Raw genomic sequence first — 461373 nt, 5'->3', positions numbered from 1 at the left:
CGCCGTCAGGTAGTCTACAGGGCAGATAAAGTGGCAGGTCCTTATGAGAAAAAAGTAATTCTGGAAGATAATTTTTTAGGATTTTCCTATGCAGGTCAGGGCGCTTTGATAGATGATAAAAACGGAAACTGGTATTCTCTTATTTTCCAGGACAGAAACGGTGTGGGACGCGTTCCGCTGCTGTTGCCCGTACAATGGGAAAACGATTGGCCGGTCTTGGGAGATAACGGAAAAGTTCCATTGAAGGGAGAAGTTCCGCTTCCGCCGTTCAAAGCAAAAAATCATCTGGTGGAAAGCGATGAATTCTCTGATAAAACAATGAAAATCCAGTGGCAATGGAATCATAATCCTGTGAATGAAGCGTGGTCTTTATCCGAAAGAAAAGGTTTTCTGAGACTGAAAACCAGCAGAGTGACGGACAATCTGTACGCAGCACCCAATACTTTAACCCAGAGAATGGAAGGCCCGACTTCTTCAGCAGTTGTCGCAATGGACCTTAAAGGAATGAAAGATGGAGATGTAGCGGGTTTCAGTGCCTTCAACGGGGATTCCGGGATTTTGTCAGTAGTGAAGGAAGGTGAAGAAAAATTCATTGTTTTTTCAACCAACGAAGTGAGTCTGGACAATAAAACAAAAGCGATTACTGGGGTTAAAAAAGAAGAAAAAAAACGGATTCCTCTTAATTCTGATAAGATTTTCCTCCGTATCGATGCTGATTTTAATCTCGGGAAAGATCTTGCAGACTTTTATTACAGTACTGATCAGAAGAACTGGACGGAATTGGCAAAAAACTACAAAATGATCTTTGACTACCGTAGATTTTTTATGGGATCAAAATTCGCAGTTTTTAATTATGCCACTAAAAATACCGGAGGTTTCGTAGATGTTGATTTTTTCAGAGTCAATAAAGCCGAGAATGAAAAATAACAAAATTAGCAGGGAAAAGTCTGCTGTAAACAGATAAATAAAATAAGTATTCAGATGTTTAAACTTTATTAAACCGCAAAAGTCACAAAAGCTTTATTTTAAAACACTTGAGTTCACCTAAGTAAGTTTAAAATGATTGTATAGAAAAGTTCACATAAGATGAAAATCAAAGACTTTCACAAAACTTAGGTGTACTTATTACGCATAAGGTTTGGCTCTGAAAAAACTTAGGTGTTTAAAACTTTTGTGCCTAAAAATAATTAATATAAAACTATAAACAGCTTTGCTATTATTTTTTTATCTGAGATAATAAGTGTTAAAAATACAAATAAAAAATCATGAATAAATCAGTTGTATTAGCATTAGGTTTCATGCTGTCAGGAATTTTTATTTCTGCGCAGGATTTTGAGAAAAAAGGACCACAGGATTTTGATATAGAGAAAAAAGAAATTCCACACGGAAAAATTGATACCATACAATATTCTTCAGTAACGGTTGGTACTACGCGAAAAGCATTGGTGTATACTCCTCCCGGATACAAAAAAGGCACTCAATATCCTGTTTTATATCTGCTTCATGGTATTGGCGGAGATGAAAAAGAATGGTTCAGAAACGGAAATCCCCATATTATTTTAGATAATCTGTATGCCAAAGGAAAGCTTACTCCAATGATTGTTGTACTGCCTAATGGAAGGGCAATGAAAGATGACAGAGCAACAGGAGATATCATGGCAAAAGATAAAGTAGCGGCTTTTGCAACCTTTGAGAAAGACCTGCTGAATGATCTGATTCCATTTATTGAAAAAAAATATCCGGTTAAAAAAGACAGAAATAACAGAGCCATTGCCGGACTTTCCATGGGCGGCGGGCAGACCCTGAATTTCGGGCTGGGAAATATCGACAGGTTTGCCTGGGTAGGTGCTTTTTCCGCAGCTCCGAATACCAAGGAGCCTCAGCTGCTTCTTCCGGATCCATCCAAAGCTAAAGAATTAAAGCTTCTCTGGATTTCATGTGGAGATCAGGACAGGCTGATGCCTTTCAGCAAAAGAACAAGCGATTATCTTACAGAAAATAAGATTCCTCATATTTTTTATGTAGAGCCGGGCGGTCACGATTTTAAAGTCTGGAAAAATGATCTGTATCTGTTTTCACAACTGCTTTTCAAACCTGTAAATCAAGAAGATGTTAATCTTATTCTGAAGTCAGAATAGGACTAGGTTAGAAGCTTTAAATCCAAATTTCCCATTCTATGAATATCAATAAAATATATGTCAGTTTAATTGCAATGATAGGGTTTTCTCAGATGGGATTTGCCCAAAACCCTATCGTACAGACCAGTTATACTGCGGATCCTGCTCCAATGGTTTATAACGACAGGCTATATGTGTATACTACTCACGATGAAGATGATTCTACATGGTTCACTATGAATGACTGGAAAGTATATTCTACGAATGATATGGTGAACTGGACAGACCACGGGACAATTCTCTCGTATAAAGATTTCGACTGGGCGAAACGCGATGCATGGGCCGCACAATGTGTAGAAAGAAACGGAAAGTTTTTTTTATACGTTCCGATGTGGTCCAAAACCAATAACAAAGGCGCTATAGGGGTTGCTGTAGGCGACAGTCCGTTTGGGCCTTTTCATGATCCGCTGGGAAAACCTCTGGTTCAGAGTGAATGGGGGGATATTGATCCCACAGTTTTTGTGGATGATGACGGACAGAGTCATATGTATTGGGGAAATCCTAAATTGAAATACGTAAAACTGAATGAAGATATGATCTCCTATTCCGGAAATATTGTAGAAGTTCCGATGACAGAAGAATCATTTGGAAAAAGAGATGGGAAACCCAATCCGGAAAGACCGACAAAATACGAGGAAGGCCCGTGGCTGTACAAAAGGAAAAACCTGTATTATCTTTTCTGGCCGGGAGGCCCGCTTCCTGAATTCATAGGATATTCTACAGGTAAAACAGCACAGGGACCCTGGAAATATGGAGGAATTGTAATGCCTACTGAAGGGAAGTCATTCACCAATCATCCCGGTGTTATTGATTTCCGGGGGAAAACCTATTTCTTTTATCACAATGGTGCATTGCCGGGCGGAAGCGGTTTTACAAGATCAGTAAGTCTGGAAGAGCTTACATTCAATAAAGACGGCTCCATTTCACCGTTTAAAATGACTAACGGAATTGCAAAAGCTATTGCAACCGTTAATCCTTATTCGTTCAATCAGGCAGAAATGATTGCATGGTCAGAAAATGTAAAATCTTATCAGAATAAAGAGGCTGGTGTTTTCATCAAAGCAAAGAAAAATGGGGCTTATACCAGTGTAAAGAATGTGGATTTCCGAAAAAAAGGAGCCAGTGCTTTCTCTGCAAGGGTAGGAACTACCCATAACAGTGACGTCACAATGACTATTCATCTGGATGCTGTGAACGGACCGGTTGCCGCAACGGTAAAGGTTCCGATGACGGGTGGGGATGACCGCTGGGAAACGGTAAAAGTTCAGATGACTGAAAAGATTACCGGCATTCATGATCTGTACTTTATATTCAATGGCAAAGCCTCAACAGATATTATGTATTTCGATTACTGGACCTTTCTTGAAAATAATTAATCATGAGAAAAAAAGTTTTATATCTTCTATTCAGTTTATTTCTGATCAACAAAAGCTTTGCGCAGGTAGCAGAGATTTCAAGTCCGGATGGACACCTGAAGCTTCAGGTCTTTTCAGAAGAGGGAAAAGCATCGTATAAAGTTATCCTTCAGGAAAAAATAGTGCTTGAAAAATCCCCGTTGGGCCTGGTAACCAACGAATCAGACTTTTCAAAGAATCTGAAATTTACTGACAGCCAAAAAGACGTGGTTTCTAAGAAATACACAAACACAAAGATCAAAAAATCTGAGATTGATTATAAGGCCAATACTTTATCGGTTAGTTTTATCAACGCAGATCAACATCAAATAAGCATTGAATTTCAGGTGAGCAACAACAATATTGCTTTCCGCTACAATATTCCACCAATGAAAGAACGGTTGAGTGTTGTAGTACAGTCAGAAACTACAGGTTATAGATTCCCGACACAGACCACTACTTTTATTTCACCTATGATGAAGCCGATGACAGGATTTGCGCGCACAGCACCAAGTTATGAAAGTGGTTATAAAGCTGATGCTGAGCTGGGAATACCATCCGATTACGGATACGTTTTCCCGGGTCTGTTCCATATCGGAAATGAAGGATGGGTATTGCTTTCTGAGACTGGAGTGAACAGTACATATTGTGCTTCACACCTTGAAACCACAGCAGAAAAAAGCCTTTACAAAGTAGCTTATCCGAACATTGCTGAAAATAATGGTTTCGGAAGTACTGGAGCAGCTGTTTCTCTTCCCGGAAAGACGCCGTGGAGAACAATCACAGTGGGGGATTCTTTGAAACCTATCGTGGAGACCACGATTCCTTTTGATGTGGTAGATCCGATGTATGAGCCTTCACAGGAATATCAGTTCGGAAAATCTACCTGGAGCTGGATTCTTTGGCAGGACAAAAGTATGAACTATGATGATCAGGTAAAATTCATAGACCTTGCTGCTGCATTGAACTATCAGTTTATTCTTATGGATGCGCTTTGGGATAAAAATATAGGTAAAGACCGCATGAAAGAACTTATTCAGTATGCAAAATCCAGAAATGTAGGGGTATTGCTTTGGTATAATTCCAACGGAGCGGCCAATGATGCGCCCATGGGACCCAGAAATAAAATGAGCTCATCCGTTGAACGGAAAAAGGAAATGAAATGGCTGAAGGAAGTAGGCGTAAAAGGACTGAAAGTGGATTTCTTTGGAGGAGATAAACAGGAAACCATGCGTCTTTACGAAGACATTCTCTCGGATGCCAATGATTACGGATTAACCATTATTTTCCATGGAGCCACTGTCCCGAGAGGCTGGGAAGTGATGTACCCGAATTATGCAGGAAGCGAAGCTGTTCTTGCCTCAGAAATGCTTTATTTCTCAGAAGATGTACGGAAACAGGAAGCTTTTTTTGCCACACTTCATCCTTTCATCAGAAATACAGTGGGAAGTATGGAATTCGGAGGTACTTTCCTCAATACATATTTAACGGAATCCAATAGAGATAAAAATAAAAGACATACCACAGACGGCTTTCAGCTGGCTACAGCAGTTCTGTTTCAGAATCCGGTTCAGATGTTTGCCGTAATGCCGAATAATCTTACAGATTCACTAAAATTTCAGCTTGACTTTATGAAAGAAGTTCCGACACTTTGGGATGAAACAGTTTTCATAGACGGTTATCCTGGAAAATATGCCGTGGTGGCGAGAAGACATGCGGATCAATGGTATGTAGCAGGTGTAAATGCCGAAAAGCAGTCCCAGAAACTGAAAATAAAACTTCCGATGTTTGCCGGGAAAAACTTGAAACTTATCAATGATGATGCAAAAGGAAATACATCAGAGAAAGAAGTGAAAGTGAATGCAAAAGGTGATTTTACGATTGAAATTCAGCCGAACGGAGGATTTGTATTGAAAAATTAAGGATTGGCCAATATCCGGAGAGTTTGAGAAAAAACGAAAAAACAGAAAAAATGCGCTTCAAAAACTTATACATCTTTATCATTTCGGGATTTTTGGTTTCCTGCTCTTCCTCCCAGAGTCTGGCAAAGCAGTCATCCAAAGACCGCTGGCTTACCACCTGGGCAACGGCTCCCCAATTGGTGGAACCTAAAAACCTTCCGCCGGAACCGGGGCTTTCGGGGAATACCCTGCGTCAGATTGTCCGTGTATCTGTAGGTGGAAAAAAATTGCGGTTACGTTTGTCCAACAAATATTCTGTAGACAGCCTGGCGGTAAAAGCAGTTTCTATTGCTGTACCGTCCGATAGCAGCAATGTGGATGCAGCCAGCATCAGATCATTAACGTTTGAGAAGAAAAATAATTTTAAAATTGCTCCCGGATCTGATATTTATTCTGATGAGGTGAACTTTAATCTGAAGCCTAATTCGCTGCTGGCCATTACCATTTCCTATGCAAAAGTAACCCAATCTGTCACCGGACATCCGGGTTCAAGAACTACCTCTTTTGTTGTTAAAGGTGAGCAGACCAATGCAATGGTATTTAAAAACCCTGTAAAAACAGATCATTGGTATTCGCTTTTTAACATCGATGTAAAGACCGGTGAACCCTCGTATGCGGTGGCTATTATGGGAAATTCTATTACCGACGGAAGAGGTTCGGGAACCAACAGGCAGAATCGCTGGCCGGATATTTTTTCGCAACGGTTACTGGCGAATCCTTCTACCAGAAATATAAGTGTCCTTAATTTCGGAATTGGTGGGAATTGTGTGGTGCGTGGCGGTTTGGGTCCTATAGCATTAGACCGTTTTGATTATAACATCCTCAATCAGCAGGGTGTAAAATGGTTGATCATTCTGGAAGGAGTGAATGATCTGGGAGGAACAAGAGACCCTGATGACGCTTCCAAAAGAACAGAAGAACTGATTGCCGCTTACCAGATGATGATCGATAAGGCACACGCTAACGGAATCAAAGTGTACGGAGCAACAATTCTTCCTTTCGCAAAGTCTTTCTATGACAAACCTTTCCGTATCGAGGCCTGGAAAAAAGTAAACGACTGGATCAGGAACAGCGGGAAGTTTGATGCCGTTATAGATTTTGCAAAACAAATGCAAAGTGAAAATCCGGAAGTCATCTTAAATGATATGCACGACCATGATTTTCTTCATCCCAATGAAGCCGGTTACAAAAGAATGGGAGATTTTGTGGATCTGAACTTATTTAAAAATTAAAATCAAAAAGATATAGTATGAATTTTACAAAAAACATTTCGCTGTTTCTTACGTTGTTGTTTATATTTTTTGTAAAAGCAGCCGAACCATTTATTTCTTTTGCCAGGACAGAAAATTCGGTGGTATTGAAAGAGCGCAATTCAGGTTTGATGCTGCTTTCGGATAGCGATTCGGATAAAGGAATTCTGCGTGCTGTTGCGAACCTTCAATCCGATTTTCAAAAAGTAACAGGTGTTCAGCCTCATCTTGTTTCCCAAAATTCCGGTGTGAACGGAATGATTATCATTATTGGTGAAGCAGGTAAAAGCAAGACCATTGATGGTTTAATCAGGCAAAAAAAGCTGGATGGAAAAGCATTAACAGGGAAAAGAGAAAAATATATCATTCAGAATGTCAGTAATCCATTTCCTGGCGTTTCTGAAGCCATTGTGATTGCAGGAAGTGATAAACGGGGAACGATTTACGGGATTTATGAAATGTCTCAACAGATAGGTGTGTCACCATGGTATTACTGGGCAGATGTTCCGGTTGAGAAAAAAGAAAATTTATATTTCAAAAAAGGAATCTATACCGATGGTGAGCCTGCTGTAGAGTATCGCGGTATTTTCCTTAATGATGAAGAGCCTTCGTTGGGAGGTTGGGCCAGAGCAACATTTGGCGGAGTAAACAGTAAGTTTTATGAGAAAGTTTTTGAGCTGATCCTGCGCCTTAAGGGAAACTATATCTGGCCGGCAATGTGGGGAAAGGCATTTTATGACGATGATGCTCTGAGCGGGCCGTTAGCGAATGAAATGGGTATTGTGATGGGAACTTCCCACCATGAGCCTATGGCTTTGGCACAAACCGACTGGCACAGGTATATCAAAAAAAATAACCTCCCGAATGTCTGGGATTATGCTAAAAATGCAGAAGTTTTACAGAAATTCTGGAGATCCGGACTCGAGAGAAGCAAAAACTGGGAAAAACTTGTTACAGTGGGAATGCGGGGTGACGGTGACGAAGCGATGGGAGAGGGAACCAATATTTCCCTGCTCGAGAAAATTGTAAAAGATCAGCGTAAAATCATTGCTGAGGTTACCGGAAAAAAAGCTGAGAAAACACCTCAGGTCTGGGCATTGTATAAAGAAGTTCAGGACTATTATGATAAAGGAATGCGGGTTCCGGATGATGTGATCCTGCTGTTCTGTGATGATAACTGGGGAAATGTAAGAAAGCTTCCGGACCTTTCAAAACCTTTGCATAAAGGAGGCTATGGAATCTATTATCATTTCGACTATGTAGGCGGACCGAGAAATTCCAAATGGATCAACATAAGCCCTATTCAAAGAGTTTGGGAACAGATGAATCTTTCTTATGAACATAAGATAGATAAGCTTTGGGTTGTGAATGTAGGAGATTTAAAACCGATGGAGTTTCCGATCAGTTTTTTCCTGGAAATGGCTTGGAATCCAAAGCAGTTTAACACTAAAAATCTTTTTGAATATACTGAGAAATGGACCGCTCAGCAGTTTGGTGAAAAACATGCCGGGGAAATTGCCCGGATGATTAACCTGTATTCCAAATACAACAGAAGAGTAACTCCTGAAACCCTTGACAGCAAAACGTACAGCCTTGAAAATTACCATGAATTTGAAACGGTTTTAAATGATTACAGAGCATTGGCCGTAGAAGCTTTACGGTTAAAAGAGCAGATTCCGGCTGAGTACCAGGATGCATATTATCAGTTGGTTTTGTACCCGATTGATGCATGCAGTAATTTATACGAAATGTACTATGCTGTGGCAAAAAACAGGGAACTGGCAGCGAAAAAAGATCCGGGAGCCAATTTCTACGCAGATAAAGTGAAGGCATGTTTTGAAAGAAACACTTATCTGGATAATCAATACAATAATGTGATTGCCGGCGGAAAATGGAAGCATATGATGGATCAGATGAGAATAGGATATAAAAGCTGGGCAGACGGAAAAGAAAATATAATGCCTGAAGTTACCTATATTTCTGATGCTGAGGTTCCCAAAGAAAAGATATTTCAGGAGAAAAACGGGTATGTTTCCATTGAGGCAGAGAATTTTGCAAGAATGAGCAATTCTGATCGAATCCATTGGGAAGTGATTCCTGATTTTGGAAAAACAAAATCCGGGGTGACAACATTTCCGCAGAGTGCCTATCCAAAAGCTGATGAAAATATCTGGCTGGAATATGATATTAACTTTGAATCCAAAGGAAAATTTGAGGTGGAACTTCTTTTAGCTCCTACTTTAAATTTTAACCATAATAAAGGATTGCGTTATGAGATTTCTTTTGACAACGAAAGTCCGCAGATTGTGAATTTCAACGGCCATTATAAAGGAGAATTGGGAAAATGGCAGTCTGAACATATTATTAAATCCATTTCAAAGCATTCGATTCAGAACACAGGAAAACATACTTTACGTTTCAGAGTGCTGGAACCAGGCATTGTCCTGGAAAAAATATTGATCAATACCGGAGGTTTAAAACCTTCATACCTTGGAGCTCCCGAAAGCGAAATGCTTCACTGAGGACCAAAATACCAATAAAAAACAATCCTTTAAGCATGGAATATTAATCTCATTTCACACTCAAATCTGAAATACAGTTCCCTGACAGAGAATGAAGAGAAAGAATGGCGGATGATTTTGTAAGCAACTTTATTTAACAGATCGCTGCCTGATATCATTCAGGGTATTTTCCTGACGGTTTTTGAAAATAAACTGTCTTGATGGGGAATCTATTGCCCTTACTTTAATTGTTGATAATCAAAATCACGAATATCTAAAACTAAACCATTATGAAAAAACTTTTAAATTTTCTCAGTATTCATTCTATATGTTTGTTTTTCAGCTGTATGTTGCATGGGCAGCTTACTACAGTAAAAATTGACAAGAATATTACTTACCAGAAAATAAGAGGATTCGGGGGATTTGTCTGCAGTCCCCAGTTTGCCTATAATCATATGTCAACATCAGAGATTCAGAATCTTTGGGGAGCTTCCAGTGAAGGCGGATATAACATTATGAGATTATATATTCCCGAAAACAGCAGCAACTGGAGCTCCGTATTGGCAACAGCACAGCTTGCCAAATCTATGGGACTTACCATTTTTGCTTCCCCATGGACAATGCCCGCAGCCTGGAAAACCAATAACCATGTAAATGCTGTGTACACGGATGCCAACGGCGTACAGCAGATAGGATATCTGAAAACCGAAAATTATCAGGATTATGCCCTTTATCTCAACAGCTTTGTTACCTATCTTCAGAACAACGGAGTAGAACTTGATTATATCTCCATTCAAAATGAACCGGATGAAATGGCGCAGTATCAGGGATGCATCTGGACTCCTGCACAGATTGCCTCTTTTATCAAAAATTACGGGCAACTTATCAACTGCAAAGTAATTGCCCCGGAAAGCGTAGGGCTTACAGATAATTTTGCAAGTGCTTTGCTGGATCCCGCAGCAATGGCTAATTTTGAAGTCTATGGAGGCCATCAATATGGACCTATCCAGTCTACCTACAAGCAATTTCAGAATTATAATAAAGAAATCTGGCAGACAGAATATCTGATCAACTGGAACTCTTCATCTACCCAGCCGGCCCGCGATTTCAGCTGGAATACGGATGCTTTTACTTTCGCCGGCAGTGTCAACAATGCATTATTGGGTAATGTCAATGCCTGGATCCATTACTCTGCCAAACGTTATTATGGTTTAATGGGCGACGGAATTTACGGAACTCCCGCAGGAGTAATGACCAAAAGAGGCTATATCCTTTCACATTATGCTAAGTATACAACAGGAAAAACGAGAATAGAGGCAAAGTGGGATGACAAAACCGGAGTTTTACAAGGCTCTTCCTATATTTCCCAGGATGGAAATCAGGTGGTTCTTATGGTCATCAACTCTTCTCAAAATGCGTATAGTCTTAAGGTTGATCTGCCTTTTTACACGACTTCAGGAACAAAAGTACTGACCAATACGCAATCCAATATGGTCAGCACACCTATCACTATGAGTACGGCAACATTCCGGCCTACGGCTGATATCAGCTCTTCCAGTGTCATGACTTTTGTTTTTAATAAAAGTGGCGACAGACCTGCTTCTCTGATGACAGGCGGTGATATTCATTATAATAAAATTGAAACACAAACGGCTACCAGTACAGCTTTTGGAACAGGATTCAATATCAGCAATACAACGGTGACGTTCTCCAATCCAAGTCCTCTTATCAGTAATAATATGACTGCGGCTAACGGATATCTTCAGCTTAATGACCGATACAATAAACTGATTCTGCATGTAAACAGCTATACAACGGCGGGACAAAGCTATTCGGACAATACCACTTTATACTATATCAACAGCCAGGGCGTAACGAAATCGTATAATTACGGAAAGATTAATCTTCCGCAAGGAGGAAATTTCGATATCACACTCGATATTTCAAGACAGGTACTCACAGACGGATGCAAAGGCATTTTAGGACTGAGAAATTCCAATTACAGCTCTGTACTTACCCTTAATCTGGGAGATGTTTATTTCAATGTGGGTAATGAAATTGCTTCTAAATTCGGGGGAACTTATTCTGCTAGTGACAGCTACCTGATGGATGCGCTGGAAAGCGGATACTACACTTCTGTAGACTTCAGAAATACAGCAGGGGTTACTTCCTCCAATAATTGGCAGCCTATGAGTACCAATACGAACAGCATTTATTATGTGAACTCAAATGTAAGCTCATCTGCCAATAATGTGATCTCCGGTACTACATGTTCAAATCTTGTCCTTTCCGGTCAGGGTATGGATTTTCAGGTACCGTTTAACTTTACCGCCAATACTGCTTCTTACAGCCGTACATTTAATGGCTACGACGTGCTGATCTTACCATTCCAGGCTAATATACCTTCCGGAGTTACTGCTTATCTGATGTCACCCGGTGCAGGCAATATCAGCTGTACCGCAATTTCAAATGGAATCATTCCTGCAAATACTCCGGTAATCATCAATGCGACAGGGAATATTACCTTCAATGGTTCGGGGAATGTTTCCACCCCCAAAGCAATTACTGTTAATCAGATGAACGGAGTTTATCAGAGCATTAAAGTTCCGGCCAATGCTTATGTTTTGAAAACAGAAAACGGAGTAACAGGGTTCTATAAAGTAACTGCAGGAAGTGAACCTGCAATAGGATCTTTCAAAGCCTATCTTACAGAAGAAAATACTTATTCTGCCAACATTCTTCCTTTAAATTTCGGATCGTTAAGTGCCAGAAATATTTATGCTGAAGCTAAAAAGGAGAGTGTGAAAATATATCCTAATCCTGTAAAGGCAGATCTTTTCATTGATTCTGATTTTTTAGAAGCTGCCACCATTTTTGATGGAAAAGGAAGCATCATCAGATCCGGATTGAAAATAAATTCAGGGAAAAACCATATTAATGTGGCAGATTTCCCAGCTGGTACTTATTTTATTGAGGTTACCCATAAAAATAATACGGTATTAAAACAAAAATTTGTTAAAGAGTAAATTGAATCCAATGCCATCATAAGATCAGCTTATGGTGGCTTTATTCATATCCATCCGATGATGGAAGCATAAAGATTGAAATAGAGAAGCATCCAAAAATAGACACAATCCTCTGTGAAAATCTGTGAAATCCGTGGTTAGAAAATTTAACTGCAAAGACCATAAACATTTTTAGGCCTTTATTGAAACCATAATACTATGAAAAGAATTGTACTAATCCTATGTGCAACCCTGGCAGCCCCTTTATTTTTTGCTCAGAGCCATTATATATACCCATTCAGAAACCCGGATCTTCCGGTTAATGAAAGAATAGAGAACCTTCTTACTTTGCTGACTACAGAAGAAAAGATTGGAATGATGATGGATAATTCCCAGGCAGTTCCCCGTCTGGAAATTCCTGCCTACGGATGGTGGAATGAAGCACTTCACGGAGTAGCAAGAGCAGGAACAGCCACTGTTTTTCCACAGGCAATCGGGATGGCGGCCACATGGGATGTTCCGGAGCATTTTAAAACTTTTGAAATGATTTCTGATGAAGCACGGGCAAAATACAAAAGATCTTTTGATGAGGCTCTAAAAACAGGGCGGTACGAAGGACTGACCTTTTGGACCCCAAATATCAATATCTTTCGTGACCCAAGATGGGGAAGAGGCCAGGAAACTTACGGTGAAGACCCTTATCTTACCTCTGTTCTGGGCGTTGCTGCAGTAAAAGGTCTGCAGGGAAACGACCTAAAATATTTTAAAACCCACGCCTGTGCCAAACATTTTGCGGTACACAGCGGACCGGAATGGAACCGTCATTCCTATAACGCAGAAATCTCCAAAAGAGATCTGTATGAGACGTATCTTCCCGCTTTCAAAGCATTGGTTCAGGAAGGAAATGTAAGAGAAGTAATGTGTGCCTACAATGCTTTTGACGGACAGCCATGTTGTGCAAACAATACTTTACTTACTGAAATCCTCCGTGGAAAATGGAAGTATGACGGAATGGTGGTCTCAGACTGCTGGGCACTGGCCGATTTCTTTCAGAAAAAATACCATGGCACTCATCCTGACGAAAAAACAACCGCAGCAGATGCCTTGAAACATTCTACAGATCTGGAATGCGGAGATACCTATAACAATCTGAATAAATCTCTGGCAAGCGGACTGATTACCGAAAAGGATATCGATGCATCAATGCGAAGAATTCTGAAAGGCTGGTTTGAGCTGGGAATGCTTGATCCGAAATCTTCCGTTCACTGGAATACCATTCCATATTCTGTAGTCGATTCTGAAGAACATAAAAAGCAGGCACTGAAAATGGCACAAAAGTCAATTGTGCTGATGAAAAACGAAAAGAATATTCTGCCTCTCAGCAGAAGTATTAAAAAAATTGCCGTTGTAGGTCCGAATGCTGATAACGGATTGATGCAGTTAGGAAACTACAACGGAACGCCTTCTTCCATTGTAACGATTTTAGATGGAATCAAAACCAAATTCCCGAATGCTGAAATTATGTATGAAAAAGGAAGCGAAGTAACAGACCCTTCATCCAGAACGTCACTCTATCAGAATTTTATCAGTCAGAAAAATGGTGCGAAAGGAATGAAAGTAACGTTTTTCAATAACAATGAATTTAAGGGTCAACCGGCAAACATTTCCGTAAATTCTACTGCCATCAGCTACAACAGTTTTGGAGGAACCCAGCTTGCGCCCAATGTAGGAAGAGAAAATACCTCAGCGATTATTTCAGGGGTTTTCAAAAGTACCTATACAGGAGATGTCGTGTTTTCTGCTTCCACTTCTGACATCTATACACTCTTCGTTGACGGAAAAGAAATCGCAACAAGGAAAGGACCTGATGCAAGACATCCTTCGGAGTTTCCTGTAAAAATGGAAAAAGGGAAAGAGTACCAGATAGAACTGCGTCATACACAAAAAGGAAAATATGTAAGCATCAGCTTTGAAGTGTATAGAAAAGACCCTGTCAATTTTGCTTCGGTAAGAGAAAAGGTGAAAAATGCAGACGTCATTGTCTTCGCAGGCGGACTTTCACCAAGTCTGGAAGGTGAAGAGATGATGGTGAATGCAGAAGGCTTCAAAGGAGGTGACAAATCTTCCATTGCCCTTCCTAAAGTCCAGCGGGACCTGTTGGCGGATCTTAGGAAAACCGGAAAACCTGTTGTTTTTGTTCTTTGTACCGGAAGTGCTCTGGGATTGGAACAGGATGAGAAAAACTATGATGCCTTGTTGAACGCCTGGTATGGCGGACAGTCCGGAGGAACTGCTGTGGCAGATGTTTTGGCAGGAGATTATAACCCTTCCGGAAAATTACCCATTACTTTTTATAAAAATCTTGAACAGCTGGACAACGCTCTTTCAAAGACAAGCAAACATGAAGGATTTGAAAATTATGATATGCAGGGGAGAACCTATCGTTATATGACGGAAAAGCCTCTTTATGCATTCGGACACGGTTTGAGTTATTCAAAATTTGCTTACGGAGATTCAAAACTGAGCAAAAATACGATCAGTACCAACGAAAACGTGACTGTCACAATTCCGGTAACCAATATTTCAGAAAGGGATGGTGAAGAAGTCGTTCAGGTCTATATCAAAAGAAATAATGATGCCCAGGCACCGGTAAAAACCTTAAAGGCTTTTGAAAGGACTTTGGTTAAATCTAAAGAAACAAAAAATATTCAATTGACCCTCTCCAAAGACTCATTTGCATTCTACGATGAAAAAGCAGATGATCTGGTTTCAAAACCCGGCGAGTATACCATTTTTTATGGCGGAACTTCTGATGATGCGGGATTAAAAAGTATTCCGTTAACAGTAAAATAAAAATTGATTCAGGATAAATTGAGACATGCTTTAGCTTTCAAAATATACGATATATGACAACAAAAAATAAAATATTTTCCATTGCAATTTCTCTGAGCGCTGCTTTTTTTTCGGCTCAGAATAATACGGTCCATACATTTAATCTGGACCTTAAAGAAAGCCCGGCACCTATTAAAATACAGCCTACCATGTATGGGATTTTCTTTGAAGACATCAATTTTGCCGCAGACGGCGGATTGTATGCGGAATTGATTAAAAACCGCAGCTTTGAATTTGATGAACCATTCACAGGCTGGAAACAGCCCAATACAAAAACGCTCTCTCCTAATCTGGATTCCGGATTTCTGACCATTTATTCCGACCCTGCCAAAACCAATAAAAATTACGCAAGAATTACTGTTCTGAATGATAAAAATTATATTCTGGAGAATGAAGGTTTCAGAGGAATAGGGCTTCATCAGGGAGAACAATTTGATTTCAGCTTTGATCTGGAGAATGTTTCAGGAAATATTGCTGCGGTAAATGCAAGTCTTGTTGATGAAAGCGGTAAGGAAATTTCTTCAGTCTCCATACTTATAAAAGGAAAGGGATGGCAGAGATATACAGCCGTTTTTAAGTCACCACAAACTGTAGAAAAAGCAAAACTGCGAATTACATTTACCGGAAACGGCATCGTGAACATGGATATGATCTCCCTCTTCCCGCAGGACACCTGGAAAGGCAGAAAAGGAGGCTTACGAAAAGATCTGGTTCAGAAATTATATGATTTGCAACCGGGATTTCTGCGGTTTCCGGGAGGCTGTATTGTTGAAGGAAGAACGCTGGCAGAACGGTATCAGTGGAAAAAAACAGTGGGAAATGTAGCAGACCGTGAATATCTGATCAACAAATGGAGCACCGGATTTCCGCACAGGCTTACACCGGATTACGGACAGTCCTTCGGGTTAGGATTTTTTGAATATTTCCAGCTTTCCGAAGATCTGGGTGCAGAACCGGTTCCTATTCTGAGCTGTGGTATGGCTTGTCAGTTCAATACGGCAGAACTGGTGAAAATGGAAGACCTTGATCCCTACGTTCAGGATGCTTTGGATCTGATTGAATTTGCCAACGGAGATTCCGGAACAAAATGGGGGAGAATCCGTAATGAAATGGGACATCCAAAGCCTTTTAATTTAAAATTTATCGGAGTGGGAAATGAACAGTGGGGAGCAGATTATATCGAACGCTATAAAGTTTTTGAAAAAGCCATTCATGCAAAATATCCTGACATTAAGATCATCTCCGGAAGCGGACCGTCACCCGATGGCGAGTTCTTCGAATATGGCTGGAAAGAACTGAAACAGCTTAATGCTCAGATTGTAGATGAACATTATTACAATTCACCAGAATGGTTCATGAAAAATGCAGGAAGATATGATCAGTATGACCGTTCCGGGCCAAAAGTTTTTGCCGGAGAATATGCAGCCCAATCAGTAGGAGTGGTAAAACCTGATAATAAAAATAACTGGCTGACAGCCCTTTCAGAAGCCGCTTTCATGACCGGTCTTGAAAGAAACGCAGATGTGGTCTATATGACTTCCTACGCACCGCTTTTTGCCCATGCTGATGGCTGGCAGTGGACGCCCGATCTCATCTGGTTCAATAATCTGAAATCTTATGCAACCCCAAACTATTATGTTCAGAAATTATTCTCCAACAATAAAGGAACGGATGTACTGAAAATAGAAAGCAACGGAAAAGCAGTATCCGGACAGGAGAAATTATATGCTACAGCAGTAAAAGATGCAAAAACTCATGAGATCATTATTAAAATGGTCAATACTGATACTCAGTCTAAGATAATCAATATCAATCCCGGAACTCTGAAACTTGGCAAAAAACTAACCCAAATTTTTCTGTCTGCACCAGAGCTTTCCAGTGAAAATAATTTCGATACTGAACCTGTAAAACCTAAAGAAGAGATTTCTAGCTCTAAAAATGGGAGAATCTCCACTGAAATCCCTGCCAATTCTTTAGTTGTTTTAAAGGTGAAATCAATTTAATTAATTGATAATTAAATTATTATAAATAATAAGTGTGTTTTTTACATTTATTTAAAATAGAATCTTATATTTGTTTTTATCTCATCAGGAGAAATTGAAATCTCACTAATTAAAAACGTTTCACCACCATGAAAAAATATGTTATCGGGCTGGACTATGGTACAGACTCCGTACGGGCCGTCCTTATTGATACTGAAAACGGGTCGGAAATAACTTCTTCAGTCAGCTACTACCAGAGATGGAAGGAAGGTAAATTTTGTAATCCCTCAGCTAATAGTTTCAGACAGCATCCTTCAGATCATATGGAAGGCCTGGAGAAAACCATTTCAGAAGTAGTAAGAGAAAGCGGGATACCGCCGGAGCAGATCGTCAGTATTTGTATAGACACTACAGGCTCTTCACCACTACCAGTAACAAGTGATGGAGTAGCCTTAGCATTGGTTCCCGGATTTGAAGAGAATCCTAATGCTATGATGGTTTTATGGAAAGACCACACCGCCATCCGCGAAGCCGAAGAAATCAATACCCTGGCAAGAACATGGGGTGGAGAAGATTATACAAAATATGAAGGCGGCATTTATTCTTCAGAATGGTTCTGGGCTAAAATATTGCACATCAGCAGAGCAGATGCAGAAGTAAAAAATGCAGCTTATAGCTGGATGGAACACTGTGATTATCTGACTTTCCTTTTATCTGATCATAAAGACCTGGCCACCTTCAAAAGAAGCCGTTGTGCAGCAGGCCACAAAGCCATGTGGCACGAGTCATGGGACGGTCTGCCCTCTGAAGAGTTTCTCAACAGGCTTGATCCTTCTCTGGGAGAGCTCAGAGGAAGGTTATACCGGGAAACGTATACTTCAGATGAAATAGCAGGATATCTGAATGAAGAATGGGCCGCTAAAACGGGTCTTACAACCCAGACCATTATTACAGTAGGAACTTTTGATGCCCATTCAGGAGCTGTGGGAGCAAGAGTGGAAGAAAATACACTGATCAGGATTATGGGAACTTCTACCTGTGATATTATGGTGGCCTCACAAGAAGCTATTGGGGATACAACGGTAAAAGGAATCTGCGGACAGGTTGACGGCTCCGTAATTCCAGGACTGATAGGGCTTGAAGCAGGGCAGTCTGCCTTTGGAGATGTGCTGGCATGGTATAAAGATATCCTGATGTGGCCGGTTCACCAGGTTATGATGCATTCCGAAAATATTTCAGATGAACAGAAGACAAAGCTCGCAGATGAAATGGAGGTAGGACTTATCAAAAAATTAACCCTTGAAGCAGAAAAAATTCCTCTTTCAGATACCGTTCCGATTGCCTTGGACTGGGTAAACGGAAGAAGAACACCGGATGCAGATCAGGAACTTAAAGCAGCGATCAGTCAGCTTTCTTTGGGAACAAAAGCACCCCATATTTTCAAAGCTTTGGTGAATGCCATTTGTTTCGGAGCTAAAAAGATCGTTGACCGTTTTGAAGAGGAAGGTGTGAAAATCAATAAAGTGATTGGGATCGGAGGAGTAGCAAGGAAATCGCCGTTTATCATGCAGACACTCGCTAATGTTCTGGATATGCCGATTGTTGTTGCCGCTTCGGACCAGACTCCTGCGCTGGGGGCTGCTGTTTATGCGGCCGTATCAGCAGGAATTTATCCGACCGTTCAGGATGCCAGCATGAAAATGGGCTCCGGATTTGAAGCGGAATACCAGCCGAAAGCTGAAGAAGTACAGTACTACAGAGAACTAATGCAGCAATACCAGAAGCTCGCTGATTTTGTAGAATATAATACCAAGCTGAAAAACAACAGGAAAGAACTTCAGAATTTCTGATTCATCAATTTTAACTTTTTGAATGACACTCAAATGAATACCTATAAAGAACTCCAAAGAGAATGTTATGAAGCCAATATGCAGCTGGATGCCCTGAAGTTGGTGGTTTATACCTTCGGGAATGTAAGCACTGTAGACCGTGATAAAGGCATTTTTGCCATTAAACCCAGCGGTGTTCCTTACGACATTTTAAAGCCGGAAGATATGGTGATTCTTGACTTTGATGCCAATGTCATTGAAGGCAGGCTCAGACCTTCTTCCGACACCAAGACCCATGCTTACTTGTACAAAAACTGGGAAAATATCGGTGGGATTTCCCACACTCATGCGATCTATTCCGTGGCCTGGGCACAGGCACAAATGGATATTCCTGTTTTCGGAACCACCCATGCAGATCATCTTACGACAGATATTCCCTGTGCTCCACCTATGCGGGATGAACTCATTGAAGGAAACTACGAATACAATACAGGAATACAGATTCTGGAATGCTTTAAAGAAAAACAACTCTCTCCTGAAGAAGTAGAAATGGTCCTGATTGGAAACCACGGTCCGTTTACATGGGGGAAAAATGCAGAGAAGGCAGTCTACAACAGTAAAGTGCTGGAGACCATTGCCGAAATGGCTTATCTCACCAGACAGATCAATCCTGATGCAGAACGTCTGAAAGACTCACTCATCAAAAAACACTATGAACGTAAACATGGTAAGAATGCTTATTACGGACAGGAATTTAAACACTAAACACTTCAACATAAACAACTATTAACGATCAACAAAATTATGTTAACACCTCTCAATACCAAAGAAGTCTGGTTCATCACAGGAAGTCAGCATTTATACGGACCTGAAACATTGGCCCAGGTAGCAGACCACTCACAAAAAATTGTGGCAGAATTGGAAAAATCTTCTTTTATCCCGGTAAAAATTATGGTAAAGCCAACGGTAAAAACTACCGAAGAGATATTTGAAACCATTGCAGCAGCCAATCATGCAGAAAACTGCATAGGAGTAATTACGTGGATGCATACCTTTTCACCCGCTAAAATGTGGATCAGAGGATTAAAAATTTTACAGAAACCTCTTCTGCATCTGCATACCCAATTCAACAGAGATATTCCGTGGTCTACCATGGATATGGATTTTATGAATCTCAACCAGGCCGCTCATGGTGACCGTGAATTTGGTTTTATGGTCAGCAGGCTCCGAAAGAACAGAAAAGTCGTGGTAGGGCACTGGTCAGAAGAAAGAGTTCAGAAACAGATTGGCGACTGGAGCCGTGTTGCTGCAGGTTGGGACGACTGGCAGGGAGCTAAATTTGCACGATTTGGAGATAATATGCGATTTGTAGCCGTTACAGATGGTGATAAAGTGGAAGCTGAAACCAGGTTCGGTTTCTCAGTCAATACCTGGGGAATTGGTGATCTTGTAGGCGTTATCAATTCTGTAGGTGAAGGAGAAATAAAAAGTCTGATGGAAGAATATGAGTCTTCTTATCACATGGCAGCCTCCCTTTTGGAAGGTGGGGCCAACAGGAGTTCACTGCACACCGCCGCCAAAATTGAATTAGGGCTTGAAAAATTTTTAAAAGACGGAGGATTTAAAGGATTTTCAGATACCTTTGAAGACCTTCACGGCCTGGAACAGCTGCCTGGAATTGCAGTACAGCGCCTGATGCAGAAGGGCTACGGATTTGCAGGAGAAGGAGACTGGAAAACAGCAGCACTGGTACGTGCCATGAAAACAATGGGGCAGGGCCTTGAAGGAGGAAATGCCTTTATGGAAGATTATACCTATCATTTAGATCCTTCCAATCCTTCCATTTTAGGTTCCCATATGCTGGAAGTAGATCCTGTGCTGGCAGCCGGAAAACCTTCATGTGAGATCCATCCGCTCGGAATCGGAGGAAAAGCAGACCCGGTTCGTCTCGTTTTTAACTCCAGAGGAAATATTGATTCATTAAACGCTGCTTTAATGGACTTTGGAAATCATTTCAGACTGCTGATCAACAAAACCAGAGCATTGGAAATTACAGAAGAGCTGCCAAAACTTCCGGTAGCAAGAGTTTTGTGGAAACCACTTCCTGATTTATATACGGCTGCAGAAGCCTGGATACTGGCAGGAGGTGCACACCATACATGTTACAGTGAAAATATTTCAGCAGAACAGCTGGAAGATTTTGCTGAGATAGCAGGCATTGAATCATTAGTCATTGATGAAGATACCAGAATACGTGATTTTAAAAATACACTTCGTTGGAATGAAATGTATTATCGTTAATTAATTTTAAAAAATATGTAAATAATTATGAAAAAAACAACACATAATGGCATTTTTATTTTATTATTTTTAATTATTTTCGGCTGTAAAAAAGAAAATAATAAACAGGATATTTCAGGAAAAATGGAGAACATTTCTACTTCAGACTATGGAGTTACGCCAAAAGACGATTCTATTAAAAAATATACTTTGACCAATAAAAACGGGATGAAAGTTGAGGTCATCAACTTCGGTGGGATTATCACTTCTTTAACCGTACCTGATAAGAATGGGAAATACGAAGATGTAGTGCTTGGCTTTACAAAACCAGAAGGATATTTTGATGGCAACCCTTATTATTTCGGGGCTTTGATCGGAAGATACGGCAACAGGATTGCCAATGCAAAGTTTACACTGGAAGGGAAAACTTACGAAATTGATAAAAATGACGGTCCCAATAGTCTTCACGGAGGAAAAGAAGGATTTCATACCAGATTCTGGAATATTGAGGCCGTAAAAGATGCGAAATTTCCGACATTGAAATTATCTTATACCAGTGCAGATGGTGAAGAAGGATATCCGGGAAAATTAACAACAACCGTTTTCTACACGCTTACAGACGATAATGCTTTGGAAATTTCCTATGAAGCAGAAACCGATAAGCCTACAGTGGTGAATCTTACCCAGCATTCTTATTTTAACCTGTCCGGAAATTTTACTAAAACGATTACCGATCATGAAATGCAGATTAATGCAGATAAGTTTTTACCTGTGAATGAAACTCTGATTCCTACCGGTGAGCAGAAAGCGGTAAAAGGAACTCCCTTTGATTTCACGGTTTCAAAACCCATCGGAAAAGATATCAATGCAGACGATGATCAGCTGAAAAAAGGAAAAGGATATGATCACAACTGGATTCTGAATGGTAAGGGTCTCAGAAGCATAGCCAAAGTCTATCATCTGGAAACAGGAAGACTGATGGAAGTCTTTACAGATGAACCTGGTGTACAGTTTTATTCCGGTAATTTTCTTGACGGAAAGTTTGATACCAAAACAGGAGGTAAAAATGAATTCAGAACAGGATTCTGCCTGGAAACCCAGCATTTCCCGGATTCACCGAACCAGCCTTCTTTCCCTTCCACAGAATTGAAGGCAGGGCAGAAATACCAGTCGAAAACCATCTATAAATTCTCCGTTAAAAACTAAACTATGGGAAAATTAGCAACTATTGATATCATCATATTCCTGATCTATTTCGTAGTGGTAGCCTCCTACGGACTATGGATCTATAAAAAGAAAAAATCTGAATCCACAGGAAGTAAGGATTATTTCCTTGCGGAAGGATCTTTGACCTGGTGGGCTATCGGAGCCAGCTTAATTGCTTCCAACATCTCCGCTGAACAGTTCATCGGAATGAGCGGTGAAGGTTTCTTTGTCGGAATTGCCGTTGCCGCCTATGAATGGATTGCTGCTCTTGCGCTGATCATTATTGCAGTCTGGTTTATACCGATCTATCTTAAAAATAAGATTTATACCATGCCCCAGTTTCTGGAGAGAAGGTATAATAAATCTGTTTCACTCATCATGGCAGTATTCTGGCTGTTTCTGTATGTTATCGTGAACCTTACTTCCATTCTTTATCTCGGAGCTCTTGCCATTGATACCTTATTGGGAGGAGAGCACCTTCACGGTATTATGATCGCCCTTTTGCTTATGGCCCTTCTGATTGGACTCGGAGGAATGAAAGTAATCGGGTATACAGACGTTATACAGGTGGCTGTTCTTATTATCGGCGGTTTTGCAACGGTGTATATGGCTTTACAGATTGTGGACCAGAGAATCAACGGAGCGGCTGTAGGGAATGCGCTGGCTGGTTTCAATACCCTGATTAATGAGGCTCCGCAGCATTTTAAACTGATTCTTGAAAAACCAGCGACCACCACTACCACTTTGGATATGCCTCAGAACCTGGAGGTACAGAAATATGTGGTATTGCCAGGTCTTGCTATGTATTTTGCCGGCCAGTGGATTGTTAATCTGAATTATTGGGGATGCAATCAGTATATTACCCAAAGAGCATTGGGAGCAGACCTGAAAACGGCAAGAACCGGAATTCTGTTTGCTGGTTTTCTGAAGCTATTCATGCCTGTGATTGTTATGCTTCCGGGAATTGCAGCGTATGTATTATATTCCAAAGGACACCTTCCGGGATTCAACGGAGTGAAAGATGGAGCGTATTCTGCAATATTGGGATTTTTGCCTGTGGGACTTAAAGGATTGGCCATTGCCGCTTTGACGGCAGCAATTGTAGCTTCACTGGCAGGAAAAGTAAACAGTATCTCAACTATTTTTACACTGGATATCTATAAGAAATATCTTAAAGCAGATGCCACCGAAATTCAGATGGTAAGAACAGGCCGCTGGGTTATTATTATTGCGATGATGGTAGCATTAGCCTTTACCTGGACAGACGTTTTGGGGATTGGTGGAGAAGGAGGTTTTACCTTTATCCAGAAATATACAGGTTTTATCAGTCCGGGAGTATTTGCCATGTTCCTTCTGGGAATGTTCTGGAAAAGAACGACTGGTACAGCTGCTTTGGTAGGAGTGATCTTAGGTTTTGTCCTGGCCATTTTCTTCAACAGTTTTGCTGTGGGTATTTTCGGAAAAGAAACCTGGATGTATACGGCATTCACGTATGAAAAACTGGAGAATGGAGTGGTACATACTATTACCGAGATTCCTTTCCTGATCAATATGGGATGGTCGTTTTTTATCACAATAATTGCCATGATACTCATCAGTCTTGCGGGTCCTAAAGTAAATCCTAAAGCCTTTGCCATTGATGCAACGATGTTTAAAGTGGACAACAGAACACTGGTTTTGATTGTGATGACACTGCTTTTACTGACTGCTTTATATGTAAGGTTTTGGTAAATACTGAATATGACAAAGTGAATAGTCAATAGTGAATTCGTTTCACTGTCAATTTTTTAAAAAAACTTACCATTAACTTGCGAAGCAAAATTGACTTTTCACATATGATAAAAAAACAGGATGCTTAAAAAAGCATCCTGTTTTTTTATCATATCTTTTGATATACCTAGTTCATCCCGATATATTTGAACTTGAACAACTGACAGGAGGTACCATAATAATCCCAAAGGTGTAAATTTGAATTACCGTCCATGGTACAGTTAGGAATATCCCAGCCACGTGTAGGATCCACCTTGGATAGTATTTTGTAATAACCATTGGAGACAGCAACTACCTGCCAGCTCTGTGCATCGTTACTATAGCTTTGCCAAAGCCGGATTGAAGTTCCCAGGGTATTACTGTTACTTGCCAAATCAATGCAACGGTTTGTTGTACTTGCTTTAGATATAAAACGCCAGTAGCCATTACCTGCGTCAATAGCAACCCATCGCTGTGCCGTAGCTCCATTCCTTGTCCATGGTCTTAATACTGCGCCATTGGCGTCCTCTCCCGATTTCAGATCAAGTACTTTATTAGAATCGGTCTGAAATTCAATTTCGTAAACACCATTATTAACCAGACTACTGGTGGTGTTACAGTTTGAAACAGGATAATTGGAGGATGCATATTGCTGGAACCACTGTTTAGTTGGTGCGGCGCAGGCTTCCCAATCGTTGTTGTAGGCTGTTCCTGCATTAGGATCGCCCTTGTGGAGGAGATTATCCGGGGCAAGAACATTGCAGCTTACATTACCGGCTTGATCCACAATATATTTTAAATTGGCGCCAAAGCCGTTTCCGCCTGCTGTGCCGGTGGTGCCGGTGCCGAAGGTACCGTATCCCTGTGGTGCCCAGTCGGTCTCGGTAATGGCGATCGGTGCAATATCTGCAATTGGTTTAACATTGATGTTCCATGCATTTTGAAAGGCTTGATAGTTGTTGACACCACCCCAATAACCAGGGTATATGTGAACAGCGTAGCCAATATTACCTCCTGTGATCTGGTTATTGACATAACCTTGATAATGCGATTGCCAGCCCGTACCCGGAATCCAGCAAACATTATTAGCCCCGTTGTTGCGAATGATGTTAACCAGTGGCTGAAAGAAATTTTTGAGTGCTGCAAAATGTTCATTGCCTGTTGTTCCCCATGTACCGTTTGTACCTTGGATCTCAACAGGTTCGTTGGCTAATTCAAACATCACATTGTCAGCATTCTTTAAACCCGGATGTTGTGATAAAAAGGTCCATACGGTTTTAAGGTAACTATGATAGGCATCGTTTACAGCAATACGGCTTGGACATACACCCGGTGGGCGTAGGATGACATACATTCCTCGGCTTCGGGCATGGTTGATCAGAGGGATGATCACCTGATCCGTATACGTTACCAAGCGGTTATAATTGAATCTTGAGATATCATTTTCGGGAATAGCTGGACCAGGATCATTAGTCCAATATGGATCAATATGAAGACGAATGTAATTGAGATACCAGCCATCAGCAGTGCTGCTGAGCTTGTTTATAACAGCTTTGTTATAGTTCAGAGCACCCTGTACATTATAATTATCCCAGGTACAGTAGCCGGAATTGGCACCATATTGACAGCCATTGAACCAGGGACTAGGGGTGATGGCAACACCATGTAAGACAACGTTATTGTCGCAGGGATCTTTGAGGTACTTACCACCAACATGCAGGGGCGGTGTTGTTGCCAATGCCAATAAAGATGCTCCTTCATTGGCATTGACTCTTAGGTTTCTTTCAGATTCTTCTTGTAAAGTTTTTTCTTCTATCCGTGAACAGCTGGAAAGAATGGTTAGTAGGAAGGCCAGAAGTAGCCACATTTTGTTTGTTCTCATAATTTATATATTTAAAGGGTTATTGATCTTATTTTTTTAGTCATCAATATCTCGGTTCCTTAACCTACGCAGGAGTATTGGGGGTAGATAAGTGAAACTTCTTAATCTTTATTGATGCTGGATTTGGATAAGGTTAGATGTCATATTTTCTATTATACTGACTAACCTGCTTGTCTCCCGGCTTTCTTTACCTAATTCTCCAACATTAGTTTCGGGTAAGACAATGGAATCATCTCTATTCGGTTTCGGATTTGAAAATCTTTTCTTCACTTTTCTAGGTTTCTCACGTATGTAAGTATAGAGTTGTGAAAATTTGATTTACTGATAAATATGGTTATTAATTTTGTATAAAAATACATATATTATTAAATATAAATTAATATTTTGTTAAAAATTAACATAAAATTTATTATCATAAATAAATTAATTGACCAATACTTGTAATGCGGTCTATTATGGGGAAAAACAAAAAACCTTATCATAAATTTTCATTACGATAATCATGGGAAAAGTCGGAATGACTGTTTGGCTAGCCTGAAATTTTTCATATTAACATAAAAAAAATCTCACGGAAGTGAGATTTTTATTCATCTTAAAACCATAGATGGATATGGGATCCGGAATGTTGATGATAAGTTTTTTTTGGTTTAATTTTTCAATCCTAAAATGCTGCTTTTCTGAAAACCCTTTTTTATCAAAAGAAAATTAAGCCGGTTGTAAATATTAGATCTTAAACATAAATCCCTGTGAGATTTTTTTGTTATATTTTTTTTCGTCAAAGTGGTAAAGAAAAGACCCTTTTCTCGATGAGGTCATATCCTTTTTATTAGTGTTAACAAGGATGTCCATGCTGTTGATCTTGCTGGTAAAATTCCGTTTATCGAATTTTTCATCAAAAATAGCCTCATAAAGATTCTGAAGATCCTTCATTGTGAATTTTTCTGGGAGAAGTTCAAATCCTATAGGTCCTGTGGATGCTCTTCTTCTCAGTCTGGCAACAGCATCCTTTACCATTTTATTATGATCGAAAATAAGTTCAGGTGCTTTCTGAAGCTCAACCCATTCTGCACTGTACTGTTCATTGATCCGAATATCTTTCTCAATATTGATCAATGCATAATAGGAGATAGACATAATTCTAGCTGTTGGTTCACGCTGGATTTCCGTGTAGCATTTCAGCTGCTCAAGATAAATGTTTTCAAGACCAGTTAATGTATATAAAACCCTGTTAGCTGCCTCATCAGAAGTCTCGTCATTGCCAATGAAACCACCCATCAGCGACCATTTGCCCATCTGTGGATCAAAATTTCTTTTTACTAAAAGGATTTTAAGATTTTCACCGTCAAAACCGAAAATGATACAGTCAACAGCGACAAGGTGTTTGGGATATTGGGAGTAATCCTCAGTCATCTTTTATATTTTATACAAAGGTAAAGCATTTATGGATATGATTTTATATAAATGTTATTTGTACACTTTTAAATAAGAACCATTTATTTCATTAAAATTATCCCCTATGTGTATTTTGGGAGGTAAAACCATCATCAAAACCGGAAAATATCACTGAAATCAGGTTAATCATACATGAATTGAATGTTAAAATTGTGTTAAAATTAAAATTGGGATTAATAATAATCAATAAAACAGGCTTAACGTTAAAAATACGATAAGGTATTTATTATATCGTTGAAATTTTTACCAAAACATATCCTGAATTCATTTTCATAGGGAATCCTATGATTTTAAAGTTTTGTTTTTCTGTTAATTAATTATCTTATTTTTTATGATAAGGTAGTGTGTTTTTTGTTGTTTTTAGGGCTTTATAGAAAGTTTTAAATGAAAAAATAAGTCAAACAGGCTCTGGAAATGTTTCGTATATAGATTCTTTCCATTACTTTAGAAATGTTGAATTAACATTTATCCATGATCCCAAAACTTTCAGTCCTTTTATTGTGTTTTGCTTCATTTACCTCAGCGCAGGTGAAGAAGAGAATTCACTATTTTCCTTTGGAAACTGTAAAGTTATCAGAGAGTGTTTTCAGCAAAGCTATGACGGCAGACCATAAGTACCTGATGACCTTGGAACCGGATAGATTATTGGCTCCTTATCTTAAAGAAGCCGGATTGAAAACAAAAGCAAATAATTACCCCAATTGGGAAAACACAGGGTTGGACGGCCACATAGGAGGACACTATATTTCCGCATTATCCCTGATGTACGCCTCTACAGGAGATAAGGCAATACAACAGAGAATTGATTATATGATCAGTGAACTGGCACGCTGTCAGAATACCTCTCCGGATGGATACATTTCAGGAATTCCTGACGGAAAAAAGATTTGGAAAGAAATTAAACAGGGAAACATTCGTGCTTCAGGCTTCGGGTTGAACGACCGATGGGTACCTTTATATAATATTCACAAACTGTACTCAGGATTACGCGATGCCTATTGGTATGCAAAAAGTGAAAAAGCAAAGACAATGCTGATCAGACTTACGGATTGGATGATGAATGAAGTCGCAGATCTTTCCGATGAACAGATACAGGATATGCTGCGCAGTGAACATGGAGGGCTTAACGAAGTTTTTGCGGATGTTTATGATATTACTCATGATAAAAAATATCTGCAGCTGGCTCACCGCTTTTCGCATCAGGCTATCCTTACCCCTCTTTTGTCAGGAGAAGATAAGCTTACAGGTTTACACGCCAATACACAGATCCCTAAAGTAATCGGATATAAGCGTATTGCCGATCTTGAAAATAACGAGCCATGGAGTAATGCTGCTGATTTTTTCTGGCATAACGTTACAGAGAAAAGATCTTCAGTTATTGGAGGTAACAGTGTCAGTGAGCATTTTAACCCTGTCAATGATTTCAGCAGCATGATAAAAAGTATTGAAGGTCCGGAAACCTGCAATACTTATAATATGCTCAAACTGACCAAAGAGCTGTTTGCAACGCTTCCCGAATCATATTATATGGATTATTACGAAAAAGCATTATATAACCATATTCTTTCCACGGAAAATCATGATCAGGGAGGTTTCGTTTACTTTACTCCGATGCGTCCTGGGCATTACCGTGTTTATTCACAGCCTCAGACCAGCTTCTGGTGCTGTGTGGGATCCGGAATGGAAAATCATGCCAAATATGGGGAAATGATTTATGCCCGGTCGGATAAGGATTTATATGTCAACTTATTTATTCCTTCCACGCTTACATGGGAAAAGGAAAAAGTAGTGCTTCGCCAGGCCAATAACTTCCCGGAAGTTCCTGAAACAACATTGATCTTTGATGCTGCAGGAAAGTCAGAATTTGATTTAAAACTGAGATGTCCGGACTGGACCACCCCTTCAGAAGTAAAAATTCTAATCAATGGAAAGCAGGAAAAAGTACAGCGTGGTTCAGATGGCTATTTTACGCTGACTAAAAAATGGAAAAAAGGTGATGTTGTGAAAATGATTTTACCCATGCATCTTTCCGCAGAACAACTGCCTGACCATTCCAATTATTATGCATTTAAATACGGACCTGTAGTGCTTGCCGCAAAATACGGAACCGAAAACCAACAGGGGGTACTTGCGGATGACAGCAGAGGCGGCCATATTGCTCACGGTCCGCAAATCCCTTTAAACGAAATTCCCGTTATCCTTGGAAACTCTTCAGAAGTTGTCAGTCATGTTACGCCTTCGAACAATAAACCGCTCAACTTTGCCGTTACAGGGCTTTATCCGTCTGAAAAATTTGGAAAAGGTTTAGATCTTGTGCCATTTTACAGTATTCAGGCAGAAAGATATATTCTGTATTGGCCGCAGGCGGACAAAAACGCAATAGAAAATATATTGAAACAAAGAGCAAAAGAAGAAGCGGAAACCAGAAAGCTGGATATGATCACTGCAGATAAGATCCAGCTGGGCGAACAACAGCCGGAATCAGATCATTTTATAGAAAGCAAAGACTCTGATACAGGATATATGGAAGACCGTCATTTCCGTGATGCCAAAGGCTGGTTCAGTTACCGGATGAAAAATGCCGGAAAAAATGCTTCATACCTTTACGTTCTGTATTTTGATGCGAATACTAACCGTACGCTGAATATTGAGATCAACAGTAAAACAATCATTGCCCAAAATATGGAAGGAAAGTCTGGAAGCTCACCTCAATATCTTGTTGTTCCGATACCGGATTCAGAGAAGAATAAAGAAAACCTTACTGTAAAATTCCTGGCAGAAGAAAAATTAACAACTGCTAAAGTTATCGAAATCCGATTACTGACCGGAAATTATAAAAAAAATAAAAACTGAAACAAATAAAAAACAGATTTTTCCCATGAAAAACAGAACCTTATACTTATTATTTTTTTTGGCAGCCATTTGCAGTTTTCATGCAAAAGTAAGGCTTCCTGCTTTGGTTTCAGACGGGATGATCCTTCAGAGGAATCAAGACCTGAAGATCTGGGGATATGCAGATGCAGGAGAAAAAATTACGATTAAGTTTATCAATAAAACATATAATGCCACCACTGACCAGAATGGTAACTGGGCTCTTGTACTTCCAAAGCTCAATGCCGGAGGCCCATATACCATGACGATTAATGAGATTACCCTTAAAGATATCCTTATTGGTGATGTGTGGGTAGCTTCAGGACAATCCAATATGGAACTTCCGATGCGCAGGCTGATACCTCTTTATGAAAGCGAAATTAAAAACGCCCATAATCAGAATATAAGATTCTTCACGGTTCCGCAGAAATATAATTTTAAAGCTCCGCAAAATGATCTTGACGGCGGGAAATGGGAAAGCACAAACCCTCAGACTATTCTTAATTTTTCCGGGGTTGCTTATTTCTTTGCCAAAGAACTGAACGAAAAAAATAAAGTTCCTGTAGGAATTATTCATACAAGCCTGGGAGGCTCTCCGGTTCAGGCCTGGATGGATGAAAAATCACTGAAAAAATATCCGGAATATCTGACTGAAGCAGAAAAATGGAAAAATGATGACCTGATACATTCTACAGAATCCCAGGAACAGTCACTAAGCAAAGCATGGTATGGAGAGCTTGATCAGAGCGATATTGGGCTGAATCAGCACTGGGAAAAAGATAATGCAAACGATTCCGGATGGAAAACCATGATGCTGCCGGGATCATGGGAGGATCAGGAAGGTTCGTTTGACGGGTCGGTATGGTTCCGTAAGGAAATTATCCTGCCTAAAGGAGCAGACCAGAAAACAGCATTTTTAAATCTGGGAAGGATAAAAGATGCTGATGTTACATATATTAACGGAGTTAAAGTAGGAAATGTAACTTATGAATATCCGCCACGCTGGTATGACATTCCGAAAGGTGTTTTAAAAGAAGGGAAAAATACAATTACGGTAAGAGTAATGAACGGCAGCGGAAAAGGACAGTTTATTGCTGATAAGCCGTATTACCTTGAAATCGACGGACAAAAAACAGACCTGAAAGGCGAGTGGAAATATAAAATAGGAGCCAGAATGGAAAAAATGGCTCCCGGACAGACATTTATCCGCTGGAAACCGGTAGGACTTTATAATGCTATGATTAACCCGTTGATTAATTATAAGATCAAAGGATTTATCTGGTATCAGGGGGAAAGCAATACAGGAAAGCCAAAAGAATACGGAGATTTACTGTCAACAATGATCTCAGACTGGCGTTCAAAATGGAACAAGAAAGATATGCCATTCCTGATTGTACAGCTGGCCAATTTTATGGAGAAAAAAGATGAACCCCTGGACAGCAATTGGGCTGAGCTGAGAGAACAGCAGAGACAGGTTTCTCTTCATGTTCCTTATGCTGGTCTTGCAGTAACTATTGATGTGGGAGAATGGAATGATATTCATCCGCTCAATAAAAAAGCAGTGGGTGACAGGCTTGCTTTACAGGCCCTGAAAATCGGGGAAGGCAAAAAAATCATAGCCGACGGACCCGTTTATCAGTCAATGAAAACAGAAGGGAAAACCATTATTCTATCTTTTAAACCCGGTACAGATGATCTGGTACAGGGAGAACTGAAAGGTTTTGCCATACAGCAGAAAGACGGTCGTTATCAATGGGCAAAAGCAGAAGCAAAAGGCAATAAAGTCATTGTATGGAATGATCAGGTGGATAGTCCTGTCAATGTACGCTACGACTGGGCAGATAATCCTGATGGGAATCTTAAAAATAAAAGCGGGCTTCCTGCTTCACCTTTTACAACAGAAAAAAATTAATTTAACATAGAAAACCTTATCAAAATCAATGGATAATCAGCCACAAAAAATATCGGTAATAGAGAAAGTGGGGTACAGCTTAGGAGATCTGGCGGCCAACCTTGTTTTTCAAACCTTAGTTACTTACCTGACTTATTTTTATACAGATATTTACGGATTAAAACCAGAGGATGCCTCTGTCATCACCCTTACCGTAGGTTTAATTGCCGGATTTGGCTTTAACCCGCTTATCGGAGCACTGGCAGACCGTACAAGCTCACGATGGGGGAAATTCCGTCCATGGATTTTATTTACTGCTGTACCGCTTGGTATTGCTGCACTCTTAGCCTTCAGTACCCCTCATTTTTCTTATCAGGGCAAAATGATCTATGCTGCGGTCACCTATTCATTATTATTGTTGTTATATGCTTCCAATAACTTACCCTATGCTGCTTTGAGCGGGGTTATTACGGGAGATATGAGTGAACGTAACAGTATTTCTTCGTATCGTTTTGTAGCGGTGATGTTTGCCCAGTTTTTTGTGCAGGTTTTTATGCTGCCTATCATTTTATATGTAGGCCATGGAGACAAAGCACAGGGAATTGAGACCGTGATGACATGGCTGGCAGTGATAGGATCCGTAATGCTGCTGATCACCTTTTTTACAACCAAAGAAAGAATTATTCCGAAGCCGGACCAGAAGTCAAGCCTGAAAGAGGATTTAAAAGATTTATTTCAGAACAGACCGTGGATTATTATGCTTACTGTGACAGCATTCATATTTATCACACTGGCCATGAAAGGAGGATCTTATGTATATTATTTTAATAACTATGTGGATGAGAATGCTCTCAAAAGTTTTATTTCACCTATTACAGCATTTTTTAATTCTGCAGGGATGAATTTCTTTGGGGAAGACCCGAAGTCTGCAGGATTCGGATTATTTAATGCAGGGGGAATTGTGATGATGATCGTAGGGATTACCTTCTCTAAAAAACTCGCAGACCGATTTGGAAAACGGGACACTTTTATAGCGTCATTATTCATTTCTACCTTGTTTATCCTTGCTTTTATATTCTATCCTCCGAAAGCAGTGGGAATTATGTTCTTGTCACAGATTTTACATGGATTCTTTTACGGAATCAGTACTCCGCTTTTGTGGGCTATGATTGCTGATGTGGCCGATTATTCAGAATGGAAGAACAACCGCAGGGCAACAGCTATTATCTTTTCTGCCATGATGGTAGGACTGAAAGTGGGTCTCAGTATAGGGAGCTCTTTGGTAGCACTGATTATAGGAAAATACGGATATATTTCCGTACATGGAAATGAGCAGGTTATTCAGCCGGAAACAGTGGCGGCAGGGGCCAAAATGCTTGTGAGTATTTTCCCGTCCATACCATTTTTCATTGCCTGCGGACTGCTTTTATTGTATAAAATCAACAAAAAAATGGAAGTTCAGATTGAAAAAGATCTGGCTGAAAGAAGAAAATAAAACTAACAATATGAAACGTATTTTAATTGGTTTGGCAGCAATTACCGCTTCAGGTCTGTCGGCACAGAAAACTGATGGCACTTTAAAAAAAGTATTTCAGGATAAATTCTACATCGGTACGGCGATGAGCCTTCCCCAGATTGACGGTACAGACCAGAAAGCAGTAACTATTATCAAAAAACAATTCAGCTCTATTGTTGCTGAAAATTGCATGAAATCTATGTTCCTGCAGCCTCAGGAAGGAAAATTCTTCTTTGATGATGCCGATAAATTTGTTGATTTCGGGATGAAAAACAATATGTTCATCATCGGGCACACTTTAATCTGGCATTCCCAGCTTCCAAAATGGTTTTTTTCAGATAAAAATGGAAAAGATGTTTCTCCGGAAGTATTGAAACAGCGCATGAAAAACCACATTACAACGGTAGTTTCCCGTTACAAAGGAAAAGTAAAAGGATGGGATGTGGTAAACGAAGCCATTCTTGAAGACGGATCCTACAGAAAAAGTAAGTTTTATGAAATTCTGGGTGAAGATTTTATTCCTTTGGCATTTCAATATGCACAGGAAGCCGATCCCAATGCAGAATTATATTACAACGATTATAATGAATGGTATCCTGAAAAGGTAAAAACAGTCATTAAAATGGTTGAAAAACTTAAATCAAGAGGAATCCGTATTGATGGGGTAGGAATGCAGGCCCATGTTGGCATGGATAACCCTTCCATAGATGAATATGAAAAAGCAATTCTGGCGTATTCCAATGCCGGAGTTAAGGTCAATATTACAGAACTTGAAATTAGTGCGCTGCCTTCTCCATGGGGAAGCTCTGCCAATGTTTCAGATACTGTTGCCTATCAGAAAGAAATGAATCCTTACACTAAAGGACTTCCCAAAGAAGTAGAAATGAAATGGGAAAAGCGTTACCTCGATTTCTTTGGTTTGTTCTTACAACATAAAGATAAAATAAGAAGAGTAACCTTATGGGGCGTTACCGATAAGCAGTCCTGGAAAAATGATTTTCCGGTGAAAGGAAGAACAGATTACCCGCTACTGTTTGACAGGAAAGATCAGGAAAAGCCTGTAGTACAAAAAATAATAAAGCTGGCAGAGAAAAATTAAAATCAATAGAATTTTTACTTAATGAAAAAATCAAAATATTTATTCCCGGAAGACTATATGGCAGACCCTTCCGTTCACGTTTTTGAAGATAAAATCTATATCTATCCTTCTCATGACCGCGAAAGCGGAATTGAAGAAAACGATAACGGAGATCATTTCGATATGAATGATTACCATGTCTTCTCAATGGATGATGTGGACGGCGGAGAAATTAAAGACCATGGTGTAGTCCTTTCGGTAAAAGATATTCCATGGGCGGGAAGACAGCTGTGGGATTGCGATGTAGCCTTCAAAGACGGCAAATATTATATGTATTTTCCTCTGAAGGATCAAAATGACATCTTCAGAATCGGGGTTGCAGTGAGCGACAAACCTTATGGACCTTTCATTCCTGAAAAACATCCGATAATGGGAAGTTACAGCATCGATCCCTGCATTTTTGAAGATAAAGGAAAATATTATATGTATTTCGGAGGAATCTGGGGCGGACAATTGCAGCGCTACAGAGATAATAAAGCGCTTGAATCTGCTGTAATTCCTGAAAATAATGAGACTGCAATCCATTCAAAGGTGGCTTTGTTAAGCGATGATATGCTTGAATTTGCTGAAGCGCCTAAAGAGGTTGTTATCATCGATGAAAACGGAAAACCACTGCTTCATGGTGATAGGCACCGTTTTTTTGAAGCATCATGGATGCATCAGTACAATGGTACATATTATTTCTCTTATTCTACGGGAGATACCCATCTGATTTGCTATGCAACCGGGGATAATCCTTACGGGCCGTTTACTTTTCAGGGAGAAATTCTTACCCCGGTAGTAGGCTGGACTACCCATCACAGCATTGTGGAATTTAAAGGAAAATGGTATCTGTTTTTCCATGATTCTGTTCCGAGTGGCGGTAAAACATGGCTGAGAAGTATGAAAGTAATTGAACTGGAATATGATCAGGAAGGTAAAATCAAGACCATTGAAGGTCTGGAAAACCAGCCATAATCATCTTTAATTTAATTTAAAATTTTTCAATGCGATATCTGAGACTCAACATTCTATTTTTTCTGATATTTCCGTTACTGGTTTTTGCGGAGGACGGAAGTCAGCTTTGGCTTCGGTTTCCTGCAAAAAACGGAATATCGGCAGATAAAATTATTTCCAAAGGCAGCAGTCCAACCCTGAATATTGCCAGAAAAGAGCTGAGCAGCTACTGGCAGGGACAAACGGTGGAACTTCGTACGGAAAATAAAGATAAAAATCTGAAAGACGGCTACAGAATTGTTTCCACGCCTGAGAAAATCGTTATTTCTGCAGGCAAAGAAATAGGATTGTTGTATGGTGTTTATCATATTCTGCGGTTACAGCAGACAAAAGCTGATCTGTCTCATTTAAACAGTATTGAAAAGCCTTCATATGATGTACGGATTTTGAATCATTGGGATAATCTGGACGGAAGTATTGAAAGAGGATATGCCGGAAGATCCCTTTGGAAATGGGAAGATTTACCCGGTAAAATTTCTCCGCGTTACGAAGAATATGCAAGAGCAAATGCCTCTATAGGAATCAATTCCGTTGTTTTGAATAATGTCAATGCATCACCCAATATGCTTAGGGAAGATTATCTTAAAAAAGTAAAGGTTCTGGCTGATATTTTCAGGCCTTATGGCATTAAGGTGTATCTTTCCGTGAATTTTGCTTCACCTAAAGTGCTGGGCGGATTACAAAATTCAGATCCACTGAATAAAGACGTGCAAAAGTGGTGGAAAGATAAAGCAGCTGAAATTTACAGATTGATTCCTGATTTTGGCGGATTTCTGGTGAAAGCCAATTCCGAAGGACAACCCGGGCCTCAGGATTACGGAAGAACCCATGCAGACGGAGCCAATATGATGGCCGATGCCCTGAAGCCTTACAATGGAATCGTCATGTGGAGAGCATTTGTCTACAGTCCGAGCAAAGATGACAGAGCTAAACAGGCTTACCTTGAGTTTGTTCCTTTGGACGGTAAATTCAGGGATAATGTGATTATTCAGATCAAAAACGGTCCTGTTGATTTTCAGCCGCGAGAAGCTTTTAATCCACTTTTCGGAGCTCTAAGAAAAACTTCTGAAATGGTAGAGTTTCAGATCACACAAGAATATCTGGGCTTTTCTAACCATCTGGTTTATTTGGCGCCTCTATTCAAAGAAACATTGGAAAGCGATACTTATTCTGACGGTCAGGGATCTACGATTGCTAAAATTACAGACGGCACCTTAAGACCTGCAAAAATTACAGCTATTTCAGCTGTTGCCAATATCGGGGAAGATACCAACTGGACGGGACATCATTTTGCACAGGCCAACTGGTATGCATTCGGAAGGCTGGCATGGAACCATCAGCTGAGTTCGGAGCAGATAGCAGATGAATGGATTAAAATGACATTTACTGATGATCAAAACTTCGTTAATCCTGTAAAAGAGATCATGCTTTCCTCAAGGGAAACTGCTGTGGATTATATGATGCCTTTGGGACTTCACCATATTTTTGCAGGCGGACATCACTATGGACCAGAACCATGGGGAGATTATAAAGGCGGAAGACCGGACTGGTCACCTGTTTATTATCACCAGGCTGATGCTCAGGGATTAGGCTTTAACAGAACAAAAACAGGAAGTAATGCTGCTTCACAGTATTTTCCGCCATTGAATGAAAGATACGGGAATCTCTCAACCTGCCCGGAAAATCTTATTTTATGGTTTCATCATGTTCCTTGGGATTATAAGATGAAAGAAGGAAAAACGCTGTGGGATGAACTGTGTTATACTTATGATTCCGGAGTGAAAAAGGTAAGGGACTATCAGAAAATATGGGATAGAATGGAACCTTATATAGATGAACAGCGGTTTGCTGATGTTCAGTCAAAGCTCAGAATTCAGTCCAGAGATGCAGTATGGTGGAAAGATGCCTGTTTGCTGTATTTCCAGACTTTTTCCAAAAAGCCAATTCCTTACGACATTGAACGGCCTGTTCATGAACTGGAAGATCTTAAGAAGATTAAGCTGGATATGACACATCACAACTAAAAAAATGAGGCAGCTCTTTTTCCTGATCGGAAATGAGAGCTGCCTCAAAACAATAACTGTAAGTAAAATTTTAATCCAAAATAATTTGGAATGATCGATCTGTCAATCTATCTGTATGTATTCCGGTTTATCGGAGAGAAATCATTTTGTTAAACACATTTCCGTTTTCTTCAACCCGAATGATATATTGGTCAGCTGTTTTGGGATCAAGATCAAAAGTGATATCCACTTTTCCGTCTGCATATTTTCTGTTGGAGTTATAATAGGTGGTATTGGAAAGATCATATACAGAAATGCTTACAGGGCCTTTCACATCAGTCATGCGGAGTATTGCCATATGCCCGGAAATGATATATTCAGGCTTATGGACAGCACTTACAGGTGTTTTTTCCACTTCCATAACATTATCAGCATTGATTTTTATCTTGTATTTCTCTATTTTCACTTCCGATTCTGCTACCAGATAATAAGTTCCAGGTGTAAAATTCTGAAAATCATAGGTCTTTGTTACATGATCTCCATCTGCGAAATTCTCGAAAAATAGCTCATCATGTGCATTGTTATAAACAAAAACAGATACACTTCTGGCATTTGAAAGCTCAAAGTTCAATGTTTTGGCTTGTACGTTTCCAATGGAAAGGGAAAAATCTCTGTCCTTACTCATTACATTTGCTGAGAACAATAAGGCTCCAGCAAAAAATACGGCTTTTAATAATGTGCTCATGGGTTAACGCTTTTAGAATTATTATTGCAAAACTATGACAGCAATACTTCTTAGGCTATAAGTAAATTTTCATATTTATGTCTTATATTAACTTCAATTGTTATTATTGATGTATTATTTGTTAATTTTACATATGAAAGTAAGTTTTTTTGTCTTATGAAGCATGTAAATCCATCTTTTGAAGCTGTAAGGCCTACTATAGGCAGTAGTTTTACCAGCTTGAAATTTCTGACCAATGAGAATATAAAATCACATGTCTGGCATTATCATCCAGAGATTGAGCTGATCTTTGTCTGTAAAGGTTCCGGTAAAAGACAGATCGGAAGCAGTATTTCTTATTTTTCAGACGGAGACCTTGTTTTGATAGGAAGCAATCTTCCACACTGCGGGCTTACCAATGAGAATACGCATAATGATTATGAAATGGTGATCCAGTTTAAACCAGATTTTTTAGGAGAACCTATCTGGAATATTCCGGAGATGCAGAGGATTTCTGCTTTGCTTGAAAAATCCAAGGCAGGAATTGTATTTGGTGAACAGGTAAAAAAGACGATTGGAAAGGATATTGTAGAGATGCATGAGGCTTATTCTCTGGATAGGCTTTGCAGATTCTTGAAAATATTGGATGAGCTGTCTGTTACTCAGGATTACAGAATCCTGAATGCAGGGAAATATTACCTTCAGACACAGATTGAAGACAATGAAAGAATCAATCTTATATTTAATTACGTCAAAGACCATTTCAAAGAATCCATTACTCTCGAAGATGTGGCTGATCTTGCTAATATGAAAGTACCGTCTTTCTGCCGTTATTTTAAAAAAATCACCAATAAGACCTTTACCCGTTTTGTAAACGAATACAGAATTACCCATGCGCTTAAGCTTCTGGCGGAGCAGCCTTTGAGCATTACAGAAGTCTGCTTTGAGTCCGGATTTAATAATTTCAGTTATTTTAATAAAACTTTTAAAGAGTATATCCAAAAAAGTCCTTCTCAGTACAGGAAAGAGTTTAATTACTTCATGGAATAGTTTTTTTGAAGACCAGTAAAAAAATATATTCTCATGATGATTTATCAAAATATAAGTGTAAATTTAACACTTATAAACGATAATAATATCTATGAAATTTTTTATTGATACCGCCAATCTGGCGATGATAGAAGAAGCCAATGCCCTTGGTGTTCTGGACGGGGTAACTACTAATCCTTCATTGATGGCAAAAGAAGGGATCTCAGGAAAGCAAAATATACATCATCATTACCTTGAAATCTGTAATATTGTGGATGGGGATGTAAGTGCTGAAGTATTGGGAATTACTTTCGAAGAAATGATTAAAGAAGGCGAAGAGCTTGCCGCATTACACCCAAGGATTGTTGTAAAAGTTCCTATGGCTAAGGATGGAATCAAAGCCATCAGGTATTTTTCTGAAAAGGGAATAAAGACCAATTGTACGCTTGTTTTCTCATCGGGCCAGGCATTACTGGCTGCTAAAGCCGGAGCAACTTATGTTTCTCCGTTTCTGGGAAGGCTGGATGATGTTTCTACAGATGGTCTTCATCTGATCTCAGAAATCAGGACAATTTATGATAATTATGCTTTTCAGACACAGATCCTGGCAGCTTCTGTTCGCCACAGCATGCATATTGTGAACTGTGCAAAGATCGGTGCTGATGTTGTAACCTGCCCATTGGCCCCTATACTTTCTCTTCTTAAACATCCGCTCACAGATTCAGGATTAGATCAGTTCATTAAAGATTCACAAAAAATGAAATAAGGTTGGGCAGGAAAAGTATAATCTCTGTTATAAATTCAGTAGTTTTATTCTTTAGATCACCTAAGATCTGTTTTATCAGAAAAGATTGATATGGATGAACAGTTAATTAATGCAACCCTAGAAAAGTTTAAAGCTGAGTTCAAATCAGAACCCGAACATATTTTCCTTTCACCGGGAAGAATTAATATTATCGGTGAGCATGTAGATTATAGTGATGGCTTTGTATTACCTGCTGCTATAGATAAATACATCTGTTTTGCTGTCCGTAAGACTCCGCAGACTAGTCTGTGTACAATTATTGCCAAAGACCTTGGAGAAAAATATACATTTGATGTCACGATGGAGGTAAAACCGGTACAGCAGATGTGGATGAACTATATTCTGGGCGTTTTCAGTCAGTTACAGAAGCCGGAAAACCAATTTTGTGGGATGGAAATTGTCTTCAGCAGTACCATTCCGATGGGAGCAGGGCTTTCTTCATCAGCAGCCCTTGAATGTGGATTTGCTTATATCCTCAACGAACTTTTTGATCTTCAGATTTCAAAAAAAGAAATTGCGGTGATCGGGCAGAAGTCGGAACATTCTTTTGCGGGAGTTCAGTGCGGTATTATGGACCAGTTTGCCTCTGTTTTCGGAAAAGAAAATAAAGTAATTATGCTCGATTGTAATTCTCTGGAGCATCAATATTTTGATGCTGATCTTAAAGGATACAGCCTGCTTCTTTTTGACAGCTGTGTAAAGCATAGCCATCTGACATCCGGTTATAATGAAAGGCGTAAAGATGTTGAAAACGGGAAAAAAGTTTTATGGAAAAACTTCCCGGAAATAGAAAAATTCAGAGATTTTACGCTGGCCATGCTTGACATGGTTAAAGAAGAAATGGGAAGTATTTCATATCAAAGATGTCTCTATCTTCTTAAAGAAATCCACAGAGTGGAAATGGCTGCCAAAGCTATTTCAGAAGGTGATATTGAATATTTGGGAACACTTCTCACAGAAACCCATACCGGGCTTTCAACAGAATTTGAGGTCAGTTGCAATGAACTTGATTTTTTAGTGGAAAATGCATTACAGCAGGGAGGAGTGTTGGGAGCGAGAATCATGGGAGGTGGCTTTGGAGGCTGCAGCATCAACCTGATTCAGGAAAATAAAGCTGAAGAAGTGATCCGGATCATCAGTGAAAAATATCTGGAAAATTTCGATATTCAGATGAAAATTTATCAGGTTAAAATTTCCGACGGGATAAAAGAATACACCAATGAATATATCGTTTGACCGTAATAAGCATCCCCATAGAAGGTATAATCCTCTATTGGATGAATGGATACTGGTTTCCCCGCAACGTGCAAACAGGCCATGGCAGGGACAGAAAGAAGATAGTGGAGAAGAAAATCGTCCTGTATACGATCCGGATTGCTATCTGTGTTCCGGGAATATCCGTGCTAAGGGAGCCAGAAATCCTGAGTATAAAGGGACTTATGTTTTTAATAATGATTTCGGGGCATTGTTGAATGAAGAAGTTGGCTTTTCTGAAGAACATTCCGGTTTTTTTACCCTTCTTCCGGAACGCGGAATCAACAGGGTGGTTTGTTTTTCTGAAAATCATAGTCTCACCTTACCGGAAATGTCTGTGGAACAGATAAAAAGTGTGGTGGATGTATGGCAGGAGCAGTTTAATGAACTGGCTGCTTTGGACCATATCAATTACATTCAGATTTTTGAAAACAAAGGCAGTGTTATGGGCTGCAGCAACCCTCATCCGCACGGCCAGATATGGGCACAGTCGTCCATTCCGGCTATGGTTCAGAAAACCCAGGATCAATTGAAATTCTATTTTGAAAAAAATAACAGAACATTATTAGAAGATTATCTTCAGCAGGAAACTAAAGCTGCGGAGCGTATGGTTACAGAAAATGAATATTTTGCAGCATTGGTGCCATTCTGGGCATCATGGCCATATGAAACGATGATTATCAGTAAACAGAAAAGAGAAAATATTGCGGCATTTTCTGAAGAAGAAAAAGAATCTTTTGCTTTGATTATCAAGAACCTGACCACGATTTATGACAATCTTTTTGAAGCATCATTTCCTTATTCTGCAGGAATCCACCAGTCGCCTACAGATGAGAAGGAACATCCGGAATGGCATTTTCATATGCATTTTTATCCCCCGCTGCTCAGAAGTGCGGAAATTAAAAAATTTATGGTGGGATATGAAATGCTGGCAGAACCTCAGCGCGACATTACTCCGGAGCAAAGCGCAGCCATATTAAGAAACCTTCCGACCATTCGTTACAAGAAAAAATAATAAAATCAATATCTTTGAAAAAGAATAAGCAAATTGTGATTCTGATACATGCAATTGCTTTGCCCAATAAAATTATGGAACAGATTAAATTAATTGTGACGGACATGGATGGGACTTTTCTCAATTCCAGCCATGAAATGAGCCCTGAATTTTCGGATGTTTACCAAGAACTGAAAAAAAGAAATATTCTGTTTGTCCCTGCAAGCGGTAGACAGATGCCCGGCATTACCCATTATTTCGGAGAAATAGAAAGCGAGATCGGTTTTATCGCTGAAAATGGCGGCTATATTATCTATAAAGATCAGGAGCTTTTTGCCGATATACTGGAATATAAATATATTGTTGAGATCATCAAAGCTATTCGTGAAATACCGGGTGCTAAAGCGGTATTGTCAGCTAAAAAAATGGCTTATTATGAAACCGAAGATCAGCAGTTTGTAGACTTTTTCTCAAAGTACTATACTGAAAACATGAGAAAAGATGATCTTACGGAAAAAATTGATGATACAGCCTTTAAAATAGCAGTCTATCATCCCGAAGGTGCTGAAAAATATCTGTATCCGGCTCTTAAAAGATTTGAAGAATTCGGTCTGGAAGTGGTTGTTTCCGGAGAATACTGGCTTGATATTATGAATAAAGATATTAACAAAGGAAATGCTCTGAAAATACTGCAAAAATCGTTGGGTATTTCTCCTGAAAATACGATGGCTTTCGGAGATTATATGAACGATATAGAAATGCTGAAAAATGCTAAGTACTCTTACGCCATGAAAAATGCCCATCCGAACGTAAAGCAGGTAGCCAATTTTGAAGCCTGTACCAATGACAGCTTTGGAGTGCTGAAAACAATTAAGGATTACCTTCATCTGAATTAATACATCCCATAAAAACTATAACCCAATACTGAAATGAACAAATCAACCGGAAGAAAACCCGCTAAAGCCTGCTATGAGCATATTGGCGGTAAATTAGGACAGCTCCTTTTAGAGCAATTTGTTGAGAAAGGCTGGATTACCAAGGATAATCCGGCAGACCGTCATTATTATATTACTGATAAAGGAATAAAAGAATTTACAAAACTGGGCCTTGATCTTTCACAAATAAAGGAGGAGTAACCATCAGTAAGATAGAACAAACTTTAGCAGAAAATCAGGAAGATCTTCTGTAAAAAGGAGATGTGTATCTAATTTATTCTTATATCCTAAGTGGTAAATTGGCGTTGGTTTACTACCGGAAATAAAAATGGATCACCACTCTTTCCGCTGCACATTACCTCATTTCAATTTTAAATTGTAAAATTCAATTATTTTTGAAAGTAAAAGGAGAAAACTTAGGTAACCTGTGAAAATGATTCTTATTATCTTGATTTTCTATCACAGATGTCTGGGAAATCTGATCTCTCGGATATTATCTCCCGGGTTTTAAATATCCAGCCTGAGTAAATTTATAAATTCCGGGATTATATTCTTGTATTTGATTCTGAGAATGAGATAAAAAATATTCGAATTTGTGAGCTCAATCTTTGGCCTTTTAAATTTAGATCGGGGAGGGATAGCAGTAACAGCAAGAGAAGAAAAAAGTGATTTTATCTCAAAATTTTTTACACCTCAGAATTAGGTTGATACTTTTCTAAGCTTGAATCTGTATAGTATAAAGAATAGGGTTTATAGAAATTAATTTTAGTCCTTTTTTATAAATTGCATTGTCTGTATCTTTGCAAATGGTTTCAAAGCTTTTGGAAGGATGATTACAGGTTTCTTTTTTGATAAAAACTTTCATTTGGCAAGACATATACTTTATGTATTTATTCTATCTGCTCTTATTTTTGCAGGGGATGGAATTATTTCCATTAAAGTTGGTGCTATCAATACTATGTTATTGAGAATAGCTCTTTTTTCTACCTTACTGTTTCTTTTCTATCTTCATTATTTCTTTTTAATTCCAAAAGTCATCTTAAAACAACGGTATGGAACATATTTTATAACTCTACTATTAGTTTATCTGGTCATTTTTGCACTAATGGTATTCACTGAGCGTTTTCTGGGATTTAGCATACAGCCGGAGACTTATTTGGGATGGACAGATTTTATAGGACTCTCTATAATTCTGACAGTATATGTATTGGCTGTTGGAAGCCTGCAGCTTTTCAAATCTTCGATACTCACTCAGATAAGATACAGGGATCTTGAAAATGCCTCACTAAAGATAAGGCTCAATCAACTTGAGAGCCAAATTAACCCACATTTTCTATTCAATATGCTTAACAATATCCATTTATTGATTGAAGAATCTCCTCAAAAAGCGGATACAATGTTAATCCATTTGAGTGATATCCTTCGTCATCAGCTCTATGTAATGCCAAATCAGAATATTTCATTAATTCAAGAAATCAAAGTGCTGCAGAGCATTCTACAGCTAGAACAGATGCGAAGGGAAATTTATATTATTGATTTTAAGCTTGAGGGAAATCCTGAAAATATAGAAATACCACGGTACATGTTTCTTCCGTTTGTTGAAAATGCAATAAAGCATGGTTTGCGTACTTCTTCGACAGCCGTCAGCTATGATATAAAAATTATTTTATCTGTATTAAGTGATGATCTCATATTCACATGTTCTAATCCCGCAAAAAAAACTGTAAAAGGTCATGGTGTCGGTGTTGGGTTAACCAACATTCGAAAACGACTGGAGATACTGTTTCCAGCTAAGCATGAAATAAATATCAGCCAAAATGAAGAATTATTTGAAGTCAGTCTAAAAATACCAGCTTTCTATGAAATCAATAAGTAAACCGTTACACTATATCATTATCGAAGACGAAATGATTGCACGAAGGGGCTTACTCCGTCAATTGCAATCTTTTCCAGCATTACAATGTATAGGTGCTTATGAGAATGTTGAAGACGCTCTATTGGTAATTAAAAATCAAGAAGTTGATCTTGCCTTTGTTGATATTCATCTGCCAGAACAATGCGGCTTGCAGTTTGCCCAACAAATGACAGGAAAAATGCAATTTGTATTCACAACAGCCTACGCTCAATATGCTTTGGATAGCTTTGAGTTTGATACAATTGATTATTTGATTAAACCTATTACGAAACCACAACTGGAAAGGACTGTTGGAAAAATATTACGTTATTTTCAATCTGCTCTGGAACAAAAAGAAGGCTCCGGATACATTTTTGTAAGGGCTAACCGAAAGCTCAATCGAGTGATCCTGGATGAGATTGCTTACATTGAAGGTATGAAAGATTATGTAATAATCCATACGATACATCAAAAGCTCATTACTGCTATGAATATAAAGACAATTTTATCGCAATTACCAGAATATCAGTTTGTAAGAGTCAATAAGTCTTTTGCAGTCAATCTTTCCCGTATTGACAGTTTAGATAATCATTCCATTTGGATTTTAGGGAATGAGATCAGCTTGGGAATTTCTTATAGGGATGAAGTTATGAATATTATAAAAAGAAATGCCTTGAACAAGTAATTGTCCAAGGCATACACAATCTGTTCTTGCTATCTATTTTGTATCAAGGATCTGTTCAATCAGATTTATCACATCTTTCATCATTGTTGCTGATATAATGTCACTGTTGATCATGATCATTACACCTCTTTTTTCTTTATTATCTATCCACATAAACGTATTGCTGCCAGGAACTTTACCATTGTGCCCTATTAATTGGTGTCTTCCAATATTTGTATGTTCCAAAAGAAGGCCCTGGTTTTTTAGTTCGGGATCTTCAGCAAAAGGAAACTGTATTCGTCTCATCTCCTGAATGGAAACTTGATCAAATAATGTTTTCCCTTGGTATTTCCCTTCGTTTATAATTAAGCTCATAACCCGTGCAAGATCTCCAACTGAGCTATGTAATCCTCCACTTGGAAGATCAACCAGTGCATATAACCCATAATTTTCTCCTTGTGGGCCATACGGATATGCAAACAGTTTGGAGGGAACCTGAGATATTTTCCAGAGAGTTTCATGCATCTGCAACGGAGAAGTAATATATTGTTTTGAAAAGTCTTCAAAAGATTGGCCACTTATCTCTTCAATGATGCTTCCAGCTAAGGCGACAGCGACATTGCTATAATTATACAATGTTCCCGGTTTATTCTTTGAAAATGTTTTAGGATGATAATAATGACCATCAGTGGCTAACATCTCATGGACAAAGTTTTTAAGTTTCATTGGATGATCTTCCCCTATACTGGAAAAATCTGATAATAATTTTTCGTTGTAGATCGTATCAGTGATGCCTGAAGTATGGGTCATGATTTGTCGCAAGGTTATCTTGTCGTTGGGGAAATTGGGGTTTCTAACCGGAAAAGGTAAATAACTGTTAATATCCTGATCCAGATTAATTTTTCCCTGTTCTACTAATTTAAGTAATAACAAACCTGTAATGGGTTTGGAAACCGATCCTAATTTATAGATAGACTCTTTCTGTATACCAATATTCTCTTCCTTATTAGAAAGTCCTGATTGATATTGCCAGGACAGTTCATCGCCTGTAACCAAAGCTGCAGAAATACTGGCTACCTTATGCTTCGACTTAAATTCGTCAACTTTTCGAGAAAGTACAGAATGATCCTCATCCGGAAAAGGATCATCCTTATGGCACGAGGTCAGGATAAGTAGTGACAGGCTCAATAGATAATAACTTAAAATCTTCATAACATTGAATAAAATTTGTTTATCAGCAAAGGTCTGTGATAACTGAAAGCAAATTAAAATTATTCGACCACTGCATTCCTTTTTTCTACCACCGTACCTTTTTAATACTAGATACAATGTATAATGAGAAAAGAAATGGAACCTGTTTTTATGCGATCATATCCGAAATAAAAGCAGAGTTTACTAGAATAAAAAACAAAATAGACATTCCTCAATAGTTTTTTAGTGGGATAGATTATTATATAATTACCTAATAAGAGAGGGTAAAAAGGTTTTTCTTTTTGCGGGATGGAGTCCTTTCATTTTGATTACAACCTTTCCTTTCGTGCGTCCACTTTCAACATATTTCAAAGCGTCATTGGTCTGCTCATAGGTATAAATCTTGTCAATCACGGGTTTGATAACATCAGCTTCAATTAATTTGGTTATTTTTCAAGCTGACTTCCATTCGCTTTATTTAAAATATTTATTTTTTTCTTATTAGATAGTTTAAGTAAATTGCAATAAATTACTTAAACGATGTCTGATTTTCCAGTGTTTTTCGATTACATAGAAAAAATATCGGGCAAACTGCTTTCAGAAGACGATAAGCGCTTGTTGATGGTGCATTTCAAGCCTAAAAAACTCCGAAAGCGACAATATTTTTTACAGGAAGGAGATGTATGCAAATACATTGGGTTTATTGTGAAAGGATCTGCCAGAACCTTTGCGGTAGATGATAAGGGAAATGAACACATACTGAAGTTATCAGTGGAAAATTGGTGGCTGGCCGATTTTGAAAGCTTTTTTCTGTTGACTCCAAGCCGTTTTAATATTGAAGCACTGGAGTCACTTGAGATACTACAGTCAACTAATGCTGAAATTGAACAGTTTCTAAAGCATATTCCTGCCTTTTCAGCGATGGCGAATGTTATCAATCAAAATTATGCTATTGCAGCTCAAAAAAGAATGCTGGCTTCAAATAGCTATACAGCTGAAGAACGTTATGAGGAGCTGATCAGAAGCTATCCTCATTTCCTACAACGGTTTCCGCAGAACATGATTGCTTCATATCTGGGTTTATCGCCAGAAACTTTGAGCAGGATAAAGAAAAACTTTTTTAAATAATTTCTAAATAACCTGAGTTCGGGATAAAACATTTTTGTTTTTAGTAAGGAAGCCTGGAGCCGGGATAGGGAAGTGAGCTGAGGGTTAAAAAAAACACTTACAACCCTGTAAATTATTATTCCTTTAAAGACTGCTTCATCAAATTGTACGGCAACGTCAGAAATTGTAGCTCCGATAGTAAGTTCCAGCCTCACTCTTCCAGCTTCCAGCCTATTATCCTTAATTTTATGATCCCGAACCCGGGCTGAATAATATAAATTCTTTTATTTTAAGCGTAGAAATCACGTAAAACATAGCAATTCTAATTCATTAATATTTCATATAAACCTGTTGGTTTTTCAAGCTGTTTTCTCAGCAAATTCCCTACCCAAAAAATGTTTTGCTCGCATAAAAATTGGGGCTAAAAGGGATTTTATGCCGTTTTGATCTTGATGGGTTTTGTTTCCTGGGTGTTTTTAATATTATTTTAATTTGCAGTATTGCAATTAGTTATAGGGTTAATTTGATTTAGGTCATTATTCTGACTTGACCTATATCAAGGTTACTTAATGATGTAAGTCAACCAACATTTTATCACAGGGTCGCATCTTTGTATAGGCTTCAGAACAAAAATCTGAAGGATATTAACAAACAAAAAAGTAATGAGTAAATTAAAAAACAAAGTAGCAGTAGTAACTGGTGCAGCAAAAGGAATAGGTGCTTCAATCGCAAAACACTTTGCCCATGAAGGGGCAAAAGTCGTTGTAAATTATGCTTCAAGCAAAGATGCAGCGGATAGTGTAGTAAAGGAGATAACAGACCATGGGGGGATAGCCATCGCAGTACAGGCCGATGTATCCAATGAAGTTGATGTGAATAGGTTGTTTGAAGAAACTAAAAAAACTTTCGGAACCTTAGATATTTTGGTAAACAATGCGGTTTTTCAACAATTTTTACCCATCGAACAAGTATCGGCAGAAGCGTTTCATCAGCATTTCAATGTCAATGTTTTGGGAGCTGTATTAACTATCCAAGCATCTTTAAAACTGTTTGGAGATAAAGGGGGGAATATCATTAATATCAGTTCGGGTGCAAGCAAATCGCCGATGGCGGGAGTCTCGTTATATTCTTCAACAAAAGCAGCATTAGATGCGATAACGATTTCTTTGTCGAAAGAACTCGGTACAAAAAATGTTCGTATTAATTCTATTTTGCCAGGCGCTACGGAAACAGAAGGTGCCATAAGTGCTGGTGTTACCAAAGGCAGTGATTTTGAAAAAATGTTTGTTGCCAATACACCACTTGGCCGCAGAGGTCAGCCGGAAGATATTGCGAAAGCTGCGGTATTTCTTGCTTCTGATGATGCAGCCTGGATTACAGGAGAGCAAATTAGTGTTTCTGGTGGTATGTTTGGTTTTTAAAAAAAAATTGAAAGAACCAAGATATTGGTATGTTATTGCATAACACTAGCATACTAATCGATTCAATAAACTTTGATTCAATATTTAATTATGAAGATAATAGAAATTTTTGAGTGAGAAACATCGGTAAAGCCGTAGTTATTCAGTTATTGGCGAATGGTTTTCAGGTTCTGATGTTTTGGCCTTCACAGAAAGGCTTTGCTTCCGAGCTGGAAGGTACGGGGTTTGTGGTTACTGCGGCGTGTCCCGGACCGATTGACAACGGATTTATCAGATAATAATATTGCCGGTTTTATGACAGGAATAAAAATTGTGATTGACGGCGAATGGTAGTGTAAACTAATCCAGGCAAAATATCTTTATCGGAATCAATATTTTCTGATAATTTGAGATTCAGAATGAAGTTGAATTGGAAAAGCTGAGGGATAACCCTCAGCTTTAATTCACTTTGTCAGTTAAAATATTAAACTGTTATTTTCAATGATTGAATATATCCATCAGATAATTGAAAATGATATTTCAAAACAATAGGGCTACCTGGAAAAGTTCCTGAAGCTTCTGCAGATAAGATGTTTTCATTTTCATTATAGTCTAATGGTTTCATAGTGACTTTGTATTCTTTGTTGGCTTTGTCAATCCAGTTTTCAATTTCAGCTTTTCCGTTATGGGTTTTGCCTTCATCAGATACCTCTGCATTTTCGGTAAAACAATTTGCATACGCTGAACTGTTAAATTCATTTTGCGCTTTTACTAATTCTGAGATAATGTTTGGTAGATTCATTTTATTGTATTTTAAGATTATTAAATTGTGGGTACAGTGCCACCATCGATTACAAATTCAGTTCCGGTTAAATAATTAGCTCTTGGTGATACAAGAAAACCAACTAATTCAGCTACTTCTTCCGGTTCGGCAGGCCTTCCGAAAGGTATTCCACCCAATGCATCCATTACACCTTGTTGGGCTTCTTCTACAGTACTGTTTGCGTTTCTTGCAATTTCACCAAGCCAAGCTTCGGATGCTGTTGTATTAATCCATCCTGGGGAGACAGTCAGTACCCGAACACCTTTAGGGGAAACCTCGTTCGATAAACTTTTACTGTAGTTTCTCAATGCTGCTTTTGCAGCTGCGTACGGCAAAGTTGAATCATAAAGAGGTAATTTACCTTGAATTGAAGCGATATGAATAACAACTCCGGTTTTGAGTTCTATCATTTGTGGTAAGAACCCTCTGTCCAGCCGAATCGGAGCCAAAAGGTTTGCCTGTAGGGTTGATTCCCAATCATCATCTGTTAGTGCAGCAAAACCGCCTGCAGGCGTAGATGATCCTCCAAGGTTATTTACAAGAATATCCAGTCTTCCATAAGTAGACAATACTTCGCTGATTACTTTCTGAGCTCCTTCTGCCTTACTTAAATCAGCAGAAATAAAATGCAGATTGTTGTTTTCCTGTTCATGTGCATTTCTAGCGGAAATAATAACCATTGCGCCAGCTTGTAATAATCTTTCTGCGATTGCTTTTCCGGTTCCTTTCGTACCTCCGGTTACCAAGGCAATTTTACCTTGAAGTTCATTGTTGTAATTAAATTGATTTTCCATTGTCTAATTCTTTGATACAAATTTCCGAAGTATCACTCTTTCAGACAATAACGGAAAACCGAATTGCATAGGGATAATTTTTTCCCCTATTGTACAATTTGGTACATTGGACTAAATTTGTTTATGCACGAGAGAAAAATACCTTTGAGTTTAAACTGCGGTCTCGACCTTATCGGCGAAGTCCTTTACGGCAAATGGAAAATCCGTCTGCTATGGTTTATCAATGAAGGACATCTGCGTCCAAGTGAATTGCAGCGTAAAATTCCGGATGCTTCAAGACGGGTTTTAAATATTCAATTGAAAGAACTTGAAGAGCACGAGCTCGTGACAAAGAAAATTTATCCGGTTGTTCCGCCAAAAGTTGAATACTCTCTCACAGATTTTGGTAAGACTTTAATTCCGATAATTTCTGCATTAGGGTACTGGGGTGATGAGAATGAAGCTAGGCTGAGAAGAGTAATTTTAAACAGAATGGGGAAGAATGACTGAGATGAGTATTCCATAAATGTATGATAAAGTGAATCAAATTGTGATTCGCTTTCTTTGTAAGTAAATGTTACATGGGAAAAATTAATTTTATAAGCATAACTAATTTACATTATATATAACCTGATGAATTGATTAGTCTGTTGAAAAATATTAACCTGACTTTTCAGGAAAAAATGGTGCCACTTTAAGACAAGTGGTGTCATTTGGCTGTATGTGACCTCAATGAGCGTATCTTCAAACACTTTTGTCAATGCTTGGGTTCGTTTGAGTCAAATTAAACAAGAATTATAGAGCTCATTTTTGTCAAGCAATTTCTATTAGATTAATGCAATTATATACCTGTTCATTAGTAAATAAGGAGTAAAATTGATTTTTATATAAAATTACAATTTCGTATATTCAAATATATCATTACTTAAATAAATGACTTCTTTATGTAAGTTGCAGATCTAGCTCTTCATCTTTAATGTACACTTCATTAAAAAATAAGAGGCTGTCTCAAAAGTCAAATAATTTGGCTTTTGTCATTCTGACGAAGGAAGAATCTCATTGTTGGTCAGTTGTTTGAGATTCTTCATTACATTTCATTACATTTCATTTCATTCAGAATGACACTTTTGAGACAGCCTCTTGTTAATTAAAAAAATAAATATTATCGCTATTTTCCGAAAATTATTTAACCTTAGTCAGGTAATCAAATTGTACGATCCAATAGTAGCAGATTATTTTATTTTTTAGGTTTCAGATCTTCAAACTTTTGATCCGATGGAAGGATATGCTGCACTTTTTCAACCACCAGTTCTTTCGGAACAGAAAATTCTGCCGTCTGTTTGATGTCCAAAGAAGATGCACCGACAGACACTTTGTAATTTCCGGCTTCTGCAATCCAGGCAGATTTTGCGGTTTCAAATGAAGCCAAATTTTTCAGGTCCAATGTCAAAGTAACCCTTTGTGATTCTCCCGGTTTAAGTTCTCTGGTTTTCGTGTATGCTTTGAGCTCGGATTTTGGTTTGTCGACATTTTTTCCAGGAGCAGACAGATACAGTTCGACCACTTCCTTTCCTGCAAATTTTCCTGTATTTTTTACATCAACAGTTACTTCCAATTGATTATTAAAAGTCTTGGAACTGGTTTTAATATCTGAATAAGCAAAATCCGTATAAGATTTCCCATAACCGAATTCATACGAAGGTTTTACACCAAACGTATTGAAATAACGGTAACCAACATAGATCCCTTCCTGATAGGTTACATCTTGCGGATTGTCTGCGGGAACTCCCGGAAAATTTTTAGCCGAAGCGTGGTCTGCATAATTCACAGGAAAGGTCATCGTCAGTTTTCCTGATGGATTCACCTTTCCAGAAATAACATCTGCAACAGAATGCCCGCCTTCCTGTCCCGGTTGCCAAGCCAAAAGAATAGCATCCACTTTATCTTTCCAGGAAGCGGTTTCAATAACACCGCCGATATTCAGAATCACAACAACTTTCTTCCCCTTTGCATGGAAGGCTTTGGAGATTTTATCCAGCATTTCGATTTCTTCAGCGGCTAAATTGAAATCATCATTTACCACTCTGTCACCACCTTCTCCTGAGTTTCTTCCCAACGTCACAAAAGCGATTTCAGAAGTTTCCGCTTTTTTAGCATAGAATGCATCATCCAGCTTTATTTCGGGTAGTCTTTCAGGAAGGGCTAAAATTCCTCTTGCTTTCCTTCTTTCTTTTTCGGCAGCCAATTCTTTTTCAGCATGCGGTCCGTACAGATGGGCCAATTCGCTGTCCAATCTGTAACCTGCTGCATTCAGGCCTTCCAGCAGAGAAACGGTGTGCCTGTTGTTCACACTTCCGCTTCCTGTTCCACCTGTAATCCAGGCATAAGAGGTCACTCCGAATAATGAAACTTCTTTCTGCTTGCCTGCAAAAGGTAAAGTATTTTGTTCATTTTTAAGCAAAACCATACCTTCTGCCGCAACGCTTCGTGTGACTTCTGCATGCTGAGCCAGATTAGGTTTATCGCTGTATTTGTACTGGGCGAAAGTGGATGTTTTAAAAATATATTCCAGGATTCTTTTCGCGTTGAGGTTGGCCACCTCCTGAGACAATTTTCCTGAATTTAAAGCATCCAATAATACTTTTTTCTGCGTGGGAATTCCCGGCATCAAGAGGTCGTTTCCGGCATTCATCTGTTTTACAACATCGGAAATACCCCCGTTTCTAATAGATTCAAATCCTGGGAAACCACCGAACCAGTCGGTCATTACAATTCCTTTAAAGCCCCATTCGTTTCTCAAAACCTGAGTCAGTAAATCTTTTGAATCTGATGTATAAACACCATTCACTTTATTGTAAGAAGACATTACCGTCCAGGGCTGAGATTCCTTCACGGCGATTTCAAAATTTCTCAAATACAATTCCCGCATTGCTCTTTCAGAAACGTGAGCGTTGATGGTCAAACGGTTCGTTTCCTCATTATTTGCAGCAAAATGTTTGATGGATGTTCCTACATCTTGAGATTGGATTCCGTTCACAATAGAGGCGGCTGTTTTTCCTGAAACTAAAGGGTCTTCCGAATAATATTCGAAGTTTCTTCCGTTCAAGGGGTTTCGCTGGATATTCAGGGCTGGCGCTAAAAGTACGTCCACACCGTATTCTTTCACTTCATTTCCCATTGCTTTTCCCACCTGCTCCAAAAGTGCTTTATTCCAGGTTGAAGCTAAAGCAGTTCCTACAGGAAATGCTGTTGCATAATACGTTCTGGAATCATTTTCCCTGGTTGGTGCAATTCTCAAACCTGCAGGTCCATCCGCCACAACGGTAGCCGGAATTCCGAACCTGTCGAAATTAGCTGTTCCACCTGCTGCACCGGGAACCAAACCTTGCTTTGAATCTCCGACAGGACCTGTCAGAACTTCAATTCCGGGCATTCCTGTTCCAATCAGAAGGTTTACTTTTTCTTCGTTGGTCATTTGCTTAATGATGGCGTCGATTCTTTTGTCTACCGAAAGCCTTGTGTCTTCCCAAACATCTAATTTTCCGTTTTTGTTGGAATCTTTAAATGTTTTTCCGTCAACTGTTACGGTTAGACTGTTATTTTGAGCTTTTGCATAAGGTGATGCTGCGAATAAAGCCAGGAATAAACCTGAATATTTTGCTTTCTGAGAAAGTCTGATCAATGTAGATACATTCTTTTTCATAATTTTTATCTTTTAGTATTGAACATTTTAATTTTTGTATAGAAATCTGCGAACATCATTCGCGTATCAAGTTGTGTGTACACTCTGATGTCTCTTCCTTTAGGATTGTATTTTCGCTGCATTTTCAGCAGTAACTTTTGATGAATCAAACGGATCCTCTGGTTTTAAATGGCAACCGATAATTCCTTTGATATCTGTGGAAGGTGAAAGAATCTGATGAACGAGCTGAAACAAGCCATCCGGGTCGACAATGATTTCATTGTCGACGATGACTCTGTATCTAGGCTTTACAAATTTGTCCATTCCCGGAAGTGCGGAAGTTGTCTGAGCAAGCAATGATGCTCCTGCAAATACGGATAATATGCTTGCCAATATTGTTTTCATCAATGATTAATTATAAAAACTTGTGGAATTTCAACCAATCCAAATAGACATCCGGCCATTTGTCAACAGGAAGATTTTGTTTCCCCATTCCGAAACCGTGACCACCTTTTTCGTACATGTGAAGTTCAGTGGGCTGTCCTGCTTCCATCCATTTGTTATATAATAAAACTGATTTTGGAGCCAGTTTTAATTGGTCATCACTTGCAGCACAAATGAACAATGGTAAAGGCGTTGAAGGAATCTGAGTATCTAAAATATCCTGACTTGGCCCGCCGTAAATCGAAGCTGCGAAGTTGGGTAATGTTGAAGCATCTTTGCTGTGAAGAACACTTTCCAAAATCACACTTGCACCTGCTGAAAAACCGATAACACCCAATTTTTCAGGATTGATATTTAATTCCTTTGCGTGAGTTCTGATATAGGAAATCGCTGTTTTGATGTCGTCTCCAGCCATTACTTTGATTGGAGCTGTTTTTGCATCGAATGCTTTTCTGTCTTTGATACCTTCCATCATTTCTTTGGCTGGGTCATTAGATTTAGTTTCCAATAATCGGTATTTTAAAACGATTGCAGTGATTCCGTTTTCTGCTAATTTTTTGGCAACATCAATTCCTTCTCTGTTGATGGATAAACTTTGAAAACCACCACCCGGAGCAACAACGATAACTGTTCCGTTAGCTTTTGCTTTATCAGCTTCAAAGACTAGCATTGAAGGTTGTGAAACATTGAAAACAACTTCAGTTTTGAACAATTCGTTGAATTGCTGTGCTTCTTTTTGTGTCCAGTTTTCTGTTCCCGGCGCTTTTCCTTTGTATAATGGAATTGATTTTTGAGCGTTGATGGTTGTTAAACCTACAAGAAATAAACTTGCTATGATTAATTTTTTCATTTTTTTAAATTATTTTGATTTTTAGTTCTTAAACTTTGTAGTTAGTTTGTCATTCCTTAGGAATCTAAGCTCAGTATTTCAAATATCATTGTTGAGATTCCTACGGAATGACAAAGACTATGTTGGCTTTAACATAGGATTTCTCGCAGCCCGACTTGAACGGAAATCCTTTTTTGCTTGGTCTTCGAGTTCTATTTAAACTGGAATCGTATTGCAAAAAAGGTTGACTTCGTCGAACCACTTCGTTAGGTTTGGGAGTGGAAGGCGGATAAAGCTGCCCAAATAATTACTGTTAAAGAAATGAGGCGGAAAATAATGCCCGGTCTCAAGACATCAATTAACTAATTTTTTAATGAACTATTACTTATGATATTTTTGAGTTCTGGCATCTTTAATTACGCCGGACCAGTTCATTCCGTATCCGAAATCGTAGTTATGACCTTCGGAGTCCTTGTGTGTTTCCATATCGTAAGGAACATCTTCTTTCTGCTTTTCAACAGTTGCCATATTTGCAGGCATCTGAAGGGGAAGCAGTCCCGAAGGCTCATATTTTCCGGTTACGATATCCACAACCGCCTGATTGGAGACATTGAAGTTCATCAGAATCGCATCAGCGTGCTTTTCAAATTCGTTGAAGATCATGGGTTTTGAAGCTGTTACAGAAACAATGACAGGTTTTCCGTTCATTGCCTTATAGGTGTTTTCAATCGTCAGTAAATCAGTGAAATTGGTGGCCGTTGAAGTTTTATTCTTAAATGTTCTGTCGTGTACATTCGGGGCTACAACCGGGTCGCCTGCTGCAATACTTTTTTCACGGGCTTCTGTCGCTGTGTAAGTCTGGTACTGAAGAGAAATCGGAAGATACCCGTTTCCGCCTTCTGCAGCATCAATATCGCTGTAACCGCCTTCTTCACTATGCGGACTTTTCACAAAGACCAACGCGAAATCAGCTTTTGTAGGATCTTCGGTTACATCATAATGCTTTTTGATTTTTGTGATATCAACAGGATAATCCAGAGAAGGAGCGGTGTAAATTCCCCACCAGTTAAATGTTGCCGGAGAATATCTCTTCGGGATGTAAACCGTTTTTCTTTCCTTAATGGGAAGAACACTTCCTTTATTTTTCAGCATCACGATCGATTTAACCTGCGCTTCGTAACCCGCCTTCATAAACTCAGGATTACCAACAATTTTTTTGGTTTCTTCAACGTTGACGTAGGGATTTTCAAACAATCCTGTTCTGAAGAAATTTCTCAGCAAACGAACGGCAGACTGCTCAAATTTTGCACGGTATGCTTTTTCACCGTGCTCTTTCACTCCCATCTGATACGCTTCCAAAACGGGTCCTTTATCATTATTTCCTCCAAACTGGTCAACACCCGCTTCCAACACTTTATAGTGACGTTCAGCGATTGATAATTTCTCGGCACCCCAGGGTTTTCCGGAAAATCCGCCCGGAGTTTTTGGTTCATTAGCTGTAATTAACCAGTCGGTACACACCACGCCATCATATTTGTATTTTCCACGAAGTAAATCTGTGATCAGATATTTACTGTAACCGTTTCCGACATTTTCTCCGTTTTTCGTATCCTGATTAAAGCTAATTGTATAATAAGGCATTACCGCAGAAGCTTCTTTTGTTCCCCCGTTTAATTTGAAAGCACCTTCCGTAAAAGGTTTCACGTGATTCTGGAAGTTATTTCCCGGATAAACAGCAAATTTCCCCATCGCCCAGTGACCGTCACGACCGCCTTCTTCAGGACCTCCTCCCGGCCAGTGTTTTACCATGGCATTTACACTTTTGTTACCCCAACCGTTTTTACTTCCGATAGTGGTCTGGAAACCATCAATATAACCTCTTCCTAAATCTGCTGTCAGTTCCGGACTTTCAGAGAAAACATAAGCGATTCTGTACCAACGCGGTTCTGTTCCCAAGTCGATTTGAGGAGATAGAGCCGTTGAAATTCCCAATGCTCTGTATTCCTGAGCTGCGATGTTCCCGAATTTTCTAACCAATTCCGGGTCGAAAGTTGCACCCATTGCCAGGCCATCCGGCCAAAGAGAAATTTGTCCGCCTGCTCCTTCATTAAACTCAGCCGTTACGGTCGCAGAATGTCTCGGGTCTGTACTGTTGTTGGCTGGAATTCCCAATCCCAGACCTTCTATATAAGCCTGAATATTGTTGCTCCATTGTGCTGCAATTTCAGGAGATTCAACGGTTGTTACCAAAACATGACGAAGGTTGTCTTCTTTTAAAAATTTCTTTTGCTGGTCTGTTAAATCAGAGGCTTTTGCACCGCTTTCTTTATACAGCATTCCGTTATATTTTCCTGCCCGGAAGCCGTCTGCAGGTGCAGGAACAGATTGGTGGCCGCTGTACAGCATTAAGCCTGCAATCTGTTCGACCGTCATTTTTGATGCTAAATCTTTCGCTCTTTCGTCAACAGGAAGTCTCCAGTCTTCGTATTTATCAAGTTTTCCGTTTCTGTTTAAATCTTTGAATTTATTTCCGCCAATTGTAAGAATTTTTATACCTGAATCTGCGGAATACCCTAAAACAGGGCCTTTAGAATTGGTTACTGTCTGAATATTCTGTGCAAATGCTGTTACTCCTAAACATAATGCAGCAACATTTAAAACCGTTCTTTTCATTGTTTACATTTTAGAAATTAAAGTTTATCGAGAATTGACCTGTTAATGGCATAATGTATGTCCCTGTCAATAGTTTTCCGTAATATGGACTTGCATCTGTAATTAATTCGGCACCATTGATGGTTCCACTGGCTCCTCTTTGGTTCAGGAAGTTGATCACTGTTGCACCGACGTTGATGTTTTTGTTCACTGTATAGCTTACACCTCCGAAAGTTTCCCATCTGGGTGCAAAGTATAATGCATTGGTAAGATTCGCATATTGTTTTGAGAAATATCTGAAACTTGCCCAGAACCTCCACTTGTCAATAGAATAACTTGGATCGATTTCCATTAAAACTTTAGCAACCCCTAATACATTGTTGTCGTTATAATTATAATCTTTTCCGAAAGCATTGAAATTAAATTTCTTATAAACAGGATTTTGGAATGTAACCAGATAATGTAAATTGAATCCTTTGAATGGTTTTAAAACAAAATCTGTAGTCCAGCCCAGCGTCTGAATATCGTAATAAACGGTCGTGGTCTGTGCCTCAGAACTATTGGCAGGATTGACCAGGTTATATCTGTTAAGGTTATTATTTTTCTTCAGATAAGTAGCCTGGGAAATCAACTGGATCCAGTCTGTATTCCAGAAAACTCCAATTGCTCCCAATGGGCTTTTAATTTTATTGGTATTGGGTTCAAAAGCTTGAGAGTAACTTTCCAATCTTCTGTTTTCTTCTGTGTATAAGAAGTTGGCTAAAACTCCGAAATTTTTGGTAATGTTGTAAGTGGCATTCAAACTTCCTGCAATCTGGAAGAAATTTTGACTGATGTGATTAAACTGACCAGGGTCCGTGAAACTGAACCCAATCGTTCTGGGAGTCAAAGAGTATTCTCCATCTAGGATATGATTTCTCAGATGCAAACCGTAACTCAGATTAAAATTGTCGGTAACTTTCCATTCATCGGTACCATACAGAGAAAGTTTGTTCTCTGTTCCGCTGTGATATTCGCCGCCTGCATTGTAGTTGTAGAACCCGTCAGTATCGGTATTTGGACCGATCAACCGCTGAGGTTGAGCTTCAACAGTCTGGAAGAAAAAAGTACGGTTGGATGTGAATTTACTGACGTGATAGTACTGTTCCAAAACCCCGAATGTCACATTATGATTTCCGATCTGTTTATTCAAGGAAAAGCGGCCCGCAATATTAGTAATAGGCGTTGCCGGGGTATACATCCCTAAAATAGTTCCCACCTGTCCTGAGTAAGCCTGCCCGTTGGAAGCCAGAGTATACCCAGCGGAAGGACCTGCATTGAAAATACTCAAAGGAATCATGTTGGACATTTTCGTTTTTGAAAAATGTGCTCTTGTGGAGAATCTGAAATTCCATCCACTGTTCAAAAGATAATTACCAAAGATATCAATGTTGTGAGAGGTTGACCTGTTATCTTTGCCACTCATGGACGCCCAATAAGATTCGCCCGTGAGGATATCTTTGACTTTCATCTGCCCATCTCTTACCACATAGGAATCCCTCCCGATTTTGAAATTATCGAGCTCCGTAACTTTTCCGTTTTCTCCATATTGAAAAACCGCATAATTGGTGATGCTGTAAGAATCCGCATATTTATATAAGATGGAGATTTTGCCCTTATCGTTATCGAAATATTTAGTGGCGCCGACCCTGAAAATCTTTGTTTCATCGGCATTTCTTGCAAACCCCAGTTTATAGGTGCTCGGATCATAATTGGCAAAAGCTCCGGCAGTATAGCTCCAGCCGTTTTTAGATATCGGTCCTGATACGTTTACATCTCCCTGCAGCCAGCCAAAGTTACTCGTAGTAAGCTTTCCTTTCAGTTTGAATTCTTTGGTTCCCGTCTGTGCGTACGAATTTACTGCAAAACCAAGGTCTCCCATCGTATTTGCCAGCTGATCCATTTTCAGAAGCCCGGTTTTTTCTAGGCCCACACTCTGTCTCCATGTTTTATTGGGCAGTTCCGGCCAGAAAAAATAAACCACGGGAAGGTCGTTTTCAAGAATTGTAATTCCCCCAACCGTTGACGGCAGACCGATATTTACGTCTCTGGGACTTGTGTTATTGGCCGCGTTTAACATGACGTTCCTGTTGTTGTCTTCTTTGGAGGTAACGGTCTTTACACCTTCTGCACCTTTTATAGCTGTATTCACTGCATTTTTCACTGCCAGACTATCGGCCTGTTGCCCGAACGCAGTACTGAAGGAAAGTATCAGTCCCAAAGCGGAAATTGTAAATTTTGGATTTTTCATAATTATCAATTAATCTGTTTTTTTTGTGGTTTTAATCGTGCAGAGAGCCATCGAATCACGGATGCGGTATCCTATAATTGGTTTAAACATTATAAAAACGGTTCCTATAAGACATTATCTGGTATAAGATCCAATATTCCCTGATAAATTTTAGTTGCTTCTTTATGAATCAACCAATATTACACTCTTTTTTTGATACAGCCAAATGGAATGTTACGAAAAATTAATATTTGTGTATTTGTTTGATTATTAGATATGTAAAAAATGATTTTATTGCGAAATAGGCTAAGAAGCTTTGAAAGTGTTAAAAAATCCTGAACTGAATGTTGCCCTAAAAAACAATCTGGCAGCGTAAATTTTGGTTCTTCCTGAATATGACCTTAAATTTGTTACACCAAACAATAGAGAATAAACATGAGTCCAGATAAACAGATCTTAGAGAAGTCAGTTGCCTCCTATGAGCTATATTTACCACATATTTCTATCGATACGGTTATCTTTGGCTTTAGCGAAAATGAGCTTAAGGTACTTGCGATCAAAATGAAGTTTAATCAGCAATGGTTTCTTCCCGGTGGTTATCTTAAAAAGAAAGAGAACATCGATGATGCGGCTGTGAGAATTCTGTCTGAGCGTGCAGGGGTGTCCGATATATTTCTGGAGGAGTTTGCGGTATTCGGAAAGTACGGCAGAAGCGAAGACTCTTTTGCCGATTATGAAGACGGGTTGTGGCATAAACAGAGATTTGTTTCCATTGGGTATTATGCACTGGTCAATTACCATACTGTTTCTCCCAAAGCAGATGAAATGAGTGAAGAATTTGACTGGCTGGATGTCAACAATCTTGACAGATACCCTATTACAATGGACCATAAGGAAATTATCCAGAAAGCACTCCTTACCCTTAGAGAACGCATCACCTATAAACCTATAGGGTATAATCTGCTACCGGAGAAATTTACGATGACCGAGGTGCAAAAGTTGTATGAAACGATACTGGGCAGAGATCTTAACCGTGGTAATTTTTATAGAAAGATCAAAAATATGGGAATTCTTACAAAATTAAACGAGCTTCGGAAGGGTGGGGCCCATAAAGCACAGGAGTTATATTCTTTTGACAGGGAAAATTACGAAAAGGCATTGCAGGATGGGGTCAATAGCTGGTAATTGGCAAATAAGTAGGCGGAAATATTCAGATTCTCTGTATTAATACCAGTGGGTATCAAACAACGCTGAAAGGAAAAGAGATCTCCCTGGAATTAATGCTTTTGGAAGGTCTTGAAACAAGAATAGCCCAGGGTATTGCTGAAGAGCGGAAACAAACGGAATATATACCCCATTGGAGAACTTTATAAGATATGATACTATCCCATAAATTGTGTAAATACTTAAAATAGAGACATTTTCATTCGATTTTTTAATTTTAAAGCATATTCAGTTTTATGAAGTGAAGACAAAAGGTTTTTTTATAAGATAGTTTAGTTTCTCATTTAAAATTTTTCGCAGAGCATTGTATAGAAATATTGGTCTACTCCCATATTTCTTGCTAAAAAAGTTACTCTGTAAATATTTGTATCATCTGGGTAGGTCATATAAAACTCATCCAAAATATTGTTTGAGTAATCAGGATCCAAAGTTAACCAGGTGTTTGCCATAGTATATACTGCAGTAAGATTTGATACAATGCTGTTGGGAGGGATAAAAGTATTTGCATTGCTGTTTACTTTTTGAATTTTAGTGTAATATAGTATTGCATCGGCGGGATTAACTAATCTCATCTGCGGTAGGGGACCATTATCAAATCTATATTGCATTTTTCCGCAATTCATGACATTGCCTATAACCGGAGAATTTGAAAAATAGGTGATTTTTTTATTTTCTATAGCCAGATCTTTTACCGTATTTAATAAACTTGCTTTATCCCAGGAATCCAGATCTCCATTTGAGTTGGCAACAATTATTTTATTATAATTACTATCGGTACTTTTATCTGTTAATGTTCTTATTCTTACATCACCATTAACATCCAATACTCTGGTTGGTGCGGTTGTTCCTATACCGACTTGAGCGTTGATGGACAATGATACTAGGGTAAAAAATAAATAGATATTTTTCATATTATAGAGTTTGTATATAAAATTTCTCACAGATAAGGCCATACGTAAAATTAGTACTGGTATTACTGATACGAGATAGAGTTAGTCTATATAAATTATTTTGCTTAGGAGGCACAATAGTGTAGATTCTGACTGTGTAATTAGGGCCGGTGGTAAATATAGCCGGATCTAATGACTGATAAGTGGAATAATTCAAATCTGTAAATGCAATTGTTCTATTGACAAAATTGTATGAATTGTTTATCCATCTTTTAATGCCATACCCTAAATTAAAGTTGGAAATGTTCCCATTTGTTACAAAAGTGGTAAGAGAATTAAGCTTAATTTCAGCAGTATCCAGGTTATTAATTCGGAAAGTGATATCACCACAGCTACACTCTTTAGATTCGTCCGGAAGGGAACTATTATAAACTATACGTTTTACTTCAACATTATTTGTTTCTGTTTGTGCAATAGCAGATATATTGATATAGTCTATATTACCGGTTGCATTATTACCGGTTACAATTCTGTCATAGGAGGCATTATTAGTTACATCATTTGTTGTACTAATCCTTACGTCTCCGTTGATGTCTAATTTCCTTGTAGGCATATTGGTGTCTATACCAAACTTTTGATCCTGAGCCATTACAAGACCATTAAGACCAATAACTAAAAATAAAATATTTCTCATATTTAAAATTTTTCACAAGAAGCAACAAAATCCCAACTATCTATTCCGGTATTTTGTTTTACCTTATAAATAGTTAATCTATAAAAATCTGTATCATTTGGATATTGGAAGTGCATGATATTCTGTTCATAATCTGCTACATTAGCTCGGGCAAATTCTTGATTAATATTCCAGTTAGAAGAAGTGAATAAAAAAGGAACAGTAGAGGGGTCAGTTGGAATTTTTCCTTGATAAAATTGAAAGCCATTAGCATTAAAATTTTGCTCCATACTCATATAAATATTAACATCAGCTCCTGGATTTTCTGCTAACCTAAAATTGATCCGTGATTGATCTGTATTTTCAAAGACAAATAAAAATTTACCACATTTTAATGTTCTGGTGGGATCCCCGTTAGGACTGGGCATATTATAGACTAAACTATAACTTTCTTTGTTGGAAGTTCCAGGCTCTAACGGAGGCTGCATGCTTGACTTGGTTACATAGTCTACATTACCATTGATGTCCGTAGACAATATTTCATCGTATGCAACGGTCTCTGATTTATTAGTCAGAACTCCTATGCGCATATTGCCCACAACATGAAGTTTGCGGGTTGGAGTATTTGTATTTATTCCAACTTGCGCTAATGCCATGCAAGGTACAATCAATAAAAAAATAAGAAATTTATAGGTCATTAGGGTAGATTTTAAGAAAAATATAAGTAAATAATACAACTTTTGTACCACTATATTTTGTTTAAGTTGATTAAAGAACCTTCGACGGGAAATACGGGATCACTCGATATTCGGAACCGGAAAAGGTGTTCCTTGGCTATTTCAGGATAATATTTTTTCGATTACAATTAAGATTCGGGCATATTCCAATATTCAAACAGAGCACCAAATAAATCTTGTAATTTTCTTCCAAAAATATCCTTCTCACAATCAAAGTTTTTTACAGCTATAGCACCTATGGAATACTTCTTATATATATCATTTTCAGATAACTTAATATTATTGTGTATCATACTTTGGATATCACCAATTTGGTTATAGATTGATTTATAGATTGAAATTTCAGGATATTTAACTGCTAAAATTTTTGACTCGATACTTAATTCATTTAGTAAATTATTGTATTCTTTTTTCGTATTTACTTCTTTATAATTCATTGTTAAAATTGGAATTTGGAGATATACTTGACTTCAGCCTTTTCCATTCTTGTCTATCTCTGCATTTATTTTAAGGTAACTATACGTTACTTTACACAAACATAGAAAAAAGTAAAGACCAACTAAAAGATAGTTTGGTCTTTTTTATTAATAAATTCAAATTTATGAAAATGAAAAAATTCCTAACCCAATATAGAAATATTAATGATCTCTATGCAGGTCAAAACATTTATGCACCTTCATGGAATGAGGCACAAATAATTGCTGATAAAAGAGGCTTAGGTGAAAAAGTTATAGGTTATTTATAACCAAAGTGTCTTGCATTTTCAACAGCTTTTTGCCTTGAAGAAAATCCTTGAGTTGCGGCCCCTACAATTTTTCCGTTTTCAACTGAAGTAGCACGCCATCTCCATTTTTCAGCACTATCCTGATAGAATACCCATTTTAATGTTCCCATAATTTAATGATTTTAGTTTATCCAAATATAGTGAAAAAGGTATAATTTTTGTACTTTTGCAGGAATATTTATCGATTAAAAAGAAAGCGTTAGCTTTTATTCTGTTACCTGAAATCTGGAAAATTTCTCAAAATGACACAGAATAAACAACTGACACTTACATCCTATATGGGTGTGGGTTGTCTTGTTTATGTCATTGGCAATCCAGAGCCTCAGGTAATAAATAAAGACTACAAACCCACGCCTTTCTTTATTTATAATCTTAAAATTTCTGCTTTGGGTTTGAGTGGATTATCAAATTCACTTATGAAAAAAGTTTTCTTTTCAGTATGTATGTTACTTGGGATATTTTGCTTCTCTCAGACTGTAACAAAGAAGTTTAATTCATATTATAACAGATATGATTATTTTGACTCATACTCAAATCTTATAGGTTATGAGAAATACAATAGCTATTCCAGACAATGGGAGTATTACAGTTTGAAAAATACTCAATCATCTAGGAGACCTTATCAATATAGAGATCCTGAAAAATTGGATATTTCTAGTTTGGGTAATGCAGCAACTACTTTGCAGAATAGATACAATAACAATCAAAAGAATGCTCAGGCAGTCATAGATGATATTGTTCATCAAATAAAATCTCTGGATATATCTGATACTAAAAAGGAGAAGATCTTAAATGACTTTACAGAAACAGTAAACTCCAATATGCAGTCTATTTATAATGGTAATGTTAATTGGCTGTATGATGCTGTTAATACAATTATTAAAAACGTAACAGACTAATATATGTTCATTAACACCAACATAAAATCAGTATTAGAATTAATACAAGCCTTTCCAACTGAACAGGCTTGCATAGACTATTTGGAAGAAGTTATTTGGAGTGGTATTGTTGTAAGTCCTTTTGATGAAACTTCAAAAGTATATAAGTGTAAGAATAATCAATATAGATGTAAGAATACAGGAAAGTACTTTAACATTAAGACGGGAACAATGTTTGAAAATTCAAAGGTTAGTCTTAGAAAATGGTTCTTAGCTATATGGCTTGTTACATCTCATAAAAAAGGAATTAGTTCTATACAGTTAGGAAAAGATATTGGAGTGAGACAAGCAACAGCATGGTTCATGCTGCAAAGAATTAGAGCCTGTTTTGGTATAGAAAACTGTAATGAACTTGAAGGAGTTGTAGAAGCAGATGAAACTTTTATTGGAGGTAAAAATAAGAACAGACACAAAGACAAGAAAGTTCCACACTCACAAGGCAGAAGCTATAAAGACAAAGTTCCTGTTATGGGAATGTTGCAAAGAGATGGTAAGTTGAATGCATTTGTTATACCTAATACAAGGAGAAACAGTATTCAGCCTTTAATACATAGATATGTAAAAACAGGAACAAGGCTCATTTCAGATGAATGGTGGGCTTATAAAGGATTACATAGACATTATGATCATAAAGTAATAGATCATTCTAAAAAAGAATATGTAAGTTTGCAAGATAATACAGTACATAATAACAATATAGAAGGAAGTTGGAACATACTTAAAAGAAGTGTTTCAGGAATGTATAATCACGTTTCAAAAAAGCACCTTCAAAAATATGTTGATGAATTTGTGTATAGGTATAATTTAAGAGAAGTCACAGACTATAAGAAGTTTGAACATTTATTGAATAACAATAATGTTAGAACGAGATACAAAGATTTAACAGGATAAATGAAAGAAGTGTTATTAAAACAAAGAGAAGTAAGAACCATTATTTTAGATGGTGAAGAATACTTCTATGTAGAAGATATAAAAAGCAATTGCCCTGAATTAAAGATTGAGACATTGAAAATTAAATATCATGAAGAAACTCCTTTAATCATGGTAGAGTATGTACACATGAAAACAGACTTTGATAATATGATTACTAAGATTTGGAATTTTAAACCTGATAGAAAAAATAAAAAAGAGGACTGATTTAGTCCTCTTTTATTTTAATAACCATTTCTATAATTAATCACAGCTGTTAAATCATCAGTATTTAATACTCTTTCAGTAAAATCATTATAATCAGGATTGGTAAAATACTCATTCAAATTATGTATCTGTTGAACTTTAATTTTTCTAGGTACGTAACCATCAAATTCTTGTAATCTTTCTAGTATTATACAATGAATATACTCATCAATAATTTGTTTTTTATGAGTAAAGGTGTACTTATGAGTTTCTAAATTTCCAATTATATACATATAATCACTAGATAAAGGAGACATAGGCAAAATTTTAATATTATTATGATATACGAAATATACAAAAAAAATGAAATAAGCACTGAAATATGGGAACCAAATCCAAAAGATTTTAATCCTTTTGAAAATGCTTCAATTGAAATAGGTAAAATTGATTTAAATAATTTACAGAATAGTAAATTTAATCCAATACTTTCAGAGATTCCAAAATCAAATATGGAAGAACTAAAAACAATGGGAGAAACTTCATTTACAATTATAACAAAACAAACAGTTATAATAAGAAACAAGAAAGAGGACTAATTAATTTTAGTCCTCTTTTATTTTTAACAAATTAGTGTAAAGTGAATTAGTCAAGACTTAATCTGACAGTTATAATCAAATTAAATAACTTTAAAACAGATTAAGTATTATGACAACACAACAAAAAATCATCAAAAACAAGTTAGGTGTACTTGAATTAGCACAACATTTAGGAAATGTATCCAAAGCTTGTAAAGTAATGGGCTATTCCCGAGACAGTTTTTATCGATTCAAAGAACTGTATGAGCAAGGAGGTGAATTAGCATTACAGGAAATCTCCAGAAGAAAGCCAGTATTAAAGAATCGTGTAGATGAAGTTATTGAAAAGGCTGTTGTTGATATAGCCATTGAAAACCCTGCTTTGGGGCAGCTTAGAGTGAGTAATGAACTTAAAAAGAAAGGGTTGATCGTATCCCCAGGCGGGGTCAGAGGTATTTGGTTAAGACACGATCTACATACGTTTAAACTAAGATTAAAAGCCTTGGAAGCCAAATCCGCTCAAGATGGTATAGTCCTTACTGAATCTCAACTTTCAGCACTAGAAAGAGCCAAGGAGGAGAAAAAAGCTCATGGAGAAATTGAAACTCATCATCCTGGATATTTAGGAGCTCAAGACACTTATTATGTAGGCAATATCAAAGGAGTTGGACATATTTATCAGCAAACTTTTATTGACACGTATTCTAAAGTAGTATTTGCAAAGCTATATGACCGTAAAAATGCTCTTATTGCTGCTGACATGCTTAATGATCAGGTAGTTCCGTTCTTTGAGCAACAGGAACTTCGTTTACTCAGAATTTTAACAGACAGAGGAACGGAATACTGTGGAATAAGAGAACAGCATGAATACCAGCTTTATTTAGCCATTGAAGATATTGATCACACGAAGACCAAGGCTAAAAGCCCTCAGACCAACGGCATTTGTGAACGTTTTCACAGGACAATACAGGAAGAGTTTTATGCCATAGCTTTCAGAAAGAAAATTTACAGAAGTATTGAAGAGCTGCAATTAGACTTAAACAGCTGGCTGTCGTATTACAATAATGAAAGAACGCATACAGGAAAACATTGTTACGGTAAAACACCGATGCAGACGTTTTTGGATAGTAAACCTATTGCAAAAGAGAAATTATTGGAAACTCTTGCAGAGGAACAAAAAATCCTTACTTTTGGAAGTAAGGATAATATTGGATAACTGACAATTATTTTTAAACCCTAACTGTCAGATCAAGTTGTGGCTATTACATGTAAAGTAACGTATAATTACCTATTTTAATTATATTCATTTTTATGTAAGGTGCTGATAATCCTAAGTGCTCTATTTTAACATAATCTAAGTTAGGTTTGAATTGTCCGGGATGATCTTTACATCACTTTTTGTTTTTTGTAACTTAAAGATTTATTCTTCAATCATAGTCGGATATAATGATATTCCCCAGACTATATCTTTTAGCATATTGGCATAATCAATATTTGCTTCTTCTGCAACAAAATTTCTTGTTATCATTACTGCCATTGGATATTTTTTATAAGCTTCGTCTTTTGTATAAACTTCATTATGGTCAATTACAGTTTTTTTAATATCCAGTAATTGATTATAAAAAGAAATATTCATTGGAGTATCTGGAGATCTTTCGTATTCTTCTTTTGCCTGTAATAGGGCTTTTCCAACTATTTCATGATAATACTTTTTCGTTAAGTTGTCTTCTAAATCTGTATACATTTATCTATTTTAAAGTTAAACTTAAAAAATTACTTTTTATATTTAATTGTTAGACCATGTTTTGCTAAAGTTGATATAAAATCACTATTTCCATGAATTCATTTTATAATTTGAAAAGTTAACTTTCATATCTTCTATTCTGTCTTCAAGGACTTTAATACCTGTATGTAAATACATTTCTTTTTCAGATTCATCAAGAACATAAATGATATCAAATCCTGGGCTGGGATTGGGAATAGGAACAGATAATTCGATATTGCTGTTCTCTTCAAAAACATAATATTCCCAATCTTTCTTTTCTAGTAATTTCTTCTTATTCATTTTATTAATTTTTTTACATATAAAATAAGGCTCTCTCATTGTAAAGATAGCCTCGTTAGAACTTACTTATAAAGAGTACTATTCATATTTTTCCCTTGGAACAGGATCTCCTGTTTTTGGATCAATAGTATATTTTTTTTGAAAACTTTCAATAGTTTCGGGTTCTCGGGTTAAGGGATTTACACCATATTTTATGATAAAGCTTGTAACCGTATCAGGTTCGCCTACGTTACCCATAAAACGAGGTGTTGGATCTGCTTCATACTTATCCCACCATTCTTTTTCTTTTCTTTTTTCCTCGTCAGACATTAAAGCTCGCCTTTTGGCTTTTTCTTCTTCAAATATTTTTGAGTTAAATCGGGCAATTTGTCCTTTGTGGTCTTCTGATAACGAGTCATATATGGCTCCTCTTATTTCTCCTTCTTTTTGATACAGAATGACTTTTTGTAATAAAGCATCGTCAAAGATTTCTGGTAAATTGTTAAAATCTACATAGGGTAATTTAGCATTTCTTTCTTTTCTATACTTTTTGGCGTCTTCAGACTCTTTAAAAGTGATATATTCTTCTTGCTGAAGAGGCTTAAGAATATTAAACACTTCATTAAAAATAGAATTGTTTAAATCTTCTATATTTAAAAGTAATTTTAAATTAAACTCAGGCAGTTCATTGGGGATATAATTAAAGTAATCTGTCGCGAAAATCATATTTTTTTAGTTTAAATTTAATATATTAATTTACTCAAGGATATGTTCTTTAAGCTTCAATTTAAAATTATTGCGCTTCTGAAATCATTTTTTCTATTAATTTCCAATCTACATTTTCATCAAAATGATCCCAATCTAAAATTTGGTTTGGTCTACTGTCAGGGGGTAAAGGAGATACATAAAATATACATCGGTAAGCTGTTTCCCTAATATTAACTTCAGTGTTTTTGTTTTCGAGAATTGAATAAAGTGTTTTCATAACTGATGCTTTATTCTGTTTACGATATGTGTTTGCCCAACTTATCAGGGCATCTGATCTTGTGTCGTCATCTTTATCGTAAGAAAACATTTCCCATGCTTTATCTCTAAATTCTTCCATTCCCCAATAAAAGCACAAAACTTTGATGGATGCGCTGCGTGCTTGTTCGTTAGGATTGTCACATATTTTTATAATGATATTCTTTAACTGATTTTTTTCCTGAGGTGTCCAAGGATATTTTTTTCCGCAATCTATTAGCAAATCATATAATTCGTTTCCGTCTGATTCATTTTCAAGTAATTGCTGCATTTCTTTTATATTCATAATATTTGTAGTTAATTTTTTATAGTTTCCTGCCTGTACCAGTTTAGCTGGTATTTTTTCTACAGCTCCTGCATCTAAAATAGAACCTACAACAGAAATAACCATCCAAACAGTATTCGATAATATATAAATTATAATATTGAAGTAAAAGTTAAATCTGTAAAATAAAGAAATATTATAATAAAATAAATAATGTAAGTGAATATTGAAGAACTAGCGTTTGAAGTTAATATTAGGATTCTGGGGTAAGATATGAAGAGGAACCAATTTTTAATGCTTATGCGGTAGATAAAGAAAGGGAGGTATAAATACACCAAATGTTTGGGTGAGAAATGAAGATATGGAATATGTAATGCTACCGGAAATAGCGGAAAAGTTAGACGAGAAGTATATTCTGAAATAAAAGGGGAAATAAAAATAGTATCAGAGTTACCTTATTGCCTATCTTGCCAAGAAGTAATACAGGATTTTAGCAGATATTTCGAATATTAAAATAAATTTAATAGATAATGTAAGATAAAAAAATGAGAACAGAAATTTTAAAATTAAATGGCATTTTTAATATGTCTTTTGGTAAAACATTTTTTACTGGTGAGTCTGAAAATATTAATAATTTTATTAATGGTAAATCAAAATGGGATATTTTTATTAATGATGTTTATTTTGATACTATTGAATTTGAGAATGAAAATCTACCATTAACTAAAAGTGATATTGAAACAAAAAATAGATCTTTTTCTTATAATGGCTTTTTTGATAAAGAACAATTAGATTTTAAAGGTCAAAATATAATATTGAAATTAAAAGAAATTTAAATTGATGGCACTCAATCAAAATGTTTTTTTATGGTTTAATATCAAGTAACAATTGATTTAAACTCAATAATTTTTGATAATAATATACTTAAATGTACCAATTGTACAGATAAATTAATTTCATATTTTATAGAGAAAATTTACATAGTATGATATAAACTTTCTAATAAAAATTAGCTGGTACCTAATAACTATATCATAACCAAAATTTAAGCTTAGAAGGTTTTCAAGTCATCAGAAAAAAATAAAAAATGGTGCCGCTTGTTTTTAAGTGGCGCCGTTTGGCTGTTTGTGATCTCTACGAGCTAAGTAAAATTGCTAAAGCAGATAAACAAAATAACTACTCCGTATTTACTTCCAGCGGATGGATCATAATATAGAGTGGAAATAGAGTTGATAGGATGAAGAGATAGCCACCATTACCTGTACATACCACTGATAAAGACAATAAGTACTTTCGATAATGTCAAAATTTATACTTATATGCTTATTGAAAAAAAGCATTTAATTAGCTGATATAAAGAATATTGTGATATGGGTGCTAATTTGTCAGTTGTATTTTTTACTTTTTTTTTCTAATTATTGCTTAATGTTTTTTTGCTTTACAATTACAAATAATACGGTTATTTTAATTATTAAAAAATTCTCTTACCGTTATCAATTTAAGCTCTTAAAATCAATTTAACTATATATGAAAAAGAACTATTTTCGTTTTTTGCAATTTTTAACGTTCTGTCCAATCGTAATTGGAGCCCAAGTTAGTCTTCCTTATACTGAAGATTTTGGAGGTAGCTCAACTCAATCTCAATGGAACTATTCTAATCCTTCCGTAATTGTTATAGAAAATACGTCAGTTGATTCTCCGAATGGGGGAGCAGGTGGGAGTCTAATGTATAATTTTTTTAACAGCATGGGGCTGTCTACTTATAACGTTCAGTCGCCGGTTTTAGATAATCCCACTAATGAACCTGTTGGGGTTTCATTTCAATTTGCAGCGGCTAATCGATATACCATGCCTGCAGCTATTCAGACCATTTTTGCAGATGATCACATTTTACTGGAGTACTCTACTGATGGGGGGCAAACGTATACTCTAATTCATGATTATGAAATTGGGAAAACCGGAGAATTAAATACTGGTGGGACGATTCCTTCTTTTTTTACACCTACAGCCAGTCAATGGGTTACCAAAAATATACTTCTCCCTGCGGGTACAAATAGAGTAAATTTTAAAGGCGTAAAAAATAATATTAATCAGGCTGGAAATTTTGCTTTTTTAGATCATGCAATTTTTCAGATTTGTAACGGAAGTACTGCTGCTCCTACAGGAAATTCACTACAGAATTTTTGTTCATCACAGACATTGGCAAACCTTGTGGTCACGGGTTCCAATATACAATGGTATGATGCTTCAACGGGTGGAAATTTACTTCCCAATACAACGGTGTTAGTTACGGGTACAACATACTATGCTTCTCAAGTTGTAGGAGCATGCGAAAGTACTACCCGATTAGCTGTTACTGTAAATTCTTCAGGTTGTTTATCCGTAAACGAAACTTCTCACAATAAGGATTTTAATTTTTATCCCAATCCTGTAATTGATATTCTGCATATCAATTCAAAAATGAATGTTGTGAAAGTAAATATTTACGCCGCTGATGGTAAGCTGGTGCAATCTGAGCAGGACAAGAAAATTACTTCAGTAAATATGAATAGATTGATTCATGGAATTTATTTCGTAGAATTTACTTTTAAAGATGGGAAAACACTTCAAAATAAGATTATTAAAAAGTAAGTTTTAAATCGTTAAAAAATGATGTCCTGATATTTGTATGTTTCAAAAATAACAAACTAAACAGGTAACCAATTAGCAATCTAAAAAGCAGCTGGAATATCTCGTCTTAATTGAAATAGCTTCACACTAAACGGTTTCAATTAAGACGAGATATTAATGTTAAATGTACAAGTAATTTAATATTAAATAGCAAATGAATTGTTTATTAATAATATATTCTGTATCACTTTAAATATCAGCACAACCAATATTAAGATGCTTAACATTAAAATTTTTACAATAAATGTTTTGTTAGAAAGATAAAGAACTATTTAAGGTTTTCAATCATTTTTTTATAACTTTTATAACTTTTGAAACCTGCCATATACACCAGTTCTTCTTCGGATAAACCTTTATGGTGCAAAGATGATTTAAGCTCTCTGAACTCTTCTAATCTTAACATGTTGATATAAGCCCGAAAGTTCATTCCGTAATTCTTATTAATAAAGTGAGATAAATAGGTTCTATTGGTTCCAACATATTTGGTAAAATCAGACATTTTCAGCTCGCTATTCAAATAGGGTTTATGTTCTTTTACATATTTCTCAAATCTCATTTGGTCAATACTACCACAAGGATCTGATTCTTCCCGTATGGCTATATTAGAAATTTTAATTGAAATGCAATAGTTATTAGTAAATATCGTATAAGAAAGAATAGAGCACAATAAAAAAGAGAGCAGATTCAATGAAATTATTCCTGAGAAATAAATTGCCTGAATTTTTAAAAAAACAGTATTTAAAAGGATGTAGATTATGCAGAGACAAGCAAATAGAGCAATTATTTTCAGCAACCATAAAGATCCTTTATGAGATGTGGAATAGCCCAAGGCATATTTGATTGATAAATAAAGATACATCAGAATTATGAATGCACTTATATATAATTCTAATTCCACCCGTTTTTCAAACCCAAAAAAAGGATAGATAGTATAGACAGAACTTTGTAAAACAAAAACTATAGGTATCATGCAATACATCACAAAAAAATACTTTCCTTTGATACTTTCTTTGGTTAATGAAGAAATAAAAAAGCTAAGTAAAATTGCTAAAACAGGTAAACAAAATAAGCCACTCAGCATTTTACTTTTAGCAGATGAATCATAATATAGAACAGGAATAGTATTGATAGAATGAAAGATTGTAAGCATCAATAGAAAGCAAATTCCCATTGTAAATACCTTTTTATTGCTAAGCTGTCTCCCTGTATAGATCAGCTTTCCAAAAAATAAGCAGGTACAAAACACACCTGCAAAAATAGGAATACAGAAAGATAAAAAAGTTAATGTACGTAAAATCATGATTCAAATATTGATAATATCCGGCTAAGAAATATGCTTTTTAGCTCTCCAGTAACTTCGAACACTTCCAAAGCCTGCCATTTGAGAAAGTTCTTCAATGCTCCTGTCCTGATTGTCTTTCAAAGAGGTAAGTTGATTTACCTCATTGATTCTCCAGGAATTAATATATTGGTTGAAATTTACCTTATATACTTCACTTATAAATTTCGACAAATATTGCCTGTTTGTATTAAAAGTAATCGCTAAATCTTCTATTTTTAAGGTTGAAATGAGATAAGGTTTATGATTATGAAAATAATCTTCGAAATCTTGTTGATGGATCACAATCTTTTCCTGTACTTTCAGCTCATTATTAGCCAGTCCTGATTCAGGATAAATATGCCCGGAACGTGTCAGTGCCATATTGTTTTTTCTATAATTTAAAAAGTAATAATTTCTTTCTAAAACATTAAATATAATAATGATATACTGAAAGAAAATCAGAATTGAAAATATTGATAATAGGAGATAATGAGTTTCTGAACCTAGGAATAATAATGCTATAATCAGTACAATGAAACAGAATTTAATTACCATTGTACTCATAAGCCAGCTGGTGTATTTACTTTTTATATCAGCTGAGATACTATTTTCTCCGATTTCTTTTTTGTAAAGTAGGATATACTTCATAGATAAATAACTATAGAATACCTGATAAATTAGAAAATAAACTAAACAATATGGTTTCATGTATTGATTTAATTCATTGATTTGGTTTATTTTATGATATAGTAAATAAAAGAAAAAAAACGTAACTGCAAACAGGGCGGAAGGAAGTATGTAGTGGAAAACAGGAATAACGGTTTTTTGATCTCTGTTGGTTATAAGGTAAATAAAATGGAAAAACAATACCTTAACGACAGCCAGGTAAGTAATTATAAAAGGATATGCTTTGCCCCTTGGTTGAATTAGGCCAACGTCACGAAGTATGAAAAAGAATCCAAAAATTATATTCACCCCAAAATACAGTATTAAAACTCTAACAATATTCTTTTCCCTTTTACTATAATTTTTATTATAAGAATATATTAAAAATGTACTACAGATTAATGCAGATGCTATAACTGATGAGAAAAAGAGAGTATTATTACTACTCATTGGCATGTCTTATTTCTTTAAAAAGATTGTCAAATATAATTATTTTATTAATACTCAAAATATTGCTTTTTAATTTACAATTTGTCACTCATCATTTTACAATTAATTTGTATTAGGGTTTTATATTTTCTTTTTTTTGCAGCTAACTGAAAATTATTATCCATGAAAAAAAACTCTTTTTTAATTTTATCCATATGCTCTATAAATTGCTTAGCACAGATTGGTATTGGTACCAGCAGTCCGGATCCTTCATCTATTTTGCATTTGGATGTAGCTTCATTACCTGATAATGGCAAGAAAGGATTTTTAGGTCCAAAAGTCGCCTTAAAGTCATCAATAGATCAAATCACAATCCCTGCTCCAGCTTTAGGATTATTGATATATAACCTTGGAACAGACGGGCTGCAGACTGAAGGATATCATTATTGGAACGGAAACGAATGGCGGGTTTTCAATTCATCTACTACAATTTCTCCATCAATTCAAGGGCTTCAGTGTTCAGATGCAACTTTCAATCCTCCTGTTTTTATAGCTGGAGTGCCATATAATGGAGTTATGATTGTTCCGTATTCTGGTGGAAATGGAGGAGCATACCCTTCAGGAATACCAATACCTTCGAGTGGAAATACTGGATTAACTGTAAAATTACGGCCGGGTTATTTAGCCAATGGAAACGGCGAGTTAGTTTATGACTTAAGAGGAACACCCTCTCAATCTTCTCCAAGCCCAGCCAACTTCAATATTAGTTTTCTAAATCAAAACTGTATTGTAAACCTTACCGGGGAAATAATGAGTATAGGGCAGATCTATGGATATTACAACAAAATTCAGCAATCAGTAATTACCGATGGGCAATACGCCAGTATATTTTTATCAGACCTACCGCTTATTGAAGGGTTAAGGATAGATTTAAAAAAAGTAGCAGGAGGGTTTACATATGCTCCGTATTTATATAACACTACCTCAAATACATTGAATCTTGGCTGGCAGATTGAAGGTTATAGCTCAGGATCTGTGGTCTCAACATCAGGAACACTTACCAACAATAGTTATCTGGACGTAGGTCAGGGAAATACAGCCAGTTGGAACCCCCATACATCCAGGGTAATAAAAATGAATCTTATTATTAATAAAATCCGTTGGTATAGAATCGATTTTTATTCTGTATCTGATACTCAAACAGCACCAGGGCCTTCTGATTATCACAATATAAGAATGACTATACAGCGGGTACAATAATTTAATAGGGTAATTATATATCAATACCAGCTGGTTTTTAATCCAATTGATCTTCCATTTACAAAATGGCTCATGCCGAATTATCTGGTGTATTATTGCGTTTGGGTACTTGAAAGGATAGGTTCGTCACAATATAATAACATCATGCATATCAATATCTTTTAAATCATCGCGAACCTCCTGTATTGCAATAAGATCGAAGCGGGAAATAATCTCTGCTATATACGGGAAGTAATCTCTGCTATATAGTAGAGCGATTCAGTCATTCGTCCATTGTACTTTGTATTACCAAATTCCCGAATATTCCAGGTGCCCAGAATAAGATTCCCGGATAATTTTTTTTCAGGGATGCCTGTTGTGGAATCAGCTAAAGCTGTTCTTAGATTTTTAATGTTTTCAATTACGGCATCGCGGTCTGCTTTTTCTTCGATAAAAAGCGGCTGAGCCTTTTGTGGGTTCAAAAAGTAGTAATTCATGGTTTGTTGTTTTTATTGTTATTAGTTAGGTTTTTAATGAGTTGTTGAGCTTTTTTTTAAGTGTTTTGGTTAATGCTTTAGTATCTAATGTGTTATATTAAATTCACAAAAATTATTAATATAAAATATTGCGTAAATATTTATAGAATAGCAATAAAGAAATCATATATATAAATGATAGGATAATGAATGTCTCAATATAAGAAAGCCCGAAATCCATTCAGAAAAAAATGACGATTAGGCTAGGACATGGGCAGAATTTTTATCGAGGGGATTTTGCAAATTAAACCGCGAAAAGGCGTTTCTTTTCGGTAGGAAGAAAGCGTGTTTTTTCGTATCAGGAGACTTTAACAGGCTTTGACTTGAAATTACTCAGATTAAGAAAGAAGCTATTGTTAATCATCAAAACAAACTAGACTAAATATTTTTTATTACCACAAACATTGTAAGAGGTTTGTAACAGAAATTTTCTGTAAATAAACTATTCAGTATAATTTTGCTCATGTGTTCAATCATAAATATCACAGCATAAGATGTGTCCAGAAAGATTGATGGTCTATTCAAAGAAAAAATGAAGACAGCAGGTATTGTGGGATTATCCGCTGCAATAATTTCTGATAATGAAATATTATGGTCGAATGCAGATAAGAATAAGAATATTCTTTATACTAAAGAGACTATTATGAATATAGGGTCAGTTAGTAAATCAATAACCGGAATCATTATTATAAGGGTAAATTTACTATGGCAGCATAGTAAAAGTTCTAGTTTTATATAGTAATAATCCTATTTGCAAATTACTGAAATAAAATTCGTAATATGTAGTTTTGTAATGCGACAAATTGAAAAATTTAATAATCTATTTTTATTAAGAGAAATGCGGGTTGTTGGGTAAACAGGCTTTTAAATACACTTCCTTTTGCAGGTAACATATATAATAGGAGATACTTATTATAACTTTAAAATGATTTTAATAAGGTTGCGATAAATTGTACCAGAAATCTCCTACTGATGGATTTTAGTAACTCCCTAAATGATTCTAAAAACACAATTTTGTAGTACCTGATAAAACTTCTTTTTATCGTTGTATTTATTTTTTGAAAATAATAAACCTGGTAATGTTCCCACTAGGTTTGTTATTTTCTAATGATCTCTAATATCAGGCTATTTTTTTTCTTGATATGAGTTTGAATCAACTTAGAAAAAGATCTTACAGAGAATAGTTGTTTTTTTACTGCTAATTATAGGTAATAATTAATGTAATCCATCATTAATACGGACAAGATCAACAACGGTTTTAACATTTAATTTCTCAAAAATGATTTTTTTATAAGTACTTACGGTAGACATTTTTAAATCTAATAAATTTGATATTTCAAGATTTCCATTTCCCTGTGCAAGCAGTTTGAATACTTGAAACTCTCGTTCCGAAAGCTTTTCTATAGAGTTTTCCTTTTTTTGTGAACGGGCTACAATCATATTCGTGACCACTTGAGGATAATAATATCCTACTTCAAAAATTGATGAAACTGCTTTGAAAACCTCTTCTTCTCCAGAGTCCTTTTTTACATATCCTTCTGCTCCTTCATTGATATACTGAATGCCAATTTCAGCGCTATAAGCAGAGAAAATTAATATTTTGAGATCAGTTTGAATATTCTTTAATTGTTTTATCATCGCCTTATGGATGGTATCAGGCATATCAATATCCAAGATCAACAAATCATAATTTTCAGCTGTGATTTTTTCCCGAGCTTCCGTAAAGCTATCTGCAAAATCAACAGTACAAGGATAAGAGAACTTTTGTTCAAGCATATATGAGATTCCGATACGAATAACATAATGATCGTCTGCAATAAGTATTTTCTTTTTCATAGTAAATGTTATCTATTTTTAATGATTATTGAAGTTATAGTTCCTTTTGGTTGATTTTTACTGAAAGAGATTCTTGCATCGATCTTCTTGATAAAGTGTATCACCATATGAAGGCCCAGTCCATATTTTTTTAAAAATAAATCGTCACTTCTAAAATTTCTGGACAGATTCATATAATAATCAATCTGTTCATCAGACATACCAATACCTGTGTCTGAAATCTTAATTTCAGTATATCCTTGCCCAATATTACTTTCAATGATTATCATTCCTGATTTAGTGTTTTTTAAAGAATTATCGAGAAGATTATGAATGATAGCTAAAATAATGTTTTTATTTATAGAAGTCATTGTATCCTGATTAACTTTATTATAAATTACGGTATTGTTAAGTAAGCTTAATTCCTGAAAGAGATTTCTTTTTACCTCTATTATCTCAGAAATAGGATATTCATTTTCTTCATATATTTTGTCATCCCGGTACAGAGAAGAATATTCTTTAAGGTTTAATGTAAACTTATAAACTTCTTTTGAGGATTTGTATATACTGTCGAGATATTTTTTTTGGGATTGGATGTCTTCCAACTCATGCAAATTTTTAGAGAGATAGGAAAGATACTTTATCGGAGTAGCAATATCATGACTAATTGTTTCAATTATTTTTTTCTGATATTCAGTTTCATTTTTAAGTATTTCTCTTATGACCACAAGATCTTCTGAAGTCTTTTTAAGAACATTTTCTTTTTCAACAACAAGCTTTTCCAAAGACTTATTTTTAGATTTCAGTAGATTGGTTCTCATCTTTATAACCCATATGATAAGCAAAATAAACACAATAGCCAGTAGAATTTTAAAAAGAAGGGTTTGATAAAAGTGAGCTTCAATGATGATATTTATCTTTTTATATAAAAATTTTCCTTCAGGGGAAACCAGTACCCGGAATTGCAGTTCATATTCTCCAGGAAAAAGCCCTTTTATAAGGAACCTATTATCTTTCAATCTTTCCCAATTTTGTTTTGAATTTCTTATTTTGGTTTCAATATATAAATTGTCCAGACCAGAATAGTAAGGTGCTTCAATCAAAAGCTCTGCTAGTTTATAATCACTTTTTAATGTTAGGGTATCTTTAAAGTACTTGACCGTCGAATCATTGATTTTTGCTTTGTCTATGTAAATGTTTTGTGGATAATACGATTTTATGGTGTTGGGATCAAAAAAAACAAACCCATTCATTGAGGGAAAAGCAAATTCTCCATTGTCTAAAATGTGTGCGGCACTGTTATTAAACTCGTTGGTTAAAAAACCATCCCTTTTTGAAAATCTATAGTAAAATACTGGTGTTTTCTTGTATGCATATTGCAAAAGTTGTCGTTTTTTTACCTTAAAAAGTCCATTATTAGAAGAAATCCAGAAATATCCATGTTTATCTTCCAGAATATAATGGGCCGAGGATAAAAAATTATGGGGATCATTTGGCATTTTTATAAGCTTATTGTTTCTAAAAAGAAAAAAGCCATTTTTGTTGGAGGTAACCCATATATTACCATCTTTTGTTGAAATTATATTTTTTACATAAATTCCAGGAAATATTTTTTGCTTGTTATTCTTTAAAGAAATTTGATATAAACCATTAGTGCAGCCAACCAATATATTTTGTCCATCATTTATAAAACTGTTAATTACACCTTTGAACTTATAGCAATAATCCGGCTTTTTGAATTGATCATTTTTGAAAATATATAGATAATTATTATTGATAAAATCTGTGGTAGAGTAGCTATATAAACTATTGCTTTTAAAAACTTGATCCAGATCCCTAATATACAATGAGTCGGATTTTTGATAATAATCTTTACTCCTAAATCTAATGATATAGCCCTTATTGGTAAATACAATATTTTTTTTGTCGTCATAGAGTAAACAATATTTTCCTTGTTTACTAAATAAATATCTTTTACTTATTCCTTCTTTGCTGAATTCTAGTCCATTTGCGGTTATAACAGTGTTTTTACTAAAGGGAATGGTGGCATAAAAAACATTATTTGCAAAAGGTGTGTCATCCTTTGCTATGTAAAACTGGTTTAAATCAACGATATTTAGTCCGTTGTTAACGGTTCCAATATAAAGCTTATTAACTTTTTTATCATAGTATAACGAACTGATAGGGTAATTTCCCAAGTCATTATATTTCACCAGAAATCTTGGTTTGATCACATTATTTTCTAGTATATAAATATTATTTTGGTTGATAAAAAAGGTCTGGTCTGTTGTCTGGTGCCAATATATCTTGGTAGTGGGGTCATTAAGTAAAATAGAACCTGAATATATGTTAGTGACTCCTCTATTCAGTGCATAGATTTTCCTATTCATAGGATCTGTAATATATAATGTACTACCTTTGACGAAGACATTATGTAGGGCTTGGTTGGAGAAAGGAATTATAATTCTGACTGATTTATTTTTTTCAGTATAATTTATAGAATTATTAGTAAAAATATACATTCCAGATTTAAGCTGTATAGAATATTGAATTGACTTTTCGTAACTACTAACCAGGTCATTCTTAATAATTTTTTTTAAATAAACTCCCTTTTTCTTTGAAAAAACTTTATACATATTATCTTTTGTATTAAGTACCTTGGGAACTCTGCCACGAATAAGAATCTTTTCTTTTTCAAAATTATTATATACAATAATATTATCATCTTCAATCTTTCCTAAAAAATTACCAAAGAATAAATTACTGATTGGGAATTCATTAAAAGTAGTAAAATTTAACCCATCATATTTCACAAGTCCATTATCAGTTGCAAGCCAAATAAATCCATATTTGTCTTTTATGATGTCCTTGATACTATTTTGAGGCAGGTCGTTATCTGTATTATGCCACGTGGATGAATATTGAGAATTGTATAATAAAAACCAAAACAGAAAGAATAGAACCGAAAATTTCAATGTAATACCTATTTGTGCAAAATTAATATTAAAAAATATATATTTAACCTAAATGTATATTGGGAATTTAAAAAATACTATAAAAGGAGAAAGTTAATTATCAAACAGATTATCCAAATCTTTAAACAATCTCATTAAAATTCCATTTCTAAGCTGTCAGGCTTTATCTTATTGTAACAAACAATTATTATTCTGAAGATCTTAAACTATGTAGAGCTGTGGCAAGTATTGAAAAAAATATAAAGTACGATTGATTTTATAGTTGTCCAGATAAAATCGAATCTTATAAAATCAAATATAAGGGTCAGCGACATAGATGGCAGTGTCCAGTAAAAGGAATTAATGGTAATTATTATCAGTGGGGAAGAGTTAACCCTATAGCAAATGCAGATACGCAGACAGGAGCAATTAGTGGCTTTAGTACTGCGCAAATTGGAATTCAGGTACTGAAGCATCATCTGTAAAAACAACCAATGATCCTTGTCCTGCAGGATTTAGAGTTCCTACAAGAACCGAATGGAAAGATTTTTTATTAAACAGTAGCAGTGTAAGTAGCTTAGGTACCTGGTCAACTTCTGGTACTAATGGAGCTGCTAATTTTGGAGCTGCTAAAGTATTTATCAATAATGGAAACACTGTGGTATTTCCTATTTCTGGCCAGCGATATGGTTATTCTTCTCGAGCATTACGAGATCGCGGTTTTTTGGGACATTATTGGTCTAATATAGCAGATACTCCAGTGGTAGGCGTAAATCAAGCTGCTTTTGTTTTCAGATTAGAAAATACTAATGTTTTGACAGAACATAAATACTATGTTCCCTCAGGATTTTCTATCCGTTGTATCAACCAGTAATTCATATTTTTAATAATTAATGTATTGAAATATAGTTAGTTGTTTAATTGTTTAATAGTGTTGGCGATGGCATTTTGTCATCGGTTTTTTAGTGCTTTATAGAAAAATTATTAAATGTTAGTCGTGGAGAATTTATCTATAAAACTTCTGAATTATAAGTACTGAATTTGAGAGAATTTTAAAACTGCTTACCAATAATATTCAGAAAAATAATGTAAAAATAATAACATATAAAAGCAAATATAATTGTCGGGGTAATCCGACAACTATATCACAACTATGAGTATTTTTATCTTGTTATTTTGTAATGATTATTTAAGACAGATTCTGCGTTTTAGAATCTGTACGCCTGAATTTGTAAATTTTTTGCTATATTACCTAAGTAAGAAAGATGAAAAGATAGATAAAGTAGATATAGTACTTATTAAAAGTTTTATTGTCCTAAATAAATAAAAGTATTTACAGATAGGTAGGCTGACCGATTATCTAATGATTGATCGGAGCCTAAATTGGTAGTTATTGTTCCTGTAAACGTATGGGCATGATCTCCAGAAACCCCTGTTTTACCTATTCCTACACCCCCAAATAAGCTGGGACTTATGTTGCTACCATGTCCACTACCATTGTTACTGACATTTGTGCCACTATATAAAAAAGAACCTCCAGTATCTGTGCCGTGCGCATGTAATCCCGAGGATAAAGCTGTACCACTAATGTTAGTGGTCAGATTAATATTAGGCAGATTGTTTTGTAAGATAGCAAATGAGTTACTACCACCTATATCACCTACATTTTCTGTTACACTTTTGGTTTTTAGAGTTCTATCTGTGGCATCATACAAGTTGGTGGTTAAACCCAAACTGGCCGCCATGGCTTGCGCTCCAACCGGAAGTGTGGAAATTGCTCTTCCATCTAATAAGTACCATCCATCGTAATCGGTGGATTTAAATGACTGTATTATACTTCCAATAGGGTATGATAAAAGAGATTTGTTAATTTTTTCCCAAACACTTCCGTTGTAATAGTAAAATCCGTTGGTGTCAATATTTTGGGCCTTTGCTGTCTGACTGCCGGTAGTGTAATCATTGATATATACAATTGTGGAAATTTTTACAGTTGCCATGTTTTGTGCACGCTGGCGGTCTATTCTCGGGATCAGCATTCCATCTGTATTGGCTGAAGTCCCGGTAGGGTTTTTGGCGTTAATATCCAGGGTTGCATGAGGTTCAGCTGTATTGATTCCAATCTGACTATAGACCATATTAAAGGTTGTCAATAAGATAATTGGTAATAAAGATTTTTTATCCATGATTTTTGCTTAAAATTTATAATAAAAGAATAACAATTATTCACCTAGATAGATAAAAGTATTTACAGATAAATATGGCGATCTGTTATCAATTGGTTCGTCTCCTCCCCCCAAAGAGGTATTTACCGTTCCAGCAAATGTATGGTTATGAATTCCAGCAATAGCCGTAGTACCTCTGGCATTTACCCCTCCCCAGGCAATACTTCCGGCATTACCATAGCCATTTCCATTGTTTCCTGAGTTTGTTCCTGAAAGTAAGAAAGCATTGCCTTCTGCTGGATCATGTGCATGAGCTCCAGATGCAGTTGTTGTACCGTTCGTATTGCTTGAAAGTGTTATGTTGGGTAAATTGCTTTGCAAAATTGTAAGCAAATTACTGCCTCCCAATGTGCCGGGAGTTTCTGCTGCAGTTCTTGTTTTTAAAACTCTATCAGACGCATTGGGAATACTGACAGTAAAGCCTAAAGCCTGCGCTCTGACTTGAACTGAGGCCGAAAAAGTAGTAATAGCTCTTCCATCTAATAAATACCATCCGTTATGATCATTTGTTTTCACTGAATATTTTAAAGTTCCTGTAAGAGAACTTTTATCAATATAAAATAGTTTTTCCCATAAACTGCCATTGAAATAATAAAATCCTGTATTATCAATTTTCTGAGCTTTTCCTGTTGGGCTTCCTGTAGCAAAATTATTTATATAAATGATAGTAGATGTTTCAATAGAAGTCATATTCTGTGCCCTCTGACGATCAATGCGGGGAACTAAAATTCCATCTGTATTGGATACTGTACCTGTAGGATTTATGGCTTTGATGTCTAATGTTGATTGAGGAGCTGAATTATTGACTCCTACCTGCCCATATGTTATATTCACAATTGTAAGAAACGCAACTGACGATAAATTTATCTTTTTTTTCACGGTGTTTAATAAGTTTTTGATTATACTGATAATTATTAGCTGTGATAATTTTATTCTCCTAAATAGATAAAAGTGTTTAAAGCCAGATAGGCGGATCTGTTATCTACTGGTTGATTGGATCCTCCCAATGGAACAACTAAAGTTTGGGATAAAGTATGCATGTGCTGCCCTGTGCTTGCTGTAGTATTAGCTGCACCAGTTCCTCCCCAAGAGCTGGCACTCCCTCCTCCGTATCCTCCTCCTGGTAATCCGGTAACTAAAAAGCCTGTCCCCTTATCAGAACCATGAGTGTGGCTTCCTGCCGAATTTATAGTTATATTTGCAGTTCCTGTTAATGTTATATTGGGTAAGTTGTTTTGTAAGATTGTGACAAATGCACTTCCTCCAACGGTACCAATATTTTCGGTTATGTTTTTTGTTTTAAGTGTTTTATCGGTTGCATCAAATAAACTAGCTGTTAGCCCCAGGCTTTCAGCTGCCAGTTTAGCATTTATGGGAAGGCTTGTAATGGATCTACCGTTTAAAAGATACCAACCGCTATGATCTGTTGTTCTGGCAGAATACTGGATGTCTCCCAAAGAATAAGAATTATTATTAAGATTAAGTTTTTGCCAAATATCGCCATCAAAATAATAAAAGCCCATTTCATCAATATGAATAGCTTTTCCGAAGTTTGCTCCTGTTGATATATTATCCACATATATCATGGTAGAAGTTTCTACTGTAGCCATATTCTGTGCACGCTGCCTGTCAAGGTGCGGAATAATGATTCCATCAGTATCTGTTATTGCACCTGTTGCATTTCTTGCCACAATGTCTAATGTTGCTTTCGGATTTGATGTATTAATTCCAACTTGGGCGAATACCATTTCTCCCAAAAATACACTTGATAACAAAATTAACTTTTTCATTTATTTATCAATTTATTGTAATGCAAAGCTATATTTTACCGTTTTTATTACAATAATTTACAGATAAGATTATTACTATATACAACCAGGATTATTACGATGTAAGACTAGAATTATTACTATGATGTCTGAAATTTTTATCATATAAATATTCTTTACAATGAAATACGATTCTTTACCTTTATCTCAATAGAATAGTGGGAAACTCTAGAAATGAATGTATAAGTTATTAATTGTTGCAAATATAGTAAACTGTTAAAAAATAAGGCATTACTAAATATTATAAATAATATAGTAGAGGAGTAGTTAGGATTATGGCTTATTATTCTGTAGTTGATTCGCTATTAGGAAACCTAATTATAAAAATATTTTTTTTGTAAAAAAATCATTTGACTTTATGAATTGTTATGTCTAAAGTACATATTCATGGATATCAATAATAAAGACCTTAAAGCTATAAAAAAACTGGAGATACCTTACAGATGTTTTTTATTATGAAAAAGATATTGTTGGTATTTAAAGAAATCTTTTACGAAGGAAATGGACTGATCATTGGTTTGCAATTGATCAGGATTGATAACACCTCCCGGTAATACCAAAGCATCATAATCTGAGGCCTGCGCCTGATCCAAGGTCATATCGACAGGATATTCTTTTCCCCATTCTTTCTCAGCCCAGGCTTTAATACCTTAAAAAGGCTTTTTCATAAGATGTGGTACTTAAAGAAATCTTAAAATTATAGGATGATCAAGAAAAATTAGATGACCGTCAATTTATCAAATCTTACATTTGAAACGATTATAACCTGACCTATATATGCACGGGAAGGTTTTTAGTATATAGTTTAAATTAATGACTGCTAGGATAAATTGATATAGGTAGTTTTTGACTTCTAAAAATTGAAATCCAAATCTTTGAATGGAATATAGAATATTGAAGTGATGACGATAGCAAGCAGAGCCAGAAATATTTGGATGTTTTGGAGAACATGTTCTCTGTTTTTATTATTAATTTCAATGGGGAAATTAAGCTTTTGAGGGGTTTGAAGTTCCAAATAATCAATAATATCAGGATGTTTAATGTAATGGTCAGAAAAAAATAAACCTTGTTTCCATATCCGTCAATATGATCTTCGTTTTTTGTAGTAATATCAGCGAGGGCTGGATCTGTGGTGTAAAGAAAATTACTACTGAAATTTAATGTCTTTATCTGCCAATAAATCAAGTGATTTATCACGTCCATACCAGAATGCGGTAAACAGTTATCGAAATGCGCAACAAACCTTAGGCTCTTTCTATCAGCAGGATAATCAGGAAGTCAATGATTTAAGAAAGGAAATTTCCAGATTAAAGAAAGATGCAATACAGAATAATTCTGTTCCTGCAGGCCTCGGAATCAACGATCAGTTGGAACTGGTGGGAAAATCCTACCAGATGGAAGCTAAATACCTTCCTTCGGCTTCGAAAGAAGAGACTGTACCAACGGAAAAAGAAGAAACAAAGCCATCGAATGAAAAGAAGTTTAAGCTTACCACAGTGAAAGCTGCTCATTCCAAAATAGTTTCATCCTTGTACAGGGAACCATCTGACAGCGCTTTTATTCTAGGGTTGAATCATAATAGATTTTTTGACGTACAAAGTGATAAAAAAAATCTTACGACCAGTGAAGCAAAAGGAAAGTCTAAAACCTATTATTACTATCATTGCCACTGTAAATGCGGATTCAGATTTGACTCTGATAAATTAAATAAACTCTTTGATCTTGAAATTTCTAAACTGGAATACAATCCGATCATCAAAGAACTTATGAAGGAGATACTTTTAGACAATTATAAGCAATTCACTTATGATATAGAAGCTAAAAGAAAGTCAATTTCAAAAGAGATCAATTTACTTAATGAAAAGGTTGCTAATGCAAGAGATAAATATCTTGTCGATAAATTAGATGAGGAGGATTATAAAGAGATCAAAAGGATTACAAAATCACAAATTGAACAATTGGAACAGGAGCTTCAGCAAATGGTTTCGGATAGCAAAGAGCTTGACATTAGAACAAAAATAGAAAATGCACCTGACGGGATGGAAGATCTTGTAAACCTTTATCAGCATGGCGATTTACAAACAAAGAGAACAAGCGGGTGTTTGATATTTCCCCCAAAAGTCGAATTTGACGGAAAAAATTTTCAAACACCTAAAATGAATATTGTTGCTCAGTGTATCTACCAGTATAACAACAGATTAGAAAATAGAAAAAACGACATCGAAGAGTGAAATCTTGAAATGTCGGTGTTGTGACCAAGACGAACGTATCTTCAAACACTTTTATAGATGATTTAGTTCGTTTGAGCCAGATTGAAAAAGAATTGGTTATCCCAAATCTGGCATTAACTTTATGGTAGTTGTAAGGTTTTTGCAATATAGTTTTAAATATTTGAACCAATAGAAGTTGGAATCGTTTGACTTTATTTTACTTCGATTGGCGTCTGCCTTTTTATAAAGATTTTATGAATTACATTTAATTTATATTTAGGTAATAGGATTTGTATAAAGGATTTGCTCACTTTGTTAGAGCACAATTATGCAACGCCAAATTCCTGAGATGGTGCATACCTTTGATAATTGCAAAGCGTAAATTAAAATATTTCCTTAACGGCACCATTTTTATCTTTCAAACTGAATTTTTCTTTGAAATCTACATCGTTTTCAAGATAAGTGACTGGTATTCCCAGTTGTCTTTCAAATTTTATCCATGTATTTGATGATGTTATTTGGCTTTCCAGCTTAAAAAAGCGGTAGGCATCCTCTCTACTATAATGTACTAAAATATCAGAATATATTATATCTCAATTATGTGATATGTTTAAATGAAGAGAAATAAATGAGAAGTGGTTAATAAAAATTAATATTAAATCTAATTAATGTGAAAATTACCGCTACTAAATAGTTTTAAATTCGTACGATCTTACATTCAAGATCAATAAAACTATATACAACATGAAAAACCTCTACATGAGTGCATTTACCTTATGCATAGGCTTGAGTCTCTCAGCACAAAATATAGTCTGGGAAAAGAATATTAAATCCGATAGCCAGGATTTTCTAAGCCAAATCACGACAACCATTGACCAACAATATCTGATCACCGGGAGTTCTATCAAGGCAGGAAGCGGGAAGACGGAGGCTGGAAGTAAGCAGAACAACGGTTACGATTTCCATCTGGTCAAATTGAACCAGCAGGGAGAAGAAGTCTGGGAAAAATACTTCTATGGACAAAATCATGATTATTTATCAGCAACAGTGGCTACGCAGGATGGTGGATTCCTTTTAGCCGGAACTTCTTATTCAGGAAAAGGACTGGATAAAAAAGACGATTCGAAAGGTGGATCAGACATATGGCTGATCAGAATCAATGAATTTGGGGATGAATTGTGGCAGAAAACATTGGGAAGTTCTTCAGATGAAGAAGCAAGAGCTGTCATTCAGACTACAGATTTAGGGTTCTTTGTTGCGGGTAATGTCCAGAATGCTGCAAAAGGTTACGGTTCCAAAGATGTTCTAATTACCAGACTTGATAAAGACGGAAAAGAACTCTCCCAATTAATTGTAGGCGGAAAAGGTCTGGATGAAGTTGAGAAAATGATTCCAACAGGAGACGGCGGTGTCCTGCTGGGAATATATTCCAGAAGCTCAGAGGTTCGTGTTTCGGGATCTGGAAGCACTCAAGCCAACAACCAACGATCTGCAATCTCAACAGCCATTAGCCAGGTGCCCAAAGGCAGCAGCAATTTCGGTGAAGGCGACTATTGGATCGTTAAACTTGATAAAAACGGAAAAGTAGAATGGGAAAAGAATTTTGGTGGTAAAGGAGATGATCATATCAGAACTCTGGCGTTAACTTCAAATGGATTTATCATTGGTGGCGAATCAAGATCGGAAAGATCAGGGAACAAAACTGTAGGCATTGAAGAAGGCACAGACCTTTGGCTGATTTCTTTAAACGAAAGAGGAGATGAACAATGGCAAAAATCTTACAATTTCAAAAACAGAGACATTTTAATGGGAATGAGCGTTGTAAGCGGGAAGATGGAAGATGGAAGGGAGAAGTCTAAAGGCATTCTGCTGGGAGGTTATACTCAGGCTGAAGGAAGAATTCAAACGGATGATGAAACGTTCTGGATGCTCTATCTTGATCAAAATGGAAATGAACAATGGAGAAAGCACGTCAAAGGAGAATCCAGACAAAAAGAAGAAAGGCTTTCTGATTTAAAACTCAACAGAGACGGCTCTATTGTCTTAGCCGGAACCAGCGCGGAAGAATTAGGAAAAGAGAACTGGAAGATTGTAAAGCTTGGAGACAAACAGGTTGATCAGTTAATTGAAAAATACGACATCAAAATTTATCCAAACCCAGTCTCAGATTACGCTTACGTGGAAATTGGCTTTGACTTTAAGGATGCTGATATTCTTCTGTATGATATGTCCGGAAGACAGCTTCAAAGTATAAAAACTAAGAACAGAGTGACCAAGCTTAATACCCAATCACTTATAAAGGGCGCTTATCTGGTTTCTGTAAAAACAAATGAAGGTAAAACGACATCTGCTAAACTCATTAAACAATAAATATAATGAAAAAGATATATAAAAACTTTTTTATCCTGCTGTTCTTTTTACTATTGGGATTAAGGCAAGGATATGCACAGAGTGGTATGGCATTAGAAAAATCCATTGCCTCGTTATCCAGTTATATAGATGCCCCTGTTAATGAAGCTACGGGACTTCCTAGTATTAGTATTCCTATTTTAAATGTTCCTATGCCGGATCATAGTGTAGATTATCCTATCAGTTTAAGATATAATGTCAGAAATTCTGAAAATACATTCAATGTTAGTGATGTAGGCCAGGGATGGTCATTATTCGGAACAAGTGTTATTTACAGGGAAGAGCGGGGAAATGTAGGAGAATGTGATAGGGTGAATTATCCTTCTGTTTCCCAGGAAGATACTTATTATTATAATGTGCTTGACTTATCTGGAAAACTTGCCATCAAAAAGACAGCCGGTGTTTATAAAGTGGTCAATCTAACACCTACTAACAACATTAAAATAGAAGTTAATAATTCTAATGCGATCCCGGGATTATTTACTCCTATCGACTTTACCATTATCACTGATAATGGTTATAAGTATAACTTTACTAAAATTGATACTTACCAATTTAGATGTTACGCATATGATTATCCAATCACTAGTGGAATAACATCTTCCTATTATCTTACCAAAATTGTGAGCCCATCTAATGTTGAAATCGCAAACCTTGATTATCAGTTACAAAGTAAGACTTTGCAGAACCTAGAAATCAAAAAATATTGCAAGATAAAATCAATAAAGACTTCAAAAGGAGAAGTTAACTTTGATTTTGCTTATGATGATGGTTTAGTAAATACTGTAAATGACCCTCTGCGACTGAATAAAATAAGTCTTAAAAATCCTGCAGGAGAAGTCTTATATTCCTTTTTAATTAACACATATATTTCCTCTTTTCCTTCCAATGATCAGATGAAAAGAAAACGTATACTCAATTTTATAAGAAAAAATGATAAAATTGATCTGAAAATAGAACAAACCGTTTTTGATTATGAAAATAGCGCACAGTCTGGGCAGCAGGAGGGCATTTTAAAGAAGGTAACATTACCTGCCGGAGGAGTTGTGGAGTATAATTATGAAGATCATGTGTATCCTAATCATATTTCTCCCGTTGCAAATCTGGCGAAAAGAATTAAAAACATCAACTATTACAAAAATAGTATTGATACTACTCCTGAAAGAACGATAAATTATAATTATAATTTCTTTGGCACCACATCTTCATCAGGATATAAATATTTTGGTGAACTGGATGATTATTCTGACCAGAAAAATGTTGCTTATATTCTTTATAAAAATGTTAAGATATGGGAAGAAGGTAAAGGATATATACAAAAAACATTTATTACTCCTAATGATTATCCGAAATACCTGACTTCACAGTTATATGTCAATTATTACTATTTCTGGCCCAATTATAATATTACAAGATGGGGGTTACTGTCTAAAGAAGAAATATATAATGAAGAGAGTGCATTGCTTTCTCAAAAAGAATATAAATATTTCTTCGATCAATATCAGGACAGCCAGTATGATTTCAAAATTACACCGGAATATTCAGTATTTATTTCAGAACATATTTCCAGTAAGATCGCTTACATTCTGAAAACAAACCAAACAGAGAAGGTATTTGATCCTTTTAATAAAAGTATAACTAAAGAATCAGAGGTTAGTATCAATGCCATGAATCTCAAGCCTGGTTATTTAAAATCGATTGTTAACGGAAATATAAAAGAAAAATTCATTGCATATCCTATTAATTTACCGGGTTATTCTCATTTGGAAAATGCAAATATGAAAGGAATTCCAGTAATTACCGAAGAAAAGGAAAATGGAAAACTGCTCTCAAGATCAAAAGTATTATTTAATAATGGTTCTTTGTTACCCACTTCTATTCTTACTACCAATATCGTAGATGAGAGCACAAAAGAAAGTGTAAATATGAATCTGTATGACAACAAGGACAACCTTCTACAGTTTTCCAATGTTTCAGGAGTACCAACTGCCATGATATATGGGTATAACCAATCTTCTTTAATCGCTAAAATTGAAGGAGCCACTTATAATCAGGTTCAGAATTTGGCACAAGCTATCATTGCTGCTTCAGACGTGGATAATAGTACAGGAACTCAGGCATCAGAAGATGCATTGCTCTCAGCACTAAATACTTTCAGAAATAATCCTGCTTTATCACAATATCAGATTACTACTTATACACATGACCCGCTAGTTGGAGTGAGAAGCACAACACTTCCATCCGGAGTGAAACAATATTATATGTATGACAATGCGGGCAGACTACAATTTATTAAAGATAAAAACGGATATATCCTGGAGGATTATCAATACAGATATAAAAACTATAAAGATTAAACTATGAAAAAAACATATTCTAGTATACTGATATTGGTTGGGCTTTTGCATTACGCCCAGACTGTTCCTCCAATATATAATGGACAAAATTCAGATCTTTCAGGAGTTAATGAGAATTACATCTATGTTCGTAACTATCTGGAGCCAACAAGTGTTAGTAATCCTAAAGCGAAACAGATTCAGAATATCCTTTTTTTTGACGGATTAGGAAAACCGAATCAAAATGTAACAATTCATGCTTCTCCCACAGGTAATGATCTGGTTACTCATATTCCTTATGATAATTTCGGAAGACAGGCTGAAGATTGGCTTCCTGTACCAATGAGCAGTCAAAATGGTAATATCCAGGTTCCACCTTCCACTTCAGGATATTATAAAACCTCTTCCGGCAGTGTGGATGCACTGATATATGGCAAAAAGAATTTAGAAAATTCTCCTTTAGATCGTTTGCGGTCTTATGCAGGTCCAGGAACTGACTGGTCTGGTAAGCAGTCTATTTATAATTATTATACTAATAATGACGCAGAAGTCTACAAATTTACTACCACCTCAACATTGAATAACGGAGTCATTTCGTCTGTTTTGAATTCTCAACTCATAAATTATCCTGAAGGCGCGTTATATAAAACCGTTATTAACGATGAAGATGGACATGAGGTTACAGAATTTAAAAATGAACAGGGACAAACCTTATTGACACGTAAAAAGCAAGGTTTTTCTTACCTTAGTACTTATTATGTTTATAACGAATATAATCAATTAGCTTTTGTTATACCTCCCTTAGCAAGCCAGAAGATTGCAGCAGCTAATGGTGTTACCCCAGATATTCTTGCAGGCTTAATTTACCAATACAGATATGATGGCTGGAACCGTTTGACAGAAAGTAAAACTCCAGGAGTAGACTGGAAATATATGGTGTATGATCAGATGGATAGATTAGTCATGTCGCAGGATATTAATCTCCGTTCTCAGGGAAAATGGCTCTTTACAAAATATGATGCTTTGGGTCGTATTGCTTATACGGGGCTTCTCAATAGCTCAGGCGACAGGCAGGCTCAACAGGCTGCAATCAATACAAATCCTGGTGAAACGAGGAGTAGCAGTGGCTTTACTGATTTAGAAGGTTCCACGATTTATTACACTAACGGGAATACTTATCCACAAAGTAATATGACGGTTTTAAGTGTTAACTATTATGATACGTATCCTCCGGGAAGTCCTTCAAACAGTTCAGGAGTGGTTACCCAATCTTATCTTTTGGCTTCCTTTGTAAAAAATATAGAGAACAATAGCTGGACAAAAAACTACATATATTATGATGAGAAAGGAAGAGCAATAGCAGACCATTCGATCAACCATTTGAATGGTTATACCAAAAAAGAATCTACGCTTACCTTTTCCGGAGTGCCTTCAAATATTTTGACGCATCATAAAAAAGATGCAAACAGTCAGGAAGTAACAATCAGTGAGTCTTTCACTTATGATCATCAAGACAGATTAATAAAACATACTCATCAAATAAATGGTGGAGCAGAAGAAACTCTCGCTGAATATATTTACAATGAGTTGGGACAGCTTCAGAATAAAAATGTAGGTAATGGTATACAGTCACTGGCTTACCGGTACAATACACGTGGGGCTTTAACTCATATTAATGATCCTAACAGTTTAAATAATAAGCTTTTCGGATATGAACTTAAATACACGAATCCTCAAAGCAATAATGCAATCTATAGCGGAAATATCGCAGAGATCGACTGGGCCACTCAAAGTGATGGCATATTGAGAAGATACGATTATAGCTATGATGGAGTTAACCGACTATCAGGCGGACTTTACATAGAACCTAATGCCACAAATCCAAATGTTTATTACTTCAACGAAAGTGCTGAATACGATAGCAATGGGAACATATTGTATCTATCCAGATTTAGAAAGTCGCAAAACAGTACATTTGCTGAGTATGCTGATGGATTAAGCTATACCTATGATAATAACAGCAACAGGCTTGTAAAAGTAAAAGATACCTCTAGTAATGGAGCAGGCTATCCCATTGGAGAAAATACAATTACTTATGATGACAGTGGGAATATGAAAAATCATTTAGATAAAGGAATAAATACAATAAATTATAATTTCCTAAATCTTCCTAATAACATAAGTGTAAATCCTGGAACAAAAAAACAGGGAACTATTCAATATATTTATAGAGCAGATGGTACTAAGGTTGCTAAAACATATACAGGTACTTTAAACTCAATAACTACCACAGAGTATATTGATGGATTTCAATATTCTTCTTATGCAGGTTTGTTAACTCCAATTACACCATCAGGGCTTCAATTTGTACCAACAAGTGAAGGATATTATGATTTTACAAAAAGTAAGTATATTTACAACTATACAGATCACCTTGGAAATGTAAGGGTAAGTTACCTTAAAGGAACCAGTGGAGCAGCAGAGATCATTGAAGAAAACAACTATTATCCTTTTGGATTAAAGCATGAAGGATATAATAATATAGGATTAGGTAATCCTAATTATAAATACGGCTATCTGGAGAATGAATTGCAGGAAACAGGAATGTATGATATGAATGCCCGTTCTTATATGCCTGATCTGGGAAGATTCGTACAGCATGATCCTTTAAGTTCTCTGTCATTAGATGCTTATGGATATGCTTTTAATAATCCTATAGCTATTAAAGATCCCACAGGGCTGTTTGGAGAAAGTGCAAACTGTCCTCCGGATTGTTCAATTCCTCCTAATTCTCCGGGCGGTGCCAATAATCCACGCCTTATCGAAGAGGTGGTAGTAGGTAATAATCCTGGCGGAGGTTATTTGCCTGCCGGCTTTTATTATTATCCTTGGGGAGGCTATGGCTATGGCGATTATAGCGGAGGATCCAACAGCGTGGGACCTGTATATAACATTACAAATGCACCAGGGGAAGATCCGCTTGCATGGTTGCGCACAAGGAATATGCCTAGTTTCCAGGATACGTATACCTGGGGGAGTAGGGGAAATTGGTTTTTTGGAGCAGCAGCTGCTTTATCAGTAATAAAAGGAGGTTTGAATGCTGAAAGAATGTATGGACAGGGAATCAGAAGAGGCATAACTGCCAATTATCAATTAACAGGAAGAAATCTGAGCCAATTTGGAAGCATGGCACCTACAAAAGCATCTTTTCCAACTTCTTCTTTAGCAAAATGGGGAGGAATTGCTGGAAAAGTAAGCGTTGGAATTGGTATTGTGTTAGATTATAGAGCACTCCAAAAAGGAGAAATTTCTGAAGGTAAATTTTATTTCAATTCAGGAGTGGGACTTTATGGGTTAACCGCTGTAGGAGCTGTTCCATCCATATTGTATTTTGGTGTAGACGCTTTTTATCCGGGAGGTTGGACAGGTAATGCAGAACATCCGGGAGCATTTAATGATCAATCCCGATTGAATCAGGAAAATAGTTTTAATCCATATTGGCAAATTTGGCCAGGAGCAATGAAACAATAAACAAATTCTATGAACAAAATAAAAAGAGCATATTATTACTTTTTCTATAAAATGTATAAGGCAATGATATGGACATCATTTCCATTTAGAAATTTTTTGAACGGGTTTAGAGCGGGCTTGGTAATGATAGTTCTTGAATTCTGGATTGCATTTTCTATCCAAAATTATTATTATATAATCAATAATATAAATCCAAAATCCATTTCAGATTTATCATTGTATATTGTAGGTGTTATTATAATAATATTCAATTATATAACACTTGATCATAATAATAATGTTTGGAAAAAATATAATTTGGAATTTGACAATCTGCCTAAAAGAAAGAATCTAATAGGCGGCATAATTGTTTGGTCAATAGTTTTATTTATAATTATTAATTTTTTTGCATCTATCCATTATTCCCAAAAAAAGTTTTCTATTCGCTATACTCCAGAATTTATTGCAAAAGAAAAAAGAATAGATTCTTTACAGAAAGCTCAGCAAATTGAAAAACTAAAAAAAATCTATGGAGAAGATAAAAAAAAAAGATAATGAATAAACCTGCTGCAATAAGAATCCCTTCATATAGGATCTTATTAAATTACTTTTCTATCCTAGCGTGAGCGGAATACCCGTATCTAGAACAAGATTAACAATGTCGATAAATAAATCCGAGAAGATAGTAGCTTCTCGGATTTTTATGTATAGAATTTAAATGTTAAATGGAATCTGAAAGTATTTTTTTGTTAGAACCTGATTACTGAATCATTACTTGTGACCTAAGGTTTCAAGAACGTAGTAAGTAAACAATTGGAGTTGCTAACATTATGAGTATGCTAGTCAGGTATTTTCAATAGGGGTTTAGATCATATAATTTTGGTATGGTAAGATCCGGAAATTTATTAAAAAAAATGGCACCAACTGTCTTTAGTTGGTGCCATTTGGCTTTGTGTGTGATCAAGACGGGATTATCTTCAAACACTTTTATAGATGATTTGGTTCGATTAAGCCAAATTAAACAAGAATTATAAAACTCATTTTTATTGGGTAATTTTCATACACTTTAAACGACTTTCAATGTAATTTAAGTATTTTAAAAAATGGAGATTGACATTCTTAAGAATAATAAAGTTATAGTAACCTACATTTTTAGTGCTTATACTTATGGTTTTGATTTTCTTAACTTTGAAAAATGAAAGAAAAGGTAAAAAGAGTTGTTTCAGGATTTAATACTGAGTTAAAACTAAAAGGTTTTCGTGCGTTTCAGATTGAGCAGGACGGAAACGAAACCCTTGTGTATAGCAGAAAAGAATTCTATAAAATTTGCCTTACAACCGGGAAAAGTAAGATTCATTATTCCGATAAAAGTTTCGAGCAGGAAGGAACGGTACTTTTTTTTCGGAAACCCACATATTCCGTATTCCTGGGAGACAATTTCAACTACTTATAAAGGCTATACCATTCTTTTTTCTGAGGAATTTTTTAAGAATTCTGAACGCTCCGAAAGTTTACAGCAGTCTTCTTTCTTTAAAATCGGCGGAACTCCCGTTCTGAAAATTACTGAAGAACAAAGACAATTTCTTAATACTATTTTCCAAAAGATGATTGCAGAACAGGAAAGCGATTATGTTTATAAGGATGAGCTGATACGCAACTACATAAGTCTTATCATTCACGAATCTTTGAAGCTGGAACCTGTAGAAAATTTTGACCAAAATAAGAATGCGGCATCAAGATTATCCTCCGTTTTTCTGGAAATGTTGGAAAGACAATTTCCTATTGAAACTACAGACCAATCTCTGCAACTGAAATCAGCACAGGATTTTGCAAAAAACTTGAATGTTCACGTCAATTATCTCAATCGTGCCGTAAAAGAAGTTACCGGAAAATCTACAACGGTTCATATTACAGAACGTATTCTCACAGAAGCAAAAGCATTGCTGCAACACACTGACTGGAATATCTCAGAAATTGCTTTTGCACTCGGATTTGATTATCCGACGTATTTTAATAATTTCTTTAAAAAACAAACCGGAACCAATCCAAAAGCATTTCGTTTGACCGAAGTTTGAAATTCTTATTTTTTGGTTTGATTATCATTAACTGTTAGCATTTCGCTGTTTCTAATTTTGTGCAAATAATTTTTAATTCAAAATTCAGATATGAAAATAGCAACAACAGTGATGGCTTTGTCATTTCTTTTCATCGGACAGGCATTTGCGCAGAATAAAAAATCAAATCAAAAGACAATGAATGCAGCAGAACAAAACGAACATTATACATTTAAACTAAGCAATAAAGTAACCCGAAAATCCGTTACCTTCAAAAACCGTTACGGAATAACGCTTTCCGGAGATTTATACCTTCCCAAAAATGCAGGGAACGAAAAATTTGCAGCTTTGGCAATCAGCGGACCGTTTGGTGCGGTAAAAGAACAGTCTTCCGGTTTATATGCCAACCAAATGGCGGAAAGAGGTTTTGCTGTTATTGCTTTTGACCCTTCTTATACCGGCGAAAGTGGAGGTGAGCCGAGAGATATTGCTTCCCCAGACATTAATACCGAAGATTTCAGTGCGGCACTTGATTTTCTTGGACTTCAGAACAATGTAGACCGAAACAAAATCGGAATTATCGGAATCTGTGGCTTTGCAACTTTTGCGTTGAATGCCACCATTGCCGACAAACGAGTGAAAGCAGTAGCGACAACAAGTGCTTATGATATTTCAAGAGTTAGCGCCAAAGGATATTATGATAAAATGACTCCCGAAGAACGCACGAAAGCTTTTGAAACAATGAGTCTGCAACGTTGGGTTGATGCTGAAAACGGAAAGCCTGAATATCCGACAACCCATTTACCTGAAAAATTAAACGGTGATGAACCTCAGTTTGTAAAGGATTATTTTGATTATTACAAAACGTCCAGAGGATATCATAAACGTTCTTTAAACTCCAATAAAGGCTGGACGAAAACCAATCCGATGTCTTTTGCCAATTCGGTGATGTTGAGTTATATCAAAGAAATTTCGCCAAGACCTATGCTTCTGATTGCTGGGGAAAATGCACATTCCAAATATATGAGCGAAGACATTTACAAAGTGGCTGCAGAACCGAAAGAATTGATAATTATTCCAAATGCGGTTCACGTCGATTTATATGACAAAGTGGATGTGATTCCTTTTGAAAAACTGGATAATTTCTTCAGAACGAATTTGAAATAATTGAACATTGCAATAGCTGAATCCGCTTATTGAAATGGCGGATTTAGCGTCTTTTTTTCTCTAAATATTTAAAAATGAGCTTTAACGAAGATATTTTCACAAGACTAAAAAATGGTGTGACAATAATGCCCGACGACCCGGAAATTCACAAATTATTAGAAGCTTCTTATCAGGTTAAGAAGCAATTGATTCAGTTAAATAATTCGACAGAACCAGATGAATTTTTAAAAATATTAAGTGAGATTGTGGGTGAAAGACTTGAGAATGTAGTTGTGTTTACACCCATTTATATCAACTACGGAAAGAATCTCAATATCGGTAAAAATGTATTCATTAACTTTGATTGTACTTTTTTGACATTAGGCGGAATTACGATTGAAGACGACGTTTTAATCGGTCCGAAAGTAAGTTTGATAACTGAAAATCATCCTTTAGAACCTCAATATAGAAAAGGGTTGATAGGAAAATCTATTCTTATCAAAAAAAATGCGTGGATTGGAGCCAATGCAACCATTCTTCCGGGAGTTACAATTGGCGAAAATGCTGTTGTTGCAGCCGGGGCGGTGGTGTCCAAAGATGTTCCAGATAATGCTGTGGTGGGAGGGATTCCTTCAAAAACTATAAAAACAATTGAATCATAAAATATGTAAAAAACAGCAATCGGAGTTTAAGAAGAAAATAATCCAATCAACATTTGATTGCTTAGAACAAAGTCTGGTCCTTACGCACAACGTTTAGCAGAAGCTGGCTATATTACAATTGCTACAGATGCATCTTATCAGGGAGCAAGTGGGGGAGAACCGCGTCACACCGATAAACCTGTGTATAGAACAGAAGACATTCATGGAATGGCAGATTTTATTTCACAATATCCCGGAGTTGATATTAATCGAAGTATCATAAATAATGGAGATGGAGAAGATTAGGATCAAGCGTAAAACTTGGGGAGAAAAATAAAAAACTAAAGAAAATTGGACGCTATCCCAAAAGTAGAGAGCAGAGATTTTATTCTCGAAATATCCAGATTTAGAAAAGACCTGTAATTTATTGGATGGTTTGAGGAGAGTTTATAATCAAAACATTGACAAATTGGGAGCCATGCTCAAATTAGCGCATTCGTTCAAAAATGTAGAAGAATTAGGGTTCAAATCACTCTCATTGCTGATTAAAACAATTGCAAATCATTATTCTCAATTATTTTAATCAAAGAAGTACTAGCGCTTCAGCTGAATCATTCAATGCCAAAATAAAAAACTTCAGATTACGACTGCGAGGTGTAAGGGACAAATCGTTTTTTCTCTTCAGATTAGCTAAACTTTTTGCGTAGTCCCCAACTTTTGAGACTGATCCTGAATATTGTTGCTCAGTGTATCTACCAGTATAACAATGGATTAGGAAATAAAAAAAACCGACATCGAAGAGTGAAATCTTCAAATGTCGGTCTTGTGACCTCGACAGGATTCAAACCTGTAACCTTCTGAGCCGTAATCAGATGCGCTATTCAGTTGCGCCACGAGGCCTTGTGTTATGTTGTTGTTTAACGGTTGCAAATATACCACTTTTTTCCGTTCTTTGAAACATGAAACAGAAAATTTTACTTTTATTCACGGTATTTTCGCTAATTGCTTGTAAAAGAGAACAAAAAATTTCGTCCTCAGATTGGACAAAGATTTCAAATCGCACTCAATACAAGGAACAGGATGGAAGCTTCGAACTGAAATCGGGAAATTTCACCTATAATTTTAAGCAAAATCAAACACCTTTCAAGAAAATTATCCTACTTAATGCTAGTATGGCGGGGTATATTTCAGAGCTTGGAGCCGAAAATTTAATCATTGGAGTATCAAGTCCGGAGTATATTTATTCAGAAAAGATTCAGGATCTGATTAAAGAAGGAAAAATTCAGAATGTAGGAAGCGATCAGAAGTATAATGTGGAGAAAATCATTTCCATGAAACCAGATGCTATTTTTACCAATTATATAGCAAGTTTTGACAATGCTTATCAGTTATTGAAGAACAATGGGATCCAGATTATATTCCTGGATGAATACATGGAGCAGCAGCCATTGCAAAAAGCAGCTTATATAAAGCTATTTGGAGAGTTTTTCGGAAAGGAAAAAGAAGCAGAAGCCAAATATCAGGAAGTGGAGAAAAACTATAATGAACTGAAGCAACTAGCATTAAGAGCAAAAGATAAACCTGTTGTGCTGGCCAATGAAATGTATGGGGATATTTGGTATATTCCGGGTGGAAACACTTCCGTAGCTCATTATATTGCTGATGCCAATGCTACTTATATCATGAAAGATAATAAGGACGAAAAAGCTTTAACGATGAGCTTTGAAGAAGTATTTGCGAAGACCAATGGTGTTCAGTACTGGGTAAATGCAGGGAACCATACTTCAAGAAAAGAAATGTTGAAGATGAATAATTTCTACGGAAAGCTGGATGTATTCAACAAAGGAAAGCTATATACAATAGGTGGAAAAGAAAGGCAAATGGCTAACGACTTCTTTGAAAGTGGAGGAGTAAGAGCAGATTTAATTCTTAAAGATTATATTAAAATCTTCCATCCTGAACTTTTACCGGATTATCAGCTTACTTATATGAAAGAATTGCAGTAAATCGGAGTATTTGCTTATTTTTGCCTTTCCTTTTTATAAAGTTATGTGGAAAAGAATTAAACAGTTTATTTTCATCGTTCTTGTTCTGAACGTAGTTTTTATCATTTGGGGAAGATTTTTTAATCCACCCATTACCCTTACTCAGATAGGAGGCCTTTTTGAGTATGGCAAATTACACCGAGACTATATCTCCTATGATGAAATGGGGGATAATGTAAAAAAAGCAGTCATTGCCTCAGAAGACCAGAAATTCTTTGACCATAACGGCTTCGATTATACAGCCATCGAAAAAGCAATGAAGTATAATGAAAAAGGCAAAAAAATAAGAGGCGGAAGTACTATTTCTCAGCAAACTGCAAAAAATGTCTTTCTTTGGCAGGGCAGAAGCTGGGTAAGAAAAGGGTTGGAAGCAGTCTATACTTTTATTATTGAAAAAACATGGAGCAAGGACATTATCCTTGAAAGATACCTGAATTCCATTGAGATGGGGCAGGGAGTATTTGGGGTAGAAGCAGCAGCACAATATTATTTCGGTAAATCATCTAAGGACCTGAGTACATCAGATGCAGCCTGGATTGCTGCTGTACTGCCGAATCCAAAGAAGTATGATCCAAAAAATCCATCCCCTTATTTAAGAAAGAAACACAATTGGATCATGAGACAGATGAGGAATGTGAGTTTGAAATAGTATCTTTGTACTAATGAAATTCTTTAATTCCAGCACAAATTTTGAGTCAGTTCTTAAAAAATACTTTTCTTTTAAGAACGAAACCCTTTCTTTGGAACCCTTTGCAGAGTTGTTAGAGAGTGTAAAAAGGGCAGACTTTACAGATGTGCTTAACTTTCTCAGAAGCAATCCCAATTTTGCGGAAAACTTCAAGTATTACATCCATAATATTTTTAAAGGAAGACCCTTCAACCTGTCACTCACTGAAGCCAATATTCTTTCTGAAAATGCCTTTTTTCCGGAACTTAAAAAAAGAATCCTGAATAAGGTGCTGCCACCTGTTGAAAATGAAAAAACAGTGTGGTACATGATTGATAATGTAAGTCTAAGACCTAATACAGACTTAAAATATCTTCACAATCTTCCGGAAAATGAGGTTAATGAGTTCCTGGCACTCATTGGAGCTGCAGATTTTATCATTAAGCCAAATGTAAAGAAGGAACTTATTTTCTCAATGAATATCCTTTCATGGAGGGTAACAGGAATGGCGATGGAAGTGGAAGTAGTAAGAATGGCGCCTCAGTACAGGAATCTTTCCAATCCATTTTTGGCTCTTCAGAACGAATTGGAAGCATTGGCAGATGATCTTATTAAGGATCCTGAGCTACAATTGCATTCTAAAGACAGTAGATATAAGCAGATTAAAATTTATTCTGAGCAGTGTCTGGAATTCGTGAATATAGCCTTTAAAAATTCAGCTAAATATGGAATTTCAGGGAAAATTAACCAATCATTGCTGAAGATCCGTCAACAGACCGAAAGAATTTATGAAATTGTACAGCTGCTGATTATTGATAGTGAAGAAGATATTCTGGTAAGGTCGAAACAGTTGATCTTTAATATTCTGAGCTATAAATCGCACAAAAATAATATTGCTGATCTTATTAACGACAGTACAAGGCTAATTTCTCACCTTATCACCAATCACACTGCAGAAGCGGGAACTCATTATATTACTTCCACCAGAAAGGAATATATGACCATGTTCTACAAAGCGAGTGGTGGTGGAATTATCGTAGGAGCACTCTGCGTCCTGAAAATGTTGTACGGATATATTCCCGGAAGTGACTTTTCACACGCGTTTCTATATTCCATGAACTATGCGATGGGATTTGTAATGATCTATCTGATGGGGTTCACATTGGCCACAAAACAGCCGGCAATGACTGCTGCTACAATGACTAAAGTATTGTCTGAAGAAGGAAACAGTAAAAGAAATAATACGGAATTTGCTCACCTTGTCTCCAAACTTTTCCGAAGCCAGTTTATTGCCTTCGTAGGAAACGTTTTATTGGCATTCCCGGTAGCACTTGCCATTATTTATGGACTGGATGTATTTTTCTCGCAAAATCTTGCTGTAGACAGATCAGATAAACTGCTGAAAGACCTTGACCCTTTCAAATCCAAAGCAATTCTTCATGCCAGTATTGCTGGTTTCTATCTTTTCATTTCAGGAATTATCTCTGGAAATATCGGAAACAACTCCGTATTCTATCAGATTCCGGAAAGAATTGCCAAAAACCTCTCTATCAGAAGTTTTTTTGGAAAGAAATTCGCAAAAGGACTGTCAAAATATTATGCTAAAAACTGGCCGGGAATCGTATCGAATTTCTGGTTCGGGGTTTTCCTTGGTGCAACGGCACCTGTAGGGATGTTCTTCGGGCTTGATCTTGATATTAGACACATTACCTTTGCTGCCGGAAACTTTGCATTAGGCCTTTATGGAAAAGATTTTTCTGTAGATTCCTATACATTCTGGATCTCCTTTGTAACGGTTTTCTTAATTGGGTTCTTCAACTTCCTGGTAAGTTTCAGCTTATCCATGTTCCTGGCATTCAGGTCAAGAAAGATGAACTTCGGACAGGTAAGTGAAATCTATAAAGAAATTTTCAGATATTTTATAAAGCATCCACTGAAATTCTTCCTGCCACTAAGCTCAGGATTGGATAAAAAAGCTGATGATCTGATGAGCAGTACGATTTCTAATAAATCAGATGAACATTGATAAAAATAAAAATGCTGCCAAAATGGTAGCATTTTCTATACTATGTACTTTGATTATATACAGTAAGGTAAATCTGGGCATTCTGCTGGTAATTGCTCCCAAAAAGCGCATGTTGTAAGATCTGCACAGGATAAAGCACAACATACCATTTGTCCCGCTCCTTGAATTTTTTTTAAATTTTCTCTTGATACTTTCTTTTGTGTAAGTACTTTTTTCATGGTAATTTGATTTTATTTATAAAGTGTTAAATATATCAATTATCCTTGAAATATTCTATTTTTTTATACTATCTGAAAGTCATTAAGCTTATCTTTTTCTATACGTATTTGGAATAAAAACCTGACCGGAAATTTTCAGGTCAAACAACTTTATTTTTTAGGAGCTCAATACGGTTTTCCAATTCAGAAAAAGAGGCATAACCTTGCTCAATAATGGTATATTTCCCTTCTTTTTCAACCAACATCGTTGGAAAAGACTGGGCATATTGTGCTGCTTCATTAAAATTGTGTAGAGTAGCCTGTTTCATTTCTTCAGAATGAAAAGCCTTTAAAAATTGTTGTGAATAAATGCCTAAACTTTCACAAATTTTAAGGTAAGTAGCATCCAGATTGAGGTCTTTTCCCCAATAATATCTTGCTTTCTGAACGGCAACCATGAAAGGGACAGCTTGTTCAGGAGCAATTTTTTTCACTGAAACCATTGCTCTGGATGGAATTTCACTATCCAATACAATTTCCTGTTTCAGCAACTCAAAATAGCCCTCACCGAATGTTATTCCTGTACGTTCTGCTACAGTGCCATCATGCTTAAGAAAGAAATTAACCATTTGTGGTGATTGTTTTCGAACATTGGAGCCAGTCCACATCCCACCGGAAAGGAGTTCAAAATCTAAATCGTTTTTGTATTGGTTGTATAGTTTTAACATGTTGTCAGAATTCCCATAGCACCATCCGCAAAGGGGATCCATAATATATATAATTTTCATTTTTTTGTTTTCAGAAGTTGATATAACTAAGTTTAAATGATGGATATTATTATAACGCAATGTTCGCAAAGCTTTTTTAGATTCTTATGTTTTTAAGATCGCAAAGGCGTTTCATTCAGCGATGGAACAGTGAATGCCTTTGCGAAATGAAATGCCTTTGCGAACGATTTTTTCAAGCTTAATTAAAAATACCTTGCGATCTCAGCGTTAAAAACCTTAAGATTTTACTTCATAGCATCCACTACTGTTTTACTGTCTACGAATTGTTCAAATTTCACAATTTTACCGTCTTAAGTCATATTGTTATAACGCAATGTTCGCAAAGCTTTTTTTAGATTCTTATGTTTTTAAGATCGCAAAGGCGTTTCACTCAGCAATGGAGCTGAGAATATCTTCGCTAAATGAAATGCCTTTGCGAACGATTTTTTCAAGCTTAATTAAAAATACCTTGCGATCTCAGCGTTAAAAACCTTAAGATTTTACTTCATAGCATCCACTACTGTTTTACTGTCTACGAATTGTTCAAATTTCACAATTTTACCGTCTTAAGTCATATTGTTATAACGCAATGTTCGCAAAGCTTTTTTTAGATTCTTATGTTTTTAAGATCGCAAAGGCGTTTCACTCAGCAATGGAGCTGAGAATATCTTTGCTAAATGAAATGCCTTTGCGAACGATTTTTTCAACTTTGATTAAAAAACTCTTGCGATCCTGGCGTTAAAATTCTTTTAATTCTATTTCATCGCATCCACTACTGTTTTGCCGTCTACGAATTGTTCAAATTTCACAATTTTACCGTCTTAAGTCATATTGTTATAACGCAATGTTTGCAAAGCTTTTTTTAGATTCTTATGTTTTTAAGATCGCAAAGCCGTTTCACTCAGCAATGGAGCTGAGAATATCTTCGCTAAATGAAATGCCTTTGCGAACGATTTTTTCAAGCTTAATTAAAAATACCTTGCGATCTCAGCGTTAAAAATCTTTTAATTCTATTTCATCGCATCCACTACTGTTTTGCCGTCTACGAATTGTTCAAATTTCACAATTTTACCGTCTTAAGTCATATTGTTATAACGCAATGTTCACAAAGCTTTTTTTAGATTCTTATGTTTTTAAGATCGCAAAGGCGTTTCACTCAGCAATGGAGCTGAGAATATCTTCGCTAAATGAAATGCCTTTGCGAACGATTTTTTCAAGCTTAATTAAAAATACCTTGCGATCTCAGCGTTAAAAATCTTAAGATTTTACTTCATAGCATCCACTACTGTTTTGCTGTCTACGAATTGTTCAAATTGTATAATTTTACCGTCTTTCAAGTGCCAGATATGGGCAACGCGGGCAGAGAATGGCTTCATAGTTATTTTATAGGTTCCGGTATACGTTCCAAAAGCAACTACTTTATCTCCATCGGCAATATAATTTTCCGGGGTGAACTTATAATCAACCCATTCACTTCCCAAACGGCTGAAAACGTTTTTGGTAATTTCTTCCAGGCCAACATAAGTTCCTGCATAAGGAAACCCTTTGGCTTCGGTCCATTGAACATCCTCTGCAACGTGGCTTGCTAATGCTTTTCCGTTTTCCTCAGATGTTTTTCCTTCGTATGTACTTTTTACAATTTCTAAATTGGTCATTGTTGTGTTGTTTTTTATTGAACAGCCTGACAGCAGAAGAACGGCCATCAGACTGTAAAAGATTGATTTCATACGGTTCAGATTACCACTTCATTTCTCCGGTATTCACCTTCGCTCCAAGCTGAAGGGCTGTCTCAAAAGTCAGATTTGGATATTGAGCTTTAATAGCCTTTACCAAAGCTTCCGATGTTGTATTGGTTTTCAAAGCTTCTTCGTAAAACTGAATATAGTCTTTAGTATGTTTCACAGAGGTTAGATCTGCAGCATCAGTTGATTTTCCGTGAGCAGGAATCACAATGGAAGGGTGTAGGGATGCCATTTTATCCAATACTTTAATCCATTGAGCGCGGGATTCATCTGTTTGTGCATCAGCCATCCAAAGGTTGAAGGTGTTTCCGAATACATTGATACCACCTACCACTGCTTTTGCGGAAGGAATATATACAAATGTTCTTGCAGGGAATTCCTCTAAACCTATCACTTCCAGCTTTTCACCTTCCAATTCAATGCTATTTCCTTTTAATACCTGTGGCAATACAACATTGCTGGTTACTGCTGATCCTAATTGGCCACCCCAAACATCAAGTTTCTTCTGTGCTGTTCTGGCAATTTCTTCTACCACTTTAGGCGTTGCATAAGCGGTAACTCCCGGAAAATGTTTTTTGAAAACTTCCAGTCCGAAATAAAAATCAGGATCATTATGGGAGACATAGATAGCTTTTAAATTTTTCCCGGAATCTTTAATTTTTTGAGCTACGTTTTCCGCATCTGCTAAAGTAAACTGAGCATCTACCAAAATGGCATCCATTTGTCCGGAAACAATAACAGAAGCTACACCGAAACTATTTTCTGAAGCGTTATAAACATCTAGTGTAAATTTTCCTGCTTCTAATGTTTTGAAATTTTGTGCTTGTGACATATTAAATAATGTTATGAATGTTAATACTGTTGTTTTTAATAATGATTTCATTGTTCTGTTCATTGTATGGATACAAAATTACGGCCGTTGATTCTGGTCCACATTGAACAAGTTCAATAAATATCTTTCTGATTGATAAGGCAAAGTTCTCAATACTTATTGGCTTAAGTATTGAACAAGTTCAATAAATGAAAATAGTGGAGTTTGAGTTGTGGAGCAGGGTAATAGGTTAGAAGCCTGAAGAAAGAGGTAGGAAGTTCCTATTTATATTGAGTTGTCTTTGAAAAAACATGAAAAACAGAAGTATTATTACTTTCCTTTAGTTGTTTTTCTCCTGATTTTACTTAAAAACTCATGACTGATCCCAAGATAAGCGGCCACCTGCAAATTCGTAAGTCTTTGATTAAGGGATGGGTATTTTTCAATGAAATCCAGATAACGCTGGTCAGCAGTTTTACTGAGGTTATCAATCATTCTGCGCTGCAAAGCACTGTGAGTCTTTTGGGTCATAATTCGGAAAAGCTTCTCTACAAAAGGGAAGTTTTCATACGCAAAATCTTTGTCCTTTTTTGAAATAATGAGTACCTCACTGTCTTCAATGGCTTCAATGAAAAGCTGTGAAGGGCTTTGATTGGCAAAACTGTCAATATCTGTAAGCCACCAGTCTTCCATTCCAAAATAGAGAATCTGTTCTGTTCCTTTCGCATCTATATGATATACCTTGAAAAGCCCTTTGGTAATGAAAGCTTCAAACCTGCATACTTCACCTTCCCGTAGTAAAAACTCCTTTTTTTTGATGGTTTTTGAAGTGAATAAATTACAGAACTCCGTAATATCCGTTTGCGAGCTTGAAATATGACGAGAAATATTGAGATGAAGGGCTTCGATCATTAGGAATGTGTTTGGTGAACAGAATGATACAAAAATATTAAAATAAAATTGATAGAGATCTGTTCTATACTGTCTTTTCTAATCAGATCCCCGATTCAGGAGTACATTATAATATCTGCAGATCATCAAACTTATCCTCGCCAAACTTATCCTGAAACTTCTTCAGATAGAAAGTTTTACGCATTTTAAAATCATTTTTAAGCAGGGGAGAATCTATTTTAATGATGATGCATTTCTTTTCAATATTTACGCTTCTGATTTCATTGAAAAGGCTCTGGTCAAGATAATCTTCAAGAAAGTCTTTAATATCAAAAGCAACAAGCTTGTCTTCAAAACCATAAATTCTTGCAAAAGATTTTACAAGTTCAGAGGACTGGTATTCGCGTTTTTTCTTTTTCATAGTCGGGTTGCGTGGTTCGAGATACGTGTTAAGTGATGCGTGTTACGTGGTTCGGGATTTGCGTTTATGGGATGGAAGATACGATATAGAGTAACTTTATAAGAAATATTTTAATCCTCTATTGTTTATTTTCATTCCAGTTTTCTTTTACCCATTTTTTATATACATTGATTTTTCCACCTAGTATATTGTATTTATTTCTTAAGGTTTCAAATTCATTAGAAATATCCGGATATAGGATGATGAGCTTTTCGAGATGATTAATTGTTTCGTCATTACTGGCGTGGCAGTATACGAGAAAGCGAATGTAATCATTTTTATAGATTGATCTGCCATACCCTTCAACAATATTAGTAATTATTGAATCAGAAGATCTTCTCAATTGACTTCCTAGTTCAAATAATTCGTATTTGGGAAGAAGAAAGGATGCTTTATGTGTTTTTAAAAACGACTCAAAAGCCACTTTGTAAATATCTAAATTTCTGTAAATCATATTATTTGTGTGTTTATGAAAAGAAAGATAAAGAAAAATAAACTATTTATAAATTATATTCCTAATCTATAATTTCTATACACCATAATTCCATTTCATATCTTGCAAGAAATACTATCTATATTAGTGCTCCATAACTCGCACCCCGAAACCCGCATCCCGGTTAGATATCAAAAATGACACTTTCCTCATTAATTTTCTTTACTACACTTTCAGTTCTTTCTCTATGCGTATCAGTAATAAAAATCTGTCCGAAACTTTCACGGTTAACCAACTCAATCAATTGGGCCACCCTCGTATCATCAAGCTTATCAAAAATATCATCCAATAAAAGGATAGGAGTCTTTTTGGTGAGCTCTTTAACAAGACTCATCTGAGCTAGTTTTAAAGAGATCAGGAAAGACTTCTGCTGTCCCTGGGAACCTGTTTTTTTGATCAGAATATGATCCATTTCAAAAAGAAGATCATCCTTATGAATTCCTTTTGAAGTATAAGTTAGCATACGGTCTTTTTCAATACTTTCTTTTAAAAGTTCTGCAAAAGTATTTTCCAACAGGTGAGATTCATAGATAACGGAAACCGTTTCTTTTCCACCCGAAATAATTTGATAGAAATTTTGAACAATAGGATTTAATTGCTCTACAAAGACCTTTCTTTTATTGAAAATTTTGGTTCCGAATCTGGTAATTGGGTCATCATAAATTTCCAGAGAATCTTTATCCCAGGTTCTGTTTTTAGCAAAATATTTCAGTAAAGCATTTCTCTGTTGTATGGTTTTCTGGTATTGGATCAAATCAAAAAGATATTCAGAATCCGTTTGAGAGATCATAGCATCCAGAAACTTTCTTCGGCTTTCCCCGGAATCTGAAATAAGGTTTGAATCGTAAGGCGAAATCATTACACTTGGAAGATATCCGATATGATCTGCAAGCCTGTCGTAGCTTTTATCATTTTTTTTAATCACCTTCTTGGCTTCTTTAGGCTGGGTAATTCTGATATTGTCTTCGCCGTCTTCATTCTGTATCTCTGCATCAATGGTGAAGAAATCTTCTTCTTTTTTAATGTTGTTCAGATCTGTATTTCCCAAAAAGCTTTTACCTACTGATAAATAATGCAGTGCATCCAGGATATTGGTCTTGCCTGCACCATTATTGCCCACAAAACAATTGATCTGCGGGGAAAATTCGAATTTTTTCTCAGAATGGTTTTTGAAATTATATAGGGAAAGCTTCTTGATAATCATTCGTCAAAAATACTCCATTATTAGTAAAAATAAAAAAGGAAGTGCCGAACAAGTTTCTACTCCGAATGAAAAATAAGTGTCATCTCTTTTATTTTCAGAGAAATAAATAAAAATATAGGTGATAATACTGGACAGAAAAAATGCGACAGCGTATAGTGGTTTCAGATAAAAAACTCCAATAAGGCTGCTGATGAAGACCAACCCATATGCAATATATTTTGTATTCTGAACCCCAATCAGCATAGGGAAAGTCTTTACCGTATCACTATTCATATCCCGGATGTCAAACGGAAGCACCAAAGCCGTAATATAAAAGAAGCTGATCAGGAAAATAGGCAGACTGAATTCAGGAAGTGTGAGCCAGCAGTTGACCAATGCCCATACCAATCCTACATAAAATACTTTCAGCAAAGGGATTTTCCGGATATACACATCCAGAAAAAAACTGTTGTACAGCAGCCCCAAAACAACAATAATAAACCATTTCAGTAATCTTACCTCATTGTGATTATGGATGATTAAAAATGCGCAGACAACACCGGCAACAGCATTTAGAACCAATATTCTGAAAAAATATTGAGTGTATTGATACTTAGTGTAAATATACCCACTGAAATACGTGATGAAAATCAACAGAATAGTAGGGAAACGGAATGTGTTTTGCTCTTTCATGAAAAATACTGCAAAAAGAGTTCCCATTAAGGAGACATAAATTTGGCTGTCTATGATGGTTTTTTTCAGTATTTTTATAATGTTCATTTATCAAAATTAATATATATGAAAAGATTTTCCAAGATATTTATGCTTTCGTTGCTATCATTGGGCTTTTCACCGGTTTTCGCACAGAAATATTATGACGACCAGTGGAAGAAAATAGCGGAAAACAGTCAGAAAGGAGCTTATAAATCTAATCTACCCATTATTTTAGACCTAGAAAACCAAGCTATGAAAGAAAATAACACCATTCAGCTGATCCGGTCTCTGAAAGCAGAGTTCAGTATTGTAAACCAAACCGTGGATGACGATCAAAATGATGCCGCCTCAAAATTCTTTAAAAAACTTCAGGAGGCAGAAGGAAAGCTGAAAGGAGAAGAGAAATTGGTATATAAAGTCCTGTTGAATGGTTTTTTCCAGGATTATTTTAATCAAAATTACTGGAAGATCAATGGAAGAACCAATATCAATACGCAGAATCCTGCACAGATTGAGACCTGGACAAAACTTGATTTCAAAAATTATTTAACGAAAACCTATCAGGAACTGGATCTTCAGAAACAGGAACTGAAGAAAGTTTCTTTGGAAAAATATAAAGACCTGTTTTCAGACACAAAAGATATCGCTTATTTCCCAAGTCTGTATGATTGGTCCTCTCTTAAAAAGATTGCTTTTTTATCGGAGAATAATATTTTTACAAAAAATGAACTCACAGAGAACAGAAAATCTATCAATCCTATTTTTGATGAATTGATTGCACAGAATAATGGTAATCCAAAGCTGTACTTCATGAAGGAAAAGCTGGTGGATAACTGTAATTTCAATCAATGCAAAGATAAGCTTGAGCAACTTCAGAAGTTAGCTAAATCTGATGTGCAGGGAGATTATAAAGTGGTCATCATGGAAGATATCATGGATGAGCTGGTGATGAAAAATAAAGCAAAAGAGGCTATTGCTGTAGCGGCTCAGGCCAAAAGTGAGTATCCGAAATCTCCTTTCATCGAAAATATTAAAAACAAGGAAAACCAGATTATCAATCCGGTATTGAGCATCAAATATGAAAAGCAGACCCAGAATAACCTGCCAATTCATTTGATTGCGGAGTCTAAGAATGTTTCAGAGTTTTCAATCAATATTTATGAGGTAAAAGAAGACTTTTTATCCCTGATAAAATATGTGCAGAATCCTTATGCTGATAACTATTTCAGTAAAGTAAAAAAGAATCTGGTGAGAAAAGAATCTTATCAGCTTTCAGATCCGAAGGATTATCAGCTTCATAAAACTTCACTGGAAATTAAGCCGCTTCCTTCAGGAGTATATGTTGCAGAATATTCAGTGGCAGGGGCAGATACAAAGGAGAACAATCCGGAAAAGAATTTCTATTTTCTGGTTTCAGGAAACAAGATTATTTATCAGTCCAGATCTTCCAGGAATTCATTGGCAGACGATCTGAAGTTGGTTAACAGTGAAAATGGAAAACCGGTAGCCAATGAAAACATCAGTTTTTATGAATTTGTCAATAACAATTCAATCAATAAAATTGAAGGGAAAACCAATGAGAAAGGAGTTTTTAAATTCCCTGCTACGACTAATAAAGAATACTACAGAACATATCTGATTCAGCAGCCTAAAACCAATGATTTTCAGATCATGCAAGTATATGGAAATAATGGACGTGAAGACTATAACCCTAACAAAGAAGCCCGTTCCAAAGCTCAGATCTTTACAGACAGAGCGATCTACAGACCTGGACAAATGGTATATTTCAAAGTAGTGAATACCCGTTTAAATAATGAGACGGAATCTGTAACTTCAGGATTGAAGCAGAAAATTACCCTGATGGATGCCAATAATCAGGAAGTTTCTTCCCAAAGTTTTACCACCAATGAATTTGGTTCCTATCATGGTAGTTTTATGTTGCCAAAAGGAAAACTGAACGGTACATTTTTCCTGAATACGGACGGAGATGGCCAGGGATACAAAGACATTAGAGTAGAAGAATACAAAAGACCAAAGTTTGAAGTTACTTTTGAACCCATAAAAGATGAATACAAATACGGTCAGACCATAGAACTGAAAGGGAAAGCCATGATGTTCTCCGGAGTAGCTTTAAGCAATACAACAGTAAATTACGAGATTAAAAAGCAAAATATCCGTTGGAGATATTTCTGGTGGTATCCGAGAGGAAATGATAATGAAAATTCAATTTTGGGAGAAGCTAAAACCAATGAAAAAGGAGAGTTTGTCATTCGTTTAGATCTTAAGAAAGATGAAAAATTAGAGGGAATTCAGATTGATAACTATCAGATCAATGCTTCCGTTACTGATATCAATGGAGAAACTCAATCAGCGAATACAGATCTGAAGGTAGCTTCAGTTTCTCATTACATCAAAGCTGATGAAATCAAAAATATATTCAGTGATGAAAATGTAAAATTAAAGGTAGAAACCAAAAATTATAACGAACAGGTTCTTAAAAAAGCCTATCAGGTTAAGCTGTTAAAACTGGCTGCTCCGGATAGAATTTTCAGAGATAATTTCAAAGCTGAAGTTCAGAATCTTCCAACTTATTCAAAAACAGAATTTATCAGCAAGTTCCCACACGATTTGTTTGATAAGAATGATGAAATCAAAAACTGGAAAACTGAAAAAGTAGTTATAGAAAGACAACAGCAATCATCTTCCGATACTCAGTCTTCTGATTTGGATTTAGGAAAACTGGAGGCAGGAGATTATCAATTGGAGCTGTTCAATATTGAAGGAAAAGACACGATCAAATCGGCTCAATATTTCAGTGTTTGGGATAAAAACCCTCTGAAACCGATTCAGAAAACCTTCTTAACGGTGATTGCACCAAAGAATGAAACAGTAAGAGGTGAAACAGCAAAAGTATTTGTGTACTCAGCAATTCCTGATGCATTAGTGAATGTCTTTGTTCAGGATGGATCCGGTAAAACGATTACAGAAACGCATCAGCTGAAAAAGGGCATTCTTGAATACACGGCTGATATTCCAAAAGATAGAAGTGTTTCTGAACTGAATCTTCAGTTCCAGTTGGTTGCATTTAATGATGTACAGACAGAAACAGTTGCACTGAAGATCAAGGATACCGAGAAGCCTTTAAAAATTGAAACGGTTACTTTCAGAGATAAGTTAGAGCCAAATTCAAAAGAAAAATGGACGGTAAAAGTTACCGGAAACGATAAAGAAAAGGTGAATGCGGAAGTATTGGCCAATATGTATGACATGTCTTTAGACCAGTTTGCTGTGAATACCTATGGCTGGGATAAATTATACACCCCATTCAACATTATTACTTCTTATGATGTGAGAGAATATCTGTTGCAGAAAAGCTATCAGAAACGATTGAAATATTTCAATGGAAATTACGTAGCAGTTCCGAACTTTAATTGGTTTGATGGTAGCTTGTTTTATAGCCTGGGAGGAAATGGAGGAATATCTCCTAAATTACGTCGGAAAGGTGCGCCAGGTGCAATGCCGACAGCTCCTATTGCTAGAAATTCAGTAATGGCTGAAGAAGTGGTAATGAAAGGATATGGACAAAAAGAATCGGCTATAGCTGGTAAAGTGGCAGGTGTTCAGGTTGCAGATGCAGCAGAAGCAGATCAGGCAGAATTCAAAGAATCACTGGAAAAAGTTCCTGTACGTCAAAACCTAAATGAAACGGCATTCTTCTATCCGGATCTGAAAACCGATGCAGAAGGAAATGTTAACTTTGAATTCACTTCTCCGGAAGCATTAACAAAATGGAAATTGATGTTCCTGGCTCATACAAAAGATGCAAGAGCAGCTACCTTGGAGAAAGAAGTGGTAACCCAGAAAGAATTCTCAGTAACGCCAAACTATCCGAGATTCTTAAGAGAAGGCGATGAATTGAATTTACAGTCAAAACTTTCCAACCTTACCAATAAAAAAATGAATGGTTCTGCAGAATTACAGATTTTAGATGCCTTCACCAATGAAAACATTTCTTCAAAATTCGGAATCACTTCAGGAACACAGAATTTTGACTTAAATGAAAACGGAAACGGGGCATTAACCTGGAAACTAAAAGTTCCAAACAATGTATCCTCTATCATTTTAAAAGTAGTAGCGAAAGCAGGAGCTTATTCTGACGGAGAACAACAGGCAGTGGCCGTATTACCAAACAGAATGTTGGTGACTGATGCAGCACCTGTTTTTGTGAAAGAAGGTGAAACAAAGACTTTTGTATTGGATAACCTTAAAAATAACACTTCTACAACCGCATCAAATGTTTCCAATACACTGGAATTAACCACCAACCCGATCTGGGAAATTATGTTTGCCCTTCCAAGTCTGAAAAATGACCAGAATAATTCAGCAGATGTTATTTTCAACAAATGGTTTGCGGATGTATTGGCTTCTGAAATCTTCAAAGCTAATCCTAAAATGAAAACAGTGTTTGATGAGTATCAGGGCAAAGGATTATTAAATTCAAATCTTGAAAAAAATCAGGAACTTAAACAGCTGCTATTGGATGAGACTCCATGGGTGCTGGAAAGTAAAAATGAGGCTGAACAGATGCAAAAACTGGCTCTTCTGTTTGATGTGAACACGATGAGAAATTCAATTAATCAGAATTGGGATGATTTCAGCAAACTTCAAAATCCTGATGGTGGATTCTCATGGTATGCAGGATATCCAAGCTCTTATAGTACTTCATTATACATTCTTAAAAACCTTGGAAAGATTAATCTATGGCTAAAAGATAATGCAAAAGAATATCAGAGTGCAGGGCAGAATGCTTTAGTATCAAAATTGATCCAGTATGTAGATAACGAGATCAGCAAATATGCAGATACTAAGAAAGAAAATGTCTGGAGCAATTGGGTTCTTGATTATTTGGATACCAGAAACTACTGGGAAAAACAATATCCTTTAAAAGGAAAAGGAGCTGCCTTGAAAACGTTGGTAAAACAAAAAGCAAAAACAGCAAAAATTACCGACTTTACCTTCTTCGGACTTCACCGTGCAGCTTTATTGATGAATGATTATGGAGTGAAAGACGTATCTGATAAATTGATGACTTACCTTAAAGAAACTTCAACAGATACTAAAACTCAAGGAGTATATTGGAAGCAGAACTTAAACGATTGGGGTTGGTTCAGCTCTAAAGTAGTAAATCATGCTGGGGCATTAGAGGCTTTCAATACATTAAAAGCAAATGACACAAACTTTATAGAAGATGCGAAGATCTGGCTGGTAACCCAGAAAGAAGTGAACTCATGGGGAAGCTCAAGAGGAACGGCTGAAGTAATCTTTACTATCTTAAATTCAGGAAAATCGTGGACAGGTGCTGAAAGTGATAAAGCAACTATCGTTTGGGGTGGAAAAGAAATTGTTCCTCAGACTCAGGCAACAGGATATGTAAAATCAACCGTGAAAACGGATGCTATAGATAAAAACCTTGGAACGGTTACAATTACCAAACCTGGGCCTGGAATTGTTCAGGGAGGATTATTCTGGCAGTATTATGAAGATCTGGATAAAATTAAATCATCCGAAAATTATATTTCCGTAACCAAAGAACTGTACAAAAAAGTGAAGACAGTAAACGGAGAAGAACTTCAGAAAATTTCACCGGAAACACCATTGAAAGTAGGAGATAAAGTAACGGTAAGAATGATCCTGAACACAGACAGAGCAATGGAATTTATTCATATTAAAGATATGCGTGCAGCAGGATTTGAACCTCTTGATGCGTTGTCAGGATACCAGTGGAAAAATAATTTGGGATATTATCAATCTTCTAAAGATGCGTCCACTAATTTCTATATTCAATATATGCCAAAAGGTAAATATGTGTTTGAATATGATGTCGTTGCTAATGCGTCCGGAAAGTTCTCAAACGGCATTACTACAATGCAGAATTACTATGCTCCACAGATGAATGCCCATACAAAAGGAACAGGAATTCAGATTTTGGAATGATTTTTGGCTATTAAGAAATACGTAAAATTTAAAACCAAATAAAATGAAATTTTCAAAAACTTTAATTACTGGATTGGTATTGATGGCTGGAGTAAGTGCTTTCGCTCAAAAGAAAGCTGAAAAGTTTGAAAAACTACAGATTGAAATGTTCCCAAAAGCTAAAGAAGGATACAAACAAGTATATATTCAGCTTCCGGTTGCAAAAAATGAAAACGACTTAAAAGTGGAAGTTTTTGTAGGGGCTGAAAAAATGTTAGACTGCAACAACTACTCTTTAATGGGAGAAATGAAAAGTCAGGATCTTCAGGGATGGGGATACAACTATTATGAAGTAGAATCAAAAGGAGAAGCAGCAGGCACATTAATGGCTTGTCTTGATAAAAAACTGTCTAAAAAGTTTGTTACCCTTAAACCGGAAATCGTAAGATACAACAGTAAACTGCCATTGGTATTCTATGTACCAAAAGATATTGAAGTTCGTTACAGAGTGTTAAGACCTGATAACGGGATGAAGAAAGCAGTTCAGAAGTAAAATTTGCAAGCTTATTATAAACAGAAAACTCCTCGCAGCAATGTGGGGAGTTTTCGCTTTTATATGTTTTATGACATTCTACGCAATAGATCGAAAGGTTTTTTGAAGATCTCCATCCTTTTTTAAGATCACAAAGGCGTTTCACTCAGCAATGAGGCAGTAAATATCTTAGCTGAATGAAATGCCTTTGCGCACGAAAATATTTTCTATTCTGTTAAAAAACTTTTGTGACCTCCGCGTTAAAAGAACCAGAGCTTCATAAGCTAAACTCAGGTTAATAATATTTACTCATATTATCTTTTGATTCTTACCTAGGAAGTCTCTTTCATAACGCAATGCTCGCAAAGTTTTTTCTGCAATCTTCATTTTTTTTTAAGACCGCCAAGGCGTTTCACTCAGCAATGAGGCAGTAAATATCTTAGCTGAATGAAATGCCTTTGCGCACGAAAATATTTTCTATTCTGTTAAAAAACTTTTGTGACCTCCGCGTTAAAAGAACCAGAGCTTCATAATCCAAACTCAGGTTAATAATATTTACTCATATTATCTCTTGATTCTTACCTAGGAAGTCTCTTTCATAACGCAATGGTCGCAAAGTTTTTTATGCAATCTTCATTTTTTTAAGACCGCCAAGGCGTTTCACCCAGCAATGAGGCAGTAAATATCTTAGCTGAATGAAATGCCTTTGCGCACGAAGTTATTTTCTATTCTGTTAAAAAACTTTTGTGAGCTCCGCGTTAAAAGAACCAGAGCTTCATAATCCAAACTCAGGTTAATAATATTTACTCATATTATCTCTTGATTCTTACCTAGGAAGTCTCTTTCATAGCGCAATGCTCGCAAAGTTTTTTCTGCAATCTTCATTTTTTTTTAAGACCGCCAAGGCGTTTCACTCAGCAATGAGGCAGTAAATATCTTAGCTGAATGAAATGCCTTTGCGCACGAAAATATTTTCTATTCTGTTAAAAAACTTTTGTGACCTCCGCGTTAAAAGAACCAGAGCTTCATAAGCTAAACTCAGGTTAATAATATTTACTCATATTATCTTTTGATTCTTACCTAGGAAGTCTTTTCCATAACGCAATGCTCGCAAAGTTTTTTCTGCAATCTTCATTTTTTCAAGACCGCCAAGGCGTTTCACCCAGCAATGAGGCAGTAAATATCTTAGCTGAATGAAATGCCTTTGCGCACGAAAATATTTTCTATTCTGTTAAAAAACTTTTGTGACCTCCGCGTTAAAAGAACCAGAGCTTCATAATCCAAACTCAGGTTAATAATATTTACTCATATTATCTTTTGATTCTTACCTAGGAAGTCTCTTTCATAACGCAATGGTCGCAAAGTTTTTTCTGCAATCTTCATTTTTTTTAAGACCGCCAAGGCGTTTCACTCAGCAATGAGGCAGTAAATATCTTAGCTGAATGGAATGCCTTTGCGCACGAAGTTATTTTCAATATAGATTAAACCCTTTTGCGATCTTAGCGTTAAAAGAATCAGAATTTCATTAACCTGAACTCAGATTAATCATAGTATTTACTCTATGCTTTCTTTTGGATATTCCAGTTCGGAGGCTTTAAATGCCTTTGTTTTCTACAAAAAATGACCTTAAGAGGAGAAAGATAAAAGTGGAGTTAAAATTTTTTTCAAAGATTTTTAGTTTTTAATTAACTTTTAAACGGTTTTGATAAGACATTATTGTAAAGACTTTTATACTTAAACACATTTTAAACTTATTTTAAATACATGGTTTTGTTAAATTATCTTTGAGTATTTTAACATTTTTTGCATTATATTTGTTATAAACATAAACCATGAAAAACAATTTATTGATTTTTACGTTTAGTTTTTTTGCTTTTCCTGCTTGGGCACAGTCTGCGCCGGATTTTAAAGAACTTCTGGATAGTGCAATGGTTCGGGACTCGAACCTGAAGATGCAGATTACCCAAAACAAATTTACCGATCTTGATGAACACAAGTTAAAAGATATCTTTCTTCCTACTCTGGAACTAAGTGGTAAGGCCGGTTATCTTAACGGAACAGCAAGACTTACGTCCCCCGAAATTAATCTGGCTCCTTTTATTAATATCGCTGAAGGTGCTTTCAACAATAATTTCAATGTATCCGGATTTTCAGGAGTAGCCAAAGCAGAAGCCAAGATGCTTGTATATTCCGGAGGAAAGGTGAAATATCTGAAAAAAGCCGTTGAGGAAAAGAAGAAATCTGAAGATATTCTGTTAGAAAAATCCAGGGATGAAGTCGTGGCGGGTATTTCCAGAGCTTATGACCAGCTGGCACTGATCCATCAGTCTAAAAAGGTATTGGATGAAAGCAAAAAAAGGCGGGACATCAACAAGAAAACAGCAGATAAAGCATTAGGCTATGGTCTGATTACTCCTTACGACCATAAGAAAATTGAACTGGCTCAGGCTACTTTAAATGCGAAAGTCATAGAATATGAAGGGAAAAAAGAATTACTTCTTACCCAACTTTATATTTTAACGGGAATCAGCAGGGAGCGTTTGAGAATGATAGATCCGGTATTGTCTCCTGTAGAACTTCTTACGGCAGAAAAAGGAATAGAGCAGAGAGCTGAAGTACGTGCTCTTGAACATGGGATTGCTGCTGCAGATTATAAAATAAAGGCAGAAAGAACATGGATGATTCCAAAAGTTCAGCTGATGGCTTCCGCGTACTATATCGGATTGTATGGCAATCACATCAAAAGTTCTGAAAATATAGTTCCTGCCATTCCGATTCTTGGATATGAAGGGAAAAAGTTGGATTGGAGCCCTAATAATGTTAATATTTTTCCTTTAATCACAGCCGGAGTTGGGTTTAAGTGGGAGATTTTTGATGGAAAAGAAGGGAAACATGCTGAAGAAACAGCTAAAGTAGGGAAGGAAGTACTACAGAACCAGAAAGAAGATGCATTGAAAAAATTATCATTAAATCTGGCGAATAACCAAACCAATTATGATATTGCTACCGCACAGATCACTTTAAAAGCTAAAGAAAAAGAACTGGCTAAAAATGCATTGGTACAGGCTGAAAAAGAATTCAGATACGGAATGAGCAAATCATCCCAGCTTATTGATGCAGAAAACGATCTTGAAGCTTCGGAACTGGAATATCAGAATGCCATTTTCAACCAGAGAAGAGCCGGAATAGAACTGATGAGGGCTACTCAGGAACTGGATATTACCAAATTTTATTTAATCCCATAAAAATTTAAATGATGCATAAAAATATAGCTATAGTCTTTGCTTCTCTGTTTTTACTGGGAAGTTGTGATAAGAAAAACGAAAAAATTAAAGAACCTGAGGGGAAAACAAAAAAGGATGTGATCTCTTTTGCTCCAAAGGTAACCGGAAGGATTTTAAAAATATATGTTTCTGAAGGCCAGACTGTAAAAAAGGGAGATACTCTTGCACAGCTTGATGTACCGGAAGTGTCTGCAAAAATTGCCCAGGCTCAGGGAGCCGTAAGTGCTGCAACGGCTCAGGAACAAATGGCTAAAAACGGAGCCACACCGGATCAGCTGAGACAGCTTCAGGCAAAATATAAAGGACTGAAAGAGCAATATGACTTTGCACAGAAGTCTTACAGAAGAGCCAATAATATGTTCCGAGACAGCCTAATGTCACCACAGGCACATGATGAAGTATACGCCAAACTTCAGGGCGCAAAAGCACAATATGATGCTGTAGTGGCAGAGCTGGATGATGTGAACAGAGGAACCCGTTTTGAAAAAGTGGAAATGGCAGCGGGGCAGGCTTCTCAGGCAAAAGGAGCATTACAGGAAGCGAATGTGGCTTACTCAGAGAGATATATCATTGCAACCAATGATATGGAAATTGAAACCATCAGTTTGAATACAGGAGAACTGGCAACCGCAGGATTTGCTTTATTCAACGGATATATTCCCGAAAGTACTTATTTCAGATTTACCGTTCCTGAAAGTGCCATTTCAAAATATAAAAAAGGCCAGAATGTGAATATGCAGATCGTTTACAACAAAGAAAGCCTACAGGGAACAGTTGTTTATATCAAGCAATTGACAAGATATGCCGATATTACTACAGCTTATCCTGATTACCAGTTACAGGATGCCATTTACGAGATTAAAGTAAAACCAACGGATATGAATAAAGCCAAAAGCCTTTTGGTAAATGCGAACGTTATCCTAAAATAATTATGAAACGAAATAAGATGGCAGGCTCAGTACATGGAAGGCTCTGTCTGATTATTTAAAACATTAAAATATACAGATGAAAGAATTTTTCCGTCTTTTAAAACGAGAGTTCAAGCTTTTTTTCAGCAATTCAACCTTAAGAACAGTGTTCTTTGTGGCACCGATCTTTTATGCCACCTTGCTGGGGTTTGTCTACCAAAGCGGAAAAGTTGAAAACACGCCTGTATTAGTTGTAGATAGAGATAATACCCCTTTGTCCAATCAATTAACGGAAATGTTGGATGATAATAAGAGCATTAAGATCATCAAGTATATTCAGGAACCTTTGAGTATAAAGAATGAGGTTATTCGGCATGAAGCAGCTGCAGTGGTGATTATACCATCCCGTTTTGAAGGTGATATGCTTCAGAAAAAATACCCTGAGCTGAACGTTTATATCAACACAGGAAATGTTTTAACGGCTAACTTTGCTTCCAAAGCACTTCAGCTTACCATAGGAACATTTTCTGCCGGAGCATCCATTAAAGCGCTACAAAAAGCCGGAATGCCTGCAGTAAAGGCTGCGACACAATATGAGCCTTTCAAAGCCAATTATATTACTCTTTTCAATACTACCGGAAATTATCTGATCTTTATGTGGCCGGCGATGTTGGCGGTAGTATTGCAACAGGTTATTCTGCTGGCAATGGCGGTAAGTTTTGCGGCAGAATTCCAACGAGGATCTTTTGTAAAAGAATATGTGAAAATGAAGAAGTGGGCATTCCCAACTATGCTGATTAAAGTAATTCCTATTTGGATATCTTCCATACTGATCGTAGGTATTTACTACTTTATGCACATGATCTTCAGGGTTCCGATGCCGGAGGGAATACTTAATTTTATCCTTCTGACAGCTGTTTTTGTAGGCTCGGTATCTTTCTTGGGAGTATTCATCAGTATATTGATTCCGGATGCTTTAAAGGCAACACAGATTCTTATGGTAATTGCCTCTCCCGCTTTTATCATCAGTGGTTTTACATGGCCATTAAGCGCAATGCCGGCATTTGTACAGTTTATCGCGAATATCATCCCATTAACTCCGTTTTTACAGGCTTTTAAAATCCTCTTGATTCAGAAAGGATCTGTAGAATTGACTTTCCCATATCTGAAACATTTAAGTATTCTTTTAGTGGTTTATGCCATCATAGGATGGATTGCTTTAAAGATTAAACTTTGGTTTATTTTCAAAAAAGCGGCTCCACAGGAAATTGCTATGGAAGGAGCCTCTGAAGAGGAAACTGAATAAATTATATTAGTTTGAAAAAGTACAAATACCGAATGATGACAATGGTTTTCATTCGGTATTTGCATTTATACTCTCAAACTTTAAAACCACCTCGCTCCGGAGGAGGGGAATGGTTACACATCAAGTGGTAGTCGAGATAGAATAGCTGTGAAAAAGATAAAACTGACACCAATACTTTCATGCTCTAAAACCCTCAAACTCCCAAACCCAAACCTTGCAACAAAAAAATCTTCCACCATAAAAATCAAACAAAAAAACTGATATATTTGTCTGTAGTAAAAACAGATCGTATATGGAAAATGTATTTGACGCAAAAGACGCTCAAAACTATATTGATAGAATAAACAGACTGGTAGAAGATACACATGGATTGTGGGGGAAAATGACAGTGGATCAGATGTTGGCGCACTGTTGTATTGCTTATGAAATGGTGTATGAACCGGAAAAACATAAAAAACCGGGATCTATTGCGAAATTTATTTTAAAGACTTTTGTGAAATCTAAAGTCGTGGGTGAGAAAGCTTATCCAAGAGATTCTCCTACAGCTCCACAGTTCTTAATATCAGGTAGAAAAAACTTTGAAGAAGAAAAGAGAAGACTGGTTGGTTTTATTCAAAAGACCCAACAACTAGGAGCAGATGCTTTTGATGGTAAAGAATCTTTCTCTTTCGGAAAATTAAAAGCTCAGGAATGGAACAATATGTTTGCAAAACATTTAAATCATCACCTGGCCCAATTCGGAGTTTAAAATCACAATATGAAAAAACTTTTATTGCTCTTCATTCTGGCAACCCAATTTGTGCTGGCGCAGATGCCGGATATTTCAAATACATGGCTGAATAACAGCAAGCCTTATACTGGAACGATTGGAAATAAGGGGCAGCAACTGAAGCTTAAGATTAATATTTCTGAACAGAATAAAAAGAATGATCAAGAGTATTTTGTTTCAGGATATTCTCTTGTGGATACCCATTATGCCAAATTTGAAGGAACCATCACCATTTCAAAATATAAAGATTCTAAAAAACAGGGAACTGTATTTGGAGAATATGAACTGGCTGAAGAGAATAAAGGAAAACATTCCGGAGTTTTTAAAGGGCGGTTCGTTTATAATTTTAAATGGAACAGGAAAACTGAAAAAGTGGAAGGGCAGTATATTGAACTTATCGGTGACTGGAAAAGCTATGACGGAACCCTTATCTTTAAGACCCATCTGAAAAACCAGTAATTCTAAAACAATTTCTCAATATTAAAAAATATGAAACTAGGGGCATTTTCAATCAGCTTAAGTGTAAAAGACCTTCAGAAATCCAAAGATTTTTATGAAAAGCTAGGATTTACAATCATGGCCGGAGCTACAGCGCAAAACTATCTGATTATGAAAAACGGATCTACTTTAATAGGTCTGTTTCAGGCTATGTTTGATGGAAATATGCTGACTTTCAATCCGGGATGGGATGAAAACGCCCAAAATCTTGAATCATTTGAAGATGTACGCGAAATCCAGAAGCGTTTAAAGGAAGGTGGAGTAGAGCTTGATAAAGAAGCTGATGAAACTACTTCAGGACCTGAACATATCTACCTGAAAGATCCGGATGGAAATATGATCCTGATAGATCAACACAGATAAACAGAATTCAAAACAATTAAAACTTAACTAAAAAAACAATCATGGCATCAGTAAACGTTTATTTAACATTCAATGGGAATTGTAGAGAAGCATTCGATTTCTATAAGTCGGTTTTTGGAGGAGAATATCCTTATATCGGAACTTTTGGAGAAATGCCTCCGATGGAAGGAAAAGAACTTCCGGAAGAAGATAAGAACAAAATTATGCACGTTACCCTTCCTATTTCCAAAGAAACTGTACTAATGGGAAGCGATACAGGTGGAGAATGGGCTTCTAACTTTAAAGAAGGAAATAACTTCTCAATCTCTATCAATGCAGAATCTAAAGAAGAAGCAGAGAAATTATTCAATGGTCTTTCTGCAGGCGGACAGGTAACAATGCCATTGGCAGACACTTTCTGGGGTGCCTATTTTGGGATGTTTACCGATAAATTCGGGATCAATTGGATGGTTAATTATGACGATCCTGCAAAAATGCAGCAGCATCCATAAAACTGATTTTAGTCCAAAAAATAATAAAGAAGGGGCTGTCTCAAAAGTCAAATAATTTGGCTTTTGTCATTCTGAAGAAGGAAGAATCTCATTGTTGGTCAGTTGTTTGAGATTCTTCATTACATTGCATTTTATTCAGAATGACACTTTTGAGACAGCCTCTTTTTAGTACCTATCGTAAATTGTTTTTATTGAATAAGATTAGTTCTTTTTAATAATTTTATAGCTTTCTGATTCGGATCTCATGAGGTAAATTCCATCAGGAAGTTCGGTAATATCAATCTTGTTGTCCCCTTTGGCAGCTTCTGTTGTTTTCACAAGTTTTCCGGATTGGTCATATAAAATGATTGTACTGTTTTTCTCCTGGGTTATGTGGAAAATTCCGGAAGAAGGGTTCGGGTATAGACTCGCTTTCTTTTGAAATTGAATTTCAGCAGCTCCTAATGTTGGAGTTTTTGACCACGTAAATGCATCCAGGCACATATATACATAACCACCGGTTGATTGCAGCTGGATCTCGTCAATGATTATATTACTGTAGTTTTGATTATTAAGGTTTGTAAGATCAATCAGTGTAAACCCATTGTAGTTTCCTGTTGTTCCTATTGTAGCGTTGAATGTTGTATTAAAACCGGAGGTTTTGGTAGTGGAAAACTTGATGACTCCGTTTAATTTTCCTGTAATGATTAATGTTCCCGATGAGGTAGATTGGTTTAATGCGGTATTGCTTAAGAATACCCAAAACCTGGAAACCTTAAATGAAGAACTGCTTTTGACACTGAAAGATGGAGCATTGATATTCGTAGTTCCTGTATTATCAATATAAGCATTATCATTGGCAGTTCCGTTCCAGCCTGTATTGGGGTAATTTTTCTGAACCCTAAAAGTACCGGCTTGGGAAACAATGTTAAAAGTATAGCTATTATCGGTAAAGGTTGTGCTGCCATTCACCGCATTTTCAAAAGTCATAGTGCTCGTTTGTGCATGGATGTTTGCCATCTTACTGAGAAAGATAAGAATTGTAAAAAGGATAATTTTTTTCATGATGTAGATTTTTATGGTTAGTGTTTTTAAAATAGTTACAGAATATATCAGGATGTCAGGTGTGTTGTTGATCGCTCTGTGCAGTATCACTTTAAATAATATCCCAAAGTAACGGCGAAATAACAGGTGAAAACAGCGTATTACATTCCGAATTGTAAAACAGGTATAAATACGTGTTTCTGGTTATTCATATTGTTTTATTTTTGAAGAAAATAGAAGAGATTGATACTGTTGAAAATAAAATAAATTTATTTTGAGTATATAATTTGTTTTTTTCATAACTTCATTTTGTACAAAACCTATAACATTTAAAACAAATAACTATGGAATTACCTAAACATGCAGTACTATTGGAAGAAGCCATAAAATGGATTAAGAGATGGCAGTTAAAAGAATTAACTTCAGGGCTTGAAATAAAAGCGCACATGATCCCTAAAAAAGATGTACAAGATATTTTCAGCAAAGATCTAAACGTTGAACATCTTCGTGGCTACAATGCTATTAGCGATGACGGAGTATATAAATTTTTAATGGTTGGAGTAGATGCTAAAGGGAATGATATTGTAGATTATGATAATGGATATTATGTTTATGATATGACGACGCCATGCCCAAGCGTATGCTCAACGGTAATATGGTGGGACCAGTAATCTAAAACTGAAGATCATTGGATCATTGGATTGAAATATTGTCGTTAATTGGAAAAGGCATTCTGCTGATTAATCTGGCAGTATACTGTATAGGCTTTTTCCATTCAGGAAGAGCCTATACGTTTTTTATAAGCTATCTGGCATGGATATTAATCTGTGAAATAGTATTTTATGTGTTAAATTATCAGAGGATCAATAATCTCTTTTTTTCTCATTATTATCTGATTATTCAGTTTTTGTTGCTGGGACTTTTTTTTCATGAAATTTTAACTGAAAAATATCAAAAAAATATAGCACGATTCCTTTTAGTTATGATCCCTTCGGTTCTGATCGTGCAGTATATCATAGATCCGGAGAAATATTATGTATTCAACTTATTTGAAATATTTGTCACTTCCTATTCCCTTATTATTCTGGCATTGTTTCATTTATACAATATACTGGATACTGAAAAGAAATACAACTATATAAGCCTTGGGCTTCTGCTGTATCTGATAAGCAGTACTGTAATATTCCTGTCCGGAAATCTGTATACGGTAATGAATACCACTCTGCACAGAGAAATCTGGGTTTTCAATGTGGTGATGTTTATCGTTTATCAGGTTTTTATTTTTGCCGAGTATTTCTTTTCCCGCAGAAAAAATGTGTAATTACTGTTATGATCTTACAACATGAATGAAAATACAATTATTTCCACTATAGTATATACCTTTTTGGCTTTTACTCTGCTGGCGGTTACGCTGGTCATATTTTACTATTTTTCAAATAAAAAAATAACAAAAAATCTTCTTCAAAAGAAAGAGTTGGAACTCAGGTATGAGAAAGACCTTACCCATGCCATTATAAGCTCTCAGGAAAAAGAACGATTACGGATTGCTCAGGACCTGCATGATGATATCAGTTCAAAATTAAGTGTAGTCTCTTTGAATATCCATCTGCTGGACTTTGAAAATTTAACGAGAGAGGAATATAATGAAATGAAAAATAAAATCATCAATCTGCTAAATACCACCGCAGAAAGTGCCAGGCAGATCTCTCATGACCTTCTTCCTCCGATTCTCGAAAAATTTGGATTGCATGCCGCCATAGATGCATTGTGCTCAGAGATCAACATGTCTAAAACCGTACAGATTTCTTATGCCAATAATCTTTATTTTGCAAAAGCTGAGGACGAAAAAAATTTGCATATCTTTAGGATACTTCAGGAATTGATTAATAATTCTATAAAACACGGGGAAAGTACTCATATTAATATCGTATTTAAAGGAAAGGATGGAAAAAATACATGTATCTATAAGGATAATGGTAAAGGATTTAACCCCAATGAAGACGTTCTGAAAGGAGGATTAGGATTACGGAATATAAGAAGTAGGGTAGAGCTTATCAATGGTACATTGAAGATAGAAAGTGAAAACAGCAAAGGAATTACCGTAGAATTTACATTTTAATTGATTAATAAGATGGAAAAAGATACCATTCGCCTGATGATCGTAGATGATGAAGCACTATTTCGTCAGGGAATTTCATTGTTGATACAGAGAGAAAAAGATATTGTGCTGGTGCGTGATTTCAGCAATGGAAGAGAATTGCTTGATGCATTTGTTACCCTTGAAGAGTTACCGGAGATTATATTGATGGATCTCAATATGCCGGAAATTAACGGAGTGGAAGCCACCAAACAGGTCCATATCAAATACCCTCAGATCAAAATTATAGCCCTCACCAGCTATAATACAAAAGCTTTTATTGTCAATATGATCCAGTCTGGGGCATGTTCTTTTTTGAAAAAAAATTCAAGTCCCTCAGAATTGGTTAATGCCATTAGAGAAGTACATCAAAAAGGATTCTATTATAATATGGAAGTAATGGAAGCTTTACATCAGAACCTGACTGAGCCCAAGAAGAAGGTTTCCAGTATCTTTGATGCCAATCACATTTCTAAAAGAGAGAAAGAAGTACTGGAGTTGATCTGCCAACAGTACAGCACTCCTGAAATTGCAGATCAGCTCTTTATAAGTTCAAGAACCGTAGAAGGACACCGTAATAGCCTCCTTCTGAAGACAGGGTCTAAAAATACAGCTGGTTTGGTAGTCTATGCCATAGAAAGTAAAATGGTAGACACAAATTATCTAAAAGACAGATTCGATTAAATTTTATTGATATTTTCTGATTAAATTAGTTTGTATTTTGAAATAAAAAACTAACCGACAGAAAATAGAAAAGATGGAATTTACAATCGAAGATATTACAACAGCACATCAAAAAGTAAAGAGCGGGGTAGATTTCCCTCAATATATTCAGACTATAAAAAGTCTGGGCGTTGCTCATTATACAACTTATGTTTCTGACGGAAATACAGCCTATTTCAACAGAGATCATCAATCGGTTCATACCGGAAGTAAATATGGTATCCTTATCATTTCTGAAAAAACCAATCTCGACCATTTTAAAACCAGATTAAAACTTCATCAGCAGGGAGGTACAGATTACTATACCTTCTGTAATGATTGCGCAGAAAACGGAATTGAAGGCTGGGTAATGAATCTGGAAGCAATGACCTGTACTTACTTTGATAAAGAAAAAGAAGAAGTCCTGGTAGAACAGATTCCAGCCTAAGATAACTGGGATTTAAGGAAAGAGTCAGATTTAAAGTTGCTTAAAATAAAGCCTAGATCAGATCAATCATAAAAATACCGTTTGCTATTATTGATTTAAATTATTAATTTTGTTAAAACGATAGATAATAGTAATTGATAAACATGAGAAAGGTTTTTACGAAGTTGGCATTCACTGTATTGAGCTTAGGGTCGGTTTTAACATGGGCACAAAAAAATGATCTGGGTGCCTGGTATATGTATTTTGGAAACAATAAGATCAGTAAAAAACTGAACTGGCACAATGAAGTTCAGTACAGAAATTTTGATGCTATTGGAGATCTGGAACAGCTACTGATCCGTACCGGAATTGGATATGATCTGACCGAAAATAATAATAATGTGTTGTTGGGATATGGTTTTATCCTAAGCCAGCCTTATGTAAACGGAGATAAAAAAGAAAATATAGAACACAGAATTTTCCAGCAGTATATTACCAAGCAGAAGTTCGGACGTTTCAATCTTCAGCATCGCTATCGTTTGGAAGAACGTTTCCTGGAAGACGATTTTAGAATGAGATTCCGTTATATGTTAGGATTGAATATTCCGATCACTCAAAAGGAAATGTTGCCGAAAACTTTGTATGCATCTGTATATAATGAGATTTTCCTGCATTTCAATAGCCCTACTTTTGATAGAAACAGAGTCTACGGTGCTTTAGGCTATGTAATTAACAAAAACATGAGAATTGAAGCCGGATATATGAATCAGATTCAGGAAAACAGAAACAGAGGACAAATTCAGATTGGTTTTTATAACAACATACCGTTTACCAAAAACTAATGTTGATTGTTTCTCATGAATGCGCTGATGGAAAAAACTTTTATTTAAAAGATATTGATAAAAAATTAACACAAAAAACGAACACATAATGCATTCAGGAAAAAGATTTGGTGCCCGTGAATTTATCAAATGGACACGCCGCAGTATTTATGCCTTACTTGTATTGGCAGCCATCCCTACCGTTTTATATTTCCTAGGTTGGAAATTCCTTTCCGTACCCTGGCAGCCTATCGCTATCATGGGAACGGCAGTTGCTTTTATCGTAGGATTTAAGAATAATGCCAGCTACAGCAGGCTCTGGGAAGCGAGACAGATTTATGGAGCTATTATCAATGACAGTCGTAGCTTCGGATATATTTTACGAGATTCTCTTGGAGTGAAAGATGCAGGTAAAGTAAAAGAAATGTTCCTTCGTCATTATGCATGGCTTACGGCACTTAGGTTTCAGCTCAGAGAACCAAGAGCCTGGGAAAATATGGGAACAGCCCAGTTTGATGAATACTCCAAAAAATATGATATTCCGGAAAGGCTTTCAAAGCTGGATGATGAACTGAAGAAATATCTTTCAGAAGCAGAACTTCAGTATATTCTTGGCAAAAAGAACAGGGCTACACAATTGATGGCCAGTCAGAGTAAAGAATTGTCTGAAGCGTATGAAAAAGGAGAAATCAATGATTTTCAATGGACTCAGATCAATCAGCAGCTGGTAAAATTTACCGACAGTCAGGGAAAAGCAGAAAGAATTAAAAACTTCCCTTATCCAAGGAATTTTTCATCCATTACAACTTACCTTTTGTTGTTGTTTATTGTATTTGTTCCTTTCGGAATGTTGAAAGAATTTGATAAGCTGGGAGAGGGCTCCATGGTGGAAGGATGGACAATTTGGTTCAATATTCCTTTCTCATTATTGGTGACTTGGTGTTTCCATACACTGGACAGTGTAGGAGAGGCTTCGGTAAACCCTTTTGAAGGAAGTGCCAATGATGTTCCTATTACCCAGATCAGCCGTACCATTGAAATTGATATGAGAGATATGCTGGATGAAACCGATCTTCCACCGGCCATCACTCCAAAAAATAATATTGTACTTTAAATTAAAGATTAAGAAATCGCTGGAGTTAGATTTAGATCTGCGTTATCTGCAAAATCTGCGTGAGATAAAAAAACTTGTAGATTTAGATAAACAGCCATCCACATCAGTTAGATTTTCTAGTCATAAATAGCAAAAAATAATACTTAAAAAAACTAAATCGAAATGATTCACAGTTATGTTATAATATCCATTGTAGTCTTACTGTCTGTAATGATATTAGTAATGATTGGGCAGAAGCTGAAGGTGGCTTATCCTATTTTCCTGGTGATTGCAGGATTACTGATAAGCTTCATTCCGGGAATGCCACGTGTAGAGATAGAGCCCGATCTTGTTTTCCTTATTTTCCTGCCTCCTATCTTGTTTGAAGCCGCATGGTTTACTTCGTGGCAGGATTTTCATAAATGGAGAAAACAGATCTTTTCCATGGCTTTTGGATTGGTGTTTTTAACATCAATTGTCGTAGCTTATCTTTCGTCTTCCATTATTCCGGGACTTACTGTAGCAATGGGGTTCCTGTTGGGTGGAGTAAACTCACCACCCGATGCTGTAGCCGCTACTTCAGTATTGAAACATATGAAAATCCCTAAAAAGATCACCAGTATTCTGGAAGGAGAAAGTTTGATTAATGATGCATCCAGTTTAATTGTCTTTAAATTTGCTCTGGCAGCCGTTATTTCAGGGCAGTTTATCTGGAGAGACGCCATTCAGGATTTCTTTACCATGGCCATTGGCGGAATTGCAATGGGGGTAGCTGTAGGTTTTTTATTTGGGGCGTTACTTAGAATTATCCCAACAAACTCCAATATAGATACGGTCATTACCCTGATTGTTCCTTACATTATGTATGTGGGAGCAGAACATTTCCATTTTTCAGGAGTGTTGGCAGTGGTTGCCGGTGGATTGCTGATGTCTTACAATTCCCATTGCTACCTGAGTCATACCTCAAGAATTCAGTCCGGAAACGTGTGGAGTGTTTTGATATTTCTAATGAATACTATCATTTTTATCCTGATCGGTCTTGAATTACCAATTGTAGTGGAAGGTCTTACGGATTATACCATTTCGGAAGGAATTTTCTATAGTGTAGTTATTGGTGGGGCCATTATTGGAACAAGAATAATGTACAGTTATGCCTTGATGTATTTTCCAAGGGTTTGCTCCAAAGAATTGAGGTTAAAAGTCCCGAAGCCGGACTGGCGTGAACCGTTTATCATCAGTTTTGCCGCAATGAGGGGGGTAGTTTCACTGGCTGCAGCATTGTCAATTCCTGCCTTTTTACCGAATGGAGATGCATTTCCGCACCGAAATATCATTTTATTCGTAACTTTTGTTATTATCCTGATTACCTTAGTTGGACAGGGATTGTTACTTAGTCCGATTCTGAAACTATTGAATATCCAGGATGCAGGAAGCGAATTGCCGGAAGAAAAACAGGAAGTTATCCTAATGCGCAAACTTAAAGAAACAGCTTTGCATAAATTGGATAATGATTTTTCTGAATTGGCGGTGTCTAACAGCCTTGTTCGTCACCAAAAACATAAACTGGAAAACGAAATGATGCTGATGGCAGATAAAGCCCAATGCATGGCCTCTACCGGAGATTATGTAACGGCAATTAATCAGAATAAAGATGTGTTGCGTCAGATCATTCAGGCACAGAGAAATGAATTACATAGAATGAAAAAAGAGAAAATATTTGACGATCATGTGATGAGAACCATTGAAATGCAGCTGGATTTTGATGAAGCAAAAATTACAGGATTCTCTCACTGATGCTATTTAATTTTTACAATAAAGTAAATAGTAAACCACAAAAGTCACAAAAGGATTTAAGCTAAGTCTAAAATTAAAGTTAACTTGCATAAGATTCACCAGGGGAAAATCTACAGATTTTCAAACTTAAGTGCTCTTCTCAATAATAAGAATATTAACTTTAAAATAACTCAAGTGTTCAGATTCTTTTGTGACTTTTGTGGTTAAAGATGATGTAACAATTCATTTAAACTTAATAATATGAATACACCAATCACCATTCAATACAAGATAAATGTTCCAGCTGAAAAAGTTTGGAAAGTATTAACGGATAAAAGTGAAATGAAGTCTTGGTATTTCGATATTCAGGATTTTGAACTGGCAGTAGGAAAGGTATTTAATTTCTACGAACCGGGAGGAGAAAATAAATACCATCACCAAGGTGAAATTCTTGAAATTATTCCCAATCAAACATTGAAATATAGCTGGTATTATCCTGATTTTTCAGACCAAAAAACAACCGTTACATGGGAACTGCAATCCGAAGGTGATGGAACTTTAGTGATGCTAACCCATGAAGATATTGAAAATTTCAAAGATTTGGGAGAAGGCTTTTCAAAAGAAAATTTTACAGGTGGCTGGAATTCAATTCTAGGGCAGAGTCTAAAAGAATATTTAGAAAAATAAAAAAATGGTAGTATTACAGTCTTTTCATATTCAAGACGCGTCGGAATTAATTTCAAACATAAAAGATCAAAGAGCACTCCTTCAGTTTGCCGGTCCGATGTACAGTTTTCCTTTAACGAAAGATCAGCTTGACGGAGATTTATCTGATGAAAACAGAACCCTGTTCAAAATAGTTGATGCAGAGAACCAAAATACAATAGGACACGCCCAGATATTATTAAAAGAGAAAACTTTTCTGTTGGGAAGAATTCTGATCTGGGATGAAAACAACCGTGGAAAAGGCTACGGGAAAAAAGTAATGCAGGAACTCCTGAAATATGGATTTTATCATTTCAACAAAGAATGGGCAGAACTGAATGTATACGATTGGAATATCGGAGCTATTGAATGCTATAAGAAAGTAGGCTTTGCTATTGATCCGGAGGTAAAGAATGAAGTGAAAATTGATGATGAAAACTGGGTTTCAATCAATATGAAAATTCACAGAGACACCTTTGAACTATAGAAATCATGAGCAGATTTACGGGGCTTAGACCCATACTTTGGACTGAAAATCTGGATGAAACCATAGGATTTTATGTTCATATTCTCGGTTTTGAATTGTTAAACAGAAATGATGAATGGCATTGGGCTTCACTTCGAAAAGATAATGTTTACATCATGCTTGCTTTACCTAATGAGCATGAAAATAATGTTGCTGTAGGCTTCTCAGGATCATTTTATTTTAATGTAGATAAAGTGGATGAATTATGGGAAGATCTTAAAACAAAGGCCAAAATCTGCTATGAAATTGAAACTTTTGAATGGAGAATGAGAGAATTTGCGGTATATGATAACAATGGATATATCCTACAATTTAGTGAACCTATGGATAATATTGGCAAGACGGAATAAAATTTGCTATTTTTGGGGAAATATTTAGAAAGTCAATGAAAAAAAATATAATAGCGGGTTTCGCAGCAATTCTATTACTGGCATCTTGTAATAAAGATAAGGAGATTCTTGATACATTAAACACCTATAATCATTCAATGGAAGCAAAAGGATATCATTTTGGTGATAAACTTCAGCTTCCGAAAGAAGTAACGGAAAATGCAGAAAGCGTAACCGTCAGCTTTGGGGATAAAGAAACTACAGACCTTACTATTGATCCTAAGTTTTTTACTTTAGGTGATAACGCGGTTACTTTCAATATCAAAACAAAAGGTGGAGAAGTGCTGAATCAGGATGCAACCATTAATGTTTTTGCAAAAAATCCTGAAAAAAATATTGCATATCAGATTGTAGCAGAATACCCTCACGATCCGAAAAACTTTGTACAGGGATTTCAGGCAGAGGGAAATACCATTTATGAAAGCGATGGTCAGAACGGATCTTCACAAATCCTGAAATATACATTGGGAACAACTACACCACTTGCCTCCACAAAACAGGCTCCAGAGGATTTTTCTGAAGGGAGTACTATTGTTGGTGACAAGGTATACCAGTTGACATGGCAAAGTAAAAAAGGATATATTTATGATAAAAGTTCCCTGAAACTGCTTTCAGAATTTGCTTATCCAAATGTATTGGGTGAAGGTTGGGGACTAACGTACGACGGAAAAAACCTGATCGCATCAGACGGAAGTAAACTTTTATATTTCCTGGATGCTAATGATCCTTCAAAATTGATTAAATATATTGCAGTAGCAGGAAGCACACAGGCATATGATCAACTGAACGAGCTGGAATACCACAACGGATTCCTTTATGCTAACGTATGGCAAAAACCAATCATCTTGAAAATTAATCCTGCAACCGGAGAAGTGGTAGGGACATTCGATTTCACAGAAATTGCAAAACAAAATACCAAAGGAACTGATGATGTTCTGAACGGAATTGCTTTCAAAGGAGAAAATATGTTGGTAACAGGGAAGAACTGGCCGAAGATTTATGAAGTTGTTATTAAATAAGAAAAGTTTCATAACAATTTCTATTCGAATAAAATAAAGATGTAAATTGGTAGCGTTCCGTAAGGAGCGCTATCTTAGTAAAAAGAATTTTGAGATTAATCTATCTGATATCCATTTTCATTTTCTGTTCCTCTGCGGCACAGAACGTTATTCCTTTAGATACTTTAAAGTTGAAGGAAGCCAAAGATATGCTGGCTGACGACTACGGCAACCTGTACATCTATAAAAATAAGGACTTTAGCTTTACCAAATATGATTCTTTAGGGAAACAGATCGGGAAAATGATGCTTACGGTTCCTTATAAAGTGCAAACCGTACAAAATCCTCTGAATGTACCTTTATTTTCTGAAAATGCCCAGGAAATGAAATTTGTGGATCAGAATATGAATGAAATCCAGCGAATTGATTTTAAACAGAAATTTGGATTTATCAGAATGGCTTATGCTGAAGATTTGCAGCAGTTATGGCTACTGGATGACAGTACAAAGCGTTTGATACAATATAATTTCAGAAATGATACCACCATCAATTCATTTCCTTTTGATATCAGTTTCGAGGATCTGATGGATTTGCTGGTATATGAAACTAAAGTATACGTTCTCACCAAAAAACATATCAGAATTTATAATCTGAAGTTCGAAAAACTATTTGAAGCCCCCGTAGATAACGGAAAGCGATTCAGAAGAGAGAATGATAATATTTTAGTTGTCGCCAATAATTCAATTTTAAAATATGTTCCTGAGAAAGGGATGAGTGTTGTTTTTGAGGACCCCGACGCGCAAATTGTGGATAAAAACATCCTTTCTTATTTTGAAATCAAGGGGAACAAGCTTTATCTTTACAGCCTTGAAAACGTAAAGAAAGCCAGACAGCAGAAACAACAGGAAATTGAGCTTCAGACCATAGAGCAGTCTACAGAGAAACCCGTAGAAAATGTTGAAGAGAAGCCCAATGGAGGAGAGAAAGAAAAGAAGTCCTCTGATAATATATTAGAAAAGTTGGTTGAAGAAACTGCCGAAGTTCAATCAGCAGGCTTAGAAAAGCTTATCATTAATCAGTAAATACAAGGAAAAAGAATATTATGCATATTGCAGTTACAGGAAACATTGGAGCAGGAAAAACAACTTTAACCACAATGCTTTCTAAGCATTACGGATGGGATGCACAATTTGAAGACGTAGACCACAATCCTTATCTGGAGGATTTTTATTCGGATATGAGCAAATGGAGCTTTGCACTGCAGGTATATTTTCTGGGAAGCAGATTCCGTCAGGTAAAAGAGATCAGAGAAAGCGGTAAAAACATTATTCAGGATCGTACCATTTATGAAGATGCACACATCTTTGCAGAAAACCTGAATGATATGAATCTTCTTTCAGACAGGGATTTCAGTAATTATTCATCTGTTTTTGATCTGATGAAATCATTTGTTTCTGCTCCGGATCTTTTAATCTATCTGAAATCAGACGTTCCGAATCTGGTAAAGAAAATTTACAAAAGAGGACGAGAATATGAAGCATCCATCAGCATTGAATACCTTTCAAAACTAAATCAGAAATATGAAAAATGGATTTCCAATTACACAGAAGGAAAGCTGTTGATTATTGAAGTAGACGATTTAGATTTCGTTGAAAAACCGGAAGATTTTGGATTGATTCTGGAAAAAATTGAAACAGAATTACACGGATTGTTTTAACAAACTTTTATCAGAACATTAAGACAACGTCCATTGAATTCTTGTTAAATTTGTGATAGACAAGTTTAATTTTTAAAAATAATTAGAAATGTTAGTGAAGGTTTTACATAATGGAAGCTGTTCAAAGTCAAATGCTGTATTAGAGTATCTTGATGAAAACGGGGTGGGTTTTGAGATCATTAATATAATTGAAGATCCACTAAGTATTCTGGAGATTAAAACCGTATTGAAAAAGCTTAATCAGAGCGTTTTTCATATCATTCGGAAGACAGATAAGCTGTATGTTGAAAACTATGCAGACAAAAATTATTCTGAAGAAGAATGGATTAAGATTCTCTCTGAAAATCCTTCCCTAATCCAAAGACCTATTCTGGTAAAAGGCTCAGTAGCCATGCTGGGAAGACCTATTGAAAATGTAAAGTTCTTTATTGAGAAATAATAAATATATATAAAAGTAGCGGCTGTTTCGAAGAAACAGCCGCTACTTTGTTTTTAAATAAAAGGAGATCTAATTTTCGTTCAGTATTCCAATAAAAAGACAGTCAGAAAAATGACTGCCTTTTATTTTTACAATAGAATAACGCCTTCTATTTTTGCTACTTCTTGATAAATATTCACTACCTGGTTCGCGTCTAATACAAATGCATTAATGTTGCAGGCTGTGTATTTTCCATTTTTGCTTTCCCGGTTTCCCAACGTAAATTTAATACCATCAAAAACTTTGTAAATTTCAGTAAGTTTTGACTGATCTGTAGGAATAATAAATTTAAATAAATAATCTTCCGGAAAATCATGATGACCTTCCAGTTTATCCTTTAAAGACTTGTAAAAATCTTCAGGACTTGCGTGTTGATTTCCTTGTAGTATATCCATCTGCAATTCTAATATAATATATAATAAATATAACGAATTTTTTTCTATTTTCCAAATGGCCCTAAAAGGGATTTGGAGTTTTGATGCTCGTAATCTTCGATGATATTGAAGAGCCCGGCTACCAGTTGTTCAGAAGCAAGCTGGCTTAATCCGCCTGCGTTTACTGTATTTTGATTACCACCCAAAAGACTGCCCAGGAAATTACTTCCGGCCAAAGCTGTGTTGATGGTTTTCACAATACCGTATTCGTTCAGTTTTTCATCCACTTTCGGAGCGATAGCCGCAATAAGCTGTTGGGATGTTTTCTCTTTTAGAATCTGCGTAGCGGTAGTTCCTTCAATAATTCTGGTTACATCCTGAGCATTTAAACTGTTTACTGCGCCCTGTAGGATAGGTCTCGAAGTATTTACAGTGTAAGCAGCTGCCTGAGCAATATAATCTCTTTCCTTAGCAACCAATGAAGGGGCAATTTTTTCCAGCATAGAGTTAATTTCCCTAAGCTGTTTCGGAAGAGCCTTATCTACCATATTATTCTGTAAAAAGGCTTCTTTATTGGTGTAAACACCCATTCCTTTATCAATACCATTCAGTAACATTCTCTTAATAATGGAAAGCCCCATGTCCGAAGTGGCAAGCGTTGTACAGGATTGTACAGTGGTGGTAATAACGGCACCGGTCCCCACTATAAGAGCCGCTGCAATGATATATTTTTTCATTGATCTTTTTTTATTGCTTTTTTCAAAAACTGCACCAAAGGTAAATACTATTATCTATTTAACAAAATATTAATGATTAGTGAATTATTTGGTGATTTTTTTTGTTGAAAACGGGATTTCATCATTAGTGATATAGTAATTTATTAATGAATATTTTGGTTTTAATTTTGTTAATTTGATTTTATTGGCCTTTTTTGTGTAAAAAAAAGCAATAGTTTTTGAATTTTTAAAATATGTTAACATGTTTCGGTTTTTTTTCTATTTTTGGCTAATGTCTTCATTTGAGAAATTAATTGCTTCAAAATGAGACAATGTTGAAAATCTGATTGTACGAATAAAATTGAAACTATATGAAACAAAGTAATTTGAAATATTCATGTCTCATTGCTGTTTTATACTTCGGTATGAATGTCAATGCTCAGACACAACCTAAGGATACCGCTGCTAAAGAGCAGAAGATTGAAGAGGTGGTTCTGATTGGATATGGGTCTCAGAAAAAAGAGAACGTAACCGGTAGTATCGGAGTCGTTTCTGCTAAAGATTTAGCGAATAAACCTAATGCTAACCCACTTAGTTCTATACAGGGAAAAGTAGCAGGTGTACAGATTTTAAACTCTGGAGCGCCGGGAGGTTCTCCGAGAGTAGACATTAGAGGGGTTGGTTCATTGGCAGGTAAGACTGTTTTTATTGTGGATGGAATGATTACCGATGATATTTCTTTCTTAAGTCCTCAGGATATTGAATCTATGAGTATCCTGAAAGACCCTTCAAGTTTGGCAATTTATGGGGCAAGAGCATCCAACGGTGCTGTGATCATTAAAACCAAAACAGGGAGAGGTAAAAAACCTGTTTTCAATTTTAACTCATATTTGGGGATTAAAACAGTAACGAACGTTCCTAAAATGGTTAATTCAGATCAATATTTACAGCTGTATAACGAGAAATTAATCAATGATCAGGCAAAAGATCCTGTATTTTTAAACAAATCATCCTATCCTAATGATACAGATTGGTTCAAGGAGATTTTTAGAACGGCTATAATTAATTCCAATGATATTTCAGCATCAGGTAACCTTGGAAAATTGAATTATTATGTAAGTGTTGGAAACCTTCAGGATGAAGGAAATCTGGCGGCTGGGCAAGGAATTAATTCCGGAAGCGGTTTTAACAGATTCAATACCAAAGTGAATTTGAGTTATAAAATTAACGATAATATTACAATCGGTAATAATTTCACTTTTTCAAAAATGCGTACAGACCATGTAAATAATACTTTGCTGGATGCTTATTCATCTCCTCCTGTTTATGCACCTATTAACCCTGATACAGGAGATTACCAATATTTCACATTGGCTAAAGTACCTAACCCCAGAGCAAAAATGGATCTTTTCAGATCTCAAACCAGAGAAGAAAGATTGCTGAACAATATCTGGGGAGAATATAAATTTTTAAAAGATTTTACGCTACGAATCAGTTATAGCACAGATAATATCAATTCAAATAAGTATGAATATACTCCAACATTTGGCTATGTTCCTGTTGCGGACCAAAAACCAAATAAATTAATAACAAGAGATTCGAGAACCCGAAATTATATCTGGGATAATACATTAAGCTGGAAGAAAAATTTAGGAAAGCATAATATAGAATTGCTGGCAGGTTTTTCAAGAACAAGAAACTCTTACTCTCAGGCGTATGCTGAAGCATTAAACGTAAACTATAACGGAAATAATGCTTCTCTGGATATTTCTCAAGGAACAGATATTTATCGAACAGATTTTGAGTTAGGAGGAAGAGATGTTATTCCATATCAGGATAGAATTCAATCCTTTTTTGGAAGGCTTAATTATGATTATGATGGAAAATATTTAGTGAACGCTTCGGTTCGTAGAGATGGAACTTCTAAGTATTCTGCAAATGACAGATCTCGCGTATTTCCGGCTGTAAGTGCCGGATGGGTAATTTCCAGAGAAAACTTTATGAGTGAGCAAAATGTTGTTAATCTTTTAAAATTAAGAGCAAGCTGGGGTAAACTAGGGAATCCGGATGTACAGAGAGCTTACACACTGAATACAACAATCCTGGATGCTGGTGCATACTTTGGAAATTCCGGCTACCCTGCACAAACCATTGACAGGGTGATAGATCCAAATATTGGTTGGGAAACAACCATAGGTAAAGATTTCGGATTGGAAATGGCTATGTTCAATAATAAACTGAAAATTGATGCTACTTATTTTGATAAAGATACCAAAGATGTAGTATATGGTATTGTTCAAGGGGCTGTTTCTGGAGCTTCTAACTGGAGTGATTATGTTACGAATGCTTATTCTTTTAATAATAAAGGACTTGAATTTTCCATCAGTTATGATACTAAGATCAATGATCATATAAAGTTTGGTGTCTATGGAAATATGACTACCCTTAAAAACAGAATTACTTCTGTTGCTAATAATTCCTATTTTAATGCTGGAGCAAGTTTATTTGGTAATTCAATTATAAGGCTGCAGGAAGGGCAAGCAGTAGGTTCGTATTATGGCTATCAGGTAGTAGGAGTTTTTCAGAACCAGGCTGAAGTAGATGCTGCTGCTACTCAAAATGGAGCACAAGCTGGCGGATTTAAATTTGCAGATCTTGATGGAAATGGTGTAATAGATGTTAGAGATAAAACATTTTTAGGAAGCCCAATCCCTAAGGGAACTTATGGATTTGGTGTGAATCTGAATGTATATGACTTTGATTTCGCTATTGATTTCCAGGGAGTGTTTGGCAACAAAATTTACAATTACAATAGAGAACAGCGCTATGGAAATGAAAGTTGGGATTTAGATTTTTATAATAACAGATGGCATGGTGCAGGAACATCTAATGCTTATCCAATGGCAACCAATAATCAGGCTATTATTTTACCAAACAGTTTTTATGTAGAAGATGGAAGTTATATAAGAATCAGAAATATTCAGGTGGGGTATAATTTACCTACGTCATTTGCAAAATCGATGTCGATTACCAAATTAAGATTATATGTAAGTGCTCAAAACCCTTGGACGAGCTTTAAATATAATGGATTCTCACCTGAAATCTTAAATACTGACAGAGTGCAAATGGGTGTGGATAATAACATTTATCCAATTTCAGCAATCTATACTTTGGGTCTTAATTTAACATTTTAACAAGAAAGAATTATGAAAAAGATATTTTTATCAATCGCATTATTATCACTTGCAGCCAGTTGCAATGATTATTTAGATATAAAACAGGAAGGGTATAAGGAGGCAGAATCATTCTTCAAAACTCAGGAGGATGCAATACAGGCAACAAGTGCTATTTATAGCTTTCTGAGAAGTTGGGATAATTCAGCTTTCCCATATCAGTTTGTATTTGGAGTACCAGCAGATGATGTTGTTAAAGGATCTAATCCTGGAGATGGTTCTTTTATTAATGAATACGATAATTTTACGTATACGGTTAGTAATGAAGGTGTAAGAGGGTATTGGATTGGACAATGGCAAGGTTTAAACAGCTGTAATCAGGTGATTACCAATGTTCCAAAGATTGATATGGATTCTGCATTAAAAACAAGATTAGTTGCGGAGGCAAAAATGTTGAGAGCATACCTTTATTTTAATTTAGTAAGAATATATGGCGGAGTTCCTATTTTTGATGGGCTTCAGAGTAATTATAAAATTCCAAGAAATTCAGTAGAGGAGGTGTATAACTTTATTATCTCTGATCTTACCAGTGCAGCAGAAATTCTACCTCAGAGTTATCCTGCTTCAGATTTGGGAAGAGTAACAAAAGGTGCTGCATTAGGCTTACTTTCCAAAGTATATCTTTATAAGAAAGACTGGCAGAAAGCATATGATACCTCTAATCAGGTAATGGCGATGGGGTATGATTTAGATCCGGACTTCAACCATGTATTCAGACCGTCAGGAGAATTTGGAAAAGAATCTGTTTTCGAAGTGAACTGTGATTGTATTCCTCCATTGAAAGGGAGTCAGTATGCTGAAGTGCAGGGAGTAAGAGATCAGTTTGGCTGGGGCTTCTTTACTCCTTCCAGCGCTCTTGAAAATGCCTTTGAGCCTGGTGATATCAGAAAAGAACTTACAATCCTTAGAAATGGGGAAACAACTCCGGAGGGCGATTTAATTGCTATGGGAGATGCACAATCTGTAACTACCTATAATCAAAAAGTATATGTGCCAAAAGCATTGAATAAGAGTGCTTGCGGTTATGGATCTATTCAGAATATCAGGATTTTAAGATTTGCAGAAATTCTTTTAATCAATGCTGAAGCCGCTAATGAACTAGGAAATTCTGGTGCAGCGATCACAAGTCTTAATAAAGTGAGAACAAGAGCTAAACTTACAGGTACTACAGCTTCAAATCAGCTAGATCTTAGAAATGCGATCTGGCACGAACGTAGAGTAGAACTAGCAATGGAAGGAGATCGTTTTGTAGATCTTGTAAGAACAGGACAGGCTGCTACAGTACTTGCTCCTTATGGATTCAAGTCAGGAAAAAATGAATTATTCCCAATTCCATTTGATGCCATTACTGAAAGTGCCGGTGTGTTTACACAAAACCCAGGATATTAATCAATAACCATAAACTAGAGGAGAGTGAAAATTCTCCTCTAATTTTATAACCCTTAACCCCGATACCAATGAAAAGGACCCTATTGTCAATTGCCGTAACTTCTTTGCTCTTCACTTATTCTTGTAAAAATGTTCAGACTTCCCAATCTGAAATCGTAAAAAATAATGCAGTTAAAAGTACAATTACGGATGAACAACTAATGGACAAAGTGCAGAAAGACGCCTTAAAATACTTCTGGGATTATGCAGAACCCAATTCTCTGCTGGGAAGAGAACGTTACCATGAAGATGATATCTATCCGGATAACGATAAACATGTTATCACAACAGGAGGTTCAGGATTTGGATTGGCAACCTTACTGGTAGGAGTGGAGAGAGGATTTATTCCAAGAAAAGAAGCTGTGAAAAGATTGACCCATATGATGGATTTTCTGGCTAAAGCAGACCGTCACAAAGGTGCCTGGTCACATTGGATTAATGGAGAAACCGGAAAAACCGTTCCTTTTGGAAAAAAAGATAATGGTGGAGATCTTGTAGAAACAGCATTCCTTACTTCAGGGATATTGATGGTTCGTGAATACTTTAAAAACGGAAATGCAGAAGAAAAAGCTTTAGCCGAAAAATGTGATGAACTTTGGAAAGGAATTCAATGGAACTGGTACACCAAAGGCGGAGAAAAAGTGCTATACTGGCACTGGTCACCGGAATACCAATGGGAAATGAATTTTCCATTAGAAGGCTATAATGAATGTCTGATTACTTATATCCTTGCCGCATCTTCACCTACGTATTCCATAGATGCTGAAACCTACTATAAAGGGTGGGCCAGAAACGGAACCTACCTTACAGACAAAACAAAATACGGGCTCCCTCTGTATGTAAAACACAACTATGCCGAAGAATATGGCGGGCCACTTTTCTGGGCTCAATATTCATACGTTGGACTTGATCCTACAGGATTATCTGATAAATTGGTGAAAAACTATTTTGATATTAATAAAAATCAAACCCTTATTGATTATAAATACTGCGTTGAAAATCCGAAACAATGGAAAGGCTACAGTCCAAACTATTGGGGATTAACAGCCGGTTATACAAGAAATGAAGATGGAAGCACAGGCTATACGGCTCACATGCCTGGCAATGACAATGGAGTAATAACCCCAACAGCTGCCTTGAGCAGTTTTCCATACACTCCAAAAGAATCCATGGATTTTTTACGATTCATCTATACTCAAAAGCCTGAATTTATCGGATCAGCGGGACCTTACGATGCAACATCCATCAATTATAACAACTGGTTTACGCCAAGATATCTGGCCATAGATCAGGGAACAATAGCACCCATGATTGAAAACTATAGAACCGGTTTTCTTTGGAAGTTATTCATGAATGCTCCGGAAATTCAGCAGGGATTGAAAAAACTAAGCTTTCAATCCACAAAATATGGAATAAAATAATTGATTGGAAGAGGCTTACAAAGACCATTTCAATCAATGATAAAAAAATAAAGCTTGCAGATTTATCTGATAACGCAGATTTTGAATAGAACTCAAACACAATAATCTGCTTTATCTGCACAAGCTGCGAGAGAAATAAAAACCAAATCCAAGGTATTAGCCCAAACCTAATAGCACTATGAAACTAAAACATCTTCCCCTTTTATTGCTCCCACTTTCCCTACAGCTTAATGCTCAGGAAATAAAAGCAGAGCTGAATAAAGAAATTAAACGTCAGGAGAAAATGTCCTATATTTTGGACTATCCTAAAAATGCAAAAGGAAATGTTCCGTTGATTGTGTTTCTTCACGGTTCAGGAGAAAGAGGAACTAATCTTGAGTTGGTAAAAGCTCACAGCCCGTTCACGTATAAAAATCTGATTAAGGAACCAATTGCTATTTTGGCGCCACAATGTCCTGCAGATAGCTGGTGGGATACAGTTACCGTATATCATCTGATCAAAGAAATTCAGAAAAAATATAAAATTGATGCTTCCAGAATTTACCTTACCGGTCTTTCTATGGGAGGCTGGGGAACCTTAAAACTGGCTATGGAACATCCTGAAATATTTGCAGCAGTAGCTTCAGTTTGTGCACCTACAGATCAGGTGATGACCGCCAATATTCAGCAGTTTAAAGATTTGAATATGAAAATATTTCACGGAGGAATGGATGATATTGTATTGCCGGAGAATGCCTTCAAATTTTATCAGAAGCTTCACCCTGTAAATCCGAACGCAGAATTAGTGATTTTTCCAAATGATAATCACAATTCATGGGATTCAGCTTATTCAAATCCACAGCTATATGAATGGATGCTGTCTAAAAAGAAAGAAAAATAAGAATACATATTTCGTTAAGCGAAAGAAGATCCATAAAAATCAAAACAATAATAATAAGAAGATAGATTTATGAAAAAGTTAATTGTACTTGCAACGTTGGCGCTTTCACCTGTGTTTTCCGCTCAGGAAATGGTGGACAAGCCTGTGCAGTCTTATCAGACTGCTCAATATCAGGCCAAGAAAAAAGCCTTTGTAGATAATCTTTTATCTAAAATGACCTTAGATGAAAAAATCGGTCAGATGAACCTTCCTACCTCCGGAGATTTTACTACCGGAATGGCGCAGAGCTCAGATATCGGAAAAAAGGTAGAGCAGGGATTAGTAGGTGGATTATTCAATATAAAAGGAGCAGATAAAATTAAAGCCGTTCAGAAAGTAGCTGTTGAAAAAAGCCGTTTGAAAATTCCAATGATTTTCGGAATGGATGTAATCCACGGATATGAAACTACTTTCCCTATTCCATTAGGATTAGCCGCTTCTTGGGATATGAATCTGGTACAGCAATCTGCAAAAGTTGCTGCAAGAGAAGCCGCAGCCGATGGAATCAACTGGACATTTTCGCCAATGGTGGATATCTCCCGTGAACCACGATGGGGAAGAGTTTCCGAAGGTTCCGGAGAAGATCCGTATTTAGGAAGCGAGATTTCAAAAAATATGGTGTACGGTTACCAAGGAAAAGACTTGGCTAATGGAACCAATATATTAGCTTGTGTAAAGCACTTTGCATTGTACGGAGCCGGGGAATCGGGAAGAGATTATAACACGGTTGATATGAGCCATGTAAGAATGTTCAATGAATATTTTCCACCTTACAAAGCCGCTGTAGATGCCGGAGTAGCTTCAGTAATGGCTTCTTTTAATGAGGTGGACGGAGTTCCTGCAACAGGAAACAGATGGCTTCAGACCGAAGTATTGAGAAACCAATGGAAGTTCAACGGGTTTGTAGTGACAGATTACACAGGAATCAATGAAATGGTGGATCACGGAATGGGAGATCTTCAGCAGGTTTCTGCATTAGCTTTAAAAGCAGGTGTTGATATGGATATGGTAGGAGAGGGCTTTTTAACCACTTTAAAAAAATCATTATCCGAAGGTAAGGTTACACAGGCTGAAATTGATATGGCAGCCAGAAGAATCCTGGAAGCAAAATATGACTTAGGTCTTTTCGATAATCCATACAAACATGGTGATGCAAAATTAGCAGCCAAAGAAGTGTATAATCTGGAAAACCGTAATATCGCAAGAAATGTTGCTGCACAATCAATGGTTTTATTGAAAAATGAAAATCAGGTATTGCCTTTAAAAAAATCAGGAACTGTTGCGGTGATCGGTCCATTGGTGAATAACTCAATCAACATGGCTGGAACCTGGAGTGTGGCTACAAAACATAACATTTCAGTTAACTTAATGCAGGGGCTTCAGGCAAATTATGGTAAGGAAGTGAAATTCCTTTCCGCAAAAGGAGCCAACATTGATTACAATGCAAAACTGGAAGACATTTATGCTGCTCACGGAAAGAAAACCGATAGAGATAACCGTTCAAAAGAAGAACTGTTAAAAGAAGCAGTAGACGTTGCCAATAAAGCTGACGTTATTGTCCTGGCTATCGGAGAATCTGCAGAAATGAGTGGAGAATCTTCATCAAGATCAGAAATCACGATTCCTCAGTCTCAGGTAGACCTGCTCAATGAATTGAAAAAGACAGGAAAACCAATCGCTATGATTCTTTTCACAGGCCGCCCGCTAGCACTAACGAATGTAAAAGACACCCCTGATGCCATTCTTAACGCTTGGTTCCCGGGTTCAGAAGCAGGAAATGCAATGGCCGATGTTCTTTTCGGAAAAGTAAACCCATCAGGAAAACTTCCAATGACTTTCCCAAGAAGTTTAGGACAGATTCCTATTTATTATAATGCTAAAAATACAGGTCGCCCGTTAGATCAAAAGCTGACTGATAAATGTGAGTACCAAAGATTCCGTTCTAATTATATGGATGAGTGCAATACTCCTTTGTATGCATTCGGTTATGGATTAAGCTATACGAAGTTCAACTACTCTGATATCAGTATTTCCAATCCTAATCCAAAAGGAGATCAGGCTATTCAGGCATCTGTTACGGTAACCAATTCCGGAAACTACGATGGAGCAGAAGTAGTGCAGCTCTATATCAGAGATATGGTGGGAAGTATTACAAGACCCGTAAAAGAATTGAAAGGTTTCCAGAAAATATTTTTGAAAAAAGGAGAATCTAAAAAAGTAACCTTTGAGATCACTCCGGAAAATCTGAAATTTTACAACGGAGAGTTGAAATACGACTGGGAGCCAGGTGAGTTTGATATTATGATCGGAACAAGCTCCGATGAGGTGAAACATTCTAAAGTCAATTGGACAAAGTAAAAAGTAGTTTTTTTTCACAGTAATGTGTTTTATGATATTTTTGGCATGATTTTTATTAATACCCTGCGTAGTTATCATAATAATACAAACAACATGAAAAAAACAATTTTATTGAGCGCAATGTTCCTTGGTACTTTAGCATTTGCACAACAAACACCGGTATTAGGTGGCGATAAAGATGCTCACGGATGTATCGGTTCAGCCGGATATACCTATTCACAGATCAAGAAAGACTGTGTTAGAACTTTTGAACAAAAGATCAAATTAAAAGAGGTCGCTACAAAAGGAGATTATATTGCAGCAGTTATTTTCAGCAAAGACAAAAAAAATGCTGAAGTTTTTGTAAAAGATGGAGAAAACAGGAGCATAATTCTTACCAGAGCAGGAAAAGCAAAAGTGTGGAAAAAAGATGGTTATGTACTGACTCCTTACAAAAAAAATGGTTTTCAGCTTAAAAAGGATAATGTTGTAATCTATCAATAAGATCAGTTTTCAAAGAAAGATAAAGTCACTCGGAAGGGTGGCTTTTTTTGTGGATACAAACTATGGAAAATAAATAATGACAGGCCTTCAGTGAGGTAAACAGAACTGGAATAATAAAATAAATAATTGTTCAGTGAATTATATTTTTGTAACTAGGAATGAAATTAATATCTTTATTTCCAAAACACTTTTACCCCACTGAAAACATTAATAATTTAAATATGAAAAAACCAATTTTATTTAGCATGATGTTCCTTGGCTCTTTAATTTTTGCCCAGCAAAAAACTCCGGTTTTGGGAGGTGATAGAGATGTTCATGGTTGTATAGGCTCTGCAGGTTATACCTATTCACAAATCAGAAATAATTGTGTAAAGGTTTTCGAACAGAAAATCAAATTAAAGGAAGTAGGCTCAGATAAAAGCTATACTACAATGACGGCTGTTATTTTTAGTAAAGATATGAAGCGGGCTGAAGTTTTTATTCCAGAGGGAAGTGCCAAAAGCATTATTCTTGAAAAAGAAGGAAAAAGCAAACTCTGGAAAAGTGGAAGCTATATTAAAGAAACCTATGTTTTAGTTCCCTACAAGAAAACCGGGTATCAAATTAAAAAAGATGATGTAGTCATTTATCAATAAGATCAAATTTTCAAAAGCTTAAAACCACTCGAAAAGGGTGGTTTTTTTATGAATTTATATTCCGGATGGTAAGAATCTTCTTTTATTAAGGAGCTTTATCCCGCTATCCACTCATACTCCTCGCGCCAAAGCTATCCTGGCGAAGTCTAAGGGCCAACCGTTTGCTGTGGGGTAACCGTTTCTATCGGGGCTAATGGATAAGTAATAAGTGATAATTGATGAATGATAACAATATTGTTGTTAAGATTCAATATTACTTATATTATCTCTACCCAAACTATTTTTTTTGTATCAATTATCAATTATCAATTATCAATTATCAATTATCAATTATCAATTATCAATTATCAATTATCAATTATCAATTATCTTGTTCCTATACTTCAATCTCTGCTTTATTACATAAAATACGACAGGTTCTGTCGCAGTACTGTAGTAGATTTGTAGAATCAATGAAGGATCATAGAAGCACAATGAAATGTCCTTATACCTGGAAATAATTTATATTAAATCACATTTACAAGACTTGCGTGAACTAAAAAAAGTTAAATTTGTAAAAATTTGAAAAGCTAATTACTCAACTTAAAATAACACGGGAATGAAAAAGATTTATCTCAGTGCATGTACTGTATGCACCATTCTTGGGCTATCTGCCCAGGAAGTTCTCTGGCAGAAAGACATCAAATCCTCTACTCAGGATTTTCTAAGCCAGGTAACCACTACCATCGATCAGCAGTATCTCATTACAGGAAGCTCTATTCAGTCAGGAAGCGGGAAGATGGAGGCTGGAAGCAGACAAAATAACGGCTACGATTTCCATCTGATTAAATTGAATCAGCAGGGAGAAGAAGCCTGGGAAAAGTATTTCTCAGGAAACAATCACGATTATTTATCTGCGACAGTAACTACCCAGGACGGAGGTTTTCTTGTAGCCGGAACCTCTTACTCAGGAAAAGGATTGGATAAGAAAGAGGATTCCAAAGGCGGATCAGATATCTGGCTCATCAGGATCAATGAATTTGGAGATGAACTGTGGCAAAAGACGTTGGGAACTTCTTCTGATGAAGAAGCCAAAGCAGTCATTCAAAGTACAGATCTAGGCTTTTTTATAGCCGGAAATGTACAAAACTCATCCAAAGGCTATGGATCCAAAGATGTCTGGATCACCAGACTGGACAAAGATGGTAAGGAACTTTCTCAATTGATCTTAGGCGGAAAAGGGTTGGACGAAGTAGAGAAAATGATTCCGACAAAAGATGGTGGAGCCTTATTGGGAATTTACTCAAGGAGTTCCGAGGTCCGTGTTTCGGGATCCGGAGATAGCCCTCGTGGAGCAGCATCGCCTTCTGAACCTAGTACCGCGAATCCCGCATCCCGCACGGGAAAATCTACAGAAAACTTTGGCGAAGGCGACTACTGGATCATCAAACTGGATAAAACCGGAAAAGTAGAATGGGAGAAGAACTTTGGCGGGAAAGGAGATGACCATGTAAGAACGTTGGCCTTAACTGCAAATGGTTATATCATCGGTGGCGAATCCAGATCCGAAAGATCCGGAAACAAAACCGTAGGCATTGAAGAAGGTACAGATTTATGGTTAGTTGCTTTAAACGAAAGAGGCGATGAGCAGTGGCAAAAGTCCTACAATTTTAAAAACCGTGATATTCTGATGGGAATGAGTGTCATTCATTCTTCAGATGACAAATCATCCAAAGGAATTTTGTTAGGAGGCTATACCCAAGCCGAAGGAAGAATAGAGAAAGATGATGAGACTTTCTGGATGCTGTATCTGGATGGGAATGGAAATGAACAGTGGCGAAAACATGTAGCAGGAGAATCCAGACAGAAAGAAGAACGACTTTCAGATTTAAAATTAAATAGAGACGGTTCTATTGTTTTAGCGGGAACCAGTGCCAAAGAATTAGGCAGGGAGAACTGGAAGATTGTCAAGCTGGGTGATAAGCAGGTGAATGATCTGATAGAGAAATATGACATCAAGATTTATCCAAACCCTGTCTCTGACTATGCCTATGTAGAAATCGGTTTTGATTTTAAAGAAGCTGATATTATGCTGTATGATATGAGCGGAAGACAGCTTCAGAACTTCAAAACCAAGAACAGAGTGACTAAGATGAATACCCAGGCTTTGATACAGGGAGCGTACTTAGTAACCATAAAAACAGATAATAACAAAACAGCCAATGCAAAGCTGATTAAAAAATAAAAAACATTAATCATGAAAAAAATAATACTTCTGGCATCTGCATTGTCAGGTATAATAGTATTGGGGCAGGCTTCCATAGATCCCGGAACAAAAAATGATATTCAAAAGATATTTCCTACTACCCCTGAAACATACAGCATGTTCAAAGCTGGGGATTTTCCGGTAGATTACAGGACAGGTAAGCTTAATGTCTCTGTTCCTTTATATGAAATCAAAACCCGATATGGGGTAACTATTCCTATCGGTCTAACCTATAATACAGGTGGAATTAAAGTAGATGAAACCTCAGGTGTGGCAGGACTGGGATGGTCACTGGCCATTCCAAACAGTATTTCTGTGGAAATGCATGGAAAGGATGATATTGAAAACGAGGTATGGTTCCCCCAGCAACCTGGAGAATATGCAATTGGAAACTTACATAATCTTCCACCGGATATTTATTATAGAATGTCAAATATTAAGGATGGTATTATGGACTCTCAACCCGATATTTATCATTATAACCTACCCACTATTTCAGGTTCCTTTATCAAAGATTCAAACGGGAACTTCAGAACGATTCCTTATGAAGATGTAAAAATCTCTTATGCTGACAATAAATTTATCATTATAGATTCTAAAGGGGTTATCTATACATTGTCAAAAGGAAATTCAACCAGTACAATTTCAACAGGTGGTTCTTCTGAATCTTATCGTTCATCATTTATCCTTGAAAAAATTAAATTCCCCAATAACGAGGAAGTAAGTTTCAATTATGGGAAAAGAATGCTATATAAGAATATTACCCACAGTTTTACAGATATTTATATTCCTGTAGAACATAATGATCCTATGTGTGCACCAGCCAACAAGAATCTACATTCAACAACTAATAATATGTATATAGAGGCTTTGCTCACGGAAATTGTTCATGATGATGAAAAGCTTACATTCAATTATGCCAATACTATTCAGGGAGTACAGGGTAGGAAAGATCTGGACGGAGCGGTAGATAATACTTTTGCCCTCAGTGAAATTATAGGGACTTATAAAGATAGAGTGATTCAAAAAATGGCTCTTGAGCATCAATATTTTGAGACTTCTGGCGGAGATAAGCCCTATAAAAATTTCAGATTGAAATTGAATAAAGTAAGAAATCTGCTGGATAATACAGAATACTCTTTCGAATATAATGAAAATGATCAGCCATCTTTGGGAAGTTTTTCTCAGGATATATGGGGATATTATAATGGTCAGAATAACTATGGGCTCATTCCCAATATGCAGTATTTTAACAGGAATTATACACAGGGTGGAAATCGTAATGTATATCCTCAATACTCACAGGCTTATGTTCTGAAAAAGATAAATTACCCTACCAAAGGATCTTCTTCATTTACTTATGAAAACAACAATGTCTGGAAAACACTGGTTATTCCACAGGAGGAAATAACTACAAAATCAAATGTAATTGGAGTTTTAAATCCCGGTGCAGGGTATGCCGAAGAAACAGGACCTGAATTTTACCTTAATGATGCTATGAATGTAGAGGGAACGATAACTTATCTTGTGGATTGGACGAACAGTTGTGCTAATAATATTCCGGGTGGACCAGGATCTATACAGGTTACCAATGGGAATGGCTATCTGGAAGAACTGCAGCCAACGGGTAGCTGGAAAAGAATAGCACAGTTTAGGAATGATGTTCGTGGCCCTATTTTAGAAGTCCCCGGTTCTCATAATCCTGACTATAAAAAACGATTGAGAGTCATGTTACAGACCAATGAGCCAGAACCGGGTTGTTCAGTCTCTTTATCTGTTTTAAGGAAAAGAATTTATAGGATGATGGTTAATGAAAATGCAGTTGTTGGAGGATTAAGAATAAAAAGTATTAATGACTTTGATGGCCAGACCAACTACACCAAAAGAACTTTTGAATATAATAAACCGGATAGTTTAAGTACTCAGTCTTCAGGAAGTATTGCTTCTCCATTAGAATTTTTAAAAATGCACTATAGTGTGGTAAAACCTGAGTCAGAACAAATACTAGAGTTTATATGTGACAACTATGGTTTAAGTGCGGATCAGGCTGTTAATTCAAGCCTCTCCGGAAGAGATGTGGTTTCTTATGAATATGTGACCGAACATACTTTAGGGAAAGGAAAGAAAATGTACCAATTTCCTGTCATTGGAGGTAATTTAAACATAACAATTCCTCTTGCAGGCTGGAATCCTTACCGGTTTCTGAATAAAAATATATTGAATGAAAAGTCGTATTCAGAAAGCGGAGCGTTGCTTCAGGAAAAAAGCTATGAGTATGAAAATTTGTTGTTAAAAAACCCACTATCTTCAGACCATCTTCCTGATTCACCTTATAGTCTGGCTCTTTCTACTTCATTTGCTTTTTTTAATTTGAATCATCAATTTTTGATTAAAATTAATGATTTTTATGTTGTAGAATCCGGTAAATGGCTATTGACTAAATCAACAGATAAAAATTACCTGAATGGGATATTGACTTCGGAGACGGTCAATTCCTACTCTTTGAGTGATATTAATAAACCTATCAATCTGATGAAAAGTGAAACCCGTTTCTTTGATGGTTCGGCTTCAGAAATATCATATCAGTATGCTCATGAGAAAAATAATCAAAAGTTGATCAATGCTAATATAATAGCAACTCCGCTGGAAAGCTCCTCAATCCAAAAAAGAAATGTAAGTGACCCTTCTGGAACAACGATTTCAAAAACAGAAACCAAGTATGATGATCCTGCTAACCTGCTTCCAACTTCAGTATTATCCTTTGATCTCCAGAATTCTCAGGCAGCGACCACGGAAGTTACTTACGATAAGTATGATGCTAAAGGAAATCTACAGCAGTATACTACTAAAGAAGGTATTCCAACAGTTATTATTTGGGGATATGAGAGTATACTTCCTATAGCCAAAATAGTGGGTGCCAAACTCTCAGATATTAATCAGTCATTCATAGATAGTATTGTTATCGCATCTCAAACAGATGGATCGCAAGGTACAATTGCTTCTGAAGAGCGGATGCTGAATGCGTTGGATGGGTTTAGAAACAATTCAGTCTTATCCGGCTATCAGATCACTACCTACAGTTATGACCCTTTAATTGGAGTAAGAAGTATTACTCCACCATCCGGAATCAGGGAAGTTTACCTTTATGATACAGCCGGCAGACTTAAAGAAGTCAGAGAACATAACAATACTGGAAAACTGTTAAAAGAATTTAACTACCATTACAAAAACTAAGACGATGAAAAAAATACTCATTCCCGTAGGTATATTGCTGATAAGTCATTCAGCCTATGCCCAGCTCACTCAGGGAGAAAACTATATTCAATCCAAAACTTATTTGGATTATAATGGAACTACACCTTCCAAAACCTCAGAGACCGTTCAATATTTTGACGGTTTGGGAAGACCTAAGCAAGTAGTTAATGTAAAAGCATCTCCGCTGGGACGAGATGTAGCCACGCATATTGAATATGATAGCCTTGGAAGACAGGTTAAAGATTATCTACCTGTTCCTCAGGGAGAAACTTTAAATGGAGCCCTAATTCCCAACCCATTATCTAATGCAGCCAATACCCCTTATGGTTCAGAAAAGATTTATTCAGAGAAAGTATTAGAAAACTCTCCGTTGAACAGACTTCAACAGCAGATTCAGGTAGGTAATGACTGGAGTACTAAACCTGTGAAATTTAATTATGAAGCCAATGTTGATGGTGAAGTAAAAAAATATGTTGCCACTTTTGATTATTCAACCTTTAAATCCGAGATTAATGTATCAGGCAATTATGGAGGTGGTCAGTTATATAAAAATATCGTTACAGATGAAGATGGAAACAAAACCATTGAATTTAAAAATGGGAAAGGCCAGGTTTTACTGGTAAGAAAAGAAATAAATGCAACAGAAAAAGCTGATACTTATTATGTTTATAATAATTACGATCAGCTGGCTTTTGTAATTCCACCTTTAGCCTCTGTCTTGCCGGCAATAGATACCACTACATTAGATACCCTTTGTTATCAGTATAAATATGATGGGAAAAATCGCCTGGTAGAAAAGAAACTCCCGGGCAAAGGCTGGGAATTAATGGTATATGATAAATCAGACAGGTTAGTTCTCTCTCAGGATGCCAATCTCAGTGTCTCCAATAAATGGCTCATTACCAAGTATGACAAGTTGGGGAGAATTGCTTATACCGGTTTTTTAACTGGCGGTGATAGAGCTGGAAGGCAGAATCAGATCAAGGATCTGGTGATTACTGAAGATAGAAGCACCACAGGATTTACCCGAAATGGCATCACAGTGTACTATACTGATAGTGCCTTTGTTGGAGAAATCCCTACCATTTTAAGTATCAATTATTACGATACCTATCCGGGGTATAACTTTAACCCATCATTTCCATCATCTATTCAGGGTGAAGAAACTTTAAAAGAAGCGGTATCTGCTGAAGGAAAAAGCACAAAAGGGCTTCCAGTGATGAGTTTGATAAAGAACATTGAAGATGATAACTGGACAAAGAATTATACCTATTACGATACCAAAGGAAGAGTGATAGGAACTCATTCTATCAATCACCTGGGAGGCTATACCAAAACAGAATCCAAGCTGGATTTTGCAGGAGTAGCCCAAACCGTTATCACCAAACATAAAAGGTTGGAAACAGATCCAGAAAGAGTTATTACAGAGAATTTTGAATATGACCACCAGAACAGATTATTGGTACATAAACATCAGGTAGATACCAACCCTGTAGAAATCCTTACCCAGAATACCTATAATGAACTATCCCAGCTGGAAACTAAAAAAGTAGGCGGGATTGTAATAGGGTCTCCTCTTCAGCAAATGGATTATAAATACAACATCCGGGGCTGGCTGACCAAGATCAATGATCCTTCTACTCTGAATGGGAAATTATTTGGGTATGAAATAAAGTACAACAATCCATTAAACCCAACCAAATCACCAGGCCGATTTAATGGTAATATTGCAGAGGTAGACTGGAGAAATTCTTCGGAAGACGTTCTGAAAAGATATAATTATGAATATGATCCTCTGAACCGCTTAAGAAATGGCTTCTACTCGGAGCCTAATGCCACTAATCCTTCTAATGGTAATTTTGATGAATATCTGACCTATGATCTGAATGGGAATATCAATACTTTGAAAAGAAAAGCTATTCCTGTATCAGGCGGCACTTCTACTTTGGTAGATGATCTTGAATATAAATACACCGGAAACCGCTTAAATCAGGTGATAGAATCTGCCATGAATGATACAGGGTATGAAGGGGGAAATAATATCATTGATTATGATGCCAATGGGAATATGACCAATATGAATGATAAAAACATCAATTCTATTGGTTATAATTATCTTAATTTATCCCATCAGTTTTCCATCAGTCAGAAGCTTTTGGGATGGACTTATAATACCAATATAAGTCACTTATATCGTGCAGACGGAACCAAACTTAGAACAACTAAGTACAATGCAAGGGAGGGTGATATAGGCAAAACAACGATGATTGATTATCTTGATGGTTTTCAGTATCGCTATTATGACAATGGATTAATCGGAGGTCCTGTGTTATTAGATAAAACCAGTTTTGCTTATGAAGAACAGGCTTATAAGAGTACACAGGATGCTTTAATACCTGGATCTATATCCTGGAAACTGGATTTTGTACCCACAGCAGAAGGTTTTTATAGTTTCACAGAAAACCGTTATATTTACCAGTATAAAGATCACTTAGGGAATACAAGGGTGAGTTTTGCTAAAAACAGCGCAGGAGTTCTTGAGGTTACAGATACAAACAACTATTACCCTTTTGGATTGAATCATATCGGAGGAATTAAAGGACAGTTAGGTAGTTATAAGAATTACAAGTACAACGGAAAGGAGCTTCAAGAGACCGGGATGTATGATTATGGGGCTAGGATGTATATGCCTGACTTAGGAAGATGGGGTGTGGTGGATCCGCTTGCTGAAAAATATTTTAGTGACTCTCCATTCAGCTATGTACTTAATAATCCTATCAGTTATATTGATCCATTTGGAATGGACGTTTATAAATTAGGTACTGATGGTTCTATAGAATGGGTTTCTAGTTCTAAAGAAGATCAACTATATGCTGCAAATCAATTCAATAAGGATAATTCTTTGATAAAAAAGGCAAAAGGATTTACTGTTGGTGAACAAGGATATATTTCTAAAAATACAATATCAGGTAGTTTTACAGATTCAAAAGGTAATGAAAAACAGTATAGCATGATAACTTTTCAAAATGAAGATAAAGCACTTGGTTTACATGAGTATATATCAAATAATGTAGAAGCTGAATTTGCTGTAGGCTCTGGAATAAAAGATGGTCAAGAACAATCTATTGTAGGAAAGAATGGAGCTCTCAATAAACCTGCTAACGAAGGTAGTGTTTCAATAAGTCCCTATCTTGACTATTTTGATCAAAACTCAATCTCATTATTTGGACATAATCACCCGGATAGAGCTTATCAACTTGACCCTAGTGGCTACAACATAGAAATGACTGGTTGGAAAGGTCATGATTATACAGGTTTTAAAAATATAAATGCTGGAAAAGATATTAAAAATGGAGATTATAATACAAGTCAGCTTTTTCCTAATACAGCAACGTTGTTTATGTATAATCCAAAATTTTTCACAGGTCCCAAAACAGTATATTATAATAGAAAAGAAGTTACTTCGATAAAAAACGGTCATCATAAAAGTAATAAAAAATGAGAAATGTAACCATAATATTATCATTATTAATGTTTTCAGTCTTTTATTCACAAAATAAATGTGAAAGATTAAAAGAAACCACTGAAAGTTTATTAAATATGTATGTTAAAGACACTTTAAAAACCTCTTTTAAAGATGGAGATTATATAATTGCGTATATTTATTCAAACGAAAAATTTAATACAATTGGATTTTTAATTGATACTTTTAATAAAAAAAATGATCTGTATAAAAAATCAACAAATTATAGGTGGTTTAAATTTAAAAATAAAAAACTGATTATTTTTTGTGATTTAAATCCTACTCAAAAATGTAAGGAATATTTTAATAAATTAAAATCCATAGAATTATTAGATGTAGATATTGAGATTAAAGATCAAGAAACTATAGATGATCAGCTAGACGGAGAAATAAAGCCTTGGTCGGTTTATTTCAATAAAGACTATAAAATAATAAACGTTAGCGGAAAGATAATAGAAGCAGAAATTGCAGCTCCTAAGGAGTTTAAAATGTTTTTAAAGAAATTTTCTAACTTAAAACTTTATCAAATGACCGAGAACGGGGTGATTGTTTATCCTAAGCCTCATCGGTAATGTTCCCCCGCTGCGCAAAGTCTGTGACTTTGAGTAGTGACTAGTCCTGAAAAAGGTTGACTAGTTTAATAACTCAAATATACTTAAATCAGAGTAGTAATTTTCCTATTCTGATTTTGTTTTTTATATGTTTTTAATTTTACATTATTTTTCATGTGCACTTGGCTTGGAATATTATAATTCAAAGAAAAATGAGGTCTTAAATTATTGTAATAATAGATTGATTGATCAAGCTGTTGTGAGAGATTTTTAAAGTCTTCAAATATATCAATCAATCCAAACTCATATTTCAAAATACCATTCACTCTTTCCGCTATGGCATTTTCATAGGGATCCGAGTTCTCGGTCATGCTAATGAGAATATCACTTTTATTAAGTATTTCAGTATATTCTTTACTACAATACTGTAAACCTCTATCTGAATGATGAATTAAAGAATGCTTGTAGACTCGATTCTTTATGGCTTGTTTTAATGCTTTCAATGTAGAACTTGTCTGTAGATTATCACTCAATTCATAGCCGACAATTTTTTTTGAATAAGCATCAGTAATTAAATGGAGATAATAATTTCTCTCTTTCGTTTTTAGATAGGTAATATCTGCAACCCATACCTTCTCGGAACATTCCAGCTCTTTCTCTTTGATGATATTGGGGTATTTCTTCATCCAATGTCTGGAGTTCGTTGTTTTAAAATAGCTATGTCTTCTGGGGATTAAAAGATAATTGGCTCTTAAAATCTTAAACAACTGATCTCTCCCTACTTGAAGGCTTTCTTTTTCAAAATCATTCTTAAGTAAGATGTAAAGTTTTCGAGTCCCTATTTTAGGCATCTTTTTACGAATTGATAACACCAATTCTATAATCCTTTCTTGATGATTTCTAGAATCAGGTTGTTTTTTCCTTTTATAATAAGCTTGCTTACTATATCCAAACAATCGGCAGATATCTTGCAGTGGAAAATTCGTATGAGGCCTTATTTCCTGGATTGATTGGAACCAGACTTTTTTACAATTTCAATCTTTAGCTCACGCTCTGCGATTTCTATAAATTTATTAAATACTTTGAGCTCTTCTTCCTTTTTCAACAAAGCTGCTTCAAGTTCCTTAATCTTTTGTTTCTGGGGATCTTTCATAGGTCTGCCTTTACTTAGTTGTTTTTCATAAGTAAAGTTACCATATTTTATTAACCATCTGGAAATACATGAATTACCACGAATATTGTATCGAGTCTGTAATTGCGATTTTGTAAATAATCCCCGTTCATATTCGGAGACAACCTGTCTTTTGAAAGCCTCGCTGTATTCCTGTACAGGGAATGCTATTTTTTTTGAATCCATAAGAGTGACTGTTTTTATGATTTTATAGTCAACTTTTTTCAGGACGAGACAAGTTAGCGATATCTAATCATCATGTTTGTATTATTTTAAATAACAAGAAAACCTACCAAAGCGGTGGTTTTCTTGTTCTGTTTTCATTTACAAAACAGAACAATAGAAATAAATCTTTGGGATAATACTTAGGTATAGAATAAAAGGTTTGAATTTTTTATATTTGTAGTAATGAATAAAAAATCATGATAGAAAAGCTAAAGAGTTTACGAAAACAGCGGGGCTATACCCAAGGCTAAAAGCTGCACCAATTTTACCCACAAGTTCACATCTACAACAACAGCGACAACAATACCACCGGAACCACAAAACAAATCGAAAGAAAGTATATATTTGTAAAATAATAGTCCACCTGGCAGGGTGGACTACTGAAAACTAAATTGAAAGAAAGTGATTGCTCTACTATTGTTCGCGGTCACTTTTTGTTTTTCTAGCATTATTGGAAACAATAACCAAAGTGGTCATTGCTACAATAATTAGAAAAAGCAGGGCGAAAAGTGTTATTCCTTCGTTCATGGGACAAATATAATATCATGTTTTACAAAAAAATAGATGTATTAAATGATTTTGACAAGAGATTTTAAATTTTTGTTTTTATAACCACATAAAAAAGCAAATAAAAACATTGCCTGCTAAACTTTCACTACTATTTTTGACATTAATTATTTTTTTCAATTGAAAAAGAAAAATTATATTTACTTAAGCGAGCAAGAGTAGGCGATCACAGTGTAAAGCCTCGCACGAGAAAAGGTTGAGTAGGCAAATCCTGAAAAGTTGAGCGGAGTTGTAGAACTACAAGTACAACGGGAAGGAGTTGCAAGAGACAGGAATGTATGATTATGGGGCAAGGATGTATATGCCTGATCTGGGAAGATGGGGAGTTGTAGATGCCGCTGCAGAGATAATGAGGAGACACTCACCTTATAATTATGCATTTAATAATCCTGTTAACTTTATAAATCCGGATGGGAATGCTTAATATAAGTTCTTTGCTCGTTTGCAAGTTTATCCTATCAATGTAAGAGCTTCCTATTATTTATAAAAATTGATAATAAAAGATAAGCCTGACATCAGTCAGGCTTATCTTTTAAATACATTTTTCAGGATCATAGTTTCTGCAGGCTCCATTTTCGCGGTATTGACAAGTTCCGCTTGGACAGCTTTGTCCCGGTTGTGGAACCCATCCGCCGGAGATTGTTTTTAAATCGGTCTTTGTTAGTTTTTTTAAATTTTTCATACATTTAATTTGTTTTTGGTTACTCTACTCTGTAAGCTTTTCGAGGTCCGCTTGCAACGAATTTATTAAAAAAGTTTAAATAAAATCACTATCTATTGAAAAAACAATTAGATTTTATAAATAAATGTAAATTTACAGAGACACTTTAGAATGATACGAGCTAAAAGCTAGCATTGGCAAGAGAATAGCTTCTAAAAATTGGGTTCATGGAGAATTATTTAGGAATAGAAATCGATAAAACCAGTAAAAGAATTATTAAAATATTTGTAGTCTTTTTTGTAAGTATTTTTGTACTTACAATATTATATCTCATTATAAATTCAAATGAACTTGTAAAACAACAATTATTATCTATTGAAAGATATACAAGAGTAATTGATATTTACAATAATAAAAAAGAGCATAATTTTCCTTATGTTAAATATTCTAACGGAACTCAAAAAATTTTAGAATTTCCATATCAAATAGGTGATTCTGTTTCAAAAAGTAAAGGTGATTCTATTGAATATATTTTCAGAAAAGACAGTATAATAAAGAATAATTATTTTGAAGAAGCAAGAACAAATGGGTTTTTAAAATAGACTAAAAAACTTGCTGCGCAAAGTCTCCCGACTTTGAGCTGATAAAATTCAAAAAAATATTACGTTTATTGATGCAGATGTTAATATAGAACTACAAAACACGAACCCAATAGAATGCTAAGGGAAAACTCCTCAAAATTCTCTACAAACTACGACTACAAAAATCATAAAACCAGAATTTTCATCTCTCACTGAAAAACCGTATTTTTGTACATCTAAAAAGTAAAAGAACGAATGAATTCCTACAAAAATCCATTGGAAGAGCGCTATTCCAGTGAAGAAATGTTGTTTAATTTCTCACATAATAACAAATTCCGTACCTGGAGAAAACTTTGGATCGCTTTAGCAGAGATCGAAAAAGACTTAGGGCTGGAAATTACAGACGAGCAAATCGCTGAATTAAAAGCTAATGCTGAAAATATCGACTTCGATAAAGCAGCAGAATACGAAAAAAAATTCCGTCACGATGTAATGGCTCACGTTCACACCTATGGAGATGTGGCGCCTTCAGCAAAAGGAATTATTCACTTGGGAGCAACTTCAGCTTTTGTAGGAGACAATACAGACTTAATTCAGATCCGTGACGGACTTTTAATCCTGAAGAAAAAGTTGGTGAACGTAATGAAAAACTTAGCTGACTTTGCGATTCAGTACAAAGACCTTCCAACATTAGGATTTACACACTTCCAACCGGCACAGTTAACTACAGTAGGAAAAAGAGCAACCCTTTGGTTACAGAGTTTGGTTCTTGATATTGAAGAATTGGATTTCTTCCTTGAAACCCTTCGTTTCAGAGGAGTAAAAGGAACTACAGGAACTGCGGCAAGTTTCCTTGAACTGTTCAACGGAGATTATTCTAAAGTAAAACACTTAGATAAAGAACTTTCAAAAAGATTCGGATTCGAAAAAGTTTTTGGAGTTTCAGGACAGACTTACGACAGAAAAATTGATGCTAAAGTAGTAGCATTATTAGGAAATATCGCTCAATCTGCTCACAAATTCACTAACGATTTACGTTTACTTCAAAACCTTAAGGAAATTGAAGAACCATTCGAGAAAAACCAGATCGGTTCATCCGCAATGGCGTACAAGCGTAACCCAATGAGAAGTGAAAGAATCGGGGCATTGGCAAAATATGTAATGTCTTTAACGACGAGTTCTGCAATGGTAGCATCTACACAATGGTTTGAAAGAACATTAGATGACTCTGCCAATAAGAGACTAACTATTCCTCAGGCTTTCTTAGCTGTTGATGCGATCCTATTGATCTGGAACAATATCATGAACGGAATCGTGGTGTATCCGAACAGAATCAACAAGCATATTGAAGAAGAACTTCCTTTCATGGCAACAGAATATATCATCATGGAAGAAGTGAAAGCAGGTGGTGACCGTCAGGAAATTCACGAAGTAATCAGAGTTCATTCTATGGAAGCTTCCAAGAAAGTGAAGGAAGAAGGAAAAGAAAATGATCTGATCGAAAGAATCTTAAACGATGATTCTTTAAAATTAGATAAATCAAAATTAAAAGAAGTTTTAGATCCGAAGAACTTTATTGGGTTCGCACCGATTCAGACAGAAGAATTTGTCAAGAACGAAGTGCTGCCGATTATAGACCAGAATAAAGATTTGATAGGATTAGAAGCTGATCTTAAAGTATAAAACAATATGCAGCCTTTTGGGCTGCATATTTTATTTTAAACCCAACCATGAACAAAGTCCTTTTACTCATTTCAATAATCCCTGTACTTGCTTTCTCTCAGGAGAAGGAAGTTTTAAGATATTTTAAAACCAAAGAATCCTTAGTAGGGGTGAAAAACGACAAAGGAAGTATTATCATTCCTGCACAATTTAAAATTTACTCAGACCTTAAAGATGGTGATCTGGTAGAGGGAGAAACCATTCTCTTTGACGGCGAGAAAAAAGATGAGAAACCTCAGAAGCACACCTGGGGATATGTTTATGACCGAAAAGGAAACTTTCTGTACACACCATTTCTGTATGACAATGGCCCAGATTATTTTGTAGAAGGGGTAAGACGCTTCGTTAAAAACGGAAAGATAGGTTTTGTGGATAGAAACGGAAAAACAGTTATTGAACCCCAACATGATTTTGTTGACCATTTTACGTATGGATATGCTTCATTTTGTGATGGATGTAAAAGGAACGATGATGACGGGTATATAAAAGTACCTGGTGAGAAATGGGGAATGATCAATATCAAAGGAGAAATAGTTCAACCACTTACCAAATATTCTGATAAAGATGTGAAAATTGTTGGAAAATATTATCCATATCCTTTTCAATACAACGAAAAAGAGAACAATATTCTTCAGTTTTTTGAAAAGCAGAATAAACTGCTGTCAGATCTTTATTATGTAAATGTTTACAATAAGATCCCTGAAAAAGAAAAGAAATTGTTTTTTGAAATAGTAGAAAGGCCAAAAGAAAATTTCCCTTATTATCAGGTAAATACCTATGATTACACGAAAAACGATTTGGGAATGCTCAACCGTTTTAAATTCTTAGTTTCAGAAGATGGGAAGACATTTTACACGATAAGAGATTATAATGAGAAAAAAGTTCCTTTTGGAGAATGGCTGAAAAATGAAATAGAAGAAGCCAAACAATTTCAAAAAGTACATCCTGATAACCCGAATAAATTCAAAGATAACCAGAATTAAACCTCATGAGAAAAAATCTACTCATATGTATTTTTGCCTTGGTATTTGTGAAAAACCATGCACAAAGTGAGAAAACAGTGTATTCAATTATAGATGCAGCAGCTCAGAAAGTGGCTAAAGAATCCAAAGCATATTCAGTGTCTGTTGGACTTATCAAAGACGGGAAAGTGTATACCAAGCATTTTGGTGAAATAGACAAAGGAAAAGGCAATAAAGCCAATAATAATACATACTTTGCCATAGCTTCTGTTACCAAGCTTTTTACAGGGCAACTATTGGCTCAGGCAGTTCTGGAAGGGAAGGTAAGTCTTGATGATGATGTACGTAAATATCTGAAAGGATCTTACCCAAACTTAGAATATAATGGAGTTCCGATAAAAGTAAGGAATCTGATTTCTTATGAAACAGCGTTGCCTAGAAACTTTCCCAACGATGATGAATTAAGAAAAAACATGACAGATGAGACTCCTTTTCTTTACGAGAAGCTCAACGAAGGATATACCAAGGAAGATTTTAAAAAAGATCTGGGCACTGTGAAATTAAGCATGGAGCCGGGAAAAGAATATAAATACAGTAATTTAAGTCTGGAGTTAGCTGGACTTATACTCGAAAATATTTACGGAAAAAGCTATGAAACCCTTTTGAAAGAAAATATCTTTTCAAAAAATGGGATGAATCATACCAAACTGGAACTCGGAAAAGATGAAGCTCAGGCCAATGGATATCATGAAAATTATCGTCTGATGCCGGTTTCAAAAAGTCTTTTATGGGGATCCGGAGGTTCAAAAACCGAATCTACAATGGGAGATATGGTGAAATTTTTAAAAGAAGAGCTGGATCCAAAAAATAAAATAGTACAGGAATCTCAAAGAAATATTAACCATAGCAAAGAAGATTGGTATGGATATTTTTGGGATAAATATTGGATTACGGAACATGGTAAAAGAGGATTTAAACATGGTGGATCCTATGGAATAAATACCTTATTTACCGTATTTCCTGAGCTGAATATCGGGATCTGCATGATCGTTAACATCAATGGACCCGAAACATTTACTGCACTTTATAACGGGACGGACAGTTTAGTAGCCGATCTTATTTCAACTTCAGATAAAAAGCAGGTGTATGGGTATTCCGTAAAGGGAGATAAAATCGTTTTTTCTTACATCCATCCGAAAAACCTGAACGGAAACCTTATTAATACTGTCGCTGTAGCAGGGAGTTTCAACAATTGGGATGCTGAAAATAAAGAATATCAGATGGTAAAAAAAGATAAAAACCTTTATGAATTGGAGGTTCCTGTCTCTCAATTTGAAAAAGGAAAGCCCTATTCTTTTAAATTTGTATTGAATAAAGAAGAATGGATTGGAGCTTCTAAAAATGCATCCAATAATGACGGGACCAAAGATAATAATCTGGCATTAGTATTATAAGAAAAAGATTGAGCTTAAAGAAAGTAAAAAGAGTAAATTTGTACTCAATAAAATAGGATGTATCATAACATCTAAAAGAGCAGCCAATGGAGAGGAAACAAAGGATAACAATAAGGAAGTGCTACTCTGAACTCAGAAAAGTAAAAAGAAAAATAAATCTAATATTAAAATCTGACATCTAATGTCTAATAACAAAAGAATTTTCGTAGAAAAAAGAGGAATTTTCGATGTTGAAAGTCCAAAAATTTTTGATGAAGTAAAAGCAGTTGTTCCGGCAATTCAAAGTGTGAAAGTCTACAATGTGTATGATATCTTCAATTTGAATAACGGGGAATTCGAGAAAGTAGTAAACAATACTTTCGTAGATCCTGTTACTGATATTTTACATACAGAAAACCCTGCAAAAAGCATCCATTTCGGGATGGAGTTCCTGCCCGGTCAGTACGATCAGAGAGCAGACTCTGCACAACAGTGTATCGCTTTATTAACAGAAAATGAAAAGTCAAAAGTAAGAAGTGGAAAGTTAATCGAATTTGTAGGAGTATCAGAAGCTGATTTGGTGAAAATCAAAGACCTTTTGATCAACAAAGTAGAATCTCAGGAAAAAGACCTGTCTGTACTGAATATTCCTGCTGATGAAACACCGTCAAAAGTAATCATCCACGAAAACTTCATCAATTTCAATGATGCTGAACTTGAAAACTTCTATAATAATCACGGCTTTGCATTAGGATTAGATGACCTGAAATTTATTCAGGAGTACTTTAAAACTGAAGAAAGAAACCCTACAGAAACAGAACTGAAAGTATTGGACACTTACTGGAGCGATCACTGTCGTCACACGACTTTTGAAACAGAATTGTCAGACATTCAGTTTGAAGGAAAATTCAAACAGACATTGGATACTATTTTCAATGACTATATCGAAAAAAGAAAATTCTTAGGCCGCGAATTGAAGCCTATTTCCTTAATGGATTTGGCAACAGTTTGTGGTAAATATTTTCATAAAACAGGAAATCTGGACAATCTTGTTATCTCTGACGAGATCAATGCTTGTACCATTCAGATTGAAGCAGAATACGATGGGAAGAAAGAACCTTGGTATTTACTATTCAAAAACGAAACACACAACCACCCAACGGAAATTGAACCTTTCGGAGGTGCTTCTACTTGTTTAGGTGGAGCTATCAGAGATCCTTTATCCGGAAGATCGTTTGTGTTTCAAGCGATGAGATTAACAGGTGCTGCAGACGTTTTAGAATCAGTAGACAAAACATTACCAGGGAAATTACCACAGAAAACCATTACGAAACAGGCAGCAAACGGATATTCATCTTATGGTAACCAGATTGGTCTTGCTACCACTATGGTTTCTGAAATCTATGACGAAGGGTACAAAGCCAAAAGAATGGAAGTAGGTTTCGTTACCGGAGCCGTTCCTGTAGACTGGGTAAGACGTGAAAAACCGGCTAATGGTGATTCCATCATTATTTTAGGAGGAGCAACCGGTCGTGATGGAGTTGGAGGAGCAAGCGGAAGTTCAAAAGAACAGGACGAAACTTCTATCCACACCATGAGTTCTGAAGTTCAGAAAGGAAATGCTGTAGAAGAACGTAAGATCCAGAGACTATTCAGAAATCCTGAACTGACAAGATTAATCAAGAAATCCAATGACTTTGGAGCAGGAGGTGTTTCCGTAGCCATTGGTGAAATTGCAGACTCTTTGGAAGTAAACCTTGATGTATTGCCCTTAAAATACGAAGGATTAAACGGAACAGAACTGGCTATTTCCGAATCTCAGGAAAGAATGGCCGTTGTGGTAGATCCGAAAGACAAAGAAAAGTTCATCAAATTCTGTGAAGCTGAAAACATTGTTGCGGTAGAAGTAGCAAAAGTAACAGATTCAGGAAGAATGCAGATGTTCTGGAAAGGAGACAAAATTGTTGACCTTTCAAGAGCATTCCTTGATACGAACGGATGTTCAAAATCTCAGGAGGTAAAAATTAACCATCTTGAAGAAGTAAAAGTAGAAACTAAAGCATTCAACGAAGAAAACTTCGTGAATACCCTAAAAGATAAAAACGTAGCTTCCCAAAAAGGACTATTGGAAATGTTCGATTCTTCCGTAGGAGGAACAACTGTTGCTATGCCTTTAGGTGGAAAATACCAGCAAACCCTAATGGAAGGAAGTGTGCAGACACTACCAATCTTAGGAGCAAAAGATATCAAAACCGTTTCCTTGGCAAGCTGGGGATTTGATGCTGAAATCTCAAAACAAAACTCATTATTGGGAGCATCTTATGCCGTAGTAGAAAGTGTGGCGAAGATTGTTGCGATGGGAGGTGATTATAAAAACATTAGATTAAGCTTCCAGGAATATTTCGAAAAGCTAGGTCAGTCTCCTGAAAAATGGGGGAAACCATTAGCTTCACTTCTAGGAGCTTATGATGCACAGATCAACCTTGGATTGGCTGCTATCGGTGGTAAAGACTCAATGAGTGGAACATACCAGGATCTGAATGTTCCGCCAACCTTGATTTCTTTTGCATGTGCCAACGGAGACAAACAAAATATCATTTCTCCGGAGTTTAAAGCGGCAGGAAATAAAGTATATTTCTTCAATCATATCGCTCAGGAAAACGGGCTTCCGAACTATGATGCTTTGAAAGGAATTTATGAATTCATCTTTGAAAACATCAAATCAGGAAAAATCGTTTCTGTAAAAACAGTAAAAGACGGTGGGGTAGCAGTAGCATTAGCAAAAATGAGTTTTGGAAACAGATTGGGTGCTGAAATTAACGCTGATGAAAATACTTTATTAGCTAAAAATATTGGTAGCTTAATCATCGAAGCTAAAGAAGAACTCAACAGCGCATCTCTTCAACTTATCGGCGAAGTAAAAGATTCAGGTGTTTTAAAGATCAACAATCTCGAAACCCGCATTACGCATCTCGAATCTGCTTATACTGGAACATTCGAAAACCTTTTTCCTACAGTAGAAAAAGAAATGATTACGGTTGAAATTGACGAAAAATCAAACTCAATCAATCCAAGAAATATCATCATCAAAAAACATGGAATTGCACAGCCTAAAGTATTTGCTCCGGTGTTCCCAGGAACCAACTGTGAGTACGATACCTTAAATGCGTTCCAGAAAGAAGGGGCTGTAGTAAGCAGCTTACCTTTAATCAATATCAGCCACCAATTGCTGGATGAAAGTATTGATGCATGGGTAGAAGAGATCAGAACTTCTCAGATCTTAGCTTTCTCAGGAGGATTCTCAGCTGGTGACGAGCCGGATGGTTCTGCAAAATTCATTGTCAACGTTTTAAAGAACGAAAAAATGAGAAATGCAGTTCACGAATTATTAGACAGAGACGGTATGATTATCGGAATCTGTAACGGATTCCAGGCTTTGGTAAAATCAGGATTGTTACCTTACGGAAGAATCAAGGATCTGGATGAAAACTCTCCTACATTAGCTCACAATGCCATCAGAAGACACATCTCCCAGATGGTTACTGTAAAAGTAGTGAACGATGAAAGTCCATGGTTAAAAGGAATGAAAGGTCAAACCTTCACCATTCCGATTTCTCACGGAGAAGGACGTTTCATGGCTTCTGAAGAAGAAATCAAGAAGCTATATGAAAACGGTCAGATCGCAACGCAGTACATCGATTTCGATGGAGATATTGCCCACGGAATGCCTTTCAACCCGAACAACTCATTATTCGGAATTGAAGGTGTTACCAGCCCATGTGGAAAGATCTACGGAAGAATGGGACACCCGGAAAGATTTACGGATGGTCTCATGAGAAACATACCCACCGCGAATTATCACAATATATTCAAAAACGGTGTTGAATACTTCAAATAAGAATACAAGAAAAATGATCGTCATCCATGGCGGTCATTTTTCGTCTTTAGATGGTTTCTACGAAGAAGTTTCCAATGTTTTAATGAAAGACACGGATTGGAAAGTAGGAACTTTGGATGGTTTTGATGATATTCTGTACGGCGGCTTCGGAGTTATTGAAAATAAAGAAGAAATTAAAATCTGCTGGAAAGAATCACGAAAATCAATAGGAGACTTAGGACTTCAAGCAACCCAGGAATTCTACAAAAACAAAATCAAACAGGGAAAACCTTTCAACATAGAACTTATCCAACAAAAACTGAATGATTTAACAGAAGGAAAAGGACAAACACTGTTTGAAATTTTGGTGGAAATTATAGAATCACACAAGAATATTACACTGACCTTGGATTGATGAGTAATGAGTAATGAGTAATGAGTAATGAGTAATGAGTAATGAGTGGAGGTTTTAACTATTAATGACATTCAATATTTTCAAAGCTTTCCATTTAGCTTCATCGAATCAACTTGTTGATTAAATCTTTGCATCCTAAAGTCTACAAAATCATAATAAAAACTTTGCGTCAAAAAAAAATAACCATTAAAAAAATAAAGATTTTAAGATAAATTAAGCTTCATCAAAGATGAATTTAGGAATGTTGCTTATATAAATAAAATAGCTTAGCTGTTTTCTTAGCTCTTCTTAATCACTTAAAAAATCTTAATGGTTCAAAATCCTATCAATATAATTTTATATTAAAAATTCCTTGCATATTAGCCAGATTCAGCAGATTTTATCTTACTTTGAAAAATATTTTAATTTGGATATTAGTAACGATTGAAGTCAATAAACAAAAGAATTAATTGAATGAAGAAAATAGTGTATGGCCTGTTCTTTGGGGACAGTATAACATATGGAGAATATGACGGCGTTTTTGGAGGCTGGGTAGATATTTTAAAGAGGTATGCCCTGCAAAGATTCCATGAAGGAAATGGTGATGAACTGATTTTATTCAATTTAGGAATCGGTGGTGAAACAACAGAAGGCTTATTGAAACGGATGCCTACTGAATTAAGCGCAAGAAATTCCGCGGATGGAAATCTGGTTTTCATAAGTTACGGAGCCAACGATCTTGCTATCAAAGAGGGAGTACAGATAGTGAATCCTGAACAATTTAAATATAATATCATTACAGCAATTCAGAATGCCCAAGAATTTTCTAAAGATATTTATTTGGTCAGTATTCTTCCTATTGCTAAAAATATAGATGGAGTAGTGGTGAGCTCAGGAAAATTAAGATCAAATGAAGACGTAATTGTTTATAATGATATTCTTAAGAGTGTTGCAGCAGATCACTCTCTGAAGTATATCGATTTTCATTCCGCATTGTTAGACGATAAAGAAGTTCTGCTTTCTGCCGACGGGGTTCATCCTAACGAAAAAGGCTATGGAATGATGGCTGAAATTGCAATTCCAATCATTGAAAAATATTTATAATGCCTTATTTATTTTCTTACGGAACCTTACAGAAAGAACAGGTTCAACTCGAAACATTCGGACGTATTTTACGGGGAGAAAAAGACTTTTTATTAGGATACAAACTCAATATGCTTGAAATTAAAGACCCGGAAGTTCTGAGGAAGAGTGGTCAGAAATATCATCCCGTTTTGGAGTTCTCCGGAAATGCGAATGATGAAATAGAAGGAATTTTATTTGAAGTAACAGATTCGGAAATCCTTCAGGCAGACGAATATGAAGTAGATGACTACAAAAGAATAGAAACCGTTTTTAAATCCGGTAATAAAGGATTCATCTATATAGGAGCATCTTCGGAAGTCTAAAACATATGTGTATTTCATAATTATTTAAAAATAACATAAGTAAATCTAAATATATCAATATCAACATCAATAGAAACGTGCTTTAGTCCGTTTTATATTTTAGCCCCATTCCATCAGCTTTAGCCAAAATATAAAAATCAATTGATAATTTATACCCTCAATTATCATCTATCAATCATCATTCATCAAAAAAGTCCCTCCTGACAAACAGTTGTCACAACTCCTCTCTATCTTTGGCCTACAATAAAAAATCAAGAAATGAATAACGTGAAAATTGAACCTTTTAAAGTAATCGGAATCGCAGTAAGAACAACCAATGAAAATGAACAGGCAGCAAAGGATATTCCGGTATTATGGGAGAAGTTTATGAAAGAGAATGTACATGAAAATATCCCAAACAAAATAGACAATACTGTTTATTCTATCTATACAGATTATGAAAAGGATCATACAAAGCCCTATACTACCTTATTGGGATGTAAAGTAGACAGTCTTGATAACATTCCTGAGGGAATGGTCGGGAAGTCTTTTGATGGCGGAGATTATGTAAAGTTTACAGCAAAAGGAAACCTTGCAGAAGGTTTGGTCATCAATGAATGGTTTAAAATCTGGAATATGGATTTAGGAAGAACTTTCACCGCTGATTTTGAAATGTATGGAGAAAAAGCCCAAAATCCTTCTGATGCAGAAGTTGATATCTTGATTGCTGTGAAATAAGCAGAACCTACAATAAAAACTCATATCCTTTTTTGCAATAAAAAAGCCTGCACATTGTAAAGATGTCAGGCTTTTAATATTTTAGGTGTAATGATTATTTATAAAAAACAGTTTTTACGTAATCATTGATACTGTCACCATTATAATCATAGTAGGCAGGAGTGAGAACAACTAGCTTGTGGAGGTTCAGTTCAAGAACTTCGGCTTCGTTATTGTTAATAGTAAGCTTCATTTGGGCAGAACTATACAGATAGGGTAATGTAGCTTCCGATTGTAAACAACCAGAACTTATACTGTTGTAATCGTTTACATAATACTTTCCATCATTTTTAAATTCATAAGTGCTTTTTTTCTTACAGTTATCAGGAACACTTTCGTTGATAATAATCTCTATATTATTTCCTGAAACCTGATATTCGGTCTGGATCTTCCATACTCCAAGAATATTAGTATTGTAGATATTGTTATTATTCTCTGTTGGGGTATTGTCTTCAAGACTGCACGAGGAAAAGGTTCCTAATGCTAACATTCCGGCCAAAATCTTTTTCATAAATGAATTTTTGACGAACTTAATGAAATTTCTTAAATGAACCTGAACATAATTTTAATTTTGATGCTTGTTGTTTCTGCTAAAAAAGATACTTCCAATATACAAGAATCCCAATAATCACAGAGGAAATGGCTATAAGTACAACTGCACCAGCTGCAATATCCTTAATAAAGCCAATTCTTTTATCAAAATCAGGTTGGATGATGTCACATATCTTTTCGATGGCTGTATTGAAAATTTCAGCGCTTAAAACAGTTGCAGAAGCTATAAGAATAAGGGCTGCATCAATAGAGGTAAGCTTTAAATAGAAAATAAGGAAGAGGTTAATAAAGAAAGCAAGGAGTTCAATCTGGAAGTTTCTTTCTGTTTTTATCATAACAAAAACACCCCGGAAAGCATTCAGGAAACTTTTATGGAGAGGAGGTTTTTGCATGCTTCTTTTATTTTTTTCAACAAAGATAGCTTTTGTATTTTGATTGTTGCGGCTAATCTGTTATATTTGAAATAGTAAGATTAGAATATATTCGGCTGTCAATATTTTGATGCAAAAATATACTGTGATGGAAACCAGAACGTAATATCGGGTCTGAAACCCCATTGACGATCTTTGTTAAAAACTCGTCAGGATTATTCTTTTCTTTGTTATATGTATTTATTATATTTGTAGAAACTTATTTTATAAATCTATGAAATTTATTATTTCAAGTGGTGAACTGCAGAAGGCGTTGCAAACTGTAAGTGGCGTAATATCAAGCTCTCAATCGAGACCGATTTTAGAAAACTATCTTTTTGAATTAGACGGAAATAATGTTACCATTACAGCATCTGACGGCGAGACAACTCTTGTAACTTCTCTGGAAGTAAAGTCTGATGACTCAGGTAAATTTGCTGTTCCTGCTAAAATTTTTCAAGATTTTATCAAGACATATGGAGAACAGCCTTTAACATTTGTTGTAAAGGACAATGCAGAAGGAACTGGAAGCCAGCTTGAGATTTTAGATGAAAAAGATAATTTCGCAGTAGCATTAGATAATGCTGATGACTATCCTGAATTACCGGAATTCGATGCTTCTCAAAGTGTCGTAATGCCGGCTGGAGTTTTGTCTGAAGCTTTAACCAATACATTATTTGCCACCAGCAACGATTCACTTCGTCCGGTAATGACAGGAGTATTATTCCAGTTTGGAGAAAACGAAACCAATTTCGTTTCTACAGACTCTCACAGGCTTGTTGTTTACAAAAGAGCAGACCTGATGAATGCTGAGCCAATGGAGTTTATCATGCCTAAAAAACCTTTGAATATCTTCAAAAATATTCTGGCAAGTTCCAATGAAGACGTGAAAATCGACTTCAATGAGAATATGGCTAAATTTACTTTTGGGAAACATATCTGGATCTGTAGACTGATTGACGGTAAATATCCAAACTATACAGCGGTAATCCCTAAAGAAAACCCGAATGTATTAACCATCAACAGAAACCTTTTATTAGGAGCAATCAAGAGAGCATCTATCATGTCTAACAAATCTACCAATCAGGTAAGATTCAAGCTTTCAGGAAATATTCTTCACCTTCATGCAGAAGATACGGAATATGCAAACAAAGCAGATATGCAAATCCCTTGTGATTATAACGGAGAAGATATCAATATCGGATTCAGCTCTAAATTCTTAACAGAGATGTTAACGATCTTAGGTTCTGATGATATCACCATGAAAATGTCTCAGCCAAACAGACCGGGAATTATTGAACCGCTTGATGGTCTTGAAGAAAACGAAAATATCTTAATGTTATCAATGCCGGTAATCGGATTGTAATATTAAAAACAAATACTAAAAAAGCTGGAGTAATCCGGCTTTTTTTGTTTCCAATCCGAGAATTTAAACCATTAAGAAAAGTAAAGACTTTGAGGTAAGTTAAGCTTCATCAAAGATGAATTTAGGATGTTGCTTAATCAATAGCTTAGCTATTTCCTTAACCTTTCTTATCTTCTTAGAAACATTAATGGTTCAATATATTTTCAAATTTTCCTGCATTATAATTTAAACGCTAAGATCGCAAGAAGAGACATCATAAAACTGCATGTTTTTGTTCGCAAGGGCATTTCATTCAGCAGAGGCAGTGAGTTATAACCTAATTAAGATGTAGAAAGTAAACAGTCATTCCTTGCTGAGTGAAACGCCTTTGCGTTCTTTAAAAAATAATTATATAATTGTAAAATCTTAGCGTACGCTGCGTTAAAAAACAATTCAAAATGTAAGTAAAATAGTATCGTAGATTATAACTCTAAATTATGGAAGTGAAAATACAATCTTACAAGTCATCAGATTTTATTTCAGAATTTACTACTGAAAACTATATTGTGATGATATGGAAGGGGGTAGGAGTATTTTCCGTAGATGGAATCAATTATTCTTATAGTGGCCATAATATTCTGTTCCTTTCACCTTATCAGAAACTGAAATTATTTTCCGATTCAGTAGAAAGTATAGACGTTCTTCTTTTTCACGGAGATTATTATTGTATTGAATACCATAAGAATGAAGTTGCTTGCAATGGACTTCTTTTCAATAATATCTATCTGAATCCTGGTATAGAACTTTCAAAAGAGAATTATGAATACATTTTGGAACTTTTTAATCATATAAAAAAAGAAGAAATAGAAAATCATCAGTTTTCACAATCTATCATTAAAACTTACATCCAGCTGATTCTTGCCATCTGCAGCAAGCGGAAAAGCGGGATTGAAAATAACCAGGCCATCAATGAAAAACTGCCCAACAAAAACGCAGTGGAATTTCAAAAATTGTTGGAAAGCAACTTTAAAAAAGAAAAAGAGCTTTTGTTTTATAGTGATAAACTCAATGTTACCAATAATACTTTAAGTAAACTGGTCAAAAAAGAATTTGGTAAAACACCGAGTCAGTTAATGAATGAGAGAATCATTCTTGAAGCTAAAAAATGGCTTCATTTAACGTATCGTTCTGTCAAAGAGGTTGCTTCAGAATTGGGGTTTGATGACGAATTCTATTTCAGCAGGTATTTCAAAAAATCCGTTGGCTGTTCTCCGAAACAATTCCGGGAAAAAGTAGGCATTTCCGTAGTGGCAAAAATGTCCATGTAATATCCTGAAATATCTATGTTCGGGCTGTAGGTATGTGAATACCTTTGTTAAAAAAGTAAATCATATGCAAAACGGTAGATTATACAACCAGCTATTAAAATTAGACGTCTGTTTCTTTAATTTTCTGAGAATATCAATATTTGTGGTTATGGCTTGGATTGGCGGCCTTAAAGCCTTTCAATATGAAGCTGACGGAATAGTTCCTTTTGTTGCTAATAGCCCATTCATGAACATTTTCTATAAAAATGCAGAAAATAAAGTGTTGAATGAAGATCAAAAGCTGGTTTCAGAGTATACATTGTATAAAAATCCGGAAGGAAAAGTTAGTGACTAGTCCTGAAAAAGGTTGACTAGTTTAATATTTCAAATATACTTAAATCAGAGTAGGAATTTTCCTATTCTGATTTTGTTTTTTATAGGTTTTTAATTTCACATTATTTTTCATGTGCACTTGGCTTGGAATATTATAATTCAAAGAAAAATGAGGTCTTAAATTATTGTAATAATAGATTGATTGATCAAGCTGTTGTGAGAGATTTTTAAAGTCTTCAAAGGTATCGATCAATCCAAATTCATATTTCAGAATACCATTGACTCTTTCGGCTACAGCATTTTCATAAGGGTCTGAGTTCTCTGTCATACTGATGAGAATGTCATTATTCTTCAGCATTTCAGTGTATTCTTTACTACAATACTGCAGGCCTCTGTCTGAATGATGAATTAGGGGATGTTTGTAGACTCGATTCTTTATAGCCTGTTTTAATGCTTTCAACGTAGAGCTTGTCTGTAAATTATCACTCAATTCATGTCCTACAATTTTCTTTGAATAGGCATCGGTAATCAAATGAAGATAATAATTCCTCTCTTTGGTTTTCAGATAGGTAATGTCTGCAACCCAGACTTTCTCTGAACATTCCAACTCTTTTTCTTTGATAATATTGGGGTACTTCCTCATCCAATGTCTGGAATTCGTTGTTTTAAAGTAGCTGTGTCTTCTGGGGATTAAAAGATAATTTGATCTTAAAATCTTAAACAAGCGATCTCTTCCTATATGAAGTTTCTCTTTTTCAAAATCATCCTTAAGTAAGAAGTAAAGTTTTCGAGTCCCTATTTTAGGCATCTTTTTACGAATTGATAACACCAATTCTATAATCCTTTCTTGATTATTTGTAGAATCAGATTGTTTTCTTCTTTTGTAATAAGCTTGTTTACTGTGTCCAAACAATCGGCAGATATCTTCCAGTGAAAGATGCGTATACGGCCTTATTTCCTGGATTGATTGGAACCAGACTTTTTTACAATCTCAATCTTTAGCTCACGCTCTGCTATTTCTATAAACTTCCTAAATACCTTAAGCTCTTCTTCCTTTTTTAACAAAGCTGCCTCAAGTTCTTTAATCTTTTGTTGCTGTGGATCTTTCATGGGTCTACCTTTACTTAGTTTTGTTTCGTAAGTAAAGTTACCATATTTTATTAACCAGCTGGAAATACATGAATTACCACGAATATTGTATCGTGTCTGTAATTGTGATTTCGTAAATAATCCCCGTTCATATTCGGAGACAACCTGTCTTTTGAAAGCCTCGCTGTATTCCTGTACAGGGAATGCTATTTTTTTTGAATCCATAAGAGTGACTGTTTTTATGATTTTATAGTCAACTTTTTTCAGGACGAGACATAGTAAGAAAAACATTGACTGGCACACAGAAAACGGAACCTATGTCTTTTCTTACGGATTGGGTACGATGATTTTTGTGATAGGGATTCTGGTTTTACTGGGAATTTGGTTTCCTAAAATTGGAGCAGTGGGAGGCGTTTTAACGGCTCTCATGTCATTAGTTACTTTATCTTTTCTGGTGACCACTCCTGAAGTATACGTTCCTAACCTTGGTGGTGATTATCCGACACCTCAATATGGGTTTCCTTATCTTTCAGGAGTAGGGCGTCTTGTGGTAAAAGATATCATTATGATGGCTGGCGGGCTTGTTTTATTCTCCGATAATCTGAAGAAGGTTTTGAAACCATCTGCTCAGGTATTTTAAATGGCTTACTCGAATTTTATGAAGAAGCACGGTGGAGATTGATTTATCCAACCTTCCGAAGAGAAAAAAAAGAAAATTAATTCTCTTAAAATCGCTCTGAAATTTCTGTATTTCTCAAAAAAACACGACATTTGTACCGCGAAAAACCGAGTCAATCATTGGACGGAATTTCAAATAAAAGTTTCAAAAATAGAGCAAATGAAGCCTCTCGTTTCGTTTGACGAATTAAACAAGTAGATAGATAAACAAATGAAAATATCAAACAACTGGCTGAAAGACTTTGTAAAAACGGAATTGAAAACTGAAAGAATCGGTGAGTTCCTTACAGACATAGGTCTTGAGGTTGAAGGGATAGATAAATTCGAAAGTGTAAAAGGCAGTCTGGAAGGAATTGTTGTAGGTAAAGTGTTAACCTGCGAAAAACATCCGAATGCTGATAAGCTGAAGAAGACAACAGTAGACGTTGGAAACGGGAAGATATTGAACATCGTTTGTGGTGCTCCCAATGTAGAAGCAGGACAAACTGTGCCTGTAGCAGTTGTCGGAACAAAAATCTATGATAAAACCGGAAACTTTTTTGAAATTAAAGAAGCAAAAATCAGAGGTGAAGTTTCTCAGGGAATGATCTGTGCAGAAGATGAATTAGGTCTTAGTGAAGATCATGGTGGAATAATGGTTTTAGATGAAACCAAATATGAAGTAGGGAAGAACTTTGCAGACTATTTTGAATTGACAAATGATGAGGTGATTGAAATAGGGTTAACGCCAAACAGAACAGATGCAATGTCTCACTATGGGGTTGCAAGAGATCTGCATGCATTCCTTTCTACCAATCAGCAGAAATCTCAGTTTAACAAAGTAGCCTCAGAAGCTTTAAATAACGAAGGTTCTCACGATTTCAAACTTGAAATTGAAGATGCAGAGCTTTGTCCAAGATATATCGGTGCGGTGATTGAAGATGTAAAAGTTGCAGAATCTCCAAGCTGGTTAAAAGACAGATTAAAAGCAATCGGACTAAACCCGATTAACAATATTGTAGATATTACCAACTATATTCTTCACGGATACGGACAGCCGCTTCACGCATTTGATGCAGATAAAATTGCAGATAAAAAAGTGAAAGTTGGAGTTGTAAAACCGGGAACCAAATTCACTACGCTGGATGGTGTAGAAAGAACCCTGAACGGTACTGAGATCATGATTAAAGACGGTAAGGATACACCAATGTGTATTGCCGGAGTTTTCGGTGGCGAAAATTCAGGAGTGTCTGAAACTACAAAAACAATATTCCTTGAAAGTGCTTACTTTAATCCGGTAGCGGTAAGAAAAGGAGCAAAAGTTCACAGTTTAAATACAGATGCTTCTTTCAGATTTGAAAGAGGGGTAGACCCTAACCTTACCAGAACAGCGATTACTCACGCTATTAAAATGATTCAGGAAATTGCTGAAGGAAAATTGATAGGGGAGCTTTTAGAAGAATATCCTAAGAAAATAGAAGATAACTATGTGATTTTAAGATTCTCTAAAATTGAACAGATTTTAGGAACAAAAATTCACAGAGAAAAAGTAAAAGAGATTCTGAAGGCATTGGAAATTCAGGTTTTAAATGAAATTCCTAACGGTTTTGAAATTTCTGTTCCTGCTTACAGAGCAGACGTAACAAGAGAAATTGACGTTATTGAAGAGATTTTAAGAATCTATGGATACAACAAGATTGACGCTCCTCAAAAGATTTCGTTTACACCGGTTAAACTAAGTGCGAACGATCAGGATGAATTGGAGAACAACTGGGCGAGAGCTTTACAGAACCTTGGTTTCCATGAAGTAATGAACAACTCACTAACTTCTGTAAAAGATGAAACAGATGCTGTAAAACTGTTGAATCCTTTAAGTGGTGATCTTGCATTCATGAGAAAGTCTTTATTGGAAGGACTTCTTCAGAATACCGTTTACAATATCAACAGAAAGAACGAGGATATCAAATTCTTTGAATTAGGAAAGATCTATCACAAAAAAGATAAATACGAAGAAAGGAAACAGTTAGCTATTATCGTTTCAGGAAGAGATGTTGCTGAAAACTGGTTACAGCCTAAATCTGCAGTAAGCTTCTACAACCTTAAAGCTTATGTAAAAGTTTTATTGGAAAGATTAGCAGTAAACTATAAAGAAGTAGCTTTAACTGACGAAAGATTCTCTGATGCATTAGCGTATGAAGCAGATGGTAAAGTCTTGGTAAGAATCGGAAAAGTAGCTCCAGCATTGTTGAAAGACTTTGACATCGATCAGGATTGCTTCTATGCTGAAATTGAACTTGAATTGGCTCAGGAATTACGTTCTAAAAACGAATTGAAGTTTAAAGACATTCCGAAATTCAACAAGATCAGAAGAGATTTAGCTTTATTGATTGATAAGAATATTAACTATCAGGAGTTATATCAGACAGCAAAGAAAAACAAATCTCCATTCATTAAGAGCATCAACCTATTTGATGTATACGAAGGGAAAAATCTTCCTGAAGGTAAGAAGTCTTATGCAATGAGCTTCGAGCTGTTAAACGAAGAAAAAACACTGGAAGAAAAGGAAATTGCAGAAGTAATGGATTCCTTAATTAAATCTTTTCAGAAAGAATTCAATGCAGAGTTAAGATCATAATAAAGATATAACAATTTAAAAAGAGGCTGTCTTTTGAGACAGCCTCTTTTATTTTTTAATTTTGAAATTTTACAAAATCCAGATAAAAAGTAGGGTTTCCTCCATTGAAGGTTGTAGGAACTACTAAATTAGTTTTCCCGGCAACTACAGTATAAGTTCCCGGATTGGCAAAATAAAGGACTCGGTTTTGATCTCTTGGAAACATAAAGGCCGCGGTATTAGATCCGCAATAGCTCCTCCATACATCCCCAATACCATTAATGTAGAAGAAATAATCATTACATTCTGAATTAATGGCTATACCACAACGGAAAAAGTACCATCCCTTGGCCGGAATAATCACACTCAGTCCAGTGTTATACGGGCCTCCTGCTGGGCCAGTGAAAGGATTTACAAGGGTTCCGGAGGCGGGAGTCCAGGCATTGGCGAAAGCTGTTACAACAGTATTAGACCACGTTGCCACACCTGCTGGGTCACTCGTAAGCACTTTACCCAATCCCTGAGTTCCATCAGTTATTTTTAAGGCCCCTGCTGTGGTTCCATTATTAATTTCCAGAGGAACAGAGGGAGTAGTGGTTCCTATGCCTACTCTGTTGTTAGCACCATCTACGGATAATGTAGTGTTGTTAACAGAGAAACCGTTAGTGGCGGAGGTTGTAAAGGTAAGAGGAAAATTACCCTGCAATATACTTGTGTTTCTGTTAAGGCTTCCTCCTAATTCTGCTTGAGTACCGTTTAAAGAAAGTCCGTTTGCTGCGGTTATGAGGGCATTGCTGCCTACCTTTTGCCAGATATTTCCATCAAAAAAATAATAGCCTTCTGCTGTGATATTAGCCGTCTTTGTGCTCGAGACTGTCACAGCGGATGTTGCATAGATAAGCGCTCCTTTCTGGTCTGTTCCGTAGCTGGTATCTCCTGCTTTAATCTGATCTCCTGTGAGTCGGGGAGCTATAATTCCTTCAGGCTGGCTGCCATCAGTAGTTTTAGCATTGATGTCAAGGCTTGCCTTAGGATTAGAAGTATTAATACCTACTTGGGAAAAAGCTAAATTAAAGGATACCAGAAACATGGCGGTGTAGAAGTTTTTTTTCATACTGTTTAAAATTAAAATCTTTTCAATTTTTTTAAGGTTTAATGTTTAATCTTGATACAATAAAATTGTTGTTAAATATTGATATTAGAACTAAATTAGTGTTAAATTTATTATTAATTTATGTTTACGTAAATAATCTTCTAAATTATGTATTTGTATTTGTTTATTGTTAATTTTTATTAATTATTTTTATCCATTGGATGTTCTATTTTAGAATGGTAATAGAGGAGAATAGGCATCCCTTTCGGAGCTGCAAGATGTATTATATTCTTTGGCAGGATAGATCCAAAATATAATGTGTTAAAGAATAATAAAATGAACCACAGCCCGTTTAAATAATATAAAATCCGTAAATTTGGGTTAATTCAAATAGTAAAAAATGAAAAATCTTTTTTTAAGTATATGTGCAGCAGCAGTATTGGCATCATGTGGTACCATGACAAGCCCTTCTGCTTCTAAAGTAGGAAAAGCTCAGCCGGCTCTTGCCAATACAAAATGGACTCTGGCTGATAACGTAAAAGGCAAAATTCCAACCTTAAATATTGAAGGAGAAAAAATTAATGGAAATGCAGGATGCAACAATTACTTCGGAACGGCTACCATAGATCCTTCTACAGGAGGTTTTTCTGCCGGTCAGATGGGTTCTACAAAGATGATGTGCAACAATATCGGAGTAGAGCAGAACTTTATGGATATGATGGGAAAAGCTAACAAATATGTAATTTCAGGAACTACCCTGGAGCTTTATAAAGACAATCTTTTATTGTTGAAATTCAATAAATCAGAATAAAAAAAGAAAAGGAACTCAATTTGAGTTCCTTTTTTATGATTTAGATTGTTATTAATCTTCCTCTTCTTCGTCGTACTTAGCCAACTCTTCATCGCACCATTTGAAAGCTGCCTCCACTACTTTTGTAGCTTCATCTGCCATAGTTTCTTCATCATCTCCTTCAAGATCATCTAACCACTCAACTTCCTCTTCCTCAACGTTTAGGATAAATCTTGGATATTCTGTATGAACTACGAATAGATCTTCTGGAAATTCCGAATTATCTGCTAATAAAAACTTTGGTAATTTCATTTTTTTAATGTTTTAACTTTGAATCAAAGATAATAAAATTATTGATATTTATTCTTGTCGATCTTAACTTTTTGTAAAACTTTATAGCGGGTTAATGTTGTTTTTTGTATCGTATCCTGGGGATTGATTGTGATGGTTATCTGAGGATTTACAGTGCTGATTAGCTCAGCTACTTGTACTTTTTCCAAATCCTTTTCCTCAATAATAAAAAACTTTAGAGGAACTTTATCTAAATTTTCCGATTGTAAAAATTGGGTAATCATTTTTCTGTTTTCAAGATAATTTCCTTTTGAAAGCCATGTGAACAGCATTCCGGACATTAAGCTTAAAACACTAATGATATAGACTTTGGTATCGAAAATTTCAAACAGCTTTTTAAAATAAACCAGCCATAAAGGAAAGCTGAATGCAACTATTAATCTATAATCTATAGGCGTTAGAGAATAGAAATACTGTATAAAATAAGAACAGACGATTCCTGACACTCCGATGAAAATATAAAAGAATTCAGTATCCGAAAGCTTTTGTTTAAGAAAAAGGAAAATCATGAGAAGGATATTCAAAAGACCGATTCCGTAAATTCCATAGTTGATAATACCTCCTGTAGGATTGGCCATGTGAATAAAAGGATTAAATGAAGTACACAACCCCTGGAATAATTCTACCAATAATTCTGGAGTGGTATGAAGCCCCATTTCTAAAAAGTCTTTTACATAGTCCTTATTAAAATAATCGATGAATAAAAACTTATACAAAATAACGAAAACCATTCCTATGGCTGCTGAAATGATGAATGAAGGCCCATACTTTCTTTTCCAGAAAATAAGTCCGTATAACCCTGTGCCTCCAATAATAAAGAGTGCACTATATCTTATATTGTAGAGTATAATTAAAGATAAAGAAAGGTAGAAAACAGCTTTCAGACCTTCTAATTTTCTGTCAATAATAAGAGTTGAAGTATACAGAAAAAGGAATACAAAAGGTAAAATAAGAGCCTCACTCATGGTAAAGGAAAAAATGGAAACAATACTGAATAAACTGCATACCACAATGGACTCTCTGAAATAGAATCTCTTTTTCCCGGCGAATAAAATAATAAACAGACAGCCAAGAATGCCAATTAGCTTACTGCTCCAGAATTCATCAAAACCAAAGTAAGTAAAAAATTTTATAGCGGCAGGGTATCCTAAGGGAGTGGTTGTATTATCAATAAAAGGCAATCCATGTGCGAATCTCATAAAGCGGATAGAATCCGGATTTATTCTTCCTTTTTCATTCAGTAAAAAACGAAAAATGGTCATCACTAAAGTAATGATGACCAATAATATTTGAATATTTTTTTCTTTAATTCTCATCAAAGCTGTTGTTATTTATTATAATCAGAGATTGAGACCCCAAATTTATAACTTATAACGTACAACTCATCATTTGAGAAACTATTTTAAAAACATTTTTGAAACTTTTTCAGCTTTTTTGCTTTCAGAATAATCATAGAATCCTTCTCCGGATTTTACACCCAGTTTTCCAGCCATTACCATGTTTACAAGCAATGGATTTGGTGCATATTTAGGATTTTTGAATCCGTCATACATAACGTTCAGGATGGCAAGGCATACATCAAGACCAATAAAGTCTGCCAATTGAAGCGGTCCCATTGGATGAGCCATTCCTAATTTCATTACCGTATCAATTTCCTCTACGCCCGCAACACCGTTATAAAGAGTTTCGATAGATTCATTAATCATTGGCATTAAGATTCTGTTAGCAACGAAACCTGGATAATCGTTCACTTCTACCGGAACTTTTCCTAATGTCTTACTCATTTCATAAATAGCACTGAAAGTCTCTTTAGAAGTAGAATATCCTTTGATGATTTCTACCAGTTTCATGATAGGAACCGGGTTCATAAAGTGCATCCCGATCACTTTGTCTGCTCTTTTGGTAGCCGCAGCAATTTTCGTGATAGAAATAGAAGATGTATTGGTTGCAAGGATACAGTCTGCGGGAGCTAATTCATCCATCTGACCGAAAATCTTTAATTTAAGATCAAGATTTTCAGTAGCTGCTTCTACGATAAGATCAGCTGTTCCTACTGCCTCATTAAGTGCTGTGAAAGTAGTGATGTTCCCTAAAGTTTCAGCTTTTTGCTCTTCTGTAAGGTTTCCCTTTGCAATGATTCTGTCAAGGTTAGTAGTAATGGTTTTCAGTCCTCTGTCTAAAGCATCCTGAGATACATCCACAAGATTTACTTTAAAACCGCTTTGTGCGAAAGTATGTGCAATACCATTTCCCATGGTTCCTGCGCCGATAACTACAATGTTTTTGATCATTTTTCCTTTATTTTTTATAGATAGTTAAATTTTTTGCATTCATAAGATCCTCCTGATGAGCGATATCCGCTGGATCAAAATTTATATTTCCGATGTTTTGCGACTTTTTGTTATTATTCTGATTGGAAACTGAAGCCGTAAGTCCGCGTACAAGACGTTTTCTTTGGTTGATTGTCAGAAAATCAGTTCCAACATATAATTCAAATTCACCTTCTCTGCCCAATCCTTTTTGCATCAGGATTTCCAGACTTCTTATCTGATTTTTTCTTTTGAATTCTTTCAGATAGGTGATGGAAGGTTTTTCAGAAGCCGGACCGCAGCATACACTGGTATAGCTGATCTTTAAATAGTTTTGATTCTTCTGAGAAAAGAAGAATGTGGAGCAAAATAAAGCAGCTGCTAATAGTATCTTTTTCATAATGACGAATTCAGAGAATCTATCCGATTCTCCGCGCTAAAATTAAGCTTAATATTTTATTTATTAAAATTATCCCAGACCGCTTTGGAAATATTTGAAATTATCTTGCAGTTTTCAGCTTCTGATTCCTTAGAATTGCTTACATAAACAGCAATAGCGTAATGTTTTCCATTCGGAAGAGTGATGATTCCCATATCGTTTTCGGCGATCGTAAGAACGTTGTCTTTTATACTGGAAGATCCCGTTTTATGGGCTGCAGGAGTCCCTTTAGGTAATTGTTCAACAATTTTATTGGTTCCGGTTTTAGTTCCCAGCATAATCTTCATCAGATAATCTGTAGATTTTTCTGAAAGTAGTTTGCCGTCATAGAACTGCTTCAAAAGCTGTATGGTAGAATGGGTAGTGGTATAATTTTCATACAGAGAATCCCATCCGTTAAGGGCCATCCCACGTTCACTATATTTAATCTGAAAGTCTTTTACCCCTTTAGAATCCATAAATTTCTGTACAGCCTGTGTTCCTCCCAAAAGTTCTATCAAAATGTCACAAAGATTATTGTCACTTAATGCTACTGTGTAATCTATAACCTCACTTAAAGGGATCTCGATATTTCCTTCAGGATGGTTTTTCTTGAATGGAGACCAGGTATTGTAAAGTTCAGATTTTTTAATAAAAACTTTTTGATCTAATGAAAGTTTTCCCTTGTCTACAAGATCCAGTGCAGCGCAGGCAATATGAAATTTAAAAACACTCATCATAGCCAGTTTTTTATCTCCGTTTTGGTTGTATTTAAAATTATTTTCGAATCCCAGAACAGAAACTCCCACTGTAGCTTGTTTACCTTTTGTAATGGAATTTATTTTTTGTTCCAATGAAGATTTTTGTGCTGATGCAAATGCCGATATTAAAAGGAAAATTGTGGTTATTTTTTTCATAAAGACAGGTTAAAAAGAAGAGGCTGTCTCAAAAGTGAGGCAGTCTTTTTTGTGTGGATAAAAAAAGGAAAGCTTTTGCTTTCCTAATATTTGCAAATTGATTAATTTGCTGTGTGTTAAGTAATTCAAAGGTAGTCTTTAAAGATTACAATCCCAAGCAAAATTTTCTATTTCCTCCGAATTTATCGGAGTTAATAGAAGCTAATCATCCTGTACGAATTGTTTCAGAAGTTATAGACGGTCTGGATATCAGTAATTTAATCCGTAATTATAAACCAGGGGGCACATCGGTGTATCACCCGAAAATGCTTTTGAAAGTATTGGTGTATGGCTATTTGTGTAATATTTATTCTAGCAGAAAGCTGGAACAGGCTCTCAAAGAAAATGTTCATTTTATGTGGCTCAGTGCCATGAATCGTCCTGATCATAATACTTTGAACCGTTTTAGAAGTGAAAGATTAAAAGGAGAACTCAAAGAGATCTTCGCACAAATTGTAGTGTATTTAGAGAAAGAAGGGCTGGTAAGCCTTCAGACTATTTTTACCGATGGTACCAAAATAGAAGCCAATGCCAATCGTTATACATTTGTATGGGGAAAGGCGATCAAAAAGAATAAAGAACGTATAGAGTCCCAGCTTGAAGATTTGTGGAATTACACTCAGGAAATAGCTGGGGAAGAAATGAAAGATACTTCTGAGGTAACCTTTAAGTCTATGGATAAAGAAAAAATAAAATCTGCTATAGAAACGATAGACTCTACTTTGAGAAAGAAGAAAATCTGTCCTAAAGTCCGTCAGAAGATTAATTATGCAAAAAAAAACTGGCCGGATAACCTTGAAAAATATGAGAAACAGCAGGAAATTCTCCGGGGCAGGAACAGCTATTCAAAAACAGATTCTGATGCTTCTTTCATGCGTATGAAAGAGGATCATATGGGTAACGGACAGCTTAAAGCCGCTTACAATCTTCAGCTCAGTACCGAGAATCAGTTTATCCTTAACTATACGCTGCATCCTAATCCTGGGGACACTAAAACACTGCTCCCTCATATTGATAATTTTGAACATCTTTATCGTAAAACTCCCAAGGAGATAGTGACTGATGCAGGATATGGATCAGAAGAGAATTATATTTTTCTTCAAAAGAGAAAAGTCAAAGCCTATATCAAGTATAATTACTTTGATAAAGACCAGAAAACTAAAACCATAACTTCTTCACCTTCTAATCCAAAACTTTCAAAGCTCCGGCATAAGGCTCATAAGCTTCTTAATACCAAACGTGGAGTAAAGCTTAGAAAACAAAGATGCCACGATGTAGAACCTGTTTTTGCTCAGATCAAACATAACAAAGGATTTAAAAGATTTATGCTTAGAGGACAAAATAAAGTCGAAATAGAAATCGGCCTGGTTGCTATTGCTCACAATCTAAGAAAATTAGCGCTTGCAGGGTAAAATCTGCTCTTTTTTAAAAAAAATACATCCACAACTCATCAAAAAACTAAATCCTAAATAATTAAAATACAAAACTAAGTCCCTCACAAAAAATTGCAATAAAAAAGAGACTGTCTTTTGAGACAGCCTCCTGCAATTTAAGGCAATTCTTGTTATTTTATTTCAAAATAATTCAGATTTACGCCATCATTTTCAAAGATGATTCTGATTTTGTTTTCTCCTTTCTGGAGCGGTATATCTTTCGCAGAAACAGTTGCCCAGTTTTCATTTTTACCAGTAGTCTGCAATGAAATATTGGCTAATAGTTTCCCTGAAGAATCTTCCAGTCTTATTTTTGAAGGGGTGGTGCTTGAATACCTGATGTCAAACACATAATTTTTACCTGTTTTGGAATTAACGGTATATTGTAGCCATTCCCCAGCTTCGGTTTTTCCAACATAATAATGATTGGCTATTGTGTCATTACAGGTAAAGATATCCACGCCATCATTTCTCATCTGCTGGCCGGAATTCCATTCTGATCTTTTAGCAGGATCGCTTACCCAAAGATTAATAAAATCTTTATCCAGATAAGCAGAACCCATTCTTCCCAAATCATACTCCGATGCAAATACTCTTCCTGGAGCCTGATGATTCTTAAATGGTTTTGTAGAAGTGTCTGACACTTGTCTGAACATGGCATCAATAACGTCTTTTTTAATCTCCACGTTGCTGAATTTATAATTGTCAGCAATTTGCATCAATGCTTTTTTAGCATATTCCTTTGAAGGCTTTTTACCCCCATTTTTCCAATAGCTCAATAGTTTTTCATATTCAGGAGTTGTTTTTGCGTTGGTGATTCCGGCAATATTATCAATCTTTTTCATGGGCCAGAAAGCATATCCGATATTATGTTTATCCATTAACTGAATCAGTTCTGTGAACCAGACATTAGAGTTTTCACCGGTTTCTCCAAGCCAGATCGGCATATTGTGTTTTGCCCTTAAATCTAAAGCAAATTGTATGGTTTTATCATCATTATCATTCCAATATTTATGGAAGCTAAAGGCCATGTTGTTGTCCCAGATCGGTATCAAACCATTATAATTATTCCCCCAGCCATTTCCTTCAATAAAAATAATATGTTTTTGATCTACTTCTCGGATCGCTGTAGTAATGTCTTTCTGTAATTTCCAGAGAGGAGCGTTTGACATTTCGTCTGTACCATTTGGATTTTTCCCGGTGAAATTGATATTAGGCTCATTGATGATATCATAGCCACCTATCCATGGTTCGTTTTTATAACGGTCTGCCAGTTTTTTCCAAAGTGCCACTGTTTTTCTTTGATTCTCTTCACTTGCCCAAAGAGAAGGTTTGGATTTATCATTATCAGAGATGTTGGCATCATTTCCCTGTCCGCCGGGAGCGGCATGAAGATCAAGAATGAGATAGATCTTATTGTCTTTACACCATTGGAGTAGGTCATCTGTCATTTTAAAACCCTCTTCCAGCCAGGTATCTTTGCCTTGTGCAGGCTCTTTTTCTATGGGAAGTGTGTAGAGATTGTAATGCATTGGAAGCCTGATAGAATTGAATCCTGCTTTTGCTAGAAAATCAATATCCTGCTTGGTGACTCCATTCTTTAAATAGGCTTTATAAAACTCCTGCATTCCGTTTTCCCCAATCAATTCAGCTATTTTTTCCTTAATTCTATATTGAGGACCTGCAAAATCAGCAGTTTTTAGCATATAACCCTCCTGCAACATCCATCCGCCTAACCCAAGACCTTTCAATTGGATATTTTCACCTTTATCATTAGCGATTTTTTGACCGGAGACTTTTAATAATTGTGATGTCCCAAATTGAGACAATAATAAAGCGGATAATAGGATAGCTCTTTTCATAGTTGTTTTGATTTTAAATAATGAAGGAGGATTTAATGATAAAAAATGGTCACATCATAATAAGAATCTACAGTAAGACCACTTATTTTGCGGGGAATCCATTGCGTATGTAAAATGAAATTTTTCAATTGTTTATTGAATTGTTGTTCAAATATATTGTTTTTTTGTTTTGAAAGTAACTTTTTATTGATAAATCGGTAAATTTTATAATGGGGATGATATTTGCAATCAATAAAAAATGCTATCTTAATAACCCTTTCGTGGTTATTAAGATAGCATTGTTACTATTGCTGTTCATAAAAACAGCGTATTTTATTTTTGACTGATAAGCTTCATAATTTCCAAAGCAACTTTTAACGCTTCAGTTCCGTCTTCAAGAGAAACTTCCACATTTTTATCACCGGTGATAGCATCAGCAAAAGAGTTCAATTCATCAAGAATAGCATTGTTAGGCTGAATATTTGGATATTCAAACAGAATCTGATTTTTCTCTCCTTCAGCATTTTCAATAATCATGTCAAATGGAGTAGGGTTTTCCGGAGCATCTTTCATTCTGATAACTTCTGCCTTTTTCTCAAGGAAATCCACGGAGATATAAGCGTCTTTCTGGAAGAACCTGCTCTTTCTCATGGCTTTCATTGAAATTCTGGAAGTGGTTAGGTTGGCCACACATCCGTTTTCAAATTCTATTCTGGCATTGGCAATATCCGGAGTTTTGCTTACAACACAAACACCACTTGCATGAATGTTCTTCACTTTAGATTTAGCGATGCTTAATAAAATATCCAGATCATGAATCATAAGATCTAATACCACAGAAACATCTGTACCACGTGGATTGAATTCTGCCAGTCTATGGATTTCGATGAACATGGGAGTGCTGATGTATTCCTTAGTGGCAATAAAAGCCGGGTTGTATCTCTCAACGTGTCCTACCTGTGCTTTGATTCCTTTTTCCTGGCATAAACGAAGGATTTCTTCTGCCTGTTCCAGAGTTTGGGTAACCGGTTTTTCAATAAAGAAATGAAGACCTTTTGCGATAGCTTTTAATGCATAATCATAATGATAGACTGTCGGAGTGACAATGTCCAGCATATCAATCTGCTCAAGCAATTCATCGAAATTTTCAAAATATTTATATCCGAATTCGGCTTCTAATTTTTTCCCGTTTTCAACATCTTTATCGTGGAATCCTACAAACTCATATCGATCTGACTGATTAAGAAGTTTTAAATGGATTTTTCCCAAGTGTCCGGCACCTACCAAACCTGCTTTTAACATAGCTGTATTAAATTTCTGTAAAGATAGTGAATGTATAGTATAAAAATACATGACTTTTTACTTGGATAGTTTTGCATGATAAGCATTGGTGGGGATAGCTTTTATCAATTAAAAGAATTGTATTAAATTCGCGATCTATAAAATTATCAACTATGAAAAAAATATATTTCATCTTATCCGTAGCAGGACTAGTGGCTACAGGGTGCTCAGGCTCTGGAGACAATATTGCAACTGAAGTACACAATAATCCACCCCCACAACCTAAGTGTGAGACTCCTACAAGTTTAAGTTTTAAACCGTTATATAATATTTTCTCATGGAGCAGTAATAGCGGCCAGGGAACAGGTTTTTTTGAAGTACAATATGGAGAACAAGGCTTTACTTTAGGAAGCGGGACTGTAGCTGAAGTAAGCAATACCTCATACAGTCTTCCATTATTTAAAGGTAAGAAATATGATTTATATGTAAGAAAGAACTGTGGAACAACAGATGGAAAGAGCAATTGGGCGGGCCCTATTACCATTCTTTCTGAAAATACTACCGCGTGTGTAAAGCCAGGATATGTTAATTATACCACATCAACCCCTTCTGTTTATGATCCTACTTTTTCAGCTACTGTTTCCTGGGAAAGTGATGGTATTTCTGTATACGAAGTATATTTAGGGACTAGTAGTACACCGCCGGCTCCGGGAAACGGAGACCCAATTATTCCTGGGCATAATGCCGCTTTTGCTAACTTAAATAAGACAATTTCTTATATGTTCTATGTAAGAAAAAGATGTGCAGATAATACCTATACCGATGTCACCTCACAGGTTGTAAAATGGAATTAATATCTAAAATAGAAGCTGTCAGTTTTTTGACAGCTTTATTTTTGTGGATAATTCTTTTGCTCGATTTCTGAAATCTAAAATCTAATTTCTTACTTTTGTCATATGCAGGATTCGTTTGTACATAAAGGAAAAAGAAAGAATTTAGTAGAATATCTCAGATACAGAATTGGGATTTCGGATGAAAATGTACTTTCGGCAATGAATGAAATTCCGAGACACCTTTTCATTGAAAGTATTTTTGAAGACTTTGCCTATGAAGACAGGGCTTTCCCTATCCTGGCGCATCAAACCATTTCACACCCTTCTACAGTTGCGGAACAATCTGAGCTGTTACAGGTGAAGGCGGGTGAAAAAGTACTGGAAATCGGAACCGGATGCGGATATCAGACTGCCGTTCTCATTGCAATGAAAGCTCATGTCTACACGGTGGAAAGACAGAAAGATCTATTTGATTTTTCTAAAAATAAGCTGAGAGAACTTCATTTATATCCAAAATTTCAAAGTTTTGGAGATGGATTTGCAGGGCTTCCAACGTTTGCTCCTTTTGATAAAATTATTGTAACCTGTGGGGCAAGTACTTTACCTACAGAATTGCTAAAGCAGTTAAGAGTAGGTGGAATCATGGTAATTCCATTAGGACCAACAGACGAGCAGGTTTTATATAGATTTACAAAAGTAGGACCCACGGAGTTTGAGAAAGAAGAATTCGGAGCTTATAAATTTGTTCCGATGTTGGGGAACACGAATCAATAGGAAGGAATTAAAATAAAATATGCAGTATCATTTTTATTTAAATCTAAAAAATAACAATGAAAGTTTTTATTAATAAAAGAATTCCAGAGATTGGAATTCATCTATTACAGAAAGCAGGATTGCAGATTATATTTCCTGAAAATGAAAATATTACGGATGCAGAATGGCTGAAGTATTGTCAAAATACAGATGTTATTATAAACATTGGTGGTGATTTTAAATATGATAAAGTATTTTTCGATGCTTGCCCTAATATAAAGGCCATTGCATTGTATTCTGTTGGGTTTGATCATGTGGATATTAAAGAAGCCAATCAAAGGAATATTCCTATAGGAAATACGCCGGATGTGCTGAGCAGAGCAACTTCTGATGTTGCTTTTTTACTGATGCAATCGGTAGCAAGGAGAACCAGTTATAATTTTCAGAAGGTGAAAGAAGATAATTGGGGTGGTTTTGATCCTTTGCATGCTTTGGGACAGGAGCTTTATGGCAAAACATTAGGTGTTTTTGGATTGGGAAGAATAGGTTTTCAAATGGCTGAAAAGTGTAAAAAAGCTTTTGACATGGAGATCATTTACCACAACCGTCATCGAAATGAAGGAGCTGAAAGAGAATTGAATGCCACTTATGTTTCCTTTGATGAATTGGTCAGCAATTCAGATGTCCTGAGTGTTCATGCCAATTTTACGCCTGAACATAAGGATCTTTTCAATGAATATGTATTTGAAAAAATGAAGACTAATACGATTTTTATCAATACAGCAAGAGGTGGCTTCCATCAGGAACAGGATTTGTACAATGCGTTAACTGAAGGTAAGATCTGGGGTGCAGGTCTTGATGTAACCAATCCGGAACCCATGTCTGCAGATAATCCCCTCCTGAAGTTATCGAATGTTTGTGTATTACCACATATTGGTTCTGCAACCATTGAGGCCAGAAACGGAATGGCAAGACTGGCTGCTGAAAATATTATTGCCTTTTCAAAAGGAGAAGTGATGCCCAATTGTGCGAATCCTGAAGTATATTCTGGTCATTCATCATAACTTGGAATTATTTTTGTTCTCAATAGAATAACCCTTAAAATCTAAATATCATGGCACCGGAAAACAATATTAATGAGCAGAATAAAAAGCTGGAACGTATGGATTATGATCCCAGTGAAGATATATTCAAAAGAGAAAAACATATTTCGCTTGATGGAGACGGAAACCCTATATTTGATGAAGATATAGATGACGACAAAATAGATAAAGGCCTGGATATTCCCGGTGAAGACGGAGATGATGATATGGAAGGAATAGGAGAGGAAGATGAAGAAAACAACTATTGGAGCCTAAGTGATAATGAGGACGATCATGAAGAGGAAAATGATGATGTCTTAACTTAGACTTCACTCAGATAAAATATTTGCCTTGCTGATTTTCAGTGAGGTTTTTTATTTTTGAAATGATAACCTGATTTCGTATAAAGAAATCCACCTCCAGAGGAGGGGAATTTGAGTGCGTTTATTTCAAATATAGGATTTAAATAGACTCTTGGTTTATATTTTCACAGGATTGATAATCAGTTTTTGTACTGATTCATTCTTTTAGCTTTTGCTTTTCCCCTCTTTTGTTGCCTATATTTCATAATTTGAATATCTTTAAAACTTCAAACATTGTTTAAACATAGAACTTTAAATAGCAATATGACATTTCAAGAACAGATACAGCAGGGGATTCCTAATCAGCTGCCACAACTAAAACCATATGAGACCAATATCAACCATGCTCCAAAGCGTAAAGAAATTTTAGGTGAAGAGGAGAAAAAACTGGCGTTAAAGAATGCTTTACGTTATTTTGACCCGAAATTTCATGCAGAATTGATTCATGAATTTAAGCAGGAACTGGAAGATTACGGAAGAATTTATATGTATCGTTTCCGTCCGGATTATGAGATGAAAGCGAGATCTATTGAAGATTATCCCGGAAAATCTGAACAGGCAAAAGCCATTATGCTGATGATTCAGAATAATTTGGATTATGCAGTAGCTCAGCACCCTCATGAATTGATTACTTATGGTGGAAATGGTGCTGTATTCTCTAACTGGGCTCAGTACCTGTTAACGATGAAATATCTGTCTGAAATGACCAATGAACAAACCTTGGTGATGTACTCAGGGCATCCAATGGGATTGTTTCCATCTCATAAAGATGCACCAAGAGTAGTCGTAACCAACGGGATGATGATTCCAAACTACTCCAAACCGGATGATTGGGAGAAATTCAACGCTCTTGGAGTAACCCAATACGGACAAATGACTGCAGGAAGCTATATGTACATAGGCCCACAAGGAATTGTGCACGGAACTACGATTACCGCTTTAAATGCTTTTAGAAAGATCAATAAAGACCCTAAAGGAGGTCTGTTTGTAACTTCCGGATTAGGAGGGATGAGCGGAGCTCAGCCTAAAGCAGGAAATATTGCCGGTTGTGTTACGGTATGTGCAGAAGTAAATCCAAAAATCACTAAAATCCGTCACGATCAGAAATGGGTGAATGAAATTTATGAAGATCTGGATGCATTGGTAAAAAGAGTAAGAGAAGCACAACAAAATAAAGAAACAGTTTCTTTAGCGTATCTTGGAAATATTGTAGACGTTTGGGAGAAATTTGATCAGGAAGATTTAAGAATTGATATCGGTTCGGATCAGACTTCCCTTCACAATCCTTGGGCGGGTGGATATTATCCGGTAGGACAAAGCTTTGAAGAGTCCAATACAATGATGGCTGAAAACCCTGAATTATTCAAGGAAAAAGTTCAGGAAACATTAAGAAGACATGCTGCTGCCATCAATAAACATACAGAAAAAGGAACGTATTTCTTCGATTATGGAAATGCCTTCTTATTGGAAGCTTCAAGAGCAGGAGCTGATGTAATGGCAGATAATCCAACCTTAGGAAGAGAGTTCAAATATCCAAGCTATGTTCAGGATATTATGGGACCTATGTGTTTTGATTACGGTTTCGGACCATTCCGTTGGGTATGTGCTAGCGGAAAACCGGAAGACTTACAGAAAACTGATGATATTGCATGTGCCGTTTTAGAGGAAATGGTTAAAAATTCTCCTGAAGAAATCCAACAGCAAATGAAGGATAATATTCAATGGATTAAAGGAGCACAGGAAAATAAACTTGTAGTAGGATCACAGGCAAGAATCCTTTATGCTGATGCAGAAGGAAGAATGAAGATCGCTGAAGCCTTCAATAAAGCGATTAAAAATGGCGAAATCGGACCTGTAGTATTGGGTAGAGACCATCATGATGTTTCAGGAACAGATTCTCCTTACAGAGAGACTTCCAATATTTATGATGGTTCAAGGTTTACTGCAGACATGGCGATCCACAACGTGATTGGGGACAGTTTCCGTGGAGCAACCTGGGTTTCTATCCACAATGGTGGTGGAGTTGGCTGGGGAGAAGTTATCAACGGAGGTTTCGGAATGCTGCTGGATGGCAGTGATGATGCAGACCGAAGATTGAAGTCTATGCTTTTCTGGGACGTTAACAACGGAATTTCAAGAAGAAGCTGGGCAAGAAATGAAGGCGCTATTTTTGCGATCAAAAGAGCAATGGAAGTTGAACCTAATTTAAAGGTCACCCTTCCCAACCTTGTAGACGAAAACTTACTGTAAATCATAAATAATTCAGCATTGGCACGTATTAATAAAAAACTGTTTTCACACCTCAATGTAGAGGATGATGATCCTGTTTGGAAAAAATTTGCTGAGTTTGAGTTTGCAAAGAAAAACATATTCTCGGATAATAAAGCCTATCTTGTTGAAGATGGGCTTGTCCGTAAATATTATATCAACAGTACTTCAGATATCAATACTGAAGTCTGTGCAGAATTCTACTTTCCAGGTGATATTTTTACCGTTGGAAATAAAGATTCTGAAGGGGTTTATGAATCAATCAGTAGCGGCGTGGCCTGGGAAATTACTTTAGATGAAGTAAAGGAAATGTTCGTCGTAAATCCCGAGTGCCGTTTTGTACAAAATTATTACCTGAGCAGAAAGCTGAATGCTGCCATGAAGCGCGAAATGCTTTTGCTTAAAAATACACCTCAGGATCTTTACGAATATCTATTAGCCAATCAGCCCCATTACATTCAGAATATTCCTTTGAAATATCTGGCATCCTATATCGGGATTACTCCTATTTCCTTAAGCAGGATCAGAAAGAGGATTACGTAGAGACTGGAAAGACTGGAAGCTGGAAGCTTGAAGTGGGAAGTTATCAAGGTTATAATATGCTATATCAGGCTTTTGATAGGAATTGCTATCCTGTTTTTATAAACGCAAAGTTTCAATTTTAAATACGCATTACTTTAAGTGAGCAAAGAGTTCATCGATTTTCCATCGATTTGATGAAGCGTACTGTAGTCATCAGTTTAGTCAACGGCTTTGCCATAATCTTTGCTTCTTTAGATTCTACAGGGTAATACATAAAAACTTTGCGTGAAAAAAGATTTGGATTTTTCAACAATTAGAAAACGATCAGACATTATAAGACTATAATTAACTTCCATCCTTATGCTTCCATCTCCTAACCTTCATTAATTAACTTTTGTTTATTGTTTCCCCCTCCATAAGTCTTTTACTTTGCTGAAAAAAAGTATGGAAATACAAAAATTAAACTGGGCAGGAATAAAACTGCTTTCTAATGGCAAAACCATTTTAATAGATGCAGCAGAAGATTTCGCTTATTACAAACCCGTTCTTGGGGATGCTGTAGAGCAGGTGATAAACTTCTCAGATCATGTGCAGGCAGATTATATTCTGTTTACTCATTTGCATTTAGATCATTTTGACAAAGGCGCTATCAAAAAATGTCTGAAAAATGATGGAAAATTGGTAGTGTATTCAGAACTTGAACCATTGGTGAGAGAGCATATGGATGGTGTTGAAATGGTAGTCCTGGATCTGGATGAAACCTTCTCTGAAAATGGGATCACCTTCAAGCCAGTATTTGCAATGGATGGAGTGGGAGAGACTCAGTCTTCATGGATTGTGGAAGATGCAACTACTAAAATCTTTCATGGCGGAGATACCATCTGGCATAACCAATTCTGGAAGTTGGGGAAAGAAAATAAAGACATCGATTATGCTTTTTTACCCGTAAACGGAGTCGTTGTTAATTTTGAGATTATTGGGTTGGAATACAGTCCGGTTCCGGCTTCTCTTAATTTGAAGGAAGCCTTTGCTGCTGCCCATCTTTTACATGCTAAAAAATTGGTTCCGATACATTACGGGCTGTTTACTCATGAGAAAAGCTATATTCCTCAATTGTTTGATGAAAATGATTTGAAAAGAGTTTCTGAGGAATTAGGGCAGGAATATATGATTCTTGAGGATGGGAAAATGGTTTTGGAAGCTTAGTTTTTGTTGGAGTAGAGCAAAGGCGCAAAGAGCTTGAAATGTTGAAATCATATTTTTAAGGCGCAAAGATTTTATCTGTGATAAAATAAAGCACGATATTTAAAATTTTAATTGCATCTTAGCATTTTCCAACCTTTTTCTTCACCAGAGCATCTTTATAGGTAAAAGAATACTATGAAAATTACCATTCCAAAACCCTGTCATGAAAACTGGAACAATATGTCTCCTGATGAAAAAGGAAAATTCTGCTCCGTTTGTTCAAAAACAGTTTATGATTTCACCAATTTTTCAGAAGAAGAAATTATGAATATTTTTGGCTCTAATAAAGATATTTGTGGAAGATTTCGGGAAGATCAGTTGGATGTGAATCTGAACTTTTCATTAGCGAGTAAACTGGCATTAGGACTATTGGTAGTGGGTGGTTTTACAGCTACTGTAAACGCACAGGAAACAAGCCAGGTACTAAAATTTCAGAGAAAGTACGAGGGTTGAACATGAGTGTCATATCCACTGATCCTTTCAACAGGAATCCATCTGTAAGAATTGGGGCACCTGCTTCAAAGGTGCAGAAGAACCTTTGGTTTTACTGGATGGTAAAAAGATTTCTATAGAAGAATTACGTACGATAAAGCCGGAGATTATTGAAACTGTCAATACTCTTTTGGCTAAAGAAGATGTAGAAAAGTATGGTGGAGACGCTAAAAATGGTGTAATTGTGGTTACTACTAAGAAGAAAAGAAAATCAAGATAAGAACAATAAAAAACTCCGATAATAGAAAATTATCGGAGCTTTTTAGTTTATTGTTTCACAGCCTGAATAGCTGCTGCATAATTAGGCTCTTGAGAAATATCCGGAACTTGTTCTTCGTAAATAATAGTTCCCGAAGGATCAATTACTACAACCGCTCTACTGAGAAGTCCTTTCATAGAAGATTCTACCATTTCCACCCCGTAGTTCCATCCAAAATCTGAACGGAAATCCGAAAGCATTACAACATTGTTAATTCCTTCAGCTCCACAGAACCTTTTTTGAGCGAAAGGTAAGTCCTTAGAAATGCAAAGAACTACCGTATTAGGAAGATTTCCTGCCTCTTCATTGAAGTGATGAACAGATGCTGAGCAAACTCCCGTATCTACACTTGGAAAGATATTCAGGATCACATATCTCCCTTTGTAAGCATCCAGGCTCTGGTCATTCATATTAACGTCTGTAAGGGTAAATTTAGGAGCCGGTTTGTTGACATCCGGTAATTTGGAATAAGTACGAACAGGTGTTCCTTTTAATAAAACAGTATTGATAGGTTTAGATTTTTGAGCAAAACCCATTGCTGAGAAAAAGAATAACGTACTGAAAACTATTTTTGAAAACATTGAAAATTTATTTTTAAACAAAAATATTGTTTTTTTCAGTTGGCTGGGTTAATTTTCATTCAAATAGCTTTTAAATAGAGCAAATCTATTGAATCATTATTCTGAAAATCAATTTTTACATCTACCTTTATTCTACAAAAGTTCAGATTCAAATTATTAAATACTAAAAATATGAGTTCAGCAAACAATGCATCGTTTCAAGATATTTTTAAAAGTGAAAACGAAATCCCCGAAGAATATAAAGTACCGGAAATTTATCAGAAAGTTTATCTTCTGAATGGTGAATTGGTAGAATGGAAAGGAGAAACGCAGAATATTTATTCCCCGGTCTGTATTCCTACAGAAAACGGATTAGAGAGAAAGTTGTTGGGGAGCATCCCCAATATCGGTCCGGAGGAAGCTATGGAGGTTCTTGAAGCTTGCGTGAAAGCTTATGATAACGGTCTTGGGGAATGGCCTACAATGTCTGTAGAAGGAAGAATCAAATGCATGCAGAAATTTGTCTATTTGATGATCCAACAGCGTGATCTGATTATAAAGTTGCTGATGTGGGAAATCGGGAAAACATTGGCAGATTCTACCAAAGAATTTGACCGTACAGTAGATTATATCAATCAGACTATTGATGCTTTAAAAGACCTGGACAGAGAATCTTCTCGTTTCCAGCAGGCAGAAGGTACCATTGCACAGATCAGAAGAGCACCGCTGGGTGTGGTTTTAAGTATGGGGCCTTTCAATTATCCTTTGAATGAGATCTTTACAACGCTGATTCCTGCATTAATTATGGGGAATACTATTTTGTTTAAACTTCCTAAACATGGTGTGTTGGCTCATTATCCTCTACTGAATGCCTTTAAAGAAGCTTTTCCAAAAGGAACGGTGAACACGTTATATGGAAAAGGTTCTGAAATTATTACTCCCATCATGGAAAGTGGTAAAGTCAATGTTTTGGCTTTTATTGGTTCCAGTAAAGTAGCTAATGGATTGAAGAAATTACATCCAAAAGTGAACCGTCTGAGAGCAATTCTGAGCCTCGATGCTAAAAATGCGGCTATTGTTACTAAAAATGCCAATCTTGATGTAGCAGTAAGTGAATGTATTTTAGGGGCACTTTCATTCAATGGACAGCGTTGTACAGCATTAAAACTGATTTTTGTACAAAAAGAAATCGCTGCGGAATTTACGGCAAAGTTAAGCGAAGCTGTTTCCGCTCTGAAAGCCGGTTTACCGTGGGAAAAAGAGGTGAAAGTAACTCCTCTTCCTGAAGTTAATAAACCCCCATACCTGAAAGAATGTATTGATGATGCAATAGCAAAAGGAGCAGCTGTTTTAAATAAAAACGGTGGCTATACAGAAGGGTCCTTTGTTTTTCCGGCAGTTGTTTATCCTGTAAATAGCGATATGAAATTGTATCATGAAGAACAGTTTGGGCCTGTAATTCCAGTAGTTCCGTTTGAAGATATTGAAGAACCTATTGATTATCAGGTGAATGCCTCCCATGGAATGCAGGTGAGTATTTTCAGTGAAGATCCACAGGAAGTGGCAAAACTAATTGATCCTTTTGTAAATCTGGTAAGTCGTGTCAATATCAACTGTCAGGCACAGCGTGGTCCGGATGTATTTCCGTTTACCGGAAGAAAAGATAGTGCGGAAGGTACGCTTTCTGTTTTTGATGCGTTGCGTTCATTCTCCATCAGATCTCTGGTAGCTGCTAAACTTACAGATTCCAATAAAGAATTATTGAATACTATTGTTAGAGATCATGATTCCAACTTTTTAAGCACAGACTATATTTTTTAATTAGAATCCCTTGCTGTATTTAAGATCTTTACAAAAATTTTTAAATAAACTGAACTAGAAACTGTTTGTCTTCTATAAAATTTTCTATCTTTAAAAAATTGAGCTGTTAAAAGAATATCAGATGAACGAGATTAAAAATCAGATGTATTTTATAGAAGAATTCTTAGAACTTGTAAAGAATAAACAAGACAGAAAGGAATCTTATGACCCGGAGTACAATTACGCAGTCTATTCTTCAAAAGATGAATTTGAACCTGAAATGAAAGTTTTCATCGGAGACCACTTAGATATAGGAGAGAATGATAACGAAATCTTACCGGATTTTGTATACCATAATAAGCTTAACTATATGTGTTCTGATGAAAATATTCAAGACGTGGTGGACCTTGCTTTCCGGCAGTATGCTGATATTACTTTTTCTCAGCTTATCACTGCCCTTAATCACTATCTTGAAAAAGATGAGTTTTTAGATTTTAAATAAAATACACTAAATAGTGATACAGATACCCTGATATGGAAAAAATATCAGGGTATTATTTTTATGTAAAATTTTTGTTTTCCTCTACTAACTGTACAAGTAATTATTACAATTAGAAATACATACAATTATTTTGAATAAAATACTAATCTAAAAATAGTAGAAACTAAAAAGAACGATGAGAGGTCTGGCAATATTTATCTGTTTGTTTTATTATTTTAAAAAAGTAAAGTTAAAGGTTTCGGCGGGCTGAAAGCCCGCCGAAACCTATCTATATGTATTAAGTGATTTAAATAAAGAATACGTTTTTCAACTTATAAATTTCTTCCTTCTTAAAATTAATTCTTACCTGTTTTTTCCTTTCCAATTTCATTCCTGATCCAATCTAGCTGGGGATCTTTTTTATCAATAATATCCTGCATACTTTCTTTGATTTCTACATCAGGAATAACTCCTTTTTTAGTATCTGAAAAATCAATATTTGGCTGTACCAGAAGTAGACCGATTGGAAATCTGATCTCAGAATTCGGAAGTTTCTGATAAGAATAAAAGCCGGCAACGGTTCCGTCATTGGCGCCTCCGGTTTCTTCACCCACAAGAGTGGCTCTTTTATCATTTTTAAGCTTTGCCGTAATAATAGAAGAGGCAGAAAAGCTTCCCCCGTTAATCAGAACAAAAATTTTACCGTGAAAAGCTCCTTTATTGGGTTTTGTAGGTTTGTCAGCTTTCATTTTGTAGAAAACCTTTCCATCTTTTTTATAAGTACTGAAAGCCTGGGCAAAAAAGTAACTTGGATAGGAGATGCTTTTAATAGCATAGTCTAGCGGAGTACTTTTTCTAAAATAATTGGTCCTTAACGGGATATCCCTTGAGGTAACCTGAGAAGGTTTTATTAAGGTAAAAGGCTTATCCGTAAGATAAGAATACAGATTATTGATCTCATAAAGTGAACCACCATAATTATTACGGACATCTATGATGAGGTAACCTGCTTTTGAGTTTTTAATCTTCGCAAATGTTTTTTTATAAAACTCATCAGAATATTCTCGGGAAAAGCTTTTCACTTTTATATAAGCAATGGTGCTGTCTTTATCCAGAAATTTAAAGCTCCGGTTATAAGAATTGCTGGCTGAAACATAATCATTCAGCTTTTTTTCCTGAGTCCGTTTATTCATTTCCTTATCCTTTTTAAGATCTGTATCAGATTTTGATTCTCTGCTTAAAGTATAAGTATGTTTTTCACCTTTATAAAGAGTTTCCATTGTTGCTCTGTCGGCAAGTCCGTTTTCTGCAGTATAATAATTAAAGAATAAATCCTTTAAAAAATAAGGCTGGAAAGTGGTATTATACCCATCACTGCTGATAAGGTTTCTGTATTTTTTGATATATTCTGAAACCGGAACATTGTCTATAGACAGAATTTCAGTTCCCGGTTGAATATTTTCAATAGAATCTTTGTTTTCTGTAATATACATCTGGTCACCAGAAATATAATATCCGAATCTGCCGAACAGTCCTTTTTTTTGTTCTAAGTTTTTAATTTCCTTTTTGGTGAATTTTTTTCTGGGAACTCTTAATGAAAGATGTCCTTCCCGTATCCCTGCAATCACAGGTTGAAGTTTAAAATAAAACTGAAGTGGGGTAAGCGGCTCATTAATAGTTTGCTTAAGACTGTCGAACTTATGTTCCAATTCCTGCTTGGGAATATACCAATACAGTTGTGGATGCATCTGCTGAAGTTTTGAGTAGGCAAAATCCACATCTTCTTTAAGCTGTTCCGGGGGAATACATGAAGCCCGCTGTTCATTGTGCCTCTTAGTAGATGCACATGAGGAAAGCATGGCCAGAGTAAATATTACCGAGTATTTTTTCAATAGATCTTTGAGTTTTTTTAAGCCGCTAAAATAGAAAGATTAAAATTAATCATCACTTAAATGAATAATAAATTTTCTGAAACACATGATAAATTTAGTTAAAAAAATGGGCTCAAATGCATCTTATTTTTATATAAGAGCAAAACTCGGTACCTTTGATGTTTATTTTTTGCAAATGATGTATTGGATTCTTACGGTTGCGATTTTATTGGCAGCAACCTATTTTATAATGATAAATGGAGCCGCATTCGGAGCCGTACCCAAAGGAAAACGATTGGATCGTATCCGGCAGTCAAAACTTTATAGAGACAAACAATTTCAGAATATCAGCCATACACCATCTCTTGCTGAAGGACACAAGATGACCAAGGTTATTTATGATTTCTTTTTAGGTAAAAAACATCCGCTGTTAAAACCTTTAAAGAAAATCCCTTCTATTCATACGGATTTGAAAAGTCTGGATAAAAATACGGATGTTTTTATCTGGTTGGGACACTCATCTTATTATGTACAGACAGATGGCGTTTCATTTTTAATTGATCCTGTATTAAGCCTATATGGCTCGCCTTTTAAATACTTTAACAAAGCTTTCAAAGGATCTGATATCTTTAAACCTGAAGATATTCCGAACCTCGATTATCTTGTGATTACCCATGATCATTTTGACCATCTGGATTATCCTACGGTTAGATCAATTAAAGATCGTACAAAGATGGCTATTGTTCCATTAGGAGCAGGAGCACATCTGGAACGATGGGGATATGTGGAGGAACAACTCATTGAAGAAGAATGGGGAGCGGAAGTTGAATTGAAAAATAATATAAAGTTAGCCTTTACACCAGCCAGACATTTTTCCGGCAGAAGACTAAAACAGAACGATACGCTTTGGACTTCCTATGTACTGGAAACTCCTACAAAGAAAATTTTTCTTGGTGGTGACAGCGGGTATGATTCTCACTTTAAAATGATAGGGGAGAAATACGGTCCTTTTGATTTTGCAATCCTTGAAAATGGACAATATGGTGAAGCGTGGAGATATATCCATACTTTACCCGAAGATACTATTCAGGCGGCTATTGATATAGATGCCAGACATATTATTCCGGTACACGCTGCTAAATTTGCACTGGCACTTCATCCATGGAATGAGCCTTTGCAAAAAATAACCAGTTTAGGTAAAGAAAAAAGCTTAGACATCCTGACTCCGAAGATCGGAGAGGTTGTGGATCTGAATCGTAAAGATCAGCATTTTACAGTCTGGTGGGAAAGCTGATTAAGCATGCCAAATATCTTTATATCTTACAGGATGATTTTCAAATTGCTGACGTACAAAATCACATTCCGGGTCTACAAGCAAATCTTTTTCTTCTGCATAGCGAACCAACTCATCCAGCAGTAACTTGGCATAGCCTTTACCCTCGCGTTCTTCATCAAGCTTAGTATAATATACAATAAGAAGTCTTCCGTCAACTTCTATGGACATATACCCAGCTTTTTTCTCATCAATAAACAACTGCAGTTCATCCTGATATGGAGATACCATAAATTTTATATTTTCCATAATTACTGAGATTTGGTTGATAAAAAAATAATATTGAGAACCCCAGAAAGCATTCTCTTCCTTAAAATTACAAAATTATTTAACATGAAATAATAGTTTTTGAGAATCTTAACGAATTTTATAAGAAGATTAGATAAAAGATAAAAGATAAAAGATAAAAGATAAAAGATAAAAGATAAAAGATAAAAGATAAAAGATAAAAGATAAAAGATAAAAGATAAAAGATCTTGCCGTTAAACAACTACTATCTATTATTCGTTCGGATATTAACATCAACAAGAGGGATTTAGCCCGGCCAAATGAATTAATCACATTCTATTGGCTTTAGCCAACACCTAAAATCTCCCATCTCATTCATGATTAATATTGTTTGAAGGTTGGAATAATATTAATCCGGCATTCGTAAACTATAAACTACCAACTGCGAACCCTGTACCTCACCTCTCTGTTTAATAATAAATAGAACTATAAAAGCATCGTTTACTGCTAATTAAAAATCACAAAAACTATTGATATTTGTAAATTATTTAAAAGATAATCAGTTATTTATGTTTTTTGTTAACAAATATTGGGAATTACGATCAATAATTGGCACTTTAATTGACTATGTCTAGATGTTTAATTTAAAAGAGGAATGAAATGAAAAAGTTATTGTTAGCCGCATTTTTGGTTGGGACGTTCAGTTTGAGCTATGCCCAATCGGATTATTATAATGATTATAGAAGAAGTATTTCAGATATCAACTGGCAAACCGTGGTTGCGGATCTGTTGCTTTCCACAACACAGGCCAATCAGGTTTATGCTTTAAATGACAGATATCGCAATTATGATTCATGGAATAGAGTCTATGTGGTAGAGCCGGGAAGATGGAGAGGAGACCGATATTCAGAATTGGAGAGAATTCTTGGTAGGGAAAAATATATCGTTTTTAAAAAGAAATATTATAGAGGAGAAAATCCTGTTATTGTATACGGAAGAAAAAATGATTATAAAAAATACCGTAAAGAGCAGGAAAAGTACTATAAAGAAAGATCCAAATATTACAAAAAACAAGATAAACACAATCATGGACATCATGGTGACTGGGATTAACCATTATCAATTTTTATATATATTCACTATTGAAATGGCTGGCATTCGTGTCGGTCATTTTTATTATAAGTAAAAAGTAAAAAGTAAAAAGTAAAAAGTAAAAAGTAAAAAGTAAAAAGTAAAAAGTAAAAAGTTCTTTTCGTTAAACATCTATGGTTTACTATGCATGCGAATATCAACATCAATAGAAATGGGCTTTAGCCCGTTCAAAAAATAAACAATCTTTATCCGGCTTTAGCCAAAACTTAAAATTCTACGGTTCATTTGTTATCCCACATTGAGTTTCAACAATGTTTATTCATGTAAATAATTCATATAAAATACCAATAAATATTAACGGAACAACAGCACTTCCGTCCTCCATCTTCCTGCTTCCTACCTATTAATCTATCACCAATTTAAATAATCATACTTCTTAATTTGTTTGAATTTTATAACTTTGAGATATGGAATCCAATGAATCAATACAAGGTTTTTATGAACGAAATGCTCCCGGTTTGGGACCTTTATGCTTAGGCGCAAACAAAATGGGACACTTTAATGTGTTTTCTCGGGATCACTGTTTGCTGTTATCACCATACAGCAGGAGAGATTATTATAAAATTTCATTGATTATAGGAAAAGGAAAGCTTCATTATGCCGATAAATGGATCTATGTAGACCGTCCTGCATTGTTGTTTTCCAATCCTATTGTCCCTTATTCCTGGGAAGCCGATGATGACGATCAGAGAGGCTGGTTCTGTCTTTTTACAGAATCATTTTTACAGAATGGAAGCCGTTTAGGAAATCTTCAGGATTCACCATTGTTTAAAATTGGTGGGACTCCGATTTTCTTTTTGGATGAAAATCAACAGAAAATACTTTCAGATTTGTATACAAAGATGATGACTGAAATTGAGTCAGATTATGTTCACAAATATGATATGCTGAGAGCTTACCTTCACCTGATGATCCATGAAACAATGAAAATGCATCCGGCAGAAACGTTTGAGCTTTATCAGAACGCGTCCCAAAGAGTAGCATCCTTATTTATGGAGCTGCTGGAAAGACAGTTTCCTATTGACAGTCCTGAGGCTTTTTTGAAGCTAAAAACTCCCAATGATTATGCACAGAGCCTTTCCATTCATGTTAATTCTTTAAACCGTTCCGTAAAAGAAATTACAGGAAAAACTACTAGCCAGCAGATTACAATGAGAGTTATTCAGGAAGCCAATGCCCTGTTAACCCATACAGACTGGAATATTGCTGAAATTGCCTATGGACTAGGTTTTGAAGAACCTGCTTATTTTACTAATTATTTTAAAAAGCAGACGGGAATAGCTCCCAATACCCTAAGAACAAACCTTGTTTGATTTTTATAATTCTTAGTTTGAATTCTATACCAAGGGAGACTGTTTCATGTTCTAATTTTGTCCTATAAATTTAAAACCAAAATCATTATGAAATTTAAAAAATTAGGAAACACCGGTGAACAACTTTCTGCTATTGGATTAGGCTGCATGGGAATGAGCTTCGCTTATGGTCCGTCAGACGAACAGGAAAGTATCAGTACTTTGCACAGAGCATTAGATTTAGGCGTTAACTTCTGGGATACGGCGGATATGTATGCCAACGGAGAAAATGAAAAGTTAATTTCTAAAGTCTTAGTACCTAACAGGGATAAAATTTTCATTGCTACTAAATTCGGATTCAGATTTAAAGATGGAGTAGCTAGTCATAGTGGTGCCCCGGGAACTTATTTTGATGGCTCTCCGGAATGGATCAGACAAGCGGTAGATTTAAGCCTCCAAAGGTTAAAAATAGATACCATAGATCTGTATTATGCACACAGGGTAGACCCAAATGTCCCAATAGAAGAAACTGTGGGTGCTATGGCGGAGCTGGTTAAAGCGGGTAAAGTAAAATATATAGGACTTTCTGAAGCTTCAGCAGAATCTATCAGAAAAGCCAATAAAATTCACCCGATAGCTGCTTTACAGTCTGAATATTCTATCTTGACCAAAGATGTTGAGAATGAGATTCTGCCAACTATCAGAGAATTAGGGATTTCCTTGGTGCCCTATTCACCATTGGCAAGAGGTCTTTTCGCTAATATTAATGAAGTACAGAATCTTGGCGATGATGATTTCAGAAAATCATTACCCCGTTATCAGCAGGAATACCTGGAGAACAATACAAAATTAGCCAATGAAATCAATGAGTTTGCAGCTTCCAAAGGAGTAAAGGGAACTCAGCTGGCATTAGCATGGGTCTTGAATCAAGGAGATGATATTATCCCAATTCCGGGAACCAAACGTATCAAATATCTGGAAGAAAATGTTGCTGCAGCTAATATTGAGCTGTCTCAATCTGATTTGGATACCATTGATGCCATTCTGAAAAAATATCCGAATGTAGGAGAAAGATATAATGAAGGCTCAATGAAACTGGTTAACAACTAAAGACTTATACTATACTGAGTTTCTGAATGTCAGAAGCTCAGTTTTTTCTATAAAATATATGACATTCATTGACGTAGAACATTCCATATAAGGGAATGTTGTTTGAATTATAGTGAATGTAGAAACATTACTTAAATTATGAATAGAAGAGAATTATTGAAAAGCGGGTTATTGGCAGGAACATTAAGTTTCATGCCTTTTTCCAATGTATTTGCAGAAACAAAGCTTTTTTCGGAAAAAACAGAAGATGATCTTTCCGGTTTTAAAAAGATTAAACTGGGAGAATTAGAATTGTTTATTCTGACAGACGGATATATTCATGAAGAAAACCTGATTTCATTTGCCCCAAGAGGAAATGTTGCTGAGTTGAAAACAATCCTTAAAGATAACTTCCGGGCTGATCACTACATCGATATGGCTATTAATATTCTGCTTGTGAAAACAAAAGAAAAACTGATTCTAATGGATACCGGGATGGGAATATTTGCGGATGAAAGAACCGGTTTTTTGTTAAAAAGCCTTCAGAAAGCCGGATTTTCAGCACATGATATTACTGATATATTTCTCTCTCATGCCCATCCGGATCATATCGGTGGAGTAGTAGATAAGCAGAATAAACTTGTTTTTCCCAATGCTTCCATTTTTATTTCAAAAATAGAACATGATTTTTGGATAAATGCTTCCATTAAAGATTTTAATAACAGTGCTTTGAAAGCTCATCCCGAAAGGCTTAACCAGATTATTCCGGCCCTTCAGAATATATTGAAAGCCATTCAGCCAAAGTTGAAGTTTTATGATTTGAATAAGACACTGTATAGTCATTTCAATTTTCAATTAGCCCCAGGACATACTCCTGGTTTAACTGTTACTACAATATCATCGGGGAATGAAAAACTGATGTATGTTGCTGATCTTATTCACTCAGATGTTATTCTTTTCCCTCATCCTGATTGGGGATTTTCAGGAGATACAGATCTGGATATTGCTACCGCTTCAAGAAAGAAATTTCTTAAACAGTTGGCAGATACAAAAGCCAGGGCATTTACTTCTCATTTGCCATGGCCAGGACTGGGCTTTACAAAGGTAAAGGCTCCGGGATTTGAATGGATTCCTGAGAGTTTTATGAATTAATGCACCAATATTGATATCTATTTTGTAACTGAGTTTAAAAAATAGCTGCTGAAACTAACAGAATAGCTGTCTGCTGATTACATTTACTTCTGTAAGTTAGATGGCAGTAATATTCCCCTCCTCTGGAAGGGGGCAGATCAAAGATCTGACGGGGTGGTTAAAATATTCAACAGAAGAGGCTGTCTCAAAAGTGTCATTCTGAATGAAATGAAGAATCTCAAACAACTGACCAACAATGAGATTCTTCCTTCGTCAGAATGACAAAAGCCAAATTATTTGACTTTTGAGACAGCCTCCGTCAGATCAAAGATCTGACGGGATGGTTATCCAATAGGAGCGGACTTTAGCCCGCTCTCATTATGTAAAATCATTCATCTGGCTTTAGCCAAAACCTATTTTAACAGTATATAAAAAGAGATTGTTATTCCCTAGGTTTATCCAAAAGCCTAAAAATTATACTTTAAATTAAATCCTGTAAAGAAATACGCCCTGCTAGACCCCGGATTCACATCCGTATAAATGGCAGCATTATTATATTGGTTATCCTTATCAGAATCATTGATGCTGTTTCCGTAGAAAAGGAAAGTGTAATTAATCTGGTTGGTAAGGTTATTTCCGGCTACAAATACATCCAGATCCCATTGATTGAAACTGCGTTTATAACCAATCTTAGAATTTAAAAGTCCAAAACTTTTTACCTTGTTGGTATTGATGAAATCTGTGTAAACACTTCCCATATAATTATAGGTATTCTGCCAGTACAAACCGATATTGGTATCAAAATCCAATCCTACAGATATCTTTGTTTTAGGAACACCTACTACATTAGCTTTATCTCCGTTTTCTTTAAAATAAGTGGAATATTTAAAATCATTATAAGTATAGCTTACAAAAGGCTGAACTCTTGAAATAAATAAGTTTTTCGGTTTGTAAGAATAGCCTACACTCATTTCCAGACCTTTATTTTTTTGTTCTCCAGTATTAGCCCAGTATGTATAAGGTGTTTGTTCCGGATTAGACATTCTTCCGCCTAGCTGGGTAAGCTTATCTTTAATATTGATACTAAATAATGAAAACTGATAATCTATAGAAGTATCATCTATCAGTCCCTGAATACTGAAATCCCACATTTTTGCTTTTTCAGCCACAAGATTATCATTTGTCACATTCAAACCAGTGATAAAAGCCGTTACGGAAGTAGGAGCGTTATATCCTTCACTGTAACTAAGGTTAAAGATCTGATTGTTCCATGTTTTCTGTAAAGCAAAATGTGGACTTGCCACTGCGCTGAACTTCTTATCAAACGATAAATCTTTATTGTAAAGATCCTTACCATTGACAACAAATAATCCCGGAAGTGCTAAAAGATCTTTCCTTTTATAGCTAAGTTGGTTGATACTGACTCCTGCAAGAAACATCAAATCCCAAGGCTTATAAGTGATTTTTTCAACCGCAAAATAATTGGACTGATTGTTGGTGTTATTGAAGTAAGAACCATCGTACAGAGGCCTTAAGACGGGTTCTTCTGTAATTTTTACACTTTTATAGCGATAATTGGTAATGGTGGATTGTGATTGCTGAATTTCAGCCCCAAATTCTGTCTGACTTTTGAAATGCTCCCACTCCTTATTAAATTCAAATACAGATCTGAACCCATAATTAGAAAAAGAGGAGGTTTCGTTAGCGCCGGCAGCAATTCTCTCACCTGTTGTACCCGTATAGAAAACGGTGGTGTTATTTTTGAAATTAGGAGTAATCTTCCAGATATGTCCGATTCCTACCCTTGAAGTAACAAATTTTGTTTTCGCCCCACGCCTGATGTAGGCAAAGTTTCCATTATCAATTCCATTATAATAATCGTCATAGGAAATCTGACCGGAAACCTGTTCCAATGAATTACCATGAGACGCTAGTAACGTTATTTTCTGATTGGAATTAAGCTTAAACTCCCCATTGATATTATAAAAGTTTTTAATGCTTTTACCGTGAGGGCGGTATCCGTCACTTCCAATATGTCCATAGTTGGCAGCAATGGAATAGTTATCTCCCACACTTGTTGCAGAAGTAAAGCTTTGAAATAATCCGAAAGATCCGGTCATGAACTGCTCAGAAACAGAATTGCCTTTTTTGCTTTCCGGCTGCATATACAACCTTACTGCACCTCCGGAACCTCCGCCGTATAATGTTGCCGCAGGGCCTTTTACAACTTCTATACGATTGACCAGTCCGAAGTTGACATCATCCAAAACAGTGACACCATCAGCTCCGGTAAGCGGAATATTGTTGAGGTACATTTTGATGCCCCAGTTGTTGAATTTCTGATCGTTCCCATATCCACGGATGACAATTCTCTGGCCACCCAGCTGGGTTCTTTTTTCTACCTGAACACCAGCCATGGTATTAAGGCTCTGTTCTATAAAGGCGGGGTTATTACGGTTGATTTCATACTCGGAGACTATTTCCGTGGATTGTGCATGTTTTTTAAATTCTTCCCTTTCTTTTATAACTTTTGATCTTGTATGAATAGCCACTTCATCAATATGATTTTCATTTTCCTGAGCATGGGCAAAAGCGATCGTTGACAAAGAAAGGGCAAGGATGTAAATTTTTTTCATTAAGATAGTCTGTTTTTTACAAACATATTGAAAAAATAGGAAAACTGAAATGAATATTGTTTTATTTTTAATATTTGGATGGAGTGTTGATAATTCAGCCTGGGGATTGATAAATTTTATTTAAAATGACAGGATTCGCTTAAGTTTTTCAATAAAAAAGCCCCTTAAAAAAGGAGCTTTGTATGTATATTATTTTCAGAAATTAGATTCCGTCAATGATTTCGTTTAAAACAGTACTTGGTCTCATGGCGGCGTATGTTTTATACGTATCAGTTTTGTAGTATCCTTCAATATTTTGAGGCTTACCTTGAGCACCAATTAATTCAGCATTAATTACTTCTTCATTTTCCTGCATTGCAGCAGCAATCGGAGCAAACTGAGCCGCTAATTCAGCATCAGCAGTTTGGTTAGCTAAAGCTTCAGCCCAATACATTGCTAAATAGAAGTGAGAACCTCTGTTGTCAATCTGACCTACTTTTCTGGCAGGAGATTTATCGGTAGCTAAAAATTTAGCGTTAGCTTCATCCAATGCATCTGCTAAAACCTGAGATTTTGTATTTCCCTGAGTTTGTGCTAAATGCTCTAAAGATGCCTGTAATGCTAAGAATTCACCTAGAGAATCCCATCTTAGGTATCCTTCTTCTAAGAATTGCTCAACGTGTTTTGGAGCAGAACCTCCGGCACCTGTTTCAAACAAACCACCACCGTTCATCAATGGAACAATAGAAAGCATTTTTGCAGAAGTACCAAGTTCAAGAATTGGGAAAAGGTCTGTTAAGTAATCTCTTAATACGTTTCCTGAAACAGAAATAGTATCCTTACCTTCTCTTGCTCTTTTCAACGTTTCCGTCATGGCATCTTTAACATCAAGAATTTTAATGTCAAGCCCGTTTGTATCATGATCAGCTAAATATTTTTCAACTTTTTTGATCATTTCTCTATCATGAGCTCTTCCTTTATCTAACCAGAAAATAGCAGGAGTATCAGAAAGTCTAGCTCTGTTTACCGCTAGTTTTACCCAATCCTGAATAGGAGCATCTTTAGTCTGGCACATTCTGAAGATATCACCAGCTTCAACTTTTTGAGAAAGAAGAACGTTTCCAGCCTCATCCTGAACTTCTACAGTTCCGTCAGAAGACAATTGGAATGTTTTATCATGAGAACCGTATTCTTCGGCTTTTTGAGCCATTAAACCTACGTTTGGAACAGATCCCATAGTTGTTGGGTCTAATTTTCCGTGCGCTTTCATATCGTCAATTACAGACTGATAGAAACCTGCATAAGAACGGTCCGGGATGATACAAACTGTATCTTCTTCGTTTCCATCCTTATTCCACATTTTACCTCCGCCTCTTACAAGAGCAGCCATAGATGCGTCAACAATGATGTCAGAAGGAACGTGGAAGTTTGTAATTCCTTTGTCAGAATTTACCATAGCCACTCTTGGTCCTTCAGCCAAAGCTTTTTCAATATCCGCTTTAATGTCCGCTTCCTGAGCATTTCCTTTGATTTTTTCAAAAAGATCAGCAAGACCGTTGTTTGGATTAATATCTAAAGACTTGAAAGTCTCAGCATATTTAGTAAATACCTCTTTGAAGAAAGTTTCTACGATAGCCCCGAAAATAATTGGGTCAGAGATTTTCATCATCGTCGCTTTAAGGTGAGCAGAAAGAAGTACATTTCTTTTCTTAGCCTCTTCAATAGCCTCCTGAACAAATACTTTCAAAGCATTAAGGTTCATTACAGAAGAATCGATTACCTCACCAGCCTGAAGACCTGCAAAGTCTTTCAATACTGTTTCACCCTCATTTCCTTTGAATACGATTCTATATTTTGTTGCGTTTTCTAACGTTGTAGAGTTTTCTGTTCCGTAGAAATCACCATTGTTCATGTGTGCTACGTCAGTTTTGCTGTCAGAAGCCCAATCACCCATTCTGTGAGGATTTGCTTTTGCATAGTTTTTAACAGCTTTTGGAGCACGTCTATCAGAGTTTCCTTCTCTTAATACAGGGTTTACAGCACTTCCTAAAACCTTTGCGTATTTAGCTTTAATGGCTTTCTCTTCATCATTCTTAGGCTCAGCAGGATAATTAGGTACTGCAAAACCTTTTCCTTGTAATTCAGCAATAGCTGCATCCAATTGAGGAACAGAAGCAGAAATATTTGGTAATTTGATGATGTTAGCATCCGGTTGAGTTGCTAATTCTCCTAATTCTGCCAAAGCATCACCAATTTTCTGGTCATCCTTTAAAAACTCAGGGAAGTTAGCTAAGATTCTGCCTGCCAGGGAAATATCCGGAACAGCGATCTCGATGTTTGCTGATTTAGTGAAAGCTTTTACAATAGGTAAAAACGAGTGGGTAGCCAGCATTGGTGCTTCATCCGTTAATGTGTAGTAAATTTTTGATTTTTCTGACATTATACTGTTATTTATTATTTGAAATTAAAGTCCTACAAATTTACTAAATATGATTGTTTTTTTAGGGAATTTTAAATAAAAAAAGAAGCAAAAAGCGTCTTTTTGATTTTTAGATCTGAACAATTGTATATTCTCGGTTCCGTTAAAATTGATATTAAATTCAACTTTGAAGTTTTTAAGAGTGGAGGTTAGGTTGGGAATTGTATAAAAAACTGATGGCCAGTCTAAAGTATTTTTATTTTCACTTTAAGATTAATTTAACCTTATATTAGATAGGAAAATTTTCTATTTTGATTAAATTTGAAAAACTAAAAAAATAAATATTATGTCAACGACAATCACTTTAAAAGGAAACGAAGTACACACAATAGGAACATTACCAGCTGTAGGAACTATGGTTAAAGATTTTGCATTGGTTGATTCAGGATTAAATGTGAAGACTCTTGAGACTTTTGAAGGAAAAAAGAAAGTGTTCAATATTTTCCCAAGTATTGATACTCCTACTTGTGCTGCTTCCAGCAGAAAATTCAATGAAGAAGCTTCAAAATTGGATAACACTGTTGTAATCAATGTTTCTAAAGACCTTCCGTTTGCATTAGGAAGATTCTGTGCAGCAGAAGGATTAGATAAAGTTGAAACTCTTTCAGATTTCAGAAGCAGCTTTGGTGATGATTATGAAGTAACCATTACAGATTCTCCATTGAAAGGTTTATTAAGCCGTGCCGTAATTGTTACAGATGAAAACAATAAAGTGGTTTATACTGAGCAGGTTTCAGAAATTGCTGACGAACCTAACTACGATGCCGCATTGGCAGCATTGAACAAATAGTAGAAATAATCTTTGTAAAAAGCCTTGTGAAACTAATTTGCAAGGCTTTTTTTGAATCCAAAATACACAATATATGATCTTAAACCACTACGAAAAATACGGAGAACTCTTTCAGGTAGATCAGGAACATTTCGATGAGTTTTATTCCCTTCTTAAGGATACCCAGCTTTTAAAATTAGATTTCTTTCTGAAGCAGGGTGATAAATGCAGGTATTTGGGATTTATCAAGAAAGGAACAATCAGATGCTTTTATATCAATGACCAAGGTAGAGAAATCAACTTCGGATTTTATTTTGAAAATGAATTTTTTACTGATTATGAAAGCATACTTTGTGATACCGTATCCAATATGAATATTCAGGCACTGGAAAATTGTGAGATTTTGCTGTTGAGCAAAGAACATTTACAGATGTTATATCAGAAAGAAGCGTATTGGCAGAAATTCGGGCGGGTGATGAGTGAGAAAATCTATCTGGATGCAAAAAAAAGAATTGATGATCTGATATGTTTTTCACCGGAAAACAGGTATCTGAACCTTCTAAAAAAGCAGCCTCTCCTTTTTCAGAAAATAGCACAGAAACATATTGCAAGTTATCTGGGGGTTACAGAGCAGTCATTGAGCAGAATCCGGAGCAGGATTGTAAATTAACTTAAGTTAACGTCCGGAGGTGTTTTTAGGTTGTAGCTTTACATTATTAAAATTTAATACTTAACATCATGGAACAAAAAGATTTAACCATTATTTTAGTACACGGAGCTTGGGGAGACGGATCTCACTGGCAATACATTATTCCTTCTTTGGTGAAAGCAGGGTATAAAGTAAGAAGCGTTCAGAATCCGCTTACTTCTCTGCAAAACGATATTGATAAAACAAAAGATCTGATTGATGCTCAGGAAGGAAAAGTTCTTTTAGTAGGACATTCTTATGGTGGAGCAGTTATTTCAGGAGCCGGACATCATGACAAAGTAGTTGGGTTGGTTTATATTGCAGCTTTTGCTCCCGATGCCGGTGATAGTCTAGGATCTCTTTTAGGAAGAAGAGAATCTCCTGGTGGAGCAAGTATTTACCCAGATAGTAAAGGCTTTTTGTGGATCAAATATGATGAGTTTAAGTCCGCCTTCAGTCAGGATCTGGAAGATGATAAAGCGTTGGTAATGGCATTGTCTCAAAAACCTATCCATGGGCAGTGTTTCGGAGATGTTGCAGGAGAACCGGCATGGAAAACAAAACCAAGCTGGTACCAGATTTCCTCTGGCGATCGTATGATTCCGGCTGAAACGGAAAAAGAAATGGCAGAACGTATGCAGCCTAAAAAAATCATTACATTGGATGCCGGACATGCATCATTAGCTTCACATCCTGAAGAAGTTACGCAATTGATTTTAGAAGCGGCAGCTTCTCTTTAAAATATAAATTAATCATAAATACCTATAAGGCTCTGGAAAATTTTAAGTATTTTCACAGAGCTTTTTTTATGAATAAAGATCAAAATGGTAAAAAGAATCGTAGCCAATATAAAAACGGGTGACCTTACGAAAGGAAACCTCTTTTATCAGGATATTTTAGAACTTGATGTATTGATGGATCATGGCTGGATTAAAACCCTCGGAACTGATGAAGAAACAAAAGTACAGATCAGTTTTGCGGAACAGGGCGGAAATAACACCGAAGTTCCGGATTTATCCATTGAAGTAGATAATGTGGATGAAATCTATGATAAAATGAAGCAAGCCAGCTTTGAAATTACCTATGAAATCACCAATGAAAATTGGGGGGTCCGCAGGTTTTTTGTAAAAGATCCTTTTGGAAAATTAATTAATATTCTTTCCCATCAATAAAGAAATAGCATTTCATTCGATAGGAGCGGACTTTAGTCCGCTTTCATAAGAAAGAAACCATCATCTGGCTTTAGCCAAAATCTGAAAAATAATCCCCCAAAAACCTTAACCATATCATGAAAGCAGAACAAATTATTCCTGTCTTCAGAATTTTTGATTATCAAAAGATGCTGGAGTTTTATATTGACTGGCTGGGCTTTGAAATTGTCTGGGAACATCGTTTCAAAGAAAATATGCCTGCTTATCTGGAGGTGAAAAAAGTGAATATTGTTCTTCATTTAAGTGAACATCATGGAGATGCAAGCCCCGGAAGTAGTATTTTTATCTGGGGTGAAAGTGTTGCGGAATATCATAAAGAACTTATCGATAAAAACTACAAATACAACCGTCCCGGTCTTGAAAAGACGTTCTATGATGCCGTTTCTTTCACCGTTAACGATCCCTTTGGAAATAAAATCATTTTCAATGAAAAGTTTGATAATGAAAAGCATGGAGCTTTAGAATTTTATTCCCATGAATAAGTGGTCTGAAAACCTACCGGACAAAAATCATAAAAAAAGAAAACATTACCAATTTTTGAGGAATATTTTTATGGATTCGGTTCAGCATTCATTTGGAATATTAAGCCTAACTTTGTTCTTTCAAAATTGAAAAATGAAACGTTCAGGAACCGCAGATTTACCCCTTCACTATGGCAAAGTACCACCTTGGCTGTATGAACGTATGTCTGTTCTTGGACTTTCTATTGTTGAAGCTATCCTGACAGATTATGGTAAAGATGAAGTGCTTCGCAGATTGGCAGATCCGTTTTGGTTTCAAAGTTTCGGAGCGGTAATGGGCATGGACTGGCATTCTTCAGGAATAACCACTTCAGTAATGGGAGCTTTGAAACGTTCTATTAATCCCAATTCTCAATCACTGGGACTTTATATTTGTGGTGGGAAAGGAAAGTTTTCCAGAGAAACACCATCAGAACTCATTCAGATTGCTGAGAAAACAGGCTTGGATGGAAACGAATTAGTAAGAGCCAGCAAACTTTCTGCTAAAGTTGATAATACAGCCATTCAGGATGGATATCAATTGTATCTGCATAATTTTATTCTGTCTGATAATGGAAGCTGGAGTGTCATTCAACAGGGCATGCATGACTCGGATGGAACGGCAAGACGCTATCATTGGCATTCTGAAAATATAACTTCATTTGTAGAAGAACCGCATACCGGAATTAACGGGATTTCAAGAGGACGCATTTTAAATCTTACCGATTCCGAAGCAGCAGAGAACCGGAAAGGAATTCTGGATATTTCTCACACAGATTCCATAGACGTTATGAAAGATTTTTCAAGATTAATACTTCCTGCCCACCATGATGTACAGGCTTCCGATGTTGATCTTAAACGTTTGGGTGCCCTTTTATATATCACCCGTGAACAGCAGCCTCAGAATTTTGAAGATTTACTGATGCTGGAAGGTGTTGGACCGAGAACCATGCAGTCTCTGGCTTTGGTAAGTGAAGTGATTCATGGAGCGCCATCAAGATTTAGCGATCCTGCAAGGTTTTCCTTTGCTCATGGAGGAAAAGACGGACATCCATTCCCGGTTCCAGTCAATGTATATGATGAAAGCATCAGTATTCTCAGAAAAGGAATCGAAAAGTCAAAATTGGGAAACTCAGATAAGTTAAATACCTTAAATAAACTTCATCAGATTGTAGCCAGAGCCGAAAAAGATTTCACTCCGAACTTTGATATTCAGGAGGTTATTGAAGATGAACGTCAGAATTCATGGCGCTTTGGGGGAAAAACGGTTATGGGTGATGCTCAGAAACCAACCCCGCCTAAACCTATCCAGCTATCTTTATTTTAAGAGGAAAATATAAACCTCCGCATTAAAATACAGACAATGCTAACTTTCCAAATCTTAATTTCACTTAAAATAAAGACAAATATCTGTATAACCAATCCCCTCTACTGGAGGAGTGTCAGATCGCAGATTTGACGGGGTGGTTCACTCCTTTAATCAAACCTTTGTTTAATTATTTACTTTTGTTAAGTTATCATAAATTCAATGAAATATGTGGTATGAAATGCTTGTAATATGATATTGTTTAATAATTATTATCTTTAATTCAATTAAAAATTTTATTTTTAAAGTCTTAAAAAAATGATCAAATGACTCACAAGTCCCTCGAAATATGTTACGATTTTCCTTTTTTTCTTCAGGAAGAACTTGATGAAATATTTCAGGCCCACGAAAAAACATCCTTTCAAAAAGGCGATTTTATTCTTGAAGAAGGCAAAATGGCCAATGAATACTATATTCTGGATAGCGGACTGGCTCGTTCATTTGTCAATGATTTTAATGGAAATGAAGTGACAACCCATTTTTTCGTGGAGAATGAGGTAATTATTGAGGTCCTATCCATGTTTCAGAGAATCCCGACACAGGAAAATATTGTATGTATCACAGAATGTGAATGTTGGAAGCTGGATTACGATACTTTTCAGGAGCTATTCCATAAAATTCCCAACCTTAGAGAATGGGGAAGAGCATGGATGTCTAAAGAGCTTTTTGATTATAAACAAAGATCTGTGGAAATGTTCACTCTTTCAGCTACAAGAAGATACCTGAATCTGTTGGAACAGAAATCAAAAGTTATACAATTTGCTCCATTAAAACAGATTGCCTCTTACCTTGGAGTAACAGACACTTCCCTAAGCAGAATCCGTAAAGAATTGGTTTCCCATCCCAAGAAAATTTAAATCTTGCCCTATGACAAGTAGATTTTCATCACACCTTGGTAATTTTGGTTAAAAGTTTAACACTAAAATTATAAAAAATGAAAATCAATCAAATCTATGTCAATTTACCTGTAAAAGACGTACAGAAAACCAGAGCATTCTGGACAACACTTGGTTTTTCTATTAACGAACAGTTTTCAGATGATAAAGCAGTATGTGTGATAATGAAAGAAGATCATATCTACGCGATGTTTCTGAAAGAAGAGTTTTTCCAAACCTTTACCAACAGACCTTTTGCTAAAGGAGATACAACCCAGGTGCTTCTTGCCATTGGAGTAGAACGTAGAGAAGAAGTAGATGGAATGGTAAAAACAGCCATTGAAAATGGAGGCTCTAAATACAGCGAACCTATGGATCATGGCTGGATGTATCAAAGTGCTTTTGCTGATTTAAACGGACATCAGTGGGAAGTAATGTATGCAGATGCATCCCAGATCCCCTCCGAATAACTTATTAATCAAAACATCACATGAGAGATGGAAGTAAAATCGAATGAGATAGAATTGGTGAAAAACCAAGTCTCAAGTACTATCAAGATTGTGACACTGAATACAGAAGGCATTACTCATAAAGAATCAATGATCTTTCCCAATAACGAAGCTAACTGCATGAACTGGATTTTGGGTCACCTGATTTACATTAGAAATCCACTATTGAATATTCTGGGCGAAGAATCGGTTTGGGATAGTGAAAAATTTTCATGTTATAATAGGGGAGAAATCGCTTTGGAGCGGAAAGGTGAGCTGATCAATTTTGAAGAACTTAAATCATATCTCCAACAATCTCAGGATAAACTGGAAGCAAAACTGAATACTATGGAACATTTTAATGCAGAAAATGTTAACGATATTTCAACCCTTTGTCTTCATGAAATTTATCACGCAGGACAATTGGGCTATCTCCGCAGAATTCTTGGGAAACCCGGTGCCATAAAGTAGGTTATTGAGTATAAAGATCGGCTTAATCTGTAAAATCAACAAGAGAAAATAAATGATAAAATTGCTGGAAAACGCAAAGTTATTTTTAAGTTAAATGCTTTAAGGCGCAAGGATTTTATCTCCGATAAAATTGTAGAGGTTACTTTAGAATTTACTTGCTGAAAATCTTTGATTTTCTTGCGCTTTAAATATCCATAATAAAAGAAAAAATGTTTGTGCCTTTGCGTTTTCCAACTTAAAATATTTAGTTTCTAACTAAAAAAAAAAATAATGAACACACCAAAATCAAAAAAAATGGAACTCATTATTCCGGCTTATAGAATGCATACCCAAAGCTTTATAAACGTTTTGGATGGCATTTCGGAAGAAGACGCCCTGAAAAGAATTGAAAACAAAACCAATCATATTGTTTGGATGGCAGGAAACTTTGTGAATATGCGCTATGGCCTTGGCTGGGTATTAGGGCTTCAGGAACAGGATCCTAATAATGACCTGTTCTTTCAGGGGAAAGCATTGGATGAAAGTTATCAATATCCTACATTGGCTGACTTGAAGAAAAACTTTCATGATATTTCTCAAAAAGTATATCAGAAGTTGTTTGAAGTAACAGACGAAGAGTTGGATGAAATGTTCGAAATAGGGATGAATATTCCTTTCATTAAAGAAACCAAACTCAATTTTGTAGGAATGTGCATCGGCCGGGAAGACTATCTCAGTGGGCAAATCGGTTTGATGCGAAGAATTTTAGACTATCCGGGAATGAAGTATGATGTAGATGAAAACCTTACCTATTAATGATGAACCCAATAGAAAAAGGATATAAACGCGTTAACGGAATCCAATTGTATTATGAAATATACGGTTCCGGAAAACCTCTCGTTTTAATTCATGGAGGAGGTTCCTCTATTTTGTATGACTATAAAGAGGTAATTGAAAGACTGGAAAACAAGTTTCAGTTCATCGGAATAGATCTTCAGAATCATGGTCTAAGTGAACACCGCAATATTCCTGAAACATTTGAACAGGATGCCGATGATGTGGCAGCGCTTTTGGCAGCGCTTAATATTCATAAAGCTTCTTTCTGGGGATTCAGTAATGGCGGAAATACTGTTATGCAGATAGCATACCGCCATCCTAGGATTGTAGAAAAGCTGGTGGTGGCTTCAGCATTTTATAAAAGAGAAGGCATGATGGATGGCTTTTTCGAAATGATGACCGAAGCTACTTTTGAATCTATGCCTGAACCCCTCAAAATTAATTTTCTAAACATCAATCCTGACTTTTCTAAGCTGGAAAACCTCTTTGATAAGGATAGTAAAAGAATGCAAACCTTTGTAGACTGGGATGATGAAGTACTAAGTTCCATTCAGTCACCTGTATTATTCATCAGTGGTGATAAGGATGTGATGAAACCTGAACATACCGTAGCCATGTGGCGGCTGGTAGAGAACTCGCAGTTAATGATTCTTCCCGGCACCCATGGAGTATATATGATGGCTGATTTTGATGGTAGTCTCAATGAAAATTTAATCAACTTTACCATTAAAGAAGTAGAAACATTTTTAAATCATCATAATCACTAATTACATTTATTTTTCACAGTAGGACATTGGTGTCATTTGTGTTTCGAAAAATAATAACATTTTAAAATTAAAAATCATGGCAAAATTAAATCCATATCTAAATTTTGATGGAACAGCTGAAAAAGCTTTCAATTTTTACAAATCAGTTTTTGGAGGTGAATTCGTAGGTGAAATTCATAAAATGGGAAATGCTCCCGGTACTGAAAATCTTTCTGAGGAAGAAAAAAACAGAGTAATGCATATTGCACTACCCATTGGAGGAGATCTTTTAATGGCCTCAGATATTGTTCCCAGCTTTGGACAGAAGTTAAATGTGGGGAATAATAATTATGTTTCTATTTTCCCGGATTCAAGAGAAGAAGCTGATAGACTTTTCAAAGGTCTTTCTGAAGGCGGGAATATAGAAATGCCCATTGAAGATCAGTTTTGGGGCGACTATTTTGGAAGTTTTCAGGATAAATATGGTGTCCATTGGATGGTGAACTATAATGAAGAATACGGGAAATAATCTTATATTTAACTAATTATAAAAAAGAGATGCCCGTTTTCGGGCAGCTCTTTTATTCAATTAAAAAAATTAAACTATGGATCCAATTAAAATAGACATTACCATTTTAGCACCGGTAGAAAAAGTATGGAATTACTTCAACGAACCCAAACACATTACCAGATGGAATTTTGCCCATGAAAGCTGGCATTGTCCCAGTTCTGAAAATGATCTGAAGGTAGGTGGAAAGTTTAAAAACAAAATGGAAGCAAAGGATAAAAGCTTCGCCTTTGATTTTGAAGGGGTATATGATGAAGTAATCCCTCACAAACTTATAAAATATCACATGGAAGACGGGCGTAAAGTAGAAGTGATCTTTGATAAGATTGATGAGAATACCACAAAAGTGATTGAAATTTTCGATCCGGAGAAACAAAATTCTGTGGAAATGCAGAGAGATGGCTGGTATGCTATTCTCAATAATTTCCATAAGTATGTTGAGAATCATTAAAAACATTTTTTGTAGCCATGATCAATTTAGTTATCATGTCAAAGAGTTTGAATTCCATTTATGCTGTTAGCTATGATCCTGAGGAGGATTTTCTTCTTGGAGTGATTGCAGTGCCTGCAAGAAAAGCCTTGAAGAAAGAAAAAATAAATTCTTTGGAAAAACTGTCGGATTATTCTGAAAAGGAGATCTTACAATTACATGGTTTCGGAAAAAATACAGTGTTGAAGCTGAAAGATTATATGAAGGAGCATCAGATGTGTTTTAAAGAAGCATAAAAATAAAAAAGCTTGATTTTTTATCGTGTCGTTGCGGATAGAGGAATATATTGATCTTTGAACGTAAGGGCATTATATCTCTTTTGCTTTATATCTTATTATTCCTATAGATAATAAATGTATTAATAAACCTAAAAACACAAGCCCTGTCATTCTGAATGAAGCAGCACATAATGAAGAATCTCAACATAGAAATTTTCCCGCAGATTTTACAGATTCCGCAGATTTTTAAATCTCAATGATCTGCCAAATCAATTCAATCCGCGAGATAAAAAGAAAACAGAGTTTTTGTCATTCTGAATGAAGCAAAGCTAATGAAGAATCTCAACATAAAAAATCTTACAGAATTCTACAGTTTCTACAGATTTTATGAATAAATTGCCTATAAAATCAACCTTAAAAATTTAAACTTATGAATAACGATATTTTCCCATGTCTTTGGTACGACGGAGACGCCAAGCCATCCGCGGAATTTTACTGTAAGGTTTTTGGCGGTGAAATTACAGCAGATACTCCGGTTGTTATGAATATTGATTTATTTGGGCAGAGATTAATGCTTCTTAATGGTGGCGCTCAGTTCAAAAAGAATCCTTCTATTTCGTTTATGGTCATCTGTGATACGGAAGATGAAGTTCAAAAATATTGGGATCAGCTACTGGAAGGAGGATTGGCTCTCATGGAGCTTGGCTCTTATTCCTGGAGTAAGAAATATGGTTGGGTTCAGGATAAATATGGAGTGACGTGGCAATTGTTCTTAGGAGAAAAGCCACAGGAACAGAAAATAGTTCCAACTTTGATGTTTATTCATGAAAATAATGGAAAAGCCAAAGAAGCGATGGAACTTTATACCCAGACATTCCCTAATTCAAGCATTGGAAACATTTTAAAATATGGTGAAGGAAGTGAAGGACATCCTATCCCAGAGCCGGCAGAAAATGTTCAGCATGCCAATTTTATCATTGATGGCTACTCATTATTCTGCATGGATAATTCTTACGATCACAAGTTTGATTTTAATGAAGGAATATCGCTGGTAATAATGACGGATGAACAGCAACAAACCGATACTTATTGGAATGCTCTTACCTCACATGGAGGAAGAGAAAGTATGTGTGGCTGGTTAAAAGATAAATACGGCTTAAGCTGGCAGATTGTACCTAAAAGGTTGATTCAGCTGATGAATGATCCTAACCAGGAGAAGGCTTATAAAGTGGTACAGGCCATGATGAAAATGCAGAAAATTATTATTCAGGATTTAGAAGATGCTTATAATTCTTAAGGTTATTTTGCCTCTGAAATAAAATATAGATAGCATGGAACAATTATCATACGAAATAGAAATTAATGCAGAACCAGAAAAAGTATGGAGTGTCCTTTGGGGTGGTATTACTTACAGACAATGGACTACTGCTTTCACGGAAGGCTCTTTTTATGAAGGAACATTAGAAGAGAATAACATCATAAAATTCTTAGATCCCAAAAACAATGGGATGTACAGCCGGGTTACAAAAGTGATTCCCAATCAGGAAATAACGTTTCTGCATTTAGGAGAAATTTATGAAGGAATTGAGGTTGCTCAGGAATGGGGCGATGCAACAGAAGCTTACTTCCTGGAAGAAAATGACGAAGGAACATTATTAAAAGTAGCTATTAATACTCCGGCTGAGTTTAAATCTTTTTTTGAAGAAAAATTTCCAAAAGCAATGAATATCGTTAAACATCTTTCGGAAAATCAGCTTTAAAGAAGTCTTTATTGGAACACAATCAATCACAAAAATTTTAAAACATGGAAACCTTATCGTACGAAACAATAATAAATGCTCCCTTACAGAAAGTATGGGACATTCTTTGGAGTCCGGAAACTTACAGTCAATGGACACAATACTTTGGTGCAGGATCTTCTGTCATGAAATCTGACTGGCAGATAGGTGGAAAGACCTATTTCCTGAATGAAAAAGGAGATGGAATGGTTTCTACCATAGACAGTCTGGATGAACCCCGCCAAATTGTTTTTAAACATTTGGGAATGACTGAAAACGGAGTAGAAGACACACAAAGCAAAGAGGTGATGGAATGGAGCGGTTGTTTTGAAAAATATTTTCTGATTGATCTTGACGGAAAAACAAAACTTCATACAGAAGTTCAGGTAGAAAAAGAATGGCGGGATCATATGAATACAGGATTTACAAAAGGACTGATGATAGTGAAGAACCTGGCGGAAGGAGTTAACCTTAGTGCAGTGTAAAAGAGTTTGAAGCTCAAAGGATAAAGTTGCCGGTTGGCAACGTAAGTCTCTTATCTCAAATCTCCTAATCTCTTGTCTCAATTCAGAAAAATATGAAACTATTAGTAATCCTCTTCGGTACATTTATCTTAGCTTTACTGGGAACCATGGTGGTTCAGGGAAAGCCTGATCTTTTATTTTCAGGAAACCTTGGTATGGCAGTTTTTATCATATTTACAGGTTTTTCCCATTTTAAATTTCAGAAAGGAATGGCCATGATGATTCCCGATTTTATTCCTGCTAAAATGTTTTGGGTATATTGTACCGGACTTTTAGAAATTGCTGCTGGAATAGGGCTCATGATTCCTGCTATTCGTGAAATAACAGCCATTTTATTGATTGTTTTTTATGTATTGGTTTTTATTGCCAATATCAATTCATCTCAAAAGAAAATAAATATTTTTAAAGCAGATTACACCGGCCCGGGAATGCAATATCTTTACTCTCAAAGAATCCCCATGCAGATTATTTTAATAGCATGGACCTGGTATTTCGGAATCTATTTACATTAAAACATACAAGCAGCTCTAAGGGCTTTTTTTTATTTTAAAACTTTTCAAAATAAATGTTAAATATTGTAACGTTTTAAATTTTGAATTGTCTTATCTATAAGGAATCTAATTTTTTATGGATTGAAATATTGAATTGGGTACTCTGTTTTTTAACTTTAAAAACGTAAGTTATGAATCTAAATTCCAAAATTTTCGGTACAGCCTATATTGTACTTTCTGCTATTATGATAAACGCACAAAATTCCGCGGCTAAACTTCCGGGAGATCCAACACTTCCGTCTACCAAAGCCAATCTTGAAAAACTGGTGTCTTACGATAAAGGAAACTTCAAATATAAAGTGGAAGACTATTTTGCAAGGCCAAAAGCATCAGCATTTAAAATTTCTCCTGATGGAAAATACCTTTCTTATAAGGAAAAAGATAAGGACCGTAAAAACCATGTGTACGTTAAAGAGCTCAATACGGGGAAAATTACCAAAGCCATTGTTGAAAAAGACGATCTGATAAAAGCCTATGGCTGGCTGAATAAAAGTCGTTTATTCTATACACAGGATAAAGGCGGAAATGAGAATATCCACTTGTATGCTGCCGATGTAGACGGAACAAATCTTAAGGATCTGACACCATTTGACGGAATTACGTTGGGAGAGATTAATCCCATAAAAGATACTGATTTCGTTGTGGTTACAATGAACAAAAACAATAAGCAGATCTTCGAACCGTTTAAAATCAATTTTGTTACGGGTGAAATGACTCAGCTGTACGAAAATAAAGATGTCAACAGCCCTATTGATGGGTATATTTTTGATAAAGACGGTAATTTAAGAGGCTATAGTATTCTTGAAAACGGATTGACTACTAAAACCTATTACAAAGATTTGCAGACTGGGAAATTCAATCTTCTGAAATCCGCAGACTGGTCAGACACTTTCAGTATTATCAGGTTTAATGATAACTCTAAGAATAAAGATGAAGCATATGTAGTGACTAATCTGGATAGTGATAAAGCCAGAATTGTCTTGTATGATCTGAAGAAAAATGCTGTTATCAAAGAAGTGTATGCTAACCCTGTGTATGATGTAAGCTCCATAAGTGTAGCAGGTAAGAACAGAAATTATGAACTGGATTATATCAGTTATGAAGGTTTAAAAGGAGAAACAGTTCCGGTAAGTAAATTTTATAAAGAAATTGATGATCAATTAAAAGCCCAGTTTGGAGATAAAGAATTTGGTATTGTTTCATCAGACGATAATAATGATAAACTTTTGGTGGTAGTAGGAAGCGATAAATTATACGGAACTTACTATGAGTATGATACCAAAACCAAACAGACAAAGCTTCTTTATAATCTGATGCCACAGCTGAAAGAAGAAGATATGGCTGAAATGAGGCCTATTGAATTCAAAAGCAGAGATGGATTAACCATTCGTGGATATATTACACTTCCTAAAGCAGCATTGGAAGGGAAAAAAGTTCCTCTGATTGTAAATCCTCATGGTGGTCCGCAGGGAATCAGAGATCATTGGGGATTCAATCCGGAAACTCAATTGTTTGCAAGTAGAGGATATGCGACACTTCAGGTGAATTTCAGAATTTCAGGGGGGTATGGAAAAGAATTCCAAAAGGCTGGATATAAGCAGATTGGAAGAAAAGCCATGGATGATGTAGAAGATGGAGTAAAATATGCTATCAGCCAGGGATGGATAGACAAAGATAAAATAGCAATTTACGGTGGAAGTCACGGTGGATATGCAACCTTGATGGGATTAATTAAGACTCCCGATCTATATGCCTGTGGAGTAGATTATGTAGGAGTTTCCAATATTTTCACCTTCTTTTCTTCCTTCCCGGAATACTGGAAGCCTTATAAAGAAATGGTAAAACAAATCTGGTATGATCTTGATAATCCTGAAGAAGCAAAAATTGCTAAAGAAGTATCTCCGGTTTTCCAAATAGACAAGATCAAGAAACCATTATTTGTGGTACAGGGTGCCAATGACCCTAGAGTAAACATCAATGAATCTGATCAGATTGTAAAGGCGATGCGTGCCAAAGGATTCGAAGTGCCTTATATGGTAAAATATGACGAAGGGCACGGATTCGGAAAAGAGCCTAACAGAATCGAATTGTATAAATCAATGCTAGGATTCTTTGCTGAGAATTTCAATAAAAAATAAACCGATAATTTTATAATTTTGGAAACGGAGGATATGATATCTTCCGTTTCTTTTTTGTCATTGCGGTTAAAGCGAAGCAATCTCTATAGAAATTAAATGTTGAGGTTGGAAAACGCAAGGGTGCAAAGAGGATTGACAAACTGTATGTTTTAAGGCGCAAGGATTTTATCTGTGATAAAATTGAATGATGGATATATTTTTCTCATAGATTTTACAGATCGTGCAGATATTTGATTCTGTAATTTATCTACAAGTTGCTTTTATCACGATAAAATCTGTTTTTCCATAATTAGATGAATCACTAATTGCTTTTGTTATTCAGAGCACCGACGAGAGGTCTGCGAACAAGGTTCAGGAGTGTAACGTGGAATCTAAATGTTTCCCGTAGATTTCACAGATAACGCAGATGTTTAACTTTATGAATTATTGTTTCTTTCACAGATGAATGGAAGACATGACCTCATTTTTTCATTCAGAGGATAACGGAGTGAAGCGTGGAATCTCATCATCAATAATCTTAACTGGCATTATTGATCACTTATCAACCATAATTTAAAATTCCGATGAATAAAAGAAAAACCGGAATTCCGGAAAAATATTTTAAATTTATTAAAGTAAAACCAAAAGGATAGCCGTCATAGCAATATGGAGGTTGTCGAAAAAATAACAATGCCACAGAAGGACAAAGAAAGCATCATCTCACAGACCGTTTCCAACTACGGAGGAAAGTTGATGTCTTATATTCGTCCCAAAGTGAAAAACACGGAGGATGCGGAAGATATTCTGCAGGAAGTGTGGTTTCAGTTCAGCAGTCTTACCAATCTTTCTGAGATTGTGAATGTAGGAGGCTGGCTGTACAGGGTAACGGCGAATAAAATTACAGACCGTTATCGTAAAAAGAAAACAGAAAATCTTGAAGATTTCGTCTATGAGGACGAAGACGGAAGTTTTTCCATCAAAGATATTTTATTGATGGATGAAAGCGCCGGCCCTGAAGTGAAGATGTTTCAGGATGAGATCTGGAAAAAACTGTTTGAAGCACTTGATGAACTCCCCGAAAAACAAAGGCTGGTCTATGTAGAAAACGAACTCAACGACAAAACCCTCCAAGAGATCGCCGATGAACAGGGAGAGAACATTAAGACTATCATCAGTAGAAAAAATTATGCTGTGAAGCATTTGAGAAACAGATTGAGAAAATTATACGAAGATTTAAAAAGCTAGAAAAAGAAATTATGAATCATAAACACAAAAAAGGCTGGATTTTTTTATTGTTATGTCCGCCATTAATTCTCTTAGCCGTTACATGGATTGTAATGTTGCTTTGGAATTGCCTGCTTCCGGAAATTTTAGGGGTAAAATCTATAACATTCTGGCAGGCGATGGGAATCCTGATCCTAAGTAAAATTCTTTTCGGAGGTTTTCATTTTGGAAAAGGAATGAGAGACTTCAAAGAACGAAAAATGAGAGAGAAAATGGAAGGACTATCGCCTGAAGAGAAAGAAAAATTTAAAGAAGCCTGGAGAAACAGATGTTCCGGAGGATTCTTCAACAGAAATAACGAATAATTTAAAAATTTTAAAGAAGTAGTAAAGTAAAATTAAAATTCATTCGTCTCTATAAAAAACAAGAAGTAGTAAAATTTAAAATTTTGAAAAAATGAAAAATTCAGCATTAAAAGGAGCTCTTGGAGCATTAGCCGTAGTAGGTGTAGCCTTAATCGCTAAAAAAGCAGCACAAAGAAAAAGATTTATCAGAGGTATTTTTGATGAATACGGTATCAAAGAAAAATCCCCTTTCGGATTAGCCGATAAGATCAGAGAAATGAATGATAAAGAATATCAGGAATTGAAAGGTAAATTCAAAAAAGAATTCAGTTCAAGATGCTGCAGAAAGGATAATACCTGTGAAGCATAAAAAGTAAAATACTAAATTGAAATTGTTTAATTCGGGCTCGGGAAGCAAAGCTTCCCGAGCCCGAATTTTTTATTTTAAATCTTCCAATAGAGGGGTGCTGCTCTGAATGTTTAGAAAATCTGATTATTAAATACTAAATTTGCTTTTCTGTTTAAAGTGAACATTATAATGGCTTCAAAGAATATTTTTATTATCATACTTACTGTTTTCTCTATCATTGTGCATGGGCAGAAATCTAAATTAAAGCAGAAACAATATATTTTCTTTTTGCATAATAAATTTCTGGAAGAGCATAGGCTTGATGAAGCGCATCCTAAATATGGTATTGTGGAGTATGAAAAAGTTCTTCATCAATTGAAAGACAGTAGTAATATTATTCTTTTTGAAAAGAGGAAACCCAATACTGATCCGGCAGCATATGCTTTAAAAATAAAGAAACAGATTGATCGTCTGATAAGAAAAGGAATTAAGTCTGAAGATATTGCGGTTGTCGGAACATCTCAAGGTGGGTATATTGCACAATATATTTCCTATTATCAAAAAAATCCGGAACTGAAATTTGTATTTATTGGGTCTAGTTTTAAAGATGATTCTTTGGAGAAAGATCCGGATTTCAGGCTTTATGGAAAAATACTTTCCATTACAGAAAAATCAGATGATGGCCATGTTCCTTTATCTCAGGAGCAGCGATTCATCAGATCGAATATAAAAGATTATAAAGAGATTGAGCTTAATACAGGACTTAATCATGGATTTTTGTTCAAAGCTCTTGATGCATGGATTATTCCTACAAAAGAATGGATTTATGGTAAGTAACTGGTTAAAAGCATAGGGAAACCAAATCAATTTTAGAAAATGATTACGCATATTTTTCGCAAATTAAAGATGCATATAATTTTATTGCAGATAAAAACTTTGCGCCTTAAAACATACCGTTTGTCAATTCCTTTGCACCATTGCGTTTTCCAACAATCTGATGGTACTTTAAAGTTGAGGTTATTTTACCATAAACCCAAAGCAAAAAAAAATAAATCCTTATTTTTGTATTGCTCAATGAAAGACTACTACTATTTTCTCGGCATATCTCAGGATGCTTCAGATGAAGACATCAAAAAAGCATATCGCAAGCTATCCCTAAAGTATCATCCTGATAAAAATGATAATGATGATTTTTTTGCAGACCGTTTTCGTGAAATTCAGGAAGCGTATGAAACATTGAGTGACTCTGCAAGAAGGAAGTCTTATGACCAGAATTTAGAAAGCCATCAAAGAAGTTTCAGATATAATATTCCTCCTGTAATAAAGACTTTTACAGCCAATAAAATTCACGCGAAAAAAGGAGAGGAGATTATCATCAGCTGGCAGACAAGTAATGCTGATGTTGTGAAGGTTTTACCTTTTGGGCTTGAGAAACCTTATGGAGAAAGGATCTTTAAGATCACAGAATTTAAAGACGGGAAATTCCAGTTATTGCTTCATGCAACAAACTCTCTATTGCATAAAACCGTAGTTCAGGGAATTACGATCACGGAGGTTTTTGAAAACGATACTGAGAAATTCAAAAACACAGTGGATGAAATGTTTAAGCCACAACCTAGAACAGTGATGAATAAAAGGGGGCAGCCTAAAATTATTATGCTGTTTTGGGGAGTTATTATCTTGGCAGTTGCTTTATATTTCCTGATAAGGGAAATTATTTAAGCCATTTTCTTCCTTCCTGGGCACTTTTTACATCTTTTCCCCTTCTTGAATTTCTTGCAGCAAGATTTCTTTTCACAGAACATTTCTTCATTGTTGAATGCATATACAGGAGCCAAAGGCGGAACTTTAAACGGGATAATCATATTCATGGTGCAAATATATTAATTTAGAATAAATATAATTAATAAAATTTCATAAAATTCTTTAAACCTGATGAATAGAATATTTGCCTTAGCGCTTTGCTTCTCAATCCCCCTAAAAACTCACTGAAGTAGACCATTGAATTCTCCAGGCCTGAGCCTCTAAGTTGGCAAAATTATGCCTTCTTCCATAGCTGCCTTCTATACCTATTCTCATTTTTTTATAAGGATGAAAAGCGATATTCATTCCAATATGTTGAAAGTTTTTTGTCATATCTTTAGAAATAAAATCTTCATTTCCTAGGCTTGAATAGCTGATAAAAGCTGTAGAGTACCATTTAGGACTCCACCAATGCTCATAAACTCCAGTAAGATTGAACATTGGTAATGTTTTTAGTCGATTTCCATTATTCGGATCAGGTACTGCATCATATTTTTCTTCGTTTAAATTAGAGTTATTCGTCTCAAAACCCTTTCCAAAAGAACTTTGAACACTTACAATATTATTGTTGTTAAGATAAAGTTTGCCCGAAACCAAAGCTCCCCAGCCCATTATGGTCCTGGTTTTATATGAGTCCTGCAAAGTAGATCTGGTATCATAGCTGATAGGAGTCAGAATACCTCCAATTTTAATATAGCTCTTTTCACTTCCATATCGGTATAGGGTTGTAATTGTAGGGATTATAGCTCTTTTTTTCCAGCCAAGAGAATCGGCAGGAAGGGTGATGCTGGGAATATTGAGATCTTCCATGGATATCGACAAAATTTCTTTTGCGGAAAGAGGAGTTGTATAGCGAAGTTGGATTCTTCGGGTAAAGATCATACCATTAGGAGGAACAAAATCAAATATACCCGGAACAATTTCGAGATCGGAAAAGTTACTCCAGGTCTGCCCAATAAGCCATTTATTCCATTGGAGATATGCATGTCTGAGGCGGGGTGCAGTAGTTCCTTTTGGTCCATAGAAGTCGATCTCTGCATAAACTGATAAACCATTTTCTGTTTTTTGTTTTATCCCTAAGCCTATTTGTGACTGTTTTATGCTGAAATTAGTGTTGACGCTATTGTGTTGAGGAATTTCTATGGAGTGGGCAATAAAGCCGTCTTTAACTTTCATATTCTGAAAGTCAAGCATAAAATCAGTTTGTATAAGGCCTTTGGTATAGAGATCCCATTCTCTCTGATTTTCCCTTTTGAGGGTAATGAGGGTAACCTGAGCAGAAACTTTTGTACAGGAGATCAAAGCTGAAAATAGTAAGGGAACAAATCTAGCATACGCATTCTTCATCGTGAATTGTGTCTTTTATTGGTAGGTTTTAATTATTCTCTCATAGATATTGTTGTTTTAGGGGTATTAGTTTTTTGTTGATGGATAATGAAAATGGATGTGTTTTTATTTTTTTATTGAGTTTTATTCTCTTTAATGTGAAGTGAAGCTACAAAATTATTTGAAAAATGATTTTTATAATATTTTTAATTGAATTGAAAATATCGTAGTATTTTAAACTTGATTATTTCTTTTTTATTAGCAATAAATACTGAGTATTGTTGATTGATATTTATAAAATCAATGTATTTTTTGTTTTAAATAAGTTAAATTTTAACAGATGTTTATTAAACGTGAACGGTGATGGAATGAATGGATATTTGTTTGACTTATCAGGAATTTTAGCTGTTGTACAATCGTGTAAAAAATTGTAATTTTACCCATCTTTTTACAAACAAAATCTAATAAATAAAAATGAATACAGAACAGTTTGTGAGCCGTCACATTTCCCTAAATGAAGCCGATAAACAGGCGATGTTGGAAAAACTTGGCGTTTCTAGTATTGAAGAGTTAATTTCTCAGACCATTCCTTCTTCTATCCGTTTAGAAAAAGATCTTGAGATCTCAGATGCACTTTCGGAATACGAAATGCTAAACCACTCTAAGGACTTGGCATCAAAAAACACTGATTATACAAGTTATATCGGTTTCGGATACCACAATACACTTTTGCCATCAGCTATTCAGAGAAATATCTTTGAAAATCCTAGCTGGTATACTGCATATACTCCGTATCAGGCTGAAATTGCACAAGGAAGATTAGAAGCTCTTCTTAATTTCCAGACTGTAGTGTGTGATCTTACAGGTTTTGGTCTTGCTAATGCTTCTTTATTGGATGAATCTACTGCGGCTGCTGAAGCAATGCACATGTTCTTTAATAACAGAACTAAAGATCAGAAGAAAGGGGAAGCGAATAAATTCTTTATCTCTGACCTTGTATTGCCTCAAACAATCTCTGTGTTGAAAACCAAGGCGGAAGGATTAGGAATTGAAGTTGTTGTAGGAGACCATAAAACCCATGCATTTGATGCATCTTATTATGGTGTTTTATTACAATATCCTGGTAAAAACGGAATCGTTCTGGATTATACTGAGAACATTGCAGAATATAAAAAATTAGACCTTCAGGTAGCTGTAGCTTGTGATCCAATGGCATTGGTGAAATTGAAATCACCGGCTGAAATGGGTGCTGACTGTGCAGTAGGAACTTCACAAAGATTTGGTATTCCATTGGGATACGGAGGTCCTCACGCAGCATTCTTTGCTTGTAGAGAAGAATATAAGAGAGATATTCCTGGAAGGATCATTGGAGTTTCTCAGGATATGTATGGGAAGCGTGCATTAAGAATGGCATTACAGACAAGAGAACAGCACATCAAGAGAGAGAAGGCAACTTCCAATATCTGTACTGCTCAGGTTCTTTTAGCAGTAATGGCTGGTATGTATGCTGTTTACCATGGTCCAAAAGGATTGAACTATATTGCTGATCAAATCCACTTTAAAGCAAATGCTTTAAAAGGAGGTCTTGCAGCATTAGGATATCAGGTAGTAGAAGAGCCAATCTTTGATACAGTAAAAATCACGATGCCTGAAGAAGAAAAAGGAAGACTGATGAGAATGATGCAGGATCACAGGCTTAACCTTAACTACTTCACAGAAGGGGTTGTAAGTATTGCGATCAACGAAAGTACTACATTAGAGAAATTAAACTATCTGATGGCTTCTTTCGCTCAGTTCAAAGATAAGCAGACTTTCAAATTAGAAATCAAAGAAGGATACAGTATTCCTGAAGAAAACCTTAGAAAGGGTCAGATTCTTACAGAAGAAGTATTCAACAAATACCATACGGAAACAGAATTGATGCGTTATATCAAACGTCTTGAGAGAAAAGATTTATCATTAACGCACTCAATGATTTCTTTAGGATCTTGTACGATGAAACTGAACGCAGCTACTGAAATGTTGCCGCTTTCATGGGCAGATTGGGGGAGTGTACACCCATTTGTACCGGTAGACCAGGCAGGAGGATATCAGCAAATGATTGCAGAGCTTGAAAAAGATCTTGCAACAATCACTGGTTTCGCGGGAACTTCATTACAGCCAAACTCTGGAGCTCAGGGAGAATATGCAGGATTAATGGTCATCAGAGAATACCATATTTCAAGAGGAGACCACCACAGAAATGTAGTATTGATTCCTCAGTCTGCACACGGAACAAACCCGGCTTCTGCTGCTATGGCAGGAATGAAAATCGTAGTTGTGAAAAACCTTGAAAACGGGGAAATCGACTTCGAAGATCTAAAAGCTAAAACAGAATTACATTCAGCAAACTTATCTGCTGTAATGATTACATATCCGTCTACTTACGGATTCTTTGATGCTAACATTAAAGAAATTACAAACTTGATCCACGAGCACGGAGGACAGGTGTACATGGATGGTGCGAACATGAACGCTCAGGTAGGATTTACAAGTCCAGGAAACATCGGAGCAGACGTTTGTCACCTAAACCTTCACAAGACTTTTGCGATTCCTCACGGAGGTGGAGGTCCTGGAGTAGGTCCAATTTGTGTGGCTAAACACTTAGTACCATTCCTTCCTTCTAACGCGAACATTAAAATCGGAACTAAAGAAGCAATCGATGGTATTTCTGCAGCACCTTACGGTTCAGGATTGATCCTAAACATTTCTTACGCTTATATCAAGATGTTAGGAACAGATGGCTTGAAAAAAGCTACAGGTCATGCGATTATGAATGCTAACTACCTTAAAGAAATTTTAGCTGAGCATTTCCCAATCTTGTATTCAAACGAAAATGGAAGAGTAGCTCACGAGTGTATCGTAGATTTCCGTCAGTTCAAATCTTTAGGAATTGAGGTAGCTGATGTGGCGAAGAGATTAATGGATTACGGATTCCATGCTCCTACCGTATCTTTCCCAGTAGCAGGAACATTAATGATTGAGCCTACAGAATCTGAAAGCAAATCTGAAATTGATCGTTTTGCAGAAGCTTTAATTGCGATCAAACATGAAATTGATGAGATTGCTAACGGACAGGCTGATCCGGTAAACAACGTATTGAAAAATGCTCCTCACACAGAACAATTGGTAATCTCTGATTCTTGGGATAAACCATACAGCAGAGAAAAGGCAGCTTATCCACTAGAGTGGGTAAGAGACCACAAATTCTTCGCTTCCGTATCAAGAGTAGACGAAGCTTACGGAGACAGAAACTTAGTATGTACTTGTGAGCCAATTGAAGCTTATATGTAATCAGAATTTTTTCTAGATATAACAAATCCCTTTCAGTAATGAGAGGGATTTTTGTTTTTATTGTCATTGCGAGCAAAGCGAAGCAATCTCAAAATTGAATGCTTTTCCGCAATTTTATCTGTAACCAAACTAAATAAAAAGCCTAATAGCTGTGCAAAGTCTTCTGACTTTGAGCGATCTATTTATCATTATAATTATTAAATTTCCAAAATTCAGAGTTCTTATGCGTATTTACTATAGGATTTTCAGCAACTTCAATGTGGTTAATTATTCCTTTTCCATCAGAATAATTACTTGCCGAAGAATAAATGTATTGATTGGCTTTTGTAACAATTCCTGAACGAACCGGATTAAGATGGATATAGTTTAATTTATTCCACATAAATTTTAAACTGAAAATTTCTTCAGCATGATTTCCATATTGCCAAACCTGAAAATTTTTATTCCTTGAATGAGTTTCAGTAGCTTTGGCAAAGCGCTCTAAAATTCAGTCTTTCCGACTTTCTGATTCTGTTTGTAGTTTTTCTAATATTTGTTTGGCTGTAAATTTTTTGAAATCCCTGATCAGATCAGAAAGTTTTCCTTCTTTTGATTGTACAATAAAATGTAAATGGTTACTCATGATCACATAACCATAAAGAACCATTCCTTTATTTTTAATACAAAATTCTAAGCATTCTATAATAATATCACGATATGTTTTTCTTGAAAAAATATCTATCCAATCAACAATTGTGCACGTTAGAAAATGAGGTCTTTCCTGATCTCTGATGATGTATCCTTCTTTCATATTTGGTTTTTATCAAATGTACTTAATAAAATTTTTTACTGTATGAAGGATTTGTATTGAGATTTATTTTAATTCCACAAAGTCAGGAGACTTTGCGGAGCGTTAGTGTTAGGATTTTTATTGAGAAGAAAGCTAAGCAATCCCAATAGCAGAGTACTTTAATGTAACTTTATTTAGGGCCAAACTAAATAAAAAAACCTCCCAAAAATTGAGAGGCTCTTTGTGTTATATTTATTTTATTATCTTCTCTTATAGCTGTAAGCCACCAAAATAGCTACGCCCATAGTAAGTACGGTGATCATTGAAATGGTTTCAATGGAGATTCCACTTTTCATCTGTGTGTTTTCTTTTTCACATGAATAAAAGAATAATACTGTCAGTAACAGACAGCTCGATAGTAATTTTCTAATCATAATTGCATTTGTTTGGTTATGAATATTTTATAATCAAAAAGTATACCGATTTTGTGGACTAAATAAAAATGATTTTTAATAGTTGTGATATTCAGTTTTCATTTATTTTTCTTGAGATTTTATCCATAACAATTTGATATTGAATGTATCCTACGATTGTTATCAGGATGAAAAATATACTAGGTACAACAATTTCTATAATCGAATGTTGAACAAAAAAATGTAGGATAAGAAAAAGGAAACCAGAATAGACCAAATTGAACAGAATTGGGTAAAATGCACCGATCTTGTAGATTAATGTTCTTGTATCTTCATCATAAATAAAATGTTCTTTAACGGGAGATATGGTAATGGGATATCTATTTGAAAAGTCCAGTTTTATAAAATCATCTTTTCCTGTTACGTTGTTGCCTTGAATATCGATATTATTCATTTCTCTTTCAATGAATGAATCACACACGGCATCAGTAACATTTTTTGAAGTCTTTCCTTCTTTTATCTTTATCTCAAATGTATAGAACATACTTTATCATTCTTAATTTTCATTATTGTTTCCTTCATCCCAATAATAGCTGTCCGGATAGATTCTTGCACCAAATACAGCCGTTCCAACACGAACAATGGTGGTGCCTTCTTCTATGGCTGTTTCAAGGTCTCCGCTCATTCCCATAGAAAGCTCATTCATTTCTACGTTGGGAATATTTTCACGGATGATGTCCTGTTGGAGATTTTTCAGGATTTTAAAACAGGACCTTACTTTTTCAGTTTCTGCACTGAATAAACCGATAGTCATTAAACCTTTTATTTTTAATGTAGGGAATTGGGAAAGCTTCCGGGTTAATTCTATAGTATCATTTGGAGATGCTCCAAATTTGCTTTCTTCATTGGAGGTATTTACCTGAATTAAAACTTCAAGAGTTCTGTTCTCTGCAAAAAGTCTTTGGTGTAGTTTTTCTGCCAGTTCTAAACGATCCAGCGACTGAACACAGGTAACATCATATTTTAAAATATCTTTAATTTTATTGGTCTGAAGATGGCCAATAAAATGATTATTATGGGGGATTATTTTCAGATCTTCATATTTCTCCTTCAATTCCTGCACTTTATTTTCTGCAATTAAGGTTTGTCCATTTTCTAGGGCGATTTTAATGCGTTCTGCAGAAACCGTTTTGGTGGCCAGTAAAAGTTTAACCTCATCAGGATTTCTTCCTGCCTTTTCGCAGGCATTTTGAATCCGGGTGTTGATGATTTTCAGGTTGTGAAGAATATCTTCTTTCATAATTGAATAGTTTTTTTGGCTTCCAGCTTCTGGATTAAAGCTGTTTTTACGGCTGTTAACGCATGGTCTTTGGCTTCCGCAAAAGAAATGGAGTACTTCCTTTCAATCGTTCTCATATCCTCCGGAAATCGACTTAATACATTGTCATAGAAAGTATCCAGAAATTCGGCAGAAGGCATTTCGTAATTGATCCTAAGCTGAAAACGTCTCAGAAGAGCAGTATCAATAATCTCCGGATGATTGGTAGCACACAGTAAAAGTGCATTTTCCGGATAATAATCAATAAGTTGAAGTAAAGTATTTACTAGCCTTCTCATTTCACCAACATCCTTATCATCGCTTCCTCTTGCTTTTCCGATCTGATCCAGTTCATCAAGGAAAAGAACAGATCTTTCTCTGGCTGCCTTATCAAAAATCATTTTAATATTCTGGGAAGTTTCGCCAATTCTGGAGGAAACAATATTGCTTAAATTGAGAATGATAATGCTTTTTCCAAGAGCATTGGCAATGGCTTTTGCTGTCATTGTTTTTCCGCATCCTGAGCTTCCCTGAAGAAGGATCTTATGATTCACCGGAAGTCCATATTCCTGAAGTTCTTTGCTGTATGTATGTTCTTTGATAAGCTGTACAAGCTGATCTCTGTTGCTTTTATTGAGAAATACATCGTTAAGGCTTACTTGTTCTTTATCCTGGATAATAAGGTTGTACAGATTCATGATGACTATTAATGGTTCTTGAATATAACAAAGATAATGCTTTATTGAATGAAGTAGGGAATCCTGAATGGGAATAAATGGCTAGGCCAGAGAACGAAATGAGTGATGAATGAATATGGTTTAGATGAAGAGGGGGAGAAGAACTGTCAATAGAATGTTATTTTGAATAAATGTGATTGAATTTTAATGCAAAGTTTTATTCATTTAGCTTCATCAACGATATAGTCGCTTTCTTTGCTCCCTAAAATAAGGTGCGAGCATTATCAGGACTTTACGTTTTAAAGATATGGGAATCTAGCTCATATAAACAAAAATAAATCCGAACTAATGCTCGGATTTATCATTTGGATATTAAAATTTGTTATGAAACTAAGATCTTTTTGTTTATGTTTTTGGGCCCTTTTACCCCATTGGTAAAAGAGCGATCTGATTTCTCAGAGTAAAAACATAAAACAATATAATTAGTATAGTTTTGCTATAGGCTTCTTGATTTCAATGATTAGTTTCTTTCTCTTCTTACTGTCATGAAATATGATGAGAATACTACTAAACATGTTGCGATACCGATATAAGTTACCATTTTGTATTATTTTTAATTATTTGACTTTTTTTTATCAATCTTTCAATTGCAATATTACAGCTTTCAAATCACGTGCCAAAGTAAATCACTATGATGTATATCAGTGTGTTATAATGGTTTTTATTAAAATTTAAGAAATTTTTTGTTTACATTTTGTTAATGTGTTATTGTGAATTTATTAATACATTTATTGTTCTGTCTTTAAAAAAATGTAAAAATGTTAACCGTTTGCAGACTTATATATTGGACTTGATAAAACAAACAATAAATAATGCGATGCATAATACTGTTATGAAGGGATAGGTGGGGGTATGAAATTTCAGCGTGAAACCAATTTTTATGTTAAGAAAATTTATTTTTCTCAGTGATTTTTGTACCGAAAATTTTTATGAGCTGTCAGATTCTATAACAGCTTTTTGATGACATAATGGAAAATAGAGGTCTCGTGTGTCACGGTGGCAGGATTTGAAGAGTATGCTAAAAAGGATGAATGGAGAAGTTATAGAGTCGTTTTTTTTGGGAAGAGGAAAGAGGTTTTGTTACTTTTGCATAAATAATATTGTATGGGACGCAGTTATCTTTTTCTGGCTTTGGCCATTGTATTTGAAATTATAGCCACAACCTTTCTGAAAAAATCAGAAGAGTTTTCCAAGCTGTGGCCCTCTGTGGTTACGGTAATAGGATATGCCTGCGCTTTTTATTTTTTAAGTCTGAGCCTTCGTCAGATTCCAGTGGGGATTACATATGCTATCTGGTCTGGAGTTGGAATCGTTTTCATTACCATAATTGGGGTGGTGGCATTCAAGCAGGTCCCGGATCTGCCTGCCATTATTGGAATTGCACTGATTATTATCGGAGTCATTGTAATTAATGTATTTTCAAAAATGGGCACTCATTAATATCTGATGAAGGTGCTTAAAACCATTTATCACCAATATTTCATAGCACTAGTCATTACTCATTATTACTCATTTTAATTTCCGTATGTCAGGCTGGAAAAACTGAAACAGAAAAATGTTATCATAAAAAATTTCCAGACTGTTTTCAATAATAAAGTCTGTGTGATGAGTGGTGTTGATTACCGTGTCTTCTTCCACAAATACAAACCAAAGCTCAGCCAGTTCATGTCTTCTTTTAAACTCTTCGGAGGTATTGCAGTCTACGAAAAATGAATTTTTCAGATTGTAAAACAGAATTCCTTTTTTTATTCCCTTTTGTTCTATAATATTAATAGAATGTTGGAGGTAGTTGAGGATTTTGATATTAGGATCAAAACATTCTATAAAGTGATGAAGATCGATGAGTTGTATTACCTTTTCTTCCTGTTGGGATTCTGTCATAAAAAAACATTCTGATGTGATCTCTTCAGTAAATTCCTGAAAAACGGCTAATTCCATATGCATTAATTAAACAAGGCAAAGAAAGACAGAATACCGATGCATAAATTTATTTTTATACAAAACCGCTGGTATTTTATACGAAATTCGATCAGGTAGAATGTATAATTGGTATAATAAAAGTTGGGTTTTGTATAATATTATAGGCATAAGTTAAGGGATTACCTATTTTTGTATTATATATTAACCCCAAAATATGAAATATAGGCTATGGCAATTTAAAGAAACACTCGCAATGGATTTTCTGGTAGAAAATCGTTACAAATATGCCAGACACCTGTTGTTTCTCATATCATTTTTTCTTTGGCTGTACAGTGCCAGATTCTGGCAGGGGTTTTCAGGAGTACATCAGCTGTATGTATTGCTCTTTGTGTATTCGATACTGATTACCATGGTCTACATTAATATTTATATTCTGGTGCCGAGGTTTTTCTTTAACACACGATATATTGCCTATCTGCTACTTCTTATCATAATGGGAGTAATAGGGATTAATATTATAGGGTTTGGCTTCAGATCGGTTTTTGCGGATTTCAGGGTTGAAAACATTCCCAGAGAGACAGAAAAAGGAAGTGTTTATGAAGGAGTATTGATGTGTATTCCTATTATTTTTACCACCACTACAGTTAAGCTGTTGCAGAAATGGATTAAGGATAATCAAAGAATCAATGAGCTGAGTAATCTGACCATGCAAATGGAACTGAACGAGCTTAGAAACCAGATCAACCCTCACTTTCTTTTCAATATGCTGAATAATGTAAAAGCGCTCATCAGAACAGATCCTGCAAAAGCTTCAGTAGTAATTGTAAAGCTTTCAGAGTTTCTCAGATATCAGCTTTATGAAAACAGTGCTGAAAAAACCTTACTAACCTCAGAAATAGATTTTCTGTCCAATTTTTTAAATCTTGAAAAAATACGGCGTGAAAATTTTACTTTTGATATTCAGACAGAAGCTGACAACCGAACAATTAACACAACATTTATTCCCCCAAACCTGTTTACGACTTTTGTAGAAAATGCAGTAAAACATAGTGTTGATATCAGTGGTAAAGAATCGTATGTGAAAATAAACATTCGTATTGAAGGTCAAAGCCTCTATTTTAAATGTATCAATTCCCGGAATCCGGACTATCTTATTACAGATAAAAAGAATAGCGGCTTGGGGCTGGCCAATATCACCAGAAGATTAGAACTCCTTTATGGTGATACTTTCGATCTGAAAATAAATTCTGAACCTAAAGAATATACTATCCATTTAAAAATTCCGATATAATGAATTGTATTATAGTTGATGATGAGCCTCTGGCAAGAGCAGAAATGCGTTCGCTCATTAGTGAAACCTCAAAGATTGATGTTTTAGGCGAATTTTCTAATGCTCCCTCTGCATTGGATTTCCTTAAAGATAATGATGTAGATCTTATTTTTCTGGATATTGAAATGCCTATGGTGACAGGATTGGAATTTGCAGAAATGCTTCCCAAAAAATCTCTGATTATTTTTACTACAGCTTATTCTCAATATGCTTTGAAAAGCTATGAACTGGAAGCGGTAGACTATCTTTTGAAACCAATTGATCCGCAGAGGCTTGAAAAAGCTATCAATAAAGCCATCTTATACACCGAACTTTTATCTAATAATACCATAAAGAATACCATAGAATCTAACACTTCCGATTTTTTATTCATTAAAGCTGACCGAAGATTTTATAAGATTAGTTTCTCAGATATTAAATTTATAGAAGGGCTGAAAGATTATGTAGTGATTCATACCAGACAGCAGAAGCTTATTACAGCAATGAATCTGAAGACAATTCATCAGAAAGTTTCCGGAGAGAATTTTATCAGAGTAAGCAAGTCGTATGTAGTGAATGCCGACTATATTGATTCATTTGATAACCATAATATATACATTGAAGAAGCCGAAATTCCTATCGGAGAAGTATATAAGGCGGAATTCTTTACAAAATATACAGATGGACTTTTAGGGACTGATTGATTTTCATGAGTGATGAATGATATAGTTATTAAACATCTATTGCCCATATGCATATCAATATCAATAGGAGTGGGCTTTAGCCCGCTCAAAACAAATAAATAACAATTCATCCGGCTTTAGCCGAAACTTAAAATAAAAATATATTCGGTCCAGTTGTCATTCCGTAAAAATCTCAATAACCTATTTTAATAATATAGATTCTTACAGAATGACAAAACTTGTTAATATCTCTATTGTTTTTGTCCCACAAAACGGATCACAGAACCCGTTCCGTTGTGAAATAAACCTTCCTGAAGCTCAATTTCTACCTCTTGAAGTTCCATAATAGAGTAATTAGGGAAATCCGCTTTAATTTCTTCCATAGAAAATAAAGACTCAATATCTCTTGGTCCGCCTACTTTTTCATTTTTCGTGACATAATCAAGATGCTTTTTACTGAAAGCTTCGAAAATAATAAATCCACCTTTGCGAAGATACTGATCCAGCATTTGATGTAGAGATGATTTAATGTCTGCCGGAAAATGAGCGTAGATGAGAGCAATTACATCAAACTGCTGTTCATGATAGCCTAATGTCTGAAGTTCACCAACCTGATAATCAATGGTTACATTGTTCTGCTCTGCCAATTGTAAAGCTTTTTGTCTGCCTTGTTCACTAATATCAAAAGATGAAACCTTCCAGCCATGTAATGCAGCATAAATAGAATTTCTTCCTTCACCATCAGCCGGAAACAGAATGGTGCCGGGATTTAACTTTTTGAGCTGTTCTTCCAGATAATTATTGGGTGCTGTTCCATATACGAACTCTTCTTGGGTGTATCTTTCATTCCATTTGTCAAGCCATGTGCTGTCTTTCATTTTATAGTTTTACGGAGTTTTATTTTACCAAATGTAGGATGTTTTATCCGTATTCACTAACGGAAAAAACTCTGAGAGCAATAGATTTTTTGAATGATTATGTCTGCCTAAGAAATCTCTAAATACTATTCCATACAATTAAAATTTGGAGTAATTTTGAAAAATGATGAATTTAAACCAGATTTTCACCAATCAACGTACAGGAAACAATCCAAATACTAAAGCTTCAAGAACTGATTTTCAAAGGGATTTCGACAGAATTATCTTCTCTTCTGCATTCAGAAGACTACAGAATAAAACTCAGGTTTTCCCCCTTCCCGGAAGTGTTTTTGTTCATAACAGGCTGACACATTCTCTGGAAGTATCATCTGTGGGAAGAAGTTTAGGTAGTATTATCGGTGAATTTATTGCTGAGGACTATAAAAATGAACTTACTGAAGATTCAAAGAATTTTTATCTATATAATTTAGGAAATGTAATTGCTGCGGCATGTCTTTGTCATGATGTGGGAAATCCGGCTTTCGGACATTCAGGAGAAGATGCTATTGCCAGCTATTTTGAAAGAAACGAAAAAGACCTGAAGCCCAAGTTCAATGAAAAAGAATGGGCAGATCTGGTTAATTTTGAAGGAAACGCCAATGCCATCCGAGTATTGGCTCAGCAACAGCAGGGAAAAGATGCGGGAGGAATCCAGCTTACATTTTCTACCTTGGCGAGTATTGCAAAATACCCTTGTGAAGCCGTAGCGAAGAAAAAAGGAATTATCCACCGTAAAAAATTCGGGTTTTTCCAGAATGAAAAAGAGATCTTCCTTGAAATTGCAAAAGGAACCCAACTTATTTCCGAAAGCGAAGAACCGTATATCTTCAAAAGACACCCTTTTGTATGGCTGGTAGAAGCTGCTGATGATATCTGCTATAACATTATTGATATGGAGGATGCCCACAGATTGGGAATCGTATCCACTGCAGATTGTAAGAATTTATTTTTCGAATTGGTAAAATCCGAGACTGACGATGTTAAAAGAATTGAGACAAAGTTAAGTTCTATCTCTAATGAAAACGAGCAAATTTCCTACTTAAGGGCGAAAGTAATCAATGCCTTGATCAATAAATCGATTGAGATGTATAAATATAACTTTGAAACAATCCTTGAGGGAAATCTTGATAACGGTTTACTTGATATCTATAAAAAAGAAAACAATGCTTTACAGGATATAGAATCATTCTCTATCGAAAAGATTTACAATCATAAAGCTGTAGTTGAAATTGAGAACGCAGGATACAATGTAATGTATGAATTATTGGATCATTTCATTCCTTCCATTCTGAAACCGGAGGATGAGAGAAAATCTTATGATAAAAAAGCTTTAAAATTACTTCCAAGACAGTTTGTCTATGAAAATGGGACAGATTATCAAAAAGTATTAGGAATCATAGATTTTGTTTCCGGAATGACCGATAACTATGCCACCGATCTTTATAGAAAAATTAAAGGAATTGATATCGGAATGACTGTATAATTCTAAAAGTCTGGAAGCTGGAAGAAAGGGGGCTGGAAGTTACTTTTCACATCTCAATAACTTCGGTCTTCCAGCATCAAGCTTCCAGCCTTATAAATTCTCCCTAGTTTAAATATTATTTCTATCTTTATAAGAATCAATACTAAAAACTAAACTATGGGTATTTTTCTGGCTCCCGTTATTATTTTCGGGCTTATTATTTTATTTGCATCGTTTTTTGTGGTTAAACAGGAGACGGCAGTAATTATTGAACGTTTTGGAAAATTCCAGGGAGTTAAGCATTCCGGGCTTCATTTGAAGCTGCCTATTATAGATCAGATCGCGAAAAGGTTAAACCTTAGAATTCAGCAGCTGGATGTAATGATTGATACCAAAACACTGGATAACGTATTCATCAAGATGAAGATTTCCGTTCAGTATCAGGTCATCAGAAACCAGGTAGGAGATGCCTATTACCGTCTGGAAAATCCGGAAAATCAGATTACTTCTTTTGTATTTGACGTAGTACGTGCTGAAGTTCCTAAAATGAAGCTGGATGATGTTTTTGTGCGAAAAGACGATATTGCGGTAGCCGTAAAAAGTGAGCTTCAGGAAGCAATGAACAGCTACGGATATGATATCATCAAAGCATTGGTAACGGATATTGATCCGGATGAACAGGTAAAACATGCCATGAACAGAATTAATGCTGCAGAAAGAGAAAAAACAGCTGCAGAATATGAATCCGAAGCACAAAGAATCAGAATTGTTGCTGTTGCTAAAGCAGAAGCTGAATCGAAAAAGTTACAAGGGCAGGGGATCGCCGATCAAAGAAGAGAAATTGCAAAAGGACTTGAAGAATCTGTAAGAATGCTGAACAATGTAGAAATCAATTCTCACGAAGCATCCGCTCTTATTGTTGTGACACAGCATTACGATACCCTGCATTCCATAGGAGCAAGTAACAGAAGTAATCTTGTTCTTCTTCCCAATTCCCCAACGGCAGCCAGCAGTATGCTGAATGATCTTGTTGTAGCAATGACAACAGCCAATACAGTAGGAGAAGCAAGCAAAGGAAAGTACCCTGAACCACCACAAAAAGAATCAGGATATTAATAAGAATGGAAGTAGGGAAGCTGGAAGAGGGGAGCTCTGGTAGTAAAAAGAGGAAGTAAAGATTTTTTAATTAGTTTATAAGACTATTGGAGGTATATCGTTCTAATATAACTTCCAGCATCCAGCTTCAGGCTCCCAGCCATAAAAATAAAAAGCTTCAGAAATTTCTGAAGCTTTTTATTTTATTTCTTGGTTTTAGAAACCTGTTCTACCAATGTATATTTTATTGAAGAAGCATCTGCCGGTGGATTAGCGATTTTTTCTGTTTTTACTTTTAAAACATATTCGTAACCCGGTTCGTAAGTGAACCCTTCAATATTGCTGTAGAAATTACTCCAGTTTTCAGAAGCATTTTCTTTTACCTGTAGGCACTTCATGTGACCTGCTCCTGCAGAACAGTCTACCGTTTGTGCTCCTACGATAAGTGTTTTTTCACCCGCTGCGGCAGTCTCTTTTTTCGTTTTAGAAACTTGCTTTATCAATGTATATTTTATTGAAGAAGCATCTGCTGGTGGATTAGCAATTTTTTCTGTTTTTACTTTTAAAACATATTCATACCCTGGTTCATAAGTAAATCCTTCGATGTTTGTGTAAAAATTTGTCCAGCCTTCAGAAGCTTTTTCTTTTACTTGCAAACATTTCATAGGAGCTACTCCTGTACAGTCTGCTGTTTGTGATCCTACGATGAAAGTTTTTTCATCTCCAGCGGATACTCCAGCCGTTGTTGTACACTGCGTCATTGCTAATAATGCTAATGCAGGGGCTGCCCCTTTTAGAATGGTTGCTATACTTTTCATAAACTTAATTTTGAAACCATACCTGGCAATTACTATGCCGAAATTTTCTAGAATTAGCGGATTTCCGGTATTGTTTTTTGGCTTTTTAATCATTTAATTTGAGGACTCCAATTAATGAAGTCAGGAGAGATAATATATTTAATGTAATGAAATATGGGGTTGTAAATATTGGAAGTCAATAATTTATAAGCAGAAAAAGACCACCGAATGGTATTCAGTTTTATGATTAAGCGTAAGGAATAGGATTGAGTTTTTTAGAGTTTATATTTTGAAGGAAAAAAAAGAATTTGAATTGATGAAAAAATTATTAGTATTAATTTCTGTTGTTGCTATAGCCGGTAATGCATTCGCCCAAAAGGTAGATAATGCGCTGCAAGGCTATTTTGAAGAGCAGGGAAATGAGACCTTTTATAAGAGTTTCAATTTTGATGGAAATGGTAAAATAGTGGATGGTTTTAAGAGCAGTTATTACTTTACCAGAAATGATAGTTTGGTGGTTATTCCGGATAAAGACGTATTTGTTTTTAAAATTAAAAAGAATAAGTTAATCGGTATTTCAGATTGGGTGAAAAATGGAGTCTGGATTCGTAAAAAGGACAGTACGGAAGTTAATAACAGAGTAAATCCTGTAGAAGCTCAGAAAAGAGCGGCTTTGCTGGCAGGATACTATGATAAGACTAAAAATATGTCAGGATTGGATGCTCTGTTTTCAAATACCAACGATTATACCAAAATTAGTGAAGATTTTTGTAACCAAGGGCTTGCTAAGGCTTGTCTTAATGCATTTGGTTTAAAGATGATGGAATATACTCCCGGATTTTTCGGGGATCTGAAAAAAATTAAAGATAAAAAACTAAAACCTCATCCGGAGCTGATCGCGCTTTCCAAAAAAATAATAGATCTTGGTGAGACAGAAGGCTATAATGTTCTGGGGGCTTACTATCACCTTTTAGGGCTTCGCGAAAAGGCATTTGAAACTTGGAAAGAAGGCGAGAAGAACGGTGATCCGGCTTCCATGATGTCTATGGGACTTATTGAAGTGGGTGAAGAGATGGATAAAGCTCCTAAAAGCCCCGGTATTAAAAAGAAGAAGAAAAAATAATGAAGAGGCTGTTGTTTTCTTCTGCTTTGGTTTTTGGTGTTTTGGCAAGTGCACAGGGCCTTAAGAGAGAAGATGTTATAGGATTTTGGAAGTTAAAAGAATCCGGATTTTACGAAGGAAAAAATAAGGTGGTTAAAGACTTTGACAACTGTCAACTGATGCGTAACTATGCTATACGGGAAGATGGTTTTGCTGTGTATAACTATATAGAAGGGAAAGTGGGAGATTGTATACCATCGGAGCCAAGGCTTACCTTCTGGAAGATCATAGACAACAGAATTCAGTTTTATGCAGATGATAAAAATATTCTTGAAGAAGTTGTGGTGACTGTAAATAAAGATAAAACAATGACTTTTTCAAGTTATATTGCTGTTCCGGTTAAAGATAAAGACCCTGAGTTGGAAAAGCTATTAAATACCATTCATTATGATATTGTAGAATTTGTATATTAAGATGAGCCTATGAATTATGTTACGGTTATTTATCTCCTGAATTTATTGGTGTATGCCATTTATTTCTTTGGAAAGGGGAGTAGTGAAGAGGTTATTACCATTGTAGATTATTCGATTTCTGCAACTATGTCGCTTTTTTTAATTCTTGCCGGATACATTAACGCAAAGCAAAAAATGACGTACAGATCTGCGCTATGGATGTTTTTTGTAAACGTTGTATTTTTTGCAACGTCCGGGTTGTTTGACCAGTTTGGAAATAATTTCAATCTTCTTTCAACAAGTGGTGGGGACAGCTTTCTTTTTACTCTGGCTTTAGTAGCCTACAATGGCTATTTATTTCCGCTGATTATGAAACTGGAAAGAACTGGTTTTTCCCTTGTATTGCCAGTATTATTATCCTTTATTCTTCCTTCTCTAGGATATTTAATTGGAAAAGTAATCACCTCGAAAAATTCAGTCTCACCTGAAGAAAATTAACTTGAGTTTTGAGCGTTTTTCAGTGAAAAGGTCTTCTCTGTCATTCCGACGAAGGAGGAATCTCTGGGCTAAAAAGAGATTCTTCATTTCACTCCGTTACATTCAGAATGAGAGACAGCATTAATAGGTAATTAACGGGATCATACTGCTTAAATTGAAGCTTACCTTAATATCCTTATCATCTTAATTCTTCTTAATGGTTTAAAAATAATAATATCTGGAAATCAGAATTAGGAATGCTATTAAGGTTTTTATACCGGACTATTTGTTTCTCTAAACTTTTGTTTTCCAATTAATAATTCAAAGAAAAGTTTAAAATCTGAGATCAGTGACCATAACGGATACTTAAAAGTAGCAGGCTTGTTTTTTTCGATAACGGCATGGCTAAACCATGCAAATCCATATCCCACAATGGGAATATACCATAGAAATCTTTCCTTTCCTGAACTGATAACATATCCTATCACAACAAATATAAGCAGTGTACCCATAAAGTGAAAAATTCGGGTTCCTGTTTTACTGTGCTCCGTAAGATAAAATTGATAAAACTCTCTGTATGTTTTAATTCTTTCAGACATCGTGCATTAGTTTTTTGTTTCTGTTGAATTTACAGCAATAATACTGCCGATTTTATAAAAAGGGATAAAAAAGAAAAAGGCAAAATAGCTTATCCTGCCATTTTGCCTTTTTTAACATTTTATGTATTGTCTTAGCTATTCTTTAGCTCCTTTCCCAGTTTACTGTTTTTATAACCATAGAAGAAGTAAATAAACATTCCAATCAGGAACCACATTCCAAACCAGAACCAGTTTTCATGGCTCATTCCGGTAAGGAGGTATAGGCAAGAGCTTAATCCTATTAATGGAATAAGAGAAAGATTCTTTATAAAAGTAACCACACATAAGATTAGGTTAATCAAAATAAAGAAGAAAATAGAGGCTCTGAACTCACCGTCTTTAGGATCACTCCAATTCATCAATGTTTGGAAAAACTCAGGTTGCCAATAGTAGAAGGCGATCAGCCCACCAATGAAAATAACCGGGAAAATAATTTTACCGTTGACATAAGGAAGGTGGAATCTGCCTTTTATTTTTTCTTTAGCAGGAAGTGTTAAAACTCCGGCACAAACCAGAACAAACGCGAAGATGGTTCCTATACTTGTAAAATCAAGGATAAAGGTTTTATCTGTAAATAAGATAGGAATTCCTACTACAATCCCTGTAACGATCGTTGCAAAAGATGGGGTTTTATATTTTGGGTGAATAGTAAGGAACTTCTGAGGCATCAATCCATCGCGGCTCATGGCGTACCAGATTCTTGGCTGCCCCATCTGGAAAACCAACAATACAGTAGTGATGGCAACAATCGCAACGAAAGAAACTACCAGTTCCATCCATGCTACATTAGCATTTGTTTTTTCAAAGATGAATGAAAGCGGGTCTCCCACACCATCAAATTTTCTATAATCTACCATCCCTGTTAATACCAGAGTAAGGGCGATATAGATCACGGTACACAATACCAGAGAGATAATCATCCCTTTTGGTAAGGTCTTTTGGGGATCCTTTGTTTCTTCAGAAAGGACACTTAAGGCATCAAAACCAATATAGGCAAAGAAAACCCCTGAAACGGCACTCATAACCCCTGTAAACCCATTAGGCATAAAGGATGGAGTTCCTGTTGTAGGGCTTATTGGTGTCCAATTATCGGTATTGATATAAGCGAAACCAACTAAGATAACCAATAGGATTACTCCTAGCTTTAAGAGAACTAATGAATTATTGAAATTTTTACTTTCCTTTACTCCTACATAACAAAGCCATGTAATTAACCCATTGATGACCAAAGCGGGAACATCTACAATAAACTTAAGACTTCCAATCAGTGGAGCCGTATTCCATGCATTGATTAATTCTTTATTTTCTGAACCGTTCCTGATGGCTTTGCTGGCTTCCGTATAACTGCAGGTCAGGTAATCAGGAATATGCATTCCAAGACGGCTTAAAAAGCTGGTGAAATAATCGGACCATGAAAAAGCTACGTAAATATTTCCAAAAGAATATTCCATAATCAATGCCCAGCCGATGATCCAGGCAATTAATTCCCCGAAACTGGCATACGCATATGTATAGGCAGATCCTGCTGTAGGAATTCTGCTGGCAAATTCAGCATAACATAAAGCGGTGAAACCACAGGCAAAGCCGCAAATCAAATAGAGAAGGATCACACCCGGGCCACCTCTGAAAACGGCTTCTCCCAAACTGCTGAAACTCCCAGCTCCTATAATTGCCGCAATACCAAAAAATACGATGTCCCATACACCTAAAACTCTTAAAAGTCCTGTTGAAGTATCTGTATCCGAATAGACTTTCCTTCTAAAAAGTTGACTCATTCAATAACTATATTTGATTTGAAAAAAACAAATGTAATGATTTTTTATTTTGATGTTAACAGTCGTTAAGAACAATTAGATAAAAATACTTAACGGAAAGCCTTTAGTCTTTATAAACAGGTATTTCCACATAGCTGTCATTATACCATTTTATCATTATCGGTTCTCCTGCATCCTTTATTGTTTCTTCACTTACATCTTTACCTGTCCCGTAATTGATCTGCCAGTTCGGATTTTTGTTAACACCTACCAATAAAAGTAACTTGCTTCCTTTTTCTATCTTTTTACTCATAACGTAAGCGTTTTTTATGGGAATCTGTTCTATGGTACTGGGAGTAAGAAGCTGGCGTACCTCATTATCTTTAGAATAGCTGGCTCTTGCAAGTTGAGAAGATAAAGAGAAAAGCTTCCCATCCGGTTTGATCTGATAGAGATAAATATTGGTATCTACATCTTTTTTATTAAGGGAAAGATTAAAAATTCCGGATATACTTCCACTGATGATAAGGTCCTTATCCAAAACTTCACTTTCAAAATAAATGGAATTGGTTGTTTTAATGCTGTCTTTTTTACTTACAGCATAATAGGTGTCTTTATCATTTCTGTTTTTGAAATCAACAGTAAGTGGTGTAAAACTTTGTTGGGTGGGTTTATTAAAAACAGAAGAATTGTTTTTGCTGTTCTGAAGATAAAACTTAAGACTGGAAGTGTGCATTTGATCCAGATTGGGAACATGTTTCCATGCGTTGGTATTCATCACCTGAAAATTAACCTTGTCTTTTAAAATTTCCGGTTTCTTACCATTTTTAAGAATATAATCGAACCAGGAAAAAGCAAGATCATCAATACTGATTCTTGCAGCAGGATCTATAGGGTTTCCTTCCACATAAGTAAATCCGAAGCTTTGTGCTCCGCCATGATTATAAGGTCCTATTACCAGATAATGGTCTGCATTCTTATTGTATTTTAAATGTTCTTTGTAATAATATAATGCTCCAATCTGGTCATCATCATAGTATCCCGTAGTGGTGAGAATAGGGATGTTGATTTTAGCAAACTCCTCTTTATAAGGAACCATTTTCTGCCAGTATTGGTCATAACCCGGATGATCCAGCCATCTTTGGAATATTTTGCTTGGCTTACCACTGATAGTATCCAAAGCTCTGAATGATTTCCCGCTTTTATACCATGCCGTATTAATAGAGTCCCATTTTACAGCATTACTGAAATCTGCTTCATCGGTATATTTATTATTGGTAACATACTGAATCCATTGCAGCATGTAATTCATGAATACATTATTCTGAGCAGGATAATCAATTCCGATTCCTACGGAAACTTGCGGCACAATGGTTTTTAAAGCCGGATGCAGGTTCTTCACAGCTGCCCATTGACTGAATCCTACATAGCTGCCTCCAATCATTCCCACTTTTCCATTACTCCAAGGCTGTTTGCTTAGCCAGTCTATTACTTCATAAAGATCCTGAGATTCATGTTCAAAAGGATTATTCTCATCATTGCTGTTTCTTTTACCTCTGGTATTAACCACAGCTCCTACATAATTGTAAACAGCAGCTCTCTTTCCGAAAAAATGATCAATTTCCCCGGCATAAATATTACTGGTAAGGATAACCGGAAGAGGTGATTTGTTCTCTTTTTTTCTGATAATAGTTATGGTAAGGGTATTTCCATTCTTGGTTGTAAGGTCTCTCGTTTCTGTAATAAATTTTTCTTTATCCTTTAAAGCCAAAAGCTGCATAATCTGAGGATGGATGCTGGAATACGTCTTATAATTTAAATAAGCTTTACATAATGCCAGCGCCGAAGGATAATCTATACTGTCTTTTCCTTTTTGTTTATCAAGTGCTTTTTTCAATAGCTTCCTGAAGTTATTTACATCACCATAAACAGCAAGACCAACTCTTGGAAGCAAATGGTCATCAAGACTTTTATATTTTTTATTAAATGCTTCCTGAAGAGCTTTTGGAAATGGTGTCTTAGTTGTTGCTTCTGTTACTTTGGCCATACTGTAAACTTCGTATCCCATAGATTTGTATCCGGCCATATTATGATCTGCAAACTGATTACGATGTTCAGCGAGGGTTGCAATGGATTTTTTGTACTCTTTAGCTACAATCTGCATCCGAAAAAGGGCATCCGAAAAATCTACATCATTTTTAGGTTTATACTTCACAGTCTGAAGGTTAGAGATCACTTGAGCGGCCAATGTAGGCATCTGTTTTTCCAAATTAAGGGAGTCGTTGACAGCCGTTTTCGGAAAATAAAATTTTTGAGCCTGCATGAGGTTGACAAAAATTAATGCTAAAAGTATCTTAAAATTCATATTGTAGTGTGTTTATGGTATGTTTTTAGCTGCTGTTGAGAAAGTATCAGTTCAAAATGTATTTTTGATAATTGATTGCTAAAATTGTTTGCATTTTTATCAGACTAAATTAAGAATTTTTATCATGCGATAGTGAAATGTTTTTTACTGTTGTGAATTCACTGCTTTGCAGGATTAAATCTGCTAAAACTTGCTTAAACAATAAGTTTTTAATATTTTCGTTAACTTATTTAGACTAATTTTCTTATATCAAGAAGAATGAAATCAAAAAAAATACTTTTAGCGGCTGCGGTCATCTATTTCGGAATTTCCGATGCTCAACAGTCCCAATATTTTACACAGAAAGAAAATTACAGATTCAATCTAGCTGAAAATCTTTATCAGACTAAAATATACAACGCCTCCCAATACGAATACGCAAGACAATATTTCTACAATCAGAATTTGTCCCGTTCAAAGAAGGAGGCGGCTCAGTTTTTTGATAATGTGATTGGCGTGATTCTTCAGAAAAATCATGCTGAAGAAGGATTGACAGCTTTCATGAAAGAATATCCTAATTCTGCTTATTTTGCTCAGGCTAATCTTCCTTTGGCGGACTATTATCTGGCGAAAAAAGACTTTGAAAAAGCATTGGAAACTTTGAAAAAGGTAAACCAATATCAGCTTTCAAAAGAGGAAAATACCCAGTATATTATGAAATTGGGGTATGCTAAGTTTATGATGGGAGATTCTAAAGGAGCTACCGACGCTCTGGAAGAAGCTTATAAAACAGCAGACCAGTCCCAAAAAGGAAATATAGCCTATATGCTTGGCCACCTGTATTACAGCAACGGACAAAACGATAAGGCTTTCCAGTATTTTGATTCTGTAAAAGATCAGGATAAATTCTCAAAACTGGTACGTCCGTATTATGTACAGATGTATTACAATGATAAGAACTATGATAAAGCGATCTCTGAAGGGAATGCTTTATTAAACGAAAATATTTCAGAATCTTATAAAGCAGAAGTACACAAGATCATCGGAGAGAGTTATTTCATGAAAGGTGATTATAATTCAGCATACCCTCATTTGAAAGATTATCTGAATGTACAGCAGAATCCATCGGAAAATGATCTTTATGAGATGGGATTTGTAGCCGCTCAGCTGAAAAAATATGATGAAGCGGTTTCTTATTACAACCAACTTGTTAACAGTAATTCAGCATTGGCTCAGAATGCTTACTATCAATTAGGAAATGCTTATTTAGCGGTTGATAAAAAGCAGGAAGCCCTTTCTGCATTCCGTTCTTCTTATCAGATGGATTATGATGCGAAAGTGAAAAAACTGGCACACGAACAGTATGCTAAACTGGGATATGATATCGGAAACCCGTTTGAAAACCCGTCTACCGTTCTTCAAAGTTATATCAACGATAACCAGAATGCTTCCAATGCTTCAGAAATGAGATCACTGTTAGTGAAATCATACCTGTATTCCGGAAACTATAAAGAAACATTGAATGCTATTGACCGATTACAGGGTTCTACCCCTGAAATTAATAAAGTAGATCAGGAAGTTTCTTATTTGTTAGGAACGGAAGAGTTCAATAAAGGAAACTATGACGAAGCAGAGAAATATTTCTTAAGAAGCTTAGGATTTAATATCAATAAAGAATTTAACAGCAGAGCTTTATATTGGCTGGCTCAGGTATATTACCAGAAAGGAAATTACCCGTCTGCCATTGTTCGTTATGAAAAACTTCTGAACGAAAACTTCCCTGAAAAACAACAGCTGCCTTATGATCTGGGATATGCTTATTTTAAAGCTAAGAAATTTGATCAGGCTGCTACGTACTTCAAGCAGTATCTGGCGAATCCTAAACCTGAATTTAAAAATGATGCAGAACTTCGTCTCGCAGATATTCACTATGCGAATAATGACCTGAATGAAGCGATTGCGATCTATGATAAAAATGCAGACGCTACAGATTATACGGTATATCAAAAAGCGATGGCTTTAGGATTTAAAGGTGATACTCAGGCGAAGATTACCAATCTGAAAAACTTATTATCGAAATATCCGGATTCCGAATATTATGATGATGCCCAATACGAAATAGGAACGGCTTATGCAGCTCAGGATGATTTTGCCAACTCTAATGATTATTTTGGAAAGGTTATTAAAACGTCTTCAGACAAAGATTTAATTGCCAATGCATCTATTTATAGAGCCCAGAATTATATTGATCAGAACCAGAATGATAAAGCCCTTTCTGAACTGAAATCATTGGGCGAGCAGTATAAAAATACAGCATATGCCCAGAAGATAGTTCAGGCTGCCAAACCTATCTTCACGAAAAACGGGGATGTTTCAGGTTACGAAAGCTTTGCGAGAAATATAGGAGTGAATGTTGATGCTTCAGAAATTGATGAGATCAACTTATCTACCGGAAAACAGAATTTTGCGAAGAAAGACTACAAAAATGCTATTTCTTATTATGAGAAATATCTAACGCAGAATCCAACAGGAGAAGGTCTGTATCAGGCTAAATATGAATTGGGAGAAAGCTATTATCAAACCAATAATTCTACCAAAGCACTGCTTGTTTTACAGGAAGTAGCAGGAGTTCAGAATGATTATCAGGATGATGCTCAAACCCGTTTAGCGCAGATCTTTATTGCACAGGGGAATACAGCTGAAGCCAAGAAATACCTTGAAGGAATTAAAAACTCATCCAATATCAGCATTAAAAACTATGCTAACGTTGAATTGATGAAGTTGTATGCAGATGAGAAGAACTTCTCTGAAGCAGAAAAATTAGCCAATGCAGTCATTGCTAATTCTAAAAACTCTGCGGCAGTTATTGAAACAGCGAAGGTGATCAAGGCTAGAAGTCTGATGAATTCAGGAAAAGATAAAGATGCTCAAACAGCTTATACTTCTCTTGAAAAATCATCCAATACTTCGGTAGCAGCAGAAGCATTGTATGCAAAAGCTTATTATCAGAATAAAGGAAAAGCATTCAAATCTTCTAATGAAACGATCTTCAAACTTGCCAACAACTACGCTTCTGAAGAATATTGGGGAGCAAGAGCCTTGGTACTGATGGCCAAAAACTATATTGGCCTTAAAGATAACTATCAGGCAAGTTACACCTGTGACCAGATTATTGCCAACTATAAGAGCTTCCCAGACATCGTAGCAGAAGCGAAAGAAGTTAAAAAGCAGATTAAAAAGTAAAAATGTAGTATCCTATTCATGTAAAGCGTTATTGATACGATTGGCATGGATACATAAATACAAGAAGTAGTAATGAACAGAAAAATTCAATTATTATCCATCATATTTTTAGGGGTTTCGCAGTTCGCGTTTTCCCAGATCAAGGAGGAGAAACTGGTTCTTAATAAAAAGAGAGAGCCGGAAGTGAAGAAGATCGAGAAAAAGAAGACTTCCGTGGAAACCATTAAAAACTATCCACCGGAAGAGAAATCCCAGAATCCTGTAAAGTATACCATTACAGACGTTCCTGCGGTTTCTGACTTCAAGACTTCTACCATTCAGGGAGAGGATGTGGCTCCGAAATTTGACGGAACAGCTCAGAATAACTATGTCCAGTTCGGAATGGGAAATTATGGGAAGATTCTGTTGGATGGAAATGTATCCAAAACCCTTGAAAATAAGTTTGAAGTAGGAGCAGATGTGCATTTGCTTTCTACGAATGGTCTTAAAAATGATTACGATTGGAAATCCAAGCAAACTTCCGCAACGATAGGAGCTTTTCTGAACTCTTATGGAGATAAAGGAAAATTCAACATCAATGCTGAATATGGATTGAATAACTATAACTATTATGGGATCTATGCACTGACACCCAATGCGGATGTTGATCTGAAACAGAAAGTTAATCAGTTCAAAGTAAATGGTTACTACGATTTCTATTCTAACGAAATTCTGAATGATGTAAGGGTAAAATCATCATTCTTGAAAGATCATTTTGACGCTCAGGAAAATCAGGTTTCAATTTTGGCTAATTTCTCTAAGCATGCTGTTGAACTTGGTAAATCAGGAATCAACCTGAATGCTGATTTAGGAGTAGGTTTAGAAGCCGTAAAAACAGATTTTGAAATGGTAGATAAAAACTCTTCCAATTTCTTTAATACGAATTTAACTCCAAAAGTAACGTTTAGAAAAGGGGAGTCTTATTTGATGTTAGGATCAGGGTTTTCTTTCCTGAATGCTAAGAATTCAAACAGACTGATGGATCAGGTGAAGAACAATAAAACGTATTGGTTCCCGCAAGCTGAGTTCCAGGTGGCTGCTGCCAAAGAATTTAAATTCTACGGTGGAGTAGACGGTGGTCTTAAGCTTAATACTTACGGAGATCTTCTTCAGGAGAATCCTTACGCGCTTTCTGACCAGTATTTAAAACCTACAGAAACAAAATATCACTTTTACGTAGGATTAAGAGGAGATATTGATGAAATGTTGAAATACGACTTCTCTGCAGGGTTCGGAAAAATGAAAGACATTATGTTCTTTAAAGCAAACCCTCTTTTTGATAATAACTACACCCTGAACCGTGCTGCTTATGACTATGCGAACACATTCTCTGCCATTTATGATGACGGAAATGTAAGTGATATTAAAGGTAGTGTACAGTATTTCCCTTTAGAAAACTTAATGATTGATGGGGAAGTAAGGTTTACAAAGTATAATTTGAAGAACTACGATAATATCTACAACGTTCCTTTAGTGAATGCAAGTATTGGTGCTAAATATACGATGCTTGATAAGAAGTTATTGCTAGGTTTCAAAGGAATTTTCGCAAGCGACAGAACAACAAACTCTTTTTCAATTGAAGGAATTGCAGATGCTTCGGCTCCTAATGGAATGATTTACCGCTCATTAGAAAATACGAACGATAAAGTTGGGGGGTATGCGGATTTAAATCTTTCAGCAGAGTACAAAATTCACAAAAATTTCAGTATTTTCGCACTCGGAAATAATCTTCTAAGCTCAAAATATCAGACCTACAAGGCTTATAAAGTCTTAGGTCCACAGATTCTGGGTGGTGTGAAGATTACCTTCTAAAATATAAGCAATGAATGATAAGTAATTTGAAAATTACTCATTACTTATCTTTATATTACTGATGAATTGGGCTGCATAGTTTAATGGATAGAACTTTGGATTTCGGCTCCAACGGTGAGGGTTCGAATCCTTCTGCGGTCACATTAACAAATGAACAACCTGCTGTTTTACAGTGGGTTGTTTTGTTTTTTAGTGTTTTTCTTTTGTAAATGGTCAAGGTAAATGTTGAGTTGTGATTAAATAATCTTAGAATCATAAATAACCTGAGTTCGGGATAAGACATTTCTTTTTTTAGTAAGTAAGGAAGCCTAAAGCTGGGAGAGGGAAGTGAGCTGAGGTTAAAAAAACACTTACAACCCTGTAATGTATTATTCCTTTAAAGACTTCTTCATCAAATTTTACGGCAACGTCAGAAATTGTAGTTCCGATAGTAACTTCCAGCCTATTATCCTTAATTTTATGATCCCTAACTCGGGTTAAATAGTGTTTACCTTTAATTAACCTCATGGGATATAAAAGATAGAGATAGTATAAGTATACATTACTCCGTAAAAGGGAAGGTTACCAAGAGGAGAAGGCCTCACAGTCCCTAAAAATTATTTTTGATGCTATTAACCAGAAGAACTTCTTATTTAAAATCATTCTTAATGAAAAAAGTTATAATTTTGATGGAGTGAAAAAGCTGATTTCCATATTGTTGTTATCATTATATTTGGTTTCTACAACCGAACTTTACCAGCTTTTGAAGATGCCGCTTCTCATTGAGCATTATATTCAGCACAAAAACCTCAATCCTGAAATGTCGCTTGCAGCATTTCTGAAAACCCATTATGATCATCCTGTGAAAGACAGTGATCACGATCAGGACCAGAGATTGCCATTTGTTTCACATACAAGCCTGCTTTCTGTGGTTTTCACTATTAATCCTTCCTTAGATTTTCATTGTATAGAGAAGGTATTTAATCCTATTGAAATTAAGAAGACCTTTTATAAAAGTGCTCTTTACAATAAAGAAATTCTCAATTCTATCTGGCAGCCGCCAAGATTTAGTCAATCTTAATCTGTTTTTCTCAGTCATTTTTTTTGACTGGGAAGGTATTCTGTTTCTCAGAGAAGTGTCTGTATGTAATGCAGATGCATTGAACCTATGCGTCAGAATACCGGAATTTTATCATGATAATTAAGATTAATCAATCATTATATGCTTACAAAAATCATTGAGTTTTCTGTAAAGAATAAACTCATTATTGCATTGTTGGTATTGGGACTTATTGGTGTGGGCGCCTATCAGGTTACCAAACTGCCGATAGATGCGGTACCGGACATTACCAACAATCAGGTACAGGTTATTACCACTGCGCCATCTTTTGGTGCAACAGATATAGAACGCCTTGTTACCTTTCCTATAGAACAGGCGAACAATAATATTTCAGGATTAAAGGAAATCAGGAGTTTCTCAAGGTTTGGGCTGTCTCTGGTTACCATTGTCTTTGAAGATGATGTTGATATCTACTGGGCAAGGCAGCAGGTTGCCGAAAGGCTTCAGCAGATACAGGCTATTATTCCACAGGGAATAGGAAATCCACAGCTTGGTCCTATTTCCACAGGACTTGGTGAAATTTTTCAATATGTGGTAAGGCCTGAGAAAGGGTATGAGAAAAAGTACAATATCACAGAACTCAGAACCATTCAGGATTGGATGGTAAGAAGGCAGCTTTTAGGAGTAAAAGGAGTAGCGGAAGTAAGCAGCTTTGGAGGCAAACTGAAACAATATGAAATTGCAGTAAATCCTGACAGGCTTAATGCCTATGGAATAACAATCAACGATGTGTTTGATGCATTACAGGCCAACAATCAGAATACCGGAGGTGCTTATATCGAAAAAGGCCCCACAGTTCTATACATCAGGAGTGAAGGGTTAGTAGGAAGTATTGACGAAATTAACAATATTTCTATTGCGACAAAAACAAATGATACTCCACTATTTATAAGAGATATTGCGGAAGTGAAACCTGGCTTTGCGACCCGTTATGGAGCTATGACCTTTAATGACCAGGGAGAAGTGTCGGGAGCTGTAGTAATGATGCTCAAAGGGGAGAACAGTAATCAGGTCATAAAAAATGTAAAGGAAAAAATTGCCCAGGTTCAGAAATCGCTTCCGAAAGGAGTAGTGATAGAGCCTTTTCTGGACAGAACCAAAATGGTGAACAATGCCATTGGAACAGTAGAAAAAAATCTTACAGAAGGAGCATTGATTGTGGTCTTTGTACTGGTCTTATTTCTGGGAAATATAAGAGCCGGTTTACTGGTTGCCTCTGTTATTCCTTTGGCGATGCTTTTTGCAATATGTATGATGAACCTCTTTGGAGTCAGTGGAAATCTGATGAGTCTTGGAGCCCTGGATTTCGGATTGATTATTGATGGAGCAGTAATTATTGTGGAATCTGTTTTACACCAGTTCAGTCATAATTCAAAGTTTAAAAAGATATTCTCTGTCGGACAAGCTGAAATGGATACGGTAGTAATAGATTCTGCGGGAAAAATGATGAACAGCGCCGTTTTCGGACAGATTATTATTCTGATTGTCTATCTCCCGATTCTTACGTTACAGGGAATTGAAGGGAAAATGTTCAAACCTATGGCGCAGACAGTAGCGTTTGCGTTACTGGGAGCATTTTTGCTTTCACTAACCTATATTCCGATGATGAGTGCTGTTTTGCTGAAAAAAAGAAGTGATAAACCTACTTTATCAGACAGAATGATGAAAAAAGTAGAACAGATCTATCTTAGAACTTTACTCAAACTTATTAGAATTCCTAAGACTGTTTTTGCCATAGTGGCTGTCTTATTTATTACAGCAGTTTTCATTTTATCCAAAATGGGAGGAGAGTTTATCCCATCTCTTGAAGAAGGAGATTTTGCAGTTGATACAAGGGTTCTGCCTGGAAGTAATCTTACCACGACCATTGAAAGTACTCAGAAAGCAGCACATATTCTCAAAACCAGGTTTCCGGAAGTGGAAAAGGTGGTTACGAAAATTGGAAGCGGGGAAGTTCCTACCGATCCGATGCCGATGGATGCTTCTGATATGATGGTTATTTTAAAGGATAAAAAAGAATGGACCTCAGCATCCACTTTTCCGGAGCTGGCCGATAAGATGGGGAAACAGCTGCAGGATGTGCCTGGAATTACAGCCAGCTTTCAATATCCAGTACAGATGCGTTTTAATGAATTGATGACAGGGGCAAGACAGGATGTGGTGATCAAAATTTTTGGGGAAGACCTTGATGTTCTTTCACAAAATGCTCAGAAGCTGGGAAAAATTATAGAAACAGTAGATGGAACTCAGAATCTTTATATAGAGCCTGTTTCCGGAATGCCGCAGGTAATCATAGCATACAACCGCCCTTTGATTGCCCAGTATCATTTATCCATTTCAGATATCAACAGGATCGTCAATACGGCATTTGCCGGGCAGAGTACAGGATTGGTTTTCGAAGGGGAAAAACGCTTCGATATGGTGGTACGTCTGGATACTAAAGACCGTAAAAATGTTGATGATATCAAAAATCTGCTGGTTCCTACACCTTTCGGAAACCAGATTCCGCTTTCTCAGCTTGCCAAAGTTGAGGTAAAGAATGGTCCCAACCAGATCCAGAGAGAGAATGCCCAGAGAAGAATTGTAGTAGGCTTTAATATAAAAGGCAGGGATGTTCAGAGTATCGTGCAGGAACTTCAGCATAAAGTAGATCAGAACATGAAACTTCCTACGGGATATTATATGACGTATGGAGGATCATTTGAAAATCTGAATAACGCCAAACAGCGGCTTATGGTAGCCGTTCCCATTGCTCTGGCCCTTATTTTCGTCATGCTGTTCCTGGCTTTTAATTCTGTTAAAGAAAGTTTACTGATTTATACTGCGATTCCCCTTTCCATCATTGGAGGAGTGTTTCTGATGGCGCTCAGGGGAATGCCTTTCAGTATCAGCGCCGGGGTAGGATTTATAGCGCTTTTCGGAGTGGCGGTATTGAACGGAATTGTTTTGATTTCAGAATTTAACCGTCTTCACAAAAGAGGAATTAAAAATATTGTTAGAATTATTATAGACGGTGGAGAGTCAAGGCTTCGTCCGGTTCTGATGACCGCTTTTGTTGCTTCATTAGGCTTTATTCCGATGGCTGTCAGCAACGGAGCAGGAGCTGAAGTACAGCGGCCTCTTGCAACAGTGGTTATTGGAGGATTAATGGTTGCCACTTTTCTTACCCTGTTTGTTCTGCCTCTATTGTATGTAAATATTGAAAAAGGATTTAAAAATGAAAGAAACAAAAAATAAAAAAGAGATATCCGTTCTGATCATTTTCTTATGCTTCGGCTTTGCAGCGCTGGTAAGATCCCAAACTCCTGTTACATTGCAGGAAGCTGTTGATATTGCTTTGAAAAATAACAGAAATCTTAAACAGGAAAAATTGAAGTCAGAATATTCAAAAGCCCTCATCAGTTCAGCATCAGATATTCCTCAAACGGGAGTGACGATAGATTACGGACAGATCAACAGTGCACTTACGGATATGAAATTCGGAATTTCACAGAATATATCATTTCCGACGGTATATAAAAAGCAGAAGAATGTATATACCGAAGAATGGAAAAAGTCTCTGCTAAACGTTTCTCTTAAAGAATATGAGCTGAAGAAAGCAGTGAGTCTTACCTTTTACAATATTTTGTATGGGAAAGAAAAAGAAAAACTTCTTCAGGAAACATTAAAGCTATATACGGAATTTCTTGATAAAGCAAGGATCCGTCTGAAAGCAGGAGAAAGTAATATTTTGGAGAAAACAACAGCATCTAATCAGAAATCAGCTATTGAAATTCAGTTAAAACAATTGAACCAGGAGCTTTCAGTTCTGGGATATCAGCTTCAATGGCTTTTAAATACAGAAACAGATTTTTTGCCTGAAGATCAAAAACTTTTTCATGGAGGGCTTAAAGAGGAATTTAGCTTACATCCAACCATTAAAGTATTGCAGCAGCAGAAAAGTATTTCCGAACAGCAGATTGCCCTTGAAAGAGCAAAGATGCTTCCGGGGCTGCAACTTGCTTATAATCTTAACAGCTTCAGAGGAATGGGAGCAGATGATAAAATATATGGTTCTGCACCACAATTTCATTCCGTACAGCTTGGCGTTTCGCTGCCTGTTTTTTCGGGAGGGCAGAAAGCAAGAATTCAGGCCGCAAAAATTGCTGAATCTGTTGTGGAAAGTGATATTTCCAATATGGAATTCAATCTGCAGAATCAGCGTAAAAAAGTATCCGAGATTTATCAGGTTAACCTAGGCATTGTTTCACAATATGAAAGCTCAGAATTGAAAAATGCCAGTATCATTACAGAAACCGCCAAGAAACAGTTTCTGGAAGGAGAAATTAATTATCTGGAGTTTGTCATCCTTGTCAATCAGGCGGTTTCTTTAAAAAACAGTTATACTGATGCAGTCTGGAAACTGAATCAGAGTGCTATAGAACTGGAATACCTTACTTTAAATCCATAACAATGAAACATAAACTTAAAATTATATCATATTCCTTATCCATAGGATTACTCCTGTTTTACCAATGTAAAGATCATGTAAAACCAGAGCCGTCTGCTGCCCGCCCGAAAGATGAAAATGTTGTCATGCTTACAGATGCTCAATTAAAAAATGCACCTGTAGCAACCACCGTCCTTTCTTTGCAGAAGATCTCCTCCATTTTAAAACTTAACGGGATGATAGATGTACCGCCACAAAATCTGGTTTCTGTTAGTATTCCTTTAGGAGGATACCTCAAATCAAGCAGCCTGCTTCCGGGAAAACCTGTTTCAAAAGGGCAGGTCATTGCGGTTATAGAAAATCCGCAGTTTATCCAGCTTCAGCAGGATTATTTAATGGCGAAATCTAAAATGCATTTTGCCCAATTGGATTATAACCGTCAGAAAACCCTTAACCAAAGTCAGGCTACCAGCGATAAGGTGATGCAGCAGGCTCAGTCTGAAATGAACAGTCAGAAAATCCTGATGAACTCTCTGGCCCAGCAGCTCCGTCTTATCAATATCAATCCTGAATCTCTGAACTCCGGAAGTATTAAGAAAAGCGTACCGGTTTACAGCAGTATCAATGGCTTTGTAAGTAAGGTCAATGTGAATATAGGAAAATATGTGAATCCTTCCGATGTCCTTTTTGAACTCATTAATCCGGATGATATTCATCTTAATCTTAAAGTGTATGAAAAAGATCTGGCGAATCTGAAGAAAGGGCAGAAATTTGCCGCCTATACCAATACCGACCCTGATAAAAAATATTACGGTGAAATTCTGCTGATCAGTAAGGATGTCAGCCCTGGTGGATGGGCTGAAGTACACTGTCATTTTGAAAAATATGATCAAAGCCTTGTACCGGGAATGTATATGAATGCAGAAATTGAGACCAGTACTTCTTTTTCCAATGCTGTTCCTGAAGAGAGTATTGTCAATTTTGAAGGAGAAGACTTTGTCTTTGTAGAAGAAAAAAAACAGACCTACCGATTAACTCCTGTAACATTAGGTGAAACAGAAAACGGGTTTGTACAGATCCTTAATGCTGAGAATTTTAAGAATAAAAAAATTGTCATAAAGAATGCATATACACTTCTCATGAAACTTAAAAATACTGCTGACGAATAGACTGCAGGGGTACAATTATTTTCAAATAAATATAAATAATGAAAACATCATCTTTAATAAAAGCAGGAGCAGGATTTATGGTACTGTTTCTGATTGTAATTCAGTTTTTTGATACTGATAAAAATATAGCGGCCGTCCCTTCAGAAAATGCTATTGAAAAACATTATAGGGTACCGGCTCATGTGCAGGAATTATTAAAAGCAAGCTGTTATGACTGTCATTCAAATACCACATCTTATCCATGGTATAATACTATACAGCCTGTAAAATGGTGGCTGCAGGATCATGTCAACTCAGGAAAAAGGCATTTCAATTTTGACGAATTTAATAGCTATTCAAGAGAGAAAAAATTAAAGAAGCTTGATGAAGTTACAGAAACCGTCAAAAATGGGGAAATGCCACTTACATCCTATACTGTCGTTCATCGGAATGCAAAGCTGTCTGATACTCAAAAATCAGAAATAGAACAATGGGTGAAAGAAATGAAACAACAGATTGAATAGTAAGTTGTTAAAAAACGGGAAGAGTATTCTGATATAACAAAAACAATCAGTAAATTTAAGATCATATCCATTTCATATGAATTACAATATACCGCACAATTTGAAAGGACTTACAGAAGCTGAAGTAGAAGCTTCCAGAAAAAAACACGGATATAACCGCCTGGAAGCGGTTAAGAAAGAATCATGGGCAGACCTCCTTCTCAACATTCTGAAAGAGCCGATGTTGATTCTGCTTATATGTGTTTCCTTCATTTATGTACTTACAGGAGATTATGGAGAGGCATTGTTTATGTTTGCTGCCATTGTAGGTGTTACGGCGATTTCTTTTTATCAGGATAACCGCAGCAAGAAGGCACTGGAAGAACTTGAAAAGCTTAATGAACCTTTGAGTAAAGTGATCAGGGGTTCAAAGATCATAGATATTCCTACTTTTGAAATAGCAGTTGGAGATCTGTGCATTACCGAAGAGGGAAATCTTATTAATGCTGATGGAAGAATTGTTCACAGCAACGATTTTTCTGTCAACGAATCTTCCCTTACAGGAGAGAGTTTTTCTGTTTTCAAGGATAGCAGATCCGAAGATAATAAAGTGTACAGCGGAACAATCACAGTTTCCGGGCTTGCCGTTTTTGAGGTCGAAAACATCGGAAAAGAAACTAAAGTAGGAAAAATAGGTCAGTCTATACTGGGTATAAAAGCAGAAGCATCTCCACTGCAGATTCAGATCCGGAACTTTGTAAAGGGGATGGCCGTTATCGGAGTCATCATCTTTCTGGCGGTATGCATCTTCAGTTTTGTTAAAACAGGAGATTTTGTGACCAGCTTACTTAGTGGACTTACATTGGCAATGTCTGTTCTTCCTGAAGAAATTCCTGTAGCCTTTACTACTTTTATGGCTTTAGGTGCCTGGAAGCTGATGCGGGAAGGAATTATCATTAAAAGAAGCAGTATTGTAGAGACCCTGGGAAGTGTTTCAGTAATCTGTACAGATAAAACAGGTACGATTACGGAAAACTCCATGAAGTTGAAGCATCTTTATGACTATCGTTCCGACAGGACTTATGAAGAAAAAGAGTTTGGAACAAAAGAGCTGCATGAGCTTATTGATTATGCGATGTGGAGTAGTGAGCCTGTACCTTTTGATCCTATGGAAATAACACTGCATAAGATCTATGAGCAGACCCGGAAGCCTGATCAAAGAAAAGATTATCAGTTATTTCACGAATATCCGCTGGAGGGCAAACCGCCCATGATGACCCATCTTTTTGAAAATGAACAGAAAGACAGAATTATTGCTGCTAAAGGAGCCCCGGAAGCCATCATCAGTGTTTCCAATCTTTCAGAAGAAGAAAAAAATAAAATAAGAAAGTTAATAAAGAACTTCGGAGAGCAGGGATACAGAGTGCTGGGTATTGCCAGGTCTCATTTTGAAGGAAATGATTTTCCGGATAAGCAGCAGGATTTTAGATTTGATTTTTTAGGATTGACTGTATTTTATGATCCTCCTAAAAAAGGAATAAAGGAAGTATTTAAACATATTTACGAGGCAGGTATTAAAGTAAAGGTAATTACCGGAGACAATGCTGATACCACCAGAGCTATTGCACAGCAGGCAGGAATAGAAGGCAATACTCCGCCTGTCAACGGAAGTGAAATTACTACCTGTTCAGAAGCAGAAATAATAAAGCTTTCTGAAAATACCACTTTATTTACAAGAATGTTCCCCGAAGCAAAACTACAAGTGGTTAATGCACTGAAGGAACAAGGCCATGTAGTAGCGATGCTGGGGGATGGGGTAAATGACGGCCCTGCTTTAAAAGCCGCTCATATCGGAGTGGCAATGGGAAATAAAGGAACTGAAATTGCTAAATCAGCTGCAGCATTGGTTATTACAAATGATGATCTGGATAAACTTGTTATAGGAATAGCTGCCGGACGTAGAATCTATGCTAATATAAAAAAAGCGGTTCAGTATATTATTTCCATTCACATCCCTATTATACTTACTGTTTCCCTACCTCTGTTTCTGGGCTGGGTATTTCCCCACATATTTACGCCTGTGCATGTGATTTTTCTTGAACTCGTCATGGGCCCCACGTGCTCTATTGTTTATGAGAATGAGCCTATGGAAAAAAATGCAATGCAAAAGCCTCCAAGAGCACTTACGGAGACGTTTCTGAACTGGAGAGAGCTCACGATAAGCATTATTCAGGGGCTTGTGATTACGGCAGGAATATTATGGCTGTATCAGTATTCTGTCAGCCATGGAAATGATGAAGCCAAAACCAGGGCATTGGTTTTCGCTACGCTTATATTTTCCAATATACTGCTGAGTCTGGTGAACCGTTCTTTCTATTACAGCATGCTGGAGAGTTTTAAGAACCGGAATATCCTGCTTGTGGGGATATCCGTACTGGTTGTGCTTCTTCTGCTGATCATTCTCTATGTAGCTCCTGTTTCAGGATTTTTTAGTGTTACCGCTCTCAGCATAAAAGAACTTGGACTGGCACTGTTCACTGCTTCAGTTTCTGTACTGTGGTTTGAAATTTATAAACTCATAAAAAGGTATTATTTTAGGAAATAATTAACATGGAAAAATAATCATCCATAATAAAAAAAATATAATTTTGATTTGTGAAAAAGTTGATTTCCATATTGTTGCTGTCACTCTATTTGGTTTCTACAACCGAAGTGTATCAGCTGTTGAAGATTCCGACTTTGGTAGAACATTATTGGGAGCATAAAAAGCTGAATCCGGAAATGTCTCTCACCGCATTTCTGAAAACTCACTATGATCATCCCGTTAAAGATGGTGATTATGATAAAGATCAGAAATTACCCTTTGTCATTCACACAACACCATTGGTATTGATTTTCATTATTGGAGATACATTTCATTTTGAACTTAAGAACGATCATTTTAAGCAAATAAAGTCCCGGAAAATACCTTCAAAGAATGACAATTTCTGCTATAAAGGCTTTCTTAGGACAGCCTGGGAACCACCAAGGAATTTGTTTTCCTGATACTTTACACAAAACCGGTCTGCATTCGCTGTAGACCATATATACTGTATGCCATGAGTTGGTGTACGGTGTTCAACTTAATAATAATCACTATCCATTTTAAAATAATGAAAACACTATTTTTAACCCTGATGATGGGTATGTTTTCTATTGGCATTATGGCTCAGAGCCGTTTTGAAAATGCCAAAAAAGAGGCTGCTGCCAAAAACGAACTTATTTTACTCAATTTTTCTGGCTCTGACTGGTGTATTCCCTGCATAAAGCTTCATAAAAATATTATCGAAACAGAAGATTTTAAGAAACTGGAAGCAGAAAATATTATGGTTTATATCAATGCTGATTTTCCAAGAAATAAAAAGAACCAGCTTTCTGCTGAAATAAAAAAGGAGAATGCTGCGCTTGCCGATCAATATAATCCAAAAGGACTGTTTCCATATACTCTTTTACTGGATCAGGATGGAAAAATATTGAAAAGCTGGGAAGGACTGCCTTCCGAAAGCGCTTTGGCTTTTAACAAGGAAATACGGGATATACAACAGCAAAGAAAATAAAAGATGTTAAGAGAATTCAGAAAGCCTCAAAGGCTAATGGGGAATGCTTTTGAAATTACTGTAGTAGATGAAAATGAAAAAAGTGCTTATCTGCATATAGATGCGGCGGTAGCCGAAATTCAGAGAATTGAAAAATTGCTTACCACTTTCAGTGAAAACAGTCAGACCAGCCTGATCAATCACCATGCGGGAATACGGCCTGTAAAAGTAGATCGGGAAGTATTTGATCTGATTGAAAGAAGCCTTCGCATTAGCCGCATTACTGACGGATATTTTGATATTTCCTACGGAGGAATAGATAAAAGTTTCTGGAATTTTGACCGTGATATGAAACAGCTTCCGGATCCAAAGCTTATAAAAGATCATTTAAAACTGGTGAATTATGAGAATATTCTTCTCAATTCCGAAGATCAGACTGTTTTTCTTAAAGAGAAAGGAATGAGAATCGGTTTTGGAGGAGTCGGAAAAGGGTATGCTGCTGAAATGGCAAAAAGGCTGCTTCAGAAAAGAGGCATGCCATCAGGAATTGTGAATGCATCCGGTGATCTTACCACATGGGGAACGCAGAGTAACGGAAAACCCTGGACAGTAGGAATTGCAGATCCGGATCATGCAAAACAACCGTTTTCTTACATGAATATTACGGATATGGCTGTGGCAACCTCTGGAAATTATGAAAAATTTGTCATTATCGACGGCAAAAAGTATTCTCACACCATCAATCCCAAAACCGGAATGCCCGTTTCTGGAGTTAAAAGTGTTACTGTTTTCTGTCCTAATGCAGAAATAGCAGATGCTATGGCAACTCCTGTCGGAATTATGGGAATAAACACAGCGTTGGATCTGGTGAATCAGATCCATCAGCTGGAATGTATCATTATAGATGATGACAATACCGTCTATTCATCTCAAAACATTAATTTACAATGAAAAACAATATAAAAAAAATAGGGACCGGCCTGGTGGCTTTTATTATCATGATCCTTATCCATTCATGTACTGCTTTAAAAGAATACGAAAAAAGTAAGCTCAATGATGCCGAAATGGCATTGGGCAACAGGACTATAGAAAAGACAGAACTTAGTTTCCAATCCTACAGAGAGGGCTCATCAGGAGCTAACTCCGGAAAAGTGGGAGGGGGTTGCGGATGTAATTAGAGAGCTATTACAGTTGGTAAAATTTAAAAGAATCAGACATGAAAAAAATTGTAATAAGTATATGGGCTCTCTTTGGGTTCATAAGCTCTAAGGCACAGGAAAACACTAATACAGCTCCGTCCAAAAAACTAACCTTTGATGAAGCCAACCTTGTATCCAGTTATTACCATCAGGACGGAAACAACTCTGCTGTTACCGGGGGAATAGGATCGGAGAAACTTACAGATCTTTCCAATACGATTGACGTTACGATGGTAAAATATGATAGCAAGCAGCGGAAAAATAAATTCAATCTGAGTGTAGGAATAGATCATTATACCTCAGCTTCATCAGATATGATTGATCTCAAAGCCAATTCTTCTGCCTCTCATGCGGATACCAGAATATATCCTTCACTACAGTGGAGCCGTGAGAATGAAAGCAAAGGGAGTACTATTTTCGGAGGAATCTCGTTTTCTACAGAATTTGATTACCAGTCTTACGGGGCCAATATTGGTTTTGCCCAGAAAACGGCCAACCGGATGGGAGAATTTACTGCAAAGTTTCAGACCTACTTTGATCAGGTAAAGCTGGTAACTCCAATAGAACTGCGTACAGGAAACTCAACAGGCAGAGAGCATGAAAACTATGGAACGAGCGGAAGAAATACCTTTGCTTTATCTTTAGCCTATTCCCAGATTATCAATCAGAATTTTCAGATTGAATTTTTGACAGATGCTGTACAGCAGACCGGCTTTCTAAGTCTTCCTTTTCATAGGGTCTATTTCACAGATGGTTCTGTTCATCAGGAGACACTTCCAGATAAAAGATTTAAGCTTCCATTGGGAGTGCGTGCTAATTATTTTCTGGGAGACCGGTTTATATTCAGGACCTATTACCGGTACTATACAGATAGCTGGGGCGTCAGATCAAATACTTTCAATATTGAGACCCCGGTAAAAATATCTCCTTTTGTTTCGATAAGCCCGTTCTATAGGTATTATTCTCAGAAAGGAACCAAATATTTTGCTCCTTATGAACAACATACAGCTTTTGACGATTATTATACAAGCAATTATGACCTGTCTACCTTTAACAGCAATTTTTATGGAGCAGGGATCCGGTTGAGTCCTAAAAATGGATTGTTTGGCATAGAACGTCTGAATATGCTGGAGATAAGATACGGACATTACACAAAATCTGTAGGAATGAATTCTGATATTATTTCTCTGAATCTGAGATTCAAATAGTTGAAAATCATAAAAATTAAAAACTGCTTTAGTCTGTTTATTTTTATGAACAGATTAAAGCAGAATAATTTATATAAAATCAGATTGTATTAGTTTATACATTAAAAACATTATTATTTTAATCAAGATTTGAAAAATTAACACAGTTATCCATAAAAAAACAAGTTGAATTATACTAATGACGACCGGTATTTACACAGCTTATTTAGGATAAAACTTTGTTAACTTAGTCAAATGATCTATAAAAGTGTTCGAAAACTGTATGGTTGTGGTTTACAAAAGCTCCTTTTTTAGGAGCTTTTATTATTATCCCCCAGAAACATATTTAGTAAGGTAGGATCCGGAACGATTTGTATAACCGCATTACTGTATGCTTAACACCGCTCTGTACTGTGTTATTTTAAACACAAAGTAATAGCACTACTGAAGTAAACTTATAGTCCTTAGCTTTTATGTTCAGTATAGTTTTTCAACGGAAAGATGTTATAAAGTTTATGGGGTTAATTCGCTGGAATTAAATAAATTAATAAGGTGAATCTATTTATGTTTTTCTACATTCTAAACCAATGCTTTCAGTGGTTAAAGCGCTGAAATTTTCAATAAAACTATTAATTTTTCCATATTTAATTTAATAAAGTTAATCCTGGTGGAGGAACATTTTATGATAAAGGTAAAGGAGTAATTATAAATGAAAATAAATGGCTTAACTTTCTAATTTATTGGTTTTTGTATGAAACGGATTATAAACCTCTGAATATTTTCAAGGTAGGTTACTTAATCAGAATCAATTGTAAACTTTTACCAATACACATTTGTGACCTCCTTTCAAGTAAGGAGGTTTTATTTTATACCCTTGCATCTGCTGTTTCAGTTTGTTACTGTTGGATTTATATTCTTTTTAGCCTGTCTTTTTTAGATAATTTTTTTGGTGTTCTTTAAAAACAACACCTCATAAAGATTATAAATAAACTTTTATTAGTATATTTGTGTACTAGTTTTTAATATGAAGTTTGATCTCATAAGAGCCATTGTAGAACTTGTTCAGCAATTTAGGGAACAAAATGAAGATAAAGTGTCATACGGCTAATATTTTCAAGGGTTTATAGAACGGATCAAGGCTTCCTTTAAAGATGTTACCCAGTTAGAAGATCCGGCTTGGATAGGGAAGGAGTCAGGAAGAAGTTCTGATAGTACTATCAATACTTTATGATAAGAATGGGGAGGTATGCAAAAATATATTTCCGGTTAATAGGTAAGGAGCATATCGATGAAATCCGTAAAGCTTCAAGAGTGGTTGTAGGGAACCTTACGCATTCTGAACAAATACTGCTCATAGCCATACTCTATAAACTGGATGAGTTTCATGATTCTTTGTATCGGATGAATCAGGAATCCAGAAATCTATTGGATAATGTGTATAAAAGGTTGAACAGCTAAAATATTAAATAAATAACAATGAATACTGGAAACTTAAGAAAGAGAATTGCAGTGATAGGTTCCGGATTTTCCGGACTCTCTGCTGCTGCATATGCTGCGAAATCCGGAAATGAGGTACATGTATTTGAAAAGCATCATCAGCCAGGCGGTCGGGCAAGACAATTTAAGACAGAGCAAGGGTATGTTTTTGATATGGGACCCAGCTGGTACTGGATGCCTGATATCATTGAAGATTTTTTCTCTGATTTTAATTGTAAAACATCCGATTTTTTTAAGCTGGTTTCTTTGGATCCCCAATTTGAAATGGTTTTTTCAAATGAGAAGGTTTCAGTTCCTGAGAAAAATGAAGATATTCGTGAGCTATTTGAAAAAATAGAACCCGGAGCGGGCAGACAGTACGATAATTTTATGCAGTCTGCCCAATTTAAATATGAAGTGGGAATGAAAGAATTTGTAACACAGCCCTGTTATAGCTGGCTAGAATTTGCTTCTTTAAAAATAGCAGGCAGTGCATTGAAGCTTGATCTTTTAAGCAATTTCAGGAAGTATGTTTCAGGTTATTTTACAGATTCGAAACTCAGATCCTTAATGGAATTTCCGGTTATCTTTCTTGGAGCTTCGCCACAGCGTATTCCTGCACTTTACAGCCTTATGAATTACGGCGGATATGTTTTGGGGACAAAATATCCGATGGGAGGATTTTATCAGCTGGTTCTTGCTATGAAAGAAGTGGCTGAAAAACAGGGTGTTATTTTTCACTTTAATCATAATGTACAGAAAATCAATGTTGAAAAGGGAACGCTTACCTCATTAACAGTAGAGGGTGAAAATTATGAATTTGATGCAGTTATTGCTTCATCAGATTATCATCATACAGAAACATTAATACCTGCAACATACAGAAACTACAATGAGGCATATTGGACAACCAGAACTTTTGCACCTTCATGCCTTATTTATTATCTGGGAATCAAAGGGAAAATTCCTCGCTTAAAACATCATACACTTTTTTTTGAAAATGAGCTTGACAATCATATAGACTGTATTTATAAAAATGAGAAATGGCCTGCTAAACCTCTTTTTTATGCATGTTGTCCTTCAAAAACAGATCCTGATGTAGCCCCTGAAGACTGTGAAAATCTTTTTTTACTATTACCCCTTGCACCAGGAATACACGATGAGGAATCTGTAAGGGAAAAATATTTGATGGAAATGCTAGTAAGGATTGAAAAACATACTGGTGAAGCTGATATTTTTTCCAAAATCGAATATAAAAGAAGCTATTGTGTGAGTGATTTTATTTCAGATTATAATGCTTATAAAGGTAATGCCTACGGTTTATCCAATACTTTATCTCAGACAGCGGTCTTAAAACCTAAAATAAGAAACAGAAAGATCAGAAATCTTTTTTATACAGGGCAGCTAACGGTTCCCGGGCCCGGAGTTCCTCCATCAGTAATTTCAGGGAAAATTGTAGCAGCTGAAGTCAGTAAACTAAAATAAAATAATATGAAAAAATTGTTTGATGAATTGTCTTGCGAAGTCAGTAAGCACACTACAAAAAAATACAGTACCAGTTTTTCATTAGGAATACTGGCATTGAAGCCTTCTATCAGGCCTGCTGTTTATGCTGTATATGGTTATGTGCGTCTTGCAGATGAGATTGTAGATAGTTTTGATGGCTATGATAAAGAGAAACTTCTGAAAAGATTAAAAGCTGAAACTTATGATGCGCTGGAAGATGGAATATCACTCAATCCTATTTTACATTCATTCCAGGAAACCGTTCGTCAGTATGATATTGATATACAGTTGATCAACCAGTTTTTACACAGCATGGAAATGGACCTTCATAAAATTGATTATAACTCAGATTTATATAAGGAGTATATCTATGGATCTGCGGAAGTGGTGGGGCTGATGTGTCTGCAGATATTTACAGAAGGCAATTTACACCAGTATGAAAAGCTTAAACCGTTTGCCATGAAACTAGGATCAGCTTTTCAGAAAGTTAATTTTTTACGGGATCTTAAAGATGATTATCAGATTTTAGGACGAACTTATTTTCCTTCCCTCAATATGTCGGTTTTTGATAATACAGTAAAAGCTAGGATTGAAAAAGAGATTGAAGAAGAATTTAAAGAAGCATTACAAGGAATAAAAAAGCTGCCGGGCTCATCCATTTTTGGAGTATATCTGGCATACCGATATTATCTTTCTCTGTTTGAAAAAATAAAGAAAACAAGCTCGCAGAATATGTTGCAAAAAAGAATCAGAATTGCCAATTCACAAAAGCTAGTGGTTGCATTCAAAAGTTATATCCGTTACAAATCTGCTTATTTCTGATAATGCAGTTATGGTTTAATAATGATTTTTTGGAAGGTTTAACCATCAATAAAAAATAAATGATGTACAGATTATACAGAGAACAACAGCTGAATTGTAATATTGAAACGGCATGGAAGTTTTTTTCATCTCCTCATAATTTATCGGAAATAACTCCTGAAAGCATGAATTTTGTGGTTCTTTCAACCCTTCGGGACCAGCCTATTTTTAAAGGAATGGAAATAAATTATACTGTTTCTCCTTTGTTAGGAATTCCTATGAAATGGATGACCATTATTAGCCAGGTAGAACACTATAAAAGCTTTACAGACTTTCAGAAAGAAGGTCCGTATAAGTACTGGAACCATTTTCATGAATTTATTCCTAATGAGAATGGAGTACTCATTAAAGATACTGTAGATTATGAGCTCCCGATGGGGATCTTAGGTAAAATAGCTCATCAGTTATTTGTAAAAGATAAGCTCAAGAGTATTTTTGATTTCAGGTATAAGGTTTTAAATGATCTTTTTAACAATAAGCATAATTAAAATGAATTTTCTGATCGTTTTTGGAGTATGCATTTTCATGGAAGGAGCTACCTGGTTAATTCATCGGTATATTATGCATGGGTTTTTATGGTGCCTGCACAGGGACCATCATGATCATAGTCATAATGGGAAACTTGAAAGAAATGATCTGTTCTTTTTCATTTTTGCAAGCCCAGCCATTGCTTTATTATATCTTGGAGTAAAGCAGGAATTCAGTTATTGTTTTTTTATCGGTCTTGGAATAAGCATTTACGGAATGGCTTATTTCTTTGTGCATGATGTTTTTATTCATCAGAGAGCAAAAGTTTTTACAAAAACAAAGAACCCGTATTTCCTTGCGATCAGACGTGCGCATAAGCAGCATCACAAACATCTGGGGAAAGAAGAGGGAGAATGTTTTGGCTTTCTGTGGGTTCCTGTTAAATATTTTAAAATGTATTTCAATAAAAAATGATGCCTTATACTTACCTACTGATTAACTTTTTTACTGTCATTATTTGCTTTTTGGCCTCTTTTGACAGAAGGATACAATTCAATAAGCTTTTCGGAAAATTTCTACTGTCATCTACCATCGTGGCAGTTCCTTTTATTATTTGGGACATATGGTTTACTGCAAAAGGAGTGTGGTGGTTTGATCTCAATTATACCTTAGGAGCTAAAATAGCAGGACTTCCCGTTGAAGAATGGCTGTTTTTTTACTGTATTCCTTTTGCCTGTGTTTTCACTTACTATTGTCTGGAAAAGTTTTTTAATCTTGATTGGGCTAATGTATTAAATAATCTCATTGTATTTACCGCGGTTATTTTTCTTAGTGTGACAGGGATTCTTTATTATGAAAGAATATATACTCTGCTTACTGTGATCGTAACGATAATCACGCTTTGCTATCTCCATTTTATCGCTCAAAAAGAATGGTTAGGAAAGGCCAGTTTTGTATATCTGCTTTTAATGCCCGGCTTTTTTGCAGTGAATGGAATTCTGACAGGCTCTTTAATTCCTTCGCCGGTAGTTAACTATAATCCTGATGACTTTTTAGGGGTGAGAATGGGAACTATCCCTGTTGAAGATGCCGTTTACGGGTACAGCCAGTTTTTATTAAATATTTATTTCTTTAAAAAAATAACCAAAAATGAAAAATAGAGTAACTTTTATTGTATTGCTGGGTTTAGTCTTATTAAATACTCTTACCTCCTGTTCTTCTATGCCTGAAAAAGCACGACCTGTGAGCCCGTTTGATGTCAACCGGTATTTAGGTACATGGTATGAAATAGCCAGATTCGATTATCGTTTTGAAAAAGATCTTGATAATGCAATAGCTCAGTACAGTCTTAATGCAGACGGAAGTGTAAAAGTAGTCAACAGCGGATATAATTTTAAAAAGAATAAATGGGTTTCTGTAAATGGTACTGCCAAATTCAGGGGAAGGAAAGATGTTGCAGCCCTAAAAGTGAGTTTTTTCGGACCGTTTTATGCAGGATATAACGTAGTTGCGCTGGAAAATTACAAATATGCATTGGTTGCCGGGAAGAATTTAGACTATCTGTGGATTCTTTCCCGTGAGAAAACCATTCCGGAAAATATAAAACAAATTTTTATCTCCAAAGCTCAGGAGATGGGTTATGATACATTAAAACTTATTTGGGTAAAGCAGGATAAGAAAAGTCCATTTGAACAATAGGCTATTAATTTAAAATCAGAAAAAAATGCTCAAAATACAAGCACAATCAAAAATACCTACAGATTATGGGTTATTCACTGTATATGCATTTTCAGAAAGTGAAGAAGACTGGACTCCTCACTTGGTTTGGGTGGCGGAAAATACAGATTTTGCCGGGACGGTAAATGTACGTTTTCATTCAGAATGCATCACCGGAGAAGTTTTTCATTCCAAAAAATGCGAATGCGGGCAACAGCTGGATGCTGCTATGAAATATATGTCAGAAAATGGTGGAGTCATCATCTATCTCAGACAGGAAGGAAGAAATATTGGAATTATTAATAAACTTAGGGCCTATGAGCTTCAAGAACAGGGCTGGGATACTGTTGATGCCAATTTGAAACTGGGGCTGCCTGCAGACGGAAGAAACTTTGATATGGCAGTTGAAATGCTGGCTATTCTGAAGATAAAAGAGATCAACTTGCTGACTAATAATCCCGAAAAGATCAAATCGGTAGAGAACAGTAACATCGTTCTCAACAGCAGAATTCCTTTGGAAATTGATTCTAATGAAGTGAATGAAAGTTATCTCCTTAAGAAAAAGAATTACTTCGGTCATCTTTTGGAAAATTTTTAAATATCTTTTATCTATAAGATTCAAATTAAATTTTAATGTTTTTTTAACACGGTAATTATTTTTCAGGCACGATGATTGTTTATTTATATACCAATTACTAAAATATTATATTATGAATAATTCAGATTACAACAAAGCAGAAAATGCAGTAGATCAAACAAAAAACTCTTTAAAAAATGCAGCTGATGAGGCAAAATGGAAAATCAATGAGCTAGCGGACAAAGCTAAAGATTTTATCAATGAAAAAAGAGAAAATGATCAGGAAGCAACTCAGGAAGATTGGCTGGATAGGGTGAAATCGAACTTTTCAGATGTATGGGAGGATATTAAAGATAAAGCTGATGAAGCTTGGGAAAGCACCAAAGATGCTGCTGAAGATGTGAAAGCAGAATGGAGAAAGAAGACCAATTAATGTTAGTTTAATAAATGCCCGGAACTTCTAGTTTCGGGCATTTATTGTTTTATTTCAATATTTAGTTTATTTGTATATTAATTTTAAACAGGTTCTGGGTTATAAATTTATCTCATATATAATTTCATTCATTCTTTTTTATTTAAATTGTAGTTCATTAATATTCTTTTTAATTGTTTATTAGTATATTTGTGTTTTATTTTATAAGCAAATATTTATCATGAATAAAGTGAATATTTTTTGGTTCAGAAGAGATCTTAGATTGAATGATAATATAGGGCTTCATCATGCACTGAGTACAGGATTAAAGGTTATTCCGGTTTTTATTTTTGATACTGATATACTGGATCAACTTCAGAATAAAAATGATAAAAGAGTAGATTATATTCATCAGGCTTTACAGGAAATTCATAAAGATCTGAAAAAACATAACAGTGGTCTTTATGTTTATCATGGTACTCCAATAGAAGTATTTAAAAGAATAATCCGGGATTTTAATATTGATACGGTCTTTAGCAACAGAGATTATGAACCGCAAGCCCTACAACGGGACCGGCAGGTAGCTGATTTGCTGTTGAAACATCATATTCAATTTAAAAATTTTAAGGATCAGGTTATTTTTGAGAAAAATAATATTTTGAAAAATGATCTTTCTCCCTATACTGTTTTTACCCCATACTCAAAGAAATGGAAAGAAAATTTGAAGAATATAGAATCGGTTACTATAAACCTGGCACAGTTTGCAGATTATAACGGATCTTCTGAAATCATTTCATTAAAAGAAATTGGATTTGAGAAAACAGATCTTGAATTTATAAAACCGGTGCTGGAGAGCAGTATAATAGATTCTTATGATAAGTACCGGGATTTTCCTGCAATGGATCATACCAGTCATCTTGGGACTGCACTTCGTTTTGGAATTATTTCAATTCGCAAATGTGTAAAATATGCAGTTAAGCATAACGAAGGATGGCTTAATGAACTTATATGGAGAGAATTTTTCATGCAGATTCTGTATCATTTTCCAAGTGTTGTTCATCAATGTTTTAAAAAGAAATATGAGAATATTGTGTGGAGGAACAATGAAAAAGAATTTAAGGCGTGGTGTGAAGGTAAAACCGGATATCCAATTGTAGATGCCGGAATGAGACAGCTCAATGAGACAGGATTTATGCACAACAGACTAAGAATGATCACAGCAAGTTTCCTTACTAAGCATTTGCTTATTGATTGGAGGTGGGGAGAGGCCTATTTTGCCGAAAAGCTGCTGGACTACGATTTGGCTGCCAATAATGGAAACTGGCAATGGGCGGCAGGTTGTGGTTGTGATGCTGCGCCTTATTTTAGGATATTCAATCCCTATGAGCAGACAAAAAAGTTTGATAAAGATACTCAATATATCAGAAGGTGGCTTCCGGAAGATTATAACGAAGAACCTATCGTAGAACATGCAAAAGCCAGAGAAAGAGTATTAAAGGCTTACAAAGAAGCACTGGCAGAATAACCGGCAATATAACTATTCACTAATAAATAAACAACATTGGCTAAAAAAGGAATTTTATTGATCAATCTTGGCTCTCCGAGATCTACTGCAGTAGAAGATGTAAAGGAATATCTGGATGAATTTTTAATGGATGAAAGGGTAATTGATTACCGTTGGATCTTTCGGGCACTTCTTGTTCAGGGAATTATCCTGAAAACAAGACCTGCTAAATCTGCAGAAGCCTACAAAATGGTATGGACAGATGAGGGCTCACCATTAATCGTTATTACAGAAAAGATTCGGAAAAAACTTCAAAAGCTGATAGATGTGCCAGTGGAAATAGGAATGAGATATGCTGAACCAAGTATTGAGACAGGCATCAGGAATCTTGTTGAAAAAGGAATCACGGAAATTGTACTGTTTCCTCTTTATCCACAATATGCAATGAGTACCACTGAAACTGTTATTGAAAAAGCAGAAGAGATCAGAAAGAAAAAATTCCCAGGTGTAAGAATCAACTACGTACAGTCTTTTTATAACCGGGATCTATATACAGACTGTCTGGCGGAAAGTATCAGGGAAAAGCTTCCAGAAAATTTTGATGCTTTACTATTTTCTTACCATGGCGTTCCTGAACGGCATATTTACAAAACAGATCCAACAAAGACGTGTAATATGAACGATTGCTGTTATAAAGATACGCATCCCAGTCATTCATTTTGCTATCGTCATCAGTGTTTTAATACTACCGATCGGGTCATCAGAAAGCTTGAATTGCCAAAAGATAAAGTTATTGTTTCTTTTCAGTCCAGATTAGGAAAAGACAAATGGATAGAACCTTATACAGATCATACATTAGAAACTATTCCCCCAAAAGGAATTAAAAATCTTGCGATTGTTTGTCCTGCATTTGTTTCAGACTGCCTGGAAACCCTGGAAGAGATTTCCGTTGAAGGAAAAGAGCTGTTTTTGGAAGCTGGTGGGGAGAGCTTCACCTATATACCTTGTCTGAATGATGAGGACCGTTGGATTGAAGTCATTCGTATATTATGTGAAGAACAACTTAATCAATTTTATTTATTATAGTTTTAATCATATATTGCGTGACTCTTTAAGGAATTAGGTATTTTTGTAAACTATTTAACGGATATGAATTATACACTTATTAAAGATTTTATAGACTTACTGCAGGAGTTTGAAGCAGAGGTCCACGCTTGTCCTGATTTGTATCCGGGAACTATTCAGGGTTTTAAAGCATGGATTTCTGATAAGGATAATAGTAAGCAGGAAGATCATCCTGAAGAACCTTATTGGGATGGGAAAGAAAATGGAAGAACACCGGAAAGTGCCATAAGTACATTGCTTGTTCATCTTAACCGATATGCAAAAACATACTCAAAGTCTGCCATCTCAGATTCAGAATTCTCTACCCAGGAAGACTTTATTTATCTGATTAATTTGAAAGCTTTTGGTGAGATGACTAAGATGGCGCTTATCAAAAAAAACATTCATGAAAAGCCCGTGGGTATGCTTATTATTGGCAGACTGTTACGTCAGGGACTTATTGAGCAGACAGATTCTGATTTGGATAAACGCAGTAAGTTAATCCGTATTACTGAAAGAGGATTATTAATTTTGGAAAATCAAATGGAAAAGATTCGTCAGGCAACCAATATCGTAGCTGGAAATCTCAATTATCATGAAAAGATGGAGCTTATACGTATTTTAAATAAACTGGATCGTTTTCATTATCCTATTTTTTTACGAAATATCAATTCTGATCAGCTCATCAGAACAGTATATGATGAGTATACATTTAAGACTTTTTAGACTTTTAAATTGATCATTAATATTTCTGCGGCGGATATCCTAGTTTTGATCCTATAGAGTTATATGGTTTTTCCCCCAGTTACAAACAAGAAAAGCCTACCTTGGTTTTACCTAAGGTAGACTCATATTTAGATAAGTGGATTTCTTATTTTGGATATACTGTTGCAATAAATTGCTTATCTGTAGGAGATAAAACGGTATTGCTTCCAACACTGAATCCGTTTGTGGTTAGTGTTGAGCTGATGCTATAATGCATAATAGATTGGGTATCGTAAGCACTATATTGTGTTTGTGAAGTTGAATATTTTGCAAAAAGGTTGTTGTCTACCTGAGCTTGAGTCCAGTAATTGGGAGCACCTGCATAATAAGCATATACTTTTGGCTTATCCCATGGAATAGCGGCTAAAGGATGCTGATGCTCATGGATCATTCCAAGTGCATGACCAAATTCATGAATAACTGTTCTGCTGAATTCCGTATCACTTGTTGAATCATTAAACCAGCCAAAGTTCATGGTTTCCTTATTAGAGGCAATACTAAGAGCATCTTTTCCAATATATGAATAAGATCCGGCACCAGAGGTAAATGTTACACGAATTTGTGGTGCTCCACTGGTAACAAAATTAAAAGTAATGTTGGCATATTTGGACCATTCGTTAGCATATTGTATCACCTTGTTGCGAACATAGGTACTTCCTCCGTAAAGACCTACAGTGATAACACTGCCATTTGCCCATTTTTTACTGGTAATAACAGCTCCTTTAGAAGCCGTTCCTGGAGCCTTATCCTCTCCGGGAAGATAAACATCTTTACACATTTGTGTTTTTTCGAAACCAGCAGGGATATCTGCCTGAGGGATGGCCAGTAATCCTGAAAGTGCTTGTTGGTCTTGTGGGGCTTTTTCATCCACACTATCATTTGTAGTGTTACATGATACTAAAGCCATTGAAATAAATGATCCTAATAAGATCTTTTTGTGTAGTTCCATAACGTTGTTTTTTTATATTGATTAGTGGTTTTTTGAACATGGAAAAAAAATAATCTATTCTGTGTGAATTAAAATTAAAATAAAAAATAATGTTCTTTCTTATTTTCTTTTGTAAATTAAGATCAGGTTGTGTCTACACACATACTACATTTAATTTAACAGCCCTTCCACAAAGGGATATCAATGATGTCAAATTGGGTAGGTTTATTTTTATACCATCTTTTAATAGCATCGTTATTTGGAATATTAGATGAATGTTGGTACAGAAAATGGATATAAATCTTATTGAATAATTTCATTTTCTTAAGGACTCCTTCAAAAAATAAATTGTAGTTTAAAATTTATAAGCTGAATGAGAATGGTTGAACCCATTAGATGTTTTTACTTTATTTGGTTGAGCATCAGGTTTCTGATGTTTAATAATTTCATGAATTAAAATATAGTTAAAAAAGAATAAAGGAGCTAGTCTATTGCTTCTTTAGTATCAGTGATCAAATTTCCATGAATATAATTTGATGTAACCAGAAAGCAAAATAAACTTATTGACACTTGAAAAATAATAATGAATATTTAAAAAGCGGCTGAGAAAAATTCCCAGCCGCTTTGTTCAAGTATTTGTAAAAGAAAAAAATGATATAGCTAAAGTTTAATAATTGTCTTTATTGCTCTACAATAGTCAATGAATTATATACACCATTGCTGGAGATATCAAATTGGCTAATAGTACCATCAAATGCTACGGTAACCCAAGTGAAAGGTCTTAATTTATCTCCTTTGTTCAAATAAACACTTACGGTACAGGCTGAGCCTACAGGTACAGCATTAGGGCTTGCTCCGGTATCAGAAGCATAGCCGTTATTTGTTTTTACTCTTTGGGTAATAGTTCCGGCAGGATTTCTTACTTCCCAGATGGCTTCTGTCTGATTATTTCCGCCAGTATTTACCTGGCTAGATTGTAATGCAAAAGTAAAGGTAGCAAAATACACTCCGGTTCTGGGAGCAATAAATTCACCAGTAGCCGGATTGAAATTACTGGTGGGAACACCAGAGTCGGAATCCAATTTTTCTGTCCAGTTGGTTAAATAAGATGATCTTCGTTGTACGATTCCGGATTTAGCTCCTATTTCCGATGGGTTTGAACTTTCAAATATATAGGTATCCTGGGTAACTTTGCTGGCCATAACAACAATACGAGGCTTACCTTTTGGGAAAAAACTTACCCAATTTGTCCCATCTGAAAACTCCAGATATCCTTTTACTCCAATAGCTGGGCTTGCAACATAGCGTAAAGCACCAGCACCAACTTGTGCAGCTGTTTTATCAGTGTTTCCTACAGCAACCGAACCGTTGGTTCCACTGCGTAAATCTATAGCAACTTTTGGGTTGGTGACCAATACTCCTAGCTTTCCGGATTTATCTATTATAACCTTACCTGCATCAGTTTTGACCTCAACGGGGTTTGTTGGGTTTTCTACTCCTATCCCAATTTGAGCATTGGCATGATTCCCAAAAAGTAAGAGTATAAAAGCAATGGCTAAATTTTTTATATATTGTTGTTTCATGATTGCGGTATTTATAGTTCGCTTATACTCAGTATATTAAGTTTCCCGTCATTCAAGGTGTTTCTGGCAGAACCTATATTATGTTTGACACTGAACTTAATGGTATTACCTGTTTTAAGGTTAAAAATTGCATTACAGTTTCCACTTATATAATTACTGACAGTGCCAGTCTGGAATGCAGGATAAGAATTAATGGTTTTATAGGTTTGAATGTTTTCAATATTCCGATCACTTTCTATTGCTGTTTCTATAAAAGTATTTTTAGGAATATTACCATTAGCCAAAGTAATATTGAATGATACTAGATAAAACCCATCACGGGGAGCGGTAAAAACACCTGTAGAAGGATCAAAATCACCAGTGGGAGTTGTTCCGAGATCCACTGTTTCAGTCCAATCTGATAGGTAAACCGTAGTATTACTTCCAATGCTTTGAGCCGTGCTCTTATTGGCGTTCACAAGAGCTTTGGCTGGAGGAGCAAGAGGCAAAGCAATCCACTGTTCTCCATCAGAATATTCTAAAAACCCGGCTGTATTATAGCGTATTGCACCAATGTCGGCTTCACTAGGGGATTGTGTGCTGGTTCCTAGGCCAATAAGTCCTTTATTGTCTGAAGATCGAAGATCTACTTTGGCTATTGGATTTAAAACCCCAAGTCCCAGATTTCCTGTTGCACTTACTACAACATCATTTGACAACTTTGCTGGATCAGGAGCTGTTCCATTATCTTTTCCAGCATCAATTTGTAAAGGCTGTAAGGGGGTACTTGTATAAAAACCTACCTGGGCAGCTATTTGATTTGAAGAAAAAAATAGAACACAAGCAAGGAATTGATAAGTGAAGATAATTCTCATAATAAATAATCTGTTTTTTAATGTTCTATAATGGTTAGATTGTTGAATCCATCATTCGGATTGGTAGGATCTGCAGCATTGGTGGTTACTCTGAGTGCAACCGAGCCACTTGATATAAGATTATGCCAAAGTCTCGTTGCAACCTTTGTACCTGCAGTTAAAGTAAGGGTCACTGTACTTGATCCTCCTGCCTGGGTAGATCTTGTAGAATTTGCATCATCAGCAGTACCAGTCATAGATTGTCCGAAAGTTTTATAAACAGATGCAAGTATTGTATTGCTTGTAGTGTTATAAAATTGTGATTCTACTCTGGAGCCATCATTGATAATGGCACCATTAAAGTTAAAGGTTAGCAGGAATGTATAGGTGCCATCGCGGGGTGCTGTAAAAATGCCGGATGAAGCATCAAAACTATTACTCATATCTCGCACTATATTCCAATTATTAATATTGGTAGCTGTATTCTGCGTTATAGACTGGCTGCTTATCTTACGTGCCACTACTACCGCTTTTTGAGGAGCTATATAGGCTTTATGCCAAACGGCCCCGTCTGAGACTTCAATTTTGGGGCCTACGGGAGTATTGGCTACGTCATATCTTACAGCTCCAGCGCCAGCATCTACCGCAGACATGGTAGTTGTACTGAGGCCTAAAGCATTCTCATTCCCTGCAGACCTCATATCAAGTTTTACCTTGGGATTAAGAACCCCCGCTCCAATAAAGCCGGTTGTTTTGTTAATAATGATATCATTGGCTACCTGTACAGCAGATAGATCATCATTAGCGGGATTATCTTTAGCACCATCTATATGTAGAATGCCTTTTGGATTGGATGTTTGAATCCCAACTTGGGAAAATACAGTGCTAATAGAGAAATAAAATACTCCGAAAATGAGTATTAGAAAACGTATTTTTTCTTTCATTTGTACAATTTTTGATTTTGAATGAAGATAAAATTCCAGTACTATTAATACAGTCTTAAAAAAGGAATAGAAGCTCCTTGTCTGGAAAGTGATTTTCCCATTGGTTATGGTATTTTTACCTATAAATGGGTGACAAACTGTGAATTATTAAACAGATTTTTTTAGTATTTTAAGATTTAATATAATCGGCTGCATTTTTCATGTATTATTAAAGTCCAAAAATATTATATTTACTTAATATATAGTTGTTTAACGTTATGGATATAGTTCTGTAATATAATAGATATAAATCGACATGTAAGTCACGTTAATGGCAAACAAAAACTATTGAATGGGTTGTATTCAATTTTTGTACTTTATATTGAGGAATGATAATTAGTAATAAGGTAGTATGAATTTAAAGAATTAATGCTCTAAACAGCCAATCACCTTCGATCACTCAAAAGCTCACTGCTAAGTTAAATCTATGTTAGCCTTAAAAGTATAGACACAAAAAAATCCTCGAATGACTTCGAGGATAAAAACTAATAACCATGAAAACTCAAATTAAACATGAGAATCGGATGCAAATTTAATACAAATTAAATTACTGGGCAATTGTAGTTATCAATGAGTTGTATTGTGAATTTCGTTTGCTTCTTAAAATATTAAGTTGATCTAGATAAAACTAAAGTTAACATTTATTAATATTGTTTATTTTTTGAATTTAATATTGCATAAAGTTGGTAATGTGATAAATTTTTTATTTTTAAAAAGAATGAAAAAAATATTTTTTGGGATTAAATATTTAGTTGATAATGGTGATTTTTTTGATCAAAAGAATTTTTTATTTCTTGTAACCATTGTATTGGTTAGTTATGCTGAGGCTCAATCTATGGGAGGTATACTTTTAAATGGAAACTGTAAAAATGGGACTTTAGAGTCTGGATTACGGGAGTAAGCCCTACGAACGCTATAGCAGCAGATGCTGTTTATAAAGTGCAGTCGGGAGCAATCGGTAATTATGCTATTGCCCATAAAGTGGTATATGGTGATCCGGATATTACCCGAATGATACCGGGAGAAGCAAAAATGAAGCTGATCAATTTCGGGCAGATAATGAACGCTGTGATGAATTCAGTGTATTCCTCAAAGACTGGACAGCCTGGAAAGCAGGGAATCCTACTAATGAAACGGATGTTTTCCAGTTGAAAACTTCTGATGGAGTGGGTGTTTCCCTTCAGGTAAGAGCACACCGAAATGCGGTGCGATTAAGATTTGCAATCACTGATAACAAACCTCCTGTGGCTGTTATCCCGGATGTAAGACCTTATGTTAATTAATGGATTCATTTCTGAATCGATGTTAAACGAAAGGACACGACTACAGGATATTGTGCTTTATTAGATGATCAAACAAATATACGGCCTGGAAGTTTTTAAAAGCTTCCAGGCTTATTGTATGATAGGTTCAAATGATTTCAGTGGTGAAATTTTCCATCTTTGGAATGTATAGCCAACAGACCAATGAAGAAGATAAATTTATAAGGATTGACTCCAAAAAGATAGGATGTCAATAAAGAATCAACTGCAAAAAATTAATTAAGATTATAGTTTGCAATCACCAGACCTAATATAAAATGTACATAATTCTGATCCGTCTCCTGTCTGTTAATCAGCTTATTTTTATATTCGTAAGAATTTAATGCCTGTGTTAATCTTTGATAAGTCTCAAAATTGTCATCTTTAATTTTTACCCTTATATTACCATCCTTCCTGTTAATGAGTTGATTATCTAAGGTTCTTACTTTGAATAAAACGTTAGATAATTTCGGACGGAAATTCATTGCCCCAATATATCTTTCAACAATATTGATCTTGAATGTATCAAATATGATGTTGTGAAAAACAATTTTAGAGTTAGGCTCCTGAGTATTGAGCTCGAGCTTATAATTCATTATAATTTAAATTTTAGTAAAGATAGGCTTAATTATACCACATAATAAAGCCTTGTTAATAGATCATTCTCATAATCATGATAGTACATTATCTGTCATCAGAATGAATGAGTAAAGATAAAGTTTTTTATTGATAAAAAAGTATGAGAAGAGTAAATATAATGCATTAATGACTAGTTGGGACATCTGATAAACCTATGAAATAGGGCTCTGTAAGGGCATTTGAAAATTATTTCTTTGGCTTAAATATTTAAACTTAAAAAAAATTAAATTTATAGTTCTCTACTTTATCTCAAAACATTCAAAAAAAACTAATAAAAAATTGAAGAAAACAGTAAGCATTTGTCATTCTAGCAGGCCTGAAATTATGTGCACAAAATACCTATGTGTTTTTTGGTTCATTTAATCATGATAAAGAAACTGAAGGAATCTACGTCTATAAATTAGACACCCTCAAAGGGAAACTATCGAAAATAACATCCGTTAAAGGAGTTTTAAATCCATCATTTCTGACGCTTTCACCGGATGGTAAATATATTTTTGCCTGTACTGAAAGTAAGACGAAAAATGCAGGAAGTGTAAGCAGCTTTGTGTTTAATCCTGAAAAAAAGACCCTTACTTTTATCAATAGTCAGAAAACAGGTGGAGAAAACCCTGTTTATCTTGCAGTTCATAGGAGTGGAAAATGGCTGATTAATGGAAACTATACTGAAGGGAGTACTTCTGTTTATCCCCTCTCAGAAAACGGATGGATACAGCCAAGAGTTCAGAATTTTTAGTTTTCAGAAGGAAGTATAAATCCGGATAGACAGGACCGAGCTCATATTCATTCAACTGTTTTTTCTCCTGATTTTAAGTATGTGTTTTTACCGGATCTCGGAGCTGATAGAATCAGAGCTTATGCATTTGAAACAGATAAAAAAGAACCACTGGAAGAAGCTGAAAAGCCTTTCATTCCAACTTCATTAGGAAGTGGCCCTAGGCATCTTACTTTCCATCCGAATGGGAAATTTGCTTATTGTATTGAAGAAATGGGGGGAGCCGTAAGTGCTTATCAATATAAAAATGGAAAACTGGAGCCCATTCAGAGAATCAATACCCATTCCGATCACTTTAAAGATAATTTTGAAAGCTCAGATGTTCATATTTCTCCTGATGGGTGCTATCTTTACGCTTCAAATCGGGGAAATGAAAACAATATTGCCATTTTTTCAATTTCGAATGATGGTACTTTAAAAACGGTAGGGTATCAATCCACAAAAGGAAATCATCCAAGAACCTTTACCATTGACCGCTCTGGAAAGTTTTTAATTGTAACTCATCCGGTAAGCGGAACTGCTGTTGTTTTTAAACGAAATGCGGAAACAGGATTGTTGAAAAAAATAGGGAGGGAAGTAAAACTGAATGGAGTTTCTACGGTACAGATCAGGAAATATGAGTCCAAACAGAAATAAAAAAAGCAGAGATCAATTCTCTGCTTTTTCTTTTTTAACCACTTGATTCATAATTAAAATCACTCCAAATAACAAAATTGCAATGATCAGGTATCGCCAGGAAAGGTCTTTTTGCTCCGTTACCGTTCCACTTACAGAAATAATAAAGCTGGTAACCGAGGTGATTACATACACCAGCCCGCCCATCAGTCCACCGGCTGTTCCTGCATTTTTAGGAAAATACAGCATACTTGTTGTAAAGAACGAAGTAAATAAAACTCCCGAGCAGATGTGAATAAAAAAGGCAAAAGGAATCATGATATAAAGACTTTCCACAAAGTAGCTGGTAGTGATTAATCCGGCAATCAGTATCAATTGAAGGATAATAGGCAGTAAAATTCTCGATTTAAAATCCAGCCCCAGTCTTCGTTTCCCGATGAAACCTCCGATCATCCATGAAAAACCTAAAATCAAGGTACAGTATCCGATGACTACAGGAGTAAAATGGAAAGTATTTTCAATAATGAAAGGTCCTGTAATATTGAAGAGCATTACAATAGAATAGCTTAATCCGAGAATAATGATCCCCAACATAAAGATCTTATTTTTAAGCATCATTGAATACAGACTGATGTTTTCTGAAAGATCCAGTTTCTTCTTCTCTGGAAGACTTTCTCCACTGAAGAACCATTCAAAAAGAAATAAAAATCCTGCATAAAAGGCAAGAAAATAAAAGTTAGCATGCCAGTTAAAAAGCTTTTCAAGATAACCGCCAAGGAAAGGTGCCAGAATAGGACCACAGGACCATGCAATCGTAAAATAACTCAGATAATGCTTTACCCGTTCGGCATCATAAATATCTACGAAAATAGCACGCGTAGCCACAACAAGTACGGAGACCGCAATCCCCTGAAGAATACGAAGGAGACATATCAGTAGAATGCTGTTGGTCATGGTAATAAAAATACTGCTCAGGATCAAAATCAATAAAGCAAATAATTTAGGACGGTAACGGCCGATGCTGTCTAGAATACCCCCTACAAACAGCTGGGAAATCCCGTAACTCAGCAGGTAAGATGTTAATGTAATCTGTATATCTTTTTCCGAAACCATCATTTCCTTGGCCATAGAAGGGAAGGATGGCAGGTAAATATCAGTGACAAACCCCGAAAGCGGGATAGACACAAAGGCCATAATGGTTATTAATCTGATGCGTTTCTCAGATGCTTCTCTCAACATATTCATTCATTTTTTACCATGCAAAAATACTTCAAGAATAGAAAATTCAGTTTTAAAAGACAAAGCAAAAATTACAAAATTCAAATATTTAGAAAGAATTTTTAAATTTCAAAGGAGATGTTTCAGCATGTTTTTTAAAAAAATTATTAAAATGGGAAGGCTGTTCAAAGCCAAGCGTATAGCCAACCTGTGCAATATCCCAATTTGTATATTTTAGAAGATTTTTAGACTCCTCAAATATTTTTTCTTTAATAATTTGTGTCGTAGTAAGGCTTGTAACCGATTTTACGGATGAATTCAAATGGTTCACATGTACATTCAGATGATCTGCAAAATCAGAAGCTGTTTTTAAAGCTAAAGGATAAGCAGGAGAATCCAGCGGAAACTGTTTGTTCAGAAGCTCATCAAACAGTCTGTACAGGCGGACATTGGCAGGAAGTTCATTAAGGCTTACATCTTCAACACGGTTTTCGAGGGCAAGATGCAAAACAGAAGCGAGATTACTTTTAATGCCACTGCAACGGAAAGGATAAGTGGAATGGTTCAGTTTGAACATCTGTTCAAAATACATGGTAGCCAGTTGAATCTGTTCATCATCCAGAAATATAAAAGGTTTACTCCATTCTTTAAATAATGAAGTCTTTTTAAACAGGTTAAATTCCGAATTTACATTAAAAAACTCCTGATTAAACAGGCATGAAAACCCTTCCTGGAAATCATCTTCACATTCCCAGGTGTAAGGGATATTAGGTGAAGGTAAGAAGAGTACAGGGCGGTCAACATACGTGGTATGAGATCCGTAATGGGCTGTTCCCTTTCCAATGATAAAACAGATTTTATAATAATCGCGTCTGTTGTAAGGACTTTTAAAACTACAATACTTTCGGGGAATGATATTGAAATGGGTTTTTCCGGTTTCAAGATCAGCATCAGATATTTCGAGAATATTTCTGCGGGTACGTTTGTAGTAGTCTTTTATGGTTTCCAGTTGATCACTCATTGTTCCAGAATTATAAAAATCAAAGATAGGCAAATCTTTGGGTTTTAAGATTTACCTTCAATAGTTTTTATGATTGGTATTGATTGAAGATCCTTTAATTTTTACTAACCTGCATTTCTATAATATAAGACGGAAGCTGAAAAGGTGTTGTTTTTGCATTTTCCTTAATAACAAAACCAGATTCTTTCAGAAACTCAAGAAGTGGATCCTCTGTAAAGATGTTGGTCCATATGACATCAGTGAATGAGGCAGCTGCTTTACATTTTTTCCACAGAGATTCACGGGTCTCAGGCGTGTCATATTCCTTAAGAATAACAAAGCTAAGCTCTGTAAACCTTTTCCCTTCCGGTGAACCCGGATATCCGGAGCCACTTTTTATAATGCCATAACCTGCAGGTTTTTGATCTGCATACGTGATAACTAGCTGGTTAGACAGATTGTTTAGTTCATTAATCATTTTTCTGGGGTCCCAGTCCTCAACATATTGTTTGATCTTTTTCTCTGAAATATGATCTTTATAAGTAGAATGTAAAGAAGATTTGATGACGGTAAAAAGATCATCAACTCCTTCGTCTGAACCTATGGTGAATTTTGAAATGATTTCCATTCTTTTTTCTTCAAAATTATGAGTTTAATCTATTCAGAAAGGGTACAGATGATGAAAATATAACCGATACAGATTGTAATTTTGTAAATTTGTTCGGTACAGATTGATATAAATCGATGAAAACCTACAAATACGAAGCTTTTACAGCAATTATTGAAGAACAGATCCGTAACGGAATTTTACAGATTGGTGACAAACTGCCGTCTATCCGGGAAATAAAGAAAAGATATCATCTAAGTACTAGCTCAGTACAAAGTGGTTTTGAATATTTAATAATTAAAGGTCTAGCTCAAAGCAGCCCACGCTCCGGGTATTTTGTAGCAAAGAAAAGAGACGAATATATTCCAGAGGCTAGAACGAAGTTTTCTCCAGTGGTGCGGGATGAAAAATTTATGAAGAATATACTGCTGACTTCCAAAAGAATTTCAGAATCGAGTTCCTTTAATACAGCGGTGCCTGATGATCTTTTAATTCCGCAGAAACTGATCTTAAGAACTATGCAGGAAGTGATCCGGGAAAAAGGAGCTTCTCTGTTGAGGTATTATCCTTCCAACGGGCTTGAAGCACTGAGAAAACAGATCGCAAAGCAAATGGGAATATATGGCTGCAGGTTTAATCCTGATGAACTTATTATTACGGATGGCGCTCTACAGGCATTAACCATTGCATTAAGTTCTGTAACCAAGCCTGGTGACGTTGTAGCAGTGGACAGCCCCTGTGTATTTTCTATACTGGAAGTTATTGCCAATCTGGATCTGAAGGTTATTGAGATCCCTGTACATTATAGAAATGGTTTTGATACTGAATATTTTCGAAAGGTTTGTGCTGAAAACAATATCCAGGCCCTTATTGTTACCCCAAATTTCCATAATCCAACCGGAATCATGATGAGTGATGAAACCAAAAAGAATGTATTGGAAATTGCAGAAGACTATCAGATCTGCATTATCGAAAATGAGATGTATTCTGACCTTTATTTTGAAGAAAAAAGACCATCCAGCATTAAAAGTTTTGATGAAAAAGGATGGGTAATGACCTATTCCTCTTTTTCGAAAACGCTGGCTCCCGGGATTCGTTTAGGGTGGCTTTATGCTGGGAAATTTTATGCAAAGGCAGAAAGAACAAGATTTGCTCTGGGCAGATCTGTATCTCCACTTTATCAGGAATTGATTTTGAAACTTTTACAGGAGAACAGCTACGAAAGACATTTGCGATCATTTCGTAAAAAGTTAAATCAACAGGCCAACCAGCTGTTGGAAGTCTTAAGGAGAAGTTTTCCACAGGATTCATATTTTCATAGGCCACAGGGAGGATATAGCATTTGGGCACAGATGCCGGAAAATATGGATATGAAAAGATTTTATCAGTATTGTGAAGAACATAAAGTTTTATTCACTCCGGGAAACACATTTTCTTTTACAGATAAATACGATCACCATTTTCGGGTGGTCTTTGCGGAGAGAATTACTCCTGAAAGTCTTTATCTATTAGAAGAGACAGGAAGGAAAGCCCATGAGTTTATTCTAAAAGAAGAATAGTTCATAGGTTGATAAAATAAAGAATTCCAATATCTATCTATCTTTTATTATAGCTGGAGGGCTTTGTATTTTCTATTTCCGGAAGGTTGCTAATGAGGTAATTTATCCCCAATTTATTCAATCAGATATTTACTATTTTCCATTTCCAATTGCGGAATTCCATCAGTAATTTGGAAAGAAAAACCGTCTGTCCATTTCTCTTTAGGAAGATCAATATCTTCACCATTGAGAATATGTTTTTGGAATGAATAGGAGATGTCCTGATCCAGATACTTCTGAACAAACTCAAGAAAAAACTCATCCGGCATTTTTGTAAAAGAGAACGGAACCATGAAAAGACTCTTGCCTAAAACATGAAAAAAGGTGTTGTTAATTCTTGGTCGGTTGAAGATTTTATAATTAGGATCAGTGAAATCTTGTTTGATATGGTAAAACAAAGAAAATTGAGTTCCTTTTTTCTGATGAAGCCTTACTTGGTTATTTTCAGGCTTGATTTCGAACTTAATATCAGGGTTTTCTTCCTATAAAAGAATAAGATTTTTAAAAAGGTCATTCTCACCCCAATTTTCATTGACATAATAAAAAGATAAAGTATCCGATGCCTTTTTCAATGTATAATCTATCTGTACTTTTAAGCCATTCTTTGCAAGGTTTTCATCATAATATACTTTATAGCTGATTTTATTTTGAGAATGAGCCATGAATGGTAATATAAGTACCAAAAAAATATTTTTTTGAACATGGGTTAAGTCGTTTTTCAAAATTTAGTATAAAAATCTAAGAATTAATGGCGGCTTATGGCTCGTTTTGAAATAGAAATTTTAAAACTTTCAGAACTTGTTGCCAATACAATAGAAATTAGGAAGGAAAATGTATGTGGAAGAACTAGGTGAAATTTGATCCATGAAGGATTTCAGGAGGATTTTTAGGAAAATCACAGGCTGAAAATCGATAAAAATCGGTTCAAGGGTAGAAATATGTTAAAATTTCAGTCATTTTGCCCAAACTTTTTTCTCTGCTACTAGGCTGGAATCACCATAAAACCTATATTTGCAGCCTAAATTTTTAAATATAATGAAAGAACTAATTGAAAAAATCAACGCAGAATTTGAAGCGTTTACAACTGAGGCAAACCAACAAGCGGAAAAAGGAAACAAAGCAGCTGGTACAAGAGCTCGTAAATCAGCTTTAGAATTAAGCAAATTGTTCAAGGATTTCAGAAAAGTTTCTGTAGAAGAATCTAAGAAGTAATTCAACCTTTAGCCGGCTTTTGTAGCCGGTTTTTTTATGCCCGTATCGCATCCGGTTACTCATGATGCACACAATTTCTCAAAAAATAAAAGGCTTCGATTAAAAAATGAAAAGCCTGAAATAAACCCATCTCTATCGATTTTATTTTTTATTTCAAATATTAAATTTTCCCTTCCAGGGTGTTTGTCATCCTTATAGTTTGTATTTTAGGAATATCAATTACTCGAAATATGATGAAACATTTCTATTGGCTGTTTATTCTGTTTTTTAATTTCTTTTCAGCGCAAAAACTGCAGGTAGTAGATTCTGAAAATGGAAAACCAATTCCTAGCGCAAGAATTCTCCTATACCACCAGATTGTGTATACTAATGAAGAAGGGTTTGCGCCCGTAGATCAAAGTTCGGTCAACTTTGAAATTTCAGCGTCGGGATTTCAAAAGACAACAATCCGGGAATTTTATTCTCCGGTAAAGCTGAAAAGAGGATATAAAAAAATTGATGAAGTAAAACTGAAAAAAGTAGATTTGAAAGAAATCTTTGAAGATGTTGCCGAGAATTACAAAAAAAGATATTATAGTGAACCTTCCCTTTATGATGTTACTTATAAAGAAAAAAGGAGTGATAATAACCAAATCCATTTTCTAGTTATTGCCGAAACAAAGTTATGGAGCAAGACTAATTTTTATAGCCCTAACAAATCTTTTGATAGCAACCTCCAAATGCAGCTGAATAATGTGAAATATTTTAAAGATCTAAAGTCAGATAGCATTTTTGTAAAAGGAATAAAGAAATTCTCTGAGGAATATATGGGAAATTATTTCTTTAATTTTGAGTTGAAGAGAACGTTGTCTCATATAAAAAATAAGGCATCAAAATATTCAGGATGGATATTTTTCGAGCAGGGCAATGAGCAGCTAATCACATTTAGTATTAAGTCAGGATTAGGAATTGAGATGAAGGGAGAATTGAAATATAATAAGGCTGATAAGGTCATTACTTACTTTGAAATTCATTATTTGCAGGATCAGCACCCAATCGTTAAAAGAAGAACCGGAGGTGGTGAAGAGTTTGATTATCAGTTAGGAAATGCAATTCTTGCTTTTGATTTTTACAAAAACGGAGGAGTATACGTTCCTGCTATGAGCAGGATTGAAGCCAATAAATATGTTGCTTACTATAAAGGAGTTAAACATGAGAGGAAAATCAGCAGAGAGCTTATTTATAACACATTTAAGAAATCAGATGAAAAAGAGTTAACTCCTAGAGTAACTTTTGATAAGGATATCTGGGATAATATCTCCGTAAAGGAAAATAAAAATAATACAATTTTACTTACCACAGAAGAGCAGACTTTTATCAACAAAAAGTTACCGGATTTTTGATCAAAAAAAGATGAAGAATATCATATTGGTAAATTAATAGATTATGGTAATCATTTTATTTTTTTTCAAAAATGGATGTAAATGCTGATGTCTAAAGACTTTTTTACTTTAATTCCTTTATCATCTCCGCAATTTCTTTTATCTTTAATGCAATCAATATACATTATGAGGATAAATAGATTTTTTGCAGTATCGGCTGTAATGTTGGCTGCCCAATTTTCATGGGCTCAGGTAAAGGTAGACCCGAAAGAGAACCTTAACCCAATCGTAAAAAGTTTTGTAGATGAAGTAAACAACAATTCCCAGCTTGAAGGGATGGCTTATGAACTTCTGGACGGAATAGGACCACGTCTTGTGGGAACTCCGGAAATGCTTGCTGCTAATGAGTGGAGTGCTGAAAAGCTTCGTTCATGGGGAATTGATGCCAACCTTCAACAGTTCGGAACCTGGAAAGGATGGCAGAGAGGAACTACCCACGTAGATATGGTATTCCCAAGAGTAAAATCTTTGTCAGCCACTCAACTGGCCTGGAGCCCTTCTACCAAAAAGGCTGTTGAAGCTGAGGTGGTTGTTCTGCCAAAAGTATCATCTAAAGCAGAATTTGACAAATGGCTTCCTTCTGTAAAAGGAAAAATTGTACTGATGGCTCAATACCAGAAGATAGGGCGTTCTGATGAACAGATCAAGGAGTTTGCAACCCCGGAACTGTATGAAAAACTTAAAGCAGAAAAAGATCACGCAGCCAAAGACTTTACAGCGTATGTAAAGAATATTGGATATGATAATAATACCCTTCCTGAAGCGCTTGAAAATGCAGGAGCAGCTGGAATTGCCATTTCAAATTGGACTGGAATTATGGGAGCAAACAGAATCTTCGGAGCAAAAACATCTAAAATTCCAATGATAGACATTGATGTGGAAGATTACGGTATGCTTTACAGAATGGCAGAGAAAGGCGCTCAGCCTAAAATTAAGATTGATGCTCAGTCTAAGGTACTTCCTGAAGCAAAAAGCTTTAATACGATCGGTATGATTAAGGGGAAAGAAAAACCGGATGAGTATGTCATTCTTTCCGCTCACCTGGACTCATGGGATGGTGCTCAGGGAGCTACAGACAACGGAACAGGAACGCTTACAATGCTTGAAACCATGAGAATTCTTAAAAAATACTATCCCAATAATAAAAGAACAATTGTGATTGGGCTTTGGGGAAGTGAAGAGCAGGGATTGAATGGTTCAAGAGGTTTTGTAGCAGATAACCCTCAGATTATTAAAGGAACGCAAGCTGCATTCAATCAGGATAACGGAACCGGACGTGTTGTCAATATCAGTGGTCAGGGTTTTGTAAAAGCATATGACTATATTGGAAAATGGCTGGATGGGGTTCCGAAAGCGGTAAGAAGCCATATCAAGACAGATTTCCCTGGAATGCCAGGCGGTGGCGGATCAGACCATGCTTCATTTGTAGCAGCAGGAGTTCCTGGATTTTCATTAGGTTCATTGAACTGGGGCTATTTCGGTTATACTTGGCATACCACAAAAGATACGTATGATAAAATCGTTTTTGATGAGGTGAAGAACAATGTGATCTTAACAGCAGCATTAGCGTATATGGCTTCTGAAGATCCTGAATTTACGAACAGAGAAAAAAGGGTAATGCCTAAAGACGATAAAGGAAATCCGGTACAATGGCCGGAAGTAAGAGAACCTAAAAGAAGTTCTAAAGATTATAAATGATAAAATTTCTACCGCGATTAGAATTTTTATTGTGAAAGATGAAAATAAGTCCGGCTTACAGCTTTGTAAGCCGGATTTTATTTAAATATGCTTTTTTAAATCAGAGAATACTGAAATCTGGGCTTCATGCTGATGAGCCAGTTTTCCAAAGCCGTATTCACAGAAAATAAACGGTAAACTGTTGGAAGCGGCAGAATCATAATCTGTCTGTGTGTCCCCAACGTATACAGAATTGTCGATAGATAGACCATTTCTTTCCATAAGGAGCTGTATATTTTCTACTTTAGGTTTTTGAGTTCGCCCATGAGATTCAAAATCTGCAAAGAGAGTCTCCAATTGATAATGTGCTAAAAAAGATTCAATATATCCCTCCTGACAATTGCTTACAATGAAAAGATTGTGGGTGTTGGAAAGGTTTTTCAACGTTTCTTCAACACCAGGGTAAAGAATACCGCCTTGTATTCCCAATACCTCATTTTCCCGGGCTACAACCTCTGAAAGAAGTTCCTGAATCTGTTGGTTCGAAATACCGGGAAGCATATCCTTTAGAATATCATGGGCTAGTAAACCCATATATTGATTCATATCATCAGGCTTCAGTTCCTGTTGTATCAATTGACGCTTATTTAAAACATCATTCCATATTTTGATGATGGTTGCTCTGGAATCCCATAAGGTTCCATCCAGATCGAAAATTAAATTCTTATATTTCAAAGTGTTTCTTGTTTAATTGATGAATAATGATTTTTTAAAATTTTATCAAGCAATTATTTAACCATTAAGGTAAGTTTAGATGTTAAGTTCTATTAAGAAAGAAAACAAGGGTTTTTATTAGCAAAATACCTTAAAGCGAAGCTCGGCTTAATACTTTCAAAACCTCTTAATGGAAAAAAATATCCTTATAAAATCATGCTCAATTGCACTCTTTTTCTTGCCTCATCCACTTCCGTTACCTTTACTCTCACATGCTGATGCAGTTTCACCACTTCATTCACATCCGATACAAATCCATCCTTCAGCTGGGAAATGTGAACCAGTCCGCTTTCTTTAATTCCAAGATCAACAAAACAACCGAAAGCTGTTATATTGTTAACGATTCCCGGAAGAATCATGCCTGTTTTTAAATCTTTAATACTTTTTACACTAGGATCGAATTCAAATACCTTAGCTGCTTTTCTTGGATCCAGCCCTGGTTTTTCAAGCTCCTTTACAATATCTTTGATTCCAAGAATTCCGATGTCTCCGGTAATATAATTTTCAGGCTTTATCAGCGCAATCTTTTCTTTGTTGGCTATCAGTTCATTGGTTTTAATACCCAGATCTTTAGCCATTTTTTCTACAATCCCATATGCTTCAGGATGAACAGCAGAGTTATCCAGCGGATTTTTTGAATTGGCAATTCTTACAAATGCTGCTGCCTGCTGAAAAGCTTTTTCTCCAAGTCTTGGAACCTTTTTAAGTTGTTTTCTGTCTTCAAAAGCTCCGTTTTCGGCTCGGTAATTCACAATATTTTCAGCCATTTTCTCTCCAATTCCGGAAACGTAGCTTAGTAATGATTTACTAGCTGTATTTAAATTGATTCCTACAGAGTTTACACACTTCATCACCGTAGAATCCAGTTCATTTTTTAATTGAGTCTGGTCCACATCATGCTGATATTGTCCAACACCAATAGATTTAGGATCAATTTTTACCAGTTCAGCCAACGGATCAGAAAGTCTCCTTCCAATAGAAACTGCACCGCGAACTGTTACATCGTAGGTTGGGAATTCATCTCTTGCAATTTTGCTGGCAGAATACACAGAGGCCCCGGCTTCGGAAACCACAAAAACCTGTAAAGGCTTATCAAAAGCAATTTTCTTGATGAAAAATTCAGTTTCACGGCTTGCCGTTCCGTTTCCGATGGAAATCGCTTCAATATGGTAAGCGTTCACCATAGAACGGATCTTTTTCATCGCCATACCGGATTCATTCTGTGGAGCGTGAGGGTAGAGGGTTTCATTATGAAGAAGATCTCCCTTTTCATCCAGACAAACTACTTTACAGCCACTTCTGTAACCCGGATCGATAGCCAGAATTCTTTTCTCTCCCAATGGCGGAGCTAAAAGGAGTTGACTTAAATTCTCAGAGAAAATTTCAATCGCTTTTTTATCTGCTTTTTCTTTAGCTTCCTGAAGGGCTTCGTTAGAAATAGCAGGTTCCAAAAGTCTTTTATAGCTGTCTTTGATCGCTAAAGCAATCTGTTCAGAACTTTCATTATTAGATTTAATGATGGCTTTTTCAATAAAATCGATGGCCTCTTCCTTATCAATTCCCACATTGGTTTTCACAAAACCTTCTGCTTCTGCTCTCAGCATAGCCAAAAGTCTGTGAGAAGGGGTTCTGCTGAGGTTTTCTTCCCATTCGAAATATTGCGAGAACTTCTGAGCATCTTCTTCCTCTTTTTTAGCCTTCACCACTTTAGAAGTAACAACAGCCTTACGTTGGAACAAACGACGCAGATTCTTGCGGACATACATATTTTCATTGATCCATTCTGCCATGATATCTCTGGCTCCCTGCAGTGCATCTTCCTCAGAAGGAACCTCATTATTCAGATATTTTGAAGCTAAAAACTGAACATCATCGTTCCTTTGGCTCATAATGATCTTGGCTAAAGGCTCCAGTCCTTTTTCCTTAGCAGCATCTGCTTTGGTCTTTTTACGTTTCTTAAAAGGCAGGTATAAATCCTCCAGCTCCTGAAGATCAAAGCTTTCTTCAATTCTTTGTTTCAGTTCAGAAGTCAAAGCCCCCTGTTCTTCTATGGACTTTAAAATAGATTCCTTTCTCTTTACAATCTCTTCAAACTGCTTACTGATCTTGGCAATTTGTTCAATTTGGATTTCATCCAGATTTCCGGTTTTATCTTTCCTGTAACGGGAAATAAAAGGAATGGTGCAGTCTTCTGCTAATAATTGTAAAGTATTGTTGATGCTCTTTTCAGAAATATCGAGCTGCTTCTGTATAAATTCTACGGTCGTCATTGTTCTGTTTTCGGAAAGCTAAAATAGGGTTTTAAAACGAAAAAAGGCGAGTTGCCCCGCCTTGAATGTTTTCACAACGGAATAATCCTTATTGTGAATTGCTTTCAAAATTATTGATACAAATATAAGAGAAAAATTCTTTGGATGGTTTACGGAAAACCATAATTTCGATAAATTTTTTCTTCCTATTTTTATTTACTTTAAAAAAACTGATACTTATGATTAGAAATATACTTGGACTGGATTTAGGGGTTTCATCAATTGGCTGGGCTTATGTTCAGGAAGATTCTAAAAATTCTGAAAACAATAGAATTATCAAATTAGGTGTTCGTGTAAATCCATTAACTGTTGATGAACAGTTGAATTTTGAAAAGGGAAAACCAATTACCACCAATGCGGGAAGAACTTTAGCCAGAAGTGCAAGAAGAAACCTTCAAAGGTTTAAGTTAAGAAGATCCAATCTTATGGATGTTTTAAAGAAAAATAATATTCTCAAAGAAACAGACCTGCTTGCGGAAGTTGGAAAAAACTCAACCTTTCAAACTCAGGAATTAAGGGCAAAGTCAGCAAAAGAAAAAATAGAACTTTCAGAGTTTGCCAGAGTTTTACTTTTAATCAATAAAAAAAGAGGGTATAAAAGCAGCCGTAAAGCTAAAAATGATGAGGATGGACAGATTGTAGACGGAATGGCTGTTGCCAAAAAATTGTTTGAAGAGAATTTAACACCCGGAGAATATTCATATCAACTTTTACAACAGGGCAAAAAACAACTGCCTGATTTTTACCGTTCAGATTTACAGGCAGAATTTGATAAGATTTGGGATTTTCAGAAACAATTTAATCCTGAAATTTTCACCAATGAACTTTATGAAAAACTTCAAGGTAAGAATAGAAATGCAACCTGGAAAGAATTAGAATTTCCATTTTCTCTTGTAGGCATCAAGCAAACCGGAACGATGCAGGAGAAGAAAGTTGAAAAATACTTTTGGAGAAGCGAAGCGGTGAAAAAACAATTGGATTTTGAAAGTCTGGCTGTTGTATTTCAGGAGATCAATAGCAACCTGAATAATTCGAGCGGTTATTTGGGAGCAATCAGTGATCGAAGTAAGGAGCTTTATTTTTATAATCAAACGGTTGGAGAATATTTATTTCAGCAGTTGAAAACGAATCCGCATACAAAGCTTAAAAATCAGGTTTTCTACAGACAGGATTATTTAGATGAATTTGAGAAAATATGGGAAACTCAATCGAAATATCATAAAGAATTAACGAAGGAATTAAAGGAAGAAATTCGGGATATTACTATTTTCTATCAAAGGAAGCTAAAATCACAGAAAGGTTTAATCAGTATCTGTGAGTTTGAAAACAGAGAAATTGAGATTACAGAAAATGGAAAAACAAAAAAGAAGACCGTCGGGCTAAAAGTGGCTCCGAAATCTTCGCCCTTGTTTCAGGAATTTAAGATCTGGCAGGTTCTGAATAATTTACAGTTTCAAAATATAGAAACAAAAGAAGTCTTCCCAATAGATTTAGATTTTAAACAATCCATTTTTGATGAGGTAAATATTAAAGGAAAGCTTTCTGCGAAAGATGTTTTAGATCTTGTTGGATATTCAGGAAAAGAATGGAAAACTAATTTCAAAGAGATTGAAGGAAATTATACCAATGAAAATTTATATACTGCTTTTCTAAAGATTATTGCCAGTAAAGAAATAGAATTCCCGAAAGAATTTAAAATAACCATTGATGACGAAATTAAAGTTTCTAAAATAAATGCTTCTGCGGAAATTATAAAATTATTTGTTAGAGAAAAGTTTTCAGAATTGGGAATTGATACTTCTATTCTGGATTTTAATCCGGAGTTGGAAGGGAGTGATTTTGAAAAACAAGCTTCTTATCAACTATGGCATTTACTATATTCTTATGAAGGTGATGATTCTTCTTCAGGAAATGAAAAATTGTATGAATTGTTGGAGAATAAATTTGGATTCAAAAAGGAGAATTCCAAGATATTAGCTGAAATTGGTTTTTCTCAGGATTATGGAAGCTTGAGTTCTAAGGCGATGCGAAAGATTTATCCTTACATTAAAGAGCATAAATACAGCGTAGCTTGTAGTTATGCAGGTTACAATCATTCTAAAAATTCATTGACCAAAGAGCAATTAGAGAACCGAATTTTGAAAGAACGTTTGGATATTCTTCCAAAAAATTCTTTACGAAATCCTGTAGTTGAAAAGATTTTGAATCAAATGATCAATCTTGTAAACTGCTTAATTGATGAGTATAGTGAGAAAGATAAAGATGGACAGATTGTTAAATATTTCAAATTTGATGAAATCAGAATAGAGCTTGCAAGAGAACTCAAACTTAATGCGGAAGAACGTGCTACAATGACTTCTGAAATTAACAAAGCCACCATACAGCATCAGAAATATGCAGAGGTTTTACAACGGGAGTTTGGCCTTAAAGCTCCATCCAGGAATGATATCATTCGCTATAAATTATACTTAGAATTGGCAAATAACGGCTTTAAAGATTTATACACAGATGCGAAAATTGAAAGAGAAAATTTATTTACCGATAAATACGACATCGACCACATCATACCCCAATCCCGATTTTTTGATGACAGTTTTTCCAATAAAGTTCTAGTTCCAAGAAATGCTAATCTAAAAAAAGGAAATTTTACGGCTTTCGATTATCTTGAGATTGAAGGAAAGGAAAAATTAGAGAAATTCCTCAATATCATAAAGGACCTGTATGACAAAGGAGCAATTACAAAAGCAAAATATGAAAAACTTCAGAAAAAAGACTTTGAGATAGGAGACGGTTTTATTGAAAGAGATTTGCGAAACACACAATATATTGCGAAAAAATCGAAAGAAATCCTTTTTGGAATCACTAATTCTGTAGTTACAACTTCAGGAAGAATAACGGATAAGCTTCGTGAGGATTGGAATCTTATAAACACAATGAAGGAGCTTAATTTAGAAAAATACAGAAAATTAGGTCTTACAGAAACGGTTATCAATTCAAAAGGAGAGGAGAAGCAGAGAATTATAGACTGGACAAAAAGAAACGACCACCGTCACCATGCAATGGATGCTTTAACAGTTGCTTTTACCACCCATAATCATATTCAGTATTTGAACTACTTAAACGCTAGAAAAGATGAAAAGCATAAAGAACATCAAAATATTTTTGCTATTGAAAATTTAATTACTGAGATCATTGATAAGAAAAACGGTTCAAAGGAAAGACGATTTAAAGAGCCTGTTAAAAATCTTAGAGCAGAGGCCAGAAAACATTTGGACGAAATATTAATTTCTCATAAGGTTAAAAATAAAGTAGTTACCAAAAATATCAATAAAATTAAGAAAAAGGGAAGTGTAATTGCAAAAACAGAACTTACTCCGAGGGGACAACTGCATAAAGAAACGATTTATGGAAGTTCAAAATTTCTTAAAACAAAAGAAGAAAAGATATCAGGAAAATTCGATGTAGAAACTATTCAGAAAGTTCAGAATGAAAGATACAGAAATGCTCTATTGAAAAGGTTACAGGAGTTTGGCGGAGATTCCAAAAAAGCATTTACAGGGAAAAATGTCATTTCTAAAAATCCAATATTTCTTAATAATGAAAAAACGGAACAATTACCTGAAACAGTAACTTTAGCTTGGTATGAAATGGGTTATACCATCAGAAAAGCTGTTAATCCAGATAATTTTAAAGATTTCAAGAATATTGAAAAGACTATTGATAAAGGAATTCGTGACATTCTAACTAAAAGGTTGAAAGAATTTAACGGAAATTCTAAAGAAGCCTTTTCTGATTTGGACAAGAATCCGATCTGGCTCAATAAATCTAAAGGTATTTCAATAAAAGCCGTTACCATTACAGGAATTAATAATGCTGAAGCTCTACATTATAAGAAAGACCATTTGGGGAAAGATTTTTTAGATGAAAACGGTAAAAGAATAGCCGTTGATTTTGTGAGTACAGGAAATAATCATCACGTTGCAATTTATGAAGATGAAAATGGCAATCTACAGGAGAAAGTGGTGAGCTTTTATGAAGCCGTAGAAAGAGTAAATCAAAATTTACCTATAATTGATAAGGAATATAATTCTGAATCAGGCTGGAAGTTTTTATTTACGATGAAACAGAATGAAATGTTTTTATTTCCATCAGAAGATTTCAATCCAAAAGAAATGGATTTATTTGATGAAAAGAATGTAAACTTAATTTCTAAGAATTTGTTTAGAGTGCAGAAATTTACAATTAAAGACTATTTTTTTAGGCATCATTTAGAAACAAATGTTGAAGATAGCTCTCCATTAAAAGGAATTACCTGGAAAAGAGAAGGCTTAAATGGGATTGAAAACATTTTGAAAGTGAGATTGAATCATCTTGGGAAAATAGTTCAAATCGGAGAATATTAAATATTTTGGATTATGATCACTCGTTCCATCTACATCGGCAATCCGGCTTATCTTAAACTCAAAGATGAGCAAATGTATATTTTAGAACCTTCCACTAAAGAAATGAAAGGCAAAGTTCCGGTGGAAGATTTGGGATTGCTGATGTTGGACCATTTCCAGATTACTATTTCTCATCAATTAATTCAGAAAATGATGGGAAATAATGTGGTTGTGGTGAGTTGCGACGGTCATCATTTACCTCACGGAATTATGCTTCCGTTGTATGGGCATACTGAACATTCCGACCGGATTAAAGATCAATTAGAAGCCAGCGAACCCCTCAAAAAGCAACTTTGGAAACAAACCGTCGAATGTAAAATTGAAAACCAAAAAGAAGTTTTAAAGCGGTTAGGGAATTATTATGAGCCGATGATTGATTATCAGAATAATGTGAAAAGTGGTGATGTCACCAATATGGAAGGCATTGCAGCACAGCATTACTGGAAGTATCTCATTAGTTTGGATTTTCTGAGACAGCGTTTTGGAGATTCGCCCAATCAGTTTTTCAATTTTGGGTATTCGGTTCTCAGAAGCATTGTCGCAAGAGCAATTGTTGAGACCGGATTACTTCCCGTTCTCGGAATTTTTCATAAGAATAAATACAACCCTTACTGTCTGGCTGATGACCTGATGGAACCTTATCGCCCTTTTGTCGATTTATTAGTAATGCAATGGCTTGGAATCAATTCAGAGACTGAAGAACTAACGAAAGAATTTAAAGCTTTCATTTTACAGATTGTGACCAAAGATGTAAAAATAGACGATAAGACCAGACCCTTATTGGTTGCAGTAAAAACAACTGCCACCTCATTGTATAAATGTTATACAGGAGAAAAACGTCTGATCTCTTATCCTGAACTGATATGAATGCCGAAAGGTTTAATGCTTACCGGATTATGTGGGTTTTAGTATTATATGATTTACCGACAGAGACGAAAGCCAATATGAAAGATGCCAATCGCTTTCGTAAATCTTTGCTTGATGATGGTTTTACATTATTTCAGTTTTCAATGTATGTAAGGCATTGCCCAAGCCGGGAAAATGCTGAGGTTCATATTAAAAGAGTGAAGTTGATGCTTCCAAAAGCAGGGAAAGTTGCTATTATGTGCATCACCGACAAGCAGTTTGGAGATATTGAAATATTCTTTGCCAGAAATAAAGAAGAGCCGCCTCCAACCTTTCAACAGCTTGAATTATTCTAATTTTTAAATCCTAAAAACAAAAACAATCTACTGAAAATCAGTAGATTGTTTTTTGAGGCTGTGACTAATCACGAAGATAATAATTTTTGAAAGCAATTCACAACGTTATCACCGACGGTAGTATCTATTACATGGCTGTGACTAATCACGAAGATAATAATTTTTGAAAGCAATTCACAACTGTCCCGCCTAGGAGGTAAGCACAGGCTTAGCTGTGACTAATCACGAAGATAATAATTTTTGAAAGCAATTCACAACTCTTTTGGGGTTGTACATTCCCCCATAGGAGCTGTGACTAATCACGAAGATAATAATTTTTGAAAGCAATTCACAACTCTTTTGGGGTTGTACATTCCCCCATAGGAGCTGTGACTAATCACGAAGATAATAATTTTTGAAAGCAATTCACAACTAACGGAATGTTGACAATTATCAAAAACACGCTGTGACTAATCACGAAGATAATAATTTTTGAAAGCAATTCACAACAAATGGGTATACATCATATAATCCAATTGGGCTGTGACTAATCACGAAGATAATAATTTTTGAAAGCAATTCACAACTGCAAAATTCTAATAATGCAAACTGTTAAAGCTGTGACTAATCACGAAGATAATAATTTTTGAAAGCAATTCACAACCAGCCACAATAAGCACATTTTCCATTGTACGCTGTGACTAATCACGAAGATAATAATTTTTGAAAGCAATTCACAACAAATTTGGAAGTGTATCTTTATCATTGAATGCTGTGACTAATCACGAAGATAATAATTTTTGAAAGCAATTCACAACGCTTGCTCATACTTTAACTTGCTAACTTCAGCTGTGACTAATCACGAAGATAATAATTTTTGAAAGCAATTCACAACCTTTGAAACGGATATAACGATCAGTGTTGAGCTGTGACTAATCACGAAGATAATAATTTTTGAAAGCAATTCACAACGCATATGGAAGCAAATAAAATTTATCCTCTGCTGTGACTAATCACGAAGATAATAATTTTTGAAAGCAATTCACAACTAATTGTTATACTCTCCAATCTCCTAACTCGCTGTGACTAATCACGAAGATAATAATTTTTGAAAGCAATTCACAACACTTCAAAGCTATGCATTTCCTTTGTTTTTGCTGTGACTAATCACGAAGATAATAATTTTTGAAAGCAATTCACAACAAAAAAATCGTGATCTGATATTTTTAAAGGCTGTGACTAATCACGAAGATAATAATTTTTGAAAGCAATTCACAACACGATGCCGATAAAAAATTTCAATTCAACCGCTGTGACTAATCACGAAGATAATAATTTTTGAAAGCAATTCACAACTATATCTAATTTTATCATATTCTTCAAAAAGCTGTGACTAATCACGAAGATAATAATTTTTGAAAGCAATTCACAACACTTGTCACCATTATATCAATGCAGTTATTGCTGTGACTAATCACGAAGATAATAATTTTTGAAAGCAATTCACAACGCAATTTAATCGTAGCCCTATTTGTTAATTGCTGTGACTAATCACGAAGATAATAATTTTTGAAAGCAATTCACAACAGGCTCGTTTTCAACTTCCGGTCCATATTCGCTGTGACTAATCACGAAGATAATAATTTTTGAAAGCAATTCACAACAGGATCTGATTGACACTTAAGCATCCAGAAGCTGTGACTAATCACGAAGATAATAATTTTTGAAAGCAATTCACAACACTTTTGCAGCGGTTTTCTTTCCTGGTATCGCTGTGACTAATCACGAAGATAATAATTTTTGAAAGCAATTCACAACCCAAAGTCAATATTTTTTCCATTCTTAGTGGCTGTGACTAATCACGAAGATAATAATTTTTGAAAGCAATTCACAACTAATGGGATGATGGGCTATGCTCAGGTTGTGCTGTGACTAATCACGAAGATAATAATTTTTGAAAGCAATTCACAACAGTTTCGGTGTAACCAATATTTTGAAAGTTGCTGTGACTAATCACGAAGATAATAATTTTTGAAAGCAATTCACAACAAAGGTTTTCTGCATAATTTTCTCCTGATTGCTGTGACTAATCACGAAGATAATAATTTTTGAAAGCAATTCACAACAATAATCTTTGTGAGTCTTTAATTTCTCCTGCTGTGACTAATCACGAAGATAATAATTTTTGAAAGCAATTCACAACTTGCAAGAACGCAGGGATGTGATGCTTTTTGCTGTGACTAATCACGAAGATAATAATTTTTGAAAGCAATTCACAACCTGTAACAAATGGAGGTAATATGTAATGTCGCTGTGACTAATCACGAAGATAATAATTTTTGAAAGCAATTCACAACTATTAGTTAAATCAGTAAATTTTATAACAGGCTGTGACTAATCACGAAGATAATAATTTTTGAAAGCAATTCACAACAGCACGAATTTATTGAAAGATGTCAACAAGGCTGTGACTAATCACGAAGATAATAATTTTTGAAAGCAATTCACAACTAAATAAATTTGCTCCAGCATCTCCCTCATGCTGTGACTAATCACGAAGATAATAATTTTTGAAAGCAATTCACAACCGAAAGTCCCTGATATAATATCCTGAGTAAGCTGTGACTAATCACGAAGATAATAATTTTTGAAAGCAATTCACAACTGGCGGACCACTTTCTTGTCGACCTTGCCAGCTGTGACTAATCACGAAGATAATAATTTTTGAAAGCAATTCACAACTTATTAATGAAAAACAATTTCAATTGTCTTGCTGTGACTAATCACGAAGATAATAATTTTTGAAAGCAATTCACAACGAGAAATATAAAGTTTGGGTAAGTAATTTGGCTGTGACTAATCACGAAGATAATAATTTTTGAAAGCAATTCACAACCTTGTCTTTAAAAATGAAACTAAAAAATTCTGCTGTGACTAATCACGAAGATAATAATTTTTGAAAGCAATTCACAACACAAAGTATTGATGAATTTTATCTCCCAAAGCTGTGACTCATCACGAAGATAATAATTAAAAATACCTCCCAACAAAAATATAAAGCAAGAAAAAATCCCTCTCATTAAGGGACCCGTTTTTTATGTATAAGGAACACATTCACAAGAGCAATATTCTCCTAATGACGGATCACATATGCCAATATCATAACAGATATACTTATATCCGGGTTTGCAATAACCAGCACCTCCTTTCACTTGTTTTAACTGATCTCTCGAAATTTTCTTTAAATTTTTCATAGTATAGTTTTAAATTGTTAAGTAATAAATATATAAATTATTCTCTATTTTTGGATTTAAAATAAAAAATTACATAAATTTCGTGAAAGATAGATGTAAATTTATGATAGAAGCGATGTTGGGTAAAATATAATAAGGAAATAAATTGTTTCAGTTCCCGTTTATTTATACGATGGTATAATCCCTAACGTTGGTAGGAAAAATTACATTTCTTGATGTATGGTAAGGGAAGACCCATAAGGTTTTTCTATTTTTGTATCCGAAAACAATAAACTTTTTAAACAGTTCAATAATATGAAAAAAATTAGCGTAATTGCATTAGTAGCAGTAGGATTGATGGCAGCATCATGTACCAATAAAGAAAAAACAGACACATCAGTAGCTACTGAGCAGGCAGTTGCTGAAAGTAAAGGTGAAGTATTGGCAGTAGATGCTACAACTTCTGTAGTAAACTGGAAAGCTTTCCACAAAGGAGGTTTTGCTCCACGTTGGGGAACTCTTAATGTAAAGTCAGGAGATTTAAGTATTGAAGGTGGACAAGTGGTAGCTGGAAACTTCAATATCGATATGACTTCTATTAAAGTTGATCCTGCATCAGTAACTGAAAAAGATAAAAAACCAGCAGATCTTGAAGCTCACCTTAAAAACCCTGACTTCTTTGATGTAGAGAAAAACCCGACTTCAGATTTCAAAATTACAAGTGTAGCAGACCTAAAAGAAGCACCAAAAGATGCTGTAGCAGGAGCAAACAAAACAGTAAGCGGAAACCTTACATTAATGGGGAAAACCATGAATGTGACTTTCCCTGCTAAAGTAGATGTAGCAGATAACACTGCGGCTATTCAGGCTAAATTCACAGTAAACAGAACAGACTGGGGAATCAAATTCGGAACTTCTGAAGCAGATCCTGCAGAATGGATGATTAGCAAAGACATCGAAATTGCTATTGATGTAAAAGCAAAAAAATAAGGTAATAAACTTTCTATAAATCAAGAGCTGTCTTCATCAAGGCAGCTCTTTGTTTATTCAATGGATGATTGTTAAGATTACCTACCTTCTGGTCTTATTCTTATTATTGCTTATTGCAATCAATTAAAAATCCATGAATTCTGAATGCGTACACAATATTCACTTCCCAAATACAGAGGGTTACCATGTTTTTCAGACCAGAATCCGTCTAATATATCTTGGCTCAGACAACGGTATACGGCAACACCTTTATAAATTTTGTGGTCATCACCTTCATAGTTAAAGTTAAGCACTAAGATACGGTCTTTATAAAATCCTGTACCGTTCTGTATATGATCGCCAATGATCCACTGGGCAATAATGCGGGCATTTTCATCAACTGATAAAACTAATGTACCTTGATAAGAAGCCTGGTCAGATTCTTCCTGATTACTTCCCTTTATAGAATAGGTTCCTGCCAAATCATGTACTGTCATCGATTCATTTATTATGGATGGCAAATTTAAAAAATCTTATTCTGATAAATATTATAAATATCTTGTAAAGCGTAAGACATTCATTATGGATCTTTCTCATCTATAAATTAAACTTTATTTTTGCAGCAAATTAATTTTAAAATGATTCCTTTTCTACTCATTGCCAACCTTATTACCTTCGGAGTTTTCGGATTTGATAAACTACAGGCTAAAAGACATCAATGGCGAATTTCCGAGAATGTTCTTTTAGGCCTTTCATTATTAGGTATTATAGGAGCAGCTTCGGGAATGATCATCTTTAATCATAAAGTCTCTAAAAAATCTTTCCTGGTTAAATTTTTCATCATCGTTTTAATTGATGTTGTATTGTTATATCGATTGATAAGGCATTGATTTAGAATATTTAATTTTTTATAAAATATTTTTGAATCCGGTTTTTTCTTATATTTATCATTCAACAATCAAAAACAATATAACTATGAAAAATCTAAAAAAAATGGGAAGAAGCGAAATGAAAATGCTTACAGGTGGAATTGCAAAAGGAATGGTAAGATGTAAGGATCCGGATACTTGTGCAGTGAGATGGGGATGGCCTACCGGGTTCTCCAGTAATTGCAATGATATGGACATTATATGTGGAAGCGCACCTGCCGTAGATCCATGTGAAACGTCTTTATGTATATAGCAGCTCAAGAGTGTTTTAGAACACTCTTTTTTTATGCCTCTGTAAACGTGTATTTTAAACAGAATATTAATTATTTATTTAATAGAATTGTTTTTCATTAAAAATCACTATTTTTGCACTCGTAAAAATCCTATATGCAAAACATTAGAAATATTGCGATTATCGCACACGTTGACCACGGGAAGACGACTTTGGTTGACAAAATCATCCACGCAACCAATATTTTCAGAGAAAATCAGGAGAGTGGAGAATTAATTATGGATAACAATGACCTTGAAAGAGAAAGAGGGATTACCATCTTATCCAAGAATATTTCTGTTACTTATAAAGACACTAAAATTAACGTAATTGATACTCCTGGTCACGCGGATTTCGGTGGAGAAGTAGAGAGAGTATTAAAAATGGCTGACGGAGTTATCCTGTTAGTGGATGCGTTCGAAGGACCAATGCCACAAACAAGATTCGTACTTCAGAAAGCTTTAGAATTAGGATTGAGACCATTAGTGGTTATCAATAAAGTAGATAAACCAAACTGTCGTCCGGACGAAGTTCACGATCAGGTATTTGATTTATTCTTCAACCTTGAAGCAACTGAGGAGCAATTAGACTTCCCAACATTCTATGGTTCTTCTAAGCAAGGTTGGTTCAACACTTCATTAGAGCAAACTGAAGATATCTTACCATTATTAGATGGTATTTTACAATATGTTCCTGAGCCTAAAGTAACTGAAGGAAATCTTCAGATGCAGATTACTTCTCTTGATTTCTCTTCATTCTTAGGAAGAATTGCAATCGGAAAAGTAACAAGAGGGGAGATCAAAGAATCTCAATGGATTGGTCTTGCACAGGCAGATGGTAAAGTTTTGAAAGGTAAAGTTAAAGAACTTTATGTTTTCGAAGGATTAGGAAAGAAAAAAGTAACTGAAGTACAAGCAGGAGATATCTGTGCTGTAGTAGGTTTCGATGCATTCCAGATCGGTGATTCTTTCGTAGATCTTGAGAACCCTGAGCCATTGGAAAGAACAGCTATTGATGAGCCTACATTGAACATGACGTTCTCTATCAACAATTCACCTTTCTTCGGTAAAGACGGTAAATATGTTACTTCTAACCACCTGAAAGAAAGATTAACAAAAGAATTAGAGAAAAACTTAGCATTAAGAGTTCAACAGACTGATGATGCAAACACTTTCTTAGTATTCGGTAGAGGTATTCTTCACTTATCCGTTTTAATTGAAACTATGAGAAGAGAAGGGTATGAAATGACAATCGGGCAGCCACAGGTTATCCTAAGAGAAATTGACGGAGTAAGCTGTGAGCCTTACGAATCTTTAGTAGTTGATGTTCCTGAAGAGTATGCATCAAGAGTTATCGACTTAGCAACTCAGAGAAAAGGTGACCTTCACATTATGGAAACTAAAGGTGAAATGCAGCACATGGAATTCGAAATTCCTTCAAGAGGTTTGATCGGATTACGTTCTCAAATGTTGACAGCTACTGCAGGTGAAGCTATTATGGCACACCGTTTCACAGAATACAAGCCTTTCAAAGGAGCTATTCCTGGAAGAAATAATGGAGTATTGATTAGCAAAACTACAGGTCCTGCTACAGAATATTCTATTGCTAAATTACAGGATAGAGGTAAGTTCTTTGTTGATCCGGGTGAAGAAATCTACACAGGGATGATTATTGGAGAACAAAACAAACCTGGAGACTTGGTAGTAAATATCGTAGAAGCAAAGCAGTTGAACAACATGAGAGCTTCTGGTAAAGATAAAGATACCGGTGTTGCTCCGAAAATCTTATTCTCTCTTGAAGAATGTATGGAATACATCCAGGCTGATGAAGCTATTGAGGTAACTCCAAACTTCATCAGAATGAGAAAGAAAATCCTTTCAGAAGAAGAAAGAAAAAGAGTTGAAAGATCAGCGAAAGCTTAATAAATCCTGATTTACAAATCAATATCATATAGAAAAGCCTCGAATTTTTCGAGGCTTTTTTTCTAAATAATCGGAAAAATTGTTTATTTTTTCAAAAGAATATCCGAAATATTAAAATATAATTTAAAGTAGTTTTACGGCTATGAAAATGAGTAAACTAAAACTTATCGTTTTATTGGGAGTTCTTGCGTCTTACAGCACCTCATGTTCTACTCAGAACAATGTTACGAAGACTCCTCCTGCTAAAAATACAACAAAACCTAATACCGGCAATACTACAACCCAGCCAAAACCTCCTGTGGCAGTAAAGCCTACAACAGGAACTTCAACGGAAGAAACGTTCAGAACCACTCTTCCTGAAATCAAAAGAGAGTTTCGTGGCGCATGGATTGCCAGCGTTGCCAATATCAACTGGCCGTCAAAAAACAACCTTACTGTAGAGCAGCAGAAAGCTGAAGCCATCAGTATGCTGGATATGCTGAAAGATAATAACTTCAATGCCGCTATTTTTCAGATAAGACCTTCTGCAGATGCTTTATATACAAGTAATATTGAACCTTGGTCTTACTTCTTGACCGGAGAAACAGGGACGGCTCCTTATCCAAGCTATGATCCATTGTTATTCTGGATCGAAGAAGCTCACAAAAGAGGATTGGAATTACATGTTTGGTTAAATCCTTATCGTGCTCATCATACGAACGGTGGTACGGTGAATAGGATGTCTATGGCCAACAGAATGTCTGACCTTGTAGTGAGATTAAAAAACGGGATGTATTGGTTTGATCCGGCTAACCCGAAAACACAGGATCATGTATCCAACGTAGTAAAGGATATTGTGAAAAGATATGATATTGATGCTATTCATTTTGATGATTATTTCTATCCATACGCTACTTACAACAAAGGAGCAGATTTCCCGGATTATACAACATGGAGCGCTTATCAAAAAAGTGGAGGAACCTTATCAAGAGAAGACTGGAGAAGAGATAACGTCAATAAATTTGTAGAGCGAATCTATAAAGAGATTCATGCAGAAAAAAATAATGTAAGATTTGGAATCAGCCCATTTGGAATCTGGAAACCGGGATATCCGGCAGGGATTGTAGGATCTTCACAATTTGATGAGCTATATGCAGATGCTAAATTATGGTTAAATAAAGGTTGGGTAGACTATTTTTCCCCACAGTTGTATTGGCCCATCGATTCAAAAGGGCAGAGCTTCGAAGCCTTGTTAAACTGGTGGCAGTCAGAAAATACAATGAAACGTCACTTATGGCCAGGTTTGAATACGGTTGAGATTAAAACTTATGATCGTCCAACAGAAATCAAGAACCAAATTGAGATTTCCAGACAAATATTAAAGAATGATGCAGGTGAAATTCACTGGAGCATTGCGGGATTAACTAAAAATCCGGGAATGCTTCCGACGCTGAAAAATGGTCCATACAGCGAAAAAGCATTAGTCCCTAAATCACCTTGGATTAAAACAGTTCCATTGCAGGCACCAACATTATTTATTAATGATAATGGGAGTTTTGCACAGACAAGATGGAGTGCAAAAAATGCATCAGAAGTTTTCCAGTGGGTGCTTTTTACTCAGTATGACGGAGTATGGCAAACAGAAATCTTACCATTAGATACACTTTTCAAAGATATTCCTAAATTCAAAAATGGTAAAAAACTGAATGGAGTAGCCATTAAAGCGATCGACAGACTAGGAAACGAAAGTGATTATATGGCTAAAAAAATCAAATAAACAAAAACTGAGGATGGTATTATAAAGCCATTAAAGTTTTAATAAATATAAAAGGGTTTAACGTAAAGTTGAACCCTTTTATATTAAATTATTAGTGTTCTTGAAATGGATTATATCGCATTGAGCCTAACACTAAATCTATCCACACTTTGTCATTTAGTAAGAATCTAAACACACTCTGATGCATATCTAACACCATTAATAAAATCAAGAGTTTCATAGCTCTTTTCTCTTTTTAAAGGAAATCTAATGATAGGATGAATGGAGTTATTATAACCAAAAGTAGCTTCCAACCTTCTTCTTCCTTCGTCCAGCCTTTAATTCCGGTTTCCTTAATCCGGACTCATGTTAAATAAATAAAGGGCTAACATTTTTCCCAAATCAGCCTATCATTTTATTTTAGAATAACTATAAATTATTAATTTAAAATAAAGAAAATCAATGTAATATGATTGAAATTTATCCTTTTTTAAGAAAAATAAAAACTTTCGCGGAATCATTTTTGCATGAATAACCTCATAATCACCAAAATATAACATTATGAATACTAACAGACTTTCCGCAAATGTGGAAAAAGCACTTAGTGATCAGATGAATAAGGAGATTCATGCATCACACGTTTTTCTATCGTATGGAATTTGGGCCGATGACAAAGGTTATCAGGGTATAGCCAATTTTCTTTATCGACACGCTCAGGAAGAAAGAAACCATTCGATCAAATTCATGGAATACATTTTAAACAGAGGTGGAAAACCTAAAGTAGATGCTATTCCGAAGCCTCCGGCTGATCCTAAAACATTGACAGCTTGTTTTGAAGGTGTTTTCAAACATGAAGTAGACAACACAACCGCTATTTACAAAATCGTAGATCTTTCCATGGCGGAAAAAGACTGGGCCACATGGAATTTTATGCAGTGGTTTGTACAGGAACAGATTGAAGAAGAAACATTAGCTCAGAACCTGATTGATAAATTAAAAATTGCAGGCGGTGATAGAGCTACAGACGAGTCTTTATTTACTTTAGATAAAACTTTACAGGAAGCACCGAACGATGTACCATTGGCTCAGAACGCCACAGGAAATAATCCGTAAAAATTATCGGTAAAGTAAAAACTGTTTGAAAATCTGTCAGAATGCTGGCAGATTTTTTTATTATGAAACTCCCTTAAAATTCACTATCTTTGCACGCTGAAAGTTCAGTAATCAATACTAAGGCCAGAAATGATAAAAACTTCAAACCTTACCCATTGAACTTTCAAACCCTAAACCTTAAACTTTGAATTTTACAATATGAAATGTGGAATTGTAGGCCTACCGAATGTAGGTAAATCAACACTTTTTAACTGTCTGAGCAACGCAAAAGCTCAATCAGCGAACTATCCTTTCTGTACTATTGAACCGAACCTGGGAACAGTTTCAGTACCGGATCAGAGATTATTTGAACTGGAGAAAATCGTAAAGCCTGAGAGAGTTTTACCAGCTGTAGTTGAGATCGTTGATATTGCAGGTCTTGTAAAAGGTGCCAGCAAAGGAGAAGGATTGGGGAACCAGTTCCTTGCAAATATCCGTGAGTGTGAAGCAATCATCCACGTTTTAAGATGTTTTGATAACGGAAATATCATTCACGTAGAAGGTTCAGTAGATCCGTTAAGAGATAAAGAAATTATTGATATCGAACTTCAATTGAAAGACCTTGAAACAGTAGGAAAAGCAGTTGAAAAAGCTAAAAAATTCATCAAATCCGGTAAGAAAGAAGATCTTCTTACTTATGAAACGCTTCAGAACTTACAAAAGTTCCTTGAAGATGGAAAAAATGCAAGAGAATTTGCAATGGATGACTTTGCAAAATCAGTTATTGGTGAAGTTCAGCTTCTAACGAACAAACCGGTACTTTACGTTTGTAACGTAGATGAAAACTCTATTAAAAACGGAAACGACTGGATTGGAAAGATTGAAGAAATGGCTAAAAATGAAGGCGCTGAAGTTGTAGTTTTAGCTGCTCAGATTGAAGCAGACATCAATGAACTTGAAACTTTCGAAGAAAGAGAAATTTTCCTTGAAGAACTGGGACTTACAGAACCGGGAGTAAACCGTTTGATTAGAAAAGCTTATGATCTTTTAAAACTTCAGACGTATTTCACTGCGGGAGTTAAAGAAGTAAGAGCCTGGACTATCGGACAAGGATGGACGGCTCCTCAGGCAGCTGGAGTAATCCACACAGACTTTGAAAAAGGATTCATTCGTGCAGAAGTAATCAAGTATAATGATTATATGACGTACGGTTCAGAAGTAAAAGTAAAAGAAGCCGGAAAACTTTCTGTAGAAGGTAAAGAATATATTGTACAGGATGGTGACATCATGCACTTTAGATTCAACGTATAAGAAAAATATTAAAGTTAGTTTTATAAAAAAACGCTTCCATAATTGTTTGGGAGCGTTTTTTGCATTCAGTAGACAAACTTAAACCATGAGAATTTTATACTGTACGATTTTTATCTCTCTTTTTTCATGTTCAAAGTCTGTTGAAGACCATTGTTTTATCAATCCTAAAGATAAAATCAATAATGAGTATAAAGAAGAAAAGCCTTATTCTGTAGAACAGATTCTTAAACATCAACCAGATTATCTTGAAATTGTAAATCTTACTAAATACAGGAATTTTAAAAAAGACAGTATAGAATCCAATCAATTTTTAATGAGTGATGAAGAATTGGAGAAGAAATGGAAAGCTCATGAAGAAGAATTTAAAATATTCAAAGAAAAATTTCAGGATGAGTTTGGGTTTTCCGGCCGACAGGAAGTAGGAAATACAACATATGCTTTAGGTCGTAATAATTTAGGGTATTGGTTATTGAAAATTCAGGATAATAAGCCTTCTGCTTATTTTTTAGGGCTAAGCTTTAGTCATTATTATATCAATAAAATTCAGGAGCAGCCAATGATCAAAGATGGATTTCTTCAGCTGGAGGGCAGTCTTGTAAAGTTTGTCGAGGTCGGTGGCTTGCCAGTCTATCATGATTATTCTGCGATAGAGGATGGTAAGTTATTTAAAATTAACTTGAAGGATTTGTTTAAAGATTCGGACAAGGATGGGTATAATGATATTTTCGAAAAAAGTTTTGGATTGAATGAAAATAGTAGGGATACGGATGGTGATGGAATTGAAGATTTTAATGATCTGAACCCTATGTTCCGATCTGAGAATAATAAATTTGCTCAGTTATACGAAATGCTGTTACCTCAATATTCCGGAATTGAAAATTTCAAGACTTTACATTATTCATTTGAGGTTTTCATAAGTGACTGTGATTATTTCCATCAGATTAATCCTTCCCTCAGAGTCTTGTTTTTACCTGAAAATAAAGAGAAACAAACCTACTATACAAGAGTGACTGATGTGATAGACCATGGTGTATCGAAGTTGAAGCAAGAAAGCAAAAAACCAGATAAATATTATATAGATACTTGGGGAAGTAGTTCCTCAACTGAATATTCCGCAGAATTTAAAGACGGTAAATGGATTATGGAAGTTATTATGTCTACTGTAGTTTAATAACTGTTTAAAGAAAATAAAAAGCACTTTCAAAACAATGAAAGTGCTCAAATTATAAAAAAAAACATGAGGTTCATGCTTAATCCAATGGCGGATGAATGATGATTTGACATCTTCTTTCAAAGCATTTTGCGCCAATAGTGGTGCAGAAACCTGTTGCAGGATCAATACATTGCAGTAGTCCGCCAGTGATTGATCGTAATTCTTTTTTGTTCAGCTTTTTGCCGTTGTTTAGGTTTTGATTTTCCATAATTTCTCTATTTAAAAAATGGACGTATTATTGTTATTCAAACGGAGCATGGGTATAGATAAACAGCCCCTTTCATTGCCTGTTTTTGTGCTTATGGTTCTAGCACAGGTCTGCACTGTAGTTCAGCGCATCCCAGCCCAAAAATTCTGCATTGGCCAGTCATAGGATCTATACACTGTCGTAATCCTCCGGTAATGCTTTTTAATTCTTTTTTATTGAGCTTTTTGCCGTTGTTCAAGTTTTGATTTTTCATGATTTCTTTATTTTAAAATAAACTGGTATTGTTAATCCAATCGAGGTTCAGGAGCATACCAGCATGCTCTTTCAGCACATCCTGTTCCTGTTATTTTGCATCGGCCTTTTTCGTCTATGCAAGAGAATGATCCGCCAGTAATGGTTTTCAATTCTTTCTTATTCAGTTTTTTTCCTTTATTCATTGCATTAGTTTTAGGATTACTCTATAGTGATGGGTGCTGGTCTGCATTCTTTTTGTCCGCATACAGGAGAAATAATGGTACAGCCGTTGGGATATGGAGATTCACATGGTTCATAAGGAGTTGGGCAAAGCACAGGCTCCATACAGTTTAATAATCCACCAGTAATGGTTTTCAGTTCTTTTTTGTTCAGTCTTTTACCAGACTGTAAAAAATGATTTTTCATTTGTTTGATTTTTAGCGAGTTAGTTAATTAATGACTAATGTAGTGAAAATATTCATTCATATATCACTTATTATAGAAAAAAAATGAAATAAACATTTTTGTTTTATTAAAAATCAACTTTGTATATTTGAATTTTACAACCGATTGATTATGGAGAAAATAGCGCATTCCTCATTAGAAGATTTTTACAGGGAAATGACTGCCAAGCTCGGTAAAAGCCTGGAAGATATTTTTCCCAAAGGACTCCATAAAGACCTCGGGCATTTTAACGTGTTTGATATAGCACAAACTATTGAACGAATAAAAACTACTTCCGAAATGCCTTATAACAGGCGGAAGTATTATAAAATAAGCCTAATCAGAGGGAAAAACAGAGCAGAATATGCTGATAAGATCATTTCCATAGAAAAAAACGCACTGTTGTTTGCCACTCCTAAAGTTCCTTACCACTGGATTCCGGAAGATGCACAGCAGTCGGGAAGCTTTTGTGTATTTACCGATGACTTTTTCATGAAAGAAACCTCTTATAATACTTTGGAAAATCTTCCTATTTTTCAGCCGGGAGCCATTCCTGTATTTGAAATTGATGATGAATTGGCAGATGAAATAGAACTTCTTTTTAAAAAAGTAAAAAACGAAATAGATTCAGATTATTTATTTAAATACGATCTGATCAGAAATTATGTCTGGGAACTGATTCATTATGGGCAAAAGCTGCAGCCTGCCACTAAAATCTCTATAACAAAAGATGCTTCCATGAGAGTGGTGTCTTTATTTATAGAATTATTGGAAAGACAGTTTCCCATAGAATCCATAGAGCAGAGATTACAACTGAGAACGGCAAATGATTACGCCGAAAGGTTGTCCGTACACGTCAATTATCTTAATAAAAGACTAAAAGAAAGTACCGGAAAAACTACTACAGAATTTATTGGCGACCGAATTATTCAGGAAGCAAAGATCCTTTTAAGACAAACCCGATGGAATGTTTCAGAGATATCCTATACGCTCGGTTTTGAAGAAATAGCCCACTTTTCAAACTTTTTCAAAAAGAAAACATCATTTACACCTTTAGAATTCCGTTCATGATTTGAATTTCGCAAATTTCGGATTGATTCAGGTAAATCTTTTCTGCTGTAAATGTTTCAACTTTGTATCAGTAAAAACAACCAAAAATATGGAAACAAAGACAAAAATAGCATTAGTAACCGGAGGCAACAGAGGTTTGGGTAAAAATTCAGCCCTTAAGATCGCTGAAAAAGGACTGGATGTTATCATTACGTATAGAAGTAATAAAGAAGAAGCTGAAGCTGTAGTTCACGAAATCAAGGCAATGGGCAGAAACGCTGCAGCATTTCAGTTGGATACAAAAGACCGTAAAAGTTTTGATGCATTTGTGGAAAAAGTTACCAGCCATCTGAAAGAGGCTACGGGAAATTCACGCATTGATTATCTTGTCAATAATGCAGGAACAGCTTTATATTCGCCCATTACAGAAGTTACAGAAGAGCAGATGGATGATATGATAGACATTCATTTCAAAGGTGTGTTTTTCTTAACTCAAAAACTATTGCCTTTCATTAATGATGGTGGAGGAATTATCAATATTTCTTCAGGATTGGCAAGGTTTGCAACACCTGGCTCTTCAGTCTACGGATCAATAAAAGCAGGAGTGGAAATGCTTACAAAATACATGGCCAAAGAATTGGGATCCCGAAAAATAAGAGCCAATGTGATCGCTCCGGGAGCCATTGAAACAGATTTCGGTGGTGGAAGAGTAAGAGATAATAAAGAGATCAATGAAATGGTGGCTGGTGCTACAGCTTTGGGAAGAGTAGGACTTCCTGATGATATCGGTGGAGTAGTTGCTTTCCTTTGTACTGACGCCGCCGGATGGATCAACGGACAACGAATTGAAGCTTCAGGAGGAATGTTTTTATAAAAAAGTATTAAGTCTCAGTATTTTAATTGATAGAACAAGAGCCGGTCATATGAACCGGCTCTTTTATTTTTATAATTATTGAATATCAATCAATTGGATCTACGGGTGTTGGTGGTTGACATTCTTTTTCTCTGCATCCTGGCCCATAATAATAACAGCGGTCTCCGTAGATTTTACATCTTACGTCTCCTCCTCCTGTGATCATTTTCAGCTCATTCTTAGCCAATTTCTTTCCTTTGTTTACATTTTGTTTGTTCATGGTTTTAATTTTTATGAATTTGTTTATTTCACTAATTTAAGAAAAATAGTTAAATAGTCGTATGGAGATAACTAAAATACAATGAGTTATATGTTTCATGGAGCTTTGTAGGAGGAAATTTCTTAAGATTTTTTTGATAAATATTCAATCGCTCTTTCCAATATTTTCGACTTCTTGGCGAAACAATAGCCCGATCACATTTCATGCTCATTTTTTTTTGTAAAATACTTTTTTGCTGATTTAAAATATTTAAAAAGTCTATCTCAAACAAGATAGACTTTTTAAATATAACATAAAGGTTGTCGAATTAAGGTGTTTTGCACTCCGGCTCCCCGCAAAATCTTCCGTATTGTATGCATTCTGCATAGCCTTCCGGTCTGCAGATTCTTAATCCGCCTTTAATCGTACTCAATTGTTTTTTATTCAATTTTCTTCCGTTAAGTTGAATTTTGCTTTTCATAGTTTAGATTTTATAAATGGTTTGTTATTAAGGTCTGCATATTTTTTGTCCACAATAAGGAGAAATCATAGCACAGCCGTTCTCATCAACATTTGAATGACATGGCTCCATATGCGGAAGGCAGATCTCCTGAGCAGGCATACAGTTCAGGAGACCTCCTGCAATGGTTTTTAATTCTTTTTTGCTTAGTTTCTTTGCTTTTAGAGATGTTTGATTTTTCATATAGTGGTATTGAGATGTATGGTTGTAAAATTAATTCCAAGGTTCTATTGGCTGGTCTGGTTTACATTGATCTTCGGCACACTTCGGATGATATTGTCTGCATCGTAGTGAAGGATCCAGGCACATCAAAAGACCTCCATTGATGCTTCTTAGCTCTCTTTTATTAAGTTTCTTTCCTTTTAATAATGTTTTGCTTTTCATGATTCTGATTTTTAATGAGTTAGTTATTACGAATATATGAAAAGTTTCAATAGTAAATCACCTATTGAAGAAAAAAATATATACTATGTTCTTGTTTATCTCTGAAAATGAATGTATTCTCTAATGATAAGTTGAAAAATGCTTCCTGAGTATTTTGAAAATGATTATATTTTTGAAAGATTTTCAATGGCTCTCTCCAATGTTTCCTGCTTCTTGGCAAAACACAATCTGATGACATTTTCATTGATCTTGTTTTTGTAAAATGATGAGAACGGAACACTCGCTACTTTATGATTAATCGTCAGTTCACTAGCGAAATCAAAATCATTTTTATCCGAAATCTTAGAGTATTTTACTGCCTGGAAATACGTTCCTTCACAATCCAGGAGCTCAAAGGACGTTCCGGAAAGTCCTTTTCTCAGAAAATCTCTTTTCTCCTGAAAGAATTGATTCAGATGAAGATAATGGTCATCATTTTTCATATACTCTGCCAAAGCAAGCTGAATAGGAGTATTCACACAAAAAACATTGAATTGATGCACCTTTCTGAACTCATCTGTTAAAGCTTTGGGAGCTGCACAATATCCTATTTTCCAGCCTGTAACATGAAAAAGCTTTCCAAATGAAGCCACAAGAAGACTTCTTTCCCTGAGTTCAGAATATTTACAGATGCTTAAATGCTGTTTTCCATCAAAAACAATATTTTCATATACTTCATCACTTAAAATAAGAATCGAAGTCCCTTTTACCAATTCAATCAGTTCTTTAATATCCTCTTCTTTTAATATTTTCCCTGATGGATTGTTGGGATTATTAAGAATGATCATTTTGGTATTATCGCTTATCAGACCTTTTACAGCGGTCCAGTCGATTTGATAATCCGGAGCTTTCATTTCAAAGCGTTTTACAATACCTCCGAAAAGTTCAACGGTAGGCTCATAACAATCGTAGGCTGGTTCAAAAATAATCACTTCATCATCTTTTTTGATAAAAGCAGCAATAGTAGTGAAAATAGCTTGGGTTCCTCCTGCGGTAACCGTTATTTCCGTATCAGGATGATATACAGCCTGATGGCTGTTTTCAATTTTTCTTGCAATTTCTTCCTTTAAGCCCATCATTCCGCCCAAGGGTGCGTATTGATTAAAACCTTTTTTCACAAAGTGATCTACATTATTTAATAATTCGGAATCCGGCATAAAATCAGGAAATCCTTGAGAAAGATTAATCGCTTCATTTTCATTGGCAAGCTGTGTCATTTGGCTGAAAATAGTAGTTCCCACATTGGAAAGTTTCGATAAAGGAAGTTGTATCATAAAAACAGATTTTGTTGATACCGAATTTAATGAATTATTTAAAACGCTGTTCATTTAAATATTTCTATTATTATCAATGTATCTAATGTTGTAAAAATTATTTTTTTAGACCCCGTGATTACGGGGTTAAAGTATCTGTGTTATTAGCAAAATCTGTGAGAATTTTTTAGGTTGAAATCGCAATGACGCAAGGAAGTATTCAAAAAAACACTGGGTTTCCGCATTTTTCCAATCTATCTTCATCCTATTTTTAACCATTAAAAAATAACTTTAAACAGTTGTTTAAAAAAATGTAACTTTTTGCTTTTAAATATGTTCGGTGATGCTTATATTTGTTATGCTTAAAATAATATAAACCCAATGATCATGAAAATTAAGAAGATTGAGTTTCCGGCAAAATCCATTTTGGCGCAGGGAAAAGAAAAGTTTGATTATGCAGATAGCTTTGCAGGCGGACTGGTAGGAAATGGGCAGAATTTCGATATTACTCAAATCGGTAAAGCTTTTTTTACAAGCGGACCCACATGGGGGAAAAAAATGTTTGCTTTCAGAAACAAGATGGTGGGATTGTTCGGTTTAAAAACAGGAGCAGAGACCGATCCTATAAAAGAAGCCGACAATTTTAGCTGTGAAGTAGGGGAGAGCGTAGGTATTTTTAAGGTTTTTAATAAAACCAGTAATGAGATTGTTCTTGGTGAGGATGATAAACACCTGGACTTCAGGGTTTCCCTTTTATTTGATAAAAACCAGGGTGGGCAGGATGAAAATTCTTTAACGATTTCCACTACGGTTAAGTTCCATAACTGGCTGGGAGTATTATACTTTTTACCGGTACGTCCTTTTCATAAACTCATTGTTCCGGCAATGCTGAAAAATATAATAGGCAAACTGGAAGGTACTCAACAGTAATTTCAGAGGGTAAATGTAGGAATAATGACATTTATCCTTTATTTCTTGTTCAATTAAGTCTACTTTTTTGTGATACGAATCCTGATTTAAGGAAGAATGTTGATAAAAAAATGAAAACTAAAATTCGGATAATTTTGGACAATTTCGTACTTTTGTATGTTTGCTGAAATCATATATGTCACAAGAAATAAATCCAACCTACTCCGAAGAGAATATTAGAACCCTCGATTGGCAGGAACATATCCGTCTGCGTCCCGGCATGTACATCGGGAAGCTAGGGGACGGGGCCTCTGCCGATGATGGTATTTACATTTTGCTTAAAGAAATCCTGGATAACTCCATTGATGAGTTTAGGATGAGATCCGGAAAAAGAATTGAAATAAAGCTGGATGACGGCAAGGTTACTATTCGTGACTTTGGTCGTGGAATTCCGCTGGGAAAAATGGTTGATGCCGTTTCCAAAATGAATACCGGAGGTAAGTACGACAGTAAGGCGTTTAAGAAATCTGTCGGATTGAACGGGGTGGGTACAAAAGCTGTAAATGCCCTTTCAGAATATTTCAGAGTACGTTCTTTCCGTGATGGAATGATGAAAGCGGCAGAGTTTTCCCGTGGTATGATCAAAGAAAACTTTGATGAAAAAGAAACTTCAGACAGAAACGGAACTGAAATTTCATTTATTCCCGATGGTGAAATCTTCCTGCATTTCAAGTATAGAAAAGAGTATATCGAAAGAATGCTCCGCAACTATGCATACCTGAACCCGGGACTGAAAATATTATTCAATGGCGAAACCTATTTTTCTGAAAATGGTCTTAAAGATCTTTTGGAAGAAGAACTGGAAAGCGATATTCTGTATCCGATCGTTCATTTAAAGGATGAAGATATTGAAGTTGCCATTACCCATTCTGATAAATCACAGACGGAAACGTATTTTTCATTCGTTAACGGACAGAATACTACACAGGGTGGTACTCACCTTAATGCTTTTCGGGAAGCATATGTGAAAACAATCCGTGAGTTTTTTAATAAAAGTTTTGATGCTTCTGATATCAGAAAATCAATCATTGCAGCCATTTCCATCAATGTGGAAGAACCGGTTTTCGAATCTCAGACCAAAACAAAGCTGGGATCTAATGATATGGGACCTAACGGGCCAACCGTAAGAACCTTTATTATTGATTTTCTAAAAAGTAAGCTGGATAATTTCCTGCATAAAAATCCTGAAATAGCAGAGGGAATTCAAAGGAAGATTCTGATCTCTGAGAGAGAGAGAAAAGAGCTTTCAGGAATCCAGAAGCTGGCAAGAGAAAGAGCTAAAAAAGTATCACTTCATAACAAAAAACTGCGTGACTGCAGACAGCATTATAACGATCAAAAAGCTGAAAGAAAAGGAGATACACAGATCTTTATTACCGAGGGAGATTCCGCATCCGGATCAATCACGAAGTCAAGAGATGTAGAAACACAAGCGGTATTCTCATTAAAAGGAAAACCTCTGAACTGCTACGGATTGACGAAGAAAGTGGTGTACGAAAATGAAGAATTTAATCTCCTTCAGGCTGCTTTAAATATTGAAGAAAGTTTGGAAGACCTGAGATACAATCAGGTAATTATTGCAACCGATGCCGATGTGGATGGAATGCACATCCGTCTGTTGATGATTACATTCTTCCTGCAGTTCTTCCCGGATCTGATTAAAAATAATCACCTTTATATCCTTCAGACCCCATTATTCAGGGTTAGAAATAAAAAAGAAACAAGATATTGCTACTCAGAAGCAGAAAGAGTAAAAGCCTTGAATGATTTAGGAAAAAATCCTGAAATTACCCGATTCAAAGGTTTGGGAGAGATTTCTCCTGATGAATTTAAGCATTTCATAGGAAAAGATATCCGTTTAGAACCGGTAGTAATAGGAAAAGATCAGACGATAGACCAGTTACTGGAATTTTATATGGGGAAAAATACACCGGACAGACAGACTTTCATTCTTGAGAACCTAGTAGTGGAAGATGATACTGACATAGATAAAAAACACATTCTTAATGAAGTAAGCGGCCAATAACTGATGGACACCAGATAAGAATCACAATGAGATTAAGTAACCGTAGTAAAACATCATTTTATAACTTTATAAACACCCTATTAATGATGATAGCAGTGTTTGGAATCGTAGGATTTTTAGCCAATGAATACAGATTTAATGTGCTAGGAGTCGAAAGCTATTTGATGATAATTATTCCCATATTATTACTAGTAATCTTTCATCTTAACGGGCGACAGATTTTTGAATACGACAGTGATGGTGAAGCACTGCATTTTAAGAACAGGAATATCATTCCTTTTTTAAACAAACCTCTTCACGATGAATTTCCAAAATATAAACTGGTAAAATATGACGTAATCAGTATTTTCTTCATCAAAAGACTATACATTACCGTCTCGAGTAAGAATAATGGGTCTACCATTCTGAAATATCAGATTTCTTATTTAACAAGAAAAGAAGTAAACGATTTAAAACTCTCTCTAAATAAAGTTGTAAAAGCTAATAAAGAGAAAAAAGATTAATATAACAGATGACGACAGAAGAATATTCGCATGAGGGTGAAAGCTTGAAGAAGGTTTCCGGTCTCTATAAAGACTGGTTTCTGGATTATGCTTCCTATGTAATTTTGGATAGGGCGATTCCTTCGATATATGACGGGTTAAAGCCTGTTCAGCGAAGAATTATGCACTCTATGCGAGAACTGGAAGATGGCCGTTACAATAAGGTGGCCAACATCGTGGGAAATACTATGAAGTATCACCCTCACGGGGATGCTTCCATTACAGACGCCATGGTGCAGATCGGGCAGAAAGAATTGCTGATCGATACTCAGGGAAACTGGGGGAATATCTATACAGGAGATTCTGCTGCTGCCGCGAGGTATATTGAAGCAAGACTAACCCCTCTAGCATTAGAAGTAGTCTTTAACCCGAAAACTACAGAATGGACAAAATCCTATGACGGCAGAAATAACGAACCCATTGATCTTCCGGTAAAATTCCCTTTGCTTCTTGCACAAGGAGTGGAAGGAATTGGGGTAGGACTTTCCACAAAGATCCTTCCGCATAACTTCAATGAGCTTATTAACGCTTCTGTAGCTTATTTAAAAGGAAAGAAATTTGAGATTTATCCGGACTTTTTAACGGCCGGTTATCTGGATGTATCAGAATACAATGATGGACACAGAGGCGGAAAGGTAAGAGCCAGAGCTAAAATCACCCAGACAGATAAACATATGCTGGTGATCTCTGAACTTCCTTATTCCAAAACAACGAGTGATCTGATTGATTCTATCCTAAAAGCGAATGAGAAAGGAAAAATTAAGATCAAGAAAATTGAAGACAATACGTCCGATAAGGTTGAGATCCTGATTCATATTCATAATGATGTGTCGCCGGATAAAACAATTGATGCCTTGTATGCCTTTACAGACTGTCAGGTAACAATTTCTCCGAATGCCTGCGTGATTGTGGGTGATAAACCAATGTTCATGAATGTGTCTGATATTCTGAAAATGAATACGGATCACACGGTGTCATTGCTGAAAAAAGAGCTTGAAATAGAACTTCATGAGCTTCAGGAAAGCTGGCATTTCTCTTCATTGGAAAGGATTTTCATCGAAAACAGGATCTATCATGATATTGAAGAAGTGAAGACTTGGGAAGATGTTCTGAAAACTATTGACAAAGGATTAAAGCCTCATACCAAACATCTTTTAAGAGCGGTAACAGAAGAAGATATTCTAAAATTAACTGAGATCAGAATCAAGAGGATTTCAAGATTCGATTTAGATAAATTTAAAGAAAATATTGCCTCTCTTGAAGGAAAAATAGAGCAGGTAAAACACCATCTTGCCAATCTGATTGCGTATGCTATTGAATATTATCTGAATATCCAGAAGAAATACGGAAAAGACAAGCAGAGGAAAACAGAACTTAGAATCTTTGATACCATTGATGCAACTAAAGTAGCTGTTGCCAATGAGAAGTTCTACGCCAACTTTGAAGAAGGCTTTATCGGAACTTCACTGAAAAAAGATCAGTATATGTTTGACTGTTCAGATATTGATGATATCATTACTTTCAGAAAAGATGGTAGTATGAAGGTGGTAAAAGTGGAAGCCAAAACATTTATCGGAAAAGATATTCTCCACGTTGCCGTATGGAAGAAAAACGATAAGAGAACAGTGTATAACATGATCTACCGAGAAGGCAGGGAAGGACCTTATTATATGAAGCGTTTCTCTGTAACAGGTGTAACAAGAAATACAGATTATCCGCTGGCTTCAGACAAGAAAGGCTCAGAAACATTGTATTTCTCAGCCAATCCGAATGGTGAAGCGGAAACTGTTACAGTTCTTTTAAAACCCAATCCGAGAATCAGAAAGAATAAAATGGAGATCAATTTCTCTGATCTTGCTATCAAGGGACGTGATTCCAAAGGAAATTTGGTAACCAAATATGCCGTGAAGAAGGTAGACCTTAAAGAAGAAGGTGTTTCTACACTGGCTCCAAGAAGAATATGGTTTGATGATACGGTAAGAAGGCTGAATGCTGATGCCAGAGGTACTTTGCTGGGCAGTTTCAAAGGAGATGATAAAATTCTAACAATCAATACCAATGGAGAGGTAAAACTCGTTTCTTTTGATTTAGGAAACCGTTTTGATGATGAATATCTGGTATTGGAAAAATGGAAGCCTGAACAACCTATTACGTGTATTTACTATGATGGAGAAAAGGATATTTATTTCATTAAAAGATTCTTATTGGAGAATACTGTAAACATACAGACCTTCATGCCATCTGAGCATCCGAAATCATTTATAGAGAATGTAATCGTAGCGAATGATGTAACGGCAGAAATTATTTTTGCCAAAGATAAAGGGAAAGATCGCGATCCGGAAACCATTAATATAGACGAATTCATTGCTGTAAAAGGAATAAAGGCGATAGGAAACCAGTTTACGAAGTTTAAAGTAAAAGCCATCAATATTACCATTCCTGAACCTGTAGAAGAGGAACCGGAAGTATATGAAGATCCGGAGCCAACCGGAGATATGGATGAAGAAGGCGGAATTATCGGAGATTTGTTCCAGGAAGACGGAGCCAATGAAACTGAATAAAACGTATACTTAAGAATAAAATAAAAAATATCAGATGGATATATTGGTTTTGATTATTATTGCGGTCACTTGTGTATTTAGTTACATGGGATTCAACAATACGGCTTTATTTGAAAAATATAAATTCAATGTGGGAGCCATTACCAACCGCAAAGAATATATAAGGCTGATAAGCTCTGCATTTTTACATGCAGATTTTATGCACCTGTTTTTTAATATGCTTTCCTTATACTTCTTTCAGGGAGTGGTGGTTCATTTCTTTGGAGAAATTGGATTCTTAATTATTTATTTTGGATCAATGATCCTTGGAAACTTATTCAGTTTACAGATTTATCAGAAACAGCCTTGGTATTCCGCCATCGGAGCCTCAGGTGCCGTTTCGGGAATCATTTTTGCTTCCATAGCCATGGCACCGAATGAGATTAGCGTGAATTTCTTACCGGGATGGTTATTTGGAACTTTGTATTTCGGATATTCAGTATACATGATGCTGAATCCTAAGCAATGGGACAATCTGGGCCACGCGGCTCACCTTGGAGGAGCCTTTTTTGGGCTAGTGTACTCTATCATACTGCATCCGCAGTTGGCTATGACTAATATTTTATACCTTGGAGTCATGTCATTACCGCTGATTTATCTGGGATACCAAATTTTTGTCAGGAAGCGAATCGGATAAAAAGACTATTTTTAATCTAAAATATCAAAACCAGTGAACACATCAGAATTAAACAGTTTCATCGTGATACTTATCTATGGTTCATTGGTTTTGCTTTCTCTACTCAACATTGCCAATCCTTTAATGGGTAACAGGAAAGCCAATTTCTGGTTTGGAATCTTTCTCTTTCTCTGGTCCACATTCTGGTTAGATGAGATTCTTTTTCTGATCACCGGTTCGCCCATTGAGTTTCACTCCTTATTTCCGGTTCGGATCGTACAGTATCTTACTCCCATCTTTTTTTATTTCAGCGTATTATTTTATACCCATCCTTCTTTCAGATTTAAAATAACAGATGTAAAGTTTCTGTTGTTGCCCGTAATATTCGTGATATGTCTGGTATTGATTAGATTAGGTTATACCAATCCTTTTGAGTCTTTAAGCATCATTCTTATCTTGTTTCAGGCCTTGTTTTATACCTTACTTTCTTATATCACCATCAGAAAACATCAGCGAAAGATTCAGCAGTTTTCTTCCAATACCGAAGGAATCAATCTAAACTGGCTAGAATACATTATTCTTGTGATTCTAGCTGTGAATATTATCTATGTAGTGTACAATCTGTTTTATGACCCCAAATCATTAAACTTCTTTATTAATGCTGTATTTCTGTTTGTTATTTACTGCGTGGGCTATTATTCTTTGAAACAGAAAGAAATTTATCCATTGGAAGAAAAACAGCGTGAAGAATTAATCTCTATTCAGGATGATTCTGATTCTGTAGACGTAAAAAGAAAGCTGATGCCTAATGAAGAGCTGGAAAGAATCAAAACACAGCTTGAAAATATTATGGAAACACAGAAACCTTATTTGGACAGTGAACTGAACCTTATTAAGTTGGCTGAAATGGTATCTGTTTCTACTCATCATTTATCCTATGTGATCAATACCGGCTGTCAAAAGAATTTTTTCCAATACGTGAATGAGTTCAGAGTTGAACATGCTCAACAGCTTCTTAAAGATTCCGAGAGTAAATTATCCATTCTGGGAATAGCCTACGAATCAGGGTTCAATTCCAAGACTTCTTTTAATACTACTTTCAAAAAAGTGACCGGGCAAACCCCTTCCGAGTTTAAAAAATAAGTTCCGGTTTATAAACTTTTACTTATTAATCGTATTTAATTAATTGTATATCAATTTGTTGGATTGTTTTTGTTTTTTAATTGAAAATAGGTTCGTTCAGATAACCCGGAACATTCGAAGGACATTTCCACGATAGCTTTGTACTGTAAAATTTAATCTTATGGATACCAAAGAATCATATGCTGTGGTTACAGGAGCGAGCCAAGGGCTGGGAAAAGCTTTTGCTGAAAACCTTGCAGAGAAAAACATCAATCTTATTCTGGTAAGCCTTCCCGATCAGAGTTTAAAAGAACTTTCCCGGGAGCTTGAGGAAAAGTATCATATAAAGGTCCATTGCTATGAAGTAGACCTTTCTGTTAATGAAAATGTGATGAAGCTTACAGAATGGCTTAACTCGTCTTTTAATATTTATATTTTAATCAATAATGCAGGTCTTGGAGGAACGAAAAAGTTTACGGAGGCCACTTCGGACTATATCAACGCGATTTTGCAGGTTAATGTCACCGCCACATCGCTTATCACTCATCAATTACTTCCTAATCTTTTAAAGCAACCTAAGGCTTATATTTTAAACGTTTCAAGTATGGCAGCATTTTCTCCAATAGGATTTAAGACGGTATACCCCGCTTCCAAAAGTTTTATTCATTCCTTTTCAAGAGGGCTTTATGAAGAATTAAAGGATACCAATGTTTTTGTAAGTGTTGTGAACCCCGGAGCGATGAAAACCAATGCTGATGTTTGTAAAAGAATCGAAGAACAAGGCTTTTGGGGCAGGCTGACGCTTTTAAATCCGGATAAAGTAGCAGCTCGTTGTATTCAGCAGTTATTTAAAAAAGATTCCGTAATTATGGTCAATCCAATAAGCTGGCTGGTGATGAAAATTCTTCCGATATGGATTAAACTTCCCCTGATGACCCAAGCTATAAAAAGAGAGATCAAAGCATGAAAAAAGTTTTTGTAACCGGAGCTACCGGGCTTCTGGGAACCAATATTATCATTAAATTATTACAAAATGGTTATTCTGTTATTGCTCTGGTGCGCCAGAAAAGCAAGTATCTGGGCGAAGAAAATGAAAACCTGAAGCTGATTGAAGGGAGTCTATCTTCTGATCTTTCATCATACCTTACAAATATTGAATGTATTATTCATATAGCTGCAGAAACGAGCCAGAACCTGATTCGTTATGAAGACTATAAAAAAATAAACTATGATATCACTGTAAACTTGTTTTCCCAAGCAGAAGCCTGTGGAATAAGAAAGTTTCTGTTTATAAGTTCAGCCAATACCATTGGATATGGAAGTGAAAAACAACCGGGAAATGAAAAAGAGCTTCAAAAATATCCTTTTACAGACTCTTTTTACGCACAGAGCAAGTTGGAGGCTGAAAATTATCTTTTAGAGAACCATAAGAATACGGAAATCATCATTCTGAATCCTACCTTCATGATTGGAGCTTATGACACAAAACCCAGTTCCGGGAAACTGATCTTCTGGGCCTGGAAAAAGAAGCTGATCTTTTACCCTAAAGGAGGAAAGAATTTTGTTCATGCAGAAGATGCCGCCAATGGAATCATGAGTGCAATAGATAATGGGAAAAATGGAGAAAAATACTTATTAGCCCATCAAAATTTAAGTTACAGAGAGTTTTTCAGCCAGATCAATAGGATAACCCACCAAAACCCTACAATGATTCCCATTCCTAATATGTTGCTGAATATTTTAGGTTGGGTAGGAGATATCCTGAGAAAAGTAAAGATTAAAACCAATCTCTGTTCTTCTAATATGAAAGCACTTCAGATCCGAAATTATTATTCTCATCAGAAATCAGTGGAGGAACTCGGGATTCAATACCAGCCTATTGATAGAGCGATCGAAGATGCTGTTCAGTATTTTATGAAAAGCAATAGGAATTGATTTTCATTTCGTTAATAAAAAAACCAGCTTTTAAAAGCTGGTTTTATCAAATTATTTTGTTATGGTCTGAGTTACATTTCTGTTGGAAATAACGCAGGCTTTGCTACAGTTATTTGTACTTGAAATATTAACCTGTACCAGTGCCGGCAATGACCTGTATTCTTCCTTATTATAAGGAGCTTCAGTACCATTGCTTCCACCTCCTTTAATATCATATTGAACCTGGGCAACTCCGGTAAATCCACTCGCAGGCCTAAAAGAAAGCGCTCCGGTAGTGGATGAATAAATCCATGTTCCCTGGCTGTTGGTATAAACACCCCCTGTTATATTCGGAATCACAGCTCCATTGTTATCTAAAAATCGGAATGAATTAAAATCAAGGTTATTATATGAAAGTGTTGGCGGATTTTGGCCACCTGCTGAAGAATAAGCCGCATCATTAAGCAAAGGATAATAGGTTGACTTAATTCCCGGGCAACCTGCAAACAGGTCATCCGTTACTTCGGCAGCGTAAGGTCTTGTAACGCCTAAGTTTTTCAGTAAATGGATATTTTTGGCAGCTCCTGTAGAAGCAGCAAACCCAATTCTGAAAGTAGAAGGAGCTGAAGTATCCAGAGTTCTTACCGTAGTATTGGATATAGTAGTTTCAGTATATTTCAGAGAAGTTGGGTAGTAATAATTATCAATCACTTTCTCTTTCACGTTTCCGTGTTGTATTTCCAGGGTTATATTGTAACCGCCGGCAGGATTGGGAACCAAAACGACATATGCTTTACGGAATCTTATATCATTTTCATTTTGAGGAATTGTAGTTCCTCCGCTTTCAATACTGAATTGCTGAAGAGTCGTGTTTTTAGTGCCAATATATTTTCCGGTGTTGGTGTCCAGATAAGCAGATCTATTGTTACTGGAAGGGGAAGCATTGGTGGCTATACTATAAAGCAATGGGTAACCATTATATCCTGCAGGTTCAGCCGACGATAGATATTGGTTTCCACGCTTACCTCTTAAAGAAACATTGCTTCGCGCATTGGCTAGTGTTACTCCAAATATTCCATTTCTGACTCTTTCACTCTGGTTAAAGCTTGTTTTAAAATTTCCAAATTCATCCAGTCCTATTCCAAGATAAGCTCCTCTCAGTCCTTCCGTGGACTCTCGCCCTCGTACAAAACTATATCCTAATCCTCCTCCAAAATATCCGAGATTAAGCTGATCTTTAGGAATAGATCCGTCTACCAGGAATATAGAAATACCATCTCCTCCGTTAGTATTTCCACCATAAATGGCAAATTCAAATTCAAATTTAATTCCCTGATCACTTTTGAAAATCTTATCAGCCAGGATCACTCCTCCTGAAATGTTATTTACGCTGCGGGTCAGTCGTAATCCGTCTGTTGTAAAGGTTGCGTCATTCTGGACACCACTTGTTGCTACTTTATAAGCTTCCTGAGGCTGTAACCCCTGTGTAAAGTTGACAAAATATGGATATCCGGTTCCCTGTTCATTTTGCGCCTGAATATTTTGGACGAAAATGAGTAAGAAAAAGATAAGTAAAAACCTTTTATAGTGTACAATTGAGGTACTTTTTATCATAGCTCAATTATTTGACAACAAAAACAATATTGATAAAAGAACAGTCTGTAGCAGCTGCTTTTACATCATACTTCATTACACCATCATCAGAAATAGTAATATTACTGAATACATTAGGATCAGCATCAGTTACATAATAGTAAAGATCTTTGCTGGAAGGGAAAAAAGGAATGGATGCAGGGGCACTGGTACTTTTTGCTTTTGGAGATCCGAACTGAGTTTTATACAGTGAATATAAATCTTTAGTTCGGCCAGCTGCCGTGGTAGAAGTATCAAAAGAAACACTAGGCATGTAAAACATTTTTACAGCATTATTGCTAATACATAGCCAATCTGGACTGGTGGGCGTTCCCACATTCTGACTTAAACACTTCTTATCAGTATCATAAATAAGAAGTGAGTTGGCCGGTTTGGAAATAGCATCTCTTTTTGCAGTAGTAAGTCTTGGAATCAGCATTCCTTTATCTTGACTGTAAATATCAAGGGCTGCACTGCCGTCTGGCGTGGGTGTGTTAATCCCAATCTGTGCAAATGAAAATGAACTTACTAAAACGATCGGTAGAAATAATTTTTTAATCATGATGTTCTTAAATAATTTTTTATTTGGGTATTTTATGTTTTTTTTAGTGGTTATGTTTTTAGTTAGGACAATCTTCAGGAGGCTTAGTTCCAAAAAGGAAATAAGTATCTCTAACAGTTCATTGAAACAATGAATTGTTATGTTCAAAAAATGACATAATGAGGCCTTTTATTTCAAAAGCCAATAACAGATATAACAGTGATGTCTCATAGAGAAACATGCTCTGTTTAACTGGAAAGCCGAAAAAATGAATTGAGTTAAGTGACCGTGTAAGCCCTTAAATAAGTAAGATTCATATTCCCTCGTGTTTTTTGTAAATATACGAATAAAATACTTGTAGGCTTGCTTTTAGGAGGCTAAATTTTAATTTATCCTCAATGATTAATTTAATTATTATATTTTAGTTTAAAATTTTATATAATTAATAAATTATTTAGATTATTTTTAATGTGTAAATCTTTATGTTTTATTAAAAGATCTAAAAAAAAGCCATATTGACGTGTATAAATTGGAGAAAATATTGGGAAAATTCTCCTTTTTTTATCTAAAGAACTGAAAAATAGTCTAGTTTGAAAAATTAGCCAAAGCTTTATCCAACGTTTCTACAAAATTAACATGTCCGGTTTTATTACTTTCCAAGATGAAATCCTTCATGCTTTTGCTTTCATACTTGCTGAAATCTCCAACAATCGTCAATCCGATACGGTAATTAGAGAATTTTTGCAGAATTTCTCCTGCAATTTTGGTTTTCAGATCAAAGAAATCAGGAGTAATATTTTTTTCATAAACAATTACTTTATCGAACCCCTGATAATAGATATTTCCCATCAGATCCAGTCCGTCTTCTGCAGATTGAATGATGATTTGATCCGAAGAAACTTCAGCAATTTTTATATTTCCAGCATTGTGTGGTTTAATGACCATGGTTTCTAAGATGTAAGGTTATGTTTTTATGAGAGATAAAATTACTTATTTTCTGCCATAAATAAACCGGTCATTTTCAGATAAGTCTTTCAATAAATGTGCGTTGGTGAAATTTTGATACAATTCTAAAGTTTCAGGACCTAACTTTTGATTGATTTCTAAAAATATAAGGCCATTGTTTTTCAGGTGTTCTCTGGAATCCTCTGCAATTTTTTTGTAAAAGATCAAAGCATCAGAAGTAGGAGAGAATAGTGCCATGGTAGGTTCAAATCCCTTTACAGAATCTTCAATCTCTGTTTCTTCCTCAATACCTATATAGGGTGGATTAGAAATAATAACATCAAATTCTTCGGTTAGCTGCGTATTCAGATAATCAGCATGAATAAACTGAACATCAAGATGATGATAAATTGCATTACGTTTTGCCGTTTCCAGAGCCTTTTCAGAGAAATCTATAGAAGAGACTTCTGCTTCCGGAAAATGTTTTTTCAAAACCAAAGGAATCACACCGCTTCCCGTACCAATATCAAGAATCTTTAATCCCGAATTTTTATTTTCTAAATTTTGAATCTCACGGATTGCTATTTCCAAAAGTTCTTCTGTTTCAGGACGCGGAATTAAGACATGTTCATCTACAAAAAATGACATTCCATAAAACTCTGTTTCCCCAAGAATCTGTTGGTAAGGTCTTCCGGTTTTTAATTCAGAAATCAGAGAACACAACTTTTGTTCATCCTCTATCAGAAGTTCCTGTTCTGAAAATCTTCTCTGCTCAAACGAGTCAAAGCCTACTATTTTCTGAATAAATATTGAAGCTAAAAAAGTACTTTCCGACTCAGTATAAAGGTCGGAAAGTTCTGCTTTGAAGTATTTTTTTAATGCTGATATTGTCATTTATCTTGTGAAAACCAGTTTTGTATCGGTAGATTTTTCTTCATCAATTCTGTATCCTTCGTAGTTGAAAGCCTTTACATCCTCCAAGGTCTGAGCATTGGTTTCTGCACAGAACCTTACCACGAGACCTCTTGCATGCTTGGTATAGACTACAATCGTTTTCAGTTTACCTTCTTTCAATTCATAAAAATCAAAATCAATCACCTTATGATTTAATTTTTTTCTGTCGATAACCTTTCCATATTCATTGCTGGCCAGATGAAGCAGGATTTCTCCTTTTTTCATTTCAGTGTTCAGCTGTTCAGTAATCTTTTCTCTCCAGAATTCATATAAGTTTTTGTACTGATCGAACTCAAAGTGACGACCCATTTCCAGCCTGTAAAGCATCACTTTATCAGATGGTTTAAGAAGGCCATATAATCCGGAAAGTATTCTGTAGTTTTTTTGAAGATAATCTACAGCCGTTTTGTCAAGTGTTTTGGCATCTAATCCTCTGTATACTTCCCCTGTAAAGGCAAACATAGCAGGTGCAGATTCTTTAGCTGTAGGTTTTGATTTCCATTTTTGATTTCTTTCCCAGTTTTCATCAGCCAGCTTTGGCGATATTTCCATAAGTTCGGAAAGATACTTTGGTGATTTTTCTTTTAAATAAGTTTGTATAAAAGCTGCGTTTTCAATGAATTTAGGAGTCGTGGATTTCAACAGGTCCGTTGAGTTTTCTACATTCATTAATTTGGCAGGTGATGTTACAATTTTCATAATGTTAAAATACAGATAAATGTTTAAAATCAATAAAATTCATTGCCATCAGCGTGACAAAGTCAATCATAAAATGACAGACAATAAGAATTTTAATATTTGAGTATATTTTATAAAACATAGCAAAAACGACTCCAATAAAGAAAGGTACTACGACCTGACCAATGGTTCCGTAAGTGCTGTGCAGAATTCCAAATAAGGCGGCAGAGACTAAAACCCCAGCCAATGGACTGTTGTATATTTTCTCAATCCTGGGTTGTATATAGCCCCGCATCAGAAGCTCTTCTACAGCGCCGGCTGTAAAACATGTAAAAATAATTAAAAAATAATCATTTTTAAAAAGGGTGGTGAATTGCAAAATTTTGCTGCTATCTTCTTTATGAATTGCAAACTGAATTATTCCATTCAAAACAGTACCTCCAAAGACACAGACAAGGTATAAAACGATTACAGCCTTTATGTTGAATGCAATAGAATACTTCTTTTCTGCTTTAAGTAAAAAAGAACCCTTTTCAATAAAAAGACTGTAGAGAAACATGATGAGTAAGACAGTCCATAGGGCAATTCTGCTGATTGAGAAAGTATTTCCCGTAACAGTCTTTGCACCTGTAATCATACTGATAATAGGGAAAACATAAAGCATCACTATGCCTAGAAGCACAAATGTCAGTAGAATTCCTAAAGAATATTTTCCATTAAGCCCCATAAAATCGATCAACCATAACTGTTATGCTACACCAGAGTCTTAGACATCAAAGATTTTGAATTAAATAATTCCTTTTCCCTGACGGATCACTTCAGGTTCTCCGGAAGTAAGATCTACAATGGTTGATGCTACGTTATCTCCATATCCGGAATCAATAACGATGTCTACTAAATGATCATACTTTTCAGCAATTAGCTCAGGATCTGTAGAATACTCGATGATTTCATCATCATCTCTGATGGAAGTTGAGGCGATAGGATGTCCGAGTTTTTCAACAATGAGCTGAGGAATCGGATGATCCGGTACACGGATACCAATTGTTTTATGTCCTTTATAAGCTAAAGGTAAGCTTTTGTTCGCTTCAAGAATAAATGTAAACGGTCCCGGAAGATGGCTTTTCAGGAATCTGAAAACTGAAGTGTCAATAGGTCGTGTAAAGTCGGAAAGATGACTCAGATCATTACAAATTATTGAGAATTTTGACTTTTCCAGCTTTAATTTTTTCAGTTGAGCAAGCTTTTCCATGGCTTTTATATCAAAAATATTACAGCCAAGGGCATAAATTGTATCGGATGGATAGATAATCAATCCGCCATTATTTAATGTTTTAATGACTTCATTCACAAGATTTTCCTGTGGGTTGTCGGGATAAATTTTTAATATCTTTGCCATAAAACAAAGATACAAATAATAAAATAGTTTTCATAAAAGTCCTTTATTTAAAAGAAAAATTAGGATTTGTGAAAAATATTCGTACCTTTGCAATCCAATATCGCGGGATGGAGCAGTAGGTAGCTCGTCGGGCTCATAACCCGAAGGTCATCGGTTCGAGTCCGGTTCCCGCTACTAAGCAAGTGCTTTCGGTAAGCACTCTAAAAATACACCGCGGGATGGAGCAGTAGGTAGCTCGTCGGGCTCATAACCCGAAGGTCATCGGTTCGAGTCCGGTTCCCGCTACTAAACTAGAGAAGTAATTTGATATTGCTTCTCTTTTTTTATTTCCTGTTGTTAAGCTTTTCACCTATTTTACCAGATGATATAAGTTGATAGATACCTCTACCAGCGTCTTTGTCATTGCGAGCAAAGCGAAGCAGTCTCAACGTTGAAACATGTTGGAAATCGCAAAGTTGCTAAGCTTTTTAAATGCCTGCTGTAGTATGGCGCAAGGATTTTATCTCCGATAAAATTGAATATAGATAAATTTTCCCACAGATTTCACTGATTACACAGATGTTTAAGGGAGCTTTTGATTCCTTTTTAATGGCCACGTACCGTTTTATAAAAAACTCTCGCGGATTTTGCAGATGACGCAGATATCTGAAAAAAAATAATCGCCACGAATGCACAAATGATTTTGTTTACACATAAAGCCTATGTGTCTTAAAAAAAGATACAAAGGTACATAGGCTTTTAAAACTTATTTATTCGTGCATTCGTGGCAAAAAATATGGGTCTGTGTTTCTAGCTCCAAGAATACTGGGGGTATCTTTGGAAATTCAGAAGATATTAATCATTCTTCTTCGTAGCCACCACAGAATAAACCATAGGAATTTTGTCTTCCAAATGGGAGATTCTATACTTTTTAGGTTCAAACTCAACGGTTCCGTTGAAACAATTGTAAGGAGAGTAATCAAATTCATCAAGGCTGTTGATTTCTAGCCCGTTTTTGATAAGACTGTTCATTACTTCGCTTAATCCATGGTTCCACATCACATAAGATTGGTTGATATCGGCGTTTCTGTCTGCATAAGTTCCGCTTTCAGTTTCTACGATGGCTCCCGAATTAAAATATCTGTATCCTACAGTTTCAAAATTGTCATCAAACATCCAAACTACAGGATGGAATTCAACAAATATGAATGTACCGTTAGGTTTTAAAAAGTGGGTAATGACTTTTGCCCATTTGTCTAAATCCGGTAACCAGCCAATGGTTCCATAGCTTGTAAAAACAATATCAAACTGTTTATCCAGATGATTAGGAAGATCATAAACGTCACTGCAGATAAATTGGGCATTTGAATTGGTGCTACGCGCCAATTTTTGGGCACTTTCAATAGCTTTATCAGATAAATCAATCCCTGTAACTTCAGCTCCAAGCCTGCTTAGTGAAATGGTATCCTGCCCAAAATGGCATTGTAAATGTAAAACCGATTTTCCTTTTAAATCTCCTAATAGATTCAGTTCAATATCATTTAAAGAGTTTTTTCCTTTCAAAAATCCATCCACATCATAAAATTCAGATTTTAAATGGGATTCGGTTCTGTTATTCCATGAGTTTTTGTTAATTTCTATATAGTTATTCTCTGGGTTCATTTGTAGTTAGTTTTTAATGGATATGAAAGCTACTAATTTACATAAAATTTATGTTTATTTTAAATGATAAATTTGCTGTAATTTCCACTGCTGATATTCATCTCTCATACAATGAGCACAGGGACGATACCCATTTTGTAAAGCTTCAGATTCATCAGTAAAAAAGATTCGGTTGTCTCTTTTCATTCTTTTTCCTGATCTACAGTCAAGCAATCCGTAGATTTTCAGGTTTTTATTTCCACCCAAACGAAGTTCTCGTTTTCGGATTTTACTTCTTAGTTCAGAATCTGAGAGTTGTAAGTGTAGCATCATATTTTAGTAAGTAAGCTGGAGGCTGGAAGAGGGAAGTTCTTGAAGCCTGAAGTTTGAATATTGCTGCATTGTAATCAATTGGATTAAATGGGTGTTGTAAATTTTCTGTCTACCATTAACTTCCAGCCTCCCGCTTCCATCTTCCTTTCCCCTAGTTTTCCGCATCATGGAAAATAATTCCCAAGGCATAACGTTTTCCTGTTTTCACTTCACTTACACCATGTTTCATGTTTATCCTGTAATATCCTTTTGTTCCTTTTTCAGGTTTAAAATTGGTGGTAAATATAAGAACATCTCCTTTTTTAGGTTTTAAAACAAGGACTTTGGATTGTGCTCTTGGAATCTGCTGGGTAAGGACAAACTCACCACCTGTAAATTCATGTTCAGACTCGCTAAGCATCAATACGATCTGGATGGGAAAATAAAGCTCGCCGTATAAATCCTGATGTAAAGTATTGAAGCCTCCTTCTCCATATTTCAAAATCAAAACAGTGGTTTTTCGTTGATTGTTAGCATGGCATTGCTGTAAAAAAATCTGATGCTCTAATGGGAAAGATGTATCAATATTTAAAGCTTTGAACCACGTGTTAGCAATTGGAGCAAGATGCGGATAAATATTGGTTCGTAGGGTCTGAAGTAATTCCGGCAGTGGATAATTAAAATATTTATATTCACCTAGGCCGAAACGATGCCGCGCCATTACAACAGTTTTGCGATAGCCTTCAGGTTGATCATAATCGGAGACCAATTGATTACATTCATCATTTGATAACAGATTGGGAAGAATGGCATATCCGTTTTTATGCATAGATTCTGTAATAGACTGCCAATCTGTATTTTCAATTCTTTGGAGTAGATCTGTCATTGTTTGGGTTTTATAGAGCAAAGTTCTGAAGTTGTAGGGTAGTATAAAATCCAAAACATGCGGTATTTTGGATATTGGGAAATGTTTTTAAAACTGGGTATTGGCTTGCTGGACTATCCTTATAACTTAAATCTGGATGGTAAATATAGTCCTGTTTAAAGATACTTTTGCAGTGTTAATTAAAACCAATATAACAATGAATTACATGATTAAAAAAGCAAGTCTCGAAGATCTTAATGAAACTGCAGAATTGTTTAATCTTTATCGTATTTTTTACAGACAGGAATCTGATCTAGAAAAAGGAAAAGCATTTCTTAAAGAAAGATTTCTGAATAGTGAGTCAGATATCTTCCTTGCATGGATAGATGGAAAAGCAGTGGGATTTGTACAACTTTACAAACTGTTCCATTATACTAAATTACAAAAACAATGGCTGCTGAGCGACTTATTTGTACACCCTGATTATAGAGGAAAAGGACTTTCAGTAGCATTAATTGATCGAAGCAAACAATGGTGTGAGGAAACAGGAGCTTGCGGACTAATGCTTGAAACTGAGAAAACCAATGAAATCGGGAATACACTATATCCTCGTTGTGGATTTGAATATGACGGATTACACAATTACTACCACTGGTGGAAATAGACAAAAGATGAAAGTTGATAATTCTATTTTTTCTGCCATTAGTTATTTATACGTAATGATGAGTAGTATTATTTCTACAATTACCGACATTTAATTCTACAGCTATTCTTTTATGGGTAGAGTGCAGAGTCTTATTTTTGTACAGCTCTTATAGATCAAGGGTAGGACAGTTGATTCTATAGAGTTTATGCAAATTATCTCCGCCTTGATTTCTACTTTTTCCCCAGGTTTTATGATTAGTACCACAAAACTGCTTTTGGCGGGGATTTTTTGCTACAAAAAAAAGAGAACTGTTTTGCAGTTCTCTTTTTTATATTGTTAAAGTATAGGTTTTCTTATTGGGCCAATTGAGCATAAGGGGTTAATTTATTGTCATCACTCATAGTGGTTCCAAGGAATTCTCTTTTTTGGTCTGCTTTCATTCTTCCTGCAGCGTCATTAGCATTGAAATAAGCCTCGGTAAGTTTCGTTGCAATATCAGCAGGTTTGAACTCGAATTTAGTATCACCTTCTACACCTAAATATCCGTTCTTTCTGGTAAGGTTAGAAATATAGTTGCTATAATTGATGAATGTATTTCTAAGATATTGAGTATGGTATTCCATACATTTTTTAGCTTTCTTGGAAGAATTGTTCATGATACAGTTTTTCATATTGTTTCTATATAAAAACCATTCAGATTCTAAGATGCCATATTCTTTTCCCAATGCAGTTTTTCCGTTGATAATGATATTATTGTCGCCTTCTTTTGTAGCAATGGCCTGAAGATGTTGAATGACTAATGGAACTGTAGCTTCAATTTTAGATTTAGTATCCTTTAAGATGCTAAGATCAGCTGCCGGAGATTTTTTCTTTTGTGCTGTAGTAACGTTAAAAATAAGCAGCAGTAGTACAATCAATAAATTATATCTTTTCATGAGAAATTTTTAAGGCACTAAAATAAATATAATTTCCCGGTTTTAACAAATTCATTTTAATTTTATTTAATAAAATTTAACAAATCTACAATGTAAAGTGTTCATCTTTGTATAAATGACGGTTTTAAGCAATTTTTTCTGGTGTTTTTTTTGTAAAATTTCTTAATAATAAATAAAATTAATGTCTTTATCTGATGTTCATATTTAAATTGCGAAAGTATAAGTACATGATCTTAACTTCAAAAACTGATAGAATTTCCAAACATTCTTTTGAATATTTAGAAAGAATTTAGCATTCTCAACGTTGAAATATTAATCTTTTACAAATTCTAGATTTACTATTTATTTTAGAGAATGCTACCTTTTATTCATCTTGATCAAGATCAACTCTTATAAATTCTAATAAAAATCAGGTTTTAAGGTGAAATAAAGTTCTCTCTCTGTTTAGAATTATTACAAATAAAGTTATATTTGCATTCCATTTATTTTTAATAAGACTAAATAACGATAAAATGCAAGAAACTGCTAAGAAGAAATCCAAAGGTACCTTCAAAAAATATATTCTGAAAGCTCATTTGTGGCTAGGTCTGCTTTCCGGTATTATTGTTTTAATTGTTTCTTTATCAGGTGCATTTTTTGTTTTTAATGAAGATATTACTGCTGCATTACGTAAGGAAGACATCTTTCATGGGGAGAAAGATATTCAGCATAAGAAGCCTATTCCTTTGCATGAGTTAAAAGATCTCGTTAATGCCCAGCTGAAAAATGAAATCGTAAAAACAGATGAAGTGACCATTCCTATAGATCCTGCCCGTTCTTACCAATTCGGACTGATTAAGGGTAACCCTGATGGCTGGCATCACTTCAATAGCATTATTGTCTATAAAAATGTGTATGTAAACCAATATACCGGAAAGGTACTTGCCATATATGATGTAAAAAACAATCCTTTTTTTATCTGTATGGCTCTGCACCGTTCCTTGCTGCTGAGTGATAAAGTGGGTGGCACTATTGTAGGAGTAGCTACAATTATTTTTGTAGTAATGCTGATTACTGGTATTATCTTATGGTGGCCGAAGAATAAAAAGATGCGTAAACAACGCTTATGGTTTCAATGGGAGAAAGTAAAAGGCTGGAGACGTAAGAACTACGATGTACATAACATTCTTGGTTTTTATGCTTCCTTTCTGGCCATTATTGTAGCTATTACAGGGATTATGTATTCGTTCCGTATTACTCAAATATGGGTGTATGTATTACTTAATGGCTTTTCCTCTGCTACACCGGATTTCAGTAAATATAAAACAACAGCTCCGGAATCGGTAGAAACTGTAACAACCATAGACCGTATTGTTGAACAGGTGAAAATTCATTATCCTGAAGCCTATTCCTTTGGGGTTGATCTGGAAGACCATGCCCAAGCAGACCATAAACACGAGAATTTAAGCATTTGGATTAAAGAAAAAGAATTTACTTATGCCGAATCTTCCATGATGATTTTTGATGAACATTCAGGAAAGCTGCTGTTTAACCGTCCACACGAAAACAAGCCTATGGCTGAAAGAGCTACAGATGCTACCTATGATTTACATGTAGGAGCCTTCTTTGGAATGCCCGGAAAAATACTGGCTTTTATCATGAGTTTATTCTGTGCTTCATTGCCGGTAACCGGATTTATGATCTGGTGGGGCAGAAAAAATAAAAAGAAAACAACAACCTAAACCCATTATTCATGAAGAAACACTATATATGGCTACCTTTAATGGCGAGCCTGAATGCTTACGGGCAAACGGAAAGTCAAAACGATTCTTTGCAGACTGAAAAAGTTTCTGAGATTAGCGGCATTGTAGTAAAAGGAAGTAAAGCGGTTTTTCAGCAGAAAGCTGATAAAATGATTTTTAATGTAGAAAACAGTGTATTGTCTGATGGTACTACTGTATTGGAAGTATTGGGCAAAACCCCAGGTGTGGTAGTCTCGCAGGATGGTGAGCTATCCTTACGAGGTAAGAAAGGAGTAAGTATAATGATCAACGGTAAGCTGAGCTCTCTTTCATCTAAGGAACTCGCCAATCTATTGCGTTCCACTAATTCTACTTTGGTAAAGAATATTGAAATTATTGCCAATCCTTCATCCAAATATGATGCTGCCGGAAATGCAGGCATCATTAATATTGTACTTAAAAAGAGTTCATTGGAAGGGCTTAGCGGGAATTATTATCTGAACGGCGGAAGAGGTCGTAAAAACAGAGTTAATACCGGATTGAGTCTTAATTACACTCATAAGAAACTGTCTCTACATGGAGATTACAGCTATACTTTCCGTGGTGAGGAAGAAAGAAAGGATTTCAGTCAGGTTTTCTTTGATGAAAAACAGCCTCAGCTGATGACTCGCAGAACAGATCAGAATTCAGTGACCAATGAGCCTTTAACTTCCAATAACTTTAAAGTAGGAGCAGATTATGTTTTCAGTGATAAAACGACTATTGGTGCTTTATTTGATGCTAAAATAGGGAGATATGAAGATTTTTCGAAGGGTGAAAACAGAATATTTCAGCCTGTTGATAATCTGTTTGCCCATGTGCTTTCTGATAACAAAAGCAAAGAAAACTGGTATGATTATACCTATAGCCTAAAGGGTACGCATATTTTTAATGATAAGGATTATAAGGTAGATGTGGATCTGGAATATGAAACTTCACGTTTTACTTCCCGCCAGCATCAGCTTTCGGATGTGTTAGTGAATCAAAGGACAGAGAAATTTAATAATAGGAGAGGGAGTATTGCATCCCGCCTGAAAGTTTTCAATGCTAAGGTAGATTTCACACTTCCATTTAGTGAAAAGCATAGTCTGGAAACAGGACTGAAGTCTACGATAAAGTCTAATAATAATCCTTCGGAGTATTTTATACAACAGGGAGAAGAGTGGATCAATGATGATAAAGCAAGTAATGAATATGTATACAAAGAGCAGATTCATGCATTGTATGCCAACTACAAGCTAAATCTTACGAAATGGACCTTTCAACTGGGATTGAGAACGGAAATGACCCATACGGACATCAACCAGAAAACGTCTCAGGAGCAGCGAAAAAGAGAGTATACAAATCTGTTTCCGAGTGCATCAATCAAATATCAGGTGAACGATCAGCATGGATTCTATGCTTCATACAGTAAAAGGATCAACAGACCAAGTCACTTCGACCTGAACTCATTCCGTTTTTACGACGATCCGTTCAATTACTGGCAAGGAAATCCAAATCTGAACCCGGAGTTTACCCATGCTACAGAATTAGGATATACCTGGGGAAAATACATCATAGCATCAGCTTATTTTAGTGTAACCAATGATGTAATGACAGAAGTCTACAATTATCAGCCGGACACAGGCATTCTTGTAAAAACTCAGGATAATCTGAACAAATCTTATGTTTATGGAGCCAACATAACGGCTACTACAAAGCTTTTCAATTGGTGGTCACTTACATCTATGTTCAATATTTTCAACAATGAATATAAGGGAAATTATCAGAATTACTCGGTAAACAGTTCACAGCTGGCATTTACGCTCAATGCCCAAAATAGTTTCAACATTATTCTATGTATTTCACGAAATTGAAAGGCTATGATTAGTCATAGAGTTTATCAAATCTTGCAAAACCTGAAATATTATCCGGAAGCTTCATCCCTTTAGTTATTTTATCAGTCTGTAGATCATAGATCCATACATAGTTTCCTCCTTTACTAGCATTTACAGCAATATATAATTTTTTATTCTGAACAAATACGGCTTGTTCATAAGGCTCATCTCCAGGCAGCTCGTCCAATACCCTAACCAACTGTTTGGTTTCGATATCTACGATAGCATAGCGGCCATTATAAGCGTTACCTAATGCCGGATCGCGATATAGAATCAACATCTTATTATTCCCAATGTAGTCGATCATTGTTTCCAGAGTTTTACCTCCCACAAGATCTGTAAGATTGATCTGATAGGTTGCATCAGGTGAAGTAGCTCCTTTAAGCGTTCTGAAAAGCTGAATTTTGCTTGTTCCGGCTCCTACACGTGGAAAGCAAGCATAATAAAAGGCTTCATTATCCTTTCTGAAAGCGGTTTTAAAATAGGGAGAACCATTAGCAACACCAGAACTTCGGGGATCACTTACTGAGTGTTTTACTTTGAAGGTATTATAATCGATTACCGCAAAGTTGTAATATTCAGGAGTAATCCATTTTCCATTACGGTAGCTATACTGTAAATAGATTTGTCCGTCCATATAGGTCATAGAGCCCAATGTATAGAAGTTATAAGCATTCGGGAAAGGTTGAAATCCTTCAATCTCACCCTGCCGAATAATGCTAAGATCTGAGGCATTGAAAACTGTATAACGGATATGCTGACCATCGCCTGTCTCTCCAACCAATACTAAAGTATTATCATCTACCCATACATAGCTGGAAATATCACTGATATAGGCATAAGGAACTTCTTTTGCAGTAGTGAGCCTGTCCTGTGTATATTTAAACTTTTTGAAGACTCCCTGATCTGTTTTGTAGTTGTAAATAAAACCATTTTTTACAATGTATGAGTAGGTTCCTTTAGAGTTAATTTCGTCACCTTCTTTGGTAATATCCATAGCACCATGGGTAAGGTCATTGGTAGCCGTCATATAGTGTACGGTATTAGGCCAGCTTCCTAAAGCGGAAAGAAGGAAATATTTATAGTCTTTTTCACCGCTTCCGGAACTTCCTGCATCTGGTTCACGTTCACAACCAATGATGGTTAAACATGTAAGTAATAAAAGTATACTGTTTCTGAAATATTGTGTCATGGTCTTTTACTTAAGTAGGTATCTGAATTTTATATAGAAAGCACGGCCCTGCTTCTGAAGTTTGAAGTTATCATAAGCCAGTGCATCACTAAGATTGGTTACATCGAATGCCAAGTTGTATCTTCCATTTTTCATAGAGTAACTTATTCCTATGTTGTGAAGGGTTTGTCTTGGGATAATTGGAATGTTTCTTGGGTTTCCGTAAGTTTTCCAGTTCTTGTAGAACCACTCAGTCATTTGTAGTCCGTAGTAAAGCTCTACACGGCTGTCTTTCTGAAACCAGTCGTCTTTACCGATGCTTACATTCACATTTCCAAATAGCCAAGGCTGGTTAGGAACATCTTTTTTGTAAGTTGCTGAAATAACATTTTCGCTGTTGTTGGCAAATTCTGTATTGTCATAAGCTTTGTTGTAGCTTACATTCATTAGCACATTCAAAAGCCTTTTATATTGATAACTTAGTTCTCCTTCCAATCCACGGGTGAAAATATTGGAAAGGTTTTCATATTTGAAAGTACTGTTGTACAAATTAGGAACAGTGAAAATAAAGTCCTTTGTATCGCGAATGTATCCCGCTCCTTCTACACGGAAAGTATGCTGGCCCCAATGGTGGCTGTAGTATAATCCTACATTAATATTGTTACTGGTTTCAGGCTTCAGGTTCATATTACTGGTTATAGCAACACCATCTCCGAAGATTTCCTGTGGTTCTACTAAACGGTAAGAACGTTCAAATGATCCTTTAAGTCCCAGCTCATTCGTGATTTTTACACTGGTGGCAAAACCGTAACCCCAGTTACTGAAATTATCTTTTACCGGATTATCAGTTCTGGTTACCTGATCGAAAACCATTTTTTGAAGTCCTACCTTATAGTATTTAACAAAGAAAATATTGGTCCAGTGTTTATTGAAAAATTCCTGTTGATAAGCCATAGATAAGATCTGCTTGGTCATCTTTGCTGGAACTACATTATCTTTCTCTTCCTCCAGTTTATTGAAAGTGGTATTTTTAAGATAATCGAGTACATAGTTGAAGATCAGTTTGTGATGGTCAGTGATTCTGTAAGTTGCTCCTGCCTGTGAATAAAGACGGTCTTCGTACTGCATCATTATACTTCTGCCTCCTTTTTCGCTAGTAGCGGAAGGTTCGAAAGTACCATCCCAGCTATATTTACGCATAAGGGTATCGGTTGCTTTCTGAACACTTTTAGAAAAACCTGCGTATACATTTACATCCAGATGATTATTGAGGAGGTTCGTTTTTTTATACTTCATAAAGTAATTATGAGCTTCTCCGCTTTGTTTTACTCCACCATACACTACGTCCTGGTTGGAGCCTGTTTGTATCTGTTTGTCGAAAACTGATTGTGATGCCCCTATAAAAAAAGAATCTGCCCAGCTTTTGTTTTCTAACCCAAGTTCTGCCATACCAAAAACAGATTGATAACGGTCATTAAATCGTTTTAAATTTCTGGACTCGTATTCATTTTTGGCAGGATTCCAGATTTTCATATCTTTCATCAGATAGTTGTTATCCGCGTGGTTATAAAAACTGTTGATGCGCAAAATAATTCCTGTTTTATCATCTTTAAACTGTCCATTCAAATTGATCCGTTGTGTATTAAAAGATCCCACACTTATACCAGCATCCAGATAGTTTTTGCTGCTTCCGGGAGTAATAATGTTGACAGCTCCACCCATAGCATCTGTACTCAGATGAATAGGAACAACCCCTTTATAAATTTCTACACGATCCGCCATATTTACAGGCAATGTACTCAAATCTACACCTTTGCCAAGCATTTCCAAAGGAACGCCATCTATAAAGAATTTCACGGCTTTACCGGACATTCCGTTAATAGAGAAGTTATAATCCGAACCTACACCTCCTTGCTGGCGAACTTTAATTCCTGTGGTTCTGTTCAGAACCTGATTAAGATCGGCTGTGGTATTGGCTAACTTTGCAACATCTATAGCATTAACAGTAAAAGCACCGTCCCGCAGTGCTTTTACTTTACCCTTGCCGTGTACGATAACTTCTTTTACAACCGATTGATCTTCTTCTAATTGAATGCTTACCGGGGAGCCTTCACTACCAAAGTTTATTTTCTTAATGAATTTTTTATAGCCATCCAGACTGAAAACAAGAGTCGCATCTCCCTTTTTGTAATGGATTCTGAAATTTCCGTTTTGATCGGTTTGTGTTTTAATTTTTGTATTTTCAACAAAAATGATTACTCCATTTAAGCCCTGTTTTTTGTGATTTTGTACAACTCCCTGAATTGCTAAACCATTATCCTGGGCGTTAATGTGAGAAATTGAAAGAGTAAAAATGAGAAAAATAAAAATTCGCTGATATAACTTCATTATTTATAATTATTATAAATAGCAAAATTAAAGTATCCTTATGAATCGTCAAAGAAAACAATCTTTTTATTTTTAATTATTCTAATTAATATTATTGTTTATTGGTATTTGAAATTAACTAAAATTTGTAATTAATTAAAAATCAACTGATAAAATGTATAGCATGTATTTTAGTTTCTTTTCCATATGAAAAATATCATCTATTGCAGATAGTCCTATTTTGCGTATGTTATCAATTTTAATAGGATTGTGGTGGAAACTTAATATTAAACTTATCTTTTTTGAGTTTTAACTTATTTATTCTCACAAATTTTCAATCCTTCTGTGATAAAATTGGCATATGAAATTTTTAAGCCAGCTACGTTAAGATCATCCAGCCACATTTTCTCGATTTTGCTTATAGAAGGATTATTATAGGAACTCCCTTTGCAGAGCCATTATGCGCATAGGTTTTCCATTACTGCTCTTACAGTAAATATTTTAATATCCTGAATCATATGCTTCAGTTTCATCTACAGAGAATGTTTTTTTTCCAGATATTCTTCTTTGGTAAATTTCAAAATATTGCGTGGAGTAGGACCGCATCAAGAAATGGTAATTAACAACAGTAAGAAATAGTATAGTGTTTTCATAAGTTAGAATTTATCCAAATATAATATTGAGTCTATTGTGTTTATTATAGATTTCCGTAATGACTTATGAGAATTTCAATTTAAAGATTTGATTTTTCTGTCAATTAATAATTGAAATTCTTATTTTATTAAAAAAACAATATATTTGAATAAAAATTATTATGTTGATTTACAATTGTTTAAATAGTGAATTTAGTTTATCACTAAAGAAATAGTTGTCGGAATCAATTTTATTTCTAGATTTGTATAACTAATTTATTAGTGATATAGGAATTGCAATTTATAGATCATTTTAATAGTAAACAAAAGGATATGAAAAACCAGACTTTAACAAAGGCAGAAGAACAGGTAATGCAGTATGTATGGAAATTGGAAAAAGGATTTCTTAAAGATATTCTTGATCTGTTTCCTGAGCCAAAACCGCATACCAATACCGTTTCCACGATCTTAAAAGTATTAAAGGATAAGGAATTTGTAGACTACAGTGTACACGGAAGACAGCATGAATATTTCCCGTTGGTCACCAAAGAGCAGTACTCAGGAAAGACCATGAAGAGCCTTGTAAAAAACTATTTCAAAGGGTCCTATAAAAGTGCTGTTTCATTTCTGGTAGAAAAGAATGAAATGACGGTAGAAGACCTCGAAATGTTATTAGACGAACTTAAAAATAAAGACTAATAACTATGGAGACTATACTTCTATACTTTGGAAAAGTAATTTTATGTTCAGGTGTAATGTTTCTGTATTATCAGTTGTCTTTAAAAGACAAGACATTCCATCACTATAACAGATTCTATCTTCTGTTGGCAATTGTAATATCACTGCTGCTGCCGCTTATTAAAGTGGATGATTTTACGATAGAAGTCAATAGTGATGTGTATTTGCTGCTGGATAAGATTCAAAATTATAACACACAAAAAAACGTAAGCAATGGTAACCTTTATTTTAACATTATTTTTTCAGCTCTGGGACTGGTTTCTCTCTACCTTTTAGGGAAGTTTATCTACGGGATCTTCAAGATTCAGCAGTTTAAGGGACAGTTTCAGAAAGAAAGTTTTGACGGGATTAATTTTTACCGTACAGACCTGACAGAAGCTCCGTTCTCATATTTTAAAAACCTTTTCTGGAAGAATACCATTACATTGGATTCAGATATTGGGAAACAGATTTTAAAGCATGAGATGGTTCACATTGAACAGAATCATTCATTTGATAAGATTCTTATTGAAGTGGTTACAGCCATTTTCTGGTTCAACCCTTTCTTTCATATCATTAAAAGAGAAATTAGTTTAATTCATGAATATCTGGCTGATAAGAAAGCCGTAAAGAATTCGGACACCAAAGCATTTGCGCAGATGCTTTTAGCAAGCCACTTTTCCGGAACCCAGTTGCCTGCTGCCAATCCGTTTCTAAGTTCAAACCTTAAAAAAAGACTTAAAATGTTACAAAAACCAAAAACCAAATTCGGGTATGCGCGTAGAATTCTTGCATTGCCGGTTTTATTCACTGTAGCTTTTGCTTATCTGGTAAACGCTAAGAACAGAGAGATTGAAGAAACGAACCTTTCTATTCAAAAAATAACTTCCGAGATCAAAAAAGATACGGTAAAAGAAAAAGAAGAAAAAAAGGAAAACAAAGAAAGACCTCACTCTGAAGAATCTGAAAAACAACTGGCAGAACTTCAGAAAAAAATGGAAGAAAAACAGAAAGAGCTAGATAAATTAGATCCTGAAAGTGCTGCTTTTGACAAGAAAATGGAGGAGATAGATGAATTGGTTTCTGCTATGACTGAAATTACAGATGAATCTAGCAAACAAGTAGAATTGTATTTTAATTCAGCTGAATGGAAAAAGCAAATGGCGGATCTTGAAAACATGGATCCTCTTGATAAAAAAGAAATTCGCAGAATAAAAAAAGAAACCGAAAAAACGAGAAGAGAAGCTGCAAGATCTGAAAGGGAACTACCGGTTTCTCCTACACCACCCAACGCACCGGAAGAGCCCCAAACTCTAAAAGTGATTTATTTAAAAAATGGTACAGTACATTATAATGATCTGGGGCCTAAAGAAAAAGAAGAGGTGCGTAAAGCAATGAGGGAAGCTAAAAAAGCAATGAAAGAAAGTGCAAAAGCAATGGAGGAGAGCCAACAGGCTATGATAGAAAGCGGTAAAATAAAAATTGATGCAAAAAAGGTAAGAGCAGATGCAGAAAGATATGCTGCGGAAAGCATGAATGATCTTAAGGAAATCAACTTTACCAAAATAGGAAACTCCTCTAGAGTTATTGTAATGAATGCTGATTTCATTAAAAAAGATGGTAATGGGAACATCTCAATGAATGGCGTGAAAAAGTTCAATATAAGCGGTACTGATGATGTCATGTACAAATACTATATTGATGGTAGAGAGGTTTCTAAAGAAGATATTAACCGTTTAAATCCTTCAAATATTGCGAGAATTATGGTTAACAATCAGAAAACAGAAGAATTTAAGAAAGTAGAAATAAAAGTTGAGATAAAGAAATAAAGTTCCACTAAGAGCTTTGTTGGTTTTATATTCACAAAGCTTTTTACTAACAAAGAATACAATTATGAAAAAAAATTATTTGATTTTATTAGTTTTTATAAGTGTCTTGGCCAATGCCCAGATCAACAGATTCTTTTATGACTATAAATATATTTTGGATTCTACCAATAAAGCGGACGTGAAGAGTGATATCATGCTCCTTGACATTGATAAAAACGGGTCCAAATATTACAGCCGCGAAAAGTATGTTTCCGACTCAACAATAAAAGCAGATATTGCCAAGCAGATGAAAGGAGGATTCGAAGGAAGCCTTAATATCAAAAAAAATATGAAACCGGGAACAATTTTTACAACCGTCATAAAAAAGTACCCGGAGTATAGTATTTCTTTTTCTGAAAAAATAGGGAATACCACTTATAAAATAGCAGAAGATCAAAAACCTGAATGGAAAATTCTGCCTGAAAAGGAGAAAATTGGTGAATATAATACTCAAAAAGCAATTACCAATTATGGAGGCAGAAGCTGGACCGCCTGGTTTTCTACAGATATCCCATTCCAGGACGGACCTTATAAGTTCTATGGATTACCGGGGCTTATCATTAAAATTGAGGATAAGACAGGTTCTCATATAATGACCTTAATTGGAAACAAAAAAACAGAAATCTTATCAGCAGAAGATACTCAGATACCAGGCCTCACCGTGAACGGTTTAGGAGACAAAGAAATAGAGGTCAGCAAAAAGCAGTTTAAAAAAGCCTTTAAGGATTACCTTACTGATCCTACAAAAGATCTTAAGCAAACCATGAGCACTCTTCCTGCAGGTGCTACTATACAAATGACAAACCAGAATGGGAAAAATATTGATGTGAATGAATTGTATAGGAATATTGAAAAAAAAGCAAAAGAAGAACGGTTAAAAAATAACAATAAAATAGAACCGGACCTGTATAAATAGTAAACAGTGTTCAGTTCGATAAAATACAGCATGATTATTAGTCATGCTGTATTTTTTTATTATGTATCTTTAAGATTCGAATGAACTTAACCTAAACAGTATGACAGAAAAGGAAAAATGTGCTGTCGGACTTTTATACAATGCCAATTATGATCAGGAGCTGATTCAGGAACGTATAGTCTGTAAAGATCTATGTCAGGAATATAACGGATTGAAAAATTCCGATGCTGAAAAGAGAGTGGAAATAATCCGTAATATTCTTGGTTCGGTTAAGGAAAATATTTGTATTGAACCTATGTTCTGGTGTGATTACGGATATAATATTGAGGTAGGAGAGAATTTTTATGCCAATCATAACCTTGTTATTTTAGATTGTGCTAGGGTAACATTTGGAGATAATGTCTTTATTGGACCCAACTGTAGTTTTTATACAGCAGGACATCCGCTTGATGCAAAACAGAGAAATGCAGGACTGGAATATGCTCATCCCATTACAGTAGGAGATAATGTCTGGTTGGGTGGAAATGTAGTGGTTTTACCCGGCGTTACCATTGGAAATAATACGGTAATAGGAGCAGGTAGTGTGGTTACCAAAAATATTCCGGAGAATGTTGTTGCTGTTGGAAACCCTTGTAGGATTGTGAAAAATATTGAAGAGAACGAATAGAATAAAATCCCAGAACCAAGTTCTGGGATTTTTATATTTGAGTAACAGTCAGTAATTAAGATAATTTCTGAGAATCAGCAATAAACTGAGCCAATCCGCTGTCTGTTAATGGGTGCTTTAATAAGCTCAAGATTGGAGGAAGTGGAGAGGTAATTACATCTGCTCCAATTTTAGCACAGTCGATAATGTGCATTGAGTGACGGATAGAAGCAGCTAAGATTTCAGTTTCGAACATATAGTTATCGAAAATTAATCTGATCTCTTGGATTAGGTTTAATCCATCTGTAGAAATATCATCTAATCTTCCAAGGAAAGGAGAAACATAAGTAGCTCCTGCTTTAGCTGCTAAAAGAGCCTGTCCTGCAGAGAAGATCAATGTACAATTGGTTCTGATTCCTTTGTCAGAAAAATATTTTAAAGCTTTGATACCATCCTTAATCATTGGGATTTTAACCACAATATTTGGGTGGATTGCAGCCAACTCGTCTCCTTCCTTAATCATTTCTTCATAAGTTGTAGAAAGTACTTCAGCAGAAATATCTCCGTCTACAAGTTCGCAGATCGTTTTATAATGGTTTTTGATTGCTTCAGTTCCCTGAATACCTTCTTTAGCCATTAATGAAGGGTTGGTAGTTACACCATCTAAGATTCCAAGATCTTTAGCTTCCTTGATTTGCTCTAAATTAGCTGTGTCAATAAAAAATTTCATTTTGTTAAATAGATTTATTGGTGCAAAGATAAGTCATTTAATTGAGTTCTGAGATATGATTTTTTCAGGGATGGAGTTCGGATAGGAGAGTGTGAATGTTTTTAGAGTAATAGGGTATTGAGCGTTACAGAGAGTAAAATTGAATAGGTAAATTTGAGAGAGAAGGTATGAAACCTACTAAAAAACAACTCCAAACAGAATTACTAATTATGTCTTACCTTCTGGGGTGGCTTTTTGCAAAGCAAAAAGACGGGGTAGTTTACCATAAAGAATAAGTAATCAATAATAAGTAATACTTGCGATAGTAAAACAAATTTCAGAGAATATAAAATCTATTATTTAATTTTGTCCTTCATCTCAATGTTATGAAAAATACCACTTTTACGGCCACCCTGGAAATCATCGGAATCAATCCTTTTGTTTTTATTCCCGAAGATATTCTGGAGGAAATTTTTGAAGCCTCAGGAAGAAATAAGAGCCCAATTCCTGTAAAAGGAACTTTAAACGGAAAGGAATTTCAGCAAAATCTGATGAAATATTTGGGTGAGTGGAGGCTGTATGTGAATTTAATAATGCTGAAAAATTCGCCCAAAAGAATTGGAGAAACCATTGAAGTGGTGTTGGAATATGATAACTCGGACAGAAGTATTTCTATTCATCCTCAGCTGGAGCAAGCCATACAAGACAGTACATTAGCTACAAGAAACTTTGAAAAACTGATTCCATCAAGACGCCATGAATTAATCCGTTATATCAACAATCTGAAAACGGAAGCCAGTATCCAGCGTAATATTGAGAAGATTATCAGACATCTGCATGGAGAAACAGATTTCTTTGGAAAGAATATAGAGTAAGAAAACACAAAATTCAAGTGGGCAGAACTATATTTCAATCATTGTAATAAGGCTAAACAAATAAACTCCGGAAATTTCTTCCGGAGTTTATTTGTTTAGTTATGAATTTAAAGCTTTGCTCAGTTTTATAGCATCCTGATTGTTAGGGTCGTACTGCAGAGATTTTGCAATATGTTCCTTTGCTTTACTCGGGTCGCTTTGCTGTTCTGAGAAGGCAATATAAAAGTAGGCATAGGCCAGATTCTTTTTATTCTGCTCTACTTCTTCCGGTTTTACAGCAGCAATGTATTTTTCATAAGCAATCTTTGCATTGGCATCATCTTTAGCTGACTGATAAGCATAAGCTTGGCTATAATAAGATGGAGCCCAATCCGGTAGTAAAACAGATATTTTTTTCCAGGTTTCAACGGCATTCGTCCAGTCTGATGCTTCCTGGTAAGCATTGGCCAGTTTAGCTAAGGCTTCCGTATCTTTTGGATTGGCTTCAATTTGTTTTTTAAGACCTTCAATAGTCGGGTTTTGTTGAGCAGCAGCAGCTTGGGTTGCTGTACTGTTTGCACTGTCTGTTTGAGTGGTTTGTGCACTTACAAAACTTGCGCTTCCTACAAGAATTAAACCTGCAAATAGGTTTTTGATGTTAACTTTCGGCATTTTCATAATCTTATATTTTATAATTCGGTTTTTTAAAATTCAATAATAATTCCATAAAAGCTCAAATTTTAGAGGCTTTAAGTTTTTTTAGAAAATATTAACGGGATTTCTATTTTTTTTAGATTAATTTTTGATTCGTTAGTGTTTGAACCTATCTTTGTAAGTCTATTTTTATAATCAAAATAATCCTATGAATATCATATTAGCTTCTACTTCTACGCTTTTCGGCGGAGAATATTTGGAATATTTAAGAGCAGAATTAATCCAATTATATGCAGGAATTGAAGAAATTGTTTTTGTTCCTTTTGCAAGGCCAGGAGGTATTTCCCATGATGATTATACGGCAAAAGCCCGTTCATTTTTCGAAACCATCAATATAAAAGTAAAAGGGCTTCATGAATTTGAAGATAAAATAGAAGCTCTAAATCAGGCAAAAGGATTTTTTACCGGTGGTGGAAATACATTTTTATTGGTGAAAACATTACACGAAAAAGGTTTAATGTCTGTTTTAAAAGAAAATGTAACCAGCGGAAAACCATACCTTGGATGCAGTGCAGGAAGCAATATCGGAGGACAGAATATGAAAACAACGAATGATATGCCAATTGTTTATCCGCCAAGTTTCGACTGTATGGGATTGGTTCCGTTCAATCTTAACCCACATTATCTCGATCCCAACCCGGATTTAAAGCATAATGGAGAAACAAGAGAAACCCGTATCATGGAATTCCTTACCCAAAATGATCTTAAAGTAGTAGGTCTTAGAGAAGGTAACTGGATCAGAAGAATCAATGATACCATTACGGTAGAAGGAAGTGAACTAACAAGAATTTTTGAAAAAGGAAAAGAACCTTACGAAATAGAAGCTGGAAGTTCTTTATAATGAAACAGCAGGACATCAATAGTTTTATAGAACGCAATCTGAAGAATTTTTCAGTAAACAGTACCGGTTGGAATGATCTGATCGGGAAAATGCTCTCTGAATTGGTTGCTGCAGGATGGAATATGGAACATGATGTTTTTGGAAAAGAGAAATTCGGAGGACTACGATGCTATATTTATTCTGAAGATGAAGTATTGAATGCCAGGCTGAGAAAGATCACTCATAAATATGCCCGACTGTCTGGAAAGGTCTGTGAGATTTGTGGTAATGAAGGGAAGTTAAGAATCATTAATTCCTGGGAAACCACCTTATGCATTCATCATTTTATTGATCAGAAGCCCATCATGGAAATTGATGAAAAACAGAATATCGTTTATAAACAGAAATCTATTCTGAACTTGAAAGATATTGTAAAAGCGGAAGTAGAATTTGATTTGAAAACATTGAAACTTTACACTAAAAAGCAGATCAATACTGACGAATATTTCTCTTTTTCCAGGCAGGAACCGAATTATTATCTGCTTTTAAAGACTGTTCCTCTACATTTGTTTTCTGAAGATGTGCAGAACAGAGTTTCGGATTTGTTCCATAATCTGAAAGATTGTGAGGTGTGTGGACATAAAGCACTATATCATAAATCCTGTTTACGTTGTTATAATGAACCTTGGGGTGCCAGTAAATATCATGAGGAAGAGTATGAAGAAAAGCTCGAATATGTAAAAGAATGTCAAATGGATATGTTCATAGACGAGGATGGTTATGAGGATTATTTTAATTATGACCGTTCCTTTGAGAAAATTTCTGGCCATGAGATTCTTTTCACTCCCGATGATCTTGAGGAATATAAAAAGCTTTTATTTTAACTATATTTGAGTTAGAATTTTAAATAACAAAACCTGGATCACTGCTCTGAAAATGTACAATTGTTGTCGGCAGTGCTTCATGGCTATCAGCAAAGTTTAGCAAAAAAACAACAATGCAATGAAAAAAACACTTGCAGTTCTCACACTTTCTGTACAGATGGTTTCGGCCCAGAATATGGCTCAGAAATTAGACAAAGCAACCAAAGATCTTATGGATTCTTCAGGTGCAGTTGCTTCCAGTTTATCATTTTATGTGTCAGATGAAAGTGGGAATTTTATATACGAATATCAGGGAAGTAGGGGCCTTTCTACCGCTTCTACTCAAAAAATATTTACAGCAGCAGCTGCCTTAGAAACCTTAGGAAAAAATTATACTTATACTACCACTTCAAGTTATTCAGGAAGTATATCCGGCGGGAATCTTAACGGGAATCTCTTCATCAGCTCCAATGGGGATCCTACCTTGGGAAGCTGGCGATATGAGGCTTATAAACCTGAAAGTTTTAAAAAGAAACTGATAGAGGCCATTAAGAATTCCGGAATTACAAAAATTTCAGGAGATCTGGTGATTGATGATTCTTATTTTGACCATCAGACTATCCCGGGCGGATGGCCGTGGGATGATCTTGGAAATTATTACGGGGCAGGAGTTTGGGGAATCAACTGGAGAGAAAACCAATTTGATATCAACATCAGTGGAACAGATTTTAAAAGCTTTTCCTATCCACTGGAAAACGTAAAATGGCTGAATGATCTGAAAGCAGGTGGCAGTTCCGATCAAAGTTTAATCTTTACAGCTCCTCATTCCAATGTAGCGCTGATTAACGGGATGCTTCCGGGAGGAAAAACGGTAACAGTTTCAGGTTCTACACCTAATCCACCTGTACAATTGGCAACTGAAGTGAAGCAATGGTTGAAAGAATCCGGTATTGAACTTTCAGGAAAAGCGATTACCAATTCACAGATTGAGTTAGAAGGAAAACCTGCATTAGAAGCTCCTAAAAATAATATTATTCTTACCTATCAGTCTCCAACACTAGATAAAATAATCTATTGGTTTTTGAGAAAAAGTGTCAACCTGTATGGGGAAACGCTGATTAAGACTTTAGGAAAAGAGAAAAAAGGAAATCCAGGTTTTAAAAGTGGAGTAGCTTATTTAAAGGAATTCTGGAAATCAAAAGGAATCAACCCTAATATGATTAATTTTGCTGATGGAAGCGGACTTTCTCCGCAGAATTATGTAGCGGCAAAGGCCGAAGTGCAGGCTCTTTTATATGCAAAAAAACAATCCTGGTTTGAATCTTACTATGATGGGTTCCCGGTTCAGGACAATGGCATGAAAATGAAAAGCGGAACGATGCGGGATACCAAATCTTTTGCAGGCTATCATACTGCGAAAGATGGAAAGAAATATGTATTTTCAGTTATTATCAATAACTATCAGGGAAGTGGAAGTGCAGAGCTACAGAAAATTCTTACTATTTTAAAATAAATAATCTTGAGGAAATCCATATTAACCAGACTGAATAACTGGATCATTTTTGTTGTCATGACTACGCTGGTAATTGCCATTGTGGTATCTTCTACAACATTGATTAATTTCCTCAGAAAAGAGGAGATTAAAAGGATTAATCTGCTTTCCAAGGCCATCAGAATCCAGCAGGAAGTGAAAAGTCCCGATACGGATGTGCTGGATCTACTGCCTGAGATTCTGAACATTAATAATACTATTCCGTTCATTGTGACGGATAAATATAAAAATCCTATCCTTGAGCTTGGGTATTACCGCAATATTCCTGAAAGCACCATCAAGAGTCCGGAAAAGCTTCATAATCTGATTATGAATATGGAGAAAAACTACGATCCTATTGAAATTAAAGTTCCGGACGGAAATAATCAGTTTGTGTATTATGACAATTCCCGATTGCTTAATAATCTAAGGTATTCACCTTATATTTTAGGTTTGTTTATTCTATTGTATTTTGGATTTACTTTCTGGTTTTTTAAGACCATTAAAAAGACGGATGAAGGTTATCTTTGGGCAGGTTTGGCTAAAGAAACAGCGCATCAGATCGGAACGCCTTTGTCTTCTATGATTGGCTGGATGGAAATCATGAAGCTGGAAAATCCTGATTCCGAAGGAGTACATGAGATTGAAAAGGATATTGAAAGGTTAAGAACTATTTCCGAACGTTTCTCCAAAATAGGTTCTGTTCCTGAACTGAACGATATGAATTTCAACGCAACAATTCAGGAGAACTATGATTATTTAAAAACAAGAATTTCAAGAAAAGTTGATTTTACGCTTCATCTGCCTGCTTATAAGGTATTGGTTCCTCATAATAAAATCCTGATGAGCTGGGTTATTGAAAACTTGGTGAAAAATGCTGTAGATGCCATGAAAGGACAAGGTACCATTGTGATGTCCGTTTTTGAAAGAAATAAAAATATACTGATTGAAGTAAAAGACAATGGCAGCGGGATGACGAGTCAACAGGCCAGAAACGCTTTTAAACCTGGATATTCTACCAAAAAAAGAGGTTGGGGATTGGGATTGTCACTGGCTCAGAGAGTCATTCATGAATATCATAATGGAGATATTAAGATTTCCCAAACAGAGGTTGGAAAAGGAACTACATTCAGGATCACCATTAGAAAGGTGTAGAATGATTAAGAAGTTTCAATCATAGAACTTCTAAGAAAAAATAAAAGCGGGGAAAATATCCCCGCTTTTCTATTTATTTTTTACCTGTAAGCCACTGAGTCTGTAGTTTCAGCTCTTCCGGAGTTGGATTAGCTTTAAACTGAAGCGTTTCCATACTTAATTTATCCAGAATAGCTTTTCCTTTAAGCGTTATTTTCTCTTTCTTACCAGCATTGTCCCTTAGAACAGTTACTGTAACATCCTGTCCTTCTTTAATCGTTTTGGTATACCCGATAAGTTCCTGAATTTTTTGAATGTCAATAGTCTTACCATCCAAAGCAAGTATCTGATCGGTAATTTTAAATCCTATGCTCTTGGCAAATGGAGATAAGGCCGAGTTTTCATCAAAAGCGAGTGCTTTGTTCTTGTCATCATATCCTGTCTGATTCGGATCTTTAATAAACCAGAAAATAGGCGGAGTTTCCTGTTTGTGAACTTCCACACCTACCATCTTCAGATATTCGGTATAAGGAGTAGGCTGGCTTCCTGAAATGTATTTATTATAGAAATCTTTTACCTGAGGATAACCTGTTACTGTTACCAATTCATCAATCAGTTTATCATCCTTGAACGGTTTGTTTTCTCCGAATCTTTGGGATAATTTTCTGATCATATCACGGTATCCCATTTCTCCGTTGGAAAGTTTTCTCAACTCAATATCCATACACATGGCCAGAAGGGCTCCTTTTTCATATACATTTCTGTATTGATCCTTGTATTGATCTTGTAATACATTCTTACTCATTACCGTAAACGGCATGGTGTCATTGTAATTCTTGGAGTTGGTGATTTTTTCTCCAATTCTTTTAAGAAATTCGTCTTTGTTGATAAGACCTTCCTGAATCTGGAATAAATTAGCAAAATATTCAGTTCCGCCTTCGTACATCCATAGATGCTGAGACATTTTCGGATCTGCATAATTAAAGTAATGGATCTCCTCAGAATGCGTTTTCAAAGGATTAACTGTGTGGAAAAATTCATGAGAAACCACATCTGTAATGGTTTGGTCAATAGCATCCTTAGGCATAGCTTCAGGAAGAACTACACTTGTAGATTCATGATGTTCTAATGCTCCAAAACCTTTTACCATAGGACCTTCACCACCAGACAGATAAAGCATAATGGCATATTTCTTATTGGTATTCATATCTCCAAGAAATTTCTTTTGAGCCACTACCATTTTTTCAAGATTGTCCTTGAAATCCGCAGCTTTGTATTTTCCGGTTGGAGAATAAACTCCCAACACAAGATCCATTCCTCCTGCATTGAAGGTAATATAATCCGGTTTAGTATACATAAGCGGAGAATCAGTCACCTTTGCATAATTGGCAAGGGTATAAGTATCTGTGGATTCAGATTTGTCCTGGTCTACCAATGCTGTGGTACCATAAAAATCAGTTGGTTTCTGAATAACAAGCTGATAAGGAACGTCCTGCATATTTTCAATATATCCGATAAAACCGTGGGTATTGATCATATAGACTTTTCCTGCTTCAATATCAGTTCCTGAAGGGGAAAATACAGCTTTATGTTTTGAAGTGTCCATTTCTTCATCAAAACTGTCATTTACAAGATAAGAGATCTTGCTCAGGTTTTGAGCGTTTTTTAATGAATAACTATTATCATTAACTTTTGTGAAGGTCAATTCCTTTCCTTTGTTATCATAAAACTTAATACCCTCTACGAATCTTCCATAATCATCTACAGAGTAAGTTCCCGGAACCGTTTTTGGAAAATGGAATTTGATATCTCCCGATTTCATTTTCGGAAACTCCATCGTAACGGCTACTTTATCATCTTTTACATTAACGAGGTCAATAGTGGTTTTTATAGATTGGGCATTCGCTAAAAAAGCGGCGAAAAGGCCTAAGCTAAGTGCTGTTTTTCTCATTAGGTTTAAATTTATAATTAAATAGTTGCTTGTTTTTCCATTTTGTTACGGATTAAGTATTAAACTTTTCTTAAAATTTTATTAAAAACAAAAAAAGCAAACCTGCTGATCTGCAAATTTGCTTTTTTCTTACTGTACGCTTACATAATTAATGTAGTAATTTTTGTTCAGTTCAACAGGAGTGCTTTTCTTAAGTTTTACTGTCTGCCATTCTTCAGTTGGGTTTATGGTCTGATCTCCATTGATGATAATCGGAAGTTTCAAATTCTTCACAACATTCGTGTATCTGAATTTTAAGGTGTCTCCATTTTGAATATATTCAAGAGTAGGGATCTTAATGGTTCTCAGATATTGGTCAAAAACAGTGGAGAAATCAATCCCTGATTTTGATGAAATATAATCTTCAATCTGTTTGGTAGTAACCGTCTGATGATAGAAATCCTTACCTAATCCTCTTAAAATCTGTCTGAATTTTTCATCATTATTAATGACCTGTCTTATCGTATGAATCATATTGGCGCCTTTTGGATACATATCTCCGCTACCTTCATTTCTTACGCCATACTTTCCAATAATAGGAACATCATTATCAATTTTTCCTCTAAGGCCTATCATATAGAGGTCTGCAGACTTTTTATCCAGATAATTTTCTGTAAAAAGAACTTCTGAGTACATAGTGAAACTCTCATGGATCCACATATCTGCTTCATCCTTTGCGGTGATATTGTTGGCAAACCATTCGTGACCACTTTCATGAATAATGATATAATCCCACTTCAAGCCAATTCCTGTTCCTGAAAGGTCTTTTCCACGGTAACCATTTTGATAACCATTTCCATAAGCAATATTACTCTGATGTTCCATTCCGAGATAAGGAGAATCTACCAGTTTGTAGGAATCTTCATAGAAAGGATAAGGGCCAAACCAATGTTCAAATGCGGAAAGCATTGGCTTCACCTGCTCAAACTGCTTCTTTGCTTTGTCGAGATTATAGTCAAGAACCCAGTAATCCAGATCCAGTTTACCTTTTTCCCCGTCATAAGTATCTTTAAAATTTACATATTTACCAATGTTTGGGATAATAGAGTAATCATTAATCGGGTTTTTCACTTCCCAGGTATAGGTAGTCTTGTTTCCGTTAGTTTTTTTATCAATTAATCTTCCGTTTCCAACGCCTACAAGATCATTAGGAGTAATAATTTTCATGATGATTCCGTTGTCCGGTTCATCACTCCAGATATCTTTAGTCGGAAGCCATATAGAAGACCCTATTCCCTGAACAGCAGGGCTCATCCATGGGTTTCCGTTTTTATCTTGGGTGAAAACCCATCCACCATCCCAGGGAGCATTCTTGGCAATATGGGGATTCCCGGAATAGTCAACATCAATCGTATATTTTTCGCCTTTTTTGAATTTTTTCTTCGTAGTGATAAAGATAAAATCTCCATCCTGTTTAGAGTTGGCAATAGGGAAGCTTGCTGTAATTTTTCCAGCTTTCATAGGTTGCTGAAGGTCAATCTGAAATACAGGATTGGTGATGTCCTTGATGATTTCAAGGCTTATTTTATTTGTACCCTTAATGCTTTTCTGTTCGAAATCAGGCTCTACGGAAAAATTATATTTTTTAACATCCCAAAAATCTCTGAATGGAGTATTGGAACCTTTCAATGTATCTTGTTTAGTATACACTTTATTTTTTTCAAAGAGTTGCCCAAAAGCAAGTCCCGAAACCAATAAAAGTGTGTATGACAGCTTTTTCATGTAAAATTAAATTAATAATCTTTTCAAAAGTATAAAATTAAATTAACAGCCGGATAAAGATAATATGAAAATGCCGACTAATTTCGCCTAAATGTATAAAAAAGCCCGGCTAATGCCGGGCTGTAATATAAAGAAGGGATTTTTATTTTTTAATGAATTTCAGATTTGAAGTAGTTCCCTTATCTTCAATTGAAATAATATAAGCTCCCGTGCTCAGTCTTGAAACAGAGATCTTGTTATCTGAGATCTGACCGCTCATTACTTTCTGTCCTGCCATATTGGTGATGGAGAATTGTGCCTTAGAAGAAACCTGAGTTACATTCAATACATCACTTACCGGGTTAGGGAAGATCTGGATAGAAGCCTTGTCTTTTACTACATCATTTGTAGAAAGCTGTGCCTGAATACTTACAGGATAATCTTCAAACTCTCCATATTGAAGATTGCTGCAACCGCTGCTTGGAGCCTGAGAATAAGAATATCCAACTCTCATGATTACATTTCCTCCTGTATAAGCATCTGCAGGTACTGAGAAACTTCCAGATACTGGCGTAATAATATTAGCGTCGTTACTTGAATAGATCACTTCAGAAGTAGAGAATACTCCATCTCTATTGAAGTCTATCCACGCAGTTACTCCACCATAATAATGATCTGCTGTAAGCCAATCCTTACTTACGCTGATTGAGTTGCCTGAAGTTCCTACTTTAAGAGTAATCAATTTCGTAAGATCTGTTGTATAATCAGTATAAGAAGAACCTGTACTCGTATTTGAAACAGGATTCATTCCTGTTGGAGTTACTGTAACATTGGAGATGTATCCACCGATATTTGTAGCTGCACCACTGTTTCCAAGTACTGTACATTTTGCAAACGCAGATGTAGTAAAGTTTGTAGATGTTGAGAAATCACCAGTTACCACACCACATTTATTAGCTACTTGTACTTCATATTGAGTAGCCGTATTCAGGCCAGATACGTTATAGGCATTTGTAGATACAGGAACTGTAGTCCATGTAGCCGTTCCTGTCTGTCTATATCTTACAAAATAATTACCATCTTGCAAAGCAGGCCAGTTTACGCTGGCAGAATTTCTTGTAATTCCTGTTACAGTAATTCCTGTGGGAGCAATTGTTGTACAAGCAGCTGAAGCATCAGTAATTGTAGCGCTGCCAATAGCATAAAATATATTATCAATAGCACTTACTCTGATCTTTACAGTAGATCCGGTTGCCAATGAATTAAATGCATAAGGTTCCGCTCCGTCATTTGGGGTAGAAGGAGTAATAACTGTCCATGTAGCACCATTATCAGTAGTGTAATCTATTTTAACATTCTGTACGTTATACGGGGCATTATTTGTGTTGACTACATCCCAAGTGATGGCTGCCGGAGTATTTTTGTAAACCGTAGTTGAAGTTATTTTAAAAGGTCCTTCGGTTCCTACATCCACTTTCATCAGACTGCTTTGTGTCTGTTGCTGATCAAAATTCGGATTATTATCTCTTGCTGTAACCTTGAAGTTTAATGTTCTTGGTACGTTGGATACAGTTTCCCATGATGTGCCACTTGGAGTTGCATTAAGAACATTTGATAATGAAGGAAAGTAACGTACTGGATTGGTTGTTGGCATTATCGATCTGAAATTAGCACCATTATTTCGGTTAGCACTTACAAATCCAAAAGCAGTAGCAGTAAGATCATACTGTTCCCATGTATAGGTTATTGGATCGTTTTGTGCATCTGTTGCAGAAGCAGTTAAGATAAATGGTGTTCCTTTTGGAATTATTCTGCTAGCCATCGGCTGTACTACAGGGGGGGTGTTATTAACAGGTGTAATCGTACCACAAGTCACAAAATTAGTGTAATCAGCTACTTCCTCAATATTCTTAATGTGGAAATAGGCATCAGAATTCATTTGAACATTATAGTTGGTAATACCTGCATATCCCATAATTGTAGAACCTGAACCCGGTTCCATATGAGCTCCGTGAAGAGCAATAGACATGGTATGAGCAGCCCCAAACTGATGTCCTATTTCATGGGCTACAAAGTCAATATCATAGGTGTCTCCAAAAGGTTGATCAACGATGTTAGGAGAGGTAATTCCTGCTCCTTTTGAAGTAGCATCATTATTGTCTTCCGGGTCTCTACATACGTTACCTACATCACCGGCACTACCACCACCACCTCTGTGGCCAAAGAAGTGTCCTATGTCATAAGCATCATTTCCAATACCCGCTGTATTGCTCAAGGTTTGTTGAACTTGTAGATTCCATGCTCCGGGAGCACTATATGATATTGCGCCGGTAGTTGGGTTTGTATTTACTATAACATCAGAATAAGGATCTGTAGCAGGATTTGTAAATATAACCTGAGGAAAATCCTGAACAATCATGTGGATACCAAAATCCTTCTCAAATACTCCATTTACTCTGTGCATCGTAGCATTAATACGGGCTGCTGCCTGAGGAACACCTCCTGCAAGTTGAGTATATTCACCGTTTACAGAGATTGCAATTCTGTAGGTTCTGTATTTCTGATCGTTATTTTTATTAGGGTTTTTAAAGCCGTTCAAAACATTTTTTGTACTTGTCAGCTTATTCATTTGCTTTTTTAAGGCTTCAGGTTCAGAAACCTTACATTCAAAAGGATCCTCACTTGATCTATCAGACTTATAGAATACCCCATAGATATCCTTTTCTTTATTCATTGGCTCTATGAATTCATATTTTCCTGTGTTCGCATCAAATAACATTGATTGGAAATCATTAGGAGCGGTAGTAAATCTGATCTGCTTATTAGGATTATCTATTCCTACTCCGGAATAGGCCCCTAATTCATATCTCTCTGCCATAGACTTTGCAACCGTTGGAGAGCTGTACACGGAAAATTTTTCCATTTTTCCATTAGCGGTAGGCAAGGAAACAACTATTGGAGCACCACCAGTTCCTGCTTCCGGAGCATTTTTTAAAGCATCTCTTAGGGAAGCAAGATCAAATTTATAAGCATATTCGATTCTGACTTCTTTCCTTATAGGGGTTACCTTTTCAGACACTGGTATCCAACGCTGTGCCTGTAAACCTGTTAAGCTTAAAGCAAGAGCGCAAACAAGAATAATTTTCTTTTTCATATAACTTTTTAATAAATTTAATTAATGCGTGTAAAAATAATAAATGTTTTTGTTTATTTTTAATTTTATTGAATATAAATTTGATTTTTTTCGATTTAATTAGATATCTGCTTATTTGGGGTGGAGTGTTGTGGAAGTTGACTTTATATATTATGTGGATATTTATTGAATTTATATGAATAAAGATATAATGAAAAAACAAATGCCGATCTTCCAGTAGGAGATCGGCATTTGTTTAAATTTTATGATAGAAGAACTTATTGTTCTTTTATGAGCTTATTTTTGTACGGCAGGAAGATTTCCATTGCTTTTCTGTACCCTTTTATACGTAAAGGTGCACATCATAATACTGAATTCATATAAGATCAATAAGGGGAAAGCTGCCATCAGCATACTTAATACATCTGCAGGTGTAATAATTGCTGCAACCACCATGATTAATACAATAGCATGACGACGATAGGTCTTCATAAATACAGGAGTAAGAATTCCGATACTGGTAAGGAAATAGATCAGAATAGGAAATAGGAAAATAACCCCCATCCCTAAAACTACCTGTAAAAACAAAGTAGTATAATCACTCAGGTCATAAAGAGGAACAATGATATCTGAAATTTTAAAGATTACTCCAAAATTAACCGCAAAAGGAAGAATTAAAAAATATCCGCATAAAACTCCGGTCATAAAAAGCATCCATACCGAATTAATGATATAGATAGAATTCTTTTTCTCTCTTGGATGTAAAGCCGGACTAATGAAACGCCATAATTCCCATACAATGTAAGGAAAAGCAGCCACCATTCCACCAAAAACGGAAACGGCCATCATCACATTGAACTGCTGATATAATCTTTGTACACGTACCGGGAAATCCTTCGGAAGATGAATGCTGTCTTCTCCCAAAAGCAACCTTGAAAAATGATTAACAATTTTGAAGGTGGGGAAATCATTTCTGGTAGGTCCAAAAAAGATATGGTCCATAATCCAGTTGATATTGAAACCAACCGCAAAGGCTGCAATGATGATAGCAATAATTGAACGGACCAAATGTCCTCTTAATTCTCCAATATGCCCCAGAAAGGACATGTCTTTGTTATTGTCCATATAATAGAATCTGTCAAAATGCCACCCTGAAAAGGGAAGCAGTTTAAGTCTGCGAAATTATGAAATAATAATCAGTATTTAGAATTTATTAGTCATGAATTTGTTCAGGTTAATATTACAGATTGTAGACTTATTTATAAAAGGTACTATCGAATACAAAAACAGACAGTTCAAAAAGGCTGTCTGTTACAATTATATCCGGGATCATTCTATTTTTTCAGAATCTCCAATACCTTTTCTGCTACGGCAGCTCCGGATTGAGGATTTTGTCCTGTTACCAGATTTCTATCTGCCACTGCAAAAGGAACAAAATCCTGCTCAGCTTTTACATATTGAGCTCCTCTGCTTTTTAATACATCTTCTGTAAGGTAAGGCATGTGATCTGCCAATTCTGCAGCAATTTCTTCTGAATTTGAAAAACCGGTTACTGTTTTTCCCTGAATCAACAGTTCTCCGTTGGAAAGTTTGATATTAAAAAGTCCTACGGCTCCATGACATACAGATGATACAATCCCCCCATCTTCATAAATACTGCGGGCTATTTCCTGTAACTCTATATTATCAGGGAAATCCCAAACTACACCATGTCCACCTGTATAGTAAATGATACTATAATCTTTAGGATTGATGTCACGCGGTGCAAAAGTATCCCCTAATTTATTTCTGAATGTTTCATCAGCATAATATTTCCAGTCTACAGGCTGTACAAACATTTGCAGAGAAATAGGATCAAGTGGAGTATAGCCTCCCTTCGGGCTTACAAAATCTATTTCATAACCCTGCTCTTCCAGTTTTTCATAGAAATGAACTGCCTCGCCCAGCCATAGACCTGTTGCTCTTTCCATATCAGGATATTTTTCCACACTTGTCACTACGATTAATGCTTTCTTTTTCATTGGTATTATTGTTAAAAATTATAATACAAAGGTGGGATTTTTGAGAGAGCTATTATAAGGATATACCTCAAAAAAAAGATGTGACACAAGTCACATCTTTATAAATATAATCGGCTTAATGTTTCTCTTGAAACTCCCAGGTAGCTTGCAATAAGCTGTTTCGGAATATGATCTATAAAACCGGGATACTGTTTAATAAAATCTTCATAACGCTCCTTAGCAGACTTGCTCATTAATGAAAGAATCCTCTGCTGCAGTGCTACATACCCGAAATTAGATTTTACTCTGAAAAAGTGCTCTATTGCAGGAACTTTTAAACAGAGCGTATTTAAATCTTCATAAGAGATGGCATATACTTCAGAATCTTCAATGCAATCAACTGCCAGCGATGAGGGTTCCTGCTTGAAGAATCCTGCAAAATCTGAAATCCACCAGTGAGAAGATGCAAACTGAAGAATATGCTCCTTTCCAGAATTATCTATGAAGCTGCTTTTAAGAATACCTTTTTCTATCAAAAAAATTTCGTGTACAGGCTGATGTTCTTGTATCAGAAACTGTCTTTTCCTGAATTTCTTTTTTACAAAAAAGCTTTTGATGATTTCAAATTCATCATCGGTGGGATTGATGATGGCCTGAATATGTTCTTTTAGAAAATGGCTCATCTTATACTAAGGATTAATTAATACCCTCATCCAATAATGTGTGAAGATCAATGATTCCGAAATATTTTCCGTTTTCAGTAACTACCAGCTGACCAATATTATTGCCTTTTAATATTTTCATCGCCTCTTTGGCAAGTGAATTCTTTTCAATAGTCCTTGGATTTGCAGACATAATATCTTTGGCTAGAATCTTAGTGATATCTTCTCCCTTCATCAACATTCTTCTCAAATCCCCATCGGTAATAACTCCAATGATCTGATCTTCATTGGTAACAACGGTAATTCCGTGGCTTGATGCACTGATGGAAATAATAACATCCCTAATTGGAGCATCTTCTGAAACCTGAGGTTTTTGTGAAGAAAGGAACTGTTCAACTCTGGAGGTTAAATTTTTACCCAGGCTTCCTCCCGGATGAAACTTGGCAAAATCGTTGGCCTTGAATTCATTCAGTTCCATTAAAGCTACAGCAAGAGCATCTCCCAATGCCATTTGGATAGTTGTAGAACTTGTAGGTGCCAGTTTGTTAGGACAAGCTTCTACATCAACATGAGTATCCAGAATAATTTCTGAAAATTCAGCCAATTTACTGCTTTTGTTCCCCGTCATTCCAATTAATGCAGAAGAATAATCCTTTAAATAGGGAACAAGGTTGGCTATTTCAGGAGAATTTCCGGAATTGGAGATACAAAGCACCACATCCTGTTTCTGGATCACGCCCAGATCACCGTGAATAGCTTCCGAGGCATGCAAAAATTGAGAGGGCGTTCCCGTAGAATTTAGTGTAGCAACAATTTTATTACCTACATGTGCAGATTTCCCAATTCCTACTACAATTAATTTCCCTTTTGCAGAGTGAATAATTTCTACTGCCTGGGCAAACTGGTCATCAATTCTGTTTTTTAATTTTTCTAATTCTGAAATTTCAATTTCTAAAGTGCTTTTAGCAATTGATATAATGTTGGTTCTATCCATTTTATGACAATAAGGTATACAAAAAAGTTTTCAAAAAACGTTATATTTTAAAAACAATATTTAATATAAATTTTATTTTTTATAAATTCGTTCGCTTTTATTTTAAGCAGAATTTTTATAACTTTGGGTTAGATGCAAATTTAGCAATAGAAAATTAGATGAGCGCAAAAAAAGCCAATTTATCAGGCGAATTGAAAAAGTATTTTGGGTTTTCTACATTTAAGGGACAGCAGGAACAGATTATAGAAAACCTATTGAATGGGAAGGATATATTTGTATTGATGCCTACAGGTGGTGGTAAATCATTATGTTATCAGCTTCCGGCACTTATTTCGGAGGGAACAGCAATAGTTGTTTCACCTTTAATAGCGTTAATGAAGAATCAGGTGGATGCCGTAAACGGACTTTCATCCGAGGATGGGGTAGCGCATGTATTGAATTCATCATTAAACAAGACACAGACAAAACAGGTTTTCGACGATATTAAAAGTGGAAAAACCAAGCTTTTGTATGTAGCTCCAGAATCATTGATTAAAGATGATTATCTTGACTTTTTAAAAGAAGTTAAGATTTCTTTCTTTGCTATTGATGAGGCTCACTGTATTTCAGAGTGGGGACATGATTTCAGACCGGAATACAGGAACCTTAAACAGATTATTGATAAGATTGCCAGTGTACCGGTGATTGCTCTTACAGCTACAGCTACGCCGAAGGTGCAGGATGACATTCAGAAAACACTAGGCATGACCAATGCTTTGGTCTTTAAAGAAAGTTTCAACCGTCCGAATCTATATTATGAGGTATGTCCTAAAATTAATATAGATAAGGAGATTGTTAAATTCGTTAATCAGCATAAAGGAAAATCAGGGATCGTCTATTGTCTGAGCAGAAGAAAAGTGGAAGAATTTGCCCAGCTTTTGCAGGTGAATGGAATTAATGCCCTTCCTTACCATGCCGGACTTGATCAGAAAGTAAGAGTGGCCAATCAGGATAAATTCTTGATGGAAGAAGTTGATATCATCGTAGCTACCATTGCATTCGGAATGGGAATTGATAAGCCGGATGTACGTTTTGTCATTCACTATGATTTCCCGAAGTCTTTGGAAAGTTATTATCAGGAAACCGGGAGAGCAGGAAGAGATGGTGGTGAAGGCCATTGCCTTGCATTCTATGATCCTAAAGATATTGAGAAGCTGGAAAAATTTCTGGCTCAAAAACCTGTGTCCGAAAGAGAAATTGGATTACAGCTTTTAAATGAAGTAGTAGGTTATGCTGAAACTTCCATGAGCAGAAGACAATATATTCTTTATTATTTTGGAGAAAGTTTTGATCCAGTGAATGGAGACGGAGCGAATATGTGTGATAACTCATCTAACCCTCCAAAATTAAAAGATGCCACAGCGGATTTAACAAAAGCTCTTGAACTGATTAAAGATACTGGCGAAAAATTTAAATCAAAAGATCTGATTTCCGTTATCGTAGGAAAAGAAAACGCAGTTACCAAGTCTTATAAACTGGAACAGAACCGTTATTTCGGTTTTGGTAAAGAAGAAAAAGATAACTATTGGAAGACGATTCTAAGACAGGCAACCGTTCAGAATTTCTTACAGAAAGATATTGAAACGTATGGCGTTCTAAAGATTACTGAAAAAGCCAAAAAGGTATTAGATGGTAAATCTAAGGATGTTTTCTTAATTGCCGAAGACAGAGAATTTGATCTTACTCAAGCTAAAGCAGATAGTGATCAGCTGCAGCAGCAGGCCGGAGGCGGTTTAGACCAAAAACTATTTAATCTATTAAAGGAATTAAGGAAAAAAGTAGCCAAAAAACACGGAATTCCACCCTATACGGTATTTATGGATCCAAGTTTGGAAGATATGACGGTTCAATATCCGATTACAGCAGATGAAATCAATAAGATTTATGGAGTAGGAGAAGGAAAAGCTAAAAAATATGGTAAAGAATTTGCTGACTACATTAAAACATATGTTGAGGACAACAATATAGAACGTACCCAGGACATGGTATTGAAACAGGTGGCTAATAAATCCAGCCATAAGGTTTTCATTATCCAAAGCACAGATAAAAAGATTGATCTTGAAGATATTGCAAGAGCTAAAAACCTTTCTATGGAAGAGCTTTTGAAAGAAATGGAAAGAATCGTTTATCAGGGAACAAAACTTAATATTGATTATTATATTGAAGATAATTTTGATGAAGACATTGTAGACGGCTTTATGGAGTTTATGAATGAATCTGAGAGTGACAGTATGAAGATCTTATTGGATGAATTCGGAGATGAGTTGTCTGATGAAGAAGTAAGAATGCTGAGAATTAAATTTATCAGTGATGTTGCCAATTAAAATGATTTTAAATCATAATGAGATAATTTTAAAAGAAATTCTTCCTAAGAAGAGTTTCTTTTTTAATATAACGGAAAAGTTGAGAATAGTTTTTTCGATATTCTATTTGGCAATTGCGGTATTTTTTGTCACAAATACTTTAAATTCCAGTTTTTGGCTTTTTTCAATAATAGTAATTGGGATTTTTTGTAATGCTTTATATATAACTTTTTTCAGATGGATTTTAAAATATTGGAAGTTGAAAAATAACTGTTATGTAATTACAAACCAAAGAATAGTTATCGTTGAAAAGTTCAATGGGAAAATTTTAAAATATAAAAAATTGAATGAAATAGAGCAGGTGAATGCTGAGATGAATGCTAATTATTTTGGCAATATTATTTTTGGCAAACCTGAAAGTCTTTCTGGTGAAAATAATGATAATTTTTACTTTTTTAGAAAAAGAGGAATAAATTTTACTGAAGATAAATATGCTTTTCTAAGTGTTGAAAATATTAACGAAATTATTCCTGTATTTAATGAATTAGGTTTGAAGGTTAACAAAACTTTTTACTAACTTTAACTGATGAAAAAAATATCTGTCATATTTATTCTGCCGGATCTAGAAACCGGGGGCGCAGAAAGAATAGTTACCACTATAGCAAATCATCTTTCCAGGGATCGTTTTGAACCTAAGATTTTGCTGTTGCGTAAACAGGGCGGATATCTAAATTTCCTGAAAAAAGATGTTGAAATTATCGACATTAATACTGAGAGAATCAGACATTCTTTAAAGCCTATTTTAGGTGAAATCTACAGAAGAAAACCCGATATTGTGTTTTCTGGTTTTGGAGAAGTAAATGCTTATTTATCATTATTTATTAAGCTTTTTCCAAGAACAAAATTCATTGCCAGGGAAACAAATGTAGTTACTCAGCATGTTACGAGAAAGGAAATCAAGTTTTTCTATAATTTTTACAATAACTATCAGAGAATCATTGCGCAAAGTGATGATATGATGAAAGATTTGGTTGATAATTTTAATATTAAAAAGAAGAAAATTGTCAAAATCAATAATCCGGTAGATTTTGATTTTATTGATGATAAATTGAGTATTTCCTTAAAGCCTGAAGGGTTTAAATACAATTATAAGAATGTAGTGGCCATTGGTAATTTATCAGCCAGAAAAGGGTTTGATAACCTGTTAAAAGTATTTTCAAGGCTCAAAAGTGAAAATATTATGCTTCATATTCTAGGAGATGGAAAAGACAAAGAGGTTCTGCTTCAGATGAAAGAGTTTTTGGGGTTAAAAAATGTTATTTTCCATGGCAGACAGGAGAATCCTTATCAATTCTTAAAGTATGCGGATCTGTTTATTCTATCTTCAAGATACGAAGGTTTCCCTAATGTGCTTCTGGAAGCCGGAGCCTGTGGAACCTACTCGTTAGCCAATAATTGCCCGGGAGGAATTAATGAGATCATTCAGCATAATGTGAACGGTGAAATTGCTGATATTGAAGATTATGAAGGTTTTGCACAAAAAGTAATTAAAGTGATGCATCAGGATAATAATCGTGACGCTATAAAAAATTCTATAAAATCCAGATTTTCAAAGAATATTATATTGGATAAATACGAAAAGGTTTTGTTGGATTTAATGAAGTAGTATTTCCATATTTGTCTTATAGAGCTTTATTTTCTTAGATTTGAAATCTGATAAAATAAATGATAATGAAGAAAATCCCCCAAATAGGATGTGCGTGTGAAAAACCTGATTTTAATTATACTGAATTTAGAAGTTCGGAATTAGGGATGGATCATACCAACGGAAGAAATGGAGAAGTAACAATTCAGCAGTGTAAGTTATGCCAAAGAATATGGATTCATTATTTTGTTGAATATGAACATTATCCAAAATCAGGAAGATGGTACAAAGGAATTGTTTCAAAAAAAAGACCGTTCGCAGATAACCCCGGAAAATGCAGTAGAATTTCTGGAAAACCTTGAATGGTATGTATATGGTGGTTCATTTTTTGAAACTACGGGCGCCATTGGACAAGGAAAGCTGAATGTGTAGTATTTTTTTAATTAAACATCAAATCAATGAAGCTGTCTATAATTGTTATTTTGCTGCTGAATGCAGTTGTAATATCGGCCCAGCAGAAGACAATCTCCAGAAAAGAATTGTTAAAAACGGCTATTGAACAGAAAGTAAAATTCACAGAGATTCAGGAAATAACGATGGCAGCAGGACAAGGAGCTCCCGAACATCTGCATCCCTGTCCCGTTTTAGGGATAATCAATTCTGGCGAAGCTGTTTTTCAGATCGAAGGAGAGGAGAAATTGGTACTTCATGAAGGAGATGCTTTTTATGAACCTAAGAATGTAAAAATTCTTCATTTTGATAATGCCTCAGCTGAAAAACCCCTTGTCTTTACAGCAATGTATTTGAAGGCTGGGAGTGAGGAAAATATAAAATTCATAAAATAACGTTTTTCTTACAACTAAAGCATATAATTATCATTTTTAAAATTGATAAAACTCACTTTGGTGCTTGGTAATTTATATGTAAATTTGTGAGAATTAAGATAGATAATAATAAACAAATTCATAAAATAACATGAGTCAATTCGATGTTACCGTAATAGGTTCTGGTCCTGGTGGTTATGTAGCTGCGATCCGTGCAGCACAGTTAGGTTTCAAAACAGCAATTATTGAAAAATATTCAACTTTAGGCGGAACTTGTCTTAACGTTGGATGTATTCCGTCAAAAGCTCTTCTTGACAGCTCTGAGCATTTCGAAAATGCAAAACATAATTTTGCAGGTCACGGAATTATCATCAATGAGCCACAAGTAGATATTGCAAGAATCATTGAGCGTAAAAATGAAGTGGTAGATCAAACAACTAAGGGAATCAATTTTTTGATGGACAAAAACAAAATCACTGTTTTTGAGGGATTAGGAAGCTTTGAATCTGCTACTCAGATTAAAATTACTAAAAACGATGGTTCTTCTGAAACAATCGAATCTAAATATACCATTATTGCAACAGGTTCTAAACCGTCTTCACTTCCTTTTATCTCTCTTGATAAAGAAAGAGTGATCACTTCTACTGAAGCATTAAACCTTAAGGAGGTTCCTAAGCACTTAGTAGTAATCGGCGGTGGAGTAATTGGTCTTGAATTAGGGTCTGTATACCTAAGATTAGGGGCTCAGGTAACTGTAGTTGAGTTCATGGATAAAATCATCCCTGGAATGGATGGAGCTTTAAGTAAAGAATTAACTAAAGTTCTTAAAAAGCAAGGTATGAAGTTTATGCTTTCTACAGCAGTTTCTGCAGTGGAAAGAAACGGAGATACTGTAAAAATCACAGCTAAAGACAAAAAAGGAGAAGAAGTAGTAGTAGAAGGAGATTACTGTTTAGTTTCTGTAGGTAGAAAACCTTATACAGATGGTCTTGGTCTTGAAAAAGCAGGTGTAGAGCTTGACGAAAGAGGAAGAGTAAAAACAAATGATCACTTACAGACTAACGTTGCAAACATTTATGCAATCGGTGATGTTATCAAAGGTGCTATGCTTGCTCACAAAGCTGAAGAAGAAGGAGTTCTTGTTGCTGAAATATTAGCAGGTCAAAAACCTCATATCAACTACAATTTAATTCCTGGTGTTGTTTACACTTGGCCGGAAGTTGCAGGTGTAGGTAAGACTGAAGAGCAGTTGAAAGAAGAAGGAGTAGCTTACAAAGTAGGTTCTTTCCCAATGAGAGCATTAGGAAGAAGCCGTGCAAGTGGTGATACCGATGGACTTGTTAAGATTATTGCTGACGAGAAAACTGATGAGATCTTAGGAATGCACATCATTGGAGCAAGAGCTGCTGACCTTATTGCAGAAGGAGTAATTGCTATGGAATTCCGTGCAAGTGCTGAAGATATTGCAAGAAGTTCTCACGCTCACCCAACCTACGCAGAAGCAATTAAAGAAGCGGCATTGGATGCTACAGCAAAAAGATCTATCCACATGTAATATTTGATTAAAATTTAATCATTTAAATAGTAAAAGAGGAGTATAATTGCTCCTCTTTTTTGTTTGTCCTTAACCCTATCCGTATTTTTTGTCATTGCGAGCAAAGCGAAGCAATCTCAACTTTACTTTTGGCATAAAAATGGAGATTGATTTTGAAAAATTAAACATGAAGAAAATTTTTATCGGTTTAACGCTTTTGATAGGAATCAGCTCTTTTGGTCAGGAAGCAGGCAAAGTTGGTGAATTGTTGGAAAATGAAGCTTCAGCTACTGAAATGCGGGGTCCAAAATCAGGAGTGAAAAATAAATCCTTTGATCGTAATCCGGAGAATCAGAATGAAAGATTGAAGAACCCAAACTATCAATGGAACAAAAATTATGGCTATGCTGAAGTCTTTTTAAGAATTCCTGAGCAGGGTTTTTTCACTGTTGAAGTTGGGGACCAGATGATTGGCAATGGCTCTGGGAAGTTCCGTTTTTTTGATCTTCAATCTGGAAGAATTCCGATCTCCATTTATGAAAATGGTTTTCTAATCTATAGAAGCTCCCTTATGCTTCGAAATAACAGCAGAATGGTATTGGACTTTTTCACTAATCAAGGGTTATATCTGCTAGACATGTATCCGGTACAGGGACAATATGGATTTAATGATTGGAATGATATCTGGAATAATCCTTATGGAAATCAACCCGGAAATTGGAATAATCCTGGAAATGGAATGGATAATACTACATTCCGGCAGTTTTTTGAAATGCTGCAGAGAAACGAAAAGTTTGATGATGGAAAAGTAGCTTTAATTAATCAACAGATGAGAAACTCTATGTTTACTGCTGTACAGATAAGAGATTTGGTGAAATCTTTAAGCTTCGATAAGAATAAGTTAGCACTTGCAAAATCTATGTATCTGAGTTGTGTAGATAAGAATAAGTATTTTATAGTATATGATGCCTTTGATTTTGAAAACAGCAAAAGAGAACTTAGGGATTATATTTCCGGATTATAATGTACACTGAGAGAAGTTTGTTGACTTCTCTTTTTTTTTGTTTAAAAGTATAAACCATATTAAAATATTTGATCATTGCGAACCGGAGGTGAAGCAATCTCAATGTTGTAAGTATGTTGGAAATTGCAAAGCCGCAAAGTTTTTTAAAAGTACTACTGTTTTATAGAGGGCAAGGATTTTATCTCCGATAAAACTGTACACTGCTAAACATCCGTACATTCGTGGCAAAAAAAAACAGGGCAACCTTCTGAAAATATTATATTAAAAAAAGTTGAAATGTTCTTGTGCATAATGTATTTTGTAATGATAGAAAAATCTGTCAAATCAGTCAGATTTGCGAGAAATAAATTTACATCACCTTCATCTTATCATAAAATTTCGAATGATTAGGGGTAATATTAAACTGAATTCCAAAAGTGATCCCTTTAAAATACTTTTCTTTGTGTATAGGAAAAGCATAGCCGGTATTGAGAAATAAAGCATTGAATAATGATATTCCAATTCTGGATTCTATTGCATATGGATTGATGGATATACCGTATAATAAACCATTATTAATATAATAGATATTAGCCTCAGGAATAAATTTATTGGTTTCATTAATGCTTGCATAAAGCATAGAAGGTCCTATAATCAAAGATTTATAGTTTGATTCTCCAAGTCTGAATTCCAGCCCAGCCTGCAAAACATTCCTTCCAGTATAGCGGTAGGCCAAATTAACAGCTGCTTTATCCAGTATTTGGGCATTTGTAAGAATGATGGAAAGAAAAAATGCCAGTATAAAATAATTTTTCATGTTTTTCAGTTTTTTTGTTCAGAATGTATCGGTTTTAAAGGCTGTTACAAAGATAAAAATGATTCTTAAAAGTATTCACTAGGTTAAAACCTCCAAATTTCCGTACCTTTGTCAGCTAATTTTATCATCAATGCAACTCGGAAAAACTCAGAATTTACAAATTTCAGAAAAAATTAATTCAGGATGGATCTTAACAGACGAAGAATCCAGTGAAAAAGCTTTTCTTCCTAAAATATTCATTCGTGAAGAACAGGAAGTAGGAGAGTATGTTGAGGTTTTTGTGTATCAGGATGATGATAAATTAAAAGCAACCACTGAAATTCCTTTGGCGGAAGTAGGTGAATTTGCGGTAATGAGTTGTGTACAGAGCCTTCCAAGCGGAGCTTTTATGGATTGGGGAATTATTAAAGATTTATTTGTTCCGTACAAGCAGCAGAAAACCAAAATGATTGAAGGTAAAAGATATCTGGTTTATCTCTATGTAGATGAGGATATGCAATTGATTACGGGAACTACAAAATTCAAAAGAAATCCACAGTATGAGGATCTTCCGTTCAAAAAAGGAGATAAAGTAGATCTTATCATGATGAACGAAAGTGAACTGGGATGGAATGTGGTCATTAATAAACAATACATCGGTTTGATCTATGCTTCGGATGTTTTCAAAAAGCTATATCCGTTGTCGGAAGAGACAGGATATATCAAAACCATTCGTGAAGACGGGAAAATAGACATTTCTCTGCAGTCAGAAGGATTTGAAAATATTGATGAATTCAAACAAAAGATCTTAGACAGGCTAGAAGAAAACTATGGACTTCTGTATGTTTCAGATAAATCTACTCCCGAGGAAATCAAAGCTGAACTTCAGATGAGTAAAAAGAATTTTAAGAAAGCCATTGGTGGACTTTATAAAGATAAGATCATCGATATCCTAGATGACAAAATAAAATTATTATAAAAATAAAAAGAGCAGAATTTTCTGCTCTTTTTTGTTGATATATATATCCAAATCCATTTACAGTAAGATTTATATAGTATTCTTCACTATAATATTCAATCTTAAAAATCCAAACTTTATTTCAAAAATATGATGTAAATCATAATAAATTCATTTAATTTTTTTGTTTAACAATTTTGTCAAAAATAAAATTTAATATAAATTTGCACAAATTTGTTTAACAAAAATGTCAAACCAAGCAAAAAAAGACCAAACACAGGAATTGATCAAGGAGACAGCGAAGAAATTATTCTTTGTGAAAGGAAAATTTGATGCTACTACGCAGGAGATTGCAGATGAAGCAGGAGTGAATAGAACACTTATTAATTATTACTTCCGATCAAGAGACAAACTGATTCAGATCATCTTTGATGAAGCACAGAAAGTAGAGCAGGAGAAATCAAAGATCATTCAGAATTCGGATCTTCCATTTAAAGTGAAGATCAGCAAGTTTATAGAAAGCAGCCTTTCTACGAGCCTACAGTATCCGTATCTGGAAACTTATATTGTTTCACAGATTAATAAAGGAACCTGCCACGAGAGAGAAATAGAAGAAGATATTCTGGAAACCCTGTATAAGGATATTGAAAAAGAAATGGAACTGGGAAATATTGAAAAAATGGCTCCCGTTCAGTTTATCCTGAATATGGTTTCACTATTAGTTTTTCCAAGTGCGGTAAGACCATTGTTTATGGAAAATCTGATGATCAGTGACGAAGAATATGATAAGATTATTTCAGAGAGAAAAGAGATTATTATCAATATGTTATTTAAAAATTAAAAAAATCTAAAGTATTTCTTAAAATGATTCGTCAGTTAGAAATAAAAACAAGGATAAAAATTAAAAAAATAAACGAAGTATAAAATTATGAAAAGAAAACGTATAACTGCTATAAAGCTAAAAATTGGGATAGCTGCAGCATTTATGATTTTCGGTTTTTCATCGGTGTCCGCCCAGCAGCAGGTTTCTCTGCAGGAAGCAATAAAACAGGCACTCCAGAATAAGGCAGAAGCTAAAAAAGCAGCCTTACAGGTTAAAAAAGCCGAATATAAGATTGATGAGGCTAAGGCCGGAGCTCTTCCACAAATTAGTGTAGCCGGAGGTGTTTCTTATAACCCGATTATTCAGGAAACAGTGGTAGAGATCATGGGCCAGCGAAACATTTTTAAAATGGGGCAGCCATGGAATTCAAACATTTCTGCAACTTTAAATCAGGCATTGTTTGATCAGAGAGTTTTCATTGGCTTAAAGGCTGCAAAGTCTACCAGAGAATTCTATGTATTGAACTCTCAGCTGACCAATGAGCAGATCATTGTGAATGTAGCGACAGCGTACTACAATGTATTTGTACAGGAAGAAAACCTGAAAACATTGGAAACAAGCTATGCCAATACTGAAAAAGTAAGAAATGTTATTAAAAGCTTGGTAGATAATGGTTTAGCAAAACCTATCGATCTTGACAGAACCAATGTTCAGCTTACCAACATCGCTTCCAATAAGCAAAAGCTTATCAATGGAGTAGAATTATCCAAAAATGCACTGAAGTTTTACATGGGAGTTCCTATAGATTCTCAGATTGAACTGGAAGAAAAAAGCATCGAACCAAAACCTGAACTTATCGCAGGACAGATCAATTTAGACAACAGATCTGAAGTGAAGGTTCTAAGAAAGCAAATGGAGCTTTTACAATTCAACAAAAAAGCTACTGAAGCATTCCTTTATCCTACAGTAAGCCTTCAGGCCAACTACGGATGGTATGGAATGGGAACAAAATTCCCTTGGTTCAACGGAATCAATAATGGTGTAAACTGGAGTGATGCGGCATCGGTAGGATTAAATGTAAATATTCCGATTTTCACAGGAGGGGCTACAAAATCTAAGATCCAGCAGGCAGAAATTGATATCCAAGACTTAAATCAGGATATTGAAAACACTCAGCTAAGCCTGAATTTAGATTATAAAAATGCAACTACCAATATGGAAAATGCTTTAATCAACATTCAGAGTATGAAGGATAACGTAGCATTGGCTGAAAAAGTACAGGCCAATACACAATCCAACTATCAATACGGTTTAGCAACACTTACAGATCTATTGGATACAGATAATTCATTAACAGAAGCAAAACAAAACTATGCCAATGCGCTATTAGATTACAAGCAGGCTGAAATTCAGTTGATGAAAGCAAAAGGAGAATTAAACACACTACAAAACCCATAATAAGCAATGAAAAAAACTTTAATATATATCATCGTAGCAGCTGTACTGGTTGGGTTGGCAGCTTACAAGATTGCAGGTAATAAAGAAAAGCAAACTCAGGAAGTAAAAGAGGTTGCCAAGCAGGTAGATAAAATCAACGTTAATATCGTAACGGTAGCAAGAGAGAATATCGATACAGATTATTCTGCAAACGGGACCTTCATTCCTAAGCAGGAAATGAACCAGTCTTCTGAGATTGCTGGACGTATTGTTAGCGTTCTAGTGAAAGAAGGTTCAAGAGTAGGAGCAGGCCAGGTGTTAGCAACTATTAAAAGAGATGCTATCGAAGTTGATGTTACTCAGGCTCAGAATAACCTCCAGAACGCTGTTATCGACAACCAACGTTACGAAAATGCATACAAAACAGGCGGAGTTACCAAACAACAACTTGACAATTCAAGATTGCAGCTGAAAAACATGCAGGCTGCAGTGAGAGCTCAGGGAGTAAGAGTAAATGATACAAGCATCCGTGCTGGGATCAGTGGTACGGTTAACAAAAAAATGGTTGAACCCGGAACAGTTGTTTCTGTTGGAACTTCAATGTTTGAAATCGTTAATATCAACAGCTTAAAACTTTCTGTTTTAGTAGATGAAAGCCAGGTTGGAAAGATTCAGTTGGGTCAGGAAGTTCCAATTAAAGTAAACGTTTTACCTGAAGAATCTTTCGTAGGTAGAATTACATTTATTGCTCCTAAAAGTGATGCTTCTTTGAATTTCCCTGTTGAAATCGAAGTTCAGAACAGAGGAAACTTAAAGGCAGGGATGTATGCAACGGCTATCTTTAAAACAAACCATGGTGCAGAAACTCAGAATATGCTGACAGTTCCTGCAGAAGCGTTTGTAAATGGAGTAAGCTCAGGACAATTATTTGTTGTTCAGAATGGTGTTGCTAAATTGATTAAAGTAACCATTGGAAAAGTTTACGGAGACAAAGTACAGGTATTAAGCGGACTGAACGGCGGTGAGCAAGTGGTAACCAGCGGACAGATCAACCTGGACAACGGATCTAAAGTGAACATTATAAAGTAAACGATATATGAAGTTAGCAGAAATATCGATTAAAAGACCCTCGTTGGTAATTGTATTATTTACAATTCTGACGTTGGGAGGTATCCTGAGTTATACACTCATGGGATACGAATTGATTCCGAAGTTTGAAACCAACATGGTAACCATTTCCACGGTATATCCGGGAGCTTCACCGGCAGAGGTGGAGACCTCCGTCACCCGAAAGATTGAAGATGCCGTAGGTTCTTTGGAAAATGTAAAAAAAGTAGAGTCCTCTTCATACGAAAGTTTATCCGTTATCATGGTTCAGCTGAACAATGGGGCAGACGTAGACTTTGCATTGAATGATGCCCAAAGAAAGGTAAATGCAATCTTATCAAAACTTCCGGATGATGCAAAAGCACCATCACTGAATAAGTTCTCTTTAGATGATTTACCGATTATCACGATGAGTATCTCGTCTGATAAACTGAATAGTAAAGATCTTTACGACTTATTAGATAAAAAGATAGAACCTATTTTTTCCCGTGTCAATGGAGTAGCGCAGGTGGATCTTGTAGGTGGACAGGAGAGAGAGATTCAGGTGAATCTTGATGAGAAAAAACTACAGGGGTATGGACTTTCAGTAGGAGATGTTCAGCAGGCAATTCTTTCCTCAAACGTTGATTTCCCTACAGGAAGTTTGAAAACAAGAACCACAAAATCTACCATTAGATTATCAGGGAAATATAAGTCTACAGAGGAAATGAACAACCTTGTGGTTTCTAACAAGAATGGAGCACAGGTTCGTTTATCGGATATTGCAACCGTTTTCGACTCTCAGAAAGATGTTGAAAAAGTAGCGAGATTCAACCAGTTCCCGACGATCTTAATCCAAGTGAAAAAGCAATCTGATGCCAATGCGGTAGCAGTGTCTGAAAGTATTCAGAAAACGATTAAAACTGTAGAAGAAGCTTACAAAGTTCAGGGAGTAAAAGTAAAAATCGTAAACGATACTACAGAATTTACCCTTGAATCTGCCAACCACGTAATTTTCGACTTATTCTTAGCGATTATCCTTGTGGCGATTGTAATGCTATTGTTCCTTCACAGCATCAGAAACGCATTCATCGTAATGGTATCTATTCCGGCTTCGTTGGTGGCAGCGTTCATCGGAATGAACTTAATGGGATATACTTTGAACTTGATGAGTTTACTAGGGTTGTCTCTTGTGGTAGGGATCCTTGTAGATGATGCGATCGTAGTACTGGAAAACATCTACCGTCACATGGAGATGGGTAAAAGCAAGATCAGAGCAGCCTATGACGGAGCATCAGAGATTGGATTTACCGTTGCTGCGATTACCTTGGTAATTGTGGTGGTATTCTTACCGATTGCGATGAGTTCAGGACTTGTAGCCAACATTCTGGCACAGTTCTGCGTCACGGTGGTTATTGCAACATTACTCTCGTTATTAGCTTCATTTACCATCATTCCTTGGCTATCATCAAGATTCGGTAAACTAGAGCATTTAACAGGTAAAAACTGGTTTGAGAAATTCATCCTTTGGTTTGAAGGATTAATCGACAAATTCACTCATTGGGTTACAGATATTCTTGAATGGTGTCTGAAAACAACTTTAAGAAGAATTTCTACTGTTGTGATTACATTCATTATTCTACTTAGTTCATTCTCATTAGTGGCCTTCGGATTCATTGGAGGTGAATTCTTCCCGCCGATTGACCGTGGTCAGTTCTTAGTGCAGATGGAGCTTTCAAAAGATGCCACTGTTGAAAAAACCAACCAATTGACATTAGAGGTTGAGAAGTATTTAAGAAATGATAAAGACGTTGTAGACCTTATTACAACTGTAGGACAGCAGTCAACAGGTTTTGGAGGTGCTCAGGCAACTACTTACCAATCTGAGGTTCAGGTTAACCTTACAGACAAATCTGAACGTTCTGAAAGTACCAACATCAAGGCTGCAAAAGTAAAAAGAGCCTTAGAAGAGAAGTTTACAGGAGTAGAGTTTAAAACAGCTCCAATCGGGATCATGGGTGCAGAAAATGCTCCGATTGAGATGGTAGTAACGGCTCCGGATAATGCAACAGCTGTAAAAGAAGCAACCAGAATCCTTGAGTTATTGAAAAAAGTTCCTGGAGCAGTAGATGCAGAATTATCAACTGACTCTGGTAACCCGGAAGTACAAGTAAATATCGACAGAGATAAAATGGCTTCTCTAGGCTTAAATCTTTCAAGTGTAGGACAAACGATGCAGACTGCATTTAATGGAAATACAGATGGAAAATTCAGAGCTGGAGAGTATGAATATGACATTAACATCCGTTTTGGAGATGTGAACAGACAATCTATTGATGATGTTAAAAACCTTATGTTTACAAACCCTCAGGGGCAGCAGGTTCGTTTAAGTCAGTTTGCTGAAGTAAAAATGGGTTCAGGGCCAAGTTTGCTTGAACGTAGAGATAAGTCTCCTTCTGTAAAAGTAAGAGCTAAAGCAGTAGGTAGACCGGTTGGAGACGTAGCGAACGAATGGGCTGCTAAGTTCATGAATGAGAAAAGACCTATTGGGGTAGATTACATCTGGAGTGGTGATATGGAGAACCAGCAGGAAGGTTTCGGTACTTTAGGAATCGCGTTATTAGCGGCTATCGTATTGGTATACCTGGTAATGGTATCATTGTATGACAGTTTCGTATATCCTTTCGTAGTATTGTTCTCTATTCCGTTGGCGATGATTGGGGTAATGGTTATCCTTGCCTTAACAGCTAACTCATTGAACATCTTTACGATGCTGGGGATGATCATGTTGATTGGATTGGTAGCGAAGAATGCGATTATGATCGTTGACTTTACAAATGCAAGAAAAGCAGCCGGAGCAACCACTCATGATGCGTTAATTCAGGCGAACCACGCCCGTCTTCGTCCGATCCTGATGACAACTATTGCGATGATCTTCGGTATGTTACCGATCGCATTGGCAACAGGTGCCGGAGCAGAGATGAACAAAGGTCTTGCGTGGGTAGTAATCGGTGGTTTAACATCGTCTCTATTCCTTACCTTGATTATTGTACCGGTAGTATACTCTTTATTTGACTCTATCCTAAGAAGAATGGGTAAGGATACTAAAGTAGACTACGAAGCTGAAATGAAGGCAGAGTATGAGCACAGAGAATTAAATGAAGACGGTTTTACTCCTAAGCATTTAGATAACTAAAATATCATATACCTTTAATTAATCGAAAGCGCTTCAGATCTTCTGAGGCGCTTTTTGATTAATAATTTCTGATAAGGCTCAATATTTTATTTTTAGTGTATATTTACCACCCAATATTTTTACTTTGGACACTAGGCTAGGTAAATTTTAAAAAACTAAAAAAATTATAAACACAAATGAAAAAATTAATTTTGTTATCTTTATTGTATTGCACTAACATGGGTGCACAGAATTTGTATTGTACAATGTCAAGTTATTCTAATAACGTCATCTACGATGATATGCGTAAACTGAATAATATTAGCGGGGCACAAATGTCATCAAAATATTTATTCAGTAGTGGGAGCTCAAATATTGGCAGTGCATCCTTCGATTCTTCTTCAAACATGATTTTCACCCTTAATTCAGGACTGAATATATTAGGTAAGTATAATGTACTGAATGACACATTTTCTACATTACAACTTCCTTGGCCGGCGAATAACGGAGGAGTGTATGTAGATATTGCAATGGCCAATGGAAGGTTGTTCGCCATTAAAGAAAGTTCTTCAAATATTATTTCTATATGTGAATTTGATAAACTAACAGGAAATCTTGTTTCTGAATATAATTATACAACACCTTCCCTTAATGGTTTTTCGGATTTTGCTTTCTGCCAGGAAACCAATGAACTTGTTCTTTTGGTAAATAGTAAAATTGTTAAATATAACATTGTAACAGGCAGTGAAACGTCATTCAATTTGCCTTCGGGAAATTATGATAGTATTGTCCCTGTAAACCAGAAATTATACGTTACAAAACAGAATACAGTTTCAGGAAATATAGTGTTTACTATAGAATCTTATCAATTATCCACAGGTAGCCTAATGAGTTCTAGTGTGCTTTCAAATACTTTTACGGAGGTAGATGAGGGGATCCGCAATTTATGTTTCCTGGGAGTAACCAATGAACTTGTAGGCACCATAAGTTCACAAAATGAAATCAAGTTGCTAAAATTCAATATCAGTACCTCTGCTGAAAGTTTAACCCATCTCTTTTGGGGACCATCCTATTTTTTAGGTGATATGGTTGCTACTACTTCAATGGCAACATTATCAACCAATGAAAATCTGAATAACGGTAAAAACAAAAAAATCAAGAATGCATATGATATGGCAGGGAAGAAAATATCTCCTGATACTAAAAATCAGATAATTATTTTTGAATATGAAGATGGAACCCATCATAAAGTATTTCAAAAGTGATAAAAATCCATTAGATTTCTGCAATAAAAAAGGCTTTCAGTATCAACTGAAAGCCTTTATATATTGTATCTGGAAAAAATTAGTCTGCCATAACCTCTCCAGCTTTTCTGTAGACAAAGTTTCCATAGACGTGTCTTCTTGCGAAACGGCTTGGAGAATCAGCGTTAACCATTTTAATATAAGTATTTCTTGGAACGCCCATATATTCATAGGTTTTTCCATTCAAATGCTGAACTGTTAAAATCGATTTTTCAAGATAAAAATCCTGAATGTTAGATTGAGTGATGGTTTCTGTGTATTCTTCTTTATATTTTTCCTGAGTTTCAGGATTAATGCTTACCAGGAAATGATAGGCTTCAATCACAGACTTGCTTCTTTCTTCCGCTGCTATTTTTCCTTCCTCGTCATTGATAAATTTATCAGGATGTGTATCTTTCATCACATTTCTGTAAATGGTTTTTAACTCTTTTAAAGTTACAGTTTTATCAACTCCAAGAAGGGTTCTGTGTTCACCTATTCGTTTCATATTTTGAATTCTTATTTTCGGGGTGCAAAATTAAGGAATTTAATTGGAATAATTGTAAGTTATTCATTATTAATTTATTTAAGTTTTCTTTAGTATTTGAAACCATAAGTAGATGTAAGAAAATGTTCAGACATTATTTATCAAAAACATTTTCAAAGTGATATCTTAAAGAATCTGAACTTGGGTAGTCCTCAGCTCTTGTAGGTAAACTAATTTTAGTTTGATGTAATTTAGTGTAATACTCATCATGAGAAATCTTATTACTGATTTGGACCATATGATTTTCTGGATTTATACTGATTAATCCTAGATCAAATAACGTATGGATATCAGAACGTAATAGAATGCCATTAGGAATTTTATTCGTATCAGAACCTTTGAAGGAATATATATGTGCAGCCTCTAGCATTTCTACAATCTGACATTGTGTTATTGCACATTTTTTATTATAGACATTGATAAGTTCTTCCCTGAATTTTTTTTGCCCCCTTCTAGCATAAATTTGAATAGCAATTTTCTTTCTATCGTCTTTAATATCATCGATATTAAAATAACTTATCTCAGTCTCTTTAATTGATGAATTTAAATAATCAGCTGTTTGTAAATATTCGGATTCTTTTATAAAGCCTAGATTATAAAAACATAAACCTAGAGATTTCTTAATATGATTTTCGAGATCTGATTGGTCTTCTAGTTTGTAATAAAACTCCTTAGGATTTTCAAAAACATTATTATATTTAGTTGTATCACCGCCCCCATCAACATCAATATTGGGAGATGTTTTTGTAGATTTCCTTATTTGAATGTTTAATCCTTTAGGGTTAGTTTTGGATTCTGCGCAACCTACTACAGCTCCTTTCCCAGATTTATCGAAGCAAATAGCAACATATATTCCATCTGATACTTTTTGATTAGGAGGCAAGATGCATACATGAGTTACATGAGGAAAATTAGTGGCGCCTTTAGATACTTTTATTGTTAAGTTTACATTATTGAAAATATTGTATTTTTTTTCTAATTCAATTTTAAAATTGTCAAGAGCTTCTTTTACATTATCTAAAAGTGGATTATCAGTTTTGATTGTTTTTCCATGTATAATAGGATTATTTTGACGAAATTCGCAAATTTGATTAAAATAATTAAGCATTAGATTTTTAAGACCAAACTAATAATTTTTTATTTATTTTCAAAAGAAATGTATTTTTTAATTATAAATTGATGAGGTGGATAAAATACTTTCTATCCATAAAAAACAGCACCCCAACCGAGTACTGTCATTATAATCTTTTAGTTTTAAAGAGATAATTATGTCAATTAAACTCAGAATATAGATTTTTATTCAGCTTAAAATAAATAGACTGGTTTTTAAAATCAATAATGGTATTGAATCTTTTCAAAAAACCATTTCCAAAAAAGCCTGCCATCTTTTCTGAAGCATCAATGCCTTCTGTAGAGTTGGAAAGCGTAATCGGGACATTGTAAAGGAATTTATGAGCGAAGGTAATGGAAGGGCAAAGAACCACCGGCATTTCATAAACAGAACCATCAGAACCCTGTGCCGTAGCTTTTCCTATCGTTTTCATGGTATTGGCTAAAGAATTCTTTCTGACATAAGGTGAAGCAATGGTAAGCGCATCATCTGCACCGCTGTCAAGACCAAAATATCCGGAATATTCCTTGCCATTCACTGTTATTGCGCTTTCCACAGCAGGGTAGTTATCGATGAGATGGAGTTTCATTTTTTCATATCCTGAAAAATCAATGGACCTGTCGTTTTCATCATAAAAACGGATCACATTTTTATGGTAATCAATTTCAAGGATATTTCCTTTCATTAAATCTGTTCCAAAAACACCATCGAAATTAACCTCTCCATAAGGAATGAGGGTAAATAAAATATCTGTTTTCTGAATATCTCCGAATTGAATTGTATTATGACTGCTGTAATCAACGGTGTTTACCCCGTTTGAACCTTTATTCTCCGATTTTCCGTCAATTTTTAAATCAACTTTTTTCTTTGAATTGATATTGATGACAGATCCGTCTGCACCGGTATCAAACAGGAATTTTACGTTATCCACCGCATTTACCTTGCAGTGCAGATAAACAGAATTGTTTTCCAGTGAGAAAGGAATAATTGTAGGTTGTTTTTGCGCTGATAAAGCTGCAGTAATGCCTATGGTTAAAAAAAGGTATTTACAATTCATAGAAGATAAATTTTACAGGTTAATGCAACGAAAATAAATCTATTTATAATCCCTCCAAGGAAAGTAGGCATCATTAACCTTCCCTTAACCATTCTGTATCCAAATGTCCTTAAAAACTAAATACAGATAACTGCCAATAAAAAAACAGTACCCAAAATGGTACTGCTATTATAATTTTTAATTTTCAATCCCTATTAAGGTTCGTCACAATTTTTCTTCAGTTTTGTGAAAATTTTATCGAAGTCCCTGTAAAGATTTCCTTCCTCATCCCGTTTCTGTCTGAAACTGCTGTTGGCACAGTTATGAAAACTTAAACCAATCATATCAATAAGGGCATAATCTTCACTTTGTGGATCGCTAAGTTTAGCGTTGAAACGATTCATAACTCCTTGCGGATCTGCGTTGTTTTTGCTTTTAAGCTCAGTGTAGGCTTTCCATGAAGCAAACATTTTTTCTCTGTCGGGAGAAGATATAGCATCAATGGGTTCTCTGCAGGTTTCGTAAAATCTACTGTTTTTAAGCGTGGTAGGATCTGAAAATGCAAGGATTTCTTCCTTATTCAGTTCATATTCGTTCTCAAAAGTTTGTATAGCTTTTTCATACAGCTTATTCCAAACTGGCTGATTAATTACTTTAAGGCTGTAAAGCTCTTCTTTTTTCTCCTGATATTGTTTTTCCAGGTTTTCCAGATGCTGTTCCTTATTTTTACGGATTTCTTCAAGGCTGGAAAGCTTAAAAATAGGATTCGTATCAAAATGAACCCCATTGAACTTGTATAAAAGTTTGTTAACCCCGTCTATTTCCTCTTTTTCATATTTGGAAGCATCAAAATATCCCTTGTTGTCACAATTGAATGTCTGATAGCTGTACGGTATCAGATTGTTGGTTTTTGCAGGCGACTTTTGCCCCAAAACAATAGCAGATAAAGTCAGGGAGAGCCCGACCATCATTTTTTCCATGCGCATAGTTGTAGAAAGAATCCGGATTTTCTAAAATTTCAGCGCAAAATTAAGGCTTTAAATCCGAAAACTAAAGAATTTAATCAATTTTATATAGTTATTTTTCTTATTTGATGAGAATTTTAATTTTTTGCTTTAAACAGGCCGTTTTTCTGAAATTTTAAGGTTCTTCACAATCTCTTTTTACTTTGACAAAAACCTTTTCAAAAGTTTTAAATAAAGTATTATCCTCATCAGCTTTAGGTCTGAAACTATGGTTTGCGCAATTATTAAAAGCGTTCATAAGGTCAATAATAGCATAATCTTCCTTTCTCGGGTCATTCCATTTGGCGTTAAAAGCATCTTTTGTTCCGGAATAAGGTTCTTCTCCTTTTTTAGGTTCAAATAGCCCTTTCCATACAGAATACATTTTCTCCTCGTCCTTGGTGGTCATGGCATCTGCATATTCTTTGCAGGTCGTATAAAATTTGCTGTTTTTAAGGGATTGCGGATCAGCATAACCCATAAGAAGTGCCTTATTGAGCTGATATTCGTTTTCCAGAAGGGTAAGAGCTTCTTCATGCTGTTTTTTCCATATCGGAAGGTCTATGAGTTTGAGTTCCTCAAGTTCTTTCTTTCGTTCCAGATACTCTTTTTCTGTCTGTTGTAAAAGCTGAGTATTGTTGCTGCGAACCTTATCATATTTTACAGGATTAAAAATGATAAGAGATGTGAAAGGAGACCATGTTAAAGGATATAAAAGTTTGTAAGTGCCATCTATTTCTTCTTTTTTATATTTTGAAGAATCAAAATATCCCTTAACATCACATCCAAAGGTTTGGTAAGAATAAAGAACCAAAGAATTTTTTTTAGCAGGAGCTTTTTGAGCGGCCATTATCACGGATAAAGCCAAAGAAAGCCCTGTGAATAATTTTTTCATTGTTGAAAAATTTATATTTTTTGAATTTCGGGTTAAAATTAAAACTTAAAGCATCAATTTTTGTTATAAATCAGAATTATTTACTCACTGGTTTCCGGGATTTATAAGGCTTGTCATTTGTTATTCCTCGTGTTTTTTATATTTTGCAGCCTAATATCATGAATTCTGATTCTGCCAAGGTAGAAAGGAAGTATAATGATTGAATTATTGAACAAAATATTAATAATGTACGACAATTTAGAACAACTGTTTTACAGAGGAGATCTGGACCAGTGTATCATAGAAGGAGAACAATATTTATTATCTCATCCCGAAGATGAGGAAGTCTTATTTTTAATGGCAGTAGCTTATCATGACATTGTTTACTATGAAGGGCATGAAGCGGTTTATGATGCCATCCGGGACTATGTTATTCCTTACTTACGCAGAATCCTTCAGATCAACCCTAACAATCAGAAAGCATTATATAACATCCTGGATTATCCCTTAGGAAATGAATATGCCCTGATGCAGATCGCCAGAAGTAAAAAACATTTCACCCAGGAAAATAAAGCAGAGTTTATAGGTTATGCGGAACAAATGCTGGAAGATCCGGATTATGCCGGACACGGCTATGATTTCCTTGTGAAAATATATGAATCTCTGGAAGAAAATAAAGCGCTTTTGAACAGTCTTGAAGCCGCAATGTATTATTCTAAAAAAGCAGATGCTGACAACCGTGAGATCAGGGACAAAAACATCTCGCTGTATTGGATCAAAAAGATCTATTTATTGGACCACACAAAAATAGTTTCAGGAGAGGAGCTTACTGCCCTTATTGACAAAGAGCATTCCACTTTTGTAAGCCGGAATGAATATGATTTTTTCAATCTTGCCGATATTGCGTTTGAAAATAATGCACCGGACCTTTCGCTGAAGATGATGATGAAGGCGATTAAAGGTGAAAATTCAGCACTGCACGTTCATGAAAAACTGGCAGAATGGCATCAACGCTTTGCAGAACTGATAAGAAACGGATATAATAATCCTGATGTATTCTATTATCAGCTGATTATTGAACGAAACTATCCTGAATTTCTGAATGTTTCTACGGATTTTTACTACCATCATGCCCTTGAAGTCATCAATTCTCACCCGGAACTGTTCTCAGGGTATCATTTTGCAGGTACATTCCTATATGAAAACGAGCGATATAATGAAGCTATTCCTTTATTGGAAAAAGCAGTAGTATTATCACCCAATGCCACTTCCTGGAGACGGAAAGTAGAATCCGAATACCTTTTGAATGGAACAGTATCCTCTGAAATTCCGAGATTTCCGGATTATCCTGCCGATATCTATAATGAAGGAGTCTGCATGAACGAGTTTATAGAATTAATAGAGGATGAGAATGATAAAATACAATTGACAGAAGTCAATCGTATCATGTATAAACAAGCTTATGAAGCTTTCCGAAGATATTATAAGGAAGGAAAGTTTGAGAGCGACTATCACAATGATCTGCATACGAGAGCAATGTGCTGTAATAACTTAGCCATTAAATATTCGTTATTGGGTGATCATCATGCTGCTGCAACAATTGCTTCTGAAGGGCTTAAATATTCAGAATTTATGGAGCTTCATCTGGTACGGATTGATGCTTTGCTGGATGGAGGAAATCATGAAGAGGCAGAAGAAGCATTGAATAATTACTTCAATATTTATGGAGAATCCGAGGAGTATTGTTCTAAAACATTGTGCTACAGAGCTAAACAGGTTCGGCTTCATGAAGTTATGGGATGGGATGATGCTCAAAGAGAAGCAAAAGAGGTGCTTACCTATGCTTATCAGTACACCATAGAGAATCCGGAACTTGATGATTACCATTACAGAGATCTGGAAGCTGGTAAGAATATATTGGAGGGAATTCTATTTGAACATTTGGATGGTCAGGATTTACATACCAGAAAATCATATTATGAACAAGTAGCAGAGCGCTTTCCGGGAGAAGCTAATCCTCAGTATGCCCTGATGCAGATTTATAATGAAGAGGAAAGTTATGGACAAGTAGCGTTGGCAGCTAAGAGATATCTTCAAAATAAAAAAGAATTCCTTTTAGATGCTTTTGATAAAGCAAAAACCATTTATATGATCGTGAAAAGCGATTTCCTTCAGGGAAATTACAAGGAAGCAGCATTGGTTTTCAATCAATATGATGCTGAATGTGAAGATGCAATGGATCCTGAAGAATATGTACTTTGGTTAAGCTATGGAGTTCGTGTCTATGAAAAACTGAATCATAAAGAGCAGACTTTCTCCCTTGCGGAAAGATTCAATTCCATTTACAATACAGAAGAATGGGGTTACGATGATCTTGTGGAAAGCGTTGAACTGGCGAAAGCTGTTGTATTATATCAGGCTGGAAACGTAAAAGAAGCCCATGTAATATTGGATCAGGTACGTTCAGTAGCAGATTATGATCCTATTGCAGATGAATATAAAGCTTCATGGAAAAAACCTGGATTGTTTTCTAAATTCGGATTTTAATCATTTAAGAACAAAAAAATGGCACATCGTCTTTACGTATATAATGTAGATTCAAAAACAGGGGACCAGTACTCTCACTATCTGGGAGAGTGGAATTACGAGATCCCGGAATTGCTTCTTCCTTTATTCTCCTGTGATCAAAGATCAAAAGGAAAGCTGCTGTACTTTGATAAGATCAATGGAGTAGCAAGGCTGAAATCATTCTACCAGTTGTTGGGTGAACATAATCAGTTGCTTTACAAAAAAGCGTATTATGAGCCTGTCAACAAAATGTTTGAGATGTTGGATAATCTTCCTTATGACACCTTTGTCATCAATGGATGGGATGTTTTCAATATGAATGAAGAAAAACATTCCGATCAGGCCAAAAACTGGGTGCTGGAAATCAAGGAAAAAAGTAAGCTGTATGATAAAGCTATGGCCAAACAGAATCTGGGCTGGCTTGAAAAAGAGATCTTAGCCAGAAGCGGATATGAATCTTTTTTAGAAATGCTGGAAACAGACTGGATTGATTATGGTCTTGGCTACTGGAATGAAGATTTATATAAAGATATTTCGGAGTCTTTTGAAGACAATGGTCTTTGGGGACTGAAGGATAAAAAAGGAAATATCATAACGCCACCGATTTATGAGGAAATATTCGCCTTTAGTGAAGAAGGAATTGCGGTAGCACAAAAAAATGGAAAGTACGGATACCTGAGAAATGATGGAAAGGTCCTTATTGAATGTGTCTATGGAGAAGCTTATGATTCTCTTTTTATAGACAATAAGAATTATGGGATTATAGAAATCGGTGAAAAATGTGGGTTGATTACCATTGAAACCGGGGAAATTGTTATTCCTTGTGAATATGAAGAACTGGAAATGTTAAGGCATGTCTACCTTTTTAATGCTAAAAAAGAGGGTAAGTATCGCCTTATTGATGCATTTAATAAACCTATTATTGAAGAAGGTTTTGATGAGCCTTTTGAATTTAATTATTCAGGATTGCTGTATCGTTCGCTGGAAGGAACCTCCAAAAAAGCCTTTTACACATTTGATGGTGTTTATCTAGGTGAACACCCTGAAGATGTATTGGGTGAGATTGGGGAAGGATACTATTGGGTTAAACCGAATAAATTTCAGAAAAAAACCAGCATTATAAAAGCTGATGGAAGTCTTTTGGATACTGAAGTAGACACCGTGATGATTCTGAATGATTATTACACTTCTTTTGCCTACAAGAAAGCTAAGAAATGGCATATTTATGATATAAAATCCGGTGAATTCAGGTTAACAGAACATAGCATTGAAAATATTCACAGGGATTGGTTTACCCAGTTTATGAAGAATGTATTCCTGTTGTCTGATGAAAACGGCTGGGGCTTGTATAATGCTGCTGAAGATCGTTGGTTGCTCCCTTCATCTAAAGAATATAAAAAAATAGAATCCTGCCGGGAAGAAATCTTCCGTGTGACCACTTCAGACGGGATGTTCTATTTTGACCAGCAAACAGAGACTCAAAGTCGTGTTTATGACTATATTGGTGAAGGAATAGACTATAATGAACAGATGCTTTGCCTGTATAAAGGGAATGAAATGTTTATTCTTGACACCCAAAGGGCTTTACATCAGGTTTCTGATAACCAGCTGGGAGCTTTGTATGAAAAAAGACATAATCTTCGTGGGAAAGATCAAGAGTATTTTCTTGATTTTTATAAGGCATGGACTGAGAAAAAAGGTTCAGGCTACGAGGAGTATTTTGATGATGCAACCCTTATGTCGAGGGCTGAAGAATACATTGAAGAAGGAAAAATTGAAGAAGCTGTAAGGCTGTACGAAATAGGAGTGAGGCGTGGAAATACTGATATGATGGTGGAACTTGGGTATATTTATGTTCATGATGAGTATCCTGAATATAATGATCTGGAGAAAGGACTTGCCCTGTATGAAAAAGCTGCTTCTAAGAATCATGCTGTTGCATGGAATAACCTGGGTTATCATTATCAGAGCGGAGTAGGATATCCTCAGGATATTAAAAAGGCTTTAAAATGTTTCAGGAAATCTGCAGAATTAGGAGATGGTTTGGCCATGCAAAACCTTGGACTTCTTTACTTCTATGGTGAATATGTATTACAGGATTATGACCTTGCATTAGACTACTATAAACAGGCAGAAAAGAAATTCTATTATAATGATGAAAAATTTGCAGAAATCTATTATCAGAAAAATGATTATGACAATCTTCAGCGTTATTTGAAAAAAGATACGCAGGGCAGTTATTCCGATATTTATTACGGAATTATGTATGATGAAGGACTAGGGGTAAAGATAAGCCCTAAAAAAGCAATCAAACACTACGAGAAATCCCTGCAACACGGCTATTATACTACAGCCTTGAGGAGACTTTTATATTTTTATAAAGAAGACCAGGGCTTTGCTGACCCGGAAAAATATCAGTACTGGAAGGCGTTTGGCGAGGAGAATGATATGGATATCTAATGGTATTTTCTCAAAAAAACTTTGTGATTCTGTTTTCCTTGTTGTTTTAAAAGAGACGGTCTCAAAAGACAGTCTCTTTTCTTATTCTTTTTGTATTTCTATTAATTAATAAAAGGGTTTGACCATTTTTTGTCTTTGTAAACATTTTTTCCAGTGAGGGTTTTCATAAAGGCAATCACAGCCTTTTTTTCCTCAGGTGTAGCATTTAATCCTCTTAAACGAAGATTATTATCCAGTTGATTGTTTCTGGGGTCTTGTGGAATATTGTTGTAATGGTCTATGACCTGTTCTAATGTAGAAAATACTGCAGAATGCATCATAGGAGCATGAGGTTGCCCGTTTAAATTCACTAGATCACGGATTGAAGGTGAATTGGTGATTGTAAGATCAATATCAGTACTGCCTATTTTGTCAATAACTCCATTGTTACCACTCAAAGCTGTCATTCCAAATTCTGGAGCAAAGTGACAGCTTGCACAGCCTAATCCACCTCCTGCACGGGTTCCGCGAACAGCAACGGGAAATTCCATATACAATTTTTTTCCTAAATTTTCCTCAGCAGTGAAGTTCGGAAAATCAAGAAAATCTGATGCAATCATAGTTCTTCCTTCATCATACTTTGAATCAAAAGAGATAATACTGCTCACAAACTGAGCTAATGCCTTCTGCATTTTTTCTTCAGTGATTTCCGGACTGCCATATGCTCTTGTGAACAGTTCTCTATAATAATCCAACCCCTGAAGTTTTGTAATAAGGTCATTAAATGACGGAGCTCCATTCCGACCGCTGTAACCCATCTCTACATGATCTCTGATAGGCACTGTAGTCTGGACATCCAAAGAAGGGGCTCTTTTATCCCAGAACAATCTTGCTTCTTCTGCAAACCTTACATTAATTAATCTCATGGAATGTCTTCCTGTTGTTCCATTCACTCCCTGGCTGGCAATATTATTGTCTCCAAAGGCCAGTTCCTGTTTATGACAGCTGGAACAGGAGACTGTATTATTAGTGGAAAGATTTTTATCATAAAATAAAACCCTTCCTAATGTAGCTCCTTCATCCGTAATACGATTAATAAACGGAGTATTATTTCGAAATATGTACATTGGGATACTTTGATTGGCATAATTGGGCAGATTGTTGAAGTCTATATTATCACCAAAATAAGCAGCCAGGGATGACCCATTTCTGGATACAGATAAAGCTGATATCTTAGCATTGGCTTCCGAAATGGGCTCAAGCGTGATATTGTCATCCGAACATGAGTAAGCTATACTCAGTAAGGCAATTGCTGGCAAGAATAATAATTTCTTTACTTTCATTTTTTGTTTTTTTATGGGTTAACGATTATTTTAATTTAACATCTGTGTGAGTATTTGAGTCAGTAGCCTGGCGGTTTCCTCCGGGTGCTGCATCGGGAAAAAATGATTGCCTTTTATAGTGAACAATTCAGTGTTTCCTGAGGTATGAAGTTTCCAGTTTCCATAATAAGAGTGATCAGGGTATAGATCATCATCTTCGCCCATGATGACTGCTATGGGATTGATTACAGAGATATGTAGCCAATTGTTTGCCTGATATTTTTCTAATATTTCTACATCTTTTTCCATGATTTCCATTCTTTTTTTGTAAATCTTTTGAAAAAGAGGAGCCTCTTTATTCTGTTCATGCTTTATCGGCAAAAGGCTGGATAATAATTTATTCTTAGCTTTTTCTGACAGGCTGTGATTAGAGGACTGATGGGTAGGTGCTTTCATTCCGGAAACCAATAATCCAACGATATTGAATTGATGCTGATATAGTTTGGCAGAAATCAATAATGCCAGAATAGCACCCATACTGTGTCCCCAGATGATAACAGGCCTCTGGGGAAATTCCAAACTATTTTTTACATTTGCATAAAGATCATCTGCTGCCTCATCCAGAGAAGAGAGGAGAGGTTCTTGATGTCGTATCCCTCTTCCCGGAAGTTCCAGACATTTAATTTCCAGTTCTTCAATATTAATCAGACTTGTTATATTTGAGAATGACATGGATGATCCTCCTGCATAAGGGATACAGAATAAGATAGGTTTATTCATTGCTAAGAAAATATTTTATTTTTATCTACAGACATCACCGTTATCTTACCTTTTGCACATACTGAACCTTCTACAGATGCTTTAACATTCACAGAACTGGCTGATCCTTTTTTCCAATCTATGCTGGCTTCCAATTCTAATAAATTTCCCGGGAATACGGATTTTAAGAAACTGATCTGAACATTTCCCAATACACCTGTTGATGAATGTTCAGATGAAGGAATACCATTACCTGCTTTCCAGTCCAAATCATCTAAAACAGTGATCAATGAGGATGCCTGGGCAAGCGCTTCGGTAATGAGAACCCCTGGCATGATCGGAAAGTCTGGGAAATGCCCGGAAAAATAGGGTTCTCCCATAGAAACAGCCTTAATAGCTTTCAGTTTTTCCCCTTTGGTATACTCTGTCACTTTATCTATAAGTAAAAAAGGATACCGGTACTTCAAGATTTGAATGATTTGATAGGATTCTAAAATGGTTTGCATACTATATATTATTTTTCTCTATGATGGTATAGATTACACTTCCTGATGGATCTACTGATAAGACAAGGATGTTTTTTTTGTCTGTTTTATGTGCATTTTGCCCATTGAATATTGAAATAGAATAGGCAATACCCAACATCCCTCCTGCATTATCCAAGTCTCCTAATTCATTTTCCGGGTACAGTACTTTTATGGAAAAATCATTTTCTTTAAATAAGCATTCAAATATATTCTCATTTAGGGCAGAGACTCCTCCGGAGACAATGATAGTGTCAACATCATATACCCCCAGAAGAGGGGATATGGTTTCATACAAATAGGTTTCAAAAGGAACAGCATCGTTGGTATAGGTTTCAGAATGTAGCATTCTAATTCCGGCTAAAGGTTTTCTGTTATCTTTTTCTAAAGATTCCTGCCGTTCCAGAATCATGGATATTCCCAACTCCGGAGATTGGTTTCGTTGTTTTTTTTGAATTGCTTTCTGATAGGTATTCCGTACTTCTGTAGAAGCGATTACTCCATAATCTATAATTCCCTGTTTCAAATGGAGATAAGCAATATCTAATGCCTGGAGACTTCCGGCCATTCCAGCACATACACTGAAGTTGGGACCTTTAATTCCTGTTTGTATGGCCATTTGGCTTGCCGCTGCATTGGCTATTGTACTTGGTGCTTTCATAGGGCTTACCCTGTCCGGACCTTGATTTTTAGCTGTCAAATCAAAGACAAAACAGTCTTCGAGATTAGATAGCTCTGTTCCATCATAGAGTCCGATCCTTTCTGGGGTATCTTGTATATATTGGCTTAAATCTCTGTTGTGGATAGACTGAAATGCTGTGTTACAGTAAATCAATGTGGCTTTGTTTAGAAAGCGCTGACCTTTAGGTTTTAAAAATTTTTGAGGATCATGATCTTCAATAATAAAGGACGAAGGAGTCAGATTCCCTGAATTGTTAAGGAATTCATTTATTTCTGTTCCACGAGAACTGTTAAAGCCTATGGCAGAAATTACAATATTGGTTTTTGAATTAGTTTGCATCATATTTACTGAATATTACGCTGCAGATATTACCGCCAAAGGCAAAAGAATTACTTAGAACATGTTCTACATGATGCTCTATTTCCGCAGATGGCTGTATCTGGAAGCTGATATTAAAAGACTCATCAATTTTTTTCGTATTTATGTTTTTGGGAATGTGCTGATTGTATAGTGATAAAACTGCGCTTACGGCCTCAAGAGCACTTGCTGCTCCCATGCAATGTCCCAGCATTGATTTTATTCCGTTTACATATAAAGTGTTTATCTCATCTCCAAAAACATTATTCATTGCTTTTACTTCATGGGCATCATTTGCTTTCGTACCCGTTCCGTGAGCGCTGATATAGGTTATGTTTTTTTTGTCAATATTGCCTGAAACAAGGGCATTGGTCATGGATAATGTAGCTCCTGAACCCTCAGGATCTGGTGCTGTAGGATCATAAGCATCACAAGCCAGTCCATATCCTTTAATTTCTCCATAAATCCTGGCTCCTCTGGCCAGAGCATGTTCTAATTCTTCAATAATCAAAATGGCAGCACCTTCTCCGACAATCATTCCCGTTCTATCCTGATCGAAAGGTTTACAATCATTTTTAGACATGGCACCTAACCTGTAAAATACGGTATAACATGATCTTGTAAAAGGATCTGCACCTCCGGCAATAATAAGAGGGGAGCGGCCTTCCTGAATCATAGAATATGCTGTTCCTATAGCATAATTTCCGGCAGCGCAGGCTGTAGGTATTACCATGTTGGTTCCACCCAGATTATAGTACTTTGCAATGCTGGCACTGAGTTCCACAGGCCTGAATTTGTGTAAGGTTTCGGATGCTTGTGAAGGGAGCTCTTCATGTTCCATACCAAGATCCCATTCATCTACAATACGCTCTACAATATCCTGGTTCCCATTCGTTGTTCCCAGGATAACTCCATAGTTGTTTTTTTGCGTAAACTTATGTTCCAGTCCTGCATCTTTTAATCCCATATCTATGGCCGCAGCAGCATAGGTGACAGCTTTTCCGTAGGGACGGAAATGCTCAATGAGTTCCATATTTTTATACTCTTTTTCAAGATGCACTTCTGCGGCTCTTGTTATCCCTTTATAATTTGAGGGATTCAGCTTGGTAAGATCGCTGACTCCGGTATCTCCTTTGAGGATTTTTTCCCAAAAAGTATCTTTTTTACAAGCCAGCGGGCTTACAATTCCCATTCCTGTAATAACAACTCTTTTCATCTTTTTATTGGTTTTATAAGGTCAGTCCACCATCAATGACGAATGTCTGGCCAGTGATATAATTGCTTTTTTCAGAACAGAGAAAAATTACCATATCAGCAATTTCCTGAGGCATTCCCATTCTTTTCATGGGAATTATCTGATCTATTTTTTTCTTGTCCTGTTCATTCATCTGAGAAACCATTTCTGTATCTATAAATCCGGGAGCAACTGCATTCACCTGCATATTAAACTTGGCAAATTCTAATGCGAGTGTTTTAGTAAGCGAAATAATTGCTGCTTTGGAGGCTCCATAATTGGCCTGCCCTATAGCACTACGTATTCCGGATACGGATGAAATATTGATTATTTTTGAATTTTTCTTTCGGATAAATGATTTTATGACTGCTTTGGAAAGAAAGTAAGTTCCATTTAAATTAGTATTAATCACTTCTTTCCACATATCATGGGTCATGCTGAAAAATGGCGCATCTGCAGTAATCCCTGCATTATTAATAAGTCCGAACAATGGCCCTAATGAAGATTTTTCAATAGTTTCTATTAAAGCCTTTGACTGATCTTCATTTTGAATATCTGCCTGATATAATGCAATCTTAGCCGGAAATTCTGCTGAGAGTTCCTGTAGGTATTTTTCTGCGGTTTCCTGGCCACGATTATAGGTAAATGATACGGATGCTCCTGAAGAAAGCAACTGCTGGACAATAGCTTTCCCTATTCCCCGTCCGCCACCAGTTACCAGGAAATGTTTGTTATCTAAATTAATCTGCATATCAAAAATTTGATGTTAATAAATAAATGGGTGAATAGTTTTGATGATATCTAATCATAATTTTTATCCATTACATTGTCTATATCCCCTTCAGTAGTCGATTTCTTTTTAAAATAGGCGATAGCATCTTCAACGTCTTTTTCGAAACCATTCTTTTTCCATACTTCCATATTTTCAGGATTACAGATTCCGATTTCTATAAAATACCTCATCATAGGAGCCATTATTCTTGAATTAATTTTTTTTCTGTTTTCAGAATTCAGGACAGCAGGGATAAGTTCTTTATAGTTTTTAAATGCCTTGTCTTTGAACCCAACCCTGGCGTAAACCATTATGCTGGATATGGACATATCCAACATACTTCTCAGTAATGGAGCTGTAATCTCTTGAGCTTCACGTAAAAATTCAGGAACAACATCTATAAATTCCCGGATCATATTTTTTCCCCATTCTATATGTCTTGCTTCCTCCTTATGGTGTTCTACAGCTACAGCCCGGGAAAGTTTAGAAATTTCCTTACTGTTACAGTCTTCCATTGCATTATTTTCTGCAAGCCATTCTATTAGAATTGTGAGATAAATTGCCTTTAAGGGGAATTCGGCCATGGATGCATTGTGACTGTAGATTTCCCGTAAATTTAAAGGAACGGGAAAAGGGGCTATGTTGAAGTAATTCATGGCCTTTCGGAATACCATGGCGTGTACAATCTCTTCTTTGCAGAAATGATGTATATATTTTACTACCTCCGGAAACTTTTTCAGAGAACCATGGTTTACGATTTTCATATAATATTCAGAAACCAGATTTTCAAATACGATAAAGGTATACCACCAAGCTCCGGTTTCATATACTGATAGAAGTCTTCTTTCTTCTTCTGATGCCAGATCGTAATACGGAGTTCCATAGATGGAAATATTCTCTCTTTTCTTGAGCCATACATTGTCGGTAGGTTCATCCCAGGGATGGTCCAGAAGCAGACTCATTTGCTTTTTTTCAGATGCTTTATTAAGTTTATCCAGCAGATCTGAAAACTTTGGACTGAGTGTTTTTTTCTTTAGCGGATTCATATTTTTGTGTTTTTACTTAATAATTTACCTTGAGTAAAACCGAAGCACATTGCAGTTTCATAGCCAGGACCTCCTGCCCATGTGCTGACTAACTTAATTTTGTCATTGGGAAAATTACTGAGCAGACTTAAATTGGTTTTTGGGAGCATTTTATAAGCAAAGGCAGAACCTTTAGTGGCAAGAGTAAATTTATAATTTGTTTTAGGGGTTGATGATTCTGTATAAATTAATTTTCCTTCCAGTTTTGGAAATATTTTAAGGGCCCTTTTTATAAACTTATCCTGAATTTTTTGTTTTCTGGCTGCATATTCATCTTCTGAAAGATGAAACCATCTGTCGCCATGATCCAGCATGACTAGCTGGATTACATATCCACCAGCTGGATCAAATCTGTGATAATTACTTAGACTTAAAGTGAAAAGATCATAATACCTGTCATTCTCAAAGTCTTCTTTTGTAAAGTTATCTCCTGAATCTGATACCAAAAGGTACTCAGGAGAAAATATATCAACCTCTTCCGGAGCAACCGAAATTACAATATACACACAAAAATGTCCCCATCCCACCTCGAAATTATCGATAACATTTTGGAAGCTGTTTGTATATTCTTCTTTCTTCAACATTTTCAAAACATCTTCCGGAGGGCAGGTTGCAATCACATTTTGTGTCCTGATTATGTTTTTCCGTGTTTTAACCAGCATATATTCATTACAATCTTCCATTTCATAGACAGGATTCTTTTTTAATATAATGCCTCCACGATTGACAAACTCTTTAAGTAATATATTGGAGAGCTGTTGTCCTGTTCCTTTTACATAGGCTTGTCCTCCATAAAACATTGCATACAGGCAATGAAGAAAATAGAATGCGTTCACTTCATTAGAAATAGAGCCGGAATAGATGGCAATAGGGCTGAGTACTTCAATAATATCACTCCCTTTAAAAATGGTTTCAAAATATTCCCGCGCTGTTATTTTTGACAACCCTCTGCTTTCTTTCAAGATATCTCTGTTGATCGTATACTCATTCATCAGTCTTCTGAAAAACATATAATGCTGGTATCCATGTGATTCTATATCTTGGAATAGTTGTTCTATTCCCAATATTTCATCCGGAAAATACATCATAAGAGTTTCCTTAATCTCATCTGGTTCTGAAGGAATTGTGATAAAATTGCCTCTATAAACTACCGTTCCGATTTCTTCATGCAGATGAAATTCTTCCAGTAATGTATGGAGTTCCAATCTCCTGAGGGCATTCCATAGATTTCCTACATTTTCTCTAAGACCACTCACTTTGTGCTGGCTGCAGTCAAACACAAATTTTCTTTTGTTTCTGTAAAAATTGGTAGCATACCCACCTACTTTATGATGTGCTTCGCTAATGACGACAGAGCGTCCCTCTGTAGTGGCGGTAAGACCATACATTAAGCCACAGAGGCCTGCTCCAATCACCATATCATCGACATTGAGATTGTCAATCATACTTTGTGTTGGTTTAAATAGGTTGATTTTAATATAAAATAGTTCGATCCCTACCTTTGCATATTTTAATATACTATTGGTAAAAAAGTAAGGAAGTTAGTTTGCCAACTCTTCTTCTAATACTGTAACAATATCTTTAGGTGTAGTCATATTTGCCAAAAGCTCTTCATCAAGGCTAACCTGAAAATTTCTTTCCAGTTCTACCAAGACTTCAAGTCCCATTAGGGAAGTCATTCCCATATCATGTAAAAGATTTGTATTTGGCTGAATTTCTTTTGGATCACATTCAGTGATATCAGCAAGGATTTCGTAAACTTTTTTGAATAATTTTTCTTGACTTTCCATAATTTGTATTTTTAATTATTATAATGGTTTCTTGTGTTATTGTATAAGAACTAATGATCAGTATAAATGTTATACCAATGATTTTATTGAGAAACTATAAGCTGTATTTACTTTTTGATTTTTCAGATATTAATTATATCACAATATAGTGAGTAATTTAGCGTAAATGATTTTTTAAGTATATTGTCTCAGAGAAACACTATATCCATCACTCTTTTATCATATAAATTTTGATCAAAAAATTAACGAATAATTTCAGACTGAAAACTTTTTTGAATTAATAATAAGGTTAAAGCTAATAAACTCTATCTATTTGGGAATTAGATGGAGGGAATTGTTTTTTTTCATATTTCATCTTGTGGGTTTTAGTTGTACAAATATACTAAACTAAAAACAATTGACAAAAAAAAATAAATAACATCGTTGTGAAATATTAATATTTGTTTATCAGTAAGAAGAATTTTCTTTATGAAAGTAAAATACATTGTAAATGCTTTGCTTCAGATGATATGTTAATACTTATTTGAAATTCATAATTACCCATTGCTTATCTTGATGCAATTCTGATCCGGGTTATAGAAACCAACAGATTATTTTTCCGGATCTTAGGTTTTGCCTATTTAAGATTCCTTATTGTTTCTTAATTTTAAAATAGTAGTTTTACATAAAATAATGATATGAATATGAACTGGGAATTACTTTATTTCATTTTTATCTTAGCTGTTTTTGCGGGTATATCTTACCTGTTAATGCGTTTTTTTAAAAGATGGACCCAAAAAAGTAAATATGAAGGATTGTTTAATGTTTTAATATTCATTGTTTTGTTTCTCCTCATCCTTTTTATTGCTTTTGCTATTTTCATTGCTAATGTTAGGTTTGAAAGATAGTACAGACAGGTTCTTACTAAAAATAAAATAAGAGATCGTAAGATTGATAATGAGAGCGAGCCATACATTGATGCCGTAGAACAACTCATAGTCATAAAATTTTTCATCATAAAACAGATTCTTAATGATTCTAAAAGTAATAGCCGTTGTTGTCACGGCATAGCTTAAAATCATAAAGTTTTTATGTCTGATAATATTTCCCTTTTTAATAGAAAGTACAGCAACTACTGTAAAATAAGCCCAAAGGATATCCTGAATCAGAAATCCTGTAATCCCTATCAATCCGCCATTCGAAAACAATCCCAATACGAAACATGCAGGGACGTTGATCATAAGAATATTGTAAACGTAAATCCGGCCGATTATTTTATGAAAACCTCTGTTTTCCCTTAAGAATTGTGGTGAAAATTGCGTTAAACCAGCCAGAAGACAAAGTGTTATTGAAAAGATATGGATATAAAAGAATGCCATCCAATAGGGATTATTAACCACCTGTTGTTTAAAGGCAAGAAAACCTACTGTTTTATCAAAAGAGGTATATTGAGAAATTGTTTTCAGCATCAGAATACTGAAAATAAAAACAGAAAACACAGCGATTACCTTAGCAATCCTGATTCCTAATGATCTTGTCATGGCCTTTTTTAGTCCTTTAATACTTCTTTGATTTGGTTTTCCATATCTTCAAGATCGTTGAATTTTCTTAAAGATAACGATTTTCCATTTTTTTGAAGCTCTGTAATGATTTCAAGGACTAATTCTAAAGGTTCAGCTTCATATCCAAACAGATTGCGGTCAAAATCAACACCTACAATCAGCCCATCACTATTCATGCCCAGGCACCAGTTTTCCAGAAATTCATTAAGTGGAATAGGAGAGGCTTCATAACGGTTCCATTCTCTGTCTACACACGATTTTGCCCTTGATGCATCAGACCAGAAGCAGATGATTTGTACAGGTTCACCATCTTCATATTCCAAATCGTTGGAGTAGGAAGTAGCATATCCTTTGTCATCTTTTAAGCCATAAACGATTTCTGTCTCGCTTACTTTTCTGATGAAATCTTTATAGCGGTTCTTAAGGGTAATTGGGTCCTGAAGCATGAATTGAAATTATAAATTAAGACTGTTTGGGTTAACGATTTGAACTAAGAATTATTGCTGCTATTGATATGTCGAATCTCCGGATTTTCGCCATCAAGATTCCGTTTAGATCTCCCAAGTAGGCCTATTTCCAGATCATTAGGTGATTCATTGTCCAGTTCTAAAGGATGCACATAAGTATACATTCCATATCCGTGTCCGGAAACAAGCCAGCCTTCAGTAGCATTCAAATGAATAACATTGAAATCTCCGGCAGAGCCTCCTGCAAATACAGGTCCAAATTCTTTCATGAGTTTGATGGCTTCTTCCTGTACATTTTCTACAGTAGCAATATCATCAAAAATAATATAAGTATCATTTTTGAAAAGTACCCAGTCCTGAAATATAGGATTGATGGCTAGCTTTATGTGCTCAAGAATTGATAAGTTATTCATAATTTAAATATAGTTATTATAAAATGAAATTTCTGTCCGGAATCCTATAAAATGATGCGTTCTCACATGATATGGAAAAGCATTACAAAATCCCCTTAATCCTCAAATGCTGCAACAGCATAATGGTTTTGGCATCCTTCATTTCTCCTGTATCAATCATTTTAAGCGCTTCATCAAAAGGCAATTCCAGTACTTCAATATGTTCACCTTCTTCTTCCAGACCGCCGCCATCAGTCATTTTCATCTCACTAGAATATTCGGCAATGAAAAAGTGAAGGATTTCCGTTACAGAACCTGGAGACATATAGGCTTCAAATACCTTTTCCACTTTGGAAATTTTGTATCCTGTTTCCTCTTCTGTTTCTCTTTTGATACAATCTTCAGGATTATCATTATCTAAAAGTCCGGCACAGGCTTCAATAAGCATTCCTGAAGCATTTCCGTTAATATAAGTGGGTAATCTGAACTGTCTTGTCAGAATAACTGTGCTGGAAGCTTTGTTATACAGTAAAATAACTGCTCCGTTTCCACGGTCATAAGCTTCTCTGCTTTGGGTTTCCGTAGTTCCGTCTTTTTTGCGGACTGTAAAAGTAACTTTATTTAAAGTGTACCAGTTGTCAGATAAAATATCTGTTTTTAAAATAGTAATATCAGGATTTTGCATAGGGAATATCTTCTATATTATAATAAATGGTAAGGCCTTTTTCTCTGGCAATTCTTACATCCTCATCGGCTCCTTTGGAAGTGCCTTCAATTCGGAGGATAGCATCACATTTTTCAAGAATACGGTGAGCGGCCGGGTATTGTATCTCTTGCCAGGCCTCATCTCCAATTTGGTTAGAACCCGCCAGTTTCATCAATGGGAGCGCTACCCATTCTCCAATAATAGGAACATGTCCTTTTCTAAAAATAGGCAGGGCTGCAGCCTCAAGGTTGTTAAGGTTTTGCTGAATCAATTCAGGATTGTCATTGGTTCCACTACGGTAAGGGCCTGCAATAAGTATGAGCATAATTTTTTTGAGTAAAATAACAGAACTTATCAGAGAAAAAAAATAATGTAGTTTAAGAGCAGTTACTTTTTTGCTTATTTGTTTTAATAATGCTTAAAAATTCGGGAGTAATACCGAGATATGAGGCAATCTGCTTCTGGGTAACACGTTCTGCAGCCAGAGGATACTTTTTAAGAAAATTATAGTACCGTTCCTCTGCAGGAAGTGATAAATTTTCAATGGTCCGGAGTTGTTCCCTGATATAGGCATTTTGCATCATAATCCTGAAAAACCTTTCAAACTTCGGAACTTTGCCGTAAAGCTTATCTAAATTGTCTTTAGAAAGTTGCAAAATTGAACTTTCTTCAAGAGCTTCAATATTGAGCATAGCAGGTTTTTCATTAATAAAGCAATACATATCTGTAATCCACCAGTCTGAAACAGCAAACATGATGGTTGATTCTTTTCCTGAGGCATCCATATAATATGCCCGTAGAATACCTGATACTACAAAATTGATATCCTTACAGGGCTGCTGATGCTTTATAATCAATTCTTTTTTCTGAACTTTTTTTTCTTTCAATAGAGACAAAAAATAAGAAGTTTCATCTTTGCTGAGAGAAATATGACGGGATATATTTTTTAGAATTAAATTCTTTTCCATACAGAATTAACTATCTTTTTGCAGCAAATTATTCAAGGACTGATGCAAATCCGGAAATTTAAATTGAAAACCGGCATTCTGAATTTTCTGTGAAGAAGCTCTGGATCCTTCCAATATAGCGTTTGCGAGTTCACCAAATACTATTTTTAAAATAAAAGCAGGAACATTGGGCATAAAAAGTGGTTTTTTCAGGACCTCAGCAATCTTTTTAGTTAAATCTGAATTGGTAGCATGCTGAGGGGAAACAGCATTATAAGCACCATGAAAATTGGTGTTTTTTAAAGCGAACTCATAAATAGAACAAATATCTTCAATATGAATCCACGGCATATATTGTTTACCGCTACCCAAAGCAGAACCAAAGCCATATTGTATCGGGGGAAGCATTTTCTTTAATGCTCCTTCTTTTTCAGAAAGAACAACGGCAGTACGTATTTTGACGATTCTGTCTGCAAGGTTTTGTTCTTTAAAATGATCAGCAGCTCTTTCCCATAAGACCACAACTTCACTGAGAAAGTCATGTCCTGGTGGATCGTTTTCGGAATATATTTTTTCTGTAGTCAGGGTTCCATAAAAATTAATACCGGATGCAGAGATAAAAGATTTTAGCTTAACCTCTTTTTTTCTTAAAGTATTTCGTAATAATGTGGCCGAATCTACTCTGCTGGCAATCAGCTCTTTTTTTCTTTCTGCTGTCCAGCGCTTTTCTGAAATATTAGCGCCCGCCAGGTGAATGATGTGAGAAACATTTTCCAAAGCCGATTCATCAATGGTTCCTTTTTTAAGATCCCATTCATATTCATTTGCTTGTCTCTTTTTCCGGGTAAGAAATCTTACCTCGAATTCACTCCCTATTTTTTTTGCAAGTTCCTTTGCAATCAGGCCATTTGCGCCGGTAATCAAAACAACTTCTTTCATACTGATCTATTTTGTAGTGGTGGGGTATAACTATACTTGATTTTTAACAATCAAAACAAAGTCCTCTTCTAAAAGTTTATAGCCGTAATCATAAATAAACTTGTACTCAGAACCGTTTTTATAAACCTTTATATTGGTGAAATAATCAAAGTCAAAGCCCAGATTTTCTAATTTGGATTTGGAAACCTTTGTTTTCCCATCAATATTTACTTCCGTCAGGATCCTGTAATTTTTGCGGAGTTTGTTATTGATATTCCGCATCAGATTTGTAGAATCTTTGTTCTGCTTATTGTTGTAAGCGTTTCGGCAGGCATCATTGCAGAATTTTTTATCAGACCTTCCGATAATTTTTTCGCCACATTCCAGACAATTCATAATTTTTATTTTTTCACTTTGTGTCCATGAGCATGTTTTTTTCTTAACAATCTTATAAACCTGCTGTGTGAAGGATAACTTCTATTGGGCGTTATATTGTTGAAAAACAAAGCCACAAGCAACAGGATAATACACCCCGAAAGAACCGGAGAGATAACATACCAATATCCTAATTCCGGAATTTTCCCGGTAGAGCTTACCGCAATAAGAGCTGTTGCTCCACCCGGTGGATGCAGAGTTTTGGTATACTGCATCAGAACTATGGAAAAAGCCACAGCCAAAGGAGCCGAAAGCCATATGATATCCGGAACAATCTTAAAGACTGTAACGCCAACCAATGCAGAAAGAACGTGCCCGCCTACCAGATTTCTTGGCTGAGCCAGTGGACTTTGGATAGCCCCATAAATCAAAACACTGGAGGCGCCAAAAGAACCGATCAGGAATATATTCTCAGTCTCCGCTAAAGAATGAGACTGGATAAAAGCAATTAAACCAATTCCGAAAAAAGCACCTAAGAACGACCAGAAATGCTCCTTGTAATCAACCAAGGTTTCTTTATAGATTACATATTTTGAGACTCTGAACGTTCTTTTTATGGTCTTCTTCATGTACTTGTCTTCTTTACTTTTTATCATTGATTTTCTGCAAAATGCATTGGTTTTATCCAAGATAGAACAAAGATACAGAATTATCCGTTTGTAAATGGATAGTATTGAAAGAGGAGAAAGCCTTTTTAAAAATGAAAAAATTAGATAGATATCTTTTGCTATGTAATTCATTTTATTTTGATTTATTTATTGAGAGCATTTATTTTTAATGTAATTTTATGAATAACTTAATCATAATTTTATATTGAAGATTAATTTTTAAAAAAACTATTACCATGAAAAAACAAAGCATTAAACCAGAGTTTACTTTAAAGATGTTTGAAGTGTTAGGAGGCGTTTGGATTGCCGGTTGCGTAAAAACAGCAGCTGAATTAAATATTGCAGATCACCTGGCAGAAGGAGAGCAGACAATTTATTCCTTGGCAGGAAAGACAAAATCTGACGAAAAAAGTCTCTACAGAATTATGAGAGCATTAAGTAGTGTAGGAATTTTTGAAGAACTGGAAGACAAAAAATTTGCATTGAATGACTTTGGAGCCGCTTTACAAACCGATGTACCGGGTACAGCTAAGAATTTTGTTCTAACAATTCTTGGCGAGCATTTTCCTACTTACATGGAATTAACATATAATGCAAAGACCGGGAAAATTCCTTTTGAACACGTTCATGGAGTAGGTGTTTGGGAATACTATAAAAGAAATCCCGAGGCTGGAATCAATTTTGGGAAGGGAATGACCGGGATGTCCGGAATGGAATTGGAAGGAATTATGAATACTTATGATTTTAGCTCTTATCAAACAATTGTGGATATAGGAGGTGGAAATGGAGTCATGATATATGCTATTCTCAATGCATATCCTCACAGTTCAGGAATTATTTTTGATGAAGCTAATGTTATACAGGTAACAGCTTCTCTGATCCCGGAAAATTTAAAAGACAGATGTTCCGTGAGTATAGGCAGCTTTTTTGATAAAGCTCCAGAGGGTGCAGACCTGTATACTATGAAATGGATTATGCATGATTGGAGTGATAAAGAGTGTATACAGATACTGAAAGTCTGTTATGATGCAATGCCTAAAGGAGGAAAATTACTCATTATAGATGCTGTAATTCCGGATGATTCCAGAAATAAACCTCATGTTGCTAAAGTTTTAGATATTGTAATGCTGTCATGCCTCACAGGAAGGGAAAGAACGCTAAGTGAATTTAAAACACTCATAGAGGAAGCAGGCTTGCATTTTACCCGTTTTATTGATATTGGTACAGAAGCTAAAAGTATTATTGAATGTGAAAAAATATAACCTTAGGATCTTTTGGTTAAATAGCAAAAGCAGGAACTCAAAATAGGTTCCTGCTTTTTAACGCTAAAATTTAAATATTATCCTAAAACCAATTCCTCACTATAAACAAGACCTTCATAACAAGCATTATAAATAGCCTTTAGTTCATCTAAAGAAGGAACTCTAGGATTAAAGCCGGTACAAGGATCTGCCAGTGCGTTGGCTGTAATATAATCAATGTTTTGATCCCAATCCTCTCTTGAAATTCCGAATTCTTTGATTGCTGATTGATTATTAACTTCTGAACGTAACGTTTCAATAGCCTGAGCAAGATCTTCAGCTGTTTCTTTACCAATTACTCTGGCTAAATCAGGGTAACGTTCTGTAGCCTGAGCATTATAACGGATAACGTTCGGAAGGAAAATAGCATTGGAAGCACCATGAGGAATCCCATACAATGCTCCAACCTGATGAGATAGCGAGTGGACAATTCCTAGCCAAGCATTATTGAATGCTAAACCTGCCATAAAAGAAGCATCGTGCATGTTCTGACGCGCAGTAATATTGTTTGGGTTTTCTACCGCTTCTTTCAAGTTATTGAAAACAATCTCAAGACCACCTTTTGAAAGCGCATCTGCAATATTATTATCAATATTGGAAACGAAAGCCTCAACACAGTGTGTTAATGCATCAAGACCCGTATTGGATGTCACGTGCGCAGGCATTGAAGCACATATTTCTCCATCTACAATCGCAATATCAGGTGTTAATTCATAAGAAACGATTGGGTATTTTACTCCTTTTTCTCTGTCTGTAATTACAGCAAGACCTGTTGTTTCAGTTCCTGTACCACTTGTAGAAGGAATGGCTATAAACTTCGCTTTATATCTTAAAACCGGAACTGTGAAAGGTTTAATCATAGCATCAAAATCGGCATCAGGATATTCATAAAATACCCACATGATTTTGGCTGCATCAATGGCAGAACAGCCACCTAATCCGATAACCCAATCCGGCTCAAATGTTTTCATCATTTCAGCCCCTTTTAAACATGTTGCTGATGATGGATCTTCTTCTACACCTTCGAAAATTTGAGTTTCGATTCCAGCTTCTGTAAGGTAAGCAACTGCTTTATCAAGAGTTCCACTCTTTCTCATAGAACTTCCTCCCGTTACAATTACAGCTTTTTTACCTTTAATATTGGCTAATTCTGAAAGACTTCCGGCACCATGGAATACCTCTCCTGCAATAAATAATTTGCTCATTTTTTTTGTTTGATTTTTTAATGAGACAAAATTAGAGAAGCCCAAGCGGAAGATGTTATACAAACAGGATTATGTGTTATACATTTGCGCCAATTCCTGTTGAAGAGCAGTAGGAGTTTCCTTCAGTTTTGATTTTACGAATTTGTTAAGTGCAGAAGGAGAGTTGAAACCAAGGTCAAAAGCAATTTCCTTATGAGAAAGATCTGAAAACATCAATTGTCGTTTAATCTCCATTAAAATCCGGGTGTGAATGGCCTGAATAGCTGTTTCTCCACAATGTTTTTTTGTGATTGAATTTAATTTCTTCGTCGTAATAGCCAGTTCATCAGCATAATATTGAACCGTTCTGTATTGTTTATAATGCTCATTCAGTAATTTTTTAAAACGAACATAAATGGGTTTGTCTGCTGTTTCTTTATGCAAGATGGGATGCAGTCCGTGAACAGATTCAATTAAACCTAACAGAAAAATTTTGATCTGAAATCTTGCCTGTTCTTTTTTGATAAGACTTGGCTGCTCATAAATTCCTTGAATGATGGAAATCAAGTATAAGCTCTGTTGAAAGTCTTCAGGAGATAAAACGGTACAATGAAGCTGTGTGGAAAGATTGACATTATAAGTACTAAGTTCATTCTTCAAAATATCCGAACAGAAAAGTATTTCTTCAAACAAAATGATTTTTCCTTTCAGATCATCGCTTATATCAGAAATAAAATGAACCTGTTCAGGAAATACTACTGATATTTTTCCGGGCTTCAAGAAATGAATTTTATCCTCAATATGAAGATGTAATGTCCCGTCTTCAATAACAATAATAAAAAAATGATCCTTTTTGTGAGGCTTCCCATAATCTTTCAAATAATCATTGGATAAATCAAAAACCCGAAATGAAAGATTTTTATCTTCTTCTTTCTGAATATTCTTTTTAATCTCCAGCTTCTTCATATACTCATTTCTTTATATTCAAAAATCGTCACCGTTCTTCCTTACTCATAAACAGCATACAAAATTAATTTAAATCTCAATAAAAAGCCACGAATTCATGAATAAAAAGAATTCATAGCTAAAAAAAGGATCGATTATCAATATTTTATAAGCAAAATTAAAATTTATCATTCTTGCCTTATTTTATTTCGTCACTTTTTATTTTTCAAAATAGGTCAGTATTTTTTACTCTAAAAAATAATTACTGCTTAACAATTTTAATTTTATTGATACGACCACAAACGACTACAAACGAATTTAAATAGTTTATAACCGACTGACTTATGGGGATATCGCAAACTTTGCAACAGAGATTTGAGAAAGAAGTGAACGTCTCTTATCTGAAATATTAATCATTAAAATCTAAAAGTTATGTCACTAAGAAACAAAGTAACATTAATTGGTTACACAGGTAAAGAAGTTGAAATGGTAAACTTCGAAAACGGAAATGTAAAAGCAAGTGTATCTTTAGCTACAAGCGATCATTACACCAATGCTAAAGGTGAGAAAGTGGAAGAAACGCAATGGCATAATCTGATTGCTTTCGGGAAAGTTGCAGAAATTATGGAAAAGTATGTTCCTAAAGGAAAAGAAATTGCCATTGAAGGTAAGCTTACGTACAGATCTTATGATGATAAGGATGGTGTAAAGCGTTACATTACGGAAATTAGAGTAGACGAGATCCTATTGTTGGGAGGTAAATAATTCTAAAAACCCAAATGATGAAAGTAAAAGTTTTTAAGATCAGGCTTCCTGAAGAATTTCTCTACAAAGATCAGAAAATGCTTGATGATTTTCTGGAAGGAAATGAGATTATAAAAGTGGAGACTGCTTTTGTAAATGACGAATGTTATTGGTCTGTGATCCTGTATTTTGAGGAACTTAAATTAGTCAAAAATACAGTGAAAGAACCAAAGGTTGTTAAATACTCTGCGGATAGTGACTTCCTGAATCCCGATGAAGAAAAGATTCTAGATGCCCTGAAACTTTGGAGATCGGAGAAAGCGATAGAACAAAATCTGCCTACTTACTTCATAGCAAGCAACAAAGAGCTGATGTCTGTAGCCAAGTATAAACCTGCCAGAAAAGAAGAACTGCTGGAGATCAAAGGATTCGGAAAACATAAGATTGAAAATTATGGTGAAGAAATACTGGAAATCCTTGAAAGTGTCTGATTTTTCGGAATAAATGATCCTATCAACTCTGAAAGCTGAGGAAGATTGCTTCTTCAGCTTTTTTATACTGTGTAAAATTCCTTGCAATTCCGTACTTTTGTACTTATCAAAATGACATACAATAAATGAAGCCAAGTTTAGCAAAAGGAACGAGAGATTTTACAGCACAGGAAGTTTCCAGAAGAAAATATATCATTAATATTCTACAGAATAACTTTGAGTTATTTGGATTTCAGCCATTGGAAACACCAAGCTTTGAAAATCTTTCTACTTTAACAGGAAAGTACGGAGAAGAAGGAGATCGCTTGATTTTTAAAATCCTTAATTCAAGCATTAATGAGGCAAAGGATGATAAAAAACATCAAATGCTTCATGATTTTCAAAGAGCATTGGAGAAACCTTTCAGTTCAGAAGTTTTAACTGATAAAGCGCTTCGTTATGACCTTACCGTACCTTTTGCAAGATTTGTAGCGATGAATCATGGGAAATTAACATTTCCATTCAAACGTTTCCAGATTCAGCCGGTATGGAGAGCAGACAGACCTCAGAAAGGAAGATACAGAGAATTTTATCAGTGTGATGCAGACGTCGTAGGAAGCGAAAGCTTATTGCAGGAAGTGGATCTGGTTCAATTATATCTAAAATCATTTGCTGATTTGAAAGTACCTGTTACCATTCATATGAACAACAGAAAGATCCTTTCCGGATTAGCTGAATATGCAGGAATTACAGATAAACTGATTGATTTTACAGTAGCTTTAGATAAGTTGGATAAAATTGGAAAAGAAGGAGTTGTTAAAGAATTATTAGAAAGAGAAATCTCTCAGGAATCTATTGATAAACTAGACTTCTTATTCAGCCAGTCTGACGATGCTCTGGAAAACCTTCTTCAACTAAAAGAAAAATTTGCAGGTAATGAGATCGGGCTACAAGGAGTAGAAGAGTTGGAATTCGTTCTTACACAATCTATGAACCTTGGTGTTGATATGCAGAATCTAGTATTCAACATTACTTTGGCAAGAGGTCTTGATTATTATACCGGAGCCATTTTCGAAGTGAAAGCAGATGAGGTGGCTATGGGCTCTATTGGAGGCGGTGGTAGATATGACAACCTTACAGAAGTGTTTGGGGTGAAAAATATCCCGGGAATTGGTATTTCATTCGGACTAGACAGAATTTATCTGGTCATGGAAGAATTGAATCTTTTCCCTGAAGAAGCTTCTTCTAAAATAGAATATCTGTTTGCTAATTTCGGAGGTGAAGAAACTATAGAAGCTCTGAAATTAATCATGAAACTGAGATCAAAAGGTATTTCAGCAGAATTGTATCCTGAAAATGCAAAAATCAACAAACAATTTACTTACGCAGAGAAAAAAGGAATTAAGCACCTTGTTTTCTTAGGCGAAGAGGAAATCAAAAATGGTACGGTTACCTTCAAAGATCTTGAAGCCGGAGAACAGAAAACTGTTTCTTTGGATGAGTTCTTAGGATAAGAGAACAGTAAAGCTAAACCCCATTATGGAAAATTGTATAGGTTGTTTAGTCTCACTAAAAAATGTATCCGGCTTTTTTTCTGCAACAGAAGAGTTGGCAGATAACACTTATCTATGCAATGGCTGCGGCGCAAAAACAAGGGATATTCTTAAAATTATAGATGTTTTTCATACCGGATCATTTCAAAACTATAGTTCTTTTCAAGTTCAGGAACTGTTGGCCAAAGGAATAAGGTTTGAAAAGTTTAGCAACCAACTTGTAGAAAAGTATAATGTTCTTTTATCTCAAAATTCAGCAATTAAGAAATTGTTTAATGTCCTTTGGGATAATGAAAATATTGTACATGCTTCAAATGCAGTCTATAGTAATAATTTTGGTGTTTTAGTTGTAACAGATCGAAGACTTATGTTTATGGGAGCAGATTTAGAGATCAAACTTCCTGAAATAATTGATTATAATGAAATAATTTCGGTAGATCTAGTAGCTGAAATGAGTCATATAAAAGTCACTACTTCCGAAAATATTTTTAATTTTTCAGATGTTCTCAATGAAGCTGAAAAGTGTTTCGCTGAAATAGAAAAACAAATAGAACTTGTAAAAGATAAAAAACTTACCGAAGCCCGGTCTTTCCACAATAATAATGAGCCATCGCTTTTTGATATTTTGGAAAGACTTGGTAGCTTCAGACAGAATGGGGTGATTACTGGCACCGAATTTACTGAACAAAAGAAAAAAATACTGGAACAACTTTAAAAGACTAATTTAAAAAAAATGAGTAGTTGCGCCATTTGCGAAAGTATAGTTTCCCTGAACTCCGGAATACTTTTAAATAATGTTGAAATTTGCAGTGATTGTAAATCTAAACTGGATAAGGTATACCGTAGATTCTCTTTAAACAGCAGTCAGTTCAGTGTACATCAAGCCAAAAGATTATTAAAGAAAGAGAGGGATGTTCGTCAGTTTAAAACTGATGTACTCAAAATCAATCCTAGTCTTTCTGATTATTCAGGGTCTGCTTTATGGGATATTTTTGAAACCGTTCAGGAAGATAAACTTATTCATATTGTTTTTGGAAAACACCGTCAACGAGGGTATGGAACTTTTGTTTCTACAGATAAAAGATTGATTTTCATTGATGCCGGAACTGATGACATCATATTTAAAGAAGTTGTTGCTCTTGAAGATATGAGTTCAATTGATTTTTCGCCTTTAACTAATATAATAACAGTCACTATTTCCTCAAAAGTAATTGAAATTACATTGGATCATCCTCAATATGGATTACCCTTTTGTGAAGCTGTACGTCAGCTTATCAATAATTCTAGAAAAATAAATACTACTGAAGTCACCGCAATTCTGGACCTAGTAGAAAGACTTGGAAAATTGACGCAGAGCAATATTCTGACAGAGGAGGAATTTTTACAAGAAAAAGCTAAACTATTTAGTAAAATATAATATTCCCGATTATTTCATTATGCAAAATATAAAGTATCAAATCAAATATATTAATCCGGATCTATTGTGATGGGCATCAGAAGATATAGAACAGCTTTCGGATATCCTGATGGAAGATGAAAAAATGATTCATATTATAGATGGGCTGCTTGATAGAACGGCTGGTCTTCTTTTTTCAACAGATCGCCGTATTATTTTTAAAGGTCTTAGTTTAGACTTTATAGAAGTGATTCCGCATGAAAAAATTACGCTGATACAATATGTGGATTCTCAGAAAATTATTGAATTGGCTACCGAAGAACAGAAATATATGTTTGAAAAGAGTGATCCTTATTTTGCAGATCAGTTTTGTAAAACAGTTAACACCTTTCTTAAAGGAGAGGAAATTATAGAGGTTTCTAAAGATTCTATTTTTGAACTTTTAGAGAGGCTTGGAAAACTGAAGGAGAGTGGAATTCTTACAAATGAAGAATTTACGGAACAAAAGCAGAAACTTCTGGATAAATTATAAATTCTATAGGTTAACCGTAACGGTTAGATTCTATATTTAAATAAAAAACGGCTCAGGATACTAAATCTTGAGCCGTTTTTCACTATTTTTCCAGGGTTTCCTGAGTCAGAAATCTGAGATCTTCTGGACGAGGTTCTTTACGAAAGCCAAATTCAGATTGTGCCAACAGAACCTTTTTTTACGGAAAAAAATTAGTAAAGCCCAAAGCGGCTAATAAAGAGTAGTTTACAAGAGTGGAAACTCTATCGGTAACGATTTAGTAATGGTGCTTACTGCACTCGCTTTCATTTGATTACCTTGTAAATCATTAATGCAAATCTACTAAATAGTTGGGTAAGGTATATTATTACTTTACCCTTTTTTGTACCCCTATCTACAAATAAAAATTCCCCCATAGGGGGTAATCTGTGATATTGGTTTCATTATTATTTCCAAATTTTGACATATTTAATAATAGTTGCAACTCTGAACAAATAGTAAGAACCTCTAAAAGATTATGCTATGGAAATCGTGTTGAATAAAATATTAACGCAAATTCAGCATCAGGAAGATAAACTTTCTTCTCAAATGATGCAAATACCTGAAGAAGCTTATCAAATGACCTTGTTTCTAAAGGAAATGCTATATGAAATAAAATCCCAAATCTTACGGGCTGGATTTACTAATGAGCAGCAGGAGATTGATTTTTTCAAGAACATTAAACCAAACATCTTAGGGAAGCTTATTTACTATAACAAAGTCTTCCGCATCGAAACAACCTGCCCCGTGAGCAATGGTAAAATACATCAAAGCTATTATGAAAATCTATTAAAAAGTCTCAAATCAGAATATAAAGAGAGTATTTGCAATGAAGATTTTTACAGGTATTATCGTGCTGGCAGAACAGACCGAGACCACAGTTATTTCAGGCTCGGGCAAATCAACTATCATGATGGTTTAAAGAGCGCCGTATTTGAAATTGATCTTAGCTTTTCAACATATTTTGATAACAAGATAGCCCACATTGTGGCGAATGAGTTACTTTATACCTATGTGCTTACTAAAATCAATCCCGAAGAAAATCCTGATACGATTTTGCAGAATTTAGATGCTAACAAGGATATTTCGTGGACAAACTCTCAAAATGCGCTTATCGAACTGATATACGCCCTATATGCCTCAAACTCCATTGCATACGGAAAAGTAGGCATTCGGAAATTAGCTTTGATTTTTCAGGTGTTATTCCGAACTCCTTTAAACGATATACATCACTCTTTCCACCGAATGAAAACCCGAAGTGGCTCCCGAACGGCATTTTTAGACCAACTTAAAACTTCATTGGAAGAATACATGGATAAAGATCTTTAACTACATCAACAAAGCAGTTTACAAGCAGTACACAAAATGTGCTGCTTTTTCTTTGCCCATATCTGCCAATTGGCAAACAGTATCAAAACGTTATTGCAAAATATCTCAAATGCTTTAAAACTCTTATTAGAAAAGTGTTTTCTGCGATTGTGAAAATTTTCAAAAAACCGCCAAACCAATGGGTTAAGATTGGCAGACAAACATTACCACTTTTCACAATTTTGCATAGTGAACTTTAAATACTGTGCAATGAAAATAATAACTATTGAAGAAGAAGCATGGCAACAGCTCAACAGCCGTATCAACGCCATTGCAGACTATTTAAAAAGACAGGAAGACAAAAGTTATGATGACCTGTGGCTCAATAACCACGAGATATGCCAATACCTGCACATCAGCGAGAAAACCTTATGGCGAATGCGAACTAAAGGTGAGATAGCTTATTCAAAAATGTATGGTCAGTATTTCTACACCATTGGAGCAATTAAGGATTTGCTTAATGCCAATGCCATACAGAGTAGTGACGAGTATGTACAAGAGCTTATGGTAAAAGGTAAAAGTTATATCGAAAAAGGCAGAAAACTAAAGGCAGATAAAAAACAGGTATGAACCCTTAAAAATATTGTCCTATGAATATTGACAGAATGGAATTTTTGGCTTGGATGGATCGGCTGATGGGTCGCCTCGATATGTTGGGTGACAATATAGACGAGTTGCAAAAGAAACGCAATAGTATAGACGGTGAAGAGCTGCTCGATAATCAAGATTTACTTCAAATGCTGAAAATTAGCAATCGTTCCCTGCAACGGTATCGCTCCATTGGGAAACTTCCTTATTACACAATAAGCGGAAAACTGTATTATAAGTTGTCCGATGTACATCAGTTTATCCGGGAAAGTTTTAATCCTCCTACAACTAAACTGAACGCCAGTAAGTGACAAACACTGCCTTTGAATGCCAATTAGTGCAATGCAGTGAACACTTCCTTTACTTTCGACATCGAATTTTAAAATTTTTCAGATTATGAGCGAAGAAACCACAAAAAAACAGGATATGCCCGAACAGCTTTCGGACATATTACTGGTGCTGGATAAAGAGAAAATGAAAATCCAAGCCGTAAAAAGTATTGACGAAAACGGAAAAATAGAAACCGTTGATCCCACAAAGAGAAACCAAAATCAATTTATGCGTATAGATAAAAGTGGTGATTTCTTTTCCAACTTCTTCTCCAATTTTTTCAGCCAGTTAAAGAACCCTACAAACTTCACTTTCTTCAAAGTGCCTGCACCTGTTGCTGTTGAAAAAGCACAGGAAATGCAAAAACAAGTGGATAAGCCAACTCCAGAAGGTGAAAAAGTGATGGAAGAACACGAAGTAAAAGCACAACCATCACAGGATAAAAAACAAGAAAATAAAAATGATATGGCAACAACACAAACAACAACATCGGAAGCCAGCGAATACCGCTACAAACCAGAACAGATTGATTGGGACACTATGACCAATCTTGGATTAAGCAAAGAATACCTTGAAAAAAGAAACCTACTTGAACCTTTATTGAAAGGTTATAAAACCAATGAACTCGTACCGATTGGTGTTAACCTCGGTGGTACTATCCTCCGAACAGATGCCCGTTTGTCTTTACAGCAAGCAGAAGACGGGAAAGTTGTGGTGGGAATACACGGCATAAAAAAAGAACCCAACCTGCATTTTGAATTTTTCGGACATAAGTTTACTGAGGAGGACAAGAAAAACCTGCTCGAAACGGGCAATATGGGGCGTGTGGTTAATCTGACCAATTCCAAAACAGGCGACCTAATGCCATCCATTATCAGTATAGATAGGCTGACAAACGATGTAATTGCATTACGAACGGATTTCATAAAAATTCCCGATGAAATTAAGGGCATAAAACCGAATGATGTACAGAAACAAACTTTAATGGAGGGGAAGCCGCTAAAGTTAGAGGGTATGATTTCCACGAAAGGAACAGAATTTTCAGCAACGGTACAGTTCAATGCAGACAAACGCTATGTGGAGTTTCTTTTTGACCGTAATAATTCCAATAGACAAACGCAAAGCAATGGACAGAACAATCAACGAACCAACCAGCAAAGTCAGTCGCAGGAAGCTCCAAAAACATTCAGAGGTAAAGAATTGACTGATGAGCAACATAAGGATTTCAAAGCTGGCCAAACCGTTTACATTGACGGATTGAAAGATAAAAAAGGGCAACCGTATCAAGGTTATATCACTTTCAATGCAGAAACTGGAAAAATAAACTTCCAATTTCCAAGCCAGGTTAAAGCACAAGCAAAACCTACCGAAGTCCATAAAACGCAAACTGCCGTTAATTCAGAGGGTAAAACCAACGAAGCAACCAAAAACATCAACGAGCCTTTGAAGTCGGGGCAACAAAACCCGAAAAACAAACAGCAGCAGGAACAACAGGAAAAGCCCAAAGCTCCTGCAAAGTCCAAAGGCGTAAAAAGGTAATCAATTATGAAAACAATTATTGCAGAAAAACCAAGCGTAGCAAAAGAAATAGCTGGACTTGTGGGTGCATCTGATAAAAAAGACGGCTACCTTACAGGTAACGGCTATTTTGTTACGTGGGCATTCGGACATCTTATAGGATTGGGAATGCCCGAAGATTATGGGATCTCAGGATTTAATAAAGCATCTCTGCCCATATTACCCAACCCATTTTTATTGACCGTTCGCAAGGTTAAAAAAGAAAAAGGCTATACCACTGATACAGGAGCATTAAAGCAACTGAAAGTTATCGAACAGCTTTTTAATCGTAGTCACAGAATTATTGTGGCTACCGATGCAGGACGTGAGGGCGAACTGATATTTCGCTATATCTACGAATACCTCAAATGCAACAAACCTTTTGAACGCCTTTGGATAAGTTCACTTACCGAAAAGGCAATAAAACAAGGTTTTGATAACCTGAAAGACGGAAAAGAGTTTGACGGCTTGTATCAAGCGGCACAAGGCAGAAGCCGTGCCGATTGGCTCGTAGGCATTAATGCTACACAAGCACTTTCCATAGCCGCAGACAATGGTATCTATTCGCTTGGAAGAGTGCAGACACCTACACTGGCTCTGATATGCAAGCGGTATATGGTGAACAAAGTTTTCACAGTGAAAAATTATTGGCAAATACAGCTATTACACAATAAGGATCTAATAGACTTTAAAAGTCTTTCCAAATCTAAATGGGAAGACCAAAAACTCGCCAATGATACGCTGAAAGCCATTCAGCGAAGCGAAACTGCAACAGTTATATCGGTAGAAACCAAAAGCGTTACAGAACAACCGCCTTTATTGTTCGATCTGACTGGCTTGCAAAAGGAAGCCAACAAAAAGCTGAACCTTTCTGCCGAAGAAACCCTCAATATTGCTCAAAGTCTTTACGAAAAGAAGTTTATCACTTATCCACGTACTGGAAGCAAATACATTCCTGAAGATATGTGGGCAGAAATTCCCAAACTCGTGAGGGCTTTGCAGGACAGAGAAACCTGTAAACAAGGCGTGTCAAAAATGAAATGGGGACGTTTCTGTAAACGTATCGTGAACGATTTACGGGTTACCGATCACCACGGATTATTGGTTACAGACAAAATCCCGTCAGCACTGAACGCAAAGGAAAATGCCATTTACGATATGATTGCCTTTCGATTGCTCGAAGCCCTTTCACAAGCCTGTATCAAAGAGATAACTGATGTCGGTTTACAAGTATTGCATTATGATTTTACCGTAAAAGGTAGTAAGGTTACGGAAGCTGGTTGGCGTTCCATTAAAGGAAGTTTTTCGGACGATGATACCGAACCTATACAAGATTTGCCTGAACTGAAAAAGGGCGATGAACTCAAAATAAAAGAAGCCTCCGTTTTGGAAAAGAAAACCAAACCGCCTGTGCTTTATACTGAAGCAGGGCTTTTGTCGGCTATGGAAACTGCTGGGAAGGAAATCGAAAATGAAGACGAGCGCAAGGTTTTACAAAATATCGGTATTGGCACTCCGGCTACAAGAGCCGCAATAATCGAAACCCTGTTTACCCGCAATTATATCCAACGGGAAAAGAAATCCTTAATCCCTACCGAAAAAGGATTGCAGGTGTACGAATTGGTCAAAGACCGCAAAATTTCGGATGTGGCAATGACCGCCGAATGGGAATTGGCTTTGCAGAAAATCGAAAACAACGAAGCCGATGCAGGGGCATTTCAAAAGGAAATGGAACATTATGCTTCATCTATTACCAATGAATTGTTGCAAACTTCCATTGCCCAAAACAACCTGCCTAAATTGGCTTGCCCGAAATGCAAAAGCCAGCAACTCATTATCCGTGATAAAATCGTGAAGTGTCCCGATGAGGTTTGTAGTTGGGTACAGTTCCGCAATGTGTGTGGCGTACAAATCGGCATAGCCGATATTGAAAGCCTTATCAATAAAAAGAAAACTTCACTCATCAAAGGAATGAAAAGCAAGGCAGGTAAGAAATTCGATGCCTATATCGTATTGAAAGAGGATTGTACAACCTCATTTGAGTTTGATAAAAATAAAAGCTACAAAAAGTAATGGAAAATAAGCCTACCATTAGCCCGATGGAAATCAAGAACCTGATTTATACCATACGCGGCAAGCAAGTGATGCTGGATAGCAATCTCGCTTCCTTATATCAGGTGGAAACAAAGAACCTCAACAAAGCCGTAAAAAGAAATATTGAAAGATTTCCCGTTTCTTTTTGCTTTCAACTGACCGAAGAGGAAGTTGAAAACTTGAGGTTCCAAATTGGAACCTCAAGTTTGAGTTACGGCGGAAGACGTTATTTGCCCTATGTTTTTACCGAACAAGGGGTTGCAATGGCTTCTGCTATACTCCGTTCAGATGTTGCTGTTAAAGTCAGTGTTGAAATTATGGAAGCCTTTGTAGAAATGCGTAGAATGCTTATCAGCAATGCTTCTTTGTTTCATCGTTTGGGTAAAATTGAGCTAAAGCAATTAGAAGCTGACCAAAAATTTGAAGAGATTTTTAAGGCTTTGGAAAGCGACAAGCTCCACAGCGAAAAAGGTATTTTCTATAACGGGCAGATTTTTGATGCCTATACCTTTGTTTCCGATATTATCCGAAGTGCCGAAAGTTCCATTATCCTTTTGGATAATTATGTAGATGATACGGTACTGACCTTATTGGGTAAACGTGGCGATGCCGTAACTGCCACTATCTATACCAAAAATATCGGCAACCAGCTAAGGCTGGATGTACAACGGTACAACAGCCAATACCCTCCAATTGAAATTGAGATTTTTTCCGATGCTCACGACCGCTTTTTAATTATTGACGATACGGAACTCTACCATATCGGAGCATCACTGAAAGACCTGGGCAAAAAATGGTTTGCCTTTTCGAGAATGGATATTGAAGTCGGTAGGATGCTTCAAATCTTAAACAACCCATAGCACGAACCTCTGAACTTTCAGAGGTTTTTTTATTGCCCATTACGTCAAATCCAGCCTCTCAAAGCCAAACCCTGCCACTTCTGTAAAGGGGCTTATCTACTGCTATAATTTTAGGCTTCAAGTAAAATTCTAAACAAAATTATAGTATGAATACACAACAAAAAGACCTATCGTATTTCAGATTACGACTGCAAGAATTATTAAATACCAGCTTCCCCGAAAAAGCAAATGACCAAAAATTTATTGAGCAACGTTCTTCGTGGGTTGCCAATGCCAATGAAAGTGCTTTTCAGGCAGGAAACAACATTGAACAATGTGAGCAATATGCAAACTACATTCTTTTTGAAAACCTACACTTCTCCAAATTCGATACCATTTTTCAGGTGATATGCAATGAATTTGATACCATAATGGCAGACGAGGAACTGCGACCATTTGCCTTGAAAATGTTCTCTGTTTGTGAGCCTATTTTTTCCAGCTATGAATTAACTGATGATTTCGCATACGATTATGAGCTTGATCTGCTCTATACGGAAATAACCGGAACCATCACAATATGGATTGAGGAGAATGGGCTTCAGTAAAAAACAACATCTCCAACAGAACATTGATGCCCTGCGAATTGCTTTTAAACTAGAAAAGGAGAACCGAAAAGCCACCGTAGATGAAAGACTGCTAATGATGCAATACAGCGGATTTGGCGGTCTTAAATTCTTACTAAACCCCATAGAAAACGAAATAGACATCAATAATTGGAGAAAAACGGAACACGACCTTTTCCCGATTACGCAGGAACTACACCAGCTACTCAAAGAAAATTCCGAAGACGAAAAGCAATACTGCAGGTATGTGGACAATATAAAAAGCTCCGTACTTACGGCTTTTTATACACCTCCACAGGTCATAGATGCAATTTCCGCAACCTTGCGTGAAAGCGGTCTGAACATTGATAAATTCCTTGAACCCTCCGCAGGTATTGGCTCATTCATACAATCCTTTTCGGAAAACCAACAAAGTGTTACCACTTATGAAAAAGACTTGCTCACAGGCAAGATTTTAAAACAACTTTATCCCGATAGCAATATCCGTATAAGCGGTTTTGAGGAAATACCCGAAAAGGAACAAAACAGCTATGATGCAATCGCCAGTAATATACCGTTCGGCGATACTTCCGTCGGTAACTAAAGAAGAACCTGCGGAGCAGGTAGAAAAGCAGAAAGAAACGCCAAACAATTCGGAGAATATTGTACGGACAAAAGGTATTCACTTACCTCGTGGTGTATTAAACAAGTTCTGTTATTTCTCGTCCTGCTCGTCCATTTTCTTAATCAGGGCATCACGCAAGCTGTCAAGGAATTTAGTTCGGTTTATTTTCCGAGATTTAAGTTCCATAAACGTATGATAGAAGTCTCCTAAATTAATATTGAATGTGCTTTCAAATGTTTTTGCGATGACTTTTATGTCTGCATTACCAAATACACCTTGTGAATATAGTGCGTAAATTAATTCTGTTAATGCTGTTTTGTTACCTGTCCAATTAAGAGTGGAACTGTTATTATTTTTTTTCTTACTATTATTATTTAACTGATCTTCGAGATAGAGTTGTATTAGGTCATTGGCAATAACCTTTGCCACTTTATAATCGTGTGAGGTAGAAAATCTATGGTCCGTTTCAAAATAAATAGTATCCAAACTCAATTTTATATCGTGTTCCCCTCGAACAAACAGCTTTTCGTCAATAAATGAATTGTTTGTCCGATAGTATTTATAAAATTCGAGATTGTTGTCAAAATACTTTTTGAGTTTTCCTAATTCTTCCTTGAGGTATTTCTTGATAGCCTTTGCATCATTAGGTTTCTTTGTTTCAATTTTATAAATGGCATTATAGTAAATGAGTTTTGAAACAATAATTGGTTTCTGGTTTTTGAAAAAATGGATTTCCTTATCAATATTTTTAAATCCGTTTTTTAAAACATATTCTTTTACTTCGGAAAGGCATAGTATGATGATGGGTATAACCTTTTCAATCCGTTGTATTGGACAAGCAGTTTCAATCTCTAATTCCTTGATTTCTGCTTCCAGCCTATATAGCGTCTCATTGTAAAATTTATCCATTCAGTTACTTTTAAATCCTAATCCATTGTAGTTAAGAAATTTGTGTTAATACTAATGCTTGCTATCTTGCAAAAGCTTAATTATACTTGATTAAAATTTTGCTTGGACTAACTTTGTTTGTCAAACAGATTTAATTTCCTAGACCAATTAAAAAAGCGTTTCAATTCATTTTTATTTAACTTATTAAAATGAAAAATTTTATGAGGAAATGGAATAGCATTAGAATAAACACCATTCATTGAGAAAACCAGCATTAATTTTTTAGTATTGCTTTTCTTTATGTCAAAATCTTTTCGAAACTTTTCTTGTTCATTTTCAAAAAGCGATTCTGCCGAACAATCGTTATTAACCAACAAAACTATACAATCACATTTTTTCACAAAATCATGATAGTCAATTTCATCATTATAATTGTTGCTGATATAAACTTCGTTTCCATTATTCCAGAAGAAATCTGCAATATCATAAAGAAATTCACCTATTTCTTGCTCTTCATTTTCTATTACAAAATATTTCATTTTTAAATTATCCTATTAAATTCGATTACCACATCATCAGATTTGGGATATCCTACACAGGTAAGCACATATCCGTCTTTAATTTGCTCTTCCGTAAGTCCTTCGGTTACTAGCATTTCTACTTTTCCTGACAGGCATCTGCCAGCACAGCTTATGCAATTTCCACTTTGACAGGAATAAGGCATATCAAGTCCTGATTCAAGTCCTGCAAATAAAATAGACTTACCCGCAGGTATATTTACTTCGTGTTCTTTACCTTTTAAAAGTATTTTTATTTGATATTCTTGTGGCGCTTCAGCTGGTTTATACGTTGTTTTTGTGGCAGTATAAAAACTTTCTTTATGAACAACTTCTTTAGAAAAACCTATTTTTTGTATAGTTCCTGTTGCCATTTCCATCAGCTCCTGCGGGCCACAAATATAAAACTCGGTGTTTGTGTCATTTTTAAGTTGTAAATCAGTAAGAATTGTTTTCAGTCGCATAGCATTTATTCTATGAGAATTTTCATTTACCCTTCTAAAAAGTCTTGATAAAAAACCTGATTTCAGCTGTTCATTCTTTATAACATCGCTCCAATAATAGACGATACGAAAACGTGATGAAAACTCGGAAGACCATTGTTCAAGCTGATGATAAAAGATAGTATTTTCTGTGTTTGAATTTACATATATCAAAGATACCATTGATCCAGGCTCTTTTATAAGAACCGACTTGATAATAGAAAACAAAGGAGTAATTCCACTTCCGCCTCCAACAAGCACAATATGACGTTGGTGATTTTCGGGTTTAAATTTAAAATTACCCATAGGTGGCAATGCAGTTATCGTATCTCCAGCCTTGACATTATTGCAGAGATGATTTGACATTTTCCCTCCTTTTACTCTTTTTACCGTTACAGACAAGTTTTTATCTATATATGGCGAAGAACAGAGCGAGTATGAACGTCTTTCTTCCTTTCCCTCAATTTCAGAAATAAGAGTTAAAAATTGCCCTGATAGATAGCTCAATTGCTGTTCTGGGTGGACAAAATGCATCGTTATGGTATCGGCAGTTTCCTGCACAATATCCTGAATAAATAATAAGATTTTATCGTTCATAATTTTTTATTACAAGTAATTATTCAACAATCAAATCAATCACTTCTTCAGGGTCAGCATTATTGTTGATCCAAATAGCTTCTATTGTTGTAGCTCCTTCAACTGATATTCCTTTTGTATCTAATCTTTTTACGGCTTCGGAATAATCAACCCCCAACGCCTTAAAAGCATCATTAATAGGTGCTTTTATTATTCTATCCAAAAGTAGGGTATCCACTTTCGGATTGAAATGTTGCTGAACGATGAATAGTATAGATACGACTATAACAGCTAATGCGGTAGGAATGAAGACACCCTTCTTGAAATGAATTTTAAGGGCTTTCCAATTGAGTATAATATGGAAAATGGCACAAACAACAAAAAACACACCTAGGAACTCGTGTACGACTTCGGTATAGCTGTCAAACAGATGGAAAAACATCAGTAAGCCTGAAAGTCCCACAACAAGAAAAACCAGGGAAATAAAAGGGGTAATATAATTTCTGTTCAGTTTCATAATACAAAGGTTTGTTTAGTTGAATTTTGAAAATCTGTTTTCAAGGTTAATCAGCCAATTGGTTCTCTTTTCCTGACTTACTGATTTTACTGAAGCAAAGCTTATCCAATTAAGATTTTTGTACCCCATAGTTTTAAAAACACTTTTTAGCATTGCTTTCCTGATTAAATTTCCAATAAGCAGGGAATACATTATTTTGGGTTTGTTCATTGTAGTGATGATAGTCACGCTTTTTAGGTTTTTCAAAAGTGGGACTAATCCAAAACCTCTTGGATGATGGTCATATACAATTCCGGGACTTAAAACCCGGTCAATAAATCCTTTTGTCATTGCAGGCATTAAATCCCACCAAATAGGAAAGATAAAAATCAGATGGTCTGCTTTTTTTAGACGTTCGCTGTAATCTATTACCTGCGGGTCAATGGGTTTGTGTTCTACGAAGGCTTTTAAATCGGCCTTTGACATTACAGGATTAAATCCGTCATTGTCAAGATGCATCAGGTCAACTTCGTGATCTGCATTTTTTAGCCCTTTTGTTACGGCATCTAATATGGCATTGTTATAACTTCCCTCGTAAGGATGATTAAATACTATTGCTACTCTCATTTTTTACTTTACTTTATTTTATTCTGTAAAGTTGAGAAGTAGCAAATGCCCGGACGATAACAATTGTAAAGAAATGGCAAAGAGATAGCCAATGGATTTTATTTGTACGGTATTTCAACGTCACAAATAAATTTGAAGGAAAATGGACCTATCGCCTGTTTCGTATTCGGCTTAATGAAACAGAGGTGATGCCTAAATAGGATGCGATATAATGTTGCGGAATACGCTGGATAATATGGGGATATTCTTCGATAAGCTCTTGGTAGCGTTGTTGAGGCGTATTTTTAAGATAGGAATAGAAAATTTTTTGAGATTGCAAAAGTCGTCTGAATAAATGTTCCTGCATCTCTTCTTTGATTTCTGGCAAATTTTCTAATGCGTTTTGAAAGTCTTGTTGCGAAATCGTCTGTAAAATACAAGGTTCTAAACTTTCAATGCTGTATAAACTCAGTTGATTTGTTCTAAAACTTTCAATAGAAGAAACCTTGTCGCCTTCAAAGAAAAATTGAGTAGTAATTTCTCTTCCGTCATTATTAACCCAGGTCCGCAAACAGCCTTTCTCGATAAAGAACATTGTTCTCGAAATTTCTCCTTCCTGTAAAAGGATTGTTTTGGCAGGAACTTCCTGTCGTTTAAAAAGATGGTCGAATTTATCCCAATTGCTAGTCATTGTTTATATTTTTATTTATGGGAGCTGAGGCTCGTTTCTCTCAGGAAAAACTGATGCTGACAACGTACGTTTTGTTTTTGCGTAATTAAACATTATAGCTTAGCTGTAATTTTATTTTTGTGTTTTTGTCCCCAATCAGCTAATGCCGTAACGACATCTTTAAGTGTTGTTGCATATTCTGTATAAATATATTCTACAACAACAGGTGTTTGTTCTGTGTGTACAACTCTTGTGAGCAATCCGTTCAATTCTAATTGCTTTAATTCATTAGAAAGTACTCTTGCTGAAATACCTTTAATTGTTCGTTGTAATTCGTTGAAACGGCTCTGTCCGCTAAACAAAGCTATAATAATTCGTAATTTCCATTTACCACCCAATACATACAATGCGTCCTCTACTGAGCTGATGTGCTTAGTGCATTGTACTTCTGAATACATTACTTTTTGTTTCATAATTTATTGAAAGTAACCTAAATATTACTACTAACCTTTTGTTTACTACTAACTATTAGTAAGCAAATATAAGTAATTTTACAGCATTAAAAAGAGAAAAATGAAGTCAACAAAAATTATTTATTACATTACGACTGGGTTGATGTCGTTAGCGATGGCATTTTCAACATTTGCGTATTTGTCAAATCCTGCTTTAAAAGAAGCGTTTCAGCATTTGGGTTTTCCTGATTATTTCCGGATTGAATTAGCAATTGCAAAAGGTCTTGCCGCCATTGCACTTTGGCTGCCTTTCCGTTTTGCGAAAGAAATAGCTTATATTGGTTTGTCAATTAGTTTCATTTCTGCATTTATTGCACACTCGGTTGTTGGCGACCCTATATTCAATATTATATATCCCTTGTTCATTTTGGCAATACTTGTTGTATCGTATGTAACGTATAGGAAAAGTAATTTTGCATAAAATATAGCAGTTTCCATCAAAATTAGACTACGTTTTCAAATTTAGGGTCTTTTTCTAATGCTTTGGTAAGTACAAATCGGTTTTCTTCGCCCCATTGTTCAATAGTTAAAATCAATGGTAAAAGTTTTTCGCCAAGTTCTGTAAGTTCATATTCAACTTTAGGAACTTTGGTGTTGAAAGTCTTTTTATGGATAAATCCGTGCAATACTAATTCTTGCAGTTGTTTGTCCATAACTCTTCTGTCTGCGTTTGGAATTTTACGCTGCAGTTCACTTGGCCGTTTGAGATTTTTGGAAATATAATAAACAAGCATCAGTTTCCATTTGCCATTTAGAAGTTCTTTGAAAAAATGTAAACCGCAGTCAAGTTGAACAGGTGTTTTCTTTTGATACATATAAACTATTTTACTTCTGTAAAGTTACACAGTTTTCGATGTGTCTGTAACCAGATAGAGTACGCATAAATTTATGCGTAATTGTCCAAAAAAATGAAGGGCTATACCTTTGTAAAAATTAAAATTACAAATATGTTAAAGTTTACGTTTTTAATCCGAAAAACCGGAGGAATGAAAAAGGAAGATTTTATTGATTATCATAAAAATCATCACGCCCCTTTGTTTATGTCTATTCCCGAATCAGAGCAATATGTGAAAAAATATGTTGTTTCTCATCCTAAAATAATTGAAGGTTTTCCACTACCTGCGTATGACGGCATAACTGATATTTATTTTGCCTCAATGAACGACTTTAACAGCTTCTTTGCAAGTGAAAACTACAAACAAAAAGTCCACCCTGATGAAAGTAATTTCATTGATTTGAATGACGTAGTAACGCTTGTGTCCGATGAAGTAGTTGTTGTAGATTAATTAAAGAACTTGAACTGTATGAATCTAGACAATTCTACTTTGCAACCCACAGTAGAACTAAAGCTACCCAATTATCTGCTTTCGGTGATTCAACCCCAATAGTGAGGGTAAGATATTTTTAGCGTTTCGCCGTATTGGATAAGTTGATATTTTACAGTGATGAGTTGATTCAACTCAAGCTCTTTGAGTTTTCTACTGAGCATTTTTCAGGAAATGACCTCTAAATTAGTTAAACATAAAAACAGGCGAAGTTTAATGGAAAACTTCGCCTGTTTTAATTAAGCACTTAAAGAGCTGGAGTCTACGAATTCGCTGTTGGTAAAAAACGAAATGTTACAAATGCAGGGTACAGGCAAGTGGCTTTCTGCCATCTGGTGTTTGTTATGTTTTATCTTTTACTTCAACCATTTATTTATAGCTTCATTTAGTCTTTCGCTGTTAAACTGTTCTTCTGCCGTTTGAACCCAGGCCACAAATCCGTCTGGTCTTATGAAAACACTATTGATCGCAGGCACTTCTCCGATTGCAGGTAAGTTCCATACAGAACTATTTCCTTTCACTATTGGAACTGCCTTAATAATATCAATGCTTGACTGATATGCATAGGGAATTTCTAAATTGTTTTCTGCATTAAAATTCAGCAACAATGGTCTTGCTTTGTGCATGAGAGAAAACAAATCTTTTTCTACACCATTTATTAATAATTTTATATTAGGTATCCTTTGTCCTAGCATTGTGTGAAATCCTTCTCCCCAATCATATCGAACACCCAAACCACTTAATATTCTGGATAAATGAAGTGTTACTTCGGGTACTTCCACCATCGTATTTACAATCTCTCTCAGGGCTTCTATTTGTGCACCCGGTTTGATAAGTGCAGTTTGTGCTTTGGCCATTTGAAGTACTTTGGCACCTACCGGATGTCGCTCTTCTTCAAAACTATCGAGTAAAGAAACAGAAGCTTTGCCTGTGGCAACCATACCCAATTTCCAGCCTAAATTCACCGCATCCTGAACACCAAGATTTAAACCCTGACCACCAATAGGTGAATGTGTATGTGCGGCATCGCCAAGGAGGAATACACGCCCGTAACGATATTTTTTTACTTGTCTAAAACCATCGCCAAATCTTGACATCCAACGGGCGGAACGCAACCCGAAATCTGTACCAATTCCTTCTATCATAGCCTGCCGCAATTCTTCTAAAGTAACAGGTTGGCTTCTGTCTATCGGCGGTGTAACTTTCATCAGACTTACTCTAAACCAATCTTCTTCAACATTTGAAACCTGATAAGTTCCTATTTTAAGGTTACGGCCAAATCTTTCATTTTCTGCAGGCGGAGTATCTAACTGAACATCTGCTACAATCCAATGAGAAATCGGGTCTTCTCCTGTAAAACTTTCACCACATAATCTTCTAACTACACTGTTTCCGCCATCGCAACCTGCAAGATATTTGGCGCTTAACTGTTTTATATCTCCATTTTGCTGAACAAAAACATTTGCTTGATTTTCATCTTGAGTAAAATAAATTAATTCGGTAGCCCAATGAATATCTACTCCTAATTCGGTTGCCCGCTTTGTCAAAATTCGTTCTGTTTGATGTTGGGGTAGTATTAATGCATCCGGAAAATCAGGATCTAATGCCTTGGGCATCATTAGCATGCCCGAAAAAAGAACTGCCTTCAGAGGATTTCCATGTTTTTCAAACTCTTCTGCCATGCCTCTCATTCTAAAATTTTCCATTGATCTGGCATTAATGCCAGGAGCACGGGATTCTCCCGTAGTACCTTGAGCTCTGCGTTCTACTATTGTAACATTTACCCCCATCAGTTTTAATTCGCAAGCCAACATCAAACCTGTAGGTCCTGCACCTGCTACGATTACATCGTATAACTTTTCTATACTGTCCATTTTTATTTTGTTTAAATGATTTACGTTGCAAATTTCACGAGTTGCATACGAATAAAATAGTTACTTTTGATATGAAAATAGTCCAATATGGTATTTGTATTGAAATGGAAAAAGCAATTGAGATAAACAACTTACCTGAATACATCAAAAAGTCGGGTGGTTTGACTGATAAAAACGGTTATTTGAACTTTCCTGAAAGTTTGGGAACAGGCTATTTGAAAATGATAGCGCCTTTGCCTCAGCTCAGCATTATGCTTCAGCATTATGAGCTAAAAAAAAGTCTTTTCATAAAACGCAGTAAGCATAACGATAGTAAAAGCGTGTTGATTTTTAGTTTCAGAAATGTAATAACAGGAAAACAGAATACGCAAAAAAAATCATCTTTTAAATTTATGCCTTCTGTTCAGGTATCCACTGCTGATGTGGCATTAGACATTGAAGTGCCGAACTTATTTGAAACAAGCAATATTATTATACGCATTGAAGCCAATTTTTTAAGGCAGTTGTTAGAAAAAGATAACAATGCCCGGCTGACGGAATTAGTAATACAAAAAGAGCAATCCTATTTGTATGAAGAATTTATTTCACCAAAAATACAATCAGTAGCTGCTGATATTTTCGAGATAGCAGCTTCGCATCCTCTTGCAAACTTTTACTATAAAATAAAAGCAGAGGAATTAATTTATTTGTTTTTTGAAAACTTACTGCAACGTGATGAATTACCAAAATACTCCATTCATCCAAAAGATATAAAAGCGGTTTATAGATTACGGGAAGAAATGTTGGACAATATAAATGAGCCTCCACAATTAGATATTTTAGCGACAAAAGCCAACATGAGTGTAAGTAAGTTGGGAAAAATCTTCAAGCAAATTTTTGGGGATAGCATTTACAATTATTATCAAAAATTGAGAATGCAGAAAGCGGCATTTTTACTTCGTGAAGAAAAACTATCCGTTTCGGAAGTAGGCTATCAGTTTGGTTTTTCAAACCTTAGCCACTTTAGCCGTCTTTTTGAAAAACATATTGGAATGAAGCCTAAAAAGTATAGTAAAATAAATTAAATAAAGCTTACTGAACACAACACTCTATTTATTTAAAAAAACGCTATTTACATTCTGTATCTATTCTTATTTCACCAAATACTGTAAGTTCGGGTCATTTTTGATACGCTCTATTTCGCTTTCAACAATATTCAGGATGTCTGATTTTATCCGGCGGTAATTGGCTTCAATTTCCTCTTTCATTTTATCTTCTCCGTATTCATTTACAAAGGACAGGATTTCCGGTATCTTTTGATAGGCTTTGGTTTCTGCTGCTACCTTTTCATTATCTACCACAATTTCAGCGTGAAATATTTTTTGCTCAATACGTTCATCAAAGTTATCCGATACAGAACCGACAAACATACCCTGTGTAAGCGTTGAAATTTTTGAAGCCGGAATAAGGCTGTCTAACTGTGTGGAGATAGAGGTAGATTTATCGTTGCGGTTGATGGTCAGGCTCTGTCGTTTTTGCAAAACTTTACCAAAACGTTCCGAAAGGCTTTTTGCCGTTTCTCCAACCACCTGACCACTGAATATATTGCCGACGGTATTCTGTATTACCTTGCTTTCTTTGTCGCCGTAATCCCTTGTTAGCTGACTAAAGTCCTGAAAACCAAGGCATACAGCCACCTTATTACTTCTCGCAGTTGCGATAAGGTTGTCAAGTCCTCTGAAGTAAATAGTAGGTAACTCATCTATGATAACCGAACTCTTTAACTGACCTTTTTTATTGATGAGTTTTACAATTCTTGAATTGTATAAACCCAATGCTGCGGAGTAGATATTTTGACGGTCGGGATTATTACCCACGCACAAAATTTTAGGCTCTTGGGAATTGTTGATGTCAAGCGTAAAGTCATCTCCGGTCATTACCCAATACAACTGTGGGCTAATCATTCTTGACAAAGGAATTTTAGCTGATGCAATCTGTCCCTGTAATTGGTCTTGCGCTCCGGATTGCCACGCATCCATAAACGGAGAAAGATAGTTTTCCAAATCGGGGTATGATGTGAGAATGGTAAATACGTCCGAATACTTTTTGTTCAGCAACTCAATGGCGTGTGGAAATGTACAATATTTGCCGTTCTCATAGATTTTCAGATACCAAATAATTGCCGCCAATAGGATAATTGGACTTTCCACGAAAAAATCCCCTTGCTTCTGTATCCAGCTTCGATTGAGGTTCAGCATTATGGTATATGCTGCTTCGTAAGCATCAGAAATGTCAGTCATAAAGTCAGGATTAAGCGGATTGCAACGGTGGCTCTTGCGTGGGTCATCGAAATTTATCACATAGAATTTTGGCTGTACTTTATACTTATCCCGATGCTTTAATAAATGGTTGTACGCAATAGTGGAAAGGTCATCAAACTTAAAATCGTAGATGTACATACTAAAGCCTTTCTCAATCTGCTGTTTGATGTAATTGTTTACGATGGCATACGATTTTCCTGAACCCGGAGTACCCAACACGATTGATGCCCTGAAAGGATTTACAATGTTTATCCAACCGTTGTTCCATTTGCCTTTGTAGTAAAATTTGGTGGGCAGGTTGACGGAATACTCGTTTTCCATCAACTTGGTTTCCTGCTGAAAGCTCTCGTTCTCGTTATTGAAAACATCGTCCATCAGGTTAGTACGGAGCAATCGGCTCATCCATACGCCCGCCATCAGCAAAGCGATGTAACCTAATGAGATAGTAAGGATATACAGGAATGTGCCTGTTGCCGGAGATAATTTCAGCAATCGTGTGTTCAGAAAGAATAGCACAAAGCCAACGCCCAAAGCCACGTAAATTTTAGACCAGGTTATCTTCTCATTCTTTACGCCCTTTGTGCCTAAGCAGCTTAAAGCCAGTAATACCAAAGCGAACGCTTTGGTGTAAAGGGTATGTGAAAACAAACCTGCCGTGCGGTCAAAATTGCCTAATATCTTGTTGATTACTTCCAATGTCCAACCACGCTCTAAAAAGAAACCGTAGCAGAACCAATAAAGGTGCATCAGCACCAAAAGGATACTTACTGCCCGCATAAAAGCCATTATCTTGGCAAGCCCTCTTAAATCGTCTTCTCCTTGCATTATTTTGCATTTTAATGTTCGGGCGTGAATTTAAAGGCTCTATGAAGTGGCTATAAGAATGTGGCAGCCAGTGGCGTTGTGTGGCAGTGTTTGGCTGTTACATAATGAATGTGGCTCCCACACGACTGAGAAATTATTTTTGCCAAATGGCAAATACCACACAAGCAACAATTTTTAACTTTGTAAAATGGAAGAATTTATAGATTACGTTTTACAATTTGGAAATCTGAACAAGCAACAAATTGACTTAATAAAAAGCAAAGCGACAGAAACAGAACTTCGGAAAGATGAATTTTATTGGGAGGCGGGAAAAACCGTGAAACAAATTGGTTTTATTACTTCGGGCATTCTTCGTGTGTTTTATTACAACAACAAAGGCGAAGAAGTCACACAATATTTTTTTGACGAAAATCATTTGCTTTTGTCGGGATTTACAGTTGATGAAGTTTATACACCTTCTGTTTACATTTCAGCAATCACAGATTGCAAAATGATTGTTTTTTCTAAACAAGCTTGGAAAGAAATTTCGCAAACTATTATTGATTGGGACAACATTATTCAAAAAATAATCACTAAACATAAGTCGGAAAAATTAGGAAAAATAAGCGAGTTGGTTTCACAAGACGGAACTACACGTTACCTTGACTTCATTGGTAAATTCCCGACATTGGCAAATCGAATACCCTTGTCTTACATTGCTTCTTTTTTGGGACTTACACAATCATCCTTAAGCCGAATTAGAAAAAATATTCGCTAAAATCACTTTTTGCCAAATGGCAAATGCTTTCATTTTTTATTGAACCACCTTTGCATTATGAAAGCATATTTATTATACGAAGCTGGAGGAACTGATAAATTAGTTCTTGACGAAGCACAAAGACCAACTTTAAAAAGTGGCGAAGTTTTGATTAAGGTAAAAGCGATTGGTATAAATCCTGCCGATACAATTTATCGCAAAACACCTGCATTTATCACCGCAATATTTGGGGAAGAACGACCTGTAATTATGGGGTGGGATATATCAGGCGAAGTTGTTGAAAAATCTGATAATACTGACGGCTTTGAGATAGGCGATGCTGTTTTCGCACTTTTACAAAATGCCCGTGGTTATGCCGAATTTGTTGCGGTCAATGCAGCCTTGCTAGCTCACAAACCAAAGAATATAACATTTGAAGAAGCTGCCGCTTCGCCAATGGCGGGCTTAACGGCATTCCAACCATTAGTAAACGGAATGAATATCAAAAAAGGCGACAAAATTCTTATTCACGGAGCAGCAGGCGGTGTTGGGCATTATGCTGTGCAAATAGCCAAATCTTTGGGAGCGAAAGTAATTGCAACTTCTTCGGCTAAAAATCACGATTTTATTATGTCGCTCGGAGTAGATAAACACATTGATTACAAAACCGAAAATTTTTGGGAAGTAATTAAAGATGTTGATTTTGTTTTTGATACCATCGGAGGCGAAACATTAGAACATTCTATTGATTTAACTAAATCGGGTGGAACAATCATTTCAATTATTCCTATGTCTGATCAGAATTTAAAATCAAAAGCACAAGAAAAAAACATAAAATTATCGCTATGGGGATTGCAATTTAACGGAGAAGATATGAGAGCGTTTGCCGATTTAATGTATAAGGGAGCAATAAAATCTCACATCGCTAAAACATATCCTTTTTCTTCTATGGCAGAAGCCCATACCCAAGTAGAAACCCGTCATACCGCAGGGAAAATTGTAATTACAGTTTAGCTGAATATGCAAACCAAAACAACTTTTACAAGTTATCAAAAGTTTGTAATTTTCTTATTAGCAATAACACAATTTACAGTAGTGCTTGATTTTGTCGTAATGTCGCCATTGGGCGATTTTATGATGAAATCATTAAAAATAACCGTTGCTCAATTTGGAACAGCAGTTTCCGCATACGCATTTAGTGCAGGAATTTCGGGGTTTCTTTCCGCAGGGTTTGCTGATAAGTTTGACAGAAAAAAACTATTGCTTTTTTTCTACATTGGTTTTGCCATTGGAACATTATTTTGTGCAATAGCACCGACTTATGAGTTAATGATTGTAGCAAGAATTTTCACAGGACTTTTTGGAGGTGTTATCAGTTCTATTTCTATAACAATTATTACTGATTTATTTGCTCTAAATCAGCGTGGTAAAGTAATAGGATTTGTACAAATGGGATTTAGTTCAAGTCAAATTTTTGGTATTCCAATAGGTTTATTTCTTGCAAACAAGTTTAATTGGCAAATTCCTTTTTTATGGATAGCTGTAATGGCTTTCATTATCGTAATTTTAATGCTTTTGAAATTAAAACCGATTAAAGAGCATTTAAAAATCAAAAACGATAAATCGCCTTTTTTTCACTTGTGGCATACCATTTCACAAAAAAATTATCGTGTAGGATTTTTAAACACAGTTTTACTTTCCATAGGTAGTTTTTTGATACTTACATTTAGTGTGCCTTTCTATGTAAACAACTTAAAAATTTCAACAGAGTTGTTGCCAGTTATGTTTATGATTACAGGTATTACAATCTTTGTCTTAATGCCTTTAATAGGCAAATTGTCAGACAAAATTCCAAAGTTTAAGTTGTTTGTCATATCAACATTGATAGCTATTTGCACTATCATCATTTGCTCACACTATCAAGCACCAATTGCATCTTGGATTGTTGTGCTTACTAATGTTATTATGATGACTGCCATTATGAGCAGAGGAATACCTTCACAAGCCTTGACATCAGCAATTCCAAAACCACAAGACAGAGGGGCGTATATGAGCATAATATCATCTACAAATCAAGTAGCAGGCGGTTTTGCTACAATATTAGCAGGACTAATTATTGTGCAAAAAGACAACTTTTCGCCTTTGGAAAATTATCCATACTTAGCTTATACTACATCATTCACTATGTTGCTGACAATGTATTTAGTTTATAGACTGAATAAAATTGTTGAAATCGAACAACATTAACGACCAAAAAACACTGCCTGTACGGTTATTATTTTTTCACTTGAAAAAATAGAAATATATCTCTATAGATGAAGTTTGAACCGGAACTACTTTTCAGTTCATCTTCCTTTCGGACTAAATATTCTTCTAGCTTTCTCGGGGATAAGCACCGGGGTTATTCCAATTAGTATTGTTATTTCCTTGTGAATTGTACTAATAGCACTAGCGAAATTTTTAATACTATATTTTTTACTAAAATAAGATTAGGTATAAAGCCTATACTATTGCTTACGCACGTTCTTTCTTTTCTTCTTCATCTTGTTGGCGAAGTCCTGTTCTTCGTAATCTTCGACTTGGGCTTCGGGCAATAAACCACCCAAAGCCTCAATCAAACCGTCTTTGTGTTTGTCCGTAGTTAAGAAGTCGAACAAATGGTGTGGTTCTTCCGCAGGAAGATCTACATCATTTGATGTGGATAGTTTGGGTTGTAAAACGACAGGTTCCTTAATATTGGGTTTGATGTTATTGTTCCAATAATCATTAAAGGTATTTGCAGAAAGTTCTGTTGCTAAACGTGAACCGTTCCAAACCGCTTTGGAATTGTGGTCTATAAAAGTTATCCCATAAATACGCCCTGCATCATTCCTGCGTACCACAACGTTAATGCCCTGTTCCCTTAACTGCTTTTTAAAAGCCTGTTCATCACTTGTGGTTTGCAAAGCAATAGTAATGGCGGATTTTAGGGTCTGTTTGGTTGGGGTATCTTTCAAAGCGATTTTGCATTCTGCAAAATGCAATTCCAAAGCCGGAAGCCCTGCGTTTTTACCAAATAAGGAAGCCTTGAAAGGATGTCCGGCTCTTTCTCCTTTTTCATTTAACGGAATATACAATAAACCCTGCTGCATCTTTCCCTGTAATTCGCCCTCGATTTTCTCGGCGGTAATATTGAACAGGGAAAGCAAGGCATTGTATTCGCCCAAAGTTTGGTACTGGTAGTAATTCGGCAGGTGGCGAACGACCGAAGCGATTTGGCTCTTCACATCGCCTGCCCGATAATCGACCGGACGGAAAACCTTATCAATTTGGTTGCGCTCCTTATCCGTTGCGGGTATCAACCCGTGTTTTCTTTCCAGTTCACGGCATACATTCATAGACCGCATTTTCTCGAATTTGTCCGAAATCTTTTTGCCCTGCTCGTCCACGCAAACCGATACAATGTGTATATGGCTGCGGTCAATATCGGTATGTTTGAACACTACAAAAGGCTGTTCACCATAACCCATTTCCTGCATATATAGTTCTGCCATTTCCCTAAACTTATCGTCGCTTACTTTGTCATTCGGGTCAGGATTGAGCGAAATATGCAAGGTATGTTTCTCGGTATTACGGTTCGCTATCAGGTAAGGAGCAAAAGACTGAGCTAATTGGGCAACGGAATAATGACCGCTTGCGGTTTCAATCATCTTATTGGCAAACAAAATTCGCCCGTTTTCATTCTCCACTTTAAGCTGATTGTATGCCAATGCCCCGTATAAATTTGCACTTCTTCCGATTTTTGCTATCATTTCTACTGCTATTTTTTCAGGTGTTTGGCTTCAAATTCCTCGGTTAGCTGAATGATTTTTTGACATAACATCGCCATTTCTGCGGTCTGCTTTTCCAGTTTATAAAGAAACGCTGCGGCTTTTTTCTCGGAAAAATTCTTGTACAATAGCTTCACAACCTGATTGTAGTTTACTCCGATGGAACGGAACTGACTGTGAAAAGAGGTCAGCCGCATATAAAAATCAACCGTTCCTTTATCAATCTGAATAGTCTTTATCATTTTATCAAAGATGCAGGATGTTATAAAATGCGCCTTTACTTGCATACCTGATTTATCAAACAGGGCAAGAAAACGGGCGTGTTCCTGCTCGTTAAAGGAAATCGTGTACCGAATGGTCGCTGGGTCTTCTTTGGGGCGGCGTCCAGTCTTTTTCAATTGCTTTTTATTGTTATCGTTCATCACTAATCCATTTTAAAATCCATACAAAACCCTGACTTCGGAAGGTGTTTTCTGCCCCCTGCTAAGGGCAAGTTGTTTTGAGCATCGGAAATCATTCCGAGATGCTCAAAACACAACTTGCCGTGTTCTGGTGAACACAAAAATCCGCCCTGCGGGACGGATTGAATGTAACAGGGAAAAACGGCTCGATGCCGTTCCTGTTACCTCCAGATATGTCAAAGATTTTTGCATAAATCCGTTAATAAAAATTACAATACAAAGTAAAGCCCTGTTCACGAAAGTGTTGCACTATGTAACAGTGCCAAATGCTACCTCTAAATGCCAAACACTGCCATCCCTATACAATCGAATAAAATTGATTGGTTCTTTGTGCTTGAATGTCGGCAAGCAGACAGTCAGCCCGTATTTCAAGATGAGCAGCTAGCAGGATAACCTGCTAGCTGGATTGCAGGAATGCAAAAAAGCAAAATTGAAGGAATGTTGGAAAGCGTGACAGCCTGCTGTCAAAATATCCTGCCCGCCTGAAGGATGGAATGACAGATGGAACGAAAGAAAGATCACAATCCTGCCTGACAAGATACTGGAATGAATGCAGGACTACTGTACGATAAGGAAGCAAGCCTGACAGCTATCCTGCAAGGGAGATAGAACGAAATTAGGATTGCCTGACTGATAGCTTGCAAGACTGAAAACAAGAAAATGTAAACTTTAAATTTTAAAAATATGGACACAAAAAAGAAACCTCTGTTTATCGCCTTTTCTTCTCAAAAAGGTGGTGTTGGCAAAAGCACCTTTACAACGCTTGTCGCCAGTACAATGCACTATCGGCTGGGCTACAATGTAGCTGTATTTGATGCGGATTTTCCGCAGCACAGCCTGATGAAAATGAAAACTCGTGATTTGGCAATGGTCATGGAAAATGAGGCTTTGAAAAAGCAGGCATATAAGCAATTCACCACCATCAACAAAAAAGCCTATCCCATTATACAGCACAAAGCGGACAGCGTATTGGATGCCGCTCACGAATTTGTAACTATTTCTCCCGTTCCGGTTGATGTGGTATTCTTTGACCTGCCCGGAACCGTAAACACACCCGGCATCCTAAAAGCATTGGCAGGAATGCATCACATTTTTACGCCCATAACGGCAGATCGTTTAGTAATGGAAAGTACGCTCATCTTTACGCAACTTTTACAGGACGTGATTATGAAAAAAGGCGAAACGTCCATAGAAACCATTAATCTTTTCTGGAACCAGGTGGACGGCAGGGAAAGCACACCCCTGTATGATGTGTACAATCAGCTTATTGAGCAATTAGGGATAAGCCTGATGCAGAGCCAAGTCAAGAACAGCACCCGATTTCGCAAGGAAAGCGAAGTGGACAGCAAAACGATTTTTCGTTCTACAGTAATGCCACCCGATGAGCGTTTGATGAAAGCCTGCCAGTTAGATCTGTTCATTAGCGAATTTTTAAACATCATTCAATTATAGCCCTATGGAAAAAGATAATAAAAGAAAAATCACACCGGACATTAATGAAGAGCTGATGATGAACTTGATGGTGGACGGCGTTAAAAAGGAAGGCTTACAGCTTCCACCCGAACCTGCCGAAGAGCAAGAAAAGGTAAAGGTAAAACAGGAAGAATTACGACAAAGCAAACCTGTACAACGGGAAAGAAACCGTATCAAGAAAAGCCTTGACGGAAGCTACGGTGAAAACTTTTTGAAAACTCACTCGATGACTAAGCGGGGGGATAAAAGCATTTATATCCGGCAAGAATACCACGAAAGGTTATCCCGAATTGTACAGGTCATTGGTAAAGATGAGATACCCCTGTATGCTTATCTTGACAATATATTGGAGCATCATTTTGAAATGTTTGAAAAAGCAATTACCGATGATTTCAACGAAAAGTTTAAACCCATTTTTTAAAGCATTTGATTATGGAAATAGTAATTGTGATTTGCCTGCTAATCGTCATTGTCCTGCTTTTGCAGGATAAGATTGTTATTCATAAAAAGTCATCGCAAAAGCCTACGCAGGAAAAGGTTAGCCCGAACCTACCCGATATTATGGGGCAACCCAAGCCTGTAAGAAGCCTTTCGGTGCCAAACACTACCAATGAAAGCCAAATAGAGGAACAAGAGATAAATCCTGATAATTTAGACATTGAATACGACGAAAATGAAAACGTAGGTATTCAAATTCCGCAGGAAGAACTGGACGAAGTTTTCAGTAATATGCCTGATTTAGAAGAAGAGGAAGAAGAATGGAACAGGTACGGAATATCCGGTGGCGATAACGGTTTTGCCCAAGGGGTTACCTATGACGAACTAAGCTCTGTAGGAGCATTGTTCCAAAATGAAAATTTGGAACAAGCTCAAAAGGAAACAGCGGGAGCTATAGTTCAAAAATTACAGGGAACTGAATTATTCAGCCTACTGGAAAATTCCATTGAGGGTGCTTCCCGAAAAATTGCCGAGCTTTTGGATAGCACACTTTCATCTGAAACCAACGACAGTTCTTCCACTTTGCGGAAAAGTGATTTAGGTGATTTTGATATTGGGGAGTTTGTGTGAGCAAACTCCCTTTTTTGGGTTACAGGGTATCTAAATATTTGAAATTGTAATCAGTTAAATGTGAAGTTGGGGGTTTTCCATCCGGAGCATAAAACTTATGTACATTTCTATTTCTTTCCGAAATAAGATGTAAATTTTTTCTCGCTCTTGAAGCTAAGACATATAATAGCTTCTTTGAATTTTCAAGACCATTATTATCGTTAAAATGAGGAACATAGCCATCTAACAAGCCAAAACCTATAACTGTATCGTATTCTTCGCCCTTGGTGCCGTGGATAGTGGATACTGTAATTCCATCTCGCTGTCTGAATACTTTTCTGAAATTTTCAATATCACCAATATATGGATTTCCTTCATCAATCAGCCTCTGAATTCTACTTTCAGAACTTGCAAAAAATGAATTGAAATGTTCATCTAACAAAGGAAAATTGGGTAATGCAATTTTCAGTTTTTCACAGATCTGATTAAAAAAAGTCCTTAGATAAGTTAATCCATCTTTCTCGATAATCTCCAAAGAATTACAAATTCTTAAAAATTTCTTACTAGTCATATTTGAAACATCAACTCCTGTGGAATCAAGTTCATTTAAAATTTCATTGCTCCACCTTAATCTTCTTACATACATAAAAGGAGATGGTTCTGTCAATGCAATTCTTGAAACCTTGAACCAAAAATTATCAATATCCCGAGAAAACGGTGCCATCCCTGGTCCGTCAAAACTGAAATCAGGAAGTCGAATGATAAGTTTTCTTGTAATACTTGCTATGTGTACCCATTGTGGTGCAGTGATGCATATTTCATTGGGACTAATCCCTGCTTTCTCAACATTATACAATATTAACTGAGCCAATTCTTCAATTAAATTATCTACTGAAACGGAAGAGTTAAATGTGATTGAACTTGAATAATCTTTTCCATTTCCAAAGGCTACAATTGGGGTATCGAAAGTTTTATAATAATCAAAATAGCTAATAATAGCAGAGGATGACCTATAGTTTTTGTCAAGGCTTAATGGAGTCAATTCAAATCCTAATAATTTTTCTAATTCATCTTTCGGCATCGGATACCCTCCCAGTGAATCGTAAATAGATTGATTTGGATCACCTACGATCAGTGTTTTTGAAGCTCCTTTGCTTACGCTTAATATTTTGGATATAATATGATACTGTATTTCTTTGGTATCTTGATACTCGTCAATTAAAACAAACGGAAATAATTTGCACAAAATATTAGCTATAACTGGTTTTGATTTGAGAATTTCATAAGAATAAAATAAGATTTGCTCAAAATCAATTTGTCGCTTTTTTTCAAGAACTTTAAAATATTCTCCAAGAATCTTCTTTAATGAATTATGTTTACCACTATCAAGACAGGTTAAGTAAAAACCATCCGGTTTGGCAAGAATACCACAATCATAATATGTTATTTTCTCTTTCTTATAGGGGGCACATAATTCGGTTAAAATCTTCTCTGAATCAAAGGAATTGATGACCTTAAAACCGTTCTTCAATCTTTCAGAATACAGATGGTATGGTTTTAAAATCCATTCCATACAAAAAGAATGGATAGTGCCTATCCATAATTGTGTTGTATCAACGCCTAATAATTCAACTCGTTCCTTAATTTCATCGGAAGCCCTATTAGTGTAGGTTATGGCTATAACGAATTCCTTGTCTGATTTCAACCTGCTTAACTCATAAGCAATTTTGAATGTAAGGGTTCTCGTTTTACCGCTTCCGGGACAAGCAATAAGAAGTACGCTATTATCTTCAAGAATTGCATCTTCCTGTTCTTTATTGATACTGTCTTTTTCCCAAATAAACATAACTACTTCAGTTTATCTATTAGGGTTAAAATTTGGTCGTCTGGCAGTACAAGGTCAAAGTCAAAAGCTAAGTCTTTCAATTCAATTTCTCCTTTTCGATATTTTAGTAGTTCCGCTCTGCAACTTGTAAAGTCTAATGCATTATTATCTTCTAAATTTTTCTTAATTCGATAATCAATTATATCTGCAATGATATTTGGGGATGATTCTTTAGCAAAGAAAATGGCATCCATTATATAACTGGGAAGTATAGTCTTGTACGAAATATGTTTTCCTAACATTATAGCAAACCAACCTTTTCCTTCTTGTTTTGCCATCGTGAGAACACGTTTGCCATAAATAGAAACGTCAGCGTCTTCAATATCTGTCTTTGCAGTATCACGTGTATCTTGATCTACATAAACTTGTTTAATTATTTTTTTAACTTCCCATTCATTTCCTTCAGTAATAAAATCTACTTCAAAAGTATGTTTTGCATAAAAAGCCTTCACCCAAATATTGCCAACTTCAAACGCATCTAATTTTACCTTTCTAGCCAAACCTTTTTGTTTAGAACCGGCCACTTTCTTTTTATACTTTTTCAATACATCACTATCACCCACAACTTCTGTAGTGTCACAGATAGCATCATCTAAATCTGTGAGTATGGCACACTTTCTTTGTATTCGATCATTATGAAAAAGTTGAGCTACGTTTTCAAAACCTGTACTTCTAATATTTATAAGACTAATACCAAGTTCATCTAGACTTACTCCAAAAACTTTTTTAACCATAGTTGGGATTAATATTTCTTCAGCATCTCCTTCTACTAAAATTACCCCTTTAGCAAAAAGCAAATTGGTTCTCACAGCATCTAAATAGCGTTGTATCTGATTTATATTTTCAGATCCTAATCCCGTGGAAGGCTGATATACTTCAGCATAATTCAATTTTTTAGCCAAAATATTAATGTTCTCAACATTGCTTACCTCAGATATTTGTGTTGAATGTGTTGAATATATAATCTGTGTATCTCCATAATCCAGCTTATCAAATAAAGCCTTTTGAATGTGATTGTGAATATGGGCTTCAGGCTCTTCAATGATTAAAAAATTAGCAAAAGTATCTTTGGACTTTTGATATTTAAACTCTAACAGCTTTAGAGTTAAGAAAATTAGATTTGCTCCACCTAAACTCAATTCGTGAATGCCACCTTCATATTCTTCTCCAGGCTCGCCAATAAATAGCTTTAAAGATTGAAGCAATTTTTCTGCTTCGTCTGGAACGCTGGATTTTATAGATAATGATGACGGAGAATAAGTAAGTCCTACAGCATCTTGAATTGTAGATTTAATATCATCCCTAATATTTTGTACATCGGGAAGTGCTTCAATACTTTCATTCAAATCGTTAACTAAATCACTAATTGGCTTATAATCCACTTCTTTAATTTCACCACTTTTATTTTTCAAAAGTGTAAATAATGGATTAGTTCTGTTATTATGAAAATCGCTAACAACATCCCGTAAAGCTTGAATGAATGTAAAAGAGATTTCTTTAGCAACTGACATTTGATGTGGGATTTTTGACCCAAATTTTGAGGCATCTACCATGGAAGGAAAAATAACATTTTCAAAGTCACCGACCAGCTCTTTATATACTTCCGGATCATTGAAATCAGCAGTACTTTTCCCTGTAAAGAAAGTTTCGTAGTTATCATTAATAGTGATATCATTGAGTAAAGCTTGCATTCCAGCATTATCTCCTTTGGCTAATTCAGACAGCTTTTGCCTTATATCAGCTTTGGGACGAAAGAAAAGGTTATAGGTGGCCTTTTTTACATAGTCCTCTTCAGCAATTCCCGCTCCGTGAATAAATAAAGATTGAATAGCTTCTTCATCATTGAGTTCGTCAAACTCAATACTTATTATAATCCAATGACCTTTCCATTTATTCTTATCTAAAGTTCTATTAAAATCTCCTTCGGCAAGTTTGTAAGCATATTGCAAGGAAGCATCTTCTAAAAGCAATCTTATAGCCTTAAAAACATTTGTTTTTCCAGATCCATTCTCACCTATGATGGTATTAATTCCTTTCTTGAAATAGAAATTTGCATTTGCGAAATTTCTGTAATTGACGAGGCTAACTTTAGATATATACATTAAAAAATGAGGTTTATAAATTGAACATTTTCAAATGTACTAATATACTACATTTCTTCTTTCTGACCGCCACCCACAGCCAAACAATTCCTCTGACTGCCACTTTGTTATAGCGCCTTCATTTCTGAAACACCTTTGTCCCGAAAGTCCGCAAGGTGCGGGAAAACTGTAACAAATTAATGTGTTTCAATTATGAAAAAACAAGGAAAAAAAGTTCTGCTGGCAGCCGTAGCTATGCTGTCAGGAATTGGTGCGTTCGCACAGGGAAATGGTACGGCTGGAATAACCGAAGCTACACAAATGGTCACCTCTTATTTCGATCCCGCAACTCAATTAATTTACGCCATCGGTGCGGTCGTTGGGCTAATCGGAGGTGTTAAGGTGTATAATAAATTCAGTTCGGGCGACCCTGACACAAGCAAAACTGCGGCTTCGTGGTTTGGTGCCTGTATCTTCTTAATTGTGGCGGCTACCATACTGCGTTCATTCTTCCTTTAATCTGTTGCCTTATGAATTACAATATCAATAAAGGCATCGGAAGAACGGTGGAATTTAAAGGGCTGAAAGCGCAATACCTGTTCATTTTTGCTGGCGGGCTACTCGGTACGCTTATCCTCGTGATGATAATGTATATGGTTGGCGTAAACTCTTACATCTGCCTGTTCCTGGGAGCAGGCGGAGCTTCGCTTATTGTGTGGCAAACCTTTTCACTAAACAGAAAGTATGGCGAACACGGGTTGATGAAAATCGGGGCAGGAAAAAGACATCCCCGATACATCATCTGTCGCAAGCCTGTACATCGCTATTTAAAATTCACACCTAAACAAAATGCCGTATGAGAAATGTAGCTAAAACAACAACGCTGGAAAACAAATTTCCTTTGTTGGCAGTAGAAAACAATTGTATCCTTTCTAAAGATGCAGACATTACCGCCTGCTTTGAAGTGCGTTTGCCAGAACTGTTCACGGTTGCTTCTGCGGAATATGAAGCCATTCACTCCGCCTGGCACAAGGCCATCAAAACCTTACCTGATTTTACGGTCATTCACAAACAAGACTGGTACATCAAAGAAAACTATGCACCTGATTTGGCAGCCGATAATCAAAGTTTTTTGGCAAAATCCTATCAACGCCATTTTAATGAGCGACCGTTCCTAAATCACTACTGTTACCTATTTCTGACCAAGACTACTAAGGAAAGAATGCGGATGCAAAGCAATTTTTCATCGCTTTGTAAAGGTACGCTGATACCAAAGGAAATCAGAAATAAGGAAACGATACACCGCTTTATGGAGGCGGTCGCACAGTTTGAGCGTATCATAAATGATAGTGGTTTTGTAAGCCTAAAACGCCTGACCGAAGATGAAATCATCGGAACAGAAACTACACAGGGACTACTAGAGCAGTATCTCACATTATCAAAGGAAGTTGGAACACCAATGCAAGACATCGCACTCGGAACTGAAGAAGTCCGTATCGGTAACAAAAGGTTGAGCCTGCACACCTTGTCCGATACCGACGATTTGCCCGGAACAGTATCGGCTGATACCCGTTTTGAAAAGCTATCTACCGACCGAAGCGATTGTCGTCTGTCATTCGCTGCACCTGTGGGTTTGTTGTTAAGTTGCAATCACATCTATAATCAATACCTG

Annotated in this window: 419 protein-coding genes, 4 tRNA genes, 7 pseudogenes and 1 CRISPR repeat array (2 of these 431 cut by a window edge); of the genes and pseudogenes, 269 read left to right on the top strand and 161 right to left on the bottom strand. The window is 35.8% G+C overall.

The annotated features are described in order from the left end of the window. The 14 genes from CHSO_RS16975 to CHSO_RS16910 form a co-directional block, all read left to right on the top strand. Window positions 1–927: the 3' portion of a glycoside hydrolase 43 family protein gene (locus CHSO_RS16975; RefSeq protein ID WP_045498510.1), read on the top strand. 687 nt of this gene lie to the left of the window's left edge; only the last 927 of its 1614 coding nucleotides appear in the window; the start codon falls outside the window, past its left edge; the stop codon is at window positions 925–927. A 338-nt stretch (window positions 928–1265) separates the two neighbouring features. After that, window positions 1266–2138 (top strand): alpha/beta hydrolase, encoded by an 873-nt coding sequence (locus CHSO_RS16970; RefSeq protein ID WP_045498508.1) that lies wholly within the window; start codon window positions 1266–1268, stop codon window positions 2136–2138. A 38-nt stretch (window positions 2139–2176) separates the two neighbouring features. Continuing rightward, on the top strand, window positions 2177–3553 hold the full coding sequence (locus tag CHSO_RS16965) for a glycoside hydrolase family 43 protein (protein WP_045498504.1): 1377 nt from the start codon (window positions 2177–2179) through the stop codon (window positions 3551–3553). A 2-nt stretch (window positions 3554–3555) separates the two neighbouring features. Then, window positions 3556–5493, top strand: coding sequence for a glycoside hydrolase family 97 protein (locus CHSO_RS16960; protein WP_045498502.1), 1938 nt, complete (start codon window positions 3556–3558; stop codon window positions 5491–5493). A 50-nt stretch (window positions 5494–5543) separates the two neighbouring features. After that, the gene (locus CHSO_RS16955; protein WP_045502788.1) at window positions 5544–6764 is read left to right on the top strand and encodes an SGNH/GDSL hydrolase family protein; all 1221 of its coding nucleotides are present in this window, start codon (window positions 5544–5546) and stop codon (window positions 6762–6764) included. 17 nt (window positions 6765–6781) lie between these two features. Continuing rightward, window positions 6782–9304: a glycosyl hydrolase 115 family protein gene (locus CHSO_RS16950; RefSeq protein ID WP_045498500.1), complete on the top strand. Its 2523-nt coding sequence runs from the start codon at window positions 6782–6784 to the stop codon at window positions 9302–9304. Between the two features lie 269 nt (window positions 9305–9573). Then, on the top strand, window positions 9574–12309 hold the full coding sequence (locus CHSO_RS16945) for a T9SS type A sorting domain-containing protein (protein ID WP_045498499.1): 2736 nt from the start codon (window positions 9574–9576) through the stop codon (window positions 12307–12309). Window positions 12310–12507: 198 nt separating this feature from the next. Further along, complete coding sequence (locus tag CHSO_RS16940) at window positions 12508–15141, top strand: beta-glucosidase (RefSeq protein WP_045498497.1); 2634 nt, start codon at window positions 12508–12510, stop codon at window positions 15139–15141. A 53-nt stretch (window positions 15142–15194) separates the two neighbouring features. Beyond that, a complete protein-coding gene (locus CHSO_RS16935; RefSeq protein WP_045498495.1) occupies window positions 15195–17183 on the top strand; it encodes an alpha-L-arabinofuranosidase C-terminal domain-containing protein in 1989 nt (662 codons plus the stop codon). A gap of 128 nt (window positions 17184–17311) precedes the next feature. After that, on the top strand, window positions 17312–19012 hold the full coding sequence (locus CHSO_RS16930) for a ribulokinase (RefSeq protein ID WP_045498493.1): 1701 nt from the start codon (window positions 17312–17314) through the stop codon (window positions 19010–19012). Between the two features lie 33 nt (window positions 19013–19045). Beyond that, window positions 19046–19756 carry an L-ribulose-5-phosphate 4-epimerase gene (locus CHSO_RS16925; RefSeq protein ID WP_045498491.1) on the top strand — a complete coding sequence of 237 codons (711 nt, stop codon included), beginning with the start codon at window positions 19046–19048 and terminating at the stop codon, window positions 19754–19756. 39 nt (window positions 19757–19795) lie between these two features. Further along, a complete protein-coding gene (gene araA / locus CHSO_RS16920; protein WP_045498483.1) occupies window positions 19796–21292 on the top strand; it encodes an L-arabinose isomerase in 1497 nt (498 codons plus the stop codon). A gap of 27 nt (window positions 21293–21319) precedes the next feature. Further along, a complete protein-coding gene (locus CHSO_RS16915) occupies window positions 21320–22477 on the top strand; it encodes an aldose epimerase family protein (RefSeq protein ID WP_045498480.1) in 1158 nt (385 codons plus the stop codon). Window positions 22478–22480: 3 nt separating this feature from the next. Continuing rightward, complete coding sequence (locus CHSO_RS16910) at window positions 22481–24208, top strand: sodium:solute symporter family transporter (RefSeq protein WP_045498478.1); 1728 nt, start codon at window positions 22481–22483, stop codon at window positions 24206–24208. Between the two features lie 166 nt (window positions 24209–24374). On the opposite strand, the gene CHSO_RS25125 is transcribed toward CHSO_RS16910, so the two are convergent. Both CHSO_RS25125 and CHSO_RS16900 read right to left on the bottom strand, forming a co-directional pair. After that, window positions 24375–26108 carry an RICIN domain-containing protein gene (locus CHSO_RS25125; protein WP_052480633.1) on the bottom strand — a complete coding sequence of 578 codons (1734 nt, stop codon included), beginning with the start codon at window positions 26106–26108 and terminating at the stop codon, window positions 24375–24377. Window positions 26109–26831: 723 nt separating this feature from the next. After that, a complete protein-coding gene (locus CHSO_RS16900) occupies window positions 26832–27518 on the bottom strand; it encodes an NUDIX hydrolase (RefSeq protein WP_045498475.1) in 687 nt (228 codons plus the stop codon). A 513-nt stretch (window positions 27519–28031) separates the two neighbouring features. Here CHSO_RS16900 and CHSO_RS16895 point away from each other — a divergent pair. The 6 genes from CHSO_RS16895 to CHSO_RS16870 are packed head-to-tail and all read left to right on the top strand — an operon-like array spanning window position 28032 to window position 37996. Then, window positions 28032–30413 carry a glycoside hydrolase family 127 protein gene (locus CHSO_RS16895; protein ID WP_052480632.1) on the top strand — a complete coding sequence of 794 codons (2382 nt, stop codon included), beginning with the start codon at window positions 28032–28034 and terminating at the stop codon, window positions 30411–30413. A gap of 25 nt (window positions 30414–30438) precedes the next feature. Continuing rightward, a complete protein-coding gene (locus CHSO_RS16890) occupies window positions 30439–32343 on the top strand; it encodes a sialate O-acetylesterase (protein WP_045498473.1) in 1905 nt (634 codons plus the stop codon). 28 nt (window positions 32344–32371) lie between these two features. Beyond that, entirely contained in the window at window positions 32372–33817 is a 1446-nt protein-coding gene (locus CHSO_RS16885; protein WP_045498471.1) for an MFS transporter, read from the top strand. 10 nt (window positions 33818–33827) lie between these two features. Beyond that, on the top strand, window positions 33828–34937 hold the full coding sequence (locus CHSO_RS16880; protein ID WP_045502779.1) for an endo-1,4-beta-xylanase: 1110 nt from the start codon (window positions 33828–33830) through the stop codon (window positions 34935–34937). A 21-nt stretch (window positions 34938–34958) separates the two neighbouring features. Next, window positions 34959–35933: a glycoside hydrolase family 43 protein gene (locus tag CHSO_RS16875; RefSeq protein ID WP_045498465.1), complete on the top strand. Its 975-nt coding sequence runs from the start codon at window positions 34959–34961 to the stop codon at window positions 35931–35933. Between the two features lie 29 nt (window positions 35934–35962). Next, complete coding sequence (locus tag CHSO_RS16870; protein ID WP_045498464.1) at window positions 35963–37996, top strand: alpha-glucuronidase; 2034 nt, start codon at window positions 35963–35965, stop codon at window positions 37994–37996. A gap of 127 nt (window positions 37997–38123) precedes the next feature. Here CHSO_RS16870 and CHSO_RS16865 read toward each other — a convergent pair whose 3' ends face one another. Next, window positions 38124–38720: a hypothetical protein gene (locus CHSO_RS16865; RefSeq protein WP_045498463.1), complete on the bottom strand. Its 597-nt coding sequence runs from the start codon at window positions 38718–38720 to the stop codon at window positions 38124–38126. 156 nt (window positions 38721–38876) lie between these two features. Between CHSO_RS16865 and CHSO_RS16860 the strand changes: the two genes are divergently transcribed. The 8 genes from CHSO_RS16860 to CHSO_RS16825 all read left to right on the top strand — a co-directional run bounded on the left by CHSO_RS16860 (window position 38877) and on the right by CHSO_RS16825 (window position 46295). Then, window positions 38877–39749 (top strand): AraC family transcriptional regulator, encoded by an 873-nt coding sequence (locus CHSO_RS16860; RefSeq protein WP_045498460.1) that lies wholly within the window; start codon window positions 38877–38879, stop codon window positions 39747–39749. A 91-nt stretch (window positions 39750–39840) separates the two neighbouring features. Then, the gene (fsa, locus tag CHSO_RS16855; protein ID WP_045498457.1) at window positions 39841–40494 is read left to right on the top strand and encodes a fructose-6-phosphate aldolase; all 654 of its coding nucleotides are present in this window, start codon (window positions 39841–39843) and stop codon (window positions 40492–40494) included. A 90-nt stretch (window positions 40495–40584) separates the two neighbouring features. After that, window positions 40585–41769, top strand: a complete 1185-nt coding sequence (galK, locus tag CHSO_RS16850; protein ID WP_045498454.1) for a galactokinase — start codon at window positions 40585–40587, stop codon at window positions 41767–41769. Then, window positions 41753–42802, top strand: coding sequence for a UDP-glucose--hexose-1-phosphate uridylyltransferase (locus CHSO_RS16845; protein ID WP_045498452.1), 1050 nt, complete (start codon window positions 41753–41755; stop codon window positions 42800–42802). Before galK ends, CHSO_RS16845 begins: the two co-directional genes overlap by 17 nt. A 14-nt stretch (window positions 42803–42816) precedes the next feature. Then, window positions 42817–43677, top strand: coding sequence for an HAD family hydrolase (locus CHSO_RS16840; RefSeq protein WP_232509088.1), 861 nt, complete (start codon window positions 42817–42819; stop codon window positions 43675–43677). Window positions 43678–43710: 33 nt separating this feature from the next. After that, window positions 43711–43917 (top strand): hypothetical protein, encoded by a 207-nt coding sequence (locus CHSO_RS16835; RefSeq protein WP_045498446.1) that lies wholly within the window; start codon window positions 43711–43713, stop codon window positions 43915–43917. A 628-nt stretch (window positions 43918–44545) separates the two neighbouring features. Then, on the top strand, window positions 44546–45592 hold the full coding sequence (locus tag CHSO_RS16830; RefSeq protein ID WP_045498443.1) for a sensor histidine kinase: 1047 nt from the start codon (window positions 44546–44548) through the stop codon (window positions 45590–45592). Next, entirely contained in the window at window positions 45576–46295 is a 720-nt protein-coding gene (locus CHSO_RS16825) for a LytR/AlgR family response regulator transcription factor (protein WP_045498440.1), read from the top strand. Before CHSO_RS16830 ends, CHSO_RS16825 begins: the two co-directional genes overlap by 17 nt. Before the next feature lie 33 nt (window positions 46296–46328). Here the strand turns inward: CHSO_RS16825 and CHSO_RS16820 are convergent, their stop codons facing one another. Together CHSO_RS16820 and CHSO_RS25435 are read right to left on the bottom strand one after the other, a co-directional pair. After that, window positions 46329–47486: a serine hydrolase domain-containing protein gene (locus CHSO_RS16820; protein WP_045498437.1), complete on the bottom strand. Its 1158-nt coding sequence runs from the start codon at window positions 47484–47486 to the stop codon at window positions 46329–46331. Window positions 47487–47732: 246 nt separating this feature from the next. Further along, on the bottom strand, window positions 47733–47879 hold the full coding sequence (locus CHSO_RS25435) for a zinc-binding dehydrogenase (protein ID WP_232509087.1): 147 nt from the start codon (window positions 47877–47879) through the stop codon (window positions 47733–47735). A gap of 126 nt (window positions 47880–48005) precedes the next feature. On the opposite strand from CHSO_RS25435, the gene CHSO_RS16815 reads away from it, so the two are divergent. The 3 genes from CHSO_RS16815 (at window position 48006) to CHSO_RS26025 (ending at window position 50271) form a co-directional block, all read left to right on the top strand. Then, window positions 48006–48593, top strand: coding sequence for a Crp/Fnr family transcriptional regulator (locus CHSO_RS16815; protein ID WP_045498433.1), 588 nt, complete (start codon window positions 48006–48008; stop codon window positions 48591–48593). Window positions 48594–49234: 641 nt separating this feature from the next. Then, window positions 49235–49993, top strand: a complete 759-nt coding sequence (locus tag CHSO_RS16810) for an SDR family NAD(P)-dependent oxidoreductase (RefSeq protein WP_045498432.1) — start codon at window positions 49235–49237, stop codon at window positions 49991–49993. Between the two features lie 113 nt (window positions 49994–50106). Next, entirely contained in the window at window positions 50107–50271 is a 165-nt protein-coding gene (locus CHSO_RS26025; RefSeq protein WP_171817662.1) for a hypothetical protein, read from the top strand. Between the two features lie 185 nt (window positions 50272–50456). Here the strand turns inward: CHSO_RS26025 and CHSO_RS16805 are convergent, their stop codons facing one another. Beyond that, entirely contained in the window at window positions 50457–50774 is a 318-nt protein-coding gene (locus tag CHSO_RS16805; RefSeq protein WP_045498431.1) for a hypothetical protein, read from the bottom strand. 20 nt (window positions 50775–50794) lie between these two features. Continuing rightward, entirely contained in the window at window positions 50795–51589 is a 795-nt protein-coding gene (locus tag CHSO_RS16800; protein WP_045498430.1) for an SDR family oxidoreductase, read from the bottom strand. A 144-nt stretch (window positions 51590–51733) separates the two neighbouring features. Here CHSO_RS16800 and CHSO_RS16795 point away from each other — a divergent pair, with 144 nt between their 5' ends. Continuing rightward, a complete protein-coding gene (locus tag CHSO_RS16795; RefSeq protein ID WP_316932449.1) occupies window positions 51734–52078 on the top strand; it encodes a helix-turn-helix domain-containing protein in 345 nt (114 codons plus the stop codon). A gap of 727 nt (window positions 52079–52805) precedes the next feature. Here CHSO_RS16795 and CHSO_RS16790 read toward each other — a convergent pair. From CHSO_RS16790 to CHSO_RS16770, 5 genes are all read right to left on the bottom strand, one after another. Beyond that, window positions 52806–55271 (bottom strand): glycoside hydrolase family 3 C-terminal domain-containing protein, encoded by a 2466-nt coding sequence (locus CHSO_RS16790; protein WP_052480631.1) that lies wholly within the window; start codon window positions 55269–55271, stop codon window positions 52806–52808. A gap of 99 nt (window positions 55272–55370) precedes the next feature. After that, window positions 55371–55655 carry a hypothetical protein gene (locus tag CHSO_RS16785; RefSeq protein WP_045498426.1) on the bottom strand — a complete coding sequence of 95 codons (285 nt, stop codon included), beginning with the start codon at window positions 55653–55655 and terminating at the stop codon, window positions 55371–55373. 10 nt (window positions 55656–55665) lie between these two features. Beyond that, window positions 55666–56544, bottom strand: coding sequence for an alpha/beta hydrolase (locus CHSO_RS16780; RefSeq protein ID WP_045498424.1), 879 nt, complete (start codon window positions 56542–56544; stop codon window positions 55666–55668). Between the two features lie 360 nt (window positions 56545–56904). Then, window positions 56905–59196, bottom strand: a complete 2292-nt coding sequence (locus CHSO_RS16775) for a glycoside hydrolase family 3 protein (RefSeq protein ID WP_045498423.1) — start codon at window positions 59194–59196, stop codon at window positions 56905–56907. Window positions 59197–59206: 10 nt separating this feature from the next. Beyond that, window positions 59207–61465, bottom strand: coding sequence for a TonB-dependent receptor (locus CHSO_RS16770; protein WP_052480630.1), 2259 nt, complete (start codon window positions 61463–61465; stop codon window positions 59207–59209). A 414-nt stretch (window positions 61466–61879) separates the two neighbouring features. On the opposite strand from CHSO_RS16770, the gene CHSO_RS16765 reads away from it, so the two are divergent. Beyond that, a complete protein-coding gene (locus CHSO_RS16765; protein WP_045498422.1) occupies window positions 61880–62629 on the top strand; it encodes an NUDIX hydrolase in 750 nt (249 codons plus the stop codon). Window positions 62630–62952: 323 nt separating this feature from the next. On the opposite strand, the gene CHSO_RS16760 is transcribed toward CHSO_RS16765, so the two are convergent. The 4 genes from CHSO_RS16760 to CHSO_RS16745 form a co-directional block, all read right to left on the bottom strand. Then, window positions 62953–63579, bottom strand: coding sequence for a hypothetical protein (locus tag CHSO_RS16760; RefSeq protein WP_045498420.1), 627 nt, complete (start codon window positions 63577–63579; stop codon window positions 62953–62955). Window position 63580: 1 nt separating this feature from the next. Continuing rightward, entirely contained in the window at window positions 63581–64252 is a 672-nt protein-coding gene (locus CHSO_RS16755) for a hypothetical protein (RefSeq protein WP_045498418.1), read from the bottom strand. A gap of 2 nt (window positions 64253–64254) precedes the next feature. Further along, window positions 64255–64929 carry a hypothetical protein gene (locus CHSO_RS16750; RefSeq protein ID WP_144428951.1) on the bottom strand — a complete coding sequence of 225 codons (675 nt, stop codon included), beginning with the start codon at window positions 64927–64929 and terminating at the stop codon, window positions 64255–64257. Between the two features lie 167 nt (window positions 64930–65096). Further along, window positions 65097–65405: an immunity protein Tsi6 family protein gene (locus tag CHSO_RS16745; RefSeq protein WP_045498412.1), complete on the bottom strand. Its 309-nt coding sequence runs from the start codon at window positions 65403–65405 to the stop codon at window positions 65097–65099. A gap of 170 nt (window positions 65406–65575) precedes the next feature. Between CHSO_RS16745 and CHSO_RS26020 the strand changes: the two genes are divergently transcribed. Continuing rightward, on the top strand, window positions 65576–65713 hold the full coding sequence (locus tag CHSO_RS26020) for a hypothetical protein (RefSeq protein ID WP_171817661.1): 138 nt from the start codon (window positions 65576–65578) through the stop codon (window positions 65711–65713). On the opposite strand, the gene CHSO_RS25430 is transcribed toward CHSO_RS26020, so the two are convergent. Further along, window positions 65704–65862, bottom strand: a complete 159-nt coding sequence (locus CHSO_RS25430) for a DUF1508 domain-containing protein (protein ID WP_084221012.1) — start codon at window positions 65860–65862, stop codon at window positions 65704–65706. The two genes, CHSO_RS26020 and CHSO_RS25430, sit on opposite strands and share 10 nt — an antisense overlap. Window positions 65863–65994: 132 nt before the next feature. Between CHSO_RS25430 and CHSO_RS16740 the strand changes: the two genes are divergently transcribed. Genes CHSO_RS16740 through CHSO_RS16730 form a run of 3 tightly spaced genes read left to right on the top strand, consistent with a single transcriptional unit; the run spans window position 65995 to window position 67827 of the window. Next, on the top strand, window positions 65995–66651 hold the full coding sequence (locus tag CHSO_RS16740) for a hypothetical protein (RefSeq protein ID WP_045498409.1): 657 nt from the start codon (window positions 65995–65997) through the stop codon (window positions 66649–66651). Between the two features lie 3 nt (window positions 66652–66654). Then, window positions 66655–67581 (top strand): IS1595 family transposase, encoded by a 927-nt coding sequence (locus tag CHSO_RS16735; RefSeq protein ID WP_045498406.1) that lies wholly within the window; start codon window positions 66655–66657, stop codon window positions 67579–67581. Then, window positions 67582–67827 (top strand): hypothetical protein, encoded by a 246-nt coding sequence (locus CHSO_RS16730; RefSeq protein ID WP_045498404.1) that lies wholly within the window; start codon window positions 67582–67584, stop codon window positions 67825–67827. A 17-nt stretch (window positions 67828–67844) separates the two neighbouring features. Here CHSO_RS16730 and CHSO_RS16725 read toward each other — a convergent pair whose 3' ends face one another. Beyond that, window positions 67845–68123, bottom strand: coding sequence for a hypothetical protein (locus CHSO_RS16725; RefSeq protein ID WP_144428950.1), 279 nt, complete (start codon window positions 68121–68123; stop codon window positions 67845–67847). Window positions 68124–68144: 21 nt separating this feature from the next. Here CHSO_RS16725 and CHSO_RS16720 point away from each other — a divergent pair, with 21 nt between their 5' ends. Together CHSO_RS16720 and CHSO_RS16715 are read left to right on the top strand one after the other, a co-directional pair. Continuing rightward, window positions 68145–68402, top strand: a complete 258-nt coding sequence (locus tag CHSO_RS16720) for a hypothetical protein (RefSeq protein ID WP_045498400.1) — start codon at window positions 68145–68147, stop codon at window positions 68400–68402. 109 nt (window positions 68403–68511) lie between these two features. After that, complete coding sequence (locus CHSO_RS16715; protein ID WP_045492331.1) at window positions 68512–69597, top strand: IS481 family transposase; 1086 nt, start codon at window positions 68512–68514, stop codon at window positions 69595–69597. A gap of 204 nt (window positions 69598–69801) precedes the next feature. On the opposite strand, the gene CHSO_RS16710 is transcribed toward CHSO_RS16715, so the two are convergent. The 4 genes from CHSO_RS16710 to CHSO_RS16695 form a co-directional block, all read right to left on the bottom strand. Next, window positions 69802–70125, bottom strand: coding sequence for a hypothetical protein (locus tag CHSO_RS16710; RefSeq protein WP_045498397.1), 324 nt, complete (start codon window positions 70123–70125; stop codon window positions 69802–69804). Between the two features lie 84 nt (window positions 70126–70209). Further along, window positions 70210–70446 carry a hypothetical protein gene (locus tag CHSO_RS16705; RefSeq protein WP_144428949.1) on the bottom strand — a complete coding sequence of 79 codons (237 nt, stop codon included), beginning with the start codon at window positions 70444–70446 and terminating at the stop codon, window positions 70210–70212. Between the two features lie 78 nt (window positions 70447–70524). Continuing rightward, entirely contained in the window at window positions 70525–71151 is a 627-nt protein-coding gene (locus CHSO_RS16700; protein ID WP_045498391.1) for a hypothetical protein, read from the bottom strand. A 67-nt stretch (window positions 71152–71218) separates the two neighbouring features. Next, window positions 71219–71839 carry a hypothetical protein gene (locus CHSO_RS16695; protein WP_045498388.1) on the bottom strand — a complete coding sequence of 207 codons (621 nt, stop codon included), beginning with the start codon at window positions 71837–71839 and terminating at the stop codon, window positions 71219–71221. Window positions 71840–72079: 240 nt separating this feature from the next. On the opposite strand from CHSO_RS16695, the gene CHSO_RS26540 reads away from it, so the two are divergent. From CHSO_RS26540 to CHSO_RS16685, 3 genes are all read left to right on the top strand, one after another. Then, window positions 72080–72226, top strand: coding sequence for a YgiT-type zinc finger protein (locus CHSO_RS26540; RefSeq protein WP_084221088.1), 147 nt, complete (start codon window positions 72080–72082; stop codon window positions 72224–72226). A 32-nt stretch (window positions 72227–72258) separates the two neighbouring features. Continuing rightward, window positions 72259–72549: a hypothetical protein gene (locus CHSO_RS16690; protein WP_045498385.1), complete on the top strand. Its 291-nt coding sequence runs from the start codon at window positions 72259–72261 to the stop codon at window positions 72547–72549. 691 nt (window positions 72550–73240) lie between these two features. Continuing rightward, the gene (locus CHSO_RS16685; protein ID WP_045498382.1) at window positions 73241–74344 is read left to right on the top strand and encodes a T9SS type A sorting domain-containing protein; all 1104 of its coding nucleotides are present in this window, start codon (window positions 73241–73243) and stop codon (window positions 74342–74344) included. 307 nt (window positions 74345–74651) lie between these two features. Here CHSO_RS16685 and CHSO_RS26015 read toward each other — a convergent pair whose 3' ends face one another. Together CHSO_RS26015 and CHSO_RS25680 are read right to left on the bottom strand one after the other, a co-directional pair. Continuing rightward, complete coding sequence (locus tag CHSO_RS26015) at window positions 74652–75554, bottom strand: helix-turn-helix domain-containing protein (RefSeq protein WP_171817660.1); 903 nt, start codon at window positions 75552–75554, stop codon at window positions 74652–74654. 153 nt (window positions 75555–75707) lie between these two features. Continuing rightward, on the bottom strand, window positions 75708–76085 hold the full coding sequence (locus CHSO_RS25680; protein ID WP_144428947.1) for a helix-turn-helix domain-containing protein: 378 nt from the start codon (window positions 76083–76085) through the stop codon (window positions 75708–75710). 897 nt (window positions 76086–76982) lie between these two features. Between CHSO_RS25680 and CHSO_RS25115 the strand changes: the two genes are divergently transcribed. Continuing rightward, a complete protein-coding gene (locus CHSO_RS25115; RefSeq protein ID WP_052480628.1) occupies window positions 76983–78059 on the top strand; it encodes a hypothetical protein in 1077 nt (358 codons plus the stop codon). A 218-nt stretch (window positions 78060–78277) separates the two neighbouring features. Here the strand turns inward: CHSO_RS25115 and CHSO_RS26110 are convergent, their stop codons facing one another. Next, window positions 78278–78535 (bottom strand): hypothetical protein, encoded by a 258-nt coding sequence (locus tag CHSO_RS26110; protein WP_045498376.1) that lies wholly within the window; start codon window positions 78533–78535, stop codon window positions 78278–78280. Between the two features lie 535 nt (window positions 78536–79070). Between CHSO_RS26110 and CHSO_RS26660 the strand changes: the two genes are divergently transcribed. Further along, complete coding sequence (locus CHSO_RS26660; RefSeq protein WP_045498373.1) at window positions 79071–79313, top strand: serine hydrolase; 243 nt, start codon at window positions 79071–79073, stop codon at window positions 79311–79313. Between the two features lie 476 nt (window positions 79314–79789). Here the strand turns inward: CHSO_RS26660 and CHSO_RS16655 are convergent, their stop codons facing one another. Together CHSO_RS16655 and CHSO_RS16650 are read right to left on the bottom strand one after the other, a co-directional pair. Continuing rightward, window positions 79790–80410 (bottom strand): response regulator transcription factor, encoded by a 621-nt coding sequence (locus tag CHSO_RS16655; protein WP_045498370.1) that lies wholly within the window; start codon window positions 80408–80410, stop codon window positions 79790–79792. Window positions 80411–80418: 8 nt separating this feature from the next. After that, window positions 80419–83364 (bottom strand): two-component regulator propeller domain-containing protein, encoded by a 2946-nt coding sequence (locus CHSO_RS16650; protein ID WP_045498367.1) that lies wholly within the window; start codon window positions 83362–83364, stop codon window positions 80419–80421. A gap of 517 nt (window positions 83365–83881) precedes the next feature. Between CHSO_RS16650 and CHSO_RS26655 the strand changes: the two are divergent. Beyond that, a pseudogene (locus tag CHSO_RS26655) lies at window positions 83882–84217 on the top strand (hypothetical protein); the annotation flags it as partial. A gap of 433 nt (window positions 84218–84650) precedes the next feature. On the opposite strand, the gene CHSO_RS25110 reads toward CHSO_RS26655, so the two are convergent. The 4 genes from CHSO_RS25110 to CHSO_RS25415 all read right to left on the bottom strand — a co-directional run bounded on the left by CHSO_RS25110 (window position 84651) and on the right by CHSO_RS25415 (window position 88041). Continuing rightward, entirely contained in the window at window positions 84651–85526 is an 876-nt protein-coding gene (locus tag CHSO_RS25110) for a hypothetical protein (protein ID WP_052480627.1), read from the bottom strand. Between the two features lie 36 nt (window positions 85527–85562). After that, the gene (locus CHSO_RS25105) at window positions 85563–86399 is read right to left on the bottom strand and encodes a hypothetical protein (RefSeq protein WP_052480626.1); all 837 of its coding nucleotides are present in this window, start codon (window positions 86397–86399) and stop codon (window positions 85563–85565) included. Window positions 86400–86494: 95 nt separating this feature from the next. Beyond that, window positions 86495–87355, bottom strand: a complete 861-nt coding sequence (locus tag CHSO_RS25100; protein ID WP_052480625.1) for a hypothetical protein — start codon at window positions 87353–87355, stop codon at window positions 86495–86497. Between the two features lie 476 nt (window positions 87356–87831). After that, window positions 87832–88041: a DJ-1/PfpI family protein gene (locus tag CHSO_RS25415; RefSeq protein WP_316932473.1), complete on the bottom strand. Its 210-nt coding sequence runs from the start codon at window positions 88039–88041 to the stop codon at window positions 87832–87834. A 513-nt stretch (window positions 88042–88554) separates the two neighbouring features. Here CHSO_RS25415 and CHSO_RS25095 point away from each other — a divergent pair. From CHSO_RS25095 to CHSO_RS26650, 10 genes and pseudogenes are all read left to right on the top strand, one after another. After that, window positions 88555–89625 carry a hypothetical protein gene (locus tag CHSO_RS25095; protein ID WP_052480624.1) on the top strand — a complete coding sequence of 357 codons (1071 nt, stop codon included), beginning with the start codon at window positions 88555–88557 and terminating at the stop codon, window positions 89623–89625. Window positions 89626–90348: 723 nt separating this feature from the next. Continuing rightward, window positions 90349–91974 carry a T9SS type A sorting domain-containing protein gene (locus tag CHSO_RS16610; RefSeq protein ID WP_045498354.1) on the top strand — a complete coding sequence of 542 codons (1626 nt, stop codon included), beginning with the start codon at window positions 90349–90351 and terminating at the stop codon, window positions 91972–91974. Window positions 91975–91979: 5 nt separating this feature from the next. Continuing rightward, window positions 91980–94370, top strand: coding sequence for a hypothetical protein (locus CHSO_RS16605; RefSeq protein ID WP_045498351.1), 2391 nt, complete (start codon window positions 91980–91982; stop codon window positions 94368–94370). Window positions 94371–94373: 3 nt separating this feature from the next. Continuing rightward, window positions 94374–97880: a DUF6443 domain-containing protein gene (locus CHSO_RS16600; RefSeq protein ID WP_052480623.1), complete on the top strand. Its 3507-nt coding sequence runs from the start codon at window positions 94374–94376 to the stop codon at window positions 97878–97880. A 9-nt stretch (window positions 97881–97889) separates the two neighbouring features. Beyond that, the gene (locus CHSO_RS16595; RefSeq protein ID WP_052480622.1) at window positions 97890–98414 is read left to right on the top strand and encodes a hypothetical protein; all 525 of its coding nucleotides are present in this window, start codon (window positions 97890–97892) and stop codon (window positions 98412–98414) included. 640 nt (window positions 98415–99054) lie between these two features. After that, a pseudogene (locus CHSO_RS16590) lies at window positions 99055–99934 on the top strand (helix-turn-helix domain-containing protein). A gap of 90 nt (window positions 99935–100024) precedes the next feature. Continuing rightward, on the top strand, window positions 100025–101080 hold the full coding sequence (locus CHSO_RS16585) for an alpha/beta hydrolase (RefSeq protein ID WP_045498348.1): 1056 nt from the start codon (window positions 100025–100027) through the stop codon (window positions 101078–101080). 74 nt (window positions 101081–101154) lie between these two features. Then, a complete protein-coding gene (locus CHSO_RS16580) occupies window positions 101155–101721 on the top strand; it encodes a DapH/DapD/GlmU-related protein (RefSeq protein WP_045498345.1) in 567 nt (188 codons plus the stop codon). A gap of 57 nt (window positions 101722–101778) precedes the next feature. After that, entirely contained in the window at window positions 101779–102006 is a 228-nt protein-coding gene (locus tag CHSO_RS16575; protein ID WP_045498342.1) for an alpha/beta hydrolase, read from the top strand. Window positions 102007–102254: 248 nt separating this feature from the next. After that, window positions 102255–102407 carry a transposase gene (locus CHSO_RS26650; RefSeq protein ID WP_232509086.1) on the top strand — a complete coding sequence of 51 codons (153 nt, stop codon included), beginning with the start codon at window positions 102255–102257 and terminating at the stop codon, window positions 102405–102407. A gap of 119 nt (window positions 102408–102526) precedes the next feature. Here the strand turns inward: CHSO_RS26650 and CHSO_RS16570 are convergent. Then, window positions 102527–102600 (bottom strand) — tRNA-Arg (locus tag CHSO_RS16570). A 59-nt stretch (window positions 102601–102659) separates the two neighbouring features. On the opposite strand from CHSO_RS16570, the gene CHSO_RS16565 reads away from it, so the two are divergent. From CHSO_RS16565 to CHSO_RS16555, 3 genes are read left to right on the top strand one after another with little or no spacing between them, the layout of a single operon-like run. Further along, the gene (locus CHSO_RS16565) at window positions 102660–103706 is read left to right on the top strand and encodes an ABC transporter substrate-binding protein (protein WP_045498339.1); all 1047 of its coding nucleotides are present in this window, start codon (window positions 102660–102662) and stop codon (window positions 103704–103706) included. 43 nt (window positions 103707–103749) lie between these two features. After that, window positions 103750–104394: a monofunctional biosynthetic peptidoglycan transglycosylase gene (gene mtgA / locus CHSO_RS16560; RefSeq protein ID WP_045498325.1), complete on the top strand. Its 645-nt coding sequence runs from the start codon at window positions 103750–103752 to the stop codon at window positions 104392–104394. A 13-nt stretch (window positions 104395–104407) separates the two neighbouring features. After that, the gene (locus tag CHSO_RS16555; RefSeq protein ID WP_045498323.1) at window positions 104408–106438 is read left to right on the top strand and encodes a recombinase; all 2031 of its coding nucleotides are present in this window, start codon (window positions 104408–104410) and stop codon (window positions 106436–106438) included. Window positions 106439–106491: 53 nt separating this feature from the next. On the opposite strand, the gene CHSO_RS26010 is transcribed toward CHSO_RS16555, so the two are convergent. From CHSO_RS26010 to CHSO_RS16515, 9 genes are all read right to left on the bottom strand, one after another. Continuing rightward, window positions 106492–106656, bottom strand: coding sequence for a bacteriocin-like protein (locus CHSO_RS26010; protein WP_171817659.1), 165 nt, complete (start codon window positions 106654–106656; stop codon window positions 106492–106494). A 140-nt stretch (window positions 106657–106796) separates the two neighbouring features. Next, window positions 106797–107423: a DsbA family protein gene (locus CHSO_RS16550; RefSeq protein WP_232509085.1), complete on the bottom strand. Its 627-nt coding sequence runs from the start codon at window positions 107421–107423 to the stop codon at window positions 106797–106799. 1244 nt (window positions 107424–108667) lie between these two features. Continuing rightward, the gene (locus CHSO_RS16545; RefSeq protein ID WP_232509084.1) at window positions 108668–109129 is read right to left on the bottom strand and encodes a nuclear transport factor 2 family protein; all 462 of its coding nucleotides are present in this window, start codon (window positions 109127–109129) and stop codon (window positions 108668–108670) included. A gap of 10 nt (window positions 109130–109139) precedes the next feature. Beyond that, window positions 109140–109976 (bottom strand): MBL fold metallo-hydrolase, encoded by an 837-nt coding sequence (locus CHSO_RS16540; protein WP_232509083.1) that lies wholly within the window; start codon window positions 109974–109976, stop codon window positions 109140–109142. Between the two features lie 309 nt (window positions 109977–110285). Continuing rightward, window positions 110286–110867, bottom strand: a complete 582-nt coding sequence (locus CHSO_RS16535; RefSeq protein WP_045498320.1) for a Crp/Fnr family transcriptional regulator — start codon at window positions 110865–110867, stop codon at window positions 110286–110288. 106 nt (window positions 110868–110973) lie between these two features. Then, on the bottom strand, window positions 110974–111267 hold the full coding sequence (locus CHSO_RS16530; RefSeq protein WP_045498317.1) for a hypothetical protein: 294 nt from the start codon (window positions 111265–111267) through the stop codon (window positions 110974–110976). 118 nt (window positions 111268–111385) lie between these two features. Further along, window positions 111386–111760, bottom strand: a complete 375-nt coding sequence (locus tag CHSO_RS16525; RefSeq protein ID WP_045498314.1) for a four helix bundle protein — start codon at window positions 111758–111760, stop codon at window positions 111386–111388. Window positions 111761–111923: 163 nt separating this feature from the next. Next, entirely contained in the window at window positions 111924–113003 is a 1080-nt protein-coding gene (gene recF / locus CHSO_RS16520) for a DNA replication/repair protein RecF (protein WP_045498311.1), read from the bottom strand. A 3-nt stretch (window positions 113004–113006) separates the two neighbouring features. Further along, window positions 113007–113762: a hypothetical protein gene (locus tag CHSO_RS16515; RefSeq protein WP_045498308.1), complete on the bottom strand. Its 756-nt coding sequence runs from the start codon at window positions 113760–113762 to the stop codon at window positions 113007–113009. An 18-nt stretch (window positions 113763–113780) separates the two neighbouring features. Here CHSO_RS16515 and CHSO_RS16510 point away from each other — a divergent pair, with 18 nt between their 5' ends. The 9 genes from CHSO_RS16510 to CHSO_RS16470 all read left to right on the top strand — a co-directional run bounded on the left by CHSO_RS16510 (window position 113781) and on the right by CHSO_RS16470 (window position 127820). After that, window positions 113781–119690, top strand: a complete 5910-nt coding sequence (locus tag CHSO_RS16510; protein WP_045498305.1) for an alpha-2-macroglobulin family protein — start codon at window positions 113781–113783, stop codon at window positions 119688–119690. A gap of 43 nt (window positions 119691–119733) precedes the next feature. Beyond that, window positions 119734–120222, top strand: a complete 489-nt coding sequence (gene eco / locus CHSO_RS16505) for a serine protease inhibitor ecotin (RefSeq protein ID WP_045498302.1) — start codon at window positions 119734–119736, stop codon at window positions 120220–120222. Window positions 120223–122033: 1811 nt separating this feature from the next. Next, a complete protein-coding gene (locus CHSO_RS16500; protein ID WP_045498299.1) occupies window positions 122034–123446 on the top strand; it encodes a TolC family protein in 1413 nt (470 codons plus the stop codon). Between the two features lie 11 nt (window positions 123447–123457). Beyond that, the gene (locus CHSO_RS16495; protein ID WP_045498296.1) at window positions 123458–124414 is read left to right on the top strand and encodes an HlyD family secretion protein; all 957 of its coding nucleotides are present in this window, start codon (window positions 123458–123460) and stop codon (window positions 124412–124414) included. A gap of 76 nt (window positions 124415–124490) precedes the next feature. Continuing rightward, window positions 124491–125699 (top strand): ABC transporter permease, encoded by a 1209-nt coding sequence (locus CHSO_RS16490; protein ID WP_045498285.1) that lies wholly within the window; start codon window positions 124491–124493, stop codon window positions 125697–125699. Window positions 125700–125991: 292 nt separating this feature from the next. Next, entirely contained in the window at window positions 125992–126447 is a 456-nt protein-coding gene (locus CHSO_RS16485; protein ID WP_045498283.1) for a DUF1569 domain-containing protein, read from the top strand. 9 nt (window positions 126448–126456) lie between these two features. Continuing rightward, on the top strand, window positions 126457–126927 hold the full coding sequence (locus CHSO_RS16480) for a hypothetical protein (RefSeq protein WP_045498281.1): 471 nt from the start codon (window positions 126457–126459) through the stop codon (window positions 126925–126927). Between the two features lie 30 nt (window positions 126928–126957). Beyond that, window positions 126958–127329 (top strand): VOC family protein, encoded by a 372-nt coding sequence (locus CHSO_RS16475; protein WP_045498267.1) that lies wholly within the window; start codon window positions 126958–126960, stop codon window positions 127327–127329. Window positions 127330–127370: 41 nt separating this feature from the next. Next, on the top strand, window positions 127371–127820 hold the full coding sequence (locus CHSO_RS16470) for a VOC family protein (protein WP_045498264.1): 450 nt from the start codon (window positions 127371–127373) through the stop codon (window positions 127818–127820). 201 nt (window positions 127821–128021) lie between these two features. On the opposite strand, the gene CHSO_RS16465 is transcribed toward CHSO_RS16470, so the two are convergent. Continuing rightward, complete coding sequence (locus CHSO_RS16465; protein ID WP_045498261.1) at window positions 128022–128864, bottom strand: T9SS type A sorting domain-containing protein; 843 nt, start codon at window positions 128862–128864, stop codon at window positions 128022–128024. Window positions 128865–129187: 323 nt separating this feature from the next. Between CHSO_RS16465 and CHSO_RS16460 the strand changes: the two genes are divergently transcribed. The 15 genes from CHSO_RS16460 (at window position 129188) to CHSO_RS16390 (ending at window position 140570) form a co-directional block, all read left to right on the top strand. Beyond that, the gene (locus CHSO_RS16460) at window positions 129188–129514 is read left to right on the top strand and encodes a hypothetical protein (RefSeq protein ID WP_045498258.1); all 327 of its coding nucleotides are present in this window, start codon (window positions 129188–129190) and stop codon (window positions 129512–129514) included. 17 nt (window positions 129515–129531) lie between these two features. Next, window positions 129532–130164, top strand: coding sequence for a hypothetical protein (locus tag CHSO_RS16455; RefSeq protein WP_144428945.1), 633 nt, complete (start codon window positions 129532–129534; stop codon window positions 130162–130164). A gap of 21 nt (window positions 130165–130185) precedes the next feature. After that, entirely contained in the window at window positions 130186–130962 is a 777-nt protein-coding gene (locus CHSO_RS16450; RefSeq protein ID WP_045498255.1) for a sensor histidine kinase, read from the top strand. 12 nt (window positions 130963–130974) lie between these two features. Beyond that, entirely contained in the window at window positions 130975–131664 is a 690-nt protein-coding gene (locus CHSO_RS16445; RefSeq protein WP_045498252.1) for a response regulator transcription factor, read from the top strand. 73 nt (window positions 131665–131737) lie between these two features. Next, window positions 131738–132130 carry a DUF1398 domain-containing protein gene (locus CHSO_RS16440; RefSeq protein WP_045498249.1) on the top strand — a complete coding sequence of 131 codons (393 nt, stop codon included), beginning with the start codon at window positions 131738–131740 and terminating at the stop codon, window positions 132128–132130. A 143-nt stretch (window positions 132131–132273) separates the two neighbouring features. Continuing rightward, on the top strand, window positions 132274–132951 hold the full coding sequence (locus CHSO_RS16435; RefSeq protein ID WP_045498246.1) for a DUF2490 domain-containing protein: 678 nt from the start codon (window positions 132274–132276) through the stop codon (window positions 132949–132951). Window positions 132952–133039: 88 nt separating this feature from the next. Next, the gene (locus CHSO_RS16430) at window positions 133040–134044 is read left to right on the top strand and encodes a bestrophin family protein (RefSeq protein WP_045498243.1); all 1005 of its coding nucleotides are present in this window, start codon (window positions 133040–133042) and stop codon (window positions 134042–134044) included. A gap of 162 nt (window positions 134045–134206) precedes the next feature. Then, window positions 134207–135817, top strand: a complete 1611-nt coding sequence (locus tag CHSO_RS16425; RefSeq protein WP_045498241.1) for a Na+/H+ antiporter — start codon at window positions 134207–134209, stop codon at window positions 135815–135817. A gap of 240 nt (window positions 135818–136057) precedes the next feature. Then, a complete protein-coding gene (locus CHSO_RS16420; protein WP_045498239.1) occupies window positions 136058–136483 on the top strand; it encodes an SRPBCC family protein in 426 nt (141 codons plus the stop codon). Between the two features lie 4 nt (window positions 136484–136487). Beyond that, window positions 136488–136988: a GNAT family N-acetyltransferase gene (locus CHSO_RS16415; protein WP_045498237.1), complete on the top strand. Its 501-nt coding sequence runs from the start codon at window positions 136488–136490 to the stop codon at window positions 136986–136988. Window positions 136989–136993: 5 nt separating this feature from the next. Further along, window positions 136994–137377: a VOC family protein gene (locus CHSO_RS16410; RefSeq protein ID WP_045498235.1), complete on the top strand. Its 384-nt coding sequence runs from the start codon at window positions 136994–136996 to the stop codon at window positions 137375–137377. A gap of 35 nt (window positions 137378–137412) precedes the next feature. After that, a complete protein-coding gene (locus tag CHSO_RS16405; RefSeq protein ID WP_045498233.1) occupies window positions 137413–138435 on the top strand; it encodes a glutaminyl-peptide cyclotransferase in 1023 nt (340 codons plus the stop codon). A gap of 89 nt (window positions 138436–138524) precedes the next feature. Further along, window positions 138525–139496, top strand: coding sequence for a hypothetical protein (locus CHSO_RS16400; protein WP_045498231.1), 972 nt, complete (start codon window positions 138525–138527; stop codon window positions 139494–139496). 20 nt (window positions 139497–139516) lie between these two features. Then, a complete protein-coding gene (locus tag CHSO_RS16395) occupies window positions 139517–140131 on the top strand; it encodes a deoxynucleoside kinase (protein WP_045498229.1) in 615 nt (204 codons plus the stop codon). A gap of 88 nt (window positions 140132–140219) precedes the next feature. Continuing rightward, complete coding sequence (locus tag CHSO_RS16390; RefSeq protein WP_045498228.1) at window positions 140220–140570, top strand: ArsC/Spx/MgsR family protein; 351 nt, start codon at window positions 140220–140222, stop codon at window positions 140568–140570. 128 nt (window positions 140571–140698) lie between these two features. Here CHSO_RS16390 and CHSO_RS16385 read toward each other — a convergent pair whose 3' ends face one another. Beyond that, window positions 140699–141004: a DUF493 family protein gene (locus CHSO_RS16385; RefSeq protein ID WP_045498227.1), complete on the bottom strand. Its 306-nt coding sequence runs from the start codon at window positions 141002–141004 to the stop codon at window positions 140699–140701. A 44-nt stretch (window positions 141005–141048) separates the two neighbouring features. Beyond that, window positions 141049–141720 carry a DUF4197 family protein gene (locus CHSO_RS16380; protein WP_045498225.1) on the bottom strand — a complete coding sequence of 224 codons (672 nt, stop codon included), beginning with the start codon at window positions 141718–141720 and terminating at the stop codon, window positions 141049–141051. A 350-nt stretch (window positions 141721–142070) separates the two neighbouring features. Between CHSO_RS16380 and CHSO_RS16375 the strand changes: the two genes are divergently transcribed. The 11 genes from CHSO_RS16375 (at window position 142071) to CHSO_RS16325 (ending at window position 161771) form a co-directional block, all read left to right on the top strand. After that, window positions 142071–144893 carry a SusC/RagA family TonB-linked outer membrane protein gene (locus tag CHSO_RS16375; protein ID WP_084221008.1) on the top strand — a complete coding sequence of 941 codons (2823 nt, stop codon included), beginning with the start codon at window positions 142071–142073 and terminating at the stop codon, window positions 144891–144893. Window positions 144894–144905: 12 nt separating this feature from the next. After that, window positions 144906–146321: a RagB/SusD family nutrient uptake outer membrane protein gene (locus CHSO_RS16370; RefSeq protein ID WP_045498223.1), complete on the top strand. Its 1416-nt coding sequence runs from the start codon at window positions 144906–144908 to the stop codon at window positions 146319–146321. 68 nt (window positions 146322–146389) lie between these two features. Further along, window positions 146390–147781, top strand: a complete 1392-nt coding sequence (locus tag CHSO_RS16365) for a glucoamylase family protein (protein ID WP_045498221.1) — start codon at window positions 146390–146392, stop codon at window positions 147779–147781. A 178-nt stretch (window positions 147782–147959) separates the two neighbouring features. After that, entirely contained in the window at window positions 147960–148661 is a 702-nt protein-coding gene (locus tag CHSO_RS16360; RefSeq protein WP_045498218.1) for a prolyl oligopeptidase family serine peptidase, read from the top strand. 69 nt (window positions 148662–148730) lie between these two features. After that, on the top strand, window positions 148731–151058 hold the full coding sequence (gene bglX, locus CHSO_RS16355; RefSeq protein ID WP_045498214.1) for a beta-glucosidase BglX: 2328 nt from the start codon (window positions 148731–148733) through the stop codon (window positions 151056–151058). Between the two features lie 93 nt (window positions 151059–151151). Continuing rightward, entirely contained in the window at window positions 151152–151541 is a 390-nt protein-coding gene (locus CHSO_RS16350) for a hypothetical protein (RefSeq protein ID WP_045502725.1), read from the top strand. A gap of 221 nt (window positions 151542–151762) precedes the next feature. Then, window positions 151763–152176 carry a hypothetical protein gene (locus CHSO_RS16345; RefSeq protein ID WP_045502722.1) on the top strand — a complete coding sequence of 138 codons (414 nt, stop codon included), beginning with the start codon at window positions 151763–151765 and terminating at the stop codon, window positions 152174–152176. Window positions 152177–152774: 598 nt separating this feature from the next. Next, on the top strand, window positions 152775–154400 hold the full coding sequence (locus CHSO_RS16340) for a T9SS type A sorting domain-containing protein (protein ID WP_045498212.1): 1626 nt from the start codon (window positions 152775–152777) through the stop codon (window positions 154398–154400). A gap of 12 nt (window positions 154401–154412) precedes the next feature. Next, on the top strand, window positions 154413–157655 hold the full coding sequence (locus CHSO_RS16335) for a hypothetical protein (RefSeq protein ID WP_144428944.1): 3243 nt from the start codon (window positions 154413–154415) through the stop codon (window positions 157653–157655). Between the two features lie 4 nt (window positions 157656–157659). After that, window positions 157660–161178: a DUF6443 domain-containing protein gene (locus CHSO_RS16330; protein ID WP_052480620.1), complete on the top strand. Its 3519-nt coding sequence runs from the start codon at window positions 157660–157662 to the stop codon at window positions 161176–161178. Further along, a complete protein-coding gene (locus CHSO_RS16325; RefSeq protein ID WP_045498208.1) occupies window positions 161175–161771 on the top strand; it encodes a hypothetical protein in 597 nt (198 codons plus the stop codon). The genes CHSO_RS16330 and CHSO_RS16325 overlap by 4 nt, the downstream gene beginning before the upstream one ends. An 83-nt stretch (window positions 161772–161854) precedes the next feature. Here the strand turns inward: CHSO_RS16325 and CHSO_RS16320 are convergent. Then, window positions 161855–163107, bottom strand: a protein-coding gene (locus CHSO_RS16320; protein ID WP_144428943.1) for an IS3 family transposase whose coding sequence is annotated in 2 segments (ribosomal slippage) — window positions 161855–162780 and window positions 162780–163107 — 1254 coding nt in all. Because the reading frame shifts where the segments join, the coding sequence is not laid out codon by codon here. Window positions 163108–163951: 844 nt separating this feature from the next. On the opposite strand from CHSO_RS16320, the pseudogene CHSO_RS25400 reads away from it, so the two are divergent. Next, window positions 163952–164128: pseudogene (locus CHSO_RS25400) on the top strand (RHS repeat-associated core domain-containing protein); the annotation flags it as partial. A gap of 117 nt (window positions 164129–164245) precedes the next feature. Here the strand turns inward: CHSO_RS25400 and CHSO_RS25665 are convergent. Continuing rightward, on the bottom strand, window positions 164246–164395 hold the full coding sequence (locus tag CHSO_RS25665) for a bacteriocin-like protein (RefSeq protein WP_144428941.1): 150 nt from the start codon (window positions 164393–164395) through the stop codon (window positions 164246–164248). A 206-nt stretch (window positions 164396–164601) separates the two neighbouring features. Between CHSO_RS25665 and CHSO_RS16310 the strand changes: the two genes are divergently transcribed. The 9 genes from CHSO_RS16310 (at window position 164602) to CHSO_RS16270 (ending at window position 175508) form a co-directional block, all read left to right on the top strand. Beyond that, window positions 164602–164976, top strand: coding sequence for a hypothetical protein (locus CHSO_RS16310; RefSeq protein WP_045498200.1), 375 nt, complete (start codon window positions 164602–164604; stop codon window positions 164974–164976). 234 nt (window positions 164977–165210) lie between these two features. Continuing rightward, window positions 165211–166638: an adenylosuccinate lyase gene (gene purB / locus CHSO_RS16305; protein ID WP_045498197.1), complete on the top strand. Its 1428-nt coding sequence runs from the start codon at window positions 165211–165213 to the stop codon at window positions 166636–166638. 47 nt (window positions 166639–166685) lie between these two features. Further along, the gene (locus CHSO_RS16300) at window positions 166686–167660 is read left to right on the top strand and encodes a WG repeat-containing protein (RefSeq protein WP_045498195.1); all 975 of its coding nucleotides are present in this window, start codon (window positions 166686–166688) and stop codon (window positions 167658–167660) included. Window positions 167661–167665: 5 nt separating this feature from the next. Further along, window positions 167666–169093, top strand: a complete 1428-nt coding sequence (locus CHSO_RS16295; protein ID WP_084221005.1) for a serine hydrolase — start codon at window positions 167666–167668, stop codon at window positions 169091–169093. Between the two features lie 181 nt (window positions 169094–169274). Further along, on the top strand, window positions 169275–172970 hold the full coding sequence (locus tag CHSO_RS16290) for a phosphoribosylformylglycinamidine synthase (protein WP_045498189.1): 3696 nt from the start codon (window positions 169275–169277) through the stop codon (window positions 172968–172970). After that, window positions 172951–173364, top strand: a complete 414-nt coding sequence (locus CHSO_RS16285; protein WP_052480619.1) for a ribonuclease inhibitor — start codon at window positions 172951–172953, stop codon at window positions 173362–173364. The genes CHSO_RS16290 and CHSO_RS16285 overlap by 20 nt, the downstream gene beginning before the upstream one ends. A gap of 453 nt (window positions 173365–173817) precedes the next feature. Then, complete coding sequence (locus CHSO_RS16280) at window positions 173818–174447, top strand: SGNH/GDSL hydrolase family protein (protein ID WP_084221004.1); 630 nt, start codon at window positions 173818–173820, stop codon at window positions 174445–174447. Beyond that, window positions 174447–174791, top strand: a complete 345-nt coding sequence (locus CHSO_RS16275) for a gamma-glutamylcyclotransferase family protein (protein WP_045498186.1) — start codon at window positions 174447–174449, stop codon at window positions 174789–174791. Before CHSO_RS16280 ends, CHSO_RS16275 begins: the two co-directional genes overlap by 1 nt. A 258-nt stretch (window positions 174792–175049) precedes the next feature. Next, window positions 175050–175508, top strand: a complete 459-nt coding sequence (locus CHSO_RS16270; RefSeq protein WP_045498184.1) for a GyrI-like domain-containing protein — start codon at window positions 175050–175052, stop codon at window positions 175506–175508. A gap of 94 nt (window positions 175509–175602) precedes the next feature. Here CHSO_RS16270 and CHSO_RS16265 read toward each other — a convergent pair whose 3' ends face one another. Further along, on the bottom strand, window positions 175603–176058 hold the full coding sequence (locus CHSO_RS16265; RefSeq protein WP_045498182.1) for a lipocalin family protein: 456 nt from the start codon (window positions 176056–176058) through the stop codon (window positions 175603–175605). A gap of 79 nt (window positions 176059–176137) precedes the next feature. Further along, window positions 176138–176491 (bottom strand): diacylglycerol kinase family protein, encoded by a 354-nt coding sequence (locus CHSO_RS16260; protein ID WP_045498180.1) that lies wholly within the window; start codon window positions 176489–176491, stop codon window positions 176138–176140. A 253-nt stretch (window positions 176492–176744) separates the two neighbouring features. Between CHSO_RS16260 and dnaN the strand changes: the two genes are divergently transcribed. The 3 genes and pseudogenes from dnaN to CHSO_RS16245 form a co-directional block, all read left to right on the top strand. Then, window positions 176745–177875, top strand: a complete 1131-nt coding sequence (gene dnaN, locus CHSO_RS16255) for a DNA polymerase III subunit beta (protein WP_045498178.1) — start codon at window positions 176745–176747, stop codon at window positions 177873–177875. Window positions 177876–178351: 476 nt separating this feature from the next. Beyond that, window positions 178352–179182: an AraC family transcriptional regulator gene (locus CHSO_RS16250; RefSeq protein WP_045498176.1), complete on the top strand. Its 831-nt coding sequence runs from the start codon at window positions 178352–178354 to the stop codon at window positions 179180–179182. A 64-nt stretch (window positions 179183–179246) separates the two neighbouring features. Further along, window positions 179247–179507, top strand: a pseudogene (locus CHSO_RS16245) (DUF417 family protein); the annotation flags it as partial. A 48-nt stretch (window positions 179508–179555) separates the two neighbouring features. On the opposite strand, the gene CHSO_RS16240 reads toward CHSO_RS16245, so the two are convergent. Next, window positions 179556–180808 (bottom strand): IS3 family transposase gene (locus tag CHSO_RS16240; protein WP_144428915.1). Its coding sequence is split into 2 segments (ribosomal slippage): window positions 179556–180481 and window positions 180481–180808, totalling 1254 coding nucleotides; the frame shifts between segments, so codons are not numbered across the junction. Window positions 180809–180863: 55 nt separating this feature from the next. Between CHSO_RS16240 and CHSO_RS16230 the strand changes: the two are divergent. Together CHSO_RS16230 and pheT are read left to right on the top strand one after the other, a co-directional pair. Continuing rightward, window positions 180864–181223: pseudogene (locus CHSO_RS16230) on the top strand (DUF417 family protein); the annotation flags it as partial. A gap of 249 nt (window positions 181224–181472) precedes the next feature. Beyond that, entirely contained in the window at window positions 181473–183875 is a 2403-nt protein-coding gene (pheT, locus tag CHSO_RS16225) for a phenylalanine--tRNA ligase subunit beta (protein ID WP_045498174.1), read from the top strand. A 55-nt stretch (window positions 183876–183930) separates the two neighbouring features. Here pheT and CHSO_RS16220 read toward each other — a convergent pair whose 3' ends face one another. After that, window positions 183931–184968 carry a hypothetical protein gene (locus CHSO_RS16220; protein WP_052480618.1) on the bottom strand — a complete coding sequence of 346 codons (1038 nt, stop codon included), beginning with the start codon at window positions 184966–184968 and terminating at the stop codon, window positions 183931–183933. Window positions 184969–185347: 379 nt separating this feature from the next. Here CHSO_RS16220 and CHSO_RS16215 point away from each other — a divergent pair, with 379 nt between their 5' ends. Then, window positions 185348–185758, top strand: a complete 411-nt coding sequence (locus CHSO_RS16215) for an META domain-containing protein (RefSeq protein WP_045498172.1) — start codon at window positions 185348–185350, stop codon at window positions 185756–185758. Window positions 185759–185809: 51 nt separating this feature from the next. Here the strand turns inward: CHSO_RS16215 and CHSO_RS16210 are convergent, their stop codons facing one another. The 5 genes from CHSO_RS16210 to bla-A all read right to left on the bottom strand — a co-directional run bounded on the left by CHSO_RS16210 (window position 185810) and on the right by bla-A (window position 189732). Beyond that, window positions 185810–186049, bottom strand: a complete 240-nt coding sequence (locus CHSO_RS16210) for a hypothetical protein (protein ID WP_002977986.1) — start codon at window positions 186047–186049, stop codon at window positions 185810–185812. 38 nt (window positions 186050–186087) lie between these two features. Next, window positions 186088–187404 (bottom strand): hypothetical protein, encoded by a 1317-nt coding sequence (locus tag CHSO_RS16205; RefSeq protein WP_045498171.1) that lies wholly within the window; start codon window positions 187402–187404, stop codon window positions 186088–186090. A gap of 81 nt (window positions 187405–187485) precedes the next feature. Next, window positions 187486–188376 carry a 3-hydroxybutyryl-CoA dehydrogenase gene (locus CHSO_RS16200; protein WP_171817698.1) on the bottom strand — a complete coding sequence of 297 codons (891 nt, stop codon included), beginning with the start codon at window positions 188374–188376 and terminating at the stop codon, window positions 187486–187488. Between the two features lie 10 nt (window positions 188377–188386). Further along, entirely contained in the window at window positions 188387–188797 is a 411-nt protein-coding gene (locus tag CHSO_RS16195) for a hypothetical protein (protein WP_045498168.1), read from the bottom strand. 56 nt (window positions 188798–188853) lie between these two features. Continuing rightward, window positions 188854–189732 (bottom strand): CGA/CIA family class A beta-lactamase, encoded by an 879-nt coding sequence (gene bla-A, locus CHSO_RS16190; protein ID WP_045498167.1) that lies wholly within the window; start codon window positions 189730–189732, stop codon window positions 188854–188856. A gap of 113 nt (window positions 189733–189845) precedes the next feature. On the opposite strand from bla-A, the gene CHSO_RS16185 reads away from it, so the two are divergent. Beyond that, window positions 189846–191183: an IS1182 family transposase gene (locus CHSO_RS16185; RefSeq protein ID WP_045494754.1), complete on the top strand. Its 1338-nt coding sequence runs from the start codon at window positions 189846–189848 to the stop codon at window positions 191181–191183. A 152-nt stretch (window positions 191184–191335) separates the two neighbouring features. Here the strand turns inward: CHSO_RS16185 and CHSO_RS16180 are convergent, their stop codons facing one another. Then, the gene (locus CHSO_RS16180) at window positions 191336–193066 is read right to left on the bottom strand and encodes a cellulase family glycosylhydrolase (protein WP_045498165.1); all 1731 of its coding nucleotides are present in this window, start codon (window positions 193064–193066) and stop codon (window positions 191336–191338) included. Between the two features lie 312 nt (window positions 193067–193378). Continuing rightward, window positions 193379–194347, bottom strand: coding sequence for a Gfo/Idh/MocA family protein (locus CHSO_RS16175; protein WP_045498163.1), 969 nt, complete (start codon window positions 194345–194347; stop codon window positions 193379–193381). Between the two features lie 152 nt (window positions 194348–194499). Between CHSO_RS16175 and CHSO_RS16170 the strand changes: the two genes are divergently transcribed. The 9 genes from CHSO_RS16170 to CHSO_RS26005 all read left to right on the top strand — a co-directional run bounded on the left by CHSO_RS16170 (window position 194500) and on the right by CHSO_RS26005 (window position 202103). Beyond that, window positions 194500–195180, top strand: a complete 681-nt coding sequence (locus CHSO_RS16170; protein ID WP_045498161.1) for a hypothetical protein — start codon at window positions 194500–194502, stop codon at window positions 195178–195180. A gap of 102 nt (window positions 195181–195282) precedes the next feature. Beyond that, window positions 195283–195933, top strand: coding sequence for a protein-L-isoaspartate(D-aspartate) O-methyltransferase (locus tag CHSO_RS16165; protein ID WP_045498159.1), 651 nt, complete (start codon window positions 195283–195285; stop codon window positions 195931–195933). A 56-nt stretch (window positions 195934–195989) separates the two neighbouring features. Next, entirely contained in the window at window positions 195990–196976 is a 987-nt protein-coding gene (locus tag CHSO_RS16160; protein WP_045498157.1) for a 2-hydroxyacid dehydrogenase, read from the top strand. 50 nt (window positions 196977–197026) lie between these two features. Next, window positions 197027–197320 (top strand): hypothetical protein, encoded by a 294-nt coding sequence (locus tag CHSO_RS16155; RefSeq protein WP_045498149.1) that lies wholly within the window; start codon window positions 197027–197029, stop codon window positions 197318–197320. Between the two features lie 300 nt (window positions 197321–197620). After that, window positions 197621–199606 carry a urocanate hydratase gene (locus CHSO_RS16150; protein ID WP_045498146.1) on the top strand — a complete coding sequence of 662 codons (1986 nt, stop codon included), beginning with the start codon at window positions 197621–197623 and terminating at the stop codon, window positions 199604–199606. An 18-nt stretch (window positions 199607–199624) separates the two neighbouring features. After that, a complete protein-coding gene (locus CHSO_RS16145; RefSeq protein WP_045498143.1) occupies window positions 199625–200167 on the top strand; it encodes a Crp/Fnr family transcriptional regulator in 543 nt (180 codons plus the stop codon). Between the two features lie 423 nt (window positions 200168–200590). Continuing rightward, window positions 200591–201352 carry an MBL fold metallo-hydrolase gene (locus tag CHSO_RS25090; RefSeq protein ID WP_052480617.1) on the top strand — a complete coding sequence of 254 codons (762 nt, stop codon included), beginning with the start codon at window positions 200591–200593 and terminating at the stop codon, window positions 201350–201352. Between the two features lie 174 nt (window positions 201353–201526). After that, complete coding sequence (locus CHSO_RS16135; RefSeq protein ID WP_045498140.1) at window positions 201527–201844, top strand: hypothetical protein; 318 nt, start codon at window positions 201527–201529, stop codon at window positions 201842–201844. A gap of 85 nt (window positions 201845–201929) precedes the next feature. Then, window positions 201930–202103 (top strand): hypothetical protein, encoded by a 174-nt coding sequence (locus tag CHSO_RS26005; protein WP_171817658.1) that lies wholly within the window; start codon window positions 201930–201932, stop codon window positions 202101–202103. A 47-nt stretch (window positions 202104–202150) separates the two neighbouring features. Here CHSO_RS26005 and tpx (CHSO_RS16130) read toward each other — a convergent pair whose 3' ends face one another. After that, window positions 202151–202651 carry a thiol peroxidase gene (tpx, locus tag CHSO_RS16130; RefSeq protein ID WP_394343549.1) on the bottom strand — a complete coding sequence of 167 codons (501 nt, stop codon included), beginning with the start codon at window positions 202649–202651 and terminating at the stop codon, window positions 202151–202153. A 243-nt stretch (window positions 202652–202894) separates the two neighbouring features. On the opposite strand from tpx (CHSO_RS16130), the gene CHSO_RS16125 reads away from it, so the two are divergent. Both CHSO_RS16125 and CHSO_RS16120 read left to right on the top strand, forming a co-directional pair. Continuing rightward, window positions 202895–204523, top strand: coding sequence for an NADP-dependent glyceraldehyde-3-phosphate dehydrogenase (locus tag CHSO_RS16125; RefSeq protein ID WP_045498137.1), 1629 nt, complete (start codon window positions 202895–202897; stop codon window positions 204521–204523). 121 nt (window positions 204524–204644) lie between these two features. After that, window positions 204645–205004: a hypothetical protein gene (locus CHSO_RS16120; RefSeq protein ID WP_045498134.1), complete on the top strand. Its 360-nt coding sequence runs from the start codon at window positions 204645–204647 to the stop codon at window positions 205002–205004. A gap of 335 nt (window positions 205005–205339) precedes the next feature. Here the strand turns inward: CHSO_RS16120 and CHSO_RS16115 are convergent, their stop codons facing one another. Next, window positions 205340–206875, bottom strand: coding sequence for a S41 family peptidase (locus CHSO_RS16115; protein WP_045498132.1), 1536 nt, complete (start codon window positions 206873–206875; stop codon window positions 205340–205342). A gap of 175 nt (window positions 206876–207050) precedes the next feature. Here CHSO_RS16115 and CHSO_RS16110 point away from each other — a divergent pair, with 175 nt between their 5' ends. Continuing rightward, window positions 207051–208148 (top strand): MBL fold metallo-hydrolase, encoded by a 1098-nt coding sequence (locus tag CHSO_RS16110; RefSeq protein ID WP_045502695.1) that lies wholly within the window; start codon window positions 207051–207053, stop codon window positions 208146–208148. Here CHSO_RS16110 and CHSO_RS16105 read toward each other — a convergent pair whose 3' ends face one another. After that, complete coding sequence (locus CHSO_RS16105) at window positions 208149–208418, bottom strand: GNAT family N-acetyltransferase (protein ID WP_228425192.1); 270 nt, start codon at window positions 208416–208418, stop codon at window positions 208149–208151. A 657-nt stretch (window positions 208419–209075) separates the two neighbouring features. On the opposite strand from CHSO_RS16105, the gene CHSO_RS16100 reads away from it, so the two are divergent. The 4 genes from CHSO_RS16100 to CHSO_RS16085 all read left to right on the top strand — a co-directional run bounded on the left by CHSO_RS16100 (window position 209076) and on the right by CHSO_RS16085 (window position 213100). Then, entirely contained in the window at window positions 209076–209528 is a 453-nt protein-coding gene (locus CHSO_RS16100) for a hypothetical protein (protein ID WP_045498126.1), read from the top strand. Between the two features lie 446 nt (window positions 209529–209974). Further along, window positions 209975–210880: a helix-turn-helix domain-containing protein gene (locus CHSO_RS16095; RefSeq protein ID WP_045498123.1), complete on the top strand. Its 906-nt coding sequence runs from the start codon at window positions 209975–209977 to the stop codon at window positions 210878–210880. Between the two features lie 87 nt (window positions 210881–210967). Continuing rightward, window positions 210968–211969, top strand: coding sequence for an aldo/keto reductase (locus CHSO_RS16090; protein ID WP_045498120.1), 1002 nt, complete (start codon window positions 210968–210970; stop codon window positions 211967–211969). 138 nt (window positions 211970–212107) lie between these two features. Continuing rightward, on the top strand, window positions 212108–213100 hold the full coding sequence (locus tag CHSO_RS16085) for an MBL fold metallo-hydrolase (protein ID WP_045498117.1): 993 nt from the start codon (window positions 212108–212110) through the stop codon (window positions 213098–213100). A gap of 446 nt (window positions 213101–213546) precedes the next feature. On the opposite strand, the gene CHSO_RS16080 is transcribed toward CHSO_RS16085, so the two are convergent. Together CHSO_RS16080 and CHSO_RS16075 are read right to left on the bottom strand one after the other, a co-directional pair. Further along, the gene (locus tag CHSO_RS16080; RefSeq protein WP_045498114.1) at window positions 213547–215715 is read right to left on the bottom strand and encodes a TonB-dependent receptor; all 2169 of its coding nucleotides are present in this window, start codon (window positions 215713–215715) and stop codon (window positions 213547–213549) included. Window positions 215716–215917: 202 nt separating this feature from the next. Further along, complete coding sequence (locus tag CHSO_RS16075) at window positions 215918–218134, bottom strand: NADP-dependent isocitrate dehydrogenase (RefSeq protein WP_045498110.1); 2217 nt, start codon at window positions 218132–218134, stop codon at window positions 215918–215920. Window positions 218135–218459: 325 nt separating this feature from the next. On the opposite strand from CHSO_RS16075, the gene tpx (CHSO_RS16070) reads away from it, so the two are divergent. The 24 genes from tpx (CHSO_RS16070) (at window position 218460) to CHSO_RS15955 (ending at window position 235988) form a co-directional block, all read left to right on the top strand. Continuing rightward, window positions 218460–218963 (top strand): thiol peroxidase, encoded by a 504-nt coding sequence (tpx, locus tag CHSO_RS16070; protein WP_045498105.1) that lies wholly within the window; start codon window positions 218460–218462, stop codon window positions 218961–218963. Window positions 218964–219036: 73 nt separating this feature from the next. Beyond that, complete coding sequence (locus tag CHSO_RS16065; protein ID WP_045498102.1) at window positions 219037–219612, top strand: Crp/Fnr family transcriptional regulator; 576 nt, start codon at window positions 219037–219039, stop codon at window positions 219610–219612. A 68-nt stretch (window positions 219613–219680) separates the two neighbouring features. Beyond that, window positions 219681–220370, top strand: coding sequence for an alpha/beta hydrolase (locus CHSO_RS16060; RefSeq protein WP_045498099.1), 690 nt, complete (start codon window positions 219681–219683; stop codon window positions 220368–220370). 84 nt (window positions 220371–220454) lie between these two features. Beyond that, window positions 220455–220802: a VOC family protein gene (locus tag CHSO_RS16055; protein ID WP_045498096.1), complete on the top strand. Its 348-nt coding sequence runs from the start codon at window positions 220455–220457 to the stop codon at window positions 220800–220802. Between the two features lie 116 nt (window positions 220803–220918). Then, window positions 220919–221323: a glyoxalase superfamily protein gene (locus tag CHSO_RS16050; protein WP_045498093.1), complete on the top strand. Its 405-nt coding sequence runs from the start codon at window positions 220919–220921 to the stop codon at window positions 221321–221323. 133 nt (window positions 221324–221456) lie between these two features. After that, window positions 221457–222668: a DUF763 domain-containing protein gene (locus CHSO_RS16045; protein ID WP_045498091.1), complete on the top strand. Its 1212-nt coding sequence runs from the start codon at window positions 221457–221459 to the stop codon at window positions 222666–222668. Window positions 222669–222973: 305 nt separating this feature from the next. Further along, complete coding sequence (locus CHSO_RS16040; RefSeq protein ID WP_045498088.1) at window positions 222974–223564, top strand: Crp/Fnr family transcriptional regulator; 591 nt, start codon at window positions 222974–222976, stop codon at window positions 223562–223564. A 77-nt stretch (window positions 223565–223641) separates the two neighbouring features. Continuing rightward, window positions 223642–224052 carry a VOC family protein gene (locus CHSO_RS16035; protein WP_045498086.1) on the top strand — a complete coding sequence of 137 codons (411 nt, stop codon included), beginning with the start codon at window positions 223642–223644 and terminating at the stop codon, window positions 224050–224052. 27 nt (window positions 224053–224079) lie between these two features. After that, complete coding sequence (locus CHSO_RS16030; RefSeq protein WP_045498083.1) at window positions 224080–224541, top strand: hypothetical protein; 462 nt, start codon at window positions 224080–224082, stop codon at window positions 224539–224541. 270 nt (window positions 224542–224811) lie between these two features. Then, window positions 224812–225336, top strand: a complete 525-nt coding sequence (locus CHSO_RS16025; protein WP_045498081.1) for a hypothetical protein — start codon at window positions 224812–224814, stop codon at window positions 225334–225336. Beyond that, window positions 225336–226124, top strand: a complete 789-nt coding sequence (locus CHSO_RS16020; protein WP_232509082.1) for an alpha/beta fold hydrolase — start codon at window positions 225336–225338, stop codon at window positions 226122–226124. The genes CHSO_RS16025 and CHSO_RS16020 overlap by 1 nt, the downstream gene beginning before the upstream one ends. 76 nt (window positions 226125–226200) lie before the next feature. After that, window positions 226201–226632 carry a VOC family protein gene (locus tag CHSO_RS16015; RefSeq protein WP_045498079.1) on the top strand — a complete coding sequence of 144 codons (432 nt, stop codon included), beginning with the start codon at window positions 226201–226203 and terminating at the stop codon, window positions 226630–226632. 76 nt (window positions 226633–226708) lie between these two features. Then, a complete protein-coding gene (locus CHSO_RS16010; RefSeq protein WP_045498076.1) occupies window positions 226709–227122 on the top strand; it encodes an SRPBCC family protein in 414 nt (137 codons plus the stop codon). A gap of 35 nt (window positions 227123–227157) precedes the next feature. Then, the gene (locus CHSO_RS16005; protein ID WP_232509081.1) at window positions 227158–227397 is read left to right on the top strand and encodes a DNA-directed RNA polymerase subunit alpha C-terminal domain-containing protein; all 240 of its coding nucleotides are present in this window, start codon (window positions 227158–227160) and stop codon (window positions 227395–227397) included. A gap of 412 nt (window positions 227398–227809) precedes the next feature. After that, the gene (locus CHSO_RS16000; protein WP_045498073.1) at window positions 227810–228676 is read left to right on the top strand and encodes a VOC family protein; all 867 of its coding nucleotides are present in this window, start codon (window positions 227810–227812) and stop codon (window positions 228674–228676) included. Window positions 228677–228710: 34 nt separating this feature from the next. Beyond that, entirely contained in the window at window positions 228711–229139 is a 429-nt protein-coding gene (locus CHSO_RS15995) for an ATPase (protein ID WP_045498071.1), read from the top strand. A gap of 44 nt (window positions 229140–229183) precedes the next feature. Then, window positions 229184–229642 (top strand): SRPBCC family protein, encoded by a 459-nt coding sequence (locus tag CHSO_RS15990; protein ID WP_045498069.1) that lies wholly within the window; start codon window positions 229184–229186, stop codon window positions 229640–229642. Between the two features lie 92 nt (window positions 229643–229734). Continuing rightward, window positions 229735–230193, top strand: coding sequence for a membrane protein (locus tag CHSO_RS15985; RefSeq protein WP_045498067.1), 459 nt, complete (start codon window positions 229735–229737; stop codon window positions 230191–230193). Window positions 230194–230363: 170 nt separating this feature from the next. Beyond that, window positions 230364–232370: an alpha/beta hydrolase family protein gene (locus CHSO_RS15980; protein WP_045498064.1), complete on the top strand. Its 2007-nt coding sequence runs from the start codon at window positions 230364–230366 to the stop codon at window positions 232368–232370. A gap of 669 nt (window positions 232371–233039) precedes the next feature. Beyond that, window positions 233040–233594, top strand: a complete 555-nt coding sequence (locus tag CHSO_RS15975; RefSeq protein ID WP_171817657.1) for an RNA polymerase sigma factor — start codon at window positions 233040–233042, stop codon at window positions 233592–233594. An 11-nt stretch (window positions 233595–233605) separates the two neighbouring features. Continuing rightward, window positions 233606–233938, top strand: coding sequence for a hypothetical protein (locus CHSO_RS15970; protein ID WP_045498058.1), 333 nt, complete (start codon window positions 233606–233608; stop codon window positions 233936–233938). 91 nt (window positions 233939–234029) lie between these two features. After that, window positions 234030–234287, top strand: a complete 258-nt coding sequence (locus tag CHSO_RS15965; RefSeq protein WP_045498055.1) for a hypothetical protein — start codon at window positions 234030–234032, stop codon at window positions 234285–234287. Between the two features lie 168 nt (window positions 234288–234455). Beyond that, entirely contained in the window at window positions 234456–235103 is a 648-nt protein-coding gene (locus CHSO_RS15960) for a hypothetical protein (protein ID WP_045498052.1), read from the top strand. 237 nt (window positions 235104–235340) lie between these two features. Further along, window positions 235341–235988 carry a J domain-containing protein gene (locus tag CHSO_RS15955; RefSeq protein ID WP_045498049.1) on the top strand — a complete coding sequence of 216 codons (648 nt, stop codon included), beginning with the start codon at window positions 235341–235343 and terminating at the stop codon, window positions 235986–235988. On the opposite strand, the gene CHSO_RS26000 is transcribed toward CHSO_RS15955, so the two are convergent. Together CHSO_RS26000 and CHSO_RS15950 are read right to left on the bottom strand one after the other, a co-directional pair. Then, window positions 235985–236137, bottom strand: a complete 153-nt coding sequence (locus CHSO_RS26000; RefSeq protein WP_171817656.1) for a hypothetical protein — start codon at window positions 236135–236137, stop codon at window positions 235985–235987. The two genes, CHSO_RS15955 and CHSO_RS26000, sit on opposite strands and share 4 nt — an antisense overlap. A 106-nt stretch (window positions 236138–236243) precedes the next feature. Beyond that, the gene (locus tag CHSO_RS15950; RefSeq protein ID WP_045498046.1) at window positions 236244–237416 is read right to left on the bottom strand and encodes a DcaP family trimeric outer membrane transporter; all 1173 of its coding nucleotides are present in this window, start codon (window positions 237414–237416) and stop codon (window positions 236244–236246) included. Between the two features lie 453 nt (window positions 237417–237869). Here CHSO_RS15950 and gcvP point away from each other — a divergent pair, with 453 nt between their 5' ends. Further along, window positions 237870–240728, top strand: a complete 2859-nt coding sequence (gene gcvP / locus CHSO_RS15945; protein ID WP_045498034.1) for an aminomethyl-transferring glycine dehydrogenase — start codon at window positions 237870–237872, stop codon at window positions 240726–240728. A 178-nt stretch (window positions 240729–240906) separates the two neighbouring features. Here the strand turns inward: gcvP and CHSO_RS26535 are convergent, their stop codons facing one another. The 6 genes from CHSO_RS26535 to CHSO_RS15925 form a co-directional block, all read right to left on the bottom strand. Further along, window positions 240907–241110: a hypothetical protein gene (locus tag CHSO_RS26535; RefSeq protein ID WP_316932448.1), complete on the bottom strand. Its 204-nt coding sequence runs from the start codon at window positions 241108–241110 to the stop codon at window positions 240907–240909. 105 nt (window positions 241111–241215) lie between these two features. After that, window positions 241216–241518 carry a transposase gene (locus CHSO_RS26530; RefSeq protein WP_316932447.1) on the bottom strand — a complete coding sequence of 101 codons (303 nt, stop codon included), beginning with the start codon at window positions 241516–241518 and terminating at the stop codon, window positions 241216–241218. Window positions 241519–241757: 239 nt separating this feature from the next. Further along, window positions 241758–241931 (bottom strand): hypothetical protein, encoded by a 174-nt coding sequence (locus tag CHSO_RS25995; protein ID WP_165852266.1) that lies wholly within the window; start codon window positions 241929–241931, stop codon window positions 241758–241760. Window positions 241932–242022: 91 nt separating this feature from the next. Further along, window positions 242023–242454 carry a hypothetical protein gene (locus tag CHSO_RS15935; RefSeq protein ID WP_045498031.1) on the bottom strand — a complete coding sequence of 144 codons (432 nt, stop codon included), beginning with the start codon at window positions 242452–242454 and terminating at the stop codon, window positions 242023–242025. 12 nt (window positions 242455–242466) lie between these two features. After that, window positions 242467–243210, bottom strand: coding sequence for a YggS family pyridoxal phosphate-dependent enzyme (locus CHSO_RS15930; protein WP_045498029.1), 744 nt, complete (start codon window positions 243208–243210; stop codon window positions 242467–242469). Beyond that, a complete protein-coding gene (locus tag CHSO_RS15925; RefSeq protein ID WP_045498026.1) occupies window positions 243207–243926 on the bottom strand; it encodes an AAA family ATPase in 720 nt (239 codons plus the stop codon). The genes CHSO_RS15930 and CHSO_RS15925 overlap by 4 nt, the downstream gene beginning before the upstream one ends. Window positions 243927–245069: 1143 nt before the next feature. Between CHSO_RS15925 and CHSO_RS15920 the strand changes: the two genes are divergently transcribed. Further along, the gene (locus tag CHSO_RS15920; protein ID WP_045498024.1) at window positions 245070–245405 is read left to right on the top strand and encodes a DMT family transporter; all 336 of its coding nucleotides are present in this window, start codon (window positions 245070–245072) and stop codon (window positions 245403–245405) included. Between the two features lie 69 nt (window positions 245406–245474). On the opposite strand, the gene CHSO_RS15915 is transcribed toward CHSO_RS15920, so the two are convergent. Then, window positions 245475–245903 (bottom strand): hypothetical protein, encoded by a 429-nt coding sequence (locus CHSO_RS15915; RefSeq protein WP_045502690.1) that lies wholly within the window; start codon window positions 245901–245903, stop codon window positions 245475–245477. Window positions 245904–246099: 196 nt separating this feature from the next. Here CHSO_RS15915 and CHSO_RS15910 point away from each other — a divergent pair, with 196 nt between their 5' ends. Together CHSO_RS15910 and CHSO_RS15905 are read left to right on the top strand one after the other, a co-directional pair. After that, on the top strand, window positions 246100–247176 hold the full coding sequence (locus CHSO_RS15910; RefSeq protein ID WP_045498022.1) for a sensor histidine kinase: 1077 nt from the start codon (window positions 246100–246102) through the stop codon (window positions 247174–247176). Beyond that, the gene (locus CHSO_RS15905; protein WP_045498021.1) at window positions 247176–247898 is read left to right on the top strand and encodes a LytR/AlgR family response regulator transcription factor; all 723 of its coding nucleotides are present in this window, start codon (window positions 247176–247178) and stop codon (window positions 247896–247898) included. Before CHSO_RS15910 ends, CHSO_RS15905 begins: the two co-directional genes overlap by 1 nt. A gap of 230 nt (window positions 247899–248128) precedes the next feature. On the opposite strand, the gene CHSO_RS15900 is transcribed toward CHSO_RS15905, so the two are convergent. Then, window positions 248129–248755: a class I SAM-dependent methyltransferase gene (locus tag CHSO_RS15900; protein WP_045498018.1), complete on the bottom strand. Its 627-nt coding sequence runs from the start codon at window positions 248753–248755 to the stop codon at window positions 248129–248131. A 166-nt stretch (window positions 248756–248921) separates the two neighbouring features. Between CHSO_RS15900 and CHSO_RS15895 the strand changes: the two genes are divergently transcribed. Both CHSO_RS15895 and CHSO_RS15890 read left to right on the top strand, forming a co-directional pair. Further along, window positions 248922–250277, top strand: coding sequence for a deoxyguanosinetriphosphate triphosphohydrolase (locus tag CHSO_RS15895; RefSeq protein ID WP_045502686.1), 1356 nt, complete (start codon window positions 248922–248924; stop codon window positions 250275–250277). Window positions 250278–250433: 156 nt separating this feature from the next. Beyond that, entirely contained in the window at window positions 250434–251372 is a 939-nt protein-coding gene (locus CHSO_RS15890) for an SPFH domain-containing protein (protein ID WP_045498014.1), read from the top strand. A gap of 182 nt (window positions 251373–251554) precedes the next feature. Here CHSO_RS15890 and CHSO_RS26295 read toward each other — a convergent pair whose 3' ends face one another. Continuing rightward, the gene (locus tag CHSO_RS26295) at window positions 251555–252169 is read right to left on the bottom strand and encodes a DUF4377 domain-containing protein (RefSeq protein ID WP_232509080.1); all 615 of its coding nucleotides are present in this window, start codon (window positions 252167–252169) and stop codon (window positions 251555–251557) included. 295 nt (window positions 252170–252464) lie between these two features. Here CHSO_RS26295 and CHSO_RS15875 point away from each other — a divergent pair, with 295 nt between their 5' ends. The 3 genes from CHSO_RS15875 to CHSO_RS15865 are packed head-to-tail and all read left to right on the top strand — an operon-like array spanning window position 252465 to window position 254200. Further along, the gene (locus tag CHSO_RS15875) at window positions 252465–253271 is read left to right on the top strand and encodes a hypothetical protein (protein ID WP_045502679.1); all 807 of its coding nucleotides are present in this window, start codon (window positions 252465–252467) and stop codon (window positions 253269–253271) included. Further along, window positions 253271–253723, top strand: a complete 453-nt coding sequence (locus CHSO_RS15870; protein WP_045498002.1) for a lipocalin family protein — start codon at window positions 253271–253273, stop codon at window positions 253721–253723. The genes CHSO_RS15875 and CHSO_RS15870 overlap by 1 nt, the downstream gene beginning before the upstream one ends. Before the next feature lie 9 nt (window positions 253724–253732). Then, window positions 253733–254200, top strand: coding sequence for a hypothetical protein (locus CHSO_RS15865; RefSeq protein WP_045497999.1), 468 nt, complete (start codon window positions 253733–253735; stop codon window positions 254198–254200). A gap of 251 nt (window positions 254201–254451) precedes the next feature. On the opposite strand, the gene CHSO_RS15860 is transcribed toward CHSO_RS15865, so the two are convergent. The 3 genes from CHSO_RS15860 to CHSO_RS15850 all read right to left on the bottom strand — a co-directional run bounded on the left by CHSO_RS15860 (window position 254452) and on the right by CHSO_RS15850 (window position 258936). Then, window positions 254452–254778: a DUF962 domain-containing protein gene (locus tag CHSO_RS15860; protein ID WP_045497996.1), complete on the bottom strand. Its 327-nt coding sequence runs from the start codon at window positions 254776–254778 to the stop codon at window positions 254452–254454. A gap of 131 nt (window positions 254779–254909) precedes the next feature. Further along, the gene (locus CHSO_RS15855; protein WP_045497993.1) at window positions 254910–256592 is read right to left on the bottom strand and encodes an APC family permease; all 1683 of its coding nucleotides are present in this window, start codon (window positions 256590–256592) and stop codon (window positions 254910–254912) included. A 103-nt stretch (window positions 256593–256695) separates the two neighbouring features. Further along, entirely contained in the window at window positions 256696–258936 is a 2241-nt protein-coding gene (locus CHSO_RS15850) for a CocE/NonD family hydrolase (protein ID WP_045497991.1), read from the bottom strand. 258 nt (window positions 258937–259194) lie between these two features. On the opposite strand from CHSO_RS15850, the gene CHSO_RS15845 reads away from it, so the two are divergent. The 25 genes and pseudogenes from CHSO_RS15845 (at window position 259195) to CHSO_RS15725 (ending at window position 287499) form a co-directional block, all read left to right on the top strand. Continuing rightward, window positions 259195–262158 carry a tetratricopeptide repeat protein gene (locus CHSO_RS15845; RefSeq protein WP_045497988.1) on the top strand — a complete coding sequence of 988 codons (2964 nt, stop codon included), beginning with the start codon at window positions 259195–259197 and terminating at the stop codon, window positions 262156–262158. A 72-nt stretch (window positions 262159–262230) separates the two neighbouring features. Continuing rightward, on the top strand, window positions 262231–264009 hold the full coding sequence (locus tag CHSO_RS15840; protein ID WP_045497985.1) for a TonB-dependent receptor: 1779 nt from the start codon (window positions 262231–262233) through the stop codon (window positions 264007–264009). Between the two features lie 69 nt (window positions 264010–264078). Next, window positions 264079–264150, top strand: a tRNA-Arg gene (locus tag CHSO_RS15835). Between the two features lie 532 nt (window positions 264151–264682). Further along, complete coding sequence (locus CHSO_RS15825; protein ID WP_045497979.1) at window positions 264683–265069, top strand: hypothetical protein; 387 nt, start codon at window positions 264683–264685, stop codon at window positions 265067–265069. A gap of 141 nt (window positions 265070–265210) precedes the next feature. Then, a pseudogene (locus CHSO_RS15820) lies at window positions 265211–269558 on the top strand (CusA/CzcA family heavy metal efflux RND transporter). 2 nt (window positions 269559–269560) lie between these two features. Beyond that, a complete protein-coding gene (locus tag CHSO_RS15815; RefSeq protein ID WP_045497976.1) occupies window positions 269561–270706 on the top strand; it encodes an efflux RND transporter periplasmic adaptor subunit in 1146 nt (381 codons plus the stop codon). Window positions 270707–270744: 38 nt separating this feature from the next. After that, window positions 270745–271209 (top strand): heme-binding domain-containing protein, encoded by a 465-nt coding sequence (locus tag CHSO_RS15810; RefSeq protein WP_045497973.1) that lies wholly within the window; start codon window positions 270745–270747, stop codon window positions 271207–271209. A gap of 76 nt (window positions 271210–271285) precedes the next feature. Beyond that, on the top strand, window positions 271286–273793 hold the full coding sequence (locus CHSO_RS15805) for a cation-translocating P-type ATPase (protein WP_045497970.1): 2508 nt from the start codon (window positions 271286–271288) through the stop codon (window positions 273791–273793). 50 nt (window positions 273794–273843) lie between these two features. Next, window positions 273844–274233 carry a hypothetical protein gene (locus tag CHSO_RS15800; RefSeq protein ID WP_045497968.1) on the top strand — a complete coding sequence of 130 codons (390 nt, stop codon included), beginning with the start codon at window positions 273844–273846 and terminating at the stop codon, window positions 274231–274233. A 107-nt stretch (window positions 274234–274340) separates the two neighbouring features. Next, window positions 274341–274784, top strand: coding sequence for a thioredoxin family protein (locus tag CHSO_RS15795; RefSeq protein WP_045497966.1), 444 nt, complete (start codon window positions 274341–274343; stop codon window positions 274782–274784). Between the two features lie 3 nt (window positions 274785–274787). Beyond that, window positions 274788–275714 carry an FAD:protein FMN transferase gene (locus tag CHSO_RS15790; protein ID WP_045497963.1) on the top strand — a complete coding sequence of 309 codons (927 nt, stop codon included), beginning with the start codon at window positions 274788–274790 and terminating at the stop codon, window positions 275712–275714. Beyond that, the gene (locus CHSO_RS15785; RefSeq protein ID WP_045497960.1) at window positions 275711–275941 is read left to right on the top strand and encodes a DUF4266 domain-containing protein; all 231 of its coding nucleotides are present in this window, start codon (window positions 275711–275713) and stop codon (window positions 275939–275941) included. The genes CHSO_RS15790 and CHSO_RS15785 overlap by 4 nt, the downstream gene beginning before the upstream one ends. Before the next feature lie 38 nt (window positions 275942–275979). Beyond that, window positions 275980–277170: a DUF3570 domain-containing protein gene (locus tag CHSO_RS15780; protein ID WP_045497956.1), complete on the top strand. Its 1191-nt coding sequence runs from the start codon at window positions 275980–275982 to the stop codon at window positions 277168–277170. Between the two features lie 1206 nt (window positions 277171–278376). After that, window positions 278377–278607 (top strand): hypothetical protein, encoded by a 231-nt coding sequence (locus CHSO_RS25660; protein ID WP_144428940.1) that lies wholly within the window; start codon window positions 278377–278379, stop codon window positions 278605–278607. Between the two features lie 18 nt (window positions 278608–278625). Further along, window positions 278626–280110, top strand: a complete 1485-nt coding sequence (locus CHSO_RS15775) for a phytoene desaturase family protein (RefSeq protein WP_045497953.1) — start codon at window positions 278626–278628, stop codon at window positions 280108–280110. A 6-nt stretch (window positions 280111–280116) separates the two neighbouring features. After that, window positions 280117–280953, top strand: a complete 837-nt coding sequence (locus CHSO_RS15770) for a phytoene/squalene synthase family protein (protein WP_045497950.1) — start codon at window positions 280117–280119, stop codon at window positions 280951–280953. A 59-nt stretch (window positions 280954–281012) separates the two neighbouring features. Further along, window positions 281013–281480 (top strand): SRPBCC family protein, encoded by a 468-nt coding sequence (locus CHSO_RS15765; RefSeq protein WP_045497947.1) that lies wholly within the window; start codon window positions 281013–281015, stop codon window positions 281478–281480. A gap of 1 nt (window position 281481) precedes the next feature. Then, window positions 281482–281934 (top strand): sterol desaturase family protein, encoded by a 453-nt coding sequence (locus tag CHSO_RS15760; protein ID WP_045497944.1) that lies wholly within the window; start codon window positions 281482–281484, stop codon window positions 281932–281934. Continuing rightward, complete coding sequence (locus tag CHSO_RS15755) at window positions 281931–282620, top strand: lycopene cyclase domain-containing protein (protein ID WP_045497941.1); 690 nt, start codon at window positions 281931–281933, stop codon at window positions 282618–282620. Before CHSO_RS15760 ends, CHSO_RS15755 begins: the two co-directional genes overlap by 4 nt. Then, the gene (locus tag CHSO_RS15750; protein ID WP_045497936.1) at window positions 282610–283158 is read left to right on the top strand and encodes a lipocalin family protein; all 549 of its coding nucleotides are present in this window, start codon (window positions 282610–282612) and stop codon (window positions 283156–283158) included. The genes CHSO_RS15755 and CHSO_RS15750 overlap by 11 nt, the downstream gene beginning before the upstream one ends. Window positions 283159–283183: 25 nt before the next feature. Next, on the top strand, window positions 283184–283774 hold the full coding sequence (ribA, locus tag CHSO_RS15745) for a GTP cyclohydrolase II (protein ID WP_045497935.1): 591 nt from the start codon (window positions 283184–283186) through the stop codon (window positions 283772–283774). Between the two features lie 112 nt (window positions 283775–283886). Continuing rightward, entirely contained in the window at window positions 283887–284186 is a 300-nt protein-coding gene (locus CHSO_RS15740; RefSeq protein WP_084221000.1) for a hypothetical protein, read from the top strand. 220 nt (window positions 284187–284406) lie between these two features. Then, the gene (locus CHSO_RS15735; RefSeq protein WP_045497934.1) at window positions 284407–285690 is read left to right on the top strand and encodes a cryptochrome/photolyase family protein; all 1284 of its coding nucleotides are present in this window, start codon (window positions 284407–284409) and stop codon (window positions 285688–285690) included. A gap of 36 nt (window positions 285691–285726) precedes the next feature. Continuing rightward, entirely contained in the window at window positions 285727–286755 is a 1029-nt protein-coding gene (gene hemH / locus CHSO_RS15730; protein ID WP_045497933.1) for a ferrochelatase, read from the top strand. A 63-nt stretch (window positions 286756–286818) separates the two neighbouring features. Next, window positions 286819–287499 carry a MarR family winged helix-turn-helix transcriptional regulator gene (locus CHSO_RS15725; RefSeq protein ID WP_045497931.1) on the top strand — a complete coding sequence of 227 codons (681 nt, stop codon included), beginning with the start codon at window positions 286819–286821 and terminating at the stop codon, window positions 287497–287499. A gap of 145 nt (window positions 287500–287644) precedes the next feature. Here CHSO_RS15725 and CHSO_RS15720 read toward each other — a convergent pair whose 3' ends face one another. The 4 genes from CHSO_RS15720 to CHSO_RS15705 form a co-directional block, all read right to left on the bottom strand. Beyond that, on the bottom strand, window positions 287645–288487 hold the full coding sequence (locus CHSO_RS15720) for a M12 family metallopeptidase (RefSeq protein ID WP_045497928.1): 843 nt from the start codon (window positions 288485–288487) through the stop codon (window positions 287645–287647). Between the two features lie 659 nt (window positions 288488–289146). Then, entirely contained in the window at window positions 289147–290049 is a 903-nt protein-coding gene (locus CHSO_RS15715) for a hypothetical protein (RefSeq protein WP_045497927.1), read from the bottom strand. An 11-nt stretch (window positions 290050–290060) separates the two neighbouring features. Then, window positions 290061–290903 (bottom strand): hypothetical protein, encoded by an 843-nt coding sequence (locus tag CHSO_RS15710; protein ID WP_045497924.1) that lies wholly within the window; start codon window positions 290901–290903, stop codon window positions 290061–290063. A 17-nt stretch (window positions 290904–290920) separates the two neighbouring features. Beyond that, complete coding sequence (locus CHSO_RS15705; protein ID WP_045497922.1) at window positions 290921–291826, bottom strand: hypothetical protein; 906 nt, start codon at window positions 291824–291826, stop codon at window positions 290921–290923. 757 nt (window positions 291827–292583) lie between these two features. Here CHSO_RS15705 and CHSO_RS15700 point away from each other — a divergent pair. From CHSO_RS15700 to CHSO_RS26435, 3 genes are read left to right on the top strand one after another with little or no spacing between them, the layout of a single operon-like run. Beyond that, window positions 292584–292766 (top strand): hypothetical protein, encoded by a 183-nt coding sequence (locus tag CHSO_RS15700; RefSeq protein ID WP_045497917.1) that lies wholly within the window; start codon window positions 292584–292586, stop codon window positions 292764–292766. Window positions 292767–292804: 38 nt separating this feature from the next. Beyond that, a complete protein-coding gene (locus CHSO_RS15695) occupies window positions 292805–293017 on the top strand; it encodes a hypothetical protein (protein WP_045497913.1) in 213 nt (70 codons plus the stop codon). Next, entirely contained in the window at window positions 293014–293148 is a 135-nt protein-coding gene (locus tag CHSO_RS26435; RefSeq protein WP_262483752.1) for a hypothetical protein, read from the top strand. The genes CHSO_RS15695 and CHSO_RS26435 overlap by 4 nt, the downstream gene beginning before the upstream one ends. 254 nt (window positions 293149–293402) lie before the next feature. Here the strand turns inward: CHSO_RS26435 and CHSO_RS15690 are convergent, their stop codons facing one another. Beyond that, window positions 293403–293762 (bottom strand): hypothetical protein, encoded by a 360-nt coding sequence (locus tag CHSO_RS15690; RefSeq protein WP_045497910.1) that lies wholly within the window; start codon window positions 293760–293762, stop codon window positions 293403–293405. A 386-nt stretch (window positions 293763–294148) separates the two neighbouring features. On the opposite strand from CHSO_RS15690, the pseudogene CHSO_RS15685 reads away from it, so the two are divergent. Further along, window positions 294149–295216, top strand: a pseudogene (locus CHSO_RS15685) (lactonase family protein). A gap of 12 nt (window positions 295217–295228) precedes the next feature. On the opposite strand, the gene CHSO_RS15680 reads toward CHSO_RS15685, so the two are convergent. From CHSO_RS15680 to CHSO_RS15670, 3 genes are all read right to left on the bottom strand, one after another. Then, complete coding sequence (locus tag CHSO_RS15680) at window positions 295229–296434, bottom strand: MFS transporter (RefSeq protein ID WP_045497907.1); 1206 nt, start codon at window positions 296432–296434, stop codon at window positions 295229–295231. Between the two features lie 88 nt (window positions 296435–296522). Next, the gene (locus CHSO_RS15675) at window positions 296523–297434 is read right to left on the bottom strand and encodes a helix-turn-helix domain-containing protein (protein WP_045497904.1); all 912 of its coding nucleotides are present in this window, start codon (window positions 297432–297434) and stop codon (window positions 296523–296525) included. A 94-nt stretch (window positions 297435–297528) separates the two neighbouring features. After that, window positions 297529–298041, bottom strand: coding sequence for a hypothetical protein (locus CHSO_RS15670; protein WP_045497901.1), 513 nt, complete (start codon window positions 298039–298041; stop codon window positions 297529–297531). Window positions 298042–298157: 116 nt separating this feature from the next. On the opposite strand from CHSO_RS15670, the gene CHSO_RS15665 reads away from it, so the two are divergent. Beyond that, window positions 298158–299579, top strand: coding sequence for a PLP-dependent aminotransferase family protein (locus CHSO_RS15665; RefSeq protein WP_045497898.1), 1422 nt, complete (start codon window positions 298158–298160; stop codon window positions 299577–299579). 113 nt (window positions 299580–299692) lie between these two features. Here the strand turns inward: CHSO_RS15665 and CHSO_RS15660 are convergent, their stop codons facing one another. Together CHSO_RS15660 and CHSO_RS15655 are read right to left on the bottom strand one after the other, a co-directional pair. Continuing rightward, on the bottom strand, window positions 299693–300016 hold the full coding sequence (locus CHSO_RS15660; RefSeq protein WP_144428939.1) for a hypothetical protein: 324 nt from the start codon (window positions 300014–300016) through the stop codon (window positions 299693–299695). Between the two features lie 84 nt (window positions 300017–300100). Further along, window positions 300101–300301, bottom strand: coding sequence for a hypothetical protein (locus CHSO_RS15655; protein WP_144428938.1), 201 nt, complete (start codon window positions 300299–300301; stop codon window positions 300101–300103). Window positions 300302–300653: 352 nt separating this feature from the next. On the opposite strand from CHSO_RS15655, the gene CHSO_RS15650 reads away from it, so the two are divergent. The 3 genes from CHSO_RS15650 to CHSO_RS15640 all read left to right on the top strand — a co-directional run bounded on the left by CHSO_RS15650 (window position 300654) and on the right by CHSO_RS15640 (window position 303949). Continuing rightward, a complete protein-coding gene (locus tag CHSO_RS15650) occupies window positions 300654–300830 on the top strand; it encodes a histone H1 (protein ID WP_034684091.1) in 177 nt (58 codons plus the stop codon). Window positions 300831–301060: 230 nt separating this feature from the next. After that, entirely contained in the window at window positions 301061–302212 is a 1152-nt protein-coding gene (locus CHSO_RS15645; protein ID WP_045497885.1) for a hypothetical protein, read from the top strand. Window positions 302213–302377: 165 nt separating this feature from the next. After that, complete coding sequence (locus tag CHSO_RS15640) at window positions 302378–303949, top strand: M20/M25/M40 family metallo-hydrolase (RefSeq protein ID WP_045502674.1); 1572 nt, start codon at window positions 302378–302380, stop codon at window positions 303947–303949. An 81-nt stretch (window positions 303950–304030) separates the two neighbouring features. Here CHSO_RS15640 and CHSO_RS15635 read toward each other — a convergent pair whose 3' ends face one another. Then, a complete protein-coding gene (locus CHSO_RS15635; RefSeq protein ID WP_045497882.1) occupies window positions 304031–304663 on the bottom strand; it encodes an HAD family hydrolase in 633 nt (210 codons plus the stop codon). A gap of 185 nt (window positions 304664–304848) precedes the next feature. Beyond that, entirely contained in the window at window positions 304849–306972 is a 2124-nt protein-coding gene (locus CHSO_RS15630) for a Tex family protein (protein ID WP_045497879.1), read from the bottom strand. A 221-nt stretch (window positions 306973–307193) separates the two neighbouring features. On the opposite strand from CHSO_RS15630, the gene cas9 reads away from it, so the two are divergent. From cas9 to cas2, 3 genes are read left to right on the top strand one after another with little or no spacing between them, the layout of a single operon-like run. Next, entirely contained in the window at window positions 307194–311414 is a 4221-nt protein-coding gene (cas9, locus tag CHSO_RS15625) for a type II CRISPR RNA-guided endonuclease Cas9 (RefSeq protein ID WP_045502672.1), read from the top strand. Between the two features lie 12 nt (window positions 311415–311426). Continuing rightward, window positions 311427–312320: a type II CRISPR-associated endonuclease Cas1 gene (gene cas1 / locus CHSO_RS15620; protein WP_045497876.1), complete on the top strand. Its 894-nt coding sequence runs from the start codon at window positions 311427–311429 to the stop codon at window positions 312318–312320. Further along, entirely contained in the window at window positions 312317–312655 is a 339-nt protein-coding gene (cas2, locus tag CHSO_RS15615; protein WP_045497873.1) for a CRISPR-associated endonuclease Cas2, read from the top strand. The genes cas1 and cas2 overlap by 4 nt, the downstream gene beginning before the upstream one ends. Before the next feature lie 57 nt (window positions 312656–312712). Continuing rightward, window positions 312713–315608: a CRISPR direct-repeat array (repeat unit 47 nt; unit sequence GCTGTGACTAATCACGAAGATAATAATTTTTGAAAGCAATTCACAAC). Window positions 315609–315729: 121 nt separating this feature from the next. Here cas2 and CHSO_RS26645 read toward each other — a convergent pair. Then, window positions 315730–315888 carry a bacteriocin-like protein gene (locus tag CHSO_RS26645; RefSeq protein ID WP_410493359.1) on the bottom strand — a complete coding sequence of 53 codons (159 nt, stop codon included), beginning with the start codon at window positions 315886–315888 and terminating at the stop codon, window positions 315730–315732. Between the two features lie 294 nt (window positions 315889–316182). Between CHSO_RS26645 and CHSO_RS15610 the strand changes: the two genes are divergently transcribed. Then, on the top strand, window positions 316183–316857 hold the full coding sequence (locus CHSO_RS15610; RefSeq protein ID WP_045497872.1) for a YceI family protein: 675 nt from the start codon (window positions 316183–316185) through the stop codon (window positions 316855–316857). 119 nt (window positions 316858–316976) lie between these two features. Here CHSO_RS15610 and CHSO_RS15605 read toward each other — a convergent pair whose 3' ends face one another. After that, entirely contained in the window at window positions 316977–317333 is a 357-nt protein-coding gene (locus CHSO_RS15605; protein ID WP_045497871.1) for a hypothetical protein, read from the bottom strand. Window positions 317334–317474: 141 nt separating this feature from the next. Between CHSO_RS15605 and CHSO_RS15600 the strand changes: the two genes are divergently transcribed. The 7 genes from CHSO_RS15600 (at window position 317475) to CHSO_RS15570 (ending at window position 325267) form a co-directional block, all read left to right on the top strand. After that, complete coding sequence (locus tag CHSO_RS15600) at window positions 317475–317726, top strand: DUF1294 domain-containing protein (RefSeq protein WP_045497869.1); 252 nt, start codon at window positions 317475–317477, stop codon at window positions 317724–317726. An 85-nt stretch (window positions 317727–317811) separates the two neighbouring features. Further along, on the top strand, window positions 317812–318018 hold the full coding sequence (locus CHSO_RS15595) for a hypothetical protein (RefSeq protein WP_144428937.1): 207 nt from the start codon (window positions 317812–317814) through the stop codon (window positions 318016–318018). Window positions 318019–318152: 134 nt separating this feature from the next. Continuing rightward, window positions 318153–319958 (top strand): translational GTPase TypA, encoded by a 1806-nt coding sequence (gene typA / locus CHSO_RS15590; RefSeq protein WP_045497863.1) that lies wholly within the window; start codon window positions 318153–318155, stop codon window positions 319956–319958. A gap of 142 nt (window positions 319959–320100) precedes the next feature. Continuing rightward, window positions 320101–321714, top strand: coding sequence for a glycoside hydrolase family 10 protein (locus CHSO_RS15585; RefSeq protein ID WP_045497852.1), 1614 nt, complete (start codon window positions 320101–320103; stop codon window positions 321712–321714). 540 nt (window positions 321715–322254) lie between these two features. After that, window positions 322255–322806 (top strand): ferritin, encoded by a 552-nt coding sequence (locus CHSO_RS15580; RefSeq protein ID WP_045497849.1) that lies wholly within the window; start codon window positions 322255–322257, stop codon window positions 322804–322806. Window positions 322807–323004: 198 nt separating this feature from the next. After that, window positions 323005–324096 carry a redox-regulated ATPase YchF gene (gene ychF / locus CHSO_RS15575; RefSeq protein ID WP_045497847.1) on the top strand — a complete coding sequence of 364 codons (1092 nt, stop codon included), beginning with the start codon at window positions 323005–323007 and terminating at the stop codon, window positions 324094–324096. 85 nt (window positions 324097–324181) lie between these two features. Beyond that, window positions 324182–325267 carry a hypothetical protein gene (locus CHSO_RS15570; RefSeq protein ID WP_045497844.1) on the top strand — a complete coding sequence of 362 codons (1086 nt, stop codon included), beginning with the start codon at window positions 324182–324184 and terminating at the stop codon, window positions 325265–325267. A gap of 79 nt (window positions 325268–325346) precedes the next feature. On the opposite strand, the gene CHSO_RS25655 is transcribed toward CHSO_RS15570, so the two are convergent. The 4 genes from CHSO_RS25655 to CHSO_RS15565 all read right to left on the bottom strand — a co-directional run bounded on the left by CHSO_RS25655 (window position 325347) and on the right by CHSO_RS15565 (window position 326177). Next, window positions 325347–325517, bottom strand: a complete 171-nt coding sequence (locus tag CHSO_RS25655; RefSeq protein ID WP_144428936.1) for a bacteriocin — start codon at window positions 325515–325517, stop codon at window positions 325347–325349. A gap of 91 nt (window positions 325518–325608) precedes the next feature. Next, window positions 325609–325770, bottom strand: a complete 162-nt coding sequence (locus CHSO_RS25650) for a bacteriocin (protein ID WP_144428935.1) — start codon at window positions 325768–325770, stop codon at window positions 325609–325611. A 31-nt stretch (window positions 325771–325801) separates the two neighbouring features. Next, on the bottom strand, window positions 325802–325954 hold the full coding sequence (locus tag CHSO_RS25645; protein ID WP_144428934.1) for a bacteriocin: 153 nt from the start codon (window positions 325952–325954) through the stop codon (window positions 325802–325804). A 16-nt stretch (window positions 325955–325970) separates the two neighbouring features. Continuing rightward, window positions 325971–326177: a bacteriocin gene (locus CHSO_RS15565; RefSeq protein ID WP_045497842.1), complete on the bottom strand. Its 207-nt coding sequence runs from the start codon at window positions 326175–326177 to the stop codon at window positions 325971–325973. A 150-nt stretch (window positions 326178–326327) separates the two neighbouring features. Here CHSO_RS15565 and CHSO_RS15560 point away from each other — a divergent pair, with 150 nt between their 5' ends. Together CHSO_RS15560 and CHSO_RS15555 are read left to right on the top strand one after the other, a co-directional pair. Further along, a complete protein-coding gene (locus tag CHSO_RS15560) occupies window positions 326328–327266 on the top strand; it encodes a helix-turn-helix domain-containing protein (protein WP_045497839.1) in 939 nt (312 codons plus the stop codon). An 88-nt stretch (window positions 327267–327354) separates the two neighbouring features. Continuing rightward, complete coding sequence (locus CHSO_RS15555; protein WP_045502669.1) at window positions 327355–328119, top strand: SDR family NAD(P)-dependent oxidoreductase; 765 nt, start codon at window positions 327355–327357, stop codon at window positions 328117–328119. Between the two features lie 85 nt (window positions 328120–328204). Here CHSO_RS15555 and CHSO_RS25985 read toward each other — a convergent pair whose 3' ends face one another. The 5 genes from CHSO_RS25985 to CHSO_RS15545 form a co-directional block, all read right to left on the bottom strand. Then, a complete protein-coding gene (locus tag CHSO_RS25985; protein WP_171817653.1) occupies window positions 328205–328378 on the bottom strand; it encodes a hypothetical protein in 174 nt (57 codons plus the stop codon). Between the two features lie 307 nt (window positions 328379–328685). After that, window positions 328686–328838 (bottom strand): hypothetical protein, encoded by a 153-nt coding sequence (locus CHSO_RS25980; protein WP_171817652.1) that lies wholly within the window; start codon window positions 328836–328838, stop codon window positions 328686–328688. Between the two features lie 27 nt (window positions 328839–328865). After that, window positions 328866–329060: a bacteriocin gene (locus tag CHSO_RS15550; RefSeq protein ID WP_045497837.1), complete on the bottom strand. Its 195-nt coding sequence runs from the start codon at window positions 329058–329060 to the stop codon at window positions 328866–328868. Window positions 329061–329090: 30 nt separating this feature from the next. Further along, a complete protein-coding gene (locus CHSO_RS25975; RefSeq protein WP_171817651.1) occupies window positions 329091–329261 on the bottom strand; it encodes a hypothetical protein in 171 nt (56 codons plus the stop codon). Window positions 329262–329425: 164 nt separating this feature from the next. Further along, window positions 329426–330574 carry a methionine aminotransferase gene (locus tag CHSO_RS15545; protein WP_045502666.1) on the bottom strand — a complete coding sequence of 383 codons (1149 nt, stop codon included), beginning with the start codon at window positions 330572–330574 and terminating at the stop codon, window positions 329426–329428. Window positions 330575–330940: 366 nt separating this feature from the next. Here CHSO_RS15545 and CHSO_RS15540 point away from each other — a divergent pair, with 366 nt between their 5' ends. The 8 genes from CHSO_RS15540 to CHSO_RS15505 all read left to right on the top strand — a co-directional run bounded on the left by CHSO_RS15540 (window position 330941) and on the right by CHSO_RS15505 (window position 340363). After that, window positions 330941–331483, top strand: a complete 543-nt coding sequence (locus CHSO_RS15540; RefSeq protein ID WP_045502663.1) for a DUF2867 domain-containing protein — start codon at window positions 330941–330943, stop codon at window positions 331481–331483. A gap of 175 nt (window positions 331484–331658) precedes the next feature. Continuing rightward, window positions 331659–333548: a DNA topoisomerase IV subunit B gene (locus CHSO_RS15535; RefSeq protein WP_045497833.1), complete on the top strand. Its 1890-nt coding sequence runs from the start codon at window positions 331659–331661 to the stop codon at window positions 333546–333548. A gap of 83 nt (window positions 333549–333631) precedes the next feature. Next, window positions 333632–334051 carry a hypothetical protein gene (locus CHSO_RS15530; RefSeq protein ID WP_232509079.1) on the top strand — a complete coding sequence of 140 codons (420 nt, stop codon included), beginning with the start codon at window positions 333632–333634 and terminating at the stop codon, window positions 334049–334051. 8 nt (window positions 334052–334059) lie between these two features. Further along, the gene (locus CHSO_RS15525; RefSeq protein WP_045497831.1) at window positions 334060–336651 is read left to right on the top strand and encodes a DNA gyrase/topoisomerase IV subunit A; all 2592 of its coding nucleotides are present in this window, start codon (window positions 334060–334062) and stop codon (window positions 336649–336651) included. 34 nt (window positions 336652–336685) lie between these two features. Continuing rightward, entirely contained in the window at window positions 336686–337327 is a 642-nt protein-coding gene (locus CHSO_RS15520) for a rhomboid family intramembrane serine protease (protein WP_045497830.1), read from the top strand. A 33-nt stretch (window positions 337328–337360) separates the two neighbouring features. Beyond that, entirely contained in the window at window positions 337361–338449 is a 1089-nt protein-coding gene (locus tag CHSO_RS15515) for a helix-turn-helix domain-containing protein (RefSeq protein WP_045497827.1), read from the top strand. A gap of 160 nt (window positions 338450–338609) precedes the next feature. Further along, window positions 338610–339395, top strand: coding sequence for an SDR family NAD(P)-dependent oxidoreductase (locus tag CHSO_RS15510; protein ID WP_045497825.1), 786 nt, complete (start codon window positions 338610–338612; stop codon window positions 339393–339395). Beyond that, a complete protein-coding gene (locus CHSO_RS15505) occupies window positions 339392–340363 on the top strand; it encodes an NAD-dependent epimerase/dehydratase family protein (RefSeq protein WP_045497823.1) in 972 nt (323 codons plus the stop codon). The genes CHSO_RS15510 and CHSO_RS15505 overlap by 4 nt, the downstream gene beginning before the upstream one ends. 51 nt (window positions 340364–340414) lie before the next feature. On the opposite strand, the gene CHSO_RS15500 is transcribed toward CHSO_RS15505, so the two are convergent. From CHSO_RS15500 to CHSO_RS15470, 7 genes are all read right to left on the bottom strand, one after another. Further along, window positions 340415–341956, bottom strand: a complete 1542-nt coding sequence (locus CHSO_RS15500; protein ID WP_045497821.1) for a lectin-like domain-containing protein — start codon at window positions 341954–341956, stop codon at window positions 340415–340417. A gap of 7 nt (window positions 341957–341963) precedes the next feature. Next, entirely contained in the window at window positions 341964–342536 is a 573-nt protein-coding gene (locus tag CHSO_RS15495) for a hypothetical protein (protein WP_052480744.1), read from the bottom strand. Between the two features lie 564 nt (window positions 342537–343100). Further along, window positions 343101–343460 carry a DUF4180 domain-containing protein gene (locus CHSO_RS15490; RefSeq protein WP_045497819.1) on the bottom strand — a complete coding sequence of 120 codons (360 nt, stop codon included), beginning with the start codon at window positions 343458–343460 and terminating at the stop codon, window positions 343101–343103. Between the two features lie 45 nt (window positions 343461–343505). Beyond that, window positions 343506–344354, bottom strand: a complete 849-nt coding sequence (gene prmC, locus CHSO_RS15485; protein ID WP_045497817.1) for a peptide chain release factor N(5)-glutamine methyltransferase — start codon at window positions 344352–344354, stop codon at window positions 343506–343508. Next, window positions 344355–345113: a peroxide stress protein YaaA gene (gene yaaA / locus CHSO_RS15480; protein WP_045502658.1), complete on the bottom strand. Its 759-nt coding sequence runs from the start codon at window positions 345111–345113 to the stop codon at window positions 344355–344357. A gap of 4 nt (window positions 345114–345117) precedes the next feature. Beyond that, the gene (locus tag CHSO_RS15475) at window positions 345118–345831 is read right to left on the bottom strand and encodes a CPBP family intramembrane glutamic endopeptidase (RefSeq protein WP_045497815.1); all 714 of its coding nucleotides are present in this window, start codon (window positions 345829–345831) and stop codon (window positions 345118–345120) included. Window positions 345832–345879: 48 nt separating this feature from the next. Next, the gene (locus tag CHSO_RS15470; protein ID WP_045497812.1) at window positions 345880–346491 is read right to left on the bottom strand and encodes an L-threonylcarbamoyladenylate synthase; all 612 of its coding nucleotides are present in this window, start codon (window positions 346489–346491) and stop codon (window positions 345880–345882) included. 101 nt (window positions 346492–346592) lie between these two features. On the opposite strand from CHSO_RS15470, the gene CHSO_RS15465 reads away from it, so the two are divergent. Together CHSO_RS15465 and CHSO_RS15460 are read left to right on the top strand one after the other, a co-directional pair. Continuing rightward, window positions 346593–346665: transfer RNA gene (locus tag CHSO_RS15465), tRNA-Met, on the top strand. 38 nt (window positions 346666–346703) lie between these two features. Next, a tRNA-Met gene (locus CHSO_RS15460) sits at window positions 346704–346776 on the top strand. 549 nt (window positions 346777–347325) lie between these two features. Here the strand turns inward: CHSO_RS15460 and CHSO_RS15455 are convergent. The 3 genes from CHSO_RS15455 to CHSO_RS15445 all read right to left on the bottom strand — a co-directional run bounded on the left by CHSO_RS15455 (window position 347326) and on the right by CHSO_RS15445 (window position 349309). Beyond that, entirely contained in the window at window positions 347326–348132 is an 807-nt protein-coding gene (locus CHSO_RS15455) for a class I SAM-dependent methyltransferase (protein ID WP_045497809.1), read from the bottom strand. 54 nt (window positions 348133–348186) lie between these two features. Further along, entirely contained in the window at window positions 348187–348444 is a 258-nt protein-coding gene (locus CHSO_RS15450) for an Ada metal-binding domain-containing protein (RefSeq protein ID WP_045497806.1), read from the bottom strand. Between the two features lie 151 nt (window positions 348445–348595). Then, window positions 348596–349309 carry a 2OG-Fe(II) oxygenase gene (locus tag CHSO_RS15445; protein WP_045497803.1) on the bottom strand — a complete coding sequence of 238 codons (714 nt, stop codon included), beginning with the start codon at window positions 349307–349309 and terminating at the stop codon, window positions 348596–348598. Window positions 349310–349505: 196 nt separating this feature from the next. Here CHSO_RS15445 and CHSO_RS15440 point away from each other — a divergent pair, with 196 nt between their 5' ends. Next, window positions 349506–349952 (top strand): GNAT family N-acetyltransferase, encoded by a 447-nt coding sequence (locus CHSO_RS15440; RefSeq protein ID WP_045497800.1) that lies wholly within the window; start codon window positions 349506–349508, stop codon window positions 349950–349952. Window positions 349953–350287: 335 nt separating this feature from the next. On the opposite strand, the gene CHSO_RS15435 is transcribed toward CHSO_RS15440, so the two are convergent. Then, on the bottom strand, window positions 350288–350869 hold the full coding sequence (locus CHSO_RS15435) for a hypothetical protein (protein ID WP_045497797.1): 582 nt from the start codon (window positions 350867–350869) through the stop codon (window positions 350288–350290). Between the two features lie 512 nt (window positions 350870–351381). On the opposite strand from CHSO_RS15435, the gene CHSO_RS15430 reads away from it, so the two are divergent. Together CHSO_RS15430 and CHSO_RS15425 are read left to right on the top strand one after the other, a co-directional pair. Continuing rightward, entirely contained in the window at window positions 351382–352590 is a 1209-nt protein-coding gene (locus CHSO_RS15430) for a PepSY-associated TM helix domain-containing protein (RefSeq protein ID WP_045497794.1), read from the top strand. An 11-nt stretch (window positions 352591–352601) separates the two neighbouring features. Next, window positions 352602–354485 (top strand): outer membrane beta-barrel family protein, encoded by a 1884-nt coding sequence (locus tag CHSO_RS15425; protein ID WP_045502655.1) that lies wholly within the window; start codon window positions 352602–352604, stop codon window positions 354483–354485. Window positions 354486–354495: 10 nt separating this feature from the next. Here CHSO_RS15425 and CHSO_RS15420 read toward each other — a convergent pair whose 3' ends face one another. Both CHSO_RS15420 and CHSO_RS15415 read right to left on the bottom strand, forming a co-directional pair. Next, window positions 354496–355698 carry a hypothetical protein gene (locus CHSO_RS15420; protein WP_045497791.1) on the bottom strand — a complete coding sequence of 401 codons (1203 nt, stop codon included), beginning with the start codon at window positions 355696–355698 and terminating at the stop codon, window positions 354496–354498. Window positions 355699–355704: 6 nt separating this feature from the next. After that, on the bottom strand, window positions 355705–358065 hold the full coding sequence (locus CHSO_RS15415; protein WP_045497788.1) for a TonB-dependent receptor domain-containing protein: 2361 nt from the start codon (window positions 358063–358065) through the stop codon (window positions 355705–355707). 944 nt (window positions 358066–359009) lie between these two features. Here CHSO_RS15415 and CHSO_RS15405 point away from each other — a divergent pair. From CHSO_RS15405 to CHSO_RS15390, 4 genes are all read left to right on the top strand, one after another. Next, window positions 359010–359375, top strand: a complete 366-nt coding sequence (locus CHSO_RS15405) for a BlaI/MecI/CopY family transcriptional regulator (protein ID WP_045497786.1) — start codon at window positions 359010–359012, stop codon at window positions 359373–359375. 5 nt (window positions 359376–359380) lie between these two features. Beyond that, window positions 359381–361222: a M56 family metallopeptidase gene (locus tag CHSO_RS15400; RefSeq protein ID WP_045497784.1), complete on the top strand. Its 1842-nt coding sequence runs from the start codon at window positions 359381–359383 to the stop codon at window positions 361220–361222. A 64-nt stretch (window positions 361223–361286) separates the two neighbouring features. Further along, a complete protein-coding gene (locus tag CHSO_RS15395) occupies window positions 361287–362177 on the top strand; it encodes a GLPGLI family protein (protein WP_045497781.1) in 891 nt (296 codons plus the stop codon). Window positions 362178–362277: 100 nt separating this feature from the next. Beyond that, window positions 362278–362844 carry a sugar O-acetyltransferase gene (locus tag CHSO_RS15390; RefSeq protein WP_045497778.1) on the top strand — a complete coding sequence of 189 codons (567 nt, stop codon included), beginning with the start codon at window positions 362278–362280 and terminating at the stop codon, window positions 362842–362844. A 55-nt stretch (window positions 362845–362899) separates the two neighbouring features. On the opposite strand, the gene fsa (CHSO_RS15385) is transcribed toward CHSO_RS15390, so the two are convergent. Further along, window positions 362900–363553 (bottom strand): fructose-6-phosphate aldolase, encoded by a 654-nt coding sequence (gene fsa, locus CHSO_RS15385; protein ID WP_045497775.1) that lies wholly within the window; start codon window positions 363551–363553, stop codon window positions 362900–362902. 365 nt (window positions 363554–363918) lie between these two features. Here fsa (CHSO_RS15385) and CHSO_RS15380 point away from each other — a divergent pair, with 365 nt between their 5' ends. Next, window positions 363919–364407, top strand: coding sequence for a YdeI/OmpD-associated family protein (locus CHSO_RS15380; RefSeq protein WP_045497772.1), 489 nt, complete (start codon window positions 363919–363921; stop codon window positions 364405–364407). A 99-nt stretch (window positions 364408–364506) separates the two neighbouring features. On the opposite strand, the gene CHSO_RS15375 is transcribed toward CHSO_RS15380, so the two are convergent. After that, window positions 364507–365064, bottom strand: coding sequence for a tetratricopeptide repeat protein (locus tag CHSO_RS15375; protein WP_045497770.1), 558 nt, complete (start codon window positions 365062–365064; stop codon window positions 364507–364509). A gap of 184 nt (window positions 365065–365248) precedes the next feature. Here CHSO_RS15375 and pepE point away from each other — a divergent pair, with 184 nt between their 5' ends. The 4 genes from pepE to CHSO_RS15355 all read left to right on the top strand — a co-directional run bounded on the left by pepE (window position 365249) and on the right by CHSO_RS15355 (window position 369469). After that, window positions 365249–365941: a dipeptidase PepE gene (gene pepE / locus CHSO_RS15370; RefSeq protein WP_045497767.1), complete on the top strand. Its 693-nt coding sequence runs from the start codon at window positions 365249–365251 to the stop codon at window positions 365939–365941. Next, window positions 365941–366804, top strand: a complete 864-nt coding sequence (locus CHSO_RS15365) for a hypothetical protein (RefSeq protein ID WP_045497764.1) — start codon at window positions 365941–365943, stop codon at window positions 366802–366804. The genes pepE and CHSO_RS15365 overlap by 1 nt, the downstream gene beginning before the upstream one ends. A 118-nt stretch (window positions 366805–366922) precedes the next feature. Further along, on the top strand, window positions 366923–368296 hold the full coding sequence (gene dacB, locus CHSO_RS15360; protein WP_045497762.1) for a D-alanyl-D-alanine carboxypeptidase/D-alanyl-D-alanine-endopeptidase: 1374 nt from the start codon (window positions 366923–366925) through the stop codon (window positions 368294–368296). A gap of 3 nt (window positions 368297–368299) precedes the next feature. Next, window positions 368300–369469 (top strand): sensor histidine kinase, encoded by a 1170-nt coding sequence (locus tag CHSO_RS15355; RefSeq protein WP_410493408.1) that lies wholly within the window; start codon window positions 368300–368302, stop codon window positions 369467–369469. 73 nt (window positions 369470–369542) lie between these two features. Here the strand turns inward: CHSO_RS15355 and CHSO_RS15350 are convergent, their stop codons facing one another. From CHSO_RS15350 to CHSO_RS15320, 7 genes are all read right to left on the bottom strand, one after another. Further along, on the bottom strand, window positions 369543–371399 hold the full coding sequence (locus CHSO_RS15350) for a PDZ domain-containing protein (protein ID WP_045497758.1): 1857 nt from the start codon (window positions 371397–371399) through the stop codon (window positions 369543–369545). 129 nt (window positions 371400–371528) lie between these two features. Further along, entirely contained in the window at window positions 371529–373160 is a 1632-nt protein-coding gene (locus CHSO_RS15345) for a M1 family metallopeptidase (RefSeq protein WP_045497757.1), read from the bottom strand. Between the two features lie 142 nt (window positions 373161–373302). Then, window positions 373303–376293: a reprolysin-like metallopeptidase gene (locus CHSO_RS15340; protein WP_045497756.1), complete on the bottom strand. Its 2991-nt coding sequence runs from the start codon at window positions 376291–376293 to the stop codon at window positions 373303–373305. A gap of 276 nt (window positions 376294–376569) precedes the next feature. Beyond that, complete coding sequence (gene tatC / locus CHSO_RS15335) at window positions 376570–377397, bottom strand: twin-arginine translocase subunit TatC (protein WP_045497755.1); 828 nt, start codon at window positions 377395–377397, stop codon at window positions 376570–376572. A gap of 209 nt (window positions 377398–377606) precedes the next feature. Further along, complete coding sequence (locus CHSO_RS15330) at window positions 377607–378293, bottom strand: type 1 glutamine amidotransferase domain-containing protein (RefSeq protein ID WP_045497754.1); 687 nt, start codon at window positions 378291–378293, stop codon at window positions 377607–377609. Window positions 378294–378391: 98 nt separating this feature from the next. Next, complete coding sequence (locus CHSO_RS15325; RefSeq protein WP_045497752.1) at window positions 378392–378955, bottom strand: Crp/Fnr family transcriptional regulator; 564 nt, start codon at window positions 378953–378955, stop codon at window positions 378392–378394. A 13-nt stretch (window positions 378956–378968) separates the two neighbouring features. Further along, complete coding sequence (locus tag CHSO_RS15320) at window positions 378969–379928, bottom strand: SIS domain-containing protein (protein ID WP_045497750.1); 960 nt, start codon at window positions 379926–379928, stop codon at window positions 378969–378971. Between the two features lie 158 nt (window positions 379929–380086). On the opposite strand from CHSO_RS15320, the gene recQ reads away from it, so the two are divergent. The 7 genes from recQ (at window position 380087) to CHSO_RS15290 (ending at window position 387297) form a co-directional block, all read left to right on the top strand. After that, complete coding sequence (gene recQ, locus CHSO_RS15315) at window positions 380087–382291, top strand: DNA helicase RecQ (protein WP_045497748.1); 2205 nt, start codon at window positions 380087–380089, stop codon at window positions 382289–382291. Further along, window positions 382278–382847, top strand: a complete 570-nt coding sequence (locus CHSO_RS15310) for a hypothetical protein (RefSeq protein ID WP_144428933.1) — start codon at window positions 382278–382280, stop codon at window positions 382845–382847. Before recQ ends, CHSO_RS15310 begins: the two co-directional genes overlap by 14 nt. A gap of 9 nt (window positions 382848–382856) precedes the next feature. Further along, on the top strand, window positions 382857–383936 hold the full coding sequence (locus tag CHSO_RS15305; protein ID WP_045497743.1) for a glycosyltransferase: 1080 nt from the start codon (window positions 382857–382859) through the stop codon (window positions 383934–383936). A gap of 234 nt (window positions 383937–384170) precedes the next feature. Next, the gene (locus tag CHSO_RS25970; protein ID WP_171817650.1) at window positions 384171–384347 is read left to right on the top strand and encodes a hypothetical protein; all 177 of its coding nucleotides are present in this window, start codon (window positions 384171–384173) and stop codon (window positions 384345–384347) included. Window positions 384348–384373: 26 nt separating this feature from the next. Continuing rightward, window positions 384374–384760 (top strand): cupin domain-containing protein, encoded by a 387-nt coding sequence (locus tag CHSO_RS26145; RefSeq protein WP_045497741.1) that lies wholly within the window; start codon window positions 384374–384376, stop codon window positions 384758–384760. Between the two features lie 130 nt (window positions 384761–384890). Next, a complete protein-coding gene (lpdA, locus tag CHSO_RS15295) occupies window positions 384891–386294 on the top strand; it encodes a dihydrolipoyl dehydrogenase (RefSeq protein ID WP_045497739.1) in 1404 nt (467 codons plus the stop codon). 166 nt (window positions 386295–386460) lie between these two features. Continuing rightward, complete coding sequence (locus tag CHSO_RS15290) at window positions 386461–387297, top strand: DUF4476 domain-containing protein (protein ID WP_045502652.1); 837 nt, start codon at window positions 386461–386463, stop codon at window positions 387295–387297. Window positions 387298–387646: 349 nt separating this feature from the next. Here the strand turns inward: CHSO_RS15290 and CHSO_RS15285 are convergent, their stop codons facing one another. Beyond that, window positions 387647–388093, bottom strand: a complete 447-nt coding sequence (locus CHSO_RS15285; protein WP_045497738.1) for a hypothetical protein — start codon at window positions 388091–388093, stop codon at window positions 387647–387649. A 130-nt stretch (window positions 388094–388223) separates the two neighbouring features. Between CHSO_RS15285 and CHSO_RS15280 the strand changes: the two genes are divergently transcribed. From CHSO_RS15280 to CHSO_RS15255, 6 genes are all read left to right on the top strand, one after another. Then, the gene (locus tag CHSO_RS15280; RefSeq protein WP_045497736.1) at window positions 388224–389051 is read left to right on the top strand and encodes a S1 RNA-binding domain-containing protein; all 828 of its coding nucleotides are present in this window, start codon (window positions 388224–388226) and stop codon (window positions 389049–389051) included. Between the two features lie 226 nt (window positions 389052–389277). After that, window positions 389278–389871 carry a TetR/AcrR family transcriptional regulator gene (locus CHSO_RS15275; protein WP_045497735.1) on the top strand — a complete coding sequence of 198 codons (594 nt, stop codon included), beginning with the start codon at window positions 389278–389280 and terminating at the stop codon, window positions 389869–389871. A gap of 87 nt (window positions 389872–389958) precedes the next feature. Further along, window positions 389959–391311, top strand: coding sequence for a TolC family protein (locus tag CHSO_RS15270; RefSeq protein WP_045497733.1), 1353 nt, complete (start codon window positions 389959–389961; stop codon window positions 391309–391311). Between the two features lie 6 nt (window positions 391312–391317). Further along, window positions 391318–392379, top strand: coding sequence for an efflux RND transporter periplasmic adaptor subunit (locus tag CHSO_RS15265; RefSeq protein ID WP_045497732.1), 1062 nt, complete (start codon window positions 391318–391320; stop codon window positions 392377–392379). Between the two features lie 7 nt (window positions 392380–392386). Beyond that, entirely contained in the window at window positions 392387–395572 is a 3186-nt protein-coding gene (locus tag CHSO_RS15260; RefSeq protein ID WP_045497730.1) for an efflux RND transporter permease subunit, read from the top strand. Between the two features lie 176 nt (window positions 395573–395748). Beyond that, on the top strand, window positions 395749–396816 hold the full coding sequence (locus tag CHSO_RS15255; RefSeq protein WP_144428932.1) for a hypothetical protein: 1068 nt from the start codon (window positions 395749–395751) through the stop codon (window positions 396814–396816). Window positions 396817–396895: 79 nt separating this feature from the next. On the opposite strand, the gene CHSO_RS15250 is transcribed toward CHSO_RS15255, so the two are convergent. From CHSO_RS15250 to CHSO_RS15230, 5 genes are all read right to left on the bottom strand, one after another. Then, window positions 396896–397342 (bottom strand): KTSC domain-containing protein, encoded by a 447-nt coding sequence (locus CHSO_RS15250; protein ID WP_045497728.1) that lies wholly within the window; start codon window positions 397340–397342, stop codon window positions 396896–396898. Between the two features lie 133 nt (window positions 397343–397475). Beyond that, complete coding sequence (locus tag CHSO_RS25085) at window positions 397476–398489, bottom strand: HNH endonuclease (RefSeq protein ID WP_052480612.1); 1014 nt, start codon at window positions 398487–398489, stop codon at window positions 397476–397478. Window positions 398490–398652: 163 nt separating this feature from the next. Next, window positions 398653–399549 carry a retropepsin-like aspartic protease gene (locus CHSO_RS15240; protein ID WP_045497726.1) on the bottom strand — a complete coding sequence of 299 codons (897 nt, stop codon included), beginning with the start codon at window positions 399547–399549 and terminating at the stop codon, window positions 398653–398655. Between the two features lie 194 nt (window positions 399550–399743). Beyond that, window positions 399744–400508 carry a hypothetical protein gene (locus tag CHSO_RS15235; RefSeq protein ID WP_045497723.1) on the bottom strand — a complete coding sequence of 255 codons (765 nt, stop codon included), beginning with the start codon at window positions 400506–400508 and terminating at the stop codon, window positions 399744–399746. A 160-nt stretch (window positions 400509–400668) separates the two neighbouring features. Then, window positions 400669–401427, bottom strand: coding sequence for a hypothetical protein (locus tag CHSO_RS15230; RefSeq protein WP_045497721.1), 759 nt, complete (start codon window positions 401425–401427; stop codon window positions 400669–400671). 225 nt (window positions 401428–401652) lie between these two features. Between CHSO_RS15230 and CHSO_RS15225 the strand changes: the two genes are divergently transcribed. Together CHSO_RS15225 and CHSO_RS15220 are read left to right on the top strand one after the other, a co-directional pair. Then, window positions 401653–403953: a hypothetical protein gene (locus tag CHSO_RS15225; RefSeq protein WP_144428931.1), complete on the top strand. Its 2301-nt coding sequence runs from the start codon at window positions 401653–401655 to the stop codon at window positions 403951–403953. 18 nt (window positions 403954–403971) lie between these two features. Then, the gene (locus CHSO_RS15220) at window positions 403972–406434 is read left to right on the top strand and encodes an SEL1-like repeat protein (RefSeq protein ID WP_045497716.1); all 2463 of its coding nucleotides are present in this window, start codon (window positions 403972–403974) and stop codon (window positions 406432–406434) included. Between the two features lie 101 nt (window positions 406435–406535). Here CHSO_RS15220 and CHSO_RS15215 read toward each other — a convergent pair whose 3' ends face one another. The 18 genes from CHSO_RS15215 to CHSO_RS15130 all read right to left on the bottom strand — a co-directional run bounded on the left by CHSO_RS15215 (window position 406536) and on the right by CHSO_RS15130 (window position 420913). Continuing rightward, window positions 406536–407756, bottom strand: coding sequence for a cytochrome-c peroxidase (locus tag CHSO_RS15215; protein WP_052480611.1), 1221 nt, complete (start codon window positions 407754–407756; stop codon window positions 406536–406538). Window positions 407757–407786: 30 nt separating this feature from the next. Next, window positions 407787–408515, bottom strand: coding sequence for a thioesterase II family protein (locus CHSO_RS25080; RefSeq protein WP_052480610.1), 729 nt, complete (start codon window positions 408513–408515; stop codon window positions 407787–407789). A gap of 2 nt (window positions 408516–408517) precedes the next feature. After that, the gene (gene fabZ, locus CHSO_RS15205) at window positions 408518–409000 is read right to left on the bottom strand and encodes a 3-hydroxyacyl-ACP dehydratase FabZ (protein ID WP_045497713.1); all 483 of its coding nucleotides are present in this window, start codon (window positions 408998–409000) and stop codon (window positions 408518–408520) included. A 1-nt stretch (window position 409001) separates the two neighbouring features. Beyond that, window positions 409002–410042 (bottom strand): beta-ketoacyl synthase N-terminal-like domain-containing protein, encoded by a 1041-nt coding sequence (locus tag CHSO_RS15200; protein WP_045497711.1) that lies wholly within the window; start codon window positions 410040–410042, stop codon window positions 409002–409004. Further along, the gene (locus CHSO_RS15195) at window positions 410029–411273 is read right to left on the bottom strand and encodes a beta-ketoacyl-[acyl-carrier-protein] synthase family protein (protein WP_045497710.1); all 1245 of its coding nucleotides are present in this window, start codon (window positions 411271–411273) and stop codon (window positions 410029–410031) included. Before CHSO_RS15195 ends, CHSO_RS15200 begins: the two co-directional genes overlap by 14 nt. Before the next feature lie 13 nt (window positions 411274–411286). Further along, on the bottom strand, window positions 411287–412042 hold the full coding sequence (locus tag CHSO_RS15190) for an SDR family oxidoreductase (protein WP_052480609.1): 756 nt from the start codon (window positions 412040–412042) through the stop codon (window positions 411287–411289). Between the two features lie 50 nt (window positions 412043–412092). Further along, entirely contained in the window at window positions 412093–413109 is a 1017-nt protein-coding gene (locus CHSO_RS15185) for a diiron oxygenase (protein ID WP_045497708.1), read from the bottom strand. Further along, on the bottom strand, window positions 413106–414593 hold the full coding sequence (locus tag CHSO_RS15180) for a phytoene desaturase family protein (protein ID WP_045497705.1): 1488 nt from the start codon (window positions 414591–414593) through the stop codon (window positions 413106–413108). The genes CHSO_RS15185 and CHSO_RS15180 overlap by 4 nt, the downstream gene beginning before the upstream one ends. 96 nt (window positions 414594–414689) lie before the next feature. Next, complete coding sequence (locus tag CHSO_RS15175) at window positions 414690–414938, bottom strand: acyl carrier protein (protein WP_045497702.1); 249 nt, start codon at window positions 414936–414938, stop codon at window positions 414690–414692. Between the two features lie 806 nt (window positions 414939–415744). Further along, window positions 415745–416458 carry a DUF2306 domain-containing protein gene (locus CHSO_RS15170; protein WP_045497699.1) on the bottom strand — a complete coding sequence of 238 codons (714 nt, stop codon included), beginning with the start codon at window positions 416456–416458 and terminating at the stop codon, window positions 415745–415747. An 8-nt stretch (window positions 416459–416466) separates the two neighbouring features. Next, window positions 416467–416925 carry a DUF2750 domain-containing protein gene (locus tag CHSO_RS15165; protein WP_045497696.1) on the bottom strand — a complete coding sequence of 153 codons (459 nt, stop codon included), beginning with the start codon at window positions 416923–416925 and terminating at the stop codon, window positions 416467–416469. 44 nt (window positions 416926–416969) lie between these two features. Beyond that, a complete protein-coding gene (locus CHSO_RS15160) occupies window positions 416970–417359 on the bottom strand; it encodes a hypothetical protein (protein WP_045497693.1) in 390 nt (129 codons plus the stop codon). An 82-nt stretch (window positions 417360–417441) separates the two neighbouring features. Beyond that, the gene (nudK, locus tag CHSO_RS15155; protein ID WP_045497690.1) at window positions 417442–418023 is read right to left on the bottom strand and encodes a GDP-mannose pyrophosphatase NudK; all 582 of its coding nucleotides are present in this window, start codon (window positions 418021–418023) and stop codon (window positions 417442–417444) included. Next, window positions 418010–418369: an NUDIX hydrolase gene (locus CHSO_RS15150; protein WP_045497687.1), complete on the bottom strand. Its 360-nt coding sequence runs from the start codon at window positions 418367–418369 to the stop codon at window positions 418010–418012. The genes nudK and CHSO_RS15150 overlap by 14 nt, the downstream gene beginning before the upstream one ends. A gap of 52 nt (window positions 418370–418421) precedes the next feature. Further along, window positions 418422–419012 (bottom strand): Crp/Fnr family transcriptional regulator, encoded by a 591-nt coding sequence (locus tag CHSO_RS15145; protein ID WP_045497684.1) that lies wholly within the window; start codon window positions 419010–419012, stop codon window positions 418422–418424. Between the two features lie 6 nt (window positions 419013–419018). Continuing rightward, window positions 419019–419930, bottom strand: a complete 912-nt coding sequence (locus CHSO_RS15140; protein ID WP_045497681.1) for a TIGR01777 family oxidoreductase — start codon at window positions 419928–419930, stop codon at window positions 419019–419021. 30 nt (window positions 419931–419960) lie between these two features. Next, window positions 419961–420305 (bottom strand): hypothetical protein, encoded by a 345-nt coding sequence (locus CHSO_RS15135; protein ID WP_045497678.1) that lies wholly within the window; start codon window positions 420303–420305, stop codon window positions 419961–419963. A 5-nt stretch (window positions 420306–420310) separates the two neighbouring features. Next, entirely contained in the window at window positions 420311–420913 is a 603-nt protein-coding gene (locus CHSO_RS15130; protein ID WP_045502639.1) for an HPP family protein, read from the bottom strand. Between the two features lie 275 nt (window positions 420914–421188). On the opposite strand from CHSO_RS15130, the gene CHSO_RS15125 reads away from it, so the two are divergent. Further along, window positions 421189–422214: a methyltransferase gene (locus tag CHSO_RS15125; protein ID WP_052480608.1), complete on the top strand. Its 1026-nt coding sequence runs from the start codon at window positions 421189–421191 to the stop codon at window positions 422212–422214. 77 nt (window positions 422215–422291) lie between these two features. Here CHSO_RS15125 and CHSO_RS15120 read toward each other — a convergent pair whose 3' ends face one another. Beyond that, window positions 422292–423458, bottom strand: a complete 1167-nt coding sequence (locus CHSO_RS15120) for an iron-containing alcohol dehydrogenase (protein ID WP_045497675.1) — start codon at window positions 423456–423458, stop codon at window positions 422292–422294. 69 nt (window positions 423459–423527) lie between these two features. Then, entirely contained in the window at window positions 423528–424403 is an 876-nt protein-coding gene (locus CHSO_RS15115) for an AraC family transcriptional regulator (RefSeq protein ID WP_045497672.1), read from the bottom strand. Window positions 424404–424814: 411 nt separating this feature from the next. On the opposite strand from CHSO_RS15115, the gene CHSO_RS15110 reads away from it, so the two are divergent. The 14 genes from CHSO_RS15110 to CHSO_RS15045 all read left to right on the top strand — a co-directional run bounded on the left by CHSO_RS15110 (window position 424815) and on the right by CHSO_RS15045 (window position 437077). Continuing rightward, complete coding sequence (locus CHSO_RS15110; RefSeq protein WP_045497669.1) at window positions 424815–425147, top strand: single-stranded DNA-binding protein; 333 nt, start codon at window positions 424815–424817, stop codon at window positions 425145–425147. Window positions 425148–425161: 14 nt separating this feature from the next. After that, the gene (locus CHSO_RS15105; protein WP_232509078.1) at window positions 425162–425617 is read left to right on the top strand and encodes an HRDC domain-containing protein; all 456 of its coding nucleotides are present in this window, start codon (window positions 425162–425164) and stop codon (window positions 425615–425617) included. 125 nt (window positions 425618–425742) lie between these two features. Further along, window positions 425743–427110: a histidine--tRNA ligase gene (gene hisS / locus CHSO_RS15100; protein ID WP_045497665.1), complete on the top strand. Its 1368-nt coding sequence runs from the start codon at window positions 425743–425745 to the stop codon at window positions 427108–427110. A gap of 25 nt (window positions 427111–427135) precedes the next feature. Further along, window positions 427136–427864 (top strand): PH domain-containing protein, encoded by a 729-nt coding sequence (locus CHSO_RS15095; RefSeq protein WP_045497662.1) that lies wholly within the window; start codon window positions 427136–427138, stop codon window positions 427862–427864. 18 nt (window positions 427865–427882) lie between these two features. Continuing rightward, the gene (locus CHSO_RS15090) at window positions 427883–428566 is read left to right on the top strand and encodes a PH domain-containing protein (protein ID WP_045497659.1); all 684 of its coding nucleotides are present in this window, start codon (window positions 427883–427885) and stop codon (window positions 428564–428566) included. Between the two features lie 109 nt (window positions 428567–428675). Then, complete coding sequence (locus CHSO_RS26140; protein ID WP_045497656.1) at window positions 428676–429077, top strand: SHOCT domain-containing protein; 402 nt, start codon at window positions 428676–428678, stop codon at window positions 429075–429077. Window positions 429078–429578: 501 nt separating this feature from the next. Continuing rightward, window positions 429579–430424 (top strand): RteC domain-containing protein, encoded by an 846-nt coding sequence (locus tag CHSO_RS15080; protein ID WP_045497653.1) that lies wholly within the window; start codon window positions 429579–429581, stop codon window positions 430422–430424. 249 nt (window positions 430425–430673) lie between these two features. After that, window positions 430674–431033: a helix-turn-helix domain-containing protein gene (locus tag CHSO_RS15075; protein ID WP_045497650.1), complete on the top strand. Its 360-nt coding sequence runs from the start codon at window positions 430674–430676 to the stop codon at window positions 431031–431033. Window positions 431034–431053: 20 nt separating this feature from the next. Continuing rightward, entirely contained in the window at window positions 431054–431362 is a 309-nt protein-coding gene (locus tag CHSO_RS15070) for a helix-turn-helix domain-containing protein (RefSeq protein ID WP_045497647.1), read from the top strand. An 85-nt stretch (window positions 431363–431447) separates the two neighbouring features. Next, window positions 431448–432920: a DUF3945 domain-containing protein gene (locus tag CHSO_RS15065; protein ID WP_045497644.1), complete on the top strand. Its 1473-nt coding sequence runs from the start codon at window positions 431448–431450 to the stop codon at window positions 432918–432920. Window positions 432921–432926: 6 nt separating this feature from the next. After that, the gene (locus CHSO_RS15060) at window positions 432927–435011 is read left to right on the top strand and encodes a type IA DNA topoisomerase (RefSeq protein ID WP_045497641.1); all 2085 of its coding nucleotides are present in this window, start codon (window positions 432927–432929) and stop codon (window positions 435009–435011) included. After that, a complete protein-coding gene (locus CHSO_RS15055; protein ID WP_045497638.1) occupies window positions 435011–435892 on the top strand; it encodes an ORF6N domain-containing protein in 882 nt (293 codons plus the stop codon). Before CHSO_RS15060 ends, CHSO_RS15055 begins: the two co-directional genes overlap by 1 nt. 146 nt (window positions 435893–436038) lie before the next feature. Beyond that, a complete protein-coding gene (locus CHSO_RS15050) occupies window positions 436039–436476 on the top strand; it encodes a DUF1896 domain-containing protein (protein WP_045497635.1) in 438 nt (145 codons plus the stop codon). Next, a complete protein-coding gene (locus CHSO_RS15045) occupies window positions 436463–437077 on the top strand; it encodes an SAM-dependent methyltransferase (RefSeq protein ID WP_045497632.1) in 615 nt (204 codons plus the stop codon). Before CHSO_RS15050 ends, CHSO_RS15045 begins: the two co-directional genes overlap by 14 nt. Window positions 437078–437188: 111 nt before the next feature. On the opposite strand, the gene CHSO_RS15040 is transcribed toward CHSO_RS15045, so the two are convergent. The 7 genes from CHSO_RS15040 to CHSO_RS15010 all read right to left on the bottom strand — a co-directional run bounded on the left by CHSO_RS15040 (window position 437189) and on the right by CHSO_RS15010 (window position 441831). Beyond that, on the bottom strand, window positions 437189–438007 hold the full coding sequence (locus tag CHSO_RS15040; protein ID WP_045497629.1) for an RteC domain-containing protein: 819 nt from the start codon (window positions 438005–438007) through the stop codon (window positions 437189–437191). Between the two features lie 107 nt (window positions 438008–438114). Next, window positions 438115–438525 (bottom strand): hypothetical protein, encoded by a 411-nt coding sequence (locus CHSO_RS15035; RefSeq protein ID WP_045497626.1) that lies wholly within the window; start codon window positions 438523–438525, stop codon window positions 438115–438117. Between the two features lie 2 nt (window positions 438526–438527). Next, window positions 438528–439622 (bottom strand): ferredoxin--NADP reductase, encoded by a 1095-nt coding sequence (locus CHSO_RS15030; RefSeq protein WP_045497623.1) that lies wholly within the window; start codon window positions 439620–439622, stop codon window positions 438528–438530. A 19-nt stretch (window positions 439623–439641) separates the two neighbouring features. Further along, window positions 439642–440118 carry a DUF4405 domain-containing protein gene (locus CHSO_RS15025; RefSeq protein ID WP_045497620.1) on the bottom strand — a complete coding sequence of 159 codons (477 nt, stop codon included), beginning with the start codon at window positions 440116–440118 and terminating at the stop codon, window positions 439642–439644. Between the two features lie 15 nt (window positions 440119–440133). Next, a complete protein-coding gene (locus tag CHSO_RS15020; protein ID WP_045497617.1) occupies window positions 440134–440724 on the bottom strand; it encodes an NAD(P)H-dependent oxidoreductase in 591 nt (196 codons plus the stop codon). A 148-nt stretch (window positions 440725–440872) separates the two neighbouring features. Beyond that, the gene (locus tag CHSO_RS15015; protein WP_026726948.1) at window positions 440873–441394 is read right to left on the bottom strand and encodes a Crp/Fnr family transcriptional regulator; all 522 of its coding nucleotides are present in this window, start codon (window positions 441392–441394) and stop codon (window positions 440873–440875) included. 92 nt (window positions 441395–441486) lie between these two features. Next, a complete protein-coding gene (locus tag CHSO_RS15010; RefSeq protein WP_232509077.1) occupies window positions 441487–441831 on the bottom strand; it encodes a winged helix-turn-helix transcriptional regulator in 345 nt (114 codons plus the stop codon). A 115-nt stretch (window positions 441832–441946) separates the two neighbouring features. On the opposite strand from CHSO_RS15010, the gene CHSO_RS15005 reads away from it, so the two are divergent. Further along, window positions 441947–442306: a DoxX family protein gene (locus CHSO_RS15005; RefSeq protein ID WP_045497607.1), complete on the top strand. Its 360-nt coding sequence runs from the start codon at window positions 441947–441949 to the stop codon at window positions 442304–442306. Window positions 442307–442328: 22 nt separating this feature from the next. Here the strand turns inward: CHSO_RS15005 and CHSO_RS15000 are convergent, their stop codons facing one another. Then, the gene (locus tag CHSO_RS15000) at window positions 442329–442700 is read right to left on the bottom strand and encodes a winged helix-turn-helix transcriptional regulator (RefSeq protein WP_045497604.1); all 372 of its coding nucleotides are present in this window, start codon (window positions 442698–442700) and stop codon (window positions 442329–442331) included. 93 nt (window positions 442701–442793) lie between these two features. On the opposite strand from CHSO_RS15000, the gene CHSO_RS14995 reads away from it, so the two are divergent. After that, entirely contained in the window at window positions 442794–443171 is a 378-nt protein-coding gene (locus CHSO_RS14995; protein ID WP_052480607.1) for an EthD domain-containing protein, read from the top strand. A gap of 395 nt (window positions 443172–443566) precedes the next feature. Here CHSO_RS14995 and CHSO_RS14990 read toward each other — a convergent pair whose 3' ends face one another. Beyond that, on the bottom strand, window positions 443567–445084 hold the full coding sequence (locus CHSO_RS14990; RefSeq protein ID WP_045497601.1) for an FAD-dependent monooxygenase: 1518 nt from the start codon (window positions 445082–445084) through the stop codon (window positions 443567–443569). Window positions 445085–445155: 71 nt separating this feature from the next. Here CHSO_RS14990 and CHSO_RS14985 point away from each other — a divergent pair, with 71 nt between their 5' ends. Continuing rightward, window positions 445156–446148, top strand: coding sequence for a helix-turn-helix domain-containing protein (locus CHSO_RS14985; RefSeq protein WP_045497598.1), 993 nt, complete (start codon window positions 445156–445158; stop codon window positions 446146–446148). A 66-nt stretch (window positions 446149–446214) separates the two neighbouring features. Here CHSO_RS14985 and mobC read toward each other — a convergent pair whose 3' ends face one another. Continuing rightward, window positions 446215–448209 (bottom strand): conjugal transfer protein MobC, encoded by a 1995-nt coding sequence (gene mobC / locus CHSO_RS14980; RefSeq protein ID WP_045497595.1) that lies wholly within the window; start codon window positions 448207–448209, stop codon window positions 446215–446217. Between the two features lie 187 nt (window positions 448210–448396). On the opposite strand from mobC, the gene CHSO_RS14975 reads away from it, so the two are divergent. From CHSO_RS14975 to CHSO_RS14965, 3 genes are read left to right on the top strand one after another with little or no spacing between them, the layout of a single operon-like run. Beyond that, complete coding sequence (locus tag CHSO_RS14975) at window positions 448397–448966, top strand: Crp/Fnr family transcriptional regulator (RefSeq protein ID WP_045497592.1); 570 nt, start codon at window positions 448397–448399, stop codon at window positions 448964–448966. A 57-nt stretch (window positions 448967–449023) separates the two neighbouring features. Beyond that, entirely contained in the window at window positions 449024–449959 is a 936-nt protein-coding gene (locus CHSO_RS14970; protein WP_045497589.1) for an NADP-dependent oxidoreductase, read from the top strand. Between the two features lie 6 nt (window positions 449960–449965). Further along, on the top strand, window positions 449966–451192 hold the full coding sequence (locus CHSO_RS14965; protein WP_045497586.1) for an MFS transporter: 1227 nt from the start codon (window positions 449966–449968) through the stop codon (window positions 451190–451192). A gap of 260 nt (window positions 451193–451452) precedes the next feature. Here the strand turns inward: CHSO_RS14965 and mobB are convergent, their stop codons facing one another. Continuing rightward, a complete protein-coding gene (mobB, locus tag CHSO_RS14960) occupies window positions 451453–452736 on the bottom strand; it encodes a conjugal transfer protein MobB (protein ID WP_045497583.1) in 1284 nt (427 codons plus the stop codon). A gap of 8 nt (window positions 452737–452744) precedes the next feature. After that, window positions 452745–453176 carry a conjugal transfer protein MobA gene (gene mobA, locus CHSO_RS14955; protein ID WP_045497580.1) on the bottom strand — a complete coding sequence of 144 codons (432 nt, stop codon included), beginning with the start codon at window positions 453174–453176 and terminating at the stop codon, window positions 452745–452747. Between the two features lie 723 nt (window positions 453177–453899). Here mobA and CHSO_RS14950 point away from each other — a divergent pair. Genes CHSO_RS14950 through CHSO_RS14940 form a run of 3 tightly spaced genes read left to right on the top strand, consistent with a single transcriptional unit; the run spans window position 453900 to window position 455756 of the window. Next, window positions 453900–454667: a ParA family protein gene (locus CHSO_RS14950; RefSeq protein WP_045497577.1), complete on the top strand. Its 768-nt coding sequence runs from the start codon at window positions 453900–453902 to the stop codon at window positions 454665–454667. 4 nt (window positions 454668–454671) lie between these two features. Further along, on the top strand, window positions 454672–455109 hold the full coding sequence (locus CHSO_RS14945) for a DUF3408 domain-containing protein (protein ID WP_045497574.1): 438 nt from the start codon (window positions 454672–454674) through the stop codon (window positions 455107–455109). A gap of 11 nt (window positions 455110–455120) precedes the next feature. Next, window positions 455121–455756, top strand: coding sequence for a hypothetical protein (locus CHSO_RS14940; RefSeq protein ID WP_045497571.1), 636 nt, complete (start codon window positions 455121–455123; stop codon window positions 455754–455756). Window positions 455757–455775: 19 nt separating this feature from the next. Here CHSO_RS14940 and CHSO_RS14935 read toward each other — a convergent pair whose 3' ends face one another. Together CHSO_RS14935 and CHSO_RS14930 are read right to left on the bottom strand one after the other, a co-directional pair. Then, window positions 455776–457581, bottom strand: coding sequence for a UvrD-helicase domain-containing protein (locus tag CHSO_RS14935; RefSeq protein WP_045497568.1), 1806 nt, complete (start codon window positions 457579–457581; stop codon window positions 455776–455778). Between the two features lie 2 nt (window positions 457582–457583). Beyond that, window positions 457584–459722, bottom strand: coding sequence for an ATP-dependent nuclease (locus CHSO_RS14930; protein WP_045497565.1), 2139 nt, complete (start codon window positions 459720–459722; stop codon window positions 457584–457586). A gap of 192 nt (window positions 459723–459914) precedes the next feature. On the opposite strand from CHSO_RS14930, the gene CHSO_RS14925 reads away from it, so the two are divergent. The 3 genes in view from CHSO_RS14925 to CHSO_RS14915 are tightly spaced (at most 11 nt apart) and all read left to right on the top strand, a layout consistent with a single transcriptional unit that may run on beyond the window. Then, window positions 459915–460220, top strand: coding sequence for a DUF4134 domain-containing protein (locus CHSO_RS14925; protein ID WP_045497562.1), 306 nt, complete (start codon window positions 459915–459917; stop codon window positions 460218–460220). 11 nt (window positions 460221–460231) lie between these two features. Beyond that, complete coding sequence (locus tag CHSO_RS14920) at window positions 460232–460561, top strand: DUF4133 domain-containing protein (RefSeq protein WP_045497559.1); 330 nt, start codon at window positions 460232–460234, stop codon at window positions 460559–460561. Continuing rightward, on the top strand, window positions 460558–461373 hold the 5' portion of the coding sequence (locus CHSO_RS14915; RefSeq protein WP_045497556.1) for a TraG family conjugative transposon ATPase. It continues 1689 nt past the right edge of the window; only the first 816 of its 2505 coding nucleotides appear in the window; its start codon is at window positions 460558–460560; its stop codon lies beyond the right edge, outside the window. Before CHSO_RS14920 ends, CHSO_RS14915 begins: the two co-directional genes overlap by 4 nt.

Source organism: Chryseobacterium sp. StRB126, from assembly GCF_000829375.1.
Classification (GTDB): domain Bacteria; phylum Bacteroidota; class Bacteroidia; order Flavobacteriales; family Weeksellaceae; genus Chryseobacterium.
Note: the sequence above shows the minus strand (reverse complement) of the source record. Positions and strands in the feature narration are given on the sequence as shown.

Bases quoted from the DNA above. Each gene is read 5' to 3' on its own strand.
- CHSO_RS25085 (WP_052480612.1), bottom strand. From the start codon at position 398,489: ATGCTTAATTATTTTAATCAAATTTGCGAATTTCGTCAAAATAATCCT.
- CHSO_RS16845 (WP_045498452.1), top strand. From the start codon at position 41,753: ATGAATATATCGTTTGACCGTAATAAGCATCCCCATAGAAGGTATAAT.
- CHSO_RS16020 (WP_232509082.1), top strand. From the start codon at position 225,336: ATGATGAACCCAATAGAAAAAGGATATAAACGCGTTAACGGAATCCAA.
- CHSO_RS16915 (WP_045498480.1), top strand. From the start codon at position 21,320: ATGAAAAAAACAACACATAATGGCATTTTTATTTTATTATTTTTAATT.
- CHSO_RS16925 (WP_045498491.1), top strand. From the start codon at position 19,046: ATGAATACCTATAAAGAACTCCAAAGAGAATGTTATGAAGCCAATATG.
- CHSO_RS16480 (WP_045498281.1), top strand. From the start codon at position 126,457: ATGAAAAAACTTTTATTGCTCTTCATTCTGGCAACCCAATTTGTGCTG.
- CHSO_RS15875 (WP_045502679.1), top strand. From the start codon at position 252,465: ATGAAAAAATTATTAGTATTAATTTCTGTTGTTGCTATAGCCGGTAAT.
- CHSO_RS16405 (WP_045498233.1), top strand. From the start codon at position 137,413: ATGAAAAAAAATATAATAGCGGGTTTCGCAGCAATTCTATTACTGGCA.
- CHSO_RS15165 (WP_045497696.1), bottom strand. From the start codon at position 416,925: ATGCTTCAGGACCCAATTACCCTTAAGAACCGCTATAAAGATTTCATC.
- dnaN (WP_045498178.1), top strand. From the start codon at position 176,745: ATGAAATTTATTATTTCAAGTGGTGAACTGCAGAAGGCGTTGCAAACT.
- CHSO_RS16470 (WP_045498264.1), top strand. From the start codon at position 127,371: ATGGCATCAGTAAACGTTTATTTAACATTCAATGGGAATTGTAGAGAA.
- CHSO_RS16880 (WP_045502779.1), top strand. From the start codon at position 33,828: ATGAAACGTATTTTAATTGGTTTGGCAGCAATTACCGCTTCAGGTCTG.
- CHSO_RS16710 (WP_045498397.1), bottom strand. From the start codon at position 70,125: ATGTATACAGATTTAGAAGACAACTTAACGAAAAAGTATTATCATGAA.
- CHSO_RS16435 (WP_045498246.1), top strand. From the start codon at position 132,274: ATGAGAAAGGTTTTTACGAAGTTGGCATTCACTGTATTGAGCTTAGGG.
- CHSO_RS15415 (WP_045497788.1), bottom strand. From the start codon at position 358,065: ATGAAGTTATATCAGCGAATTTTTATTTTTCTCATTTTTACTCTTTCA.
- CHSO_RS16215 (WP_045498172.1), top strand. From the start codon at position 185,348: ATGAAAAATCTTTTTTTAAGTATATGTGCAGCAGCAGTATTGGCATCA.
- CHSO_RS15115 (WP_045497672.1), bottom strand. From the start codon at position 424,403: ATGAAGAAGCTGGAGATTAAAAAGAATATTCAGAAAGAAGAAGATAAA.
- CHSO_RS15500 (WP_045497821.1), bottom strand. From the start codon at position 341,956: ATGATAAAAAGTACCTCAATTGTACACTATAAAAGGTTTTTACTTATC.
- CHSO_RS15905 (WP_045498021.1), top strand. From the start codon at position 247,176: ATGAATTGTATTATAGTTGATGATGAGCCTCTGGCAAGAGCAGAAATG.
- CHSO_RS15630 (WP_045497879.1), bottom strand. From the start codon at position 306,972: ATGACGACCGTAGAATTTATACAGAAGCAGCTCGATATTTCTGAAAAG.
- CHSO_RS15175 (WP_045497702.1), bottom strand. From the start codon at position 414,938: ATGGAAAGTCAAGAAAAATTATTCAAAAAAGTTTACGAAATCCTTGCT.
- CHSO_RS16555 (WP_045498323.1), top strand. From the start codon at position 104,408: ATGAAATTCTTTAATTCCAGCACAAATTTTGAGTCAGTTCTTAAAAAA.
- prmC (WP_045497817.1), bottom strand. From the start codon at position 344,354: ATGACAATATCAGCATTAAAAAAATACTTCAAAGCAGAACTTTCCGAC.
- CHSO_RS15495 (WP_052480744.1), bottom strand. From the start codon at position 342,536: ATGATTAAAAAATTATTTCTACCGATCGTTTTAGTAAGTTCATTTTCA.
- CHSO_RS16955 (WP_045502788.1), top strand. From the start codon at position 5,544: ATGCGCTTCAAAAACTTATACATCTTTATCATTTCGGGATTTTTGGTT.
- CHSO_RS15650 (WP_034684091.1), top strand. From the start codon at position 300,654: ATGAAAGAACTAATTGAAAAAATCAACGCAGAATTTGAAGCGTTTACA.
- CHSO_RS16390 (WP_045498228.1), top strand. From the start codon at position 140,220: ATGTTAGTGAAGGTTTTACATAATGGAAGCTGTTCAAAGTCAAATGCT.
- CHSO_RS16910 (WP_045498478.1), top strand. From the start codon at position 22,481: ATGGGAAAATTAGCAACTATTGATATCATCATATTCCTGATCTATTTC.
- CHSO_RS15535 (WP_045497833.1), top strand. From the start codon at position 331,659: ATGTCACAAGAAATAAATCCAACCTACTCCGAAGAGAATATTAGAACC.
- CHSO_RS16335 (WP_144428944.1), top strand. From the start codon at position 154,413: ATGAAAAAAATAATACTTCTGGCATCTGCATTGTCAGGTATAATAGTA.
- CHSO_RS16550 (WP_232509085.1), bottom strand. From the start codon at position 107,423: ATGAAAATTATATATATTATGGATCCCCTTTGCGGATGGTGCTATGGG.
- CHSO_RS25655 (WP_144428936.1), bottom strand. From the start codon at position 325,517: ATGGAAAATCAAAACCTAAACAACGGCAAAAAGCTGAACAAAAAAGAA.
- CHSO_RS16040 (WP_045498088.1), top strand. From the start codon at position 222,974: ATGACTCACAAGTCCCTCGAAATATGTTACGATTTTCCTTTTTTTCTT.
- tatC (WP_045497755.1), bottom strand. From the start codon at position 377,397: ATGGACAATAACAAAGACATGTCCTTTCTGGGGCATATTGGAGAATTA.
- CHSO_RS15380 (WP_045497772.1), top strand. From the start codon at position 363,919: ATGAAAAATACCACTTTTACGGCCACCCTGGAAATCATCGGAATCAAT.
- CHSO_RS15585 (WP_045497852.1), top strand. From the start codon at position 320,101: ATGAAAATGAGTAAACTAAAACTTATCGTTTTATTGGGAGTTCTTGCG.
- CHSO_RS15240 (WP_045497726.1), bottom strand. From the start codon at position 399,549: ATGAATTGTAAATACCTTTTTTTAACCATAGGCATTACTGCAGCTTTA.
- CHSO_RS15850 (WP_045497991.1), bottom strand. From the start codon at position 258,936: ATGAATTTTAAGATACTTTTAGCATTAATTTTTGTCAACCTCATGCAG.
- CHSO_RS15185 (WP_045497708.1), bottom strand. From the start codon at position 413,109: ATGAATCCGCTAAAGAAAAAAACACTCAGTCCAAAGTTTTCAGATCTG.
- CHSO_RS15400 (WP_045497784.1), top strand. From the start codon at position 359,381: ATGGAGACTATACTTCTATACTTTGGAAAAGTAATTTTATGTTCAGGT.
- CHSO_RS16125 (WP_045498137.1), top strand. From the start codon at position 202,895: ATGAGTTCAGCAAACAATGCATCGTTTCAAGATATTTTTAAAAGTGAA.
- CHSO_RS15550 (WP_045497837.1), bottom strand. From the start codon at position 329,060: ATGAAAAATCAAACATCTCTAAAAGCAAAGAAACTAAGCAAAAAAGAA.
- dacB (WP_045497762.1), top strand. From the start codon at position 366,923: ATGAAAAAAACACTTGCAGTTCTCACACTTTCTGTACAGATGGTTTCG.
- CHSO_RS15325 (WP_045497752.1), bottom strand. From the start codon at position 378,955: ATGAGCCATTTTCTAAAAGAACATATTCAGGCCATCATCAATCCCACC.
- CHSO_RS16725 (WP_144428950.1), bottom strand. From the start codon at position 68,123: ATGTCTCCTTTATCTAGTGATTATATGTATATAATTGGAAATTTAGAA.
- bla-A (WP_045498167.1), bottom strand. From the start codon at position 189,732: ATGAAAAAAATAACCACAATTTTCCTTTTAATATCGGCATTTGCATCA.
- CHSO_RS15135 (WP_045497678.1), bottom strand. From the start codon at position 420,305: ATGAATTGTCTGGAATGTGGCGAAAAAATTATCGGAAGGTCTGATAAA.
- CHSO_RS16095 (WP_045498123.1), top strand. From the start codon at position 209,975: ATGGAATCCAATGAATCAATACAAGGTTTTTATGAACGAAATGCTCCC.
- CHSO_RS16415 (WP_045498237.1), top strand. From the start codon at position 136,488: ATGGTAGTATTACAGTCTTTTCATATTCAAGACGCGTCGGAATTAATT.
- CHSO_RS15810 (WP_045497973.1), top strand. From the start codon at position 270,745: ATGAAAACATCATCTTTAATAAAAGCAGGAGCAGGATTTATGGTACTG.
- CHSO_RS15425 (WP_045502655.1), top strand. From the start codon at position 352,602: ATGAAGAAACACTATATATGGCTACCTTTAATGGCGAGCCTGAATGCT.
- CHSO_RS16535 (WP_045498320.1), bottom strand. From the start codon at position 110,867: ATGATCGAAGCCCTTCATCTCAATATTTCTCGTCATATTTCAAGCTCG.
- CHSO_RS15580 (WP_045497849.1), top strand. From the start codon at position 322,255: ATGAATACTAACAGACTTTCCGCAAATGTGGAAAAAGCACTTAGTGAT.
- CHSO_RS16345 (WP_045502722.1), top strand. From the start codon at position 151,763: ATGAAAAAACCAATTTTATTTAGCATGATGTTCCTTGGCTCTTTAATT.
- CHSO_RS16585 (WP_045498348.1), top strand. From the start codon at position 100,025: ATGAAAATAGCAACAACAGTGATGGCTTTGTCATTTCTTTTCATCGGA.
- CHSO_RS16820 (WP_045498437.1), bottom strand. From the start codon at position 47,486: ATGAAGATTTTAAGTTATTATCTATTGAGCCTGTCACTACTTATCCTG.
- CHSO_RS16515 (WP_045498308.1), bottom strand. From the start codon at position 113,762: ATGAACATTATAAAAATACTGAAAAAAACCATCATAGACAGCCAAATT.
- CHSO_RS16385 (WP_045498227.1), bottom strand. From the start codon at position 141,004: ATGGATATACTACAAGGAAATCAACACGCAAGTCCTGAAGATTTTTAC.
- CHSO_RS16340 (WP_045498212.1), top strand. From the start codon at position 152,775: ATGAAAAAGATTTATCTCAGTGCATGTACTGTATGCACCATTCTTGGG.
- CHSO_RS16175 (WP_045498163.1), bottom strand. From the start codon at position 194,347: ATGTTAAAAGCAGGTTTGGTAGGTGCCGGACACTTGGGAAAAATCCAT.
- CHSO_RS16045 (WP_045498091.1), top strand. From the start codon at position 221,457: ATGAAACGTTCAGGAACCGCAGATTTACCCCTTCACTATGGCAAAGTA.
- CHSO_RS15865 (WP_045497999.1), top strand. From the start codon at position 253,733: ATGAATTATGTTACGGTTATTTATCTCCTGAATTTATTGGTGTATGCC.
- CHSO_RS15530 (WP_232509079.1), top strand. From the start codon at position 333,632: ATGATGATAGCAGTGTTTGGAATCGTAGGATTTTTAGCCAATGAATAC.
- CHSO_RS16530 (WP_045498317.1), bottom strand. From the start codon at position 111,267: ATGAAAAAGAAAAAACGCGAATACCAGTCCTCTGAACTTGTAAAATCT.
- CHSO_RS15775 (WP_045497953.1), top strand. From the start codon at position 278,626: ATGAATACTGGAAACTTAAGAAAGAGAATTGCAGTGATAGGTTCCGGA.
- CHSO_RS14990 (WP_045497601.1), bottom strand. From the start codon at position 445,084: ATGGACAGTATAGAAAAGTTATACGATGTAATCGTAGCAGGTGCAGGA.
- CHSO_RS15690 (WP_045497910.1), bottom strand. From the start codon at position 293,762: ATGAATTATAAGCTCGAGCTCAATACTCAGGAGCCTAACTCTAAAATT.
- CHSO_RS16890 (WP_045498473.1), top strand. From the start codon at position 30,439: ATGAAAAACAGAACCTTATACTTATTATTTTTTTTGGCAGCCATTTGC.
- CHSO_RS15960 (WP_045498052.1), top strand. From the start codon at position 234,456: ATGGCTTCAAAGAATATTTTTATTATCATACTTACTGTTTTCTCTATC.
- CHSO_RS15605 (WP_045497871.1), bottom strand. From the start codon at position 317,333: ATGACAGTACATGATTTGGCAGGAACCTATTCTATAAAGGGAAGTAAT.
- CHSO_RS15265 (WP_045497732.1), top strand. From the start codon at position 391,318: ATGAAAAAAACTTTAATATATATCATCGTAGCAGCTGTACTGGTTGGG.
- CHSO_RS15910 (WP_045498022.1), top strand. From the start codon at position 246,100: ATGAAATATAGGCTATGGCAATTTAAAGAAACACTCGCAATGGATTTT.
- CHSO_RS15505 (WP_045497823.1), top strand. From the start codon at position 339,392: ATGAAAAAAGTTTTTGTAACCGGAGCTACCGGGCTTCTGGGAACCAAT.
- CHSO_RS16610 (WP_045498354.1), top strand. From the start codon at position 90,349: ATGAAAAACCTCTACATGAGTGCATTTACCTTATGCATAGGCTTGAGT.
- CHSO_RS15190 (WP_052480609.1), bottom strand. From the start codon at position 412,042: ATGCAGATTAATTTAGATAACAAACATTTCCTGGTAACTGGTGGCGGA.
- CHSO_RS15855 (WP_045497993.1), bottom strand. From the start codon at position 256,592: ATGAGTCAACTTTTTAGAAGGAAAGTCTATTCGGATACAGATACTTCA.
- CHSO_RS25080 (WP_052480610.1), bottom strand. From the start codon at position 408,515: ATGAATAAACCTATCTTATTCTGTATCCCTTATGCAGGAGGATCATCC.
- CHSO_RS16580 (WP_045498345.1), top strand. From the start codon at position 101,155: ATGAGCTTTAACGAAGATATTTTCACAAGACTAAAAAATGGTGTGACA.
- CHSO_RS16595 (WP_052480622.1), top strand. From the start codon at position 97,890: ATGAACAAAATAAAAAGAGCATATTATTACTTTTTCTATAAAATGTAT.
- CHSO_RS16035 (WP_045498086.1), top strand. From the start codon at position 223,642: ATGAAAATCAATCAAATCTATGTCAATTTACCTGTAAAAGACGTACAG.
- CHSO_RS15375 (WP_045497770.1), bottom strand. From the start codon at position 365,064: ATGAAAATGCCGAAAGTTAACATCAAAAACCTATTTGCAGGTTTAATT.
- CHSO_RS15470 (WP_045497812.1), bottom strand. From the start codon at position 346,491: ATGGCAAAGATATTAAAAATTTATCCCGACAACCCACAGGAAAATCTT.
- CHSO_RS15420 (WP_045497791.1), bottom strand. From the start codon at position 355,698: ATGACACAATATTTCAGAAACAGTATACTTTTATTACTTACATGTTTA.
- CHSO_RS15015 (WP_026726948.1), bottom strand. From the start codon at position 441,394: ATGACTAGCAATTGGGATAAATTCGACCATCTTTTTAAACGACAGGAA.
- CHSO_RS15715 (WP_045497927.1), bottom strand. From the start codon at position 290,049: ATGAAACAACAATATATAAAAAATTTAGCCATTGCTTTTATACTCTTA.
- CHSO_RS15785 (WP_045497960.1), top strand. From the start codon at position 275,711: ATGAAAAACAATATAAAAAAAATAGGGACCGGCCTGGTGGCTTTTATT.
- CHSO_RS14930 (WP_045497565.1), bottom strand. From the start codon at position 459,722: ATGTATATATCTAAAGTTAGCCTCGTCAATTACAGAAATTTCGCAAAT.
- CHSO_RS15220 (WP_045497716.1), top strand. From the start codon at position 403,972: ATGGCACATCGTCTTTACGTATATAATGTAGATTCAAAAACAGGGGAC.
- CHSO_RS16205 (WP_045498171.1), bottom strand. From the start codon at position 187,404: ATGAGAATTAAAGAAAAAAATATTCAAATATTATTGGTCATCATTACT.
- CHSO_RS16760 (WP_045498420.1), bottom strand. From the start codon at position 63,579: ATGAAAAATATCTATTTATTTTTTACCCTAGTATCATTGTCCATCAAC.
- CHSO_RS15740 (WP_084221000.1), top strand. From the start codon at position 283,887: ATGAATAATTCAGATTACAACAAAGCAGAAAATGCAGTAGATCAAACA.
- CHSO_RS16015 (WP_045498079.1), top strand. From the start codon at position 226,201: ATGGCAAAATTAAATCCATATCTAAATTTTGATGGAACAGCTGAAAAA.
- CHSO_RS15230 (WP_045497721.1), bottom strand. From the start codon at position 401,427: ATGAAAAAATTATTCACAGGGCTTTCTTTGGCTTTATCCGTGATAATG.
- CHSO_RS15900 (WP_045498018.1), bottom strand. From the start codon at position 248,755: ATGAAAGACAGCACATGGCTTGACAAATGGAATGAAAGATACACCCAA.
- CHSO_RS15895 (WP_045502686.1), top strand. From the start codon at position 248,922: ATGAATTTAAACCAGATTTTCACCAATCAACGTACAGGAAACAATCCA.
- CHSO_RS15080 (WP_045497653.1), top strand. From the start codon at position 429,579: ATGGAAATCGTGTTGAATAAAATATTAACGCAAATTCAGCATCAGGAA.
- CHSO_RS15260 (WP_045497730.1), top strand. From the start codon at position 392,387: ATGAAGTTAGCAGAAATATCGATTAAAAGACCCTCGTTGGTAATTGTA.
- CHSO_RS15395 (WP_045497781.1), top strand. From the start codon at position 361,287: ATGAAAAAAAATTATTTGATTTTATTAGTTTTTATAAGTGTCTTGGCC.
- CHSO_RS16690 (WP_045498385.1), top strand. From the start codon at position 72,259: ATGAGAACAGAAATTTTAAAATTAAATGGCATTTTTAATATGTCTTTT.
- purB (WP_045498197.1), top strand. From the start codon at position 165,211: ATGAATTCCTACAAAAATCCATTGGAAGAGCGCTATTCCAGTGAAGAA.
- CHSO_RS16720 (WP_045498400.1), top strand. From the start codon at position 68,145: ATGATATACGAAATATACAAAAAAAATGAAATAAGCACTGAAATATGG.
- CHSO_RS16545 (WP_232509084.1), bottom strand. From the start codon at position 109,129: ATGAAATCAATCTTTTACAGTCTGATGGCCGTTCTTCTGCTGTCAGGC.
- CHSO_RS16815 (WP_045498433.1), top strand. From the start codon at position 48,006: ATGTCTGATTTTCCAGTGTTTTTCGATTACATAGAAAAAATATCGGGC.
- CHSO_RS16770 (WP_052480630.1), bottom strand. From the start codon at position 61,465: ATGAAAAATCCAAAATTTACAATTTCCGCTTTGGGACTGATACTTTCC.
- CHSO_RS15250 (WP_045497728.1), bottom strand. From the start codon at position 397,342: ATGAAACGAATAGGTGAACACAGAACCCTTCTTGGAGTTGATAAAACT.
- CHSO_RS15570 (WP_045497844.1), top strand. From the start codon at position 324,182: ATGAGAATTTTATACTGTACGATTTTTATCTCTCTTTTTTCATGTTCA.
- typA (WP_045497863.1), top strand. From the start codon at position 318,153: ATGCAAAACATTAGAAATATTGCGATTATCGCACACGTTGACCACGGG.
- CHSO_RS15640 (WP_045502674.1), top strand. From the start codon at position 302,378: ATGAGGATAAATAGATTTTTTGCAGTATCGGCTGTAATGTTGGCTGCC.
- CHSO_RS16825 (WP_045498440.1), top strand. From the start codon at position 45,576: ATGAAATCAATAAGTAAACCGTTACACTATATCATTATCGAAGACGAA.
- CHSO_RS16055 (WP_045498096.1), top strand. From the start codon at position 220,455: ATGGTAAAAAGAATCGTAGCCAATATAAAAACGGGTGACCTTACGAAA.
- CHSO_RS16375 (WP_084221008.1), top strand. From the start codon at position 142,071: ATGAAACAAAGTAATTTGAAATATTCATGTCTCATTGCTGTTTTATAC.
- CHSO_RS16775 (WP_045498423.1), bottom strand. From the start codon at position 59,196: ATGAAAAGAACGGTTTTAAATGTTGCTGCATTATGTTTAGGAGTAACA.
- CHSO_RS16655 (WP_045498370.1), bottom strand. From the start codon at position 80,410: ATGAAAAAGAAAATACTTATTGCAGACGATCATTATGTTATTCGTATC.
- CHSO_RS16280 (WP_084221004.1), top strand. From the start codon at position 173,818: ATGAAGAAAATAGTGTATGGCCTGTTCTTTGGGGACAGTATAACATAT.
- CHSO_RS16210 (WP_002977986.1), bottom strand. From the start codon at position 186,049: ATGAAATTACCAAAGTTTTTATTAGCAGATAATTCGGAATTTCCAGAA.
- araA (WP_045498483.1), top strand. From the start codon at position 19,796: ATGTTAACACCTCTCAATACCAAAGAAGTCTGGTTCATCACAGGAAGT.
- CHSO_RS14950 (WP_045497577.1), top strand. From the start codon at position 453,900: ATGGACACAAAAAAGAAACCTCTGTTTATCGCCTTTTCTTCTCAAAAA.
- CHSO_RS25665 (WP_144428941.1), bottom strand. From the start codon at position 164,395: ATGAAAAATTTAAAAAAACTAACAAAGACCGATTTAAAAACAATCTCC.
- CHSO_RS15280 (WP_045497736.1), top strand. From the start codon at position 388,224: ATGCAACTCGGAAAAACTCAGAATTTACAAATTTCAGAAAAAATTAAT.
- CHSO_RS15110 (WP_045497669.1), top strand. From the start codon at position 424,815: ATGTCACTAAGAAACAAAGTAACATTAATTGGTTACACAGGTAAAGAA.
- CHSO_RS16540 (WP_232509083.1), bottom strand. From the start codon at position 109,976: ATGTCACAAGCACAAAATTTCAAAACATTAGAAGCAGGAAAATTTACA.
- CHSO_RS14940 (WP_045497571.1), top strand. From the start codon at position 455,121: ATGGAAATAGTAATTGTGATTTGCCTGCTAATCGTCATTGTCCTGCTT.
- CHSO_RS15760 (WP_045497944.1), top strand. From the start codon at position 281,482: ATGAATTTTCTGATCGTTTTTGGAGTATGCATTTTCATGGAAGGAGCT.
- CHSO_RS15345 (WP_045497757.1), bottom strand. From the start codon at position 373,160: ATGAAAAAGCTGTCATACACACTTTTATTGGTTTCGGGACTTGCTTTT.
- CHSO_RS16410 (WP_045498235.1), top strand. From the start codon at position 136,994: ATGAGCAGATTTACGGGGCTTAGACCCATACTTTGGACTGAAAATCTG.
- CHSO_RS16170 (WP_045498161.1), top strand. From the start codon at position 194,500: ATGAAAAAAATATATTTCATCTTATCCGTAGCAGGACTAGTGGCTACA.
- eco (WP_045498302.1), top strand. From the start codon at position 119,734: ATGAAATTTTCAAAAACTTTAATTACTGGATTGGTATTGATGGCTGGA.
- CHSO_RS15565 (WP_045497842.1), bottom strand. From the start codon at position 326,177: ATGAAAAATCATTTTTTACAGTCTGGTAAAAGACTGAACAAAAAAGAA.
- CHSO_RS16365 (WP_045498221.1), top strand. From the start codon at position 146,390: ATGAAAAGGACCCTATTGTCAATTGCCGTAACTTCTTTGCTCTTCACT.
- CHSO_RS16870 (WP_045498464.1), top strand. From the start codon at position 35,963: ATGCGATATCTGAGACTCAACATTCTATTTTTTCTGATATTTCCGTTA.
- CHSO_RS15920 (WP_045498024.1), top strand. From the start codon at position 245,070: ATGGGACGCAGTTATCTTTTTCTGGCTTTGGCCATTGTATTTGAAATT.
- CHSO_RS15915 (WP_045502690.1), bottom strand. From the start codon at position 245,903: ATGGAATTAGCCGTTTTTCAGGAATTTACTGAAGAGATCACATCAGAA.
- CHSO_RS16740 (WP_045498409.1), top strand. From the start codon at position 65,995: ATGACACAGAATAAACAACTGACACTTACATCCTATATGGGTGTGGGT.
- CHSO_RS15990 (WP_045498069.1), top strand. From the start codon at position 229,184: ATGGAAACCTTATCGTACGAAACAATAATAAATGCTCCCTTACAGAAA.
- CHSO_RS15055 (WP_045497638.1), top strand. From the start codon at position 435,011: ATGGAAAATAAGCCTACCATTAGCCCGATGGAAATCAAGAACCTGATT.
- CHSO_RS16875 (WP_045498465.1), top strand. From the start codon at position 34,959: ATGAAAAAATCAAAATATTTATTCCCGGAAGACTATATGGCAGACCCT.
- CHSO_RS16965 (WP_045498504.1), top strand. From the start codon at position 2,177: ATGAATATCAATAAAATATATGTCAGTTTAATTGCAATGATAGGGTTT.
- fsa (WP_045498457.1), top strand. From the start codon at position 39,841: ATGAAATTTTTTATTGATACCGCCAATCTGGCGATGATAGAAGAAGCC.
- mobA (WP_045497580.1), bottom strand. From the start codon at position 453,176: ATGAACGATAACAATAAAAAGCAATTGAAAAAGACTGGACGCCGCCCC.
- bglX (WP_045498214.1), top strand. From the start codon at position 148,731: ATGAAAAAGTTAATTGTACTTGCAACGTTGGCGCTTTCACCTGTGTTT.
- CHSO_RS15445 (WP_045497803.1), bottom strand. From the start codon at position 349,309: ATGACAGATCTACTCCAAAGAATTGAAAATACAGATTGGCAGTCTATT.
- CHSO_RS25975 (WP_171817651.1), bottom strand. From the start codon at position 329,261: ATGAAAAGCAAAACATTATTAAAAGGAAAGAAACTTAATAAAAGAGAG.
- CHSO_RS15030 (WP_045497623.1), bottom strand. From the start codon at position 439,622: ATGAACGATAAAATCTTATTATTTATTCAGGATATTGTGCAGGAAACT.
- galK (WP_045498454.1), top strand. From the start codon at position 40,585: ATGGATGAACAGTTAATTAATGCAACCCTAGAAAAGTTTAAAGCTGAG.
- CHSO_RS15815 (WP_045497976.1), top strand. From the start codon at position 269,561: ATGAAACATAAACTTAAAATTATATCATATTCCTTATCCATAGGATTA.
- CHSO_RS15350 (WP_045497758.1), bottom strand. From the start codon at position 371,399: ATGAGAAAAACAGCACTTAGCTTAGGCCTTTTCGCCGCTTTTTTAGCG.
- CHSO_RS16165 (WP_045498159.1), top strand. From the start codon at position 195,283: ATGCAGGATTCGTTTGTACATAAAGGAAAAAGAAAGAATTTAGTAGAA.
- CHSO_RS15935 (WP_045498031.1), bottom strand. From the start codon at position 242,454: ATGTTCTATACATTTGAGATAAAGATAAAAGAAGGAAAGACTTCAAAA.
- CHSO_RS15045 (WP_045497632.1), top strand. From the start codon at position 436,463: ATGGGCTTCAGTAAAAAACAACATCTCCAACAGAACATTGATGCCCTG.
- CHSO_RS26020 (WP_171817661.1), top strand. From the start codon at position 65,576: ATGAAAAAATTCCTAACCCAATATAGAAATATTAATGATCTCTATGCA.
- CHSO_RS16745 (WP_045498412.1), bottom strand. From the start codon at position 65,405: ATGAATTATAAAGAAGTAAATACGAAAAAAGAATACAATAATTTACTA.
- CHSO_RS16000 (WP_045498073.1), top strand. From the start codon at position 227,810: ATGAATAACGATATTTTCCCATGTCTTTGGTACGACGGAGACGCCAAG.
- CHSO_RS14975 (WP_045497592.1), top strand. From the start codon at position 448,397: ATGGAAGAATTTATAGATTACGTTTTACAATTTGGAAATCTGAACAAG.
- CHSO_RS15235 (WP_045497723.1), bottom strand. From the start codon at position 400,508: ATGGAAAAAATGATGGTCGGGCTCTCCCTGACTTTATCTGCTATTGTT.
- CHSO_RS16440 (WP_045498249.1), top strand. From the start codon at position 131,738: ATGGAATTTACAATCGAAGATATTACAACAGCACATCAAAAAGTAAAG.
- CHSO_RS26145 (WP_045497741.1), top strand. From the start codon at position 384,374: ATGAAGCTGTCTATAATTGTTATTTTGCTGCTGAATGCAGTTGTAATA.
- CHSO_RS14945 (WP_045497574.1), top strand. From the start codon at position 454,672: ATGGAAAAAGATAATAAAAGAAAAATCACACCGGACATTAATGAAGAG.
- CHSO_RS15200 (WP_045497711.1), bottom strand. From the start codon at position 410,042: ATGATGCAAACTAATTCAAAAACCAATATTGTAATTTCTGCCATAGGC.
- CHSO_RS15105 (WP_232509078.1), top strand. From the start codon at position 425,162: ATGATGAAAGTAAAAGTTTTTAAGATCAGGCTTCCTGAAGAATTTCTC.
- CHSO_RS16260 (WP_045498180.1), bottom strand. From the start codon at position 176,491: ATGCAAAAACCTCCTCTCCATAAAAGTTTCCTGAATGCTTTCCGGGGT.
- CHSO_RS26535 (WP_316932448.1), bottom strand. From the start codon at position 241,110: ATGTGGAATAAATTAAACTATATCCATCTTAATCCGGTTCGTTCAGGA.
- CHSO_RS26140 (WP_045497656.1), top strand. From the start codon at position 428,676: ATGGAAGATGAAAAAATGATTCATATTATAGATGGGCTGCTTGATAGA.
- CHSO_RS25125 (WP_052480633.1), bottom strand. From the start codon at position 26,108: ATGAGAACAAACAAAATGTGGCTACTTCTGGCCTTCCTACTAACCATT.
- CHSO_RS15770 (WP_045497950.1), top strand. From the start codon at position 280,117: ATGAAAAAATTGTTTGATGAATTGTCTTGCGAAGTCAGTAAGCACACT.
- CHSO_RS16495 (WP_045498296.1), top strand. From the start codon at position 123,458: ATGCATAAAAATATAGCTATAGTCTTTGCTTCTCTGTTTTTACTGGGA.
- CHSO_RS16860 (WP_045498460.1), top strand. From the start codon at position 38,877: ATGAAGCATGTAAATCCATCTTTTGAAGCTGTAAGGCCTACTATAGGC.
- CHSO_RS16420 (WP_045498239.1), top strand. From the start codon at position 136,058: ATGAATACACCAATCACCATTCAATACAAGATAAATGTTCCAGCTGAA.
- CHSO_RS15010 (WP_232509077.1), bottom strand. From the start codon at position 441,831: ATGTATTCAGAAGTACAATGCACTAAGCACATCAGCTCAGTAGAGGAC.
- CHSO_RS25660 (WP_144428940.1), top strand. From the start codon at position 278,377: ATGATAAGAATGGGGAGGTATGCAAAAATATATTTCCGGTTAATAGGT.
- recF (WP_045498311.1), bottom strand. From the start codon at position 113,003: ATGATTATCAAGAAGCTTTCCCTATATAATTTCAAAAACCATTCTGAG.
- CHSO_RS25115 (WP_052480628.1), top strand. From the start codon at position 76,983: ATGAAAAAAAACTCTTTTTTAATTTTATCCATATGCTCTATAAATTGC.
- CHSO_RS16490 (WP_045498285.1), top strand. From the start codon at position 124,491: ATGAAAGAATTTTTCCGTCTTTTAAAACGAGAGTTCAAGCTTTTTTTC.
- CHSO_RS16030 (WP_045498083.1), top strand. From the start codon at position 224,080: ATGGAAGTAAAATCGAATGAGATAGAATTGGTGAAAAACCAAGTCTCA.
- CHSO_RS16300 (WP_045498195.1), top strand. From the start codon at position 166,686: ATGAACAAAGTCCTTTTACTCATTTCAATAATCCCTGTACTTGCTTTC.
- CHSO_RS16950 (WP_045498500.1), top strand. From the start codon at position 6,782: ATGAATTTTACAAAAAACATTTCGCTGTTTCTTACGTTGTTGTTTATA.
- CHSO_RS16060 (WP_045498099.1), top strand. From the start codon at position 219,681: ATGGAACAAAAAGATTTAACCATTATTTTAGTACACGGAGCTTGGGGA.
- CHSO_RS15750 (WP_045497936.1), top strand. From the start codon at position 282,610: ATGAAAAATAGAGTAACTTTTATTGTATTGCTGGGTTTAGTCTTATTA.
- CHSO_RS15005 (WP_045497607.1), top strand. From the start codon at position 441,947: ATGAAGTCAACAAAAATTATTTATTACATTACGACTGGGTTGATGTCG.
- fabZ (WP_045497713.1), bottom strand. From the start codon at position 409,000: ATGCAAACCATTTTAGAATCCTATCAAATCATTCAAATCTTGAAGTAC.
- CHSO_RS16065 (WP_045498102.1), top strand. From the start codon at position 219,037: ATGATCTTAAACCACTACGAAAAATACGGAGAACTCTTTCAGGTAGAT.
- CHSO_RS15755 (WP_045497941.1), top strand. From the start codon at position 281,931: ATGATGCCTTATACTTACCTACTGATTAACTTTTTTACTGTCATTATT.
- CHSO_RS15060 (WP_045497641.1), top strand. From the start codon at position 432,927: ATGAAAACAATTATTGCAGAAAAACCAAGCGTAGCAAAAGAAATAGCT.
- CHSO_RS15130 (WP_045502639.1), bottom strand. From the start codon at position 420,913: ATGAAGAAGACCATAAAAAGAACGTTCAGAGTCTCAAAATATGTAATC.
- CHSO_RS15600 (WP_045497869.1), top strand. From the start codon at position 317,475: ATGATTCCTTTTCTACTCATTGCCAACCTTATTACCTTCGGAGTTTTC.
- CHSO_RS15805 (WP_045497970.1), top strand. From the start codon at position 271,286: ATGAATTACAATATACCGCACAATTTGAAAGGACTTACAGAAGCTGAA.
- CHSO_RS16025 (WP_045498081.1), top strand. From the start codon at position 224,812: ATGAACACACCAAAATCAAAAAAAATGGAACTCATTATTCCGGCTTAT.
- CHSO_RS15595 (WP_144428937.1), top strand. From the start codon at position 317,812: ATGAAAAATCTAAAAAAAATGGGAAGAAGCGAAATGAAAATGCTTACA.
- CHSO_RS16465 (WP_045498261.1), bottom strand. From the start codon at position 128,864: ATGAAAAAAATTATCCTTTTTACAATTCTTATCTTTCTCAGTAAGATG.
- CHSO_RS15890 (WP_045498014.1), top strand. From the start codon at position 250,434: ATGGGTATTTTTCTGGCTCCCGTTATTATTTTCGGGCTTATTATTTTA.
- CHSO_RS15705 (WP_045497922.1), bottom strand. From the start codon at position 291,826: ATGAAAGAAAAAATACGTTTTCTAATACTCATTTTCGGAGTATTTTAT.
- CHSO_RS26295 (WP_232509080.1), bottom strand. From the start codon at position 252,169: ATGAAAAGTATAGCAACCATTCTAAAAGGGGCAGCCCCTGCATTAGCA.
- CHSO_RS16395 (WP_045498229.1), top strand. From the start codon at position 139,517: ATGCATATTGCAGTTACAGGAAACATTGGAGCAGGAAAAACAACTTTA.
- CHSO_RS15270 (WP_045497733.1), top strand. From the start codon at position 389,959: ATGAAAAGAAAACGTATAACTGCTATAAAGCTAAAAATTGGGATAGCT.
- CHSO_RS16160 (WP_045498157.1), top strand. From the start codon at position 195,990: ATGAAAGTTTTTATTAATAAAAGAATTCCAGAGATTGGAATTCATCTA.
- CHSO_RS15560 (WP_045497839.1), top strand. From the start codon at position 326,328: ATGGAGAAAATAGCGCATTCCTCATTAGAAGATTTTTACAGGGAAATG.
- CHSO_RS15765 (WP_045497947.1), top strand. From the start codon at position 281,013: ATGATGTACAGATTATACAGAGAACAACAGCTGAATTGTAATATTGAA.
- CHSO_RS16005 (WP_232509081.1), top strand. From the start codon at position 227,158: ATGTCAAAGAGTTTGAATTCCATTTATGCTGTTAGCTATGATCCTGAG.
- CHSO_RS14995 (WP_052480607.1), top strand. From the start codon at position 442,794: ATGAAGGGCTATACCTTTGTAAAAATTAAAATTACAAATATGTTAAAG.
- CHSO_RS16835 (WP_045498446.1), top strand. From the start codon at position 43,711: ATGAACAAATCAACCGGAAGAAAACCCGCTAAAGCCTGCTATGAGCAT.
- CHSO_RS16270 (WP_045498184.1), top strand. From the start codon at position 175,050: ATGAATAACGTGAAAATTGAACCTTTTAAAGTAATCGGAATCGCAGTA.
- CHSO_RS16265 (WP_045498182.1), bottom strand. From the start codon at position 176,058: ATGAAAAAGATTTTGGCCGGAATGTTAGCATTAGGAACCTTTTCCTCG.
- CHSO_RS15390 (WP_045497778.1), top strand. From the start codon at position 362,278: ATGACAGAAAAGGAAAAATGTGCTGTCGGACTTTTATACAATGCCAAT.
- CHSO_RS16310 (WP_045498200.1), top strand. From the start codon at position 164,602: ATGGAGAATTATTTAGGAATAGAAATCGATAAAACCAGTAAAAGAATT.
- CHSO_RS14970 (WP_045497589.1), top strand. From the start codon at position 449,024: ATGAAAGCATATTTATTATACGAAGCTGGAGGAACTGATAAATTAGTT.
- CHSO_RS16150 (WP_045498146.1), top strand. From the start codon at position 197,621: ATGACATTTCAAGAACAGATACAGCAGGGGATTCCTAATCAGCTGCCA.
- CHSO_RS26110 (WP_045498376.1), bottom strand. From the start codon at position 78,535: ATGAATTACTACTTTTTGAACCCACAAAAGGCTCAGCCGCTTTTTATC.
- CHSO_RS15000 (WP_045497604.1), bottom strand. From the start codon at position 442,700: ATGTATCAAAAGAAAACACCTGTTCAACTTGACTGCGGTTTACATTTT.
- CHSO_RS16290 (WP_045498189.1), top strand. From the start codon at position 169,275: ATGTCTAATAACAAAAGAATTTTCGTAGAAAAAAGAGGAATTTTCGAT.
- CHSO_RS16430 (WP_045498243.1), top strand. From the start codon at position 133,040: ATGCATTCAGGAAAAAGATTTGGTGCCCGTGAATTTATCAAATGGACA.
- CHSO_RS16105 (WP_228425192.1), bottom strand. From the start codon at position 208,418: ATGGTATCTCCATATCAGGATGAACTGCAGTTGTTTATTGATGAGAAA.
- CHSO_RS25095 (WP_052480624.1), top strand. From the start codon at position 88,555: ATGTCTTTATCTGCCAATAAATCAAGTGATTTATCACGTCCATACCAG.
- CHSO_RS16100 (WP_045498126.1), top strand. From the start codon at position 209,076: ATGAAAAAGTTATTGTTAGCCGCATTTTTGGTTGGGACGTTCAGTTTG.
- ribA (WP_045497935.1), top strand. From the start codon at position 283,184: ATGCTCAAAATACAAGCACAATCAAAAATACCTACAGATTATGGGTTA.
- CHSO_RS16810 (WP_045498432.1), top strand. From the start codon at position 49,235: ATGAGTAAATTAAAAAACAAAGTAGCAGTAGTAACTGGTGCAGCAAAA.
- CHSO_RS15035 (WP_045497626.1), bottom strand. From the start codon at position 438,525: ATGAAATATTTTGTAATAGAAAATGAAGAGCAAGAAATAGGTGAATTT.
- pepE (WP_045497767.1), top strand. From the start codon at position 365,249: ATGAATATCATATTAGCTTCTACTTCTACGCTTTTCGGCGGAGAATAT.
- CHSO_RS15790 (WP_045497963.1), top strand. From the start codon at position 274,788: ATGTTAAGAGAATTCAGAAAGCCTCAAAGGCTAATGGGGAATGCTTTT.
- CHSO_RS15050 (WP_045497635.1), top strand. From the start codon at position 436,039: ATGAATACACAACAAAAAGACCTATCGTATTTCAGATTACGACTGCAA.
- CHSO_RS15870 (WP_045498002.1), top strand. From the start codon at position 253,271: ATGAAGAGGCTGTTGTTTTCTTCTGCTTTGGTTTTTGGTGTTTTGGCA.
- CHSO_RS15140 (WP_045497681.1), bottom strand. From the start codon at position 419,930: ATGAAAGAAGTTGTTTTGATTACCGGCGCAAATGGCCTGATTGCAAAG.
- CHSO_RS15710 (WP_045497924.1), bottom strand. From the start codon at position 290,903: ATGAGAATTATCTTCACTTATCAATTCCTTGCTTGTGTTCTATTTTTT.
- CHSO_RS16605 (WP_045498351.1), top strand. From the start codon at position 91,980: ATGAAAAAGATATATAAAAACTTTTTTATCCTGCTGTTCTTTTTACTA.
- CHSO_RS16790 (WP_052480631.1), bottom strand. From the start codon at position 55,271: ATGAAAAAGAATGTATCTACATTGATCAGACTTTCTCAGAAAGCAAAA.
- CHSO_RS15340 (WP_045497756.1), bottom strand. From the start codon at position 376,293: ATGAAAAAGAAAATTATTCTTGTTTGCGCTCTTGCTTTAAGCTTAACA.
- CHSO_RS15320 (WP_045497750.1), bottom strand. From the start codon at position 379,928: ATGGATAGAACCAACATTATATCAATTGCTAAAAGCACTTTAGAAATT.
- CHSO_RS16360 (WP_045498218.1), top strand. From the start codon at position 147,960: ATGAAACTAAAACATCTTCCCCTTTTATTGCTCCCACTTTCCCTACAG.
- CHSO_RS25680 (WP_144428947.1), bottom strand. From the start codon at position 76,085: ATGGCACTGACACGTTCCGGGCATATTTATCCTGAATCAGGACTGGCT.
- CHSO_RS16250 (WP_045498176.1), top strand. From the start codon at position 178,352: ATGGAAGTGAAAATACAATCTTACAAGTCATCAGATTTTATTTCAGAA.
- CHSO_RS15645 (WP_045497885.1), top strand. From the start codon at position 301,061: ATGATGAAACATTTCTATTGGCTGTTTATTCTGTTTTTTAATTTCTTT.
- CHSO_RS15170 (WP_045497699.1), bottom strand. From the start codon at position 416,458: ATGACAAGATCATTAGGAATCAGGATTGCTAAGGTAATCGCTGTGTTT.
- nudK (WP_045497690.1), bottom strand. From the start codon at position 418,023: ATGCAAAATCCTGATATTACTATTTTAAAAACAGATATTTTATCTGAC.
- CHSO_RS16155 (WP_045498149.1), top strand. From the start codon at position 197,027: ATGGCACCGGAAAACAATATTAATGAGCAGAATAAAAAGCTGGAACGT.
- CHSO_RS16450 (WP_045498255.1), top strand. From the start codon at position 130,186: ATGAATGAAAATACAATTATTTCCACTATAGTATATACCTTTTTGGCT.
- CHSO_RS15720 (WP_045497928.1), bottom strand. From the start codon at position 288,487: ATGGAACTACACAAAAAGATCTTATTAGGATCATTTATTTCAATGGCT.
- CHSO_RS15305 (WP_045497743.1), top strand. From the start codon at position 382,857: ATGAAAAAAATATCTGTCATATTTATTCTGCCGGATCTAGAAACCGGG.
- CHSO_RS16380 (WP_045498225.1), bottom strand. From the start codon at position 141,720: ATGAAAAAATATATCATTGCAGCGGCTCTTATAGTGGGGACCGGTGCC.
- CHSO_RS15525 (WP_045497831.1), top strand. From the start codon at position 334,060: ATGACGACAGAAGAATATTCGCATGAGGGTGAAAGCTTGAAGAAGGTT.
- CHSO_RS15430 (WP_045497794.1), top strand. From the start codon at position 351,382: ATGCAAGAAACTGCTAAGAAGAAATCCAAAGGTACCTTCAAAAAATAT.
- CHSO_RS14920 (WP_045497559.1), top strand. From the start codon at position 460,232: ATGAATTACAATATCAATAAAGGCATCGGAAGAACGGTGGAATTTAAA.
- CHSO_RS16600 (WP_052480623.1), top strand. From the start codon at position 94,374: ATGAAAAAAACATATTCTAGTATACTGATATTGGTTGGGCTTTTGCAT.
- CHSO_RS15725 (WP_045497931.1), top strand. From the start codon at position 286,819: ATGAATTATACACTTATTAAAGATTTTATAGACTTACTGCAGGAGTTT.
- CHSO_RS16330 (WP_052480620.1), top strand. From the start codon at position 157,660: ATGAAAAAAATACTCATTCCCGTAGGTATATTGCTGATAAGTCATTCA.
- CHSO_RS16510 (WP_045498305.1), top strand. From the start codon at position 113,781: ATGAAAAGATTTTCCAAGATATTTATGCTTTCGTTGCTATCATTGGGC.
- CHSO_RS25980 (WP_171817652.1), bottom strand. From the start codon at position 328,838: ATGAAAAGCAAAATTCAACTTAACGGAAGAAAATTGAATAAAAAACAA.
- cas1 (WP_045497876.1), top strand. From the start codon at position 311,427: ATGATCACTCGTTCCATCTACATCGGCAATCCGGCTTATCTTAAACTC.
- CHSO_RS15700 (WP_045497917.1), top strand. From the start codon at position 292,584: ATGAAAAAAATATTTTTTGGGATTAAATATTTAGTTGATAATGGTGAT.
- CHSO_RS16900 (WP_045498475.1), bottom strand. From the start codon at position 27,518: ATGACTGAGGATTACTCCCAATATCCCAAACACCTTGTCGCTGTTGAC.
- CHSO_RS16800 (WP_045498430.1), bottom strand. From the start codon at position 51,589: ATGGAAAATCAATTTAATTACAACAATGAACTTCAAGGTAAAATTGCC.
- CHSO_RS15285 (WP_045497738.1), bottom strand. From the start codon at position 388,093: ATGAAAAATTATTTTATACTGGCATTTTTTCTTTCCATCATTCTTACA.
- CHSO_RS16485 (WP_045498283.1), top strand. From the start codon at position 125,992: ATGGAAAATGTATTTGACGCAAAAGACGCTCAAAACTATATTGATAGA.
- CHSO_RS15995 (WP_045498071.1), top strand. From the start codon at position 228,711: ATGGAACAATTATCATACGAAATAGAAATTAATGCAGAACCAGAAAAA.
- CHSO_RS16945 (WP_045498499.1), top strand. From the start codon at position 9,574: ATGAAAAAACTTTTAAATTTTCTCAGTATTCATTCTATATGTTTGTTT.
- CHSO_RS15275 (WP_045497735.1), top strand. From the start codon at position 389,278: ATGTCAAACCAAGCAAAAAAAGACCAAACACAGGAATTGATCAAGGAG.
- lpdA (WP_045497739.1), top strand. From the start codon at position 384,891: ATGAGTCAATTCGATGTTACCGTAATAGGTTCTGGTCCTGGTGGTTAT.
- mtgA (WP_045498325.1), top strand. From the start codon at position 103,750: ATGTGGAAAAGAATTAAACAGTTTATTTTCATCGTTCTTGTTCTGAAC.
- CHSO_RS15120 (WP_045497675.1), bottom strand. From the start codon at position 423,458: ATGAGCAAATTATTTATTGCAGGAGAGGTATTCCATGGTGCCGGAAGT.
- CHSO_RS16050 (WP_045498093.1), top strand. From the start codon at position 220,919: ATGAAAGCAGAACAAATTATTCCTGTCTTCAGAATTTTTGATTATCAA.
- CHSO_RS14935 (WP_045497568.1), bottom strand. From the start codon at position 457,581: ATGTTTATTTGGGAAAAAGACAGTATCAATAAAGAACAGGAAGATGCA.
- CHSO_RS15025 (WP_045497620.1), bottom strand. From the start codon at position 440,118: ATGAAACTGAACAGAAATTATATTACCCCTTTTATTTCCCTGGTTTTT.
- CHSO_RS16685 (WP_045498382.1), top strand. From the start codon at position 73,241: ATGAAAAAGAACTATTTTCGTTTTTTGCAATTTTTAACGTTCTGTCCA.
- yaaA (WP_045502658.1), bottom strand. From the start codon at position 345,113: ATGAAAATTGTAACATCACCTGCCAAATTAATGAATGTAGAAAACTCA.
- CHSO_RS16325 (WP_045498208.1), top strand. From the start codon at position 161,175: ATGAGAAATGTAACCATAATATTATCATTATTAATGTTTTCAGTCTTT.
- CHSO_RS16885 (WP_045498471.1), top strand. From the start codon at position 32,372: ATGGATAATCAGCCACAAAAAATATCGGTAATAGAGAAAGTGGGGTAC.
- CHSO_RS16425 (WP_045498241.1), top strand. From the start codon at position 134,207: ATGATTCACAGTTATGTTATAATATCCATTGTAGTCTTACTGTCTGTA.
- CHSO_RS26530 (WP_316932447.1), bottom strand. From the start codon at position 241,518: ATGAAAGAAGGATACATCATCAGAGATCAGGAAAGACCTCATTTTCTA.
- CHSO_RS15455 (WP_045497809.1), bottom strand. From the start codon at position 348,132: ATGAACCCAGAGAATAACTATATAGAAATTAACAAAAACTCATGGAAT.
- CHSO_RS25645 (WP_144428934.1), bottom strand. From the start codon at position 325,954: ATGAATAAAGGAAAAAAACTGAATAAGAAAGAATTGAAAACCATTACT.
- CHSO_RS15020 (WP_045497617.1), bottom strand. From the start codon at position 440,724: ATGAGAGTAGCAATAGTATTTAATCATCCTTACGAGGGAAGTTATAAC.
- CHSO_RS16180 (WP_045498165.1), bottom strand. From the start codon at position 193,066: ATGAAAAGAGCTATCCTATTATCCGCTTTATTATTGTCTCAATTTGGG.
- CHSO_RS15490 (WP_045497819.1), bottom strand. From the start codon at position 343,460: ATGGTCATTAAACCACACAATGCTGGAAATATAAAAATTGCTGAAGTT.
- ychF (WP_045497847.1), top strand. From the start codon at position 323,005: ATGAAATGTGGAATTGTAGGCCTACCGAATGTAGGTAAATCAACACTT.
- CHSO_RS16865 (WP_045498463.1), bottom strand. From the start codon at position 38,720: ATGAGCACATTATTAAAAGCCGTATTTTTTGCTGGAGCCTTATTGTTC.
- CHSO_RS16715 (WP_045492331.1), top strand. From the start codon at position 68,512: ATGACAACACAACAAAAAATCATCAAAAACAAGTTAGGTGTACTTGAA.
- CHSO_RS15975 (WP_171817657.1), top strand. From the start codon at position 233,040: ATGCCACAGAAGGACAAAGAAAGCATCATCTCACAGACCGTTTCCAAC.
- CHSO_RS16075 (WP_045498110.1), bottom strand. From the start codon at position 218,134: ATGTCAGAAAAATCAAAAATTTACTACACATTAACGGATGAAGCACCA.
- CHSO_RS25995 (WP_165852266.1), bottom strand. From the start codon at position 241,931: ATGATTAGAAAATTACTATCGAGCTGTCTGTTACTGACAGTATTATTC.
- CHSO_RS16525 (WP_045498314.1), bottom strand. From the start codon at position 111,760: ATGATTTACAGAAATTTAGATATTTACAAAGTGGCTTTTGAGTCGTTT.
- CHSO_RS16500 (WP_045498299.1), top strand. From the start codon at position 122,034: ATGAAAAACAATTTATTGATTTTTACGTTTAGTTTTTTTGCTTTTCCT.
- CHSO_RS15955 (WP_045498049.1), top strand. From the start codon at position 235,341: ATGAAAGACTACTACTATTTTCTCGGCATATCTCAGGATGCTTCAGAT.
- cas2 (WP_045497873.1), top strand. From the start codon at position 312,317: ATGAATGCCGAAAGGTTTAATGCTTACCGGATTATGTGGGTTTTAGTA.
- CHSO_RS15665 (WP_045497898.1), top strand. From the start codon at position 298,158: ATGAAAACCTACAAATACGAAGCTTTTACAGCAATTATTGAAGAACAG.
- CHSO_RS16090 (WP_045498120.1), top strand. From the start codon at position 210,968: ATGAAATTTAAAAAATTAGGAAACACCGGTGAACAACTTTCTGCTATT.
- CHSO_RS26645 (WP_410493359.1), bottom strand. From the start codon at position 315,888: ATGAAAAATTTAAAGAAAATTTCGAGAGATCAGTTAAAACAAGTGAAA.
- CHSO_RS16010 (WP_045498076.1), top strand. From the start codon at position 226,709: ATGGATCCAATTAAAATAGACATTACCATTTTAGCACCGGTAGAAAAA.
- CHSO_RS16275 (WP_045498186.1), top strand. From the start codon at position 174,447: ATGCCTTATTTATTTTCTTACGGAACCTTACAGAAAGAACAGGTTCAA.
- CHSO_RS16700 (WP_045498391.1), bottom strand. From the start codon at position 71,151: ATGATTTTCGCGACAGATTACTTTAATTATATCCCCAATGAACTGCCT.
- CHSO_RS15195 (WP_045497710.1), bottom strand. From the start codon at position 411,273: ATGAAAAGAGTTGTTATTACAGGAATGGGAATTGTAAGCCCGCTGGCT.
- CHSO_RS15255 (WP_144428932.1), top strand. From the start codon at position 395,749: ATGAAAAAATTAATTTTGTTATCTTTATTGTATTGCACTAACATGGGT.
- CHSO_RS15860 (WP_045497996.1), bottom strand. From the start codon at position 254,778: ATGTCTGAAAGAATTAAAACATACAGAGAGTTTTATCAATTTTATCTT.
- CHSO_RS25970 (WP_171817650.1), top strand. From the start codon at position 384,171: ATGAACATTATCCAAAATCAGGAAGATGGTACAAAGGAATTGTTTCAA.
- CHSO_RS25090 (WP_052480617.1), top strand. From the start codon at position 200,591: ATGGAAATACAAAAATTAAACTGGGCAGGAATAAAACTGCTTTCTAAT.
- CHSO_RS15610 (WP_045497872.1), top strand. From the start codon at position 316,183: ATGAAAAAAATTAGCGTAATTGCATTAGTAGCAGTAGGATTGATGGCA.
- CHSO_RS16785 (WP_045498426.1), bottom strand. From the start codon at position 55,655: ATGAAAACAATATTGGCAAGCATATTATCCGTATTTGCAGGAGCATCA.
- CHSO_RS15555 (WP_045502669.1), top strand. From the start codon at position 327,355: ATGGAAACAAAGACAAAAATAGCATTAGTAACCGGAGGCAACAGAGGT.
- CHSO_RS15540 (WP_045502663.1), top strand. From the start codon at position 330,941: ATGAAAATTAAGAAGATTGAGTTTCCGGCAAAATCCATTTTGGCGCAG.
- CHSO_RS16565 (WP_045498339.1), top strand. From the start codon at position 102,660: ATGAAACAGAAAATTTTACTTTTATTCACGGTATTTTCGCTAATTGCT.
- CHSO_RS26000 (WP_171817656.1), bottom strand. From the start codon at position 236,137: ATGAATATGATTATCCCGTTTAAAGTTCCGCCTTTGGCTCCTGTATAT.
- CHSO_RS16765 (WP_045498422.1), top strand. From the start codon at position 61,880: ATGAGTCCAGATAAACAGATCTTAGAGAAGTCAGTTGCCTCCTATGAG.
- CHSO_RS15330 (WP_045497754.1), bottom strand. From the start codon at position 378,293: ATGAAAAAGAAAGCATTAATCGTAGTGACAAGTGTGGAAAAATATCCT.
- CHSO_RS14965 (WP_045497586.1), top strand. From the start codon at position 449,966: ATGCAAACCAAAACAACTTTTACAAGTTATCAAAAGTTTGTAATTTTC.
- mobC (WP_045497595.1), bottom strand. From the start codon at position 448,209: ATGCAAGGAGAAGACGATTTAAGAGGGCTTGCCAAGATAATGGCTTTT.
- CHSO_RS25985 (WP_171817653.1), bottom strand. From the start codon at position 328,378: ATGAACAAACAAAATGTAAACAAAGGAAAGAAATTGGCTAAGAATGAG.
- CHSO_RS16445 (WP_045498252.1), top strand. From the start codon at position 130,975: ATGGAAAAAGATACCATTCGCCTGATGATCGTAGATGATGAAGCACTA.
- CHSO_RS16735 (WP_045498406.1), top strand. From the start codon at position 66,655: ATGTTCATTAACACCAACATAAAATCAGTATTAGAATTAATACAAGCC.
- CHSO_RS15095 (WP_045497662.1), top strand. From the start codon at position 427,136: ATGGAAAATTGTATAGGTTGTTTAGTCTCACTAAAAAATGTATCCGGC.
- CHSO_RS15545 (WP_045502666.1), bottom strand. From the start codon at position 330,574: ATGATACAACTTCCTTTATCGAAACTTTCCAATGTGGGAACTACTATT.
- CHSO_RS15675 (WP_045497904.1), bottom strand. From the start codon at position 297,434: ATGAGTGATCAACTGGAAACCATAAAAGACTACTACAAACGTACCCGC.
- hisS (WP_045497665.1), top strand. From the start codon at position 425,743: ATGAAGCCAAGTTTAGCAAAAGGAACGAGAGATTTTACAGCACAGGAA.
- fsa (WP_045497775.1), bottom strand. From the start codon at position 363,553: ATGAAATTTTTTATTGACACAGCTAATTTAGAGCAAATCAAGGAAGCT.
- CHSO_RS15145 (WP_045497684.1), bottom strand. From the start codon at position 419,012: ATGGAAAAGAATTTAATTCTAAAAAATATATCCCGTCATATTTCTCTC.
- CHSO_RS15150 (WP_045497687.1), bottom strand. From the start codon at position 418,369: ATGCTCATACTTATTGCAGGCCCTTACCGTAGTGGAACCAATGACAAT.
- CHSO_RS16460 (WP_045498258.1), top strand. From the start codon at position 129,188: ATGGAATTACCTAAACATGCAGTACTATTGGAAGAAGCCATAAAATGG.
- CHSO_RS16895 (WP_052480632.1), top strand. From the start codon at position 28,032: ATGATCCCAAAACTTTCAGTCCTTTTATTGTGTTTTGCTTCATTTACC.
- CHSO_RS15310 (WP_144428933.1), top strand. From the start codon at position 382,278: ATGTTGCCAATTAAAATGATTTTAAATCATAATGAGATAATTTTAAAA.
- CHSO_RS15180 (WP_045497705.1), bottom strand. From the start codon at position 414,593: ATGATTGACAATCTCAATGTCGATGATATGGTGATTGGAGCAGGCCTC.
- CHSO_RS15225 (WP_144428931.1), top strand. From the start codon at position 401,653: ATGTACGACAATTTAGAACAACTGTTTTACAGAGGAGATCTGGACCAG.
- CHSO_RS15845 (WP_045497988.1), top strand. From the start codon at position 259,195: ATGAAATCAAAAAAAATACTTTTAGCGGCTGCGGTCATCTATTTCGGA.
- CHSO_RS16110 (WP_045502695.1), top strand. From the start codon at position 207,051: ATGATGTATTGGATTCTTACGGTTGCGATTTTATTGGCAGCAACCTAT.
- CHSO_RS15365 (WP_045497764.1), top strand. From the start codon at position 365,941: ATGAAACAGCAGGACATCAATAGTTTTATAGAACGCAATCTGAAGAAT.
- CHSO_RS15670 (WP_045497901.1), bottom strand. From the start codon at position 298,041: ATGGAAATCATTTCAAAATTCACCATAGGTTCAGACGAAGGAGTTGAT.
- CHSO_RS16830 (WP_045498443.1), top strand. From the start codon at position 44,546: ATGATTACAGGTTTCTTTTTTGATAAAAACTTTCATTTGGCAAGACAT.
- CHSO_RS25100 (WP_052480625.1), bottom strand. From the start codon at position 87,355: ATGAAAAAGTTAATTTTGTTATCAAGTGTATTTTTGGGAGAAATGGTA.
- CHSO_RS15735 (WP_045497934.1), top strand. From the start codon at position 284,407: ATGAATAAAGTGAATATTTTTTGGTTCAGAAGAGATCTTAGATTGAAT.
- CHSO_RS15440 (WP_045497800.1), top strand. From the start codon at position 349,506: ATGAATTACATGATTAAAAAAGCAAGTCTCGAAGATCTTAATGAAACT.
- CHSO_RS15795 (WP_045497966.1), top strand. From the start codon at position 274,341: ATGAAAACACTATTTTTAACCCTGATGATGGGTATGTTTTCTATTGGC.
- CHSO_RS15450 (WP_045497806.1), bottom strand. From the start codon at position 348,444: ATGATGCTACACTTACAACTCTCAGATTCTGAACTAAGAAGTAAAATC.
- CHSO_RS25110 (WP_052480627.1), bottom strand. From the start codon at position 85,526: ATGGATAAAAAATCTTTATTACCAATTATCTTATTGACAACCTTTAAT.
- CHSO_RS15290 (WP_045502652.1), top strand. From the start codon at position 386,461: ATGAAGAAAATTTTTATCGGTTTAACGCTTTTGATAGGAATCAGCTCT.
- CHSO_RS16750 (WP_144428951.1), bottom strand. From the start codon at position 64,929: ATGACCTATAAATTTCTTATTTTTTTATTGATTGTACCTTGCATGGCA.
- CHSO_RS15075 (WP_045497650.1), top strand. From the start codon at position 430,674: ATGAAAATAATAACTATTGAAGAAGAAGCATGGCAACAGCTCAACAGC.
- CHSO_RS15780 (WP_045497956.1), top strand. From the start codon at position 275,980: ATGAAAAAAATTGTAATAAGTATATGGGCTCTCTTTGGGTTCATAAGC.
- CHSO_RS16695 (WP_045498388.1), bottom strand. From the start codon at position 71,839: ATGGTTATTTCTGTTGTAGGTTCTATTTTAGATGCAGGAGCTGTAGAA.
- CHSO_RS16370 (WP_045498223.1), top strand. From the start codon at position 144,906: ATGAAAAAGATATTTTTATCAATCGCATTATTATCACTTGCAGCCAGT.
- CHSO_RS15925 (WP_045498026.1), bottom strand. From the start codon at position 243,926: ATGAATCTGTACAACCTTATTATCCAGGATAAAGAACAAGTAAGCCTT.
- CHSO_RS16295 (WP_084221005.1), top strand. From the start codon at position 167,666: ATGAGAAAAAATCTACTCATATGTATTTTTGCCTTGGTATTTGTGAAA.
- CHSO_RS16930 (WP_045498493.1), top strand. From the start codon at position 17,312: ATGAAAAAATATGTTATCGGGCTGGACTATGGTACAGACTCCGTACGG.
- CHSO_RS15930 (WP_045498029.1), bottom strand. From the start codon at position 243,210: ATGAAAGAAGATATTCTTCACAACCTGAAAATCATCAACACCCGGATT.
- CHSO_RS15215 (WP_052480611.1), bottom strand. From the start codon at position 407,756: ATGAAAGTAAAGAAATTATTATTCTTGCCAGCAATTGCCTTACTGAGT.
- CHSO_RS25650 (WP_144428935.1), bottom strand. From the start codon at position 325,770: ATGAAAAATCAAAACTTGAACAACGGCAAAAAGCTCAATAAAAAAGAA.
- CHSO_RS16085 (WP_045498117.1), top strand. From the start codon at position 212,108: ATGAATAGAAGAGAATTATTGAAAAGCGGGTTATTGGCAGGAACATTA.
- mobB (WP_045497583.1), bottom strand. From the start codon at position 452,736: ATGATAGCAAAAATCGGAAGAAGTGCAAATTTATACGGGGCATTGGCA.
- CHSO_RS16350 (WP_045502725.1), top strand. From the start codon at position 151,152: ATGAAAAAAACAATTTTATTGAGCGCAATGTTCCTTGGTACTTTAGCA.
- recQ (WP_045497748.1), top strand. From the start codon at position 380,087: ATGAGCGCAAAAAAAGCCAATTTATCAGGCGAATTGAAAAAGTATTTT.
- CHSO_RS15840 (WP_045497985.1), top strand. From the start codon at position 262,231: ATGAACAGAAAAATTCAATTATTATCCATCATATTTTTAGGGGTTTCG.
- CHSO_RS16960 (WP_045498502.1), top strand. From the start codon at position 3,556: ATGAGAAAAAAAGTTTTATATCTTCTATTCAGTTTATTTCTGATCAAC.
- CHSO_RS15970 (WP_045498058.1), top strand. From the start codon at position 233,606: ATGAATCATAAACACAAAAAAGGCTGGATTTTTTTATTGTTATGTCCG.
- CHSO_RS25430 (WP_084221012.1), bottom strand. From the start codon at position 65,862: ATGGGAACATTAAAATGGGTATTCTATCAGGATAGTGCTGAAAAATGG.
- CHSO_RS15090 (WP_045497659.1), top strand. From the start codon at position 427,883: ATGAGTAGTTGCGCCATTTGCGAAAGTATAGTTTCCCTGAACTCCGGA.
- CHSO_RS15125 (WP_052480608.1), top strand. From the start codon at position 421,189: ATGAAAAAACAAAGCATTAAACCAGAGTTTACTTTAAAGATGTTTGAA.
- CHSO_RS16970 (WP_045498508.1), top strand. From the start codon at position 1,266: ATGAATAAATCAGTTGTATTAGCATTAGGTTTCATGCTGTCAGGAATT.
- CHSO_RS15160 (WP_045497693.1), bottom strand. From the start codon at position 417,359: ATGAATAACTTATCAATTCTTGAGCACATAAAGCTAGCCATCAATCCT.
- CHSO_RS15405 (WP_045497786.1), top strand. From the start codon at position 359,010: ATGAAAAACCAGACTTTAACAAAGGCAGAAGAACAGGTAATGCAGTAT.
- CHSO_RS16755 (WP_045498418.1), bottom strand. From the start codon at position 64,252: ATGAGAAATATTTTATTTTTAGTTATTGGTCTTAATGGTCTTGTAATG.
- CHSO_RS15520 (WP_045497830.1), top strand. From the start codon at position 336,686: ATGGATATATTGGTTTTGATTATTATTGCGGTCACTTGTGTATTTAGT.
- CHSO_RS15985 (WP_045498067.1), top strand. From the start codon at position 229,735: ATGAAACTATTAGTAATCCTCTTCGGTACATTTATCTTAGCTTTACTG.
- CHSO_RS15070 (WP_045497647.1), top strand. From the start codon at position 431,054: ATGAATATTGACAGAATGGAATTTTTGGCTTGGATGGATCGGCTGATG.
- CHSO_RS16220 (WP_052480618.1), bottom strand. From the start codon at position 184,968: ATGAAAAAAAACTTCTACACCGCCATGTTTCTGGTATCCTTTAATTTA.
- CHSO_RS16195 (WP_045498168.1), bottom strand. From the start codon at position 188,797: ATGAAAAAGATACTATTAGCAGCTGCTTTATTTTGCTCCACATTCTTC.
- CHSO_RS15065 (WP_045497644.1), top strand. From the start codon at position 431,448: ATGAGCGAAGAAACCACAAAAAAACAGGATATGCCCGAACAGCTTTCG.
- CHSO_RS16475 (WP_045498267.1), top strand. From the start codon at position 126,958: ATGAAACTAGGGGCATTTTCAATCAGCTTAAGTGTAAAAGACCTTCAG.
- tpx (WP_045498105.1), top strand. From the start codon at position 218,460: ATGTCAACGACAATCACTTTAAAAGGAAACGAAGTACACACAATAGGA.
- CHSO_RS14985 (WP_045497598.1), top strand. From the start codon at position 445,156: ATGAAAATAGTCCAATATGGTATTTGTATTGAAATGGAAAAAGCAATT.
- CHSO_RS16705 (WP_144428949.1), bottom strand. From the start codon at position 70,446: ATGAATAAGAAGAAATTACTAGAAAAGAAAGATTGGGAATATTATGTT.
- CHSO_RS16780 (WP_045498424.1), bottom strand. From the start codon at position 56,544: ATGAAAAAATTAATCATAGCAAGTTTATTTCTTGTAGGTTTAACAACC.
- CHSO_RS16080 (WP_045498114.1), bottom strand. From the start codon at position 215,715: ATGAAAAAAATTTACATCCTTGCCCTTTCTTTGTCAACGATCGCTTTT.
- CHSO_RS14925 (WP_045497562.1), top strand. From the start codon at position 459,915: ATGAAAAAACAAGGAAAAAAAGTTCTGCTGGCAGCCGTAGCTATGCTG.
- CHSO_RS15965 (WP_045498055.1), top strand. From the start codon at position 234,030: ATGAAAAATTCAGCATTAAAAGGAGCTCTTGGAGCATTAGCCGTAGTA.
- CHSO_RS16730 (WP_045498404.1), top strand. From the start codon at position 67,582: ATGAAAGAAGTGTTATTAAAACAAAGAGAAGTAAGAACCATTATTTTA.
- CHSO_RS15950 (WP_045498046.1), bottom strand. From the start codon at position 237,416: ATGAAGAATGCGTATGCTAGATTTGTTCCCTTACTATTTTCAGCTTTG.
- CHSO_RS16135 (WP_045498140.1), top strand. From the start codon at position 201,527: ATGAAAATTACCATTCCAAAACCCTGTCATGAAAACTGGAACAATATG.
- CHSO_RS15980 (WP_045498064.1), top strand. From the start codon at position 230,364: ATGAATCTAAATTCCAAAATTTTCGGTACAGCCTATATTGTACTTTCT.
- CHSO_RS15510 (WP_045497825.1), top strand. From the start codon at position 338,610: ATGGATACCAAAGAATCATATGCTGTGGTTACAGGAGCGAGCCAAGGG.
- gcvP (WP_045498034.1), top strand. From the start codon at position 237,870: ATGAATACAGAACAGTTTGTGAGCCGTCACATTTCCCTAAATGAAGCC.
- CHSO_RS16805 (WP_045498431.1), bottom strand. From the start codon at position 50,774: ATGAATCTACCAAACATTATCTCAGAATTAGTAAAAGCGCAAAATGAA.
- CHSO_RS16120 (WP_045498134.1), top strand. From the start codon at position 204,645: ATGAACGAGATTAAAAATCAGATGTATTTTATAGAAGAATTCTTAGAA.
- CHSO_RS15040 (WP_045497629.1), bottom strand. From the start codon at position 438,007: ATGGATAAATTTTACAATGAGACGCTATATAGGCTGGAAGCAGAAATC.
- CHSO_RS26010 (WP_171817659.1), bottom strand. From the start codon at position 106,656: ATGAAAAAAGTACTTACACAAAAGAAAGTATCAAGAGAAAATTTAAAA.
- CHSO_RS16940 (WP_045498497.1), top strand. From the start codon at position 12,508: ATGAAAAGAATTGTACTAATCCTATGTGCAACCCTGGCAGCCCCTTTA.
- CHSO_RS15435 (WP_045497797.1), bottom strand. From the start codon at position 350,869: ATGAAAAGATATAATTTATTGATTGTACTACTGCTGCTTATTTTTAAC.
- pheT (WP_045498174.1), top strand. From the start codon at position 181,473: ATGAAAATATCAAACAACTGGCTGAAAGACTTTGTAAAAACGGAATTG.
- CHSO_RS16935 (WP_045498495.1), top strand. From the start codon at position 15,195: ATGACAACAAAAAATAAAATATTTTCCATTGCAATTTCTCTGAGCGCT.
- CHSO_RS15680 (WP_045497907.1), bottom strand. From the start codon at position 296,434: ATGTTGAGAGAAGCATCTGAGAAACGCATCAGATTAATAACCATTATG.
- CHSO_RS26015 (WP_171817660.1), bottom strand. From the start codon at position 75,554: ATGGGAATTTGCTTTCTATTGATGCTTACAATCTTTCATTCTATCAAT.